This is a genomic window from Paenibacillus sp. FSL R7-0204, from assembly GCF_038002225.1.
In the GTDB taxonomy this organism is placed as follows: domain Bacteria; phylum Bacillota; class Bacilli; order Paenibacillales; family Paenibacillaceae; genus Paenibacillus_AQ.
Map to the genome: position 1 here is coordinate 5,590,563 of NZ_JBBOCA010000001.1, position 461,373 is coordinate 6,051,935.

Here is a 461,373-nt window from a genome sequence, read left to right on the forward strand (position 1 = left end):
ACCGTGCTATCCCGCAGCATGGCTGAATTCTCCTGAATCAGATCCATCAGCTTCAGCACCCCCTCGCTCTGCGAGACCAGCTTCTTCATCCGCTCCGCTCCCTGGTCGCTGACCTCCATAACCTTCCCTGCGGAAGCAGCCATGACTGCATTGTTCTCTGCTACTTCGCTGGTCTTGCCGCCCATCAGCTCCACCTTGGCATTGCTGCTCTCCGCTTCGGCCGCCAGACTGGCCGCTCCCCCGGCGATTTCGCCAGTGGCGGTTGCGACCTCACTGGCCTGGCCGCTAATCGCGCCGGAAGCGGCAACGAGCTGCTCCGAGGTCGCCAGCACCTCCGCAGCCGAACTGCTGCTCTGCCCGGCCATCCGGGAGATCTGCTCCATCATCCGGTTGAAGCTGTGACCCACCCGCCCGATCTCATCCCGGCCCTTGAAGCTGGTCCGCACCTGCAGATTGCCCCGCTCGCCCTCTTCCATCAGCCGGGCCAGCTTGCCAAGCGGACGACCGATCAGCCGCACCAGAACATAGCCGATGATGAGAGCAATCAAGGCTGCAGCCAAAACTACCAGCAAGGTTATGTAGAGCAGCCTGTCGGCAGATTTGGTAAAATCACTCACCGGCGCATAGCCCAGCAGCGTCCAGTCCGCTGTGCTCAGCGGCTGGTAGACTACCAGCTGCGGACTCCCCTGCTCGTCCCCCGCCGTGAAGGACCGCTTTCCGCTTACCCCCTTCTGTGCTCCGGCCGGCTCTTGTTCCTCACTCTCCCGGGTATGTATGTAAGAAGCCTGCCCGAGCAGTGCATCGTCAGCACTGTATGCAACCCGGCCCGAAGAATCGAGGATGCGGATCTCCCCACCCAGCCCGATATGCAGGTTGGACAGCACATCCGTCAGCGCCTGGCCCTTCACCTCGATCAGCATATAATACTCTGCCGCCGGATTCTGAATATTCCGCAGCAGACGGCCCATTGTCATAGCGGACTGGCTGTATGCATCGAAGAAGCCTTTAGCCCGGACGGTGAACCAGACGGGATTGCCTTTAGCGTTATCGATCTCCTTCATCCGTGCAAGGATGCCCTCATCACTGCGTACACCGCTAATCCCCGTTGATTTGTAGGATTCGGCGTCCACCATGCTTCTTGCGACCAGCCGGACACCAAGCAGCCGCTCATCCGATCCTCTGACGGAGTCCAGCTTGCGGCGTATCCGGTCCTCTGCGGCTGCCCGCGCAACCGTACCGGCGGTTGGAAGATTAACCGTCTCCATATCAGCCTTTAGCGCCGGATCTACAGCGAATTGCCTGGAGAGCGCTTCATATTCAGCGAACAGGAAATCCAGCTTGTCCACCGCCTGGACAATGGACTGTGAGGAGGCAGCCGCCACCTCATCGGTAATGATCCCTTTTGCCGCATAATAGGAGGTTAAGCCCAGAACTGAGGACAACAGGACAATAGTACAGAACAGAATTACGAATAACTTGACGCCAACCGAGCTGAAATTAATGAATCGCCGCCATTGCATTACATTCTCCCCTTATCATCCAGATCACGATTTCTCCACAAAAGAAAGGTGCAGCCCCTCAGAACTGCTTCAAGGCCGCACCCGTTATTCGTACATGCATTGTCTAATTACTATTTCCTATCCCTTGCTGGCCCCCGCCGTCAGCCCGTCAACCAGCAGACGCTGCAGGAAGCCGAAGAGAATCATAATCGGTACAGAGATCAGCACGGCACCCGCCGCGAACAGCGTGAAGTTGGAATTCTGCATCGTATTGACCATATCCCACATCCCCACAGCAACCGTCCAGTTCTCCTTGGTCCGCAGAATCAGCTTGGCGAAGATGAAATCGACCCACGGGCCGACAAACAGGGTCAGCGCTATATAAGTGATCATCGGGCGGGATAACGGCAGAATAATCCGGGTAAAAATCCCGAAGTTGCTCGCCCCGTCGATCCGTGCGGCTTCATCCAGCGAACGCGGAATCGTGTCCAGGAAGCCTTTGGCGATCAGCGTTCCTCCGAGCGGCGCTCCGGCTGCATAGACGATAATCAGCGCCAGATGGGTATCCAGCAGATTGAACTCCTTCAGCAGCAGATAGATAGCGATCATGCTCATGAAGCCCGGGAACATCCCGAGGATCAGCAGAGTGGACATGGTGGTCTTGCGGCTTTTGAAACGGAACCGGGATAAAGCATAGCTGGTCAACAGCGTCAGCACCACCCCGATCAGCATCGAGAACACTGCAATCTTGAGCGTATTCGCATACCAGGTTCCAAACATGTAGACCGGTGAGGTGAACAGCTCCTTATAGTGGCTGAGCGTGAACGTCTCGGGAATCAGCGTCTTGCTGTACAGGGATTTACCCGGCCGGAACGAGGCAAGCAGGATCCAAAGTGCCGGATAGATTGCAGCAACCGCCAGTGCAACAAGAACGATATAGCTTAAGCAGAGACGAATAAAATTCGCTGCCTTGCGTCCGATGATCATTGAATCATGTCCTCCTCTTGGAACGATTTGGTCCGGCGGTAATTGTACAGGGAGAACCCGGCAACAATGATGAACAGGATAATGCCGATCGCAGACGCCATATTATTCTTGTTCTGATCCAGCGTCAGCTTATACAGCCAGGTAACGAGCAGATCCGTCGAGCCGGCGTACTGGTAGTTCCCGTTCACCGGGTTCCCTCCCGTCAGCAGGAAGATCGCATTGAAGTTGTTGATGTTCCCGGCGAACTGCATAATCAGCGTAGGTGCGGTAGAGAACAGAATCATCGGCAGGGTGACGATCCGGAATTTCTGATAATTGGTCGCACCGTCCACCTCAGCCGCCTCATACATATCACGGGGAATCGTAGTCAGCACCCCCATAATCAGCAGCATCGATACCGGAATTCCTACCCACATATTGACGACAATAACCGTAACTTTGGCCCAGAATGGATCAGTCAGCCAAGGCAATCCATCCAGACCGAAAAAGCCGAGATACTGGTTGATCGGGCCGAACTGTCCGTTGAAGAGGTTGCGCATCAGCAGGAGCGAGATCATCTGCGGAATAGCGTAAGGAATGATCAGGAGCATTCTCCACATGCCTTTGAAGCGTATGCCTTTTTGGTTGATCAGCAGGGCAACCAGCATCCCGCCGAAATAAGTAGTTACAGTCGAAAGAACCGCCCAGATTATCGTCCAGGTAAGTACACCGTAAAAGGTATGGCTCCATGATTTCAGCACCAGCAGATTGCGGAAGGTCTCGAATCCAACCCAGTCTACAAGTTTGGCCGGAGGAATATGGTTCGGTGCAGCATAGTTAGTAAAGGCCAGCATGATCATAAAGATGATCGGCATAATGGTGAAGAACAGAATTCCAAGCCCCGGGAGCAGCAGGAAGCTCTGGGCGAATTTATAATCCAGAATATAACGTAAAGATTGAGTAAATGTATGCGATGGACGGCCGTTTTCGCGTTCTGCTCCGATTTTATAGGCATCCCTAATATTCATGTACCAGACGATCAGGAATAACACAAAGAACAGCAGGGTAATCAGACTTTCAATCAGAATAACGATGGAATGGTCTCCGGGCACCATTTTGGCAATCCCTTTAACCTTCTCCAGCCGGCTTGGCGATTCCCCGAGTGTGGTGATCCCCCAGAAGGCTCTTGCCAGATTGCTAATGAAATAGATAATTGCCACAGCTTCTACCGCTATGAACATTAGGCCTTTGATGAATTGGCGGTTATATATTTGCCCGAATCCCATGAAAATGGCCGACAGTATTCCAGCTCTCGTTTTGTGTCGCTGCATTTCCCTTCCGTTCTCCTCTCCGTGCGGAATTCAAGGAAACTGCCCGCAGCAGACTATGCGGCGGGCAACTCTAATTCCACGGTAAGCTGATGGTTGTGTAGTTACTGGGCGGATGCCCCGTTGTTCAAGTCCTTAATTTGCTCTACGGCTTTGTCCATGGCTGCCTTCGGATCGGCATTGTTATCCCAGATGGCCGGAAGTGCTGCATTCACCGGGCTCCATACGTTCCCCATTTCAGGAATCGAAGGCATCGGCTGGGAGTTCTTCGCTTGTTCGGCAAAAGCGGATACGAACGGATCACCCGTAATCTGCGGGTCCTTCAATGCTTCATTGTTCGTTGGTACGGAACCGATCAGCTTGTTAAGCGTCAGCTGCGAATCTTTGCCGGAAGCAAAGTGTGCATAGAGTTTAGCCGCATTCGGATATTGCGTGTAGGCGTTGACGGTAAAGATTTTGATCCCGGAGAAGGTAATGGCAGTTTTGCCGTCAATGGTAGGAACCGGAGCGATTCCCAGCTTGTCGCCCAGCGCTTCTTTATATCCGGCAAGCTCCCAAGGTCCTGTAATATCCATAGCTACATCCCCGCTGTTGAACAGACTCCGCTTGATATCGGGGTTAATATCACCGCTCTTGATCGGCAAGACTTCCTTCAGCTTCGCAAATTCAGTCAGACCTTTGATCGCACCTTCATTGTTGAGGCCGATGTCGTCCTTGTCGGTACCGTCTTTGCCGAACAGGTAGCCGCCGGTAGTGGCGATGAACGGATAGTTGAAGTACATATTGCCGACTTCCCACATAATGCCGTACCGGTTTTTAGCTTTATCGGTGAACGTTTTGCTGAAGGCAATAACATCATCAAAGGATTTCGGAGCTTCTTTGACCAGAGACTTGTTATAGAACAGCGCATAGGTCTCTGCCGCTCTCGGATAGCCGTACAGCTCGCCGTCATAGGAAGAACCTACGATGGAAGCCTCCGTGTTCTCCGCCTTGGTTTGCTCTGCAAAAATATCGTTTGGAAGCAGCAGGCTCGCGCTGGCCGCCTTGCCGAGATTATCATGAGGTATGACGATAACGTCCGCAGCCAGACCGGAAGGACCATCCTGGGTAAGCTTGCCGACTTGATCCGGCGGGGCTACCTCTTCGATTTTGACCGGAACATTATACTTGGCAGTGAACTGCTTGGAGATTTCTTCGGCGAACTGTCTTTCTTCCTTACTCTCCCAGATCACAAGGGAAGCGCCCTCTTCAGGGACGATCTCACCAGCTGCCGGAGCGTTGTCGCTGCCAGCCCCCGCATTATCCGTAGCTGTGGCACTTTCCGCAGGAGCATTAGTCGCCGCTGCATTTCCCCCGGTATTGTTGTTTGAGCCGCACGCCGAAATTGAGATTGCCATGGAGCACGCTGCGGTGATAACCATTAGTTTTTTGAGATCCATTCCTTTTAACCCCTCCTGTGTGTGTATATCACTTGATTTGATGATGATGCTTCTTTTGACTTGACGATGTAGCTCCCTAATTTGCGCAAACGATTTCAGAAGATTCAAAAAAAATTCTGCTTGCTCCCTGTGCCTCTTCCGAATACGTTATACCCGGTTTAGAAAGCGCTTCATTCCTGAATACATAATACATCAGCAGGCTTGTAGTTGTAAAAACGTTTGCACATAGTAAATTCACTAATATTATGCCATTTACAATGGATAATGTTACCTTTACTCCTTTTATCGCATAATTTCTTTAAATAACTTTGATATACTTCGATTCCAAAATTCAAATCTGCATTTTTTGTCGTATTTAGACGAATTTTGTTGAATAAATGCTAAATATTATCAATTTACAGACTTTGGAAATCGGTTTCCCCCTTCTTAAACTTTGTACAACTGTTTGCACAAACCTCTTGAACCTCATTTTGTTCCGTGTTATAATCCAAACCATCATGAAACACCTCATTCTTCACCAATCTAAAGGCACTGTCCCTTATCGGGTACAACCTCGGCGTAATCTAACCGGCGGTTGTGCCTCTTTGCCATGTGCAGAAACGGGTGCGTAATCTATATAAATTGAACGACTGGTGTTTATGTTTTGGGATTAGCCGTGACTCCAGAGAAGTTTTGGACTTCCAGCCGCTGTTGTATTTAGATTTCCTGATTAGAAACCGCTCTACGCGGTAGAAATCCAAATACAGCCTATGCTTACGGTGCGAGCTTTCCTGCGGAAAGCTTTCAGGCGGGCGCTACCGCTCCTCCAGTTCCAAAATTCCCCTCCGCCACTTTTCCCTTAACTTAACCAGCTAAGTTCAATCTATATAGCCAAACTAAATCTAGGAGGAATTAATATGTTATTAGAAGCCGTGTATCATCGTCCCCGTCTGAACTGGTCGTATGCCTATGATCACAACACCATCCACCTGCGGCTGCGGGCCAAGAAGGGGGATCTGACCGAGGTCTTCGCCTGGGCGGGTGATAAATATGCCTGGGACACCACTAAGGAATTGATTCCGATGACCCTGTTCACTTCCGATGCGATGTTCGATTACTGGGAATGCGAATCGGTTCCGCTCTACCGCAGGCTGAAATACGGCTTCCTGCTGCAGCAGGGCAAAGAGCGCATCTGGATGACAGAGAGTGATTTCCAGAAGGAGCGTCCCGCGAACCCCAACCGGCTGTTTGAATTCCCCTACATAAGCCGCGGTGATGTCTTCACGCCTCCGGCCTGGGTCAAGGATGCGGTGTTTTATCAGATTTTCCCGGAACGGTTCGCTAACGGCAATCCCGGCATAAGCCCTGCTAATGTGGAGCCTTGGGGCGGAACCCCCCGGCCGGATAATTTCTTCGGCGGAGATCTGCAGGGTGTCATAGATCATCTCGACCATCTGACAGAGCTGGGCATTACGGGCATTTATTTCACACCGGTCTTCACTGCCACCACCAATCACAAATATGACACGGAGGACTACATGCAGGTCGATCCGCATTTCGGTGATGTGGCCACACTGAAAAGATTGGTCGATGCTTGTCATGAGCGCGGCATCCGCGTGCTGCTGGACGCGGTCTTCAACCATGCGGGCCGTACCTTCGCTCCGTTCGTGGATGTGCTGGAGAAGGGTGAGGATTCGGAGTATAAGAACTGGTTCCATATCCGGGAATATCCGCTCCAGGTCGTGAACAATATTCCGACCTACGATGCCTTCGCCTTCGAGCCGCTGATGCCGAAGCTGAACACAGAGCATCCTGAGGTGAAGGAATATTTGCTGAAGGTCGCAGAGTATTGGATTAAGGAGGTCGGCATCGACGGCTGGCGTCTGGATGTGGCCAACGAGGTGGATCACGAATTCTGGCGTGATTTCCGCAAAGTGGTGAAGCGTGCCAACCCCGAGGCTTACATTCTGGGCGAGATCTGGCATGAATCAGCCCCTTGGCTGGAAGGCGACAAATTCGATGCCGTCATGAACTACCCGTTCACGGATGCGGTGCTTGACTTCTTCGTCTACGGAACGCTGGATGCGGAAGGCTTCGCCCATTCGATCGGCAGACAGCTGTCCCGGTATCCGCTCCAGGCCAGCGAGGTTGCCTTCAATCTGCTGGGCAGCCATGATACTGCGCGGCTGCTGACTGTGGCAGAGGGCGATAAGAACGTCATGAAGCTGGCTGCGCTGTTCCAGTTCACCTTCATGGGTACGCCCTGCATTTACTACGGGGACGAGATCGGAATGGATGGCGGGGGCGACCCGGATTGCCGTAAATGTATGGAGTGGGACCCGGAGCGGCAGGACCGCGATTTGTTCAACTTTTACCGTAAGCTGATTCAGATCCGCGGCAGCCACCCGGCGCTGCGTACCGGACGCTTCACCTTCCTTGAAGCCGGAGCCGGAGGCAGTAAGCTGGCATACGAGCGCAGTCTGGGCGATGATCTGATCATCGTGCTGATCAATACGGAGGAGACGGTACAGACCTTCCGGCTGGACGTTCAGGAACGCAATTGGGAGAATCTCTGGACCGGCGAAGCGCTCCGCGCCGAACGAGGCAAGCTGTCACTGCGGCTGCCGGCATACGGCTTCGCTGTACTTCAGGCCCAGATGTCCTAAGGTATTGTCAGGTATAAATTTATGGATTGGATCTGCTGTACACGTTTGAACGGGAGCAACTGTACTTTGTACAATGGAATGCTGTAAAAAGCGGCTAACCTACAGACTCTATTGCATTCTGTACACTTGAATTTCAAGAAACGGCCGTTTTTCCGCCCAAATGCAGCATTCAACTGTACGAACTACAATAGCATCCGATTTAACGGCCAATTCGGAGGTTTCTAGTGTACGAAATGCAATTGGTTAGTCAACGTATGCTCCAGACACGTCTCAGATACGATAACGATGGGTTTGGCGGAAGGTAAAGTTAACACGCTGTTGGTTTCTTGCTGCTGTTTTAATTCTTTTTACTCTTTCGGGCAGATGGAGTTGGACAGACTACAGTTAGAAGAGGACTGCTTGCGCAATATTGAATGCATTCACTTCGCATACCGGCAATTACCGGCAACACAAACAGGGTATTCCGCAGCGGCCTTCAGGCTGGCGGAATACCCTGTTTCGTTATGAAGCCGGATTACTTGTACAGGCTTACTGGCTGAGCAGGTTATAGATCACCTGCGCGCTCTCTGCACGGGTCAGCTGTCCCTGCGGGATGAACTGCCGCTGCTCTCTGCCCTCTACTAGCTTCAAGGCTGTAGCAGCATTGACATAAGCTTTCGCCCATTCACGAATGCCGGAAGCATCTGTATATACAGTCGGCTGTACCGCCGCTGCGAGTTTCTCCCTCTGCTTGAATTCAAGGGCATGGACAAGCCCCTCCGAGTGAATGCCCCAGTTCATTCCCTCTCAGCACACTGGCTACCCAAAGCGGCAGCAGCACGGCAGTCATGCCCGACTCTAGACGAAGTTCTGCCTGGCCGTCCTTGGCTGAGCTGAGTTGCACCTCACTGACCTTCAGGCGCTGTACCGGCGTTGACGAGATCTCTCCGGATTCTGCCGATAAAAAATGACGAATTTACCTGGTCCAGGCCCGCCAGATTGATGGCGACCTTCCCGTTAGTCGATGGATAAGTTCGCCACTGGTTATGGAATTAAGTTTATCTGGATAATTAATGGGATGTAGTGGATACAACGTTGACGCAGTTCGAAGTGGAACTTGAGCAACCTTTTCTCGAAATCATATTGGGTAAACGGAGTGAGGTGCAACCTTTATACCGCTATTTATGCGATAGCAAAGGAATATCCTTATCGCATCGAAGCTGTGCGCCCTGGGCTTCGGCAACGGTTAACGGAATGGATTTGTACCATAGGAGAAAATAAGGGATGGAGACAAGATCAGGGATGAAAGGACGAACAGTATATTTAACTGAGTTTGAACGTGAATTATTGTCAGGTTATTTTGATATTGGTAATGAGCCTTGAAGGGAAAGAAAATGAAGCAGCCTTATATCAGACGTCCTATCATATTCTAACCAATGTGTCCAGCAGCCAAGCGACCCTTTGACGTTGGAATCGAAGCCAAGTATACCTGGACGCTTAAGCTGGCCATGCTCTTTGTGGAGCGGGAATTCGGTGAAACCTACACGGAAAATGGTATTTCCGTCTTGTTGCACCGGCTCGGATTTAGCCAAACCAAGACAACCTACACTATGGATCTAGCCGATCCTGCGGGCAAGAAACGTTCAGGTCAGAAATCTTTCCTGCACTAAAAAAGTCAATTAACCATGAAATCGACATTTGCTGTTTGAAGACGAGTGTATGGTTCGGGCCTATCAATCACTGCAATACACCTGGTTTCCTTTAGGCCAGCAGCGAAAGGTGCCGACGTATGGCCAGCATGAAGGCGTAATATTGTTTGGTGTCCTGAACTATGAGACGGAGCACGTCCTTTACCGAGATGGCGAGCGATATGACACCCCGGTACTCCTCCAGTTTCTTGATGCTGTCCTGAAGTCTTATCCGAATGGAAAAATTGTAATGATTCTGGACAATAGCCGGATTCATCATGCTGAACAGGTGCAAGCCTATCTGCAAAAGCATACACGGCTGTATTTTGTTTCCCTGCCAAAGTGCTCACCAGAGCTCAGCTTGGTGGAAGGGCTATGGAAATGGATTAAAAGTGACGTTGTCCACAACGTATTTTACAAGAAGTTCTACCACATTCGCATCAACGTTGCTGCTTTCATGAAAAGCGTCAATGATAATCCGTTGGAGGTCGTTAATCGGCTTTGTATAAGAATGTAATTCAAAAGTTCAGTCTATATAGCGTGGATAAGGTGTTGCGAATGGGAGAGAAGTGCTCTTAGAATCATCAGCATTTAAGACAATCGAGGTGATCACATGATTGCTTGTCTATTCACAATGGACTACTAAATTCCCCTACTAAACAATGAAGAGGAATTTATGGAATACAAAAGGTGAATTCCATGAATTCTATTGCAAAAGGAGACATTTATGAAAAAGACAGTGAAGTATATTTTAGTATTTTGTCTACTATTGTTTGCATTCCCTAGCAGTATTTTTGCCGAAGAGGTTACAGGATCTGATTTAACCGCCCCTAATAATGTTACTAGAGATCTTGTTGCTGAAGAGAAGCTTCCAACATTTGCACTAGTTTTTAACGGGGATGATCAGATAGGCTCAAAACAAATTGGAATAAATCAAAAAGTTGACATGGAAGCGTTGAAAAAAGAGTTCTTATCTACCCCAGATCCTTTAAATAAGGCTGACATTGAAATGTCAAGTAAAAACAAACTTTTTTTTGATAGAGATGAACCTGGATTGACTCCTATTTCCAGCCCACAAGCACTAACACCTGATGGTATCTCGGTTGTACTTGTAAGATCAGGACTTGTCGTAAACAATACTCAAAATCATTAACATATTACTACTCAACTTATTCAAGTATGTATGGAATTTGGACTGATCCTAACGGTGGATTATCTACTGCTGGAGATACAATGACAGAATCTGAGATACTCTTAAACAGCTTAGGTCAGCAATATCCAACCTGGAGAAATGTTGATGTTCTTGGGTTTTTAAATTCCACTATGCCAAGCACAGCACAATGGGCAACGGTTCCTTCTTCAGTTACCGCAGCCCTTCGCAATACCTTTGATAGCACAGTGAGAGCTAAATACAAAACCTATTATGATCAAAATTATGGATACGTAAATTGGGTTCCTACAATTGAAATTCACCATATTCGTCCGTTACAATTTGGAGGAGGAAATGATTTTTCTAACTTAATACCACTTCATGCGGATATTCATGCTAAATTTTCCTTCTGGTTTCAGTACTATTAATTTATTGAGGGGAGGGCAAAATGTCAAAATTAATTATCGCATCTTTAGAAGCTTTAAAAAAGGTGATTTGTAATAACAAAAATATTCACATTCAAAGAAATTTAGGATTCCAGCTTTCATGTACCTTCTCATTCTCCAAGCCCGTTTCATTGGAAGAAATCGAGGATTTCGAGGCAGAGACAGACTTAAAGTTGCCTGATGATTATAAGTTCTTTTTGTCTCTTCACAATGGAATGGAATTGTATAAGGATGTTGAAGAATCAGCTCCTCATTGGCATATTTATGGGGTGGATGAAATTATTGATGCCTTAGAAAAGTTTCCTACCCCTGAGAATGTGTATGTCATTGCAAAATTCAGTGAGACATTAATTTGTGTGAACAGCGATTATGTAAAGCAAGGCAGAAAAGACTATATTTTTGACCAATCAATTTACACCTCTACTCGTGATAATGGTGATCCACTTAATTTGAATTTTGAACTTTGGTTAGATCGATTGCTGGTATCACAGGGGGATCAATTTTGGTTGTGGAATGGCATCACACCTGAAAATCTTAATGAATATTTTCCTTAAATACTCCCCCACTCAGTTGACGCTTGAAGTGGTAGATTTTTGCAAACAGGAGAGAAACATCTTCTTGTATAGCAAGCGATCCCTCGTTTTTTGCAGTTTTATTGTTTTTAAGGGTAGCGGTTAAACCGCTACCCTATTTATGTTGTAGGAATCATTCTCGTCACGGTTATGGTGCGTCCCGCACGATGCAAAACTCCAAACTCGAACCGCAAAATTCTTTGCTTTAGAGTTCGTTGTGCTGAGATCGACAATCGCCGCCTTGCCAACCGTATCGCCGCCAGCGCCTGCTTCCCCTGCCGTATTCACTGTGAACACGGCCATCGACTTGGCATAAGGATCAAGCACCTGCCGGGTGACCGAATCATTGGTGACCTCATACTGGTAGTAGAAGCCTCTCACATCATCAGCACCGGGAGCTCCATCAAGATCAGCGGCTCTCAGCCGGGCCGACCAGACACCTTTCTCACCAAGGGTCAGCTCCACACGGCCAACCGTGCGGTCAGCATCCGCTGCATCGTATACCATGGCAGTCACAGAGCTTGCCTTGGGCGCCCACAGCTTCAGCGTTGCCGAATGATTGTCCTGATGATACGTGGCTCCCAGATCATCCCCGGTGTAACTGTACATCTCATCGAGCATTCTCCAGCCGGTGGAAGCGGATACCGTTGTCCCGGCGTAAGTTACACGGAGTGAAATCTTGCCCAGGTCAAAAGCACCAGTAGCCACCTCCAGGGTGCCTCCGCCCGTAATCGTCACCGCTGTGACCGGAATGGCCGTCCCTTCCGCATCCTTCACGGTAATAGCGGTCTTCAGCGCAGCAGGGTCCAGCCCGTCCGTCATAGTGAAGCCCAGCACCAGCTTGCCGGCAGACAGCACCTCAGCAGACAACAGGCCAATCGGCGTCTCGCCGAAAGGAGAAGTGTAGACGTTCGGATCATTCTCCTTCACCCATAGCTGATTGTAGCGGTCCAGCAGTGTAAAGCTTTTATTCTCATTGCCTGCCGGACTATCCTTGTCACCGCTTACAGGCTTCATGACGATGAAGCTAATCGTCTTCGCGTTCTCCTTGAGCGGGATGTCAACGTAAGCACCGTAGGCATCCTTATGCTCCGGTGCGAACGGAGTTGCGCCCTTAGGCCATCCTTCGGAAGGCGAGGCTACATCGTCCCACAGCCACAGGCCGTACTGGCTCTGATTGTTATCCGCACGCGAATAATGAATCCGCACCGTATTCTCCGGGAGAGACACCGGCTCGTAAGGCGTCGCCAGATTGGAGCCTTCTTTGATCCAGACTTCGTTGGTCTCTGGAGTGCCGATCAGGAAGGTCTTGTCGCCGTTCTCCATCTCCTTGACTCCGCTGACGCGGTTAACCACGAGGAAGGAGACCGACTTCGCCCCTTCTTTGACTGGCAGATCGACATATACGCCGTAGGCATCCGTCTGTCCCGCCGGGAAGGGGACCGCACCCTTCGGCCAGTCTGCGGACGGGGAAGCCACATCTCCCCAGGTCCACAAGCCCAGATCAGCATAATTGCCGTCCACACGGTGGTAATGAACCCGCAGGTGCCCCGCCGGAACCGGCTGTAACTCACCTTCTCCGGCAGGAGCGGTATACAGAGCGGAAACACTATGGTCCGCTACGCTGTACTGGAACGTTACCGGAAGCTTCGCAGGCAGCTTAAGCTCCTGTGCAGGTTCAGGGTAAGCCGTCCCTTCCCTCCTTACGGACAAACAATGTAAGTACGGCCGCCTAAGGCCAACAAAATAACTTCGAACCTCCTTCTCCTTAAGGTAAAAGCACTTCAAACCAATCTGATTCAGCACAAAATATGCGCAAACGTTTGCAAGAAGAGGTATAGTGAACTGATTGCTGGAATCAACCGGAGAACGGCTCTTAAATCTTCCGTAAAACCAGCCTTTGTAAGCGATTGCTGCAATTCGTTAACATACTAATCTCCCGGCAAACTAATTGTCAACTACTTATTTTTTGAAAACTGATTCGCAATCACAAATTTTATTTGCACATTTTTCGCACAAATTTCTTCCTCGAATTGCACAGATTTGCGCAAATTCCGATACTATTTCCAGACTCGGAATGGCTAAAGCATCTGCGCTGCATGCTGCTCAGAACGTACAAGCTGCCGGGATTGCGCCATACACGAGGTTTCACTATTTACAATCCTCCCCACTTCGATTAATATTACTGTGTAAAGCAAACGGTTCCATTAGGAGGTTTCTATGACAGTTACCATTAAGGACGTTGCCAAGAAAGCGGGAGTCTCTCCCTCCACGGTGTCCCGGGTGTTGTCAGGCCATCCCAGAATCAGCTTAGAAACTTCCCGTAAGGTCAAAGTGATTATGGAAGAAATGGGCTACACCCCGAACATGATGGCCAAAAGTCTGGTATCCAAGACCACTAACAGTATCTGCATCATTCTTCCAAAACCGGCTGAAGAGCTGTTCTCCAATTTGTTTTTTATGGAATTAATCCGTGGGATCCTCACTCAGTCCAGCCGGTCCGGCTATGATGTGCTGATCAGTTCCGGGGCGAACGAGAAGGAGGAGCTTGAAGCTGTCTCCCGTCTGCTCAAAGGACGCCGTGTGGACGGCGTTATTCTGCTGTATTCCCGTAAAGACGATTCGGTGATCGATTTTCTGCAGTCGGGCGGTTATCCCTTTGTCCTGGTTGGACGGAGCGACCGCTACGAGGATATTCTGTCAGTGGACAATGATAATATCATGGCCGCCTATGATGCGACGAATCATCTCATCTCCATGGGACATGAACGCATCGGCTTCGTCAGCGGCCCGCCGAACCTTATCGTTTCACGCGACCGGCTGGAGGGTTACCGCAAGGCCATGCAGGGTAAGAATCTTACAATGAAGGATGAATGGATTGTTGAAGGCGAATTCCTGCAGGACAGCGGCTATAGGGCGATGTCCTTCTTCATGAATCTTCCGAACCGTCCGACAGCACTTGTCGCGGTGGATGATATGGTCTCATTCGGGGTACTCCGCGGATTGAACGAGCTGAAGTACAAGGTCCCTGAGGATCTGGCGATTGTCAGCTTCAACAATATCCCGCTCTCCGAGCTCTCCAGTCCTCCGATCAGCAGTATTGATATCGGGATTTATCATCTTGGCTATACGGCCTCACAGGTGCTGATCCAGAACATTCAGAAGCCGGATAATCAAGACGGTTATACGAACCGTTTTGTCATTCCCCACCGTCTAATCGTACGGGAGTCCTCTATGCATGCTCCGGGAAATTAAGACATGTACAAGAAAATGAATGAAGCAGACTTACGCTTCATTTATTTTTTGGAGCTTTGTACAAACGTTTGCGCTAATTAAGTTCGGAATGCTGCTGGCAGGGGTACCTCCCACTGCCCCTACTGTTGCTGGCGGCTCTGCTTGTGCTAAACCGCAGATACGATTACGGGGATTTCCTCTGCCGCTGCTGGCGATGAGGTTGATGGTGACGTGGTACTGAAGCAAGTGATGGCGCTGGGGCTGATACACACTTATGGGATTTTCCCTGTTCGGCCCTCAGTGCAGTGGAATGTTGTACTTTGAGCAGGATTTCCGCCAGCAGGGCTTGTTCCACACAGGAATGTTGCACGTTTTGCAGGATTCCCGCCCATTTGGTGCGCAACTCACAAGAGTTGTTGTAATTTGTGCAAGAATTTCGCCAGCGGAGCATGATTCGCAAAGAAATGTTGCACTTTGTACACGATTCTCGTCCATAGGGTGGCCACTCACCCCGACTATTGTACTTTGAGCAGGATTTCCGCCAGCAGCGGGACTTTTTCCGCACAGGAATGTTGCACGTTTTGCAGGATTCCTGCCCATTTGGCGGGTTGCCCATCTCAATTTGTTCACTAATCATTTTAGGAGGTTCAACATGTCAGATATCAAAGCCTGCCTGTTCGATCTGGACGGCGTTCTCGTGGACACTGCCCGGTACCATTATATTGCTTGGAGGGAGCTGGCCGAAGAGCTTGGATTTGTCTTCACAGAGCAGGATAACGAGCGGCTCAAGGGCGTCAGCCGGACCGCTTCGCTGAATATCCTGCTGGAGATCGGCGGCATCACGCTTGGCGAAGATGACAAAGCCAGACTGGCGGAACAGAAGAATAACCGCTATGTCGGGTATATCGCCAAGATGGACAGCTCGGAGATTCTCCCCGGCGCCCTGGACTTCCTGAAGGAATGCCGGACAGCCGGCATCAAGGTAGCCCTCGGCTCAGCCAGTAAGAACGCGATGACCATCTTGAACAATACCGGCCTGACCCCATACTTCGATGCCATCATCGATGGCACGCATACCAGCGCGGCCAAGCCGGACCCGGAGGTCTTCCTGCTGGGGGCGAAGGCTCTGGACACCGCTCCCGCACACTGCGTCGTCTTCGAGGATGCCGCAGCCGGCATCCTGGCCGCTTCCCGCGCCGGTATGCGCAGCGTAGGCATCGGCTCCCCCGAGACACTCAGCGGAGCAACACTAGTAGTCCCTTCCCTTCAGCAGCTCACTGTTGTCACGCTGAAGGAATCTTTTGCCTCTGTGTGACGAATAGTAACAGAGCCTGAGCCTAGCCGTGAGCCCTTCCGCTCAAACGGCATCTCTAGTCCGCCGGACAGCCTAACTGTACTTTGTACAACTATATTGCCAATTTATCCCCCGGTTATCGGCTTAGTTGTACTTTGTACAATTAAGCTATCACTTTTAAGCTGATATGACCTTTTAGGGCACAATTAGTTGTACAGACTACAGTTATAGTTCTCAATCACATCTAATCGCCAATTGTAAATGTACAGAATACAACTAACTCTGAGCATCTGTGTTCTGCCACACGCCGACAGTAAGCATTAATGCGAGCGAATGCTCTTATTTCTACCCTACCCTCAGTAAAGAACTGTGTGCGTTATCCAACAGGTACGTGATCAGCGGAGAAAGCGAAAGGAATGTGAAGAAGCGCTAGCGTTCGCCTTTGTCCCCGGATGCTTACCTTATAGCTTGAATACAGGCATCCGGGGACAACAGTGATCGTAACATCCTTTCGCATTCGGAGCGGCCTGCACGTACCGGCTAGACTGAGGCATACGGTTCATTTTATATTCATATCCCCCTTTAAGGAGCCAAAATCATGAAACAATACTTAACAATCAACGAATGGTCCATTATCGAAGAGTCCTTTGATCCGCAGACCCAGGAAATATCCGAAAGCGTATTTAGCATCGGGAACGGATACATGGGCGGCAGAGCCAACTTCGAGGAGCAGTACAGCGGACCCAGCCTGCAAGGCAGCTACATGGCCGGCGTCTATTACCCTGACAAGACACGGGTCGGCTGGTGGAAGAACGGGTACCCGGAGTATTTTGCCAAAGTGCTGAACAGCACCAACTGGATCGGAATTAACATTGAGCTGGACGGAACCCCGCTGGATCTGGCTGCCTGTACAGTCACAGAGTTCCGCCGGGTACTCAATATGAAGGAAGGCACGCTCTCCCGCAGCTTCACCGCAACCACCCAGGATGGCAAAGAAGTCAAGGTGGAGAGCATCCGGATTGTCAGCATGGTCCGCCATGAGATCGGGGCGATCCGTTATTCGCTCACTCCGCTCAATTTTGCAGGGAATATTACCGTAACCCCCTATCTCGACGGCGATATCAAGAACAAGGATGCCAACTATGACGAGAAATTCTGGAACGAAGTGGAGAAGAAGGCCGGACCAGAAGGCGGACATTTGACCTTGAAGACCAAAAAGCTCGATTTCCATGTCACCTCCGCCTACGTCTTCGATATTCTGCTGAACGGGGAGCCGGTTGCGGCCGAAGCAGAGGTTCTGGAGCAGGACAAATATGTGAGCAATACATTGAATGTTCCGGTACAATCCGGCGATCAGCTGGTTATTTATAAGTTTGCTGCGAATGTTACCTCCCGCAATTACGGGCTGGGACAGCTCGTGGATGCCGCATCGGCTGCACTTCAGAGTGCGCGGGAGGCGGGGTTTGTGGCGCTTTTAGCGGAACAGGCTGCGGCTTGGGGTGACAAGTGGAAGGAAAGCGACATTATTATTGAAGGCGATGTGTCGGCGCAGCAGGCGATCCGGTTCAATATTTTCCAGCTGAATCAGACCTATACGGGCGAGGATGACCGGCTCAACATCGGACCGAAGGGCTTCACCGGGGAAAAATACGGCGGCAGCACCTACTGGGATACGGAAGCTTATTGTGTGCCGTTCTATCTCAGTACCGCCGACTCCGCAATTGCCCGCAATCTGCTGATCTACCGCTACAAGCATCTGGAGAAGGCCAAGGAGAATGCCCGCAAGCTCGGCTACCGCAAAGGCGCGCTCTACCCGATGGTCACGATGAACGGTGAGGAGTGCCACAATGAGTGGGAAATTACGTTCGAGGAGATTCACCGCAACGGTGCGATTGCTTATGCCATCTATAACTATGTGAATTATACCGGCGATAAGGCTTATCTGGGCCAATACGGCCTGGAGGTGCTGGTGGAGATTGCGCGCTTCTGGGAGGAGCGTGTGAACTATGTGGCGCATAAGGATAAATACGTGATGCTGGGCGTCACCGGCCCGAATGAATACGAGAATAACGTCAATAACAACTGGTACACGAACCGGATGGCAGCCTGGACGATGGAATACACGCTTGAGGCTCTGGCCTATGTGCAGGAGAATGAGGGTTCTCGCTACGCTGAGCTGGCTGATAAGCTGGAGCTGCTGGAGAGCGAAACGGCCAAGTGGAGTGAGATTATCGCCAAAATGTACTATCCGGCTGACGAAGAACGCGGAATTTTCCTCCAGCAGGACGGCTTCCTCGACAAGGAGATCATCCAGGTCAAGGATGTGCTGCCGGAGAACCTGCCGCTGAACCAGAAATGGTCATGGGACCGGATTCTGCGCTCCTGCTTCATCAAGCAGGCAGATGTGCTTCAGGGACTCTACTTCCTAGGCGACCGATATGATCTGGAGACTAAGAAGCGCAACTTCGACTTTTACGAACCGATCACCGTGCATGAGTCCTCCCTCTCCCCTTGTATCCATGCCATTCTGGCCTGTGAGCTGGGCTACAAGGAGAAGGCGTATGAGATGTACCTGCGGACCTCACGCTTGGATCTCGACAATTACAATAACGATACGGAGGACGGCTGCCATACAACCAGCATGGCGGGTACGTGGATGTCGGTTGTTCACGGCTTCGGCGGACTTCGCGTGCTGAATGACCGGCTGGTTCTGAACCCGTCTAACCCGGGACACTGGACCTCTTATTCCTTCAAAATCATGTTCCGCGGCTCGCGGCTAAAAGTGACCGTGACCGATGCACAGGTTACTGTCAGCAACGAAACCGAGGTTCCAGCCTCCCTCACCATTCACGGCAAGGAGTATACGGTGAACGGACTGGGTACCGTCAGTGCCGGGGGCGCTTCTGTTACGGTGTAATCTTATCAGCCCCGAAGATATTTAGCTTCTTCGGGGCTTTTTCAATAAGAGATCTACTAGATCTCCCAAATCATCAATAACAGCATCCGCTTCCGACGCTGTGACAAACTGTTCATTCCGTTTCCAGACAGTCTTCATTCCTGCTTCGCGGCCGGATCTGGCTTGCGGGTTCCCTCCCATTCGGAGATAAGCACCTCATCGAATAAATGCCCGATGTTCAGCGCCTTGAAATTATCGTATTGAAATTGGCCGTAACCGTTCGAGATTAACGCAAAACCTAATATACCATGGTAAAGGAGCTACATTAATGAAAAGAACCTTTTGGAAAGAAGCCGTAGTCTACCAGATCTACCCGCGCAGCTTCCAGGACAGCAACGGAGACGGTATCGGCGACCTGCAGGGCATCCTCTCCCGGCTGGATTATCTGCAGCAGCTGGGCGTTACTGTCGTCTGGCTGTCACCGGTCTACAAATCACCAAACGATGACAACGGTTACGATATTAGTGATTACGAGGATATTATGGATGAGTTCGGCACATTGCGGGACTGGGAGGAGCTGCTCGCCGGACTGCATGAACGCGGCATCAAGCTGATGATGGACCTCGTCATTAACCATTCCTCGGACGAGCATGCCTGGTTCGTAGAATCCCGTTCCTCCAAGGATAATCCCTACCGCGATTATTACATCTGGCGTCCGGGCGGACCAGATGGCGCGCTGCCGAACAACTGGAGCTCCATCTTCAGCGGCCCGGCCTGGGAGCAGGATGAGACTACCGGCGAATATTATCTCCACCTGTTCTCGCGCAAGCAGCCGGATCTGAACTGGGAGAACCCTCGGCTGCGGGAGGCGCTCTACAAGATGATGGCCTTCTGGCTCGACAAGGGTGTGGACGGGCTGCGGATGGATGTCATTAACCTAATTTCCAAGGTGGAAGGCCTGCCTTCCGTCCAGCATGAGGACCTGGCCCCGGGCGAACTTGCCGGCGGCGGCGAATACTATATGAATGGACCCAGGGTTCATGAGTATCTGCAGGAGATGAACCGTGAAGTTCTCTCCAAATACGACGTAATGACCGTCGGGGAGACGCCGGGAGCCACCGTAGAGGATGCCATTCTCTATACAGACGAAGACCGCCATGAGCTGCAAATGGTGTTCCAGTTCGAGCATATGGACGTAGATTCCGGCCCGGGCGGCAAATGGAATGTGGTGCCGTGGACGCTGAAGGGGCTGCGGGATATTTTGCATAAATGGCAGGTGGGTCTGGCAGACAAGGGCTGGAACAGTCTATATCTCAACAACCATGATCAGCCGCGGATGGTCTCACGGTTCGGAGATGACGGCAAGTACCGCGTACAATCGGCCAAAATGCTGGCTACCCTGCTGCACACGCTCAAAGGCACGCCTTACATCTATCAGGGCGAGGAAATTGGCATGACCAATGTGAAGTTCCCCGCGCTGGAGGATTATAAGGATATCGAAATTCTCAATATGTACCGGGAAAAGGTGACCGAAGGCGGCGCAGACCACGACACCATTCTCCAGGCGATACATTCCAAAGGCCGCGACAATGCCCGCACCCCGATGCAGTGGAATGCCTCAAGCAACGCCGGCTTCACCACCGGAACCCCGTGGCTGAAGCTCAATCCGCGCTACACCGAGATTAATGTGGAGCAGGCGCTGGCTGATCCGGACTCGGTATTTTACTATTATCAGGAATTAATTCGTCTGCGTAAGCAGCATCCCATTATGGTCTATGGCGAGTATGAGCTGCTGCTGCCGGAGCATGAATATATCTATGCCTATACCCGCACCTTGGACGATGAAAAGTGGCTCATCCTGCTCAATTTCGGTGATACCCCGCAGACTGTAGAGCTTACAGATGAACTGAACGCCGTCACCGGAACGATCATCAGCAATTATCCGGAGGAGCCCGCAGCCATGGACCGCAGCACCCTCCGCCCTTACGAGGCCAGAGTCTGCCGGATCGGGTAGCGTAACGAACGCTGACAAATCCCTTCGAATATGACATCATAGGTGGATAGAACGCATGACCTGTCATTAATGAGCAGAGAATAACAGGAACATCTGTGCGGTGGCATGTTAGGATGAACTCAGAAGGAGATGGGGAGCTTTGGAATGGCTGATTCGAATGAAGCATGCACTGGACTATATGGAGCTGAAAATGACTGAAACTCTGCGTATCGAGGATGTGGCTGAGGTAGCTTATGTCTCACCGTTCCACTTCCAGCGCATGTTCAGTATGCTGACTGGCTTCACGGTAGCCGACTATATCCGCAAACGCAGATTGACGCTGGCCGCCCAGGAGCTGGCGGTATCCAATATCCGTGTACTGGATGTGGCGCTGAAATACGGATATGACTCGCCGGAGTCCTTCGCCAAGGCGTTCCGCAAAGCCCATGGGATTACCCCTTCAGCAGCGCGTAAGTCTGGCGTCCAGCTCAAAGCTTTCCCCCGCATCTCGTTCCACCTATCATTGAAGGGAGATCAGGATATGGACTACAAAATCGTGGATAAACCAGCTTTTACCGTTATCGGCAAATCAATGGAGGTAACTACCCGTGACGGGGAGAATTTCCGCAGAATCCCGCAGTTCTGGGACGAATGCAATGAGGACGGCACTTCCGACAAGCTGATTGAGCTTAGTGCCTCCCGCGAATGGCTTGGCATCTGCACGGATATGGATATGAAAAAGGAACAGCTTACCTATTGGATCGGTGTCGAAGGTACTCCGCAAACAGATGCTCAAGGTTATGAGACCACTGTCATTCCGGCTGCCAGCTGGGCCGTATTCCGGTCCGAGGGTGCTTTGCCGCATGCGATTCAAGGGGTTTGGCAGCGGATCTATCAGGAATGGTTCCCGGGAACCGGCTATGAGCATACCGGCGGACCTGAGATTGAGCTATACCCGCCCGGCGATACGTCAGCTGAGGATTATGTGTGTGAAGTCTGGATTCCGGTGATGAAGAAATAAGAATCAAGGGTTACATGTAATGCGGGAACGGCTTCGCCTGTCTGTATGGACGGTGAAGCTGTTTTTTTTGTTTTGAGATTCTTCCCAAGCTTGGTATAATAAACAGATTATAGTTTTCTTAATCTAGTGTATTCTCATCCAAGAACGGTGAAGGAGATATTCATGTCTATCGTAAAAATCTTTTCAGACAGCACTTCCGATTTGCCGCAAGGCTGGAAGGACACATATGATATCGGTATTGTGCCGTTATATGTTGTTTTTGGAGATGGTACCTTCAAGGACGGGGTCGAAATCACCCCTGAAGAGGTCTACCGCCGCGTTGCTGCAGGCGGTGCCCTGCCTAAGACTGCTGCGCCATCCCCTGCTGATTTCATCGCCGCGTTCCAGCCGGCGATCAACAGCGGCCATGATATTGTCTATATCAGTCTGTCCTCTTCTTTATCTTCTACATATCAGAATGCACTCCTGGCAGCGGGTGAATTCCCCGAAGGCCGGGTGCATGTCGTAGATTCTGAGACCTTATGCGGCGGAATCGCGTTGCTGGTCATGAAGGCTGCACGTGCCGCAGCCAAAGGCGAGAGCGCTGCCAACATCGCAGCAATGATTACCGAAGCCCGTAACCGGGTGGAATCGGAATTCGTGGTCGATACGCTGGACTACTTATACATGGGCGGACGCTGCTCAGGGATGCAGAACTTCATCGGCAGCCTGCTGAAGATCCGTCCGGTTCTCCGGCTGGTGGACGGAGCCATTGTCCCTGTTGCCCGCATCCGCGGCAAGAAGGAGAAAGCGGTGGAGCAAATGCTTCAGCATGCGCTCGTGAATGCCGCCGATATGGACAAGGAGCTGCTCATAATTGCCCATACGCTGGCAGAAGAGGATGCCAAGATGCTGGAGACCGCGCTGCGCGCGCAGACCGGTGTCGAGGAAATCGCCGTCATTCATGCCGGCTGTGTCATCGGGAGTCATTGCGGTCCCGCTACCGTAGGTCTGATGTATATGCGCTAGAGCGGGTGGGGCCAGTAGCAGACATCAGGTCCGGCAGCGGCTGCCCCGATTGCATAGCTTGCTTCACCAAGACAGCACCACCATGCGGGTGAATGCTGTAAGAACTTAAGCTGCCTGGCCTGCTTACCATCGCGCCAGCACAATGTGATCGGTTTTTCGATTACATTCTGCCAACAAGAAACAGCAGGCCCTCCGAGGGGACCTGCTGTTTCTTGTTTAGGACATAGTATTATGTTGTCGGAGGATATAACGGGCTTAGCAGTCCCTCAACAGCATCGGCAACCAGCGTGTAGAATTCGGGGAATCCCGGGTGCTCGGCACTCTTGATTTCTTCGAAGGTACGGATAGATAACCCTTGCGAAGCGACAGAGGTCAGGATATCCCCCAGCGTCCAGCTCCGCACCACCACTTGCCCTAAGCCGGAACGCTCCTCTTCAGGAAGCAGCTTGGCGAACGCAACTTCACTTTCTCTAAGCGCATCGTCAAAATAATTGCCGGTGGGATGCTGAAGCGTCTTAGTGGTCAGCCATGCCCTGGCGAACGGGTGGAAGTCGGTGAATAAAAGCCTTCCGCCTGCCTTAAGCCGTCTGCGGACCAAGGCAAATACCGCATTCAAATCAGTGAAATAATGCAAAATCCCAAACTCCATCAGCACCACATCGAACGTTCCCAAGGCTTCTTCTTCAGGGATATTCATGACGTCTGCACAGAGGTAGTTCAGCTTCACCCCCGCTGCCTCCGCTACTTCACAGGCGTATAAGCGGTTCTCTTCCGAAATATCCACGACGGTGACCTCTGCCCCCAGCATAGCAAAGCAAATGGCTTTCCTGCCGTGAGAGCCAAGCAGATTAAGCACCTTCAAGCCTGACGGATTGCCCGTGTACTTGAGCCAATACCGCAGCGTATGTGCGGGGTCCTGCTGCAGCTGTACTGCAAGCTCCTCAGGTGAACCATGGTACTGAGTCCAAGCCTGATAGGCTTTTGTCTCCCAAGCCGCTTTATTCGTACGTGACATCTGCTCCTGCATGTTACTCCCCCTTGTAAGAAAAATTTGGAAATGGCACTTTCTGATTTTACTATAATCCGCTTATAATGCAACAAGCAGAACAGCTAAAGTAAATAAATCCTTACATATGAACCAAGAAGTCTGAGAGAAGATGGACGTTTCCAGCAAGCAAATGGAAAAACGCAGCTTATTTCGCCCGATTCAGCGGATCATGGAGCAACAAGTGGAAAAACAGCAACTTAAATTGATGATTTTACCTTTTAGGCTGAATTGGGCTAAATTAAGTGCTGATTTTCCAACTTCTATTGTTCGGTGAAAATAAAGTATTAGACTGGAGTCGTTGATTTAACGCGGTTTTTGAATTGAAGAATCGTCAGCTTTTGAAAAATAAGTTTTAGACTAATCCATTAAAAGAAGCAGCGACGGAACAAGACTTGAAAAATAAAGTCTTAGACTGCCGCTGTTGTCGTTCAACTAACGTTCTCCGTTAGTTCAATAGGCTAACTATTTCCCTCTTGCAGCATTTTTAATATAACTCTTTGCTTCAAATAGGGTTAATTGTGTAGATTTTATAGATACCTTTAATTCTTCTTTAGTTGTTTCATTATATAATAATTTTTCGCCAAGTGAATTAAGCTCCCCATTTAGTTTGTTTCCTAAGGAAGGGAGTCCACTCTGAACCTCAATTACGGAATAATAATTGTCTTCAGTCTGTACAGCAAAAACACCTAAACGCCTATATTCTACAGAAACTCGTCCCTTCATTAATCATGCTCCTTTCACACTACAACAATACCATATATTGGAGTTTTATAGCTTGTTATCTTAATAAGATCTAGAATAGTCTACACTCTATGTCTCAGAATGCAACCTTTTTTCCCCAGTTTTATACTTGCTATTAGGACAATCAAACTTGAATTATAAGAATATTTTTGAAGGTAGTTTTCATGTTACTTAATGTCAATTCAATTTGAGGACTTGTTTAAATCTATAAGAATTAAAAAACTAGTTTATAAAAATAAAATATTCACTATTTTATTATAAATGGATTTCCATACGTTGAGAATTACTACCAAAGTATTATATTTGAATACATTTAATTACATTCTAAAGGCCTACATAAAATTAGTACATTATCCTCAATCTGTATAATCGGAATTATAGGTATAATATGGATGAGAAACAAAAAAATTAAATATTAAAAAAGTAAAATACTAAAAACTGGAGGTTCTAGAATGAAGAAAACTATTGCTGCAATCAGTACTTCAATTTTGTTATTGGCTGCAAGTTCAAATGCTTTTGCTAGTGGAAGTATTCCTACTGATGTAGACCGCAGTCAATTTCCACAAAAAGTTGAATTCGGTATTGATACTTCATTGGAAAACACACCTCAAAGTAAATCATTTTCAACCATGGCAACAGGAGAAAGTATATTAATTAGAGCTTTTTCGGATTATATACCTGGTTCAACAATTCCTGTTTGGGAATACAGCGCAACAGGTATTACAGATCCAAAAAGTATCCTGTATGTCGCTTCAGTTACTACTTCCTTATTTCATGATAACGACCTTATCGGCCAAAGCAATCAGGCTATAGGATTAGCGGGCTTCGATGCTGAAGTCGAGTACTTAGCGGAGTCTGCAATAGAAGGATATTGGGAGGCTTTCTCAAATCACACTATAACTAATGGTTCTGACTTTTTTACAGCTTGGACCGTTGATAGTGAGAACTATTAAATAGCTTAACATCCCCCTTCGAAATGATGGGGGATGTTGAATTTAGACAATAGAGGTGGTTAATAGTTGAAATATCTTATTTTATTTGTTATGAGCATTACTCTTTGTTCTTGCAGTTTCTCTGATAACGCTTTAACCTCTTCTAAAAAAAGGGGAACACTAGCTGTTAGTGAAAAGCAAATTGAACCATACCAAATATCAAATAAAATAGAAAATTCTCAAGTACCAAATGTATACTATAGAATGGTTTTTGATGATCAGAACATCACTACAATTCCTACAGAAAATTACCAATATTACAAATTAAAATCTGATAAATTGGATCAGTTAAACCTGTCCTTTCTCTTTGATAATACTAAAATTGATACGGATATAACATTAATTGCCCTCCAAGGCAGAAAGAATACTGAGATTAAACTACAGGGAGATAATACATGGTATAGTGCCTTGAAAGTACCTTCAAAAAAGAATGAATCGAGTAAACTAAATTTTTCAATTAAATGGAATAGTGAACTGAGTGAAGAGTTAATCATCTTCCCTATTATTGAAGAAGCCAAAAATATATATACTGGTGCAAGTCTTGGGGTTTTGCGCTGGTATATTGAAGATGAAATAACAAATAATGTAGACTACCTTAAAGACATGAGTAATCATAAATTAGGCCTACAACATGAAGAATATAAAAATGTTTATCCAATACTCTCATGGCTAAATGATAAAGGCGATAAAATCGATGTAAATTTAATTGATTCGATTCCATATACTAAGGAGGATTACAGTACTTTATCAATTAGTAAGTTATCGCTAGATAGTGTAGTTGATTTGATATATGTGAATAATCTGGGGGAATCCGAGTTAGTTTTGAGTGGATATAAAGTTAATAAGAGTGAAATAACAAATATTGAATTGGAGAATATACAGAATGAAAAGTTTGATAAAGATATAAAATCTCGTGGTTTTTATATTGTGTTAAATCATAAAGATGAAGAATTAGTAAAAGACCTTTATGCAGTTCAACAAGGTTTGAAAATAGTCTCCACTAGTTTTCAACAAGTGATTGAAATAATACCGACCAATGCTGATTGAATTTCGTAATATTTATTATTAAATAGCAAGTGTTACTTTTCTCGCTATCCTGCCCTTTAGTTGAACAGCGGCGGATTTCTAAATGGGATCCGCCACTGTTCAAAAAACTAAAAGAATCGTCGATAAAGTTCTCTCCGACGTTCGCCGCGGAGCTGTGCGTAGATTTGAGTGGTCGATGCTTTCTCGTGACCGAGCATACCTTGGATGAAATCTAATGGAGCACCGTTATCAAGGAGCCGGCATGCATAAGTATGTCGAAAGCGATGCGGGTATACGTTCGCTTCAATTTCTCCACGATCTGCAAGCCGTTTTAAGGCCCATCTGATCGTAGGTATGGCCATTCGTTTTGTTGGATTCGTATCGGTAACAAATAAGGCTTTGCAGGAGTCCTCACGGCTGGCCAGGTACTTCTTTAACCATACTTTGCACTCTGTCGTAAAGTAAACTTCTCTTTGCTTTGATCCCTTGCCATTAACGATTGCTGAGCAGTTCTCCCAGTTAAGATCCTCGATGTTGATCTTTTCCACCTCCCCAACCCGGCAACCAGTGCTGTAGAGAAACTCAAGCAGCGCTCTTTCCCTGAGTGACTGACAAGAGATCTTTAAGTGTATGACGTCTTCCTCAATTAAAAACTTAGGAATGCGCTTATCTAATTTTGGTTCTCTCAGTCTTAGAGAAGGATTTGAAGTCAGATACGTCTCTTCATAAGCGTAACGGAAAAGAGAACGAACAAACCTAATTCGATGACCCAGGCTGCTTGGCTTCAAACGATCAGCCTGTTTTGCCAAGTAATCCTTCAGCGTGGTTAACGTTACTTCAGTAATATCGAGATTGCCAAACTCTTGCATCAACATTTTGTGCTGAAGGGCGTATGCTTTTAATGTTCTCGTACTGAATCCTTGAATGCGCTTGTCAGCTTCATACAACCTCCACAATTCACTTAAGTTCATAACAAAACCTCCCCTTTAGAAGCTATTAAATCTAGTTTGCTTCTAAGGAGAGGTTTTAATAATCTGTAAGCCATGTTGAACTAGCGTTCTCCGTTAGCTTAATATGAAGTTTCTTTTTTACGTAGAGACTCTGCCTCTTGTATACTTTCTTTTAGCCAGATAGGAGCCATTGGATTACTCAGTATTTCATCAGTTGTCATCCAATACACTGCATCAACCTCATCTGGACTCTTAACATAAGGTTCACCCTTATCAAACTCGCAAAGGAAAACAATATCAATAACTTCACTACCATTGTCTAATATAAAAGAGGTGTTTCTTACAAATTTAATCTTATCTTTTACCTTTACTCCCACCTCTTCAAAGAGTTCTCTTTTTATAGTCCTTTCTAGTATATCCTGGGTGTTACCCTCATTTTCAACTGTACCTCCAACAAGCGAAAGAAGTCCCCCAGCGTGTTCCTCTTTCATACTGCGTCCAATTATTAGCCACTTATCCTCTTGAAAAACAGCTCCTTCTACATTTACATAGAACATTTGTAGTATCCCCTTTATTTTCAGATTTATAGTCAACTTCGCTTAGAAAGATGATATATCCTTTTTTCACTATCCTGCCCGTTAGCTTAATGCCCTCGACAGTCTAGTACTTTATTTTCTCAGTCTACAACTTTATTTTCTCGGTCTAACACTTTATTTTTCAGTCTAAAACATTATTTTTTTCTGACATCTATCCCAGTAAGAGCCTATCGAAGATAAGCAAGTGGAGAAAATACAATTGTTTGCGCTGCCCATGGTAGCGTTAAAGTGGAGATAACGAATAGAAATAACCCGCCCCCACTGTATCCTGGAGAACGGGTTGTCTGGCTCGATAGTTGAGAACACAGGGGATTGACTCGATAGACGAGAACACAAGTGAGCGTCAGCCCCGGCTCCGGTTAACCCTTAGGAGTGTAACTCCGGCTCAGGCCCCGGCTCTTCCTTCATAAAAGGCAGCATGAACCGGAAGATCGAACCCCGGTCCTCCTCGCTCTCCACGAAGATCGTTCCGCCCATCAGCTCCACGAGCTGCTTGCAGATGGCAAGTCCCAGTCCGGTCCCGCCGTATTTGCGGTTAATGGACGGATGCAGCTGGGAGAAGGACTGGAAGAGCAGATTCAGCTTGCTGTCGGCAATGCCTACTCCGGTATCGCGGACCGAGAACTCCAGCAGATATTCCGGTGAGGCGGGCAGCGGGATGTTCTTGACTGACAAGGTAACACTGCCACGATCGGTGAATTTCAGCGCGTTGCCGACCAGATTGACGATAATCTGGCGCAGCCGGCTCGGATCGGTCGTGACGATGTCCGGCACACTGGTATCTGCCCACCAGCGCAGGGAGAGCTTCTTCTCCTCTGCCTTCGGAGTGAACAGGTCAATGATGCCCTCCAGCATCTCCCGCAGATCAAAGCGTTCGGATTGCAGCGGCATCTTGCCTGCCTCCATTTTGCTGAAATCGAGGATGTCATTGAGGATCTGCAGCAGACTGTAGCTGCTGCTGCGCAGAATCTCGGCGTAGCTGCGCTGTTCCTCCCCAAGCTCGGTCTCCAGCAGCAGGTCGGCCATGCCGATCATTCCGTTCATCGGCGTGCGGATCTCATGACTCATCATCGCCAGGAAATCCGACTTGGCCTGTGCAGCCCGCTCTGCTGATTCCTTGGCGCGGAGAACCTCCCGCTCGTTCGTAATATCGCTGAAGGAAATAACCACACCGCAGATCATCCCCCGGTCCAGCAGCGGAGCAATCCGGTAATTCACGAAGAAGCTGGTTCCATCCTTACGCCAGAAGACTTCATCCGCCTTGCTGCGGGTAACTCCGTCTTGCAGGGTAAGCGTGATGGGACACTCCAGCAGAGAATGGAGGGGCGCACCTCCATGCATGTAATGGATCATCTCCATCATCGGCAGCCCGGTCAGCTCTGACGGCTCGTAGCCCAGCATCTGTGCCCCTTCACGGTTAATGAAGATGGTCCGGCCCAGGTTGTCCAGGCCGAAGATTCCGGCAGAGACAGAGTTCAGAATGAGACTGAGCCGTTTGTCCTCAGCCATCTCGAACACGAATTCTGCCTGCGGCAGCTCGTCATCATCCTTCGTGGCAGCCATTTCATCCGCATACGCAGAATACCCGTCTCCTGCCTGCACAGTCCGCTCAGCGCCTGCCGCAAGGCTGCTGCTCATGCTAACCCAGCTACGCAGCAGACTGGAAAGGGGCCGGTTCGCGGGATCATGGAGGATGGCGAATACACCGGCAATGCCTTTGTCTGTGTGAAGCGGCACATAGCGTACTGTAACAACTGCACGCCCATCATTTCCGGCACCAGTAGTTTCAGCACTAGAACTTATCTCTCTTCCAGCACTAGCACTTACCACACTTCCCATACCCTCGGCATTCCCCGCGCCGCCGCCCGTCCCTTCATTTCCTTCCGCGGCTTCCACGGCCAGCTCGAAGCTCGATGTGATACCGGCCAGAGCAGATGCGAAATGGGCCTCGCCGGGCGGATGCATCCGGCATTCGTTCAGTCTGCCTGCCTCCTCGGCACTTATCATTCGGTTGCTGTCTGTGTAGCGGCCCTGCCTGTCCAGTACAATGATGAAGTCCGGATGATGATCGAACAACGCTCTAAAAGCACTTTCGCCTGACAGCGCGTTGTCCAGAATAGAAGCCCAGTCTTTAAGCATAGCCCACCTCCTCCGCTCTTGCTTCAACCCTGCTATCGTTAGCGTCCGAAGACTGCAGAAACGCTCTGATTATGTAGAATTCTCTGAATTAGTTCCTATTATAGCAAAAAAAACGTTAGCGGTCGCCAGAAAAACATGGCACCGGGGCAGACTGTACAACGACAGAAACAGTGCAAGTCCTGTAGAAGGACAGCACTGTTCACTGCATTTCTATGAGAGGACAGGCTTGAATTCCGGCGATGTCAGCTTACATCCTGATGCTCGATATTGCGGATCGAGAAGTAGGCAACCGCCACCCCGGCCAGGGCCAGGCTAACCGAGATCCCGAGCAGGTCACCCATGCGGAAGCTTCCGTTCCCGAAGCCGGAGGAGATCAGCATCACGATCAGGACGGCGGAGACAATCGTAGCCGGCACCGATTTGCGGCGCATCCCGAAGTATAACGGAATCAGTCCGATACCGGCCGCGTAGAGCGCATCCATTCCCGCTTGCATAGAGTAGGTCATGACCAGATCCATCGTCAGCGTTCCCTCAATGAGGTCAGGCAGGAAATATCCAATACCTGCAAGAATACCGCTGATCACTATATTAGACAGCCAAATAGTAAAGAAGGTGAACAGAAAGACAATAATCAGTTTGGCCGCCATGAGCATTTTACGCGGTACCGGATACATGAACAGCACTGTGATTGTATTATTCTTATATTCGTCGATGACCAGCTTGCTGATCAGTACAGAGGCGAAGATGATATAGATTGCTTTTACAAAAACAGATACCCCTTGAAACAAATCGCCATACGTCCCGAAGTCTCCTTCATCCATACCCGTAAAAGCAATGAGAATCATGAAGCCCAGAATGGCCAAATTTGCAATCAGCACACCCTTAAGAAAAGTGAATTTACTCTTGCGCAGCTCCAGCCGGATTAACTTAAACATGGTTGACGCCCCCCATCAGTTCCACAAAATGATCCTCCAGCGAATGATGCTTCTTGCTCATACTCTCCAGCTCCACCTCTGCTGCGGACAGGGCCCGGCTCAGCTCTAGCTGCGGGATGTCTTCATAGACACGAATGGTCCGCGGGTCAAGCACCTTGTAATTGCGGAGACCCAGCTTCCCCTCCAGGACGAAGACGGCCTTCGTGCACTCGCTGGTCACCAGCTCGATATACTGGGTTTGCTGGCTCCGGATCGAATCCATTGCCACCTGCTCCACCAGCACTCCTTCACGGATTACGCCGATCGTGTCGGCAATCTGTTCGATTTCACCCAGAATGTGGCTGGAGATCAGCAGGGTCATGCCATAATCACGGCTCAGCATACGGAACACCTCGCGCAGTTCCTTGATTCCAAGCGGGTCCAGCCCATTAATCGGTTCATCGAGGATCAGCAGTTCCGGCTTGGTCATGACCGCTCTGGCAATTCCTAATCGCTGCTTCATCCCGAGGGAGAAATTCTTAACCGGTTTGCTGTCCACCGCTCTCATCTTCACCAATTCGAGCGCTTCCTCTATCGCGTTGGCATCATAAAAGCCCATATACTCCCCATGCAGCGCCAAGTTCTCACGGGCACTCAGCTTGTCGTAGAACACCGGGTATTCAATAATGCTGCCCATGCGCTTCAGCATGTCGTAAGAGCGGTGGGTCATCTTCTCCCCGGCAAATTCAATCTCGCCAGCCGTCGGCTTCACCAGATTCGTGATCATTTTCATTACCGTTGTTTTGCCGGCGCCGTTCGGTCCCAGGAATCCGTAAATTTCACCCTGCTTAATCTCCATATTCACATTGCGCACAATTTCCTTATCCTCATAGACCTTGGTCAGATCCCATGTCCGGAGTATCGTTGTCATTTTCCGTTATCCCCTTTAGCCTCGTCTTGTTCTTCCTGGTATTTATTCTACAGGGCGGAATTTGCTTTTTTCTTACTGAAATCTTACTTAATTCTTAAGAAGCTTCAGAAGGACTGTCTGGGAAAAGAGAGCGTAAATGCCGTACGCACATTTGGCTGGCTGCTCAGGGAAATGGTGCCGTTCATCTGCTCGGTCAGCCGCTTCGTAATCGTCAGCCCCAGGCCGCTGCCCTGATAATCGCGGTTGCGCGAATCCTCCAGGGTGTACAGCCGCTCGAACACCTTATCCTCGTGGCCTTCGGCGATGCCCTTGCCCCGGTCCCACACTTCTATGCAGACCCGTCCGGCGTCCGGGTACAGCTTCAGCCCCAGCACTCCCCCTGCATTACCGTAGGTAATCGCATTGGAGAGCAGGTTCGTCAGAATCCGGTCCAGCGCCTCATCGTTGCCCATGATATGAAGCGGCTCTTCCGGGATCTCGATCTGCACATCCGTGCCGCTCTCACTAAGCAGATCATAGAAGGCCAGAATATTCCGGCGGCAGACCTCGCCCAGCTCCACCCGCGAGAGCGGGATGTCCCGGTCCCCCGACTCCAGCTTCGCCAGATCGAAGAACCGGTTCATCAGCTCGATGACCTCTCCGGCCTTGGTATGAATCGTCCGCAGCATCCGTTCCTGCTCTTCCTTGGATACCGCCCTATCGTGCAGCAGCGTCTCAATATAGCCCAGTACTACCGTCAGAGGCGTCTTCAGATCATGCGACACATTCGCCAGCATTCCGCGCATGGATTGCTCCAGCTTGCTCCGCTGAGCCGCTCCCTGATGGTTAACATCCAGCAGACGGTTCAGATCGGTCAGCAGCTGCTGCACCTGCGGACTGCTGCTCATCAGCAGCAGCCGCTCATGCGATCCGCCTTCTATGATGCTCTCCAGCTTATAGTGAATGTAGTCCAACTGGCGGGCATGCTGCCGTGATTTCAGTAACTGCAGCGTAGTGACCACAAGCAGCAGTACAAGCAGAACCAGCAACAGAATGATCACAGCAGCACATCCCCCAACTTGTAGCCGATCCCCCACAGCGTCTTGATATACTCTGGACGGGAGGGATCATCCTCGATTTTCTCGCGCAATCTGCGCATATGTACATTAATTACATTCTCATCGCCATAATAATCCTCTTCCCAGACTTGGCTGTAGATCTGCGCCTTGGTGAATACCCGGCCCGGACTGCTCACGAACAGCTTCAGAATGTGGAACTCCTTGGCGGTCAGCTTCAGCTCTTGCCCGTTCTTCCGCACCGAGAAATTATCCAGATCCACGCTCAGTCCGCGCAGCTCGATTCCCTTCGGCTTCTCCGGCTGTGTCTCTCCGCCATCCTGCACCCCGCTTCCGGCAGCAGCCTGGCTTCCAGATGCAGCATACCCCGCCCGGCGGATCGCGGCCTTCACCCGGGCTGCCAGCTCAATCATCGAGAACGGCTTGGTAATATAATCATCCGCGCCGAAGCCCAGCCCCAGCGCCTTATCCACATCGCTGTCCTTTGCCGACATAATCAGCACCGGCACAAGGCTGCCGCTGCGGATAATCTGCAGCACATCCGTGCCGCTGCGCTTCGGCAGCATCAGATCCAGCAGCACCAGATCGTAAGCATGGCCGCCCATGAACTTGCTCACCGCCACGTCCCCGTCATATGCGATCTCCACCTCATAGCCCTCTTTGGTCAGATAAGAATGGACCATTTCGCTGATCGCTTCATCATCCTCGATCAGCAGCACCCTCTGTTGCATAATGAACCTCCTGTATTTCTATTTGATATCGCTTGCGGATTATATAATCTGCAACAAAGCAGCGGCTCTCCAAGTACGGGAGAAGCGCTGCTTTGTATTTCTGATAGTCTGCTGTATTCGGTTATTATTCCTTAGCCAAAGTAATATCCAGGGGATCAACAAGCAGGCCCTCTTTAACTTTAAATTTACGATTTATATCGATTCTCTTCTGATGCTCAGCATCCCAATAGAAATACACATCGTATTCCCCATCCGGCAGATAAAAATCAAAATTGCCATTAGTAACTGTTGCTGCATAGGAAAGCGGAGAATCCGTACCGGCCTCAGTAATCATTAGCACTCCATTAGCATGTGGAGTTCCATCCTCATTATATATCTTGCCTGATATTGCTAAAGGTACCTTGATATTAATGGGTCCGGCGGCAGGTTCACCATTAACAATCTTTATCTGTGTACGCAAGGGTATACTGTTTGAATTCTCAGTGTTAAACATCAGTATGTTATAATCTCCATCCGGTAAATAAAGATCAAACTTACCTGCAACCACAGGGACCGTATAAATCCCGAAATTCTGAGCATTCATTTCTCTAATTTCCAGCCATCCGTCGCCAATCGGGGAGCCATCCACGAAGCTAATGTTTCCTTCAATTTTTGGAGGCAATTTTATATCCAGATCGCTCTTCCCGTTAATGACCTCAAATAAATAATTAATTCTTAATTGATTGTTAGTTTCGCCATAGATTAACATTTCTACGTTATAATGACCGTCCGGCAAATTAAAGTTGAACCTGCCTGCTTGGATTTCGGCACTATACCAGCCAAGCGGCCCACTGTCCAGGCGCTGTACAAAAATTTCTCCATTCTCAAATGCAGTCCCGTCCGAATACTGAATCGTACCTGCCTGCTGCTCAGGAATGAGAATATGCACCTCTCTATCTGCCTTGCCATTCATAACGTAAAACATATAGTAGAGTGAAATATTCTCTTGTGTAGTTGTGGAGCGCATGGAGTAAATTCTGTACGTCCCATCCGGCAAATTCATCAAGAATTGCCCGTTCATCACTCCAGCGATGTAAATCGTATGATCGTTATCCCGTTCTACGTATATAGTGCCTGTATCTACAACCTTCCCGTCTGCATGCTCAATGACCCCTTTTATAAGACTAAGATTAATATTAGGCGGTGTTGGAGCTGCCGTTGCCGTTGACCAAGGTGTGGGCGTCGGTGTTACTTCCGGCCACGAGGATGGGGACGGTGACGGTGACGTCAACGCTGTTGGTGTCGCTAACGGCGATGGTGACGGTGAAGTTACCGCCGTTGGCTGCGCTGTTGGTGTTGCCGTTGGTGCCGCTGTTGGTTCCTCCGTCGGTACTGGCGTTGGTACTGGTGTTGGTTCCTCCGTCGGTACTGGTGTTGGTACTGGTGTCGGTTCCTCCGTTGGTACTGGGGTTGGTACTGGTGTCGGTTCCTCCGTTGGTACTGGCGTTGGTGTTGCTGTTGGCGCCGGTGTTTCAGCCGTACTGCCGCCTCCACCAGTCCCTCCCCCTCCGCCGCCAACTAACATGGCCGCTGTAGGAATCGCAGAAGACGCAGCTACCATTTTATCAGAACCAGCTATATTCACTTTCACATCTGCCGGAACATCAGTGCCGATCGTAAGTTTACCTGGAGCATTCTCTATTGTAATGCCCGAAGCGTTGACTACCGCATTAGCGATATTGCCTTTGCCTGATATTTGTATACCGGCGTTCATTGTCATGGATTTGATATTGCTGCTATTAGCCAATTTATTACTGCCCGCTGTTTTATCAACATTGACTGTCTCGATAGTGCCCCCGCTGATTTCAATGTTAAGGCGTGATGCAAGAATATTTACAGCCTTGAAGCTGCCGGTCAACAGAATGCGGGCATCGGCTGGTATTTCAGGTGATAACGTAAGTGTACTAATCTCAGCACCAGTGAGGGATTCAACGGCAGCAGCGGACTGAATCTGAAGGTTATGGATTTGGGTCTTTCCTTCAGCAACTACTCTTACACCGCCCTCTTCCTTGTCAACACGCACAGAACCCAGTGTGGAATCCGCAAGATGAATACTGTTAGGCCCTCCGCCTTCAATTGCGGTATTGCCCCTTACTGTTACATTCTGGAGCCGCACATCACCTTCAGCTATGCCTTCACCCAGCAGCAGATCTCCAGTGATATTCATATTACGGAGTGTGATACCTGGCACGTTGATCACTACATCACTGTCAACTTCTGAAATTCCTGACAGCGGACCATAGGTACCTGGCGTTTCATAAATGATTACATACTCACCGGCTGCATTTAGTAAGGATAAAGCCCTATCCAAAATGACTACTGTCTCTGCCCGGGTTGCATATGCGAGGGGCCGAAAGTTCCCATCACCGGAACTCGTCATGATACCTTGCTCGCTTACAGCCCCGATAGCACCTTTGCTCCAATCTGCACTCTTAGCCATATCAACGAACTCAGGAGCCGCAGCCGACGCTGTCAGCTTGAGCAACTTGCTGATGATAACAGCCAGTTCCTGACGGTTGATTTTCTGATCAGGCTTAAAGGTCCCATCCTCGTAGCCTTGAATGTAACCTGCTGCATTAGCCTGCAAAATACTTGAATAATACCATTTACTGCTGGAGATATCGCTAAAATTAGCTTTTTTCGTTTCAGTGAATCCAAAAGCCCTATTAATCAAAACCGTTAATTCCGCCCGAGTCACCAGGTTATTCGGCTTAAATTCACCATCAGGGTAGCCGGAGATCAGACCTTGATTCATCCATTTACTGATTTGATTCTTCGCCCAGTTTCCACCAAGATCGGATACATTGTCCGCAAAAGCTGAGACAGCCGGCAGGATGGAAAGACATACAGCAAGTGCCCCTGCGATAACTTTTTTTCTTACACTTCTTTTGATAAACAAACTGATTCCCCCGACTATGTAGTTATAAAAGCATACAAATTATAAATTTCCTTGCTTTATTTAATCCTTAAGCCCTATTAATCCGTTAAAATTATAGCATGATTCCCGTAAATGATTGGTATATTTTCGGATTTTATTTTCTAATTAGTACCTCATAAGATTTAAAATAGTGGATCAGAACCAATTCCCCTTCAAATGACCTCTTTTCGAAGCGGGGTTGTTCTTCAGGGGCGTTTGGCCCGGCTTAACGGACTGAGGCGCTCTTATTCGGGAAAAAAGTCATCATTGGGGCGCTTAACGGACCCCACAGGCCTTATCCCCTTCACTTCGGCTCCAAAAAATCTCGGAGAGAGACGATAAGGTCGCCTGAGTCCGTTACGCTGCAAAAGGTGGCATTGGGGTGGGGATAAGGTCTCTCCAGTCCGTTAGATTTTTTTGGGTTGGAGTTCCACAAGCTTATCCAGTCTATGGATTCTATGAACCTGACAGGCTGTCGTCCAGTTACTCCTATTATAATGAATGATATGATCTCTTATTCAATCTGACAGACAAGGTGGTATGATCATGGCAGCCAAAACCAACAAGCAGCTCATTCTTGAATTCGAATCCTTCATCCCCTATATTCAATCGCTGGACAGCATGGAAGATGCAGCCTGGGAGGCTCCGCTGGAGGCCGGAAAATGGTCCCTGCAGGATGTCCTTTGCCACATCATGCTGTGGGACAAATACTTTTATGAGGAGGCTCTGGTCAAAATCCAAGAAGGCCTGCCGCTGACAGCCGCGCATCTGGACTTCAATGCATTCAATGCCAATGCAGTTCTATATGCCAAGACAGTGACCCGGCAGGAAGCCCTCCGGCAATTCGTCCAGCACCGGACCCAGATTACCGTGCTTGCCGCCTCATTAAGCGATGCAGCGCTTGAACAGAATCATCCCGATGGGGACGGCAAGAAATTCAGCATCCGCAGGTATCTGAGAGATTTCATTTCCCACGACAAGCATCATAAGAAGCAGATAGAGAAATATGCAGCATCAGTTGCGGTCCCTAAATCATAAAACTGCGGCCCTGTCTGTCCTCTGAAATCTGGATAGATGGAGCCGTAGTTTTTATCATTCTTTTGAATATAAACGATGCTTAATCTTGATTCCTGATCACAATATCGAACCTCTCATGATACGGATGCATGAATAATTCATACTGAATTCTGCGCTGTTCATGGGACTTCATTAAGTATCCGATATCCGTGCCCCGCTCAGCCACATCCCGGATTCCCCTGCGCCTCAGCTCGGTCTCCCCATCCGTGTGCAGGTATACTTTGAGGTCATACAGCCCCGGATCGGTAAAAGCAACACTCATGCCTTCGACAATATTAATCTTGTTGCGCGAAGATAACAGCGTACTCTTGGTGTAGTGAGTATCCATCGTATACAAGTCGAGGCCATCCCTCAGCATACGTATGTCTCTCTCCAGAGCGTCTGTGTGATGGGCGGCAGGGTGACAGGCAGTCATTTTGTCACGGTGATGTTCATTGTTATATTCATAGTCAATCATCGCGTACTTCCTGAGACTAGAACCGATAATATAAGGGTCCGTATTCAATAGATTCACATTATCCTGCCCGAGCAGGCTGATCAGATGACCGGCAAATGTGGTTTTGCCCGATGCTCCGTGACCTGAAATCCCAATGATGACCCTCGCAGTCTGACCGCTGATCCACTTAACGATTCTCTGTAATTCCCGATCCATTAGCCTGTGTCCTCCGCATATCTTTGATAGATGTAACAACACTTTATATTATCATAAAATGCGGCCCGGGAACCGGTTGCCCGTCCGGCAAAATCCCAGCTACGATGACCCTTATTCCGTTGGCTGTCTATTGCCCGGCAACATACCTCTCCACTTCAAGAGAAGCCAGCAGCAGCGGTGCTACCCCCATAGGTACATCTGATACAACCGCTTCGGAAATGTAGTAATCGTAGGAGCCGTTGCGGTCCTTGCTGAGCCCTGCTCCGTGACAGATCTGGTGCAGATGAACGCCTTGTTCATCTTCGGTCACCAGATGCTTAAGGATTCCCTCGTAGCCGCTTAGCATCGCTGCCTTGAAGGAAGGCTCCAGATAGCGCAGCCGCAGGGCTTTGGCCATCGCATAGACGAACATGCAGGAGCCTGTCGCTTCAAGGTAGTTGCCCTTACGTCCCGCCTGATCCAGCACCTGATACCAGAGGCCGCTCTCCTTATCCTGCACCTCAACCAGCGCACCGCACATCCGCTGAAAAATTCCCATCACCGTTCCCCGCTGCGGATGGGTCAGCGGGAAATGCTCCAGGCAGTCCACGGCGGCCATCGCGTACCAGCCCATCGCCCGGCTCCAGAAATGAGCGGACAATCCAGTGGACGAGTCCGCCCACTCCTGCTCCCCGGATTCATCCCAGCCGTGATAGAACAGGCCGGTACGCGGATCACGGGTTCTGCGCTCAATAAGCAGCAGCTGACGGGCGGCTTCATCGATCAGCTCCGGACGCCCGAAGACCGCCCCGTATTCGGCCAGGAACGGCGAAGCCATATATAATCCGTCCAGCCACATCTGGAACGGATATATTTTCTTATGCCAGAAGCCGCCTTCAGAGGTCCGGGGCTGTCCGATGAGCTGCGCTGCCAGCAGATGGGCGGCTTCCGCGTAGCGCTGCTCACCCGTCTGACGGTACAGCCAGAACAGATTCTTGCCCTGATTGATCTGATCCAGGTTATATTCCTCCAGCGAATAAGAGCGGATGCTTCCGTCCTCCCCGATGAAGCTGTCCATATGCCGCTGCATGAACGAGAGGTACTCAGGCTCGTTATGCTGTATCCCGGCCCGGGCCACTGACATCAGCAGCATGCCAGGGACATACGCCCAGCGCTCCATTACATATTCGTGCTCTCCTTGTTCATTGCATTGACCGATGAATGTATCCGCAATTCTGCGGGATAAGCCTGTGCTTACTGCTTCTGGTATAGACATCTCTATTCCTCCTGTCGTTTGTGTTCGCTTGTTACCCTAATTCTGCGGACCGGCAAGCTGCTTAAGCAGCCAGGCATACGCCGGTTCCCCATGAATCTCATGGCCCCCAGTGAAAAAATCCGCCGCAAGCTGCCCGCCATGGCCCTCTGCGGCATAGATTTGCTCCAGCCGGTCCAGAGCCTGCCTCGCGGCGGCGGGACCAAACAAATGGTCCTCATCCCCCGCCTCCAGGAATAGCCCCCGCGGAGCCATCAGGCCCAGCAGATCCGGCATCTCCGCTTCCAGCAGAATGCCCGGAATGTAATTGTCCAGACAATGATTCCGCGTGAGAATGCTGTCTTGGAACGTATTGGCGTAGCCGCTGACCACCGCACTGCTGATCCGTTCATCCAGTGCAGCCGTGAAGCCCGCCACCAGCCCGCCGCCGGAGATGCCCATAATGCCGATCCGTTCCCCGTCAACCTCTTCCCGCTCCTGCAGATAATCCAGCGCCCGCATCGTCTCATAAATACGGCAGCCTGCCATCGTCTGCCCTGCCATCAGCAGTGCCGAGGACAGGCGGAAGCAGGAATTACGTCCAGGCTCGCCGCTGGCGAGGTCCTCAGCCAGACGCCTGTCTCCGAATCCGAGTACCTCGGGAGCCGCAACGACGAAGCCCTGCTTCACCAGAGAGACGGCAAAATCCTTATGCAGTCCCGGGTCCCCCGTCCGCTCCGACCCGTCCGGATTCAAGCCGGTAATCTCGCGGCTGCCGTAGCCATGCCCGTGAATAGCCAGCACAGCCGGACAGGGAGAGCCTGCCGGCTCCTCCGGGATCAGGAGATACAGGGCCATTCTAAGTCCTTCATAGGTGGTAATCTCGATACGTTCGCGAATATATCCGCTGCAGACCGTCCGCTCCAGCTGTACCGGTTCAAGCGCCGCCCTCCTAGCGGGAAATCCGCCCAGCCGCTCTATAAACCTGGCGCTAAGGGATGCCCGCCATTGTTCAAATGAAAGGTCTGCTCTGAAGGCAGAGCTGCGCGGTGCAGAAGCCGTCAGTTGATTGATATATTGTTCAAGTGATTCCATCAGGGTAATCCTCCAATCCTGAATTTCTGGGTTCGCGTATACCATAGTCCAAGCGATTAATAACCCTCGGGATGCCAACCGTCCAGCACAGACAGAATCCGGTACTGTGCGGCTTCCTCCGCAGTTAACTGGCGTGACCACGCTACCCGGCCCTCCGGGCAAGCACCGGGGCCGCTGCTGCCATACTCTTCATAGCGGCTGGTCTGCTCCCGGTCCGGCTGCCCCCAGTTATGCCAGCCTTCGCCGGTCACCGAACCGTCCATCACCGTGCGGATGAAGGCGACATGCGCGTAAGGGCGCCAAGGGCGTCCGAGATAGCACTCACTTACCCCTTCGCCGCCGGTAATCCGGCAGTCCAGGAACACATAACCGAAGGCGGCTCCCTCCGGCGTTGAAGCCGCTGTGATATACCCTCTGGAACGCTTGTTATGGAGATGGCAGCGGTCAAACAACGCGGTGGCCGGACCGAAAATATAATCCACATCCCCCTCAATGTAGCAATCATCATAATATTGCCGCCCCGGCCCGGTATACAGGGTATCCTGGTCACCTAACAGACGTACACGCCGGAACACAGCCTGCCCGGCATCGACGAACGCCGCGACCGCTTGTCCTGTTCCCGGGCCGGAAGTGTTGCGGATGGTCAGATTCTCGGCAGTGAAGTCTTCTGCAAACACGTTAAGTGTACCAGTGCGGAAGGTGCGCAGCGGCTCACCGTCTGCGCCGAGCGTATGGGCATTATCATTCCACGAGATAATGGTGGAATGCTGATCCTCTCCCAGCAGGAGGATGGGCGGGGCTTCGCGGGCAATCGTAACCTTTTCCTCATAGATCCCGGGCTTAATCCGTATGGTTACTGCTTGCATTTCCCCCTGAGGAATGGAATCCAGCGCCTCCTGCAGACTGCTGTATCCTTCTCCGGCATTCTTCGAGACTATAATTAACATGGACGGCTCCTTTCACAGCAACCTGAATGTATTCTATAATAACTCTAACAGCTTCCAGGAGAAGAGGAGATGTATGAACAGCGTATCTGGCCCTAATCCCAAATATCATCTTGAAGACGGACGCTTCAGCATCCAGCATATGAAGCGCAAAGGCATCACTGCGATGCCGCGCCCCCACAGCCATGAATGGACTGAGCTGTATTACCTGACGGACGGGGAGCGGGTATATTTTGTGGACGACCGGGTGGTTACGGTTCACAAAGGCGAGCTGATTCTGATTCCCGGCCGCGAGCTCCATTCCACGGCAAGCTCCGAGAAAGCCGAATTCGAGCGGATTCTGATCAATTATGACCCGCTGCTGCTGCCCCCGGTGCTGAGAGACGAGCAGCAGTGGTTCCAGAGCAGCCGCTACCGCTTGTTCCGGCTGACCCTGCGCGAGCAGAATGAAGCGGAGTCCCTGCTGAACCGCATGCTGGAGGAATCCCGTATCCGGCGGCCCTTCTACGAAACCTGTGTTACTGCTCTATTGACCGAGCTGATGATCCTGCTCCAGCGTTCGGAGAGTACGGCCCAGGCTGGCGGCACCCGCCATCCGCTGCACCATCTGGTAACCGATGTCGCCACCTATATCCGCGCCCATTACCGGGAAGCGCTTACGCTGGAAGAGACCGCCAAGGACTTTTTCATCAGTCCCTCTTATTTGAGCCGGGTATTTCATCGCCTGACCGGCTTTCATTTCCGGGAATATATCGTCCATATCAGGGTCCGAGAGGCCCAGCGCCTGCTGGCCGGCACCCCCGCCAGAATTCAGGAGATTGCAGGGGCAGTCGGCTTCGAGCATCTGTCCCATTTCAATAAGACCTTCAAGAAATCAACCGGCCTGACCCCGCTCCAGTACCGCAAGGAAGCGGGGGCACAGCCTTCACCGGAGTCCAAAGGGTAATATCCGGCGCTGCGTCCCGTATCTATTGTTAACTTAAACCTCTGTGATGGCCAGCTCCCCTGAACGAACAAGCTCAACATCACTGCACTTATGCATCTGTACCTGCGGCTCCTCCTGCGTCTGCAGCCTGATCCGGTCCAGCTTCAGCCCTGCTGCATGGCGCAGGATGATGCCCCGCCTGCTTATGGCGCTGAAGTTCTCCACCGTAAGCGCAGCAAGCGGCATTTCCGGCAACCCGTTCACGAGCAGCGCAGTTGCCGCCCCGTGGCAGGCCATATTCCGCAGCGTGATGTTACGGAACTGCGGAGTCTCCTCCGTGACCGGAACCTCCTGCTCGTCATAGCCCTCAGACCCCTCCACCCCGGCATAGAACAGATGGAAGGATACCGCTTCATGGACGATGCCTGACATCTGTATATTTTCTACCCGGATATCCTCCACGACGCCGCCTCTTCCCCGGGTACTCTTAAAGCGCAGCCCGATGTCCGTACCCATGAACACGCAATCGTTCACCCGGACTGCATGCACACCGCCCGACATTTCACTGCCGATGACTACCCCGCCATGACCGTGATAGACCGTACAATGGCGTATCGTAATGTACCGGCAGGCTCTACCTGCCCGGCGGCCTTCCTCATCCTTGCCCGATTTCAGACAAATGGCATCGTCGCCTACATCGAACCTGCAATGCTCCACCAGCGCATGTGTACAAGACTCCAGATCCAGGCCGTCCCCGTTCTGGGAGAACCACGGATTACGGACCTGAATATGTCTAATCGTAACCTGCTCACAGCCCATGGGGTGCAGACACCAGGCAGGAGAATTCTGAAAGGTCGGCCCCTCCAGCAGCACTCTCCGGCAATTCCGCAGGCTCAGCAGCGCAGGACGCAGATACGCACGGGCAGGGAGATAGGCCTCCATTCCTGTCTCGCCCTTCTCCTTCAGCTGCAGAACATAAGCTTCTCCCGCAAGCGCTTCCTTGCAAGGCCACCATATCTCGCCCTGTTCATCCACGGCCCCCCCGGAGGCAAGCAGGCTATTCCACTCCAGTTCCGTCCGCTTGAAGCGCTTCACTGGACGCCAGGCCTCACCGCTGCCATCGAAGATGCCTTCACCGGTTATGGCTACATCGCTCAAATCCTCCCCGTCCAGCGGAGCCTGGCAACGCCAGCCGGCTGTCCCTTCGTAATGGGAGAACAGCAGCGGGTACAGATTGTAGTCGGGTTCAAAGCATACCAGCGCCCCCCGCTCGGCACACAGATTGATCCGGCTATGCAGCGTCAGCGGCCCGGTGCGCCAGATTCCCGGCGGGATAATCACCGTTCCTCCTCCTGCAGCAGCGCAGGCATCCAGGGTATCCTGTATAGCAGACGTACATAACAGCACTTCAGCTTCTGCCCCATAGTCCGTAATACGGAAGGTCCGCTGCGGAATCTGCGGCAGCTCCGGGATTGGATAAACTTCGGAATCATATTTATTATTCATCGTATTCCTCCATCTCTGTCTAATCAAGATCTATTCAAGCTCTTCATAGCTGAACCAGCCGTAATCCGCAACATTGCTGCTTTGCGCTCCACCCGCACTGGCATACATTCCGATATAAGCCCCTGTGAAGCCTCCGGCCCAATCCGTGCTCAGCACCCTGCCCTCAGCCCGTTCATGCAGTGCGGTCCAGGCGTCAGAATCTGCGGCTCTATAATAAAAGCTGTAATCCTGCCCCCTGGCTTCCACCTTAAGCTGTACGGTATCCAGCGGATACGGCGCAGAGGCCAGCAATTGCTCAGCTCCCCTGCTGCGCACGGTCAGCTTCAGCAGCTGCCTGCCATCCTCCAGCGCCCGTTCATAGCGGAAGTGGTTGTCCGCATTCTGGAGCAGCGCCAGTCCGGCGCTCTCGCCTGCGGCCTCCGGCTGGAAGCGCATCTCCGCTGCGGCTCTGAAGCTGAGATGCTGCTGCCGTCTTCCGATATAAGCCGGATTGCCGGTCTCTGCAAGCACCTCCGGCTTCAGCCGCAGCCGCAGATGTCCCGGATGCTCGCTGAGGCTCCAGAATTCACCGCGCGGCGTGCGCAGGAAGTTCCAGACGGGGCTAAGCTCCCCGTCAGCAAAATCATCACGCACCGGCAGCAGCGGCCACTGCGTCACCGGCAAATCCGGTGCTGGCCCCGCAAGCTCAAGTACGCCCTTGCCGGGATTGACTACCGGCCATTCGTCCTCCCACTTGACCGGAGTCAGGAAGGTCTCCCGGCCCAGGTTGCGGTAATATCCCCCGCAGGTCCGGGAGGCCAGGCAGAGCATCCACCACTCCCCATGCTGCGTCTCGACAAGTTCCGCGTGGCCCGTATTCACGATGGGGTACTCTCTGCCGAGATGGCGGTGGGTCAGGATCGGGTTGGCCCGGTGCCCCTCATAAGGCCCTGTCACGTTCCGGCTTCTGGCAACCGTTACCGCATGGGTATGGCCGGTGCCGCCCTCGGCAATCAGCAGATAATACCATCCTCTGGTGGAATACAGATGCGGCCCTTCCTGGGCATGTGCAGTCTTCAACGCACCTTGCCAGAGAGTATGCTTCGGGCCGGTAAGCCTGCCCTGCGCCAGATCAATCTCCTGCAGCCAGATGTCCATATGCTTAGGATAATCCTGGCCCCCGGGAGGCACCCGGTTACCGTTGTAGTAGACCTTGCCGTCCTTATCGAAGAACAGGGAGGGATCAATGCCGGGCGCATCCTCCAGCCAGACCGGATCTGACCAGTCTCCCGCCGGATCGGCGGATGTGACATAAAAATTATGCGGGTCCTTGTGATTATCTACGAACGTTGTGATCATATAAAAGAGACCTTGATGATACCGGAGGGTCGGCGCCCAAATCCCCCTCGACGGGAGAATACCGTCCAGATTGAGCTGGGACGGACGGTCCAGCACATGGCCCAGCTGGCGCCAGTGGACAAGATCCCTGCTGTGGAAAATCGGAACCCCGGGGTAGAATTCAAAGCTTGAAGTAACCAGATAATAGTCCTCACCTACGCGGATGGCCGAAGGATCAGGGTAGAAGCCCGGCAGCACCGGATTACGGAATGTTCTCAAATTCGGAAGTCCTCCTTCACACGGGCGATAGGTACGAATATTCAATCAACGATATGTAAGCATAACCAATTATAGTTCGTATAAGTTTAATTTTCTTGCGCTTTCTATGTTCTTTTTCTTGTTTTTTATACTTTTTTGTCCTGCAAACAGAAACAGCGACAGCAGGGGATTGATAACATCCCTTACTATCGCTGCACTATGGAAGTGTAGAATTCACTCTCGTAGTAGCCCGCTGAAATGAGTGAATCAGATTATTTTAATCAAGTGTCTTAGCATACTCTCTCAGCTGTTCAGGCTCACTTGTGTGATAGACCATTTGTTCATGATCAAAAATCACAATTACGGGCCGTTTCGCTTCCAGGCCCAGTACCTCCAGCCACTTCAGCTTCTTCTCCTCTGTATGCACAGTTACATGAGGGATATGCTCCACGAGTGCAGACTCGGAATTCAGTACCTTATTTACTTCGTCATCCCATTCCCGTGAACTGGAGAACATATGCATATGGAGTACATTCTCTTCCTTGGACACTAGCTGATCAATAACATCCGATTTCGAAGATCCGCAGCCTGCAACAAACAACAAGAATACTGAGACCAGCAAGAATAATCCAAACCTGTGCTTAAGCATGTAATTCCCCCCTCCCTATTCCATCTACATACCCATATACTACTATAACGATACAGCCTTACTTCCTTACATAGAGCGAATAGGTCTCTGGAGCGGCAAAAATTTAATTTCTGCGCTAATCGTTATTAATTATAAGCGGTGCAGCTTACGGTACCGGGATGGCGTTAAGCCCAGCTTCGCCGTGAACACCCGGCTTAGGTAGAAGCCGTTCTCGTAACCGCACTGCTGGGCGATCCCTTCAATGGGCAGTCTGGAATCCTCCAAGAGCTGGCAGGCCCGTCTGAGCCGGAGTCCGGTTACGAAGTCTGAAGGGGCCGTCCCATAGGCGGCACGGAAACGCCGCGTTAATTGTACTGGAGTAATATCAAGGGTAGCGGCCAGCTCCTGCAGGGTCATAGGTGTACAAGCGTGCTCCAGCAGCCATTGCTTAGCCTGTTGCATCAGCGGGCCCGGACTTGTCTCTCCAGAGCGCACCTCCTCGGATGCACTGCTGCGCTCGATTTCAAGCAGCCTCCATAGATCCTCCAGCATATGCTTCATCCGGCTATACCCCGGCTCCTCCTGAATCCCTCTTCCGATACTCTGCATATAGCGGTATGTAGATTTTAGACGTTCCACATCCCTGACAGTCCATCTGCCTCCAAGCGTTGCGGCGTCCTCCGGTCCCCCCTCTTCCTCCCATTCGAATTGTATGAAATGAAAGGTCAACGGACTAACCGTTCTGCGGTAAAAGGTTGTCTCCGGCGGACATGCAATGATGTCCCCGAATCCGCCCTCTCCTTCGTGGTCTCCGAAGCGGTAAGCGAACTTTCCCTGCTCCACCGCAAATAAGGTCCACACAGGGTAGGTGTCGTGCTCCAGCAGGAACTGTTTTTTTTGCTCCCAATAGATGTAGGCTGCCGGACGAACCGACCAATTCATGCGCATGTCTGACTCTCCTTAGATGCATTATTCAATGAAATAAAGTATATGTCCCAAGAAATTATATGCATGTCATTTGGTTAACGATTATCCTATCATGAAACTACGGATATATTAACACACACCAAAGGAGAGGTTCAACAATGCGCAGGGAAACGGTCAACACGGATGTAACTGTGGTAGGCGGCGGACTGGCAGGGGTATGCGCGGCGATTGCGGCAGCCCGGCTGGGCCAGCGTGTGGCGCTGATTAATAACCGTCCGGTGCTCGGCGGTAACTCCAGCAGTGAGGTGCGGGTATGGGTATGCGGCGCAACCTCGCACGGTATCCACCGGTATGCCCGTGAGACGGGAATCATGGGTGAGCTGTTTGTGGAGAACCAGTACCGCAACAAAGACGGCAATCCGTATCTCTGGGATATGGTTGTGCTTGAAGCGGTTAAGGCCGAACCGAACATTCAGCTGTTTCTGAACACGGATGTTCATGAGGTCGATGCTTACGAGGATGGCAGCGGCCAGCGGAGCATCCGGTCCGTGACCGGGTGGATGATGGGGTCGGAGCGGAGAATTACTTTTGAAAGCGCGGTCTTTCTGGACTGTACGGGAGATGGCCTGGCAGGCTTCCTGGCAGGGGCAGAGTACCGGCTGGGCCGTGAAGCACGCGAAGAATATAATGAGGAATGGGCACCGTTAATCGCAGATGATATTACGCTCGGCAGCACACTGCTCTTCTATACCAAGGACGCAGGCCATCCGGTCAAATATATTGCTCCAGCCATGGCAAAGGATATTACACAAACCGCTATTGCCGAGCGCCGCATCATCCGCAGCGGAGACAATGGCTGCGCCTACTGGTGGATCGAATTCGGCGGCGAACAGGACACTGTTCACGACAATGAGGCCATCCGCGACGAGCTGTGGTCTGTGATCTACGGGATCTGGGACTATATTAAGAACTCCGGCAAATTCGACGCTGACAACATGACACTGGAATGGGTCGGTTCCACTCCGGGCAAGCGGGAGTACCGCCGGTTCATTGGCGATTATGTCCTGAATCAGAACGATATCCTGGCCCAGCGCGAATTCCCGGACCGTGTGGCGTTCGGCGGCTGGTCCATTGATCTGCATCCGCCGCAGGGAGTGTACGCTACAGAGTCAGGCTCGAAGCATATGTATTCGGACGGCAGCTATCACATCCCGTTCCGTTCACTGTATTCCGTGAACGTCAATAATCTGCTGATGGCCGGCCGCGACATCAGCGCCTCGCATGTCGCGTTCGGCACGACCCGCGTCATGGCTACCTGCGCGGTCATCGGCGAGGCCGCCGGTATCGGCGCGGCACTCTGCGCCGCCAAGGGAATATCGCCGCGCGAACTGCATGCGGCCCACCTGAACGAGCTGCAGCAGACGATGCTGCGCCAGGATGCTTCTGTCCTCGGGCTGCGCAACGAGGATGAAGCCGATCTGGCACTTGCGGCTACGGTCAGCGCTTCCAGCGAGCGGAGCCGGTTCGTTGTGGAGCAATCTGCGTTCAGCGTCCCGCTCACCACTAACATAGGCATCACCATTCCGGCCGATCCTGAGCTTAATGGGATCGGACTGCTAGTCGATGCGGCTGAAGCCGCAGAGCTGACAGTAGAGCTATGGGAGACCGGTCGGCCCGAGAATTATATTCCCCATACGTTAATCCAGTCTGTATCCGCTCCCGCTCAGGCCGGAGCCGCCCAGTGGGTGAAGCTCCCGGTTCAGTGGAAGCCGGAGTCACCGCGCAACGCGTTCCTGATCTTGAAGGCCAATCCTGCACTGTCGCTGCATATGGCAGATGAGCCAGCTTCGGGTATGCTCGCCTACGGGCATAGTGAGACCCCCGCAGCCTCGCGGGATTTCGGCGAGAATCCGCCTGCACAGCCCGTAGTGCAGTGGGACAAAAAGAAATTTGATCACCAAGCCCCATGCCTTCGCCTGTCCGGGACAACGAGCGCCTTCGCTGCGGATAAAGTCATCGACGGATACCTTCGTCCTTATGGAGGCCCGCATCTGTGGTCCTCTGACAAGATGAACTCCGGCCAGCCGGAATGGCTGGAGCTGGCCTGGAACGAGCCGGTAACTCTGTGCGAGGTTCACGTTACCTTCAACGACGATGTGAACGAGGACCTGATCAACCTGCATCATCATATTACGCCTTACGAAATCCTGCCAACGCTCGTTAAGGAGTATCGTATTGAAGCTTACAAGGAAGGCAAATGGACCGCAGTTGCCGGGGAACATGACAACCACAAGCGCAAACGGGTACACACGCTGCACGAAGCTGTGAGAACAGGCCGCCTGCGTGTGGTGGTGCTCGAGACCAACGGCAGTGAGTATGCGGAGATTATTGAGGTGCGGGTGTATGGTTAAGGGAGCGGACTAAATTTAACACATTGAAATTTGAAGCGGAAGGCTATAGCATTTAAAATGTGGACTTCAGTAGTACAGCTAAAACAAGTATGGATGGCAGAAATGGTCAGTTAAGAATATCCCGATCAATGCCGGAACAGCGGTAGGAACCCCATACGGTATATGTTACTTTTATGAAGTCAGATTCCTCCACAGTTGCAAATTTAACTTGGTTCCAGTTCAAATGGAATGAAAGCTGTTTGATGTATGTTGAGCGGGGCCTGACTGCGGTCAGGCCCTTTTGACGCGGAAGGAGCTATTGATCCGTCCACTGCTCAAAGAGGTTGTACAATTCATCAAGGCGTTCCTCGTCTTCGGCCGCGAACATTAGCAGATGGCCACCGTTGTTGTTCATAATCATAATCAATTCACCCGGCCGGCCAAAAAAACGAACCCCCGTGTATAAATCTGAATCCGCTTGGCGGGATGGAAAATTCTGCTCAATCCGCTCCGTAACAGCCTCATCGATCTCCCAATATTCTTCGCTGCTATCCTCCATCGCCAGCACTGCCTGCATATGGGCCATGGCCAGCAAAAATTCCTTGACAGTCGAACGCAGGCGCTCCCATTCTTCTCCGCTGCGCACATAAACGGGAGGATTATCAAGCTTCATATCCGCTGCACGGATTCCCCAGACGCAGGCTTCCTGATTTTCGGTATAAAAGATGCAATAGTCTTCTTCCATATAACGCGGAAAATTGTGAGGCTGAACCAGAACATCCTGAGTCGCGTTCAATGCAGAGTGGGCCCCAAGCTCCCTATAATACGCCCGCAACACCTGCGGAATATGCCCGTAGCGTTCCAGCCACGGGGTTAACGATTCATGATCGAATCCGCACGGTTCCGTAATGTGGAACAGGTCTCGAATCGCTGTAAAGTCAGTCACTACTTCTCTCTCCCCGTTCGTCAATTTCCAAGTGTTAATTAACGTAATCTTAACATAATTTATTGTGAAAAAAAGCCTAATCCTCTGGCGTAAATGCTCAAGGATCAGGCTTTCTGCTGTTTAATTTAACGCTTCATACAAAGCGATAAGAGCCAAGGACTGTCCGTAGGCCATAGGTCGGAGGGCAATGTTCTTGTAATGCTCCTTATCCATCCCCATGCCGGTTCCGGCCGACACATTCAGCACGGTGCCGTCTGCGCTAATATTTTGACACACCGCCTGAATGGCCTTGTCTGCCGCAGCCTGATAGGAGGCATCCAGAATACCAGCCTTAATACCTTTGATAATCCCTGCGGCGATTGCGGCCGATCCCGATACCTCTTCATAGCTGGACGGGTCCTGCAGGACGGTATGCCACAGACCGGAAGCTGCCTGGAGCGAGACCAGGGCATTGACCTGAGCAGTATACGTATCAATCAGAAACCGCCGGAACCCCGGACTAATCGAATCCTGGCAGGCTTCCAGATAATCGACAATACCATACGTGAACCAGGAATTGCCGCGGCACCAGAAGATACTGCCGAAATTATCATTGCGTTCGAAGCTCCAGCCATGGAAGAACAGGCCGGTATGTTTGTCGAACAAATACTTGATATGGAGCAGAATCTGGTGTTCAGCCTCATGCGCCCACTCCGGGCGGTTGAACTTGCGCCCCGCCTGGTTCAGAAACAGCACCGCCATAAAGAGTGTATCAATCCATAACTGTCCGTTGTGCAGGTGAATGCCGTCCCGGTTGCCAATCGCAGTGACCGTATGCTGGAAACCTCCTTCTTTGGTCTTGGGCAGCTCATGAATGAGCCAATCCGCATGCTCCCGGCATAGCTCCTCCAGTTCGCCGGAGGGCTCAAGCTGATCCAGGAGCAGCACCAAAGGCAGATAAGGAGCTGTTGTATTAATGTTTTTGGAAGGCAGGCCCGTCTCCAGGTTACGGGAAACCCAATTCCGGAAAAATTCCATATAGCGTATATCGCCGTAATAGTTCTGCAGCTTGTAAAGACCGTAAAGACCTACGCCCTGAGGCCAATCCCATTCTTCAATTCCGAAATCCCGTTGCACAATCCCTACTCTGGTATCGGCCTGAACCACTGTTTTATCCTTTTCATAGTCGCTGCCGCCCAGGTTCATAAGCCTGTCTACTACCAGCCCGATTTTTTGCAGCAAGTTTTCATTTGTCATCGATTCATCAGCTCCTTATCATTACATAGGCCCGGTTAAATGGTCCGCAGATGCCACTCACTGTTAATTTCTTTAATTAACGACAGATCACATTTGGGTGTCCGGTCATAGGCCAACAGGCCGTTAATTTCCTGCTCCACATCCGTTAACTGCGTATAACAATACCCATAAATAATCTTGGACGCGTATACCGCCTTCATGATTCTTCCGTATTCCAGAACAAGATCCTCTGCAGATTGTGCACTGGTATATCCCCAGCCATCTTCAGCGCCAGCCTTATAGCTTATACCACCGAATTCAGTTAACAAGATCGGCTCGCCCCGATGCTCATAACCGTCTGCATACACACTCCGGGCTGATGGCTTGGAAGCAAGCATCGTATCCTTCGTAGAAAGAATCCTTTTAAATTCCTCATACTTATCGGGCTCATCCGCTCTGCCATGCTGATAATTGTGTACCGCACAAATGTCAGTCAGCGTCATTTCCCATCCGTCATTCGATATGACTAACCGGGTATTATCCAATGAATGAATCAGACTATACATCGCTACGCTGTGATACTGCTGCTGCTTATCCGATTTCACCAGCGGAATTCCCCAGCTTTCGTTAAGCGGGACCCAGGCCACAATAGAGGGATGATTGAAGTCACGGTCAATAATCTCAATCCATTCTTTAGTTAACCGGGCTACAGCATCATTATTGTAAGAGGCACTCGCCGCACATTCTCCCCACACAAGGAACCCTATCCGGTCTGCCCAGTATAAAAACCGCGGGTCCTCGACCTTTTGATGCTTACGGCAACCGTTGAACCCTAATTCTTTGGCTAATTCAATATCCTTCCTCAGGTGTTCATCCGTTGGCGCCGTAAGTAATCCTTCCTGCCAATACCCTTGGTCCAGTACAAGCTTTTGATAATAAGGTTTGTTATTCAGATAGACCATACCATTCTCTGTATGAACCTTCCGCATGCCGAAATACGACTCTATAGAGTCCACCTCAACCCCGCGATCGTACAGCTTCATTTCCACATCAAACAAATTAGGAGCTTCCGGACTCCATGTCCAGCCGGCACGGTGAAAGTTTGTGCGAAATATTTTCAACCCAAATAGATCTATCATTCTGCGTGTTATAGGCTGTAACAATCGTATCCGGTCCTGAATAACAGGTACTCCGCCAAAAGAAATACGAAGTTCCAAATCTAATTCTTCAGATCCATACCCCTCAGACTTAACCTCTATTCCAACACTCCCTTGATCCAAATCGGGCGTAAACTTCACCTGCTGAATATGAACAGGGTTTACCGCCTCCAGCCACACGGTCTGCCAAATCCCTGTAGTACGGGTATACCAGATGCTTTCCGGCTGCTCTATCCAGAACTGTTTGCCCCGCGGTATCGTCTCATCCGTTGAAGGGTCCTCAACATGAACAGTTACCTGTTCCTCCTGTCCGGTTAAGGCATGTGTAATATCAAAAGAAAATGAAGTGTGTCCACCCTCATGCATCCCGATATATTGACCATTCACATACACCCAAGCTCTATAATCTACCGCTCCAAAATGTAAAACAACACGTTTCGCATACCAGCTTGGATCGAGTGTGAAATTGCGCTTATACCAGACATAGTCATGAAAAGCGGTATCGTGTATTCCGCTGGCAGGGGTTTGAAAAGCAAAGGGAACTTGAATGGTCTGACTGAAATTTTGGCCTGGATCAAACCATCGCTGTTCAGCTCCCACATTCCTGTCATCAAATTCAAATTGCCAGATTCCATTCAAATTAAGCCATGCGTCTCTGACGAACTGCGGACGCGGGTATTCCATCCTATGTGTCATTTAGCTTCAGCTCCCATCTTAGTAGTCCACAACAATAAAAGTTAACTTCTTTGTGGTTTAGATAGTAAATCTCCCCCGCAAGCAAGCAAATACTATCATGATGAAAGCGTTCTTTCAAGGCTCTATCAGCGTTATTCCTGATTTTCAACTTTGTGGTATACTAAATAAAATCAGCGCTTAACCAGATCGTTTATTGTAAACCAAAAAGTTAACAATTGGAGGTCCATATGTTCTTAGAACTCGATGATCATGGCATTGCTGTTTTGAAGGCATTGGCATCTGACACAAGAGCTTCGATTCTTAGACTATTGTTACATACGCCGCTTACGGTCAGTGAGCTCGCCACAAAACTTAACTTAAGTAAAGCTATCGTCTCACGCCATATCCGGTTACTGGAGGACGCCAAGATCATCAAGCTCCAGGACAATCTGGAGGCTACCGACAGCCGAAAGAAGAATTTCATTGTTGCTGTCGATCATATTGCCCTCAACTTCCCGCAAAAGCTCCATCTTCCTTTTAAAGTCATTACGAATGAAATCAAGCTGGGATACTATTCTAATTTTTCAGTCACCCCCACCTGCGGATTAGCCAGCCAGGCAAAAATCATCGGAAAGTTAGACGATCAACGGACCTTCGTTTCCAATGACCGGATCGAGGCTTCCTTACTTTGGTTTGCGGAGGGCTTCGTTGAATATATGATTCCGAATGATTTCAACCACAATTTCACTGCAGAATTACTAGAGTTATCCTTGGAGCTTTCTTCAGAGTTTCCTGGGTCCAACAATAATTGGCCGAGTGATATTGCTTTTTATATCAACGATGTTTTTTTAGGCACCTGGACGGCTCCGGGGAATTTCTCAGATGTGCGCGGGAAATTAACACCAAACTGGTGGGATAACGAACTAAGCCAGTATGGCCTTTTGAAGCATTTAAGAGTAACAAAGAAGGATACTGGAATAGACGGTCAAAAAATATCATCGGTCACCCTCGCTGAGCTAAAGATCGAAGACTCCCCCTTCATTAAGCTGAGGATTGGGATTGACGGGAATTCTAAAAACAAAGGCGGACTTACCATCTTCGGGGAGCACTTTGGAAATTATCCGCAGAATATTCTGCTTAAACTGTTCTATACGGAAGCGGAATAAACCCAACGGGAGGTGCCAGCCATGCAATGGGAAGAGGTTCGTAGGATTTATCCTGATCAATACGTCAAGTTGCAAATCCTTGCATCACATACCCAAGGAAACATTAAGTATGTTGATGAAGTCGCACTGATTCGTGCTATTCAGGACCCGCAAGAAGCGACCAAGGAATTGCTGCGATCTAAGGACGGCGTGATTGTGTCTCACACTGGAAACGAGGAGTTGAAGGTGGAGATTCGTACCCTTCGCGGATTGCGGGGAGTCGTGCAGCATGAAAATTGATTACGTCGATGGCCTGCTGCAAAACGTCCTTAAGCTTGAACTACAAGGAGAGAGCTCTAACTTTCTATCGATTTAATCATTTGGTTTATTTATGCCATGTTCTTCATGTAATACTCCTGCCCTAAAGACTTTAGTTTTATCGTCGATACGGCTATATCTTATATAATTTTTGTTGTCAGGGGACAAGCCTGAACTTTTGAATATCCCGACAAATCTGTAACGTTTTATTCCTAAACTATCTCTATAATTTGCAAAAACTGCTCTTTCCTTATTTAACCTGAAGTCATCTTTAATGAGAGCCATTCTTTCGTCTTCAGTTTGATTTTCTTGTGACTCATCAATATAAGTCCAATCATCAGATAAAAAATTTAACCATCCTCTTGCAGCGGACTTAGCATCTTCATCAACAATAACAGATAGCTTTGGACACCAAACCCAAAGTGTATCGGACACTCGGAAACCACTTCTTTGAAACCCTATATAACCCTTATCAAAAACACTGTTGGCTATATCTGTTATTTGTTTAAACGACACATTATCAAAAATAGAAAGGTATTCTTGCTGTCTGACTTGACTTTGTTCTTCTTCATATGTCAACCACTTTAATTGGGTCCTAGAAGCTTTGTCTTTAATGATTGTAATGACTTCAATAATTCGTTTATTAATCGCTTCTATTGACTGCGATGCATTAATTCTTAAGCAGATAAAATCATTATTTTCATTTTCATTAACTGCGGCAATTATGTCATCCATACGTAATTTGTCTGCTTCTTGATTATTTTTGTGATAAGATTCATCCACTTCTATCGCTACCTGGATTTGTGGAAAGTAGAGATCCATTAGAGCATGTCTGCCATCTTTACGCTTTACATATTGTTGACTTACAGGTTTCAACTCCATATTATCAAGTTTATGCCAAATCGCATTGATAATATAGTTTTCATAATCCTTTCTCTTAGTTCGTGACAAAGTTTTAACTAAATAATCCCGTTTATCCATTTCCTTGTACCTCCAGTATCATGCCTATATGTATAAAGGTCTTCCAGTGTTTATTTTAAATTTAGTTTCCGCTGTGTATGAAGGGTATTATTACCGATCTATCTAGTCCAAAGGTTGATGTAGGAAGTTGTCCTTATTATGCTAAGAATTTTGTTCAAAGCCTATGAGCAGTGATCCCTTCTTTAAAATATTTTATCCTGAGGAATATCTTCTTTAATAATTAACATCAACGATTCTTTAGTAATAGGATCCGACAACCTAGACAGTCTCTTCGATTGATTCAGCGTTATGTCATCAAACAAATTTCGCACAAGACGACCATTTGAAAAGTGATCTTTTTTTTCATTCAATTTAATTTGCAACACATTGCGGACTTTTTTAATAGCATCTTCTTGGGCTATATAATCATTTTGATTGCACGTGTAATTGAATATTTGCACAAGCTCATCGAGGGAGTAATCACTAAATGAAATAAATGTATTGAATCTTGACTTTAATCCTGGATTGGATTCAAAGAAATTATCCATTAAATTTGTATATCCAGCTACGATCACAACAAGGTCATCACGATAATCTTCGAGAGCTTTTGTTAACTCAGTAAGGCTTTCTCTCCCATAACTATCGCTATGATCATTCTCTGTTATGCTATACGCCTCATCAATAAATAGGACTCCACCTTTTGCACGATTAATTAATCTCTTCACCTTAATTGCTGTTTGTCCTTGATACTCAGCAATTAAATCAGTCCTGCTCGCTTCAATGAATTGACCTTTACTCAGTAATCCGATAGCTTTGTACATTCTCCCAACAATACGAGCCACTGTAGTTTTAGCTGTACCAGGATTTCCAAGAAACGCCATATGTAAAGTTTTGTTAGACTTCTTTAGTCCGTTTTCCTCCCGTAAATGTTGTACTTGATTAAAATCAATCAAATCACGAACTTGCTGCTTCACATTTCCAAGACCAACCATTTCATCTAATTGGTTAAGTAACACTTCTAGTGAGACATTGGACGAATCTTTTAATTCTTGGAAAATCCCATCAACATTTGATGCTCCAAGATATTTATATAACATCTCAACAATTTTTTCTTGCTTTTGTTCCATGTTGGGTAAGGATTGTTTCTTAGTTAAGATACCTAAGTTTTTGATTAACTCTAAAACAGCTCTATCATTTTGTTCATCAGTTATTTCTCGAACTAATCGTTCAAAATCAGATGTTTGTCCCAAGAAAACATCCAACTGTTTAGTTTCTTTAATTAGCTGGTATTTGTAATTTTCTGAAATCATCATAAAACCCCACTTATTATAAAAACTACTAGAACACACATGATAGTAATACTACTAAATGAGATAACTTGAGTAATCTTCAATGCTTTGGACAAGTTTCTGACCACCAGATTAAGCTCTACAACATCATTTTTTGCCCCTGAGAGTTCAGATTTAAGATATGTAGATATACTATTCGTACTTTCTGCTCGTTGCTCGATTCCAACATTGAGTTTCTTAATATCATTTTCAACCTCCATCTTGTTTGTTGTGAATTCGTTAATAGTTGAATCCAGTTTGGCATCAAACTCAGAATAGTTTTGAGCGACTTTTTCAGATAAGATTTGGATATTATCCTGAATCAATCGTTTCATATCATTGAGCTTCTCTTCATGGATATCAATTTCTTTATTTAGAGTTTCGATGCATGCAGATATACTTTCTGTTTGTTGCTCCATTCCTACATTGAGTTTCTGAATAGCATCCTTAAAATCCTTCTTGTTTGTTGTGACTTCGTTAGTCATTACATCCAGTTTGGCATCAAACTCAGAATTGTTTTGAGCAACTTTTTCAGATAATATCTGGATATTATCCTGAATCAATCGTTTCATTTCATTGAGTTTCTCTTCATGAATATCAATTTCTTGATTTAGAGTTTTGATGTTAGTCTTATTTTCTGTAATTATTACTTCGATTTTAGATATATTTTCATTTTGATTTGAAACTGCTTGAAATTGTTCAACTTGAAATTCTTTTAAGTAATTGAAATCATCTTGAAAAACTGAAAGTGAAGATAACAATGATTTCACTTCATCGGTAAGATCGGCTAATGTCAGATCTTGAGCCTCAACCTTGGTTTCAAATGCTTTAAGTTTACTTTGCATTGTTGAAAGATTACCGAAAATTATATCAACATCAGTTAAGTGTTCAATCTTCTCTATTTTTTCTTTGAATTTTTTCAAAACTTGGATTACTTGCTTCTGCTGATTAATTATTTGTGTGATCTCATTTTGATTTGTTTGAACGCCTTCAATTCCTTTTAATGCTTTCGCGTTAGCTTCTTCAGCTGCTTTCAGTGAGATCAAAATTCCATGAATATATTCTTTATCTAATGCGGAAAACGTATCGTAGATAGTATTAAATTCTTTAATTGTTCTAACAAGAACTTGATTCTGTTTAATCATTTTATCCTGAATATTTTGAGTCAGCCTATTCAGGTCATCCCCCGTTACTTTATAATCAAACAACCCAAAAGGTCCCCTTGAACCTGGAACACTAGGTAAAATCTCTTCTTTAGGTATTTTTTCACTAAATTCTTTTAATTTATTTTTCTTTTTATTGAAATCATTGGAGCTGTTATTCATAATGGCTATCTGGTTTTTATTTTGATTATGCTTTGTTTCGGTTTTAATTGACATTTCTGATCACCTCAAAGTAAATCTTCTAAATCATTTTGCATTTGAACTAAACTTTTCTGATTATCACTAATGATTTCTTTATTTTTTGAATCATTGGCCTTATCTCCAGCAAATATCTTAATAAGCGATTGTTGCATTATGTCCTTCGCTAATGCGTGATTCTCTGAAATTTCGCTCATAACATTTTCTTTACATGCTGCTACATGGCTTTCAGCTGCAAATAGTTGTACCTGCTGAAGATTCATAAGCTTATTTTTCTTATTAATAATTTGCTGATCAATCTCTTCTTTTGCCTTTCTGGAGATAAATTTATCGATAAGATTTAATACTATTGCGCCTACTAATCCAGATACTAAGCTTGATAAAAACAATCCAATCATATTCGCAAGAGTGCCAATCAGCGGAATCTCAATTTGCATTCCAGGAACTGTAGTAAATAAGAATTTTTCAAAAACCTCTCCAAAGAAAATCGCACTACCACCAACTAATCCAACTGTTATTATTTTTCCAACTTGTGCTACCTTTACGGACAAAGGTTTTTCCTTATTTTTCTTATCTCGAAGAAAATTAAAGGCTTCAACAACAGACGATATCCCTTGCTTAATAAAACTTGATAATTTCTTGAATAGACTTACTATAGGTCCGAAAATTTCAGATACTATTGTGCCGATTAAAGTTGATGCTCCCGTCTGAAGAACACTGTATATTTTGGAGAAGAATGATCTTATGGATTCTTTCATATTAGATAAGAATCCATTAAGCGACTTAGATTTTTCCTTAAAAAAACGGACTAAACCATTCATGATTTCTTTCAACAGTGTAAAAAGCGCTGAGATAGCCATTGTCTTCAAGGCATCTTTTCCAGCTTTTTTCCCCACTTCTTTAGCGGCATCCAATCGAATATCTTTATTAATTGCTTTTCTTGCTCCGTTATCAGCTTTCATCATAAGATCGTCATCAGCAGCAAGTTTATTTTTCATGCGTTTGTTATTTTCTTCTTTTTGCCAATGTTTATCAGCATCGGACATATTTGATTCATCAATCTTTTTATTTGCCTTTTCGTTTTGTTCAACCAGAGATTTTTCCCTAGTCTCACGGGTTTCTGTATACTCTTTGTTACTCTTGGCACCTTTACTTTTATTTAAAGATTCGTTTGTCGGCTTTAGGTTTTCCTCTTTGTTGGCAAGGCTAGCTACATCTAAATTTGCTTGCTTCCTTCTTTGATTATCGAATAGCTCTTTTCTTGATACGACATGATCTAAATTAGCCTTTTCTCCAAGTTTCAAGTCTTTTCCTGTGTATTCATCCTTCAAATTTCCAGCTTGTTGATGCTCCTTCATTGCCTTATTGGCATCTTTGTATCGTTTATCTTGCATAACGGAATTGGCAATATCCTTATACTCTTCAGGATGCTCTCTATCATATTTTTGAATTAATGTTTCATTAGTCATGTCGAGACCAATTTGATTCCCGAACTGTTTCCAGACCTCATCTAAGACTATTTTCCCTAATGAATCAGGATCTGATATGTTATCTCTATCCCTTTCCAGTAGCTCTAAATCAGAAAAGCTATCTTCCAACTGTTTTGATAAGAAACCTCCCACTTCTTCAAAATCAAAGTCAGTTTCATTATTATCGAGTTCAATATTTAGAACTTCATTCTTGTTAGACACGGATTCAAACAGTCCTTCCAAATAAATTTTTATAATTATACTGCTTCATACCTGGAGTTAACTCAAATTCACCTATGTATTTCGTTATCGTTTCTCCCCAAACATACGAAGCTTGCTTGATTAGAGAAGTATTCGGGTTAATATAAACGTTCCGCTCAGCCATTTTGGCCAGATCGGATAGAATGTTCCAATGGTTCGACAAAAAAGTTTAAATTGCTATTACTCATACCATTCACCTCTGGATGATTTATTCTTAAAATGTAAAATGATGCATAGGTAAATATTCCTAAGTCCATAATAACATGTCTCAATACAAGGAGAGTATAAAAAAATGAGGACTCAAGTTGAGTCCCCATAATTGATCTCATCAATACGTCTAAGCCAGGCATCGAAATAACTTCTGCTGAGGTTCTCCACCCAATGATTACATAATAGATAAGCATAGCCATGGATCGAATACGGATCAGCGTAGAATCTTGGACGTCCGTTTATATTCCGCTGTTCGGTCAAGGAACAGGTTGGGTCGACCTTCTTCAATATGGGGTACGTGATGTTGAAGGTTCTTTTGGCATAGTCTAACCGCTGCAACCGCTCAATTTCTTGCACAGTTAATACATCATTTGCAATCAAGCGTTCAAAACTGGATTTAACAAAAGCACCAATCTTTATTTCCTCAGATCCTTTAAAATCGGCTGGCATTTTCTTAATCTTAAACTTGCTTATCGACTGCCCTATACTCTGCTTATCCTCCGCGAATAGATTATACATTTGTATACTTCGCATAAACAGCTCCGAAGTATCAGACACAGAATTGGATAAGGCTGTAACCACATTGAAGATTTTCTCCTTGAAGTCTTCATTGCACAGAAGCTCAAAACGAAAATCTAAACCTTTTGCATGGAACAGCTCCTGGAGTTCGGCTATGTAGAGTTGCAGCGGTTCACGAATTGCACCATATATTCTTGGAGCAGCAAAAATAATATTTCCAGCATTCAAATTGAAATACCCATGAATCGCCATAGCAGTGCGAATCATTTTCTTCAGTACTCTGGAAATTGTTTCTTCCTTTGAGCCGTAATTCAAGCCATACTCATGAAAAGCTACATCTATTCCGTATATACTCTCAACACCATTTAGTCCTCCAACTTCCATACCCAAAGCATCAATCTCCGCCTGTTGGAGTAGTTGGGAGAATGAACTGTTTTGCTTAAACAAATCAAGGCTGTATTTCTGTTTAAAATATTGATCTGAATCTTTCATCATACTTTCGACGACAGCTTCGTTATGAATTTCCCACGACTTCACTGATGGCTTCCAGTTCAACTGAACAAGCTGACAATTCTTTGCATGTCTCAGCCATGAGAGTATCAAGGATTCTCCGATTTCTATTTTCAACAGAGCTACACCTCATCACCTATTTTTCTGAATGCAGTCTTCTCTCCAAGCGTGACTGAATCCACTTCCCAACCAGCGTGCAGCCATGACTTAGCTTGTGCATTCGTCAACGCATTAGCCCACCACGGACGATATTTACTCGCAGATGCAGGCAGTGCGAAACCTAGTACCGCTTCGATTTGGTCTATAGTCATAATCACTTGCTTGCCTTCAGTACTCAGTAAATATCGATAGAGTGAAACATATTTCCCAACGGTATTCTCCGAAAGATTCTTCGGCTGATCTCTATTCTTTTTTAATGTGCGCTGTACAATTACTTCAGACGGTGACTCCAGCGAATCTCCAGATATCGCCTCCTGTCCTTCCAATGCTCGGGTCAACCTTTGCAGCATATAGCCAATCCCCGTACAATCACCTAGAGGAAAAAACAATTCCTGTCGTTGATTAAATACAGCCTTAGCTCGATCCGTATAATGCTTACCGCCCAGCACTGTAATCTCCTTATAATTGAATAATCCCTTGCTTTCAGCCTGCTCTTTCAATTGAGCGATATGAATAGTCTCACTGGAAGGCTTAATGAAAGACACGTTATAGTCCTCTGGAATGACATCCTCAGGAAATAGAAAACCATATTTTGCAGACAGAATTACCCAATGATCGAAAAAGGTTTTAGCATACCTTTGACAGGCCACCGCAAAAACACCAGTATAAACGTTCTGCGCTTCTACAGGTCCAATTGAATGCTGTTTATCCCAAATCTTCGCGGCACCGCAGGGAATAATACAAAGCGATTTATCTCGATTCACTGGCTAGCACCTCGATTCTGTCAAAATCTTGGTTATTCAATGGTTCTTTATACAACTCGTTCACTTGCCAAAGTCCACTTCTTCTTATTTTTTCATGGGGTGATGACATCCCAAGCCATTGATCAGAAGGAGCGCACTCATCACATAATGATAGCGTAGATATGAGCCTGGATTTCAAAGATAAGCACTCTGGTTTATCTTCTATAGCCAACACACAGAATGAGAAATGCTTCTGAATATAATCACTGACTCTGCTCTCGATATTTGAATGATATGCTGGATCTACCAGATGACCATTATTAAGTTTAGCTTCCCGAGTTGTAAAATCGAGTTCCCATACACTTGCATATGGATCTTTGTCTCGGTTCAGCAGGCACCTACCTATGCTCTTGCGAAATATACTTCTATCCTTATTCTCCTGAATAAAATGCTGCTTCAAACGCGACCTAAGTTGATTAGTGCCTGTGTGGGTACCAACTCGAACGATCCGATCTGCATCATGTCGGTGCTCTCCAGTTTCAAAGAGCAAATATACTCCATTTTTGAGGATCATTTTGTCCTCGAAGGGAAAATGATGCCGAGTCATTTTTTTGACGATCTCATGTAAATCATAACAGTGTTGGCTCATACAAATAGGCCCCCTTTAGATCTAGAAAATTAGACATTCAAGTGTTAATAAATGTAATCTTAACACAATAAGATTGCTATTGGTTTATGATATAATGAGCGAAAGGAAGGTGAGCACAATGTCCATTTCCAAGGAACAATTGGAACAAAGTTTTCAGGGGAAATCTTACGTAGACCTTAAAGATTTGGTCCAACTGATCGAAGAAAACTTTGGATTCAACGTTACGTTGCAAAGAAAAGATGAACAGCCTACATTTACAGATGAACAAAAGAAGCGAATGACTACAGTAATTTTTAAAGATGAAGATGTTCTTTCCCAACTTCGTAAGTCCAAAAATGACCGTGACAATGGAATTTCCACATACAGTGACAGTGAAAATGAGTTTGCACAATTACTGAAAGAGGAACAGAATGAGATCTGACCATTACAAGGTTCTTTGGACCACTTATGCTCGGGTAGCCCTTGCCAGAATGAAGGAATTCAAAGTAGATTCCATGAATGTCTTCAGACGTTCTAAAGCTATATTAGCCGATGAGCCGAAATACAAAGCTGATGGAGTTTCTGACTTCCCGGGGTTTGAGTTTAATGGCTACTACTGGGTGCTAATTGGCAATGTGATCATTATTTACAGGATTGACGAGGATCTTCGTGAAGTGTATGTCGATGCTTGTTACTTTGCTAATACTGGACTGTCTCATTATGTATTTTGGGGTATTGATCCAGATGAAGAATAGCCTACCCCTTAGCGTATTCGCTGTGGTTAGGCTATTTTTTTGTACAATAACTCTTCTATTCCCTCATGCAGCGCGCATGCCCATCATACTCCCACCCCTCCCCCCATATACATAGGAAGAACGGTTCACAAGCTGGAAGGAGAGATGGATGCATGCCCGGTGATGATGAGATTAAAGCGCTGGAGCGGTCGATTGCCGAGATCACGGAGATTGCTTCCGGGTTTGGGCTCGATTTTTATCCGATGCGTTATGAGATATGTCCTGCGGATATCATTTATACTTTTGGTGCCTACGGGATGCCCACCCGGTTCGGACACTGGAGCTTCGGCAAGACGTTTCACAAGATGAAGTCACAATACGATTTCGGCCTGAGCAAAATTTATGAGCTAGTCATTAACTCTAACCCGTGCTACGCCTTCCTGCTGGACGGCAACTCCCTGGTGCAGAATAAGCTGATTGTTGCGCATGTGCTGGCGCACTGCGATTTTTTCAAGAATAATATGCGCTTCTCCATGTCCAACCGGGATATGGTCGAGAGCATGGCGGCCACGGCCGACCGCATCAATGATTATTCCGTCACTTATGGTACTGACACCGTAGAGAGCTTCATCGATTCCGTACTGGCGATCCAGGAGCATATCGATCCCAGCCTGATCCAGCCCCGAAAGCTGGGCAAGACTCATCTGCTCGAAGCCAAAATGAAAGAGCGCAAGGACGCCCCTCCAGGCAATTCATCACCGCCTAGTGCCTACAGTCAGCTGTGGGATTTGGAGAAAAAGGAAACTGAGGACCCTGCGCCGGAGACCGCCGGTAAGCGCACCTTCCCCCCGGAGCCGGAAAAGGATATCGTCTGGTTCATCCAGCAATACTCTACCGCTCTGGAGGACTGGCAGCGCGACATCATGACGATGCTGCATGACGAGATGCTCTATTTCTGGCCGCAGATGGAGACCAAGATCATGAACGAAGGCTGGGCCTCCTACTGGCATCAGCGGATTATGCGCGAGCTGGACCTGACTGCCGAAGAGACTGTCGAATACGCCAAGCTGAATTCATCGGTGGTGCAGCCCTCCCGCCAGAGCCTGAATCCTTACTACCTGGGGCTGAAGATTTTCGAGGATATCGAACGCCGCTGGGACCGGGACAAAATGTTCGAGGTGCGCGAGCTGGATTCCGACCTCTCCTTCATCCGCAGCTATCTGTCGAAAGAACTGGTGAATGACCTCGACCTCTATGTTTTCGAGAAAAAAGGCCCGGAATGGAAAATCACCGATAAAGCCTGGGAGAATGTACGCGACCAGCTGGTGCTGGCCCGGGTCAACGGTGGCTCCCCGTACCTCGTCGTCCATGATGCCGATTATGAGCGGAACGGCGAACTCTTGATTGCCCACCGCTATGAGAGCATCGAGCTGGATCTGAAATATCTGGAGCGCACGCTCCCGCATATCTACGCCCTCTGGGGCCGGACCGTGCATCTGCAGACTGTTGTCGAAGACAAAAAAGCCCTTTTTACCTATGACGGTAAGAAGGTGCAGCGGAAGTTTATGTAGGTAATATGTATATGCTCGTCTAATAGGCCGCAGGCGGATTGCGAAATGCAATTCAACTGCGGCTTATTTGAAAATATAAGACGGCGAATCCGTTTCTACTTGTAGTATTAGACTTCCAAGTCAAACAGCTTGCCAAGCGGTATCTGAAAATCTCTAAACACATTCGACCGCACGCTATCCTGCTCTGAATATAAGTCCCTCACCTGATATACGCCATCCTGCAGCGCATACACATGAACCGTGCGGTTGCCGGGATCGACAATCCAGTATTCCTGGACGCCATACTTCTGGTACAGATTGAACTTCTCATTGAAGTCCTTGAGGGCTGTTGACGGGGATAACACTTCGATAATCAGATTAGGTGCGCCGTGGCAGCCGTTCTTGGAAATCTGATTCTTCGAACAGACTACAGACAGGGTGGAGTGTAACTGAATTAAAACATGAATGGCTGCGAATACTCAGTGCCCCCGTATCTTTTGATAGCTCCTATTCGTTTATATGTTGAAAGAGTACTAATTCATATAATAGGAGAGAAGAAATGATGAAAATTTCGAATGGAGTAGAAATGCTGGAATTGCAGGTTGAAGTATTCAGCAGTCGTCAAGAATTGAATCCTACCCTGATTTGGGACGATGAAGCTGCTATTTTAATTGATGCCGGCACACCCGGGCAATTCGAGCAAATACGTGCAGCCATGAACGAGTGTGGAGTCTCTATGGATAAGTTGAAAGCAATCATTTTAACTCATCAAGATATTGACCACATCGGCAGTCTTCCTGAAATCCTGCAGGAATCTGATGGAGATATTAAAGTATACGCTCATGAGCTGGATAAACCATATATTGAAGGCCAATTGCCCCTTATGAAAGTGAATCTCGATAGTATGGCTTGGCAATTAGAATCCCTTCCGGAAGACGAACGTTTGAAAGTAGTAGCCTACTTGTTAGAGAACTCTCCTAAGGCCAAAGTTGACAGAACCTTAGCTGACAGACAAGAGCTTCCGTATTGCGGGGGAATTCAAGTGATCTTTACACCTGGGCATACGCCTGGACATATTAGTCTTTATTTGAAACAAAGCAAAACCCTTGTTGTTGGTGATGCAATGTTCAGTGTGGAAGGCATCTTGAGGGGACCCCACCCGCATTCCACACCGGATATGAACACAGCTTTCCGTTCCCTAGAAAAATATTTAGACTTCGACATTACATCGATTATTTGTTATCACGGAGGATTATGTAAGGGTAACGTTAATGACCAGCTCGAAGAGCTTGTCAGAGATTATTGGAACTTATGAAGAGCTTTTAGCTAAGCATACGATGTATAAACCTTCTTTGCTTAACATGAATGGCTGCGAATTCTCAGCGCACACTTGTCCCCTCTCCTAACGGCTTCTATCACTTAAATATAAATTATCCCAAATTTGTTTTAATAGCATCAGAATTGGTTATATATCTCCTGTGATTTATAATGGGTAATTCTGGATGGCCCATGATTACCCTCATACAGAAACCAGACGGGAGAGGACGTAAGTGAAAGTGAAACAAATGGCAATACTGCTGCTCATCATGTGTGTGATTTTGACAGGCTGCATGGGGGGCAGCAAAGAAGGAAGTCCAGCGCCTTCATCCAGCCCGGCCGCCACGGCAACTGCTGAGACGAAGAACACTTCGGGAAATCCTCCGCCTGAGGCTTCACAGACCGTGTACGATCTGAAGCAGAAGTATGATTCAGATGAAGCAGATCACAGTCCGGGCATCATGCCGATGTATAATGTGGAGCAGGATATGGAGTTCATCTTCAGATTCAATACCGATCTTGGCTCAGAAGCCATCGGCAAGACATTATCCGTACATACCGATATTAAGGCACTCCCGGAGAGCAAGGTAGGGACCCTTGAGGACTCACAGCTTGTTGACGGCAAAAGCGTATACTCCATCAAGCCGCTCGGCTTCGGTGTTCTTCCCTCCGATTCCTTGCGTGCTACCGGAGCCAGCTCCTGGGGGAACGCGCCTGTCTACTACATCCGGCTCAACTATGACCTGGATGCCAAGTCGCCAACTGTGCTGAAGCAGCCGGTGATCATTCCGTTCACGGTGAAATCGGATCTGCCCACACCGACTCTGGATGCCGACATCAGTCCTGACGGCAGACTGACGCTGGTGTGGAATGAGGTGCCGGGTGCAGAGAGCTATAACATTTACAGTGCTTCCCACATTACAATGGAGAACACGAATGAGCCGCTCAGCGGTGCGGAGCAGGGTTATGCGGATCAGCGTCCGCTGTTGATTGCGACAGTGCAGGGTACTTCGTACAACGACTTCATGAAGGACGGACGCGGTGCGCTCGGTATAGTAGATGAGACGATTACCAGCATACAGAATAACAATGTCCAAGGGGAATATTACGTCACTGCTGTTCAGGGAGACAAAGAATCCCGGTTCAGCCGTTCGGCAGATACCGTGGCTTTATCCAAACGGCTGCCGCGCACCGTGGCTTCTGAGGATAACATCAACCTGAAATTGTACAAGAATGCCAAAGAGCTGCCAAAAACCGTTCCGGTCCAGTTCATTGATGGCTCCAAAGCTTCAGTTACTGTTCTCTACGACACAGGTTCGGTCAAGCTTAAGTCTTCCGGTCCAACCGATGTCCCGTACACACTTCAAGGTACTGCGCTCAAAGGATATGTTCAGGTTGCGCAATTGACGAAAGCCGATATTTCCAGTCTTGCAGCCGCCCAGAGCAACAAGGCCAATCCGGGATATGTGGAGCCGCAGAATGACACGGATTATGTGCCCGCACCGGATGTACCGACCATCATCGACAACAGCGATAGCGGGAACGCCAGTGAACCTGGGGATAATGTCATCGACCAGCAAAAAGAAAATACCAAGAGCAAGGTAGAGGAAGGCAACAAACAGGCGGTTCCGGGCACCACGATACGGGCAGATCTGATTCATGCAGACTCTGCGCTTGAGGAATATCTCGCGTTGACCCTGATGAACGGCGACACCGAAATCTCGCTGCAAGCCTTCCCGGAGGCGCAGAATGCCCGTACCCTGGTGGATGTAATTGAGAAGGTAGTCTACCAGAACCCGCTCATTCTCGGCTTCCGCGGCTATGGCTACGATTATGAGAAGCTGACGCTGAATGTGAAGTACGATGATTCTGCCGAGATCATCCGCTCCAAGCAGAAGGAGATCCTTGCCGAGGCAGATAAAGTAATCGCTGGTGTGATCAAGGAAGGCATGAGCGCGGATGAGAAGCAGATGGCGATCTACGATTATCTGAATGATAACACCGCCTATGACGATGCTGCACTGGAGAATGCCATGGAGCAGGAGTTCAAGACAGTAGATGCGAAGTATAACGATTCTTTCAATACCTATGGCATTTTGGTTAAAAAAGTCGGCGTATGCATGAGCTATGCCCATACCTTCCAGCTGCTCTCTGATCTCGTCCAGGTCCCTTCGATGGTCGTCACAGGAACCATGAGCGGCGTGAATCACGCCTGGAACAAGGTGAAGCTCGGCGACGAATGGGTCAACGTTGACCCGACCAACAACGCTACCAATACCGGGCTTCCTTATTTGCTCTATAACTCCAATGATGCTACAGCCACCGATGTAGAGTATGTGATGGATAAGGCCTACTGGCTGGACCACGAGCTGCCTCTGTTCAAGGCCACCAGCAATGCTTACGATTATTACGTGACCCAAGGGCTGGAGGTAAATTCCCTGGAAGCCTACAAGACCAAGCTGGCAGAACAGCTGAAGAAAGGCGAGACTCTGGTAGTCCTGCGCGTTCTGGGCAATACTGACAGCTCCGAGCTGATGCAGAAAACTGCCGAGGTCATCAAGCAACACGATGCCGCCAAGCTGGATCGTGCAGGCATGGTGGAGCTGGGAAGCTACGTGGCGGTTCAATTGGATGCCGCAGCCCAGCAATAACGCTAATGTAGTCGAAAAACCGATCACATTGAGCAGCCGTAAAGGTGCATGCGCCGGATATACGGACAAAAGGCAAGCCCCGCTGCTGGGGCTTGCCTTTCTTGGTGAATCCTCTCTATTCCTCTTCATACGGATAGTAAATATCGCTCAGGTTACCTGCCTGATAATAGGGGTACTCCAGTTTTTGTTGCACCTGTCGCGCAGTGTCTGTATTTACTAAGCACTCGATCAGGTACAGACCGAGATCGATTGAGGACGTTACTCCGCCTCCGGTGAAGGTGTCGCCGTCCCGGACGGCCCGGGCCTTAATGACTTCCCCGCAGTAAGGGGCAAGCAAAGCATAGGCCGATGAGTTCGTTGTCGCTTTTTTCCCCTCCAGGAATCCTGCCGCCCCTAAGAGCAGTGCACCCGTGCACACCGACACTTTATAGCGTGCGCCTTCTGCCGTCCGTATCCAGCTTATGAAGTCCTCATCGTAGCGGAGCGTCCGGGTCACATAGCCGCCCGGGAGGAACACCAGATCGAATGTCCCCAGATCAGGCAGTATCTCATTAGCCTTGATAGTCAACCCCCGGTCATCCGTCACCTCCGCCTTGTTAGCGCAGAAGGTCCAGGATACGTTCTCCTTCGCCTTCAGGATTGCCACCCAGCTCACCGCTTCATAGAACCCCACAAAATCCATGCTGGTCATGCCGTCAAACAGAACAAATGCCATTCTCATGTACCGTCACCCATCCTCTCTGAACAGAAGATTAAGTACTCATTGCCAGAAATACTGCATCTTCTTATACCCCACATCCCATACTTTCAATTCGCCCTTAATCGTGATCTTCAGCTCTTGCCCTGGCTCAACCGGCATCTCGTATACCACAGGGTACTGTTCAGGATTAGTACGCTGAAAATCTCCAGTATAATTCAAGAATTCCTGGCCATCCCGGGTAATACTGATCTCACCGGAATAATCCGTTGGTTCGGGGTTTCCGAAAGTGAAGCAGAAAGTCGTCTGTCCCTCAGACTTGTACGTGAACGTTCTGGAATCTCCGCCTTCAGCGCCATATAGGTTATTGCGGAGCGGTATCTTCTGTCCGTTGATTTGAATGCTGTCCGGTTTGTCTGCGGATGAATTGCCCGAGGTGTCCGTCCATTCCGTGACCGCTGTGAACGGCCCCTCTACTTTAGTTATTATTTTGTTTACCGCTGCGCCTAGTCCCCATAAAGCTATAAAAAGGACCAACCCCGCTATAGCCGTTGCCGCCAGATTGCGCCCGAGGCTCCGGTAACGGAAGCCAAGCTTGTACGCCCCGAAACCGAGGGCTGCACCAACCGAATTCTGAAGAGCATCATTGATATCGAAGCTGCCCAGGAAGGTAAGGGCCTGGAGCGTTTCAAGCACAAGAATCGCGATGAAGAACAAGGTGATGAACCGGACGAAGCTGACCCGGTACAGCCATGGAATCAATATACCGAAAGGAACAAACGCAAGTGTGTTCCCGAAACCCACCAAATCCATCAGGGTGGGAGGAAAAAGATCAGACGGAGTCGGCATCAAAATGAAGTTTTCAGGCATGAAAATAAAGGTGTAAACGGTATGATCCGAAGCCTCTCCTCTGCCGAAAGCAAAGAACATAAAATAAAGCACAAGCAGCGTGTACAATACGGTTACTGTTAGTAGAATCTTGCGTTGTTTGACCATGGTTAGCTCCTTCATACTATTTTTCCACATATTACTATAACCTATTTAACGGTTTCATGAAACCCGCGCTCACGCACCGGAACATAAATCTCCATCACGGAATCCACGCGGGCGTGACAGCGTTCGTCGTAGAACTCAAAGTTCAGCTTATCTTCGTCGTGCATATAGCCGCTGCCCGGGAACCAGTCCTCGAAGATATATCTCCAGGTACTCTTGACCACCTCAGCAAAAGTCTCCGGTCTCGCCTCATCGGTAGCGTCCACCGGGGGTGTCGTAAATACCGCATACTGCGCAGCAGGCACAACTGCCGTAAGCATATCAGGAGTAACCTTACTGAAGTCTTCCACTATAACCCCCAACAGATAGACGGCGTTGCCGCCAGCGTCTGACGGTATACATAAGCCGACCTCCCCGTGCTTCGGCGGATTCAGCTTCGCGTACATTTGATCCTCCAGATTATCGCCCTCATAGTTATACCAGAAAGAAGCGACATCCTGCGTAGCATTCCCCGCCTCCACATTCGTCCCGATTCCATACCCCGCTACGTTAAAAGCAGGCTTCGTCACCAATACAGGCTCCGCGATGTATTCCTTGATGTCATACTCCAGCCGGTCCCGGAGATATCCGCTCATCCGCGCCGCATACTGAGAGGGACTGTAGCCGTAGGTCTTGCGGAAGGCTTTGGCGAAGCCCCCGGGGGTCTCGAAGCCATATTCCAGCGCAATCTCCGTAATTCTCCGCCCGTTGAACAATTCAACGGCAGCACGCGACAATCTCCGGGTGCGCACATATTCCATGACCGGCATGTCCTGCGACTGGCTGAACATCCGGCAAAAATGATACAGCGAATACCCCGCATACGCCGCAATCTGTTCCGCTGTCAGCGGGTCCATGAGATGCTCCTCAATATAATCAATACTCCGCCCGATCTCTCTGCTGTAATTCAGTGAATCCACCGGCCTTTCAATATACATAGGTGCACATATTATAACAGACGGCGGCCTGCGGGACTGATCCAGTCTTGCTATATGATCAGCTTTTCAGACAATCTTGTCAAATATAGCGGCTGCGAACAGGCGGGCTTTCTCGACATCCACCTCATTAGGATGCCCTTTTTTATCCAGATTGAAGCCCATCGGGCTGAACTCCCCGGGACAATGGAACTCACCGATCACGTTGCTGCCCTTCGCTGCCAGCTTGGTCTCAACCAGCACCTGATTCTTGAATTCTCCAGAGCCGGATGTGCAGAAAATAAAGACATTTTTGTCCCGGAGCGGCATTCTCTTGATGAATTTGAACATCCTGCGGTGAATTTTGGAGGCGTAAATGCCTGAACCGAGGCCAATCAGGTCATATACGGACAACATCTCAGGCTTAACGTCCTCCACTTTGGCCAAATCTGCCCCCAACACTTCAGCCATAGCGGCTGCAATCTTCTGTGTGTTCATGCTGCGGCCAGATCGGTAAATAATGATAGTCTTCATAATGGCGCCTCAATTCGTTATATTTAAAATATGAATGAACTTAATTAAATTCATTCATTTCAAGCCAAAATAAAATGCCCAGGATATCCACTGAACATTTAATAGTGTATTCTGCCGCCAGCAAAGCGATGCCGGAGACCTTTGTCAATGCTGTGTATCCGTCAAGCCTTTCATTATAAATTCGACCAAATAGTCCAAGATCTGCGGGAAATAGCTAACCCCGATCTCTTCCTTGTGAATGTCGATATACGGCACGGAGTTGAACAAGGCGAGAATCATCCCGTCCTCCAGATCTGTTCTGATTTTCCCCTTGGTCTTCCAGTGACGGATTAATTCCAGCGTGCCGCTGTTCATCATCTCATGAATGCCCTCTATCCCGCCGTGTTCATAGAATTCCTTCTCCAGCTTGCTGAAGAGCGCTTTGTTGTACCATTCCTTCAGAATTGGATTCATATGGATGCCGCTGTAATTAAGCGCCATGATTTCTTTGAGCACCTTAGTCGGCTCATCATCCAGATTGACCGACGACTCCAGAATGCTCCGCTTCAGCGCCTCATTCTCCCGCAGGTAGATCTCTATGAACAGCTTCTCTTTGGAGGCGTAATAATTATAGAACGTGCCTACTGCGTACCCGCACATCTTCGTAATGTCGGACACATTGGTGTCCTTGAAGCCCCGGGTGCTGAACAGCTCTTTGCCGCATCTGAAAATCTCTGCCTTCTTATCTTCCATCTGTCAGCCCTCCACGCCTGAGTGAATATTATTTAATTCATTCATAATGTAGCACAGCCAGTCAGCCATTACAATGCACTTTTATATTGGTCTGATACGAATCACTTCCAATTTCTATGAATAGGCTATTGTAATGAATTCAAGAATGGAGGGTTCCCTAATGAACTACAGAAACGAGAATCCGGAACATCAGGCTCACCCGTCAGGCTATCGGCATTTGCCGCAGCCCTATCCTTATTCGCATTACCACTACCTAGTACGTTCGGAGACCGCTAAGGAGACCGCTCCGAGAATTGCTCAGAAGTCTGCAACTGCCGGGAATACGCAGACTGTCCGGGCCTCCGAACCCCCGGCCGCTCCAAATAAGCTTGAGCATGACCATCCGGAGGGTACAATGGACGGCTGGCAGCAGATTCAGAATGCCAGCAAGCCGCAGAAGGTCGTGGAAAGCGAACATCCGGTTACCGCGCTCAAACCAGTGAACAGCCATCCCGGACCAAGTCAGACTGAAGGAAATAGAATTCATATCGATACGGGAGGCGAAATCGGGGGCAAACACGGCATTGGCTTACACGCCGGCGGGAATCTGGCCTACAGCGGCGCTGATCTTAAGGCCGGCGGCCATATCGGCAGCCCCTCCTATGGGATCGAAGCCCAAGGCGATTCTCATTTGGGGGGCGGGCAAGGCCTAGGAGCAAATGTCGAAGCCCAGGCCTTCGGCAAATACGGGGTGGCCGCACAAGGAAAGGCCCAGCTCGGCGGCGGGCAAGGCGCAGAGGTCCAGATGGGCGCGCAGGCCGGTGGCGACCACGGGCTGAATGCAGATGCGGGTGCTCATCTGGGTCTTAGTCAAGGCGCCGGTCTTGACTCCCATGTGCAGCTAGGCGGCAACAAGGGCATCGGGGCTGAGGCCAAAGCCCAGTTCGGCGGCGGCGAAGGCGCAGGCATCGGCCTGGGCGGACAGCTCGGCAAATATAACGGCCAATTCAGCTTCAAGATTGGCGGCAAGCATCAGGAGCCTAAGGACTCTCAGGAGGATTAGGAGGATTAGCCGTCTTCAGGAAGATAAAGAATCTCCTGACACTGCCGGTTATCCAGTCCGCACGGCTTCGCCAATCAGGCGCTTCGCTAGACTAAAGGGAATATCCCTCAGCCATCACCATGGCCTGGGATATTCCCTTTTGGCTGAGCGTACAAGTCTTAATTAGCTCCGGGACTGACAAGAGGACTGCCTGATGGCAGTCCCCGGTCCCCAGTATCCGTGAAGCCGCCTCCGTCAGCGGTTCAGCAGGCTTCCGACATATTTCAGCAGCTCATTGGCACAGATCGGGCAGTAGCCATGCTCATCAATCAGGCGGCGGCTGACCTCGTTGATCCGTTTGAGCTGGCTTTCATCCGGTGTCTTGGAGGAAGTGGTGATTTTGACGATATCCTTGAGGTCCGTGAACAGCTTCTTCTCGATGGCTTCCCGCAGCCGGTCGTGATTGTTGTACTCGAACTTCTTGCCCTTGCGGGAGTAGGACGAAATACGGATCAGGATCTCCTCGCGGAAGGCCTTCTTCGCATTCTCCGAGATGCCGATCTGCTCTTCAATGGAGCGCATCAGCCGCTCATCCGGCTCCATCTCCTCATCGGTAAGCGGGTCGCGGATTTTGGACCAGTTGCAGAAGGCTTCGATATTGTCGAGATAATTCTCGAACAGCGTCTTGGCCGATTCTTCAAAAGAGTATACGAACGCCTTCTGCACTTCGCTTTTGGCAAGAATATCGTATTCCTTGCGGGCAATGGAAATAAAGTTCAGATAACGCTCGCGCTCCTCCTTCGTAATCGAAGGATGCTGATCCAGTCCGTCCTTGATCGCCCGCAGCACATCCAGCGCGTTCATGCACTGCAGATCACCTTTGATCAGGGCGCTGGAGATGCGGTTAATGACATAACGCGGGTCGATGCCGGACATGCCTTCATCTAAGTATTCAGTCTGCATCTCCTTCAGATCCGCTTCCTTGTAGCCCTCGACCTCTTCGCCGTCGTACATCCGCAGCTTCTTGATCAGATCCATCCCCTGCTTCTTGCTCTCCTTGAGCCGGGTCAGGATCGAGAAGATCGCCGCCGCACGCAGCGCATGAGGGGCAATATGCACATGCTTCATATCGCTCTGGCCGATCAGCTTGGCGTAGATTTTTTCCTCTTCAGAGACGCGCAGATTATAGGGAACCGGCATGACGATCATGCGGGACTGGAGCGCTTCGTTCTTTTTATTGGAGATGAAGGATTTATATTCGGTCTCATTCGTGTGGGCAATAATCATCTCATCCGCCGAAATTAACGCAAACCGCCCGGCCTTGAAATTGCCTTCCTGAGTCAGCGACAGCAGATTCCACAGGAACTTCTCGTCACATTTCAGCATTTCCTGGAATTCCATGATCCCGCGGTTGGCCTTGTTCAGCTCCCCATCGAAGCGGTAGGCCCGCGGATCGGATTCCGAGCCGAATTCGGTAATGGTGGAGAAGTCGATACTGCCGGTCAGATCCGCGATATCCTGCGACTTCGGATCGGAAGGGCTGAATGTCCCAATCCCTACCCGCTCCTCTTCCGACAACAGCACCCGGGTAACCGCCACACGTTCAATATCCCCGTGGTAGTCATTCTTCAGCCGCATCTGGCAGGACGGGCAGAGATTGCCTTCAATCCGTACATCCAGCTCGCGTTCGATCTCAGGCCGCAGCTCCAGCGGAATCAGATGCAGCGGGTCCTCATGCATCGGGCAGCCCTCAATAGCATACACCGCACCCGCATTCGTGCGCGAATATTGCTCCAGGCCGCGCTTCAGCAGCGTGACCAAGGTGGACTTTCCTCCACTGACCGGTCCCATCAGCAGCAGAATCCGTTTGCGCACATCCAGCCTCCGGGCTGCGGAATGGAAGTATTCCTCCACCAGCTTTTCCACCGCACGATCCAGTCCAAAGATCTCCTGTTCAAAAAACTTATACCGTTTACGTCCGTTAATGTCCTCGACGCCGTGTGACTTGATCATGTCGTATACGCGGGAATGAGCCGTTTTGGCGGGAGAAGGGTCTACTTTAAGCAGTTCTATATAGTCCTTGAAAGTGCCGCTCCACGCCAAACGGTCGTTCTCAGCCCGATGCGTTGCTATACGCTCAAAAATATCCATGGCTCGCTGCCTCCTCTTGCGCTCCTACTTGCTCCACCAAGCTTAGAAAGTGTATTACATACCTATGCGGCGAGCCCGGAATAGTTGACCTCTTTTTTGCTGTGCTATAATAGAGAATCATAAATTCTCTATTATAATTACGCTGCAATTCAGAGCAGGAGTGAATACGAATGGCAATCAAGCAGGAGACGGAGCTGTATGCTCCTTTGAAGAGTTTTTTTGAACGGCAAGGCTATGACATCAAGGGTGAGGTGCGGACCTGTGATCTGGTGGGCATCCGGGAGGACGAGGCGCAGCCACTCATTGTGGAGATGAAAAAATCGTTCAATCTCGCCCTGCTGCTGCAGGGGATTGAACGGCTGCGGCTCAGCCCTAACGTCTACCTTGCGGTAGAACGCGTCAGGGAGAAGAAGGGCGCGGTCAACCAGCGCTGGGGCGAGCTCACCGGGCTGTGCCGCCGGCTCGGCCTCGGGCTGATCACCGTCGTCTTCTACAAGACGAAGGCCCCGCTCGTCGAGGTGCTCGCGGAGCCGGGCGACGCGCCGCCGCAGGCCCGCAGCGCAGTGCGCCGCCGCGAGCGCTTGCTCTACGAGTTCCGCGAGCGCAGCGGGGACTACAACACCGGCGGCAGCACGCGCGTCAAGCTCGTGACTGCCTACCGCGAGAAGGCGCTGCGCGTGGCCCTCGCGCTGCAGGCCCTGGAGGCCGAAGCCGCTCAGGCGGCCGGCCTCGGCGGGGGGCGCGCGGCGCTGAGCGGCGCGCCGGACACGGCCGAAGCCGCCGGGGAGACGGCGGCCGCGGGTACGGCAGCAGCGGCGGGGGACGCTGCTGCGGGTGCGGGCCCGGCGGCTGCGCGCGGCCGGGCAGAGGGCGCGCGCGGCGTCACGCCCGCCGCGCTGCGGAAGCGCAGCGGCGTGCCCGGCGCCGCTGCGATCCTGCAGAAGAACTACTATGCGTGGTTCTTCCGGGTGCAGCGCGGCCGCTACACGCTCACGGCCGCCGGACAAACCGCGCTGATCGAGTATGCCCGGATCGCGGAGGTCAGCGCGGGCAAGCTGTAGGCCCGCGCCCGGGCGGTAGCGAACCTCACCGGGTTCGACCGGCCTTTTGCATGCGGCCCGCCGATCCGTTCGCAGCTCCACTAGCCGGACTCGGGCCGCCGTGTCTGCCCATCTGTCCGATCACTGCTCCATCTGCTGGACCCGGGCGCCTACCCATCCGCTCACTACTCCACCAGCCGGACCCAGTAAGCCGCGCCCGCCTTACATAGGCATTCACGCAATCATGAGGCGTTCACGCTCGACTGCCCAACCAATAGCTGGAAAATCAACACTTAAATAGTTGAGTTTTTCCCGGCGCAAAAGATTAGTTCGATAAACGACACTTATTTTCCACTATTTTGGCTTAAGTAGCATATTTCAGCCGATTAAATGTACTTTTTCCAACTAAAGTCCCAACTCTCAGGAATCCAGTCAAATTAGATGCTCTTTTTCCACCTATCTCCACAGAACAAGGTTACTGACAACCGCCAACACATTGTATTCAGTTTTTCACACACATCCGGCCTACTTCCCTTCGCCCAGCACATTATGTTCGCTTTTTAGCATACATTCGGTCCACTCAGCCTCGCCCAACAGATTCTATTCAGTTTTCTACACACTCGGCCAAAAAAGGAGTTGCCCCCACGCAGACCTGCTGCGAGCGGCAACTCCTCTGTACCTTCTCAATCCACTTACCTGATATATACCCGAGAACATCCTACTGGTCTTTACCAAAGCTCTTCGCTTATTCACTCCAAGCTCCAGCTCTTCACTCCTTCACTCCAAGCCCCTCATCCTAAGCAAGCACCGTATACAGCAGCTCCTTCTCCTTAACCGAGGTTGCGCCAGCAGACTGGATGGACTGATACTGCTGGATGTTCGTAATAATAACCGGCGTAATGGTGCTGTATCCAGCCTTCTCGATCTCCACCAGATCGAATTCCATCAGCAGATCGCCGACGGATACCCGGTTTCCGGCGGTTACCTTGGGCGAGAAATGCAGGCCCTTCAGCTTCACTGTATCGATACCGATATGGATCAGCATCTCTGCTCCGCTGTCGCTGACCAGACCAATCGCATGTCCGCTCTTCGAAAGCGAGAACACCGTTCCCTGAACGGGCGAGACTACGCGGCCTTCGGACGGCTGTATCGCATATCCCTTACCCATAATCTCTTCCGAGAAGGCCGGGTCGCTTACTTCGCTGAGCGGCTTCACCACTCCGGCAATCGGGCTGAATACTTCTTGATTCACCATAGTAGACTCAGCAGCAGCACCGATTATAGTAGTATTAGCTTCAGATGCGAGAGACTCGGCAGAAGTCACCGCAGGCGCAGCAGCAGCTTCCGGCTCATCCTCGAAGCCGATAATATAAGTGACAACCGCAGCAACTGCTGCCCCGATGGCGAAGCCGATGACCGAATAGACAAAGGTCGCACCGAGAACCATCGGAATGCCGGAGAGCCCGGCGAGTCCGCCGATAACATACGCTTTTACCTTGAACAAGCTGAGGAACGCACCACCGGCGGCACCGCCAATCAGGGCAGCGATGAACGGTTTCTTAAGCCGCATATTCACACCGTACATGGCCGGTTCTGTAATCCCCATGAAGGCCGTAATGCTTGTGGACAGGGAGAGGGACTTCAGCTTGCTGTTCTTCGTTCTCAGAGAGACACCAAGCGCACTGCCCGCCTGGGCGAAGTTCGCTACCATCATAATTGGAATCATATAGTCATACCCAAGCTGCGCAATGGATGCGATCATAATTGGAATCAGGGCATAGTGCATCCCGGTAATAATCAGCAGGGACATGGTGCCGCCCAGCAGCAGACCTGCGAACAGTCCCGTATTCTCGAACAGCCAGCTGATGCCTCCAGTCAGGCCATCCCCGATAATAACACCCAGCGGGCCTACGGCAATCAGGGTAAGCGGCACAATGACCAGCAGCGTAACCGTTGGAACGATAATCAGCTTCAGCGAAGCATGGGTTATTTTATCAACGGCTTTTTCCACATAGGAGGCCAGCCATACTGCAATCACAATCGGAATGACGGACGAAGAGTAGGTTGCAGCTACCACCGGCAGTGAAGCGAAGGTAACTGGCTTACCAGACCCCAGCAGTGTAGTGACGGTCGGATGCAGAATGGCCGCCCCGACCGCAGCAGCGATGTACATATTGCTTCCCAGTTTACGGGCAGCGCTGATAGCCAGAACAATCGGCAGGAAGTAGAAGGCACCGTCCCCAATCGCCGAGAGTATGATATACGTAGAGTTCTCCGTCCCCATCCAGCCCACCGCTACCAGCAGGGCAACAATCCCCTTGATCATCCCCGCACCGGTAATGGCCGGCAGGATCGGTGTGAAAATTCCCGAGATGAAGTCGAACAGCTTGCTCAGCGGATTCTGCTTCTTTTTCTCAACCTTGTCACCAGAAGCCTTCTTCTCAAGAGAAACGGACATATTGCCAATCAGGTCATTGTAGACCACCGGCACATCATTACCGATAATGACCTGGAATTGCCCGCCGTTAATCATCACGCCCATAACCCCGTCCGTCTTCTGCAGGGCCGCTTTGTCCGCACGGTTGTTGTCATTCAGGTTGAAGCGCAGACGGGTCATACAGTGGGTAACCTGATCGATATTTTCTTCTCCGCCGACAAGCTTCAATATTTCTTTGGACAGCTCTTTTGTATTCATAAGATGTTGCTCCTTAGCTATAGTATGTTCTATGCACAATAAAAAACCTAAACGCGGTCAGCGGGGAAAGGCAGTCTTCTGCCTTCAGCACTGTCCGGGTTTAGGTTTTGCCTCTGTTCCGAGTAGCAATCCTGCACCACATTATTCTGTTATATCCCCACTACGGATAATCCGTTCAATATGAATGGTCAGATACAATATTTCTTCCTTGGACAAGACCCGTTTGTATATCTTGCGGGAATAGTCCGCTATCTTCACCGCAACCGCATGGGCAGCCGGGTACTGCTTCATGACCAGATCATGCAGCGCATGATCCTGGTCCCGCTCTTCCATCGGAGTGCCCTGGACCAGCCGCTGCGCGAAGAACTTCAGATGGGTCAGGAAGCGGTAATACCCCAGTGATTCTTCATCCAGCTCGATGAGGAAGCTCCGCCGGACAATATTCAAGATGTCCTTCACGATATTCGTGATGCTAACCGTCTCCCGCATCTCACCGTTCATCTGCGCATTCACCAGATGCATCGCGATGAAAGCGCACTCGTCCTCCGGCAGGAGAACACCCAGCCGTTCCTCGATAATTTGCAGCGCCTTGAGTCCAATAGAGAACTCCTTGCGGTACATCCGTTTGATTTCCCACAGCAGCGCATTCTTGATTTGAAGCCCCTGACGGTGACGGTCGATGGCGAAATGGATATGGTCCGTCAGTGAGATATAGATGCTGTCATGCAGCTTCTCCCCGAGCACCGTCTCGGCATAACGGATCACTTCATCGGTGCATTCCACATATTCCAGCGGGATCTCTGAGAGAAGCGACATCAGCTTCTGTGAACCTTCTTTATTCTCCAGGGCGAATACTTTCTCAACCTGGGCATCCTCAACGTCATCCCCGGGCTGCTTCTTGAAGGCGATTCCACGGCCCATTACGACCCGTTCCCTCCCGCTGGCATCGATTACGGTGACCACATTGTTGTTGAGCACCTTAGCAATTTTCATTCCATCACCTTACACCGTCAGAGTAATAAATCCCCCCGCAGGTGCGGGGATACAACATTATTGTGTGAAAAAAAGCAAAACCAAAACGGCATCAAAAGAGTGCCCGTTTCTGGTTTTGCCTGAATGAACAGTAACAATCCAGTTATTCTACCTGTAGCAGCATCTTAGCATATCATTGTAAATATGACAACACTTATATGAAAACGGTTTATTAAGGCCTGTGCTTCTTAAGCTTACCCCATTTCATCTACAACATTTCACCGTTAGACGAAATTACCTGCTTGTACCACTCAAACGAATCCTTCTTGCTGCGGTTCAGCGTGCCGCTTCCCGTGTCATCCAGATCTACATAGATGAAGCCGTAGCGCTTGGACATCTCCGAAGTCGACATGCTCACCAGGTCAATCGGGCCCCAGGCCGTATAGCCCAGCAGCTCCACGCCATCCTTCACCGCTTCCTTCATCTCCTTGATGTGTTCCCGCAAATAATCAATCCGGTAGTGGTCATGGATCGATCCGTCTTCCTCCACCTTGTCATAGGCGCCTAGTCCGTTCTCCACAATGAACAACGGCTTCTGGTAACGGTCGTACAGGTTGTTCAGGGTAATGCGCAGACCTACAGGATCAATCTGCCAGCCCCAGTCGGAGGCTTTCAGATACGGGTTCCTGATGCCGCCCAGCAGATTCCCTTCTGTGGCCTCACCCTCCGGGCCTGCGGACACAGTGAGCGTCATATAATAGCTGAACGAGATGAAATCTACTGTATTCGCAGCAAGCAGCTCATCATCCCCAGGCTCACGGATAATCTCAATCTGATTCTCGGCAAAATAACGGTTCATATAACGCGGGTACTTGCCGCGCGCATGCACATCCGTGAAGAACAGATTCAGCTGGTCTTCCTGCTGTCTCTTACGCACATCTGCCGGATTGCAGGTATGCGCGTAGCTCTCCATACGGGCCAGCATACAGCCGATCTGCGAGCCCGGAATAATCTCATGTCCCAGTCTGGTCACCAGGGCGCTTGCTACAAACTGATGGTGCAGACCTTGAAAGACCGCTTGCAGCTTGTTCTCCACACGGTCTGTAAGAATACCGCCGCCGGTATATGGACTGAACAGCATTACATTGATCTCGTTAAAGGTCAGCCAGTACTTCACTTTTTCCCGGTAACGGGTAAATACAGTCTCCGCATACTTTACATAGAATCCGATGACTTCACGGCTGGCCCAGCCGTTGTACTTCTGTGTAAGCCCGAGCGGTGTCTCATAGTGCGAGAGAGTAACCAGCGGCTCAATGCCGTATTTCAGCAGTTCATCGAATACATCGTCGTAGAATTGCAGACCCTGCTCGTTAGGCTCGGCGTCATCGCCGTTCGGGAAGATCCGTGCCCAGTTAATCGACAGCCGGAACACCTTGAAGCCCATTTCGGCGAATAGAGCAATGTCCTCCTTGTAGCGGTGATAGAAGTCAACGCCTTCGCGTTTCGGAAACCAGTCATCCGTCTCTCCGGCAAGAATCCGGGCGATCCGATCCGAGGAGATCTCCATGGAATGATCCACCTTGCGCTTATCCTTAGGCACGAAAGCGATCATATCTGCCGTAGACAGCCCTTTGCCACCCTGATCAAAAGCGCCCTCCAGCTGATTGGCAGCGGTTGCGCCGCCCCATAAGAAATGCTCAGGAAATCCGTTAAGTACTGTAGTCATAGTCCTTACCCCTTTTCATTATGATGTTTCTGCATGGCCCATATAACAGAAAAACCTAAACCTATGGCAAGATCATCGAGCCCGGCGAACGGGTTCAAATCAGTCACCATCAGTTTAGGTTTTGCCTGGCACGGCCAGTAACAATCCGGTAAACGATGTGTTTATGGAAGATTTAATTGACTCCAGCCTAACATAGCATCCGGTAAAATTCAAATGAAAATCCGCTCATTTTCCGTGAAGCTCGTATTTAAGCCCGTACCATCTCGCCTAGCTGCGGGCCGTGAACTCGGTCACCGCTTCACTCATCAGGTTCATCCCGAGCAGCAGCTCATCGCGGCCGGGATGGCTGAAGTTGAGCCGGATGCGGTCGGAGCCTCCGCTTACACTGCAGAGCGGACCTGGAAGGAAGGCTACTCCCTTTGACAGCGAAGCACGCAGCAGAGCCATCGCATCCAGTCCTTCGGGCAGCGATACCCAGAGGAACATGCCGCCGGCCGGCATGTCGTAGACACTGTTCTTCCAGGCCGGACGCTTCAGCAGCTCCGCCATCAGCTTCAGGCGGGTATTGTATTCGCGGTTCAGCAGCGCGATATGCTCCCGCAGATCAAAGGCCGACACACTGAGCAGATGATGCAGCAGCCGCTGGTTCAACGAACTGGACTGCCAGTCTGCCATCTGCTTGGCGGCAGCCATCATGCCGATCAGCTCGCGGCTTCCCGCCGCCCAGCCCGTCCGCAGCGCCGGCGCGACCGTCTTGCTGAAGGAGCCGATGTACAGCACATGCCCGCCTTCGCTGACATTCTCCAGCGCGTATAGAGTAGGATATTTCTTGGAGGGATGGCTCTCACTCCGCTGAAAGTGCAGATCGCCATAGGAATCATCCTCTACGATCAGCACATTATGTGAGATGCACAGCTCCAGAATCTCTTGCCGCCGGGCAAGGCTCCAGAGCACTCCGCTGGGATTGGTGAAGCTTGGCGCAGCGAACAGCATCTTGGGCCTATAGCTGCGGATCGTTCGGCGCAAATGATCCGGCAGCAGGCCATCCCCATCCCCCTGAACCGGAATAATGACGGCTCCCTGCATCCGCAGCGCCTGCAGAATACCGGGAGACGTCGGATTCTCAACCAGCACATGATCCCCGGGATCGATATACACCCTGGACAGCAGATCGATGGCCTGCTGACTACCCGTTGTCAGCAGCACTCCGCCTTCGGCTACCGCTACTCCTTTGCTGCGGAGCCAATCTCCGGTCAGCCATTCACGGAGCGGGCCATACCCTTCAGGCTCCCCGTACTGCAGCGCACTTGCATCTGTGGAGATAACGGTAGATGCCGCCTCAGACAGCAGTGACAGCGGAAATAATTCTTCTGCCGGGAGCTCCTCTGCCAGCGAGATCAGCGTACCCCGGCGTGTCTCCTTACGGATACTCAGCAGCGGTGAAGATAACAATGTATGTGCGCGCGAAGAAAACTCATACTTCATACGCTTCCCCCCTTTATCTGGTTTAAGAATATTCCAGTCGTGACGCCATTATGTCGTACTACAGGGATTATGCGTAGATTTGCTTGTTCTGCCTTGAGAAAAGCGCGAACTTCTCAATCGCCTGCGCTCTTGTCGATACTTCCAGCTTCACATAAATCTTGCGCAGGTAGTTATCGATTGAACGGCGGCTGACTTCAATTTCAAGTGCGATTTTGTCGTATGTAATTCCTTGCACAATGCGTTCCATGATGAACATCTCAGTCTGTGTCAGCTGCAAGACACCTTCCAGCCCTCTGGAGGAGGCTACCGGACGGAAGCCCTTTTCGATCCATTCCAGCGGAATCGAGAGGAAGCCTTCGCGGATTCCGCGGATCATCTGCAGAAGCTGACCCGGGGTGGCCCCCTTCGACAATACCCCGCTCGCTCCCAGTTCAACCAGGGGCAGGAATATTTCCTTATCGTTCTCCTCCGTCATGATAATAATGTGGGAGCACGGTGAGCTTTTTTTCATGTCCGGCAGCACCTGCTCTACGGTTCCATCATGCATCTGATAATCACTCAGTACCAGATCAGGCCGGGATTCCTCCATGCCCGCAAGACATTCTTCCCAGGTAGCGTACATTCCATCTACCGTCAGTCCCTCCTCATCTTCCAGAATTAATTTTGTTCCCAGCATACTTGTGGGATGACATCCCACGATGACCACCTGCCAGACCTTCGTCATTAATGCCCAGACCTCCTGCTATCTATATAATTTTCCAGAATGGAAAGCGCTGTAAGCGTTTCCTGTCAACACGCAAGCAAGGATCTATGCTGTCCTAAGTCTATTCTTCCTACTTTTACCTTGAATACGTCCATCAGATATTCCAATCTATAGAAATTGTATCGCAGTAGTTTAACAGGATGCAATTACTTTTTGTCGTTTCTGCGCGGCTCTTTCACTTTTGCGAAAAACCTGAAAGTCTGATAGAATGAGGACTTGAAAAATAACCCCACAAAGTGAGGCTTTGGCTTCGATGTTTACTCAGATACTTTGCGAGGACCCCGAAACATGTAAATTCTTTATCTTGAAAAATATGGCTTGAGGTGATGAAATGCAACCGCTAGCGGAATCGACCCGGGTACACTCTCGCCGGAGTGCGGAGAGAAGCGGCTCGTCCGTAAAATGGTTTCTACTGTTCTGGATTCTGATGATCGCAACCGGCGTATATGCCGTGTACAGCTACACCAATCATCTGAAAGATCAGGTGCTGAGCGAGCTTGGATCTCAAAGCCAGCAGCAGCTTACCGTTTTGAAGACCGACTACGAGTCCAAGATTGCCGTCCTGTCAGAACAAGTGAAGGAGCTTCAGAGCACCGTGCAGACGTTCAACGAGCTGCTGACCTTCACCAAGGATAATGCCAGCAACAAGACGGACAACAGCAATAAGCTGTACACGCAATTAAGCGAGGTCAAGAAACAGCTTGATACGCTCAAGAAAGAGATGGATCTGCTGAAATGATGACTCCTGTCAAAAGAGTGAACCGGTTCTTCATGCTCCTGACCGCTCCATTGTTCGGACTGCTGCTCTGTCTGTGGCTGTACCAGCCCCCACTTGAGCTTAAGCTGAATACCGCCCCCTTCGCAGCTGACCCCGGACCCGTGACTGAAACCGCCCAATTGAAGCAGGACCTCGCTGTGGCCAAGAGCTATGCCGCTTACACCATAGACTCTATCGGCACCAGCGCACAGCTCTACAAGCAGACCACGAATGCTATGAACGCGTTGGTCAGCACAGCAGCAGCCCAGACCTCCCGTCCCGAGCGGATCTACAACAGCCGGATTAGTTCCCGGCTCGGCATTCCCGCCGATGTGATCAGCAGCGGCCGGATTACCATCGAATTATACCGGCTGAACCCCGGCAACTATACAGCATACGCAATGAAGATTAAGCTGAAGGATTCCTCAGCCATGAAGATGAGCCTGGCCGGTGACGGCACGGGCGCTTCGGAGACCACCATGCAGGCCGTGAACCGCTACGGCGCTTCGGCCGGTATTAATGCCGGCGGGTTCGCTGATCAGAACGGCAAGCGTTATCCGCTCTCGACCACTATCGTCGGCGGACAATATCTGTACGGCTTCGAGCCCAGCTACAAGGATCTCAGCTTCGTCGGTCTTAACAAGTCCGGCCAGCTGATCGGCGGCAAGTTCACCAGCCGTGACCAGCTCGATCAGCTGGAGCCGGTATTCGGGGCAACCTTCGTCCCCGTGCTGCTGAAGAATCAGAACAAGACAGCCATTCCGCTGAAGTGGCAGCTGGCCCCGAAGCGCGCACCGCGCACCGTCATCGGCAACTATAAGGACAATCAGCTGCTGATTCTGGTCGCTGACGGATATAACGAGAACGGCAACTCGGGAGCTACACTGGCTGAGCTGCAGGATAAGCTGTACAATCTCGGCGTCATCGATGCTTATAACCTGGATGGCGGCGGCTCATCGTCCATGATTTTTCGCGGCAAGGTCATCAACAAGCCTTCAGACGGCAATCTGCGCCGTGTACCGACCAACTTCCTGTTCTTCAAGTAATTCCGAGTATAACCGTCAATGCTAAATATCACATTTTCATTTATTTTTACAGATTAAAAGGGTATACTCAGGGTAACGAAGATCGTCAATAATGGAGGTGCCTGCATGTCGTTCTCCCTGACTTTTTGGATTGTGACCCTGGTATTCGTACTATTTCTGGCCGGTATTCTTACTTCTTCCTACAACGACGACAAGACTAAGGGGCTGTGACCCGATCTCCGCGAACCATCCGCGGGACGTATACCACAAAAAGGAGCACCGCACTGATGTGTGCGGCGCTCTTTTTGTGTTCTTCATTATTCACTGAAGCCGAGTCCAACCAGCATCCATGTTATAAGACGCCGCTTACGCGTTTTAACCCTATGTAGATAATTGATGCGCTCTACGCTTACGCGTGTTTTGGCAGTTGGGTCATCTCGGTAAGGCAGCTTGAACAAATGTAACGGTCTTTATATTCACTTACGCCTTCCATTGATCCGCAGAAGACACACTTCGGACGGTAACGCTCCAGAATAATGTGGTCGCCCTGAACGAGAATTTCTACAGGATCACCTTCATTCATTTGATACCTTTTACGCAGAGACTTAGGCAGAACAATTCTACCCAGCTGATCTACTTTACGTACAACGCCAGCAGGTTTCATATCTAACTTACACTCTCCTGTTCAACTTATGATTAGTAGTGCCATTCTGACTTCCAAGTTCACGTACCTATTACTTTCTTCGGCACTAATCAACTATTTCGTTACTAAAATGTCGAATCCTGCTGAAAAAAATAAAAAATGATGTCAACTTTTAGAAAAGTTGTGGGAAATCCAGTTGCCGAAGCGCTTCATAGACCACAATCGCTGCTGAATTAGACAAATTAAGCGATCTGACCGCCTCACTCATCGGCATCCGCATCGCCGTTTCCTGACCAGCCTCCAGGATCTCTGCCGGCAAGCCCTTGGTTTCTTTCCCGAACACAAAGAAGTCACCATCCCGGAAGGCGAAGTCGCTATAGCGCTTCTTGGCCTTGGTGGTCGCGTAGAAGAACCGCCCTTCCTGATACTTCTCCAATACTTCACTGAAGGAATTATGATATTCAATATTCACTGCATGCCAATAATCGAGTCCGGCACGCTTCAGCGTAGCATCGTCTGTGCGGAAGCCCAGCGGGTGTACGAGGTGGAGATGAGTACCTGTCGCCGCACAGGTACGGGCGATATTGCCGGTATTCGCCGGAATTTCCGGCTCCACCAGCACAATGTGTAATGCCATAAGCGGATGCTTCCTCTCTGTAGGGTCTTAAGGACTGCGGCGGAGTAAGTACCCGCAGCGCCTCCTTGGCCCTGTGATGTATTCTTGCTGCTGTTTGCAGGTACAGGCCGGGATCAATGATCCTGGCTATGGGCAAGAAGAAACCTTCCGCTGCAAAGCGGAAGGTCAGGAACGTTCTTTCATTACCCTTGAGTTTGCCGGAAATGCTTCATGAAATCAGCCAGCGCCTTAACGCTCTCATGTGGGACGGCATTGTAGATTGAAGCCCGTAAGCCGCCTACGCTGCGGTGTCCCTTGAGGCCGACAAAGCCTTCCGCTTCGGAAGCTTTGATGAACTGCTTCTCCAGCTCCTCCGATTGCATCCGGAACGTTACATTCATGATGGAACGGCTGCCTTCTTCCGCAACTCCGCGGTAGAAGCCGTCGCTGCCGTCGATATAATCATACAGGAGACCTGCTTTGTCACGGTTCTTGGCTTCAGTGCCGGCAAGCCCGCCCTGTTCCTCAATCCATTTTAACACTTCGTTAACCATATATACAGAGAAGGATGGCGGCGTATTGTAGAGTGAGTTGTTCTTGTAATGAGTATCATACCGCAGAATCGTCGGAATATTCGCCGGAGAACTTGCGATCAGCTCTTCCTTGGCAATCACTACGGTGACGCCCGACGGTCCGAGATTCTTCTGCGCACCGGCATAGATCAGGCCGAATTGGTTCACATCGAAGTCGCGGCTCAGAATATCACTGGACATATCGGCAACCAGCGGAATGTTACCGGCATCAGGATACTGTGCATACTGCGTACCTTCAATCGTCTCATTCGAGGTGACATGCAGGTAAGCCGCATTGTCCGCAGCCTTGATGCTGCTAAGCTCGGGAATAGCAAGGAATTTCTTATCTGCCGAGGATGCGGCTACATGCCCGCCGCCTGTCAGCTTGGCTTCCTTCAGGGCTTTGTCCGCCCAGCTTCCTGTCATGACATAGCTGCCGACCTGGCCTTCACCGATAAGGTTCATCGGAACCATGGCGAACTGTGTGCTTGCTCCGCCCTGGATGAACAATACCTTGTAGCCCTGCGGATTGCCGAGGAGCGAAAGCAGGCGTTCCTGAGCTTCATTATGCACGGATTCGTATATCGCCCCACGGTGCGACATCTCCATAATGGACATTCCGCTCTCCCGGAATTCAACGAACTCCGCCTGTGCACGTTCCAATACTGCCAGCGGCAATGCTGCCGGACCGGCATTAAAATTGTATGCTCTCTTGCTCAAAATAACTCCCACCCTTTCTCTCCTATGAATATGGATATCGCTATGATAGCAGATAACGATAAACACCAGCAAGTATAATTATTCACATAAGAGGTAAGCTAGACCGCATTCAGGAGGCCGAAAACAGATAGCTGCGGCTCCACCCCTTGCTGTGACGCGGTAAAATAGTGATGTCAGCAAAAACTTCGGGTGAAATCACATGCTTGTCTCCCCACAGTGCAATCCGCTCAGCAGCAAAATCTCCGCTCTCTCTGATGCTCGCTCCAGTAGGTTTATGGATCAGCTCCCAGTAGTAATCCGCCTCCGCCTGCTCCCAACCTTCGAGTCTGCAATAGAATTGGCGGTCCGTTTCCCCGGCCCATGTCAGGCTATTCCCGTCTATGCTGAGCAGATTCTCCGTATACGCTGATTCCGGGTCCACGATCTGCGGCATTCCCGGCAGCCTAAGCTCATAATCTGTCCCTACGAGTGCTTGATCAATGCCGACAAAATTATGAATATACTCTTCAATCCGCAGCGCTTCCGTCCCTGTATTCTCTACCCTGTAAGAAATGTCCAGCCGGTTTCCTTCCAGCTTCAGCGTCTTGACCAGCCGCATGCTGTAGCCCCGGCATTCCAGCGGCTGCACAGTGTATGTAACCGAGTCTCCGCTCCACTCTTCAGTGACCGGGAATGGTTTTAGCGGATACTCCCCTACGAATGAATAAGGCTCATCGCTCTGCTTCTGCAGCAGCCCAATACCGAATTTGGGGAACCATTCCCCAGGAGCAGCATCTTCATAACCAATTGCCCGGGAAATGCCAAACTCATTGCAGAGGCCCACCCCTCCCGTACCCTGTCCGGGCACCAGACTTTCCGGAACGCAAAAGGTATGCCCGCCCTGCTCCAGCTTCACGCCTGTAATAAATCCTGTCCAGTCAAAACGGGTGCCTCCATAGGCTCCCACATCAGCAATCTCTACCGTCAGTACTCCATTGGATAGTATACGTGTCATTGATCTCTTTCCTTTCTGCCCTGGTTGGACGCAGCACATCCTATCATAGCATTTCCAGGTCCATTTTATATAAGACGCTCTTAAATTTTGAACTTGAAGCTTCATCGTCACTGCGGTGAACATTTGACTTCCAGCCGCTGTTGTCCCTAGATTTCATAATTTTGAACCGCTGCTAGCGGTAGAAATCCAGTGACTGCTGCGGCTTCCGAAGCGAGCTTTCCTGCGGAAAGCTTTCAGGCGGACGCTACCGCTCCTACAGTTCCAAATTTCCCCTCCGTTTCTTTTGCTTTTTGTTTATTTCTTTAGTGCTTCTCATAAAAACGCCTGCTCTGCGAGGACCGGCAGAGCAGGCGATAGAGCTCAGCAGCTCCGGCTTAGGCCAGTTCTACCTCCAGCAGATGAATTTCTCCTTCAGGCAGGTCTGTCAGCTGACTGCGCGGGATCACAGCACCCTCTGAGACGCGCTGAAGCGTTACCTCAGCCCCGTTCAAGCGAACTGCGAGTATTTGGTACTCTCCGTACTCCGTGCTTCCAGAAGCCGTATAGACGACTTTCAGCTCACGTCCGGCAAAGATAGTTTTGATAGAGGCGCTTTTATCGCCGTCAAACTGTTCATTCACCAGCTTCGGCTGCAGCAGCAGATCGCCGAGCTTGCCTTTGACGCCAAACACTTCAGTCACCATCGTCAGGAGCAGCCAGCTTGCTGAGCCAGTCAGATACGTGTACATTCCTCTACCCTGCTCATTGATATATTCCGGGATTCCGGGATACATCCGGCTGACCTCGAAGTTTGCACTCAGGTTATACAGTGAATCCAGCACCTTGCGGCCCTCTTTGACGTATCCGCGTTTATACAGCGCATTGCCGTACATAACGGTCATGTGGCTGAACATCGCTCCGTTCTCCTTGTGTCCGAAGGCGAAGCCGAACGCCCGGCCCAGATTCTGCTGAATGCCGCCGAAGTTGCTGTTCAGACGGTAGCCGATTTTCTCATCGTACAGATTGCGCTCTACCGCAGAGATAATCGCAGGAATCTGCTCTGGAGCCGCCGCGTGGCCGAGGAGAGGGAAGACCTGTCCGGTAAGCGTCATCCGTGTGCTATCAGCCCATTCCCCTTCTACACGTTCACCGTCATTATTATAATAACCGTTGAACCAGCCGTCGCCATGTCTGCTCTCTACCCATTCATTGCGGCGCAGGTGATCGAAGATCCATTCCGCCTTACGGGTGAGATCTGCTGCAACCTCTTCAAGCTTCAGAACAGCTCTTCCCCCGCTTACCTTATTCGGTGCTGCAGCATAGAAGCGGCTGAGCAGCTCATGCTTGGCTGTAACCGATTCATAATCGACAGCTTGGCCGAGCGAGTCAAGCAGCAGCACCATCTCTTCTGCCAGCTCCAGTGTATCTCCGCCAGTCCGTTCCTTCAGGGTAATCAGCAGCTTGGACAGATCCAGCAGGTTGCTGGCATAGAAGGCTGTGAAAGTGACACTTTCGCCCCGCTGCGCTGCCATATCGAGGCCATCGTTCCAGTCCGCTCCTTCCAGCAGGATGTTGTTATGCTCACCCACATTGAAGAAAGGAACCAGATTCTGCAGCAGGATATGCTCCAGAATAGTACCTGTATAGACTTCGCCCGCATTCGTCCGCAGACTGCTTCCTGCACCCGGCTCCCAGGAGGTATCGCGGTCCTTACAGCGGTTCATGAAGGTATCACGGAAGTAGGTCTGTTCCTGCAGCAGGAAGTCCAGATCCCCGCTCTGATCCAGGTATAGCATGGTGGTCAGGAACGGCCACGCTCCATGGTCCATCCAGACCCGGGGAATATTGTTGCGGTCGGCAATGAATTCGCCCGGCTGCTGCCCGATGATCGTCGCATTGCTGCCGTCAATTCGCACTCCGGCATAGTTGTTCAGCAGCAGGCTGCGTACATCCGCAGGCTCCATAATCAATAGAGCCAGGCAATCCTGCCAGAGATCGCGCCAGCCGCGTCCCCCTCTGCCATAATCGTGGTAAGGAAGGAACGAGTTGCCGTATAGTCTGCGCAGCACCGGCTGGAGCGTGACCCATTTCATCCATTCGTCAGCGGCATGATCTCCGGTATGGAATTCTACCGTATTGACTTTATCCGCCCAGAAGCGCTTATTCTCTTCAAGCAACGCGTCAAAAGCCGCAGCCGAGCCATATTTGGCCATCAGCGCCTGCACATCGATTCTATCATTGTCAATCGCCATGACTACGACATAAGAATGACTCTGACCCGGCTCCAGAGTGATCGCAGCGAACCGCAATCCACCCAGCGCCTCATAACCTTCCCAAGGCACTCCGCCATCTTCCCCAATCGGCGGCGCCAGATTGTTCACAACCGCTTCCGGCCAGTCCAGACTACCGCCCTCACCAATGAATTCTTCCTGCACCGGGAATAATCCGGTTGGCAGCGCTCCGCCCTCATCAGCCCCGAATACCCCGTACGAAGTATGATTCACCCGGTGTCCGCGTTCGTCGAAGGACAGGGCAGGCTGCACCTCTACACCATAAGCCGAAGTATTGACCCGGTTCAGCAGCGAGGTGACATGCCGGTGATCGCGCAGATCATCCGCAGAACGCGCATACAGTGGAATAGCCGCAGTAGGTGTCAGCGTAAGCGCCTCTGTACCGCTGTTTGTAAGTACCACCTTCATCAGCTCAACCTTGTCATTGCCGCAGGGTACGAAGCTTGTGATCTCCGCTCTCAGCCCCAGCTCCTTACTCTCCCGCGTCACCCGATGCCACAGAAGTCCTGCCTCCAGCAAGGATTCATCTGCCGCTTCGCTATAGAATTCCGCATTCTGCCGTGCAGAATTGCCCGCAGCCGACCAGGCGCCCTTGCCTTCAATGTATATCCAGAAATTGCGCGAGGCGCGGGAATTATGCAGATCCTCCACCGAGACGGGCGGTGTCAGAAAGGTATTATGGCCCGAAGTGGCCTGACCATGCAGCTTAGGGCTGACCGAGGACATCATGCCTCCTTCATTAACTAGCGGAAAATATAAAAAGCTGCTCCGGTCCGGCTGCTCCAGCCGAAAGTCCCCGTTATTCCCGGTGAAGCTCCAGCCTGTTCTTGTCACCTTTGATTGATCCTTCAATACATTCATCCTCCCTGTTCCCTAACAGTAAATATCTTCTTGTTTGCGATGACCACATTAATTGCATAACCACATAGTTGAGTAACACATTAATTGCATAACCACATAGTCGAGTAACACATAATTGCATAACCACATTGTTGCATTAACACTTAATCGCAAAGCCCGGTACCGCTTTCCGAAATCGGTTTCGGTTTCATTATCACACCGTTAATTCCCTTTGTAAAGCCTTATTTGTGACTTATGAGCAGAGATTAATGTGCACAATTAATACTCCAAAACTCAGATCACTACATATAATTGTAATTTTATTGCATTAATACTATTTTAGTAACGAAACTTAACGAAACCGCAATATTAAGCTATTTACGACAAATGAGAACAGGGCTCCACATCTGCGAATTAGCACACATCTTCCCCGAATTAAGGTGCACTAGTGCTCCCTATTTGGCTCATTTGCCCACTTTTGCCGGATTCAGGTGCACTTGTGCCCCTCATTTGGCTCATTTGCCCACTTTTGCCGGATTCAGGTGCACTTGTGCTCTTCATTATTACTCTCCCTCAGCTTTAATCATCAGCAGCACCAACAGAGGGAATTATCCCTTTCATTTTAGCTTCCAGCCAACTTTTCGCTGAATCTGAGGGATTTATCCCTTTCATTTCACTCATTTGCCAACTTCCAGCTAATTCTGAGGGATTTATCCCCTTCATCTCACCTTCCAGCCAACTCCCCGCTAAATCAGAGGGATTTATCCCTTTCACCTTCCACCATTCACCTCACCCTCCATTGCGCTCAGCCGCCACCGAAGTTTGTTTACACGATAAATACAAAAGGCCCCCGGAATCAAAAGATTCCAGGGGCCTCTCTATGCAGCTATAGCTATTTTCACATTAGCTTATACTATCTCTTATACGTCGAAGTACAAGGAGTACTCATGCGGATGAACGCGGATAGCAACGGCTTGAGCTTCGGAACGCTTCAGTGCGATATAGTTATCGATGAAGTCCTTAGTGAATACGCCGCCCTCAGTCAGGAATTCGAAGTCAGCCTCCAGTGCATCCAGAGCTTCGTCCAGGGAACCCGGAACGCTGCGGATCTTCTCTTTGTCTGCATCAGACAATTCGTAGATGTTCTTGTCCAGCGGACCGTAGCCCATTTCTTCAGGGTTGATCTTCTTCTTGATTCCGTCCAGACCAGCCATCAGCATAGCGGAGAAGGCCAGGTAAGGGTTAGCAGTGGAGTCCGGTGTACGGAATTCGATGCGACAGCCCTTAGGTGTCACAGCAGCAACCGGGATACGGACAGCAGCGGAACGGTTACCCTTGGAGTAGACCAGGTTGACCGGCGCTTCATAGCCAGGAACCAGACGTTTGAACGAGTTGGTGCTTGGGTTCGTCAGCGCGATCAATGCAGGAGCATGATACAGGATACCGCCGATGTAGTGCAGCGCCATTTCACTCAGGTTGGCATATGCACCTTTTTCGTAGAACAATGGAGCATCGCCATTGAAAATCGATTGGTGAACGTGCATTCCGCTACCGTTATCGCCGAACAGCGGTTTTGGCATGAAGGTTGCTACCTTGCCGTATTGACGTGCAGTATTTTGCACAATGTATTTGTAAGTGAGGAGATTATCAGCTGTTTTCTTCAGGGTGTCGAAACGGAAGTTGATTTCCGCTTGGCCTGCTGTTGCTACTTCATGGTGATGACGCTCGATTTCGAGGCCGGCTTCACCAAGCAAACGGCACATTTCACTGCGGATATCCTGCTGGGAATCCACTGGAGCTACAGGCACGTATCCGCCCTTCACGCCAACCTTGAATGCCATGTTGCCGCCTTCTTCCTTGCGGCCAGTGTTCCATGCTGCTTCCTCGGAATCTACGTAGAAGGAAGAAGTATTCATTCCGCTCTCGTAACGTACATCGTCGAAGATGAAGAATTCGGATTCAGGTGCGAAGAATGCTGCTGTACCTACACCGCTGGATTGCAGGAATTCTTCAGCCTTCACTGCGATACCGCGCGGGTCGCGCTCATAACGTTCGCCATCAGGTGTGAAAATGTCGCACATAATGTTCAGTGTCGGGTGAGCAGTGAACGGGTCAATGTAAGTAGTGCTTGGATCAGGCATCATTACCATATCCGACTCTTCAATCCCCCGGAAGCCTGTAATGGAAGAACCATCGAATGCTACTCCATTTACAAATGTTTCTTCTTCAACTGCGGATGCTGGCAAAGAGATGTGGTGAGCACGTCCACCCAAATCTACAAACCGGAAATCCACCCACTCGATATTGTTTTCCTTGATCGTCTGCAATACTTTTTCAACCGACATGCTTAATTCCTCCCCAGATTCCGAACATTAGGCCGCTCATCGTATCAAATGTTCTTGTTTTTATTTTTTTGCTGTCGTCATTATAAATCGCATACCTAACATCGTCAATGCTTATGTCAGGTATTTCTTGCGACAATGTAAGATATTCTGACGCTTTGGTGAAAATACCAAATTCATCCGGATTCCATGTCACCTTTGTCCCGTAGGCAGTAAAAACAGCCCTCATCCCCCAGCCTGAAGCGGGAGAAGAGAGCTGTTCAATAGTCAATTACAGGTTGAACATTATACTACAGATGAAGCCTCCAGAGACGGAGAGAACTTGCGGCCCACCAGCGGTGCCAGCTTCTCCAGATCCCGCAGCAGGCTGTCAAATTGCTCAGGGAACAGGGACTGCACGCCGTCACCGGTCATGGAGTTATCGGGGTCAGTATGCATCTCGATGATCAGACCGTTGGCGCCTGCAGCAACCGAGGCCTTGGCCATAGGGGCTACCAGTTCACGGCGTCCGGTGCCGTGGCTCGGGTCAGAGATTACTGGCAGGTGGCTGAGGTTCTGCAGCACAGGAATGGCCGACAGATCCAGGGTGTTGCGCGTGTAGGTCTCGAAGGTACGGATGCCGCGCTCGCACAGCATGACATCCCGGTTGCCTCCGGCGAGAATGTATTCCGCCGCATTCAGCAGCTCATCATAGGTCGCACTGAACCCGCGCTTCAGCAGCACAGGACGGCCGCAGGTCCCCAGCTTGCGCAGCAGGTCAAAGTTCTGCATGTTGCGTGTACCTACCTGAAGAATATCCGCATGCTCGGCACAGATATCCACATATTCCGGCGTCATAACCTCAGTAATGGTCAACAGGCCGTGACGTTTGCCGGCTTCAGCCATCATTGTTAGCCCTTCCACGCCAACCCCCTGGAAGCTGTAAGGTCCGGTACGCGGCTTGAAGGCACCTCCGCGCAGCACCTGGCCGCCGGAAGCCTTGACCAGCCGGGCAATCTCATCGATCTGCTCTGGAGATTCCACGGCACACGGACCGCCCATAATAACCATGTTCTCCCCGCCGATCTTCACTCCGCGGATATCGATAACTGTATCCTCCGGATGGAAGTCGCGGCTTGCCAGCTTATAGGATTTGGTAATCTTAACTACATTCTCTACGCCCTTCATCTGGCGCAGATGCTCGGCAAGCTTCGGAGTGACACCCCCGACCAGTCCGATTACGGTATGGTCAGCCCCTACAGAGAGGTGGACCTGCAAGCCTTCCTTCTCAATCACGGCAATAATCTCATTCACCTGTTCCTGAGGTGTTTGGTTGGATGTAATAACGATCATATTATAGCTCCCCTTTTGGACCCGTATTAGTGTTGTTGGATAGACCGGAACACTGCCGATTCTCTAATTCACTATCTCGCTACGACGCGTGTACGCTTTTAAGCACTAAAGTGATTTTATCGCATATTCCCCTTTCAGTCAACCATTATTCCCCCGTTCTGTGTGAATTCTATGTGGCAAAACAAGTGGAAACGGCATTGCTGTCCTTTTATAAGGACGGTACCGTTTCAGCGAGAAATAGAAGGATAATTTATCGTGTGCAACATAAAATTCTTATATTTCGAAAAAAAGCAGCACAGCCCGCTCAGGCCGTACTGCCGGTTAATCGCTATGAGTTCATCGTGATTCAGAGCTGTCAGCTGGTGCTTGCTGTCTTATTCTTCACCGGAGGCAGAAGCTTCGCCATATTGACCGTGCGCTTGATCTCCCAGGTCTCCGGCTTCGCTTCGTCATACTGCTCCAGATAATTAATAACTTCCTTGGTGATCGGTGTCGGCGTAGAAGCGCCGGAAGTCACACCTACCTTGGTGATTCCCTTCAGCCACTCCGTGTTCAGCTCGGAGACGTCAGCGATCCGGTAGGCCGTAACTCCAGCGATCTCCTCTGATACTTGTGCCAAGCGGTTAGAGTTATTGCTGCGCGGATCACCGACCACAATAACCAGCTCGCACTGGCCCGCCTGTTCAGCGACAGCTTCCTGCCGTACCTGCGTAGCCATGCAGATTTCATTATGGACCTCAGCGCCGGGGAAAGTCTCCAGCAGCTTGCGCATAATATGCTTAATATCCCACTGGCTCATTGTGGTCTGATTGGTAATGACAATCCGTGAGGAAGGAATAGAGAGGCCGGCAATGTCCTCTTCCTTCTCGATCAGATGGACATGCTCCGGCGCAATTCCCACCGCACCTTCGGGCTCCGGATGGCCTTTCTTGCCGATATAGATAATTTCACAGCCCTCGTCTACCTTTTCCTTGATGAGGTCATGCGTCTTGGTCACATCCGGACAGGTGGCATCTACCGTAGTAAGCCCTTTGGCGCGTGCCATCTTACGGACCTCGGGAGATACCCCGTGCGCTGTGAAGATGACTGTTCCCTTATCTACTTTATCTAGAATATCCAGACGGTTATGCCCGTCCAGCGTAATGATCCCGTCATCCTCGAAGGAGTTCGTGACATGGCTGTTGTGTACAATCATGCCCAGTATATAAATCGGCCGGGGCAAATCAAGATTCTGCGCAGCCTGCCGTGCCATCACCATAGCATCGACGACGCCATAGCAATAACCCCGGGGAGAGATTTTGATGACTTCCATGAATTCACCGCTTTCTGCTGTCAATGACTGCTGTAATAGGAGCCACTCAATTATACCCTATTCCAGCGGCGGGGCAAAGAGAAGCGGCAGCCAGATCACAAAGGTAGTCCCTTCCCCCTGACGGGTAACCACCTCAACAGAGCCTCCATGCTCCTCAATAATCCATTTGGCAATGGACAATCCGAGCCCGATACCTTCCGTAATTCCTCTGGATTCATCTGCGCGGTAGAAGCGGTCGAAGATATGCGGCACCTCATCTTTGTCCATCCCGATTCCCGTATCGGCAATGCGGATTCCCACCTGATTCTGATACAGCAATGCATCCAGCGCAACTTCACCGGCCGGGGTATATTTGAACGCATTGTCAATGAAAATAAACATCATCTGCTGCAGATAATCCTTATTGCCCAGGATATACTTACCGTTCAGATGGCCCATATCACCGACAGACCACTCCGCCTCACGCGTCAGGAAGGACGCCCGGCGGGCCACTTCAGTCATCATCGGCTCCAGTGCTACCGGCTCGATCTCAAAGGTCCGGCCGGTATCCGCCCGGGCCAGGGAGAGCATATCCGCTACCAGACGGCTCATTCGTGCCGCTTCATCAGCGATATCCTTCACCGATTCAATCGAGAGCTGGCGGATATCCGCCTCGGACATCCGGCTGTCATCCGGCTTCATCTCCCAGACCTTTTGCAGCAGATCAATATTCCCGCGGATAGTTGTAAGCGGTGTCCGCAGCTCATGCGAAGCATCCGAGACGAAGCGGCGCTGCGTGGCATAGGCCTCCTCCAGCCCCGTATAAAAGCCCTCCATCCGCCCGAGCATACTGTTCACCGTCTCAATCAGCCGCCCGATCTCATCCTGCGGACCGTCATATACGATCCGCGAGCTAAGGTCAGTTCCCGTCTGTATCCCGTTCGCAGCTTCAATGACCTTGCCAATCGGACTCATCGCCTTACGTGCCAGGAAGAGGCCGAAGGTGAAGGCTGCGAGCAGGGTAGCAAAGGAGCCGGCCAGCAAAATATTCTTCAGCCGGTTCAGCAGGGTGACCTGCTCCCCCGTATACACGGCAACCTGAAGGACAGCAGGGAAACTGCTGTTATTGAGATTAATGTCGAAGCCCTTCTGATAGATCAGAAAAGGATTGCCGCCATAGCTGGCTTGCAGGAACCCCTCCTCTCCGGGGAGATCCTCCTTGGCGGGAACCTTGAACTTCAAGCTGATCTCGGTCATGTTCGGACTGGGGATCAGCCTGTCCAGATCATAGATGTACATCTGGGCGAACAGGCTTTGGCCCGCCGGCCCGCCTAGCACCGGCTGCAGATTGCCGTCAGAAGTCAGCCCCTGCTTCAGTTCAACCTGATGGGACTGGGTCAGGAGCCGGCTTTTCAAATCGCCATACGTATTAATATAGACAAAGCCGTAGATTACGGCTGACAAGACTAGCAGCATAACGGCAAGAATCCCTGAATACCAGGCAGTGAGCCGCAAACGTATGGACATATTAGTCACCTCTTAGGATGTAACCGGCTCCCCGGATCGTCTGAATCAGTCGCTTGCCGCCATGCTCCTCCGTCTTCTGGCGCAGCATGGCAATATATACCTCCAGGACATTGGATTCCCCGCTGTAATCATAGCCCCAGATCTTATCCATAATGAGATCGCGGGAGAGCACCCGCTTCGGATTCTGCATGAACAGATGCAGCAGTTCGAATTCCTTCGCCGTCAGCTCTAGGCGCCGCCCGGCGCGGGTCACTTCCCGGGAATCCACATCCAGCGTAATATCCTCATAGGTGACCGCCTGATCCGGGCTTCCGCCCTGCTCGCTTTTGCGCCGGAGCAGCGCCCGGACTCTGGCCAGCAGCTCCTCCAGCGCAAACGGCTTCACCAGATAGTCATCTGCGCCGAGGTCCAGCCCCTTCACCCGGTGCTCGATTTCATCCTTCGCGGTCAGCATCAGCACAGGAACACTGCTTCCACCCTCCCGCAGACGGCGGCATACCTCGAACCCGTCCACCTGTGGCATCATAACGTCCAGAATGACCACATCGGGATCACTATTCAGAACGGCGCGCAGCCCGTCTGCCCCGTTGGACGCGGTCTTGACATCATAGCCCTCAAATGCCAGCCCGCGGCGGAGCATGGAGGTTATTTTCTCATCATCATCAATTATCAGTATATTCGGTCGCATCCGGCAGCCCCCATTGTCTCATTCATATATCTCTATTGTATCAGATGCACCCGTCTCTCCGCATCCGTACACGAACAGCACAGAGCGGAAGGGTTGCCCCTTCCGCTCTGCCGCTCACCGTCTAGTGTGCTTATTGCTTCTGAGTCTGTGCAGTCTCGAAATCATTCTTATTGCCGATCGTTACCGGCAGATCCAGCTTTTTGCCGTCACGGACCACATTCAGAGTCGCCTTATCGCCTACCTTAAGCGTCTGGATATAAGTGATCAGATCCTGGCTGGTAGCGTAGCTCTTTCCGTCAATTCCAGTAATGATATCGTAAGGACGCAGATCCGCTGTATACGCAGGAGATTTGAAGACAATTTCAGCCACTACAGAGCCTTCTTTAATCGTTGTCCCCATTTGCTTGGCAACTTCATCGGTAATCGTCATTAGCGTAGCCCCAATGAAAGGTACCGGTTCCTTAGGAATTTCCTGATTGGCTTCAAGCTTATCTACCACGCCTTTAATGGTATTTACCGGAATCGCAAAGCCGATACCCTGAGCATCTCTGCTTACTGCAACGTTCATACCGATGACCTGGCCGTTCATGTTGAGCAGCGGTCCGCCGGAGTTCCCCGGGTTGATCGAGGCGTCGGTTTGCAGAAGATTTTTGTAGGTTTTTGTACCACTGCCGTCTTCTTCGTTGATATCAATACTGCGGCCTCTGGCGCTTAGCACCCCGGTTGTCACCGTATGGTCGAAGCCCTGCGGGTTCCCGATCGCCACGACCTCTGAGCCGACTTTAATGCTGTCGGAATCGCCAAGGGCTACGGACGGGAAGTTCGATCCTTCAATCTTCAGTACAGCAAGGTCCAGATCCTTGCTTGAGCCCAGCAGCTTCGCTTCATAAGTCTTAGTGTTGCCATCCACCGTAACCTGAATCACATCGGCATTATCAACAACGTGCTGATTAGTCAAAATGTATCCGGCAGAATCATAGATGAAGCCTGTGCCAATACCGTAAGGTGTAAGCTGCGGAGAAGAATTATTCGAGCCCGGCTGGGATTCCGAATTATTCGAACCGGAACCCCCTCCGCCGAATTGATCACCGAAGAAGAACTGTGAGAACGGATCGCTCATATTCGGGCTGCTGCTTCTGTTCCGCGAGTTGCTCGCTTTCACCAGTGTCTCAATTTTGACGACTGCCGGCCCTACCCCTTCAACTACGCCGGATACGTCTCCTGAGCCGGTGACCAGCGCCGCTGCGGAATTGGAAGGTGTAATATTAGCACTGCCGCTTGCCGTCTTCCCTGCCGGATTCGTTGCAACCGTGGTTGCCTCCTGGCCTCCGGTGAACCAGTTCCCCCGGTCTGCCATGAACATGGAGCCTGATAAAACTACCATTCCGGCGAGAAAAGATACCAGTACCGCCTTCACCGGTTTCTTCGGCTTACGATTATATTGCCAGCCGTTGCCCCCCTCAGGAGGATTGCCGCCCCGTCCGCCGTTCCCGTCATTGCCGGTAGTGCGGAGCGAGGTGTTATACGGTAAGGACTTCACCGGCTGTGGAGGTGTAACCTCAACCCGCTCAGGTTCGCGGCGGTTATAATGCTGCGGGTCATTGCCGTTCATCTCATCATTGTTCATCGATTTGAAAGGTCCGTAAGAATAGTAGTAGGAGCCGCCTTCTGCGGATGAATTAGTGCTGTTATCAGTATCATTATGATTATTGTCCCATTCACGATCCGGTCCCGGTTCATGATCACGATTGTAGTTGTTCTCACGATTGAAGTTGTTTTTGTTATCGTCCATGTTACTTTCCTCCCGCGCCTTGCCGTGTCAGGCAAAGTGTTATTTGTTTTGATGTCCTTATTTTGTACTGTAAACCTTAAGGTCACATTAAAAACAATTTAAGCGGAGATAAAAGATACCCTGACGATTATAAATAGTTTGATTAATCAAACAGATCTTCTACAGTACGGATAGGCTTCACTTCCATAGGTTCTTTAAAAGCCGCCATATGAAAGTAGGCTGCCAGCCAGATGATTGCGCATATAAGAATATAAGCCACCCGGTTTATTCCCTCCCCAAAGTGGATTGGCCCAGCAGCCGGTTCACCCGCTCTGCACTGCAGAACATGAAGATCAGGAGCGTAAGTACAGCAAAGGGGAATACGGCAATGCTGGTGCGCACGGATAAAAGTCCGAATAACGGCGGAATTAACGTTGTCCCCGTATAGGCTACCGCCATCTGATACCCGATTAAACGGGCTGAATTCTCCTTGCCGAACCGGCCCGGCGTCTCATGCAGGAGACCCGGATAAATCGGTGCGAGGCCAAGACCAATCAATATCAGTCCTGCAAGTGAGAGGGCCGGCTGGAGCGGGATTACAAGAATAGCTCCGCCTATAATGGTCACCAATTGACCGTAACGGATAAGCAGGCGGTTATGGACTTTCAAAGTGATGAAGCCGGTAATCAGCCTGCCAACTGTAATGCCCGCGTAGTATACGGAGATCCATGCCGCCGCTGTATCTGGTGCAATCCCTCTTGCGCCTACCAGATAGCTGGCGCCCCAAAGTCCAACCATTGCTTCTATTCCGCAGTACAACAAAAACGTCAACAGCGTAGGCTTAACCCCCCGCAAGCGGATAGTGTTCTCCTTCGGCTTAAGGTTCGCTGCCGCTTCATCTGGAAAATTGCCGCTAAGCGATGCGGGAAGCTGAGGCTCACGCGTGGCAGCAACCTTTTTCCATAGCGGAAGCGTCACTAACAGAATCATCGCGAATCCGAACTGAATGCCGGCAACTACCGCATATCCTCCTCTCCAGGACTGGGCGTGTACGAGATTGACTGCCATAATCATGGGTCCCAGGGTCGCGCCTACGCCCCAAAAGCAGTGCAGCCAGCTCATATGATGAGCCTTGTAATGTTCAGCCACATAATGATTCAGCGCCGCGTCCACTGCTCCTGCCCCAAGACCTAGCGGAACCGCCATTACAATGAACCACAACACGGATGGCGACACGGAGAATCCGAACAATGAGGCGGCGGTTAAGAGGCAACTGACAAAGGTAATTCGTCCTGTCCCCAGGCGTTTCACGATTGTATTGCTGAACAGACTGGACACGATGGTCCCTGCGGCAATAATCATCGAGATGATTCCCGCTGATCCCAGCGATGAACCCATCTCCGGCCAGATCACGGGCCACGCAGAGCCAAGTAAAGAATCAGGAAGTCCCAGACTAATAAAAGCCAGATAAATAATAATCAAAAAATACGTAGACAAAGATTCTCCTCCTATAATAACTTAATAAATATTCTTTATAAAGTATATATACTAAGTATGTTCTCTCTCTTATTTTTTGTCAAGGAGCGGTTTTACTCATCCAGAAAACAACAAAAAACCCCTGTATTTAACAAGGGTTCTTAGTACGTTCGATTTAGCCGGGCTCAGGCTCTAACTCCTTCAGGGTCAGCCTCCGCAGACCGTGCTCGAAATCTTCCTGGAAGGTGTGCTGTAAGACGACCTCCGGATAAACAGGCATGGGATGCTGAAGCTGATAGGCTGTCCAGGCCACTGTCCAGACTTCCTCCTCCACTCTGTCCTGATAGATGACAATTCTATCCGGGGCCAGCACAGCATTCACCGTTTGTAAGATCCTGCAGGTTACCGCTATGAATGTGTCCCGGGTCATCTCCACGCTCCACTCAGGCATATCGGGAAGGAACTTTACCTCTCCTGACATCCCCTGATTTCCTTTTAGGATGCTGCCGTGCAGGTATATCCCCATACCCGGCGGGTAACCGTTCGGAAAGTAGAGACCCAGTAAATATTGCTCTTCGCCTTCGATATGCTTCATGCAATATCCGCTGATCGCTGCATTCACATCATTCTCCACCAGAATAGGCAGCCCAAACCGGGTCTCGATTTCTTCTATTAACCGTGAGCCCGTCAGTTCCCTGAGACTGCTGACCTTAATTTCACCATTTACCGCTTGTCCCGGAATACCTAAGCCAATCACCTTGACCGAAGGATACTGGCTTAGTGCATGTTCAATGATTGTATAGATAAAATCTCTTTCGAAAACCGGGATGATATGCTCATCCTTCATCAGAATATCGTCCCTCAAATTGATAACTGCGGAGGAGACCAGGACCTTCCCCGCTTTTTCTGTCACGTACATCACCAACGCAAGGCTGAAATCGTAATTATAGCGATAGGTCTGTGCGGGTCTGCCCCCGTTGGAAGGCACCACCAAGTCTTCAAACAACTCCCCTAACTCGGACAGTTCCTTCACTAATGAGTTCACAGTTACTACGCTCAGCTTGGTCAGTGCAGCTAGCTGGGGTTTTGTAGCCGTCTCCATACGTTTCATCACCTGGCGCACATTATTCAGGTTAATTTCCTTCATCAGATTAGCGTTTGCTATTCGGATAGCCTCCTTATCGGTTCAATAGATCATTATAGATTCATCATTCAAAAAACCCTGCAGCTGGCTACCCCTGCGCCCAGCCCTTGCGGTGGGCGTAGATTGCCAGCTGTGTGCGGTCGTCCAGCTCGCATTTCATCAGCAGGTTGCTGACATGGGTCTTCACGGTCTTGATGCTGATATGCAGTTCCTCGCCGATATCCTTATTCGTCTTGCCCTCGGCGATCAGCAGCAGCACTTCCTTCTCCCGCTCGGTCAAGCCGGAGGTGTCGCCCTGGACCGTGCGCTGGCGGATGCCGCGGGTCAGTGCCTGGGACACATCGCCGGTCATCACCGGCATGCCGCGATAGGCGCCTTGGAGAGCGTAGATCAGCTCTTCTGCCGAGACGGTCTTAAGCACGTAGCTGACAGCCCCGGCTTCAATCGCATCAACCACCAGATCATCCTCCAGGAAGCTGGTTAGGATGACAATCTTAAGCCCGGGGAATTCAGCCAGGACCGCGCGGGTGGTCTCAGCTCCGTTCATTACCGGCATCATCAGGTCCATCAGCACCAGATCCGGCAGCGCCTCCTGCCCCAGTTCACGGAGCATCGCCAACGCTTCATGACCGTTGGCTGCTTCTCCGATCACTTCAAACATCGGGTCCAGCATCAGATAGGTTTTGAGGCCCATCCTCACCATATCGTGATCATCTACAAGCAGTACTTTTACGAGACTCATTCTGCACTCCCCCTAACATTATATAAGCATGATACAGCCCCAGCTTCATCCCCGCTGAGCATATCAAGCCTCTTCAGAATCGGCCTCAGTTCCTTGGACAAACTTTGGTATATGTACGCGGATCGTCGTTCCCGCTCCCCTGCGGCTGATAATCTCGACCTGGCCGCCGAGCTTCTCGGCACGCTCACGCATAGTCGTGAGCCCGTAGGAGCCTTGCTTGTGCTGAACATGCTCGAAGCCCTGACCGTCATCGCTGATGCTCAGCACCACCTGGCGCGGCACCTCCCGCAGGGACAGACTGACCACCCGTGCACCGGCATGCTTCACGATATTCGCCATTGATTCCTGAATAATCAGGAACAGCTGATGCTCAATGGCTTCGGACAGCTCACCCTGAAGCTCGAGCTCCTTCACCCCTTTGAGCCCGTTCTGGCGGCAGTAATCCGGGAACCACTTCTCCAGTGCCTCGAACAGATTGCGCCCCTCCAGCTCCACCGGACGCAGCTGTGCGATCAGCGCCCTCATCTGCTTCTGCGCCATCTGGGACATGCTGATCAGTTGATCCATCACCGTCTGCCCATGCTCGGCGCTGCGTTCAAGCACTTTAGGCAGCGAGGAGGCGGACATGTGAATAGCGAACAGCTGCTGGCTCACCGTATCATGCAGATCCCGGGCCATACGCCTGCGCTCTTCCAGTACCGCGCTCTCCGCTGCCTTTTCCTTCTCAATGACTTCCTGTTCCCCGAGCTGCTGGAGCCGCTTCATCTTCTTCTCGACCGTATCCATCATAATGTTGAACTCATGGTAGACGCGTGCAAAAGATTGGTCCTCGCTCTCCGGCATCCGCACCGACATATTCCCTTTGGCCACCTGCAGCATATTCAGATCCAGATGATCGATCCGCCGCTGAATCCGCTGACCGGCGATGTACCCAATGATAACTGTGAATAGTACAATGCCCAGACACAGGTAGATCCACATCCGGGTATCCACCACCTGAATATAGCCCAGGCATGTCCCGGCATACATCAGCCCCGCTGTCACCCCGCCGCTAAGCAGGAAATACACCAGCAGCATCCACTTGGTATTACTGAAGATCCCCATTTTAACCCACCGTTTTAACTTTAACGTCACCGATGAAGCAGCTAACGTTGATACGGACCTTTTTGCCCGATTCCTTGTAATAAGGCGTCTTGCACTGCACATTACTCATGAATCCGCTGCGCGACTGCTCAAGCACCTGCATATCACCGATGAACGAGCTGCCATTCACAGACACACCGAGATCCATATCGTCTGGAATGTATACCTTAATGTCGCCTACAAAAGCAGAGATATTAATCTTTGTCTCGCCGTAAGGAATCTGCGCATTGGTCAGGTCCAGCACCGTATCCCCAATGAACTGCGAAATATTGGTCCGCTTCAGTTGAAAATGCTCCTTGCCCATATGCACATCGCCGATAAAAGCCGAGCGGTTCGTCGCATCCTTATCATTCCCGGAATCCTGGAACTCCTCATGCCATTCGCCATGACGGCGGGCATGCCGTTCCTGACGTTCTTGGCGTCTGCGCTCCTGGCGCTCCTGCTTCTCCTGCCAGCGGGTATCTGCCGAGGCATGCAGCGGGTTACCGTCTGCGTCTTCCTCATTCTTATGCAGATAATCATTCCAGTTCCGGTCCACGCTGCCAGCCGGCTTTCCGAATTTCTGCTCGAACTGCTGATCGAGCGTAGATTCGAGCGGAGCGGGAGGCGCTGTATCCAGCGGACTCTTACCGGGTCCAGGCGGGTAGTAGCCGGGCGGCGAAGGCGGTGCCGGAGGTATTGGCGGAGTGCTCGGCCGCGGTCTGAAGATGACGGATAATCCGCCGCCGATCAGCATGACCGGAATCAGCATTTTGAAGAAGTCGCTTGCAGAATAGTAGAACCAGTCTAAATTCCGTCCCAGGAAAAACACACCGATCGCCAGATATATAAATCCGCCGAGTGTTGCAGAGAATCTTGAACGCTCCTCATCCGGGGCCAAAAACCGTTGTACGCCCATCACGATCAGAATAACCGGCCAATAGGTGGAAATCAGTGAACCCAGACTAAAATCCGTATAGCCCATCTGCCGGAGCAGGAACATTCCCCCCAGACCGATGAGGAGCAGGCCGCCAAGTACCTGGCTGGTGAACCTTCGTTTCATAATGTCATCCTCCTTGTCGTAAATACAACTCTTCCTCTTGAACACTTATAACCTTAGTCTACAGGAAGAATGCGGCAGAGAACAGCGGCGTAAGAAGGAACCGTATCTCAGTCTCCAGACCGAGACAGCTGGAATATTAAGTGATATTATAGCTGCATAAAAGAACCCCACAAACATATAAATTCATTAAAAAAGCTGCCCTCCAGCCCGTAATCCGGACATGGCAGGACAGCTTGTTGCTTCAGGAGCTTACCGGGAACCCAGCATTACTGCTGCGGTTTCTGAGCCGGTTTGGTCATAGAATTGCTGCTTTGCTTAGTCGCACCGTCATTTTCAACAGCGAACTCTGCATTGTATTTTTCATTTGGTGTTTTGAAATTTTCCTGTACCTTTGGTTTCTTGGAATTAGCCACGAGAATCACCTCCCTATTGTATCGGAAGAAGCAAATATTTGCCCCAGTCGATATTATGGGAAGCAGCCCGCTGTATTATGCATGCTCACGTGAAAATAAATTCAAACTCCCGGATTGCCCAGCGAAAGCATCCGCTAAATAGCTTCTTCCAGCAAATATTGCGGAACCGCATTATAAGTCTGAATAGCATGACCAAGACTCTTCAGCATACTTTCTGTGCATTTGCCGTCACCGCGCTTGATCACTTGAACCACGACCGACTTCTTGCCCCATTCCTTGTAGACCTGCTTGGTGGTGCTGAAGTAGAGATCGATCTTGCGTCCTTTGATTGCCGATCCGGTATCGGCCACAATTCCATATCCGTAACCCGGTATATATAAAATACTTCCCAGCGGCAGCACCTTCGGGTCCGCTGCAATCGTGGATACCGCATTTTTGTCCCGCCGTACCTTAACTCCTGAATACGTAATCCCGTACTCCGGGTGCTTCGCGGTCTTGCCTGTGGATTCGTATCCGGCTGTATAGCCGGTCGCCATTACTTTCAGCGAGGTGATAATCTGCTCTGGAGCCGGAGCGGCTACCGGTACCGAGCCGGGTGCTTTGACAGCATTCTTAGGCCTAGCTGCCTGTACCTCTGGCTTAGCAGCCTTGTCCTTGTCTGCGGCATCCGGCTGTACGGCTCTTGAAGAGCCTCCCAGACGGGATGCTGAGCCTGCCTGCTGACGATCAACGGGTGACTGCTTCTGTATGCTGCTTCCATGCTGTACTGCAGTGTCTTCCATCCCTCTCGCCTGAGCCGACTTACGCACGTAATCCGGGAAGATCCCGGCAGCGGTCAGCATAAGGACAATCGTGACGAAAAGACACCAAAACCTCTGGTATAAGCCCATTTTGTTCATTAGTTAAACCCTCCCCATAGTACGAGGGTTTCCCGATTCACAAAACTTTATACATGACACCACACCGTGGCGGTCTCATGAGGCTTATAACAGAGGTTCAGTAAGCAGACTGAATTAGATTACACGTCCGGCAATTTCCTGTGCAAGCGAATCAATGGCTTCCTGCAGCGCCCGGGCACCAATATCCCCTTCACCGCGTTTGCGGATCGACACGCTGCCGGCGTTCATCTCGTTCTCACCGACTACAAACATGTAAGGCAGCTTCTCAAGCTGAGCTTCACGGATCTTATAGCCCATCTTCTCATTGCGTAAGTCCACTTCCGCACGGATTCCGCTGCGCAGCAGCTTCGCTTCCACTTCCTTCGCATACTCGTCGAAGGCTGACGATACTGGAATAATCTTCACCTGCTGCGGGGACAGCCAGAGCGGCAGTGAACCGGCAAAGTTCTCCAGCAGGAAGGCTACGAACCGTTCCATGGTTCCCAGAATCCCGCGGTGCAGGACAACCGGACGGTGCTTCTGGCCGTCATCGCCGACATATTCCAGCTCAAAGCGCTCCGGCAGCAGGAAGTCAATCTGTACGGTCGAGAGTGTCTCTTCTTTGCCGAGTACAGTCTTAATCTGCACATCAAGCTTCGGACCATAGAAGGCCGCTTCGCCTTCGGCTTCGTAGAACGGCAGACCGGCTTCTTCAACTACCTCACGCAGCATGCGCTGTGCTGTCTCCCACATCTCGTCGTTGGCATAATATTTCTCAGTATCCTTAGGATCACGATAGGACAGGCGGAACCGGTAATCTTCAATACCGAAGTCACTGTATACCTGCTTAATCAATTCCAGCACGCGGATGAACTCGCTCTTGATTTGGTCCAGACGGCAGAAGATATGCGAGTCATTCAGCGTCATGGAACGCACACGATGCAGACCTGTCAAGGCTCCCGACATTTCATAACGGTGCTGAATCCCAAGCTCGGCAATACGGATCGGCAGATCGCGGTAGCTGTGCATCGAGCTCTTGTAGATCATCATGTGGTGCGGGCAGTTCATCGGGCGCAGCACGAACTCTTCGTTATCGATAGTCATCTTAGGGAACATATCTTCCTGATAGTGCTCCCAGTGCCCGGAAGTCTTGTACAGCTCTACGTTCCCCAGCACCGGAGTGTAGACATGCTGGTATCCTAGGCTCGCTTCCAGATCCACAATATAACGCTCCAGAATGCTGCGCAGCTTCGCGCCCTTAGGCAGCCAGATCGGCAGACCTTGTCCAACTAACTGGTTGAAAGTAAAAATTTCCAGCTCCTTGCCCAGCTTCCGGTGGTCGCGCTTCTTCGCTTCCTCCAGCAGGCGCAGATGCTCATCCAGCTGAGCCTTCTTGATCCAGGCTGTGCCGTATACACGCTGCAGCATCTTATTCTTGCTGTCTCCGCGCCAGTAGGCCCCGGCCACATTCATCAGCTTGAATACCTTGATCTTGGCCGTAGACGGCAAATGCGGGCCACGGCAAAGGTCGAAGAATTCGCCCTGCTCATAAATTGTGATTACACTGTCTTCCGGCAGGGCTTCAATCAGCTCCAGCTTGTAAGGATCACCCAGCTCGCCGAAGCGCTCCAGTGCTTCTCCCCGGCTGACCTCATGGCGGACAATCGGCAGATTCTCCGAGACAATGCGGTCCATTTCCTTCTCGATCTTCAGCAGATCCTCGGGATTGAGCGGATGCTCCAGATCCATGTCATAATAGAAGCCGTCTTCGATCACAGGACCGACTCCAAGCTTCACTTCCTTGGTTCCGAACAGGCGTCTTACCGCCTGCGCCATGAGGTGAGCTGTACTGTGGCGCATCACTTCAAGACCTTCCGGCGAATCAAGCGTTACGATCTCTACCAGATCGCCTTCCTGCAGCGGTGTTGACAGGTCTACGACAATCCCGTTGAGCTTGCCTGCTGCGGCGTTCTTGCGCAGTCCGCTGCTGATAGAGGCGGCTACATCATCAATGCTGCTGCCGTCTGCGTATTCCCGGACCGATCCGTCCGGAAGCTTAATATTTACTGACATGATTACTTCCTCCTAAGGTTTGTTGGGCTATACTTCCTCGAACTCTTCATACACACTCACTTCGCAAGCCTAAGCCTGCAAGCGGCTATCACTCATAGCTTCTGCACACAAAAAACACCCGTCCCGCAAAGGGACGAGTGATTGCACCCGTGATTCCACCCAAATTCGATCTATCCTGGCAGCCGCCGCTTATACTTCAGCTTCACTGCAGAATATAATCCTTCGTTAGCATGGGGATAACGGCCATGAACCGGCGGTTCTTACTATCCGTTAAGGTTCCGGAGTACGGAAGCAATCAGGAGTTCATAACCGCAGCTACAAAGGGGTAAACCAACAGCCGGTACCGGAGGAAGTTGCAGCCTGAGGCTTCCTCTCTCTGAAACGGTCCAAAGCAAGTGGTTCGTATCTTTGTCAACGCTGATAACATGAATTAAGGCAATTATAAATCTCAGCTTATCTTCCGTCAAGCGCAAAACGGCTGTCTGGCCTAAGTCCAGAGAAGGCCCGTGCTATTTCAGCACGGGCCCTCCTCTGATTGATTATCATTTCATGATTACATGATGATGAAACTTTAACTTATGAAGCTTTGTTCTCCAGCATACGGAAGATAATGACCGCAGCCTGGGCACGGTTGGCCATGCTCTTCGGTGCGAACTGCTTGGCATCCACACCGTTGACGATACCCATCTGAGTCAGCTGTGCCACTGCCTGCTGGGCGTAAGGGGCAATCTTGGCCTTATCCGTGAATTTGTTCAACGTTGCAGCATCAACCGGCTGCAGCTGACCCTTAAGGGCATTCGCGATCATAATCGCCATTTCCTCACGGGTAATCTCACGGCCCGGCTCGAATTTACCGTTGCCAGAGCCTTTTACAAGACCTGCATTCACAGCCGCAGCAATCGTATCCGTGTACCAGACTCCATGCTTCACATCGCTGAATTTCGCAGGTGAAGCCGTATTGCCAAGTTCAAGCGAACGAACGAGCATTGTAACGAATTCAGCGCGGGTCACACTTTGGATGGGCGCAAAGTTCGTGCCGTCCATCCCTTTGATAATGCCTTTGGCTGCCAGTGCATTAATGGCATCTGCGGCCCAGGCTACCTTGCCCAGATCCTTGAAGGCTACAGCAGGTACAGCCGGGCTTGGCATTGGAGCTGCCGTTGCGGCCGGTGTAGCCGAAGGAGCCGGACTTGGAGTGGCCGAAGGCGAAGCCGTTGGCTTCGGTGTTGCAGTTGTAACCGGTCCAGGGTTACCAGGGTTCGGATTAGAGCTAGGACTTGGGCTCGGAGTAACCGTTCCAGGGTCTTTCTCAACATTGGTGATCCGGCCTTCAATGGAAGCCGTGATCGCGCCGCCTTTGAATGTGTCCCTAATATATTCATAGAATACATCCAGGTCAATCGGTCCGGCCAGCGAGGCGCTTGCCTCAGTCAATACCTTGTAATTATCGCCGCCCGAAGCCATGAAGTTATTGACTACAGCCGTGTAGCTCTTCGACATTTCAATAGGTGTTCCGTCTGTCTTCGTCAGGTTAGCCACACGTTCTGCAACTGGCAGATACATGTTAGCTGTATATTTCAGACCTGAGATTTGCAGGGTCTTCGTGTCTGCCGTGCCGTCAGCTTTAACTGCCCATTGCTGCTGCAGCAGAGTCTTGATCTGCTGTCCGGTCAGCGTCAGCTTCACCAGCGTGTTGCCGAACGGCTGGATCTTCGCCAGATCTCCGAACGCTACATTGCCTTTCGGAAGATCCGCACGGATGCCGCCCGGGTTCATGAAGGCGAAGTCAGCAGGATCTTTCTCGCCCTCTTTGAAAATAGCATGACGCATAGCATCCGCAATCAGGTTACCCAATGCTGATTCTTTAGTGTAGGCATCTGTACGGGTAATTGTACCGTCAGTAGTTCCTACAGGCTTGGTCAGTTCAGGGTGCAGATTCAGATAGTAGTCCACCAACGCCTTAGTTTCGGCATCCGGTGCGATTTTACTCTGAACCGTGTTCGTTACAGTAGCTGTTTTACTCTTCACTGTACCTGTAACTCCGTCAATCACCAGCTTGATGTCTTCAAAAGCCGTTCCGTAAGAGTAAGCCTGAACGATCAGCTTACCGTTCACCGTATCATTGGCATAGCCATGATTATCTCCGGCTACGATAACATCAACCGGGGAATTGGCAGGAAGCGCATTAGCCAGATCTACAGCTTCGCCGGTAGATACATTCTTTTTGGTAACTGGATCAGTCTTGGTTGTTGCCGGATCATGGGCAAGCACCACGATCGTCTTGACGCCTTGGGCATTCAGCTCGGCTGCATATTTCTCAATCGCCGCGACTTCTTCCCCGGCACTCAGGAATTTCACACCGGCTGTACCGGCTGGCGATACTTTGCTTGGCGTTGCTTTGGTCACCACTCCGATGAAGCCGATCTTCACGCCGCCAACTTCTTTTACAACATAAGGGGTGATAATAGGTTTACCAGTAGTGCTGTCTACTGCGTTGGCGTTGATATAATCGAAATCTGCACCATTATGGACGACTTTCTCGTTCTTAGGGTCCTTGCCGCCATAGATTTGAGCCTTCATAGCCTCAACACCTTGGTCAAACTCATGGTTCCCCAGGGTGCCGACGTCGAATTTCATGAGATTCATCCATTCCATCGTAGGCTTGTCGCGTTCCATCGAAGATACCGGAGCGGATGCGCCCACAGAGTCGCCGTTGTGGAACAGCAGTGAATTCTCATATTTGGCACGGGCTTCCTTCAAATAAGCAGCAAGTGTTGCCGCTGTGCCTACTGCTTCCCCGTTCACCACCGAGGTAGTGTCCAGTTGGCCGTGGAAGTCATTAATGCCCAGCAGATGGACTTCAACATCTCCCGTTGGGGTTGGTGCGGATTTTTTCAGGTCAAGGTTGTAGATCTCAAAACCTCTTACATCTTTAGTATCCGTGGTTGTAATATTTGCAGGAGCGACCGCTGCTGCTCTAGGTGAAGACGGGAATGTTACAGTAACATTGCCTTCAATAGGTGCAATCGACCAGTTGTTGTCTGCGGTAGGATCGACTTTTCCCGCTTCCTTGATGTAATCCATCAGTACCTGGCGGTTCTCCATCTGGGAATCAATAATCATGTTAGCGCCTTTGACGCCCGGGAAGTTCCCGCCGCCGCTGGCACGGTAATTGTTGGTAACGACCACGAAGTCCTGATCCAGATCCAGTGGCTTGTCGCCATAAGTAATAGAGGTTACCCGGCTGGAGGACTGATCGTTGATGCTGCCATCCGGCTTGTACTTCGCATTGCGGGTCACGTCGATTGTATACTTGATCCCGTCAATAACATCGAAATTGAATACAGCAAATGCTGAATTTAAAAGCGGTTGAGGCGTGGAGATGGATGGCTTGATGCGGTTGAACGCCCCTGCGCTCATCTCTACCCATTCTTTGACGGTCGAACCTTTAACTACAATAGCCTTCAGCGTGTTGTCATACAGATACAGATCGCTTGCACTGGCAATCGTAAGGTCGCCTTTCTTGATGTCTGTGTATTCATCAGGGCCGTTGCGTCCAGCCTTGAACGGTGCACCGACGCTCAGGATCGGCAGGTTTCTATAACCGGCCAGATTCTCGTTCGTATGAATCAAGTTAGATACATACTGCTGCTGGGCATAGGTTACGATCTGGACTGTCGGATCATCCTGCACCATAGCAAAATAGCTGTTCATCGGCGCAGATGTTACACCAAGCGGTTGATTCACGTATTTAATAGTTGCTTCATGTGCCGCTCCAGCAAGATCATCAATAGCGGTGTCAACGGCAGCGCCAGCAATAGAGCGCGTAGAAGCCTTGGAGGCTGCTTTGTTTACTGTCCACTTGCCGCTGCTGTTCTGGGCGATTTTCAGATCAATAAGACCCAGGTAACCCCCGCCATAGCCAGCTTGAACTGCCGGAGTTCCATTAATGTGTCCGTTGGCATTATCTACCTTGGCTAAATCATTATCATAAGGTTTATTGGTGGACGGATCTTTGAAGGAAGCATCCAGCTTGCTGTCATCCCCGTTCGTCGGGAATACCTTGTGGGTATGCGAGAAGGTAATGGCATCAATGCCCTCAACCTTGCTCAGCAGGTTAATGACATTCTCTGCATTTTCACCAGAGGCAGCCGCATCGAACCCCGAATGCGTCATGGCGACGATAACATCGACACCTTTACCCTTCATTTCTGGAACAAACTTCTTCGCCGTTTCCACAATATCCTTAGCAGTTACCCTGCCCTCCAGGTTTACCTTATCCCACTCCATAATCTGCGGTGTAACCAGACCCAGAAGGCCAACTTTAATGGTAACTGTGTTGCCGTTGCTATCCTTTACCTCTTTATCAATGATTTTATAAGGTTGAAACGTATTATTATTATCGGATACATTATAAATATTTGCATTCACATAAGGGAACTTCGCTCCCGTAGACTCCTTATAAGTTGCGCTGCTTACATTGCCTTTAACTGTCCGGTCCAGATAATCCAAACCATAATTGAATTCATGATTGCCGAAGGTTGCTGTATCATAGCCCATGAGGTTCATAGCTGCGATGATCGGATGAATCTGGTCTTCACTTTCCCTGAAATCAGACACTTGGGCCATATACGTTCCCAGCGGTGTTCCTTGAATTAAATCGCCGTTATCCAGCAAAAGGTTGTATTTCCCCTCTGCTTCACTGCGCGCAGTCTTTACTAAGGTTGAAGTACGGTCCAGACCTACAGTCGCGGAGGCGGCACCCTTGAAATAGTCCCATCCATATACGTTCGTATGAACATCAGTGGTGCTCATCAAACGTAAATTAATGGTTCCCGGATTAATCACCGGAGAAGCCTCAGCCTTTCCTGCCGCCAGCACAGGAACATTAAATACTCCGCCCAGCATCTGTGCTGTCAGAACTGTGGTAGCCAATAAAGAAGCTATCGGCTTGTTCCATCTTCTCTCTCCCATAAATCTAATTTCCTCCCTGTGATTGCTAGATTGTTCTACTACTGCCCGAAAAATTGTATCATAGCCCCTACCTATGAATCTATCAAATTACATTAACTCTTATAAATTGTTGTGTAAAATATCACATTAATTCAGCTATTTTTGTAAAATATAACGATTAAATTTTACAATTAAGTGAAGAATCAAGTGAACAAAGCTTAAAAAAACAATTCAATTGAACTCCGCCTGTTGAACAAGTTAAATAGGAAATAAAAACAGATTACTTACTCTTTTATAAATAGATTTTTACAATATCATAGGATTTATAGGGGGAGTTGAAATGACTATACAAAAACCTGTACGTGGTATATTTCTCGACCTTGGCTGGACGATTTTCCGCCCTGCAACAGGTGATTGGAGGATAACATTAAAAGCGTTGGAATACATAAATCCGCAAATACTAGGGTCAATACCACAAGAACAATTCAATACGGCAATTTCAAAAGCAAATGAGCACCTCAAAAATGAAGTTTACAAAACTGAAGATGAGGAGCTTGAAAGGTATACCAAATACTATAAAACAATGGCTGAAGGGTTACCTGAAATTCACATTACCAACGAACAAGCTGAAATCATTGCGTATGATAGAGTGTATAACGATGCTAATTATGTTTTTTTGGATCATACAAAGCAAACCATTGAAGTCCTGAGCGCAAAGTATAAGATTGGAGTTATTTCAGATACCGACCCGTCGGTCAAAAGAGTTCTTAAAAATGCCGGTATGTATAATTATTTTGATAATATGACACTTAGTTTTGAACTTGGAGAAAACAAACCTAATCCCGGCATGTTCAGCCATGCACTTGATGCGATGCATCTGCCGGCAACAGAAACAATATTTGTCGATGATTATGAACAGAACTTAGTTGGTGCATCAGCTCTGGGTATACAATCAGTATTAGTCCTGTCAAGACCGAATTCTCAAGCAAGCACAAGGTATCTAAACATCAAAAAGCTAGCCGATTTATTATTGTACTTATAAAAGACAAATAACGCTTATCCATAACTAATCCTCGCCTTACGGATTAATATTGAATAAGCGTTATTGTTGATATTGTAAAAATAACGGGGTAAACACCACAAGATGTGTAGCTGATACCCTTTATTTTACCCTTGAAGTATTTACCCTATGTTTGGTGTACCCGTTCTTAGTTCTGCATCACAAAATCATTGTCGATCTTCGCATTCGCATCATCGAACACCCGCAGGATGTCGTAGCGCGTGTTGCGCTGCGCTGGATCTTGCCTGCTTAATCTGTCCAATTGCATAAGTTCCCTCGTGGGTTTGGATGACGGCACGGATTTGTTTTATATCTTCATTGTTTCATATACCACAACCGTGGCTTCCCCTACCGCTTGACTTGACGTTAATGTGATGTGCCCCAACCTCTTGAGAAACTATCAACATTTAGGCTTCAACGAAATTCCAAGCACCGAACCGCTCCCTAAATAATTTTATTTGCTTATTCCAGTAAGTTGCATCTGTTACTTGCAGTGGTATTATCTCAACAGGTAAATTCAATTCAGATGCATACTCTATGTAACCCCAACGGAACCCAAGAATATATCCAACGGTATCATTATTTGATCTATGAGGCATAGTTGTTAAAAATGTGTCGGCTACCCATTTTAATCGAGAGTTGTCTCCAATGTTATTATTGGGTGGATCATATATTTCGGGTAGGTTTCCATATGAATAAAAAGGGACTCCACAATTTCTCATATTCTGTGATACATCTACATCAAATTCTACTACTTCAGTATTATTCATTTTAGTTTGAAAGTCTGTAATTAGCTGTATCCATCCAAAACATGACCTAATCCCTGAACCCTCATAATGAATCTTAGCATGCATAGAGGGGAAACCAACACAACGAGCGACATCAAAATTCCGTATTGTATCAAGACCTGTCTTAACAGGGTCACTAATTGGCTCATAATTTACCTCAACAATTCCACTTCGATCTAAATGAATAAATGGGATCTGGGTTTGAACAGTTAAATTAGTCAAATATTCGCTACCCCTTTCTTTTGCCCATTATTATCAAAGAAAGATTGCCCGCTTTCTTCCCCGAGTATCTCTTCCAGACGTCAAAAAACGCTTATCCAGAACTAATCCCTCCATTCGGATTATTATTGAACAAGCGTTATAGTTGAACATGTAAAATTAACGGGGTAAATACTACAAGATGTGTAGTACATACCCGCTACTTTATCCTTGATGTATTTACCCCATTATGCCAAAAGCACCCTATAGCTAGCCTCTAGTTCTGCATCACAAAATCATTGTCAATCTTCGCATTCGCATCCTCGAACGTCCGCAGAATGTCATAGCGCGTGTTGCGCTGCGCCGGGATCTTGCCCGCTTCGCGGATGAGCTGGGTGATGGACTCAATGTTGACCTTGTAGGTCGCGCCCGCCGAGGAGACTACGTTCTCCTCGATCATCGTGCTGCCGAAGTCATTGCAGCCGTATTGCAGGGAGAGCTTGCCTACTTCAGGCCCCATCGTTACCCAGGAGGACTGGAAGTTCTTGATATTGTCCAGCACCAGGCGGCTGATGGCTACGGTCTTCAGATACTCCTCCGGGGTCTGGCGGTCCAGCTTCAGGTTCGTATTATCCGGCTGGAAGGTCCAGGAGATGAACGCCAGGAAGCCTTCGGAATCATATTTGTTCGCAATACATTCGTCCTGGGCTTCACGGACACGAAGCAGATGCAGCGCCCGTTCTTCCATAGTCTCACCCAGACCAATGACCATCGTGGCCGTTGTATTCATGCCGATCCGGTGTGCGGTCTGCATGACGTCCATCCACTCGCGCCAGGAGCCCTTGAGCCGGCTGATCTTGCGGCGGGTGCGGTCATCGAGAATCTCTGCGCCACCGCCGGGCAGGGAATCGAGGCCTGCAGCATGAATCTCACGCATGACCTGTTCCAGCGGCAGGCCGGAGACCTCCACCATTTTCATAATCTCCGCCGGTGAGAAGGAGTGCATGGTAATCTCCGGGAACCGCTGCTTGATGCCGCGCAGAATATCTGTATAGTAGCTGAACGGCAGATTCGGATTCGTGCCGCCCTGCATCAGAATTTCGGTTCCGTTCACGCTCATGGTCTCAGCAATCTTCTGATAGATTGTCTCATCGGGAAGCACATAGCCTTCCTCCGAACCGGGTCTGCGGTAGAAGGCGCAGAAGCGGCAATAGACATCACATACATTGGTGTAGTTAATGTTGCGGCCGATGACGAATGTCGTCACCGGCTCCGGGTGCCAGCGCTTCATAATAATATCTGCGGCAGCGCCCATTTTCTCAATTTCATTGCTCTCGAACAATGTGACCGTATCTTCTAACTGAAGACGTTCACCCTTCAGTGCCTTATCCAGTATAAGATCGACTGCACTCACTGTTGACGGCCTCCTCTTCATCTATGAAGTCTATGAGATAAATACAATTTGAAATAAAAATAGTCCGTTCTCCCATCGTATCACAATCGGCTGTTCTTGAAAAATGTTTCGCTGAGCAGAACCGATAATTGACCTTGTCCCAGGCAAAAGTAAACAGCAGCGCCCAAAGGCACTGCTGCTTGTATGTTCTGCGGTTGCTGCACAGCCTGGCGGGTCCGGCGGTGCCTTATTCCAGCTCGCTCCGGGCGGCCTCCAGGGCCTGTCCCAGATCAGCAATCAGATCATCTACATGCTCTATGCCGACAGAGAAACGCAGCAGCCTGTCATCCACGCCTACGGCATCGCGAATTTCAGCCGGAATATCGGCATGAGTCTGTATCGCCGGATAGGTCATCAGCGATTCAACGCCGCCCAGACTCTCGGCGAAGGCGATCAGCTTGATATGGCGGAGCAGCGGCTCCACATAGCTGGCCTCTTTTACCTTGAAGGAGAAGATTCCGGTGTTGCCGGAGGACTGGCGGTTCTGAATGGCATAGCCCGGATGGTCCGGCAGGCCCGGGTGGAAGACCTCGGCAATCGCCGGATGCTCCTGCAGATAACGGGCAATAGCCAGGGCGTTGCTCTCATGCCGCTCCATGCGCAGGGCGAGGGTCTTCATGCCCTTCATCAGCTGGTAGCTGTCGTTCGGCGCGAGAACCGCTCCCAGGGAGTTATGCAGGACAGCCATTTCAGCCGACAGTTCTGCGCCCTTGGTCACGATCAGCCCCGCCAGCACATCGTTATGCCCGCCCAGATACTTAGTCGCACTGTGAACCACGATATCTGCTCCAAGCTCCAGCGGGCGCTGGAAGAACGGGGTCAGCAGCGTATTATCTACAATCGTGAGCAGCCCGTGACGGCGGGCCCAGGTACATACGGCTTCGACATCCGTTATCATCATCAGCGGGTTGGTTGGCGTCTCAATGAATACGGCTTTTGTGCCCGGCTGGCGGGCCGCTTCCAGTCCATCCAGATCGTTCGTATCTACATAGGAGGCACTGATGCCATATTTGGAGAGAATCCGTTCCAGCAGCCGGTAAGTACCGCCGTACAGGTCGAGCGATACAATGAGATGGTCCCCTTGTCCAAACAAGGTGAACACTGTAGTCAGTGCCGCCATACCGGAGGCACAGGCGAAGCCGGCATCCCCGGATTCCAGGGCCGCTGCCGCTTCCTCTAGAACAGAGCGGGTAGGATTTTTGGTGCGAATGTAGTCAAAGCCTGTACTCTGCCCCAGTCGCGGATGACGGAAGGCCGTCGCATGATAAATCGGGTAATTAATGGCCCCGGTGGCGGGGTCCTCCATCGAACCAATCTGTGCCAGTCTGCTCTCAATTCTCAGTTTCTCATCCATCTCCATTGCCTCCTGATTAATTACTTCTATTAAGAATAAGTCAACCTCTTAGATAAATGCCCCGATATCGTAAGGAGTCTCCTGGTATACATAGTAATTGAGCCAATTAGCGAATAATAAGTTGGCATGGGCGCGCCAGACTGCCGGCGGAGTACCCGTCGGATCATCCTTGGGATAATAGTGCTTCGGCAGGGCAACCTCCATCCCCTTGGCGATATCCCGGTCGTACTCCCATTTCAGCGAGAAGGGATCATATTCCGAATGTCCGGTGACAAAAATCTGCTTCCCGTCATGCGTAGCCACCAGGTACACCCCGGCTTCCTCGGATTCTGCCAGAATCTGCAGCTCCGGGTTCTGCTCAATATCTTCACGGGAGACGTCAGTATGGCGGGAATGCGGAACATGGAACACTTCATCGAAGCCGCGCAGCAGCTTAACATTATTATGGCTAATCGTATGTGGAAACACTCCAAAGCATTTATCCGGCAGACTCACCTTGCGCACGCCAAAGTGATGATACAGCCCTGCCTGCGCCGCCCAACAGATGTGCATGGTCGAGGTTACATTCTGCTTGCTCCACTCAAAAATTACTTTCAGCTCTTCCCAGTAGTTGACATCCTCGAATTCCAGTTGTTCTACGGGAGCGCCGGTTACAATCAAGCCGTCGAACCGGCGGTGGCTGATCTCATCAAAGGTTTTGTAAAAGCTCTTCAAATGCTCTGCCGAAGTATTCTTCGACGTATGGGAGCTGGGGTGCAGCAGAACAACATCCACCTGAAGCGGGGAATTCCCGATAAGGCGCAGCAGCTGGGTCTCAGTAGTTTCTTTGGTAGGCATCAGATTCAGGATGGCGATCCGCAGAGGACGGATATCCTGATGGAAGGCCTGGCTTTCATCCATTACAAAAATATTCTCACCGGATAACACTTCTTTGGCCGGCAGGCTGTCGGGAATTTTGATAGGCATTGCTGTTCACTCCTTAACTGAAATGGGGTTCCACTTGGTGGTTAGTACTGAAGCAGGGTAGCGAAAAAAGACCTTTCCCGGGCGAGAAAGGTCATATCATGCAGTCATATGCGCCTCTCTCATCTGCCAGAGAACTTCCGCCGGACGAATAACGCCCTGCAAAGCTTCCGCAAGAATTAGCACCGTGCGTTCACACGCCGGTTGCCGGGTTTCATCGGGCTAGTCCCTCCACCTGCTCTTGATAAGATTTAGCTGTATTCAGTTGAATAACCTTAAGCATCTGAAAGATGCTTTTTCTTAAATTTCACTTTAAATCATGAACCTCCTTTTCGTCAAGTCCATACAATGCTGAAGGGGCCTTATGACAGAAAACAATTTCTCTTGTAAGAGCCATATCCCGGCGTTATACTAGACAAGTGTTTCAACCAAGTGGAAACGGCTTTGCCGTCCCTTTAAAGGACGGTACCGTTTCAGCGAGAAATATAAGGATAAGGTATCGTGTGAAACCTATACATTCTTATATTTCAAAATAAACGGCGAAAAGAAGAGGTGAGAGAACAATGGAAGGCGACCCGGGCTCGCGAATAAGCGTGCAGAATGAACAACCACACAGGATTAACATCAGCTTGCCGGCGGCGGGAGCCCTTTTTCTTCATGCTCTCGGACCGTCTTTTGGCCTTCATCCATGATAGTACCACCGGCCAAGCTGATTTTTTCCGTGTGCTGAAATTAGCATACCCCTGGAGAAGACCAGGGACATAAGGAGTGAATCAGATGAAAATCCGGCTGGTGAATGCAGGGGTTTTTACGCCTATTGACAATATTGAAGAAACTTTAACCGCCCCTGCCGAGGGGTTCTACTGGATTGATGCCGATGTGGAGGACCTTGTAGAGCTTCAGCCTATATACGGCCTGCATGATCTGGCTGTGGAAGACTGTCTAAGCGAAGAGGATCAGCGTCCGAAGCTGGAGATTTATGAGAGTCATTATTTCATCGTGGTGAACAGCATCCGGTTCGATGATGAAGAAATTTTCCTCCGTGCGCTCAACGTGTTCCTTGGCAGACATTATATTATTACCGTTACGAAGCAGAAGATCCATGAGCTGCGCGTCCTGAAGCCCGTACTGTGGGAACAGGAGGTCAGTACGCCTGACCGCTTCCTGTATCTGCTGATCGACCTCGTTGTCGACAACTTCTTCTCGGTCGGTGACCGGATTGAAGCGCGGATCGAGAAGCTGGAGGAAGACATCCTCATGCATACCAAGAAATCGCATCTGAGCGAGATCATCGGTCTGCGCAGTGAGATTCTCTGGCTGAAGAAGATGCTCGGCCCGCAGAAGGAAGTTATCAACACGCTCAACAAAAAGGATCTCCGCCTGATCGACGATCAGCTGCAGAAGTATTTCAGCGATATCTATGAGAATGCGGTCAAGATCTCTGAAACCTTCGAAACGTACCGCGATCTCATGGGCAACTTACGCGAAGCTTATCAGTCCAGTATTGCGAACCGCGCCAATGAAATCATGCGTGTATTTACGGCAATTACCACCATATTCATGCCGCTGACCGTGATTACCGGGATCTACGGCATGAACTTTGACAATATCCCGGAGATCCACACCGAGTACGGCTACTATGGCGTCATTGCCGTCATGGTGACGCTAGGCTGCGGAATGCTCATTATCTTCCGTAAGAAGGAGTGGCTATGAAGCAGGGCGGACGAATACGAAGGACGAAGGCACCGTATACCCGGCTATTCCGGGACCCGGGGAGCCTTCGTCTTGTTGCTGTGTCACCAGTATGTAATGCGTCTGCGCCGATCAGGAGCTCCGGTTACCAGGACCGCAGATTGGGAGTGATGCAGGCCGTCAGTCCCCCACTTACAAAGGGGCAGCCATTCCAAGCGCCGCCGGATGCTCCCGCCGGAAGCGGATGCGGATCAGCCGCAGGCGTTCATAATACAGATCAAGTCCGTCAGCAGGTACGAAGTTGTCACCGTAGGCTTTGTAGAGAACAGGCTTCAGGAAGTTGTCGCCGATCAGTTCATAGGCTGTCCAAATATTGTTCTGCTCTTCGGAGCTCACTCCGCCCAGCTCCAGGGCAATGAGCTTCTCGGCCGAATAGCCGTCCTTCTCCAGCTCTTCCAATACTTCAAGCACTTCACGGCGGGAAACTCCGCTAAGTGCCCTGAGCTGCTCCATCCCTTGCCCCTCCTCGATCCCCTGTAATAGAACGCGCCGCAGTCTCAGCCGCTCCAGCTGCTTCTTGTACTTAAGCTCCTTCTGCTTATAGTGCCAGGATACGAAGCTCTCTTCGTCTATGGCATGATTCACCCAGCTTAGCGGAAAATCATGCTCACGCTCAGCCGCCGCGGTGATGCTAAGCCAGTCTGCACCATACTGTGAGACTTTGCCTTCTCCCACACCCGGAAGCTGCAGCAGCTCTTCCTCCGTACGGGGAAGAAATGCGCTGATCATGCGCAGCAGACGGTTGCTGGCCAGGATATAAGGTGCCTTCCGCTCACTGGAGGCCTTCCCCCTGCGCCAGGAGCACAGCTCCTCGAAGATGGCTTCATTCCCGTATTGCTCACTGAAATACTGCAGCTTAAGCTGCTCCTGGCTGCGGATGCTGAGGTTATCCTCGTCATGAAATACCCCGTCAATCAGCGGGCGGTAGCCATCCCCCATCTTCACGGCAAGCTCGTGCCGGTATACACACAGCATCTCATTCCATGATCCGCCTTCATACCACAGGCTGTCGCCCGTCTCCTGTTCCCCGGAGAAATCACGCCAGCCCAGACGCCACTGCCCCTCTTCCTCTCCAATCCATAGCTGAGCAAAAATCTCTTCGTCCACTCCTGATCTTTTGCACAAACGGTTCATGAATACGATTTGCATATGAATCCCTACTTTCGTCGTCTTACAGTACGCATGACATATTTGAACGCAAAAAAGCACCTCTCCCACGACATTCGTGAAAGAGGTGCTTCCTCTTAAATGCTATACTGTTAGAAACTAGAATACCATATATTACGTAACAGTCAATGCCTTTTTGACAGGATAGCCTACTTGCGGTCCAAAGCCAGCTTGGCCAGACCCAGTGCGCCCGACAGACCGGCGTTATCTCCAAGCTGCGGAGGCACAATATAGCTGCCAATCTGTTCATTAAGCGCCGGATGCTGAACATATCCGCCGAGCAGCTCCTGCAGCTTGGTATGGATCAGCGGGAAGAGCTGGCTCTGCTTCATCACACCGCCGCCCATTACGATCTTCTGCGGCGAGAGGATGAGCACATAGTTCATAAGCGCATGGGCCAGATAGTGGGCCTCCATCGCCCAAGCCGGATGATCCGCAGGCAGCTCGCCCGCCGGCTTCCCCCAGCGCTTGCCAATGGCCGGACCTGCTGCCAGACCCTCCAGGCAATCGCCGTGATACGGGCAAAAACCTTCGTAGTGGTCCTCAGGATGACGACGGACCAGAATATGACCCATCTCCGGGTGGGACAGCCCGTGAACCAGCTTCCCGCCCACCACAGCACCGGCACCGATCCCAGTGCCCACCGTGATATAGAGGCAGCTATCCAGACCTTGCGCTGCTCCCCAGGTGTATTCACCCAGCGCCGCGCCGTTTACATCCGTATCAAAGCCGATTGGAACGTGGAATTGCTCCTCCACGGCTCCCACCAGATTATACCCGCCCCAATGCGGCTTCGGTGTGGTTGTAATATATCCATAGGTGGGGCTTCCAATCACGGGATCAATCGGTCCGAATGAACCGATGCCGATAGCCTCCACAGCTTTTCCGCTGAAATAATCCATTACCTGGCTCATAGTCTCCTGAGGAGTGGCAGTCGGAAAGCTCGCCCGGTCGATAATCGTCCCGTCCTCATTCCCGATACCGCATACAAACTTCGTTCCTCCTGCTTCAATCGCTCCCAACAATTTCACTGCAGCGTTCCCCCTTCTCCTGATGCATCCATATGCTGTTGCTTCTATTAACCTTCGATAGTTTCCTGCGCTGGAACTTGCCGTTTGATCAGCCCGGGCGCGGTAATAAAGCGTTCTCTTGTCCTATTATACGTGGCTCTTAAACGTATGACAAGCGGTTGACATATAGTATAAAGAAGTGGTTTGCTGATGTGGCTTAGGCTGGATTGAACGGTACGGGGGTAGTTGGATTTTCTACACTTGCTAATGAACGAATAGCCGATGCTAGAACAACAGTTGGAAAAACAACACTTAATGTTGCCCATTTTAGCCCAAGTAGCTAAAAGTAACATGAATAGATGTTGTTTTTCCACTTATCGCCACACATTTCGTTAGAATTAATAATTTAAGATACGTTATTCTAGGCCTGTTGATTACCCAAAAAAAGGTAGCAAAAAGGCCGCCATTTCGATAAAGTGTTTGTACCCCTACAAACCTTCCGAAACGAGGTGGCCTCATGAAAAAGTCTACTTCAATTTCAAACATTCTGCAATTGGTGATTCCCGAGGAAAAACTACGTCCGATTCTGGAAGAATTAAACTATATTGATGTTGCGCGTAAATTTACCGTGTATGATTTGTTTTTGTTTCTAGCTGAAGCAGCGTTTCAGCAGTGGGATGGATACCGAGACGGTGCGCAGCGAATGTCCCTTCAGGGACAACGTGCGGTGAATTATTCGACGCTTTCCAAAAAGGCTAAAGAGGTTCCTTTCTCCTTATTTAAGCGTCTATTGAAACTCATGATAGGGCTCTGTAATCGGAAGGCCAAGCGGTCACTCGGTATTCCGAAAGAACTGTTAATCGTGGATTCAACCACCATTTCGGTCGGTCAAGGCCGCTTGCCTTGGGCACAAATTAAAGGCAGAAAAGCAGGCGTTAAGCTGCATGTCGGATTACTTGGGGACTCGAATGAATTGCACAAAGTGACGGAGACCCCGGCTGTACAGCATGATTTAAACAGTTGCGCCTTCCTGCTCGACAGCCAATATATTTTGGTGGCAGACCGCGCTTACGGGAAGCACAAGCTGTTTGACAGCTATCAAGAGAAGAAAGAGCGGCAATATTTTGTCATTCGGCTTAAGGATAACACCACGCTCGTGAATCCGGTCCCGCGCCTGCGAAATCGCCCATTTGAGGGAAGTATCGAGCAGGATTTGACGTGCCAATTAGGAAAGGTTAAGGCGCTCAGCAAGAATCAGTTTCGGGTGGTGATTCTTAAAGATCCTAAAGGGAATCCCGTCATTCTTGCGACAAATCTGCACTGGCACTCCCCCGAAGCCATAGCAGACATCTATAAGAAACGTTGGCAGATTGAAGTATTTTTTCGTTGGATTAAGCAGCATTTAAACATTCCCAAGTTATTTGGAACCACAGAAAATGCAGTATATGGGCAGCTATACGTGGCTTTATTGGTGTATGTGTTGCTAAAGTTTCTGTTTGAACAGGGAAATAGTACTGTGCATGTTAGCGCTAGATTAACGTTCGCCGAGTTTGATCGATTATTTACGCTGCAAAAGCTACCTGTGGAGTGGAAGATTTATTTAGCTCATGCCGTCGATTTTATTAACAGAAAATAGCTAATCAACAGGCTTAACGTTATTCCACTTGTTGGTTGCGGGAGCCGGGAACATGCTGCTGCACAGCCTGTTTGCGGTCACGATAGGCCCGGCAGGCTGCTACAAGCCGGGCTGCTGCCGGGAGATGGGAGGCCAGATGGATATGCGCATAAGCAGCCATAATGCTGCCGCTGATGTAGCCTTCCGGCTGGCTGCCCCCTCTGCCCTTACTCTCGTAGGCATAGGTCCGGGCTGCCCCCTCAGGATAGCTCATGACGGAGTAATGAAATTCATGGCCGCGCAGACGCTCGCCCTGCTTCAGCAGCAGACAGTCGTGAAGTGCCGTAACTTCACGATACCCGAGTGCCGCCCGGCGTTCCTGCATCACGGTGTGTGCCGGAATGATTCCGGCCATCTCATGCACCGTGCCGGTGCGGTCGGTCAGACTGCGGGCCAGCACCATATAGCCGCCGCACTCCGCATACAGTGGCATTCCAGCGTCTGCGGCGGATCTCAGGCCGCTTAGGAAGAGTTGGTTCGCGGCAATCACCGCCGCGAATTCTTCCGGGAAGCCGCCGCCGAGATAGATGCCGTCAGCTTCCGGCGGAATGCCTTCACCGCTGAGCGGGCTGAAGTACACCAGCTTAGCACCTTCACGTGCAAGCAGCTTCAGATTATCGGCGTAATAGAAATTGAACGCCGCATCCCGGGCTACGGCAATGAGCGGGCTAGGCCCCGCCGGGCCTGCCTGTGTCTTATGTATCTGAGCAGCGGGGTTACAAAGTTCAGCCGCATATGTAAGAGAGCGAACTTGCTGGTCCGGCGTCTGCTTGCAGGCAAGCAAGGCTTCTTGCTCCGGCGCCACAGGCTGCCCCTGCACTGCAGGAGCGGCTGCAGCAAGCTCCAGCAGCCGCTCCAGATCCGTGCCCTCCTCCAGCATGTCGGCGGCACGGTCGAACAAGGGCGCAAGCTCCCCGCGCTCCACAGCGGGCAGCAGGCCCAGATGCCGCTCCGGGATGGCCAGACCGCTGTCGCGGGGAAGCCAGCCGATCACGGGAATCCCGCAGGCTGCTTCAATGGCAGCCTTAACTAACTGGTAGTGCCCCCCGCTGCCGCAGCGGTTCACCAGAACGGCGGCAATCCGCACCTGCGGCTCCAGCAGCTGGAAGCCCAGCACAATCGCCGCAGCACTGCGGCCCATGCTGCGGACATCGACCACCAGCAGCACAGGGCTGGCGGTCAGGATGGCGATCTCCGCCGTTGATCCGGTCAGTGCCGTATCCTCTTTGCCGTCATACAAACCCATGACGCCCTCAATGACAGATAGGTCGGCCTCAGCCGAAGCCTGCAGGAAATACTCCTGCAGATAAGCGCTTGAAGTCATCCATGAGTCCAGATTGCGTGAGGGACGGCCTGTAACCGCACTGTGATAAGCGGGATCGATGTAGTCAGGGCCGCATTTGAAGCCCTGAACCTTCAGGCCCCGCCGGGCAAAAGCGCGCATCAGTCCCAGCGTGACCGTTGTTTTGCCCGAGCCGCTGCCTGTGCCTGCGATGACCAGGCGGGGACGCGCCTGCGGCTCCCGAGGGGCTGATCCGGGCTCTTTTTCATACCCAGCAACATTCTTCGGCTCATTCACCGTTTCTCCCCTCCTTCTCTCCAGGATAGACAACCCGGGCTACGGCGATGGTCACATTGCCGCTCTTGTGCTTAGGCAGCAGGAGCGAATGCGCACCTGAAGACAGCAGCGCAGCAGGTTCACAGACACCGTAAGCCCCCGTTGCCCTGAATACCACCTCGGACGGATGGTCCAGCTTAATTGTATTTAGCTGCTCCGGGGTGTACAGAACCAGCTCCCAGCTGTATTTGGCGCACAAGGCCAGCAGTCCGGCTTCATCCCCCTTGATCCCGGCCGTCGCCACATTCCGCACACTATGGAGCGACAGATGGAGCTCATTCAGAGTATGCAGGATCACGGCTTCCAGCTCTTCCGCAGACGTCCCGCGGTTACAGCCGAGTCCAAGCACCAGACTGCGCGGGCGATACACTACAATGGACTCGGCCAGAGCAGTATCTGCCGGCGCGTCCTTCTCCGGTTCCTCCGCCACCCGGTCGCTTACCACAATCGCTGCGCTGAAGCTGCGTCTGCTATGCCGAAGCTCAGCCCTGCTTGCGAACATAGAGACATGCTCCGGCACTTCAGCACCCGGCGGCAGCCAGTCACGTTCTCCGCTCTCCTGCACAAAAGCCACCGGCTCCCCGTTAACGAGCGCAGCACTAACCCCCTTCATGGGGGTAAAGCTGTCAGCGTGCCAGCCGTACTCCCGGCCCAGCAGATCGACAGCGAAGGTGCCCTGCACATCCGAAGCTGTGGTGATCACCGGATGGCTGCCCAGCAGCCCCGCAATCTCCAGTGTCAGCCTGTTCGCTCCGCCGAGATGGCCGGAGAGCATGCTGATGACATGCTCCCCGCGTTCATCGATGACGATGACGGCAGGATCGCTTCTTTTATCCCGCAGCAGCGGAGCCGTCAGCCGGACAGCCGCCCCCAGCGAGAAGAACAGAATGACCGCCTCATAGCTCCAGAAGAGCTTAGGAAGCAACCCTCTGACCGGTCCGTCAAAAACAGTGATCTCTCCGCTTCGCGCCTCCAGCCCGCCGCTATACTTGGCATAGACAAAGACCTCAGTCCCGCCAAGCTGCGCACCAAGCTTCACAGCCAGCTCTATCCCGCAGCGCGTAATGGCAACAGCCGCGTACCGCTTACTCACCGGAGCCAATTCCTTCCCGGCAGCCATGGGTAAAAGTCTTGTCGTACAGCTTGGAGCGGTGCTGATCGCGGTCCGTCAGCCCGGGGTCCAGCGCCCAGCCGGCCAGGATCATGGCATGCATAGTGATGCCGGCATCACGCAGGTCCGCCTCCAGCTTCTCAACCGTGGTCCGCAGAATCTGCTGATCCGGCCAAGTGGCCCGCTTCACGACCGCCACCGGGGTCTCCGGGCTCCAGCCTGCGGCCAGGAATTCACTGCTCACATGGCCGGCCAGTGATGCACTTAGAAACAGCGCCACCGTGCAGTGATGCTCCGCCAGCTTGCGCAGCTGCTCACGCTCCGGTACGGGCGTGCGCCCTTCCGCACGGGTCAGAATGACCGTCTGCGTCAGCTCCGGCACGGTCAGCTCTGCGCCAACCGCCGCCGCAGAGGCAAAAACCGAGCTGACGCCCGGCACAATCTCGTAACTGACACCGCAGAGCTTCAGCAGCGACATCTGCTCCAGAATTGCTCCGTACATGGCGGGGTCGCCGGTGTGGACGCGGGCTACGCTTTTACCGGACTGCACGGCAAGTGTCATCAGCTCCACCTGCTGCTCCAGATCCATGCCTGAGCTCTGAAGCACCTGAGCACCGGGCTTAGCACTGCGGATCAGCTCCTCGCTGACCAGCGAATCCGCATACAGCACCAGATCTGCCGAGCGCAGAATCCGGCTGCCTTTCACCGTAATTAGCTCGGGATCACCGGGTCCGGCACCGACAATATATACTTTTGGCTCCAACAGCTTATTCGTCATTTGCTCACCACCATCAGACTCAGGTACTCCACTTCCTTGCCCCGCAGGTCCCGTGCATCGCGCCAGACAGTCTCATAGGGGGAGGTGACCTTGGTCACCACCGAGGCGCGGCCGGACAAGCCCAGCTCATCCAGCACATCCAGCACCAGATCCAGCACCTTGGCCACCTTAAGGAACACCACCGTATCATGATGCAGCAGCGCTTCCCGAAGCGCTTCCCTGTCGTCCGTTGCCGGGATGATCCCCACCCGCTGATTGCCGTCTGCCAGAGGCTGCTCCAGCGCCGCCGCCGCGCCCAGCACGGAGGAAATTCCCGGAACCGAGACGACCGGTACGCCGGGATGCAGCTCCTGCATCAGCCGGGACAGATGTATGAAAGTGCTGAAGAGATTAGGATCACCTTCCGTCACAAAAGCCACATCCCGCCCCTGTCTCAGCTCTGCCCAGCACAGCTCTACTGTGCGGGTCCAGCCGCCAGCCAGCAGCTCCGGGTCCTTCGTCATCGGAAAGACCAGTCCGAGCATGATTTTGTCCTGCGGGTCAACATGCAGCTCGATGATTTCATAGGCGTAGGATTTACCGCCCTTCTTGGTAGCCGGATAAGCAATCACCGGACATTCCCGCAGTAGACGGCAAGCCTTAAGCGTGATCAGCTCCGGGTCGCCGGGGCCGACGCCTACGCCGTATAACGTCCCGATCGCCCGGGGAGTCAATCTTTCCTCCAGTTCCAGCTCTTCTGCATCCAGCGGGTCAAATAACGCACTGGCCGCCTGCATCGCTGCTTCTGTCCACAGCGTCCCGGCCGCTTCAGCTGACGATATTTCCTGTCCGTCCGCAGCCTGCCCACGCGGCTCAGTTACATCGGTCTTCATTGCGGGTTCCTCCTTCGTTATTGTCTGATGATTTCTGATGATTAATGAAGCTTCCGGCCGCTGATGACATAGACGGGATTCATTCCGTCGAACCGGGTCATGCCGAGAATCGGCTTACCGCGCGATGCCTGAAGCATCGTGACCTCGCAGGCCAGTCCGGCCGCCTTGAGCGCCTCCATGCTGCCATGTAGCGTCTCCACCGTAATCGCCCCGACCACAATCCGGCCCTCCGGGCGCAGTCTGGCGGCGCTGTGCGCAATAATGTTCGCTAATTCCCCGCCGCTGCCGCCGATGAAGACGGCATCCGGGTCAGGCAGAGCGGCTAGGCCCTGCGGTGCCTTCTCCTGAATGATCTCGAAATCCGCCCGGAACTTCAGGCGGTTCGCTGCCATGTTCGGCAGATTCTCGGCACTTTTCTCCAGAGCGAAGACCTTCCCGAATCTGGCGATCCGCGCACATTCCGCAGCCACCGCACCCGAGCCGGAGCCGATATCCCACACGACTGCATCCTCGGACAGGTTCAGCTCCGACAGCACCAGAGCGCGGACCTCGCGCTTCGTAATCAGGCCTTTCTCCGGCTTGCGCTGCCGGAACTCCTCGTCCGGATAAGCGAATCCGCGCCGCACAGGCGCAGAGACTTCCGGCTTATGGCGCAGGATCACGACGTTAAGCGGCGCGAACTCCCTGGTCACCATCTCCTCCAGCGTCCAGAACCGGCAGACTTCCTCCGCCCCGCCAAGCCGCTCACAGATAAACGCCTCATATTCCGTCATCCCGAACTCCTGCAGATAAGCGGCAATGACCGCAGGGGTATTGTTCTCGTCTGTCAGCAGAGCGATTTTGTGCTTGCCGTCGATCCGCTGGGCCAGTCCTTGAATGGGACGCCCGTGCAGACTGATCAGCTCCGCATCCTGCCAGCTGTCCCCCAGCCGCGCAAACGCAAGCTGCACGCTGCTATAATGGGGGATCACCTCCACATGCTCCGGCCCGAACCTGCGGACGAGATACCCGGCAATCCCAAAAAAGAACGGGTCCCCCGAGGCCAGAACCACCGTCCGCCGCTCACGCCACACCTCCTCCAGCTTGTCTGTAAAAGGCTTCAAGCCGCCTTGCAGCACGATTTTCTCCCCTCTATACCTGCCGAAAAAATTCAATTGCCGCTCGCCGCCCAGCAGCACCTCGCTCTTGTTCACAATACTTAAGCTATCCGGTGTCAGACCGCCGGCGCCATCCTCACCGATCCCGATTACATAAATCAGGTTATCCATGAATCTCCGCCCTTCCCAGCACCCGGCCCTTCATTGTAATAAGCACCATTTCTACAATCATGCCTCCGTTCATATGCGCCAGACTCTGTTCACAGGCATGCCTGCACAGCTGCTCGAAAAAAATGTGATTCCCCGCCTCAGTCATCATATCCACGACCTGTGAGGCTGTATTGGCGGCAGCAATCTCCAGCACCTGCTCCGGGGACGCTCCCGCACTGCCTGCTACGGAGGCCAGGAATCCGAAATCGACGGGCGCGTTCTTGGAGTGAATCAGCATGGCCCCTTGCGCCACCTTGGAGAATTTGCCGGCCATTCCGACGAAGGTAACCTTCCGAATCCCGTAAGCCTTCGCATGCTCCAGCGAGAAGCCTACATATTCCCCCATCTGGATAAAAGCTTCCTCTGGAAGCTCCGCAAACATCGCGATGGCGTATTTCTCGCTGCTGCCGCCTGTGGTCAGCACAACCTGCCGGTTCCCCGCCGCAGCCGCCACCGAGATGGCCTGAACCACACTCGCCTTATAAGCTTCGGTGGAGAACGGCGTCACCACGCCCCGCGTGCCCAGAATCGAAATTCCTCCCAGAATACCCAGCCGGGGATTCAGCGTCTTCAGGGCAATGTCCTCGCCTTCCGGCACGCTGATGACTACCCTTATCCCCCGCGCTGCACCGTGCTCCTCCAGTACGGCGGTTACCGCTTCCTGAATCATCCTCCGGGGCACCGGATTAATCGCCGCCTCTCCCACGCCAATCGGCAGGCCCGGCTTCGTCACCCGGCCGACACCGCGGCCCCCGTCAATCTCCACGCCCGGCTGATCCCGCCAGCTCACCGCGGCCTCGATCCACGCCAGATGTGTCGCATCCGGGTCGTCTCCGGCATCCTTGACTGTGGCACAGCTTGCCGTGTGTGATCCTGTACGCTGCCAGCCGGTCAGCTCAAAGGTATGACGAAACCCGGCCGGCAGATCGATCTCTACCGCAGGCAGGCTCTCCCCTGTAATGAGCAGAGTTGCCGCACCTGCGGCTGCCGCTGCGGCACAGGCCCCTGTCGTGTAGCCCCTGCGCAGCGGGGGAGCGGGCGTTGCCTCTGCGGATTCGGGAGCGGGCAATCCGGGGTTGGGCGCTTGCTCTACTTGCCCCGCCTGCCCCGCCCCTGCTCTGCTTTCTTGGCTCCAGTTCTGCCTGACGGCTTGACCGGGTATTTCGTTGGTCATGGCAATCCCTCTTTGCTGATGGTCTAAGAATGAATCCTCACAAACTGAACAATCTGCACATCGCTGAAGCCTACCCATTGAGCGTTCGCCCTGGGCAGGTAACCTGTCTTACTCTCTATATAACCTGATTATACTGCTGTTTCTAAGCAAATCAGGAGATTTGCATACAAATATTACTATTTTCTCTGGCTCCATTGCACTTTGTACATTAGTTAAACCCCATATCCGCCAAAAAAGTGAGTCTGCTGCATTTTGTACATTAGAATTTGATGGAGGAGGTGTTTCCGAGCCTTTATCCAGAAATCAAGTGTACGAACTACAATAGAACCGGATTTTAACTATAAAATTACGAATTCTGTTGCACAGAATACAATTAGTGAGCCCACACGCTACCGCAATCCGCAGATTAGGCACATTAAACCGTTCATCGGTGAGAACGCTCCAGCCGTCTTACCCGTGATCTGCTAACCCAGCTCGCCCGCCGCCCGGCGGACGGCCAGCAGACTTAGTGCGTTCACTGCGGCGACCACGATCGTACTGCCGCCTTTGCGGCCGATATTGGTGATGTAGGGAATATCCAGCTTGCGCAGCTCATCTTTGGATTCCGCCGCCGAGACGAAGCCTACGGGCATGCCGATGACGAGGCCTGGCTGGGCGGCGCCTGCTTTTACCAGACGGATTAGCTCCAGCAGGGCAGTCGGCGCGTTGCCGATGACATAGATTCCCCCCGGTGCCTCGGCGCAAGCCTTACGCGTTGCGATGATCGCCCTTGTGGCTCCCAGCGCCTTCGCCTCGTCCACCACATCAGGATCTGAAATATGCACCCGGACCTCACCGCCGTACCGCTGAATCCGTTCCTTGGCAATGCCCGCCTCCACCATCCGCACATCCGCTATAATCGGCTTGCCCTGCAGAATGGCGTGAATCCCCGCCTCAATCGCCCCGGGATGGAACACCAGGCTGCGTCCCAGCTCAAAATCAGCCGAAGCATGAATAATCCGCTGTACAATCGGATACTCCAGTGCACTAAACGAATGTTCACCCAGCTCCTCTGTAATCATCTGAAAGCTTAGACCCTCTATCTCCTGCGGCTGTACGGTCACCGGCTTGAACTCTGTCCCGAAATCCACATTCATCCCTCTTCCCTTGTCATTAGCAGCGCATGCTTCACAGCAGCCGTAATCTCGTCAAAAGAATCAAACACCGTTCCGCCATCCCCAAACGACAGCCCCGGCCGCATAATCAAAATCACATATAATCCCATATCCAGCGCGGCATGCAGCTTCTCATCCACCGAGCCCTCGGCCCCGCTCTCCTTGGTAATCATCACCCGGGTGCCATACTGCCGGTATAAGGCCTCATTCATCTCTCTGCTAAAAGGGCCCTGAAGCGCAATAATATTTCGCTGCTCTATCCCAAGAGCCAGACACTTCTCCAGATTCTCCAGACAAGGCAGCAGCCTTACGGTCAGCCGGATGTCCGGATCTCCCAGCAGCTCTTCCGCAAAAATCTCCAGCGTTTTGCCGCCGGTAGTCAGCATCACAGAGCCCTTCAGCTCCTTGGCCTTGCGCGCAGCCTCTTCATACGAATGCACAAGTAACAACCGGGGATGGCTGCTATAGATAAGACTCTGCCGCTCGTAGCGGAAGTAAGGCAATCCCAGCGCAGCAGCAGCTTCCATCGCATTGGCATGGGCCTCCAGCGCAAAAGGATGGCTGCCGTCCACCACGGCACGATACCCGCCAGCTTGCAGCAAAGAGATCATCGCCGCGCGGTCCAGTCTGCCGGTGCGGGTGCGGATGCCTACGGCCGTAAGGCGTTCTGCCCCGCTGGGCGTCACTACGCTGGCCTGCAGCGGCAGGCCTTGGCGCATCAGGCTCTGTGCCAGCTCCCGGGCGTCGCTGGTGCCGCATAACATGAAGATCATCGCGGCTGGCGAAGCGCCCGGTCGTCTGCCGAAGCCGCCGCCTCCGTTACATCATACTGCCCATGGCAGTGATGCTCATGCGCGTGATGCGTGTGAACATGTTCATCATGCCCGTGATGCTCACACTCGTGATGGCCATGCTTCCCATCGCAGTGGTGCCCGTTTCCATGCCCAACATCTTCATGCTCATGGTGCCCGTGTCCATGCCCCTCATGACCGTGATGTCCATGCCCGTGATGCGCATGCCCATGCTCCCCGTGCCCCTCCTCACCATGATGGTGGTGGTGGTGGTGCAGAGAGGCTGCATCGCGGTATTTGCAGTTATCGCAGTTGCTGAAGGCACGGCCTTCCAGCGTCTCCTCGATCCGCTCTGTCAGCATATCCACCAGCAGCGGATGTGCGCCCAGTGTGCCGCCAATCTCCACTTCAAGCCCGGGATGCTCAGCTGCAAATTGCGCGACTCTCTCAGCGAACTGCTGCATTAGCACTCCGGTGAACAGCAGGTACGGGAGAACGATAATTTTGCGCGCACCCAGCGCCAGGCAGCGCTCAAGCCCATCCGGCAGCGACGGCTTGGCAATGGCAATGAAGCAGCTTTCCACGCTGCGGTAGCCTGTTTTCTCCCAGAGCAGCCGGCTTATTTTATAGAGATCGCTGTTGGCATCCGGGTCACTGCCCCCGCGTCCCATCAGCAGCACAACCGTGTCCTTATCCTCTGCGGTAGATGCACCGTTCCCTCGCAGCTCCAGGTCCATTCCGCCAGCTGCCTTCTCCTGCGCCACTGGAAGTCGTTCTGCTTCCTGAATCCGCTCCAGCAGAATATCGACAGCACGGTCCTGCACCCCCAGCGGACGTCCGTAGATGAACTTCACCCCGGGATATCTCTGTTTGGCCTCATCAATGGCCATTGGAATATCGAGCTTGGAATGCCCCGCCGCGAACAAAATAATCGGCACTACGTATATCTCCGCCGCACCGCCCTCAATACATCTGGCAATGCCGCCAGCGATGGAAGGCGAGGCCAGCTCGATGAAGCAGGTCTCGACCTTCAGCTCCGGCTTACGGGCCGCGAGCAGGCGGGTGAATTCCAGCAGCTCCTCATTTCCCGCTTGAACCCGGCTCCCGTGTCCCACCAGTAATACCGTTCTCATCGTCTGCACTCCTTCTATGTTGTTATTGTTGTCGGATGTATGGGCTGCACTCCCGATTGCGCTGTCCGTCCGTTCCCGGAACGCATGATAACGCTCCTGCTCCCGGCCATGGGCCCTGTAATCCTCAACTGCCGCAGCTACAGCGGCTACCGCTTGCTCCTCGTCCATCCCTTCACGCACCAAAATCCCTGCATGGGCGCCCCGCCCGGACTTCTTGCCGCCGAGATACAGCTCATAGCTGCCGCGGGACACTACCAGGCCGATGTCATCCAGCACAGCGGAGCTGCAAGCCATACCGCAGCCGGCTACACTGATGTGCAGCTCTCTGGGCACAGCCACTCCATGCAGCAGGGTGTGGAGCCGGACAGCAGCACTTAAGGCTCCGCTTCTGCGCAGCTCACAGAATCCGCAGGTCTTCACCTTCACGTAATCTCCAGGCGTACTTACATTCAGTCCGGCCTCCAGCAGCCTTGCTCCTGCCTCTGCTCCTTCACTCCGGCTGCCGCGCAGCAGGAAATAGCCGTCCTTTGTATAGACCAATTGCCCATCACTGCCTGCAAGCTCAGCCAGCAGCTTCATCTGATCGCCGCTGAAGCTGCGGCTGCCGGTTGAGGGAGCAATCTCCAGCTCGAAGGAAGAATCGGTCGATGCCGTCAGCCGGTCAGACAAGCTACGCAGCCGCTCCACATGCGAAGCAGCAGCCCGGCTCTGCGCAGCCGCGTCTTCTGCCAGCCCTGATTCCGCTTCCATTCCCGCAACAGCAGCTTCTCCCGCAGCATCCACAGCTTTTGCCGCTCCGGCTCCAGCTGCCCCCTCTGTCTGCCCAGATTCCGCCGCAGCCAGCGACCACGGCTCTGCGGCTGTGCGCAGCCGTTCGTGCGGCTTCAGCGTCTGCGTCTGTGCCCCGAGACTGTACTTGCGCTCATATCCGCGCGGCGTAATCATAAGATCCTCATAGACAACGGTAGCAGAGTTGCCGACCACCACTGTCGAGAGCATGCCGATCTCATGCTCCAGCATATCCTGCAGCGTCGTTACGACGGTCTGCTGGCGGTCACGGTAGGCGCTTTTGACAATGCCTACCGGTGTAGCCGGATCACGGTAACGCAGCAGAATGGTGCGCGCTTCTTCAATCTGGCGCGTCCGTCTGCCGCTGCGCGGATTATAGAACGCAATGACGAAATCCGCCGCCCCCGCTGCTTCCACACGCGCAGCGATGCTCTCCCAGGGCGTAAGATGATCGCTCAGGCTGATCGTGCAGGAATCGTGCATTATCGGGGCCCCCAACAGTGAGGAGCAGGACTGGATCGCCGAGATTCCCGGGATCACCTCCACCTGTACCCCCTCTGAGCGGTTCCAGCCGCGTTCGATCAGCACCTCGTAGACCAGCCCGGCCATTCCGTAGACACCGGCATCGCCGCTGGAGATTACCGCAATCGTCTGCCCTTCTTCTGCTCTGCGGACGGCCTCCTGGGCCCTGCTGACCTCCTCGGTCATTCCCGTGCCGACAATCTCCTGATGCCGCAGCAGCGGCCTGATCAGATCTACATAAGTGGTATAGCCGATGACCGCCTCGCTCTCATCCAGCGCAGCCAGTGCGCGGCCGGTAATATGCTCCAGCGCTCCGGGGCCGAAGCCGATAATCAGCAGCTTTCCTTGTTTCTTCATTCTTCTTCCCCCGTTCATGAATAGCTGTGGTCAAGCGCAAGCAGCTTATGCAGCTTCACCTTGAATTCTCCGGCGGTGCGGGGAGCGCTCTGCCCTGCGGTCAGGCTGGCAGGCAGGCTGAACCATAAGTCAGCCAGTAGCGGCAATCTCAGACCAATAGACAATAGCTCCTCCCTTCCCGCAAATATCTCCTCCGGCGTCCCCGCCGCCCGGCATCTTCCATGCTCCAGCACAATAATCCAGTCCGCCCAGCGGTAGGCCAGATCCATATCATGCGTAGCCATAACTACGGTTGTCCCTTTATCATGTATGGCTTCAAGCCCCTTCAGCATCTGCGTTTCCGATAACGGGTCCAGATACGAGGTCGGCTCATCCAGCAGAATCAGCTCTGGCTCCATAGCCAGCACACCGGCGAGTGCCGTGCGTTTTTTCTGTCCCAGACTAAGCTGGTGAATCGGTTTATCGCCCAGATCGGTTAAATTCAGCAGCTCCATGACCTCACGGCAGCGAGCAGCAATAGCCGGTTCAGCCATGCCGCTGCCGCGCAGCCCGAACGACACATCCTCCAGCGGTGTGCTGAGGATCAGCTGCTGCTCAGGGTCCTGGAAGACCAGGCCCACTTTCCGCCGCAGAGCGGCCAGCTCTTTTTTCGAGTAGGATAACGCCTTCCCTCCTTGCACAACCGTACCCTGCTGCGGGCGCAAAATGCCGACAGCATGCAGGAACAGCGTGGATTTGCCCGAACCGTTATGACCGAGCACCGCCGTCTTGCTGCCTGTGGGGATGGAGAACGTCAATTCATGCAGTGCAGGCTCCTTCGTATCTGGGTAATGGAACACCACTCCGTCAAAAGCCAGACTATATTCCTGATCCATGGCCGGCTCCTTTCATGTGTTTGTGATAAAGTACGCCTCAGCCAGCAGCAACACCGCAATACCGGCATAAGCCTGGATTCTATAGTGCCGTGGCACAGGACACGCAGTATAAGGCGGGAGAATAATCTCGTCTGTGAATCCGCGGGCCAGCAGCCCTTGAGATAATCCGTAATACCGGTGCATCGTGTTGCCGAACAGCGCTCCTGCCATGGCCGCAGTCTCCCTCAGTCTGGCCTTATAGCCCCGGCGGCCTCCGCGCAACCGGCGGGCCAGCAGCAGACCATGCGCTGCATCACTCAGCAAGAACAGGAAGCGGTACATAATCAGCATCAGCTCCAGGACAATCTGCGGCATCCGCAGCCTGCGCAGCACCTGCAAAAGCTCACTGAACGGAGTCGTAAACATCAGGAAGAAGAAACAGCTCATGCAGGCAGAGATTCTGGCCAGCAGCTCCCCTGCCCGCTGAAGTCCCGCCGCTGTGACATATACCGGCAGGTTCAGTCCCGGAAGCGGGAATATCCCTGCCTCTCCCGCAGCCGGATGCCCGAATTCCACGAGCAGCGCCGGTACGCTAAGCGCATAGAACAGCAGCGCTGTGCCGAACAGCATGCCATAAGCACGGAAGGGAATACGGGCCTGTAAAACACACCAGGACATCATCCATAGGGTGATTGCAGCCTGTAGGACCGGATGTACGGTGTAAGAGAGCAGGAACATCAGGGCTGCGAACGAGCTTTTCCACATCGGGGATAACTGGCGCAGAGCATTATTGTAGGAGAGAACATCAATCCGCCGGATCACTTGCTGCTATGCTGCTTCGCCCCGCCCTGCTTGCCCTTGAGCAGCCCCAGGGTATAACCGATCACACCGGCACCAATCGCTGCCTGCAATGCGAACAACATACTCTCCGTCTCCCCCGGGAGCTCAGTCAGCGGCTTGAACCAAGGCTTATAGTCAGGGTTCATCTCGGTAATCACACCTTCAGCCGCATCATCGGCCCCGCCGAATTCCCCATTAACCAGCAGCAGCGGCAGAATGACCAGCAGAATAACAACCAGCAGCATCAAACCATTTTTCCATTTATTGCTCATTAGGCTCTTCCTCCGTTCACCTTGCGTTTCAGAAGCGACAATTCATTCGGGCTATACGATTTCAGCCAGTTCCACAGCAGTACCGTCAACAACCCTTCACTGATGGCCAGCGGGATTTGCGTCACGGCAAAGATGCCCCCGAATTTGAGAAAAGAAGCCAGCACGCCGCCATCCGCCGCCGGAAAAGCCACCGCTAATTGGAAGGATGTCACTACGTACGTACTCAGATCAGCCACCGCAGCCGCACAGAACAAGGCCAGCCTCTCGCGATCCGGCATTTTCATCATCAGCTTATACACTGCATATCCGGCAAAAGGACCCGCCACCGCCATCGAGAACGCATTGGCCCCGAGCGTAGTGATCCCCCCGTGCGCCAGCAGCAGCGCCTGAAACAGCAGGACAATCGAGCCGATTACGCTCATGGGCAACGGCCCCAGCATTACCGCACCAAGTCCGGTACCGGTGGGGTGGGAACTGCTGCCGGTCACGGAAGGCATTTTGAGTGCAGACAAGACGAAGGTAAACGCCCCGGCCAGGCCCAGCAGCAGCTTCAGCTCCGGATTCTCGCGGGTCATGGCTCTCAGCTTGAAGATTCCCAGGACAAAGAACGGGATAAACGCCGCCCACCAGAACACCGCCCAGCCAACCGGCAGGAATCCTTCCATAATGTGCATCGCCCGGGCCGTCCCCGGTTCGTTCAGCATAAAGTACACCGTAAATCCGGCAACCAGTGCCGCAAAGCTCCACCCTCTGTGTTTTTTCATTTGTCACCCTCCATGTTTGTTAATTTCCCATTACAGATCATAAAGCCCAAAAAACCCACCCTAAAGGGTGGGAGTGTATGTACGCAGGCAAGTTCGATAGAGCGCGCTGCCGCTGCCAAGCGAAACAAGGTGCTTCTCATCGTCCCATTACTATGGGCCGTGTCCTTGTAGCCAGCAGTTGTAAACCGGGTGTCCTCGCTAAACTCAAGATTCCTCCGGTCCATCCGGGCAGAACGCCTCTTCTCATTAACCCATCCGTACACCGCTCCTATCCGCGTAGGGTCGTGGTGTGCGTCGACAAGGTAGGTCTCCTGGCTTGGAATACAGGCGCCGCAGGCTTCGTCTTCCCCGGGGCTTCCCGAGTGACCTCATGAAGTGCAGCTCTTCCATACAGTGGCGGGACCGCTCGGGAGTTGCACCCGATTCCCTGTTATCCCTTGCCGCATCCGGCAAGAGCACCTTGTTTCATCGCTAATTCATCTCACATCATAACGGACTCGGCCTATCGTGTCTGTGATATAAATTGGAAAAGCTGTCCTGAGGCGAATCATCCCTTGTAGAAATTTTATTTGAGTAATATAATTATTAACTATATAACCTGAACGTGGAGGCATCCGATGAAACTTGATCTAACCGAACAATCCCTGCCCGTGTACGAGGCCCTGTCCAGTACCGTGCGCCTGCATATGCTGCGGCTGCTGTCCGATAAGCCCATGAACGTGAAGGAGCTGGCTGCAGCCCTCAAGCTCAGCAGTGCAATTATGACCATGCATGTGCGCAAGCTCGAAGCCGCCGGGCTGATCCGCAGCCATATGGCTCCCGGCAAAAGCGGGCTGCAAAAGATTTGTACACTGGCCACCGACGGGGCAGAGATTGTTTTTCCAAGGCAGGCCCGGACTCCGCGCAGAGGGTACCGCAAGGACATCCCGGTGGGGCATTATTCCGACTTCCAGATTGAGCCTACCTGCGGACTGTCTACGACAGAGAGGGTCATCGGGCACTTTGACGATCCCCGTTATTTCTGGGACCAGGAGCGCGTGAATGCCGGGATTCTCTGGTTCGGCAAGGGGTTCGTCGAGTATAAAATCCCGAATTTCCTGCTGTCGAGCCAGCAGCCGGAGGAGCTTGCCATCACGATGGAGATTGCCTCCGAAGCCCCGTCGATTAACAACAACTGGCCGTCGGATATTACCTTCACACTGAACGGACAATCGCTTGGCTTCTGGACCAGCCCTGGGGACTACGGAGATAATCCGGGAAAATACACCCCGGCCTGGTGGCCCGCACTCACCAACCAATACGGCCTGCTCAAGCAGCTGCGGATTACGCAGACAGGTACCTACATGGATGGGCAAAAGCTGTCGGAGGTCACCCTGGATCAGGTAGGCATCCGCAACAAACAATGGACCTTCCGGCTCTCTGTCGAGGAGGATGCCGAGCACATCGGCGGCCTCACCCTGTTCGGTAAAGGCTTCGGCAATTACAACGAGGATCTGGTGTTTGAGCTGTTTTATACGGATGGTGTGGCAGATTTGCCGGGTTCTATATGAAAGCCAGATTAGGGTGTGTAGAAGGTAGGTAGGTAGGTAGGTAGGTAGGTAGGTAGGTAGGTAGGTAGGTAGGTAGGTAGGTAGGTAGGTAGGTAGGTAGGTAGGTAGGTAGGTAGGTAGGTAGGTAGGTAGGTAGGTAGTGGAGATAGATTAGTTAGACTAATTAGGTTAGTTTTCGATTCAGCTACTTTTGGAGCTAATGCTCCTCATTTCTGCTTAACGCCCACTTTCGGCCGATTCAGGTGCATTAGTGCTCTTCATCTCCACTCAAAGCCCACTTTTGGCCGATTCAGGTGCATTAGTGCTCTTCATCTCCGCTCAAAGCCCACTTTTGGCCAATTCAGGTGCATTAATGCTCTTCATTTCCGCTCATCGCCCACTTTCGGCCAATTCAGGTGCACTAGTGCTCCTCATTACCGCTCAGCTGCCAACTTTCCGCCGCACCAGAGGGATCCCTCTCTTTTCCTCATCCAGCCCCCTTCCCGCCGCATTAGAGGGATTTATCCCTCTCTTTTCCTCATCCAGCCCACTTCCCGCCGCATTAGAGGGATAAATCCCTCTCTTTTCCTCATCCAGCCCCCTTTCCGCCGCATTAGAGGGATTTATCCCTCTCTTTTCCTCATCCAGCCCCCTTTCCGCCGCATCAGAGGGATTTATCCCTCTAATTTCCTCATCCACCCCACTTTCCGCCGCATTAGAGGGATTTATCCCTCTCTTTTCCTCATCCAGCCCACTTCCCGCTGCATTAGAGGTATTTATCCCTCTCATCTCCTCATCCAGCCCCCTCTCCTCCACAACGCAAAAAAAGCCCCTCCAACCGCCGCATTGTGCAGGTTGGAGGGGCTATCGGTAATCGGTCCGTCTCTTATGGCAAGAGCGGCTTCTAGCCTATCTTTTCGCTGGCCCCTTGCCGTTAGGCGTGGGCCGTCATTCCGCCACCGGCTGCCACTTTCCGCCGCCCGGCAGCGGACAGCTGCGGGCCTTCAGCCGGGCCACGACAGGAATGATGCACCCGCAGGCGGTACAGGTCACGCCATCCTGCAGCTTCGGGCAGGTCCCGCAGATCGCCAGCCGCTCAGCATAGACCTCATCGGAAGCCGAATTGCCGGGATTGAACATGGAGGACGCCAGAATGCGGGCAATCTGCGCTTCCGTGACCTTGTACTCCTCCCGGCATCCCTTGCAGGTTGAAGTGGTCGTCATCCTGCGTTCCTTACGCCTTCGGAGTAATTTCCAGAACGGTTACCGACATTGGCGGCAGTTCTACAGTCAGCGTATCCCCTTCAAGCTTGAAGGCGCTGAATGCCTGCGGTGTTACAGCTTCCGGCTGCTCAAAGCTATTATGGGCATCGATGGAAGCTCCGGCCAGCGTCGTTCCGCTTACGGATGCTTGTCCAGCCAATCCGCGCAGTTCCAGCGGCAGGGTTGCCGATGCCGCGTGATTCAGGTTACACAAGCTGACATGGATTACACCTTCTGCGGTTACAGAAGCGGAAGCCGATACTTCAGGAATGTCCACTCCCTCGTAGCTGTATACCGGGCTGTCCACAGTCAATTCCAGCAATTCTGCATCCTGATGTACTTTGTACATGTTGAATACATGGTAAGTAGGAGTCAGGAGCATTTTCTCGCCTTCGGTCAGAATAACTGCCTGCAGCACGTTCACGGTCTGGGCAATGTTTGCCATCCGTACACGGTCACTGTGCTTGTGGAAAATATTCAGCGTCAAGCCGGCCACCAGCGCATCGCGGATCGTGTTCTGCTGGTAGAGGAAGCCCGGGTTCGTACCCGGCTCAACATCATACCAGGTGCCCCATTCGTCAACGATCAGGCCCACTCTTTTCTCAGGATCGTATTTGTCCATGATAGCAATATGGCGGGTAACCAGCTCATCCATGAACAGTGCCTTCTTCAACGTTGTAAAGTATTCGTCTGTTCCGAAGCCTGTAGCCGCGCCCTTATGATTCCAGTCCGAAGTAGGCAGGGTGTAGTAGTGCAGGGTAATCGAATCCATGAAGCGGGTAGCTTCACGCATCAGTACTTCCGTCCAGTTATAATCATCCGCATTCGCCCCGCAGGCGATCCGGTGGATCTTGTTGTCTCCATAGTTACGTACATACGTCTGATATTGGCGGTACAGGTCAGCATAAAATTCAGGACGCATGTTACCGCCGCAGCCCCAGTTCTCGTTGCCCACGCCGAAATACTTGACGCTCCAGGCATCTTCCTGGCCGTTCTTCTGACGCAGCTCAGCCATTGGCGAGACTCCGTTGAAGGTCAGATATTCCACCCACTCGGACATCTCCTGAACAGTTCCGCTACCTACGTTACCGTTGATGTACGGCTCGCAGCCCAGCATATCGCAGAGGAGCATGAATTCATGCGTACCGAAATGGTTGTTCTCTACCGCACCGCCCCAGTGTGTGTTGATCATCCGCTTACGCTCTTCGCTCGGGCCGATACCGTCCTTCCAGTGGTATTCATCGGCGAAGCAGCCGCCCGGCCAGCGCAGTACCGGAATCTTCATTTCCTTAAGCGCTTCCACTACGTCGTTACGGATACCCTTGGTGTTCGGAATAGGGGAATCTTCGCCTACCCAGATGCCTTCATAGATACAGCGTCCAAGATGCTCAGCGAAATGTCCGTAGATGTTGCGGTCAATCTTACCTTTGCGGATGTCGGTGTTCAGTACAATGCGTTCTGCCATGGGAAGTTAACGCTCCTCATTAGATTAATATATTTGTTAATCATTTAACACTTATATTAACATTATAATCAAGCTTCCTCCGGTTCGTCAATCTTTATCTTAAGCAGCACCTCTCGCATTCCCGCATTTCACTTCCCCGTCAAAAATGATATTATGGACACACAAATACAGCATAATTGGAGAGTATGATGATTAGACCTATCAGTAAAGATATATCGCTTCTTAGCCAGAAATCCGCTCCGGCCACGGAAAAGGATCTGCCCGTGTTAATGGATCTTGTGGAGACGCTGAACGCCAACTCCGACCGGTGCGTCGGCATGGCTGCGGACATGATTGGCGTCAACAAACGCATCATTGCCATCCGCGTGGAGCAGCAATTAACCCTTTCGATGATCAATCCGGTGATCGTTAAGCGCGCCCGTCCTTATGAGACTGAGGAAGGCTGCCTGTCGCTCGAAGGCGTACGCCCAGCGAAACGATATGACTACATTGAGGTAGAATACCTCGATTATAATTTTAAGAAGCACCGGGATAGCTTTACCGGATTTACGGCGCAGGTTATCCAGCATGAGGTGGATCACTGTGAGGGTATTGTCATTTGAGCCGGGACCTGAGAGCGCTAACCTTCAGCAAGACGGCCGCCGAGCAAATTCTGAGGAATGAGACCGATACCCGCACGCTTTTGTCAGAATATCCGGAGTACAAAGAAGAAGTGCTGCTTGAGATCAATGCCCTATCGAGCCAAAAACGCGCCAACCTGATTCATAACTTGCTCGCCAGCTATACAAGCAGCGCCAAAATAGCGAAGAGCAAAATTGTCAAAAGCGGCTTTAATCAAACCACCATTAACGCTTTTCTTCCTAATATTATTAAAGCCCGCTTCGCCGTTTATCTGATCGAACAGCTGCAACTAGCGGTGTCCGCCGAATCAGCCTCCGGGCCTGTCCGGTTCAATCTCTGGGACGGTTATATTCTGCAGAAGCTCCTTTTCAAGGAAAAGCTTGTACGGAAGCCCGTATCGCTCCCCCTGTTCCGGGTATGCTGGAAGCTGATTATCCGCCCCAAAATGCTGATGCCGCTTGTCAACAAACAAGGGATCTATTGCTTCTATTCCCGTTCGTTAATCAAGCGCTTGTCCGCTCTGATCGGAGATAAGGCATGCCTGGAGATCGGTGCGGGTGACGGTACCTTGACGAGATTCCTTAACGATAACGGCACGGCCTGCCGGGCAACCGATGATTATAGCTGGGCGCATTATATCACCTACCCCGATTTTGTGGAAAAAGCCGATGCCAAAGCCGCCTTGAGCAAATACGCTCCAAAGGTTGTACTTTGTTCCTGGCCGGTGCCCGGCAACCCGTATGAGAAGCATGTTTTTAATACAGATTCTGTAGAGTTGTATATAGTAATCGGCACAAGAGACCCGGATATCACCGGTGACTTCGACGCGTATGATAAGGCTAAGCATTTCAGCATGGAGCTGAATGAGGAATTATCCCGCCTGCTTGTGCCGCCCTCCGGGGACCATGCGGTCTATCTCTTCACACGCAAACAAGACAGTACACGCTCACGATAGGTGAGCATCTGCTGTCTTGATTTGTTTGCTGTCTATTCCGGCTTCAGCCCAGATCCCCCAGCTCAATCTGCACGATCCCCCGGTCATCCCGCACCTCGGCGATTCCGCCGATCAGATGCATCAGGCTGCCGAACTCCAGCTCCTGGAACTTGCGTGCCGCCGTATCCCGCTGCAGCTCCCAGAGACATTCGGCCAGCTCGCAGACTACGGGCACATCACAGCGGATCTCCGCCAGCTCGCGGGAGAGATGCAGCATGTCGAGATCCGCTTCAATCTTGGCGCGTACGCCCTTGGGCAGCAGATGCAGGTTCTCAATGACCCCTTCCACAGTGCCGTATTCCGTCAGCAGCTTGGTGGCGGTCTTCTCGCCTATGCCCTTCACGCCGGGATAATTATCGCTGGTGTCGCCCATGAAGCCCTTCAGGTCGATCACCTGTGCAGGGGTGAGGCCCCGTTCTGCCAAAAGCTCAGCCGGATCATACACTTTATAGTTGGAGCGGCCTTTTTTCATAATCACGACCTTGACGCTGTCATTCACCAGCTGGAGCATGTCGTGATCCCCCGTCAGAATATAGACCTCCGACTCCCCGCTGTAGCACGAAGCCAGTGTACCGATGCAGTCATCCGCCTCGTACCCGACCAAGCCGATATTCGGCACGCCCAGCTCTGCCACAACCTCCTTCACGAGATCGAACTGCGGGATCAGCTCCAGCGGGGCGTCGATACGGTTCGATTTGTAGCCTTCGTACTTCTCCGAACGGAACGTGCCCTTGCCCATATCCCAGCAGCAGACTACATGTGAAGGCTCAAACGTACTCACCGCGTCGAAAAAATACTGCAAAAATCCATACACCGCATTCGTCGGCAGCCCGGCGCGGGTCTTGCGGATATATCCACCATAAGAGGTAGCATAAAAAGCGCGGAACAGCAGAGCCATTCCATCGACGATCATGACCCGGCCCTTCATTTCTGTTGCTGTGCTCATGTGTAACCTCTCCTTGTATCCTTAATTTAGGCGTTGCTCCAAGCTTCAGCGTACTGGTCTTCCTTGTAGCCTACGGTAACCTTCTTGCCGTCAGTGACTACCGGACGCTTAATCAGCATCCCATGTGCGGACAGCAGCGCAAGCTGCTCGTCTTCGCTTAAGTCTGCAAGGGTATCCTTCAGGCCAAGCTCCCGGTAGACCTCACCACTCGTATTAAAAAACTTCTTCAGCGGCAGGCCGCTGTGCTTCACCAGCACACGCAGCTCCTCCACGGTTGGCGGCTGCTCTGCGATATGCTGCAGCTCCAGCTCATGCCCCGCTTCCTTTAGCCATTTCACTGCGCTGCGGCAGGTGCTGCATTTAGGATATTGGTACACCTTCAAGTTACTCATCGGCTTCTCCTTCTATTATAAAGTGCAGCAGTGCTGCTTGCTTGTCCTACTGGTCGTCACTGCTGTTTATATTGTTGACTGGGCTTGTGGGAGGAAATAGTTGGATTTCCGGCATTTAAATCGGGAAAAATTGTTACTCTGCAGAGTATGGGGCAATATTAGTTGTACTTTTTCCACTTGCTTGCTGCGGAGCCGTCATATAGCTGAAAATAAGTGCACCCTGGCACTTATTTATTCGCCTGCTGTTGTGCTCCAGCGGCGTCAGGAAGGTTACTGTATGAGCGGGCGGAGCATATAAAATGCTGCATACTGCTTAGCACATTCCTCCAGCTGTAGCAGCCAAGCTGCATACTGCTGCAGATGGCAGCTGTGCCCTGGACATGTCCGGCGCTGACTTACCGCGCCGACTGCCGGAGTTTCTCCTGCAGCAGCGCCATATCCGGCGGCAGCGGAGCCTCAAACACCAGCTCGGCATGCGTCACCGGATGCCGGAAGGCCAGCCGCACCGCATGCAGCGCCTGGCGCGGAATGGCCGCGTCCAGCTCCGCGATCTGCGCGAGCCGGGCGGCATCGCCCGGCGACAGCGCGTCACCGCCGGCCGAAGCCGCCAGCTCTTGCACCTGCTGCTCCTCGCCGCCTGTGGACACCGCCGACTCTCCTGCACGCCGCTCCTCGCCCGCCTCCGCCCGGCCGCCGGCCGCCTGCCCATACAGCGGGTGACGGTACATCCCGTCACCGATCAGCGGGCAGCCCACCGATCCCATATGCACCCGGATCTGGTGGGTGCGCCCGCTCTCCAGCTTCAGCTCGACGCGTGAAGCGGCGCTGCCATAGACCTCCTTGACCTCATAGCGGGTCAAGGAGGGATAGCCGTCCGGCGTCACAATCCGCCGGTGCGGCTCCAGCGGGTCGCGGTCGATCGGGCCGTCGATATCGCCGCTGGGCAGAGCAGGCACGCCGTGCACGAACGCGGTATACCGCTTGTCCACCGTTCCGGCAATCATCTGCTCAGAGATGTGCTGATGGCTGTAGGGATTCTTGGCAATCACCAGCACCCCGGAGGTCTCCTGATCCAGCCGGTGTACGGGGCGGAAGCGGACCCGCTCGCCCTTCTCTGCCCAGTAATGGACTACTCCGTTCGCCAGGGTCTCGGTATAATGGCCGTGGGTCGGATGGACAATCATTCCTGCGGCCTTGCTTACCACAAGCAGATGCCCGTCCTCATACAGAATCTCGAAGGGAATCGGCTGCGGCAAAATATCCTCAGATGTCTCCTCCTCCATCCGGATCTGCACTAGATCGCCAGTGCTAACCTTAACGCTGATATAGACACGCTCTCCGTTCAGTGTAATGCCGAGGTCCGTCATTTTGAGCCGGGAGAGCAGCTTGCGGGAGACATCCATCCGCTTCTGCAGAATGGTTTTGAGCAGCCAGCCGTCTTCAAGCGGCGGCACTGTATAGGAGATGGGCGGATAATAGCTGGTCATTTGTTCCGGAACACCTTTTTGCTGCGCAGATATTCTACTTCAGCAATCTCCAGCCGGGTGTTGGCGGCGCGGGCCAGGGCGAAGAAATAGTCGGACAGCCGGTTCAGATAAATTACCGCCTCAGGGTTAATCTCCGCACTGCGGCCCAGCGTCACTGCCCGGCGCTCAGCCCGGCGGCAGACCGTCCGGCAGACATGCAGCACCGAGGACAGCTGGCTTCCGCCGGGCAGGATAAAGCGCTCCAGCACCGGATTCTCGGCCTGAAGCACATCGATCCAGCCTTCCAGGCGCGTGGCCATCTCGCTTTTTACCTTATAGCGGTTCTCACTCAGCTTCACGAATGCCAGATCCGATCCGCAGTCAAACAGCTCATGCTGAATCTCCAGCAGCTGCTCGCGGACATCCAGAAACCGTTCGTCCTCCATCAGGCTCCGTGCCTGGCCAACGAAGCAGTTCAGCTCGTCAATGGTGCCGTAAGCCTCGACGCGGACATCGTCCTTGCCTACCCGGCCGCCAATCACCGAGGTCTCGCCCTTATCCCCCGTACGCGTATAGATCGCCATGATACTTCCCTCCTAAGTTGCAAAATCACATAGTAACAGTGTAATCGTTCTTAGGTAGGGTGGCAAACAAAGATCAGTATTTTCAATATGTAAATAACTCCCTTAAGAGGAAGCCTCAATTGTCCTTCTGTTCAACCTGCGTCATGGCTTACGAAAAGTAATGCAATACATCAGGCCCTTGCACACTTCCTTGTACGCTACCTCCAGCATTTCCGGCGGGATCAGCCCGAGCATCTCCGGCATGTCCGCTCCCTCTGCAAAATACCCCTTAACCACCGGCACCTTCCCGTACGTTCCCTTCACCAGCTTCTGCGTCTCATCGGCAATCATCAGCCTTGTCCCCGGCTTCGCCACCCGGATCATCTCCAGTACCGCAGCACGCGGATCACTGAAATAATTAATCCCGCCGACATGGTAGACACAGTCAAAGCTGTTATCCTGAAAAGGCAGCCTCTCTGCGGTCCCCTGGAACAAATGCGCCTCCAGCTTCCACCGGTGCAGATTACGCACCGCCTGCTTCAGCATTCCGCTGGAAATATCCAGCCCGTACAGCTCGGTCTTCACGTTCCCGGTCTTCACGTTAAGGTACGGGAAATTATCGCCGCTGCCCACCGAAGTCTCCAGCACACGCTGACCGCCGCGCAGCTCAAGCGAAGACAGGAACTGCTCTCTATAGCTGCGTTCTCCGCCGAACTTCAGCGCGAAATACAGCTTGTTGGACAGCCGGTAGAAGCGGGCAATCCGGTTGTATAGCTCCAGGTACTTCCGGTTACTGCCTGCGGCATCCGCTTCCTCCATAAAAGCCAAATACCCGTGCTTCCACGGATATTGCCGTCCATTCGCCGGATTGACCGCCCCCGTACGCTCCAGCTTAAGCTCTTCATATGTATTCGGGTCCCTCAGCAGCTGATCATGCAGCATGAATATCTCCTCTTTCCTGACACCGTACAGTTCCAGCCCGTACTCAGTGATGTTCGTGAATATTCATTATATGCCTACAATTGGAAGAGGACATCAGCCCCGGGTCTGCCGCCGTCTCCGCCTTTGGTCTTACCCAGCAGAGTTAGACACACGACATTTTTTTATTTTTTTCGACAAAAAGTAACAAAAAAATCAGCTCTCCAGCCGATGATATTCAATATAAGTATAAATAGCTTCACTATAAAATGGGGGGGATTCACATGTCTAATGTTGTTCACAAGGCAATTTCCAGGCTCCGGTTCAAAAGCATACGTATGAGAACATTTGCATTCATCCTGCCCATCTTTCTGATCACGCTGGTGCTGGTCGCTCTGTTGTCGTACATGTATTCCAAGCGTATTATCCATCACGAGGTTAAGCAAAAAATGAATGTGCAGATATCGGATATTTCTAACGAAATTAATGCGAACTTAAGTGTACACAGCAAGGTTCCCGAGGTTCTGGCACGGACGCTGGAGAGCCACGCTGCTGCATTCACACTGGATCAATACCGTACCATGCTGTCTAGTGCGCTGAAGGCCAATCCGGATACATATGGTGTGGGCATTTATTTTGAACCCGGACGGTATGACAGCAAGCTGAAGTACTTCTCCACCTATGCCCACCGAGACGGCGACAAAATTGTGACTACCGAGCAGTACAATGACCCCGATTATAATTATCACGGGCAGAACTGGTACACCATCGGCAGAGACCATGCAGCGTTTACAGATCCATTCTACGACACAATTACAGGGACAACGATGGCTACGTTTGCTGTTCCTTTCCGGGATACCGCGAATACCCTGCTGGGCGTCATGGCCGGCGATATCGATCTCAAGACACTGCAGAGCAGGATCGAACAGACCAAGGTGGGGAATACAGGCTGGGCCTTCCTGCTGGACAAGCAGGGGAATTACATTGCCGGACCGGATGCCGGGAAGAATATGCAGCTGAAAATAACAGATGAAAAAAGTGCAAGTCTGTCCGCAGCGGGAGCGGAAATGCTTCAGCAGAATCAGGGGATGGTAACCTATGCCGATTCTGGCGGAACCATCCAGATGTATTATGAAAAGCTGCCGGATACCGGCTGGACCGTGGGTCTCGCCATGCCGGAGCAGGAGCTGTATGCGCCGCTTAAAGGGCTGCTAAGGTCTATTCTGCTGGTTAGCTTTGTGGGTCTTATCCTGACGGTAGCAGCCGTATATCTATACAGCCGCTATATTACCCGTAAGCTCACTCGTGTCAATGAGATGTCCCAGCAGATGGCTGCCGGAGACTTCACCGGGAAGCTGGAGGTAGATAGCGAGGATGAATTCGGCAATATGGCCGGGCATTTGAACCAGATGATTACCAATCTGAGCAGACTCCTGGGGACCATTGCCGATCACTCCCTGCAAGTCGCCTCGACCTCGGAGGAATTAATGTCTAGCGCCAACCAGACCAATCACACCACAGAGGCTATTGTGGAGAATATTCAGGATCTGTCAGCCGGAGCGGATCAGCAGCTTCAGTCCACCCGCGAGTCTGCAAGAGCGATGGAGGAGATGGCCGCCGGTGTGCAGCGGATCGCGGAGGCCTCGATGGACACCGCCGTAGCGGCCGGACGGGCGGCAGAACAGGCGCAGAATGGGTATTCCGTCATTACGGAGGCGGTGGACCGGATGGAAGAGATGGAGCAGACCGCCGCAGATGCTTCAAGCATGATTACCTCTCTTACCTCACAGTCCCAGCAGATCGGTAACATCATTGGTTTGATCAAAGGTATCAGCGATCAGACCGGCATGCTGGCCTTAAACGCGGCGATTGAGGCTGCCAGAGCAGGCGAATACGGGCGGGGCTTCTCCGTGGTGGCCGGTGAGGTCAAGAAGCTGTCCGAGCAGACGGCCGAAGCCGCAGGATCTATCAGCACCCTGATTCTCGAAATCCAGCAGGGCAACCGGGCGGCATCAGACGCGGTGCTGGCCAATGCCGGTGCCGTTCAGGAGGGCTCGCGGATGGTAGGCGAGGCCGGGCGTTTGTTCACGGATATTCTCGGCGGCATCGGCGAGATTAATACCCAGGTTCATGAGATGTCTGCTTCCTCCGAGCAGCTGCTGGCCGGAACCGAGGAGCTGACCTCCTCGGTGGCGGAGATGGCAGAAGTGGCGCAGCAGGCTGCAGAGCGTTCCCAGAGTGCTGCTGCGGCCTCCGAGGAGCAGCTCGCCTCCATGGAGGAGGTAGCCGCAGCCTCTACCGAGCTGGCGAAAATGGCCGATGGGCTACAGCAGGCAGTGGCCACGTTCAAGGTAAACTAACATGCATGTATAACCCCCTGATAAGTCCCTTTGGACTGGAGCAGGGGGTATTTTATATAATCATTCTCCCCCACTCCCCTTCAAAAAAGCCACCAGCTCGCGGTTGACCCGCTCCGGCTGCTCATGATTCACGCCGTGACCGGCGTCCGGGATGACCGTGTAGCGGAACCCGCCAGCATCCAGTGTTCCAGTGAGCTCCCGCTTCTGCTTCAGCTTATAATCTCCCAGCAGGAAGTATAGCTGATCCCGGAACGTAACCGCTTTCTTCTGTTCGTAGGGCTGAAGCTTATGGGCGAACATCGCCTGCTGGTTATGACTCTGCATTAACAGCACCAGATGCTCCCCGACTTCAGGATGCTTGTCGAACAGGCCTGAGGCCGGGGAGCTGAGCTTGCGGGCTGCCCTGAGCAGATTGCTGCGTGTAGGGATAAGAATCTCCGGGAACATCATCATCAGCGTATGTATCATGCTTTTAATTGGAGAAGTGATTATTCCTCCCTCCATGCAGGCAGCCCTCAGCACTCTTCCTGGCCCGTTCACCGTGTAATTGAAGGCCATATACGCTCCGTTCGATACTCCTGCCACATAGAACTGTTCAAGCTTCAGCCCGTCAGCAACCTTGTTGATCCAATCAACCTGGTCAAAGGTCCGTTTATGGAACAGCCCACCTGGAACACTCTTCCCCGGTCCTCCAAGCGTATCTACCGCAATGCAGCGGAAATTCCGAGACAACTCCTTCATATTCAGCAACCACATCACGGCCGAATTATCGCCTACCCCATGGAACAGAAGCAAGGGCGGTGACTCCGGCTCTCCCGCTGTTATGCAATGGGTTGTCCCATAAGGGGTCTCCACATCAAACTCTTGAAATTCCGTTCCCCACGCGTCAAGAAGCTGGTTATAGGACCTAAGAACCTGTTCTTTGCCAGCCTCGCTTTTAAATACCTTGATCATTTCAGACTCCACCTTCCGGCACTTTATTATTCAAAAAAAAGCAGACATCTCCCCAAAGGAAGACATCCGCTCCGTATAATCCTGCTGTATTAATTGCTCCTGCGGTGACGGCCTCTCATATACTCATTAATCTTGAGATCCAGCAAGCTGCTGATTGCTATTACATTATCCGAGGTAAAGGACTTCTCCTGCATAAAGAGCTGTTCCATTCTGCTGCGGAGCATCTGAATTTCATCTTCCAGCGAGAGCCTGCGTGCATTCGCATCTTCTTTGGCGCGAGGTAGCCCGCTTCCGGAACCACACTTCCCGCCATAGGAGGATAAGTAATAATCTGCGCTCAGCACAATCACCCTTCCTGATAAAAAGTATTGCGCGTCATCCAGATATGAACTGTGTAGTTCTATGCAACCAGATATGAAGCGCCTTTATTCCGGAATAAGAGGTCCATGTAAGTGTATTACAGGTGTTTCTTGTCCTTAGAGTAAAATAATACCATATCAGAAGGTGATCGGCTATAGTTCGATTTACTTCTTTGTCGAGCCTTGTCAGGCCCCTTCCCGGGACAGCTGTGAGACAAATGCCCCAATTCGCTCAACCGCTTCATTCAACTGGGATACCGAGGTGGCATAAGAGCAGCGCAGATAGCCTTCCCCCCCCAGACCGAAGACACTTCCCGGAACAGCAGCGACCTTATATTCAAGCAGCAGACGCTGGGCGAACTGGTCGGAGGTCAGGCCGGTGGCCTGGATACTCGGAAATGCATAGAAGGCACCCTGCGGCTCATGACACTCAAGTCCCGCCTCCCGCAGCCCTTTGACAATCAGCCGGCGGCGCTGGTTATACGAGTCTGTCATGCGGTCCTTCTCTTCCATTCCGTTGGTAAGTGCCTCCAGTGCAGCCACCTGGCCCATCGAAGGCGCGCACATGACCGTATACTGGTGAATCTTGAGCATGGCAGAGATCAGGTCCGGGTGGCCGCAGGCATAGCCCATCCGCCAGCCGGTCATGGCGAAGGCCTTGGAGAACCCGCTGACCAGGATCGTCCGGTCAAGCATTCCCGGCAGCGAAGCGAAGCTGACATGATTGCTTCCATACGTAAGCTCGGCATATATCTCATCCGAGATAACAATAAGGTCATGCTTCTCGACCACCTTGGCAATCGGCTCCCAATCCTCACGGCTCATGATGGCCCCCGTCGGATTGCTTGGATAGCAGAGAATCAGAATCTTCGAGCGCGGGGTGATCTTGGCCTCCAGATCTTCGGCAGTCAGCTTGAAGTTATTCTTGCCGAAGGTCTCAATGCCGACCGGAATACCGCCGCCGATAGCCGTAATCGGAGAATAAGAGATGTAACAAGGCTCGGGAATCAGAATCTCGTCTCCCGGAGAGATCAGGGCACGCAGGGCCAAATCAATAGCCTCGCTGCCGCCGACTGTGGCGATAATCTGATTCGCCGGATCATACTTCACAGCGAAGCGGGTCTCCAGGTACTGGGCAATACCTTCGCGCAGCTCGGGCATCCCGGCATTGGAGGTGTAGCCGGTGAAGCCGCGTTCAAGTGAGTAGACGCAGGCCTCTCTGACATGCCACGGAGTCTTGAAGTCCGGCTCGCCGACACCAAGCGAGATAATATCCTTGCTGCCTGCCGCCAGATCAAAAAACTTGCGGATGCCCGAAGGCTGAATCTGCTGGACCAGCGGGGCCAAATAAGAGTTCATTGACTTGCCTTTATCTCCTGTGTGCTGAGCGTTATTAATGATCATGACATTACATCCTTCACGGAGATATCATCAGACGGTTGTCTTCCTCATGCTCTTCAAAGATGATACCGTCCTGTTTGTATTTTTTGAGCGTAAAATTAGTCTTAGTAGAGAGTACGGCATCAATCGGTGACAGCTTCTCAGACACAAAATTAGCGACCTCACGCAGATTGCGGCCCTCCACTTCCACCAGCAGATCGTAAGCGCCGGACATCAGATAGACGGATTTAACTTGCGGATACAGATAGATCCGTTCGGCAATCCCCTCGAAGCCGCGGCCCCGTTCCGGAGTGATTTGCACCTCGATCAGCGCGGTAACACGTTCATCATCGACTTTATCCCAATTGACTACCGTCGCGTATTTCACAATGACATGATCCTGCTCCATTTCGGCGATCACGGTCTTTACATCTTCTTCCTCCGCACCAAGCAGGGTCGCCATTAATGCCGTTGAGCTTCGCGCGTCCTCCTTGAGCAGTTCCAACACTTTCCTCTTCAATTCATTCATTCTCAGGGCCTCCTGCAAAAAAGAGTTTAGTATTAATATGACATGAAAAGTACCGTTCTGCAAACAAAATAACCCCGCCGAGGCGGGGCTATAGTGCTTGATTCCCTTTGTATTTTATCCTGCATGGCCGGGTAAGCGCTCTAATGCTTCACAGGGCCATCGCGAAGGTTACATATAATAGGAACCGTTATGATGCTGCTGGACGTTCGGCTGATGCTGCGAAACATTCGAGTTCTGGTTATAGGCTCCTGCCCCGCCTGTTTTCTCACGCACGAACTGCTGCAGCTTCTGCTGGGTCTGCTGGGCACTCTGAATCTGCTTGTCCACATCCTGGCGCAGCGCTTTGCCCGGAGGAGTATACATGTTCATTTGCGACATATGCATGTACAGTTCACCCTGAATTCTGAGGGTATCCATAGTCAAATCATTGAATACCCGTCTGACGGCGGGACAATTCGATTCTGTAGCTGCTGTAGTGTACTCGCGGACTGTCCGCTTCAAATCGGCCAAAATCGTGTAGAGTAAATCTTCATCCGCCATAAACGGCGTTCCATTCTGTGCGTACACAGTAAAACCTCCTTCAAAGTTTGTGGGTTCTGCCTGTTATTGCGGCTGTGATGGTGCGTACTGCTGATGCTGATGGAGCAGCTGGACCAGCATATCCATGTGATGGGTATGACTCTGCATCTGCTGGATGCAGATCCCCTGCACGGCAGAGTTCTGAGTGGTTCCGGCTGTAGCCGCGAGCTGCTTAATCAGCAAATCCTCATTGGAAATGGAATCGGTAATGTATTCCAATTCTTTTCCGCTAAGTGCCTGCATTTGGTTAGATTGCATGTTCGGTAGTCCCTCCTTCTGGTTGTTCAAGCGTTCCTTAGTATGCTTCCGGGGGAGGCTGTTTATGTGCCGGAAGGTCCATTCAGCAAGCTTACACTTAATGAATAATCCTTAGGGTCTTGACGAATGAGACTCTGCAATAGCGCAAATAATACTACTCTGAATGACACAAAGGAGCGAACAGATCTATGAAACTCGTCAGCGGGCAACTGCCCTGGGAACACACATTGCCTGAGCCTCCGGTATATCCGGTACTTGCGGAAGATATTACCTGTGACTGCCTGATTGTAGGCGGCGGGATGGGCGGAGCGATGATGTCCTACCGCATGTCTCTCAGTGGAGCAGATACTGTTCTTATCGATAAAAGAACGATCGGCACCGGAAGCTCCCACGCCAATACGGGACTGCTGCAAATCGCCAATGACAAATCACTGACTGCCTGTATGAATACCTTCGGGGAAGAAAACGGCGTGCTGTTCTACAGACTCTGCCAGCAGGCCATGCGTGCGATTCTGGAGCTGCCCGGCAAGCTGGATATCGATCCGCAGATTATTGAACGCAGCAGTCTGCTGTATGCCAGTACGCCGGAAGATGTTGCTATGCTGAAGCTGGAGAATGAGAATCTGGTGAAGCACGGCTTCGATTCGGAATTCTGGGAGGCGGAGAAGATCCACGCCCATTACGCCTTCTCCAAGCCAGGTGCGCTGTATTCCAAAGGAGATGCGGAGACGAATCCGCTGCGGACGGTACACAGCCTGATTCATAAGGCACACTCTGGCGGGGTACGGGTATATGAGCATACCGAAGCCCTTCATTATGAATACAATGCAGACGGCGTGATCTGTCATACCGGGCAGGGCCGGATTTTCGCCAAGAAGGTTGTCTTCGCCATGGGATATGAGACCCAGGAGATGAAGAAGGACCGGGGAGCGGAGCTAATCAACACCTATGCTATTATGACCGAGCCTCTGCCCGGCCTTCCAAAATGGCATGAGCAAAGTCTGCTCTGGGAAACAGCCCGGCCTTATCTGTATTTCAGGACCACTCCAGAAGGCCGGATTATCGCTGGGGGCAAGGATGAGCAGCTCACCAGCGTAGAGCGGCGTGAGGTACGGGTCTTCTCCCAGTGTGAGCGTCTGGTCGAGGAGCTTACGGCCCTTTTCCCGGAACTGCAAGGCATCAAGGCTGAATATTCCTGGGGAGCGGTCTTCGGCTCTACCCGTGACGGACTGCCTTATATGGGAGCGCATCCGGAGTTCCCGCACTGCTACTTCATTGAAGGCTATGGGGGGAACGGCACGGTCTACAGCATGATTGCCGCCGAGCTGCTTGCAGATACGCTGGCCGGCAAGAGCCGCCCGGAGCTGGAGCTGTTCTCGCTGACCCGGTCGGCCAAGCCGTCGCCTTCCCCGGCGATACAGTCTTAGAGCTGCAACACAGAAAGGGATGCCCGCATAGCCTGATGGCTGCGGAGCATCCCTTTTACTTGAGAACAATATAGAATAATAGCTTATTGCGCTTTTACAAATTCAGCCGCCTTAATCCCTGCCTGACGTCCGAAGATAATAATCTCGGCTACCGAGTTACCGCCGATGCGGTTCTCGCCGTGCAGCCCGCCGACCACTTCTCCTGCCGCGAACAGGCCGGTAATCGCCTTGCCCTCTTTGTTCAAGACCTCAGTGTTGGTGTTGATCACCACTCCGCCCATCGTATAGTGAATCCCAGGGCCGATCTGAATCGCATAATACGGAGCACCGGACAGATCATTATCCATACCGGTAGTTCTGCCGAACTCGGCATCCGACTTACTCTTCACCGCACTGTTCCATGTTTCCACGGTGGTCTTAAGTGCAGCGGCCGGAACCTTCATCTGATCCGCCAGTGCCTCGATGGTATCTGCGGTCTTGACTACACCCATCTTGATGTATTGGTCTACCGCCTTGACACGGGATTTCACTCCGGCGTCGAACACGAGATAAGCGGATTTCTCAGGAAGTGTATTAATTGAAGCCGTCACCTTGTCACGGGTATCCATCTCATTGCCGAAGCGCTTGCCCTCAGCAGATACAAGAATAGCCCCTTCTCCCCGGACCGCTTCACCGATCAGGTAGGATTTCTCCTGCTGTACAGTTGGGTGAACCTGAATCTGATCCAGGTCTACGGTAGTTCCGCCGACCTTCTCAATCATGGCAATGCCGTCGCCGGTGCTGCCAATCTGGTTGGTCGTTACCAGCCCTTGCAGATCCGGGCGAACCTTGGCAATCAGTTCCTTGTTGGCACCAAAGCCCCCGGTGGTTACGATAACTGCTGCTGCGCTGATCGTTTTGTCATCGGCCTGGTTGAACAGCACCTTCACGCCGTTCACCTTACCGTCCTGCACCGTAAGCTCCTTCACATCCGCATTGACGAACAGCGGAATTCCCTGCTCCTGAACATTGCGGACAAGTCCTGCTACAAGATATTGTCCCACTGCCGAGCCGTCCTCCGGACGATGGGTACGCTTCTCCTTCATACCGCCGGTAATTGTAATATTGTTCAGGCGGATTCCGATGGAATCGAGCCAGTCAATGGCCCCTGCGGATTGATCCACGAAGAAGTGCAGCAGCTCCTTATTGTTCGTATCATGTCCGCCCTTAAGGGTCTCTTCATAGAACAGTTCGTTGCTGTCTTCGATGCCCTGCTCCTTCTGGAACTTGGTCTGCGAGGCATTCATCCCAGAGGAGGATTTGGTTGTATTGCCGCCGGCTACCGGCATTTTCTCTAAGATAACCGGGTTCATGCCGGCCGCTTTGGCTTCCAGCGCAGCAGACATTCCCGCACCGCCTGCGCCGACGATGACGATATCATATTTATCTTTTAACTGATCGTACGGAGTATAGCTCGCTTCGGATGCTCCCGACACGGCCTCTGCCTTCTCTGTAGGTGCAGTGGTTGCTGCCGGCTCAGTGGCCGTGCTGCCTGCTTCCTTGCTCTCATTCTTGCTGCTGCCCGCATTGTTGTTTCCGCAGCCTGCAATTACCAGCATCACGGAGAGAATGAGGATAAGCGCCGCTGTTAATCTCTTATTCATGTGAGTTGTGCCCCCTTGTGCATATTTTCACAATTATCATAGCGCCAAAGAAGCGGGTTGTGGAACCTTCCGTAAGTTATTAAAGAGTTTTGTAACTAAAGTAAGCGGGCATGTGGACCTTAAATGTTCACATACCCTCCTCCTCCTTCACCTCATAAGGCACATCCACGATAAAATGCGCTCCCGGCCCGCAGCCGACGGCAAGCTCAAGATGGCCCCTGAGTTTGTCTACACTTTTCTTCACCAGATATAGGCCGATTCCCCGCTGTTCACCCTTGGAGGAGTAACCCTGAACGAAGATCTTCTCCCCCAGGCCCGCCGGAATTCCCGGACCGTTGTCGCTTACCTCGCATAGCAGCCGCTCCTCTTCATATTGAAAAGCAAGCTCCACCCGCTTCACGGGTTGCTCGCGGAGCTCCCCCAGCGCCTCCAGAGCATTATCCAGCAGATTGCCGGCAATCGTAATCAGCTCATGAATTACCTGCGGATCGGCAGGCTCCGGCAGATAGCTGTCTCCGGTCAACAGCAGCTCGATTCCCGCTTCGCGCGCCCTGCTCAGCTTCCCCAGCAGAAATCCGGCCATCACCGGGTCCTTGATCTGTCTCGTGATCGACCCGATCTCCTTCTGGTAATTGCTTACCGTTCCCAGAATATATTGCTGCAGCTCATCATACAGACCCATATGCGTCATGCCCATAATGACATGCAGCTTGTTCATGAACTCATGGGCACCGGAGCGCAGCGCTTCTGCATAGACCGAGACTCCCGACAGCTTCTCCGCCAGCACAGCCAGCTCGGTTTCATCCCGGAAGGTAGCAATCGCGCCAACGATGTTCCCGTTCACCCGGACTGGCAGGCTGTTCACCAAAAGAGAGCTGTCTCCCAGCTCTAGCTCCCGGTCCTGTATCCCCTCTCCCTCAGCCAATACCCGCTCCAGACCCAGCTCCGGCCAAAACTCGGCAATCTGCCGGTTCATCGCACTCCCGCCAATCCCCGCTGCCCTCAGAAGCCGCTGCGCCTCCATATTAAGGATGGTAATCCGCGCCTCCTGATCTACGGCAATAATTCCCTCGCGCGTGGATTCCAGCATCGCACTGCGTTCCTGGAGCAGCTTGGAGATGTCCTCCGGCTCCATCCCGAACACCATCCGCTTGATCCGGGCTGCGAGGATGAATGCTCCTCCCGCTCCAAGCAAGGCTCCCGAGACCAGAATCGCAATAATCGTCCACTCATTCAGCAGGACCAGCCGCTCGACCCGCTCCAGGGACAGACCGGCAATGACCACTCCCACCTGATGCCCCCGGTTGTTATAGACCGGCACGAAGCCGCGCAGGGATCTGCCGAGCGGCCCGGCCCCTTCGGAGATGCTCTCCCCTCCGCGCAGCGATATCTCCTGGCCGCCTCCCGCAAAGGGCAGACCGACCAGCGAGGCATCCGGATGGGAATAGCGGATTCCCTTCATATCTGTCACTACCACGAACATAATATCATTACGGCGGGCGATTCTTGAGGTGTAGTCCTGAATCTCCTTGCTGTTGCCTTCACTGAGTCCCTCCGAGACCAGCGGAATAAGGGCGATGGTACGGGCAATCGTAATCGCCTTATCCTCCAGTGCCTGCCGGGTCTGCGGAATAATCTGATTGCGGAAAATAAAATATAAAATCAGCAATACCAGCAGGACAACGGCAGACACCATGACGGCAATCATTGTGCGCAGACTGTAGCTTTTTTTCCTGGCCACTGGTGCGAAGACCTCCCTTCATGTCCCATATTCCTATACCATTCGAACTATATTAGTTGAACCTGAATTTGTAAAGCTACTCCCGGGGATCGCTTCTGGGGAATAGAAGAATGAAGCAAGCCCAGCCGTTCTGCCGGAGACAGGAGGACTGGGCTTGCTGGAATGAAATTTTCACAACTCTTGTATAAGTAATTCGATGATAGCTTACTGCTTCTTGGCCTGTTCCAGTGCCTGGGTCACCGCTTCAATAATCCCGCCGCTGGAGCCGGAAGCCCCGGAGAGGGCATCTACGCCTTCTGTGGTTTGCTTTTCAATAATTTCAGGAATCGTATTCTCCACAGCCGCATCGATCATCGCCTGCGTCTCCTTGTGCTCCTCTACGGTAATGGCGTCGATCTTCTCATCCTTGATTTCTACCGCCACTTTAATATCACTCTTAACCCCTTTGCCTGTTCCATCATATGTCCCGTCCACATACTTGCCGGAAGATGAAGAGCATCCCGCCGTAAGTACTGTTGCAGCCGCAAGGGCAGAGAACAGCAAGGTTTTTGTCCACTTGTGCATGAGTAATTCCTCCTTCTGAAAGTTCCTATTTCTTAAGTGCCTTCACAGCTTCATCTGCTGCAATCCGCCCAAAGGTAGTGATGTCTGCCAGTGCATTCCCGCCCAGACGGTTAGCGCCGTGTACCCCGCCGGTTACTTCGCCCGCAGCATACAGCCCGGCAATGACCTGACCCTTGGTATCCAGCACCTGAGCCTGAGTGTTAATCGCTACTCCGCCCATAGTATGGTGGATTCCTGGTGTTACCTGAATTGCATAATACTTACCCTTTTCAAAAGACAGCTTAAGATCCGGCCGTTCAAACTCTGTATCCTTACCGGAAGCAACGAAGCCATTATACGTATTCAGTGTATCTGCCAGTGCTTTGCCGTCTACACCAATCTGTGCCGCCAATTCTTCAGGTGTTGCCGCTTCTTTGACTAGATCCATTCCAAAGTAAACCTCAGTTGCCTTCAGGTTCGCACGCAGCTCATCATTGAAGATCAGGTAAGCTACTTTACCGGATTGGGCCAGAATATTCTGGGACACGACATCGCGGGTCAGCAGTTCATTCGTGAATCGCTTGCCTTCGCTATTGACCAGAATCGCACCGTCTCCGCGTACCCCTTCCGTGATCAGCACGCCTTGATTCGGAATGGTGGTCGGATGAATCTGAATCTCCTTCATGTCTACCAGCTTGGCACCGATCTTCTCTGCCATCGTTGTACCATCGCCGGTTGCGCCCGGATGGTTAGTGGTGGAGAACCCTTCCAGCTTCGGCTGGTACCCCTTGATCATGTCCATATTGGCTCCAAAACCGCCGGCCGCCAGAATAACGGAATTCGCACTGATCGTGTACTGCTTGCCATCCTTATCCGTCACCTTCACTCCGGTAACCACGCCGTCCTTATTCTTGACGATCTCATCGGCAGTCGTCCGCAGACGCACATCAATTTTGTACTCCTCCAGCTTCTTCTTCAGCGCGACTACGATGAAATTCCCTGCCGCTTCTCCGCCTGCCGGACGGTGAATCCGGTTCACGCTTGCCCCGCCTGCGCGTCCCACCTCAGACAGCTCGGCTCCATTTTCCTTCAACCACTCCACCGAAGCCGCCGCGCCGTTCGTAAGCGTTCTGACCAGATCCGGGTTATTGAGATTCTTGCCGCCCTTCATGGTATCCTCGAAATGCAGCTCCGGACTGTCTGTAATGCCAGCCGCTGCCTGATAAGGTGTTCCTGCCGCATTCAATCCGCCTTCTGCACGGACGGTGTTGCCTCCAAGCATAGGCATTTTTTCGATCAATATCACTTTGGCTCCCTGATTATGCGCTTCAATGGCAGCAGTCATTCCCGCACCGCCGCCGCCGATAATAACAATGTCCGTAGACTCCCCTTTGGTGCTGTTACATGCAGGCAATACCACCAGACTTGCCAGCAGCAGCCCCTTGCCCAGCAGACTTCCCCATCTCTTTCTGTTCATTCTGTTCTCCTCCAATTGTAATTGTGCATATTTTCACAATCATCATAACCTGAAGGAGCCCTGACAAGAATATTTAGTAATTAAAGAAATGATAAAGTAAATAAAGGTAGTGAATTTGCTTGAATGTGTTTATAGATTTATAATTGGAGCTTATACAACCGTATCACTAGGAGGAGCAGAAACTATGGAAAAAAGCGAAAAATATTGGCTGGCCGGTGCTGTTCTGGCAGCAGCCGGTGTCTCCCTGATGAGCTACACCGCGAGCCGCTATACTTCATTCAAAAGAGTAGTTACCCGAACCGTCCAACTGGAAGATATCGCCGCTCTGGAAATTACCCGCCTGTCTTCTGTTCCCGGTGAACAGAAGGACGTTGTGCTTACCGAGCCGGAAGCGATTAAGCGAATCTACGATGATTTCTCCGGCGTCCGCCTGATGAAATCCGCCCGCAATGTGAGCACAGACAACAAGTACAGCTATTACATTACCATCGTCCAGGCCGACCGGAAGCAGCGGTTCGACATTATTTTGAAGGGCAAGCATCACATGATTATCTATGACAATGACATGAACAACCCGCACCTGGTAGCCTATAAAATCATTAACGAGTTCAGTCCGCTGGCTCTGCAGGGGGCCTTCGAGTGATGCTGCGTATGCTTATGTATGGCATAGCTTAATAGCTTAATTAACCTTCACAGCTACTGTGATGGCTATATGGAGTCATGGAACGCCTGGGGCAGCCTCGGGACACCTTGACTCCGTTTTATTGATGCGGCTAGCTCCTTCCGCTCATTCGTATATTTTTCCGGCATACAGTATGCCTGCGATGAAGCTCCAGTCGATATTCTGCGGCGCGGGCCGCTTCAGATTCTCATAATATCCATCCATATCCTCTACCCAGGACTGAACTCCTTCCAGATACAGCTCCACACTGCCATTCTCCCATTCGCCCGGATTCGCGCTGTAATCCTTAGCCAGCAGGCCAAGGAATGCTGTGAAGTCCTCCCTGCTTCTAACCTTCTTCAGTGCTTCATGCAATTCCATGCTCCAGCTCCTCCCGCCCTTAGCTGCTTATAGATATTTACGGATAAGCTCATACCCTTCAGGTCTCACCTTATACATATACACCGGCCTGCCTACCGCCCCGTAGCTAAGCTCCATTTCCAGAATACCTGCCTCCGTCAGAAAAGCCAGATATTTGCGGACCGAGATCCGCGAGATGGGCGCATTGCTGCTAATATCCTCGGTGGAGAACACCGGGCTCTCCAGCCGGTTAATCGTGCTCCAGATGCTCTCCAGCGTGCCTTCGGCAAGTCCCTTGGGCAGCGGCAGGGCAGCGTTCTTATCCTCTTCCGTCCCGAGCGAATGCCGCAGCAGCTTATCCAGCTGCTCCTGGCTGAGATGCTCCTTGTGCATCAGCTTATAATCTTCACGATACGCCGACAAGGCCGCCTGAAACCGGGCAAACTCAAACGGCTTGATCAAATAATCCACGGCCCCGTTCTGCAGTGCTTTGCGGATGCTGGCATTGTCACTGGCGGCGGAGATTACAATGATATCCACCTTGCTCCCCTGCTCCCGCAGCGCAGAGAGCAGCTGCAGCCCGCTGACCCGCGGCATATAAATATCCAGCAGCACCAGATCTACCTGCTGCTCCTCCAGCATAGTTCTCGCTTCCTCCCCTGTCGCCGCCCAGCCCGCATACTCAAAGCCCGGAACCTGCTCCAGATAATGCCGGTTAAACTTCGCCACCATTGGGTCATCTTCAACGATTAGTACTTTAATGTTCATGGGTTCTCCTTGTCTTTTGTGCAATTACAGTATATTGATTGAACTAATGATTTTAGGTTAGGGTTTGGCCGTGACTCCAGAGAAGTTTTGGACTTCCGGCCGCTGTTGTCCCCAGATTTCTTGATTTTATACGCTCTTAGCGGTAGAAATCCGGTGACAAAGGCGGTCGCTACCGCTCCTCCAGTTCCAAAATTCCCCTCCGCCACTTCCCCTTAACTTAAATATCCAAGTTCAATTGATACGGATTGAAGGTAAATCATTTTCACATAAGTATCCCTAATGTTCTTTTAATAGAATTCTCCACATTTTCTACCCCATATGTTTTTACTACAGTATTTCCGTCAAACACATAAATTCTTTCACATACACTACATCTCCAAACATCGTTTCGAGGAGACGGTATTGTAACGGGATCAATCAAGTCCCCTATATTAATAATATCGTCCCATTCTCTATCTGTAAAAACTATCAATTCTACGTCATTAGGTGCGTCTGAATTTGAAAGCACAGCACCACATTTACATTGGAATCTTGCCATCAAGCTCCTCCTACTCTTTTTATCTGTCGGTTAATATTGTAATCTTAAACTTTCGAAAATAGAAGGCGGAACGAAGTGACAAGGCTTATCCCAAACGTTATCAGTGAAAAAAGAGAACAAAAAAAACACCAATTCGAGAAATCATTCGAACGGTGCGTTAGAAAAATGACCCTAGTCCAGTGTCAGATTTAAAAGGGTGGATAAGCTTGTCAAACTCAGGGGTTCGTGTAATGAAACCCTATCATCCCAAAAAAGCTAACGGACCGAAGAGACCTTATCCCCACGAGAACGACACCTTTTGCAGCGTAACGGACTCAGTGGACCTTATCGTCTTTCTGCGAGACGTTTTGGAGCTGAATTGCAGGGAATAAGGTCCTTGCTGCAATTAGAATAAAAGGTGGACGCCACGTTAAGAGACACTGGATAATAACCTTAATGAAGGAAGGTGTCTAATGTGGGGGAACGACGTCAACGATACAATGAAGAATTCAAGAAGCAGACGGTGAAATATGTGCAAGAGCAGACCAAGAGCATTGGGGATATCTGTGAGGAGCTGAATATTCCCAAGAGTACGATTCATCAATGGATCTCTCAGTACCGCCAATTCGACCAGGAAGCCATTCACCACCCGGAGAAAATGCGTCAGATCGAACAGACGCTTAAGGATGCCGAAGCGGAGAATCGCCGCAAAGAACGTGAAATCGAGGATCTGAAAGAAGAGCTGGCCATTCTAAAAAAGGCGCTGCACATCTTCAGCAAAGAAAAGAACTAAGGTTCCAGTTCATCGAAGATCACCGCTCGGATTTTCGATTGGAGAAGATGTGCAAGGTCCTAAAGGTATCCCGGAGCGGGTACTACAAATGGCGTGCGGCAGAGCCGCCGGTACGCCTCGAGCGAAAAGAGAAGCTGATTCAGCGTATTCGGTGGCATCATCAGGATTCAGGGGGCACCTACGGCAGCCCGAGGATTCATCGGGAACTCCAAAAGGAAGGCTGGAAGGTCTCCGAGCGTACCGTCGGCCTCTTCATGCGCGAGCAAGGGATACGCTCGTGTATGGCCCGTAAATACCGGGTTACGACCACGGACTCGAATCACGATCTGCCGATCGCGCCCAATGAACTCCAGCAAGACTTTTCGGCCACAAGACCAAATGAAAAATGGGTGGCCGATATTACGTACATTCCATGTCGTCAAGGCAAGCTCTATCTGGCGAGTATTCTGGATCTGTATACGAAACAAATTGTCGGATGGAAGCTCAGTGACCGGATGACCACGGATTTGGTTCTGGACGCCCTCCAGCAGGCCTACAAGGCGAAAAAGCCTAGGAAGGGCCTTATACACCACTCCGACAGGGGATCTCAGTATGCCTCCAAGAACTACCGGAAACAACTCCAAACCTATCGTATGAAAGCGAGTATGAGCCGCAGGGGCAACTGCTACGATAATGCTTGTATAGAAGCGTTCCACAGCATTCTGAAGCGCGAGTTGATCTACAGTCATCCGAAGTTTAAAACCAAGGAAGAGGCCTACCAAAAGCTGTACTGGTATTTAGAGTTATTTTACAACCGTAAGCGTTCCAACAGTACTCTGGGATACATGTCGCCAGTGCGTTTTGAGCAACTTTACTACCAGACAGTCGTTTAATTGGGCGCCCACTTTATTGACAGAAGAGCATGCGGTCCGCTAATCGCCCTAGTGACGACTTTCTTCCCGGATAAGAGCCCCTGTGTCCGTTACGCTAAGCAAAACGCCCCCAAATAACAACCGTCTATTGAAATTATGTAATTTGAAGGGTGATTTATTCTACTCCACTATTTTAAATCTGATGAGGTACTAGGATTCATGTGCATTTAATATAATTATTCAAAATCCCAATGATTCGCCCACAAGGATAACCTTTATTCTTCCCGCTGTTTTACACATTCTTGTTTCGACGATGTAAGAACAGATACAATCCTCTGATTTACAATCTGCACAAGCACCATTGATTAGGCAGGGCGTTTTTTGCGGTGAATGTAAAAATGGGCTGGACGAACTCGAAAGACGGTTTGCGTTAATGGGAGCGGCATAGGTTCTGGCTCTGATCACTGCATCTTCAGCGGTCTTGCACACCTTATTCATCCCCACGACAGCAACCACACTTCTCGGTCCAAAAGTAACCGCTGCCGCCCGATTGCCCACACTGTCGATATTGACCAGTATCCCATCTTCACTAACCGCGTTGAAGCTGGTTAAATAGGTGTCGCACAAAAGAGATTGGCGCATGAGGTCATAACGTTCCTCCATTGTCTGCGCTGTATCACGATCAATGACTGCATAGTTGCTTTGGCGTACCCGGTCAAGAAGCCCGATTTCCTCAAGCGTGACTGAACCGCCCCAAGATACCGAAGACTGTTCCGGAATTAAGGATAGCGCCTTTTCCGCAGCTTCTATGGCGTTGTCACAGTAATAGGCCTCAAATTTTCTGCTTTGCAGATTTTTCATAACCTTGGAGGCTAACAGCCGGTTTCTCGCTTTGATTGAATCTTCTTTCGTTTGCATTGCTCTTCCTCCGTTCTGACGTTAGACAAGGTGGCTAAACTTCGTGTGTATGTATGATTAATATAGTATAGTGGAAATAAAAAGGATGTTGCACATGCAACGCGAAGCCGCTCAGAATAACTTAGAGTCCATATGTCAATCACGTTTATTTTCAGGGATTTCCCCTGATGATATTCCCCAAATGCTAAAATGTCTGTCAGCTACACGGAAAGAATATGTAAAAGATGAGATGGTTGTCCGTGAGGGCGATTACGTTGATGATGTCGGCATCATATTGCAGGGCCTCGCTCAAAGCACGAAATTGAGCCCCGCGGGAAAACAAATTATTGTATCCCTCCATTATCCGGGTGGATATACCGCTGTTCTAACAGCAGCCAGCCGTGGAAGAAGATGCCCGATGTCAGTAAAGGCCATAGAACCGCTTGAGGTGCTGTTTATTCCTATCCAAAACATATTGAGTCCTTGCACGAAGTTATGTATGGCACACGAACACTTACTTGGCAATCTTTTCGATAGTATCGCAGAACGTGCGTTAGAACTGCATGACCGGAACGATTGTCTGATTATGCCGACTATTCGGGATAAGGTTTTAACTTACTTAACAAGAGTTAGGCGTGAAGCTGGAACCGCAGCTTTTACGATACCCTTTGATCGAGAAGCCATGGCCGAGTATCTTGACGTAGACCGCAGCGCCCTTTCCAGAGAGTTGGCATGGATGAAGCGGGATGGCTTGATTGAGTTCTGTAGAAATGAATTTAGGCTGTTGGGAAAAGCAGTAAAAAAGGATTTTCGCTAACGCAAGCAGGGCTGGTGTCTTCGCTTATGTGGGGGTTGGTGCTCGAAATCGACGGACAAGAATGTGGATATTCGTTAACTCTGGTTTTTCGCATAATTGGGCTTTTTTTGATACATCGCTGAAAGCTCTCCCGAATCATACGCATATCGAATGAAAGATTTCGTTATATTGTTTTGTACTTACATCAAATGCTAATAAAAGTTCGATCTCGATACGATGTTTGGAGAGATATTGAATGTGAAAGAGTTTATATATTTGACGAGAATACTGTAGTAAAAGCAAAGCATAAGGTTAGAAAATTTATAAACAGATTTGTATTGAAATCTTGCCATTGAATTTTTTCCTATTCTAATATTGGTGAGGATTTCTACATTTTACTGCAAACAGTCTAATTATTCACAACTGGTTTATGCATTTGATCTTCCTACGCCCCCTATAAAAACTCAGTAATAAAGAAGGTGAGTCTCATTTTATTTACATAGAATAAAAGAAACCTTGAATGGTTACAACCATTCAAGGTCAAAAGCTAATCAAGATCAGTAACGACCTAATTTAAAAATTAATGCCTTAATTCAAAGAAGCTAAGCAATGCTATTATACATCAGAATTTGAAATTATATAATTTTATAATTCTTCTAGTGAGACAGCTTCTATTGAACTGCAGTAAAATTCAATAAAATTGTAACCATCATTTTCGCCATACCCACTATCATCATGAACATGATATCTTTGACTTGATTCCCATCCTAACTCTTTTTTATCATGTACTATTAAACTTCTAGTCAAATAAAGATTTGTTATTTTTCTTATACTAAGTTCTGAAACATTAAAATATTTGATCTTCAATTTAAATCTCTGACCTGTTTTAATAACTTGAACATGAAAGGAAAGAATCAATAAAGCTATACAATTTTCTTCATAATCATAGTCCACAACATAATCAATTCCGATTACTTCCTTAAATATCCAACCACCAAGGTCATTTAAATTATTTGTTATAATGTCGAAATTTTTAATATTATTCACCATATATTCCTCCCTCATTGACCAATAAACTTAATCTTGTTTGTTTCTATATCTATTACACCTTCTCTCAGCCTACCTGTAGAAAAGTCCATAAAATATTTAATTTCGGTTTTAATACTTTTTTCCAGCATCCTGATAAATAAATTCATGCCACTGCTTCCGTCCATCTCAAGAATCACGTGCTGACGGTCATATGCATAATTCATTTCCTTTGCTATATTCCCTGCTTTAGCACTTCTTACCGTTTTCTTTACCCGTTAGCCGTTCACTGGCTAAGCTCGTTGCCATTTTTATCGAAAAGATAATTAAGGTTAGCAAGCGATTGTTCAAATCATACGTGTAGGCTTCTTTAAGGCTATCATCATACTGTACCATTGTCTGGTTTCCATATTAGTCCATAAATTTTCCAAGTTTCGTCCCTATATTTCCACAGATACACCGTGGTTTGGATAGAGAAACAGATCAATTACGGCAGTACCTAACCATAATCGACCTGTTTGATGTAACAATATAACGTTATTTAGGAATTAAATTCAAAATTTTTGTACGTGCAATAGAAATGAAGAATTTATTTTTAATAATGAATGGGTTATATATATTATTTACTCAACTTTCGCACCTGGAATATTGTCATAAACCGTTGAGGGCGTAAGAAGGATTCAATATATTGGTCTCTATTGACAAAAAACACCTTCTTGTTTGGTATCATGGAAGTGTCGAATCAACCATGCCAACAAGAAAGGTGCGTAACACTATGGTACAACAACATTCCCTGTCTGAACAGTCTCGCTTTTCCAAACTTTTTGCTTCGCTCCACATCGGGAAAGCCTTACGGCACGCAGGCATTTCCAAATCCTTTGGTCTTTCGAGTCTAGCGGTTTTTCAAATCGTTTTCTCTTTGGTCTTCGAAGGAAAGAACTGGTTTCGACTTCTGGAAAGTGACCGTAGAGCAGATCTTCCCGGCAAAGATGTCATCTATCGATTTTTGAATCAAGCTTCTTTTGCGTGGCGGCGCTTTTTGCAAACCTTAAGTCTTCGCACCGTGCAGGGTTTCGAATCGCTTATTTCATCTACGCGTGTACGAGTGTTCATCATCGACGATTCCGTTTTGAGCCGAAACCGGAGCAAAAAAGCAGAGTTACTGGCACGAGTCTTTGACCATTCCACGGGCAAATTTACCAAAGGTTACACCATGCTAACCCTGGGCTGGTCGGACGGTTTTAGCTTCGCTCCGCTTGACTTTGCCATGCTGTCTTCAGCTAAACTGGCCAATCGGTTGTGCGAAATGGCTTCGAATCTCTCGAAACGCAGCAACGGGTACAAACGTCGAATGGAGGCCTTTTCTCGGAAGCCGGATGCCGTTGTTGCCTTGCTGGAACGGGCTTTACGTGCAGGATTCACCGCCGATTACGTACTCATGGATAGCTGGTTTACGCAAGCTCCACTGCTTCGTCAGCTCACAGGCAAAGGCCTCGCTGTGATTGGTATGGTCAAGGAAATGAAACAGCGCTATCTGGTTCAAGGCAAGCGAATGACGCTAAGTGAAGTTTTTCAAAGCCTTCCGAAGTCCAATTCAAAAGACATCAAAGGCTCCGTCATCGTACACACGACCTGTGATCTGCCCGTGAAGCTTGTTTTTGTCCGTAACCGGAATAAAAAACGGGAATGGCTGGCGATTTTAAGTACAGACGTAACGCTGGATGCTGCTGAAATTGTACGAATCTACGGTATGCGCTGGAGTATAGAGACTTTTTTCAAAGTCACCAAAAGCTATTTGAAACTGGGTACCGAATTTCAAGGCCGTTCCTTCGACCAATTGATCAGTCACACAACGATTGTGTTCAGCCGTTATTTGGCAATGGAATACGAACGGCGTCAATCGAGTGATGACCGGACACTGGGAGGACTCTTTTTCCTCTTTGCAGATGAAGTTCGCGATCTGGACTTCCAGACCGCGCTTCAGCAACTCATGAGTTTATTTCTCGAAATGTCAGAGGCCAAAACCAAGAAGAACAAAACAGCTGTTTTTTGTCAACTACAAGATTGGATCTCTAGTTTACCCAGCTATATCAAGGGTTTGTTTGGAGATTTGTGCTGCGAAAGTTGAGTTATTTATTAAATATTTGATGCTTTCCGCATTACGAGTCCTCAAACAAACTATCTTTCCTCTTGGCACCGAAGTGAATCACAGCTTACTAATCTCCTACCTATTAAATCGTCAGCGTTATATTCGCCTGGCTCTAATTGTATAGTCATGGATTCTGTAGGACTAATGTATTCATTCTTATTGACCAACGCTACTCCCTTCACTAAATAGGATTTAGAATTATCGGTTTCATCATGTAGAAATTCTCCTTCAAGGTTTCCATTTGGTTTTCCTTCAATGGCAACTATGTTGGCAACCTTGATAAAGAACGCTGTTTTGACCTCAATTGAAAACATTTTCTCACCTCGTCATTTCCCCAGTTCATTTAACTCTTGTGTCATTTTTCTCAATCTATCAATTGTCGCCCTTGTTTCAACATTTGGAATCCCATAAGATTTCCTGTACTTTATGAGCTTTTCAGCGGCTTCAATCTCTACGGTAACGGTAAGTACTGTTTTTGGTGTTTGGTCTGGTATTTTGCCTGCTCTGTATTGTGCAGTATGAATGAACTCTTCAAATACAGCAGAAGTCGTTGGATTCTGCTTTAATTGTATTGTCTTCTCATTCCAAGTGACAGCCTCTGCACCACGATAATCTAAATATCTTATTGCTTCTTCGGACTGGTCAATAACCCCTCCTTGTTTTTCAAATGCTTTTTTCATCCTATCAAATTTTACAGGGTCTATAGAACCAGATGAATACCCAGAACTTCTTGTAAGAGCTTCACTTACCCCTCAGCCTGCATCTTCAGGCCAGCTGAATTAGCCGCCTTAACCTCATCATCCGTTAGAGTGGTTGGAATACCTTGTTTTCTCAGTTTACTATACAGCCCACTCGGGCTGTTCGACAACATCTCCTGAACAGTCTGATTCCCTACTGCTGCACTAGTTTGCTGCGCTGCTTTTTGGATCGCTTTACTTCCGGCTATTTCTGCTGCATCCTTTCCCACAGCTGATGTGACAGCTTTTCCTGTTATTTTGGCTGCTATTTTTTCTGTTACTTGGATAGCACCTTTAACGCTAGATTTAACAAATGCGGCTTCACCAAACGTAGCAACGTTGAGGAGCAAGTTAGCAGAACCTGCGCTTCTTTGCAAGAACGACTTATCTTTCCCAAAGGCCAGTTTGGCATCGTCACCAATCATTAAGTTGTAGGTATTTACAACTAAGTTCTTCGTTCCATTTTTTATTGAATTAAATACAGATCCGCTGGCAGTATTCTTTGCAGAAGACTTCACAGGTACAGGATCTTTCTTGACAGATGTTTTAGCTGCCTGGACAACTTGTTCCTCTTTCTTTGCTTTTTTTAGATCTACTGCCAAAACTGTATTTTTCTGCTGCAGCTTTGATATTGCAGCGGCGGCTGCACTTCCTGCTGCTGATAATCCTGAAACCACTAGTTGATGCAGTCCATTTTGGTATCACGGTGAATCAAAGGAATTCATCTTTTTACAGCTATTACATGGATTAAATCTGCTATCAATTTAATAATTATTTCGTTCTTCAACCACACTTCACTATGAAAAAACCTTGAAAGGCACGAAGCCGATCAAGGTATGAAGAGGAACATTATTCGTTATCTTCAACTACCGGAACAAAAGGAGATAAAAATAAATCTTCTTTTAGTTGAATATTACCACGGGCTAAAACGAGTACTCTAAAGTTATTATCGTACCCTTCAATATCTTCATCGTCCCTTGTATATAGTACTCCGTAAGAACCTGATGAATGGTCTGCGATGAATTGATATAGCTTAATTATTTCCTCTGCCTCGGTAGTTTTACGATTCAAGAAGCCGCCCACAGAAAGATAATAATTACCATTAGAAGGGTAAACCTCCAGAAGCCCAGCACTCCAATTTAACTCTGAAATAAATTTTTGTATATTATTTACAATCATTTCCAAATTGCCTGCATCAGCTTCTGTAGTTGTCTCATGGATTGTTGCCCAACCGTGAAATTCATACATTATCCTCACCTACTTCAAAGGTTTTGTATCAATTAAAACTTTTATTCCATATCTACTGCTGTACTCATTCAGTTTATCAATTACCGATTGAGCAGGTTGCCCTTCAAAATGGTAATAAACCCTTCTACCAGTTTCCTGAGCAGCCTCGAATGTCGCTTTCATTTGGTCCCGAACACTTTTATTTACGGTATGGAGTGCAGGTTTAGATTGACCAACATATTGGTCATTAATAGCATCAAACTCTCTACTAGCGGGATCGTTGGAGAACTTAACGCGGGATTGACCACCAATTCTTTCAGCTAATGCATCTGCCGCTGCATCAGGTTTATTTACAACCACCAAATCCCCTGAGTAGCGACCTGCTTTACCAGCTCCCTCAGCCTGCATCTTCAGGCCAGCTGAATTAGCCGCCTTGACCTCATCATCCGTCAGAGTGGTCGGAATACCTTGTTTTCTCAGTTTACTATAAAGCCCACTCGGGCTGTTCGACAACATCTCCTGAACAGTCTGATTCCCTACTGCTGCACTAGTTTGCTGCGCTGCTTTTTGGATCGCCTTACTTCCGGCTATTTCTGCTGCATCCTTTACCACAGCTGATGTGACAGCTTTTCCTGTTATTTTGGCTGCTATTTTTTCTGTTACTTGGATAGCACCTTTAACGCTAGATTTAACAAATGCGGCTTCACCAAACGTAGCAACGTTGAGGAGCAAGTTAGCAGAACCTGCGCTTCTTTGCAAGAACGACTTATCTTTCCCAAAGGCCAGTTTGGCATCGTCACCAATCATTAAGTTGTAGGTATTTACAACTAAGTTCTTCGTTCCATTTTTTATTGAATTAAATACAGATCCGCTGGCAGTATTCTTTGCAGAAGACTTCACAGGTACAGGATCTTTCTTGACAGATGTTTTAGCTGCCTGGACAACTTGTTCCTCTTTCTTTGCTTTTTTTAGATCTACTGCCAAAACTGTATTTTTCTGCTGCAACTTTGATATTGCAGCCGCCGCTGCACTTCCAGATGCTGATGGACGTGAGCTACTAGTTGAGCCACTGTTTGATGTTGCCGGCGGCTTTGTTACCGTGGCTGGTGGAGTTGCTTTATTATTATTTGCTGGCGCCGACGAAGCAGACTTCTTCGAATTCTGTGCAGGCTTCGTTGGTGCTGGTGGCTCTTGTTTTGGAGGCGGTGTGGACGCCTTCTGCTTAGCCAGAAACAGATGCTCTTGGCGGTCCGCAGCAGCGTCGTTTCGGTTGATCTGGCTTTGAATGGAGCTTGCCGTTGCTTTGTGACCAGTCGGATCGATATACTGAATCGGATCATTATTGGCATAAGTGTAGAGATTGAGACTGAGCGGGTTATTGTCTTCCCCCCAGTAGCTGTCTTCTGACAGGAAACGCCCGATGTACGGATCGTAATAACGTGCCCGAAGGTAGTACAGCCCTGTCTCCCCATCATAATACTCTCCTGCATAACGGATGGATTCCGAATAGGACTCGATGCTTAAAACCGGATTACCAAAGACATCATAGTCATATTGGTTCTGCACTTCTCCTGCAGATGTTACAGTCTGCACAACATCTCCGTGTCCATTGAACAAATAATAAGTATATGCCTTAGCTTGATTCATTCTGGCAATATAGTTAATACCCCGGATGTAACGGGCGCTGAGCTTGCTGCCTCCGTCCATCTCCAGAATCACATGCTGACGGTCATATACATAATTCGTTTCCTTTGCTATATTCCCTGCTTTAGCACTGCTTACCGTTTTCTTTACTCGTAAGCCGTCTCCATTATAAACATAATCTACAGTTGTCCGGTCTCCCGCCTTCACCTTGACAGCTTTCGTTAATCGGTTGAACCCGTCATAGACTTGAGTTACTTTTTCGATAAGACTATTAATTTCTTTAGTCTGTGCCTCGTAAGTATCTCCCCCGGTAGACTGGTGCATTGCTGTTGTATGAGGCTGGGTATAGGCTGTCCGTTGGCTAAGCTCATTCCCGTTCTTATCAAAAAGATAATCTACAGTTTTGAGCAGCAACTCCTTCCCTGTTGTATCGCTCATCCGCTCTTCAAGCTTCATCAACTGATTACTTGAAGAATACTGGTATTCACTCTTCTTCAATTTATACTGAAGTGCTTGCTTGGTATCCGGGAAGATATAACTGCTAGGCTGCAGCGAGGTATAGGTCTCCAGCATAGACTGCCGATTTCCTGCCCTGTCATAGGCATAGACAGTCGTCTTTCCCGGTGCTTCTACCTGCTTAATACGGCCAGCATCGTCGTAGCTGTATGCCGTTGATCCAAAACTATCTGTCTTGGTAATCTGCCGGCCAGCATCATCATAGGTATAACGGTAACTGGAGATCTCAGAACCATTGTTCCGTTTGTTTGTTAAGGTTAGCAGACGATTGTTCAGATCGTACGTATAGACCTCCTTGAGACCATCTTCATACTGCACCATCGTACGGTTGCCATTCTTATCATAGGAATAGGCAGTTTCTTTACCATCATAGTCAACACGGGCCATCCGGCTGGACTTGTCATACTGGTAAGTTGTGGTGTAGCCCAAGATGTCTGTCACCGATTCTACATTTCCAATTACATCGTAAGTGTATTTGATCTGAACCTTACTGTCTTTACTAATCTGGAGCAGTTGATTCTGGGAATTATAAGTGTAGCTATACGTTCCACTCACATCATTCATGCCAGTCCGATTTCCAGCTTCGTCATAGCTAAAGTTAATTTTGTCCCCAGTCTCTACTACTCTCATCTCAGTTAACAGATTCTGATTACTATATAAATATAGTGTACTATTTCCCTGACGGTCGATCATACGCTGCTTGTTCAGTGCCAGATCATAGGTGTAACTGATGGTTGCATTGCCAGCATCCGTGACGGATTGCAGTACCCCAAAAGATCCATAGCGGTACTGGGTAACTTTACCTCTTCCGTCTTTCATGGACTGCTTGTTGCCCATACGGTCATAGCTATAGCTGACCTCCACACCCAGCGCATCAGTAACCTGAGTTAAACGTCCAGCATTATCATATTCATAGCGAATAGAGTTACCAAGCGCATCCGTTTTTTGAATAAGGTTACCGTAGATATTGTACTGATAAACAGTAGTGAATTTACTTGTACCATTTTTACTAGCTAATACCGGATCAATAGCAGCAGTCACACGATTGCCTAAATCATAATGATAAGTAATTCCATACCGGGAGCCATCCGTCTCTCCTGCCGCATAGCCTTTAGCATCAATGCTCTTGACCATATTGCCCTTCGCATCATAAATCTTCTTGCCGACCACTGTACCATATGGGTCAATGGTAAGAGATACTCTATTTAATTTGTCATAGGTGTATGACATACTGTAGCCCTTGGCATTGGTATCCGCGATTTTATTCCCTGCCAGATCATATGCTGTTGTAAATTTGTTGCCTTCCGGGTCAGTAACTACAGTAATCCGGTTAACTGGATCATACGCATACTTGGTTACGTATCCCCTCTCATCCTTATCCGAAATTTTATTTCCGGCCGCGTCATAGCTGTATTGTCTTACACTCTCTGTCGAACCTAGAGCACGAATGACCTTCTCCACACGGTTCATAGCATCATAGGTATAATTTATGGTGTATGCCTTTCGGTTAGCCGAATCAGAGGACAAGAATCCGTTTGCTCTAGGATCTGTTTCCTGAATTTTATTGCCAAGCACGTCATAGCTGTAAGTTGTAATCTGCATGATTTTATTCGGATAGGAAGAATCAAGTAGATCAGCTAGATTAGGCAAAGTTGAATAACCTTCAACGGTTGTCTTATCCAGCCATCCAATCCGTTTCACCATGCGGTTCTGGGAATCATACTCATACTGCTCCACATCCTTGAGATCGGAATCTCTTAACTTTTCTGATTTGATGAGATTACCATTCTTGTCATACTCCATGGATGAGCTGGCACCGCTGTTGTCAATGATGCCTTTAAGCAGATTGTTATCGAAATAGATATAAGTAGTTTCTCGGTTAGCAGAATCTTCTTTTGATCCCAATACAATCTTCTTAGTCATATTTCCTGCCGCATCATAATGGAAGCTCTCTACAGCGTAAATCACGTTTCTGCTCTCATCGAGTGCGAGCGGTGATTTTTTGTCGATGAGCCTGTTTCCGGCATCATAGTTGAACAGGGTTATGCTGTCTGCTTGATCTTTTACCGACACCAAATTCCCGTTAAGATCATACTTGTTTTCAACTGTATACCCGTAGGGGTCTTTTACAACCTTTTCTTTGCCAAATGAAGTGTAGCTGGTAGTAGTTACTGCTCCAAGCGGATTGGTCTCGGAAGTCTTTCTGCCCTGCTTATCAAAGGTATACTTGAAAATCCCACCATCTGCATAAATAATTTTAGCAGGTGTTCCGTCAGGATTGACTTCATATGAAGTCGTGTTGCCCCGTTCATCCGTTCGAGCCAGCAAATGATCAAGCACATCATATTCATACCGTTTACTGTCGCCCAGAACATTGGTTTCTTTAATCAGCCGGCCAAGCCCATCATATAAATAGGTTATACCTTTGGAAGAGCCAATATTGCCTGAGTACCTGAGACCATCCACTTTTTTGGACATCTGTCCCTTAGCATCATATTCGAGGTATTCCACGACCGTCCCTTCAGGAGATACTGTGGATAGTCTGCGGTTCATCTTGTCATAAGTATACGACATCCCCTTCATACTCAAGACCTGATTGGTACTATCCAGCTCTTTCTTGTATTGATTAGGTGAGATTTCCCGAATCAGATTACCACTTAAGTCATAGATGTATCGTGTTACAGCCAATCCGCCGTCTGCAGCGGGCAGACTTTTACGCAGCACACGATCAAGTGCATCATACTCATAGCGGGTTTGCATTCCAATGGAATTGGTCTCGGTTAGTACATTGCCCGCAGCATCATATTGATACAGCGTTGAACCTTTCATAGCATCGGTCTTCTTCAATAGCTGCTTATTATAATTATATTCAAATGAAGTTGTGTTCCCCTTAGCATCGCTCTGGCTTAACAATTGATCATTCTTAGAATAGGTATAGGTTGTTGCTGCCTCCAGACGGTCCACATATTCATTGTCAAAAATAGCTCCCGGTAAAAAACCTGCACTGATATCTGCAGTCTTAACCAGTAAAGCACTTTTGGTAAGGCGTGATCTGGAGTCATAGCTGTTCCGTGTAATATCATAGTTATTATCGCTACTCTTTTGATAAGTCGTAATCACATTCCCGGCACGGTCGTAATCCTGTTTACTCTCTCTGCCAAACGGTCCTGTAACCTGAATAACTCTTCCGCCCTTATCATAGATCTGCTGAGTAAGATCCCCCATGCTGGTCTGAGTTACGGCTCCATTTTTATTAGAGACAATGAGTTGAAAGGTTTCTGTCGAGAGCAATTTAGCAGCTTCATCATACTTCATTAGGGTAAACCGGTAATACGTATTGGTTTGATCCGCACGAATATATTCTTTTTTGGATATTTGATTACCCGCTAAATCGTAACCGTAGTAAATAGACTTCCCATTCTGGTCTGTGCTTTCCAGCAATTCGCCTTGCGATGAATAACGGAAGGACTCAGAGGTACCGTCTGGATATTCTATTAGGTAAGGAGAGCCAAAAATAGTATTGTAGCTTTTGGTCTGTTGGCCTGACTTATCCGTGTTAATAGTGACCCATTTACCTGTAAGATCATAGTCAACCGTTGTACGTGAGCCGTCAGCATAGGTTGTTTGCTTCAAACGGCCTCCAAGATCATAGAGATATGAAGTAGTATGACCAAGCTCATCCGTCTCGCTCAATACGTTACCAGAACCATCATAGATAAGCTGTTTGCCGATTTTCCCGATGCCCTGCTGTTTGTTATCATAAGCAGCCTGGGCTGAAATAATTTCAACAGGCTTATCAACAACATTGTATTGATATAACAGACCTATAGACTGCTCTGGATGAGTAGCATTATACCCTTCTCCATCGACATCTTTGATAAGGTTGCCCCTACCATCATATTCCTTGTAAGCAATGACCTCACGATTGGTTCCGTCAAAGGCAATAGTCTTTATTAACCGGTTCTCTGCATCATATATATTCTCAATGCCAGGAGCCTGTTCCATAGCAAGAGCAGAATATCTTGAATCCACAGTTTTTAGCAAATTGCCCATCGTATCATACTGATAACGGCTTGAATTCCCCAAAGGATCGGTTGTCCCAGTTGCGAAGCCTAATCCGTCGTAAGTATAAGAGGTTGTCCGCTCTGTTCCATCAATTACTGACGTCTCAGCAATCAGATTGCCGGACTTGTCGTATTGATAACGGCTGATTCTAGGCCCCTTGTCATTAAAAGGCTTGGAGCTAGATACCTTAAGATTTCTATAATTGTACGTATTCTCCTCAGTATCATAACCCGTACCATTGAATCGCCTCGTCTTCAGAAGGTTTCCTTCGAGATCAAATTCGTTTAAGGTCTGATAGGCCCCTCTTTCTACAAGTGATCCGTCCTCCCCTTTTTCTTTGGATGATCCTGTCTCTGACGTTATGTTTCCGGCAAAATCATATTGATAATTCTGTACAATCTGTTTAGCGCCAGTTGAATCTGCGTATTCTACAGTCTTAGTTTTATTCCCGTTTGCATCATACTCGTTAGATGTGTGAGAACGGTTAGCAGCGTCCAGGCTGACATATTGATCTGTCACTTGGTTAAGCGAATCATATGAAAAGGAGGTTATTGAAGAGTCCTTGTTAGCTCCTGCTGAATATAGCCCTTGCGTAAGTTTAATTCTGTTATTCACCGCATCATATTGGCTATTTGTATAGAAATAATCCGAAGTTCCCGCCTGATAGATTTTTTGAATGGTGTTTCTACCCAATCCATCGTAGATCCACTCTGTGATTTTCCCGCCGGGAGCTTTCTCGGAGACCGGTTGCTCCATCGCGTTATAGCCATATTCTGTCGTGTTACCCAGTGCATCAGTGGCGCTAATCTTTCTTCCCAAGGCATCATAAGTATAAAGTGTAGTATGTTTGCCTTCGTCAGTGTCTGTTATGAGGTTGCCGACATAGTCATAAGTGAAGGTTGAGGCGTAATACGTCTGACGATCCGGCGTAACCTCTTGCTTGATCAATTGGCTCTCAAGGTCATAGTAGTACCTTTTACCATAGCCTTCTTCATTCGTAATCGTCATAAGCATAGGAAACTGGGGAGAAGAATTGATCTGATAATCAATTTTCACAGCTGCCCTAAGCGCCTTATCATTGTCATAGAAGGATTTCTCCACAATCTGCTGATTGCTGTCGTAGGTATAGCGAGTACTGTGTCCATTACTATTCATTTCTTTAGTCAGATTGCCAAAAGCATCATATTGCAGGGAGGATAACCTCTCCCATGTACCTTGGCTATTGATGCTATGGTTCAGCAAATTCCCCTCAATATCATACTCATTCAGATACTTGTAATTTCCCGCATCCGTGTACTGTATCTTGAAGTTGGCATACGGGCTCTCCTGATATTCGTACTGCAGTGCCTTATTATCCGGCCGGATGTTCTTCAGTACGCGGCCTACTGCATCATATTGATACGATGTCTTGTTTCCATTCGCATCGATCTCGCTGACTATATTGCCGGTCTGCATATCATAGGCGTAGGTTTTGGCATAAGTCTTACCATCCGCCTGCTGATATTGTTTGGTCAGGTAAGCCCCTTTGGTATTAGTGCCATTGGCGTCGATGCCATATTCATAGTGAGTGGTGAAATCCTGTGAACGGTCATGGGCCGTTTTACGGATTAGATTGCCATAGGAATCATAGGCGTAATCTGTGATTAACCAGGGATTCGCCGGATCATTTGTGGCTTTGCTCTCTTTGATTACGTTACCTTTACTATCCAGCTCATAATTGGTCTGAGCCGTTGTATTGGGGTTGAGCTTCCAGGTCTTCTGGGTCAGAATATGATATTTATTAATATCATAGGTAAATAGTTCGGTGTGTTCATTGTTCACCGGATAACCTTTGCTGTCACGATCGGCAATCGGTCCGGTATGACTGGTCATATTGCCGTACTCATCATAACGGTAGTTCTCAATGCTATGAACCGGCTCACCTGTAGCCTGCCCGCCAGCCACTTGATAGATAAGAGTCTCCTGTTTCTTGACCAGCTTCAGCTCATCATGCTCACTGGTAACGGTCTCCTTGTGATTCTTTCCCAGCTTCTCAGTGAGAATCATTTCCTGATTACCGTTGTATGTATATTTGACAGTGCTGCCGTTAACATCTGTAATGGTTGTGTAGTAACGGTATGTATCTTTAAGATAGGCCTTATCATCCTGCTTATAGTCTACCGTGCCGTACCCGTCAGCTTCATTGGTATAGGTGTAGGTCTGCTTGTTATAGGTATCGGTTACGAATTTATCCAGAAAGTTTGGTTTGGCAGGATCGAGCCCTTTCTTGATCAGATCCTTACTCTCAAAAATCTTTCTGTATTGCATACTGCCTTCATTCAGCCGTTTGGTGTAAGTGTTATATACATAGCTCTTCGCCTTATTGCTCTTCACTTCATCTACCAGTACAAGATTCTCGTAACGGGAATACGCAGAATATTTATCTTTATTGAAGTAGGTGAAGCCCAGATCAGGCTGCTCATACCAGAACATGAATTTCGGTTTCGCATCCGTGTCATATACCCTTTGCAGCCGGGTTCGTATGACATGCTTGGAATCATTAACGAGCGCCGCTGACTTGTCATACACAATACTTTTATCGCCCGGAAGATGAACAATCACTTGGAACTTACCCTTTAGATCTCCGGAATCCGTATTATTGGGGCTTTGCGATGCGTTATAATAGTTGTTCGCATTTACAGGAGAATCAATGCTAATCGGGCCTACTGTGTAATTGAAATCCTCCTTGTATTCAATCGTGGTATCGCGGCCCACTGAATCCGTAATTTTGGAGATCAGTTTTTTGTTGATGGAATGACCATCCATATAATAACTCAAGGACTCATACTGAAAATTAATAGTGTTGCCATACCGGTCCACGATTCCCAAGATCCGGCCGTCTTCGGCGAAATAGGTATTCTTCCCATCCTTTCCTGTCATTACATACTTGGAGGTTCCGTCTGCTTGTCCATTCTGATAAGCGGCAGTCTCACGGACTACCACATCTTTCACAGTCTGGCCCTCCGGCAAAAATACATAGGCTCCGTCCAGATTCGCAGGCTTAAGACGGTATACATCTCCGCTGTCTGTATGCAAAAACTTATGGCTGGAGCCGTCCGAATTCACCTTCACTTCAATATTCGGGAAGGAGAAGCGCATACCCATGCCGAGGTTATATCTATCCTCATAGAAGGAGGAGGTTTTGGCATAAGAGAAGGCTCTGTCTACCCAGGCTCCGTCTACATAATTCACTTCCATCTCTTGCACATTCGCTGTTTCATTCTTATAAATTCGTTTGAATTCAAGATCTAGTCCGTTCTTGCCAGGCAGGACATAATCTGTCTGAGTAATGGTAAGTGAACCACTCTGAGGACTAATTTCGTCAATCGTTTCATTGGTTCTTAAATATGCCGGTGAGAGCATAGTATTGTACTTTTGTTTGGGACCTACCAGATTGTTCAATTGATCCTGTAAGGTCTCGGCACTTGCTGCCGGTAAGAAAAACATCATCAAGATAAAAGAAGCCAATGATATTCGGATACATGCTTTCTTCACAAAGCTACCCCCGTCTGCCTGTTAGTTATTGCCCGTACTTTTCCGTATAGGTCTGGGCCATGATCATTTCATCTGAAAAGCCTTGCGCAACTCTAGTAACAACAACTTTGGCAGACTCTCCAAGCTTCTGTGCCAGTACAAAAGCATGTGTAACCTGCTGCTCGGAAAGCTTACCATCCCCAGTATATTTACGAACTTCTTCCTCTGTTATCTGAACCCTCGGAAATGGATTTCCGCTGTACAATACCTTCTCCCGTTCAAAAACACTGCTCCATTTACCACTTTTCAGCTTCTCATTCAATAAATCTCCAAACAGCTTGCCGGTTACGAAAGATATCCTGTCCGCGATCATAATATCGTCAGAGGTTGCTCCTTGCACCTGCATTAGTAGCTCAAGTTCTTCTGATTCGAAGGATCTGGGGATAAACTCTTTATGTGTCTCACGATATTGTGTGAAAAGTGTCTCCCAGGACTTGCCTACGCTTCTGGCCTCAAGCATTGCGGTCCAATCATTCACATTACCGAAATTGTGGTATAAGAAGTCATACGCAGTTAATACCGCAGCACGGCTATAACCGCCAGCAACCAGCTCTTCAATCTGCTTACGGTATGTCTCTTGAACACTGAATTCTTTCAGGAACTGATCATATGAACTCTGGACCACTTCAGACTGTACAGGTCCAGCGTTCATTCCATGACTGTCTTCAGTCTCCGCTTTAGGAGTAACGGCCACTTTGGCATAGGCTAATACCCCTGCCTGGAACACCAATACCAGAATGATTATAAAAGCGGAAATCCGAAGTACCTTGCGTTTGTTCATTCCTCTTAGCTCCTCTATTTGTAATTAGGATTCATTGCCTGAATTTCTTGTCTGACCGCTTCACCCGGATTTTCCGGCCTCACATCCTGCACCGTAGGCGGGTTAATATCCGGAATCAGCGATTCCTTATCTTCGGTTACAAAATTATTGGGGTCAGGTTTCCTCTCTGCAACTTCAAGATCGGGTGCTGCCTTCCCCCGCTGTAATTGCTCCAGCATCCTCTTCTCAAGAGAGTCCAGCGTTACAATCTCACTCTCTTTTAGAGTAATGGTTTGTTGTTCTTTATTTTCCTGATACTGTTTGGGATCAGTAATGTAGTCCTTGAGATTCAGCCCAATCTGAAGAGACAGTATATATTCATTCATTACAGCCTCCATGGAACCGAACTCCTGTTGCAAGGTAAGCAGGAGCGTAACCGCCTCTCCCTCATTAAATTGCTCGTTAATTGTTACGTACGCAGACTCTACATCCTCCTCAGCCGAGCCGGAGAGTTCTGAGGATGCTTCCGGCTTTTCCACAATTGATGCTGCACTGCTGACAACTTCTTTTAACTGCTGCATAGTTCTCTCCGTGAGCATTTTAGCTTCCATGATCTCGTCATCCTGGAAGCCTTTCTGACGAAGCTCCTTAAGTAATTCCTCACCCAGACCAGCCTCATGAAGCAGATTTGAACGCCCCTGCTTGTCTTCCGTATTGTTCGCCGGAAGCTGCTGCTTCAGAGTCTCCGTAATTTCATTCCATGAAGAACCTGATTTTTTCATTTCCATAATCTTTACTGCCGCAACTCCGCTCAGGTTAGAGAGCTCTGCAGCCGTCTGTTCATCTTGTTGCTGGGAAGACTCTTGTACTGCTGAATCCCGGTTAAGTCTTGGAAAGGTCACAATCGCTGCTTCAGACAGCAACGCCACTATGATTGCTATGGATATATATCTGTATTTTCGCTTGCGGATCATTATCATTCTCCTTCAATATCATTCAATCTACCGTAACTTTCACGTTGCTATCACCCGTTATTTTCGACTTGAAGGTGAGCGTAGCAATCTCTCCAGACCAAGAGGTTCCGGGTACAACATTCTGATCGACAGAATAAGTGATTTTCCCAGGGGTATATGAAGCAGTTAAATTAGAACCGGCAATCCTTCCGCTAGAAAGATCTCTGGCTGGAGTGAAATCATATAAGTCGATTAATTCAAGCTCATCCGGATTATAGGTCACCACAAATTCCAGTTCACTGAAATCCTGTACATTTTGAGCCAGCAGCGTCAGACTTGCTTCCTTATCCTTCTTGACTTTAAGCACGTATTCCGGACTGGTAGTACTCTTCTGTAGAGAAGGGCTCCAGGCAGTCACTCCTGATGTATTTTTTGCTCTTACCCGGTACGTATGAGCGGTTCCAGAAGTAAGTTCGCTATGTTGATAGGTTATATTGTTACCGACATCAATCGTCTTTCCATCTACTTCAAGCTGGTAGCCATTCGCCCCGTCCATCTTCTCCCAGCGCAATTCAATCGAGTTGTTTTGGGCAAATCCATCTATTTTGGAAGGGGAGTCAGGCAGGTTGGGAAGTGTAGAGAGGGCTAATACTGCCACCCAGTCTCCACGTTCATTTCCTTGCTTCACTCTAATTTTATAGAGATGGTATTCTTCTGCTTTCAGTCCGGTATGATTGTAAATCGTGTCCGCAGCGTTATCCAATAATTTGCCGTCTACTTCTATTTCATATCTTGCATTCGCGGCAACCGTATCCCAGGACAGGGTAATAGACTTATTCGTCACTACCGCTACCACATTAGTTAAAGATTCCGTATTCATTCCAACAGGCATGGTAGTCATGGCTATCGGTTTGGACCATTCACTTGTTCCGCTAATATTAGCGGCTCTGATTCTATAGGTATGTTTGGAATCTGCAGTGAGCTGGTCATGCACGAACAGATTCTCCTTCACAGTGGTTATAGTTCCGCCATCCACTTCAATGTCGTAAGTATCCGTATGAGGAACATTGTGCCAGGATGCTGTAATCTGCCCTTCATCCGCAGTGGTCATTATGTTCGTAGGTACATCCGGTATTTCCGGATGGGTGGTTACATCCAGAGGAGAACTCCACTTACTTTTGCCTCCTATGTTGACAGCGCGAATTCTGTAGGTATGACCGCTCAGAGCATCTAATCCTTCATGCGTATAGCTAGTCATCTGCTTGTTGTCGATAATTAGCCCGTCCACTTCAATCTCGTAGCCGCTGGCCCGCTCCATCTCCTCCCACTTCACAGTTACCGTATGAATATCCTGCACTGCAGATATCTTCGTAGGGGTCTCTGGCGGATTAGGCCAAGTCTGTTGTATAGCGGGGGTGCTCCATTCACTCACCCCTCCTGTGTTACCGGCTCTTACACGATACGTATGATCCGTTGAAGCTTCCAGATCTTTGTGCGTGAAGGAGTTAAGGGTGCCGTTATCCGTCACAACTCCATCGGCTTCCACTTCATACCGCGTAGCATGAGGAACCAAATCCCAGGTTAATGAAACGAACTTCTGCGATGGGACTGTCAATAGATTGAGTGGTGAAGCCGGTGGTTCAGGCAGGGTCATTTGAGTAAAAGCCTGGCTCCAGCTACTCGTACCTCCCGGATTGATAATTCTAACTCTATAGGTGTGCTGAGTATTAGGTAATAATCCATTGTGCGTATAGGAAGTAGAAGTTCCATTATTGATAATGGCTCCACCTGCCTCTACCTCATAACCTAAGGCACCCGCTGATGGAGGCCATGCAAGCTTAATCCATTGCTGTGAAGCTTCTGCAGTTATTCCGCCGGGTGCAGCGGCTAATGTAGTTCCGCTTGCCGGCCCTCCGAACCCTGTCTCTACCCCTTCGTTATTTCTTGCTTTTACCTGGAAGGAGTAAGAAGTATTTGCTGTTAAACCATTAATCACTACTGTCTTATTAGACGGGGTAAACCATACAGGCGAAGAACTGAGAGTGCCGGAAGGAGTAGCATATGCAGTACCCATTTGAATCAAATATTGGGTTGAAGCAGCATTCTGATCATGAAGCTGCATGATTAAGGATGTTTCACCATTTTGCTGAACAGATATTGCCGGTACTTGTGCTTTCGTATAAACATTCTGCTCATGGACCGCACTATTCCCCACTTTATCTCTGGCTTCAATCCTGGTATAAAATGCAGTATTTGGCATTAATCCTGTTGCAGTAAAGCTTGGCTGTGTAGTCCAGCCGCTCGACTGGCTTCCGACTGTGTAATGATATGGAACGTTATCCAATCCTGATATGGAATCTGCGGCTGTTCCCGATATCTGAACCTGTGAGTCGGAAGAAATAATATTGATATTTCCAATTACCGGAGGAGATTTATCTACAAAGATGGTTACCGAATTCTGGGTGGTGACTTTTCCGTCATTGGCTGTAAAGCGGATGGTATGGCTGCCTTCAGATAAAGCTGCTATGTTCAATGGACTAAAAGATACGTTTTGGGTTGTAGCTGTATTGGTTATCGTCTTACTTTCCCTTGCAGCTGCCTCTGAATCTATATAATATTTCAGCTCCAGCGCATCACCGTTCGAATCTGATACCCCTATTACAGGAATGAACAGGGAGCTTGGGCCAATTTGCTGACCGTTGGGTGTGGGTATGGTAATTGTAGGGGCTGCATTGGAGGTTAAATTTTGTGCTGGGAGATATTCAGATAGTGAGTTTCTCCATCCATTAGGGGGGTCATTCACTTCGTGTTGATTATCTCCTGCACTTACCAAAACACTCACCTCTGATGGAATTTCACCAGTCAGCTGCTCCTCCCAAGGATAGCTAGGATAGGCAACTAAATCACCTTCATTAGTTATGAATTTGTTATTTGACTCACCCGTAGTCAAGTTTTCTACGCGTTTATGCGTATAGGACCCTACTCTTGAACTGCTGCTCGAGTTACTCATATAAACAGCTATGTCCAGATATCTAGTACGTTGCATGTCACGAAACCAATAGGTTCTGGAACCTGAGGTCATAATGGCCGCCTTATCCAAAGCAATATCGTAACTCATTTTTCTTGAAGATAAATCAAAGCGTATGTTTTTGACCGTAATTCCCGGCATGTCCAATGTAATTTCGGCAATATCACCCATGGCAGGAACCCATTCAGCCGTTTTTATGAAACCATCGAAGTGAAGATCTGCAAAGCTGATAATATTAGACTCCCCTGCTGCTTTAACCTGTGATCCGCCTGGAAATAGAATTAATGTAACCATTACACAAACACATAAAATAGATATCCATCTGTTCAGCATATCCTTCATAGTTCCTCTCCTACCGCTATTAAATCTACTCTATGGTATAGGTTACTTTAGTAAATTGATTAGTCAGGGCAGTGAAGATAATAGTGTTCATCGCCGCCTTATTGCTCATTTGTACGCTGAAGACTATTTTCCCCGGTTCAAACTGGATTACATGGATTGGAGTTCCTGCAATACTGCCAGTCCCAAGTTCCATTTCCGGAGTCTCTGCACGCAGATCCATGACCTCAAGATCCTTGGCATTATAGGTGACTGTAACTCTGCGCTCGGATTTGTCACTTTTATAAGGGATGATCATTACAAAATTAAGCTGAGAGTCCTTTTCCGGCTTGATCGTTACTGCAGGAGTCGTTGTTTTCTTCAAAAGCTCGGACCAGTCGCTGGTGGCTCCTGCATTCTTAGCCCGGACACGATAAGCGTGCATTGTGTTGGGTTCAAGGCCACTGTGTGTGTATTCCAGCTGATTGGAATTCGAAATCACTTGTCCATCTACTTCCAAATCATAGCCGGATGCACCATTCACTGAATCCCAGACAAGCTGGACCGAATTCACAGTAACTTCGCCTCTAAGGTTCTTAGGTACCTCCGGTGCTGTAACCCCGGTGACAATCGTAGTCCATTCACTCCAATCACTGACGAGCTGAGTATTCTTGGCACGTATCCTGTAATTGTGCTTGGTGTTAGGCAACAAACCGGTATGCGTGAAAGCAATCTTGCTGCCATTGTCAATCATTGTGCCGTCCGCTTCAATTTCGTAGCCGGTAGCACCCTTAACGGAATCCCAGGATAATCGGATTTGATTGCTCTTGGTCTCCGTCTTTACATTTCCCGGAATCCCGAGCACGGTTGAAATCGTCAGCGGTTCGCTCCATTCTCCAAGGAAGCTTCCCTGCTTCGCTCTGACCCGATAATTATGCCAGGAATAGGGTTCCAATCCAGAATGCTTATAGGATAACGATTCTTCATTATTCAGAACCTCGCCATCTACCAGGAGATCATAGCCAGTTGCGCTCTCTACCTTGTCCCAAGTAAGTTCAATACTTGTATTCTTGGCTAATGCCTTGAGATTAGAGGGTTTGCCGAAGGTAGTGGTTGCAGATACGTATCCGCTCCACTCGGCTGCACCAGCCACATTTACAGCTCTTACCCTATATTTGTGCGTGGAGAAGGGCACTAGCTTCTTATGGATATAGATGTTATCCGTAACATTTCGAATCGTTGCCCCATCCAATTCAATATCGTAACTTAGCGCACCTGCAACTATATCCCAAGTTATTGTAATTTCGTTGCTCTTCGCTGAAGTCTGAATATTAGCAGGAACGCCCGCATGAGTGGAGTAAACAATGGTTTTCGTCCAGCTTCCGACTCTCTCTTCATTCTTCGCCCGCACTCTGTAGGTATGCTCTGAATTCAATGCTAGCTGTGAATGAGTGAATTCAAGCTTCAATTCATTATCCAGCACATCACCATCTACCTCGATGTCATACCCTGTGGCCCCGGCAACTGGGTCCCAAGCTACATGCACAGAGCTTCCTTCCACTTGTGCTGTAAGATTCTGCGGAACCCCAGGCAGAGTATGCACTGTGATGGTATCGCTCCATTCACTGATTCCATCATCGTTCTTAGCTCGTACACGATAGCTATGCTTGCTGTTAGATTGGAGACTTCCATGTATAAACGAATTATCGGTAATGTTATTACTAACAACTCCATCTATTTCCAAATCATAGGAAATGGCTCCTGATACAGCATCCCAGTGCAGATGAATGGACTGATCATCAGCAATCCCCTGCAGCTTGGAAGGGACTCCCACCAGAGTAGTCTTCGTAACGACTTCGCTCCACACTCCCGCTCCGCTGCTGTTCACGGCTCGGATACGGAATACTTTTGGCATGTTCGGATTCAGATCAGTCTCCTGATAAGTTAGCACGGCTCCTATATTCTTCGTGCTGTTATTAACCTCTATTTCATAACTAGTGGCTCCAATCACCGGCTCCCATTCCAGAGTAATGGTATGGCTTGTTGCATTCATTTGAATATTCAGCGGTGCAGCCGGCAAGGTCCAATAAGATGAAGGGATTGACCACTCCCCTTTGATGTCACCGCTGATTGCCCGGATACGGTAGAAATGCTCAGTTCCCGGACTAAGCCCCCCCTTGAGAAAATCAGGTTCACTGCCGAGGACGGTAACCTCCTTATCAAATTCCACCTCATATCCGTCTGCATTAAACAAAGAAGGCCAACTGAGGGTAATCGTTGTATCTGTTGCACTCGCATTTACTGCAGGTTTAGAAAAAGGTCTTAAAGATACAGAGGGCACCACTTCACGAATCTGCTGCCCGCTCTCCCAGAATAAGCTGGCCTGAGGATTCCCCATATCATTAGCGTATTCCATCTTCAGGTCATATTTTTTACCGGCTTCAAGCTGGATGGTGCCTTGCTCCACATGCTGCTTCGTTGTCCAGGCATCTACCAGGAGCTGATCATTCACCCAGAGTCTGACTCCACCTGACGTTCTGGCGGAAAAGGTATATTGATCTGTATAGTTAGGTTGAATTTTCCCTGTCCATCTTACTGAAAAATGCTGGTCTGCTATTCCCGGCACACCCAGAACAGGTTGGCCAGCCAAAGAAATAGATTCATCCACCTTCACGGCCTTCTTGCCCGTAAAATCATTGCCGCTGTAATACTCAGCCTTAAGGCCTGACAGAACATACTTCAATAATGTACGTCCTGCTTGCTCATTCCCCGTGTGAATTACAGGTCTTTGATTCGAGATGACATTACCGCCAACTGCAAATAATCCGCCTGTATTGATGTTCAGATGATTATTCACACTGACATTGTCCCGGACGAACAAATCACCCTTGGTTACATTCAGCTCTGCTTTTGAATTATTGGACACCACTTCTCCAATAGACATTTCTTCGTCTACATTCATAGTTACCATAGTATTGATATTCATATTGCCTTGTACTACTATCCGTTTTGCGGATAGATCGAGAGAGCCATTGTTATAAACCAAAGAACCTGCAAACAATTCATTATCTACATGAACCTTGGAATTATTATTCAAATGCACAGTCCCCTGTACCCATAGGTTACCAAGATTCTCATCTGGTGCAGGGTTGATAACATTAACATCCAACGCTGTATTTGCATTTAATCCTCCACGGAGGATTAACGACCCGTACACCGTTACATTCAGATTCCGGTTCGTATTCATACCGTCGACGATTAAAATGACAGGCTGTTCTGCGCTTCCGAACGTCACGCTTGATTCTAAATTCAATTGTCCGACTGCAATAATGGCAGGCTTCTTGCCGCTGGAGCGGATAGAGCTTTGTATAGCTTCTATATCCGAATTTCCTATTGCCACCGCATGTTGGTTAATCTGCTGTATTTGTTGTTCAATAGATTCTATTTGTCCGCGGATATGGCGGGAGATTTCTACCTGCAGGCCGTTCACCCTGATAAAAGGCGGAGCGTTGTGTATGTTGGTCATGCTTCCCGATAGAAGAACTTTGTCACCAGCAACCTTATTGGGTTCAAAGGGCAGGCGTATTTGAGGCGGGATCAAGGCGGGAGTGTATGTATTAACCAATGAAAGTTCTATGCTATTGAGAGCAGTCTCAATGCCAGTAGCATTGATTTGACTTATAGTCAGTCTTCCATCTTCGACAGCAACCTTCTTCTTAACCGTTCTATGCTGCCCTGCTTCAAGAGTGAGTCCCTCCATCACTTTGATATTCTCAACTGAAAGCGAGTTGTTGCTGCTATATACAGAGTCACCTACGGTTACTGAGACTTCATAAGTACCATTGTCTAGTGCAATTTCCCATTTTCCATCCGGATGGATTCGTGTCAGGCTGCTTATGCCGGAGTCATCGTATGTATCTCTTGAGACTGTTGCATCGGTATGATCCATATTCCAGCCGTAGGAGTATTGGTTTTTGACGCTAAAAACGGCTCCAGAATCTGCAAGCTCTCCGTCCTGTACAGGAGCATCTTCGGGCTGAAACCGGATCCTGAGAATACTGTCCTGTGCGGAAATCTTCATCCCTGAGAATTCTACAAAAGGTGCAAGAAGTTGAGCCAGAATGATAAAACACAGTACCTTACATATAAAGCTTTTCCTATTTTTCATAAAAGACCTCCGCTCAATTACAATTCCTTTAAAAAAGGACGCAAAAAAACCACCGGAAAGAGCGGCCCGGCTGCCATTCACAGAGGGGTGTCCCCCTCCCTGTGATAAGGCCCGTGGCTTTGCGTCCCTGACTTTCGTACAGGTTTGCCTTTTTAGTTCTAATGGTTAATTCAAGAAAAATCATGTGTAATTCACTTCAATTACAATCTGTACTTACCTTGGCAATAATACCCTATATTTGAATCATATAATATTGTTATTTTTGTGAACATTTGAACTAAGCAATCCCCTCACCACCACCCAGCTCCCCAGCGGTGCGGCACCCAGCAGCAGCATGAGCAAAGTAAGCGTCTGCGGAGACTGGTCCAGTGACAGCACGGCGATGAAGATCAGCAGGCCGAGGAGGCGGCCGCTCATCAGGCTAAGCTCCCTGAGCACTACCAGCTCCACGCGTTTGCCGGCGCTCTCCTCGGACACTCCCATAAGGTCGAAGCTGGTGGATAGCATCGGCAGCATGTAGAGCGGCAGGCAGAGAGAGGTCCCTATCCCCATGATGAGGAGGGTCGTAAAGTTCACCTTCCACAGCAGCGGAAGAAGGAAGGCGATGAGCAGCAGACTGCCTGCCAGCATACCGCCGAGGCGGGCACGGGGCTTGAACCATCTGCCGGCCGCATAATAGCTGATCAGGGAGACGGCCGAGGTCAGCAGGGCGAACTGTCCCAGTTTGCTCTCCTCCTGTGCTGCAATGTAGACGAGCAGACCGATCAGGAAGGAGAATACGCCTTCCCGGATGCCCTGGAACACGAGCGCAGCCGCAACTGGCCGCCAAGGACTGCCGGAGCGGGTAAGCTCGCGCCAGGGCTCCAGCCAGAGATAGGCTTCTCCGCGCGGCCGTTTGCGCAGGCCGAAGCTGAGCACAGCAGCCGCCCCATAGATACATAGCGACAGTATGAATACCATGCGGTAGCCTTGTCCGCCTTGCCAGCGGGAGATCATCCAGCCGGACACCCAGGGTCCGGCAATTCCCGTCAGGGAACCCAGCAAGCCCATCCACCCGTTATAGAAATCGCGGTTCCTTACGTCCGTAATCTCGAAGAAAACAATATTGAACGCCAGCCAGTACAGCCCGATGGATAGCCCGAGGACCCCGCCCAGCGGCCAAATGTAATGAATCGCGTCGCCCTGCAGCCACAGCACCAGCAAATAAAAAAAGCCCGATACGGCAATTCCCAGCCGTAGGGCATTCATTTTGTTATGTTCTTTCACCCACTTGCCGCCCAGCCAAAAGCTGAGACCCACGGCAAGCTGCTGGGCCACGGTAAACCAGCCGATCATGGCGAAGTTCTGCCGGCTTTTCCACAGATACACGTTAAGGAACGTCCCTGCAAGCACTGTAGCCAGCAGGTATAGCCCGCCTACAGCCAGCAGCAGCACCGCCTGTCCCCGTTCTGAACCTCTCATGCCAACCCTCCCTGCTCGTCCTAATAAGACACTTCATCTATCAATAACATGTCCAGATGGCAGGGAAAGCATGAATCCGATCTTTATTCGGCTGCGGTGCTGAGATTGCGGACAAGCTGGATGCGGTCTTCCTGCGCCAGACTATGCTGGACATGGAAGCAGGAAGGACAGACGTACAGATTCAGCGCGAAGGGAGGCTTCAACACCGCTGCGCCGCCTAGCGCTTCCGGCGTTGCCGGAGTGAACCCGTCCACCTGCTGTGTACCGGAGTGAAGCATCAGCTCATGGCATTGCGGACATTCCGGCGCTTCCAGCTGGGCAGCCAGCAAGCCTGAGACCTTGTCCTCATAACGCTTCAGATCATAGTCATCGCCGAACTGGCTCAGCGTACCCCATACAGGCACTACGCTATCCTTATCGTCGTCATCCCACAGATTATCGTCGCTAATCTCTTCCTCTCCGGAAGCTTCCTGCATATCCGGCTCTTCATCCTCTATATCCTCTGCACCTATCGTCACTGTGCGGTAGCCGCTAAGCTCGTTATTGCAATGAGGACAGGTATCCTCGGGGCCAAACTCCTCATCCCATACAATCTCGGTATGGCACCATGGGCAAACTGTTGTCTCCATCTGTATAATCTCCTTCGCTTTCTCACATTCGGTTCAATTCACCGTTAAATATATAATGCCGGCCGCTATAAAAGCCAGGGCTGAAAAAAACAGAATCCGAATCAGCAGCTTCATCTCCCTGCCCCCCAATTCAGAATATGGCTGCGCCGATAACATAGGACAAGGATATGGAGAGCAGCATGGCTGTCAGTCCTACGGCCCGGTTATCCGCAGCAATCTCTTCATCAATTGAAAAGACCGGAGTAAAAAACTCGAACAGGAAGTAAGCCAGCAGCAGCAGCAAAAAGCCTACAAGTGACCATTTCATCGTCTCATAGATGGATGCCCCCGCTTCAATGCTGAAGCGCAGAATATTGCAGATTCCGAAGATTTTGCCTCCGGTTGCCATGGCTACGGCCACATTCCCCTTACGGATTTCTTCCCAGCAGTTGTATTTCGTCACCATTTCGAAGAAGGACAGGAATACGACCAGCCCCAATATGGCGACAGTGAAGTAGCCTAGCAGCGCCCCCAGCGGATGTTCCAGCAAAAGATCAATATTATCCTGCACACTTTCCCCTCTTCCCTGCCGGACTATGGGCGCTACTCCAGTTCAGCTACCGTCACACCCGCGCCGCCTTCATTGTAGTTCCCGAGCCGATAGCTTTTGACATGCTTGTGCTTGCGGAGGTATTCCTGTATTCCTGTCCGCAGCACCCCCGTCCCCTTGCCGTGGATAATGGAGATCTGCCCGAGATTGCCGAGAAAAGCTTCGTCGATAAAGCGGTCGGTCTCCATAATGGCTTCCTCCAGGTTCGCACCGCGCAAATCAAGCTCACTACGGATATTCTCATCGCGTGTACGCTTGACCGTTGTGGCCCTGCGCAGAGCCGGCGGAGGAGCATCCGGTGCGGAAGCCAGGAATTCGAGATCACTCAGATTGACCTTCATCTTCATGATGCCGAACTGTACAACAGCTTCCTTGGTTCCGCTCAGCTCAACCACAAGGCCCTTCTGATTCACATTCGCTACCTTAACTTCATCCCCTGGCTGAATCTTGCGCGGCGCCTTGACCGTGCTGCGCGGCACAGCCTTCTTGCGTGGTGCAGGCTCTGCTTCATCCAGCCGGCGGCGCGCTTCGATCAGCTTATGCTCCTTGACGGATGCACCTTCCTCCAGTGCCAGGCGGCGGAGGTCACTGATAATCTCCTCGGCTTCCTTGCGTGCCTTGGCCAGAAGTTCGCTGGCATCCTTCTCTGCCTTCTCAAGGCGTTTGTCGCGTGAGCCCTCCAGCTTCTCCAGCTCCTGCTGCTGCCGCTTACGGAACTCCTCCGCTTCACGGCGAATCTCTTCCGCCCGTATGCGTTCGTTCTCTGCGGTAAGGCGGTTCTCCTCAAGCGATGCAATCATATGCTCAACACGCATATCTTCTTCCTTCACTTCACCGCGCGCATGCTCAAGAATTGCACCCGGCATCCCGAGGCGTTCTGCAATGGCGAATGCATTGCTTCGTCCAGGTACACCAACCAGCAGCCGGTATGTAGGACTCAGGCTCTGCACATCGAATTCCATGCTGGCATTAATAACGCCTGCCCGTTCATAAGCGTATGCCTTGAGTTCACTGTAATGTGTAGTGGCAACCATCCGGGATTCCGTCCGGTGAATATTCTCCAGAATCGCTATCGCCAGTGCGGAGCCTTCGGCCGGATCTGTTCCTGCACCGACCTCATCGAGCAGAATCAGACTCTTTGGTGTCATCCGCTTCAGAATGGATATAATATTCGTCATATGGCTGGAGAAGGTACTGAGGCTCTGCTCAATGCTCTGCTCATCGCCGATGTCGGCGTAGATCGCATCGAAGACACACAGCTGGCTGCCTTCCTCGGCCGGAATGAAGAGGCCCGACATCGCCATCAGGCTGAGCAGGCCGATCGTCTTCAGGGTCACGGTCTTCCCGCCCGTATTCGGTCCGGTCACGATGATGGAGCGGTAATCATTGCCCAGCTCCACATCCAGCGGCACAACCTGCTCAGCCGGAATGAGCGGATGGCGGCCCTTGCGCAGGCGCAGGTATCCGCGGTCATTCATCCGCGGCTGGGTAGCCTTCAGGTCGCGTGCCAGACGCGCCTTGGCGAAGATAAAGTCCAGCTCGCCGAGAATGTCGATATCATAAGCCATCTCCTCGGCAATATCGCCGACCAGCGCCGTCAGCCGGTGCAGGATGATCTCGATCTCACGCTCTTCGCGCAGCCGCGTCTCCCGCAGCTTGTTGTTCATCGCCACAATGGATTCCGGCTCGATGAATAGCGTTGCCCCTGAGCCCGACTGGTCATGCACAATACCGCCAAAGTGGGCGCGGTACTCCGCCTTGACCGGAATGACGAACCGGTCACCACGGATCGTCACAAGCTGATCCTGGAGCATCTTCGAGACCGAAGACGAGCGGATCATCGAATCCAGCTTCTCACGGATACGTGTCTCTCCCCCGCGCAGCTCGCGGCGGAGGGAGGCAAGCTCCGTGCTCGCCGAATCCATTACATCGGCATTCTCGTCAATACACATGCGGATGGCATCCTCCACATGCTTTTGCTCCGACAGCAGATCACTCTGTGCGAAGAGGGTAGGAATGCTCTCATCATCATGCATGGCATGGATGAACCGCTTCACCCTGCGGGCCCCGCCAATCGTGTTGCCTACCGCAAGCAGCTCTGCTGTACCCAGCATTCCGCCAATTGATGCACGCTTCAGCGCAGGACGGATATCGGTTACGCCGCCGAATGAAGGAATTCCCTTCAACCGGTCAACATTTACCGCCTCATCCGTAGCCTGCAGGAGCTTCTTCACCCCTTCGAAATCACCGGAAGGCTTCAGGAGCTCGGCGGTCAGCCGTCCCATCGGCGTCTGCGTATACTGCATCAATTTATTTAAAATCTTGCGATATTCAAGCGTATGCAAAATTTTGTCGTCCAATTACTGTCACAGCTCCCTTCATAGATGGAACCATTATACCTAATTTAGCCCATTTTCGCTATTTGGGTATGATTTCTGGGCATAGAAATCCGGCTTCGGGCCACAATAACAACGCACATATCCTTAAGCGAACGCCAAAGGAGGTTAGTTCATTGAGATTTTTAGCTCATGTAGTACGGTTTGTGGTCGCAGCAATCGTGCTGATGGTGGTCGGCTGGATTGTTCCGCAGTTCACGGTCGGGGGCTTCTGGAGCGCATTCATGCTTGCTCTGGTGATCGCGCTGCTCGGCTGGGTCGTTGAAGGCATTTTCGGCAAAAAAACAACGCCCTTCGGCCGCGGTATCGTCGGCTTCCTGGTCAGCGCCCTGGTTATCTGGATTGCCCAGTTTGTCGTCAGCGGAGTCAGCGTCTCGGTGCTTGGTGCCTTGCTTGCCGCACTGGTCATCGGGATCATCGACCTTTTCCTGCCCGTATCCACTCCGTTCGAAGCAGGCAAATAAATTACGCCAGGCCCGTGCAGACAATGAAACCCCCAGCTCCCGGTTTATATCGGAACTTGGGGGTTTTCTGTAAATTTATGTTCTTCACCGGAAGTGACCGCAGAAGTCACCACAGCATTCTTCCCGCCCCGCTTGGCCGTATACAGCGAATCGTCCGTCTTGCGGAACAGCAACTCCTTGCCGTCTCCAAGCTGGTAGTGACACAGACCGATACTGACAGTAATGGGCTTGTTCCCGGCATACGGATGGCACATGGAAGCAATGCTGATACGCATTTGCTCGACGGCAGCATAGGCTTCCTGCAAGCTTTTATCCGTAAAAATCACTGCGAATTCTTCCCCGCCATACCTTGCCGCGAAGTCATTTAACCCGATCAGGCTGCTCATCTTGGCGGCCACCTCTTTGAGCACAAGATCGCCAACCCAGTGTCCGTATCTGTCATTGACCTGCTTGAAATTATCGATGTCAATCAACGCAAGCTGCAGCCTCAGTCCGTTGCTCTCACACTGCTCCAGCAGCGAATCCAGATATTCATGGAACGTCTTGTGGTTATACAGGCCGGTTAACGCATCTATCTTCAGCAGCTTGTCCGAGATCGCCCGCTCCACCATCAGTTCCTGCTCCGACTTGGTGAGCTGCTCCAGATATTCGCGCGTCTCCCGGCCACGGAGGATCACCGCCTGCGCCGTCAGGGCAAAAACAACATACACACATTCCACCAGCACGAACTCCAGCAGCGGCTTGCCAAGCAGCGGCCGTTCAAGCCCAAAGTAGACCCCTCCGTAGAAAGCGATACTGAATGCTCCAAGCGAGTACAGCAGCCGCTGGTCGAAATAGATGAGGGATAGCATAATGGGCATCATGAGTGCCATCTGGGCACCGTCTACATAAGGCTCCAGCACAAAATACATCAGATAAGAAACCATGAAGCTGCAGACCACAACCGCCTGCTTATGATAACGGAGCGAGCGGCGCAGCCAGACCTCGGCAGAAGCCATAGTCAGGATAATCATCATATTGCAGACTATGAATAGATGCCCGTTGCCGGGACTGAATATCGTCTGCATCTCATCAGAACGGGAGTATAGCATATACAGGAACTGGGCGAGCAACAAACAGAGTACAAGGATCCAGTAGCCGTACAGTATTCTCCGGTGCCATCTCTCAGCACTTTGCAACGCGTAATCTATAATGATCTGACTCCCCTGCTTCTAGCCGAATAATATGAAGCTTTAATTATATTAGGCTTAATTATAATTAATTTTAAACACTTTTGCATCATATTTTTGCGCAAAATTCGACAAAGTTCGCAGCGGCAGAGACGGCGGCGGTTGGAGTTTTTTTCATAGATTGATCAAGACAACTTGATCAATTTAGGCTATGCTAAGGTTAACTGCCCAAGTAGATGAGGAGGATGAATATGATCAGGAAATCGGCTATTCTGTGTTCTATTATATTTGCGCTTCTGCTAACGGCCTGCGGAGGGAACAGCAGCAATTCTGATAGCGCTAACAATGCAGCTGCCGGGAGCAATCTGACGGCGGAGGAAGAACTAGTCATTACGGCGACCAATTATAGCTTTGACCAGCCGGAATACCATTTGAAGAAGGGCGTCCCTGTCAAAATCATCTTCGAAAATGAGAGCGGCAATCACGGCATACTGATCCCGGAGATGAAGCTGAGGCTGGACGCCAAGAATTCCTCTGAGGTGGTCCTTCCCGAGAAGGCGGGAACCTACGAGATGACCTGTGCCATCATGTGCGGCTCCGGCCACAGTGGAATGACCGCCAAGATTATTGTGGAGTAGCGGGATAATTAACCGATTGGAATAACCCCGCTGCCGGCGGGCTCTGAAGGATTTATCCCTTTCATTTGATCCGTCCACCCGCATTCGGCGGATTCAGAGGGATTTATCCCTTTCATTTGATCCGTCCACCCGCATTCGGCGGATTCAGAGGGATTTATCCCTTTCATTTGATCCGTCCGACCACTTTCGGCGAATTCAGAGGGATTTATCCCTTTCATTTCCTTCATTCGCTTCATTCGCTCAGTTGGTCAACTTTCCAGTGACTCAGGGGCAATTGTGCAGCACTAGTGCACCTCATTGGCTCGTTTGACCCTCATCTGAGGAATTCAGGTGCACTAGTGCACCTCATTGGGTTCGCTTGGCCTGCACGCGGCTCTTTCACCTACGCACTGGCATATTATATTAGTTTTTTTGCATACATCCGGCCCACTCACCTCCGCACTGGCACATTGTGTTCAGTTTTTCGTATACATCTGGCCCACTCACCCTCGCACGTGCACATTATATTCGGTTTTCCGCATACATCCGGCTCACTCACCTAGCACGTGTACATTGTGTTCGGTTTTCCGTCAGTCACATACTATAGTTTTCTACTACAACAAATAAACCGGCCAGGACATCGTCCCTGCCGGCTTATTCATGTTAATTGCTCTTACTTCACACCCTTGCTGCGGCCTGAAATGTCCAGCCAGACGGCGATGACCAGGATCGAGCCTTTGACCACATACTGCCAGAACGACTCCAGTCCCATCAGCGACATGCCGTTATCCAGCGAGGTCATGACCAGCGCTCCGATGAGAGCGCCGATGACCGTTCCGGCTCCGCCCATCAGCGAGGTGCCGCCGATAACACAAGCGGCAATGGCATCCATCTCGGCCATATTGCCTGCGGTGATGGTCGCCGAGGCCAGGCGGGAGGTCAGCACGATGGCGGCGATGGAGCCGAGCAGGCCGCTGAGGATGAAGACCAGCATCGTCTTGCGTTTGATATTGATGCCAGAGAGCCGTGCAGCCTCAATATTGCCGCCGATGGCGTAGATGTGGCGGCCGAAGGTCGTCTTGGTGGACAGGAAGTAGAAGATGGCCGCCAGTACAATGACAAAGATGATCGGGAACGGAATTCCTTTGTAATTATTCATCAAGGCCACGAAGACTACCACTAGCAGGGACAGTCCTGTTACCTTCGCGATGTCCATGCCAAGCGGGGCGACGGTGAACCCGTATTTCTTGCGGGAGCGCCGCTTCGTGAACGCGCTATACAGCAGCAGGGCCACTGCGAGCATGCCGAGAATGATTCCGAAGCCTGAGGCAAAATAAGCATTGCCGAGCAGCGCCAGCACCGGATCCGATACCGGGATGGTCATCGATTCCGTCACGCCCATCAGCACCCCGCGGAACACCATCATCCCGCCGAGGGTGACGATGAAGGCGGGAATCATTTTATAAGCGACCAGCCAGCCCTGAACCAGACCCAGTACCGCACCTGCGGCCACGGTACCGAGAATGACCACAATAGCGGGCAGCTCCAGCCAGTTGCTGAGAATCGCCGCCATCCCGCCGGTCAAACCGACGATGGAGCCGACGGACAGGTCAATATGGCCCGCCACGATAACCAGCACCATGCCAATGGCCAGTATAGAGGTCACCGACATCTGCGTGAACAGATTGGACAGGTTCCGCGAGGTCAGGAAAGTCGGATTCAGCGCGCCGAACAGGACCCAGATCAGAATTAATGCGCCAATCATCGTATAAGCACGCATATCCATTTTGCCGAACAGGGTACGCAAGCGCGATCCTCCGGCGGCCGGAACCGTTTCAGGTTCCTTAAGCTCTTTTTGCAGCTGCATCTCTATCTGCCTCCTGTGGCGGCCAGCATAATATTCTCCTGCGTTGCCTCGCGCCAGTCATATTCCCGTACCAGTTGTCCTTCGCACATCACCAGAATCCGGTCGCTCATCCCCAGCACCTCTGGAAGCTCGGAGGAGATCATAATAATAGCAACTCCCTGTTCTACCAGCTTGTTCATCAGGTTATAGATTTCGTACTTCGCCCCTACATCGATGCCCCGGGTGGGTTCGTCCATAATCAGAATCTTGGGGTCACTCATCAGCCATTTGCCGATAACCACCTTCTGCTGGTTGCCCCCGGAGAGTGTGCCGACGAGTGTCTCCAGCGAAGCTGTTTTCGTCTTCAGATCCTTCACATACTGCTCAGACCACTTGATCTCCTCATTCTCATTGAGCACTCCAAGCCTTGAGACCTTGCCGAGTGTGGCCAGAGTGGTATTGCGCTTGACATCCATCCCCATGACCAGCCCCTGGCGCTTGCGGTCTTCCGTGACCAGAGCAATCCCGGCCTTAATCGCCTCGGCAATGGAACGGATCTTGACCGCCTTGCCTTCGATCAGCACCGTGCCTTCGCTTCTTCCGCCATACGCGCCGAACAGGCTGCTGACCAGTTCTGTCCGTCCGGCCCCCATCAGTCCGGCAATGCCCAGAATCTCACCTTGACGGAGCGTGAACCCAATATCCCGGAGCACCTTCTGCTGACGCTTCTCCGGGTGCCAGACATTATAGTCTGCGACCTCAAGCACCTTGTCCCCGGGTGAATGCGGGACGCGCGGATAGCGCTCCGTCAGCTCACGGCCGACCATCAGCGATACCACCTGATCGTCGTTCGTCTCCTGGCGGTCCAGGGTTGCCACCGTCCGCCCGTCGCGCAGCACGGTAATTGAATCGGCCAGCGCGAACACCTCTGGCATTTTGTGCGAAATATAGACACAGGTAACCCCTTCGCGCCGCAGCTGGTTCAGAATGCCCATCAGGATGGACACTTCGCTCTCGGTCAGCGCCGCTGTTGGTTCATCCAATATGAGAATCCGGGTATGCTTGGAGAGCGCCTTGGCAATCTCCACAAGCTGCTGCTGGCCGATACCCAGATTACCAATCTTCGTATCAGGCGACAGGTTCAGTCCGACCTTCTTCAACCACTGCGAAGCCTGATGGTACAGCTCATTCCACTGGATCGCCCCGCGCTTCACCGGCTCTGCCCCCAGGAAAATATTCTCGCCGACCGTCATCTCCTTCACGAGTGCCAGCTCCTGATGGATAATCGCAATACCGGCCTGCTCGGCATCGGTAATTTGGTGGAATGCCTTCTTCTCCCCGCCGATGCGGATTTCGCCTTCATATGTCCCTGCAGGATACAGTCCGCTCAGCACCTTCATCAGCGTGGATTTGCCTGCACCGTTCTCCCCGCATAAGGCGTGAATCTCCCCTTGCTTCACCTTGAAGTTCACATGGTCCAGCGCCTTCACGCCGGGGAAGCTCTTGCTGATCTCTACCATTTCAAGTACATCCATGCCTGCCGTTCCTCCTTCCCGCCCTCAAGCAGCAAGCAGATGCGGGTTCGCCACTGGCGCCGCATCTGCTTGCCGTACAGGCTGCCCTTATTGTTTCGGCCACTGGTCCTTGGGAACGTTCTTGTACACATCCTCCAGCTTGTGGAAGCCGTCCTTGATCAGCACATCCAGGTTATCTTTATTGACGGCAATCGGATCAAGCAGTACGGATGGAACATCAATTTTACCGTTGTTAACAGTCTTATCTGTTGAAATAGTCTCTCCCTTGGCAGCCGCCACCGCCATTTCCGCCGCCTTCGTGGCAATCGCGTTGATCGGCTTGTAGACCGTCATCAGCTGTGTGCCTTCGGCTATACGCTGTACCGCGGCAAGGTCCGCATCCTGGCCGGATACCGGAATTTTGCCCGCCATGCCCTGCGCCGTCAGCGCCTGGATTGAGCCGCCAGCTGTCCCGTCGTTCGCAGCTACCACGCCCTGTACATCGTTATTGTTCGCGGTCAGCGCATTCTCCATATTCTTCAGCGCTTCCTCGGGCTTCCAGTCCTTGGAGAATTGGTCGTAGACGATTTTGATATCTCCCTTGTCTGCAAGCGGCTTCAGAATATTCATCGCGCCTTCCTTGAACATGTGTGCATTGTTATCGGTATCCGCACCCCCGATGTAGACGATATTGCCCTTAGGAGCCTTGTCGATAACCGCCTGAGCCTGGAATTCACCGACACGTACATTATCGAAGGAGATGTAATAATCCACCTCGGAATTGTTGATCAGCCGGTCATAAGCAATGACCTTGATGCCTTCCTTATGCGCCTTATCCACGATGGGAGCCGTAGCCTCCGCATTATGGGCAATGACCACGAGCACATCCACACCCTGGGAGATCAATTGCTCCGCCTGGCTTAGCTGGGTAGCATCATCCCCGTTCGCGGCCAGCACCTTCACTTCACCGCCAAGCTCCTGCACCTTTGCTGTGAAAATATCCCGGTCCTTCTGCCAGCGCTCCTCCTTCAAGGTATCCATGGACATGCCGATGACAATTTTGTCCCCGTCCTTGGCTGCTCCCGCAGATTCCTTCTTCTCGTTGTCACCGCTTGAGACCACACCGCAGCCCGCCATCGATGCCGCCAGCACCATCGCCGCCAGCCCGAGGGAAACTATTCTTCCGTATTTTCTCACGATTGCTACGCCCCTTTTCGTCAGCCCTATATTTGATTGCGCTTACAAAAAAAGTGTAGCATGGAAAAACCGCCCCGGGAGCAGCGATTCCCTGCACTTATATGCCTTCCACCCGCATTCTTGGTCTTGCCTGATGTAATGTAATTCTCCTCCCCGGCTTTCATAGGATAATCCGGGGCAACAGCACAAAAAAGTCCTTGCTACTCAGCAAGGACCCGATTTCTCCTGCTGCTGGCGGAATTCGCTTGGCGTCATCCCCGCAGCCTTCTTGAAGACCCGGCTGAAATAATTCGGGTCCTTATAGCCTACTTCATAGCAGATTTCCTTCAGGTTCAGCTGATCCTCAGCGATCAGGCGTTTCGCTTCATTCATCCGCAGCCGTGTGACATAGTCGATGAAGGTCTCTCCTTCATGCTGCCGGAACAATTTGCTGAAATAATGCGGGCTCAGGTTCACATATTCAGCCGTCTGCTCCATGGAGATATCCTCTTTATACTTCTGGCTGATGTAGAGCAGCGCCCGCTGATGCACATGCGACCGGTGATGCTCCTGCTCCTCCTCCAGGCCATCGATCAGCCGCTCCAGCCAGGACTCCGCGCTTAACCGCAGAGAGCGCGGATCTTCCGCTGCGTTCAGCGAAGCCAGCAGCTCCGCACCGGCTGTGGAGTGAACGCCTCTGGCCAGGAACAGCAGCAGGCCGGTTACCTCCCCCCGCACGGCGGACAGCGGCTGCTCCCCTCCCTGCTCGAAGGTGTCATACAGCAGGCTGAAGCGCTGGGCGGCCTCCTGCTTGCTGCGCTGGAGCAGGGCGGTAAGCAGCTTCTTCTCTTCATCCAGCGAGACCGCCGTCTGCCCCGAGCTCTGGATCATATCATCGTAATGATGCACACCGAATGAATGCTGGTGGTCTGCACATACCCGGACAGCTTCGCGGTAAGAGCGGCTAAGCCCGTCCCAGCCCTCGCGGATCGAGCCGATCCCGATGCCAAGGGGCAGGCCGAAGCGCTCCCGGGCATAGGTGCGGAGCCGCTCCCCCCAGTCCAGCGAGCTGACACGCTGGGAATACCCTGTCCGCCCCGGCGGCAGGGGAATGAACAGCGCCAGCTGATGCCCGGCCAGCGGTCCGGCGAGGCAGCCCAGTCCTGTTTTGGCAAACTGCTTGAGCGCCTCATAGATCTCCCGCTTGGACTGCCGGAATGTCTCCCAGCCGCTCTCCCCGTGCCGGGGGAAGGACAGGACCATCGCATAGCCCTTGCTGAAGTGCAGCTCCAGCAGCCCGGCCAGCTGCTCCGGCTCCAGATCCTGCACATGCTCCAGCATCAGCATCAGAGTCAGCTCATTCTCGGCCAGCGGCAGCAGATGGGCCAGCTTCTCCTGCAGCTCCAGCTGTTCATTCCTGCTCCGCCGCTCCTCCTCAATGACCGCCATCAGCTTCCGCAGCACCTCCGCAACCTCTTCCCGCCGGGCTGGCTTCAGCAGATAGTCGCGCACACCGAGCAGCAGCCCCTCCTTGGCATACGCGAAGTAGTCATGGGCCGTAATCATCACAATCTGCGCCGCCGGAAGCTTCTCCCGGATCTGCCGCACCGCCTCCAGCCCCTGGATACCGGGCATCTTAATATCCATGAAAATCATATCCGGCCGGTGCTCCTCCGCCAGCTGAATCGCCTTCCGCCCGTTCCCGGCATGCAGGAATTCGAACTTGTCCGGGATCAGATGCCGGATCATCAGCTCCAGCCCCTCACGCTCCAGTGCTTCATCATCTGCGATCAGCAGCTTGTACATCGTTATCTTTTCCCCCTTCATTTCAGGTGAGTGCCTCTAGGCCGAGGTCCGGAAGGGCAGCCGGAACAGCACCGCCGTCCCCTGCCCTTCACTGCTGTTGATCTCGATGAGCTGCTGGCCGTCGAAGAATAAATGCAGTCTTTTAAAAACATTATGTGTCCCAAGCCCGGTAGACTGGCCCTTCCCGCTGGAATGCGGCGCCTCCTGCTGAGTCGAGCCCATCAGCCGGGCTACCGTCTCGCGGTTCATGCCCGCCCCGTTATCACTGATCACAATCTCCACCTGCCCGCTGCGGTAACGGATCGATAGCGTAAGTATAGCCCCCTCCTCCATCTGCTCAAGACCATGAACGAAGGCATTCTCGAAGATCGGCTGCAGCGTCAGACACGGCACCATCCCGTCCATCGCCTCCTCATCAATCTCCATCTCAAAAGCAATCCGGTCCCGGAAGCGGGCCCGCTGGATGTTGATATACTCATTCACATGCTCGACCTCCTCGCGCAGCGGAACGGCCTGGTCCAGCTTTTGCAGATTATAGCGGAGCATACGCGAGACCGACACGGTCAGATCACTGGTTCTCGCCGCCCCTTCCAGATACGCAAGCTTGGCGATGGAATTCAGTGTGTTGAACAGGAAATGCGGATTGATCTGGCTCTGCAGCATCCTCAGCTCCAGCTCCTTGACCAGCCGGTCCTTCTCCGCACTCTGAATGTTCTCCTTCATCAGCTCCTGGATATTATCAATCATCCCGTTAAAAGCGCGGCACAGTATGCTGATCTCATCGTTATTGACGCTCTCCGGCGCCTTGGTATCCATCCGTCCCTTCGAGATCTGCTTGGCCGTTGCCACCAGGCGGCGGATCGGTCCGGTAATGCTGCTGGACAGCCAGACCGCCATACAGATACTAAGCAGCGCCGCAGTAATCACCAGCAGACTGCCCATCCGGTTCAGCTTCGCTGTCGTGGACATAATCTCGGCATAGATCGGCTTATATTGGTCCAGCTCCAGATCAACCAGCTCCTGAGCCTCCTCGCGGATGAACCGCTGCGTCTGCTCCGCTCCGATATAGGCACCTGCCAGCGAATTCGCATCCTGTCCGTCAATCTCCGTAATCATCTGACCCGCCTGCTCCACAAAAGTATCAATAAGGTGGCTGTAGTTCATCAGCGGAAGGCCGCTGCCCCCGATGGTATTCATTCCGTCCAGCCTGCTGCGCAGCTCCAGCACCGCGCCCAGATGCTTTTCCACCTCCGGGAAGCTGTCCGTATCCACCTGCATAATGAAGCGGTTCAAGGAGCGCATATTCTCGCCGACCTCATAGGATACCTCCTTATACAGCATGATCCGGTTCATCATCAGATGGTAGCTCTCCTGCACATTCTTCCCGCTCTGGAACAGTACGAAGGAGACCGAGCTCATCAGCAGCACCAGCAGCGGAATGCAGATCAGCAGCTTCAATCGGATGCTCATAGGCTCTCCCCCTCCTGCACATTGGTCTTATCCAGTACCTTCACTCCTGTGTAGTACCGGGGCTGCAGATGGGCACCATTAAAATACTCATGGAGCAGCCGGACCGCCATATTCCCCATCAGGTAGGGCTGCTGTGCAACAGTCGCTGTGATTGCTCCCCGGCTGATGGCATCCAGCGTCTCCGCCTGGTTATCGAAGCCGATAATGGTCAGCGGACCGCGCTTCAGGCTTCTCGATGCTTGGAGTACACCGAGCGCGTCCGTTGAACTGGTGCCCACCATTACATCAATCTCCGGATGATACCTAAGCATATCCGCCGCCTGCTGGATGGCCTCCATATGCGAGATGTTGGAGCTGCGGACATCGACAATCTCCATGCCGCCATAGTCCTTCACGATATTCTTCAGCCCGTCCAGGCGCTGAAGCTGGTTCTTGGCCAGCTCGCTGCCGATGATCACACCTATTTTGCCCTTCCCGCCAGTCGTCTTCACTACCATGCGTCCCAATGCCTCACCGGCAGCTACATTGTCGGTCCCCACATAGGCCAGTCTCCGGCTGGCCGGAGCATCCGTGTCAATCGTGATCACCGGAATCCCCCGGTTCACCGCCTTATCAATCACCGGCGTGAACTTCTCGTCGTTGAGCCCCTGCACGATGATCGCATCCGCTTGGGCGGCAATCGCTTTTTCCAGCAGACTGATCTGCTCCTCCATGTTGTTGCGCACCGGTCCCGTGAATTCGATCTCTATCCCGTATTTCGCTGCGGCCTCCGCCGCCCCCTTCTCGACCATCTCCCAGTACGGGTGGTACCGCTCCTGCTCGATCAGCACAATATGATATCCGGGCTTGTCCTGACTGGGCTGGCCGCTTAATTCCTTAACGATATTGCCCATCCGGGCAGAATGATGCGCGAAGCCTATAAACAAATATGACAACAGTATAAAAAGCACAACAACCCCAGCGCCGCTGACCCATTTCTTATCCATCCCGTTCACCTCAACCAACATCCTACCCCGGGTTGTAACCGGTTGCAATACTTATTATGTCAAAAGCACTCCATGCAGGGGGACAGTTAGGCTAATGTATTCTTCGTAGATGCGTTCGAACTTATTTAGCTCACATCCGGTGGATTCAAGGGCACTTGTGCTTCTCATTTGCTCATTTGACTAACTTCTGGTGGATTCAGGGGCACTTGTGCTCCTCATCATGAGCTGTTATCGCCAAGTGTTGCACATTTTGCAGGATTCATATCGGATTGTAGCTTGAGAACGCCAAATGTTGCACATTTTGCAGGAATGTTACCAGTGGAGCGGATCATTAGCTGAGATATGTTGCATTCTAGGCAGGATTTCCCGCAATTTGCTGCCTCAGAGGTACGAATGTTGTATTTAGTGCAGGATTTGTCCAAGATGGCAGCCTGGATGTCTTCTTCACTCCCCCCGTCCCTGCACAGCAGAAAAAGCCGTTCTAAGCATTCCTGCTTATAACAGCTCTTCCTGTGATGCATCCGCCATTCAACTGTCCTGTTCGATCAGTTGAATCCATTCATTATATTCGCTCTGTAGCTTGGCATATTCCGCCTGCAGGCTGCGATGTTCCTGGGACAGCTTCTCCAGCTCTCCCTGCTGCAGCTCGAACTGGGCCTGAACCAGCCTCAGCTGGCCTTGGACCATCTCATAGCTCTCGCCGATCTCATCCAGCCGCTGCGCCGCCTCGGTGCGCGAGCGGCTGACTGATTCCGCCTGAGCCTCGGCTTCCCCGGCCTCCTGCTGCCAGATCTCAATCTCCTCACGCAGCTGTGCTTCCTGCTCGTTCCACTGCTGCTCACGCTGCTGAAGCTCCTCAACTTTCTGCTTCCAGGTAGCTTCGTACTCACGGGTCTCACGGAGTGCTTCCTGCTGCTCCACCGCTGTAGCTGCAGCTTCACGGCCTGCCTCATACAGCTCTTCCAGACGCCGCGCAGCTTCCTCGCCTTCGGCTTCCAGCAGCTCGCAGCGTTCCTTCAGCTGCTCTCCATCCTGCAGAATCTCGTCGTACTGGGCGATCAGCTCCTCGTAACGGCCGCGCAGCGCAGACAGTTCCTTGCGGGCTGTCTCTGCCGCCTCCTGCTGAACAGCAAGCGCCTGCTCCGCTTCGGCACGCAGACGCGCCTCCTGATCAAGCTGCTGGACCATGCCGTCTGCCTGTCCGCGAAGGGTCTCCACTTCGCGTTGCAATACTGCCGACTTCTCCCCTTCTTCCAGAAGGTTCATCTCCAGCTCGCTGATATCCTCCATATGTTTGTTCGCACGTTCCTGCCAGGACGCCGCTTCCTCTGCCGTACGGTCGAATTCGACCTGTGTCCGGCTGAGCTGATCTGCGGTCTCCCGCAGCGATGTGCGCAGTGCTGCCGCTTCTTCCTGCGTCAGCTCATAACGCTGGCGCAGCCCTCCCAGCTCATCGTTCAGCAGATTGCCCAGCTCCTTAGCCGTGTGCAGCTCCTCCTGCGCTTCGCTTAGCTTGCCCTCTAGATCCCGCAGTTCGCTGCGGATCTCCACCGCCTCGCTCTGCGATGCCGCAACCTGCTTACGCAGCTCATCCAGCTCTTCGTTTAGCAGGGTGCCGAGCTCGCTCGCCGTGTGCAGCTCTTCCAGCGCAGCGTTTAGCTTGCCCTCTGCGTCCCGCAGTTCGCTGCGGAGCGTTTCCGCCTCGCTCTGCGCAGCTACAACCTGCTGGCGCAGCCCTTCCACCTCTTCGTTCAGCAGGGTGCCCAGCTCGTTCGCCGTGTGCAGCTCTTCCAGCGCAACGCTTAGCTTGTCCTCTGCGTCCCGCAGCTTGCTGCGGAGCGCTTCCGCCTCGCTCTGCGAAGCCGCAGCCTGCTTGCGCACTTCCTCCAGCGCCGCACTCTGCTGCTCTCCTTGCTCAGCGGCAAGCCGCAGCTCCTCTCCGAGCTGCTCCTCCCGCTTCAGCACAGCTTCGTACTGCGCCAGCAGCGTCAGCCGCGCATCGCGCTCGCCCTTCAGCCCGGCCTCTGCCGCCCGCAGCCGGGACTGGAGCTGCCCGGTTCCGCCGCGCAGCTCGCCAAGCTGCTTCTCCAGCTCCTGAAGCTGCTGCTTGTGCCGGTGCTCCTGCGTCCCTTGGGACTGCCGCAGCTCCTTGTTCTTGGCCAGCTCCTTCTCAAGCGCTTCCCGTTCCCCGGTAAGCTCACTCGTGAGCGCAGCCTTGGTATCAGCCAACTCCTTGCTAAGCGTGGAACGGATCTCCACGATCTCGCTGCCCATCGTCTCCCGCGTCTCATGCAGCTCCTGCTCCAAGGCAGACAACGTCTCTGTCTTCTCGCGGGTCAGCGTCTCGCGCAGCTGCTCCAGTTCCTGTTGATGGGCAGACTTCATCTCTTCCAGCTGCTGCAGCCGCATGGCTTCTGCGGCTTCCAGCTCCTGACGCGCTCCCTCGCGGCTTGCAGCCTGCTCTGCTTCATGACCCTCACGCAGCGCCTTAAGCTCATCCTCGCGCGCCTTCAGCTCCTGCACCAGCTGCTCGCGGGCAGCTGCTGCAGCCTGCTTCTCTTCCTCCAGCAGCTGGGCATGCAGCTGCCTCTCCTGCTCCTGCTGCTCCAGATGCCTGGAGCGTTCTTCTTCGGCGGCGGCAATCAGCCGTGCCGCCTCTTCCTTCGCAGCCGCTTCCTGCTTCTCATATTCTTCCTGCTGTTCACGCTGCGCTTCCTGAAGGCGTGACACCTCCACACGAAGCTCGGTACGTTCACCGGTCAGCATATTCAGCTCATTCTTGAAATCCTGAACCTGGATTGCCTGCTCTGCCATATGTACAGCTGTAAGCACCGCAATCCGCGGCGTATCCAGTCTGGAATGTGATTTCGATATTGCACGCATATGCTCATCGACATGACGGGCGACCTGTTTCATATATTCTGTACTGCTTCCTACTAGCTTGTAGGAAGTTCCGTATATCTCCACGGCGACACGGGTCCGGTCCATAGCCACAGTTGTGCCCTCCTTTGTATGTGTGCGGATTCTAAGTTGGTTTCTTTGCTCTTGCTCCTATTGTAGCGTGATTTCCTGACCTTTGGCAAAAGCACGCGTCCATTGCATTTATTTGCATGTTCCTCCGCACTTCACATGGGTACAGAAAAGCCGCAGCGAATCTCTGTTTCTAAATGGATTCGCTGCGGCTTTGCACAATTCCTGCTATTTTCTTAATTCTGCACCAAAAGTTTGTTCAAGCGCAGAGACCACTTTGTCATGCACTTCCACAACTTCTTCGTCAGTCAGCGTATGCTCCGTATGGCGGTACAAGAGCGACAGCGCAACACTCTTCTTGCCTGCCTCCATCTTGCCTCCTGTGTAGATATCGAATACCTGCACATTCTGCAGCAGAGTGCCGCCATGCTCACGGATCGCCGCGATCAGTTCGCCTGCCGGAACCGCGTCATCCACTACCACCGCAATGTCCCGTTCCATGCCCGGGAAGCGGTGAAGCTCGCTATACTGCAATTGGGCACGCGCCGCATCATAGAGCGGCTGGAGCAAGACTTCGGATACGTAGGTATCCTCCAGATCCATCCGGCGCTGCAGCTCGGGATGAAGCTGCCCCATCGAGCCGATCTTCACGCGTCCCTCTGCCTGAAGCAGATAGATGGAAGCGGAGCGTCCCGGATGATAGCCTTCAGGCGCGTCCCCTTCGTAGACTACGCGATCCGTAAGGCCCAGATGCGCAAATACAGTCTCCAGCGCCCCCTTGAGGTCGAAGAAATCCACCAGCTCAGCAGCCACGTTCCACTGCTTGGCTGCACGCGTACCGCTCAGCAGCAGCCCCAGCACCGGCAGCTCGCTCGGCTGGCGGGTAAGTACTTCTTCCTCCGTGAAGAACACATTGCCGATTTCGAACAACGCCAGATCGCCTTGGCGGCGGTTCGTGTTGTAGAGGGCAATCTCCAGCAGCTGCGGTAGCAGGCTGGTGCGCAGCACGCTGCGCTCCTCGCTCATCGGCATCGCCAGCTTCACTGACTGCTTGCCTTCCGCCAGCGTAGGGAAGAGCTTGCTCTGCTCCGGCTGGATGAAGGAATAGCCCATAACTTCCTGATATCCGCCAAGTGACAGCAGGCGGCGCAGCTCGCGGCGCAGAGATTGCTGTCTGGTAAGCGCGCCCGGTGTTGTTGTGCCTTCGATCAGGGTGGTCGGAATGTTGTCGTAGCCGTACAAGCGGGCGATCTCTTCAATCAGATCCACATCCTGGGTAATGTCTCCGCGCCGTGTCGGCACCTCGACCTCAACGATTCCCTGGGCGGCATCCCCACACTTGAAGTGCAGACGTCCGAACAGGGTTTTCACTTCCAGCAGCGACAGATCCGTGCCGAGATAGCGGTTCAGCTTTTCCAGCGATAATTGCAGCACTTTCTCCTGACCAGCGGTACTTCCGGCCTGGACAATCCCTTCATGCACCGTTCCACCGGCATACCGGGCAATCAATGCAGCTGCACGGTTAAGCGCAGGGATGACCGCATTCGGGTCGACTTCCTTCTCGAACCGCTGGGACGCTTCTGAGCGCAGACCGAGCTGACGCGAGGTCTTGCGTACCGTTCCGCCATCGAATTTGGCTGATTCCAGAACGATATTAACAGTGTCTGCGGTAACTTCTGTAGACAGTCCGCCCATCACTCCGGCTAGGCCAATTGCGCCTGAGCCGTCGGCAATGACCAGCATCTGCGGCGCAAGCTTGCGCTCTTGGCCGTCAAGGGTAACCAGTCCTTCTCCTTCACGGGCAAACCGTACACCGATGGTTCCGCCCTGGACCTGCCCGCCGTCAAAGGCATGCAGCGGCTGTCCGTATTCCAGCATCACATAGTTGGTAATGTCCACGATATTGTTAATCGGACGTACCCCGGCCGCCATCAGGCGGTTCTGAATCCACAGCGGGGACGGCGCGGTCTTCACCCCGGCAATATAACGCACGGCATAATGACTGCAGAATGCCTCGTCCTCAATCGTAACCGTAATGGAGTCCGCAGCCTTGCCTCCCGTTTCCACGAGCTCTGCCGCCGGATCAGCCAGTTTCAGCTCACGGCCCAGTACCGCGCTTACCTCATAAGCGGCACCGATCATGCTCAGGCAGTCGGAACGGTTCGGCGTCAGGTCGAAATCAAGGATTTCGTCATTCAGTCCGAGCACCTTAAGAATATCCTGGCCTACCTCGGTCTGCTCCGGGAGCACGAGAATGCCCTCCTGCAGCTCTTTGGGCAGCAGCTTGTCGTTCAGGCCCAGCTCTTTGGCCGAGCAGATCATCCCCTGCGACAGCACGCCGCGCAGCTTGGCTTTTTTGATCTCCAGGCCCGGCAGCTTGGCGCCCACCAGCGCGACCGGAACCTTCTGGCCCGCTGCGACATTCTTCGCTCCGCAGACGATCTGCAGATCCTCGCCCTGCCCGGCATCGACGATACAGATATTCAGCTTATCAGCGTCCGGGTGCTTCTCCTTGGATTTCACGTAGCCGGTCACAATCCCGGAAATCCCTTTGTTGCGGCGTTCTACTCCGTCAATCTCGATGCCGGCGGTGGTGATTTTGTCCGCCAGCTCATCAGCGGTCACCCCTTCCAGCGATATATAATCGGCCAGCCAGGCGGTTGATACTTTCATAATCGCACACTTCCTTTTTGTTTCAGATGTATTAATCTCCATGCCGGCCTGCGCCGGGGTGCGGAAGCGGATATAAACAAGCCCACGTCAACTTCGCGCAAAAAAATTCTGCATTGCAGTGTTCCTACAGAGAATATTTGGACTTCCGGCCGCTGTTAGGATTGAATTTCCTGTTTACACTGCTGGCCGCAGTAGAAATCCAATCCTACAGGCGGACGCTACCGCTCCTCCAGTTCCAAAATTCCCCTCCGGTCCTTCAATCGCAGTCATTTAATTAGCACTGCCGTCATCCCTCCGGCTTATCGCTATCCGGCCCGCGCCCCGCGCACGGCCGCCAAATCCCTAAATACCCTTGAACTGCTTCACAAAGCCCATATCATTCGTGTAGAAGTAGCGGATATCATCGATGCCGTATTTCAGCATCGCGATCCGTTCAGCGCCCATGCCGAACGCGAAGCCGCTGTAGACCTCAGGGTCGTAGCCGCCCATCCGCAGCACATTCGGGTGCACCATACCAGCGCCGAGGATCTCCAGCCAGCCGCTCTGCTTGCAGAGCCGGCAGCCTTCGCCGCCGCATTTGAAGCAGCTTACATCCACCTCAACGCTAGGCTCGGTGAACGGGAAGAAGCTTGGGCGCAGGCGGATACCCGCGCTAGGTCCGAACATCTCCTTCATGAACTGCTGCAGGGTCCCCTTCAGGTCGCTCATGCGGATATTGCGTCCGATCACCAGACCTTCAATCTGATGGAACTGGAAGGAGTGAGTCGCATCGTCGTCGTCACGGCGGAACACCTTGCCCGGACAGATGACCTTGACCGGAGTCTCCCCGTTCATCGCCTGCATGGTACGGATCTGAACCGGCGAGGTCTGTGTGCGCATCAGAATGTCTTCCGTAATATAGAAGGAATCCTGCATATCGCGGGCCGGATGGTTCTTCGGAAGGTTAAGCGCCTCGAAGTTGTAATAATCTGTCTCCACTTCCGGTCCTTCCGCAACCTTGTAGCCCATGCCGATGAAAATATCCTCGATCTCCTGAATCACCCGGCTGAGCGGATGAATCCCGCCTTGCGGCATGCCGCGGCCCGGCAGAGTTACATCGACCTTCTCCGCACTGAGGCGGCTCTCTGTCTCCTGCTGCTGGAACAGCTCCTGCTTGGCGCCGATCACCTCTTCAATGGCGCTGCGCACCAGATTGGCCACCTGGCCGATCACCGGACGTTCCTCCGCGCTTAGTCCACCCATACCGCGCAGAACCTCTGTCAGCTCGCCTTTTTTGCCAAGGTATTTGACACGCAGGTCATTCAGAATCTGCGGATCGGATACCGCCTGCAGCTTCGTCAGTGCCTCGGCCTTCAGTGCTTCCAATTTGTCTTTCATGGCTTGTACTGCCCCCTCAAATCTCGTATTGTTCAACAAAAAAAGGCCTTTCCTCCCGGTAAAGGGACGAAAAGACCGTGGTACCACCCTTGTTAGACGGCCGTACGCTTCCCTTAAGAGCAATATTCCCTCTTTCGGTGCGGCAAAGACCTGTCTCACTTTATACAGAAATAACGGTCTGCGGCCGGTCCCCCCTACTAGCGCTCTTCAAGGAGGCCTTGAAGCACATTCAGGGAACTGCTCCGGAGTGAACTTCGGCAGCTCTGCTCTCTTAGAAACGCTCTCAATCTGCGGCGCTTCCTCCCTGTAAGCCAGGCACTGCGTACTCTTCTCCATCATTGCATGTATGCGGATTATAAACTCTACACTTCGATCCTCCGCTTGGGAAGATATGCCCATCTATTATATGCAAAAACAGCCAGTTTGACAAGCCGCGCAAATTCCGCTTATTTTTTATCTACTTTTAAGCTTCCTTTAAGCTTTAGCACGGTTTGAAGGCTTTTTTTTCAGCGGGCATTCAGTCAATGTTGATATTTTGCCTTATGAGATCATTCAAGGAGGAAATTACATGCTTACACGAAAAAAAGCATTTGTTCTGCTGCTGCTCAGCACATTTGCCGCAAGTCAAACCACAGGAAGCCCGGGAACCACGGCCTATGCTGCTTCATCCGGTTCAACGGCTGCCACAGCAGCAATCACGGTCACGGAAGTCTCCACACTTAACGGTCTAAGTGCGCTCAAGCTCAGCACCGCACTTCAGGTGAAACTGAGCCATGTAGGGATTCAGAGCCAAACCGGCGGTAATATTCTCACCTACACGCTCACCTATACCAACACTGCCGGCAGCAGCGTCAATCTGGCAGACTATTTCTCCAAAATTGTAACTGCGGGCGGCAGCATCATCAAGGGAAAACCGGTCAGTGCAGACAATGCTGTCAAGAAAATCCCCGCCAAGCAGAGCACCAGCCTTACATACTATGCGAATATTGGTACTGCCGCTTCCGTCAAAGGACTCAAAATCAACATCTACGGCTGGAATTTCAGTGCCGCTAATTATGAACAGCGTATAGGCACGTTCACGATTCCTTCCTATTATTCTCTGTCCTCGCTTACAGGCGAGACCCGGAAAGTTGAACTCGGCGGCATTACAGCCGGCACCAAAGCCGAATCCGTGCAAATCTACAAATATAACGGCAAAGTCTATGCCAAGGTCGGGCTTAGCCTAACCAATCTGGGTACCAAAGTGCTTACAGATCCGGGCTATACTTTGTACCTGAATTCCTCGGGCGGCTCTGTCTTCACACTTACGCTGGATGAAGGCAGCTCCGAATTCAAGCTTCAGCCTCAGGAGAAGAAGACGCTCTATTATATGACCGAGATTCCCTCCTACATGAACGTCACCCGGATGACGCTGCAGATCGCCAAGCTGGATGAAGGACTCAAGCTGTACTTGCCTGTCTCTTCCTATGCCCTTCCGGCTGCGGTAACCGCAGATTTCACTGTAGCGGCGGGTTATACCAAAAAGGTCTCCATCGACAGCAATAGGGTGGACATGCAGCTGCTGAAGGCAAGTGTGCATGCGGATAACGGGAACGGTGTGTGGAGCTATCAGCTCCGGGTGAAGAATACCGGCAGTACAGCGGTTACTTTGCCTGCTTATGAGCTTAACATCAAGTCGGCGGAAGGCTATAGCTTCCCGGTGACAGCCGCAGCCTTCAACGGCCTGACCCTGAAGCCGCTGGAAGAAAAGCTGATTGAGCTGAGCGCCAGTGTTCCGCTGGAGCTGGCTCAGAATTCGCTGGAGCTGCAAATGATTGCTCCTGCAGCCAGCGCGGATAAGGTAACGCTGCCTGTGGCCTATTTCCGCATCCCTTATGCGCCGGAGAGCCAAATTCATCTCGCTGCCGAGACCAGCGTAACCAATACCTATGGCACCTTCGCTGTCTCTCTGGACTCCCTGCTGCGTCTGCCTTGGGGCAGCGAGGATCTGGTGCAGGCTGTACTAACGATACGCAATGCAACGTCCAGGACCATTACTTTGCCTGCTTTTACCGGAATACTGCTGGTGGATCAGAAGGATCTCAGCTCCTCTTCTCAGACTTATACGGACAACAGCTCTTCGGTCCTTGCCCCTGGTGCCAGCACTCAGATAACGGTTCAAGGCCATATTCCATACACCCTGGATTTCAGACAAGTCAAGCTCATCCTCCAGGAGACCAAGGGTACAGAAGTGTCGCAGTTCCTCTCTCTCAGCACAAGCGACAGTGCCGTTAAGAGTGTTGCTCCGCTGGCTGCAGGGGAAGCCTTCAAGATCTTGGCCACCGGCAAAAAAGCCACCGTGAAGGAACGTTCCACCCTCCTGTATACAGGAACCGGCTCGAACCTGGTGTACAGCGAAGTGGAAATGAACAGCGACGAAGTCCGGCAGGCAGATCTGGCCCGTCTGTACGGGCAGTTCAGGACTGCTGACGGGCAGTATTTTGAAGCAACCGTAAGCCAGTCTGAGCTGCCAACCAGCCCTGAGGGCAAAACTCTGGTTACCTTCTGGGCGAAAGTTCCGGCTGCTCTGGACACCGCAGGTCTTCAGCTGTATATCAGCCAGGCAATTGCGGATGGCAAGCTGACTGCCGCAGGAACGGCTGCGACGGGATACGTGAATACGGCAGCGCTGACACTGACACCGGCAGAGGTTACGCCTTTGACCAATCTGGCTTCTGTCTCCCTCTTCCCTTATACATTGGCTGTTACCAGCTCAACAGGGGAACTCACCAAGGGCGCAAGCAGCATTGCAGTGACGTTCAATTACAATCTCAATCAGGATACTACCTATCAGACAGGCGCTTACCAGCATAAGCTCATCCTTCAGGTTATAGATCCTTATGGACAGTCTCATGAGAAAGCACTGATGCTCGGCACCGACTTGACCCTGGGAACAAACAACTCTTATTCTACGACCCTTACCAGCGCCCTGTTCAAAAATCTGAGCTCCGGCACCTACGCCCTTAAATTCTACGATGAATTCCAGGGAGTACGGACAGAGCTCGCCAGCCAGGCCTATTCCCTTGAGGTTACCGCCAAAGCAACCACCTCTTCCCCCGAAGGAGCTGCACAATGAATAAGAAAAAGATCATCATTATCGCTTCAGCGATAGTCCTCGTTGCTATTGCAGGGATTGCGGGCTATAAGCTCTGGCCGGATCAGAACCGGCAGATCAATGCCGCTCCGCTGAATACGGCAGTTGCCAGTAAGGGGGATATCCTGGTGGGTGTCTCTGGTTCAGGTGCAGTATCGGCGATCAACAGCGAGAGCATCCGTACCAAAGAAGCCGGGAAGGTCGATACGGTCATGGTTAAGAAAGGCGATGTCGTTAAAAAGGGCGCGGTGCTGATCACATTTGTCGCGGGCGATCTGGACGATAAGCTGAAGGAAGCCACGAAGTCACTGGAGAATCTCAAGACAGAGCTTGCGAATAAACAGGAGAGCTACAAGACGCTGGCTATGAATAACGCGACAGAAGAAGAGCTGGAGTCGGCAAAAAAAACCATTGATAAGGCCAATAGCGATATCGTAGACCAGCAGGAATCCATCGCTGCCATCCATGAAGATATGGCTCCGCCTGATCCGCTGACCGCTCCGATCGATGGAACGATCACTGCCGTGAATATTACGGCCGGCGAACAGGCCCAGAATGGTACAGAGCTGTTCACCATGACCGACTACGTGAACCTAAGCGTAACCGTGCAGGTAGACGAGCTGGATATTCCCAAAATCAAGCTGAATCAAGCCTCGGCTATTACACTGGATGCCCTTGAGGACAAGTCTTTTACCGGTAAAGTTATAGATATCGCCAAAGAAGGGACCTCCTCTAATGGTGTCTCCTTGTTCAACGTCACTGTTGGATTAAATGACTCGGAGGGTGTGCTTATCGGCATGTCTGCTGAGGTGGCAATTACGATCGAAGAGAAAAAGGATATTCTGACCGTTCCCATCGAAGCTGTAACGAAGATAAACGGGAAATCCTTCGTCAATGTGCCGGGGACCGGGGATGAAGAATCCGGCAGGGCGGACAGAAATGCAGCGGGATCTAATTCCCCTGCCGGCGCTGCAGCGGGCAGTGAACACTCCGGTAGTGAAGCAGGGACCAGAGGCACAGGCGCCCGCAGCGGCAGAGAATTCCAGGGCGGTGAGCTTCCGTCTGGAGAGCTCCCTGCTGGCGCGGAGTTTCCCGGCAGAGCAGCCGGAAGCAAAGGGGCAGCAGGTTTCGCCTCAGGCATGAAACGAATGGCCGTAGAGACCGGTATCCACAATGAGAGCAGCATCGAAATCGTCAGCGGCTTAAGTGAAGGGGATGAAGTGATCCTCCCCACCGTGATTTCCTCAGGCAATACCACCTCCCCGCTGCAAGGCGGTATGGGCGGTATGGGCGGCTTCGGCGGCGGCGGAATGACCGGCGGGAGCGGGGGCTTTCCCGGCGGAGGCGGCGGCTTCGGCGGCGGGGGTAGCGGCGGTGGCTTCAGCGGTGGCGGTGACGGACGATGATCTCACCAGAACCGCTGATCCGGGTTGAGAAGATGCAGCACAGCTACACGATGGCCGGAGAATCGATGACAGTTCTGAGGAGCCTGAGCTTCAACATTCATCACGGTGAATTCGTGGCGATCATCGGCCCGTCAGGGTCAGGCAAGTCCACCCTGATGAACATGCTGGGCTGCCTCGATGTCGCTAATGAAGGCGATTATTTCCTCGACGGCCAGGAGATCCGCAGGCTATCTGACAACAGGCTGGCCCAGATCCGCAATGAAAAGATTGGCTTCATATTTCAGAACTTCAATCTGCTGCCGAAATTATCTGCGGTAGAGAATGTAGAGCTGCCCTTGATCTATCGGGGAATGTCCCATAGGGAGCGCAGAGAAATTGCCCGCAGTGCCCTGGTTCGGGTAGGCCTGGAGAGCAGAATGAATCACCGTCCCTCCGAGCTGTCCGGAGGCCAGCAGCAGCGTGTGGCCATTGCCCGCGCTCTTGCCGGAACCCCTCCTATTCTTCTTGCCGATGAGCCAACCGGAGCGCTGGACTCCAAGACAGGCAAGGAAGTTCTGCAGATGATTAAGGAGCTTAACGAACAGGGGCATACCATTATTCTGATCACGCATGACCTGGAGATTGCCGAGCAGGCCAAACGGGTGATCCGGATTCAAGACGGGGATCTTGTAGAGGATCGGAAGGTGGTGCACTCATGATGCTCTACCAGAGTATGAAAATGGCCTTCAAAAGTATCCTGAGCAGCAAAATAAGAGCCTTTCTTACCATGCTGGGTATCATTATCGGGGTCTCCTCCGTCATTGCCCTTGTCGCTGTCGGTCAGGGCACCACCTCGCAGATCACAGAATCCCTAAGCTCCCTGGGAACCAACCAGCTGACCGTCAACATTATGGGCCGCGGAGCCACCACTTCGCTAACCTACGAGGAGGCCTTGGCCCTGGGTGAGATTGAAGGGGTGGATAATGTATCCCCGGTAATCTCCGGGAACGTTACCGCCAAGCACGGAACCGAGAATGTTTCCGTATCCGTAGAAGGCATTACACCTGCCTACGAAGAGGTCCAGGATTTCCATGTGCAGTCCGGAAGATTCCTGCTTGAGATGGATACAGAATACCGGCAGAAGGTTGCGTTAATCGGATCAGATACAGCAGAGGATCTATTCGGTACAGATAATCCTGTAGGCCAAAAGGTACAGATCAACGGAAGCAGCTTCAAGATCGTCGGGCTGCTGGAGAGTAAAGGCTCCACCAGCGTCGGTTCGAGCGACGAGAAGCTGCTGATCCCCATCTCTACAGCCGAACGGTTCCTGCAGAGCAAGGGAGTCCGCTCCATTACGCTCACCACCACTTCCAATGACAATGTGGATGAGGTCAAAGCCAAGCTGGAGGCCAGTCTTACTGCCAAGTTCAGTGCAGCAGAGAATGCCTACTCTGTCTTTGATTCCCGGGAGATGCTGGAAACGGTAAATGAGACCAGCTCCACTCTGTCCATGGCCCTTGGCGGTATCGCCGGTATTTCGTTATTTGTAGGCGGAATAGGGATTATGAACATTATGATTGTCTCAGTCAATGAGCGAACCAGAGAGATAGGCATCCGCAAGGCCATCGGGGCCAAAAAAAAGAACATTATGATGCAGTTCATGATCGAGTCCGTGGTCTTAAGCGGCACCGGGGGCCTGATCGGAGTCGCACTGGGACTTGGCGCCAGCTGGGCTGTCGGTCATTATACCGCCTTGAATGTGGCGCCCTCCTGGAATATGGTCCTGATCTCCTTTTCCTTCTCCTTGATCATCGGTGTCCTCTTCGGAATGATTCCTGCAAGCAAGGCTGCAAGAATGCGCCCTATTCATGCGCTGCGCAACGAGTAGCGTCCTCCTAGACGCTGCAGTTTGTAATGTGCTGTTCCATCCGCCAGTCTCAGATCCCTGGGCTGGCGGATTTTTCTGTTATATTTTTAATGCACAATTGATACCACAGGGGTATCGTTTGCAGTAAAAGTGGGTAATAGGACTCAAAGGTCAGAATATCTTTACATAGTAGTTAAGTATACATACTAGTTCTTTGTATCGGCTGTAACGGATATGTCTCCACTGTTTCCACTCCGGCTCCAAGGTCTGCTTCACGGCCTGTGCATCCGCAGCGGAGGCTGACGGGGCTTATTATTTTTTCAGTAATTGCTCTGCTTAAGGGATGTCCTATATACTGGTGAAAAGAAACCGCGATCTAACCGGAAGTTATTCTTTCTATTGCCTCTTTCTTCCCCTGCTCTCTAGGACTCGCTAACGTATACTCTCTTACATGCCTGCATGAAGCCATATTCCGCATAAGGATAAGTTTCGCATGCACCAAAGCTACACCCATGAGATTTGCAAAAGTTCTGTGCGGGGAGAGGATGACAGTGGCAGTTTTTTCGGAAAACACAAGTACACGCAGACTGATTATATTATTCACGTCCATCACCGTTCTTCTGGTTGGGATCAGTGTGGCCTCCCTGCTGATTCTGAATCATACGATGAACAAATTATCCGATTCCTTATACAGTGACGTCTACCAGAATTCCGAGCTCATTCTGAATGCCGACCGCGATCTGTATCAGGCAGCCCTTGCGCTTCAGACCACAGTCGGCGGGATGCTGACCAGCGCGCAGCGCAGTACGCTGTCGCAGGAATTCGAGGACAATAATGCCCAGGCGCTGCAACGGGTCAATACCGCCCGCTACAATCTGGATGCGGTGAAGAGCCCGTTCAATGGAATGAAGCAGAGCGAGCGGCTGCTGGACGAGCTGAGGAATGAGCTGGGTCACTTCGGAACCACGCTCACCGCGTGGAGGGATAACGGCCGGGAGCTGATCTCGCAGCGGGTCCAGAGCGATTGGAACCCTGCCTCCTATTCTGCCCTCACTATACATACGCAGCTGAATGAGGTACGGGAAAGCCTGAATCAGGCAGAGGATAAGATTGATACCTATGCCAGCCAAGTCATGACGGAGTTCAATAATCTCAAAAGCTCTCTGTTTGCCGTCTACTCCGTATTCCTGTTCCTGCTTGTTCTGGTCATCATCTATCTCAGCCGCAGACTCATCTCCCTGCAGAACGAAATGCAGGACGAGAAATCACTCTATCAGCTGATCGGTGAGACGATGTCTGACTTCATTGTGCTGACAGATCCGAACGGTCTGATCCTGTATGCCTCGCCTTCCCATGCAACTGCACTTGGCTATGTGCCAAGCAAAGGAGCGCCGCTCTCCAACTATATCCGTGAAGCCGAGATCTCTTGGGCCAAGCTCAAGAGCGTGGTGCAGTCTTCTCCGAGAATATCCGAGCTGCGCATGCGTTCGGCCGAAGGGCATTGGGTATGGCTGGAGACCAAGGTTACCCCGATTGCGGGCAGCCGTAATTTCCCGGCACAGTTCATGCTGGTCTCGCGTGAGATTACCCAGCGCAAGCAATATGAGGAGCGGCTGCACAAGCTGGCCTTCTATGATCATCTGACGGCGATTCCCAACCGTGCCCATTTCAAAATGTACATGGAGAACCTGATCAACCAGCCCGAGGACCGCCGGCAGGAGATCGCCGTGGCGCTGCTGGACTGCGACCGGTTCAAGCAGCTGAATGATACGCTCGGCCATCTGGCCGGGGATGAATTCCTGCAGCTGCTCTCCCGGGAGCTGCAGCAGACCGTGAAGGGCTCCGGTCAGGCCTTCCGGATCGGCGGGGATGAATTCGCCGTGGTGCTGCACCGGTTCACCAGCCCGCAAATGCTGGACGAGCTGCTGGACCGTCTGCTCCAGCTGTTCAACAAATCCTGGTCCATCAACCAGGGCTCCAGCTTCCACACCTCTGCCAGCATTGGCGTGGCTCTGTACCCGCAGCACGGCAGCAGCATCAATGAGCTGCTCCGTGCCGCCGACCTTGCGATGTACCGATCCAAGAACCATGGCGGCAATGAGGCTAACCTGTACAGCGAGCATGTGGATAAGAAGTACAGTGATCAGCGGAACTAGCGCCAGCGGAAGCTGACTCCGGCATTGTTTATTACCCTATAGTAAAGGCTATTTAAATACAGCCCAAGTGGAAATGGTACTGTCTTTTTTAAAGGACGGTACCATATCAAACAGCCCGCATATGATCGATCCAAATACGGGCTGTTTGATATTGTATTTATTGTATATTCAAGGATTCTTCATTAGTAATATTAAGAAATTCTCCTCCATGATTAACAAATACACTCTCATCCTCATTAATGAGGATATAATTACCATCATTAAGTTTTTTTAAGAATAACGCTTCCATCAGACCCTCCCATTTGAGAGATTGTAATAATTTTTCGATTTTCATTCGGATCGCCTTTGATTACTTTGGTGACTTCTAAGCTAACATCAGTGTAATAAGTATAGTACGTTCCTTCCTTGCCGATATTACTTCCCAAATCTTCTTTTACAACCCCTTGAACCACTAAATCAGCAGCTTCAGCAAGTTCTTTATCATCCTCATAGTAAACTGACCAGAGCAAAGGCAGGATAATGACTGTTGACAACACTAATATCAGTAGAGGACGGATTTAGCACCTTAACAAATTGGCCTGAACTATTAAATGAATATGGCCACATTATTGACGAGCTTTCTACCACTGAAGCCTCATTTAAACCAAGTGAATGACCTAATTCATGGGCAGCTACAGCCGCCTTTTGTGCCGCAGAATAAGAACGTTGTGTAAATGCCCAAGTATTTAAATATACTTCCGCTTTAATAATCGTTCCACTCGGGTCTAAAATAGTGGAATAAGTGACTCCGTCCCATTGCACACCTTCAACAAAGGCATCTGTAGCAAAATAATTAGAAACAGACCCTAAAATTGATGAAAGCTTGAAATTTGTATTGTTATACCACCTTCCGTCAGTAGTAACAGCGGCAGATGCACTTGTACTGGTAACAACTAGTGAAAATACAGCAATCGTGAATACTTTAAAGAACTTAATTCTTTTCATTTTATCCTCTCTAGTACTTATTATTTTTTTAATTAAAAATTCGGCTAAAAAAGAGATTATCAGAACAATATCTTTATTATGGATATGCCACCTCCATTATTTAACTTTTTTTAAATACATTACAATAATATCGCTGTTAATTACTAGTTTCAAAGCTAGTCATTAAGATTATGAGTGCATAGTGTAGGAAAAAGAGCTGATTAGCTTCCCTCCCCCAGGAGATCGAACTAATCAGCTCTTCTTATATTCTAGCTGGTCTGCTGCAAAGGATCAGCCAGCTCTGTACTATGTTCTGGACTACGCTCCCGAACCGTCACCATGATAACCTGTTCCCCGCTGCCCGAGCAGTCGATGAAGCGGTCAGCGGTGCCGTCCTTCTCCTCCCAGTCGTTCAGCCGGAGGATGTAGCCTATCGTGGAGGTCCCCGGCAGCACTTCAATCCGTGCTACGGCATGACCTTCCTCCATGTGCTGGAAGTCCCGTTGCCCATCCTGAATGCCTGTACCCCACACCCAGAGATTCCAGCCCCGGTAATCGCCGTCCGGGCGGTCATAATGAACTTCCACAATCTTCGATCTCGGCTCAGGCTCCCCGTATTTATCATAGAGTACCATCATCGACAGTCCGAATACCTCAACACTGCCGTTCTCCGTCTGCCGGAAGGCCTCCGGTCCGGCATGGGTATGATCGACTACGATGTTCCAGCAGCCGGAGGTCTCCGGGAGGCACTGGGTGACCGGCTCCATATTGGCATTATAGATCACCACGATATTATTCCATGTATCTCCGCCGGCGTGATCCTTCAGTCTGTAGGCAACGATTCCGCTGTCACAGCGCAGGAACTCCAGACTGCGTTCAATCTCCTGGCGTCCGTGCAAGCGGAAGGCCGGATGTGTCCGGCGCAGCTCAATCAGACCTTTGTAATATTGAAATACTGCAATGAATTTGCTTTTGTTCTCCCAGCGGATCGCATTGATACAGTCCGGGCTGCGGTAGCTGTTATGATCTCCGTATTTGCTGCGCAGCAGCTCATCCCCGGCATGAAGGAACGGAATTCCCTGCGAGGTCAGAATGATTCCATTAGCCAGCAACGAACGGCGTACTGTCTCATTATCCAGCACATTCTCGGAATCTACTCCCACATACGGATTCGCCTGCTCTAGTGCGGCCTTGAGATCCCCGCCGCCCCGCAGCTTGCCGCCCTCAAGTTCCGGCAGTCCGGCTTCCCCGCGAAGTCCCCGGGTAGTCAGAATTTTGTCCCACAGGTTGAGATTATCATGTGCGGTTACATAGTTCACAGTCTCTGTAGGCGCATCGGTGAATTCATGAATCGCCCCGCTCACTCCGGACGCGATCGCGCCTTCCTTGCCGTAATCCCCGGTCACGAAGCCTTTGCCCCAGCCGTCGCTGTCTCCCTTGATGGCTGCGCGGAAGTTGTCGTTGAAGACGGCGTAGCCTTTGCCGCGCTGCACGCCCTTCAGCGTCTTGGAGGCAAGCGGCGAGTCGCCGCCAGTCCACGGTTCACCATAGATCAGCAGCCCCGGATTAATCTCCAGCCGCAGCTCCTCGGTAATCTCTCGCATGGTCACGCTGTCCATCAGCCCCATCAGATCGAAGCGGAACCCGTCAATATGGTACTCCTTAGCCCAGTAGGACAGGGAATCCTTGATATACTTTCGGACCATCGGCCGTTCTGTAGCCAGCTCATTGCCGACGCCCGAGCCGTTAGAGAGCCGCCCGCTCTGATCATGACGGTAGTAATAGTCTGGCACCAGCGGCTGGAAGGGTCCCTTCTGGAAGCCATAGGTATGATTGTAGACCACATCCATAATCACCGAGATGCCGCGGCTGTGCAGCGCCTGGACCATCTCCTTGAATTCCCGGATACGGCTAAGCGGGTTAGCCGGGTCTGTGCTATAGGAGCCTTCCGGCACATTATAGTGCTGGGGATCGTAGCCCCAGTTATAATCTGTGAAGATGGAGGATGCATGTTCTTCCCCTGCCTTGCCCAGCTCATCCACCGTCTGGTAGTCGAACACCGGCAGCAGATGAACATGCGTGATGCCCAGCTCAGCCAGATGATCAATGCCCAGCAGATGACCCGCCTCATCCCGCAGACCGGTCTCGGTGAAGGCCTTGAATTTCCCCTTATACGTCAGACCGGAGCCAGGGTCTGACGAGAAATCGCGCACATGCAGCTCATAGATTACAGCATCTGCCGGATGTGGTAGCACCGGAGAGGCATCGCTCTCCCAGCCGTCCGGGTCTGTCTCGGACAAATCCACAATGGCTGTGCGTGTTCCATTGGCCGATACAGCCGTAGCGTAAGGATCGGCCGCTTCATTTATCGACCCGTCCGCAAATACGGCGCGGTACATGTAATATTTTCCCTTGAGGTTACCGGGAACCTGGATCGTCCATACTCCGCCCTCAGTGCGCTCCATACTAAGAATTTTGCCGCTGTCCTTGTAATCTGCGGTCTGCGGGGTCAGCCCGTTTCCGCCTGTTGCATATAATACGAGCGACACTGTGAAGGCTGTTGGGGCCCAGACTTTGAATACACAGTATTCCGCTGTGTAGGTCAAGCCGAGGTCATTGCCTTGATAGGTATCGATTTCTTGTTCTGCTTGTATATAATTGCTGCTCATTGCTATTCACCATCCCTACGCTCATCCGTAATACTCCCGGAGAACTATCATTCTATTACTATCAAGCTATGTCCACATTCTCCTTAACTAATACTGTGTACTTGCACAGCTCTGCAAGCGGATGACGCCGGAATTGCTACATAGGGTTCATTATATAATATGTAACACTATGTTCACAGGTCTGGGTTAAGGGTTGAATTATGTCACTGGATATATATCCTATATCGGCAGGGATCGCCGGGGATTGAAGCTAATGAAGTTCCAAAACATCATGACCGCTTCCGCAGCACCCTGCCATATAACGCTATCACAGGTAGCAGCAGGAAGCCCGCCGACAGCAGCGAAGCTCTGATAGAGATTCTGCTGCCGATATATCCTACAACCGGACCGCCTGCACTCTGACCCAGGGCATCGGCCTGGCTGATCATCGACAAGAGGGTCGCCCGGTTCCGGGATGGCAGTTTCGTGTTCAGCCAGGTGGTATAGATCGGGTCGCTGACCGAAGTGACCACCCCCAGGAGCAGCACCGCCCCGATAGCCCAGTAGAAACTAGGCGCAAGTGCCACCATTATAATGCAGCCGGCACGGATGGATGTCAGGAGGAACAAAGCGGCCGCTACTTGACGTTCCTTTTGCAAATCAATGATCTTCCCGGCCATATAGACAGCCAGCACACCCAACAGAGTAGTCGCCGCACTGATCAGCCCGAAGCCAGCCGCCATCGAGACTCCAATCTCCGGGAACCCGACTTCATTCATAAGAAAGACTTGCCACAGACGGTCATATCCTTCAGACGCAGCACCGCTAAATAAAGTTACAACCGTCAGCAGCAGGAGCAGCGGATGATGCCTCAGGATAGAGACGCCGCTGATCCAGGTCTTGCCCAGCTCACGGATAGCGGAGGATTGCGGCTCACGCTTCCGGCGTATGAACCCCGTCTCTTTCATGTAACGTATCAATATGAACCCCAGGACGAAATAGATGACTCCACCCGCCAGAAAAGGGAGATTTGTCGCAACATGGGATAATCCTACGCTGACCGCGATGCCCAGCAGGGAAGCGCTTAAGCCGAATATTTTGGAGCGCATGAAGAGTCTTCCCGTCTGCTCTTCTCCAAGCTCGTCCACGATCCATGCGGTATCCGCCCCGCTCAGGAAGGTCCAGCCGATCCCGTACAGTATCTGAGAGATCAGCAGCCAGCCGAAGGCAGGCAACAGGGAAGCCGGGTGCATGATCCAGACAATGCTCCCTTCAAGGACAAAAGCACTCCCCACAACGAACACGGCAATGATGACGGACAGCTTGCGGCTATAGGTATCGGCGACCACTCCGGTAATACCCTCGAACACAAGCACCGTTATCTCCAGCACCGTTCCAATCAGCACAAGCTGAAGCGGATTCAGCTTAAGTTCAACTACATAATAAATACTGTAGGTTGTAAATATCGTACTGGCCGCAAGCGACAACATAAACACATGGAACAAATAAATCTGTGGAGCACTGAATCTCTGCAATATGGTTCCACCCTCCGGAAGTAATGGACTCATTATATAAAATAACGCCCGGGCGGGCGGTTCCAGATTTGCTGAAATTCATATAACCGCAAAAAAAAGCCCCCTGTAAAGGAGGCCGTAAAGTAGTTGGAGTTATAACCAATGCTCCTCTTACAGGGAGCAGCTAACTGCGGAATGCAGTCAACCAGAGTAGAACGAATTAATTCACGCGGGATTGCACCAGTGCGGCTACTTCCTCGGCCGTGCCGAGTTGCAGGGCCTGGGCAGCCATTTCCTTCATGTCGGCCGCAGACAGCTTCGAAATCTGGCTGCGTGCTGGCAGAATGGAGGTGGCGCTCATGCTGAATTCATCGAGGCCAAGACCGAGCAGCAGTGGAATAGCCGTGGCATCCCCCGCCATTTCTCCGCACATACCGGTCCATTTGCCTTCGGCGTGTGCAGCATCGATGACGATTTTGACCAGTCGCAGAATTGCCGGGTTGTATGGCTGATACAGGTAGGCTACCTGTTCATTCATACGGTCCGCAGCCATTGTATATTGGATAAGGTCGTTGGTTCCGATACTGAAGAAATCCACTTCCTTGGCGAACTGATCCGCCAGTACAGCCGTCGAAGGAATCTCTACCATGATCCCCAGCTGGATGCTGTCGGACACTTCTTTGCCTTCTTCACGCAGCTTGGCCTTCTCTTCCAGCAGCAGATCACGGGCTGCACGGAATTCACCAAGGGTAGCGATCATTGGGAACATGATACGCAGGTCACCGTGGGCACTTGCTCTGAGCAAGGCACGCAGCTGGGTGCGGAAGATATCCTGACGGTCCAGACAGAGACGGATCGCACGGTAGCCGAGGAACGGGTTCATTTCCTTCGGCAGCTCCAGATAAGGCAGCTCCTTGTCTCCGCCGATATCCAGCGTACGCACTACAACCGGCTTGCCCTGCATATTCTCAAGCACAGTCTTGTAGGCATTATACTGGATCTCTTCGGAAGGCAGCTTGTCGCGGCCCATATAGAGGAACTCGGTGCGGTACAGACCTACACCTTCGCCGCCGTTCTCAATAACGCCAGTCACATCATTCGGAGTCCCGATGTTGGCTGCCAGCTCTACATGCTTGCCGTCGGCAGATACCGTCGGCTCGTCGCGGAGCTTTTTCCATTCAGCAATCTGAATATCGTAAGCTTCCTGCTTCGCTCTATACTCGGCAACCTCAGCTTCCGAAGGGTTGATCAGCACATCGCCGCTCAGACCATCCACGATGACCAGATCGCCTGCTTTGACCAGCGACATCACGTTCTTCGTTCCCACAACCGCCGGAATCTCCAGGGAACGGGCCATAATTGCCGAATGGGAAGTCCGTCCGCCGATATTGGTGGTGAAGCCTTTGACGAAATTGCGGTTAAGCTGTGCTGTATCCGATGGGGTCAGATCCAGGGCAATAACGATAACCTCTTCACTGATCTCAGCCGGGCTCACATAGTGAATGCCAAGCAGATGGTTCAGCACACGTTTGGTTACGTCACGCATATCTGCTGCACGTTCCTGCAGATATGCGCTCTTCATGTTCTGGAACATTTCCACAAATTGAGTAGCTACTTCATTCAGTGCGTAGTCCGCATTTACCGATTCCTCACGGATTTTGTCCATTACAGGGGTAATGAGCTCAGGATCATCAAGGATCAGCAGATGGGATTCGAAAATCTCCGCCTTCTTCTCGCCAAGCTCAGCCAAGGTACGCTCTTTGATGGTCTGAAGTTCGCCTCTGGATTTGTCCAGGGCATCTTTCAGCTTCGCAAGCTCAGCGTCCACATCCGTGACCGCTGTTTTGGTAATGGTATAGTCCGGGTGTTCCAGGATAAAGGCACGGGCTACTGCAATACCTGCGGAAGCCGCGATTCCTGAAATCTTATTCATGAACTTCTCCCAGCCCTTCTTTAACCATAACCTCCTGCAGCGCGTTCAGTGCTTCTGCTTCTTCACTGCCTTCAGTAATAAGGGTCAGGGTATCTCCTGCTTCAAGACCCAGGGACAGAACGCCCAGGATGGATTTAAGGGTAACTTTTTTGCCTTTAGCTTCTGCAAAAGCTTCAGTGCCTTTAAATTTTGTAGCTGTATTTACCAGCGCTGTTGCCGGGCGTGCGTGAATTCCGTCTTCGTCAATAATTCTGAAAGTTGTTTGCATAATATAATCCAACTCGCTTTCTGTTAATTTGGGATGGTGAATTATAGTGAAGGCTTGCGCTCCCCCTTCATTATAATGGAAGCGCTTCGCCATTGCACATTTTACTGAATAGTGATGATATCCTTGTCGCCGATGACTACTCTGCCCGGCTTCTTCAAGGTAACGGAGGAGCCTTCCGGCAGGTTGGAGAAGATGACCGGAGAGATAACAGAAGGTGCATTCGCCTTCACATACTCCAGATCCACTTCCATAATCGGCTGTCCGGCAGCTACCAGATCGCCTTCCTCCACCAGAACTGTGAAGCCCTGGCCCTTAAGCTTAACAGTGTTGACCCCGATATGCACAAGGACTTCCTTGCCGCCGTCTGACATGATGCCAATGGCATGCTTACTAGGGAACACGTTGAATACCTTGCCGTATACCGGCGAAGCAATCTTGCCGTCTTCGGACAGGAAAGCGAAGCCGTCACCGGTCATTTTCTGCGAGAAGACCGCATCGGGAACCTCTGTAATATCCATCAGCTCGCCGTTTACCGGGGATACGATATCCTCAGGTATAATAGCCTCGCCCTGCTCGCCGGCCTGCTGTTCAGGCTCCGGCTTCGGAGCAGCAGGGGCTGCAGCCGGTGTTCTGCCGTTCATGACATCCTGAATCTGTGACTTGATCGTGTCCGAACGAGTCCCGAAGATCGCTTGTACGTTGTTACCCACTTCAAGAACACCAGAAGCACCAAGCTTCTTCAGACGATTCTTGTCTACGCCCGCTTTGTCTTTCACTTCGACCCGCAGACGCGTGATACAGGCATCCAGATGGGTGATGTTCTCTTTGCCGCCCAGGGCGGACAGAATGTTGCGCGGAAGATCGTCGCCAGTCTTGGAGACACTCTCCAGGCTTACCTCATCCTCATCCTCGGAGGCATCCTCACGGCCAGGAGTCTTCAGGTTGAACTTACGGATAACGAAGCGGAACCCGAAGTAATAAATCACGGCCAGTACCAGACCTACCGGGATAACCAGCCACCAGGCGGTACGGTTCGGAATGATGCCGAACAGCACATAGTCGATGAACCCGCCGGAGAAGGTCATGCCGATTTTGACATTAAGAAGATGCATGGTCATGAAGGACAAGCCTGCGAACACAGCATGGACTGCGAACAGCAGCGGAGCCACGAACAGGAAGGAGAATTCCAGCGGCTCGGTGATCCCCGTCAGGAACGAGGTCAGCGCTGCGGAGATCATCAAGCTTCCGACAATTCGTCTGTTCTCAGGCTTCGACTCATGGTAAATCGCAAGAGCCGCTGCCGGAAGACCGAACATCATGAACGGATATTTACCGGTTGTAAATGTACCCGCTGTGAACTCGACACCGTCACGAAGCTGCTGCATGAAGATGCGCTGGTCACCGCGGACCAGATCGCCCGCCTTGTCAATATAGCTTCCGAATTCATACCAGAACGGTGAATAGAAGATATGGTGCAGACCGAACGGGATCAGGGAACGCTCGATGACCCCGAAGATAAAGGCTGACAGCGTCAGGTTGGTATTAATCATACTCTGTGACACATAGTTCAGACCGTGCTGGATCGGAGGCCACACAATCGTGAGCGCAAGACCGAGCATCAGGGAGGTCACTGCCGTCATAATCGGTACGAACCGTTTACCCGCGAAGAAGCCTAAGTACGAAGGCAATTCTATACGGAAGAACCTTTTGTACATAGACGCAGCCAGTATCCCGACCAGGATACCACCGAACACCCCAGTCTGCAAGGTTGGTATCCCCAGCACACTGGAATACGAGAAATCCTTCCAGGTCAGCACGTAAGCATTGACGCCCACTACCGTACCCATGGTTACGTTCATCACCAGGAAGCCGATAATCGCTGCAAGCCCGGCTACACCTTCTCCTCCGGCCAGCCCGATGGCTACGCCGACTGCAAAGAGCAGGGAGAGGTTATCAAATACGATTTGCCCGGAGTTCATAAGTACTGTGGCTATCGCCTGAACAGTATGATTCTCCAGTGCAGGCACATATTGCAGGAAGTCCGGGTTAACCAGCATATTCCCGATTCCAAGCAGCAGGCCTGCCGCAGGCAGAATGGCAACTGGCAGCATAAGCGCCTTACCGACTCTCTGCAGAACGCCAAATAATTTTTTAAACATTCGGGTCACTTCCTAATCCTTAATTTCTGTCAACAGAAGCCAAAAAAGGCATGAGCAATACAGTATGCAGATTGCCCGGCTAACGCTAACGTTAGAGTACCCCGAGAGGGGGCTGGACAACCATAATACTGTAAATCACTCATGCCTGATCGTATCAGTTACACGTTTGTATTCTGCTTCTGTTTCATAACAGGGATCATTGTAGCACCATTGATTTGAAGTTGCAACCCCAAAATCATCTACAGATTATCCGGCAGCTCCAGCTCCGGCTCATCTTCCTTCTTCTGGGCAATGCGCTGCAGATGAATCGTCAGATAGCTGACCTCGGCCGGATATACCGGAATGCGCACCCGCTGCTCGATCACCTTCGTGAGCTTCCAGGCAAGCATGTACATCTCGGGGTACTCCCGCTTCATTAGTCCATCCAGGGACGAGGTCTCGCGCACAGTCTCTCCCCGGCGCAGACGTTCCAGAACGAACCGCAAATGGGTCACCAGCCTTGAATAATCCAGTGAATCCCGCGGAATACGGTATTCCAGATTATCCTCCACCAGCCCCACCATATCCCCGATCAGCTGGGAATGCTGCTTCACCTCGGAGATATGGCGGTTGCTAAGCGCACTGACAATATGCAGGGCCACGAAGCCGATCTCATCCGGCGGCAGCGTCACCTTCATCGCCTCATTGATCCGTTCCACTGCATATTCCGCCAGACTGTATTCCTCCGGATAAATCTCCCGGGTCTCGTACAGAAACGGATTATGAATAGCCATATGCTGCTCGCTTCTGCGGATCGCGAAGGAAATATGGTCGGTAAGAGCAATATGGATATGCTCATTCAGCGTCTGGCGGCTGCTCTGCATAATATGCAGCACAATCTCCTGGACCACCTCAATCAGCTTCTCGTCCACCTGCGGCACCAGCTGCTTGTATTGCTCCTGCTCCTCCTGGCTGCGCAGGATGAACATCTTCTCTACGGAGGACAGATTGATCCGGTCCCGCGGTTTACGGTTGAAGCCGATCCCCTTGCCGATCACCACAACCTCGGCATATTGGGGATGCTCGGCAATGATCACGTTATTATTAAGCACCTTGCCCACGGTAATGCTGCTCACTTGCGACACCTCTTTTACTTCCGAATCCTGATCTATTCCAGCAGCACGATGCATGGTTCAACGTGTGATTCGTTACCTTAAGCTTCTATCATAACATCAAGAATCTCAAATTAGAAGTGTGTTGCAGGCAACCCGCAGGCTCCCTTCATTTCACCCGAAAAGTCCGGCCCGAGAACCTGTATACCATAATCAGGGCAGCCAGCATATACACCACAGCAGAGAGCACTACGATCATCGCAAACATTCCAAGCTCACTCTCGAACTGCATCGTGACGAATCCTACCCCCAGCACCACACTGTTCACAATCGTAAAGAACGGATTCTTCACATTGAGCTCTGTGCTATAGGGCTGAAAGATATAGTACATGAACAGATGATGCACCGAGAAGAACAGCGACAGCGCCACAATTGTCACGCAAAAGAGTACGGCATCCCCCGCGCCCCAGCTCTCCGCTGACAGCAGCAGCAGCAAGTTCACTGCCAGGCAGATCGCGGCAGCCGGGATCAGATTAAGCACGCTGATACGCAGCAGCCGGATGCGGAAGTTGCTTAAAATCGCCGATTGTTCACGGTAGAATCCGTAGCGCAGCAGGCTGAGATCACAGTTATAGAACATCGCCTTGCAGAGGCGTTCGCCAATGGACGTATAGTTCATAATGATCAGGAAGGTCGGCAACGCCGTAATCAGATAGTGAGTCATCTTGGTAAAAGCGGTCTGGGACAACAGCATCGTCAGCAAAGCAGCAACAAAGAGCGAGCCAATGATAACCAGCCTGCGCACTATCGGACTGGTGATCAGCCGCCGGTGGCGTGAGAAAAAGATTGCATTCAGGTAGGCATAACCGCTTTTTCCCTCGAACTGGCCTTGATTCAGTTGTTCCGCCGAGTAGTGCTGATCTTGGGTGGCCACATCCTTCACTCTTGCTTCTTTCATCATCCGGCCCATGTCGAGCAGCGGATCATCGATTTTGGTGACGGCATCGACGGCATTCGTATAGTCCTTATAACGGGCGATATAGACCGCACTTAAGGTTCCCAGCACCAATATGCTTAGAACCACAGGCAGATTGAACAGCATTCCGCTCTCTACTACCGCAAATCCGGGGAGCAGCGGAAGATAAGCCAGCAGATAGCCAGCGCCGATGGCGGTCCAGATCCAGCTTGTTCTTTTGACGATAACAATGCCGTAGCGGTCAAACACCCACAGATGCAGCGCCTCGCAAGCCGTACGCCAGAACGTCAGCAGCAGCGTAAGAACCGCCCCATGCCACAGCGGAGCACCGAGAAGACTCCCGAAGACCAGCATCGCCGGAATAAAAGTAACCAGAAAGCTGATCCCGCGCAAAGTCAGTGTGGTCCGCATATACCGCTCAGCCGGCAGCCTCATCAGCTTCACGAATATGTATTTATCACGCTTCGGCTCCAAAATAACCGCGCTGGAAACCCCGGACGTAAGGAAGCTTATACACAGCAGCATCTGCAAATAAAGCTGGTATTGTACAGGAAGGGTTAAGGATATATCTTGTCCTATCAGCTTCACCGGAAGAAAGATCATAATACCCAGATAAGCGAACTTCGTCACAAAGGCCATAAGGACCTTCAAGATATGCACGATAACCGATAAGGTCTGCTTCAGCGTAGTCTCCGAGTAGACCGAGCCCGGGATCAGCTTGCTCAACACCGGGAGCTTACGGGCATAGAACATCAGCCGGTTGGCGCCGGACATCCCCCGCACTTCCAGAATCGCCTTCAGCGTCCTAATCATGATCCTCATCCTTCAGCAAGGCAATAATCTGCTCTTCAAATTCCGGACTGTGCAGGGTCTCCGCCGGAATCTCGCGCAGCGTGCCGTTATTCAGAATCACCAGCTCATCGCAGAGATCGGCCGCCAGCTGCAGAATATGAGTGGAGAAAATAATGATATGATCCTGCTTCATCTCCCGCAGCAGCTTCTTGATCTCCAGCGCCACTACCACATCGAACGAGGTTAACGGCTCATCGAGCAGGATCAGCGGGGGGCGGGAAATGATAAAGCACAACATCTGAATTTTGTTCTTCATCCCGTGGGAATAGCCCTTGATCAGACGGTGCCTGTCCGCCTCCTCGAAACGGATGATATCGAAATATTCCTCGATGGTCCTGTCCGCTTGGATCTTCCCTTTATTGATATCCATGTAGAACTTCACAAACTCATAACCGGTCAGGAAGTCAGGCAGAATCGGCAAGGAGAATACGTAGCCGATCTCCTCCTCAAGCAGCGGAAGACTCACCTCATCTCTCCGCAGAAAAGCGCCGCCGCTATCCATTTGGATCTCCCCGCTCAGACAGTTGAACAACGAGGTTTTCCCCGCGCCGTTGCGGCCGAGCAATCCGTATATTTTGCCTTGCTCAAAGGTAAAGTCAATCCCCTTCAGCACCTCCCTGCCGTCAAAGCTCTTGCGTATATTATCCAGTATAAGCTCCATGCCCTGCCTCCGTTTCAGCGAGAAATAGAAGGATAATGTATAGCGTGAAACCTATACATTCGTATATTTTTAAAACAGGTATGGCTGGCGGTTACTGCTGCCTGCCATACCTTGGTGACTTGCTCTTATCCTTCAGGATGTTCCGAAGGTTGTACCGGAGCGACCGGTGCCGGTGCCGGTCTTGAGACCACAGAGGTCAGGGGTGCTGCTGTGTGTCTGACCGTATCCTTTTGTCCCGATTTGCCCGAAGTCAATCCTTTGATCAGGGACTCGACGTCAATGCCGGACACGCTCTTCAGCATCTCAGGGGCTGTCGCCATCAGTTGGGTGACATAATTGCTGACCCGGGCGGCACCTTCGCCGTTACCGGTGTCTACAACGGTAAGCTTATCGATGGATGCCAGCGGCTCGGCAATCCGTCCAGCCAGATCCGGCAGCATTTTGACAATAATATCGAGCACAGCAGCTTCGCCGAATTTCTCGAAGGCTTCTGCCAGCTTCTCCTTAGCTTCCGCTTCCGCAAGACCGCGCAGACGGATAACTTCAGACTCTGCTTTACCTTTGGCCAGCTCTGCATCCGCAATCGCCTGACCCTCCAGACGCTTCTGCTCGGAGGTTGCCTTAGCCTGAGTCTCAATGCTGTACTGCACAGCATCGGCTTCACGCATGCGCTTAGCCTTGTCGGCTTCCGCCGCCTGCTCTACCGCATAACGGTCTGCTTCCGCTTTCTTCTTCACTTCGGCGTCATACTGCTTCTCGCGTACCTGAATTTCCTTGGCCTGAATATCGATTTCGCGTTCCTTGCGGACCAGCTCAACCTTCATCTGCTCTTCCACCACGGTCTGCTTGGCACGCGCCTCCTGAATGTGGTACGCCTGGTCGGCTTCCGCCTTGGCGGTATCCTGATCGCGTTTGAACGCGGCGACCTTGAGCTGATTCTCCTTCGATGCTTCGGCAATGTTGGTATCACGCAGCAGCTCTGCCTTCTGCCCCTGCTCCTCGGCGTTGGCCTTCTGAATCCGTGCGTCACGGACAGCTTCCGCTTCGGCAATCTCCGCATCCCGCTTCACTGCGGCAATCCGCGGTTTACCAAGCGCTTCCAGGTATCCGTGCTTATCACGTACATCTTTGATGGTGAATGAGACAATCTGGAGTCCCATCTTCTTGAGGTCACGGGCGGCAACACCCTGAACCTCCTGGGCGAAACGGTCACGGTTACGGTAGACCTCTTCCACGGTCATCGTACCGAGGATCGCCCGCAGATGTCCTTCCAGCACTTCCTGCGCTTCACTCTTCAGGGATTCAATGGGCTTGCCCATGAACTGTTCTGCTGCCGTTGCCACATCTTCTGTGGAGCTGCCTACCTTGATAATGGCGACCCCGTCAGCAATGACCGGCACGCCTTGCTCCGTATAGACCTCCGGGGTCGTCACATCGAGCTTATGGGAGAGCAGGGACATGAACTCCGCCTTCTGGAAGACGGGTAGAATGAATGCACCACCGCCGCGGACGATTTTGATTTTGCGGCCGGAGCCGTCATCTGATATATGATTGTTGCCCAGGAAGGAACCGGTGACAATCATGCCTTCATCCGGCCCAACCGTCTTGTAACGCGCCCAGAAGGCGAGTCCGAGGACAAGCAGTACAGCGATTACTATCGCAGGTATAAATAGGGATTCTGGAATATTTTCTAGCATCATAAGTCCACTCCTTTTCTCTCTTCGAATTCAGATACAAGTGCTACACCCTCACGTACCTCAACCACTACAACCTTGATTCCGGCCGGCAGTGCATGCTGCTCGAAGCTGGCCGCCGTATGCAGGCTGTTGCCTGCCCCGAACTTCACCATAATCTCCCCATAGCCTGAACCGGGGACCGGGACTGTAACCTCGCCGATCTTACCCGGCAGTTCACTCATGGAGAAGCCGTTCGACATTTCGCTGTTCCTCATTGGCTTCACTACCACCAAATGCATCAATACGCCCATGAATGCCGCAACCAGCAGGGACAAGGCAAGAATCACGCCATCTTCCAGTCCGCTGTAGCGGCCCAGCAGCATGCCTGCTCCACCGAATACAGTGATCCCTCCTGCCAATAGGGTAGGATTCAGGAAATCAAAGGATACGATGTCAAAAATCCCGTCCAGAGCGCTCCCAATCAGGTCTCCTACCACTACACTGACTACAGCAAAAAGAATGCCCAGCGCCAAACAGCCCAAATACAGCGTTTGCATGTTAGTCTCCTCCCGTCATTACTTCCGGACTGTCATACTAGTATAAACGCAACTGTCATGCCCTTGGTTTCACAAAGTTGGGTATTGCTCTCATTAATGTATGCCGGGAGCGGGGAAATTAACAAACAAAAGAAGCCGCCCCCTAGATGGGGAGCGGCTTTTCTATCGATGCCTAACTTACAAAGCCAGCTTATAAATTTCAACAACGTCCTGACGCTCCAGCTTGCGGAAGTTGCCGAACGGGCCGAAGCGGACCGCCTTGTCGGCCATGCTGCCGATTTCGCTGTCGTCGATATCGTAATATTCGAGCGTCTTCGGAGCGCCAATGGAATCCCAGAAGCGGCGGAGCGCTTCAATGCCTTCGAGGCCGGTCTGTTCATCGGTCTTGCCTGACGGGTCAATACCGAACACGTTCACAGCCAGCTGGCGGAAACGGGCAGGATTCGTGCTGAGGTTATATCTCATCCACTGCGGGAAGAGAATCGCCAGGCCGCCGCCGTGGGGAATATCATACACAGCGGATACGGCATGCTCAATATTGTGCGTAGCCCAGTCACCGGCAAAGCCCATGCTGACCATTCCGTTCAGCGCCATAGTCCCGCAGTACATAATGGTCTCGCGCAGCTCGTAGTTGGTCAGATCCTCAATCAGCTTAGGAGCCGTCTCAATCACGGTGCGAAGCAGACTCTCCAAGAAGCCGTCCTGTAAAGGCGTATTGCTGTCAGTATGGAAATAATGCTCCAGCGTATGGGACATGATGTCCACCATACCGTACACCGTCTGGTCACGCGGCAAGGAGAAGGTGTTCTCCGGGTCAAGGATCGAGAAGGCCGGATAGGCATGGATGCTGCCCCAGCCCATTTTCTCCTTGGTCACTTCGTTGGTGATGACCGAGCCGTTGTTCATTTCAGAGCCGGTGGCTGCCATTGTCAGCACGGTTCCCAGCGGAAGCGCCCCTTGAGGTGCGGCCTTACGTTCTACGAAGTCCCACATATCCCCTTCATATTTCGCTCCGACAGCCACTGCCTTGGCACAATCCAGCACGCTGCCGCCGCCGACGGCAAGAATCAGGTCAATGTGATTCTCACGGCACAACGCTACACCTTTATGTACCGTCGAGAGACGCGGATTCGGCTCCACTCCGGCAAGCTCGGTAACTACGGCACCAGCCTCAGCCAGCTCAGCAATGACGTTATCGTACAGGCCGCTGCGCTTAATGCTTCCGCCGCCGTACATCAGCAGCACATTCTTACCGTATTTCGGCACCTCGGTACGGAGTGCCTGCAATGTTCCCTGTCCGAAAATAAGCTTGGTCGGGTTATAAAATTCAAACTTGCGCATATGGGTAAACCTCCATGAGTATGTGAATGTGAAGCACTTGTCTATTATAGTCCTACTGCTTGGCGCATTCAAATCGAGCCGGACGGAGACAGATCCTTTACTCCTCTGCTCCTCTGCTCGTAAGTTGGACTGAGATTCCGTTATATTGGAAAATCCGATCAAATGACAGGATAAACGGACTGAGATTCCGTTAAGCGCCCTGATATCCGTCATTTTACGCTCAAATGAACAAGATAAGCGCTTCTCAGTCCGCTTCATCCTCAATTATTAGTTTCTGAGGGATATAACGTCTTCTCAGTCCGTTTCACCCACAGGTTTCAGTAATTAACCCGCAATAGAGGCGCATATCGTCATTTCCCTGTGACAAGTGGAAACGGCATTGCCGTCCTTTTAAAGGACGGTACCGTTTCAGCGAGAAAGATAAGGATAATTATAGCGCGAAGCATATACATTCTTATCTTTTAAAAAATGCCCCCGCCGAATCCGGCAGGGACAGTACATTTTGCAAACATTAAATTAAGTAAGGTCTCAGTTAAAGCCGCTGCTGTTCAGGAACCGGCGGAAGGCCGCCTGTCCTTCCGGCGTGCGTTTGTAGACTCCGGCATGCTCCAGAATGTGAGTGAACTTCGTCCCCACCTCATTCTGGATGGTCTTCACCGCTTCTTCGCGCTTCAGGGAGGTGCCGAAGCGGCTTACCAGCTCGGTAACCCAGGAAGTGTGCAGCGCCAGCGGATGCTCCTGGCCCTGGCTCTGGACATCTCCGAGAAGCGCAGTATCGCCCGCGAGTATGCCAGCGATGGCGTCAAGCTCTTCCTTGAGCCGTCCCGGCAGAATCGCCAGGCCCATTACCTCAATGAGGCCGATGTTCTCCTTCTTGATATGGTGCATCTCCCGGTGCGGGTGGAAAATCCCTTCGGGATATTCTTCGCTGGTCCGGTTGTTGCGCAGCACCAGATCCATCTCGTAGCCGCCGTCCTCTGCCCGGCGCACGATAGGGGTAACGGTATTATGCGGAACACTCTCACCGTCCTCTTCGCTGAACGCCAGCACTTCGGCGGCCGGATCGCTGTAGGTCTTCCAGGATTCATAGATATGGTTGCCTGCTTCCAGCAGCACCGCCGGATCTTCGGCATGCATCCGCAGCACGGACATTGGCCACTTCACTGTGCTTAAGCTGACACCGGGATACGAGGCATGCGTGAAGGTATCCTCTTTGGGTGCCTTCTGGATCGGGAACGTATGCCGTCCGCCCTGGAAGTGGTCATGCGTCAGAATGGAGCCGCCGACAATCGGCAGATCGGCATTCGAGCCGATGAAATAATGCGGGAAGGCTTCCACGAAGCTAAGCAGACGCTTCAGCGTATCCTTCGTCAGCTTCATCGGCACATGATCATGGTGGAACACGATGCAATGCTCGTTATAGTAGACATAAGGCGAGTACTGGAAGAACCACTTCTCGCTGTTCATCGAGAGCGGGATCACGCGCAGGTTCTGACGCGGCGGGTGATTGACCCGGCCGGCATAGCCGACATTCTCGCGGCAGAGCTGGCACTTCGGATAGACCGGAGGCGGAAGCAGCCGGGCCATGGCGATTTCCTTCGGACTTTTCTCCGGCTTGGAGAGGTTGATCGTCATCTCAATATCCCCGTACGGCGACTCTTGAAGCCAATACACATTCTTCGCCACACGGTCCATACGGATATAGTTGGAATCAATGCTCAGCTTATAAAAACGGTCCGTTGCCGCCTGAATGCCCTGCTCCGCCCGGATCGCGGCGAACTCCGCATTCACCTCAGACGGACGGGCCATCAGAAGGCCCATAATCTTCGCATCCAGCAGGTCGCGGTACGTATCCGTATTCTCCGGGATCAGCCCGAGACTGAACCCGTAATCAATCAGCTGGTCCAGCGGGGCCTGCGGGCTGTCCAGCGGCGCTTCAGTGAACTCACCAGGATACGGCTCGCTGAAGCCGAACTGGTCCAGGAGTTCATTGCGGCTGTAATCCACATCTGCTGGCTGGATAAGTCCTGTATGTCCGGCCAACAGAACCAGCTGTTCAATCGCATACAACGCCTTCTCAGCGGCAGCAGCCGTACTATTATCGTTCTGCATTTCATTTTCTCCTTCTATGGTGCCTTATGCGGCGCTTTGCATTCTGTCTATTTCACCTTCAGGCAATAATCAGACCTGCTGCTTACTCCCCGTAACCTTGCGGATTAGCGGAGTGCCAGCTCCAGGCGCTCTGAATAATGCCTTCCAGATCGGCATGCTGCGGGTCCCAGCCCAGAACCTTCCGGGCTTTGTCAGAGGAAGCGACGAGCACTGCCGGATCTCCGGCGCGGCGGTCCTGAACCACAACCGGAATGTCCAGGCCGGTAACCTTCTTCGCGGTCTCAATGACCTGCTTCACAGAGAAGCCCAGGCCGTTGCCAAGGTTGAAGATATTGCTCGCACTGCCGCTGCGCAGATAAGTTACTGCACGGACATGCGCATCCGCCAGATCGCTGACATGGATGTAGTCGCGTACGCAGGTTCCGTCCTCTGTCGGATAGTCTTCCCCGAACACAGCGATATTCTCGCGCTGCTTCAGCGCAGCCTGGAGCACCAGCGGAATCAGGTGGCTCTCCGGACGGTGGTCTTCGCCGATCTTGCCGCTGGCGTGTGCGCCTGCAGCATTGAAGTAGCGCAGCGCTACGTATTTGATGCCGAGCACTTTGTCGAACCAGGCCATCATGCGTTCCATGGTCAGCTTGGTCTCGCCGTAGACATTCGCAGGCTCGGTGCGGTCGGTCTCTTCGATAGGCACCTTTTCCGGTTCGCCGTAGGTGGCGGCAGTGGAGGAGAAGACGATTTTATCCACACCGGCATGCTGCATGGCTTCGAGAAGACACTGCGTTCCATAGACATTGTTATCGTAGTATTTAACCGGGTCCTTCATACTCTCGCCCACCAGGGAGCTGGCTGCGAAGTGAATTACCGCTTCGATCTCATTCTCGGAGAACAGCTTCGCCAGCAGCGCCTTGTCGCGCAGGTCGCCCTCGTACAGCTTGCCGCCCAGCAGCGCCTCCCGGTGCCCTGTCAGCAGATTATCAATCACCACAACCTCTTCCCCGCGGTCCAGCAGCTCTGCTACTGTGTGTGAACCGATGTATCCTGCGCCGCCCGTTACCAGAATCGCCATCTTATTTCACTCCTTTCAATTCTTCCACGCCATTACCGATGCCGCATACATAGAATTCGCCGGTCAGGCCGGTTCTGTTCTTGTAGGCTTCTCCAACTTCCGTTATGAACCGCTGCACATCATCCTCATGTACCAGCGATACCGTACATCCCCCGAATCCTGCGCCGGTCATCCGTGAACCCAGTGTGCCCGGAATGCGCTGCGCTTCTTCCACCATCACATCCAGCTCCTCGCAGCTGACTTCATACAGGTCGCGGAGGGAGACATGGGAGTCATTCATGTACAGGCCGAACTGCTTCAGGTCATTGTTCTTCAGCACTTCAACCGAGTCGAGCACACGCTGGTTCTCTTCCACCACATGGCGGGCGCGGCGTCTAACGGTTTCGTCCGTAATTCTGTCCTGCAGAAGCTCGAACTGCTCCGGCTTCACCTCAGCCAGATAGGACAAGGACGGAACCTCCTGCTTGAGGATAGCGAGTGCCTCTTCACATTGGCTGCGGCGCTCATTATACTTCGAGTCCACCAGTCCGCGCTTCTTGTTCGTGTTGCCGATAACCAGCTTATAGCTGCCTGTCACGAAAGGTACGAGGGTGTATTCCAGCGTATCGCACATCAGCAGGATGGCCTGATCGCGCTTGCCGTTGGCCACAGCGAACTGATCCATGATCCCGGAGTTCACACCGACATACTGGTTCTCCGCGCGCTGGGACAAGAGAGCGATCTCCACCGTATCTGTGTCACCGCCAAGCAGCGTCAGGAAGGCGAAGCCGGTCACTACCTCGATCGAAGCGGAAGAGGACAGGCCGGAGCCGTTAGGAATCTCACCATGGAACAAAAGATCGTAGCCCCCGGATACCGGGTGACCCTTCTTAGCCAGCTCCACCATAACGCCGACCGGATAGTCCACCCATTCGCCGGTCTTGGCTGCGCCAATGTCACTGAAGTCGATGGAAGCTTCATAAGGGAAATTCGTGGATGCGAATTGAACCTTGCCGTCTGTACGCGGCCGCACGATCAGGGTGGTTCCGAAGTCCAGGGCTGCCGGAAAAACATAACCTCCGTTGTAATCCAGATGCTCTCCGATCAGATTCACGCGGCCCGGTGCATAGAATACCCGCGCGGCTTCCCCGCTCTCCCCGTACTTCTTGATAAATGTACTGTTAAGTTCCTGTATACTCATTATTGACACTCCATCCTTTCGCTGCTTGTGCTGGGACTGTGGATTATAGCTTGCGTCCTTCATGCTTACATTATAATAAAATCAGACTTGCCCTGATAATGCAATCATGTGTGCAATATATGGACAAATGTGACTTTCGTCTCTGAAGAGACTATACTCGGTAAGAAGAAAAGTGAACGGGCGCTCCCTATACACTTAGCTATGGAAGCGTTCTGCTCAGGAAAGGCGGCTTGCAGTGCAACATACCTATTCAGTAGGATCAAATCCTGTGTATTACGATAAGCATCTGCTGCATGTACTCTTTGCGGGAGAGAGCCAGACCCTTCCGCTGCATCAGGCGGGTCCCAAGATCTACGATTACTATCTGCTCCATTATATTGAATCAGGCTCCGGGGTCTTCCGGACAGAGGAGCATACGTACGAGCTGGGGGCCGGGGACTGCTTCCTGATCCACCCGGGCCAGCTGGTCAGCTACATCTCTGATCAGCAGGAGCCCTGGCGATACCGCTGGGCTGCCTTCACCGGCAGCGATGCAGGACAGCTTGCGCAGCAGGCGGGCTTCGCGCCGCTCGCCCCGGTGCTGTCTACCGCAGGCGGCAGTGTAATTCCCGGAGCGCTTGCCGGGATGATGTCCGCCTTCTATGCCAATAAGGAGAGCGCCGCCCTGACCTCTCTGGGGTATCTGTACCTCATCGCAGGGGAAGCGGCGGAGCTGCTGGTCTCCTCCTCGCGGCTGCCGGGTGCGGAATCACAGATCAAGCGGACGGTGAAGCAAATGATTCACTACATGGCTTCTCAGTATGCCCATCCGGTCTCGATTGAACAGATGTGCGACAGTCTGGGGTATAACCGCGCTTATCTCTCCCGCATTTTCAAGCAGGAGACGGGGCTTTCTCCAGTCACTTACCTGCTCAAGCTGCGGGTAGAGAAGTCGCGCCAGCTGCTGCGTGAACGCCCTGAGCTGTCCGTGGAGCAGGTAGCAGCATCGGTCGGACTGACCGATGCCCTGTATTTCTCCCGGCAGTTCAAGCGCTTCTACCGCCAGCCCCCCACCGCTTACCGCCAAGCTACAGTGAACCCTGGGGAGAAATAGCCCTATCACCTAGAGCAATAGCCCGTCTCCTGAACAGGAAGCGGGCTGCTTGCGTTGTTATTTATGGAAGCCGGACCTTAAGGCAACTCTTAGGCTAAGTGCCTTAGGCTTCACTCCTCTGTCTTAAGGATCGTCTCGATCCGGTCCAGCTCTTCCTGCGTGAAGTCACTATGAGACAGAGCGGCGATATTCTCCTCGATCTGGCTGACCCGGCTGGCGCCGATCAGCGCCGAGGTGACCCGGCCGCCCCGCAGCGTCCAGAGCAGGGCAAACTGGGCCAGACTCTGGCCGCGCGCTACCGCCATCTGGTTCAGCGCGTGGATTCTGCGCAGCACCTCCGGCGTAATCCGGCTCTCATTCAGCGCAGCCGAAGGTCCGGCTGCCCGGGAATCTCCAGGGATGCCGTTCAGATATTTATTCGTCAGCAGACCCTGCGCCAGCGGAGTGAAGGCAATACTGCCCACCCCATGCTCCTCCAGCACCTCCTGAAGCCCGCCTTCAATCCAGCGGTCCAGCATGGAATACCTCGGCTGGTGAATCAGCAGCGGAGTGCCCAGCTCCTTCAGAATCGCAATAGCCTGCCGGGTCTGCTCCGCCGAGTAGTTAGATAAGCCAATGTACAGCGCCTTGCCTGAGCGAACAGCATGATCCAGCGCTCCCATCGTTTCTTCCATAGGTGTCTCCGGGTCCGGGCGGTGGGAGTAGAAGATATCCACATAATCCAGTCCCAGCCGCTTCAAGCTCTGGTCCAGACTGGACAGGATATATTTACGTGAACCCCAGTCGCCGTAAGGGCCGGGCCACATCGTATATCCCGCCTTGGTCGAGATCACCAGCTCGTCACGGTACGGCGCGAGATCCCGGGCCAGCACCTTGCCGAACAGCTCTTCCGCCGATCCGGCCGGAGGCCCGTAGTTATTCGCCAGGTCGAAGTGGGTAATCCCGAGATCAAAAGCGCGGATAATCATCTCACGGCCATTCTCATAAGCATCAATGCCGCCGAAATTATGCCACAGGCCCAGTGAGATGGCTGGAAGCTTGAGACCTGACCTGCCGGTGCGGTTGTAACGCATTCCTTCATACCGTTCATCACTAGCCACATATACCATGTTATATCCCTGCCTCTCGTATCTCTTTTGTGAATACCCTTCTTTAAACACACGGCCTCATAAGTAATCTTGTTCTACAAGTGGAAACGGCATTTCCGTCCTTTTAAAGGACGGTACCGTTTCAGCGAGAAAGATAAGGATAATTATCGCGCGAAGCATATACATTCTTATCTTTTAAAAAAAGACTGGGCGTTAGTCCAGCAGTCCCTGCACTCTACCCAGCACCTCTCCGATCCGCTCTGTTATAATCAGATCTGCCTGATCGTCATACGGGGTAGGCTCGCCATTAAGCAGTACTGTATGCTGTCCCCTGAAGTAAGTGACCAGGCTTGCAGCCGGCTGAACGGTAAGCGAGGTACCGCCGATGATCAGCAGATCGGCTGCTGCAATGGCATCCACAGCTTCAACCAGCACTTCATGATCGAGCGCTTCCTCATAGAGCACCACATCCGGCTTGATGATGCCCCCGCAGTCCTCACAACGCGGTACAGAGCCATCCTGCTCCAGCCATTCCTCCAGGCCGTAATAGCGCTGGCAGCCCATGCAGTGATTGCGGTGGATAGAGCCGTGCAGCTCCAGAACCCGGCGGCTGCCGGCAATCTGATGAAGACCGTCGATATTTTGCGTAATGACCGCCTTCAGCCTGCCGCTCTCCTCCAGCTCCGCAAGCAGCCGGTGGGCCCCGTTCGGCTTCGCTCCGGGATGAATCATCTTGCTGCGGTAGAAATCAAAAAAAATGTCCGGCGAGGACATAAAAAAGCTGCGGCTAAGCATCACCTCAGGCGGATAGGGAGAGTTGTGCTGTGTCTGGTACAGACCGGCTGCCGAACGGAAGTCCGGGATGCCGCTCTCCGTCGATGTTCCGGCACCGCCGAAAAAGACGATATTATTGCTTTTTTGAATCCAGGAAGCCAGTAGCTGTAATTGTTCCATGATCTACACCTGTCCTCTCTGTACCTATTCGTAATGCATTCAGATCGTTAAGCGGAGCGCCGGATAGCCGGATACCACAATATCCGCATCCAGCAGATGGTCTGCCCTTCCGTCCGGTGAGATTCCGACTGCAAGCCGCAGTCCAGCCCCCCGGCCCAGCTGCATATCCGCATTGCTGTCACCGATAATAACCGCCTCTTCGGGCAGCAACTCCAGCTCCCGGCAGGCCTTCTCGGCCATCTCCGGTGCAGGCTTGCCGCTCTTTACCCGGTCGCGGGTAACCACCGCCCCGAAGTATTCTGAGATGCCAAGCCATTCCAGATGCTCGCGGGTGGTGGAGAGATTGTCAGAGGTTACAACGCCAAGCTTCAGGGAAGCGGCGGCACACTGCTCCAGGAATGGTATTAATCCCGGCATAGGTACAGCGGTACGGCGGCGGCGAAGCTCATTCATGGCCTCCTTGGAGATGGCATTCACACGCGTCACCGCTTCATTCCAGGGGACACCCGTTGTATAGAGCTGCCAGGCCAGAATCCCGGTGGATTCCTCAGCCGTTGCCATGGAGAGCGGACCGGCGGGATCATATCCGGTGATTCGTCCGGAAGAATCATGCGTCGTCCCCAGCACCCGGGCCAGATCAGCTCCCGTTACGGTTCTGCTGCCAATCAGGGTCAACTGGCTGCCCAGCCCTTCAAGCACCAGTTCGGCCCAGCTGCCCCAGGTGGCCAGAAGATCAAGCAGCGTGCCGTCCTTATCGAACAGGATGCCGCTTACGGGAACGGAGAGTTCATTGATGTGAAGTACAGGCATTCCAGCGCTCCTTCCGCATACGATATATTACTTCAGGTATTCGTTGTTCATTTGCTCTGGCGCAGATTCCCCAGCCAATCCAGCATCGCCCGGACAGTCCGTGTCTGCTGTTCTTCTTCGGTAATCGTAGCGGTCCCGTCACCCTTTTGCACCCCGTAGCTGCCGAATTGGGCATGGTTACCGCCGTCAACCGATACATATACGGTATTGCCCGGCAAATAGGAGCGCCCTTTGTTATAGCTCTTCTGGTCTACGACTTCATCCTGCGTGCCAAGCACAGACAAGACGGACAACGTGGTGTCCTTCAGACTGCCTTTCTCATCGGGATAAGAGGCCAGAAAAAAAACGCCTTCCAGTTGGCTGGCATGATCCGCAGCGAAGCGTGCAGCCATTACGCCGCCGAGCGAATGTCCGCCCAGGACGAAGGACTGCTTCGGATGCACGCGGATAATCTCTTCGGCGGCATCCCCTTTGATTACAGCCAGATTAAGCGGCATTCTGGCAATGTAGAACGGGTGACCGGCAGCGGCAACTTTACGGGCCAGCGGCGCATATGCTTCCGCCTTGACCAGTGCTCCCGGATAGAAGATTACTGCGGTGCCGAGCACCACTGAAGGGTCGAACGAGATCCAGTTGTCATTCTGCTCGACAGTCACGCCCCCGGCAGAGATCAGTGCGGTTTCAGCCCGTGCCTCCGGCTTATACGGGGTCAGATACCTCCATATAAACACCCCCGCCACCAGTAGAACCAACACCACTCCAATAAGCACACGGCGTCTGATTATATTCTTTTTCATTAGTGTTCACTCCCGATTCCTGCATACTGAAAATTATAAGGGAATCAGTGAATTCAAACAACCTTCAAGACTTCGCCACATCTGGCCCCAGACATTTCCAATAATAGCGCATACTATTGTGATGTATTTCACAATTTACTGTCCGGAAATCATGTATTTTAAAATTAAAGTATTAACCCCCGCAAACCTAATTTCATTGGAGGTTACGTCATGACCCGCGAAAGCCCGCTTAACACGCGCGGAGAGACCTTTTTTCTTAATCTGCGCTTCATGCTTATTGTAACTGTCTTTGTGGCCAATGCGATCGAACCCCTGATTCAAGAAATGAGCGGACTTCACACGCTTTACCAGTGGATCTTCAGTTTTCATATGCCGCTGTTTGTGCTGGTGACCGGATACTTTGCCCGTTCAAGCTTACATGGATCGCCTGGACGCAAGGTGCTCCTGCAGATTGCCCTGCAATATGTTATTTTTCAGAGCCTCTACTCCCTACTTGACGCCTCCCTGTTTCATGTCAATAATATACAGCATTCGTTCTTCGCTCCTTATCTGCTGCTCTGGTTCCTGGCCAGCCATATCTGCTGGCGCCTGCTGATGCTGGGCATGAGCCGCTGGACCCGCAGCGCCCAACTGGCCTTCGCTGTTACCGCAGGGGTGGTCGTAGGTTATCTGCAACTGGACGGGATCTGGTTCAGCATCAGCCGCACCTTTGTCTATCTGCCCTTTTTTGTGATCGGGTACCATTTCTCCTTCGGAACTTTCATGAAGCTGTATCAGCGGTATCTCAAGAGCATTGCCGCCGCCGCTTCGCTCCTGCTGCTCCTTGCTTTCGGCCTGTTTGGCGGTAATCTCCCCATAGGCTGGCTATACGGCAGTATGACTTATATCCAGCTTGGCGCCCATGAATGGTACGCGGGTCTATTCCGGCTGGCGGTTTATGGTCTGCAATTCATCGCTTCCCTGACATTTTTGGGCCTGGTGCCTTACGGGTTAAGCCGCATGACCGGCCTCGGACGCCGGACCCTCTATGTTTTTCTGCTGCATGGCTTTGTGGTCCGCACGGCGGTGATTTCCGGCCTGTATGCCTATATCGGCAACCCTGCAGGAGCAGCATTGCTGCTCGCCGGTGCAATAGGATGCACGGTGCTGCTTGCCCAGCCTGCGGTCAGACGTCTGCTGAACCCGCTCGTGGAGCCGTCCGTAGACTGGATGATTTCCCTGCAGCGTGCCGCCATCCGGCGCTCTCTATAGAATGAAGCTGCCATGCTATATCAATTTGCTGAAGTCTATCCTAATACGGAATAGGCTTCTTTCTGTATATTAGCCCAGACTTTACATGCGTGACTCCCCGACAAACTTCACACTGCCCGGTAGAAAAAACAGGCTTTTTGTGATAGACTCTCTATTAACGTTCGTAACCAATCACCGCAGGGTACGTATATTTCGGGATTGCAATGCGTTAATGCGGCACTATATTCGCTTCACCATTACTGTTAGGGGGAAAAGTCATCATGGCAAACAAGAAAATGCGATCAGATATGATCAAAAAAGGCTTCGACCGCGCTCCTCACCGCAGCCTTCTGCGGGCAGCAGGCGTTAAAGAAGAGGATTTCGGCAAACCGTTCATCGCGGTCTGCAATTCCTATATCGATATTGTTCCGGGTCATGTGCATCTGCAGGAATTCGGCAAGATCGTAAAAGAAGCCATCCGTGAAGCCGGCGGGGTTCCGTTTGAATTCAATACGATCGGCGTAGATGACGGTATTGCCATGGGTCATATCGGTATGCGTTATTCGCTGCCAAGCCGCGAGATCATTGCCGACTCTCTGGAAACGGTAGTATCCGCGCACTGGTTCGACGGTATGGTGTGCATTCCCAACTGTGATAAAATCACCCCGGGCATGATGATGGGCGCGCTGCGCGTCAACATCCCGACGATCTTCGTCAGCGGCGGGCCGATGAAGGCCGGCGTAGACAGCAAAGGCAAGAAGCTCTCCCTTACTTCCGTATTTGAAGGCGTAGGCGCGCATCAGGTCGGCAAGATCAACGATGCTGAACTGCTTGAACTCGAACAATACGGCTGTCCTACCTGCGGATCATGCTCCGGTATGTTCACCGCGAACTCCATGAACTGTCTGGCCGAAGCTATGGGTCTTGCGCTTCCGGGCAACGGTACCATCCTGGCCGTAGCCGAAGAACGCAGAGACTTCGTCCGCAAATCAGCAACCCAGCTCATGGAGCTGATCAAGCTGGACCTGAAGCCGCGTGATATCGTAACCCAGGAATCGCTGGACAATGCCTTCGCGCTGGATATGGCGATGGGCGGCTCCACCAACACCGTGCTGCATACGCTGGCACTGGCTCAAGAAGCCGAAATCGATTATCCGCTGGAACGCATCAACGAAGTAGCTAACCGGGTTCCTTACTTGGCCAAGCTGGCTCCGGCTTCCGATATCTTCATCGAAGATGTGGACCGGGCGGGCGGCGTAAGCGCCGTGCTGAACGAATTACTGAAGAAGCCGGGCGCTATCTTCGGAGATTGTATGACGGTTACCGGCAAGACACTGGCCGAGAATGTAACCGGCCATGAGATCCAGGATACATCTGTTATTCATACCATCGATAATCCCTATTCCCAAGTTGGCGGATTGGCCGTACTCTACGGCAACCTGGCTCCGGAAGGCTCCATCATCAAGGTGGGTGCCGTGGATGCTTCCGTTGGCGGCTATCACAAAGGACCGGCTATCTGCTTCGACTCCCAGGAGGAAGCACTTGAAGGTATCGCGAACGGCAAAGTCAAAGAAGGCCATGTAGTCGTTATCCGTTATGAAGGTCCGAAGGGCGGACCGGGCATGCCGGAAATGCTGGCTCCGACTTCGCAAATCGTCGGTATGGGCCTGGGCGCCAAGGTCGGCTTGATCACGGACGGACGCTTCTCCGGTGCCTCCCGCGGGATCAGCATCGGTCACATCTCGCCGGAAGCGGCTGAAGGCGGCCCGATCGCTTTTGTAGAGGATGGCGATATCATCGAGCTAGACCTCAATAACCGCAAGATCGAGCTGCTGGTTGACGAGGAAGTGCTGGCGGTCCGCCGCCAGGGCTGGAAAGAATTCGAGCCGAAGGTGAAGACTGGTTATCTGGCCCGCTACTCCAAGCTGGTTACCAATGCAAGCAAAGGCGGCGTGCTGAAGATTTAATCGTTAGAGCCGCTGCTTCAGCCCGCGCCTAAGCGGGAGAGATAAGTAATGAGGATAACAGCAGGTCCAGCCGCGAATGCGGCCGGGGCTGCTGTTTTTTGTTGCAGGAATTACAACCTTGGGCTCAAGTGGACCAGTGATTTGGAGGAATTGTTGTATGAACTACAGCAATGGTGAGTGGGGTACCCTTTTAAGAAGGAGAATGTTGCATAAGGTGCAGGAACTAAAAAACCGCCAGCCCAAAATAGGCCAGCGGAGATGGTAATCAATATAAGTGCATTAAACTGCGTATGCTTCGTCTTCAATGAACTACCGTTGCTGCGGGAAGCTCAGCTTCAAGCGTCAGTTCCTCTTCGTGTACCCGCTCCACATGCTTGTGCGGAAGCTGACGGTTCATCTGGTCCAGAAGCTGCGATACCGGCATCAGGATCATCTTGGGCACCAGTTGGTCACTGCGTTCCTTAAGTCTTGCGCCGCCTGACGGATGAATCACACTCATGAGAATACTAAGGTAGAACTTGGTGCTGCTGGCGAACAGTCCGCTGGGCAGATCCAGTACGATGAAGCCGAACTTCTCCGGCCCGCGGTTGATCATGCTGACTCCGTAGAGCGCTTTGGCTTCAGCTAGCTCCACATCACCGCAAATCCGCTCGGCCAGCACCGGCAGATCCTTCTCCATCCGGCGGATCAGGCGGATCGCCAGCTGGGCAGTGGAACGGGAATGAACTCCCAGCTCGAATAGCTGCCTGTTATCGAAATGCAGCTCGATCACCTTGTCGCCCTTGCTTAAGGTCTCGCCATTATCCATGTGGACCGTTCTGCCCTGGTACTTGCGCAGCCGGTAATGCAGGAACGGATCTTCCTGCGAAATTGTCTTGATCTGGAACAGCAGCTGAAAGAGCTTCTCCCAGCCCAGCCATAAACCGACAAGCAGCCGCTTGCCGAAGGACAAATGCGTGATCGGGGAGCGCTGCACCGCCTTGATCATCTCGTCAATCCGGACGCTGTGCAGTCCGCGCCGCTCGGCCTCGGCTAACATCCGCTCCAGCGCAATCAGCATATGCTCCGGTGCATTCGGATCAGCGCCGATCGTCGTACCGCAGTCATGCAGCAGCAGCACCTCCCCCGGGCCGAGCTTCGCAATGAGCTTCTCGGTCAGCTTCTCCGCTCCAAGCTTCTCCTTCCAGTCGCCGAACATCGCCGACCACAGCACAATCTGCACCTGACGGCGTTTGGAGAAGTCGAACAGGTTCACGATTCCCCAAGGAGGACGGTAATAAGTGCTGCGCTCGCCGGTAATGGAGAAGATGATCTCGTCCGTCCGGTCAATCTGCTTCCTCACCGTGGCGGGACGCATCAGCCAGTTCGTCTTGTGCACATAGTTATGAATTCCGATCAAATGCCCTTCGTCATGCATTCGCTTGATGATCTCGGGGTGCTGCTCCGCGTGCGAGCCAACGACAAAAAAGGTCGCCTTCGCATCGTAGCGTTTAAGCAGATCGAGCAGCAACGGTGTATAATGCGGGTCTGGCCCGTCATCAAAGGTCAGGCCGTAATCCGTACGCCCAATTCCTTTACGGAAGACACGATAACCAAATAAACGGCTGATCATACCGGGAATAAAAGCATAAAAGGTTGAGATATAAAATAGCCAGAGCAGCAAAGTCTGCATGTACAATCACCGCTTTTCCAGAGTTGACTTTGGCTCGCCTTACGTCTGTTAGAAGATAGATGTCATACGGCCAAGTAGAGTAAGTAGAAGCGACAGCTTTAAAAAAACATCACCTCCTAGTTTAACACAGCTGTCAAAGAAATAGACGTTTTTTATTAAAATCGTGTACAATGAGTTGAAGTGCCGGATACAAATTTTTCTTCACAAAGGGGTCGTTTAAATCTATGCTGCCGCTGTACAAAAAATATTGGCGCACCTTTTTCGACATTGGACTGCTTATTCTAACTGTATATTTAGTGATGCTCAGCTTCAGCAAATTGTACCAGCTGGCTGCGCCGGTGTTCCTGTCCTTTTTTGTATTTCTGCTGATTGAGCCGCTGGCCCGCTTCCTGAACCGCAAGGGAATGGCCAAGCCCTTCGCCTCCGCGATCTCCGTGGTCCTCTTCCTGGTCATTCTGCTGGGCGTACTGTTCGGTGCCGGACTGCTGATTACGACCCAGGCGATTCACCTCCAGAATAATCTGCCCAAATATACATACGTGGTCCAGCAGCATTTCGCAGAGACTACGACCTATCTTCAGCACAAAATCGATTCGCTTCCATCCGATGTGACGGATAAGCTGAACGGCTATTTCACAGATGCCACCAATATTCTCTCGAAGTGGATGGTCGCTTTCTTCAAGTATATGGTCGGAGTGCTTGGCTCTTTCTCTTCCTTTATGGCTAACTTCGGGATTGCGATCATTCTCGCCTTTTTCCTCAGTATGGAGATTAAGGACTGGCGCCGAATTGCCCACGAGAAGCTGCCGAAGACGTTCAAGACCGCCTACGCCTTCCTGCAGGGGAATGTGTTCAAGGCTATCGGTTCTTATATCAAAGCACAGATGATCCTGATCAGCATCACCTTCGTCATTATTCTGGCTGGTCTGCTGATCCTCCAGACGGGCAATGTACTCACCATAGCGCTGATCTGCGCCGTAGTCGATCTGCTGCCGCTACTGGGCGTACCTGCGGTGCTGATCCCTTGGATCATCTATCTGTTCATTGTCGGCAATACGTCGCTGGCTATCGGGCTCATCGTTCTGCTGGCGGTGGTAATGGTGGTTAGACAGCTGCTGGAGCCCAAAATCACAGGGAATTCGATCGGTGTCTCCTCTGCCTTCCTGATGCTCTCCTTCGTAATTCTGTCCTCCTCCCTGTTCGGGATAGCAGGACTCATTCTATCGCCGATTCTGCTGATTCTGCTCAAGGAGCTGCTCCAGCAGGGATATCTCCAGCAGTGGATCTATCTGCCGCAGGAGGAGTTCGTCGTCTCGCCCTTCGCGGCCTCGGGGACCTCTACGGCAGGCGGTCCCGTCAGCGGCGGAGATGGTCCGGCCGGGAATGCCGCCCCTAATGCAGAGCCTGTCGGTCCAAGATCTCAAGCCCCGGTTGATCCGCCTTCCAGACCCGACAACAGCTCGAATACCTGACCAAACAGGCGGGTGGCGGCCTGCGGACTGTCTGGAGCTACATTCTCGATCGCCACAGACACCGCATATTTCGGCTGGTCCACCGGACCATAGCCGATGAACCATTGATTATTGCGCGGCGTTCCATGTACCAGTGTCTGAGCCGTGCCTGATTTGCCGGCGAGCGGCCAAGCGGAAGGCTTCAGCATGCGGCCTGTGCCCTCTGTGACTACGCTGCGCATCATGCCCAGCAGCACACGGGCAGTGGCCGGAGAGATCCGGCCCTCCGGTGCTGGCGCCAGATGTCCCGGAAGCTCCTTAAGCGTCTGTCCATTGGCAAAAGCAACCCGCTCCAGAATCCGCGGCGCTCTCACCTCACCGCCATGCAGCAGCGTGACGACCAGATTCGCCGCCTGCAGCGGAGTGATCCGCACATCGCGCTGGCCGATCGCCGTCTGGACTCTCGCCCCGCCGTCATCCGGCAGGAGCGTGGTGAAGATGGTTCCCGGCTGTTCCCCGGCCAGCGGCCGGAGCAACGGCAGACCGAGTGTATTCTCCGCCTCCCACCCGATGCTCCGGCCCAGTCCAAGGGCAAGCGCGGTAGCTTGGAGCTTCACACCGCTCAACCGCTCGGCCAGCGTAGCAAATACAGTATTACAGGACACGGCGAACCCTTGCTTGAGCGTAAGGGCGCCGTGTTCTTTGCCGTGCGGACAAGACAATCCGTATTTTCCATACGCTCCTGCACAGAAGAAGGGCTCCTCCGGTGCGGTCAGCCCGGCTTCAAGTGCGGCAGCAGCCGTAACAATTTTGAAGATAGAGCCTGGAGCTGCCGCTTGTAGTGCACGGTTATTCCATTCTCCTCCTTGCGGAGAGACCTGCTGCGGATTGTAGAACGGTAAGGAGACCATCGCTGCGATATCCCCGCTCCGGCTGTCCATTACCACAATCGCCCCTTCCTTCACCCCTGCTTCCGCCGCCAACTGCTCAATGCTCTCCTGAAGCTTCAGATCAATTGTGGTATATAGAGACAGCGGGTAATAGGGGTTGCCCGGCGCTTTGATTGTGATCGGGCTGCCAGGAACCCGTTTGCCGCGTGCATCAACCTGGGCGGCGGCTTCCGTATGCCCCACACCCTGCAAGAGCGGCTCCAGCGTCTTCTCCAGCCCGTCTGTGCCGGTTCTTGGAATTCTCAGCCCTGTGGGGGATTGGGCGATAGCTTCCCCCGAAGCTTCAGACAGATAACCGAGCCACTGGCGGCCGGATGCAGACCCGTTATATCTGCGGGCAAAAGGCAGCACCTTGACGCCTTCGATCGCAAGCGCCTCAACTTCTCTGGCCTGCGGCAGAGTCAGGGCCAGCGGACCAGTGCCTTGGCCGGAAGGCCAGAGCAGCGGCTCCTTCAGCCCTAGCCGTCTTGCTTGCAGCTGACTGTAGCTGACGCCAAGAATCTCCGCCAGCCGGTGAAGCTGCTGGTCATCGTTATATTCACCGGCACCATGAGGCCGGTGAAGCTCCTCCTCCGGCGGGAACAGTGCAGCGGTCCAGACCGTCTCTCCGGCCAGCGCCTCCCCGTTCTTCGCATACAGCCGCCCTCTTCCGCTATCCAGCACGGTCTCCCGCTCACTTTGCAGCTCGGCCATCTGAGCTACCGTATACCGGGTGCCGCTTACTACACTATCCTTGAGCAGTAGTTGTACCCAGGCCAGCCTGATCATCAGACCCGCCAGCAGCATACACAGGATCAGGCATCCCCAAAATATACGTTTATGAATCAGCTTGTGCAATTGCTATTCCTCCATCAAGTGGGCTGCAGAACCATGGCTAATATTATACCCACCTGATACAGCAAAATAACCGCCTTCCCTCTAGGGAAAGGCGGCGCTGATGAACAGATCACACGTTGAACTTGGATAATCGCTCCCGCAGTCTGGAGGAAGCATTCTCCAGCTTACCGGAGAGGGTAACCAGATATTCGCTTACATTCTCCTGTTCTCCGGTCAGGGAAGCTACCTCTTCGGAGGCGGCCGAGGATTCTTCGGAAAATGAGCTGACATTGCCTATAGTCTCTGACAAGACTTGCTGCGAGTGGTTCAGGCCGTCAATCGAAGAGGAGACCGAATCCAGCCTGGTGATCAGCTGATGCATCTGCCCCTGCACACTAATGAAGATCTCGCTGGTGTTCTGAACATAATCCATCTGCTCCCCGAACAGCGGCGCAACCTCGGACAAGGCGTCTACCGTCTCATGCATATCCCGCATGATCCGGTCTGTAATCTCGCCCACAACGGCAATGGAACGCTTGGACTGCTCCGCCAGCTGGCGGATTTCATCGGCGACAACCGTAAAGCCCTTGCCCGCTTCGCCTGCCCGCGCCGCTTCAATAGTAGCGTTCAGCGACAGGATATTGGTCTGCTGGGTGATGCTCTGCATGACCTCCAGCACCTGAATGACCGATGAGGCGGTATCCTTAAGTTCATTCACCTTAAGAACCAGCTTGCCTGTCCTGTCGCCAGTCTCTTGTGTTCTGCCCAGCAGCTCCTGCAGCTTGACCACCCCTTCTGCACTGGCTTGCTCCACGCTATGCGCAGTTCCGCCAATCTCATGGGCCACTGCAATGACGGCTTCCATTTTCTCCGAAATCTGAGCCGTCATCTCATTGCCCCGGTCCGCCTCCAGTGAGAGACTGCCGGCACCGCCGGCAATCTCTTCCGTGGCTGCGGCAATATCCTTCGCTGCCACCGCTGTGTCCCGGGAGGCATTGCCAAGGGCTTCCGCTGCTTCCGTAACTTCACACGCGGTCTCATTGGTGTGGACGACCAGCTCTGTAATCTGCTCCATCATCAGGTTGAAGGAGCCGGACAGCTGGCCTATCTCATCACGGGTGACGACATCAGTGCGTACGCGCAGATCCCCGTCTGCCCCCTTGACCATCAGATCCCGCAGCCGTGACAGCGGACGCGAGACCATCCGTACCATCCAGAGTCCAATCAGCACGGCAACGGCGGCTGCGGCGGCCACCGCTATGTAGGTCGTGTTAAGAATCCGTCCCGCATCCTTGGTCAGGTTGCCCGAAGGCACCACACCGAGCAGTCTCCAGCCGGAGGTATGCAGCGTGCCGTAGACTGCGAGAATGGATTTGCCCTTCTCATCCTTGGTCGGGAGAGAGCCGGAGGTATCACTTAAGCCCTTGAACAGAGTGCCGCCCAGACGCAGATAGGTATCAGTCTCCTCTTGCTGGGAAGAGGCGATCAGCTCATCTGTGGACGTCAGCAGCTGAATGTAGGACCCCGGGCCAAGATCAACCATTTTCAACTGGCTGTCAAGCTCGGTAGTCTTAATATCGCAGACTGCCAGATAACCGGAGTGACCCGCTTCCGCCGCCACAGACTTAGCGAAACGCACGACTCCTGCCGCTTCTCCCTGCTTCAACGCTTCGGTAATCCACTGGCTCTGAGGCTTCTCCTGTAATTGCTTGTACCATGCTGTATCACGGATAGCCGCCAGGAAATCATTATCCACTTCACCGGCCCCGGCTGCGGGCAACACTTCATTCAGCGGAACCAGATACACTGCCTGCACCCCGGGTACCGCCGACAGCCATTGATTGAGCTCCCCGTTAATCGTTTTGGACAGCTCAGTGCGCTTTGCTGAATCTGCAGCAGCAAGACCTTCCAAGACATTAGCCTGTTGAATATCATCATTGTAGAACAGCTGACTCAGATTATCTTCATAACGCAGCAGGATCACATCCAGCTTCTCTGCCGTCTGCTCCACGGTCTGCTGATTAGCGGACAATGCATTGTTCTCAATCGTATGTCTGGCCACAGAGTAGGAAATATACCCCAGAGACAGCACAATTCCCATCGTCGCGATGAAAAACACCAGAAAGAGCCGCATCCCCAGCGACTTGGAGGGATGCAGCCGAGTAAGAATAGATGAACTGCGAACTGTTGACTTGCTCAAAAAATCACCGCCAGATTCTATGTATTCTTGAACGGAAGGAGCCCGTTACAAGGTCATGAACATCTGAAGCGTCCGATCAGAAAGATAGGGAAGATATTCATGACCATATTCATGATATACCAACAGATCTTTTACGGCTGTGATTTTGTTGTATGCGGCGAATTGTGTCGATGGCGGACAGATCGTATCAGCAAGACCCGTTACCCATAATACCCTGCCCTGTATACGTCCGGCTAAATTCTGGATGTCAATATAACCGAGCCGGTTAAAAATCTCTTCCTCCCGCAGATGATGCGGGTCGAAGAATCGGAAGTAGTAATTGATCATGGCCGCGGACAGTCGTTCCCCGGACGGTCAGATTATCCTCGGACAAGCCGCCCTGCCCCCGGCAATCCATGGCCAGCACGCTGATTCCGTGAGCAGCGTAAGCCACCTTCTCCATCCAGTCCCCGCTGTCGCAGGAATAGCCGTGGAACATTACAACTCCCGCACCTTGGCCTGCTCCTGCCTTCTTCGGTCTTACATATTTACAGTGCACTCTGGCACCGCCTACTCCGGTAAAATACAAATGAAAACACTCAGCCAGCTCACTGGTAAATTCAGCGGGTACAAGTTCATAAGCCAGTGTCTGTTCATCCAGCTCTTGAAGCGCACGCTCCCAATAAGCATCGAAGTCACCGGGCTTCGGGCTGCTGCCCTGATAATCCAGCAATTGCGGTATAGATCTTTGGTTCATCTGAGTGTCTCCTCTCCGGTTGTCACCCTAGATTCTGCCGGGACCGGCATCATCACCAACCTCTTCATGAGTCTCAATGACGTAAGTAACGATTTCATCAACGGTGGTGTAGGCAACACCAACATAGGTGTCCGCAGCCCCGTAATAGATGGCAATCCGGCCGGTATCCGCGTCACTCAGCGCAGCACAAGGGAAGAGTACATTGTTGACAAAGCCTCTTTCTTCATACCATTCTTCCGGTGTCAGCACGAAGTTCCGGGAGCGGTATTTCACTCTCGAAGGCTCATCCGCATCGAGAATAACAGCTCCCATGCTGTAGACAAGGCCGTTACAGGTTCCTGTAACCCCATGGTAGAACATCAGCCAGCCTTCCGAGGTCTCAATGGGCGCAGGTCCGCCGCCGATCTTGGTACTCTGCCACCAGCCTTGCCCACCCTTGGTCATGACATGGCGGTGCTTGCCCCAGTACACGAAGTCAGGGCTCTCGCTGAGGAAGACATCACCGAACGGGGTATGTCCGCTGTCGCTTGGACGGGAGAGCATAACGAAATTGCCGCCTATTTTCTTCGGGAACAGCACGCCGTTGCGGTTGAACGGCAGGAACGGATTCTCCAGACTGACGAAGTTCTTGAAATCCTGTGTCTTGGCAACGCCGATTGCCGCACCGTAGAAATCCGTGCACCAGATGATGTAATAGGTATCCTCCACCTTCACCAGACGGGGATCATACGCGTAACGCGGCATGTACGGCTGGCCTGCTTCGTCTATGAATTGGATCGGAAGCTCATCAATGACCCAATCCAGCCCGTCCGCGCTGCGGCCTATCCGCAGATGGGGACGGGTCGTGTGATCTTCCACGCGGAAGACTCCCAGGAAGCTGCCCTCGTAAGCGATCACCGCGCTGTTGAAGATACGGGCGACCCCTTTGGCCGGATTGCGCTTAATTACCGGGTTATCGCTATGTCTCCAGACCGGATTGTCATTCCCGGCAGGTCTGTCCTGCCAAGGCATATTCGGCAGACTCTGGCTGCCAGTCAGTTTAACTTCTCTCATAATAGAATCCCTCCAATAATAGTTGCAGCAGCCGCTGCGATGGTGTGTTGCTCCCCGGCTTGCCGCTTTATTTGACCGACCCTTGGGCGAAGCCGTTATAGATGTATTTCTGCAGCGCTACGAACGCGATCAGCGTCGGAATGATGGCGATCATAATCGCGGCACAGATGACCTCCCACTGCGAGCCGTAGGGTCCTTTAAATTTGAACAGCGCGGTAGATACGACCTGCAGGCTGCTTTTTGGCATATACAGGAACGGGGTGTAGAAGTCATTGTAGATATTAACGACCTTCACGATAATCACCGTCACAATGGCCGGACTCAGCAGCGGAAAAATAATCCTCCAGTAGATCGTCCAGTAGGAGGCCCCATCCAGCATTGCCGATTCGTCAAGCGATTCAGAGATCGAGTCCAGGAACTGCATGAAGATATAGACAGCGATAATATCGGTCCCCAGATACATCAGAATCGGCGCCCAGCGGGTATTGAACAAGTCCAGGGCATTGATGATCTGAAAAGTTGCTACTTGCGTCGTTACTCCGGGAATCAGCGTAGCCAGCAGAAAAGCCCCCATCAGCGCCTTGCTGCCTCTGAATTTGAACCGGGCCAGAATGTAAGCCATCATCGAGCCGGTAAGCGTAGCGCCCGCAATGGAAATAATGACGATAATGATCGTGTTCATGAAGCCGAGCAGCATATTCCCGTCTACGAAGGCCTTAGAATAGTTGGCGAAATTCAGCCAGTTCTCCGGCAGGGTCAGCGGACCGGTTGAGGCATACTCAGCATTGGTTTTCAGGGAAGCGAAAAAGACCACCACAATTGGTATCAATGCCATCAGTGCGCCCAGCACCAGGGAGACATATTTGAACACAGCGGCCAGGTTGTATTTGAAGGTATGCATCGCTCTATTTCTCCTCCTTGATCAGAATGCGCTGCAGGATAGTGACCAGCACCACAATACCAAGCAAGACCACAGCCATTGCCGAAGCCAGCCCCAGCTTGCTGTATTTGAAGGCTACATCGACGGTCTGGATGACAAAAGTACCGCTGCCGTTGGAGCCGCCGGTCATCACGTACGGAATCTCAAACACACCGATCGCCCCGCTGACCGCGAGGATCAGATTGAGCTGCAGGATGCGTTTGATGCTTGGAATGATGATATGCCGGAACTGATGCCAGCGGTTAGCCCCGTCTATCTCAGAGGCTTCATAGATATCGCTGCCGATCGAGGAGATTGCGCCAAGGAAGATAATAAAGTTCATCCCCATGTAACGCCATACCGAGGCAAAAGCGAGAGAGATGTTAATCAGCTGCGGATTCAGCAACCATTTTTGTTGCAGCGCCCCGAGTCCCAGCAGATCAAGAATGGTATTAAGGGTGCCTTCCGGCTTGAAGAAGAACAGGAAGATGAACCCGATCGCCACACCGTTCAGCAAGGTCGGAAAGAACAGAATCCCCTTAAACCAGTTCTTCATCCGGACATTAAAGCTCAAAATCGTGGCAAAATAAAGCGCCAGCACCATCTGGACAAATGTGGCAAAAAAGTAGTACAGACTGACCTTGAACACGGCGAAGTACTCCGGCTTGGTAAAGATCGTCTTGTAGTTGTCAAAGCCGATGTACTCCATATTTTTGCTTAGCCCGTTCCAGCTGGTGAAGCTGTACTGAAACATTTTGAACACAGGTAAATAGGAGAACGTCAGCAGCAGCACTACGGGTACTAGCGAAAATAAAAAGATGATCAGAATCCGTTGATTTTTATAGCTCATGTTAGACAATTTGGGCACTCTCCACACCTCCTGAAAACTTACTGCTCTTCCTTGCGCTTCTATCCCTGCAAAAGTGAAGGGGACCATGCCGTTACCGGCATCTCCCCTTTCTTTTGATCTTTAATCTACTTGGCAGTCACAATTTTGGCTCTGGCTGCTTTCCATTTATCATTCAGTTCTTTCATAATGTCATCATAGGACTCTTTCCGGTTGCCAATCGCTGCTTCGATGATTACCTTCTTGAAGTCAGGCTGCCACAGGCCGATTTCAGCCTCTTTATCAATGGCATCCACCCAGCCTTCCTCACCGGCTTTGGCTGGAGCAAGCGTATCGAAGGTGATGTCTGTACCTGCAAATTGCTTGAGGATTTCAGGCAGCTCGGCTCCCTTTACCGGGCTCATGCCTCCGCCTTCTGTAGTCGGATAACCGGATTCATTAATGAACCAGTCCACCCATGCTCTGGCGGCTTCTTTATTTTTGCTGTGAATGCTAACCCCCAGATTATAGTCGTCAGACAGCGGAACCAGGATCTTGTCGGCATTGGTCGGGAATGGCATGAAGCCTACATCATCCGGGCTGGCCGCCAGCCCTTTAATCTGCCCGATGGCCCAGGAGCCAAGCATCATCGTACCGATTTTGCCGTTCGCCAGATCCGCCTTGGAGGATTCCCAGTCGGTTGTAGTCGGGTCTTCTTCAATCAGACCTTCTTTGGCTGCATCGTACATCACTTTGTAGAGCTCATAGTGCGGCTGGCCTGGAACGAAGTTATCATCGGAGGCTACCTGGCCGATGTTGACATATTCACGGTCTCCGGCAACGGTAGCCAGATCTGCCTCCCACTGGGTCAGCGTCCAGCCTGCAGCATAGTTCGTGTAGAGAGGAACGGCATCCGTCTTCTCCTTGATGCTCTTCAGTGTGGCGGAGAACTGATCGAAGGTTCTTGGAACCTCGGTCACTCCGGCATCCTTGAAGACCTGCTTGTTATAGATCACGCCGGAGAAGTTAACCGTAATTGGAATGCCGTATGAAATCCCGCCTACCGTCCGCTCTTCGAGGCCTGTATATTGCTGCTCCAGATCAGACTTTTTACCCAATGGCTCGAAGAAATCCGGCAGGTCTTTGATCGCTACGCTGGTAGGCAGGAGCAGTACATCTCCGTAATCACTGGTGCTCATGCGGATTTTGATCTGATCCTCATAGTTCGATAAGGCTTCAAAATTCACTTTGACATTTGGATATTTCTCATTGAATTTGGCGGCGTAGTCTTTGAACACGGTATCCACAATATCCGTCCGCTGTGTAATAACCGTAATATCACCCTTGATATCCTTGGCGGCATCTCCCTCTGGAGCGGCTGTTGCCTCCGCTGCGGTGCCTGTGTTCCCGCCTGCATCGATTGCTGCCGCATTAGTGGCATTATTGTTGTCAGATGCACAACCGGAGAACAGCCCGGCCATCAGTGTCAGCGCTGTCAACCCGGTAACTGCTTTGGTTTTTTTCATCATATTTCTGACCCCTCTCTTCATTTGGAACGGAATAGTATAATAACAAAAAAATAACAACATAACTCATCATCCTACTAAACTGAACTCAAATCGTCCTGAATTCATCTTAAATTCTTGTTGTTATCGCTTTCATTGCAATTATAGACCTTAATATCCCTTTAAACGATGGTTTAAATTGCTTTTTCTGGTCTTCCATTTGTTATTTTTGTTATATAAAATATAGCTTACAAGAAAAATACACCCTGCGGGTGACAGATGCTGTACTCCGGCTCATGTCCCCTTGCGGCTGCGTTGTATTCGGTTTTCCGAATACAATAGCCCATATGCCTGTGACGTTGCCCAATGTATTCGGTTTTACGCATACATCAGTCTGTGTCCTGTAAAATCCGGTCCACTCTTCCTCCTGGTTCTCCTTGAGCAGACGCTTGTTCAGCAATAAAGTCACCTTCACCACAAGGAAAAACACTACCCTATCACTCCTTGAAGAAGTGAACAGGTAGTGCCAGTGTGTAGTATCGTTAAAATAACTCATATCTTGATCTGTACCGGCTTTTATATTCCTTGGGAGTCATGCCGCACATCTTCTTGAACAGCTTATTGAAGTACACCGGATCGCTGTAGCCGACTTTGTCAGCAATCTCATAATTCTTCAGGTCCGGATGATGGAGAAGCATCTTCTTGGCCTCCGCAATGCGGATGCCGATCAAGTAGTCGGTAATGGTCTGCCCTGTCTTATGCTTGAACAGCCTGCTGATATAACTTGCATTCATTCCCACGGCCTCAGCCAGCCGCTCAAGCTCGAAATTAAGACCGTAATCCTGCTCAAGAATGCTCTTCATCTGCTCTACTACATAATGCTCCCCGCCTTCGGAAGGCTGATGCGGCACTTCATCGGAGGGAGCAGCCGCAAGCGTCTGCCGGGTCGCTTCTACACTTTTAAGCAAATCATATAATTGTGCCTTATCAATGGGCTTCAGCAGATAATCAAGTACACCGAAGCGCATGGCCTTACGGGCGTAGTCGAATTCACTGAAGCCGCTCAGCACTGCTATAGGCAGCTGCTTGAGATGTCCTCTCGCCTCTTCAATCAGCTGGAATCCATCCATTCTCGGCATCTTGATATCTGTAATAAGAAGATCAATCTCCTCCAGGCTCAGCTCCTGCAGATGGTTCCAGGCCTCAAGCCCATTGCCGTACGAGCCGATTACCCTGACCTCCACATCCATTCTGGAAGCGATCTTCTCCAGCCCGCGGCGGATCACTTCCTCATCATCCGCAATCATGATCCGGATTACCACCCTATCGCCCCCGTCGTTTCATCTCTGATGATAGCGCTATCAATACAATTATAGACTCTGCATAACCATTAGAAAATGTGCCCCTATCCACTTTTATAGTCTTCAATTGACTTCATCCAATTCCCGCTTGAATTCCCGGCTGAAAAGGGTTATAACATGGTTATATATCGTTATCATTATATACTAATATAATAATAACAATTATAAAATAATAACTCCAACACCCGCAAGCACTATTAAGGAGTGAACAGTACAAATATGAACAATGCAACCGAAGTATGGCGCACCCGGCTGGAAGCAGAGCTGAAAGACAATATTCTGGGCTTCTGGATGAAGCATACCCTGGATGATACTCATGGCGGCTTCATCGGTGAAATGGACAATCAGCTGCAGGTGATGCCCGGTGCGGACAAAAGCCTTGTACTGAATGCACGGATTCTCTGGACATTTGCAAGTGCTTACAGCGTGTACGGAACCGCAGATTATCTGGCTATGGCTGACCGTGCCTATGATTACCTCATTCAGAATTTCACAGATTCCGAATTCGGCGGCTTCTTCTGGATGGTAAATGAACACGGATCTGCTTCCCAGCCCAAGAAACAAATCTATGGACTCGCTTTTGTCATCTATGCCTTGGCTGAGTACCATCATGCCACCGGCCGGGACGGCGTCCTGCGCCAAGCAACCCAATTGTTCCATTGGATTGAGAAGTACGGTTATGACCCTCTTCACAAGGGGTATATTGAAGCCTTATCGCGGGAGTGGGAGATGACCGATTCCCTAAGTCTCAGCGCGAAGGATATGAATGAGAAAAAATCCATGAATACACATCTGCATGTACTCGAAGGATACACCGGCTTGTACCGGGTATGGAAGTCAGAGACACTCAGAAGCAAGCTCGCTGAGCTGATCGAAACCATGCTGGAGCATATCCTGGATTCGGACGGCAGGCACTTCCATTTGTTCATGGATGAAAAGTGGCAGGTGAAGTCAGAGCATATCTCCTTCGGCCATGACATAGAGGGAAGCTGGCTGCTCTATGAAGCTGCGGAAGTACTTGGAGACGAAGCCCTGCTTGAACGCGTGCGCAAGGCATCCCTGTCGATGGCCGAAGCTGCACTGACTGAGGGGGTGGCGCCGGACGGCGGAATCTGGAATGAGGCAGATCTAAGCGGCTTCATTGACAAAGCCCGCGAATCCAGAGACTGGTGGCCGCAGGCTGAAGCTATGGTCGGATTCTACAATGCGTATCAGTTAACCGGAGATTTGCGTTTCCTGGTAGCCGCTGAGAACTCATGGAGCTTCACAGAGAAATATATTATTGATCATAAGCTGGGCGAATGGCACTGGGGGGTGGATGAATCCCTGCAGCCGCTGGCCCATGCACCGAAGGTCAGCGCCTGGAAATGCCCCTATCACAACAGCCGGGCCTGCTTCGAGATGATTAGACGGCTTGGCGAAACCTCAGAGATAAAGGAGACTATTCAATGAGTACCATTTTTGAACAACGCAAGCAGGCCTTAACTGAACGTTATGAAGCCCTGATTGGCCGCACCAATGAGAAGCTGCCTTACGGCAACGGTATTTATGACCGCTATAAGTACCCCCTGCTCACTGCGGAGCACGCCCCCCTGATCTGGCGTTACGACTTCAATGAGGAGAGCAACCCGTATTTCGCAGAGAGAATCGGAGTGAACGGCGTATTCAATCCAGGAGCGATTGAACTGAACGGCAAATTCTACATCGTTGCCCGGGTGGAAGGCAATGACCGCAAATCCTTCTTCGCCGTTGCCGAGAGCAGCAGCGGTGTGGACGGCTTCCGCTTCTGGGATCACCCCGTAGTGCTTCCTGAGACCGCAGACCCGGATATCAACGTCTATGATATGCGCCTGGTAGAGCATGAGGATGGCTGGATCTACGGCCTGTTCTGCACCGAACGCAAGGACCCGGACGCTGCCCCTGGCGATTTGTCCAGCGCCGTTGCGCAGTGCGGCATTGCCCGTACCAAGGATCTCAAGACCTGGGAGCGTCTCGCCGATCTTAAGACCGGCTCCGCCCAGCAGCGCAACGTGGTCCTGCATCCAGAGTTCGTTGACGGCAAGTACGCCTTCTACACGCGCCCGCAGGACGGGTTCATCGACGCCGGTTCCGGCGGCGGCATCGGCTGGGGCTTATCAGAGCAGATTGAGAATGCTGTTATCACCCGTGAGACAATTATAGACCAGCGCTACTACCATACCATCAAAGAAGTGAAGAACGGTCAAGGGCCGGCCCCGATCAAAACACCGCTCGGCTGGCTGCACATCGCTCATGGCGTCCGCAATACGGCTGCCGGCCTGCGCTATGTGCTGTATGCCTTCTTGTCTGACCTTGCGGAGCCTAACCGTGTGACTCATGCCCCAGGGGGACATTTCCTTGCTCCAGACGGCGAGGAACGCGTCGGCGATGTATCCAATGTTGTCTTCTGCAATGGTATAATCGCCTGTGACAACGGAGAGGTATTCATCTACTACGCCTCCTCCGATACCCGTATCCATGTAGCTACCACCACCGTAGACCAACTGCTCGATTATGTCATGCATACTCCTGAAGATCCGCTTCGTTCCTATGCTTGCGTACAGCAGCGCATCGCTTTGATCGACCGGAATTTGCAGGTGAAATAACACACACAAGCGGTACAACTCTTTATTGCGTAGTGGAATCAACCTGAGGGGTGTCCGAACCGGCCATTTCTTGGCTTTTGGGTCAGCTTCAACCCCGCGGCTTCCCCACAGAGTCCCGGTGGACGATATCAGCGGAGATCAGAATTTTCTCCAGCGGTGCAGCGGAATTCTGGATACGGTTCAGCAGCTTCTCGACAGCAGCACGGCCCATAGCTTCCTTAGGCACATGAACGGTTGTAAGCGGCGTAACCCCCCGCAGGGAATCCTCGATATTGTCAAAGCCAGTGACCGAAATATCAGCGGGAATACCAAGCCCGGCTTCCCGCAGTACTTCACTGACATCGAGGGCTGTGAAGTCGTTCGCACACACAATTGCCGTAGGCAGGGTATCCGATTCTTTCCGGGTGGCTACCCAGCGTCTGAATTCGTCGCGGAGCATTTGGTCATCCATTCCCTCCAGCAGCAGTTCGTCACCTATGGCCGGGACCATCAGATGATTCTCCTCCAGGGCGCGGCGGAACCCGATCCAGCGGTCACGGAAGCTGCGGGAGTAACGGATATTGCCGATAAAGTGAAATAGAGTATGTCCGGTGCCTATCAGATGATTGACGAGCCGGGTCATGGAATCGATGTTATTCGCAAATATAGTATCACATGGAATTAAAGCATCCTCATGATCGATCATGATCAGGGGAAGCCCGATCCGGTGCACTTCGAGCAGCAGTGAGGTGGAAATCTGCCCTACTCCGATCAGACCGAGCAGGCCGTCAGGATTGAGGACATTAACGAAATTATCAGCCCGGTGCTCTGAAATGATCACCATGCCCAGCCCCTCCTGATCCAGCGCCAGCGCAATGCCATCGACGATTTTGCCCCAATATAGTGAATCTTGGGTCTGAGAACGGATATTGGGCATCAGCACCAGCACGGATTGCTTATTGCGGTCTTGCTCTCCCGTCAAGGAACGGCGCTTCGGACTTTGTACATAGGCGTTTTTTTGGGTGAAATATCCCAGCTGAGAAGCAGCTTGAATCACCCGCTCCCGGGTGGTCTCATTGACCCCCTCCTTGCCGGAGAGCGATTTGGATACGACGAACTTGGAGACCCCAAGATGATCGGCTATTTTTTGCATCGTTACTTTTTTGGCCACAACAATACCTCCAGAATTTGATCTTGCTTAGTGTACAGAGTCCGGTGGTTACGGAGCAGACTGCTGACTCATACGCACTTCCTTCCATTTCGCATTCAACTGGTCAAAGGACTTCTGCAGATCCGGTGCGGCGAGCACATCCTGAATATAATCGCCCGACCAGAAGCTCAGCTTCGTCCGGTTCGCCAGATCAATGAACGCATCCGTCTGCACCGTAGCCTCAATCAGCTTCGGGTGGTAAGAGAGGAACTCACTATATTGCTGTAAAGCGGGTTCATCCGAACCCTTCACCGGAAGAAACCCCCAATCTTTGGCATACGAAGTTTCTGTGATGAAATACTGAAGCCATGCCATCGCAAGCTCTTTATGACGGCTGAATCTGCTAACCCCCATGAACCAGTCGGGATTGAGTGCCGCATAATGAGCCTTACCGTTGTCATATGGAAAAGGGAAGAAGCCTATATCCTCCGGCGAAGCGCCGGCATCCATAATCTGCCGGATGGTCCAGTTCCCCTGCAGATACATGCCGGCCTCTCCTTTGGCAAGCCTGGATTTGGAGATCTCCCAGCTGTTGGAGAATAACTGCTCCTCAACATAACCCTTGGCCATCATCGTTCTGGCAATCCCCAGAGCCCGCCCCCATTCGTTACCGATCTGCCAGGGGCTGTCCTCATGAACCATATCATTCAAATAATCGGGGTTCCCCGTCATATAATTAACCAGATTATTGCCCCACTCCCGCAGCGGCCAGACAGCCCCGTAATTCATATACAGCGGGATGATGCCCGCCTGCTTCAGCTTGGCACAGGCCGCGTAGAATTCATCAAGCGTCTGCGGCACCTGTTCAATTCCCGCCCGCTCAAAAGCCTTCTTGTTGTATACTATCCCGCTCGTGGTGTTGCCTGTAGACAGCCCGTATCGCTTGCCGTCAAAGGTTGCAAAGGTCGTGAACCGCTCCTGCGCCGCCAATTCCCCACTCAGCGGCTCGAAGAAAAGCTCCAGCTCCTTCGCAGGCAGATTGACCGGAAGCAACAGGACATCCCCAGTATCCTTGGTGGACAAGCGGACCAGGATATCCGTCGCATAGCTGGACAGCCCCTCAAATTCCACATGAGCTTCAGGATACCGCTTCCTGAATTCCTCCGCATAGCCCTTAAATGTTCCATTCTCAATCAGGTCAATCCGGTTCGTCAGCATCACGATCGTACCGGACAGCTCAGAAGGCGCTTCCTCTCCGGCAGAGGCTGCCGGGGCCGGGGCCAGCCCCCTGCCGCTCCGGCTGTCACAGCCGGTTGACAGCAGCAAGAGCAGCAGCACAGCATACACCGGAAAGCGTACAATCATCCGTTTCAAGCCCATTCCTCCTCAAGGGGTCTCCCCTTCAATTACGGGAGTAATTCCCGGCAGCGGCAATGACAAGATTACATCCGTACCCTCGCCAGGCTTACTGAACACCTCAATCCCATAGGCCGGCCCGTAATGAAGCTGAAGGCGCTGGTGTACATTTGCCATGCCAATCCCTCCATTAATGCTCTTCTTCGGAGGGGCTTCATGCCGAAGTCTCTCCCTCAGCTTATCCAGCGTAACCTGATTCATTCCGCAGCCGTCATCACGGATATGGAACAGAAGCCTCTGCCCTATATACTCACACTTGATGCTCAGATGCATCCGGGTCTTGGTATCATCCAGCCCGTGATATGCAGCATTCTCAATAATCGGCTGAAAAACCAGCTTAATCATGGAATAGTTGTCAAGCGCCTCGGGAACATCAATCGTCAGCTCAAATCTGCCGGGATACCGGCTGCCCAGCAGCTCCACATAGTTGCGCACATACAGCAGCTCCTGCTTCATCGTCGCCCAGCTGGTCAAGTCACTGGTGCTGTAGCGGAGCAGCTTCCCCAGGATGGAGATCATGTCAGCGGCCTCCACATCATCATTAATCTCTGCGGTCATCCGGATAGTCTCAAGCGTATTGTAGATAAAATGCGGATTAATCTGGCTCTGAAGCGCCTGTAGCTCCGCCTCCTTCTTCTGTTCCTCAATCTGGTAAATATCCTGAATCAGTTGACGAATGCGGGCCAGCATACGGTTGAATTGATGCCCCAGGAGACCAATCTCGTCACGGCGTTTAATGCGGAAGGTCACATCGAGATCGCCGCCCTGCACTTTTTTCATCAGCTGGATCATTTGGGTCAGCGGCTTGGTCAGGGCAAACGACAGAAGGAGCGAGATGATCAGGGCCAGCACAATGATGATTAGAGTAGCGCCTATAGTCGCATTACGGGTCAGCTTCACTCCACGGGTCAATTCGTCCACCGGTATGGATATAATCACCTTCCAGTTCGTCTTGGTTGAGCTTGAATAGATATTAAGCCGGTCCTTGCCGGATACGGTATCATAAAAGCTCCCCGAGCTCCCTTCCGCAGCACGGAATAAGGAGGAGCGGGAAATATCCGCAGTCAGCAGCTTCTGCTCACTGTCGTAGATGACTTTGCCCGACTGATCCACAAGGATCGATTTCCCCCGGGTCACCTTGTCCAGCTCCGCCACCTGATTCTCCAGATTACTGAAGTTAGCCTCCACTGCAATCAGGCCGGCTGGCTTCCATAGCCCGTCCAGAATGGGACGCACCACCGTAAAGGCATAACGGGTACTCTGCAAATTGCTTGTATACGCCTGCGTTCCAAGCAGGGTCGCTTCTCCGCCGGAGCCTTTTACCTGCTCGCTCCAGAACCTGTAGCTCTGCTGCAGATCCAGCCGGATGCCCCCGTCCTTGGCAGAATAATAACCATTCCCGTAGGCATCAAAAATATAGACCGAGTTGGTTCCCCGCTTAATATTGTTAATAAATGAAATATTCTCTTCGATGCCCCGCTGAATGGACAGCAGGAGATCCAAATCGCCGGGAGCCACCTGAGCTGGGTCCTGCTTGCCTTCCATCATCTGCTTTTGCTCATAATAGCGGTTCGAGCGGATCAGGTTCTGCTTAATTTCATTGACGTAGGCAGGCATTGAAGAGATCCGTTTCATATCTTCTATATAATCATCGATGGAATCCATCATTTGATCAATCAGCTTCTCGGAATAGGCGATTGTATTCGCCTGGATGGATTCCGAATAGCTCTTGAAGCTGATCACACTGATGAATGACAGCGGGAGCGTAATAATGACCAGAAATACCAGGAACAGCTTGCGTTCCATGGACATATCCACGATATAAGACCACCAGTTGGAATTGCGTGCTGCTCTCATTCGGCCTTCTCCCTGATTCAAATTACATAACTAATCCAGCAAACAACAATAACAAAACCCTAACAAAAATATTATACGCATTTGCTTAAGGATGTTCAAGGAAGGAGGTACTGTCAGAAGAAAATAAGTTTCTATTTCTATTATATTTTCAAGTTCAATCTATTGAGACAGACCATCTAATGGATAAAATCACCCTGCGACTGAAGGAATCTGTTGCCTTCTCTCACCGGTCGCTTGTAAGGAGTAGTATTGTTGCACTTTTTACAGGATTCCTTAAAAAATGGTACTGGCTAAGCCAGCTGTGAAGCATGGGGCCCATCTCTCGGTGCAGCAATCCTAAACATCAACTAAAAAAGGGCGTCACGCAGCCAAATATCGGCTTGCGTGACGCCCTTGCTTCAGAGCCGGAACGATTCTGATGTTTATTTGATCGTAAACAGCGACAATTTGCTCTCCAGTTGTGTAGAAGCCCCTTGCAGCTTGTTCGACAAGGCTACGAGATGGTCACTGACATTCTGCTGCTCACTGCTGAGGGAGGCAACCTCTTCCGAGGTTGCCGAGGATTGCTGCGCTACCGCACTCACATTCCCCATAGCATCGGATAGCACGCCCTGTGAATGGTTCAGACTGTCGATGGCCCCTGTTACAGACTCCAGACTCGTAATGAAGTCCTCCATTTGACCCTTAACGGACACGAAGATCTCACTGGTACTCTTCACGGATACCATCTGCTCCTTGAACAGCGGAGCCACTTCAGACAGGACAGCAACCGTCTCATCCATCTCAGCTACGATCTTATCTGTAATTCCGGCGACCAGAGCAATGGATTGTTTGGATTGATCGGCAAGCTGCCGGACCTCCCCTGCGACTACCATGAAGCCACGTCCGGCTTCGCCTGCTCTCGCTGCTTCAATCGTTGCATTCAGAGACAAAATGTTCGTCTGCTGGGTAATATTCTTCATCACATCCAGCACCTTGATTACGGAATATACCGTTTCCTTGAGGTTATTGACTCTATCCACCAGGGCAGAGGTCATTTCACCTGTACGTCCGGTCTGATCCAGCAGCGCCTCCAGCTGTACAGCACCCTGTCCGCTGGCTTCCCCAACTCCACGCGCTGCCTGATCCATCTCAGAGTTAGCTGCAATGACACTCTGCATCTGCGTAGCAATCAGGTCTGTCAGCTCATTGCCGCGCTCGGCTTCCTGGGCCAGACTTCCGGCACCGCCGGCAATCTCTTCCGTGGCCGCAGCGATCTCCTTGGCGGAGATCGCCGTCTTGCGCGAGGCATCCCCCAGCTCACCCGCAGTCTCAAGGACTTCGCGGGCTGTATCTGTAGTCTGGGCTACCAGCTCAGTAATCTTACCCATCATCATATTAAAGGAAGCCGACAGCTGGCCGATCTCATCCTTCGAGACATACTGGGTACGGACACTCAGGTTACCTTCGGCTCCCTCCAGCATCAGGTCCTTCAAGCGTGCCAGCGGCTTGGCGATCATCTGAACCATCCAGAAGCCGACCACCATGGCAAGCAGGGCTGCTGCTCCGGCAGCAAGGAAGGTGGTAACCAGAATCGGCGTGGCAGCTTCAACCAGTTGTCCGGTAGGAACTACACCGGCAAGCTTCCAGTCTGCCTTCTGCATCGGGTTGTACACAGCAAGGATATTCTTGCCGTTCTCATCCTTCGCTTCCGTGCTGTCATTGTTCACCTTGCTGTCCTTGATGAAATTCAGTACGGTGGCTTTGCCGTCCTCTTCAGGCTGCGAGGATGCCACTACGATTCCATCCGGAGCAACCAGTTGAATCCGCGAGCCATCCCCAAGCTGCACACTCTTGAAGGCTTCTTCCAGGAGGGTGCTCTTAAGCTCCAGCATGACTACATAAGAGGCATTGGAGCCCAGATTCTTAAGCGTTCTGACCATGGCCAGGTTCTTGCCGCCGCTGCCTTCAACGGCTGTAGGGAACCAGTAGTTCTGGGCGGATTTGGCTTCTGACGTATAATAAGGCTCATAAGAGCTTGAATTCTTGACCACGGTCTTGTACCATTCCTTTGCTCTCACATCATCACCTGCAAGACCGGTGCTTCCGCTGGAGACGATCCCCATCTCAGGGTCCTCCGGAATGAGTGATATGGCGACGATATTAGCATCTGTTGTAGTCTGGCTGGACAGCTTCTTGCTGATTGCATCCGTAGCCACGAACTTGTCATAGCTGCTCTTCGCTGAGGACAGCTCTGTCAGATTCGCCTGCATCTGTGTATCAAAATATAACTGAAGCGCGAGACTCTCATACTGCTTCAAGGTAATATCCAGCTTCTCCGAGGTCTGAATAATCGTCTGCCGGTTGGCTTCAGACACATTCTCTTTAATTGTATTCTTCGCTTTGTTGTAAGACAGAAGTCCTAAGAACAGGACCACCACCACGATAGAAGATAAGAAGATAAGGAACAGCTTCACCCCCACGGATTTGGTCGGGTTCACCCTTTTCACCTGGCGTAGCGAGCCGTTCAATACTGTCTTGTAATTTCTCTTCTCTGCCGTAGTACTTGTTGTCTGTGAAGCTTCTGTCTTCTGGGCCTTAGCCTTTTGTGTGCTCTTTGGCTTTTTACTGTTTTTCGCCACTTTTACCCTACTCTCCTTCGTTTTATCTGTCTTGTTGTCCGGATTGGGAGCTCCCATAACCATCACCTGCCTATCGCCTAGAATGGAAGATATATGTAAGCGTTACCTGCCCTATATATCGGCACAAAGTCTCATTTTTCTTAGCATTATTTGCAAATTGCTTCAATACTCATATATTTTTGTCGAATTGCATAGGCAATTTGATACAAAACAACCCCGCAAAGTGGAGCTTTAGCTTCGATGTTTACTCAGATACTTTACGGGGGCCCCAAAATATCTCCTTTTTTAGCATGCAAAAAAAAGAAATGCCCTTGTGTAAACGGGCATTCCTTAGTTTGTAAAGCTATTATTTTCGCTTGCGCATCATATCGAAATAAGCAACAGGCTGATCTACCTTCATCCGCACACGCTGAAGCGGGTGACGGGCCACATCCAGCGGATTGCCGGCCTCGTCCCACAGCTCTCCAACGGTCTGCTTGAAGAAGGTGTCATCCGGGCCGAAGAACTCCACTTCCTGTCCCGGCTTGAAGTTATTGCGCTGCTGAACGAGCGCCATTCCGCTCTCTGCATCATACTCCAGCACCAGTCCCGCGAAATCATACGGAGCCGCCTTCTCTTCCGGTTCATAGATGTGGTCCTCATGGTCCGGTGTGTCGTAGAAGAAGCCCGTATTCAGCGGACGGTTAGCCGCCTTCTGCAGCTCCTCCAGCCATTCAGGCTTCAGCACATACCCTTCCGGGTCAGCCATGTAAGCATCAATGGCTTTACGGTAGGCATTCACTACGGTTGCCACATAGTGAATCGATTTCATCCGGCCCTCGATCTTGAAGCTGTCAATTCCGGCTTCGATCAGGTCGGGAATACTCTCCAGCATACACAGGTCTTTCGATCCCATTGTGAACGGGTTATCCTCGGGCTGATGCAGCGGCAGCTGGGTGATTCCGGGCTGTAAGGCCTGAGGTGCCTCAGCTTGCTCCTCTTCGGATACCCAGTTCCCTTCGGGACGGGCATCTTCGAACAGATCATACTTCCAGCGGCAGGATTGGCAGCAGCCTCCGCGGTTGGAGTCACGGTCGGTGAAGTGGTTGGATAACACACAACGTCCGGAGTACGAGGAGCACATCGCACCATGGATGAAGCTCTCGATCTCAATATCCACATGCTGCTTGATCTCGGCGATCTCCTCCAGGCTAGTCTCCCGGCCCAATACTACGCGCGGCAGACCTTCCTCCTTCCAATAAGACACTGCCTGCCAGTTGAGCGTGGACTGCTGAGTGCTTAGGTGCACCTCAAGACCCGGCACCAGGCGCAGGGCAGTATCGACAATCACCGGATCGGCTACGATAATCGCTGCAATTCCGGCCTCATATAAATTACGCAGGTATTCTTCAATCCCCGCGACATCTTCATTGTGAGCATAGATATTGGTGGCTACGAATACTTTGGCACCATATTTCTTGGCAAATTCAACACCCTCGCGCATTTCCTCGAAGGTAAAGTTATCCGCACCTGAGCGCAGGCCGTACTTTTGTCCTCCGATATAGACTGCATCCGCGCCATAATGCACGGCGAATTTTAATTTCTCTAAGTTTCCTGCCGGAGCCAGGAGCTCCGGTCTGTCCAGACGGTAACGCTTGCCCTTGAACTGGGGCTTGGTCATGGTTCCCATTCCTGTTCTCCTTTCTGTGTCTCATCTTCTGCAAGATTTTAAAGCTGACATCGGGTGGTACACGCCGCTGCGGTGAATTTGGACTTTCGGCCGCTGTTGTCTCCAGATGTTTAGAATTATTCCGCTTAGCGGATAACATCCGGAGACAAAGGCGGACGCTTCGCTCCTGCAGTTCCAAATTCCCCTCCGCTGCTGAACCCAATGATGATGGGATCAACCTTACAAGAGCTGAGACAAAACCTTTTATTTATATATTAATATACCTGCTCTTTGTAGAAGAAGCCGAACGACAGTTCACGCTCAGGGTCCTGCAAAGCCCGGACCTCCTCCAGCCAAGATTCCTCGAATGCATATTCAGCGGGATCAGCGGCGTAGACGTCCATAGCATGACGGTAAGCTTTAACGACAGCCACATTATAAGCCACCGGCTTCAGCAGTCCCTCGATCTTCAGGCTTTGTACGCCAGCTTTTAACAAGAAATGAAGATCCTCCAGAATGCAAATATCATCCGAGCTCATAATATGCGTGCCGTTCTCGTCTTCATAGATCGGGAACTTCTCATTCGGTCGCTCCGCTTCAATCAGGAACAGCCCGCGCTCCTTACCCAGGCTTCCGCCATCGCTTGGACGGCCCTGGTGGGACATATAGCTTGCAACCAGCTTGCGCTTGGAATGATAGATATTCGTCATGCCATGCACCTGGACCTGGGCTTCCACCTCAAGGTTAGGAACCATTTCGGTCATCTCATCCATATTGAGCTCACGGGCCAGAACGACCCGCGTGGCTCCCTTGCGGCCCCAGTAATTCGCTGTAGCATAGTTGGTCGAGGTCATTTCCGCATTCCAGTGCAGCTTCATTCCCGGCGCTTCGGCTTTGACGGCCGCCAGTACGGCGGGATCACCGAACTCTACCCCATCCACACCCAGCCCGCCGATCGCCTTCACATAAGCCGGAAGCTCCTCCAGCATCGTATTGGGAATCAATCCATTAATGCTAACATATACCTTACCGCCCCGGGCATGTGCCAGCTGAACTACTGCGGCGGTATCTTCAAGTGTAAAATGTCCGGCAAGACGCATACCAAAGCGGTCATCGCCGACCAGCAGCGCACTCGCTCCTGCATCCAGCAGCGCTGCCGCTTCTTCCAGAGAAGCCGCTGTCGCCAGCAGCTCCGGTGTGTTATTCATTGTGTTACCTCCTGTGCATTGCTCATCCTTACTATTGTAGCGGGTTCTTACGGATTTTGTTTGCTTTTTTGAATATTGGCTAAATGTTCCTTGTAGGTTCTGGCAAATAAATGTCCCTGTGAGCCGTCCTTCTTAGTCACATAGAAGAAATAATCGGAGATTTCCGGCGTCATAGCTGCTTCAATCGACGCCAGCCCGGGGCTGCTGATCGGTCCAGGCGGCAAGCCTGCCTGCTTATACGTATTATAAGGACTGTCTACCTTCAGATCCTTCTCATACAACCGCTCCTTCTGCTTGTCCAGCAAGTACTGCACGGTAGCGTCGATCTCCAGCTTCTGCCCCTTATCCAGCCGGTTATAGATAATACCGGCCACCAGCGGACGCTCCTTGTCTACTACCACCTCACGCTCCACCAGTGAAGCTACGGTCAGCAGCTCATGCAGGGAGAGCCCGCGGTTCGCCAGCTTCGCCTTCCACTCAGGAATCGTATCCAGCTTCTTCACCAGCTGCTCCAGCATCGCCCCGATGACTTCCTGCGGGGTGCTGTCCTTAGACAGTTCATAGGTTTCCGGGAAAAGATACCCCTCCAGCCGGTGGCGCAGCAGCGGATTGTCCGGAATCTCCAGCTTGCTTACGGCTTCCATGCCCTTACCGGAATCAATCAGCGCAAGGAAGACCTCCGGCTTCTGATTCCATGCAGCGGCCAGCTTCTGTGCCACCTGGACCGCAGTATACCCTTCAGGAATTGTAAAAGTAACGGTAGCTTCCTTCACCACATCTCCGGCATTCAACCGGCTGATCAGCGTATCGTAGGAGTCGCCGGGGCTTACCTGATACGTGCCGGCCTTGAAGCTGGAGCCTTCCTGGACCCATTTCAGATAGCCTTTGAAGAACAGGCTGTGCTTGATAATGCCCTCTTGCTCAAGCAGGTCGGCGATTTGCGAGCTTCCCATACCCTTCTCTATCGTAACCGTTACGGCCGGCCCTGCGGGCTTGACCGGCTGCATTCCATTCCAGATGTACCATGCTCCTCCTCCTGCAGCAGCTGCCAGGACCAGAATTAAGATAAGCACAGTGCGGATCACGGCTTTCAAATGTTACGCCTCACTTTCCGACTATAAAGTATAAAATTGTATTGTCCAAAATTCAACCTATTTTTATAGCATAAGCTTTTTTCAGGCAAACGGAAAGATTATTTCGCTGCTCATAAGCAAAAAGAGCGCGGAAAAATTCCGCCCTCTTCCGTATCTGCCATACATGAAGATGCTACAGACGCTTACTCGCTATCCGCAGGGAAGGTGAGCTCATCGTACAGCTCGGAAATATCCTCCCACTCTTCATCGTCCATAATGCTCTCCAGTTCCGGGAGTCCGTCCGGAGAAACTACGATGCGCAGAATTTCCTGCTCCGCAGCTCTTCCCGATCCGGCCAGAACGGCATAAGCACGGTCACCCACAGCAAATTCTGCAATAATATCGTAAACGGAAGACTTGCCCTGCTCATCCTCCAGTTCTACTGTTTCTCCATATACTTCCTTGAGCTTAGAAGTCCATACCGCTTGATCAGCGGAAAACTCAGTCATTCTCTGCTCCCCCATCCAGCTCGTCAACCAAAGTATTGAAGGTCTCCTCTACGATGGCCCACTCCTCGTCGTTCTCAATCATGAAGAGCTGCAGATCGTCGCCGTCTTCCTCGTAACGGAACGCGTAGACCTCATCTGTCTCCTCATCCTCGGAATCGAGCGGAACCACCATCATATACTTGGCATCCGATCCGTCCACTTCAAACTTCATGATGACCTCGAATTCCTCTTCATTACCTTCCTCATCGGGAATATAGATAATTTCCGGTTCCTCTTCTTGGCCGATCTGTTCGTTTGTCATATCCGCGCACCCCTCACCTTTTACTGTTAGCATCCAAAAAATTTTGCAAAATCAGCGCTGCGGCCATTTTGTCCACCAGCCCCTTGCGTTTCTTCCGGCTGACGTCCCCGTCTATCAGCACCCGCTCAGCAGATACCGTCGTCAGACGCTCATCCCAAAGGTGTACGGGTAAATCGAGTTGCTCCCGCAGCTTATCTGCGAATTCGATGCAAATTTCACCACGGGGTCCTACGGAGCCGTTCATGTTCTTCGGCAGCCCGACAACTATCTCGCCGATTTCGTGCTCCTTGACCAGTTCACGGATGCGGTCGAATTCATTGCCGTTGCCGCGCCGCTCAATGGTCTCCAGAGACTGTGCTGTCCATCCGAAAATATCGCTTGTGGCGACACCGATTCTGCGGTCGCCGTAATCCAGTCCCAGCTTCTTCATCATTTGGGCTGGTCCACCCGATGATTGGCCAGATAGAAACGAACCAGTTCTTCGATCAGCTCATCACGCTCTTTCCTCCGGACCAAACTTCTCGCATTGTTGTGGCGCGGAATGTAAGCCGGATCTCCTGAAAGAAGATACCCTACGATCTGATTGATCGGATGATATTCTTTCTCCACCAGCGCGTCGTACACGGCGAGCAGTATTTCCTGGGGAGAGGCTTCCTTTTCGTCGCCCTTCACATTGAATTTGACCGTTTTGTCCATGGAGTCCATGTGGTGACACCTTCCTTCTGCAAAATCACCCCTATTCGGGCGGCTTCGCAAAGTTGCTGCTGTACAGCTCACTTGCTGCCCTCATCATAACATATTCATGCCCCAACGAGGAAATCCTGCCATGGTTAAAGCGCTTTTTTTGGCATTTTGTCTACAAAAATAGATGTTTTTTTGGGTTTTAAGCTATTGCAAGCCATGGGTCAATAATGAATAACCCCAAAAAATATACATTGTGTGAATAAAGCAGCGGCACCGAGGAATTGCCCTCAGCACCGCTGCTTCCCAACCCTTGATAGAAATCCACAGTTTCTTACAGACAGGAATTACTGCATACTGCTTAAGCCAGTGCGGCTACCAGTTCCTCGGCCTTCTTCAGGGCTTCGCCCAGCTTGGAAGCGTCCTTGCCTCCGGCCTGCGCCATATCCGGACGTCCGCCGCCGCCGCCGCCGCAGACTGCTGCGATCTCCTTCACCAGCTTGCCGGCATGGAAGCCCTTCTTCACCAGCTCCTGAGGCACGGCTACCACGAAGTTCACCTTGTCATCCATTGCAGCACCGAGCACCAGGATGGCTTCTGGGAGCTTGGATTTCAGTTCGTCCGCTGTCGAGCGCAAAGCATCGATATTGCCGGCTTGCACAGAGACCGCAAGAAGCTGCGTTCCTCCGCCTACTGTGATTACACTGCTGGTCAGCTCTGCTGCGAAGGTTGCGCTCAGCTTGGACTGGAGCGATTCATTCTCACGGCCCAGCTCGCGTACCTGGGCATGCAGGGCTTCAATCCGCTTCGGCACATCGGTCAGCGAAGATTTGAGCAGGGCTGCCGATTGCTTCAGCAGGTCCAGCTGACTCTCCGTGAACTGATAGGCGTAACGGCCAGTCACAGCTTCAATCCGGCGCACCCCGGAACCGATGCCGCTCTCGCTGAGCAGCTTGAAGATTCCGATCTGCGCTGTATTAGACACATGGCATCCGCCGCACAACTCCAGGCTGTAATCGCCGACTTGAACGACACGGACAACATTGCCGTATTTCTCTCCGAAGAGGGCCATCGCTCCCATCGCTTTGGCTTCATCTATCGGCTTATTCTCAATGACTACAGGAAGGCTGCGCCAGATCTGGGCGTTTACCCGCTGCTCGATATCGCTGAGCTCCTCAGGAGTGATGGCTCCAAAATGCGAAAAGTCAAACCGCAGGCGTGAGCCTTCTACTAAAGAGCCTGCCTGATTCACATGACTGCCTAGCACTTCCTTCAGCGCCTTGTGCAGCAAGTGAGTGGCCGTATGGTTCTTCACGATATCCTCGCGCTCCGCCCGGTTCACTTCGGCACGGACGGTATCGCCGACCTTCAAATCGCCTGCTTCCACCGTAACCAGATGAACATGCTGGCCGTGCGGTGCTTTGAAGAGGCCGTTCACCTTAGCGGTCACCGATCCGCCGGTCAGAACGCCGGTATCGCTGACTTGGCCGCCGCTCTCCGCATAGAACGGTGTTGACTCTAGGATCACCTGGCACTCGGCGCCTTCGCTTACTGTATCCTGAAGCGCACCGTCTACCACAATCGCCAGGACCTTGGACTCTGTTACCGTGTCATTATATCCAACAAATTCACTTTTAACCGTCAGCTCGGCGAGCGCACCGCCCTGAATCTTCATGCTGGAGCTGTCCTGACGGGCAGCTCTCGCCCGGTCACGCTGCTCCTGCATCGCGGCATCGAAGCCGGCACGGTCTACGGCAAGCCCCTGCTCGGACGCGAAGTCCTCGGTCAGGTCAAACGGGAAGCCATACGTGTCATAGAGCTTGAATGCATCGGCACCGGCAATGGTGCTCAGGCCGTCTGCTTTGGCTTTGGCGCTGATCTCCCCGAGGATCGCCAGACCATCGGACAGCGTCTCGTGGAAGCGTTCCTCTTCCAGTCGGATGATTTTGGCGATATATTCACGGTTCTCGACCACGGAAGGATAATATACTCCCATAATCTCTCCAACCGTCTCAGTCAGCTCATGCAGGAACGGACGATCCAGTCCCAGCGTCTTGCCGTAGCGTACAGCACGGCGGAGCAGACGGCGGATAATATAGCCGCGTCCTTCATTGGAAGGAAGCACGCCGTCACCCACCGCAAATGTAACGGTACGTACATGGTCGGCAATGACTTTTAGCGCAATATCCTGTTCAACATTATCCTTGTAGGTTACCCCGGCAAGCCCGGCAGTCTTCTGGATAATCGGCTGGAACAGATCGGTATCGAAGTTGGAATCCACATCCTGGAGAATGGAAGCAAAGCGCTCCAGGCCTGCGCCGGTATCAATATTCTTATTGGGAAGCGGCGTATAGCTGCCATCCTTATTATGGTTGAACTGCGAGAATACGAGGTTCCAGACCTCCAGCCAGCGCTCATTCTCACCGCCCGGATACATCTCCGGATCACTCATATCACTGCCGTACGCTTCACCGCGGTCATAGAAAATCTCCGAGCACGGGCCGCACGGGCCTTCGCCGATATCCCAGAAGTTCTCGTCGCCCAGCTTGATGATGCGTTCTGCGGGCAGGCCGACCTTCTCATTCCACAGCTTGAACGCTTCTTCGTCCTCAGCATACACGGTCACGGAAATCCGGTCGCCGTCGAAGCCGATCCACTCCTTACCGGTCAGGAATTCCCAAGCCCAGGTGATGGCCTCTTCCTTAAAGTAATCGCCGATGGAGAAGTTGCCCAGCATCTCAAAGAATGTATGGTGGCGGCGCGTCTTGCCCACGTTCTCAATATCATTGGTGCGGATACATTTCTGCGAGTTGGTCAGGCGGGGATTCTCCGGAATCTCCCGTCCGTCGAAGTAGGCCTTCAGTGGCGCCATACCTGCGTTAATCCACAGCAGCGAGGGGTCATTGTGGGGGACGAGCGAGGCGCTCGGCTCAATACGGTGGTTCTTGCTCTCAAAAAACTGCAGCCATTTGGAACGGATTTCACTTGCTTTCATCATGTACAGCTCCCGTCTCTTCATTAAAATGCGGCACGCTGGCCGGAAAACACAATCTTGCCGTAACCGTTACACGAAAAATCAAAAACAAAAAACGCCCCTGAATATATATTCAGGGACGATGATTATCGCGGTACCACCCTGGTTATCGCCTTGATCCGTGAACCACGGACAACTGCAGACGATCGCCTTGTGCGGCTGTTAACGGGTGCCCCCGGCGGGATTGTCCCCGCACTCCGAAATTAGCTTTCGGCCGGTCTATCTCCCAGGTTCTCACACCCGATGCGGACCATCCGCAAAGGAACCTGTTCTCTGATGAAGCATTCTCCGGCGTACTTGTTTTCATCAACGCTTTGTCCGATTTGCTTTTTAACATTTCAAGTATAGCCAGCGGGTGGATATCTGTCAATCAAGTACCGGGAAATTGATGGACAAGGCGGATAGCCTGTGCGAAAAAGTATATTTACAGCGCTTACAGACAGGCGTATAATTTACATTATTCACAGCGTCGAGACGTAGCTCAGCTTGGTAGAGCGCTTGCTTCGGGAGTAAGAGGCCGCAGGTTCGAATCCTGTCGTCTCGACCATATTTAATTAAGATTCGCGGCATTGGGGCCGCGATTTTTTGGCGTTGGGAGATATTGCGTTGAGGGGCTAACGTAATTTATAAATGCTTGAAGCTTCTTGCGCACCTTCGCCAATCACCCGCTCTGATCAGACGATTACCTCCGCCCTGCCCATAGCCGTCTTCTCAGCTCCATCTCCTCATAGATACGCTCCAGCGGCAATTGCATGGACTGGCCTGTAATGTTCACAGGTGTGCCGGCGAGACGGAGGTTGATGGCCATCAGCCACCGCTTTAGTCCGCGTTGCCGGGACAAGTAGGCTTTGGGATCAGCGAGGAAGATGCAGATGTTCAGTTGTCCATAGTAACGGATAAGGCGGATGTCTGAAATGTCCTCCCACATCAATCGTCCTCCGGGAATCGCCGAAGACTGGTCATCAATGCCCTGGGCATCCACCACTAGCAGCGGGGAGCGGCGCAGCAGCATGATAAGATAGACGATGGCCGCCAGGCCAAACAGCACAGTGCAGGTAATTCCCAGCGTCTGCAGAAGAATAGAAACATCCGTCTTAACCTCCCCCGATATCTTAAGCAGCCAGATTCCCAATATTACAAAGAGCAATGATCCCGCTAACAGGAAAAAGATCTTGAACCAGAACGGCTTCACCACGAGCGGCTGGTAACCTCCATCGTTATACGGCTGATCGTCCATTTCGTTGTCCTCCTTCAGGGCCTGCCATTGAACCGCAGCAGAAGAGGCTTCCCCTCTTGTTTTGGATTATAACTATAAATCCTACCCGATCACTCTACCCTTCGCAACAATGGATCTCAGGGAAATGAGATATAATTACACTTGCGCGCCAGCCGCGCTATTTTCGTATTTTTGGCAGGAATGCCGCCGGGATTAATGCCAGCATCGAGAAGGCAATCGTCCACATAAACGAATGATCGAAGGCATTGGCCACTGCGGCCGGGTCAGGAGTCAGGACGGAATTCAGCTTATTTTGTAAAATAATTGCGATAACTGATACGCCGAAGGCGCCGCCAATCTGCTGCATAATACGGGTGGTGCTGCTGGCGTGCGGGATTTGCTTCGAGGACAGACCGATATAGGCAGAAGCCATAACCGGCAGAAAAACAGCCCCTAATCCAGCCCCCCTCACGATAAGAACCGCACTCAGAAAATAATAACTCGTATCCCCGCCAAGCTGTGTCAGCGGCCAAGTGCCAAGGATGGTAAGGACCGTTCCGGCAAGAACCACGGGTCTCGATCCGATCTGATCTGTCAGTTTGCCGGCCAGCGATCTGGTCAGCAGCATCCCGATGCCTTGGGGGACGAGCAGCAGGCCGGAGATCAGCACAGATTCACCGCGAACTTGCTGGAGATAGAGCGGCAGCAGCAGCATCGCCCCATAGGTCGTCAATCCGGATAGAAACAGCAGCGATGAGGACACGGTTAAAGAGCGTACCCGGAACAGCGTGACATCAATCAGCGCTTCATCTCCCTTGCGGAAGGCATGGATCACGAATACTGCCAAAAGCGCCACACCTGCTATAACGGGAGCAAGAACCGCAGTATGGCCAAACCCGTGGCGGGAGCTGACTTCTCCAAGACCGTACAGGGTAAGCACGATAGCCGGAGACAGTATCAGCAGTCCAGGCACATCCAGCCGCAGCGTCCGGGAATAGTGCTCTTCTTTGGGGAGCCCCTTCCACGCAACAATTATGGCAGCTAGGCAGAGCGGAATATTGACCCAGAAGATCCATCGCCAGCTCAGATGATTGACGATTAATCCTCCCAGCACCGGTCCCAGAATAGGCCCAAGCAGTGCTGGCATAGCTATGGTCGCCATTCTTTTGCCCATATTCTGGCCTCCATAGGCACGTACGGCCAAGGTCTGCATAATCGGCATCAGCAACCCCCCGCCGATCCCCTGAAGGGTACGAAAAATAATCAGGCTCTCCACGTTCCACGCCATGCTGCACAGCACAGAGCCGAGCAAAAACAGACTCAGCGAAAATAGCCACATCTTCCTTCCCCCAAACCGTTCCACAGCCCAGCCTGTTATCGGAATAACCATCGCAAACGACAGCAGATATCCGGTCATCACCCACTGAACAATGGATACCGAGGTGTTAAGTTCCCGAACCAGTGTATCAATCGCCACATTGGTTATCGTCGTATCGAATATCGGGGCCAGAATACCAAGCATAAGAATCCACATCAAATTCCTGGCTGCTGCCTGCTGTTCAGCTGGTTCAAGTGCTGGTTTAGCTTGCTTTTGCAAGTTGATCATCTCCCTTTGGTCGCTAAATAAGAAACTTTAAGTTTCTTATTCGAGCCTATGATATACTATCCTCATAAGAAACACAACGAAATTCTCCAAAGGTGGTTGAGACCGGTATGTCCACTTCTCAAGAACAGGATAAATTGAAGAACAGACGCAGAGGCAAGGAGCTCGAAGCCGCTATACTCCAGGCCGTACGGGAAGAGTTGACTGAGCGGGGGTATTCCAATCTTACGATGGACAGTGTGGCCGAGCGGGCGGGAACTAGCAAAGCCGTACTCTACCGCCGGTGGGCGAACCGCGCTGAGCTTGTCCTTGGCGCCATCCGGGAACGTGTGCCCCTGCCGCTGGAGGAAGTGCCTGATTACGGGAATCTGAGGGACGATGTATGCGGGGTGCTTCGGGCCATGAATCAGAATAATATACAAGCAATGTTGAATGCTTTCTACGGGCTTGTAGCAGAAATGGGCGATATGCCGCTTGCCTCCTATATTTTCCCCCATGGGCGTCAAAACAGGACCATGTCGATTTTGCTGGAGCGGGCTGTGGAGCGGGGAGAAGTATCTGCCGAAGCCGTGACTCCCCGAATGCTCACTTTGCCGTCCGATCTGGCCCGCCATGAGCTGATGCTGTATAACGCACCTATGTCGGAGGAGACGATTGCCAATATTGTGGACGAGGTGTACCTGCCGCTGGTGTTGAAACGGTAATTCTTCATTCCCGGCTCTCAGCTGGACAAGCCACACACAGCTTAGAATAAATAGAAAGCCCAGAGTCTGCAAGGAGGTTCCACCTTGATGCTCTGGGCTTGATTATGTTCCTGCTATCCTCCCAAGTGCTCCGGCCAGACATTTTAGCTCTGCCCAGCCCACAGCCGTCTTCTCAGCTCCAGCTCTTCATATACCCGCTCCAGCGGCAGCCGCATGGCCTGACTCGCAATATTCACGGGAGTGCGGCGAGACGGAGGTTTCGGTTTTTCGATTACATTGGACCTACGTACCACACTCTGTCCCAATGTGATCGGTTTTTCGATTACATTGGGATCACGCTCCGCCCTCGATCCCTATGTGATCGGTTTTTCGATTACATTTGGCCTACGCGCCGCCCTCGGTCCCATTGTGATCGGTTTTTCGATTACATTTGGCCTACGCGCCGCCCTCGGTCCCATTGTGATCGGTTTTTCGATTACATTCGGCTCACGCTCCGCCCTCGATCCCAATGTGATCGGTTTTTCGATTACATTCGGCTCACGCTCCGCCCTCGATCCCAATGTGATCGGTTTTTCGATTACATTCGGCGCTGGGCGTAATGCGAAACAGCGGTGCCCCCGTAGTGGGTGCACCGCTGTCCAGTTACTTTCTTCAAAAATTTCAGCCTCTCACTCAGGCTACAGCTTCCAGATCCGGTACAGAATCACCGCTGCTTCCGCGCGGGAGAGGGTGTCCCCCGGAGCAAGCTTATTGTTCTTACCGTTCACTACGCCGTACTTCAGCAGGGCGGTCACGCTGTCCTTGGCATAGGCGGAGATTTGACCGGCATCGGTGTAAGATGCTATCGATCCGCTGCCTTCCGCCGTGATTCCGGCCGCCTTCAGGGCACGCGCCGCAATTACCATCATCTCCTGGCGGGTGATGACGCCCGCTGGCTTGAAGGTATTGCCCGCATAGCCTGTGACGATACCAAGCTGCTTCGCGGCCGCAAGCTCCTTGCTGTATGCTGCGTTATTCTGTACATCGCTGAAGCCTGCAACTGCTTCAGCAGCAGCTTTAAGCTCCAGCACCTTCACCAACGAGGCGGTGAAGTCTGCTCTGTTCATAGGTGCCGCAGGCATGAAGCTATTGCCTCCCGGAAGGATATCGCGCGCCGCCATGGCAAAAGCTGCCTGCCTCGCCCATGACAGGCTGCCGAGATCTGTATAGGACGGCGGAGCGAAGGCTGCGGCAAATGTACCTAACTCCGGAGTACGGAACAACAGCGCTTCCTTCGCTGCATCGTAACGGCTGTTCACCACAGCAGACCACGTGCCGTTGCCGGTGAGCGAACGGACCAGAATGGACTCCAGGCTGCCAAGCTCTGCTGCTGACGCTGTGTAAGGAATAGAGACGGTCATCGCGCTGCTGCCAGACAAGGCTACCTTCTGCCCGCCTGCAAGCAGGCTCAGTTCCACCACTGGACGGCTGCCGGTCTGCTGGAGAGCAGCGGCATTCAGGCCTTCGGCTGTGGACTGCTTGACCCGGATGCTAACATATTCAGTCGTTGCTGTAATTCCTGCGAGCTGCTCACTTGGAATAGACAGCGTAGCAAGGCCGTTCTGGAGGACAAGCAGGTACTTCTCCTGCGTCTTCAGGCCTTGAAGCGGCAACTGGGCTTCATAGGAGGCCACGCCGGTCAGGTTCGCCAGATCGATGATGATCTGCTTCCGTCCGTCTGCTGCCGGGGCCGCCTGCTTCAGGGCCTGCTGCCACAGCTCAGCCGTAACTACGGCCTTCGCCTCTGTGCCTTCGGTCTTCACGACAGGTCTGAGCGTCACTACGCCATCCTTGCTGTCCATCTGCGCAGGCTTAGGCGCAGGAGTGCTGGTGCTATAGCTGGTTCCGCCAGAGACTGGTGCAGGTGTGGCTGTTGGTGTTGCTTCCGGTGCCGGTGTTGGCGTCGGCTTCGTCGGCGGCTCAGCGCCGTCTTTGGCCTTAAGCGTCAGCACGCCGAAGACGGAGGTGTCCTGATAGCCGTTGCCAGTGGTATCATTCCAGGCGGCCACACTTTGCCGGACGCCGCTCTTGGCATCGTTGATCTGAGTGTCGAAGCCGACCTTGGTGCCGCCGGCTGGCATGATTGTTTTGAACGGAATCTTCATTTCAAGCGTATAGTTCGTTCCGGTTACCTTGGTTGCCGACTCGAAGCCTGCACCAATGGCTGCCGGACTGAAGGAGGCTTCATTGTCGTAATTGACCCGGTATTGTCCGTCATCGCTCTCATAGAAGGTCGTGCGGCCGAAATTCTCATCCAGGAAAATCTCGACAGAGTCCTGCTCCCATGGATTCACATTGCTCTTGTCCAATTGAGCGTCATTCACTTGGACCAGCACATACAGATTCTGGTCATCCCACAGGGTACGCGTGGTTCCGCTTGCGCCCTGCCAGGCCATCTGATAACGGTTCACAGCCATCTCAGGCGCAGAGGCCCAAATTCCATCCGCTGTTCCGTCAATAACCGGCGTGCCGTACACCGCCTCTGACACGTTGGCTTCCGCCGTATTCGGCTCATGCTCAGCCATGAATTTGGCCGGATCAATGACCGCGTAGTAGGCTGGTTTGGCCTGCAAATCCCTGTCGAACAGCAGCGGGCTTGACTCCGCTCTCCAGCTTGTGCGGTCGTCCATACCCCAGAAGGTTACCCGCGCGATATGGTCAGCATGGGCCTTGTAAATATCCATTAATTTGGCATACAGATAGCCTTGGGCAATCTGTTCCTTCTCCGTCTGCTTATTCCCGCTGCCGGCCTGAATATCCAGCTCGGTAATGCTGACTTCTACGCCAAGGGAAATGAACTTCTCCAACGACAGCTTGACATTATCAGGATTCGTATTGATATTGTAGTGCGCCTGCATCCCCACACCATCAATCAGCAGCTTGCCGGGATGGGTTAGTGCGTACTTCTCATTCAGTTCCTTGACCATACTGTAGATGGCCTGGGCCTTGTTCTGGTTATCGTCATTGTAATCATTGTAATACAGCTTGATATCCCACTCCGGATGCTGGTCCAGTACTTCTCTGGCCGCCAGGAACGCCTGCTCCAGATAGTCCGGACCGATGGCATCATACCACGGAGCCTTGCGCAGCGCCGCTTGCCAGTCGGAGGGATTGGACGGGTTATCATTCATCGCCTCGTTGACCACATCCCAGGAGATCACCCGGTCTCCGAAATGCTCCATGACTCCCTTGATGTGCGCCCTCAGGTTAGCGAGTGCTTCGTCACGCCCCAGGGGAACGCTTTTACCCGCTGCATCCGTGGTCAGGTTCATCCAGTCAGGCGACTGCTGATACCAAACCAGCACATGCCCGTGCATCTTCATGCCTTCGGCAAGCACCTTGTTCACCATCGCATCCGCCGCTGTAAAAGTGAAATTACCCTTAGTCGGCTGCAGCGCATCCGGCTTCATCGCATTGCCTGCGGTAGCAACGTTGTGATGCATTTTCAGCAGGTCCAGCCGCACACCTTCCAGATCCTCGGCGGATAGCGCGTTGCCGATCAGGAAGTCATTTTGATAGGTTGTTTTTAGCGGAATCAGATCTCTCTGAATATCCACCGGAGCGGTACCGGTATGTTTGAAATTAATATCATCGATATAAAAGGAAGCGGTTGCATTGTTGGAGCTTTCAATGTAAAGGGTCAGATGTTCGCCGCCTACGCTGTTATAGCGGTAGCTGCCCTCATATTTCACCCAGCCGTCAGCCGTACTGATTGTCTTGGGAGACAGCGCCACATAACTCGCTCCTGAATCATTGCCCACCTGCGTGGACAGCTGGAGCTGTGCGCTCGCCGGTTCGATCAGCTTCACCCAGGCAGACAGGGTATATTCGCTGCCCTTGTCCACATACTTCTCCACACGCAGGGAAGGCCCGTGCCAGGTATTGCTTCTGCCCTCGACCTTCAGGGAATATGAACCGCCCTCGGTATGATTCGCTTCATTCGTTACGGTAAGCGTCTCGGTTCCGGCTCTGCCGGTAAAGCCGCCTAATTCCTGATCTTCAAAAGTAACCTTACTGAACGGCAAGGCCGGTTCACGCACAGGCTCTTCCCCGCCGCCCGGAGCGGACTCTGTCGTTATCAGAAGATCACCAAGGTAGAAGGGTACTGTGGCTCCCTTGTCATTGGAATTGATGCGCAAGGAGTGGTCCCGCTTGTCAAGGTCCGTGGCACTGGTGTCCACCGTGAATGTCTTCGTCAGTGTGACCGATTGCCCTGCCACATAAGGTGTTGCTGCATAATTCCCGTAGCTGTTCACTGTCTGCAGCGCCGCTTCTGCTCCCTCCGGGAGTGTCACCTTCGCGTCAACGTAGACAACAGCCGTTACGGTGTAAGTTTGTCCATGCTTAAGGCCGAGATCGGTGAACTTGAAATCCACCCCGTCCCAGTTATCCTTCCGGTTGCTTACGTATAAGGCTGCACCATCGGCATTCCCTGCAAAAGGAACCTCATTCACCGCACTCAGGCTGGCTCCCCCGGAATGGCTCGTCTTGCCTGTGCCATTCGCAAAGGTCTCGTGATATACCGTGGTCTTAGCCTCGGCTGCCTCCGCCACCGGAAGATACCCGCCTGCCGGAAGAAGCAGAAGGGCTGCCAGCAGCACCAGAGAGACTTGCTTGATTATTCTCTTCATGCATTGCACTCCTCTGTAAGAATTTGGGTTTCAATGAGTTAAGCGCTTACAGCTAATGTGGAAGCCTCCCCCTTCACCACCCAAATCGTAGCATACGGACCCAAGTGCGTCTTACCTGAAATTAAAGGTTGTACCGTGCTTTTTATAGTCTTTTTCGCCGGAGGGTAAGATTGAGCTAAAATAAAGAAGACCCCTGTATCAGGGATCTCCTCGTTATCATCCTATGCTAGATCAGCTTGTGCGCATACCACTTCTTGCCCCGGAAGCGCCACAGGAATACTGCTCCGCGGACCGCCCACTCGCAGTTCATCGCCAGCCATACCCCCAGCACCCCGTAGCCCAGTACAATCCCGAGAATATAGCCGAACACCACCCGGAACAGCCACATGGTCAGCATTGAAGCAATTGAGGTGAAGCGGGAATCTCCCGCTGCCCGCAGCGCGGACGGCAGAATGAAGCTGAAGGCCCAGAGCGGAATCTGGGCAATTGCATTGACCAGCAGCACCACGAACAGATCATCGATAATCTCCACAGGCGGGGAGAAAATAGACACCAGCGGGTGGAACAGCGGCATCAGGATCAAGGCCACCAAAGCGTAAGAGGCGGAACCGATCCACAGGAAGGACTTGATGAACTTCCGGGCATCCTTCACATCCCCCCGTCCGATACACTGGCCGACCACGGTCACAATCGTCAGCGACAGCGCACTGGCCGGAATCTGAAAGACCATCGCCAGTGAGCCGGCAATGGCATTAGTAGCAATGGCATACGTGCCCAGACTGACAATGAAGATCTGCGTCAGCAGCTTGCCGCCGTTGAAGAACATCTGCTCTGCGGCGAACGGTACGCCGATGAACATGATTTTGCGCAGCATCGTAAGCGGAACATGGAACAGGTCGCGGAAACGCACACGCAGCACCGAATCGAACTTAAACAGATAGATCAAGGCACAGGCCATCCCCACATAACGCGCAATATTGACCGCAAGTGTCATGCCCAGCACACCCATATCCAGCAGGTTAATAAAGACGACGTTAAGGATAACGTACAGCACGTTCATAATCAGCGACAGCATCAGCGAAGCCCGTGTCCGGCCCACGCCCCGCAGCGCACCGCATACCGCCTGAACCACGGCAATCCCCAGATACGACATGCTGCTGCCGATCATATAGACCCGGGCATTGTCCAGCACATCGGCGGAGGCCGTCCCGAACAGCAGATTCAGAATGGGCGTATGGAAGGACATCAGCAGCAGACCGATTCCCACCGCAAGCAGCGAGACCGAGGTTACCGAGCCGGCTGTAGCCTGGGAGACCATGCGGTCATTCCCGCTTCCTTTATACTGCGCAACCACCACCGTCCCCCCGGTCGCAATCGCCACAAATACATTGATCAGAAAAATATTCAGGGAATCCACCATATTCACCGCACTGACCGCCGCCATCCCCGACGAGCTGATCATTGCGGTGTTGACCAGGTTCAGCCCGATAATGAAGGCCTGGTCAATGAGAATAGGCAGAAACAAGGCGATAATTTGCCGGTAATCCATGCTGTCTCCGGACAGATATTTTTCCAGCCATTTCTTGGCCGGTTGAGGAGCTTGAAGCTGCATACATTGATCACATTCTTTTCTGTAGAATAATTGCAGGCGTACAATACATTCCTTCCAGTTTACTACAGATTCCGCTCCAAGTCTGTGTTATATATGGATTTCGTTCAGATTACCGGATAACATTCCCTGCCCCCTAAGTAAATTCCTGGGTCCGGCCGAAATATAAAATGAGAGTATTTACTTACGGAAGGAGGAGCCTATTATGAATAACGAGATCGTCAAAAGTCTGATCCAGCAGGTGACGGAAGATGTGTTATCCGAGAACCAAGCTGCCTTGGAGCAGAGTGGAAACAGCCAGGCCAGCATTCAACTAGCTGTGCAATTGTCCGCTGTTACCACCCTTAAGATCCTTGAAAAGCTGGAGCTGATCGATAAAGATTAACCGCACAGCCTGCCTGTGCTACATACCCGTAGGGCACTCCACGCAAAAAACCGCAGGAAGCAAATTTCGCCTGCGGGTTTTTTGCATGCCTATGGGGATTCAGGTGCACTAGTGCTCCACGTTTACGCTCCAGACCTGTTTTTGGCAAATCCAGGTGCAGTAATGCACTTCATTTACGCTGCGTGCCCACTTTCGGCTAATTCAGGTGCACTGATGCACCTCATTCGCTCGCTCAGCCAACTATTTACGAATTCAGGTGCACTTGTGCTCTTCATTTACGTTCTCCTCCCGTTTTCGGCAAATTCAGGTGCAATTCTGCTCTTCATTCTGACGGCTCAGAGGGATTTATCCCCCTCATTTTCGCTCACCGCCCATTTTCAGCTGAATCAATGGGATTTTTCCCTTTCATAGCCTCTAATTGACTCTGATTGACAAATTACTCTTTTCGGCAGCAATTCCACAATACAACTCTTATATACGCTGCGCCTCCAGCTCCCGCCTAAGCTCAAGCGCTTCAATACCCGCCAACAGTACTATTCCGATTCCGTGGGTATCGTTGAGCTGCCAGGTGAGCTGTTCTTTGTAATATAGTTTGTTGAAGGAATAACCCGAGCCCCGGCAGACGCCATAGACATTCCCCTGATGGTCGATGCAGTATTCGGCCAGCGCCATCCAGCCGCGTAACGCTGCATCGGCATATGGATACGGCTCTGTCAGCCAACCTCTACGAACGCCGTGCGCAAAAGCATATACGAACATCGAGGAACAGGATGCCTCCGCATAAGATTCGGGATCGGTCAGAACCTGATGCCATAATCCTGCGGCGTCCTGCAGCCGTAAATATCCTTCGCACAGCAGCCGGTAATACTCCAGCAGTTCTTCCCGCTGCGGATGCTGCTCCGGCAGTACCTCCAGCAGCTCAGTCAGCGAGAACAGCACCCAGCCGTTGCCTCTCCCCCAGGCTACACCGTTCGGCTTGCTGAATTTGTAGTCATACACATGATGCATAATGCCAAGCTCCGGCTGGAACAGCCGATTACGGTAATGGAGAAACTGCGACACCGCATCATCCAGATAAGCGGGATCGCCCGTCAGCAGATAATACCGGCTCAGGAACGGAGTGCTCATATACAGATCATCGCACCACATTGTTCCCTGCATGAAGTCAGTAGTGCCCCGTGTACGGTAGAGCGCCCCCTCCTCATCGCGGGACTGCGTATCTTGAATATACCGGGCGATATACGCAGCTGTATCAGGCGCTCCATGCAGCGGCTGTTCTACATGAGCGGCGAGCATCGTAGCACCGAAGGAACCGCAGTCATCCAGTGAGTCCATGAGCGCCAGCTGCTGGTTGATACCCGGAGCACCATAGCGGCTGCGGTCCCAGAGCGAATAAGTATGAAGCCGGGTACATTGCTCAATATGTCCTCTGGCATAAGCAGAATAATGAGGATCGCCCAGCGCCTGACCGGTACGCAGCAGACCATATAGGGTTACCCCGAGCGGATAATTCCACCGGCCGTACAGCGTACTCTCCAGATAGGGCCTGACTGCGCCGCCAGGACGGTCTACCCGCCAAAAGCATTCCTCCGCCCCTTCGCCGAAGGGAGCATCCATAGCTGCCGCTTCCATAGGCTGAGGTACCGCCGATTCCAGAAAAGGGCCCAGGTACAGCCATGGCCCGGTCTGCCCTTCCACCGGATAGGGACTCACCAGCTTCACTGTGCTGCAGTCTCCACTGGCACCGGCTCCCTTGTTCCTGCTTCCCTGCAGATAGGAGTGTGGTAAAGCTTCCGCAATCCCCCGGCTATACTCCGTCTCCACCTGCACCTCTGCTGTGTTCCCAGCCGCAGCAGCTTCCAGCTCGAAGCCCCAGCCGTCGCCGCCGCACACGGCCTCGACCAGCAGGTCATGGCTGCCGAAGCTCAGCGGCAGCATGCACTCAAGGCCGGCACTCGCTTCGGGCTGGATGGCGGCAAGCCTGCCATCCACGTAGACCTTGAGTGCCGCTACATCCCGGCTGCGGAGGGCCAGCCGGACGTTCATTCCGCCCGGCGCACTCACCGCCGGCCTGCTCCAGGCCAGCGCCTTCGCGCCAGGCTTCGCACCGAGCACGCGCGCGAGATTCCCGCGCTGCGCCTCGTCATCCGGCCAGCCGGCCACCGGATACCAGGCACAGCGGGCCGCCAGCGCAGCTTCGGCGGCCTCCGCGGCTTCGCCGCAGCGGACGCGCTGCGAAGGCTCCGCGCGGTGCGCCGCAGCCTCTCCCTCTGGAGCGCCACCACCCTCCGGCTGCAGCGTCCATCTGCTCTGCTGCGGCGCGCTGTAGATCCAGCCCTCACAGCCGCTGCGCTCCGCAGTCGGGGCCAGAAAATGCAGCGGCGCGCCCTTCACGCTCCCGGTGCCAAAAATCCCGCCGCAGCCGGTACCGGCTGCGGTACACTCCAGCAGGAAGTTATTCCAGCCTGAAGTCAGCCCGGTACGAAAGAACGCCTTACGGTCCGGGAACACATCATCGTTCAGATTGGAAGCGAAAACGGCCACGCCGCCAACATAGACTGTCACCGGACCGAAACAGCTGAGAGCGAGCGGAATATCGCTGTCTGTATCGCTCCACAGCTTCCCCCAGACATAGACAAATTCCCCGTCCCGCAGCTCAGGCAGCCGTTCTTTCAGGTTCATCTCATACCGGCAATCCGGCAGGCGCGGGAAGCTGTTCTCCAGATGAACGCGGTAGACCGGAGGCTGCGGCGGATTTGCACCAATATAGCGGTTCGCTATGATGGCAAGCATCGCTTCCGTATCCTCTCCGGCTGTACGGACGATGGAATGACGGGGATGAAAGTAGGCCCCCATCACAACATCACCTCACCGCCGGGGTACAGGGTGGAGCTGTACAGCCGTTTGGGCTGGGGTAGCGGCTGCCCGGGGTGTACTGCTTGCAGCGGCAGTGCTTCACCGGCATAGACGGCGGCCAGTTCATCCGTATAAATAATAACCTGCTCAGTTCCGCTGCCAATAAGATCCCCATGCACGGCGTAACCCTGCTCGGCGAACTCGGCAACGATATTCATATAGCCGTCATAGAGTGCGGGAAGCACAGCTTCGCCCCGGCGGTACGCCAGAATATAGTCCGGTGCCTCCGGCCAGAACCGGCTGACGGCTTCAACGATGGTAAGCCATCCGTCAGTGGTACGTTCTTCCTTCCACAGCTCCCGGCCGGACTGGTCCAGCAGAAACATGGCATCCTTGCCCCGCAGACCCTTGCCGTCATCCTCGCGGACCAGACGGTCAAGGCCCGCAATCTGCAGACCGGGCAGGTCCGGGCGGAACCGCCCGAGCGCCAGATGCTGCGACTCGACAGAGCCTTCGTACCGCCATAGCTCGCGCCCGTTACGGTCATACATCACCGTCACACTGCCGCCGATCACCAGCTCCCGTACCCCGTCTCCGTTCACATCGCCGACCCACAGGCAATCCGCGTGATCGTCCAGATCCTTGCAGCTCCATAACAGCTTGCCCTCAGCGCTGAGCAGATCATATCCGGCCATCACCTCATCGCGCCCGTCACCGTCCAGATCGTACACCCAGGGATAATGCCCCACATTGCCCTGATGGGTCCAGAGCAGCCGGAACTCCCGGTCCAGCGCCCATAGCTGATGGTAGCGGTCTTTGAGAATGATGTCGGAAGGATAATCGCCGCCTGACAGGTTGGCAATAATGATGCAGTCGTGAGCCTCCTTCGCCGGCAGCGGATGAACCGCTTTGACCTTGCCCGTCGCCCCCTCCAAAATATGAAGCTGGTTATTCATCACACACAGTACCTCTAGAGCCCCGTCACCATCGATATCGGCAATCTGCGCCGGGTAATCGGAGCCTTGGCTGCCTGCGTCCGGGTCCGGCTTGCCCGTCTGCCAAAGCAGGCGGCCATCCAGATTGTACGCCGTCAGGCACTGCACCTGATGCGGAATATAACGCACATCCTGGCGGTTATCCGGCTGCACCAGCAGCAGTTCAGCCCGGCCGTCCCCGTCCAGATCGCCGAGCAGCATTTTACATCTTGGACCGGCGGCGGAGATATCCAGCCCAGCCAGCCGGTGAAGCTTTTGACTATGATCCGTATGATTCACAATACATCCTCCTTCACTCTATCCCCGTTCTATATCAGCCCAGATCCACAGTCTGTCCCCCGGGCACCTCGACTACTGTACCGCCAACCTCCAGCCAGACAGCAGACGCTCCCGGATTATAGACAAAGTCCCTTGCCGCCGAGAACAGCAGCCCCCGGCAAGCCTTCATGTAATGCACCAGCTCCAGGTTCGTCGCATACCAGATGTCGCCGCATCCGCCCGCCATGGCGCAGAAGCGCTCCATCAGCTCCCAGTTGTGGTCATTGTCGAACTCGTAGCTATGTCCCCACACATACATCAAGTACAGATACTGCCGCTTATGCAGCCCCACAAAATCCTCCCCGTGAGCCAGCAGCCCCTGGTTATGATGACAGGTCGCCTGCCACTCCAGCCAGTCCTCCGGCAGGGCGAAGCCCCCGGTGGTCTGTACCGTCCGGGCATATTCAATGCCCAGATGCGGCAGCAGCGCCTTGATCTCCTGCGTATAGGAGCCGTTCGGGTAAGACATACCGCGCACAGGCTGGCGGACCAGCCCCTCCAGTACCCTGCGGTCCTCAATAATCTCCTCCACGACTGACTCCTGCGGGCAGCGCGCCAGCGTCGGATGACTCCGCGTATGCACACTGACCTCATGTCCATGGTAGAGAGCCGCAACCTCATCAGCCCTGATACGGCCCCCTTCGCCAAGCAGCCCCGAATTCAAATGAAAGCTGCCCTTGATTCCATGCTGGTTGAAAAGGCTGACCAGACGTTCATCCGCGTGCCGTCCGTCATCATAGCTCATGGTCAGCGCCTTATGACGGCCATGCGGATAACAATAATACACTCCCGGCATCGCAGTTAAACCTCCTTCGTAAATTAAACTTGTATATTTTCTGTTATGGGATAACCGTGACTCCAGAGAATATTTGGAGTGGACGCATATGTTCATTCGACCAGCCACCTATCCAAGCTTCAAGGAGCATAGACAACCAGGTCGCTATATTCTGCTATCAGCGGGGCCATTTGCCGGAAGCCGATGCGGCCGCCGCCGAGCAGCGGACCGAAGGACGAGCCGTCATCCACCCAGTGCAGCACCGGTAAACCATTGATGGCAAAAGTCACAGCAGATCCCCGCTTCACCACCAGCATCCGGTAGGCCTCGGTCATATCGGCGGTATCCGGCAGCGGGTCAGCGCCTTGGGCGACAAGATGGAAGCCGTAGCTTTTGCGCAGATTACAGGTATGAAAAGCCCGCTCCTCCTCCCACATCCGGCGAAAATACGAGATATGATAGGCATCCATCTCCCCATGGTGGTACTGGTCATATTCGCCCGTGCGGACCGGAAGGGATGGGTCGAACAGATCCTTGCCCCCGGCACCGGCAGCCGCGAAGAACAGAATTGCAAGCCCCGGCTCGCGCAGCGGACGGAACCTCCAGGATATGGCGAGCTCCGCCGGGAAAATCTCAGGGCACCAGAAAACTACGTTCGCCTTCTGCCCTTCCTCAGCCCCCCGGGTGCTCTCCAGCCGCAGCCGTCCCTGCGGAAAAGTGGCCGCGCCATCGCCCTCCATCCGGAAGCCCTCCACCTTCGCGGGCCCTTCCAGGGTATTGCGGTAAATCTTGCGCCAGCCTTCCGGAATCATTGGTAAGTCCTGCTGCACCGTCATCGGACATCCGCTCCCTTCCCGCGACCTGCACCGTCACTAGCTCCTGCCTGTGCACTACCCCCAGCTACGGGATCAGTTCCTGCACCCGCTTTATCACCAGTTCCTGCGCCAGCTTCTGCACCCGCTTTTGTATCAGCTTCTGCAGCTTCTGCAGCTTCTGCAGCGGCTCCAGCTTCCGCATAGCCTTCTTCACCAGTACTAGCTTCAGTTTCCGCACCAGCTCTTGCACCAGCTCCGGCTCCAGCGGCTCCGGCTTCTCCCCCGGAACCTTCTTCTCGCGCAGGCAGAGCTTCAGCAACCAGTTCCAGCGCAATGATCGTGTTCAGTGACCACTGTGAGGCTTCGTTCGTATTCATCCAGTCCACTTCATCCAGCACTTCCATAGAAATCACCTGCTTCTGCTCCGCTTGCAGATTGACGGTGCCGAACGGATTCTCAAGCAGGATGCTCCAGCAGCGTTCCGCCGTCGCCCGGTCATCCTTGACCCATGCGCCATAGGCGGCAATAGCCACACTGAGTACCGGATGCTCGAAGCGCTGCTTGCCTGTAATCGCACCTCCAGATCTAAGCAGCTGTTCTTCCTTGGGCAAGTTATAGAAGACGCCGAACTCAGCAAGCATATCCTCCCACTCCGGGTCCTCCAGCATCATCGCCAGCTCGAACCACACCTGCGGCCCGCCCATACAGATCGCCAGATGCCGTCCCCAGTTGTCATCGCCCATGGGACTTAGAATTCCTGTTGCGGGATCGTACCCATAGGTTGGACCAGAGATCAGCCGCAGGTTTGCTGCTTTGATGCAGTCGATGCCTGTTAGGATTTTGTCTCGGTAGAACGTATCCTCATAACGTTCCCAGCGGGTCATCCAGCCCGAGCTGAACGCGGCCCAGTCCGGCCCCACCCGCACATGTGTCTTGAATTCGTCCTTTGGAAAATAAGCCCGCATCGGGTCCAGCGTCACCGTGGAATAATCCGCATCCTTCACGCCGTCCATGATGTCGCCTATCCGCTCATCGCCGGTCAGGTAATAGTAGTAGCGGTGCAGTCCGGCCATGGCAATCCGCGCTTCCTTGCAGCCGCAGCCCCAGTGCACGACATTATGCCGGGAGCCAAGACCCGCATATTCCCCGAAATGATACACATCCACCTCGCTGGTATGCCGGGTCATCGCTTCCGCCATCCGGTAAATATCCGCGCGCCCAGTCCGCAGGAAGCTCACCCACAGCCACATATTCGGCACCAGCTCGGCGTTTTGCCACGCACAGCCGCCCAGATCATAATTCCAGACATGGCGGACCGGATCATAGCTGTGCATGAAGTCGCCATAATCCCACAGGCCGTACCACTTCCGCTGCTCAATTTCCTTCTGGTAAAAGCTGATAATCCCGTCCAGCCGGTCCTCCAGGTACGCCTTGGCCGGCGTGCTCCGGTCCGGCAGGCTCCAGAGTCCAAACGCCCGGCTGCGGTGGTAATACCCGGGCTCACAGACCAGCAGCGGCGGTTCATCCGCCTGCTGCTGCATCTGCCGAAGCTGCCTGGAATGAGGCGTCCGCGCGGTACACCACAAGGTCAGCTCGTTCGTATTGGCGATCCCGTAAGGGGTTGCACGCAGCTCCTCCGCGCCTTCATAGGAAGACTCGACATGCGTCTTCGTATCATAGTGGCGCAGGTCCATCGCCTGCGCCTCCGGCGTCCAGAACCAGACCGTTAACGCCGCTTCCGCGCCTGAGGTGCCGCTGATCTCCAGCCCGGACGGAGGCTTCTGCCAGAAATCCTTCACTCCGGCAGCCAGACCTCCGCCGTCACAGCCGATATAGCCTAGTCCTCCGGCCCTCCGGCCTTCCGCACCCTTAATCCAGGTGCACTCCGGTCCCGTCCGCTTATGGACGGCATAATGCTCAGAGGAGTCCTGCACCAGCCGGAAGTCATCCCATACTGCCGAGTCCTGGAGCAGGCTGGTGAAATAGGCATCCTCCACGGGATCGAAGTACTGGCTCTGCCCCTCAAGCTGCCCGGCGAACATATCAGCATATTTGCCCCGCGTTCTGCGGGTCTGGAGCGTCTTGGGAGATTCGCTGAAGATTCCCCCGCTGCCCGCCAGCCGGACATGGCGGTTATACAGCGGACCGCTGAGCGGCACCTTGAACAGCAGGCCCAGCCCCTTGATGAAATCCTGCTGCGGATTGCCGTCATAATGGAAGGTATGCACCAGCCGGATGGACACAAGCCCGGCATAGAAATAGAGCCTTAAAGTATAAGGAAGCCATTCCCGGGCCCCCCTTGTACTTCTATGCCGCCCGTCCAGCCGGATCACAGCACGTACCGGTCCCTGCTCTTCCAGGCTAGCCTTCAGCGTCACACCGGTGAACCGCTCCTGCCGCAGCGTCAGCTCCCCGCTGAGGATGTCCCGCTGCTCGCGGAGACAGACCAGCTCGCTTCCGCTGCACACAAGCTTACTCACACCCGCACCTGATCCTAATCCCGTCTCCGCAGCTCCAGAATATCCATGATCACCATCCGGTCCCCCGGATTCCGCCGTTCCCCGGCGGATAATCCGCGAGATCACGCCCGGGCCATGCTTGACCACGGTGCAACGAATGCTGCCGGTATCGACAATATAAGCTTCTTCCGTCTCTTCCACGGATACCTGGAAGGCTGCGTGCACAGCCCTCTGCCCGGCAGAGCGTTCCAGTGTATAACCTGCCGTACTCCCTTCAGGGCATACGGCAGAATGCAAAGACCATTTGATGCTGCCGTCCGGCCAATACGCAGCCGGGCGGCTCTGCAGCGGCAGGCGGGAGCCGTCATCCGCCCCGCCAAGATATAGCGCGGCCAGTTCTCCGCGCTTCAGATCTCCCTTGGACCAGGGGACCCCCCAGGTCACCCCCGCAGCCGGAGCAGGCGGCTTCAGCCACCGTAGCTGGACTGGCAGGGCTGAGGATAAAGAGGTCATCTTCTGTCATCTCCTTGATGGGACATCACCCGGACGAATGAACCGTTCCGGGGGCAGGAGGCCTGCGGGCGCCGGATCACGGGAAGTGAGCCACTTTCATTCTCAGCCGTTCTTCCCTTGCCCTCCCCGCACCCCCTTCCCGTTCTCCTTCTCCCCCTCCTGCCGGCTCAGTTCACGGTAACGTGTCGGAGTGATGTCCTCCTGTTTTTTGAAAATCCGGTTGAAATAGCTCTGCTGATAGCCAACCTGCAAGGCGACATCGTTCATCTTCAGATCTGTGTCACGCAGCAGTTCCTTCGCCTTGGTGAGCCGAAGCTCGGTCAGATAATCGATGAAGTTCTGCCCGGTGACCCGTTTGAACGACTTGCTGAGCAGAAAAGGGCTGGTGCCTGTAACATCTGCACAGCTGTCCAGCGAGATATTGTCCATATAATGCTGCTGAATGTACAGCATCGCCTGATCAATCGTCCGTCTTATTCCGGCATCCGAGCGTTCGCACAGCTCCTTCAGGAAGGGAGCAATCACCTGCGTACGGAACCAGGAGAGAATAAGCCCCGGCTCATGGATCTGCGAGAGACTGGCATACAGATTCCTGCCGCGCAGTAACTGGCTCTGGGCCATCCCGGCCTCCAGCACCGCATGAAGGATCGCGCCGAGCAGATGCAGCATCCCCTGCTGTACGTCGATCACCTTCGCGCCGCCTGCGGAGAGCGTCTCCAGGAATTCCTCCAGCAGCCGGTCCGCCTCCTCTGCTTCTCCGGTCCGCAGCGCCTGAATCAGCCCGCGCTCCAGCGCGAAGGAATACTGCGGCATAGGTGTGCCCTGCCCCTCGCGCTCCAGCTGCTCCAGGCTGATGATCTGGTTCCCGCCCCCGTACCTGCTGTGGCTGGCCGCCTGCTTCGCCGCCTCGAAGGACCGCGGAATCGCGGAGATGCTCCCGATCCTTGCACTGTACGCCACCGTGGCCTGAAGCTTAAGCATCCGGCTCAGGGTAGCCGCCAGCTCTTCACCGAAGGCCCCCACGCGGGCCGGGTCTGGGCCGCTTCCCGGTTCCATCAGCAGCATACCGGAGGTAAGGTCATGCAGATTGACCGTCTCTGCCCGGCCGAAATGCTCCTTAGCAAGCTCCCCGATGATGTTTACAGCCGCGAATGACACCAGACTCTCGTCACCGCTGCGGAACTTAGCCTCCAGGCTGGAGATGCCGGTCAGCTGGATATACAGCACCACGAACGTACAGCTCTCCACTTCCCACTTGTACTGCTTCATCCGGCTCTGCAAGTCCTGTTCGGAATAGGCATACAAATACCCCTGGAACAGCTGGTGGAGGAAGCTCTGCTGCACATGCGGAAGCTGCTCCGAGAGCGTGTATTCGAGGGCGTGCTGCTGTCCGTGCAGGTTCTGCCAGTGCCGCTCGATCAGCGTCAGCTCATCCACCCGGTCCCCGGAGGCCGCATGCTCAGGGAGCAGTGTCTGAAGCAGGCGGCGGACCGGCGAATAGATTCTGCGGGAAGCAATCCAGGACAGTACCGCCGCCAGCAACAAGGCGCACAAGCTGACCAGAATAATCATCCGGGACAGCCAGACCACCGGAGAGGTGACGCTGGAGATCGGCGAAGCCGACACATACCGCCATTCACTGGCAATCCGCGAGAAATCACCATAGGTCACCGCATAAGTAACCCCGTTCCAGTCATACAGAAATGACCCGCTATCCTGGCTGCCTCTGGCTGTAATAGTTGCCCGCAGCGCCGTAACCAGCGGCGTGGGCGCATCCATCCCGCCCCCCGAGATGAAGAGTCCGCCGGATTTCTGCTCCATGAACACCTCCCCCGTGTTATACGGGGTCATGGTCCGCAGCATCGCCGATACCTTCTCTGTATCCATCCGCAGCAGCAGCACCCCGAAGGGCTGCAGACTGCCGCCGGGGATGTGGTGCACCAGCGTCAGCTCCTTCTGCTCAGGGTACTCCGGATCAAAAGCCCATTCCGTCCAGTAGGTGCTCCGCTCCTGCTTCAGCAGCTTCCCGTACAATGCTTCCTCCGCCGCAGCCAGCGTCCCATACTCTGTGCCGAAGCGCACCTGCTGTTTACCGGCCAGATACAGCTCAACCTGCCGCACCATGGAATTCGAGCCTTGCATGACTACCAGTGTCTTCGTAATATCCCAGGCCCGCTCATGATTCCGGGTGAAATCCATGTTGCTGAGTCCATAGTCGAACTTCGGGTCGAACGCCCAGTGGGCCAGCATCAGCTCCAGATTGGACAATTGCTCATTAATGTTGTCCGCCCGCTGCTCAATCTGCCGGTTATGCATCCTCAGCAGTTCCTTCTCCAGATTCCCCCCGGCCATAAAATAGACCAGCAGCCCGATGATCAGCCCGGGAATGGACGAGACGATCAACACAATAATGAGATTATTGCGGTAATAACGGCCCTTGCGTCCCTCCCGGCCTCCGGTATACCTGTTCCGTGCTCCTGCCGCTTCATTCTCCATTCGTTTCACCAGCCGAATCCTTAGTTTAGAGTTGCAGCCATGCAGCCGCAGCGGGGACAGACCGGACGGAGACTGGAGCAGGACCGGACTTTACTTGCCCGCCAGGGCGTACAATTCATTCATTTCCTTCACAAGCTCATCTCCGCCAGTCTTCCGCCATACTTCAAAAGCAGACTTCAAACCGGCCTCATCGATCTGGCCGACAATGAATTTGATACGCGCATCGTTGATTACGTTATCGAGCTGCGAGCCTTTTTGCGTATAGACTGCCGAGATCAGCGCTTCCGCCGGATTGGTCACAATCGTCGCTTCATTTGTCTTCTGCACCTCGGTCTGCTTCAGCCGCAGCGGGGTCTGCTTCACCTGCTTCGCCTTGTCCTCAGGGATGAACGGCAGCATCTGATTCAGGCCTTCCACTTCCGATTCCAGCAGAACCGTATCGCTGGAGCGTTCGATATATCCGTCCACCAGCTTGTAATGCACGCCTTCAAGACCATAGTTCAGCATCGTCTGCAGATCCTCATCATTCAGCCGGTCCAGGAAGGCAAGCACCTGCTTCAGCTCCTCCTCGGTTTTGACCGAAGACTTCGGAATCGCCAGCATGCCGGAGAAACCGGAGGTTGGGAGGGTATGCAGTGCGCCGTCCACTCCGCTCACACCGCCGATAACATCCATATAATGGCGTTCCGGCTCGTCTTTGCCTTCCTTTTGTAGAGCCGCATGAATCTTGTCGTCCAGCCGGGCCGCGTTATCGACCACATCGACAATGACGCCGGCTTTGTTATTGACGACCGGATCATTCCATTTGGAGCTGTCCATCACCGCGAAGTCGGCGTTAATCAGCTGCTCATCGTACAGCTTTTTCATGAATTTAAGCGCTTCCAAATACCCGGGGGATTCATGCTCAGGCGTAAGCTTCCCCTCCTGCACGCCCCACTTGTTCGGGGAACCGAACCACAGCTTCATCGTATCGAAGCCGCTGGCCCACTGGCCGGTCCACTTGACCAGCACCATGCCGTACGTATCCGCCTGGCCGTTGCCATCCGGGTCCTGCTCCTTGAACGCTTTTAGCATCGAATAGAAATCATCCACGGTCTTCGGGTTCTCAAGCCCCAGCTTCTCCATCCAGTCCTTGCGGAACACCACGCCGTTACGTCCCAGCGCCCGCCCTCTGTAGATCCCGTAATTCTTACCGTCGATGGCCGAGTTATTCAGAATGACCTCCTTCGCCCCGCTGAGATTCGGATAATCCTTGAGATACGGACCCACCTCCCAGAAAGCGCCGGATCTGGCCGCATTGACGAAGCTGGACGCTTTCACGTCACCTACATACATAATATCAGGCAGCTTGCCGGAAGCCAGCGTAATATTGAATTTATCGGCATAGGATGCATTCGGCACCCATTCGAAATGGATTTTGGTGTTCGTCAGCTCCTCCAGCTTGGCGGCGACCGGACTGCCGTCCTTCGGATAATTGGTTTTAAAAATCGGCAGCATCAGCGTCAGCTCAAGCGGCTTCTCCCCCTTGGCTGTACCGTCCGCCTTCCCGTTGTCCCCGGCAGGCTCCTTTTGTCCCGCTCCCGCATTCTCTCCATTCCCGCCGCAGCCGGACAATACACTTAGCAGCATAATCATAGCCAGCAGCATGAACAACCCTTTTTTCGCAGACCGTGAACCTTCACTCCGCTTCATCTTCTTCATCACTTGGCCTCCCTTTATATGTTGACTAACCGCTTACCCTTTGACTGAACCCAGCATCACCCCTTTGGCAAAATGCTTCTGCAGAAACGGATAGACGCACATAATCGGCAGGGTGCCGACTACGATGACGGCCATTTTGATCGACTGCTCCGGCGGCTGCACGAAATTCGGGTCCATGGAGCTAAGATCCCCCGCTGCCGACTGGGACAGCATGACGATCTGGCGCAGCATCACCTGCAGCGGCCACTTGGACGGGTCATTGATGTAGAGCAGCGCCGAGAAGAAGTTATTCCAGTGTCCGACCGCATAAAAGAGCGTGAACGTCGCCAGCACCGGCTTCGACAGCGGCAGCACAATCCTCCACAGCAGCCCCAGCTCCGTGCAGCCGTCGATGCGGGCCGCCTCCTCCATCTCGGCGGGAAGCTCCTGGAAGAAGTTTTTGACGATAATCAGATTGAAGGCGCTGATCGCCCCCGGAAGAATCAGAGCATTCAGCGTATCGAGCAGATGCAGCTCACGGATCACCAGATAGGTGGGAATCATCCCGCCCCCGAACAGCATGGTGAAGATGACCAGATTGAGGATCAGATTGCGGCCCATCAGGTACCGCTTCGCCATCGGATACGCCATGGTAACCGTGAAGAACAAATTGACTGCCGTCCCGATCACTGTCACATACAGCGACACCCCGATGCTTCGGACAATGGTATCCGTGGAGAAAATAAACCGGTAGGCGTCCAGCGAGATAGTCGTCGGAACCAGAAAGACAGCGCGCTTCGTTATTTCCGCCTCGGTGGCGAAGGAACCGGCGACTACAAACAGGAACGGCAGGATGGCTGCGATCCCGATGATGCCCAGCACCAGGTAATTAAAAACGTCAAAGGTAATCTCTCCGGCGCTGCGGTAACGTTTAGCCACAGTCATGGCCTCCTTTTCAATATAATCCGGATTCGCCCGACTTCTTGGCGAGCCAGTTGGTGCCGAGCACCAGCACGACCCCGATCACTGATTTGAACAAACCGACGGCGGTGCTGTAGCTGAATGCCCCCTGGGTAATCCCCAGCGCATACACATAGGTATCGAAGACCTCGGCCACCTCGCGGTTCAGCGCGTTCATCATCAGATAAATCTGCTCGAAGCCGTTATCCAGAATCGTACCCATCCGCAGAATCAGCAGAATAACAATCGTGCTGCGGATCGCGGGCAGCGTAATATGCCAGGTCTGGCGCCAGCGGCTGGCCCCGTCCACTACGGCTGCTTCATATTGCTCCACATCGACACCGGCCAGGGCAGCGAGGAAAATAATCGTCCCCCAGCCGCATTCCTTCCAGATGGTCTGCATAATAATCATCGGGCGGAACCAGTCGGGATTGGCGAGGAAATCAATTTTGCGCCCGGTAACCGTGTAGAGGAATTCATTGACCGCACCGCCCTGTGTTGTAAGGAACACGTAGGAGATACTGGCGACGATGACCATAGAGATGAAGTGGGGGACATAGATCAGCGTCTGAACCGTCCTTTTGTAGAAGGAGAGACGGACTTCATTCAGCAGCAGCGCCAGGATGATCGGTGCCGGGAAAAAGAACACCAAATTATACAGCGACAGCACCAGCGTATTGCGCAGCAGCATGAAGAAATCAGGATTCTGAAAAAACGTGCGGAAATGCTCCAAGCCGACCCAACTGCTACTCCAGAAGCCCAGAAAAGGCTGATAATCCTTAAAGGCGAGCAGCACTCCCCACATCGGCACATATTTGAACAGCAGGAAATACAGGAGTCCGGGGCTGAGCAGAATGTAGAGCCATTTGTCCCGCTTCAGACGTCTGAAGCGCTGCTCCCGCCTGCGGCGGCGGAAGCTTGTACCTACGCTTACCTCTGCTGCCTCCATTGCCGCTCCTTGCTTCATTTACATTCACCTCCGTATGGATAGACAGCCTGGCTACTACACTTCACTACATTGCCGTGGCTGCGCTTTCTATTATGGTTGGCGGGTGTTTTTCCGGCAATCGGACTTTTTGGACAACGCTTTGTAAGCCTTCTGCGCCGCTGCCGCAATAAAGTCCAAAACCGGCAAAACTTTACTATTGCATGTGGGGGGCAGACACTATATAGATTGAAATGATAATTTCATTTTTGGGAGAGTCGTGACTCCAGAGAAGTTTTGGGCTTCCGGCCGCTGCCCTTCTGCAGATTTCTTGATTTATACCATTTTTAACGGTTGAAATCCGCAGACAGCCTATGCTTCCGATGTGAGCTTTCCTGCGGAAAGCTTTCAGGCGGACGCTACCGCTCCTCCAGCTCCAAAATTCCCTTCCGCCACTTTCCCTGTCTGTATATTTTTAAATCCAATTGATATAGACAAAAAAAGTAAAAATACATCGCCCGTGTGGGGCTGTTTCAAGGAGGTCAAAAGAATGAAACAAAAGCTATATTACGGTGCCGCATGGTACCCTGAGTTATGGGGGGAAGCTGAGCGGCAGCAGGATCTTCGGCTCATGCAGGAAACGGGCATTAATCTGGTAAGGATGGGGGAGTTCATCTGGTCGCTGCTGGAACCGGAGGAGGACTCTATCGATGTCCGGCCGTTCGCAGACCATATCCGGCAGCTCCATGACCATGGGATAGATACGGTCATGTGTACGCCGACTGCGACCCCGCCGGTCTGGCTGACTCACGGGTACCCGGAGCGCCTGCACATCCGGGCAGACGGAGCAGTGATGAGCCACGGGTCCAGACAGCATGTCTGCACGAATAACCCTTATTTCCGGCAGCGGGCGGCGCTGATCACGGAAGAGCTAGCCCGGGTGCTGGGGCCGCTCCCCGGCCTAGTCGCCTGGCAGCTCGACAACGAGCTGAAGGCACATGTGGCGGAATGCATGTGCGGGTCCTGCCGCTCCCTGTGGCAGGAGTGGCTGGAGCACCGTTACGGCAGCATAGGCGGGCTGAATGATGCCTGGGGGACCGGCGTGTGGAGCCAGACCTACCAGCGGTTTGATCAGGTGCCGCAGCCGGTAGCTACACCTTTTCTGCATAATTCCTCGCTCGTCACCCAGTACCGGTTGTTTCAGATGGAGAAGATTGCGGAGTTCGCAGGGGAACAGGCGGCGATCATCCGCCGCTATTCCGGGTCTCCTATCACGCACAACAGCAATGTCCCTTTTCATATGGACAATGAGAAGCTGTTCCGGGAGCTTGATTTCGCTTCGTTCGACACCTACGCCTCTCAGGCCAACAGGCACGCTTATCTGCTGAACTGTGATCTGTGGCGCGGGTTCAAGCCCGGGCGGGATTTCTGGCTGATGGAGACCGGCCCGGCCTATGCCGCGTCGCTTACAAGCTACGGCGAGCCGCACCCGGACGGCTATCTCACCGCTGAAGCCGTGGCTGCCTACGCGCTAGGGGCAGGCGCCTTCTGCTACTGGCTGTGGCGGCAGCAGCGCACCGGCAGCGAGCAGACGCACAGCTCGATTATCAGCGCCTGGGGCCAGCCTGCACTCGGCTATGACAATGTGCGTGCAGCTTCCGCCGCCAGGCTGCGGATTGAGCCGCACATGCTGAATACCCGGCCGCTCAAGGCCGAGGTAGCGATTACTTATTCGGACCGGGCCAAGGCGTTCCTGGCCACGGAGCCGCACCGGAACCTCAACTACCGCTCTCTGCTCGGGGACTTCTACAGACGGATTCTCGATCTGGGGATTCACCGTGACCTGCTGCCGGAAAGCGGCGATTTAAGCGGTTATAAGCTGCTGTTCACGCCTTACATCCATTATCTGTCGCCGGAATACATGGCGCGGGCGCTCGCCTTCACCGCGGCTGGCGGCATCTGGATCGTCGGCCCGCTTAGCGGAGGGCGCACGGCGGAGCATACTCTGCATACAGATGCTGCACTGGGTGAGCTGGAGCGCCTGGCCGGCGTCTGCGCTAAGTTCGTCTACCCGATGGAGGGGACGGGCAGCATCGGGGAGGCCTTCGGCCACTCCGCGCCGCTGTCACTGTGGAGTGCAGTGTTCGAGCCGCTGCCGGGCGGAGCCTCCGTAATCGGTGTCATTACGGAGGGCCGGACGCCAGGCCTGGCCTACCTGACCGAGCAGCCCTATGGCCGGGGAGCCATCGTGATGCTCGGCTCGCTGCCCTCGGGCGATGCGGGCGACAAGCAGCTGTGCACGCTGATTGAGCATTACGCCGCCCGCGCCGGGGTCACCCGGCGCAGCGATGTCACGCCAGGCACCATTCTCTGCCCAAGAAGCGGCGCTGACGGAGAACTGTGGACGCTCGTCAACATGGACGGGCTTGGCGGCAGCGTCACCCTGCCGCACAGCGGGCAGGATGTGTTGACCGGCACTCCCGTACCTGCCGGGCCGCTATCGCTTAGCGCTTATGAATACAGGCTGATCGCCCTGTAATAATGGAACATCCTCCTGCCGATGGCGGAGAGCGCCGCCTCCAAGCAACAAATGGAAAAATGCAGCTTGTTATGCTAGTCTCCAAGAAATTTCCGGAGGCAAGTGGATAAACAACAACTAATTATGTCTGTTTAAGCTGGTTTAGGGGAAATGGGTTCATTTAAGTGCTGTTTATCCAATTGCTGTTTTGGCAGAGGGCCATTCTCGCTCAGCAGATGGAGTTTATCCAACTCTTTCCCTCTCGTATCATACGCGAGTTGTCTGGTCATAAAGCACGTGAAGATTACACTGGCCGGGCCCTCCCCCATAGCGGTGTTTCACCAGCAAGAGGAGGAGCGCTTACCTGGGCCCACGCCCAGCAACAACACAAAAACACCCGGCAGTATCTCCCGCTGCCGGGTGTTTTCCTTTTACCATATCTGATTATCCGTTAATCTTCTCTGCTTCTTCCGCCTGCTGGAGCAGCCCGATCTGATGCAGATGATTCAGCAGCTGCTGGTAATGGTCGGCCTTCTTCTGAACGGTAAGAACCAGCTTACGGAACTGGTCTGTGTCCTCGCCCGATTTCTCCAGAATACGCAGCAGGTCGCTGTTGATCTGCTCCACATCCTCCATGCTGCTCTCCTGGGACTCCTGGATTTTCTCCAGATGCTCGAAGACCTGCTCCTCTGCTTCTACAATCTCATTCATGTATAACGTGGACTCACCGATCTTCGCCGTGGTCTCGTTCATCGCGAGCGTTCCATCCCCGGACTTGCTGTGAATCTGCTCCATGACGCGGGTCATTCCTGAGAGTGAACCCATGATCTCCTTCACATGGCTGCGGGTGCTGTCAGCAAGCTTGCGGATCTCCGTGGAGACAACGGCGAAGCCGCGTCCATGCTCACCGGCCCGCGCTGCCTCAATCGCCGCATTCAGCGAGAGCAGATTCGTCTGTTCGGCAATATCCGTGATAATCTTGGCGAGCTGCTCAATGCTGTGGAAATGCTCCCGCAGATCCTCATTCAAAGCAACGAACTCAGTAAATACCTCCGAGGCCTTCTGCATTTCCGCAGAGATCTGGATATTGGCTTCCTTGGCAAATTCGATTTTGTTGGATGAGTAGGACAAGCTGCCATACATTTCATTAATCAGATCTTCAGTCTGTCCGTTGTTGGTCTTCAAATGCTCCAGGAGCTGCTGAGTCCCGGCGATTTGGCCGATCATCTCCCCGCCGCCTGCCCGCAAGACCTCGAAGTCCTCCACCAGTTGGGCCTCTTCCTTCAGGATAGCTCCAGTCTCAAGGCGGATCTGCTCCGCTAAGGTATAAGCATGTTCCCCATAAGACACCGTGCCTGAAGCATGTGCAGAGGGTTTTTCGCTATCTTTACCGCTGTAAGGTACATGTGCGTTAGCGCCTGCTTCCTCTACTGCGGCTTTTCCCTCTGCTTTAACCGTTTCTGTTGATACGACCGTATCCTTAGCCGCGATCACATGCTCTGCCATGGCTCTCTCCGCTAACCCGCTTGTATTACTGTGACTTTGAACGCCTTCAGCAGAGGGGGTTCTCCCCCAAGCTATGCGCAGTTTGCTTAACCACTCCATCCGATTTAACTCTCCCTTATTCAACCAGCAGCAGAATCATAGTCTGATTGGCATGCTTAGTATAATATTGCTCTCCATAGCTGATGAAGCCTGTAGTGTTGCCGCAGAACCCAAGCATTTTCTCGTCAAAAGCTCCCCACAGACCGTCCCGTGTAAACAGCTGGTCCCGCAGCGTACAGTTAATATTGAGGACAAACGAAGGCTTGAACGGACTGCCGTCCAGCGTCTCCTCCAGCACTGCCAGCGGATCGGCTGAACTCAGCAGCTCCACATAAGTACTAGACATAATCTGGCTGTAAAATGTGACAGAGCCATCCGGATGAACCGCCTTCGGGGAGGCTATGATCAGATCATCCTCGTATCTTTTGCCCAGCGGGCTGCTCAGAAAATGCTCTGCCAGCTCCTTCTCCGGCACGCCCAGGACACGCGCGTATTCCCCGGCTGCAGGCCGCCCGTTGAAGGAATACACCCGTCTGCCGAACACATCGGCTTCTGTCACCAGCAGCGTCTTCCAGGCCGGCACATATATATTCTCTTTGACCAGGGCGGTGCGGGCAGGCATATTGAAATAAATCCCCAGGTTCCGCACCCGGCGGTTTCCTATATAGAGGTAAGTCTCGCCGCGCTCATCGTCAGCCGCACTGCCGCCAATCACCTTGAATTGCGGGTTCATAAAATACAACGAGGAGAGCAGCATCTCTTCCATCCCGCCTGTGCCGTCACAGAGCAGCATCAGAAATGCGTTCGGATTGCCCCGGACCTTGCGGTAAGCAATCTCCAGCGTACTTGCGCTAAGCACGGGAGGGTGCAGAATGCCCACAATATCTGCTATCTCGGCTTCATATTCAAAACCAGTAATTACGCCGCTGCGGTAGCCCTGCGGAGTATATTCCCCCTTGGTTGAGCACAATACTGCCCGCGAAGGCGCATGACGGGATAATTCCCGGACAGCCGCAGCCGCAGCGAACAGCACCAGCCCCCGGTTCACATCCAGCTCCTCCAGATGGTGCCTGGCCTCGTCCAAGGTGTTAAAAGATACAGCAATCATTATGTATACCAAACCTTCCTTTGCGGAATTTCCTCCCGCATACTGTTACTGAAAAATTAAGCTATAATTTTCAATACTATCTATGGTAAAACCAGAACCAGGTTCATTGTCTGTGAACAATGTCGCAGCCTATGCCGGGTTCCCATGTAACAAGGTTGAGCCGTTCCTGCAAACCCTGTATCATGAATATATCACAGATCACAGAAAAGAGGCCTCGGCATATGACCTATTCCCAACGCTCCACCCATCCTGCCGCCGCATCCGACTACACGTATCTGGAATATCAGATCGGCATAGCTGGCGATGAATTGGCAGTCGCGGTGAAAGCGCAGGACGAGCCCCGGGCAGAAGCTATCCGGCTTAAGATTGCTGAACTCGAAGACAAGCTTGCGCTGCTTGAGGATTAAGTACAACTACTCTATCCCAACGATGGAAGGAAGGCTGATACAATGGCGATACGCGGATATTACTTTGCAATAGAAGATGAACAGGTGCAGCAAATTGCCGCAGGCAGCACCCCGCTGGCGAGCTTGAAAATAGACAAATACCCGGGACTGGATATCGACCGCGCCTGGGAAGCGATTCACTACCTGCTCTGCGGAGATATATCGGACGGACCTGCACCGCTCGGATATGTAGTTCCACTACACTCAGACCAGGGTATTGAGTTCGGGACATACGGGGCATTCTGCCTGCGTGCCGGACAAGTGGCCGAAGCGCTTGACGCTATTTCTGGACTAGATGAAGCTCAGCTGCGCCAGCAATATGATTTCCGGACCATGGCCGAGGAGGAGGTCTACCCGCTGGACCCAGATACGGTGTCTGTCGATGATGCGGATGCGTTCTTTGCCTACCTGCTCCAGTTCTTCACCGAGATCCAGCGGTTCTACAGCCAGACTGTGGCTGCTGGTAAAGGCATTATTTTCTATTTGTTTTGAAGCCTGGCTCGCCCGCCTGATGGCGGGCTGGACGGGTGAGGTGCACTAATGCACCTCATTTGCTCGTTTCGGCCGCTTCGGCTGAATTCAGGTGCATTAATGCACCTCATTTGCTCGTTTCGGCCGCTTGCGCCGAATTCAGGTGCACTATTGCACCTCATTGGATCGTTTCGGCTGCTTGCGCCGAATTCAGGTGCACTAATGCACCTCATTCGATCGTTTCGGCTGCTTGCGCCGAATTCAGGTGCACTATTGCACCTCATTTGCTCGTTTCGGCTGCTTGCGCCGAATTCGGGTGCACTATTGCACCTCATCAGCCTACCTCTTCCCATCCGCCTGCCTCGCTCGCTGAGGGATTTATACACTTGATTTCCTCGCTCAGCCTACTTCCAGCTATAATCAGAGGGATTTATACACTTGATTTCCTCATTCTGCCTACTTCCAGCAAGATTAGAGGGATTTATCCCACTAATCTCATCATATCCAGCCACGCTTCCGGCCTACGGTGATCAGGGAGGAAGGCGGGAGGCCGTCTTACCTTCCGCGACCACCAAAAAAGGCTATCCCCGTCACTGCTGACAGCGGGATAGCCCAATCACTTTGTTACTTAACACCATTCTCACCCTTGCTCATCTAGCCAAATCACACTCATCTGTCTCTCATTCTAGCACAACTAGCTCAATCTAACTCATCTCTGTCTCACTCTAGCTCATCTAGGCTCACCCTAACCACATCAACCTCGTTCCAGTTCACCCTCAGCCTCGTCCAGCCTAACTACGCTCCAGATCTGGCTCAACATCCGGCGAACTGCAACAACCCTTCCGGTAACCGCCCGGAAGCTTCCACTTAGACCAGCTTCACCAGGCTGTAGTTCTTCTTGCCTTTGCGGACGATGATGAACTTGCCGCCGATGGCGTCTTCGGCCGTAATCTCCGTCTCCAGCTCATTCACGCGCTCCCCGTTAATCGAGATTGCCCCCTTAGTAATATCCTCACGCGCCTGGCGTTTGGATGGCTCCACTCCCAGGTCCACTAGCCAGTCTACAATGTTTTTGGTCTCCTTGCCCGCTGTGAAGGTCGGCATTTCCTTGAAGCCTTCCTCGATTTCGTCCGCAGTCAGGGAGCGGATATCGCCGCTGAACAGTGCCGCGCTGATACGTTTGGCCTGCTCCAGCAGCTCCTCGCTGTGCACGAAGCGGGTCATTTCCTCGGCCAGCGCTTTTTGCGCTTCGCGTTTATGCGGCTCGGTGGCTACCTTCTCCTCAAGCGCCTCAATCTCTTCCTTGCTCAGGAAGGTGAAGTACTTCAGGTATTTAACCACATCACGGTCATCGGTGTTCGCCCAGAACTGGTAGAACTCGTAAGGGGTAGTCTGCTTCGGATCGAGCCAGATGGCGCCGCCGGCGGTTTTACCGAACTTGGTGCCGTCAGCCTTCAGCATAAGCGGGATGGTCAGGCCGAAGGCTTTGGCTTCGTTGCCTTCTTTTTTACGGATCAGATCGAGGCCGCTCGTAATATTCCCCCATTGGTCCGAGCCGCCGATCTGGAGCTGCACATCCTCGTTCTGGTACAGATGCAGGTAGTCAATGGACTGCAGAATCTGGTAAGCGAACTCCGTGAACGAGATTCCGCTGTCCAGACGGCTGGCGACTACATCCTTGGCGAGCATCGTGTTGATGCTGAAGTTTTTGCCGAAATCACGCAGGAAATCAATGACGTTCATATCCTTGGTCCAGTCGTAGTTGTTCACCATCCGCACCTGATTGTCGCCATCAGTAATGAACAGCTTCTTCATCTGGGCACTCAGCGCCTCCACATTCTCCTGCACTTGCTCCATCGTCTGCAAAGAGCGCTCACTCTGGCGTCCGCTCGGATCGCCGATCGTTCCCGTAGCTCCCCCGATCAGAATCACCGGACGGTGACCGGCCAGCTGGAAGCGCCGCAGCATCATGAATGGAATCAGGTGGCCGATATGCATACTGTTGCCCGTCGGGTCCACGCCGCAATACAGCGATACCGCCTTACTCTCCGTCAATTCACGCAGTCCGTCCGCATCTGTCTGCTGGTTAATGGCATCGCGCCACAATAGCTCGTCGATAATGTTCAACATGTACAGCCCCTTTTGTGTAAATGATTGTTCTATATCCCTTGGTATCCGTCAAAAAAACAGCAGCCATACCGCAGCAGCCTCTGAAGTTTATGCCCGCCACGCACCCAGCCAGCAAATCCGCACAGACAACAAAAAATCGCCCCTTGTCTATTCAGACACAGGGACGATTATCATTAACCGTGTTACCACCCAAATTGCACAGACCTGGTGCTGCACGCAGGTCCATACCACTCTCAGGCGAGTTATCGTTCGCTTAGCTCCGCTTGGCATTACCCAAGATACTCCCGAGGCGTAATTCGCAGTCCGCTTGTGTGTACCGGGTTCCATCGACCCCCGGCTCTCTGGGAACAGGGACAAGGCTGCTACTGGCTCGTTCAACGTATACCAACTATAAGATTACAGAAAGTATAGCCGCTCCGCAAAAGGTTGTCAATGCAGAGCACCACCGCAAGTAAACCGCCTGCTCCGGCAGCGAGAAAAATGTTACATGCACCTGAATCCGTGATACATTAGGTAGAGGAAACAACCGTTCTTCAAAGCACATTACATTATCTTAAGATAAAGGAGAGTCAGCAGCTTATGAAGAGTATCGCAGTGTTCTGCGGTTCCAGTGAAGGGGCTTCGCCCGTATACAAGGAATCCGCTATTCTACTCGGCAAGGAGCTTGCCGCACGTAACATTACGCTGATCTATGGCGGAGCTACTGTAGGCTTGATGGGCGCTATTGCAGATAGCGTGATGCAGGCGGGAGGCCGCGTGATCGGGGTGCTGCCGCATTTTCTGAAGCAAAGGGAAATCGAGCACACCCGTCTCACAGAGCTGATCATGGTGGACTCTATGCATGAACGGAAGCTTAAGATGTCTGAGCTGGCGGACGGATTCATTGCTATGCCGGGCGGCCCGGGCACGATGGAGGAGTATTTCGAGATCTTCACCTGGGCGCAGCTCGGCCTGCATCAGAAGCCCTGCGGACTGCTTAATGTGAATCATTATTATGATCCGCTGATTGCCCTGTTCAGCAACATGGCCCGGGAACAATTCATGCAGGAGAAGCATCATTCCATCATGCTGAACGCTGCCACGCCGGAGGGCATTCTGCAGCAGTTCGCAGAGTATACGCCGCCTCCAGTGAAACAATATCTTACAGATGAGCGCACTTGAAAAGTCTCTGCCCTCCTTATCACGCAATATACTATGCGCGAGACTGCAGCTATAGCCTGACCGCTATGTAGCCTGCCTGTTCCTGCCAGAAAGAGGTTATACCTATGTCGTTGTCTGCTTATTCCGGTTATGATGCGCTGGGGCTTGCCGCCCTAGTGAAGGCACGGGAAGTCTCTGCGCGTGAGCTTGTGGAAGCCGCCTATGCCCGGATGGATGAGGTAAATCCGCTGCTGAATGCGGTGATACGTACCCGCCGGGAGGCCGCGCTGAAGGAGGCTGCGGAGATGCCCCTTGATTCCGGGGATACCCCCCGTCCGTTCGCCGGCGTCCCCTTCCTGCTGAAGGATATCTCCCAGGCGATTGGCGGCGAACCGCTGACCTCGGGCGCTCTGCTGATGAAGGACAATGTCGCGAAGCGGGACTCTAACTATGTGGCCCGTATCCGGCGCGGCGGCTTCATTCCGCTGGGCCATACGAATACGCCGGAATTCGGGCTCAAAAATATCACCGAACCCCTCCTCCACGGCCCGGCCCGCAATCCCTGGAACCCCGCCTGTTCACCCGGCGGCTCCAGCGGCGGTGCGGCGGCAGCGGTTGCCGCCGGGATCGTCCCGGCCGCCGGAGCCAGTGACGGCGGCGGCTCCATCCGCATACCGGCCTCGTTCACCGGCCTGTTCGGGCTGAAGCCGACGCGCGGGCGCACGCCGGTCGGCCCGGGGATCGGCCGCCAGTGGCAGGGCGCATCGATTGATTTTGCGCTTACCCGCTCTGTGCGGGACAGCGCCGCGATGCTGGATCTGCTGCAGGTGGTGCAGCCGGAAGCGGCTTTTCAGACGCCGCTGTATCCGGGCGTCTATCTGGACGATCTGCTGAAGCCTGCGCAGCGGAAGCTGCGGATCGCCTTCACCACCGCTTCGCCAGTGGGAACACCGGTATCTGCTGAGGCAGTAGAGGCCGTGCGGAAGACGGTCAAGTGGCTGGAGTCCGAGGGCTATGAGGTAGAAGAGAAGCTGAGCCCGGTCAACGGGGTCCGGCTGATGGACAACTACTATACGATGAACGCAGGAGAAGTATCTGCCATGTTCCTCTCGCTGGAGAGCGCCATGGGTCGTGCAATTAAAGCAGAGGAAGTGGATATTGTCACCTGGGTGCTGGCCGAAGCCGGGAAGCAGGTCTCGGCGGCAGAATTCGTACACAGTCTGCACGAATGGGATGTAGCCGCTGCGCAGATGGCCGCGCTGATGGACCGCTTCGATCTGTATATTACCCCGGCCAATGCAGACTCCGCGCCGAAGGTTGGAGAACTGACCCAGACTGCGGCGGAGACAGAGGAGCTGATGCAGGTCAGCGGGCTGCCGAAGGACGCGCAGCGGCGGATGATCTACGAGATGTTCGAGCCGAGCCTGACCTACACGCCCTTCACCCAGCTCGCCAATCTGACCGGCCAGCCCGCCATGAGCGTGCCGGTGCATCTTACAGCCGAAGGAATGCCGATCGGCGTCCAGGTTATGGCCTCCAAGGGACGCGAAGACCTGCTGCTCCAGCTCGCCGCTTGTCTGGAGCAATCCCCGCTATGGGTGGGGATGAGCGGGAATGCAGGCTTTGCTTGAGGCCTGTTCCGCTTCCCTGAATACTATGCAAAGGGCCGTCCGCAGCGTTACTTCACGCTGCGGACGGCCCTTATGCTGTGATCTCTGCGCGCCTCATCAGCCTTCCTCCAGAAAAGTTGCATTGAACTTCTGCAGCAGCTCCCCGAACAGCTGTCCCTCCTCCTCCGACCAGCCCTTTAGCAGTTGTTCGATCATCTCCTGCCGGACCTGCCGGTTCTCCTCCAGACTCGCTTGGCCCGTCTCCGTAATCTGCAGCGAATAAGCCCGCCCGTCCACAGGGTCCGCTACCCGGGTGATGTACCCCTTACTCTCCAGTGAGGCAGCCTGCCGGCTGACCGTAGAAATATCCAACTGAAACTCATCGGAGATTGCCTTTATCCCGGCAGTTCCTTCACGAGATGCAATGTGATGCAGCAGCAGGTAGGCCGCACGATCCAGATTGCCGATTTTTTTGAACGTGGTAATTGAAGTGAGCCGGCGGAACAGAACCGCCATTTCCAGCTCTATTGTCTCAATTGAATGTTTGTCCATGCCGGTTGCCCCTCTTCTCTTTTATCCATTGACTTTACTCTTTCCACTTGTATAATACAAGTATATACTTTCATGATACAACTTATTTCTGCAAAAGCTAATTTTCAGGGGGAACCGGTATGAAAGCCCATGAGTTCATGGTCCGTCAGGTGTACAAGGTTAAGCAGGAGGACACCGTACGGACTTTTATTGAGAAATGTATTGCCCACCGGATCAGCGGTATGCCTGTCGTGAATGACCGGAATGAGATTGTCGCCTACCTCAGCGACGGGGATATCATGCGCTACATCGGCAGACATGAGGATCTGATTGTGGATTCTTTTTTCCAGATTAATGTGTTCGTCGGGGATAATGATCTGTTCGAGGAACGGGCGCAGAAGCTGCTGGGTCTGAACGTAATGGCTATCGCCAAGAAGAAGGTCATCACTGTGCATGCCGAAGAAGATATTGAAGCCATCGCCACCATCCTCGGCAAAAAGCAAATCAAAAAGGTTCCCGTTGAACGGAACCATGTGCTGGTCGGCATCATCAGCCGCGGCGATGTGATCCGCCATTCCTTCAAGGCGCTGCTCTAGGATGAACAATCCCCTCCACTAACGCCTGCTTATCCTCATATGCTGCCTGACCGTCCTGCGTCTTTCCCCGGCAGCGGCTACAAGTTCGAAATGGCACTTACGCTCTGCTTGTGATAGTTGCGGCACCCTGCTTTTTATGTCATTGTTGAAGCAGATGTAGTCCATTCGTCAGGTATAGTCTTTTCATAAGGAGAGAACCATCTTTGCTGCCTATTCATGAAGTCATCGCCAATCCCAAAGCCAGAGAGATCTATTTCACGGTCAGAAAACATGGTACCGTCTCCAAGCAGACCCTGCTGGACGAAAGCGGACTGACCATAAGCACATTAACACGCATCCTGGATGAACTGTTGTCCCAGGAGCTTCTGGTTGAGGTCGGCTTCGGCGAATCCACCGGAGGACGCCGCCCTACCCTCTATGAGACGAATCCATCTTACGCTTATCTGCTCGGACTGGAGATCTCCCGGACCCATGCCAAGCTTGTGCTGACGGACTTTCATCTGCGCTTGCTGGGCGAGCATACCTGGAGCATGGATGCAGGGCTTACCCCCGAGCTTCTAATGGAGTCGCTCCACAGACAAGGCTTACAGATGCTTGACGCAGCCTCTGTCCAGCTTAGCCGGGTCGCCGGTCTGGGCATCGGCGCGGTTGGTCCGCTGGACCGCACAGCCGGAGTTATCCTGAATCCGGCCCGTTTTCCTGCTGAGGGCTGGTCACAAGTACATATCAAGGAACAGCTGGAGCAGCGCCTGGGGGTGCCTGTCTATCTGGATAATGGAGCCAATACGGCACTGCTCGGCGAATACTGGGCCGGCAGCAACCGGATGCAGCAGCACCTTCTCTATCTCCATGCCGGAATCGGCCTGCGCTCCGCTATTATGAACGATGGGCGGCTGCTCTACGGCATAACCGATACCGAGGGAGCGGTCGGGCAGATGATCATTGACCGCGCGGGAGTGCCGCCGCAGATTCCCGGCGGCAACGCCGGGGCCTGGGAGAGCTATGTGTCGGTCCGGACGCTGGAGGGGCAGGCCCGCGAGGCCTGGCGGCTGGACAGCAGCACAAGCCTCCGTGCTCTGGCAGAGCATGAGGAGGCTTTAGAATTCGTCCATCTGCTGGAAGCGCTCAAGGAGCGCGATCCGGTGATGGTCCGGTTATTCGATGAGATGGCGGTAGCCTGCGGCATCGGGCTGGCGAATCTGATCAATATTCTCCACCCGGAGGAGGTTATCCTCGGCGGCCCGCTGTTCCTCGCCGCAGATTTCTATGAGACGGCCACACGGATCGCTCTGGAGCGGACCTACTACCGCGGACAATACAACGTCCGCTTCACCCGGAGCAGCCTGGGCGAGCGTGCAGTTGCAGCAGGAGCATGTGCGCTGGTGCTGCACCAGTTGACAAGCTGACGGTGCCCGGAGCGCCCGCTTCCGGCCGAATCAGGTGTATTTATACACCTCGTCCCGCTTGCGGTGCTGGTTGGGCTCCGGCATTGTTGCACCTTTTGCAGGATTTTCGGCGAACCGGTGCTAATTTGAGCTGTGTTGTTGCAGTATGTGCAGGATTTCCGCACTGGTGACTCCTATTGAGGTAGCGAGCTTCCAATCTTATTTATTCCCCTGGCTCCAGACAGAGCCGGAGCAGATCATCCACATGGGCCGTTGCCAGACACTCCACCGTATCGGCTGCACCGTAATAGATTTTGACTTCGCCCGAGTCCTCCAGGATCATCCCGCCGGGAAAAATCACATCGTTGCGGAAGCCGCCTGCCGTTTCATACACCGCTTCGGGCACCAGCAGCGGTGCTGCCGCCCGGCCAATAATCCGGCTGGGATCTTCGAGGTCCAGCAACATAATACCGGCGGTGTAGCGTTTCTTCCAGGTGTCCTCCCAGCCGTTCTTGCCCCGGGCAGGGTCGAGATCCACCGCATGGAAGGTGGTCAGCCAGCCCTTGTCCGTCTTCACCGGAGGGGCACCGGGACCTACCTTGTCATTGGCATAAGCCACTTGCTCAACGGCCAGCAGCAGCTTATGGTTCCCCCAGTACTTCAGATCAGGGGAATCGCTCATCCACATATCGAAGCGGTCGCGGCCGCCCCGGCTGTACACCGGAAGCGGGCGCTCCAGCCTTACATACTTGCCTCCGATCATCTCCGGGAAGAGCACCATATTGCGGTTATCCGGCAGCGACAGGCTTAGCACTTCAAACGAACGGAAATCGTCAGTGACAGCGATCCCGCCGCGCAGCCCGTGACGCGTATCGACTGCGAAGCACATATAACAGCGGTCTCCGACGACACTCAGGCGCGGGTCATACACCCGGACCACCTCTTCATCATGCCAGGACCAGCAGGGCTCCGGCTGTACCTCCCAGCTTACGCCGTCATCGCTGAAGGCCAGGCCCAGATTGGTCGTATGATGAGGAGCCACGATTCCCTTGCTCTCATCGCCATAATCATTGCGGAACACCATGACATATCTGCCCTTGAATTTTGTCACCCCGGCGTTGAATACCATGGCCGGTCCATAGGGTACATCAGAAGGCTTCAGAATCGGGTTAAGCGGATGCCGGACCATTACCGGACTTGAAGTCAGCGTGCCTGTTGTCAGATCGTTCATTGTGCAGATTCCCCTCTGTAAGTTAATAGATGAAAGCGCAACCAGTGACTTTGCATCCCTATTATGCATCATATTGCATGGTTAATCTATAGAATGTTCACATGAAATCTTCCATTTTCAGCTAGTAGCGCATCAGAGCTGATATTGTGAATATGACCATTACCAGACCTTATCGAGCCAGCGTCTCATTCGCACAGCAGTCATTCGGATGCTGTAGGCGCTGGAACGATAGTAACTGCATTTTGTACAATGGAATACTGTAAAAAAGGCTTCGAAATAGAATCTATTGTATTCTGTACAATTGAATGTTGAACAAAGGCCATTTTTCACCCAAAACACAACATTCTACTGTATGAAATACAATAGAATCTCATTTTACGGTCTGTAATCCATTTTCCATTGCAGGAAATACAATCAGATACTTAAATGTAAGAGTAAAAGTCGGCAACGGGTGCAGGTTCAGCCTAATACTAGCTCGATGTTCATACTCAGACTTTAACACCTCTGAGGTTCATTCTTACAGTTCTAAATCCGATGCTCTACTAGTGCAGCATTTCGCCCCGGAGCGCAGCCGCCAGCCTGCCACTGAAGCGGCTGCCCAGCAGCTCATAGCCTTCGGGGCCGGGGTGCAGGCCGTCGGTCAGCAGCTCTCCGTCCGCCGGACCGAACCACTCCAGACCATCCAGGTAATGCAGATGGCGGTCTCCCCGCGCCCGCAGCAGTTCCACCGTATCAGCGATCTCCCGGCGCATTAGCGGCAGGGTGAAGCCGAGCGGGTTCTCCTCTGTCTCACGCTCCGTTCCGTAGATCGGCGAGATGATCACCAGCGGTGTCTCTGCATGCTTCTCCCGGATGGTCTCCAGCAGACCGATCAGCAGCGGCTTGAACATCCGCGGGCTGGAAGACGCTGCGCCATAGATGTTCACGCCGACGCATAAGGTAATCAGGTCAGCCGGCAGATCCCGAATTAGCCGGCCTATCATCGGCTCCATCAGGCAGTTGCCGGAAAAGCCGAGATTGGTCAAGTGATAGCCGATCTCCCCGGCGGCGATCACCGGCCAGGTGCGCGACGGGCTCCGCGCCGCCACACACTGGGTAATCGAGCTTCCATACGTCACCCAGCGGGGACGCGTGTCCGCCAGCGGTTCGGCAGCAGCGTCAGCATCAATGGCAAGACCGCTGAGCGTCATACCGGTGTTCTGCGGCAGATAGATTTCCAGTTCCTTCACACCAGGGGCAAGCCCGGTGAAGCGGGCCTCCGCTGCCCCCGCAGCAAGCCGGAGCGTCTGTACCAGCCGGCCGTCAGCCACACAATCCAGCGAAGTGTCCTCCGCAAGCGGCTCAAACCATAGGAGGAGGGTCTCCGAGCCGGATGCCAGCCGCAGCCGGATGCCGGAGCAGATCTCCGCCTTGCCGCCGATTCCCTCCGGCGGATACAGATCATAGTCCCGGAAGGGAATCCGCCAAGGCTTGATTCCCTCCTGCCGGTGCTCCAGTGAGACCGCCCCGTGAAACCACGCCTCTTGCAAAAGAAGGTGCTTCACGCTCTTTACGTCCTTCATTCCGCCTGTCCCGCTTCCCTATCCCGCTCCGCCGCCCCGGAAGCGAAATTCTCCCCGAGCCACACATCCTGCTCCAGCAGGCGCTGCTGAAGCTCAGGAACCGAAATGCTGCGGGAGTCCGTGCCGTCCCGCAGCGCAAGCGTTGCTGCCATGCCGCAGGCCTGGCCCATCGAGAAGCAGTTCGGCATTACCCGAAGCGAGCCTTGCACCGCCCGGTCCGAGGACACCGAACGTCCCGCAACCCAGAGATTGCGGATGCCCACCGGAAGCATCACCCGGTAAGGCACCCCGTGGGAGACGCCCGGCGGCAGATGATTAAAGGTCATATCACTTTTGCTGGTCGCCAGATGAATATCAATGTAATACGCATTGCGGGCGATATCGTCCGGAAAAGAACGCGCTGCCACAAAGTCGTCCACAGTCAGCGTATAATCTCCCTGGATGCGCCGCGTCTCCCGGATACCAAGCTGCTCTCCGCTTGCTACCAGATGCGCCTGCTCGAAGCCGGGCACATACTTCCGGAAGAATTCAAGCTGCCGCAGCACCGTCCGGCGGCCTTCAATGGCTCCGCGCGTCAGGTCCTCGGCCTTCGTTCCGTCTACCCCGAACACATGGCCGAAGTTCACGCCGACCAGCTGATCGCTCACCCAGGCCAGGCCGGAGATCGATTTGCGGCCTTCCGGCAGCGCCCCTTCCAGAATGGCCTGCTCCACGGTCCGGTGCAATTGACTTGTATCTCCCGTCTCCGCCAGGAAGCGGCTGAAGCTGGGACGGTCTACATTCGCCAGCAGATAACACATGCTGCCCGGCTGAAGCTCCCCGTCATCGCCGCCCTTCTGGAACGGCACGCCCGACAGGGCCGCAATGTCGCCGTCGCCGGTGCAGTCGATGATATAACGGCAGCGGATAAATGACCTGCCGGATTTGTTGACAATCATTACGCCCTCTATGGTCTGCCCGTCTGAAGACCGCACCACATCGTAGACAAAGGTGTGGAACAGCGGCGTCACACCACTCTCCAGCACAGCGCTGTCATAGACACGCTTCAACACCTCAGGATCAATCGGCACCCAGTCGAGCTGCTCGCGGTATTCCTCCTGATACTCCGGGTCACAAGCCTGCTTCATCCGCTCCATCAGCTTCAGGCCGAGGCCACGGATAATCGGCTTGACCTTGTCCGTATAGGGACAGAAGGCAGGCACCAGCGCCACGGTGCCCATTCCACCCAGATACCCGCGCTGCTCCACGATCATCGTGCTTGCCCCGCCTTCAGCCGCCGAGATCGCGGCGGCAATCCCTGCCGCCCCGCCGCCGATAACCAGCACATCAACCTCGCTGGAGACAGGCACCTCAGCCTGCGGTACTGTAATATGTCCGTAATTCATCGTTATCCTCCTAAAAGTTTTGATAGCGTAGCTTCACCTGAATCCACCTCGCAAAACTCGCTTCGGAAGCATAGGCTTATCTTAAAGTTTATTACCCCTTCACCGAACCCGCCGTCACCTGAATGAAGGTTTTATTCGCAAGAATATACGCCAGCAGCATCGGCAGGATGGACAGGCAGGCCCCGGCCATCATCAGATGAATCTGCATCGCTGCTGAAGAGCCGTAGCGGAGATTCGCCAGCCCGACTGTCAGCGTCTGCAGCTTCGGATTGGTCATCGTGAAGACCAGCGGCAGAATGTATTCATTCCAGGCATGGCGGAAGGCGAACAATCCGGCCACCCCAAGCCCAGGGGTCAAGAGCGGCAGAATAATACGGAAAAAGGTGCGGATGAAGCCCGAGCCGTCCACCATCGCCGCCTCATCCAGCTCCCGGGGAATCGCCTTGAAGAAGCCCTGCAGCATGAAGAAGGTACTGGAATGGGCACTGACCAGAATCAGAATAACCCCCCACAGCGTGGTATTCAGATTCAGCGCAACCATGAGATCGAACTGCGGGCGCAGGACAATGGCCCCGACTGAAATGAACATCATGGACGCCTGCACTGTGACATAAATCCTTTTCCCCGGAAAATCACGCCGGTCCACCACATAAGCAGCCATCGAGGCCACCAGCAGCGTTCCCACCGTCACCATCACACTCATAAAAGCACTGTTCCAGGTATAGCGGGCGAAATTGGCCTGCTTCCAGGCTTCGGCATAGTTATTAAATTGCAGCTTGGCAGGAAGCAGGGTTCCCCCCGTCATCATCTCGGCCCCGGTCTTCAGCGAGCCGGTCAGCGTCATCAGCAGCGGAAACAGGGTCAGAACCGCCGTTACCAGCAGAAAGATCCACATCACGGTCCGGGTCAATATTCTCCCGGCAGAGCCGGGCGTCCGGTCAGCCGTCTGCGGCCGCCCTGCGGGCTGTTTGGATATCACAGATTCGTTCATTTGGATAAGCCTCCTAATACACCTTGTTCATTTTGCGGCTGAAGAAGAAGTACAGGCCGGTTACCGCTCCGACAATCACAGCGGTGGCGAAGCCCACGGCGCTGCCGTAACCGAGCTGCTGCGTTACCGGTGAACCGGTGGATACAGGGAACAGCAGCTTGTAGAGGTAGAGATACATCACTTCCGTTTTGCCGATCGGTCCGCCTTCGGTGATGACCATGATGCTCTCATAGCCCTTCAGGGAAGCGATAATCGCCAGCATAATGACCATCTGGGCTACCGGAGCCAGCATCGGAAGTGTAATATTCCAGAAGCGTCTTCCGGCGTTCGCTCCGTCGATGGACGCGCTCTCGTACAGGTCCTGCGGAATGCTCTGCAGCCCGGCGAGGAATAGCAGCATATAGTTCCCGACTGCACCCCACACCGCCACAATAATTACCGTCAGCATCGCATGCTTCGGACCAAGCCAGTCTACCGGCTGGGAGACGAGATGCAGCTTCATCAGAACCGTGTTAACCATTCCGTTATAGGAATTGAAGATGTTATAAAAAACAACGGAGATGACCGCGGTACTAATGACCGTCGGCATGAAATATATACCCCGGAGCAGATTAGACCCGCGCAATCTGCCGTTAAGAATAACAGCCAGCAGCAGCGACAGCGGCAGGGTCAGCAGCAGCTTTCCTCCGGCAAAGATGAAGGTGTTGCGGACCGATTCCCAGAACAGGTTATCCCGCAGCAGCCGGCTGAAATTGTCCAGCCCGGTAAACAGCGCCTCGCCGTAACCTGCATAATCATAGAACATATAGCGCAGCATCCAGATGAGAGGATAGATGCCGAGAGTGAGCGTCAGAATGATGCTCGGTGCCAGGAACAGGGAATTCTCCCCAAGCCTTTTCCATTTGTAGATCATAATTAGTCTCCTTCAGGGAAAGCAAAGGGGCTGATCCGGGAATCCCGTACAAGCCCCTGTGTAACCCGTTATTCTCCCTGCGGCTTCATTGGATCAAAGGCCGGGTCCGGTGTAACGGTAACCTCGCCCTTCTCCACTGCTTTGGACAATGCGTCATTGTATCTTGTATTCAGATCAGCAGCAATGGCCTTGGAGTCCCCACCCGAAAGCATATATTTGAAGAAAGCATCCGCATAGGTAGAGCCTTCCGGCGTGACGTTCGGCACAGCAGGCCAGAGCGAGTCATGCTCGCCGACCAGGAAGCCTTCCATACCGCCAATTTCCGGCTTCTGGGCCTGCTCCACAATACCCGGCACTACAGCAATCCCGAAGCCCTTCTCATGATACGTCTTCAGAATATCGTCGCCGTACATGTACTGCATGAATTTCCAGGCGGCCTCCTGATGCGCCGATTTCGCGCTGATCCCGAGCCAGGTACCGGCGGATACGATCTCCGAGGTTCCCTTAATCTGCCCGTCCAGCGTAGGGGCCAGCGCACCTGCCCAGTTGATCTCTGTCGGGAACTGGTCCTGGTATACGCCCGGCTCCGTCGAGAAGCTGAGGTACATGCCGATTTTGCCTGCGGCAAATTGGGCGCGCAGCGGGTCGATATCCAGTGTCTCCGCCCCCGGCAGAATACTTCTGTCTTCGTACATCTGCTTGAAATACTCGATAACCTGAGAGTAAGGCGCGAAGTCGAACTGGCCTGTCTTCAGGTCAAAGCCAAGACCCTGATAGCCGCTCAAGGAGAGAATCTCGCGGATCGAACGGTCAAAGGCCGCCTTCGGGCTTTTGAAGTTCAGCGCGAAGCCGTAGACGCCCTCCGATTTGCCGGCTTCGGTTATTTTCTTGGCATCATCGACCATTTCCTGCAGCGATACCGGAGGATTCGCGATGCCGGCTTTGTCAAAGAGATCCTTATTGTAGATCAGACGCAGGGTGAGGCCGGTATTGGCCAACGAATACACCTTGCCGTCAAAACGGTTGACATTATCGATCAGCAGGCTGCCGAATTTCGTTTTGATCTCGTCGGTCAGGTAATCGTCAATCGGAGCCAGATAGCCTTTTTTGACAAATTCGGGGGTATTGCCGCTCTTCAGACGCAGGATATCCGGTGCCTGGTTGCTGGTGAAGGCAATGTCAACGCTCTGCGCGTAATTCTCAGACATGACTGTCAGTTCCACCTGGATATTCTCGCCGTTCGTCTCATTGAACTTGTTGATCAGTTCCTTGATATATTCCTGGTCATGACGGTCATCCGTCCAGTACTTAAGCTGTACCGGCTCGCCTGTTTCTGCTGCGGCCGAAGCTGTCGGACTCGCTGTTGCCGCTCCGGGTGTTCCCTCTGCCGCACCACCGCTCTTGTTATTGTTCCCGTTCCCGCCGCAGCCGGCGATTCCGGCGGCCAGCATGAGGCTCAGGCTGAGGCCCAACCATTTTTTCTGCATACGTTCTACCCCTTTGATTGACATTTGTATTGTGAGCTCGTTCTCTATTATAGGCCACCCCTCCCGCAAAAGGAGTGCGGCAGACTCACTCTTGAGGGACAGAATTCTATTCTTTGCGGCAGGCGGCAGCGGTCGGGCTCTCCCGTTACAGCAGAATGCCATTCTCATCAAATGTCCGGATATACTCCAATAATTCCGAAAAATAAACCCAGGCGATGCCAACCTTCTGATCCGCAGCGCCATAAGACATAATTAGATCCTCCCCCACGACAATACCACCCGTGGTAAACAGACAAGGCGTAGGGTAATCCTCCGGCATCTCCCAATCCCGCTCGGCATACATCAAACGGTCAGAGCAACGGTGGATAATGACCGGAAAATCATTCTCCTGCTCCCTGAGGATCATGAAGGACTGCGTATAGCCAAATTGTACATTCTTCTTCGCGTGGTAAGCCACCAGCCACTCCCGGTTCCCCAGAGCGACCGGCGGCCAGCTTGCCCCCACACGGTTCTCCTCCCAATCAAACAGCGGACTGGCCAGCAGCCGGTGGACTGCCGCAGGTGAAGCGAAATCCGCAATCGATTCTGCAGCTGCCAGATAGATAGAAGGCTTGCCCGCCCGCTCCCCTCCGGCAAAAGGAAGGACATTCATCGGCCGGTGCAGCATCACATATTGCCACTTCCCCTCAATCCTCATCTTCTCAGGAAACAGGAACACATCGCGGTTATCGCTGACATGCCCCTCGGTAAGCGGGCCTACGTACCCGAAAGCGTCTTCATATTTCCTCTCCTTCAGCTTGGCCAAATCCAGCTTGAACAGAACGCTGACCGTATCATTCGCCCGGGCCGATTGAATGAACGGGTCTGTGCTCTCTCCCGCGAAGATCCAATCCGGCACATATTCAAAGCGCGTCTGGACCGGAGGCTGCTGGCTGCTAAGCCAGTAGGGGCCAGGGGGAAAGGCCCGGCAGGCCACCGTGACATACAGCTCGTTCCCGATATAGAAGATACGGGGGTCCTCCACACAGCCGTTGGCATAATTCCGCACCTTTTTTCCGTAAATGTCCGTGATGTACAATTCATCCTCTTCATACCCGAGGGCCGGAGCCAGAGCTGGTCTTGAAAAATCTGCCTCCCAGGTCTCTCCCCGATCCCTGCTCCGCGCATAGCCCAAAAAAATCGGATAGGGATCATGACAGCCCTCCCTTCTTGCCTGCGGCCACGGGCCGGTTGCCCGAAACAGCATATGAAGGTCATCCGAGTCAGGGTCCTGAATGATCGCCGGATTCAACACCATTTTGTCCGCCCAGTCACAGCCTGGTACAGGTTCAAGCGCCGGTTTGCTCAAATAACGAAATTGTGGTTTCATAGTTCCTCCTGTTTTACCCCCTGAAGCAGGGGCATATTCCGTTTTTCAGCAAACAACTTATCATAGGCCATCCGCGAATTCAAAAGACTTTTCCCCTGAAACCGGCCTTCCGGGCAAAACAGTAAGATCCGTCAAATGAATCAGGAAGATCCATCATTCACGCGGGTCCGGGCAGCGGCTTATAATCATTTTTGCAGGCAAAATCGTTACCAAGGAGGAAGATGAGCCGGATGAAACAGTATGATCTTGTCATCTACGGGGGAACGGCTGCAGGCATTACAGCGGCTGTCCAGGCAGCTATCATGGGCAAAAGTGCGGTAGTCATCGAGCAGAGCCGGAGGATTGGCGGCATGACCACCGGAGGACTGGGGGATACGGATGTGGGAATGAAAGAGGCAGTCGGCGGCCTGTCTCTGGAATTCTACCAGCGGATTGCGCAGAAATATGCGCAGGACGGGGCGTGCTGGCTGTTCGAGCCCAAGGTTGCGCTTGAGGTGCTGCAGGACTGGGTGGCGGAGTATCATCTTGAAGTCGTCTGCGGGGAAAGGCTGGAGCTTAAGAATGGGGTAACCCGGCAAGGCGCAAGAATCACCTCCATTACCATGGAATCCGGGAAGGTCTATCACGGTAAAATGTTCATTGACGCCTCTTACGAGGGAGACCTGATGGGCCATTCCGGCGTGTCCTATGTGGTCGGCCGGGAGCCGAACGCACAGTACGGGGAGACGTTAAACGGCGTTCAGCCCGGCCCTGAACTGAATGAACTCCCGCCGGGAATCGACCCCTATGTCATTAAAGGAGTGCCTTCGAGCGGACTACTCCCGCGTGTCTATGCGGACCGCGGCGGTGATGCCGGCGAGGGGGACTGTAAGCTGCAAGCCTATAACTTCCGCATGTGTCTGACGGACAATCCGGACAACCGGATGATGATCAGCAAGCCTGAGGGTTATAACGAAGCCGATTATGAGATTCTATTCCGGGCCATTGAGCAGGGGCAGCGCTCACGCTTCTTCAAGCTGAACCGGGTCACAGCGGACAAGACCGATTCCAATAACAACAGCGGTATTTCAACAGATTACAACGGGATGAACCACTGCTATCCAGAGGCGGATTATGCGGCGCGGGAACAGATATGGGAGGCCCACCGCATCTACCAGCAGGGATATGTCTGGACGATCAAGAACCATCCGCGGGTGCCGGAGGAGATCCGGGAAGCCTATAAGCCGTGGGGCCTGCCGCTCGATGAATTCACGGACAGCGGCCACTGGCCTTCCCAGCTCTACATCAGGGAATCCCGCAGAATGAGCGGAGATTATGTGGTGACGGAGCATGATGTAAGGCGGGAGCACCCGGTGCCGGATTCCGCCGGGATGGGCTCATTCGCCATGGACTCGCACCATACCCAATACTATGTGAACGAAGACGGGCATGTCAGCACAGAGGGCGGCTTCTACATCCGGCTGGACGAGCCTTATCCGATCAGCTACCGGGCGATGGTGCCGAAACGCAGCGAATGCACCAACCTGATCGTACCGGTATGCTTGTCGGCCACTCATGCGGCCTACGGCTCCATCCGGATGGAGCCGGTTTTCATGATTCTGGGACAATCAGCCGCCGCCGCTGCTGTACTGGCGCTTGAGGCGGACGGCGTGGTTCAGGATGTGGAGTATGAGCAGCTGCAAGCCTTACTCCTTGCGTCCAATCAGGTGCTGTACACCACCGGACTCACCCGGGATTGAACCGGAAGCCGAAGCTGCGCCGGTACTCTCCCGGGGGAGCGCCATACCGTTCCCGGAACATCCGGCAGAAATGGGCGTAGCTCTGGAAGCCCGTATTGTCGGCAACCTGCTCCAGGGAAAGTGAGCTGTAGAGCACCTGCTGCTCGGCAGACTTCAGCCTGACATTAATGCAGTAGGCGAATGGCGATTGGCCAAAAGCGGCTTTGAACAGACTGGAAGCACGGGAGATGCTTAACCCTACGGAGGCGGAGATCTGCTCCAGGCTGAGCGGTTCATGGGCATGATTGTCAATGAACTGCTTCAGCTTGTAGGCGGTTTCCGCCCCTTTGGTGCGCCGCCGTGCCTGGATCACCTGCTCCAGCGTCAAGCAGAACGTTCTAAGCAAATAATCCAGCAGCTCCTCCTGATGCTGCATCACCTTCCTCTTCTCGCCGGCAATATGCTTCCATAGGGTAATGAGCGTATCATCGAAGCCGATATTCGTCCGGGCCGGCAGCCTGCGGTCCTGCCACCACGTGTCCAGCCACTCGCCGCTGGCGATCAGGAAATAATCCGAGGCCGGCTGAACTCCGCCAGAACCTGGATAGCTCCGGGGCTGTACGATCAGCTCGTACGGCTGATCCGGAGCATAGATCAGCAGATCGCCGGGGATGATCGTCTCGTACACTCCTCCTACCAGCGCACGGCAGGTCCCTTCCATCTGAAGTCTGAAGAGATAGAAGGATAAGCCGTCCTGATACTGAACGGTGTGAGGCTGTGTGTGTGTGAAATAGTTGGCATAATGGACGCTGCACCGGTGCGGATCGGACGCTGTCACGGGTAGGACTCCTCCTGGCGGTCCGGGTGGTACCCCGCCCTGAACTCCGACGGTGTCTGCCCCGTGATCTTCTTGAACATCTCGCTGAAATATCTGCGCTCCTCATACCCTACAGCGGAGGCCACCTCCTGCACCTGCGCCCCCTCCACCAGCAGCAGCTTGGCCCGGTGAATGCGCTCTGCGGTGATATACTGGGTAACGGTCACTCCGTTCACCTTCTTGAACAGGCTGGAGAAATAGCTGGGGCTGAGATGAACATGCGCCGCACATTCCCCGACCGTGATGTCCTCGGACAAACGGCCTTTGATATACTCTACCGCTTCATAGATCACCTTCTGCCCTTCCGACAAGCTGCTTCTGCGCACCAGAGCGGCCCCTTCCGTACACAGCTCCAGCAGCAGCCGCTGAAGAGTGGCAAGCGGCAGTCCCGCCGTTCCCTGCACCGCCCGGAACCGCTGGATCAGCGGCTGAATCTCCCCGTACGGAACCAGCTCATAGAAGGTGCGGATCGCTGATGCGGCCAGCTCCTCATACAGAACGAGCAGATAATCGGGATTGTGCCCGGAGCTCAGATTCTGCAGCGATTCTGAGATCGCTGCGAGGATCGCGCCAGTCCGGCTGACATTGCCGGAGCGCAGCGCCAGCAGCAGCTCGTCCTTGTATTCCAGCGCCAGCGGCTCCTGGCTTCCGTTCTGGTGAATATCATCATACATAATGGCGGCATTACCTCCGGTGAACAGATGGTGAGCCAGCGCCCGGTGCGCCTGGCGGTAGGAATCCGGCAGCTCGCTGGTCTCTTCCACCCGGCCTCCGACTCCGGCCGATACCGTGAACTTGGTATACCGTTCAATGTTCTTGCAGCAGCGTTCGGCAATCTCCACTGCACTGGCCGGGCCACAGTCATTCATCACCGCAAGATAGCGGTTATGTTTGGCGCGGAACACCACACAGCGCGTATGCCCGGCAATGGTCTCCTGGGTGATATTCAGCAGGGAGAAGCGGATCAGCTCCACCTCGCGGATAGACAGCTCTGCTGCCCGCTCCTGAAAGTGATCAATCTCCAGCAGCATCACCACGAACCCCTTGGGGTTCAGATCAATGCCTAAGAATTCCCAGCGTGCTTTCGCCTGCTCCCACGACGTTCTGTGGCTGACCAGCAGGGCGAAATATTCCTGCCGCAGCACCGGCAGACTCTCCCGCAGCTTGTTCTCCATCTCCCGTAGGGTATCCTGTCTGGAACGCGCCTCCATAATCTCCGACTTCGCCCGCAGCACCGCCTTCATGATCTCCTCTTCCGTGAACGGCTTGACCACGAAGTCGAACGCGCCGAGCTGTACCGCCTGCTGCGCATATTCAAAGTCGGCATACCCGCTGACCAGAATGATTTTACAGTCCCGGTGGTGTTCCAGTACGGCACGCAGCATGGCCAGCCCGTCCATCCTCGGCATACGGATATCCGTAATGACCAGATCCGGGCGCAGCTTCGCGATCAGGTCCAGCCCATCCTCACCGTTAGCCGCCGTTCCTGCCACCCGGATGCCGTGTTCCGCCCAATTCATGCAGGTCAGGCCTTCCACGACGCTTTTAATATCATCAATGATACACAGGGTTACACTATGATCGTCCATCCTGATGCTCCTCCCGTTTGGGTAAAGATATGATAACCGCCGCCCCCCGGCCAAGGCTGCTGTCCACCCGTAATGCTGCGCTGTCCCCATAGTAGAGCTGCAGCCTGCGGATCAGATTGGATACGGCGTACCCCTTCTCCGATTCCCGCCGGAACAACGCACGGACCGCCTCCTCGTCCATGCCAGCCCCATTGTCACTGACCTTAAGACACCAGCGTGCTCCCTCATCGAAGACTTCGATATCGATCTGCCCCCCGCTCTCCCGGTTGCGGAAGCCATGCAGAATGCTGTTCTCCACCAGCGGCTGCAGCAGAATGCGCGGAATCGGGAGAGTAACCAGCGCTTCATCCTCGACATAGATCTCATAACGGAACAGCCCTTCATAGCAGCTGCATTGCAGCTCCAGATACATGCGGACATGCTCCAGCTCCTTGGCCAGCGTCGTGATCTCCTGCCCCTTGTTCAGCCCGAGCTGGAACAGCCGGGACAGCGACATGACCATGCTCTGCGACTGCTTTACCTGCTTCAGATTCAGCTTCCAGTAGATCGTATTCAGCGTATTGTACAGGAAATGAGGGTCCATCTGCGCCGACAAGGCCTTGATCTCTGCCGAGCGCTTATTGGTCTGCGCCTGTGTGACCTCTCCGATCAGCACTACGATCTGCTCCAGCATCTGGTTGAACCGCATCCCGACCTGGGCCAGCTCGTCTCCGCCCCCGCTCTCGAATCTGGCAGTCAGATCATTGCTCTCGACCCGCTTCATCACCTTCATCAGCCCTTGCAGCGGACGCAGCAGATAACGGGTAAAGGCTCCTGATACCATCATTGTAACCGTGAAGGCGACAAGGGCGACCACCACGAGCAGCCATTTGACATAGATCATATCCTTTAGCACGCCGGCCTTGGACTGAATCGTGATCATCGTCCAATCAGCGATGCCCAGATGCGCATAGTTCAGCAGATACGATTCCCCGCCCAGCTTAAAAGTATTGCTGAGATCGCGGCTGCTGCTGATCATGCCGGTCAGATCACGGCCCTCCACCGCCTGCAGGGCGAGCGGGTCTTTCATAGAATAGACGGGACTGCCTGCCGCGTTCAGCAGGAAGCTGCGCGCCCCTCCACCGGTATCCCCGCTCACCAGCTTGCGGAAGCCGTCTTCACGGATATTGACGATAATATAGACCCCGCGGACCGCTGTATCAAAGATAGGTTCCAGAATCAGTGAAATCACCCGTTCCTTCCCGGAGAAGAGCATGTCCTCATGGCCTTCCACCCATGTATTCTTCTTCTCCTGTTCGATCCGCTCATATAGTAAGGTATCCTTGAACTCCGTCAGACGGTTCCGGTTCATCGAGGAAGGGTAGAACTCCCCGATCGGCGTGGACACATAGATCGAATGGATCAGCGGCTCCGCAATCCGCGCTTGTGAGAAAACGTTATCAAGATCATTCAGGTGAGTATAATACCGGCCCATGTCCCCGGTGACGACATCCCTCATCATATCGTGAAAGGGCTGGCTGATCATGAAGGTCATCATAATCAGCATCAGCTTGTTCAGCTTCTCGTCGATGATCTGCGCTGATTTGACAACGTTATCCTGGGTAAGCTTCAGCGCATTCTTCTCCAGAGTCGCCGCCGAGATGGAATACGACAATCCCCCGGTCATCAGTACGGAGAGGAGAATCACGGCTAAGAATGCAGTTTTTAATTTGCTGCGGAATGATTGCTTCCGGAAATAGTTCAAGTCCTTCACGCCTTCCTGTGTGCAGATGCCCTGCTCTTCGATTATGTCACCTGAACGTTCAGTCCGACAATACGCAGCGGATGAAATAGTGAATTCACCGTATGCGGAGCATGGATCTACCGTATGTACAGGACAACGCACACGTCTCCCCTTCCCTATCCAATAATCCGTTAGCATTCGCTTGGCCGGGCGGATATGATACGATAGACGGGATCGTTCTTCATCATAATTGTCTATGGAAGGAATGAATATAATATGAAATATAGAAGACTGGGCAACACCGGACTTAAGGTTAGCGAGATTGGCCTGGGGAGCTGGCTTACATACGGCACGGCTGCCGAGCAGAAGGCGGCGGATGAGTGTATTGCCGCTGCTTTTGAATGCGGTATCAATTTCTTCGATACGGCCAATGCCTACAACCGGGGCGAAGGCGAAAAAGCCATGGGTGCTGCACTCCGCGCGTACAATCGGTCCGATTACGTCCTGAGTACCAAGGTGTATTTTCCGATGGGGGACGGGGTGAATGACCGCGGGTTATCGCGCAAGCATATTATGGAGCAATGCGAAGCCAGCCTGCGCCGGCTGGGCACGGATTATATCGATGTGTACTTCTGCCACCGCTTCGACCGGGAGACACCTGTAGAGGAGACGCTCCGCGCTCTTGACGACCTTACCGCCCAAGGGAAAATCCTCTACTCCGCCGTCAGCGAATGGAGCGCCGCCCAGATCTCGCAGGCGGCTGGCATCAGCCGCAGACTAAACCTGCGGCCGCTCGCCGCCAATCAGCCGATCTATAACATGTTCGAGCGGTATATCGAGGATGAGGTGCTTGAAGTATCGGCCCATGAAGGCCTGGGACAAGTCGTCTTCTCCCCGCTGGCCCAGGGCATTCTGACCGGCAAATACAAGCCGGGCCAGCAGCCCCCGGCCGGTACGCGCGGCGCGGATGCTTCCGTGAACGGCGTCATCCGCAGCTACCTGCGGGATGATGTGCTGGAGGTTGTCGGCAGGCTGGATACGCTTGCCGCAGAGCTGGACCTCAAGCTCTCCCAGCTCGCACTCGCCTGGGTGCTGCGCCAGCCCGGCGTAAGCTCGGCGCTGATCGGCGCCAGCAGACCGGAGCAGGTGCTTGAGAATGCGCAGGCGGTGGAAGCCGTGCTTCAGCCGGATACGCTGAAGGCGATCGATGCGATCCTCAGCGAGGTCGCCGGCTTCGCACCGGCGCGATAGGGCCGGGGCGTGGTGAGGGCGAGATGGAGTGGAAATGGCTTGGCGGCTGGCGCAATGTGATCGGTTTTTCGATTACATTGGGTCCGCATAACACCATCTGGTATTATCCCCTTTAAGTAGACACTCGAAAAAACCTCATGTGTTAACATGAGGAAATGAGTGAACTTGGAGGGGATTTTGGTATGGCCAAAAAGGGACAAGTGTTTCAATCGTACACGGAGGCATTCAAGAAAGAGGCTATTCAAGCCTATTTTACAGGAGGTGAGAGCTATAAGGTCGTCTCCGACAGGTTGGGGATTGTGAACTGTACCCAGCTTAAAGTATGGGTAAAGAAATATCGGAATGGGGAGCCACTCGATACACAAAAAGGGGCAACAAGCCCTTTAAAAGGACGTCCACGTTCTACATTTGCCAGTATAGAAGAAGAACGAGATTACTTAAAGGCACAGGTGGACTACTTAAAAAAGCGGTATCCAAATCTGTAAAGGGAGGGAAGCTTGGACTGCACGACAAATACGCCGTAATTGAAGAACTACGTGACCAACATGGCATCACCCGCCTATTAGCCATTGCAGAGGTATCGCGGGCAAATTACTACAAGTGGCGAGGTGCAGAGGTTCGACGAATGGATGCCCATGAGCAAGAGCACGCCATTAAAGAGCATATGGTGGCTATTCACCTGGTTCATCCCTATTTCGGGTACCCTCGAATGCAGGCAGCCCTGCGGGAGGCAGGCTACCTCGTCAACCACAAGAAGGTATGGCGGCTCATGAAAGAGCTATCGATCCAGTCTGTCATTCGCAAGAAAAGGAGTCGTGCGGGCTCTACTCCTTCCGTGGTCTACCCGAACCGATTAAAGCGTAAGTTTCATGCGACAGCACCTCAGCAGAAGCTAGTAACGGACATCACATATATCTCAGACGGCACCCGTTTTTATTATCTGTCTGCGATTCAGGACCTCTTTAACAATGAGATTGTAGCTTGGCAGATCTCGGAGCGAAACGACGTAAACCTCGTCTTAGATACCGTTGAACAGTGGACACGGAAAAGAGACGTGTCTGAGGCCGTGCTCCATTCGGACCAAGGCTTTCAGTACACGTCTCAGGCGTACAACACACGATTAGAGGCATTCAGCGTCAAGGGCAGCCACTCTCGCAAAGCAACCTGCCTGGATAACGCCTGCATCGAATCCTTCTTTTCGCATCTGAAGACAGAAAAGTTGTACCTTCACCAGTGTAAGTCAGAAGCAGAGATTCATCAAGCCGTTGAGGAGTATATCTACTTTTACAATTACCAACGTTTTCAGGCGAAACTGAAACAGCGCGCGCCGATTGAGTATCGACACGCGCTGGCTGCTTAGCTTTTTTCATCTGTCTACTTGACAGGGGTATGACCAATCCGGCGCAATGTAGTCGGTTTTTCGATTACATTACACCCGCACACCACCGCCCAGCCGAATGTAGTCGGTTTTTCGATTACATTACACCCGCACACCACCGCCCAGCCGAATGTAGTCGGTTTTTCGATTACATTTGGCTCGCGCACCCTCACCCGGCGCATTGTGTTCGGTTTTCCGCATACATTCACTCCATCCAAAGAAGCCCCCTCCATCCCGGAAGGGGCTTCTTTGCATACGAACTATGGCATACTACAGCCTGTCCTGTGTCTTAACTGTCTGCTTTGCATGAGCAACCTGCACCCTATTAATAAGCTGCTTATACCGATCCTGGTCTTCCGCTGAAGCGTACGGCCGGAATTGCTCGAATAATCTTACGCAGCGGATCACACAGGCTATGCTGCCAAGTGCGGCGGAAGCCTCCAGGCTACCGAAGATATAACGTATCCCCTGCTCTATCTTCTCTGCCTTGAGAGAATACACCGCCAGCTCGAACAGCAGCACAGGGTATTGATCCTGTACATCCCTGCCAGAAGCCCGTTCGGCTTGCCCGAAGGCCATCCCCTCCGGCGTAAGCAGCGGCTGGAAACGGCTGATAAGCTCATCTACCTCCCAGCCATACCGGTTAGCCGCTTGAACTGCCTTAAGCAGCCCGTCCAGCAGTCCCAGCCCGGGGGTGCCGATAGATTCAACAACCTCAGGAAGAACCTCAGGTTCACCGCACATCATACGGTATAGACATGCATAGACTGTACCAAGCCTGCTGAACTGGTCTCTGATCTGCTCAACCTCTGCCGATTCTTCGACAATCCAGCTCATTTCAGAGTAGAGACCGACATATTCCAGTGCCCGCTCATATTCACCGGTTTCCTCGCATACCTTGGATTGCAGCCAGTAAGCATACAGTATATAGAAGCAAAGAGGTTTGGGCGCTTGCCTCAACTCCTTCTTCTTTCTGGTTTTGTAAAATCGGATTTCATACTGGATAGATGTCTTATGACGCAGCTCCTCTGCCAATAGTCTGGCCTTCTCCCAGTGCTGTAGAGCAATATAGATATCCGCCAGCTGCCGAAGCGCTTCCAACTGGTCTATTTCCTCCAGGCGCTCTACGAAATATTCAAACCGGGTCGCCGCGCGGAAGTCCGCCTCCGGGCTCTGGCCGATCCGGATCGTGAACAGCCGGTACTGGCACAGAGCCAGCCGCTCAGAATGCTGATATTTCTCACTGTCGGCTACCCCTTCATACAGCAGAGCCGCTGCCTGAAGCTTGCCTTGCCCGTAGAATTCCTCCGCCGTATCGAACAGCAGCGGGGCATATGTAATATTGTCCATAATAATTTGAACCACCTGCCGGATACAATCCAGCTTGTCCAGCTCCGCACAGCGGTGCAGGAAGGGTCCCAGCCTCCGCCAGTCGGGTGCAGAATGTACCACACATTCATCTATATATAACTCATAAAATGCTCCTTCAGGAAGCCCCATTCCGGCGGTAATCCGGTCCAGCTGCTGCATGGCAATAGGACGGTTACCATTAATAATGCTGCTGAGCGTACCCGAATTGACACCGGAGATTCCTGCGAACTGATTGATTGTCTGGCCTTCTTTTCTAAGAAAAGCAGCCAGTTCTGTTTGAATTGTAGTGTGCTGTTGCAAACCAATACCGCCCCTCAAGAACCAGATATTCAAGTAAAAATCCAGATATTCCTATATCATAAATCCCTTAATTAGGCAGGTCAATCTGGTTTGAACGGTTCAAAAGAGGTTGACAAAGACGGAATATTTGTTATATATACCCAGTTAAAAAATCTTTTGCAACATTTCTGCTGAACCAACGTTTATTAGGGTATAAACAAGTTTGAGAATATTCCGGCAGGGTAAATAAAGAGTGTAGACTCATGCCGTGTAAGATTACGCCAAGGGGGAAATTCATAATGTTAAAAAACAAAAACGTCTACCTGCTTCCTGTTCTGGTCCTGTTGTTCCTTTCCCTCGTGACTACGGCAAGCACAACCATAAAAACCGCTGATGCCAAGAGCGAGGGGGTGGCCCAGCATCTGACGGTGTATATACATTCCTTAGAGAATCATAACGGTCAGACGACCCTTACCGGGGATGAGATCGAATGGTACGAAGGTGCAGCAGCCGATGCGGTCTTCGCCCAGCGGGAGCCGGAATCCGCAGCCGAAATCGGCGGTGCCCCGGACGGTTACTATATCGTGAATGACAGCGACACGCTGACTACTTATACGGTAGCCCCGGATGCCAAGGTCACCATGCAGATTTATGACCGCACCGGCAAGCTCGAAGATCTGGATACGAACTGGAACGAGCCACTCACTTTGGAGAAGTTCATTCATGAATTCGCCAAAACGGATGTATTCGATCTAAGCGGTTCGCCTTATCACATCACGATCAAGGATGGCCAGATTGTATCGATCGTGCAGCAGTACACTCCATAAGAAGCTGCTAGCTTAATCCCTTCCCTACTACAAACCTCAAGCCACAGCCTGTTGCCCAGCAGCGGTTGTGGCTTTTTTGCGTCTCATCTCTCTCCCCCAATCTAACCTTTTCACACATATTCAATCCAATGACTATTTACCCCCAAGCCCTTTATCTATAAGCTTAAATATAGGATATCATCCAGCAGTAACCCTACAGAATCCATAGGAGTGAGGATACAAAATGACAATTACACCCCATCAGCCTCTGGCGGCCCCGATTCAGGGTAAGCCCTTGTACGAGGAATACCGCATGGACCAGGTCCGTGTGTCCGATCCGTATATCGCAAACGCCTTTGCCAAGGAGATCGATTATCTGACCAGCTATGATCCAGACCGCTTGCTGGCGGGCTTCCGCGAGAACCGGGGACTGCCGAAGCGTGCCGACAAATATCCCGGCTGGGAGAACACGGAGATCCGCGGACACACGCTGGGCCACTATCTGTCAGCGCTGTCCCAGGCCTATGCCTGTACGCGGGATGACGGGCTGGCGCTCAGGCTGAACTATCTTCTGGGAGAGCTGTCCATGTGCCAGCATGAGAGCGGTTACCTGTCCGCGTTCGAGGAACACCTTTTCGATCATGTGGAGAACAAGCAGCCGGCCTGGGTCCCCTGGTATACGATGCACAAAATCATCGCCGGACTCATCGCGTCCTACTCTGCCACCGGCAGCAAGACGGCCTATGCCCTGGCGGATAAGCTCGGTGACTGGGTATACCGCCGCACAGCCTCCTGGTCTGAAGAGGTCCATCAGCGTGTATTATCGGTGGAATACGGCGGGATGAATGACTGCCTGTACGACCTGTACAGAATTACCGGAAAAGCAGGCCATTTAAGCGCCGCGCATAGCTTCGACGAGCTGACGCTGTTCACTCCAGTCCATGAGGGCAAGGATATTCTCAAGGGCAAGCACGCCAATACTACGATTCCGAAATTCCTCGGTGCGCTGAACCGTTACCGGACGCTCGGGGAGAGCGAAGTCTTTTATCTGGAAGCGGCGGTGCAGTTCTGGGAGATGGTTGTCCATCATCACAGCTACATCACCGGAGGGAACAGCGAATGGGAGCACTTCGGTGATCCGGACATGCTGGACCGGGAACGCTCCAACTTCACAGCGGAAACCTGCAACACCTACAATATGCTCAAGCTGACCCGCGAGCTGTTCAAAATCACGGGAGATACCCGTTACGCTGACTTCTACGAGAACACCTACCTGAATGCTATCGTGTCGTCACAGCACCCGCATACCGGGATGACGATGTATTTCCAGCCCATGGCGACCGGTTATTTCAAGGTGTACAGCTCGCCGTTCGAGCATTTCTGGTGCTGTACCGGAACAGGCATGGAGAGCTTCACCAAGCTGAATGACAGCCTGTATTTCCATGATGCGGCCAGCATTGTGGTCAACCAGTACTTCAGCTCTACTCTGGACTCTGCCGCGCACGGCCTGATGCTGATCCAGTCGGCCAACTTGCCTTATAGCGATACTGTAGAGTTCAAAATCTCAGTGATGCGGCCTCAGTCTCAGTCCACCACGCTGAAGCTTCGTCTGCCGGATTGGCTGGCCGGAGAACCCGGGCTTCTATTAAACGGGCTGCCTGTTAACTCAGAGATCAGCGGAGGTTACCTTTTGACGGACAGAGTATGGCAAGACGGCGACACGCTGCAGCTCAAGCTGCCGATGAAGCTGGCGCACTTCAGCCTGCCGGATGCCCGCCAGGTGGCCGCGTTCAAGTATGGACCAGTGGTGCTGAGCGCCGCTCTGGGCCAGAGTGATCTGTCTGTATCCGCTACAGGCGTTGCTGTAAGTGTCCCTACCCGCAACATGCTGGTGAAGGACTTCATCACGACGGTGAACGAGAGCCCGCAGGAGTGGCTGGCGCAGCTTCCGGACCGCGCAGTCCGGCTGGAGCAGGATGAACTGGCCTTTGCGCTGCGGGGAACGGATGAGGATCAGCGGCTGGTCTTCACTCCGCATTATAAGCAGCATAGTGAGCGTTACGGCATCTACTGGCGGCTGGTCGAGGCCGATTCGGCTGAGCTGCAGAAGCATATTTTACAGGGGAAAATCCGGCAGCGTGTACAGGATGCTACACTGGACAGCCTCCCAGTCGGCAATGACCAGTATGAGCTGGAGCATGGCATTGAGGGAGAGAACACCTCTGTAGCCACCTGGGACGGATATAACATCCGCAAAGCGGAGAACGGCGGCTGGTTCAGCTACCGGATGAAGGTGGCGCCGCGTACGGACAACTATCTCTCGGTCACTTATTTCTCAGGAAATAATGGTAAGAAAATAGCGATTTATGTAGACGGGGAGCTGATTGCGGGCGAGGTGCTGCATACGGATGAAGCCCGCAGCTTTTACGAGCGGAGTTATCTGATTCCTGCTGAAGCGGTTGGCGGCAAGACTGAGGTGGAAGTCAAGTTCGTGGTTCCAGAGAAGGAAAACGGCATCTTCGACCTGCTGCGCATGATGACCGGTTATGATCACAATGCCGGACTGCGCCAGCTCGCCTTCAGTGAAGGAACGCTGTCCACCTCTTTCAGCGGCGGCATAACCACGTATAGCCTGAGCGTTCCGCAAGCGGTAAGCCAGGTACAACTAAGCGTTACACCACACCATCACAATGCCCTGGTCTATGCAGACGGAATTCTAATCGAGGATTCACTCCCGCGTGAAATCAAGCTGCTGCACAGCCGCAGTGAGGTAAATCTCACGGTTAAGGCGGAGGATCATGTTACGGTGCAAGAATATAAGCTTCAGATTGTGAAAGAATAATACTTGGTATATTGCAATACACTGTTCCACACAAGGGTTATCTCGGATGCAGCTTCCGCTGTATTCAAGATAGCCCTTATTTGATATGGTAATAGGATAAGACTATTTCCGCACCGGGGGGATGATGACATGACTGCGTTCACACTGCTGGTAGATAAGCCTGTACATCTGGAGATGACCGGCAAATTCGTGGCCCCCTCAGCAGAGTGGATTCACTTAAGCCGGATTTTGCAGGATTATGAGCTGATTGTGATGACCGAAGGCGTGCTATACCTGGCGGGTGACAACCAGCAGTTCGTCGTCTCCAAAGGCGAGTTCCTGCTCCTGCCTCCGCTTACCAGACAATACGGGTACAAGTCTTCGGACTGTAGCTTTTATTGGCTGCATTTTCATGCTGCGAACGGTAGTCAGACTGCTGGCCCCGCTCCGGTAACCAACGATAAAGAAGAATATGTTATTCACCTGCCCCAATACGGAACCCTGCGGAATGTGGAGAAAATCATCGTGATGATGAAGCAGCTCCAGGATTCGGTGCGGAGCTACAATCAGACGGTGCTGAGTAACTATATGTCTACCGTTATTCTGTGCGAGCTGTACAGCCAGACCCTTCCAACCGATGCCGATCCGTTCAAAAGAACCAAGCAGGAACAGCTCTACAACGATATTGTAGACTACATCAAATGGAGCCGCAGCGAGCATATTAAGGTATCTCAGATCGCCGCCTATTTCGGCTATAACGAGAAGTATCTCTCCCATCTGTTCACCGTCATCTCCGGGATCTCCCTGAAGCAATATATTCTGCAGCAGAAGATGGAGCTGGCGAAATTCCTGCTGACCGACACCAACCAGAACGTCAGCGAGGTCTCATTGCAGCTAGGCTATAAGGATTGCCATAACTTCATGAAATCGTTCAAAAAGATTGTCGGCCTCACTCCCACCGAGTTCCGCAACGCTTATGCCAAGCGCCTGCTGTTCTACGAATGAGCGTGAGAGCATCCGCCAGCTCCTGCCTCTTCTCGCTCTCTCCACAGCCCCTCCAGAGACTAACGATTTCTCTGGAATAGGCTGTGGATATTTTTTTGAGAGCATAATGAACTTTCCGGGCTGCTACGCACTCTTATCTGTGAAAGGGGTGAGCACATGAATATAAGCCGTCTTGTCAGAGCCGCACAGCGCGGTAACAAAGAAGCATTATTAGAACTAATCCTAGCCGAACAGGACGCTTATTATCGTCTTGCCTATAGCTACATGAGGAATGAGCATGACGCGATGGATGTAATGGAGGACATGATCGTCACGCTCTATGAGAAGCTTGCGCAACTGAAGAAGAGCGAGGCCTTCTACAGCTGGAGCAAAACCATTCTGGTCAACCGCTGCAAAACGGTCCTCCGCAACCAGAACCGGTTCGTTCCCCTGGAGGAAGACGAGGCACCGGAGCCTTCGCTTGAGGCATGGACTGCAGATAACCCGTACCGCTATACCGAGTCCGAAATGGATCTGTCCGTCCTGCTCGCGCATCTGAATCCCCGGCAGCGGGAAGCGATTGAGCTGCGTTATGTCCACGATCTGCCGTATCAGACCATTGCCGATATCACCGAAGCGCCGGTCGGCACGATCAAGTCCAGAATCTCGCAAGGGATACAGAAACTGAAAGCTATGATTGGAGGTGACCGTTATGAGAACGATCGAGGAGAGATTACAGGAGCATCAGCAGACCATGACGCCGTCAGAACTTGAAGGCAGATTGCGTAAGGCGCTGGAGCAGGCTCCGGTTAGACGGAAATCACGGGCTGGACGGGCACGGACCTGGGTCGCCACAGCCGCCGCAGCCATGTTACTGACAGTGGGGGTCTATCAGTATCCGGTGTTGGCTTATTACGGCGGGAAGCTGTTCAGTCAGACTGACCTGAATACCATGGCCTTTTCTGAATTGGCGGACCATGGATACGGTCAAAGCGTCAATAAAAGCACAACATTAGGTGACGGAACGGTGATTACCATTAACGGGGTAATTGCAGACGACAACGCCCTGACGATGTATTACAGCATTGATCCGGCTTCAGGCAGTATATATACCGGCGACTTCCCTGACGGCAACTATTCACTCCGTTACGGAGTAGATAAACTGGAAGGGTTCATGACGGATTCAGATCCCCTGGGGGGGAGCGGCGGCGGCAGCAAGGACAGTAGCCGCTTCGAGGGAGTATACAAATTCGAGCCGGCCAGCCCCTTCTCCAGAACATTGACCGTTACCTTCAGCGAGCTGCTGGAGAACGGGAAAGTGGCACACTATCCTATCTCCTTCAAATATGACCCGAACCTTGCCATGAAAAGCCTGCTCGTCGCAGATATTGACCAGGCTGTACCGGTGGATCAGGGAACCGTCTACTATGACACGATTACGGCTTCTCCTACGTCAACCATCGTAAAGGGACATTATAAGATGGATAATGGCGAAAATCCAAGATTCTCTGCTGTAACCAAACTATATGTGAATGGGACTGAGGTTGATTTCCGGTCGATGCGGGGTACGAATTCCAGTAAAAAGGGAGCCCCGGAATTTATCATAGAATACGATGTGCTGCCGACTGACAAGCCGCAGAGTGTTGAACTTGTACTGGATAATTTCAGCGGATATCAGAACGTTGAAGAGCCGATCTCTCTGGCCTCGCCTTCGGACCGGTCGGTTCTGGTCGGCGAGGAGAAGCTCTGGATTCGCAGTGTCACCAGGACTGCTAACGGCTATGATATCGTGATCGCCGGGAAGCAGTTCACTATGCTGGATAAGGATACTTTGGCTGTTCAAGCCGGAGGAGCCGCCGTTCCCGTCAGTTCGATATCCGATTCCCGCCCGTGGGATCTCAAGAACGGCAATATCCTGTGGGAACGCACATATTCCTTCCAGACCACAAAAAAGCCGGAATTCATGATGATGGATGGCTTCCACTATATTAAGTTCTATAGACAGACTGTTCCGGTTCCTCTAGGGGACAAATAAAACTGTTCATGCAGGAGTGTAGTCAGCCGCTGCTGGCAGCGGCTGATTAGAGCCCAATAAAGCCTTTAGCCCCACGCTGCAAGTGGGACTAAAGGCTTCAAGTTTTTATAGGCTTTATATCTGCTGATCAGATGATTACTGCAAATAAGCTTTGGCGATCTCAAGCAATTCCTCCTTGGTAACCCCCTTTGTAGCCTCAATATAATAAACGATGTGGAAATCACTGCTGGGAAGATTGTGAATGAAACGAATCCCGTGGCTGCCGCTTGTATATAAGGAATACAGCATTTCAACACCATCGACCGTTATAGTCTCTGCTGACGGCTCCTCAGCATGGTGTATCTACGGATGAGCCCTGCCCTGATGTGACATCCCGGCTAATAAAGTTGAATCCGCGCAAGGTCAACTTCTCCAGGCTGAACCTATGTAAAAATAAAGGTAGCCAAGGACATCATCATAATGTCCTTGGCTACCTCTATTATAGTGTATTTCTAGGGAGTCAACCGCTTAAGCAGCGCCGCAATAGCCGCGTTCCTGATGCATTGAATGATTCGGCATCAGAATGCTGCTTGTTATGTATAGCTGCTGGATCTCCGCTTATTATCAGAACTTGTTCAGGCTATCCTTCACCGGCATCCCGAAATCCGGCGTGCCGTCCGCATTCCAGCGCAGTCGCTGGGCACGGGTGTGGCGGTTCGGGTCGTAGAGCGGGTCTCCGGTGATCTCCTTATAACTTCGGGCATGGTAGATCAGCACACTCTCGCCGTTCTCGTCCACTGAGAAGCTGTTATGACCCGGACCGTATTGCCCGTTCTCCTCACTGGTCTGGAAGACTGGCTCAGGATGCTTGATCCAGGATGCTGCGTCCAGCAGATCGCTGTCCACATCAGCGGTAAGCAGCCCCAAACAATAATTGTGATCGGTGGCGCTGGCCGAGAAGCTTATGAAGATCCGGCCGCCCCGCTTCAGCACCGCAGGGCCTTCATTCACTTTGAAGCCGATGACCTCCCAAGGATACTCCGGTGTTGAGATCATCGTCTGCGGACCCTTGAGCGTCCAGCCGTTCTCCATGGCTGAGATATACAGGTTGGAGTTCCCATCGATCTCAGGGTCCTTTTGCGCCCATACATAGTAATACACGCCCTTATGCTCGAACGTTGTAGCGTCCAGGGCGAAGGATTCCCAGGCGGTCCTCACCTGCCCCTTCTCGGTCCACTCCCCTTCCAGCGGGTTCGCTGAAGTATTCTCCAGGGCGTACATCCGGTGGTCAAACAGCCCTTCCTTCGTCTCCGTGGTCCGGGCCGCCGCAAAATAAATATACCATTTGCCATCAATAAAATGGATTTCGGGTGCCCAGATATTGGCGCTGAGCGGGCCGCTCTCATATTTGCGCCAGGCGACTACCGGCTGTGCTTCCCGAAGTCCCTCAATCGTTAACGCTCTGCGTACTTCAATCCGGTCGTACTCCGGCACGGAAGCGGTGAAATAGTAATAGCCGTCGTTATGCTTGTATACCCAGGGATCTGCACGCTGTTCGACAAGCGGGTTAGTGTACTCTTTATTTGTATTCATTATGGTTTCTCCTTTGGTCTTGAACTGGTGGCTGGCGGTGCTCAGCCGGTAATTCGGTATTCCGGAGGAAGGGTCAGCCCTTCACTCCGGAGATGGCAACAGATTCAATAATTTGCTTTTGGAAAACAAGGAAGATAATCAGCATCGGCAGCAGGGCAATAATCGAAGCCGCCATAATCAGCGGATAGTCCGTCTGGATCGCATAGGTCGCATTGAAGTTGGCGATAACCAGCTGGAGAGTCTGCTTCTCCGGTGAATTCAGATAGATAATCGGAGACAGGTAGTCGTTCCAGATGCCCATGAACCACAGGATCAGCTGCGCTGCCACCGCCGGCTTGATCAGCGGGAAGGTAATCGAGCTGTACAGGCGGAAGTACGAGCTTCCGTCGATTTTGGCCGCTTCGATAATGGCATTCGGCACACTGCTCAGATACTGCCGCAGGAAGAAGATCATGACGATATTGCCGAACAAACCCGGCACGATCAGCGGCAGCAGCGTATCAATCCAGCCCAGCTTCGAGAACATGAAGAACTGCGGAATCATGACTGCCGGATACGGAATCATCAGGGATGACAGCATCAGCAGGAATATTTTATTTTTACCAGGAAACCGCAATTTAGCAAAGGAAAACGCCGCAAGACTGGAGGTGAACGTACCCACGATCGTTACCGTGACGGCGATAATCAAGCTGTTCTTGATCCCGCTCAGCAGCGGACCCGCTTCCCAGATCTCACTATATTTATCGAAATGGAACGGCCGCGGAATCCACACCGGAGGCAGGGCGAACACATCCTGCTTATCCTTGAATGAGGTGGACAGCATCCAGAGCAACGGGCCGATCATGAACACCGCGCCGATTAAAAGTAGAACAAAGATAATGCTATGCGTAACTCTTCTTCTGCTCGTCATATTTATGGTCTCCTCCCTCTTCAGTTAATCGACATCGAACGATTGCTTCTCGTTCATTCGGAATTGGATAAGAGTCACAACAAATATGAACACGCCGAGGAATACTGCCATAGCAGAGGCATAGCCCATCTGGAAGTTGCCGAAGGCTTTTTGCCAAATGTAGAACACCACGGAGGCTGAAGCATATTCAGGCCCGCCTGTAGGGGTCATAATGTTCATCTCGGTAAAAATTTGCGATCCTCCAATAATGTTGGTCACGATGATGAAAAAGGTTACCGGGCGCACCATCGGCCAGGTGATATGCCAGAAGGACTTGAAGCCGCTGGCTCCGTCCAGCTCCGCCGCTTCATAATAAGATCTGGAGACACTCTGCAGCGCCGCCAGATAGAGCAGCATCGTATACCCGAGGCCTTTCCATACCGCCATAATGATCAGCGCCGGCTTGACCGTATATTTATTCGCCATCCAGTTCGGCCCGCTGATTCCGAAGAGATCAAGGAACTGGTTGACGAGACCATAATCACCGTTATAGGCCCAGTTCCACATGATCGATACTGCGGCCAGAGAAGAAATGACCGGAACATAATAGATGACCCGGAATGCTGTAGTCCCGGGCACCCCCCGGTTAAGCCCAAGCGCCAGCAGCAGCGCCAGCGTAATGCCGATCGGAATGCCAAGCATCATAAACAAAGTATTGAATAAGGCCTTATGGAACAGCTCATCCGACCACAGATCCTTGAAGTTGCCGAGGCCGATGAAGTTCATCTGGCCGAGCCCATCCCAATCCGTGAATGAGCCATAGATCGAATAGATCATCGGATACAGCGTAAAAATCAGCAGTCCCAGCAGCGGAGGCAGGATAAACAGAAATCCGTAGATTTTCTCCTTGCGGTACAGACCCAGCTTAGTGTTCATTAGAATCACCTCAAATTCGGATGGTCCAGCAACAAAGTGATGCCGGCCCGCTGTTACAGGAGACCGAACATCACTTTGTATGCTGGATAAGAACGATGCGTACCGTTTATTTCTTGGATTTCGCCTCTTGCTCAACCGCTTTATCCAGCAGCTTCTGCATCTTCGGCTGTTCCGTCTTCACATACTCCTCAGGGGTAACCTTGCCGTCAAGCACTGGCTGGATGTCCGTGTAGAACAGGTTATACCATTCAGCATTGTACGTGTAGTGGCCAGGCAGCACCCGTCCGTATTCATTCACGACCTGAAGGAATTCTTCCTTGTTCGCGGGTTTGGTCGTAGTATCAGCAGCCCATTCCTTAGCCATATCCATCAGGTTCGGAATTTGCACCTTAGCCTTCACCAGCGCTTCCATTCCCTCCTTGGAGGCCGTCAGATAGTTGATCAGATCCACGGCTTCATCGGGATGCTTGGTTTTGGCGGAAGCACCGATGCCGAGTGAGCCGGTCCATGTGGCGGATTTGCCTGTGGAGCCGGCAGGATATGGAATCAGGTCATAATCGAAGGGAAGCTTCTCGTAAGTGCTCATATCCCACGGACCTACAGGGAAGAAGGCCATTTCACCTTTCATCCAGCGCTGGTAGGTATCCAGAGTCTGTGCTTGTTCTGTGGACGGCGTAATGCCGTATTTAAGCTGCATGTCAGTGAAAAATTGCAGGGCTTCGATAAACTTCGGATCATCAATCGTAACCTTGGTCTTGGTCGCATCCAGCCAGTCCGCCCCGTTGCTCCAGACGAAGGAAGGCAAGGCCCACTGTACGTTGAAGCCTGCACCGAATTGATCCAGCTTGCCGTCCCCGTCCTTGTCAATCGTCAGCTGCTGAGCGACTTTGATGAATTCATCCCAGGTGTACGGTTTATCTTTGTCCGGCAGCGGGATACCCGCAGCTTCGAACATGGTCTTGTTATAGCCGAGTGCGAACGGGCCTACGTCCTTAGGCATCCCGTACAGATTGCCTTGCCCGGCCATGGTGCCGTCGTAACGGTACAGATCCACGCCATATTTCCAGATGTTATTCAAATCAATATTAGGGTTCTTCTCCACATAGCTGGTCAGGTCCAGCAGCACGCCGCTGTTCACATAAGCCTTCAGGTCACCGGATTCAAAATAGAATACGTCCGGAACGCTGTTCCCCGTAATAGAGGCTTTCAGCTTAGTCGCATATTGATCTGCCGCAGTCACAACGATCTTAACCTTGACGTTTGGATGATCGGCTTCATATTTTTTCACAACACCCTCATAAGCCTTCTGCTCATCCGTTCCCCCGCGGAACATAAACGTAAGATTCTTGGTTTCCTTGGAATCCTTGCTCCCGGCATTCGCCGTAGCTTCGCTTCCGCTATTGCCCCCGGACGATGCATTATTCTTCCCGCCGCAGCCTGTAAGTACAACCGATACCATCAGAACCAACGACAGCAGTGTGAACCAGCCCTTTTTCTTTAACACTGTAACCCCTCCTAGGATTTGCTGAGCAATTCGATTGATACAATCTATATAGAAGAACTAGGGAACCTCACCGGCTCTGTTAGTTCAAGCTACCGCATGATGTACTATAATTCATACTTTAATTAAATAATTGAAATACAATTGAATGTATTCGCTTACAGGTATAAAATAGCATATATAAAGTGGAGTGTAAATATAAAAGTATAAATCTTTTTAAATATATTCAAACTAAACGTTATTTATTGTCTTTTTACTGAAAAAAATCATTTAATATTGACTTACTCGCGCATTAATTATTCATATTTATATAAAATAAACAGGCTTCAACTTCTACTTTTAGCTTAAATTTAATCGTTTTCTACAAATAAAGGCAAAATACTTTCCTTTTAGGGCTAATTAGTTTATAATTTTATAAAATAGTTTCGATTCTCATGACCTCAGTGGAAGAAGGTACTCTAAATATGATTTATATTAAAGATCTGATGAGCGGGATTGATATCTTCAAGGCGCTCAGCTCGGAAATCCGCATCCAGATTCTTGAGCTGCTGGCGACCAATCAGGCCCTGAATCTCAACGAAATTGCCAAGAAGCTAAATCTCAGCAACGGGGCCATTACGATGCATATCAAGAAGCTGGAGGAAAGCGGCTTAATTGAGATCAATACGGCTGTAGGCAAGCACGGAATCCAGAAGGTCTGCTACCTGAATAAAGATAAGCTGATGGTGGATCTGCGCAGCAAGGATGTGGATAATCTGTATGAGGTCGAGATTCAGGTGGGCCATTACAGTAATTATCAGGCCGTTCCGACCTGCGGTCTGGCCACCAAGGACAGCATCATCGGGGATTTCGACGAGCCGCGTTACTTCGCCGATCCCCAACGGATCGATTCCGAGATCATCTGGATGGCCGAAGGCTTCCTGGAGTACCGCATCCCTAACTATCTCAAAGCCAACCAGACCTTCCGGGAAATCCAGTTCTCCATGGAGATTGGCTCCGAGGCTCCCGGGTTCAGCGACAATTACCCATCGGATCTGTACTTCTATGTGAACGGCATCGAGATCGGCTTCTGGACCAGCCCCGGGGACTTTGGCGACACGCGCGGCACCTTCAACCCGGACTGGTGGCCTCCCCATCTCAACCAGTATGGCATGCTGAAGCTGATCCGCATCAATCAGGAGGGTAGCTTCATTGACGGCTGCCGTATCTCGGACATCACCCTGGACGACATTAAGCTGGATTACAAGAGCGAGCTGACTTTCCGCATTGCCGTCACCGACAAGCCGGTCAACAAGCGCGGCTTGACCATTTACGGCAAGCACTTCGGCAATTACAGCCAGGATCTGCTGGCGCGTGTGCTCTATAATGTGCATGAGGTCGAAGATCCGGCCGGCCGGGTAACCACAGCGGGAGTGACAGATTGACCGTTTATAACAGACAGCCGCTTCCCTGCCGCCGCTGGCATAAACTCGAAGTATAATTGTCCCCTCCGTAACCCACACTAACGAATGTCTTTCAAACTACCGTGAGGGAGTGTTTCGAATGCGTGAAGGGATGATACCCGCCGTACTGGGGACCGTAGTTACTGCTTCGAGTGCAGCTTTTCTGGGGAGCAGATATAAGATCGCGGCAACCGGCATTCTTGGATTTGGTCTGGCGCATATTGTACTCGGCACCATCGATTTGTTCGAACACCGGTAAGCCTGCTTGGAAGATGGCCGGGCCGTATCTGAAGATACGGCCCGGTTTGCTATTGTCATGCAAGCAGGAACGGCTATGCACCTCGCACCGGCCCAATGTAGCTCTGCAGCGCCGATTGTGTTAGGTTTTTCACATAGATTTGCTCCATATCAAGATCAAAGAAGGCCCTTACCCAATTCAGGTAAGGACCTCCATACTACCTCAACCATATATGAAGCTCTAAAGAATTTAACGAGAAGCAAAAAGGAACGGAGGGGAAATTTGGAACTGTAGGAGCGGTAGCGTCCGCCTCAAAGCTTTCCGCAGGAAAGCTCGCTTCGGAAGCATCAGCTGTCTGCGGATTTCTACCGCGAACAGCGGTATTAAATCATGAAATCTGCAGACAACAGCGGCCGTAAGTCCAAATGTTCTCCGCAGTGACGATTTACGCTTAAAGTTCAACTCTTTAGCAGCTTCATTTCACAGCCACATAGAACAGCCGCTGCGCGGAATCATCCGCCGCCACCCACTCGAAGTCTGAATACAATGACACCTCGCTGAATCCGGCGGCAAGCAGCTCCTGCTTCATCCACTCCGGGTCATAAGCACGCTGGGTATGGGTCTCTTCGAAGCGGCGGTACGTGTCTGAGCGGCCCTCCTCGCGGGCGAAGATAGACAGGTGATGCTCAATCTCCCGGCGCGGCACATCCAGCTCACAGGTCCAGATGTAGGAGATGTCCGGCTCATCCAACACGAAAGGCTGCTCTTCCTCATAGCGGATCAGCGTGTTCGGATGATGTACATCGAATAAGAAGGTCCCGCCTGGCTTCAGTCCGTCATACGTACTGGAGAACACTGACCGGATGTCCTGCTCCTCCAGCACATAATTCAGGCAATCGCAGAAGGAGATTACGGCGTCCACCGGCTCCGGCAGCTCCCATTCCTTCATGTTCTGCTGAACCCACTGGACACTGCCCTCCCGCAAAAAGCGCCGTCCCTGCGGCTGCTGCTCCAGCTTCCGCTGGGCAACGGAGAGCATGTCGGAAGAGAGATCAATCCCCGTCATGTGGTAACCAGCAGCAGCCAACGGAATCGTCAGGCTACCGGTACCGCAGCCTAGTTCGGCTACAGTGCGCGGCTTGCCGTATTTACCCCATGCCGTCTCGGCAAAGGCCAGCCAATCCCGATACGGCATATCCGCCATAAGCGCATCGTATACATAAGCAAATTTGCCATAGGAAGACACTGCGTACACCGCTTTCTCTATACTATTGGTTGTCAGAATCGCTGTCCGGTCCGGCCTGCTCCTCTTCGCGGGCAGCCAGATAGGTCCAGTTCTCCTTCTGGACAACCAGCCCTTCCTTCATCAGCTTGCCAAGCGCACGCTTGAACGCTGATTTGCTGATGCCGAAGCGCTGCTTGATAATATCGGGAGGCGTAGCATCCGAATACGGCATTCCGCCGCCCGGACGGGAAGCCAGGAAATCAAGCAGAGCCGCCGAATCCACATCACGGCCCACTTCCTTGCGGTGGCCCATGCTGAGGTTGACGCGCCCATCCTCACGGATATGCGCCACGCGCGCCTCAATCACTTCGCCCAGACGCAGCAAACGGCTGCGCTCAGAGGAGTGGACCATACCGATGATGCCGAAGCCAAGCACACCGGCGTCTACAAGCACGAACGTGCCCATCTGCAGCGGCTTGTACACCCGTGCGGTGACACTCTGCCCCTGCCAGGACTCCGGTGCAGGCAAGGCCAGCGGTGCGAGCTCCTGCTCTCCGGCCAGCTTGGCACGGAGACGTCCCTGCTTATCATGCTCCATAATTGCGAAGACCTTGTCGCCAATCTGCGGACGCAGCTCCACCAGCTCGGGAAGCTCGCTGAGCGGCAGCAGCAGCTGCCGGCCAAGCCCCATCTCCAGGAAGCAGCCCAGCCGCGGATGGATATCCGCCACCTCCAGCAGCGCCATCTCGCCAAGCGTCAGATACGGCTTCTTCATCGTAGCCGCAGGACGGTCCTCGGTATCGAAGAAGAGGAAGACCTCAACCTTGTCGCCGATCTTCGGCTTGCTGCCCACAAGCTCGGTGTAATGAAGCATGATATCCTGGTCGCCTGCGCTCAGGAAGTACCCGTAAGGGGATACCTCCCGCATCACTTCAAGCGTAACCGTAGTTCCTGCAATCAGACTCATACCGTCTCCACGACCTTGGCATCCGACCACAGACGCTCAATATTGTAATATTCACGTTCATCGCGGTGGAAGACATGGACGATCACATCGCCAAGGTCCATCAGTACCCAGCGTGCTGCATCCATCCCCTCAATGCCTTTGATCATTCCGCCAGCTTCATGAACAACCTTGCGCACCTCAGTGGCAATTGCCTGAACCTGGGTATCGGAATTACCGTGGCAGATGATGAAATAATCGCTGATCGGCGACACACTGCGCAGATCGAGGGCCACCACATTCATTGCTTTTTTATCCTGAACGGCGTGTAACGCCAGCTCAAACAGCTTGTTTGATTGTACACTCATAGTTTATCCTCCAATGTTCTAACTAAATCGTTGCGCGCCAGCACCGTAAGCGGAAATACGACCCGGCGCTTCTCCAGCAGTACACGTATAGTGGAATCCAGTCCGGCAATCAGCCCTTCCTCCAGGCTGACCTTCGATAGCCTGCGTATCTCCTCCACACCGGGGAAGTCCCGTCCAGGCTCAATATAATCAGCCAGACAGACGATCCGCTCCAGCAGGCCCATGTTCTCGCGTCCCGAGGTATGGTAACGGATCGCGTCCAGCACCTCAGTATCCTGAATACCATAATCATGTTCGGCGGTATAAGCACCAACCTCAGCATGCCATAGCTGCTTGTCATATTTCAAAAGCTCGGCGGATAATCCATTCTGTTCAATGATCTCCCGCATCCGTTCTACCGGCCAATACTTGGCCACATCATGCAGGATGGCGGCGGTCTCGGCCCGCTGCGGATCAGCGCCATAACGCTGAGCCAGCTTCACAGCGGACTCCATCACACCGAGTGTATGCTTCCAGCGTTTGTCCGGCATCTGGCCGGATACCGCCTCAATCAGCGCTTCACGGCTGAACTCCATACAATCCACTCCTTTGAACATATTCATACACAGCATCCGGAACCATATAGCGGATCGACTTTCCTTCGGCGGCCCGGGCTCTGAGCATGGTGGAAGAGAGATCGACCAGCGGCATATCCGCCAGCAGCACTCTACCCGCAATGAACTCCGGCAGCAGTCCCAGATCCAGCGGGGTGCCCGGACGTCCGACACCGATGAAGGTCAACCGCTTCACCAGCTCTTCGATCCCCTGCCACTTGGGCAGATACTGAACCATATCCGCACCCACGATGAAAAAGAACTCATGCTGCGGATATTCCTCCTGCAGACTAATCACCGTCTCCAGCGTATAGGATACTCCGCCCCGCACGATTTCCCAGTCAAGAATGCCAAAGGAAGGGTGATTCTTCACCGCTCCCTCTACCATAGCCAGCCGTTCTTCACCGGTTGCCCCAGCCTCATGCTTATGAGGCGGAATATGCGAAGGCATGAACCAGACCTCCTTCAGACTGTAGCTCTCGCGCGCCGTCTCAGCGGCCATCATATGCCCGATATGCAGAGGATCGAAGGTCCCTCCCATTATGCCTACTCTCAAGAGGTCAACCTCCTATCTTGGAAGCTCGATCGTTTTGTTGTCGCGTGATTCCTTGTACAGAACGATAGTCTTGCCGATAACCTGAACAAGCTCCGAACCGGACTGTTCGGCAAGCGCGGCACCAATTTCCTTGGGATCATCAGCGTTGTTATTCAATACACTGATCTTCATCAGCTCGCGTTTCTCAATAGCTTCTTCAATGTGACGGATCAGATGATCGTTTACGCCGCCTTTGCCAACCTGAAATACAGCATCCAGATGATGAGCCAAAGAGCGCAGATAACGTTTTTGTTTGCCTGTTAACATAAATGTGAAAACTCCTTAATTAACATATATTATTACCCTTTTCCGTGAAAATCATTTGCCTGGCACCTGGCCGAGGCAATCCGCAATAGTCTGCCGCATAATCGCTGCGGGAGCGACAAGCCCCGTCCAATACTCCAGGGCGTAAGCTCCCTGATAAACGAACATGCCCAGCCCGCCGTGAATAGTGCAGCCGCGCTTCAGGCTCTCTGTAAGCAACCGGGTATGAAGCGGATTATAGATCAGATCGCTGACGATCATCCCTTCATGTAGCCCGGCCGGATCGATCGGCATGTCCTCCATATGCGGATACATGCCTACCGATGTTGTATTGATTACGATATCCATGCTGCCTAGCACGCCAGGAACGGTATCCATCCCTGCTCCGGCTAAGCTCCCCCGGCTGCTGAAGCTATCTGCCAGGTGATGCGCCCGTTCCTCATTACGGTTCGCAATCAGGACCATTGCCGGCTGCTCCTTCAGCAGCGCCGAGACAATCCCTCTGGCCGCACCGCCGGCTCCAATCACCAGAATACGGGTGCCGGTGAGATCCGGCGCAGCCTCTGTCTTAAGCGAGCGAACATATCCGATCCCATCCGTATTGAAGCCAGTCAGTATCCCATTATCGTTAACGATGGTATTGACTGCGCCGACATCGACCGCACTTGAATCCAGCTGGTCCAGATGCTCCATCACAGCAACCTTATGTGGAATCGTTACATTCACGCCGCGGAAGCCAAGCGTCCGTATCGCCTGCACCGCATCACCCAGCTTGTCCGGCGTGATATGCAGCGGCACATAAGCCCCGGAGAGACCGAGCGACTGGAGCGCCGCCCCGTGCATCAGCGGGGATTTGGACTGGGCAATCGGGTCACCCATCACGCCCAGCAAGAGCTCCCCGTGACTCTGCGTGTTCCTGCCTGTCTCAGTCATGTCGCCTTCCTCCTGTACAATTAGATCAGCGACGGACGGGTAAGCACCTTGACGCCGCGCGGCACATGGACAGCTACTACCGCTCCGGCTGTACCGTTCACCTTGATCCAGCCCAGGCCGGAGATGAACAGGTCCGTCTCACTATTCCTGGCGATACGGAATTCATGCCGCTGCCACTGCGGCAGCTTGTCCATGTCGGCAGTTCCCGGCGGAGACAGCAGCTCGCCCCGGTGGTCTTGGTACAGGGAATCTGCACGCTCCAGCTTCGTGCGGTGAATCTTGAGGGTGCCGCTGATGAAGCAGGTGAAGGACTGGCGTTCCCCCTGAATGAAGTCGAAGCGTCCCAATCCGCCGAAGAAGAGCGACTGGCCTTCATTCAGCTGGTAGACTGCAGGCTTGAGCGGATTCTCGGGCATCACTGCACCCAGATCCTTGCGCTCGACCAGCTCACTGTAGCGCCAAGGGTATACGATCCCAGGCGTATCAATGATGGAGTGGCCGTCATCCAGCGGGATTTTGACCATATCAAGGGTGGTTCCCGGATAACGGGAGGTCGTCAGCTCCTCTTCCAGGTCACTGTAATCGGAGATCAGCCGGTTAATCAAGGTAGACTTGCCAACATTAGTTGCCCCGACCACGTATACATCACGCTGGCCGCGCAGCTCGGTAACGGCCTCCAGCAGACGGTCGAAGCCCTGATTGCGCTTCGCGCTGACCAGGACAATCTCCGCCGTGCGCAGTCCCTCTTCCTTGCAGCGCTGCTGCATCCAGTTGCGCAGCCGGTTCCAGTTGGTAACCTTCGGCAGCAGATCGATCTTGTTCACCGCCAGGATGACCTGATTATTGCCAACGAACCGCTGCAGCCCCGAAATCAGACTGCCCTCGAAATCGAACAGATCCACGATGTGGATGACCAGTGCATTCTTCTCCCCTACTCCGCTTAACAGCTTCAGGAATTCATCCTGATTCACCGATACGGAAGAGGCTTCATTGTAATTCTTGATCCGGAAGCAGCGCTGGCAAATTACCGGCTCCCGCTCGAAGGCGACCTCCGGGATATAGCCGGGAAGCTCCTTGTCCACGCTCTGGAGCTTAATGCCGCAGCCGCTGCATTTCTCTGGCCGCATCTTTTCATCGTTTATTGCATTCATTAAGATTTATCCTCCTCTTGCCACAATCCTTGCTTCCGCAGACGGGTCAAGGCAATCTGCTCCACTCTGCGGTTAATTCTTGTTCCTATTCCTTCATCCTTGACTGAGATTGGCAGCACGAGTACCGTGAACAGACCCAGCCGGTTGCCGCCGTATACATCGGTAAGCATCTGGTCGCCGACCACAATCGTCTGCTCCGGTCCCAGCTCCATCAGCTTCATGGCCCGCAGGAACGGGGAATTGCTGGGCTTCTTGGCCTGATGTACAAATTCAATATTCAGCGGGGTAGCAAAACGCGACACCCGGTCCATATTGTTGTTGGATACAATCACAAGCTTGAAGCCCAGTTCCTTCACCTTAGCGAACCAGAGCAGCAGCTCAGGAGTAGCCAGCGGCGCCTTGGCACCGACCAGCGTATTATCCAGATCCGTAATAATTCCCCGGTATCCTTGGCGGTACAGCTCCTCCAGAGCGATATCAAACACCGTGTTTACCCGGAGCTTAGGGACTAATCTTTCGAACAATACCTTCACCTCATTTTCATACAGGAAACTTGTAACCCGGCGCTATAGGACTGCAAAAACCCCAGGGTCCGGCAGCATTTCATCACCATGAGGCATTACTTGCCGGACTTCATGCTTTTTCGCAGCCGCAAAGCTTCAGTATACACGCTGTGCCAGTCTTTGTCTTCAATAACCTCAGGGCTGTAATTCGCCCGCTCGAACATCTTCAGCAGTGCAGCAAGACTGCCCGCAGCTTGCGGGCGTTCCACGCTCCACCGTGCTACGGATTCGCGCAGGGTCTCATGCTCTTTCTTCAGCATACCCTTCCTGCGCATATACCTTACCCAGCGCTCCGTTTCTGCGATAACTTTTTGCGCCGGAGTCGGCTGACCACCTAGACGCATACGTGTAATCAGGAAGCGCAGGTGGAGCCGGCGCTGCCAGATCAGGAATAGGGTCCAGAGCAGGAGTACAGCGGCTGCTCCAGCCACAGCCCAGGTGCCGGGATGGAATCCGGCAGACTTGTCCGTCTGGCCCGATGCCGCCGGCTCAAGCTCTTCCGGCTCCTCTTCCTGCACTTCAGGCTGGTCCGGAATATCCTGTTCACTCTGCGTGAGCACCGGAACATCGAAGCCGGGCGTTGCCTCTACAGGTACCCACCCGTAATCGCCGAAATAGATCTCGGCCCAGGAGTGGGCGTCCGCATTAGTAATCGTGTAGTTGTTATTTACATAACCGGCAGCGCCCTGCTGAAGCATTACGCTATCCGGAATCTCGGCCTGCTCTCCTGGAGCATATCCCTTCACCCAGCGGGCAGGTATATCCAGTGATCTTGCCATAGTAACAAGCGCCGTGGAATAGTAATCGCAGTATCCTTCCTTGATCTCAAACAGGAAGCTCTCGACCATGTCCTTGCTTCTGGCCCGTGAGGTATCCGGCTGATTCGTGTAAGGGAAAGAAGCTTGCAGATATTGCTGCAGCAGAATCGTCTTCTCGTAAGGCGTCTGCGCTCTCGCCGTAATCTCCTTGGCAAGTGTGCTCACCCGCTCAGGATAGTTATCGGGGAGCTGAAGATACTGCGGGTCGATATTCTTGTTGCTGTAGAGCTGCTCGAAGGTCTGCAGGCTCAGTTCCTTAAGGGGAACCACCGGCACCTCCGAGGTTATCACATAGGTCTGAGGGTAAGCTCTTGTTTTGCCTCCGGGATTCCACAGCAGTTCACTGTCTTCACTCCGCCAGGCCAAGCCGCTGCTCTGTTCCTGCCCGTCCACCGAGTCTACCCCCGAGATCGAATAGCCGCCGAACAGAACCGGATAACTGTTCCCTCCAAGCAGCTTAACGGTCTGCTTGAGCGTACGGGTCTCTGTCTTGGAGGCGACAGCGCGCTCCAGCGGCTCGCCCACCTGCACCTCGTTATGCTTTCCCCGGCCGGAGGTATCATCATCTGTCCAGCCTTTGCCTGAATACACGCTGCGGATCTCGCCGCGCATATAGGTGCGCAGATCGGAGGTCACTTGCATGACCGGCGAATAATCAAAGTTGAAGCCGCCGCCCAGATTGTCATCATTCAGGCTGTAGCCCGACGTCGTCCCGTTCGCCGCTGACCCGCCGCTTCCAGCGTCCCCGCCCCCGGAGGAGGGTCTGGACGAGACCGAGTTCCCATTCCACTTTTGCCAGGCGGTATAAGGATCGGTCAAGGTTGGACGCACGCCCGGCATGTTCACCCCGGCAAGAATGACCAGTGAGAAAATAATCGCTATATTCAAGGCCACCTTCATCGGGTACCTCAGCAGATAGGTCCAGCCGCGCGGATAATGCAGCTGGAAATTCCTCAGATGCCGCGTGACCAGCCAGCCCATACCGGCAAAGACCGTCCAGGCTACCTCCTGCCACATTACCGCTATCGTGAACGAATCCAGCGCGGCGAAGGCCGTGATATTCGCCGCGATGAACATCAGAATCCGCGCCTTGCCGTTCACCCACCAGGCGGACACAAGCAGCAGAGCCCAAGCCCCCAGTGCAAACCAGATATACGGGTTCATCGATGCCGCTATCCCCGGCAGCCGGTCAAGAAATGCCGGCAGCAGAGGATCAGGAATGTAAATACCGTAACTGATAATCACATTGTATATAATAAATACCACTGCCGCGCCTTCCAGCAGCATGCGGTACACTCTTTTGAACGGAAAAATAATTTCAATAGCTGTAACGGCCAGCAGGGTTAGTGCTACAGAAACGGTGGTCTCCTGTAGCCAGAAGGGCACCGTATAGGACACCCACTGCATAGCGATAATGCTTAGCCATAGCATTGTCAGCCCGTGATGCCATGAGGAACGTATCGCCTGGAACCAGTGCTTCATCGGACAGAATCACCTCCAAGTACCGCAGGAAGCTCCTGAAGTGTGCTGATGCTATGTCCGGTAACGCCATGCGAATGCAGAATATTCTGCCACTCACCGGCCCGGTATTTCCCGGAAGGATGAAGAACATGAATGTGGGAAGGCGTCATCCCCCGGTTCTCCGCCCAGCGCAGCGTATCCAGCACCACTCTGCCGCTCTGCGGACTGATCAGTACGAAATACGACCCCTTGGGAAACAGCCGCTGGACACTCTCCAGCCTGTTAATCAGCGGCCCCTTGCCTTCCGCGTTGATATCAATCAAATACTGAATCATCTTTTGCCGCTCGGCATTGCCCTCCGCCGGACTGAACACCTTATTATGCTTATCCAGACAGCACAGGCCGATGCCGATCCGCTCCCGGATGCCGAAGCCCAGAAGAGAAGCCGTGACCGAGACTGCCAGCTCGAATTGTGCAGAGTTGTAATAGCCGCTGGAGGTGCCGTCCAGCACCAGAATGGTTCTGGGAACGGATTCATGCTCGAATTCTTTGGACTTCCACTCGCCGGTCTTCGCTGTTGCATTCCAATGAATGCGCGTCAGCCGGTCGCCGTAGACATAATCACGCACACCGTTGATCTGCGTGGTCTCGCGACGTGACTGAAGCAGCGATACCTGCGGCCCCGACAGGCGCGCCTTGCGCTCGTACAGCTGCCAGCGCGGCACTACGACGGCCCGGGGCATCACCCGGAACTGGCCTTCTGCCTTGAAGGTTCCCTTGTGCTCCATCAGACCGAAGATGTCCTCGCTGAGAATATCCGTATTCTCAAAAGAATAACGGCCCCGCTCAAGCAGCGGCGTCTGGAACAGCAGCTCCCCCCGTCCGCCCATATTCGGAATCAGGCTCTCCTCGAACACCCAGGACTCTCCGTTATGGCGCTTCAGAATTTCCCTTACGATCACGTAGGGCAAAGGCAGAAATCCCGGAATGGTTACTTCCAGCTTCACCTTTAGAAAGCCCCCGGCATAGAGCAGATCCGGCTTATCCTGTTCGGAATAGAAGCTGCGTGTGCCTCTGGCCCGCCGGACCCCTTCAAGACCGCCAATGAACAGATACAGAATGAGAACAGAGACCATGATGAACAGCATGAACGAGGTTTTGCCGCCCTGAAACAGCACGTAGAAGAGTGTGATGACCCAAATCGCCAGAACGCCCGTGAACTTCCTCAGCTGAACCGCAGCGGCAGCCCGCGTAAGTAAGGCCCTCATCTTATTGCCTCATGGTTACAGGCACGTTAATGCTCTGAAGCAGCTTCTGGAGCAGGGAGTCCATGCTGACATTGTCCAGGCGTGATTCCGGCCGCAGCAGGATACGGTGTCCCAGCGTATACGGGGTCAGGGTCTTCACATCATCAGGCAGCACATAGTCGCGTTCCTGGAGAAAAGCGTAGGCCTTGCAGGCCATCATGAACGATAATGATGCCCGGGGGCTGGCGCCCAGCAGCACCAGCGGATGTACCCGCGTCTGGCGGACCACATCCAGCAGGTAGTTCAGCACCGGCTCGCTGATGAACACATCACGGATCTCCTCCTGAATGGCGGCGATCGTCTCCATACTGGTTACGGGAGCCAGCCTGTCCACCGGCTGGCCCTGCTGATGGGTACGCAGCAGGTTCTTCTCGGTATCGGCATCCGGGTAGCCCAGGCTGATCCGCAGCATGAAGCGGTCCAGCTGAGCTTCGGGAAGGGTATAGGTTCCCTCGAAATCTATCGGATTCTGGGTCGCGCAGAGCATGAACGGATGCGGAAGGGGATAGGTCTCTCCATCGACCGTAACATTGCGTTCCTCCATTACCTCAAGCAGTGCGGACTGGGTCTTGGTGGTCGCCCGGTTGATCTCATCAGCCAGCAGAATATTAGTCATCACCGGGCCCGGACGGAAGTGGAACATCTCATCGCGCGGATGATAGACGGATACGCCGGTAATATCACTCGGAAGAATATCCGGGTTACACTGGATACGCCGGTATTCACCGGACATCGACCGGGAGAGTGCGCGGATAAGCTGGGTTTTGCCAGTCCCCGGAACATCCTCAATGAGGACATGTCCGCCTGCTAACAGTGCAGTCAGCAGCAGTTCTATTTCAAAGCTTTTACCGAGAATACAGGATTCCAGATTAGTGCGGACAGCGTTCATAATTTGCGTGGATTCTTGACGTACGGGCATGTATATTAAACCCTCCTATATCAGAATAAGCAGTAATATATACATTTTACATGATAGGAGTACCGAAAGTACATGTTAGGCTGGTGATATTACTGTAAATGCCAAAACAAACAGCACAAATCCCGGATAAGGGAATTGTGCTGCAGTGCCTGTCGTACTTGACATTAAACCTTGAATTTGCCGATCTGCTCCTGAAGCTCTTCAGCGATAGTGGACAATGAAGTGGCCGAAGCCGAGATGCCTTCCATTGAAGCCAGCTGCTCCTCGGTAGCAGCCGATACATGCTGTGTTCCCGCCGCTCCATTCTCGGCTGCGACAGATATCTGCTTGATGAAGTTGACCACTTCATCCGTTCCTGCTGACAGTTGCTCTGATCCGGCCGATACTTCCTCAATCTCTCCGGTAACCTGATTGACAGTATTCAGAATATGCTCGAAGGAATTACCGGCGCTGCGGACGGCTTCCAGCCCAGCAGCGACATCCTGTCCGTTCAACATTACCGCTTCAATCGCTGTGACGGTATCGGATTGGATGGCTTCTACCAGTTCGGTAATCTGCTGGGCTGAGCCGGCGGACTGCTCTGCAAGCTTGCGGACTTCTCCTGCAACCACAGCAAAGCCCCGTCCCTGTTCTCCGGCACGCGCAGCTTCAATGGCAGCATTGAGCGCCAGAAGGTTGGTCTGTCCCGCGATGCCGGTAATGACACTAACGATTTTGCCGATTTCATTGGAACGTTCTCCGAGCGCCGACATCATGCCGCCGAGCTCTGTAACCGACTGATTCACAGCGTTCATCTGTGTCACTGCTTCCTGAATCCGCTGATTCCCTTCGGCAGACTTCTGGGCTGCTCCTTGTGCAGATGCGAAGACAGACTGGGCGCGTACAGCAATCTGTTCTACACCAACGGACATCTCTTCAATAGCCTGCGTAGATTTCCCAACCATATCCACCTGAAGTGCAGCCCCGCTGGCTACTTCCTGCATTGTCTCTGTAATCTGCATAGACGCCTGGCTGCTCTGCTCTGCACTTGCTGTCAGCTCTTCGGAGGAAGTAACTACAAGCTCTGTCGTCGCGTTTACAGCCTGAATGAGGCTCCGGAGATTCTGTACCATTGCATTGAATGCAAGCGAGAGTGTATGCATCTCGTCCCTGCTCTTCACGGTTACCGGTTCACCGGTCAGGTCCCCGCCAGCGATACGTTCCGCAGCACGGCTGATTCTCAGCACCGGACGCGAGATGGCGCTCGACAGCAGGATCGAGATCACAATCGCAACCAGGATCGCGGCAGCGCTGAAGACAATGATCATCCGCTGTCCTGAAACGTAATTCGCCACCGCTTCATCGTTCATCAAGGCGGCTCCGCTGTTATTAAGTTCAATCAGCTTCATAATGGTGTTATTTGCGTTATACCACAGCCCATAGGATTCTTTGTGCAGCATATTGGCCTTGCCATAGTCCTTGGCCTCTCCGGCACTAATAATCTCCGGCAGCTTGGCCAGATAGGACGCATATTGTTCAGTAAAGCCCTTGTAGATTTCCCTCTCCTCATCGGAGCTGATCAGGGCTTCATAGACCTTAAGTCCGTCGTCTACCTTCTTAAGCACAGCATTATAATCGGCTTGAACCTTGTCTCTTTGCGCAGTATTCTGCTCCAGCACCAGATTCAGCGCAAGGCGTTCAACATCCGAGACATCTCCATTCAGCGTACCAAGAATCGTGACACTGGGCATCCAGTGTGAGTCGATGTCTTTCGCTGTATCTCCAAGCTTGTTTAGGCTGAGCAGAGAAGCAGTGCTACTGATAAACAGCAGTGCTATGACAACAAAAAAAGCAAGCAGCATTTTCATACGGATATTTATTTTCATCTCTACGCTTCCCCCGTTAACTTATGTATTCTCTTGATTGCACAAGCATACATCTATATCGACAAAAGCTGACATTTCGTTAATATTTTGATTATATATTTTTTATTTATTCAAATTCCTGTTAAGACCCAAAAACAAGCATAAACGGATGCCGCCCTTATAAGGACGACATCCGTTTATAAAAGACCGCCAGAAGTTGAAGCGGTCCCGAATATACTTATCTATGCTGCACTAACCCTTCGGCCGGACCACCAGCGCCGCCAGGAAAGAGAAGACAATCGCCGAGGAAATCCCGGCGCTGGTCACATCGAAGATCCCGGTGACGACACCGACCCAGCCATCGCGCTCCAGCTCAGTCAGCGCGCCGTGGACCAGGGAATTCCCGAAGCTGGTAATGGGTACGCTGGCCCCGGCTCCGGCGAATTTCACGAGCGGATCGTAGATGCCAAAAGCATCGGCAGCCGCCCCAAGCACCACCAGCGTACTCATGGTATGGGCCGGAGTCAGCTTCAGCACATCGAACATCAGCTGGCCGATCACGCATATCGCTCCTCCGACCAGAAAAGCCCATAAATAAATCATGCTCCCTCACCTCCGATCTCCAGGGCTACCGCATGGGCTACACACGGAATACTCTCCCCTTGCTGATAAGACAGCGGCGAGAGCAGCGCTCCAGTCGCCACGATCAATACCCGTTTCAACTCACCCTTCTTCATCCGGCCGATAATATGACCGTAGGTTACTGTGGCCGAGCAGCCCGCGCCGCTTCCCCCGGCAATGACATACTTCTGCTTGTCCAGGTCGTACATCATGAGGCCGCAGTCATTGAAGACCGTCTGCTCCATTGGGATGCCTTCCTTGGCCAGCAGATCCTTGGCAATCGGCAAGCCGACGGAAGCCAGATCGCCCGTAACAATCAGATCATAGTGACCAGGCGACAGCCCCGTATCGCGGAAATGTGCCGTAATCGTGTCAGCGGCAGCCGGGGCCATGGCCGTTCCCATATTGAACGGATCCTTCAGCCCCAGATCCATGATGCGACCAAGCGTTGCGTACACCACATGCGGCCCTTGAACCGTCCCGTCGTTTACGCCTACCACCGCGCATCCAGAGCCTGTAACGGTATACTGGGCGGTGGGCGGCTTCTGCGAGCCATACTCTGTCGGGTAGCGGAACTGCTTCTCAACTGTACAGTTATGGCTGGATGTACCGGCCAGCACGTACTTGCCGCCGCCGGAATCCACAATCATGGAAGCGATGGCGAGGCTCTCCATCGAGGTGGAGCAGGCACCGAACACTCCCAAGTAAGGCACGCCGAGCTTACGCGCGGCGAAGGAGCTGCTGATAATCTGATTCATCAGATCCCCGCCGACGAAGAACTCCAGCTTCTCCTGCTCCAGATTCGCATTCATCAGGGCGAGCTTGGCGGCTTTTTCGAACAGGGCGCGTTCTGCCTTCTCCCATGTCTTCTCGCCCATCTCCAGCGAATCATAAACGAAGTCGAAGCTTGCGGCCAGCGGCCCTTCTCCCTCTTCAGGCCCCACTACAGCGGATGTCCCAAGGATCACCGGACGGTTCGTAAATTCCCAGGTCTGACTGCCGAGCTGCTTCATCGTTTAATGCGCACCTCCCCAGCCCATAACGGCATACACTACACCCACGATAAAAGCGGCAACGACACCGAACACAATAACCGACCCGGCCAGCTTGAACATGTTCCCGCCCACGCCCAGTACCAGCCCTTCAGCCCTGTGCTCCAGTGCGGCAGAGCACATGCTGTTGGCGAATCCTGTGACGGGCACCGCTGTGCCTGCACCGCACCACTGGGCGAGCTTGTCATATACCCCGAAGCTGGTCAGTATGACGGAGAGCAGAATCAGAATGGCCACGGTCGGACTTGCCGCCTCTCTTGAGGTCATATCGAATATCGCCATGAATGCTTCCTGGATGCCTTGTCCCAGCACACAGATGAGTCCCCCGGAGAGGAAGGCGCGTATACAATTTTTGAATACAGGACGAGAAGGCACGTAAGGCTTGGCCAATTCCTGATAAGCCTTCGGAGTCAGACCGTCAAGGTTCAGCTTGACGCCTGACTTTTTTGTTTTTGCCGGCAATGCAGACACCCCCTGAACTGTTGGATACGAAAGGGAACGGGCAGCGGGTAAGCTGTAGTCCCGTTCCTTCGTGCTATGCGGAATTAAGTTTTCCTTATTGTTCACTTCAGGCGGCCCCGTTATGTCCATCCTGCTCAGGAAAAATAAAACAGCACAACAATCAGCAGCAGAAACAGCACCAGGATCAGCACTGCCTCATTCTCCCGCCCGTACCGGCGGCGGTACCGCCTGGGCAAGCCCTGCCTGCGGACCGGTACTTTCCGGAAACCGCTCCGGCTGCCTGCCTGGGCTACGCTCCCCGAGAGCCACATTCTCCTCGCTTCCTTTCTCCGGCCCCTGCCTGCAGAGCCCTTACCGTATAGTATTCGCACAATGAGCCTCTGTGTTCATTTGCCCTTCCAGCATGGACAAGAGGCGCAACAATGTTCATACTAGATGACATAAAGGAGCGATATATGTATGAATACAGACACACTTGAATTATTTAAGACATTGACTGAATTCCCCTCAGCCTCCGGCTTCGAGCGCGAACTGCGCGCTTATGTCAAAGAGGCAATGACGCCTTATACGGATGAATTCGTGCAGGACCGCCTGGGCAGCCTGTTCGGCGTAATGCGCGGTGAAGCTAACGGTCCCAAGATTATGGTGGCCGGCCATTTCGATGAAGTAGGCTTCATGGTTACCGGTATTACAGACAACGGGATGATCCGCTTCACACCGCTGGGCGGATGGCTGGCTTCAGCGGTAGCCTCACAGCGGCTGCAGATCATTACGCCGAAGGGAACGCTGAACGGCGTTGTCGGCAGTACGCCCATTCACTTGCTGAGCGCAGATGAACGCGGCAAAGCCGGGGAGATCAGCAAGATGTATATCGATATCGGTGCGGACAGCCGGGAAGAGGCGCAGAGCTTCGGTGTAGCTCCTGGACAGCAGGTCGTACCGGTATGCCCATTCACGCCGCTGGCCAATCCCAAGAAGATTATGGCCAAGGCCTGGGACAACCGCTACGGTGTCGGACTGGCTATTGAATTAATGAAGGAACTGCACGGACAAGCCTTGCCGAATACGCTCTATTGCGGGGCTACCGTTCAGGAAGAGGTCGGGCTGCGCGGTGCCCGGACGGCCGCCAATCTGCTGGCACCGGATATTTTCTTCGGGCTGGACGCCAGCGCCGCTGCCGATATGACCGGCGACCGCCAGGCCTTCGGCCATCTGGGCCAGGGCGCGCTGCTGCGCATTTTTGACCCGACGATGATTACCCACCGGGGACTGATTGAATACGTGCAGGATACGGCTGATACCCATAAGATCAAATACCAGTATTTCGTCTCCCAGGGAGGAACGGATGCGGGTCAGGTGCATCTCAGCGGAATCGGCATTCCTTCAGCGGTGATCGGAATCTGCTCCCGTTACATCCACACGGCAACCTCGATCATCCACAGTGATGATTATGCGGCAGCCAAAGAGTTGCTGATCAAGCTGGTCCAAGGACTGGACCGCACGACACTGCAGACGATTCTGGAGAACAGCTAAACAGATTACAAGTTTACAGACAACGCAAACAGCCGCAGGGATAAGCTTATAGGCTTTCCCTGCGGCTGTATTTTTATGTTGTTAGCTCATATGTTCTTAGCTCAAAATCGCGTATTGCTCCATCGCCGACTGATGAATAGGGTGATCCGCAGCAAGACCCGTATACTTCGTCAGCGCTGCTTCTGCTCCAAGCTCCGCGATTGCGGCTTGCAGCTCCACCGCTTCCGGGTCATCCCCCGCCTTGAACAGCAGCGCACCGGCCATGGAACGTGTCAACGCGGTGTAACTCAGCCCTCTGTCATACGCCTGCGTTGCAGGGGATACCAGACGGTCACTGGGCGACAGCTTGCGCAGCGGCGAACGGCCTACACGGGACACCTCATCGGTCAGCGCCGGATTGCGGAAGCGCTCCAGGATTTTATCGATATACTTACTGTGCTCTACTTCATCGAAGCCATGCTTCTGGACCAGCACTGCGCCGGTCTCCTCAAGAACCTCACGAACCTTCGCCGTTAACGCCTCATCCGCCATAGCCTGCTGTATGGTCTCGTAGCCCTGCAGATAGCCCAGGTACGCCGCAGAGCAGTGCCCCGTGTTCACAGTGAAGAGCTTGCGTTCAATATACGGCTCCAGATTCTCTACATAATGCACACCTTCAACCGGCGTATAGCCCGGGATCATCTGCGAGGCGTCCACCACCCATTCATAGAACGGCTCAACGACCACCTTCAGAATATCCTCATGCTGCTGGAGCGGAACGATCCGGTCCACTGCCGCGTTAGGAAAAGCAACCGAAGATTCAGCCTTCTCACGTGCAGCTTCATCGAGCTTCGCGTACACCAGCTCCTTGAGCTGTGCACTGCCGCCAATCGCATTCTCGCAGGCAATAACATGCAGCGGTGCGGAGGAGACAGCTACTCTCCGGCGGATGCCGTCAGCCACCGTTCCCGCAATGTGCTTCAGAATTGACACGCCTACCGCGGTTGTAACCAAATCGGCTTCAGCAATGGCGGCCGCCACTTCATCCGCATGCGTGACACTGCTAAGAGCCGTTACATTCTTCACGATGACCGTTTCCTGACCGTCGCTGGCCAGCGTGACCGGATACTCGCCGCGTTCCTTAAGCTGGGTAACAAAGGCCTCATTCACATCCACAAAAGTAACTTCATAGCCCGCCTGCGACAGCAGCAGCCCGATGAAGCCCCTGCCGATATTGCCCGCGCCGAAATGGACCGCCTTCATTACTCCAGTCCCCCTTCGAAGATTGCAATAACATCAGCAGCCGTAGGGGCGTTCATTACGCGGTCAATAGCATCATCCTCGGTGAAAATCATCGCCACGTTCGTCAGAACCTCCATATGCCCGTCACCTGCGGCTGCAATGCCGATGACTACAAACGCCGGCTCATCGCCGCCGAAATCCACCCCGTCCGGAAAGCGGATGATAGACAACCCAGTTGACTTAATAAAAGGACGCGCTTCCTTGGTACCATGCGGAATAGCCAATCCGCCGCCCATATAAGTGGACACCACTTCCTCGCGCTCCAGCATCTTGGGAACATATTCCTCCGTTACATGCCCTGCATCGACCAGCAGCTTGCCCGCCATCTTGATGGCTTCGTATTTATCGTTTGCCGCACCGTGCATAATCACTTTATTTTCTGACAGTATACTCATATGGTTTCTCCCGCTTTCAACTTTTATTTTGGAAAAAATGAAGCAGCTCCGAGGACAAATACCCCCGGATCTCAGACTCTGAACGCTCTTCCAGCAATTGAACCAGCTCGGAATTCAGCAGCAGTGCGCTGATCTCGCTGAGCACCTCCAGGCTCTCCTTGGAGAGTCTGCGCGGAGCCAGCATGAGCAGAATGACTCTGACCTCTGTATCCCCCTCCAGAATTACGGGCTGATCAAGCCGGTACAGGGTCAACGATGACAGGTGAATATGGCTGCTTCTGGTATGGAACAACGCCAATGCGGTATCGGGGATCACCTGGCTGGTCATCCGCTCCCGTTCGAGCAGACGCTCCAGCACAATACCGGCATCCCCAACCACGCCGTTTCCATTCAGTGTCTCCAGCATCTCCACTATCGTCGCTGACAAATCCATCCCCTTATTATCAATCGGATGGAAGCGGAACCGCTCCAGCAAGCTGACGATCTCATCCAGAATACCCTTGTAGCTCCTGAGCCGTTCAAGCGAGGCTTCCTCCCGCGCCGCATGTTCCGGTTCACCGGACATCCCCTTCTCCCGTTCCCGCAGCGTAGTATTCTGGATGTAATTCAGCAGCTTCTCAATCTCCTCCGCTGTGAGCAGGGGGCTGATCTTGATGTAACGCTCCTTATCAATCGGCAGATCAATGGTAGATATAATCAGATCGTAACTTTCATCCGGCAGGCGTGCCGCTTCATACCAGGAGATGTTGCCGAGAATCTCAATCTGCGGCATTTCCTTGGTCAGCCGGGTGGCTAGCAGCCGGGAGGAGCTGAGGCCGCTGGCACAGACCAGAATGGCTCTTACGTTGCGCCTTAGCTGGTTCAGCCGCTCTGCGGAAGCTCCGAAATGCATGACCAGAAATCCGATCTCTTCATCCGGAATCTCCAGTTTCAGCTGCATATCCTCCACGGCTGCGCGGATGATGTTGAACAGATATTCGTAATCCCTGCGGATCGGGCCGAGCAGCGGATTGCGGATGCGTGTGCCTTCCCGGATCCGCTTCAGCGCCGGATCAATATGCTCCAGCAGACCCTCGCGCAGGGAACGGTCACTCTGGAAGGGCAGCCCTGTCCGCTTGACGACACTCTCCGTCAGCTTGTAGACAATCTCCATTAATTCAATGTCGCCATAGGCATAGCCCGACGAGGAGAAGGAATCCTGAACCCGGTCGAACAGCCCGGCAATATATAGAATCTCTACCCGGGGAATCTTCAGCTCAAGCACCTCTGCGAGCTGCCCCACAAATCGCTCAGCTCCGGCAATGTTCCGGTGATCGGACACCCTGGAATAGCCCGCTTCCGCCCCGCTGTCGATACTCCGGCTAAGCTCAATCCGCCGGGTAGTGACAGCAAGGGCCAGGAGCATTTCCATATAGACAATTTCGGGCAGCTCCGCCGTCCATTTCCATTCCATATCCCACAGCGTGTTCTCTACTTCCATGAGGTTGGACTGACCGACTGTAGTCAACAGCATACGAAAAGCCGGATTGCTCTCAGCCAGAGAACCATGGCCGACCAGATCGGACAAATCCAGATGCTCTGCGGCTAACCGGCCAATCGCCCGGCGCTTGTCGATCTCGCTGCCGGTGATTTCTACGCCGTAGCCTCGTCTACGAACCAGCTCCAGGCCGAACTTACGGACCCATTGCTCCAGTTCATCCAGATCGTAGCTAATAGAAGCAACTGTAACCTTGAGGGAATGCGCAAGTGTGAACAGCTTCACCGGCTCCTCTGCCTCCAGCAGCACGCAGAGCTCGAATACCTTGCGGTCTTCGCCGGAATAATCCGCCGGCTTCTCTTCCCGCAGGAATAGGCGCAGCTCCGCAAGACCGGCCTCCGGGCCGCTCAACTGGATGCCTTTGCCTGATTTTTTGATCAGATCAAGACCAAAGTCCTCAAGCGCGGACTCTATATCCTCCATCTCCCGGTGTACGGTTCTTACGCTTACCCCGGTAGCCTCGGCAATTTTTACAGCGGTAATCTCTCCGCTGGCTTCAAGCAGAAGCCACAGGATCTGGCGCTGTCTGGCGGTAATTTTCGTCATTTCCGCTAACCCTCCGCCTTGCATCAAGTACAAACGGATATACCGTCCTATAAGGGACGGCATCCGTTTCAGCGAGAACTATATACTTAGATTTTACACTTGTGCCTCTTACTTCAAACGTTCTACGAGCTCATCATATTTCGGACTCTTCAGGAAGTTATCGATCGAGATATGCTCTGCCTGCGGATTGCTGGCAATCGCCCGGTCGGTAAGCGTCTTCTGGGTAACTACGATATCCGCGTCAGCAGGAATTTCACTGACAGCAGAGTTCGTCACCGTAATGTTGACCCCTGCGTTCTGCAGTTTCTTTCTCAGCACCGAGGCCCCCATGGCACTGGAACCCATCCCTGCATCACAAGCGAAGACGATTTTGTTCACATTGGCTTTGCTGCGGACATTGGAAGCTGTGGCTACTGTTGCGGCAGTCTGAGCTGCTGTACCGGCAGATTTCATGTCCTTCATTTTAGCCGCTGCGTCTTCCAGATCCATCTCTTCATCATCATTCTTCTTCACGGACTTCAGCAAGAGAGCCGCAAGCAGGAAGGATACGATCGTAGCAACAATTACCCCTGCCAGCATTGGAAGGTATCCGCCCTTAGGTGTCATTGCGAAGTAGGCAAAGATACTGCCGGGAGAAGGAGAAGCTGTAAGTCCTGCGCCCAGCATCTGGAACGTAAATGTACCGGAAACACCGCCGCCGATAACTGCCAGAATCAGACGCGGGTTCATCAGGATGTAAGGGAAATAGATCTCATGAATTCCGCCCAGGAAATGAATGATAATCGCGCCTGGTGCAGAAGATTTCGCAGAGCCTTTACCCACCAGCCAGTAAGCAAGCAAGATACCAAGTCCGGGACCAGGGTTGGACTCCAGCATGTAAAGAACAGACTTACCTATTCTTAAAGATTCTTCTGTAGCAATTGGAGTTAAGATGCCGTGGTTGATTGCATTGTTCAAGAACAATACCTTGGCCGGCTCAATGATGATGTTAATGAGCGGCAGCAGGTTATGGTTCACCAGGAACTCCACGCCATTCGATAGAATGTTAGTCAATCCTTGAACCAGCGGTCCAACGCCTTTTAAGGCTCCAAGTGTCAAAGCGCCGCCAATGATACCCAGTGAGAAATTGTTAACCAGCATTTCGAAGCCGGCTCTGATTTTGCCGTCAATTGCTCTGTCAAACTGCTTCAGAATCCAAGCAGCCAGCGGACCGACAATCATCGCACCCAGGAACATTGGAATGGTTGTACCTACGATAACCCCCATGGTTACCAGCGCGCCGATGACAGCACCGCGTTTGCCGTGAACCATCTGTCCGCCGGTGTAACCGATCAGCAGCGGAAGCAGGTAAGTAATGATTGGGCCTACCAGTGCTGCCAGGCTTTCATTCGGATACCAGCCGGTCGGAATGAATAATGCTGTAATTAATCCCCAGGCGATAAAAGCGCCGATATTCGGCATAACCATACCGCTGAGCATACGTCCGAATTGTTGAACCCTCACCCTTCCACCGCCGGATGAAGCTTGTTTCGTTGCCGTTGTGGCCATTTAAGATGCCCCCTTATTGTAATGAACGGGAACCTTCCGCACCGCATTCTGAAAGGTGTTTTCCCTTTGAACACATCGTAAATCAAAGCGCTTTCTTTGTCACCAAATTGAAAACACGGTTTCGGCATGAACGTTGTTGACAACATTTAAGAGCTACTGCCAAGGGGCTTAAGTCCGGTATCCGCCTTGCTTCCAACGTCCTACAAGCTTCTCCATAGGTTGCACAAATTCACGTATAATATCATTTAAGGCTTAGGTAGTGTAAAGAACAGAATCAACCTGCGGATGGATAATGTAAGAACTTAGGGCTGTAGCTCATACGGCTATGTTTCCCAGACAGCAAAAAAGCCGCCCCCTAAGCGGAGACAGCCATGCCATACAGCAGCGGTTAAGCTATGATCAAATCATGTCCAGTGGAACCTTCCACGCCGGCTGGGGAAAAGCATCGTCGAGCTGCCACAGCTCGTCGTCTGTAAGCACAAGCCCCGTGGCAGCGGCATTCTCATTCACATGTTCTCGGGTGGCGGCTTTGGGGATAGCCAGGATATCCTCGTCCCGGATACTCCAGGCCAGCAGAACCTGCAGCGGAGTGACCTCATGATTCCGGGCAATCTGCTGCACAGCTTCATTCTCAGTCAGCCCTTTTCTCAGCGTCCCTGCCTGGGCCAGCGGAGAATAGGCCATGACAGGAATCTTATGTCCTCTCAGCCAGGGCAGCAGCTCATGCTCGATCCCTCTTGAGCCCAGATGGTAGAGCACTTGATTGACTGCGCAGTGATTGCCGCCGGGAATATTCAGCAGCTCCTGCATATCTGCCGTATCCAGATTGGATACGCCCCAGCGGGCGATTTTGCCGGACGCCACCAGCGCCTCCATCCCCTCCACTGTCTCTTCGAGAGGAATATTGCCGCGCCAGTGCAGCAGGTACAGGTCCAGATGGTCTGTGCCGAGCCGCTTCAGACTGGCTTCGCAGCTGTTAATCAGCTTAGTCCCGCCCGCATTATGCGGATAGACCTTGGAGACCAGGAATACGCGGTCGCGGATGCCCCGCAGCGCTTCACCAACTAACTCCTCAGAGCGGCCGTCCCCGTACATCTCAGCCGTATCAATCAGATTCATCCCCAGCTCTACACCCTGGCGAAGCGCAGCAATCTCTTCTGCCCGCTTCCCCGGCTGGTCGCCAATCCGCCACGTTCCCTGCCCCAGTCTGGGCAGCACGGCTCCGTCCTTCAGACGGATACTTTCAGATACAGGTCTGCTCATATGTGATAAGTCTCCTTATAAGAATAATGTTCTTACTTACTATACTTACCATATCCAGGGCAACGAAACATCCGTTAAGTGTCCAACTCATTAACGTTTCAGCGGAATTCTCAGCCGATCAGCTTCAGGCCTGCTACGGCTCCCAGAATCACTACAATACAGGCAATCCGCTTCACATCCCTCGCTTCACCGTAGAACAACATGCCCATAATCGCTGCCCCGGACGCTCCAATCCCTGTCCAGATCGCATAAGCAATCCCCATCGGCAGACTCTCCATCGCCAGAGACAGCAGCAGGAAGCTTGCCCCGAAGCCTAGAATCAGCAGGCAGACAGACTGCCAGTTGCGGTCCTTGTGCAGCTTGCCAATCATGGCGACCCCGAACATTTCACATATACCAGCGGCAATCAGCATAACCCATGCCATATCAGTTCAGCCCCTTTGTCTGTTCAGATTCAGCCTGAGCCGGGGTAACCAGCTTCAGTCCGACGACCCCGGCCAGCAGCAGGCCGATCAACAGCAGCTTCAACGGCCGCAGCGGTTCACCGAACAGAACTCCACCCGCCAGAACGGTACCCGCGGTTCCAAGTCCGACAAATACAGCATAGACCGTCCCGACCGGCAGCCTGCCGCTGGCCCAGATGAGGGCGTAGAAGCTGATCAGTATGGCCGCTACCGTAACCGCCCATTCCCATGGAGCGGAGGCATGCTTCAGTCCGATGACCCATATCACTTCAAAGCAGGCAGCGCCTGCAATCATGATCCAGCTCTTAGTGCTTTTCTTCATTTCCCTTGCCTCCTGTGTCATAAAATAAGCCCGGAAGGTTATCGTCATTACCTGACGATACCTCCCGGGCTTTTGTCCCTCCGTGTATACACGGATTGGCTTCATCCGTGTGTTCTCCCTCGGACCAGGCCAGCGGTGTGTACCTGCTGCGGAACCCTAGAGAACTATTAACTGCTTATGAACTTACAACGTATGTTAGCAAATCACGCTACGGAATGCAACCCCTGCATCTCTTACTCTTGTCCGGCCAGCCTGTTCAGCTCCTGCAGATCCGCTTCCAGATCCGCCTCGGTATACTTGCCCTGACCGAAGCCAATCATGGCGCGCAGCGGCATGTATTTCATCATGGCCAGCAGCATCTCCGGATTGTCGCCAAGCACATCCTCCAGCCCGAACACGCTGCTGAAGCTCTTCGCCTTCTCCTCCGTCAGCGGATTGGCAAGCAGGTCACCGACTGTGGTGTTGCGGTGGAACCGGGTGGTCAGTTTCACGGTGGATTCTACCTCAAGCTCCGTGCTCAGGCGGATATCGCGCGAGGAAGATCCTACAGCGATCTTGAACCTCCCGCTCTCCACATGCCAGTCGCCTAACTGCACATTATAATAAGCGAAGGAACGCTTATCCAAAGTGAAGGTTACGCTGCGTTCTTCCCCAGGCTGCAGCTCAATCTTGCCGAAGCCCTTCAGCTCCTGCAGCGGACGGATCACACGGCTCTCCACATCACTGACATAGAGCTGTACGACTTCCTTGCCCGCTCTGCTGCCGGTGTTCTTGACAGTGACCGATACCTGAACGGTAGCTGTGTCCTGAATGCGGGTCTGATCCAGCAGCAGGCGGCTGTACTCGAACTGCGTGTAGCTGAGGCCGTAGCCGAAGGGGAACAGCGGCTCGATTTCTTTTTTGTCATAATAACGGTAGCCTACAAACAAGCCTTCCTTGTACTCCACCGTATCGCCTTCACCGGGAAAGTTCAGGAATGACGGATTGTCGCTCAGCTTCATAGGGAAGGTCTCCGCCAGCTTACCGCTCGGGCTCACTTCGCCGAACAACAGATCCGCAACCGCACCGCCAAAAGCCTGACCGCCCAGGTAGCCTTCAAGCACCGCCTTCGCCCTATGCAGCCAAGGCATCTCGACCGGCGCGCCGTTGCTCAGCACTACAATAATCTCGCTCTGAACCTCGGCCACCGCTTCAATCAGCGCCTTATGGCTCGCAGGCAGAAGCAGATGGCTACGGTCATAGCCCTCCGATTCGTAGCGGTCAGGCAGACCAAGGAACAGCACAGCTGCATCCGCCTTAGCTGCTGTATCACAGGCTTCGCGCAGCAGATCAGCATTGATGTCATCGCTCTCCAGCTCATAGCCCTGTGCGTACAGGAAGCTGGCCGCATCCCCGGCAACAGCCTGCAATTCGACGAAGGCATCATCCATCCGGGATGGATTCACATGCGAGCTGCCCCCGCCCTGATACCGCGGCTGCTTGGCGAATTCACCGATCACGGCGATCCGGCCGCTCTTCACGAGGGGCAGAATCCCGCCTTCATTCTTCAGCAGTACCATACTCTCCCGGGCCACTTCGCGTGCAAGCTGATGATGCTTATCTGCATCGAAGACCGCTTGCGGGTTGCGGTTTTCGACACTTTTGAAGATAAAGGCCAGCATCCGCTCTACAGCAAGGTCCAGCGTCTCCATAGCCAATTCACCGCTCTTCACAGCCGCTACAATCTTGGCGTCTCCGATTCCAGCGCTTGACGGCATTTCCAGCTCAAGCCCTGCTGCCAGTGCCTTCACCCGCTCATTGACCGCTCCCCAGTCCGACACAACGAAGCCTTCGAAGCCCCATTCATCACGCAGCACCTTGGTCAGCAGCTCATAGCTCTCGGAAGCATACTCTCCGTTCACCTGATTATACGAGCACATGACACTCCACGGCTGGCTCTGCTTCACGGTGCCTTCGAAGCTGGCTAGATAAATCTCGCGGAGCGTCCGCTCATCAATAACCGCATCCACTGACATGCGGCGGTGCTCCTGGTTATTGGCAGCATAATGCTTCAGCGACGTCCCCACGCCCTGGCTCTGCACACCCTTCACATGGCTTGCAGCCATCACCGAAGCCAGGAACGGGTCCTCCGAGAAATATTCAAAGTTTCGCCCATTCAGCGGAGAGCGCTTGATATTATTGCCTGGTCCGAGCAGAACGGCGACATTCTCCACCTGGCATTCCGTTCCCAGCGCCTCGCCCACCCGGAAGATCAGATCACGGTCCCACGAGGAGGCAAGTCCGACCGCTGAAGGAAAACAGGTTGCAGGCACACTGTTATTCAATCCCAGATGATCTGCGTCACCCTGCTGCTTGCGGAGCCCGTGGGGACCGTCTGTTACCATCACTGATGGAATGCCCAGCCGTTCAATGCTTTTGGTGTTCCAGAAATCCAGCCCGGAGCAGAGTCCGGCCTTCTCTTCCAGTGTCATTTGCGAAATGAGCTTTTGAAGCTCTGTTACGTCCTTTGCCATTATATAGCCTCCTATGAATACGGTTTCTTGACTCCATTCTATATGACTGTTCAGGCCAATTATGGTACTTTCATTCGATTTTTGGTATTCTAAGTAGACAAAAGAGGGGGCGGCCTATGGCGAAGGGAATCGGGAATGACGAAGGTATACAGTACATCTGCAAGCTAATCTACGAAGCTTACCGGGTCCCGGTCTTGTGGGTTGATGAAGCGGCTGCGCCCCGTCTAGCCCTGGGACCGGCTGCACTAAACCGCCCTTCCGTTCAGGGAACAGGCGGCCTGCCGGTTGAGGTGATGGAGCTAGTGCGTGCGGACCCCAGCGCGGAAGCCGCCGCACCCGCGTTACCGCGTCTATACGCGACTGGCTTCCTGGAGAATTTCATTATTCTCCAGCTTCCCGGTGCAGGCGGGGCCATCGTTATCGGCCCGGCGCTGAACGCGCCTGTTACCGGTGATAATGCAGCCAGCCTGCTGCGCGACCACAACATCCCGCCCGGGCAGCAGGCAAGCTGGCTGGAGTATTACGGCAACCTCCCTATAATTAGCCGGAAGCGCTGGTATCATGCGGCGCTGCTGCTCTACACGCTTGTCACCGGGCAGGCATTATCCGTAACGGAGCTGCTGCTGGCGGCGGGTCCGCTGGCGGAACCGCTGCATCCGGCGGACGACAGCCCGGATCTGGACTTGTCCTACCGCCGCGAGCATACATGGCTGCACCATGACCCGATGCAGGAGCGCGAAATGTTCCGCTATATTACCAATGGGGACAAGGCGGGGCTGCTGCGGACCCATGCTTCTTTTGCCGAAGAGAGCTACGGAAGGTTGTCCCGCAAAAGCCAGCTGCGCAGCAAAAAAAATCTGGCTGTCTCCTCCATCACGCTGGCCACCCGCGCAGCGATTGAAGGCGGGCTGTTCTGGGAGATTGCCTATACGCTAAGCGACTTCCATATCCAGTATATTGAGGAGCTCCGCGATATTCCGGCGGTGGACAGCGCCATGCTGGCCGCGCTCTGCGACTTCGCCGATCAGGTAGAGGGCAGCCGCAGCGCAAGACATTCCCGCATCTCCGACCGGTGCCGGAATTATATATACAATCATCTGTATGAGGAGCTTCCGCTCGGCAGGCTGGCTGAATACGCCGGTATGAGCGCCAGTTACCTGTCCCAGCTGTTCAAAAAAGAAACCGGTACCGCCATCAGCGACTACATCCAGCAGCAGAGGGTCGAAGAAGCCAAGCGGCTGATTCAGCTGCCCGGGATCACGCTATCAGATATCGCCACCCGTCTGCATTTTAACGACCAGAGCTATTTTACCAAGGTATTCAAAAAGTATACCGGCCTCACCCCGAGACAATTCAAGCAGCATTCCAGGTAGGTTCCAGAAGTATGGTATGATTCTGCTATGAGGGCAATCCTACATTTGGTTAAAGGAGAGGTTCTGCATGATGGGAAGCTTATTATTCGCAGGAGCAGTTATCTTCGTTGCGGTGATATTTATTAATCGCAGTAATCGTAATGCGCGGTACAAAAATTACGGCAATAGAACCCGCTCTCACGCGGGAGATCATTATTTCATCACAGGTACCGGGGCCGATGCGGGCAGCTACAACGAAAACAGCCCACATAAAATCCATCCTGGCACGGACGGGTACAGCGGCGCCAGCCATCATCATGGTCATCACCACGGGAATCATACCCATGATCATCATCACGGCAGCCACGGGGGCTGGGACAGCGGCGGTCACAGCAGCCATGGAGGCGGTGATTCCGGCGGTGGCGGTGATTCTGGTGGTGGCGATTCTGGTGGCGGTGGCGGAGACTGACGGATAGAATCATGAAGCCTCTCAGACTGCCGGGAAGCGGCAGCTTGGGAGGCTTCTGTGGTGAAATGGATTACGGGGAACGCTTGCTGCGTCTGAATGGGCTACTCTTTAAAGCTTCCGCCATGGAACACACATTCATACACTTTCGTCTCTCCAGTCCAAATCTCCTCCACCCCGCTGAACCAGGAGAAATCTCCGGTTACGGAGCATTTATAGCTGTGCTGACCCTCCGAATAATGCTCCGGTCCACGAAAGGGCTTCTCTTCCGGGACCCGGAGCAGAGCAGCCTTCAGAAAATCAGGGTTGAAGCCCGCTGCGGTTACTCTCCCTATGTAATTCATCGCCCAGAACGGCTTGTCATCCTCCCACAAAGCTTCTTGTCCGGCAAACTTCTCTGCGCCCAGGTAGGTATCTATGTACTTCAGGTTCCCGCGCATGAACTCCAAATCATGAGAGGCTGGCCGTGAGGATTGTCCCTGCGGACCTTTTCCTGCATAAGTAGCTTTCTTGGCTTCAATCAGAAACTGAATTTGCTCCAACATAATAATCATCCTCCAGAAATTTATCTCCGTTATAATAGAACATATGTTCTTATTTAACAGTGACTAATCTCATAAGAGCAAAATCTTCGTGAACAGGGAACGTAACGTAAGTAGTAAAGAGCGGCGCTCAACATCTAAAACCAGTTAGTCTTAGTACCTCTCCCGAAATCAGGTGCACCTATGCCCCTCATTTGTCATCCCGCCGGTGCATCCCGGGTTAGGCTGTTACTGGGACGGGCTGATGAACTCCTGCTGTTCGGCACGGACTCTCCGGGCCGGGGAGAGTACAGACTGAAGGCTAAGGGCCAGCAGAAACGCCATGAAGAACAGCATAGTGGAGATGCCGAAAATCAATCTGGCGCCAGTGTACACATACAACCATCCGAAGAATAGATAAGACAGCATATTGGTCGCCAGCGGACCGCCTTCAAACACGGAACCGACGCGTCCGAGCAGGTTCTCAGGAACATAGGTCATTAACAGAGTCGACAGCGTAATGCTCAGCAGGGATATGCCAATCCCGATAATGACACGGCTGAGCAGCATGGACCAAGAGCCGAAGGAGAGTGTGAGCAGCAACAGCCCCAGAGTCATGACCGCTGCTCCCCAAATGTTGATTCGCACATAATTTTTGAATTTCGCCCCAAGCAGGTTCAGACCGAGCGCCCCCGCGAACATACCGATGCCCCCGGCGGTGCTTGCCCAGGCTAAGTAATTCTGGTCTAAATGCAGCTCTTTCACTACGAAATATATATTTAACAGATTAATCGCCCCTGTGCACGCTCCCATTACCGCCAACATGATAAATAAGCGTTTGGTGAGCGCAGAAGCGAAGATATACCGGAAGCCTTCCAGGACATCCACCCAAAAGGAGGTTGCCGGCCCGGAATCGGAGGGTGCTGCCAGGGGGGCCGGGCTCACCTTAAGACCCAGAATGAACAGGCTGCCTGCGATGAAACAAAAGCCGTCCACAATTAAAGAAGTTGACGCCCCCCACCATTGGTAGACAAAGGCTCCGATTGCAGGCCCGGCAAGACTGATCAGCGTATCTACCGTCTTTACAGAGGAACTGGCGGTACCGTAATCCTCGTTGTCCACGGCTGTGACCGTTAATTTACTGATGGCAGGCTGAAAAAATTGCTGAACCGTACACGCAAAGGCCAGCATGACCAGCAAAAGCGGAACCTGCTCCATCCAGATCAATCCGGCCAGTACAAAAGACATCGCAGCCCGGATCACCAGTGTCGCCTGCAGCACCTTCTTTGGTTTCCTGCGGTCAACCCATGTTCCGGCAAGAGGAGCCATGATAAAGACCGGGAGCATCTGGGCAAACAAAAGAGCTGTCCGGTAAAAGACAGCTTGATCCGCTTCCGCAAATACCCAGAACAGGATGGCCCAGTTCCTGATCTCATCTCCTACAGAGGATAAGGTCTGCGTGCACCATAACCGGCGGAACACTCCGTTCTTCAGCATACTCCACAAAGAAAGGCCCCCTCTCTCTCGGTATTGTCACCCTAGGAAGTCAGCAATTCATGCGTATGGAAATGGTCGTACACCCGGCTGATCCAATCCTGCCGGTCCTGTTCGCTGGCAGCAACAGGATTCTCTAACGCCAGGCTGTGTACAACCGTCCGGAAGTCGCTCCCATCCTCCATCTGTTGAATAATAGCAATGCTTAAAGGGTCCATGCTCATCACCCGGACGTAGCGCCTGCGGCCTTCAACGCTCTCCAGCACCAGCAGAATCCATTCTCCATCCCCCTCCGCAAGCTCAAGCTCTGCAGGAAGGGGACTGTGCAGCTTCAGCGCAGGGATGGAATAGTGCGGCTGCATCACTTTGACAGGCTTCATAGCAGTTGTGTCCTGCCGTGCTGTATCCTGCTGCATCAGTTCCATCACCGCACGCTCATAAGACAGGAAGTCTTTAAGGACCCGCCCGGTTTCCGGCGCAAGACCCTGCACCAGCTCATCAAGAATGAGGGCCAGCTCCGCTTCCGGCGGCGTTGCCTCATGCATATCCAGCCTGGCAGAGACATAATCGATTGTACGGGTGTATGGAACAGCCGCCAGATGATGGAGATAATACAAGGTGCGGAAGAACGAACGGGCCAGCGGGTAGTAGAGCTTTCTGATCCTGTGCAGAGTGTGTGTATCCACAGACCGCAAGGAGTAATAGTTGCTGAAAATTTGCGGGTAGCTGGCAATCCAGTTCTTTTCAATGCCGGATAGCTGGAAATCACTGTTCATATCGTTCGTGCTCCAGAACTGCTCGTCCAGCACCAGGCTGCCCTTCGCTGCGTCAAACAATTGGGTTCCGGGAAAAAGGGACAGTTGATGCAGCTGCACATCCGCTATTCCTATGGAGAGCAGCCGGACAATCATATCCAGCGTCTGATTAAGGTCTTCGGTTGTCTCTTCGGGAAATCCGGTAATAAATGAAGCCGTACATGACAGACCCAGCCGATGAAGCTCGCGGAGCAGCTCATAAGCCTGGTTCAGATCGAGCTTTTTGCCAATGACCTGCTGGATGGGCTGGCTGCCGCTCTCAATCCCGAAGAAGACGCCATTACATCCAGCCTGCATCATCACCTCAAACAGTTCTATATCGACGTGGTCCGTCCGGGAGGAGCAGCTCCAGGTGAAGGGCTCGCTGCAATCCAGCAGCTCCCGGCAGAATTGTCTGACAAACTTCTGATTAACCGTGAAATTATCATGCGTTAAGCTGAAATGGGTGATTCCCCAACGATCCCTGACGTATCTCATCTCGGCGATGATCCGTGCAGGACTTTTAGTTCTGTATTTTCGTGAAAAGAAGGTCGAGGTGCTGCAAAAGCTGCAATTAAAGGGACAGCCGCGTCCCGCCTCAACCGGAAAGAAACGGCTCTCCGGAGTGGTAAAATAAGCTTCAATATCCTCGATTAGATGAAAGGCAGGGAAGGGCGTATCATCGAGATTCCTCAGAATCGGCCGCGGCGGATTGGTGCGGATTGTCCCCTCTTCACGGAAGCAGATTCCTTCTACCTCTGAGAGCGGATGGCCCGACTCCAGGACCGCAATCAGCTCCGGCAGCGTCAGCTCGCCTTCTCCGGCAACGATATAGTCTATCGCTGGGAAATGGGTTAAGGTTTCAGCCGCTACGAAGCTCGCATGGGGTCCGCCAAGAATAATGATTCTGTCCGGGTCCAGCCGTTTGCATTCCTCCGCAATTCTCAGTGCGATCGAATAATTGCCGCACATCGCCGTGAATCCGAGAACTCTGGAGGGCTTGCCGATGATTAATCGGGCAATACCGGCAAGGGCTGCTGTATCGAAATGGCTGGTGCCTGAATAGAGTAATGCCAGATCGGTGAGACATACCCCGTACCCCGCTTCAAGAAGTGCAGCGCCTAGCACAAGCAGGTTGAGCGGAGGATCAACGGTATCCACAGCTGCATTATAGGGCGGACATATCAATTGAATCATTTCCCAGTCACCTCACGTAAGAGAAGATTTAACTTAAGGCGGTGAACGAAGCATTCAGGAGCTCCAGATGGCTGTCAAGGTCACGCTTCACATTTCCGCAGTAGGCGCCTAAGATCGAACCGGTGGTTCGGTCGGCTTGAACCGGACAATTCCCGGAGCATAGAAAAGCGATATTGCATCCTTTACACTCCGGCTGATTCAAGACATGACGTTCCTTCCAGAGCGCCAGCTTCTGGTCATCCAGCTTAAGCTGAGGGTAATACGTTCCAAGACTCCATTTTGGATTACCTATAATACTGGTGCAAGGGTAGACCTGGTGGTCCGGTGAGAAGGTGAATGTTTTTCCTCCGGCCGCCTCACAAAAATAATAGTTAGGGAAATAGTTATCTTTAGCGAGGCCTGTTCCCAGCACGTGCTCGAACGGCAGGGAGAGTCTGGTTAGATCACTGTTTAATACGACATTCAGCCTTTTTAGTTTATCGTTTGGCACATGCACTTTGATGAATTCCGTGAGCTGATAGCTGGGCAGCAGGCCCGGGGCGGAATTCCCTGCATAATTCTCAACGGGAGACAGTGAAACCGAGAAGTTAGGGTAAGCATTCCATTGCCGTTCCTGGAAGAAATCCAGGAGTTCATTCAGATGCTCTATATTCTCACCATCCAGATTGACACGAATAGCGATATCGAAATCATGCTCCAGGAAGGAGTCAATCTGAGCGGTTATTGTCATAAAGGTTCCCTGATTCGCCCGGGTGATCCGCCGCCGGTCATGAACCGCCTGGGGGCCGTCTATGGTTAACTGGATTCTGAGCATATCCTTGTAAGGCTCTAGCAATTCCTGATAGTGTGACAGGAACACCCCATTTGATATGACGGTCCCTGTAATTCCCCTAGCTTTGGCCTGCTCAAGAATAAGTCTGACGATAGAATGGTTCAGGGGCAGGAGCGGTTCCCCGCCAAAAATAACAAAATGATGCCGGGTAGACTGTTGCTGCTGCATGATTTGATCCATGGCCAGGAAGGCAGCCTGCACCTGATCTTCAGTCATCTGTTCATGGCTGGAGCGGATCTCTTGGGGCTCAAAGCAGTAGACACATTTCAAATTACAGGTCATGGAAGGACAGAACACAAAGGAGATGTCACCCGAGCCATGCTGATCCAGGTATTCTTTGTACCGGCGTATCAGGGCTTGCTCCTCTTCACGCTCCCTGTACAGATAACCTCTGACGGCCAGAAACTGTTCTTCATCAGCGGTGAGAGTATATTCAACAGGCTGTTGTTTCTGGAGAAACTGGCTGATATGCTCTTCCACAATATCCATTGCGCCTGACAGGGAATTGAAGATAAGATGACGGCCGTTTCTTAAGCGATACGTAAGAATATATTCTGAAATATACAATGTCTATCCCCCCTGGTATGAACAGCGGGAAGGCATAAGGATGCGCTTCCCGCTATTTCCCAAATATAAGGATGCTGTTAGATGGCTTTTTTGGCAGGATTGTTGATTTGAATGGATGCTTTCTGGCAACATGCCATTGGAACCGTAATTTCTTCAAGGTCTTTGGCTGAGAGATTCGTCCAGAGATCTTTGTTCTTCGTCAGTGATTTCATGTACATTACCTCCTCTCCTCTAAGAATATTTATGGCAAGGTAAATACCTTGACATCAGGGTAATGGAGTTCACTGGCAATAGCTTTCGAGCAGACGGTCCCGGTGAAGATCGAGATAGGTCTTCAGATATTGCCTTGTATCGCTGCAGTTTGATTCGAAATCCCTTAATTCCCCGTCTCTGCTTCCTTTCAGTACGCAGCCGCCCCCACAGAGAGGCGCAAGATTACAGTGTCTGCATTTGTCATTCACCACGATATCCCGGTGCCATCTCTGCCACTTCTCTTCATCCAAATGCAGCCCTTGAAGGTAGCTTCCAATCGAATAATCCGGGAATCCGACGGTTTCAACACAAGGATACAGCCGCCCGTCTGCACCAAATACGAGATTATGACGCTTTGAAGCACTGCAGCCGGACAGATCAAAGTAATAGTGGTCATCGTCTGTGTCAAACATAGCTTTGCGGAGTATCCGCAGCTTCTTCTCCATGAAATACCCCAGGCTGACCTTATACCTGCGCCGGGTGGCTTCCCAATCCGGGAAGAGTACATGAAGCTGCTTCAGAAGATCAGATTCAGGCTGGAAGCCGGCAACCTTCCCCGTATTGAAATTATCATTGATCGGGGCAATCTGGCAGGAGAAATCAGGTGAGCTTGTCCACTGAAGCCGCTCGAACCCGGCGAACATCTCCGGCAAATGCCGGACATTCTCCCGGCCTGTGTTGATTCGGACGGTTACGGGTATATGGTGCTCCAGGAGAAAAGTAATGTTTGAGCAGATGAGATCATAGCTGCCGCTGTTGTTCCTGTATTTACGCAGCTGGTCGTGGATCTCCTTCGGGCCGTCCAGTGTGATTTGCATATGGCGGAAATACGCCGAGTGCTTCTGCAGAAAAGGGAAATACGCACCGAGTTCGGTACCGTTCGTAATGGAGAGAATAGGCCAACTCCGCTCAATAGCCTGCTGTAAAATATACTCCACCTGAGATTGATTACGGGCCAGGAAGGGCTCGCCCCCGAAAAGCTCGAACTGGACGGCCGCCTCAGGCTGCTGATAGACCATCTGATCCATCGCCTGAAATATCTCATTAATCTGTGCAAGGTCAAGCGTCGGCGAGTCCTGGTGAATGTCCGATTGGAAGCAATAAGGGCAGGCGAGGTTGCATTTGTAGGTGGGGCAGATTGTGAATTGTAAGGCCGGATGTGAGCGGTAGTAGGTTTCAAGTGATTCGCGGACATATTGTTCTTCCTTCATATCCGTGAGATACCCTCTGCTCTTAAGCAGGGTACGCGTTTCCGGATCCAGATCGTTGAATGCAGATGTATCAGAGCTTCTATTAAAAAGAACATGGGCTACCTTAGGCTCAACCAAGTCTACAGCGCCGGTTAATGTATTCATGATCAGCAGAACATCATCGCTTAATCTGTGTTTGTAGTTATACTTAGACAATCTCATACGCCCTCATCCTCCTCAGGACTGATAGAGTTGCATTTACTAACTTGTAAATAATGTAAAACTTTTCCTGATGGACAACTATGAGAAAAGTCATAAAATAGGAAATAATCTATTAAATGATAAAAAAACAGATAAATAGAAATTCCCAATTACTCTTGCAATAAGTAGATAGAAGCGGTTAACCACTCCAGTCCGCACCTGCCGCCCACTTCTCCCGAAATCAGGTGCACTTATGCTCCTCATTGTGCCAACCGTATCCTCACGCCAAAGACACCAGCCTCCGAAGATGCTGGTGTCTTTGCGCATGTCCAAGTGAATATTTCAGCGCCCACTCAATCCTATCTCAAACCCAGCCAACTCTACTGTGCAGGAGAGAGAGTAAGCGTGAAGGTCTTGTCAAACGGGGTTACCAAGTTGACCTGTAAGGTTTTGTAGCTCTTCGGCGGGCCGGGTTCCGGGGATGTTCTGCCGAGATGCGCCATTTCGCCGCCCGTCAGGTCGATCCAGTCTCCGCCATAGGTGTACCGGAGCTGCCCTCCGCTCCATAGGAAGTTGTCCTCGTCCAGCGTTTGCAGCTCTCCTGAGGTGAAGTTGCCTTCCCAGCCGAATTTGAAGGACAACTGAGCCAGGACCTGGGCAGGCTCCGCGCAGTGCAGCCGGATTGTCCAGCCCGTCTCCGTACGGTGTACCTCAGTCTCCACAGACAACGTCTGTTCATGGGTCAGCGGACGGCTCTGATGCGGCAAAAGATACCACGGACTGACAGCCGTACCCGCTTCCGGCGGGAGAAGCGCACCCTCCACCGGACCGTAGTAGCCCTTCTTCTGCACGCCCTTCAGCAGGTAGCCCTCCGGCAGCCGGGTCATCTCCTGCATCGGCACGAATCCGGGGTAGAAGCTGGTATTCAGCTGCACGGCCAGCAGCCTTACAGCACCGTGACGCATCGCGAAGAACGAAGGCGTCTCCGTGATCAGCGTCACGCTGGTCGCCCCGTCTCTGAGCCGGGCCACAGGCGCCCCGAAGTCGGTATGCAGCCGGCTGTGGTAGATCTTCCCCTGATGACCCGCCGACTCCATTCTTTGCAGATAGCGCTCCCGCAGGAAATCACCGTTCAGGATTTGCTCATACTGTACAGGCAGCTCTGCTGTAGCCTCCGGCGGCTGCTGCAGCTCCGGCTCCAGCAGCATACGTACCAGGGCGTTCACCGAGCAGACGCCCGGATTGGACAAGGAGCGTCCAGCCCATTCTGCCATACCCGCCAGCACGGCGTCCTTGTCCGAACGGGCAAGGATCGCATACGGCAGATAATAAGGAGACAGATCATGGAGCACCCCCAGATCCTGCCGCCCGGAATAATCGGTCACGACTTCGCCGGACGGGTGAACAAGGTAGACCATCATGTGCAGGTTCCGGCGCACCGGTTCCAGCAGCTCCGGCTTATCCAGCAGGCGGGCGGCATGAATCAGCATAATATCACTTACGGCGCTGTAGATGCCGTTGCTCCGCTCGGTCCATTCCCCGTCCGGCGTGATGTCCATTCCTTCTGCCAGCCATTCATCCGCCCGCTGCCGGGCCTCTTCTCTGCCGAACAGCTCATAGAGAAACCCTAGCGCCGCGCACATCACCCAGCGGTGATTCGGAGTATGGACCCCGCCCGTAAGCATTACGGGGAGTGACTGCTCCAGGAACAGGAGCATGTTGTCCAGCACCGGCTGAAGCGGCGGCCACTCCTGCTTCGCCAGCAGCTGATATAACTGCGCGTAGCCGACCACAACGAAGGCCGTATCCGGCGGCGAATGATAATTCGTCCAGCCCGGGGAGATGGAGCCGTCCTGATGCTGGAAGCGCAGCACGAACTCCGTCGCCAGCTTCAGCCGTTCCAGCAGCTCCTCATCCCGGTAATACTTCGAATCCTGGTTCACCAGCGCCGCACCCCAGTAACACATATCCGTCGGGGTACCAGTGGTGTGATTCACCCAGGCAATCCCCGTATGGGGATCAAGGGTTCCCCCATAATACAGGTTGCTCTGATCCAGCACCTGCCGGGGGATTCCCTGTTCTACTGCTCTGTCATTACTCTCTACCAATTGCTTATACATTAGGGTTCCTCCTTGCGGGAAGCTCTCTGGCTAATTTCTCTGATTTCTCTGATTCCCATCCGCCTGCTGCCTATCCCCTGCGCGCCAGCTTAGCTGTAAGCAGACGGTGGCTCTCATGAATCTCTTCCGGGCGGCAGGCCGCCTTCAGTTCATACACCTTGACCTGCGCCCGTTCAATCACCGGCAGATAGGCATCGTAGAAATCCGGATCTCCGCTGTTCACATAAGGGCACCAGTGGTCGGCAAGGCCGATCGTCTCATGAATATGGACACCGACGATATCATCCATCAGCCCTTCCATCTCCCCTATACTGTCGTACAGGCCCAGCCGGTCCATCAGAATAGCGTGGCCCGTGTCGTACCAGATACCGACAGGCGCTCCTTTTAACGCATGGATTATCGTCTTGGCTTCGGCGAGCGTCGGAATCTGCTGCGGCTTGGAGCGGGTCTCAATGCCGAAGCGGATATTCAGCCCCTTGGACACCGCGCGGTTACACACCTCATCCAGACTCTCAATAATGGTCTGCACATAGCCTGCACTGTACGCTTCACGCCGCTCCATCAGCTCCGCCCACTTGCTGCGGTAAGCTGCCGAATCCCTGCCCTGCCCCTCGTAAATCTGCTCCAGCTCCCCGGAGATATCATACGGGAACGGTACTTCCCCGGGATGCACCACCACGGCTTCGCCGCCGTAACGCTGGGCGTACTCAGCTGAGCGGACCAGCAGGTCTATCGCCCGCTTCCGTTTCTCCTTGTCCTCGAAGCCCAGCAGGACCGAATCCGTGCCGTAGTCAGGGTCCGGGACATGGGGAAAAGTATTATGAACGCTCGATATGCCAATCTCTCCGCGTTCAATCATCGGCTCGATGGTAACCAGCATTGCCTCCGTCACATTATAATTCAGCTCCACCCTGCGGAACCCCAGCTCCCGGATCTCATTAAGCAATCCATTACCTGTAGTATGACGTCTCATGTTCCAGCAGGTTGAGAATGAAAACTCTCCCTTATCCATCTTCTCTGTCTCTCCTCTCGCTGTGCCGCAGTGTCGTTAGTTAGCCCTTCACAGCTCCTAGCATAACACCACTGACGAAATATTTCTGCAGCCAAGGATAGACGACCAGAATCGGTACCGTGGCGAAGACGACCGTAGCGGCCTTGAGGCTCTCCGGCGGCAGCTTGGTGCGGGCCGCTCCCTCCAGGTTCGTCAGCTCAGTGATCATATTGTTCTGAACCATCTGGAAGAGCTTCAGCTGAAGCGGATACAGATCGGGATTATTGATATACATCAGGGAATCCTGGAATCCGTTCCAGCGTCCTACCGCATAGAAGAGTGCGAGTGTAGCCATAACCGGCATGGATAACGGCAGGACAATTTTGAGCAGGGTGCGGAAATGCGAACTGCCGTCAATCTCGGCCGATTCTTCCAGACTCGGCGGAATGCTGCGGAAGAAGGAGATCAGGATAATCAGGTTGAACGGGCTGACCAGACCGGGCAGAATCAGCGACCACACGGAATCGATCATATGCAGATCACGGATCAGCAGATATTCAGGAATAATACCGCCGCTGAAGAACATGGTGATGATGATCAGGTACATGAACATCGTACGGCCCTTCAGCTTGCTTTTGGTCAGCGGGTAAGCAGCTGCAACGGTGAAAAGCATACATAATACCGTAGTCGCAATTGTCAAAATAATGGTGAAGATCAGCGAGCGGATCATCGCATTGTCGGTGAAGACCTGCACATACGCCTTCCAGTTCAGCTCAATCGGGAAAATCGTAACTTCCCCGGAAGTAATAGCCCGCGTGGAGCTGAGGGACACCGCAATAACGTGTATAAACGGAGCCAGGCAGAACAGCACGAACAGCGCAATAAAGGTAACGTTAACGATATCGAATATCCGGTTAGAGGTACGTTCACTCATCGTACTCCGCCTCCTTTCTGTATAATCATAGAATGCCGTCGCCGGTCACTTTTTTCGATATATAATTGGAACCAAGGATGAACACCAATCCAACCACCGCCTGGAACAATCCAACTACAGTTGCCAGCGTATATTGGCCCGATTCCAGACCAATCCGGTAGACGAAGGTACTAAGCACATCGGAGTATTCGCGCACTGCCGTATTCCCGATGATGTAAGGACGATCGAAGCCGATGCTGACCATTTTCCCCAGGTTGAGAATGAGCAGGGTAATAATGGTTGGTTTGATACTGGGCAACGTAATGTAGAAGATCTTCTTCATCCGGGTAGCCCCATCCACTTCAGCAGCCTCGAACAGCTCGCGGTTGACACCGGTAAGCGCCGCCAGATACAGGATGGTCCCCCAGCCGGCACTTTGCCAGACACCCGTGAACAGGTAGGTAATCAGCCATGGATTTTTTTCGGTCAAAAAAGGAATAGGATTCAGCCCCATGCTCTCCAGTACACCGTTCACCATACCGGATTGGTTGCCGAATAATTGATAGACGATCCCCCCGATAATCACCCAGGAAATGAAATGGGGAATATAGAGGAGGGTCTGTGATATTTTTTTGAACCATACTGATTTCACTTCATACAGCATAATAGCCAGAATAATCGGGGCCGGGAAAGACACTATCAAATCGAGAAAATTCAGCATAAATGTATTGCGCAGACTGCTGTAGAACTCCTTCATGCCAAACACTTCGCGGAACGCATCGAAGCCGATCCACTCACTGCCGTTGATGCCTTGGAACAGGTTGAAATCCTTAAAGGCAATCTGCACCCCGTACATCGGGCCGTAGCGGAAAATCAGGAAATACATAATGGGCAGTGAAAGCAGCGCGTATAGTTGCCAGTACCTTCTGATGTAAGACGCTTTGCTCAAGTTCCTCTCCTCCTATGGAGAAAAAACCGGGCAGAGCAGCATGCCAGCTCCCCCCGGTTTTCACTTTTTTTAGTTTATTTGGCTGAAATCTCTGTAAGCGCCTGCTCCAGCTCCGCTTTCAGCTTGTCTCCGCCCAGAGACATGTAGTCCTTCATTTCCTGTTCGAAAATAGTATCGAATTGATCCGGCTTCGCCATCGCAGTCTTCACGATGATCACGTTAAGCTTGTCGCTGAGCGTAGTGCCGTATTTCGATTCCGATTCAATCGGCTTGCCGAAGACGATAGGACCCACAGTATCTGTGTTGGCAATATCAATAGACTGCTTCAGCGCCTCCTGGTTGTTGGCAGGGAAGCCCAGAATCCAGGCTTTCTCATTGGTAGCCTGATCGCCGAGGTTCTTACCGTTGGAGATAATTGCGGTGTCCCCGGAAGTGAACAGACGGTCTTGGAATTCCTGGGAAACATCAGCCTTAACGACCGGGATGCCGTCCACCATATCATAGTTCTCGCCTTCAACACCGTTGTAAATGTCAATCAGGTTGTTGCCAGTCGCCATCCAATCGAGATATTTCACCGCTTCCACCGCACGCTTGCTGCTCTTAGGGATCATGATGTACATGCCGTTCGAGGCATAGCGGGATTTGATATATTTATTGTCCACCTTGGCATTGGTGAGGATATCCGCCGGCAGCACCTTGCTGCCCGGCACATTCTTGTAGAGATTATCAAGAGTGCCATCGGCATAAAACATACTATCTACATCCTCCGACCAGAAGCCGATGTTGCCGTTCTGAATATCCTTGGATACCTGGGCTTTGTCTTCATCCAGACTGAAGTCCTTGCTGACCAGCCCTTCATTGTAGAGCTTGTTGAGGAACTGTGCCGCATCCTTGAAGCCCTCATGCAGCGGCAGCTCGTAGCGCTGGCTGTAAGTAAGGTCGCCGCTGATCGGCTTGATGAAGGAGTAGATTAGGGTCTCCAGCTGAGCCGAGCCGAGGGACATGCCCATCGGAATGGTTTTGCTGCCAAGACCGCCCGGGTCCTTCTCTTTAAACGCTTTCAAAGTAGTGTATAGCTCATCGGTGTTCTTCGGTACCGGCAGCCCCAGCTTATCCAGCCAGTCCTGGCGGATGTATGAAGCGTAGCGGCCCGTAATCGCCCGTTTACCAGGGATAGCGAACTGCTTGCCGTCGAGCTGGCCGAAGGCCATCGTCTCGTCACCAATGAATTTCTTCAGCGTCTGGCCGTGCTCCTCTAATAAGGAACCAACGTCGGTCAACCCGCCCTGCTGGGCGTAACGGTAGAAGACACTGGAATCATAAGTGAAGACAATATCCGGCACATCCGTATTACTGGCCATCAACACGTTCAACTTGGTCACTTCTTCAGAACGCTGCACCGGGACAAATTCTACATTGATATTATTAGGATCACCGAAATTTTTCTGAATCATCTGGGACACGAAGTTGTTGGTAATGGTGTATTGCTTCGGCGTTTTACCGCGGTCGAAGATCTCCACCTTCAAGGTTACGCGTTCCGCGCTCTTCCCGGGTGCGTCTGTACCTCCGGCTGCCGAATTCGATTTACCGTCTGAGGAACAGCCTGCAAGCAGAGTAGCTCCCATTACTGCGGTCAAGCCGATGCCGATTGCCTTCTTCAGAACTCTTTGGTTTACGTTCACTGTCATTGTTCCATCTCCCTCGCCTTAGCAGGCTATAATGGTGACTTCATGATACCCCCGAGCTTCACTGTGCCCGTACTATTAGCAATGTCCCGTTCAAGCCTGTATTACCCTCAGCGTTCAAGGCTGCTTGTTGTTCCGGGATGACCACAGTATTCCATAACTTTCGCAGGTCTGACAATAAACCTGTTTCGGATGCGATAAAGCGCCTGAATTCGGACATCCGGTTTATCAGACCAACCATTTTCGTACAATAAACCGCTTTCATATGGACAAAAAGACAGGCCGCATCGCTATTCGCCCCCTTGTTCAGAGGTTGGCGTAAGAGAAATGCGGCCTGGACCTTACATGGATGCGGCAGAGGATTCCCCTGCTTACCGGCAAACGGAATTCCTTCATTGCCCCAGCTTACGCTAGTCCTGCGGCTCCAGTCTGGAGGCTGCTTCGCGGCGTCTGGAGGAGCGGTAATCGCCCGGTGTGATACCGGCAATCCGCTTGAAGACTCTCCCGAATGAAATGGCATTCGCATACCCTACTTGAAGCGCGATATCCTGCAGGGAACAATCCGTATCTACCAGCAGCTGCTCGGCTTCCTTCATCCGCAGCTCGGTGAGGAAATCCACGAACTTCATTTTGAATTCAGTCTTGAACAGATAGCTGGCGTATTTGCCGGAGACCTGGAACCGGTCACTCAGATGCTTCAGCGAGAGATCGGGATTAGTGAAGTTCTCTTCGATATAATCCTTCATCTCATTGACCATGGCCCGGTAGCTCTTTGTTTCGCTGGCAGAGACATAAGTGCGGAATAAATCGGTGACATATTCGAATAGAATGGTCTTCACTTCATGCAGCGCCTCTGCCTCTTCCAGCTGCTTCAGCCGGACTTCTGCATTCTCCGCCGACAGCTCGTCCTGCAGCTGCTCAGACATCACCGCCACTTCGCGGCTCAGCATCTGCAGCATAGCCTGAATCAGAGAACGGATATCCTCGTCCTTCAGGAAGTCCTGTTCGAACGACTCGAAGATCCGTTCCAGCTGCTCCCGCCACTGCCCGCTCGACATGCGGAAATACTTCACGAATTCAGCGATCATCTGCAGATATTTATACGTCTCTAGCAGCGGCTGACGCACTTCACCGCTGCCTGCCAGGACGATATCCTCATGAATCAGCAGCTTGTGCTGCATCACATATTCGGCTGCCGCATACGACTCCCGGATCATCCCCGGCCCGGCGGCAGCGGAGCCGATGCCGAAGCTGAGCGAGATCCGCAGATTCTGCTCGACCCAGGAGCGGCAATCCTCCGCGAAGACCCGGAGCTTGGCCTCCATCTCCTGATCGCTGCCGGTCGCCAGGAACAGAATCGCTGCGCGTTCGGTGCCCACCCATTCTGCCCATCCCTGCAGCTCCGCATTCCGCGCCAATTCCTGAAATACATTCATCAGGGCAAACTTCAGCGTATTCTGATCCCCCCGGGTATACCGGTCCTCGAATACCTGCTCGTAGCGGTTAATCTCCCCAAGCACAACGATGAAGCGCGAGGAGGCATTTGCACCGGTAAGCGGTGACAGCTCCTCCAGCCGCCGGGTCACCTGCTCCAGCCGCTCGCTGTGCAGCAGATCGGTGAACAGCTTGCTGCGCTGCAGCAGCAGGTTCTCCCTGGTTTTGGTATCATAATCGGTCATGTGGTTGATCAGATCCTCCAGCACGCCGTCAATCAGCATCATCTCGTCCGGCCTGTCGGTAGACTGATCCATCATGCGGATCTGATGGCCCTCAATCCGGTTCATAATCACCTGGATCGGCTTATAATTGCGCCGGGTTACATAGATCAGATACAATACCGCACAGACCACGGTCCCCACCGCAATCGCTACCCAGAGATAAGAGATCACAGAGACCCAGCTGAACAGATTCCCCGCCTTAATTCCGCTCTCGAACGTCCAGCCGTTTCTCTCGAGCTTAAGTGTGTTCAGCAGCTTGCCGTCAGTTGCACCTTCCGTATCGGAATGGGCCTGGTACACGGTGTTACCATTAACGTCCAGAATCGTCATGAACGAGAGCTGCTGGTTAACCATGCTGTCGATGAGCTGCTCCAGGGCACTCATTTTGATATTAATGACCAGTATCCCCCCGGAGCCGAAGGGGAGCGGCATTGCTTTATTGGTAGTCAGCACACGAATTTCTGTACGCTGGGACAGATCCGAATGGTAATCCCTGACCGGTTGCCAGCCTTCCGGTACTGCAGGCTTGGAAGTCATGGCCCTGATCCAGTCCTCATCGGCGAATCCCTTCAGCTCCTTTAGCCCCGTATCGGTTAGAACGCTTCCACGCACACGGTCATACAAATACACCGACTGGATATACGAGGATTCCTTAATCAGATTGCGTAGACTCAGGGCAACAGCATAGATAGTCGCTCTGTCCGTCACCCCCTGATTATTGAAGTAGAGCTTGTAGGCATCGCTCCGCTCTACCGCATCCAGCACCGACAGCTCAGCTTCCTTGATCGTCCGGTCTACACTATCCCTGAGATAGCTGGCGGAGATGCGGTCTGCCTTCTTCGTTTCCGTCCGGGAGATATCATTAATAAACACAAAGGAGGCAAAGATCAGAATCGTCACCGTCAGCAAAAATATAGGGAAATAAGACAGCAGCAACCGGCGATACCAGGAACGGAACATTCGACAATCTCCTCCACAACCATCAGGATACACGGCCGTATCCGGCCGCTTCATATACACTTTGTCCAAGGCTGCTCTGCGGCGGCTCTCCGACATCAGATCTATTTCAACTGCGGCAACTTGCCAAACTGACCGCCGTTCGAATTCCTGCCATTATAGCACATGCGCTTCCCCTCCAGCTAACCAGATAAAGTCATTCTGCCCGCAGCCCCTTCCTCCCCGCGCACCTGTGCCAATGCCCGCTTGGGAATAGCGGGCTGAGGGTGGGTAAATGTGGACATTAGCTGCTGGCTGTGGACTAACTTCTGTCTGGGACCGGCTAATTAGATGAACTGTGATGGGCCGAACTCACCACTTCCAAATTAAGCAGCATTGCTGCACTTTGAGCAGGAATTATCTAAATTAGTTACTGGCTGTGGCGTATTGTTGCAGCATTTGCAGGAATCCTAGTGTATAAAGTAAATTAGGGCTGGCATTGTTGCTTTTCGTGCAGGATTTCCGCACAGGCCGCTCCTGTTGAGCAACATTGTTGCAATTTATGCAGGACTAGGTGCACTAATGCTCCTTGTTTCCTTAATTAGCTACCAGCCCGTACAATAACAAAATCACCCCGAAGGGTGAAATGTTCAAACCATATACTATCCCATACATCATCTATCCCGAGGCGGCTCGCCCTAAACCCGCAGGCTACAAACCGCTATGCTCCCGGATATACCGCCGCGCCTTGATCGCATATTCCAGCGGATCGGCCAGCGCCGGGTCCTGCTCCGCTTCAACAACGAACCATCCCGTGTAGGGCGAGGCGGCCAGCTCGGCAAAAATCTCCCCGAACGCGATGCAGCCATCGCCCGGTACGGTGAAGGCTCCCGCTTTTACCGCCTGAAGGAAACTTAGGTTCTCTGCCTTCACCCGCTCGACTATCTCCGGCCGGATGTCCTTCAGATGCACATGCTTAATCCGCGGTAGATGCTCACGCAGCACCTCTAGAGGTTTCTCACCGGAGAAGGCCAGATGTCCCGTATCGTATAGCAGCGATACTTCATTAGGATCTGTAAGCTCCATCAGCCGGGCAATCTCCGCTGCAGTCTGCACCCCGGTGCCCATGTGATGGTGATAGACCAGCGTCATGCCCTTCTCAGCCGCCAGCCGTCCCAGCCCGCTAAGACCCTCTGCGAGCGTGGTCCATTCGCTATCGGTAAATACCGGCTTGTCAGCGAACAGCGACGTATCCATCTGCCCTTGAATGCTCCCGCCCTGCTCGGATACGACAATGACCTTGGCGCCCATCTCATGCAGGAAATCCCGGTGCGCACGGAAGGCTTCCGCTGTCTCCTCATACGGACGCACCGTCAGGAAGGCGCTGAACCAGGCACTGGCGATACTCAGACCGCGCAGTTCCAGTGCCCTGTGCAAAAGCTCCGGGGAACGCGGATACTTGTTGCCCACCTCGCTGCCCTCATATCCGGCAAGCGCCATCTCGCTGATGCATTGCTCGAACGTATTGCCGCCCCCCAGCTCAGGCATATCATCATTCGTCCAGGCAATCGGAGCGATCGCCAGCCGGACGGCATTGTCTCTGAACATACTCATGTTCTACCCCTTCCACAATCCCAAGTATGGCAGAATCCTTGATCCACTGTGCGCCGTCTGCCTTGGTTCGCGCACATGCAGCGCCCGCTTAGTAGCTCCGGGCTTTCTTGAGTCCGCTGTGCTTCCGGTCATAAGCCTCCTGTACCGCTTCCTTGCCGGACACTTCCGCAACCCCGACATTCCACCAGGCACCATAGCCGTGGGTCATCGTCTTCGGCAGCACTTTGATGTCGATCAGCGTGGAGCGTTCCGACTGGCGGGCCGCCGCCAGGGCCGTGTGAAGCTCCCCAACTGTTGACGCACGGAAGGTCTGTACCCCATAACCGGCCGCACTCGCCGCATAGTCGATCCGCATCAGCTCACCGCTGAGCTGGCCGTCCGTACCCCGGTGGCGGAACTCTGTGGCCATGCTGTCCATTCCCTGCTCCATCTGCAGATTATTAATGCAGCCGAAGCCTGCATTATCCAGCAGAAGGACGTTGATCTTCCGGTTCTCCTGCAGGCTGGTTACCAGCTCAGAATGCAGCATCTGGTAGCTGCCGTCCCCGACCAGCGCATAGACTTCACGCCCCGGCTCAGCCAGCTTGATGCCCAGCGCTCCAGCAATCTCATAGCCCATACACGAGAAGCCGTATTCCATATGATAGGTATCCGGCACCTCCGAGTTCCACATCCGCTGCATATCTCCCGGCAGACTGCCCGCCGCTCCAATGACAATCGCATCCTGCGGAATAGCTTCATTAATAATCCCCAGCACCTGCGTCTGGGTCAGCGAAGTGCCTAGCACCTCTGCATATTCCGGGAGCTTCTCATCGAGATGTCCGGCTACTTCGGGGGTGAACTCTTCGGCCGCCCGGTCTGCTCCGCTCTCCTCTGGTGCGCCGCCCGCTGGCCCGGTAATCCCGGCACTCCCCGGATACTCCACGCCAGCTAAGCGTTCTCTCTCCGCAGCCCACGACTTCTTCGCCTGGGCGATCTCACCCGTATATGCAGAGCGGTATCCCCGCTCTTCCAGCGCTGCGGCTAAGGCGTTCAAGCCTTCGGCAGCATCGCAGACCACCGCCAGCGCATCCAGCTTAGCCGCATGATATGGCGAAGCGTTCAGCGTCAGGAACTCCACCTCGGGATGACTGAACAGACTCTTCGAGGCGGTGGTGAAATCCGTAAACCGGGTACCGACGCCGATCACCAGATCAGCCTCCGGGGCCAGCGCATTCGCGCAGCCGTTGCCGGTAACGCCGATGCCGCCGAGGTTGTACTCGAAGCTGCTGGCTACGGCGCTTTTGCCGGCCTGGGTCTCTCCGAACGGAATGGCGAATTTCTCGGCAAAAGCGCGCAGCGCCGCTCCGGCATCCCCATACCGGACACCTCCGCCACAGACCAACAGCGGCCGCTGCTTGCTGGCGATCAGTTCAGCCGCAGCCGCAATCTCCTGCGGGTGAGGCAGCCGGGCGATGACCCGGTGAATCCGCTTGCGGAAGAAATCAGCCGGGTACTCCCAGGCCTCGCCCTGCACATCCTGCGGCAGCGCAATGGTAACCGCCCCGGTATCTCCCGGATCAGTCAACACCCGCATCGCGTTCAGCATGGCCGACATCAGCTGCTCCGGCCGGGTCACCCGGTCCCAGTATTTGCTGACTGCCTTGAAGGCGTCATTGACCGTGATCGACAAGTTATACGTATGCTCCATCTGCTGGAGCACCGGGTCCGGCTGGCGGGTAGCGAAGGTATCTCCCGGCAGCAGCAGCACAGGAATCTGATTCGCCGTTGCTGTTGCAGCAGCCGTCAGCATATTAGCAGCTCCCGGCCCTACTGAAGCGGTGCAGGCCATAATCTTCCGTCTGCGGCTCTGCTTGGCGAATGCGGTTGCCGCGTGAACCATCCCTTGCTCATTGCGTCCCTGGTAGACGGTCAGTTCACCCGGCGCTTCCTGCAAGGCTTGCCCCAATCCAAGTACATTGCCATGCCCGAACACGGTGAATACCCCGTGCACGAAGCGTTCCGGCCCGCCGCCGTAATCCACATACTGCTGATTCAGAAATTTAACCAGCGCCTGCGCTGTAGTTAATCGGATACGTTCCACTTCATGTCCTCCCTTCGCCTTGTCTACTGCCAGCGGGCAGTGACGACTTTTTTGCGCGTATAGAATTCTACCCCGTCGCTTCCGTTCGCATGAAGATCGCCGTAGAACGAATCCTTCCAGCCTGAGAACGGGAAGAAGGCCATCGGTGCAGGCACTCCAACATTGACTCCCAGCATGCCGGACTCGATATGTTCGCGGAAGTAACGGACTTTACCGCCATCATTCGTGAATATACAAGCACCATTCGCAAACCGCGAGCGATTCGCAATCTCCACCGCCTGAGCCACATCCTTCACCCGGATCACCGACAGCACCGGCGCAAAAATCTCCTCCTGCCAGATCTTCATCTCCTCCGTCACCCCGTCGAACAACGTAGGTCCGATGAAATAACCTTCTCCCTGCACCGCCGCATCCTCACGGCCATCCCTGAGCAGCTTCGCGCCTTCGGCGATGCCCTGTTCAATGTAGCTAACAGTACGCTCTTTATGGCCTTGACGGATCACCGGCCCCAGGAACGTATCCTCTTCCAGCCCATTCCCGATGGTCATGCTGTTGCACTCCCGCAACAGAATCGAGATCAGCTCATCAGCGACTTCCTCCTGCACCGTTACCACCGAGCAGGCCATGCAGCGTTCCCCGGCAGAGCCGAAGGCCGCATTCACAATCTGGGAGGCCGAAGCCTCCAGGTTCGCGTCCGCCAATACGATGGAGTGGTTCTTCGCTCCGGCCAGCGCCTGAACGCGCTTGAGATGGTCCGTTCCTTTTTTGTATACATATTCCGCCACCGGCTGCGATCCGACAAAAGAAATCGCCTTCACATCCGGGTGCTCCAGCAGCCCGTTCACCACCTCATGCGCGCCGTTCACCACATTCAGCACACCGTTAGGCAGTCCGGCTTCCTCCAGCAGCTCCGCAAGGCGGGCCGCCAGCAGCGGTGTACGCTCCGAAGGCTTCAGCACAAAGGTGTTGCCGCAGGCAATCGCCAGCGGGAACATCCAGCAAGGCACCATCATCGGGAAATTGAACGGGGTAATCCCGCCAACCACTCCAATCGGATAGCGGTACATGCCTGACTCAATGCCAGTCGCAATATCCGGCAGCTGCCGGCCCATCATCAGTGTCGGAGCACCTGCTGCGAATTCTACGCATTCAATGCCGCGTTGGACCTCGCCGTAGGCTTCTTTGAAGCTTTTGCCGTTCTCCAGGGTGATGATCTTCGCCAATGGCTCCCAATTCTCTACTAGCAACTGCTGATATTTGAACAGAATCCGTGCTCTGCGCGGCACCGGTGTTGCGGACCAGCCTGCAAAAGCTGCCTTAGCCGCCGCCACCGCCCGGTCTACATCAGCTCTGCCGGATAAAGGCGTTCTGCCCAGCAGCTCACCTGTGGCCGGATTCACTACCGGCTCCGTCTGCTCCGTATCCGCTGTTACCCATTGCCCATTGATATAATTTTTGAGTACTTGTGCCGCTTGCTCTGTCATTCTGTCCACTCCTTCTCTTCTATATAAAGTCTGCTGACTACTCTTACTTATTGCGCCCTTGCTGTAACCTCCTCGTTGGTTCGCAGGAATTCCTCCAGCTCCGCCAGGGTTGGCATAGCATCGGAGCAGCTGTGGCGGGAGATGACAATGGATGCCGAAGCACTGCCGCGCCGCATCGCCTCACTGACAGTGTGCCCGCTCATCAGAGCGTGGATGAAGGCTGACGCATAGGAATCGCCTGCGCCGAACGTCTTGAGGACCTTAGCCGGGAAAATCCCGCTCCGGTGGCTCTGCCCATCCGCTGTATAGCCGATCGAGCCGCTGCCTCCGTGCTTAATGACCACCAGCTCTGCTTGATGCGAGAACCAGCGGGCTGCGGTGGCCTGATCATCAGCGCCAGCCAGATTATACAAATTCTCCATCATGTCGAATTCTTCGCGCGTGCCGATGATGCAGTGGCTTTTCTCGGCAGCGAGGTTATAGTAGACCGCTGTTTCAGCGGCTGATGTCCAGGTATAAGGGCGGTAATCGAGATCGAAGAACACGGTCACGTTATGCTTGCGGGCGAATTCCAGCGCCAGGAACACCGCTTCGCGGGAAGGACTCTGCGCCAGCGCCGTGCCGGAGATGAGCAGCGCCTTGGAGCTGGCGATGTACTCTTCTGAGATCTCCTCCGTGTTCAGCAGCAGATCGGCCACATGGTCGCGGTACATTAGAATGCTGCATTCCTGCGGGCTCTTAATTTCTGTAAAAGCCAGCCCCGTCACCGCACCCGTCCGGTCCACGCAGACCTGACTGTCGTCAATGCCATCCTTGCGCAGATAGCTGCGGATGAACCGGCCCATCTGGTCGTCGGCCAGCTTGCCGATGAAGCCGGTACGCATGCCGAGCCGAGCTGCACCGATAATAATATTGGCCGGAGAGCCGCCGACATATTTGGTGAAGGTCATCGTCTCTTCCATCGGCCGCCCGGTCTCATTGGCGTTCAAATCAATACACAACCGGCCAACAGCAACTACATCCAGCCGCCGGTCAGGGTCGAACTGTAAACCGTTCATAGTGATGCCTCCTTGATCAAGCTAGGGAAAAAATAGTTCGTTCGGTAACACGAATAGCTGTAAAACGTTGTGAATGGGACAATGAAGATGTGAATCGAGCAATGAAGTTGTATTTCATACAGTGAAGCTGTAATTCGTAAAGTGAAGCTGTAAATCGCATTAACGTAAGGTTAGTTCGATATGCTGCTGTAAGAGTAGTTTGGCGTGTGGATTGAGTATTTCAGCGTTCGATTGTTTCCTGTAGAACAGAATGATTCATTTCATCTCGGGGGGAGGGTAAGCGCTTAACCTAATTTTCTACTTTAGTATAGTTTAGAAGCGAGCTTTTGGCAATCCTCAATTTGAAAGCGATCTCAACAATCAGGTAGAAGGAATTGAAGGGGAACCTCGTCCCCGGAAAAACAGGTGGAAAAACGCAGCTTAATTTCTCGTTTTTTGATACTTAGGAGCAAGCAAGTGGAAAAAAAGCAACTACTGTGATTGATTTTGCAGCCAAGGTGGATGTCGGGATTATTTAAGTGCCATTTTTCCAACTACTGCTCCTCCGGCGGGCAATCGTTCGTCAGTAGTTGTAGTAAATCCACTTAGCACATTCTGCCGCTAAACGGGGAGACTGAGCTAGCCAAATGTGTTCGGTTTTTCACATACATCTGCCCACTCACCAGCTTACTGGCACATTGTGTGTTCGGTTTTTCGCATCCCTCCGCTCACTCCGCCCACAAATCTCGCTCTTCCCTACAGCACAAAAAAAGACCCGCTCTCAGCCGCAGCCGGAACAGGTCTTGAATTGATAGTGTGTGGTTAGTGCGGAACCGGCCCCGTCGAATTGCGGATGACCAGCTCGGGCATCAGCATGATTTTGCGCTTGGGGCTGGTGGGGTTACTGATCGATTCATTCAGCAGAAGCATCGCCTGTTCGGTCATCTCGCGCAGAGGCTGGGCGATACTGGTCAGCGAGGGATGGCAGATTTCGGCCAGCATCGTATTGTCGAAGCCTACTACGGACAGGTCGCGGGGAATCGACAGGCCGGCACTGCGCGCCTCCTTTAGCACCCCGATCGCCAGTAGATCATTGCAGCCAAAGATGGCGGTCGGACGTATGCCCTGTGCCTGATTCAGCATCTCCGCCGCTGCCGTACGCCCGTTCTCCAGCGTTGCCGAGGTGTGGATCATATTCGCCGGATTGTCAAAAGAAATCCCCGCCGCCTTCAGCGCATCCAAGAATCCTTCCACCCGCAGCCTGCTCCCCGGCAGATTGTCAGAGATCACTCCCAGCCTGCGGTGACCGAGGGACAGCAAATATTCTGTAGCCTGATAGCCGCCCTTGTAATCATCGACGGTGACACTGTTGCCCTCCAGCATACGGATATCGGCTGAGAACAGTACGAGCGGCACATGATCAGCCACCATTCCGCGAATCAGCTCAGGATTCCCCGTATGAGAGGCAATAATCAGGCCATCCACCCGTTTGCGCAGCAGCAGCGAGATGTACCGGGCCGCCTTCTCATCGCTGCGGTCCGTACTGCACACGATTAAATCGCTGCCCTGCTCCTGGGCGTAATCCTCGATGCCGCGGGCCGTTTCCGCAAAAAAAGGATTGGCAATATCGGGGATCATCAGCCCGATGGTACCCGTCCGGCGGCTGGTCAGGGCAGAAGCTACCAGACTGGGCTGGTAGTTCAGCTCCTCCATGACCCGCCCTACCTTTTCCCGCGTCTTGTCGCTGATCCGGCCGCTCTTATTCAATACCTTGGACACCGTAGCGATAGAGACGCCTGCTTCCCGTGCCACATCATAGATCGTAGGTTTCATTGTTATTAAGCCCGCCTTTGCGTTCATGCCTTCTTATCCTTCGATTATAAGGAAGTCCTCCTATGCTGTCTATCTATCGGGTACGAGTGTCTTCTGCAAACCAGCTATTAATATAACCTCTCAAAGTGGGGCTTTAGCTTCGATGATAACTCAGGTACTTTGCGGGAACCCCAAAACATGTAAAATCTTGTCTATTCAAAAAGGCCCCCGCTGCGCGGAAGCCCCATAATCATCCATTCACTTGTCTGCCAAGCTGGATAACCTTCTACCCTAATCGACTCTATTCACTCTGCTGCTGCCGCTGCCGCAGACCCGCTCTGTCCCGGCTTGAACAGCCACTCATGATCGGGATCATTGTGGAACACCCATGTGCGCACCGGTCCGGCCATGACGTTAAGATAATAAGAATCATATCCCGGCGGCGCAGAGACAGGGTGATAACCCTCCGGCACCAGCACGATGCTCCTATCCGGTACAGCAATAGTCTCGTCGAGGCTGCGGTCATCATTATAGACCCGCTGCACCACGAAGCCGTGGGCGGGATTGACCCGGTGATAGTACGTCTCCTCCAGGTAGGATTCCGCCGGCAGGTTATCCTGGTCATGCTTGTGCGGCGGATAGCTGGACCAATTGCCGCCGCCTGTGCGCACCTCGACCACCAGCAGGCTCTCGGCTACGCTGTGTTCCGGCAGGATATTAACGACTTTGCGAGTCATGCTGCCATAGCCACGGTCCTCGATCGCCGCATCTGACGGGGTAATCAGCCGTGCAGGATATTTGCCGCTTCCCGGAGCAAGGCAGACCGCAAGCTCCAGCTCTGACAGTGCGCTAACCTCATAATGCGCTCCCGCCGGAACATATACAGCGTAAGGAGCCCTATCTTCAAAGACCGACATGCGTCCGCCGATATCGGCGAACCGCTCGCCATCCACCTCTATATCTGCTTTGCCCGCCAGCAGTACCAGACAGACTTCATTCTCTTCGCTATCACGCTCCAGGGTAGCTCCGGCCTGCAATTGGTACACCTCGAACCCGACATACTTCCATCCGGCACTCTCGGGGCTGACCGCAGCAATACAGCCATCCTTATCAGGCGCTCCGGCCTTAATCAGTAGATCAGACATCCTCGTTCATCCTCCTCTGTCTTCAGAATCTGTATCCGCTTACAAGGCCTGCAGTTCAGAAAATCCCGCTTCCGCAGCAGTTACAGACAGCTTGACGGGAAGTCCGCTCAGATACGATTCTCTGGCTGCTTCAGCAATGAGCTGTGCGGCTTCGCCGTCACGGCCGCTGCAGATCACCGGCTCCTGCAGCCTTACTGAACGGGCAAACGCAACAATCTCCTCCATAAATGCCTGGTTATAGCGCTCCAGGAAGAAATGCTCCGGCTGATCGCGGGTAACCGAAGTCGCGGTGGATACTTCCACTGTGGTCGGGCGGCAGTTGTCTGCCGTCGCCGAACCCAGCGTTCCGAAGACCTCGACCCGTTGATCATAGCCATATACGGCCTGCCGGCTGTTGTCGATCACGCAGATCGCCCCGTTCACGAACGTCAATGTAATGACGGCGGTGTCCACATCCCCGCAACGGCCGAACATCGGATCAATCAGGTTCGCCCCCCGGGTGTAGACCTCAGCCACTTCACTGCCTACCAGATAACGGGCCATATCGAAATCATGAATCGTCATATCCATGAACATCCCACCGGAAGAACGTACATAAGCTTCACCGGGAGGCTGAGGGTCACGTGAGGTAATCTTCACAATATGAGGATTCCCCAGCTCTCCGGACTGAACCAGCCGCTTCAGCTTGCGGAAGCTGGGGTCCATCCGGCGGTTGAAGCCGACTTGCAGCAGCACGCCAGCGTCCTCTGCCGCCTGCAAAGCCCGCTGGGTCTCTTCCGAGGAGAGGCTAATCGGCTTCTCACAGAAGATATGTTTGCCCGCGTGCGCAGCCCGCTCAATCCAGGACGCATGCGAATCGGTTGGCGTGCAGATGAACACCGCTTCAATCTCAGGATCATTCAGTATATCTTCACCCGCAGCAAAAACAGAGCCAAGCCCCCTGCTCTCTGCCCAGGCCAGCAATTCCTCACTCATCATAGCTTCAGCTATGGACTTCAGCTTGAACGACGGCATCGCACGCAGATTGTCTGCGTGGAGGCGGCCGATTCTTCCCGCGCCGATAATGCCAACTACAATCGGTTTAACCATGTTCGCTTATCCTCCTCAGAGGGTAAGCGCTTAACCTTCCCGAGAACAGTATACTTCATGCCCGGGAAAGCTTCAAGCAAATCTTTTCTCAAAAAGATCAGATAAACGTAGGCCGAAATAAAATAGGAAATGGATACCGTGAGATTTCTCTTTAACAATTAAATGAATCCTATATTATGCAAGTTAGAACAGGAAAAGAGGTGTCTCATGAGCAAAATTAATTTTACCGAAAGCCTTCTTCGAGTAATTATTTCTCTGATCGGACTTCCATTCACATGGATTCAAGCGGCTCTTTCCAGATACCTTCTGTATAAATATAAAGCTCCAGGAGAAAAGATTTCCGTTGGCTCACATCATCTCCATGCGATGGTTACCGGCAGCAACACAAGTAATCTTCCGACGATTCTATTAGAAGCAGGAATGGGCGGTTGTGCTCTGGATTGGTCGCTGGTTCAGCCCGCATTAGCCAAACATACCAAGGTCCTCTCCTATGACCGGGCCGGGTTCGGTTGGAGCACTAAGCCTATCAGTGAGCCGACTTGCGAAGGTTATGTTCGTGATTTGCGGGAATTATTAACGCAGCTTGAATTAGAACCCCCATACATCCTTGTAGGGCACTCCTATGGCGGAATGATCATGCGGCTGTTTGCTTCTAAGTATCCTGAAGAGGTCTCCGGGATTATTCTTGTGGACTCCACACATGAGCAAAGATTCATAGAGTCCACTTTTAATCAAATCAGATATGAAGAACGGCTGCGGCACCTGAGACGACTAAGAATGGGTTATCTTTTATCCCCTATTGGGTTGCCCCGTCTATTAAAACAACCTATTGGTGCCAAACGGCTGCCTCCACCAGTTCAACATACAGTGAATACACTCGGATATCGAAATAATGCGTATAAAGCGGCATATCTGGAATCTCTCTGCACTATAGAAAGTGCCCTCCAATTAGTAGAGTCAGAGCCTTTAATTCCGGAATTACCAATCATCGTATTATCTGCCGGAAGGCAGAATGAGGATTGGCAACAAGCACAGAAGAAGCTCCTCCAGTTAACCGCAAAAACCCGGCAGATCGTGATAGAAAACAGCTGGCATTCCATTCAACTGTATAATCCGCAGGCTGTCGTAGATTCGGTACTGAGTTTATTAAGAGATAATCACCGCAACCAAACAGACAAGCTGACGTCTATGTAACAGGGAGATATACCCATTAAGGAAGGTGAGCTATCATGATCGGGAGATTCACAAGAGTTCTGGAAGGAAGTCCCAGACTCGTTATTAGTATTTTTCATCCAGCCATCGGGGGAGAACCGGTGAAGGGTATCGACCTGTACGCACCTTGCCAGGCTGAGGCAGCTAAGCTTTTGACAGAGATGGGCGTTGATCTGGACAACCTGAATATTGCCAGTGTAACAACAGGCGGGGCATTAGCTCCAAAACAGGAAGGGTATCCCGTCGTCCTCTTCTCCCCTGGATTCGGTGTAGAACGCGATATGTATCTTGGATTAATTTCCAAGCTAGTCTCCAAAAACTACGTGGTAGTTACAATTAGCGCTCCGCATGAGTCCGTGTTCACCGTATTTCCAGATGGCAGCTATCTCAAGCAGGCACCAGAAATGGCGGAGCTGGCAAGCAGTGACTACACCAGCTGGTCCCGTCTGCTCCACAACCGGGTTCAATATATAAACGCAGTTATGAACGTTCTTGAGACGCTTAACTGCTCCGATGATGCTGAGCTCGCCGGGCTGTTCGACCTGGATAAGATTGCTGTCCTGGGACATTCGCTCGGAGGTGCCGCCTCCCTGGAGGCCGCCAAGCAGGATCACCGGATCAAGGCGGCTGTCCTGCTCGATCCCAGTTTTCACCTCATTCGCCGCGAAGACGTACAGTCTTCTGTTCCAGTTCTGCTGTTGCGGCAAGAAGCTTCGGCGTACCGGGAGATGGCAGCATCTATGAATGAGACCATTGCATCCGATTATATCGATGGGCAGCGCTATGCCTTCAACTCTCTGAACAATGCCTATTTTTATCGGGTAAAAGGGGCTCAGCACATGTCGTTTTCGGATATTCCGCTTCATTACGGTGATCAACACGCAATTCCCGTTCATGCCGTTACCGCAGAAGCTGCAACCGCATTCATGGAGGCGGTCTTTTGTAAGGGTGAGGTGGGCCGAATTTTCGCTTTACAGCCTGGAGAAACCGTCGTTCCCATCAACGCAGAGGGTGAACCTGTAGGAATTTAGTATGAATTGATAAACGTAGTTGCAGGGACAGTATTGCTTAATTTTATATGTTCTTTACAGCTAAATACGGGTACTCAATGATACACTTAAGCTATCATAACTCTTGCTTGAAGGAGTGTTCCAAATGCAATTACAAATAGTGAAAGCGCCCGGCACAAACGATACATCTTATGTTACAAACAAAATGATTGAATTCAATCTCAAGCATTTCCCTGACGAATTGAAGGGCAGATATCAAGCCGTCAACCTTCTTTTGAAGGATAGCGATGGAAATGTATACGGCGGACTGACTGGTGAAATATGCTGGAACTGGTTAGAGGTACAGTATCTATACGTTGACGAGGACTACAGGAAATTCGGATATGGAAAAAAACTGCTGCTCGAAGCCGAAAAAATGGCCAAAGAAAAAAAATGTGATTTCATCAAATTAGATACCCTAAGCTTTCAGGCATTGGATTTTTACTTAAAGCAAGGGTTTGAAGTGTTCGGAACGATACATAATGCCGGCAGCCATACTCATTATTATTTGAAAAAAGAACTCTCTCAAAACAGTTAATTCGTTAGCCAGCGCTTAGACCACCGCCCCCCAGGCAAGCATACGTCTATTCAATTGGGAAAAGCAGATTGGAAATTAAAGGTGTTTCCGGAAGCATCTAAGAGAAGGATAGATTACTTATGAAAGCTAATAGGAATATAGCACTTATTCTTAGTTTCATTGCCTTAACTGGAGGCATGTTCATCTCGTCGCTGATTGGTGTTGTCTTTGGAATCATTAGTATAGCTTTGAGTTTGCAACAAATGAAGGCTGATAGAAAGAAATCCTTAATCGCTATAACAATCAGCACAATTGCAATGTTAATTCCAATAATCCTGGCGGTCACTCTAGCCACTATACTCGATGAGTAGGATAACGCGGGAGTATTTTCATAAGGGTGCTGTGTCTCGAAATGTAGCATTACAGCCTAGCGTAACCGTTGTTCCAATCAATTCAGAGGGTGATCCTGTAGTAACTGTAGGAGGGTTTTTCATGAAAGTTAGACTAAGCGATTATAATCCGGACTGGGTTAACCGTTACCAAGAGGAAGCTTCGTTTTTAACTACAATATTTGCGGATGAAATCGTACGTTTTGAGCATTTTGGCAGCACCTCAGTGCCCGGTTTAAAAGCTAAACCCGTCATTGATATGATGTGTATTGTAAAAGACATAGGCCAAATCGACTCGTACAACGATAAGATGACACTGCTCGGATATGATGCAGGTGGAGAATGGGGAATTCCCGGAAGAAGGCTATTCCGCAAAGGCGGAGAGGCAAGGACGCATCATATTCATTGTTATCAGGCAGACAACCCTCAGATTGAACGGCATCTCGTGTTCAGAGATTATTTAAGAGCCCATCCGTCGGAAACGGCAAGATACAGTCAGTTCAAACAAGAATTAGCGGATCGCTTCGAGGATACCAGCCAGTACGGCCCGGCCAAAAAAGCATTTGTGAGCTCAATGGAACAACAGGCGCTTTCCTGGTACGCAAGCCTGCGTTCTGATGCGAGGTGAGCCGATGAATTTCAGATGTGAATGCGGACACCGAATCCACGACAATACGGATTATCTGCCCTATAAAGGATACTTCATTGCGGACCAGGATCAGGATGATCTTATGGATGAGATTGATGCTGCTATTGAAAAGTCGGGTCCGTCTCCGCGGGATAAAGAAGAAGCTGCGATGAGGATTAGATCCCTAATCACAAGACTGTTCAAATCAGCTTACCAATGCTCCAATTGCGGCAACCTCTTCATGGATCTTGGTCCTGCCGGGCTGGAAATGTTCAGGGGAGTTGATCCTGTGAATAAGAACCTGTTACAGTCGGCTTTAGGAGAGCAGTGGCGGGGGCATGTATATGGAGAATGGAAGGACATCCTGCCTGAATGGCAAACTTCTCATGGCATCCTGTACAATGAGACCAATGTCGCCTGTCCAAGCGGAGAATCGGCGGGGAATGGACATTATAGCGATTGGGAAGCCTTGGAACGGGACTATTATCAGTTGTTTGATGAACTCAAGAACAGGAATGCTATACGTTACAGCCAATTGGAAAAGAACGGGACCCTAATTCATTCATGGAGCTTACCTAAATAGCTTTTCTGTATAGGCTGAATGAGTGGAAATAAGCTAAAAAACTCTAAGGAGGAACTCCAATGAAGACAATCCTGCGCATGATGGACCACCTGTACTGGGCGGACGGACGGATTTTGGATGCACTTGAAGCGAGTCACACGAAGGACGCGGAGCTTCTGAAGCTGGTACGGCATGTGGCGGTGGCGGAGCAGGTCTGGCTGTCGCGCTTGCAGGGAAAGGACAGCACACAATACGCATTATGGGAAGAAGCGGAAGACTTGACGGCAATCCGGCGAATGTTCGAAGCTAACGCTAAGGAATACCGCAGCTATACCGGCAAGCTGGAAGAATCTGCGCTGGATCAGATGATCAGCTACAACAGCCAGAATGGACGTTCGTTCCAAACCTCCATCCGGGACATCCTGCTGCAGGTGCTGTTACATGGGCAATATCACCGGGGACAGATCAACCGGGCCCTTCGGATGGAAGGAGCAGAGTCTGCCCCTGTTGATTACATCACCTTCGTGCGACTCTAACAGGACTTCACGAATGTAATGCCACGGGTAGCTTTCATATCGTGGACTGGTTACATCTGACTTGTTAATGAACAAGGAGCGAATACAAGAAATGGAGATCAGAGCATTACATACGGGTGAACCGCCCCCAACCGGATTGCTTTTATTGGCAGACCCTGCACCGAAGCTGGTTAAGGACTATATTGCAAGAGGACAATGCTTCGTTGCTGAGGCGGATCAACAAGTGGTCGGAGTCTATGTGTTACTGCCTACAAGACCGGAGACTGCCGAGCTGGTCAATATTGCAGTGAATGAGGAGTTCCAGGGGCAGGGAATCGGGAAGCAACTGGTGAATCACGCGATTCAGGAGGCTAAGCGGCTCGGCTTCAAAACGCTGGAGATCGGCACAGGCAACTCTAGTATCGGCCAGCTTGCGTTGTATCAGAAATGCGGCTTCCGGATCACCGGGATAGACAGGGACTTTTTCATCAGACATTATAGTGAAGAAATCTATGAGAACGGGATGCAGGTGGTGGATATGATCCGCCTGTCTCAAGATCTGTAAGTCATTCTCAGATACAGAACAGCTTCACCAATGTTAATACAGTGCAGAAATTACCGCGGGAGGTTAGCGCATCTTATGGAAACACAGATATTGCAATTCCTTAATACCACCTATCCGGTTCAACTCTCCAGTGCGGAGGCGGTCACCAACGAAATGTACCGTTGTCACTCGGATAAGGGGACTTTCTTCGCCCGAATCACGAATTATAAGACCTATGAAGAACAATTAGCTGAAGTGAACTGGACTACTTATCTGTTCAATCGGGGCGTACGGGTGCCTGAGGTTGTAACTACAATACAGGATTCGCTTGTCAGCACTCTGCTGCTGAATGAAGAAGAGAAGTCCGTAGTCTTGTTCCAGGCGGCAGCCGGAATTCATCTGCCCCGGGCCAAATGGGACAAAACCATATTCAGAACCCTTGGACAGCAGATAGGCAGAATGCATCAGGTGGGCAAAGAATATCAGCAGTCTGAAGCTGCCCGGCCGATTCCACATTGGTATGATAACGATGAATATGATTTTCTCAAATACATTCCTGCAGAAGAGCGGGCCATACGGGACATTGCGAAGGATGTGCTCAAGCAGGTCCGAAGACTGCCCAAAGATGAGGCGAACTACGGCATCATCCATGGCGACCTGTGGCTGAACAATACGCTTGTGGACAGTGACTCTGCGCTGACGATGATTGACTGGCAGGATTGCGAGCGGCATTATTACGTCTATGATCTGGCGGTGCCCATCTATTCTGCACTGGAGTACTCATTCGCGGGGGGACAGAACCTCATAGACTATAAGCGTGCGATAACTAAGGCAATCACGGACGGATATAAGGAAGAGCATCCCCTCTCCGCCGAGATGTCCAGACAGCTGCCGCTGTTCCTGAGACTGAAGGAGCTGTTCGAATACAACCTGATGCATATGTACTGGAACTTCGAGGAGCTTAGCGAGGAGCAGGTGCGGATTCTGAATCTGTACAGAAGCAAGATTGAGTATATGCATACGTGAGGTGAGTGAAGTGTATGACTATATCAGCATCCATTCTGTGGATTACGCCAAAAGTGTAAAAACGGAGGTGCTTGAGCAGTTTGCCGTGCGGACCCTGGGTTTTGAGCAGACCGGACCGCTGCAATTCACCAAAGCGCTCCTTGGCGCGCATGTTGGGCTGAAGGGGATCTCTGCGAATGCGGATGGCAGTTACGCTTACTATACGCTGGAAGGGATTGAAGCGGTGAACCTGGTCGAGGTCATTCTGCCGGCGATGTTTGACGAGCAGCTCGAACATGCCATAACCGCTCTGGCGATGGCCATTGCTGGCGAATTCGGCTGGTGCATTGATGAGGACCACGGCTTGGATACTTGATGTGATCGGTTTTTCGATTACATTTGGTCCATGCGCCTTGTGTCCGTCCAATGTGATCGGTTTTTCGATTACATTTGGTCCATGCGCCTTGTGTCCGTCCAATGTGATCGGTTTTTCGATTACATTCGGTCCATACGCCTTGCCTCAGTCCAATGTGATCGGTTTTTCGATTACATTTGGTCCATGCGCCTTGTGTACGTCCAATGTGATCGGTTTTTCGACTACATTCGGTCCCCGTCACCTGCGCGTTCCCCAAACAATACACAAGCGGCAACCTCAGACGAATCATCGTCTATGGCTGCCGCTTATTCCATTCCCAGACGCCGCCTCAGCAGTAATGCAGCGCTTCACCCAGCGCGACCAGCGCCATCGCCTGGCCGTAGGCCATAGGGGCAATGATGATCCCTTTGTAGTCCTCCTTGGCCGCGCCGATAGGAGTACCGCCGGACACCCCAAGCACTGTGCCTTCACCGTCGATTCTGTCCAGGATGGCGCGGATTGCCCGCAGAGCCGGTTCGCTGTAAGACTCCGGGAGCAGCCCCCGGCGCACACTGTTCAGAATACCGGCGGCAATCGCAGCCGAACCGGAGGTTTCGGTATAGCTGCCAGAGTCATCCAGCAGGGTATGCCATAGTCCGTCCCCGCTCTGACATGCGAGCAAGGCTTCGGCCTGGGCCTGTAGCGTCTGCTGGAGATAGCTGAAGACTCCGTCTGCCAGATAGGGCCGCATTAGCTCCAGATATTCCGGCAGACCGAGGGCGAACCAGCCGTTGCCGCGGCACCAGAAGGCTTCACTGAAGTTATGGCGCTCTTCAAAATGCCAGCCGTGGAAGAAGAAGCCGGTTTTTTTGTCATACAGATATTTAATATGCAGCAGCAGCTGATGCAGCGAGGTCTCGCGCCACTGCGGATTGTCGTACTTCACACCCATTTTGGCAGTGAACAGAATCGCCATGAACAGCGTATCAATCCAGATCTCGTTCTCATGGAGCGAGACCTCATGCTTCTGAGTCCCCGTAGTCACATGCTGATAGCCTTGCTCCAGCGTCCGGGGCAGGCCGTGCATTAGCCAATCCATCCATTCCAGACTCAGCTCTCCCGCCTCTTCCAGCTCCATGAGCGACAGCAGTGGGGCAGTCGTATTAATATTCCGGCTCGGTAATCCCTTAGTAAGCTGCCGGGCCATCCACGGCTTGGTGTATTCTGCATAACGGCCGTCCCCGAAATGCCGGTCAAGCTTTTGCAGGCCATACAGCCCCACTCCCTGCGGCCAATCCCACTCCTCCATCCCGAAGTCCCTGGCAAAATACCCCCGGCGCTCCGCATCCTCCCCCAGGTTCTGCAATTCCGCTTCATTATCCGGCCGGCCCAGCTTCAGCAGCTTAATCGTGACCAGGTCCAGCTTCTGCATAACCTCTTCCTTGCTCACACAGCTAACCGGCACCGCTTGCTTCTCTCCTGCTCCCATCCTAGCCTCTCTCCTCTCAGCTCTGCGCCCCGCGCAGCTTGATTCTGAACGTTCTGATCTCATACGGCTTCACCTGGAAGCTCAGCTGCTCTTCTTCCTTCCAGTCTTCCAGCGGCTCCTCCATCAGGTTGCATTCCTGCCAGGAGGCTATAGAATAAGCGCTGTCTACAGTAATCTGCGTCCGGGAACCCGCGTACTCATGCAGCCGCAGCACCACATCCTTGCCGTCTTCCGAGCGTTTGACCGCATCCACCGTCACATGTGCGCCATCGATATAGAGCAGCGGGTCTCCTTCAAGCTCACCAGCCACACTGCGTAGCGGATTATTCAGCTCCCACGCCTCCTGGGCCACCCTGCCCTCTACAAAATCACCCGTATGCGGATAGAGCGCATACGTAAAAGCATGATGCCCCTGATCCTGCTGCGGATCGGGATGAACCGCCGACTTCAGCAGCGTCAGCCGGAGCACGCTGTCCTTGATGTCATAACCGTACTTACAGTCATTGAGCAGCGCTATGCCATAGCCCTTCTCGCTGACATCCGCCCACTGATGGCCTACGCTCTCGAAGCGGGCGTAATCCCAGCTCGTATTCCAGTGCGTAGGGCGCTTCACATTGCCGAACTGAATGTCATAGGTAGCCTCCAGCGCATGAATATCCACCGGGAAGGCCACCTTCAGCAGCTGGTTATGCCCGTGCCAGTCCATCTCTGTGCGGAAGTCAATCCGCGCGGTATCCCGGTAGAAGATGATGTCCTGAGTTACCGCTGTGCGGTGATAGGTCCAGGTCATGCGCAGCACCGCCCGCAGCGGGCCGTTCTCGGTCAGCTCACATCCGGTGAGCTGAGTGATTTCGTTCATCTTTTCCTGGTAGAAAATATCGATATCCCACGCTTCAAAATCCAGCGGCTTATCCTCGAACACCTGCAGGACATTCCCGCGCTGCCCTGGCGCCAGCAGCTCACGGCCGCTCTTCCGGTCGATCATCGAAGTGAAATGCCCCTGCTCATTCCACACCACTTCCACAAGCGGTGTGCTCAGCGTGTTGCCGGATATGGCTGCAAGCGGCGGAATCTGCGCCTCCCGGGAGGCCTCGGCTGCTTGACTGCGTACTACCTTCAGCACCGCCGTACCCAATGCAGGCACAGATGGAACATAGACCAACACCTCCCCGTCTGCCGTCCGCTGCTGCCACAGCCGGTTCCCGTCAGCGTTATGAACCTCTACGGAATCTGCGGCATCTATAGGAAGCAACGCATAACGCGGACGGTTCCAGTTCGAGCTGTTCATCAGAGTGAATGCTTGCAGGTCCGGCTTACTGCCGCTATTAGCATCAGCTACACCGTTAATCAGAGCTAGTGAGCGCGCTTCGCCTTCCGCATATTCAGCATCACTGTCCTCGTAGACCTCAGCGATCGACGAACCGGGGATGATATCATGGAACTGGTTGCGCAGCAGGATCTCCCAGATCCCTGTCAGTTCAGCCGCAGGATAAGCGGTTTCAAGATTCCCCTGTCTAACACCCATCAGCGTATGCAGCCACTCGGCATCCCGCAGCAGCAGCTCCAGGCGGCGGTTATATTTCTTGTTGCGGGCTTGTGAGGTGTACGTGCCCCGGTGGCATTCGAAATACAGCTCACCGTTCCAGGTGTGTACGAACGCCTCCGCCTTCCCGATCCGTTCATGCAGTCCGGTGAAATACTCTCCGGCACTGCCCATCTCAATCTTCGGAATGCCGGGAAGCTTGTCGAAGCGCCGGCGAAGCTCCAGCATCTCCCGCGTCGGCCCGCCGCCACCGTCACCCCAGCCATACGCAAACATCAGGTGATCGTTGATCTCCTTATCCTGATAGGAATTCCAGATCCCGCGCAGCAGCCCCGCCGTCATCCGTCCGTTATAGGTGTATTCAGCTCCATCCTTCTCGGAGGTCGTGATGAAATGCGTCAGCACCTCTGAGCCGTCCATCCCCCGCCACCAGAAGGTGTCATGCGGCATCCGGTTGAACTGGTTCCAGCTGATTTTGGTCGTCATGAACGTGTCGATACCCGATTTGCGCAGAATCTGCGGCAACGCCCAACTGTATCCGAAGACATCCGGCAGCCACAGGTACTTGCTCTCTACGCCGAATTGTTCACGGAGATAGCGTTTGCCCAGCATAATCTGGCGGACCAGCGACTCACCCGACGGGATATTACAATCCGACTCCAGCCACATCGCCCCTTCTGCTTCCCAGCGGCCTTCCTTCACCTTCTCCGAGATCCGCCCGAACAGCTCCGGATAATCCTGCTCCAGATAAGCGTACAACTGAGGCTGTGTCTGCAGGAACTGGTACTCCGGGAACTCCTCCATCAGCCGCAGTACGGTAGAGAAGGAACGGGCTGTCTTTTCACGGGTATGCTTCAAGCGCCACAGCCAGGCAACATCAATATGGGTATGGCCCACTGCTGTAAGCGTTACATCAAAAGTCTGCGGCATCGCCTCTATCGCCTGATTCAGACTGGCACCTGCCTGATACAGCGAAGCCGTATGCTCTGGCGAACCCGGCTCCGACCAGTCAATCAGACGAAAGGCCTCATTCAGTGCTCTTAACAGCCACTGCTTCTCCGGCTGATCTCTGCCCAGATAACGGAAGGTATCGAGCGCCGCCTTCGACATGTAGAACAGATCATCAATGCCCTCGTCCAAATAGCCGATGAATGCTTCATTGAGCCGGTGCTCCTGAATTCTGGGCACTCCGCCGCCCTCAAGTCCCGACCACAGCCGGAAGGCCAGCTCTACCGTCTGTCCGCCCCATTCATCACCGAAGATTACCTCTCTATGGTTGTTATCTACGCCCTGATAAGGTGAGCCGTTCACGAACAGCAGCGATTCGAAGCCGGAGTTATTGAAGTCCCCTGTTTTGCCAAAATCAAACCGGCCGGCAATTTTGAAGCCTGCCTGACCAGGCGGCAGTACAATCTCCGTGCGCAGCCAGATGTAACGGTCCCGCCCGCGCCAATGCTCCTGAAGCCTGATGATGCCATCAAAGGACACTGACTTCGGGTATACACCGTTAGCCCCTTCCTCATCCTCAGCGAACGCGAACTCTGTAAGCTCCTGGACCTTAAGATATCTATACTTTTCCACTTCAGCCTGGCGTTTGATCAGTTTTTCTTCTGTGAATAACATCCCTATCACTCCCTGTATCCGCTTTCATATGGTCACTATAGCAAATCTTCCACTCCAAAAACTACCCTACTCTTGCTGTTTTCTGCCCTATTCATTGCATATTTTGCTTTTTTGGGCCTATAATATACAGGTGGAAACGGCTTAGACTTCTTTAGTAAAACGGCAACGGTGAGGAGAGAGGCTATGCTTGACAGCGACCTGTTATACGAACAAGGATATAGTATACGTATCAATACTCCGGCTGATCCGCTCTTTTACTATTTTGACTACGATCAGCGCTCTCACGACATCAATATGGAGTTTCAGCACGATCATGACTTTTATGAGATTCATATTCTGCTGGATTCCAGCGCTACTCATATTATTGAAGGTAATGTACATGCCCTGCAGCAATATGATATTGTTCTGCTTGCCCCGTACCGGCTGCATATGACCCAGTATCCCGCAGGCCCGCCGCATAAACGGCTGATTATCAACTTCAATCTGCCCGGGAATATACCCGGATTTGAGACCGCTTACAATGCAATGCTGCAGCCGTTCTCCGAGGAGGTTCCGATCTACCGGTTCACCGGCGGACCGCGCAGTGCCGTGTTTGAGCCGCTTAATGCTATTTTCAACTGTTCCCGCAGCGCTTCACCGCTGAATCCTGTGCTGATTCACAGTCTGTTCCAGCAGTTCCTGTGCAATCTCTCCCAGCAGAGTGACAAGAATGCTTACGTGTTGGAGGAGATCGGCAATGCCATGATGCAAAAAATCTATTCAATCACCGCCCACATTCACAGCCATTACGGCAGCGAGCTGTCCCTGGATTCAATCTCTAAGGAATTCTATATCAGCCCTTATTATTTATCGCACCAGTTCAGAACCGTCACCGGCTTCACCTTGACCGAATATATCCAGATGACCCGTGTCCGCAAAGCCCAGCAGCTCCTGCTCCATACCCGGCACAAGATCTCCGACATCGCCGGACAATGCGGCTTCAACAGCTTCTCCCAGTTCAACCGCATCTTCAATAAGCAGAGCGGCATGTCCCCCTCCGCGTTCCGCAAGGCGCAGGGGTCGTCTGGCGGGGCTTCGACTTTGAGTTCGTATTGATGGATTGAAATGTTAGGAAAATTCAAAAAAGTGTGCCGAACAAAAAAAGGGTTCATTATGTTATCATCTCACCATAATGAACCCTTTTCCCAAAGAGGTCCGCAATGATATTATCTTTTTAGTCGTAAACTAGTAATTAACAGCTCAATACTCTCTGAAATCACTTCAAAAGAATTTCTTTCGAAGTCTTCGAGTTTCACTGAACCATCTTCATTGTCAATCACTACGTTAAGTCCGTTGCCTTCTATCCCTAAAGGAATATTCTCAAGTTTGTTGTCGTGATTATTCTTGTATCCTTTAAGTCTGTTCGTATAAGAATCAATATCTGCTTTTTGTAGTACTGATTCTAGTTTTATATAATGTTCTTTAATAAATCCATCTAAATCGGCAAAATAATATGAATTAAAATATTCTTTGACAGACGGATGAATGCTAATACCTAAATCCTCTTCTAGCGACTTGAAATCGTAAGAGTTCTTTTCGACTGGCTGCCATGAGATATACTCATCCTCGTCCACCTTTCCAATATAAATAAGAGATTCACTCTCTTCATCGAATGGTGTTTTAAATAAAAAGTCCAATCCTTCCTCAGCAACTTTTTTCCTTAATGAAAAATATTGATCCATAGCTTCTTTTATATGCAAATTATCACCCTCTACTTATTTAAGAATTTTTCTAGCAATTCTGCAAATTGGCTATCATTCCCCCAAATTCCTGCCTCTTTTTCGATATTGTGAATACCACCAGACCCTGGATGTAACTTTAATGGGACTGCAACAGCTTGGCCACCGCCTCCAATATGATGGTGAATAAGAGTATCATTATTCAGTTCCTTAATATTAAACTGTGGAAAGTGTTCTCTGAACTGCTTATCATTAATTGGTGAAAACCCTAATTCAATTTTTTGTTTATTGGATTTACTCATACAATCAGGATACCTTTCAATTATCACTTTCCAGTAATATTCTTTATCTCGTAACCATCCTTCTGAATTTGTATCTTTCTTTCCCTTACCTTTATATGGCATCTCCACTATTAATTTTGGGTCAGCTGTATATTTAGCCTCGAGTTTATTTAGATCGGCATTCCGATATGTTCTAATTGGATGGTCAATTTCACCCGTCCCCTCAACTCCACCCTCTTTTTTCTCCAGATACTGTTCAACCTCACTGATCACAGGCGCGACAGTTTCAAGATCTGAAATTGCTAACTTGTCTCGTGGTGTTGCTTCTATCTTGGTATTATGTTCTTTTAATTGCTTGATTCGCTCATGAATTTTAGAATCTTTATTTCCAACTTTAACCTTATCTAAATTCCCTATCCGTGTCTTAAATCCCTCTATAATTTTGGGTACGGTTCGTTTATTCTCACTAGCCATCATCACCACATGCCCGCTGCCGCGTTTCTCGACCCAGAGCTGGTGGCTTTCCTTACCGATTTTGAAGTTGATCAGCAAGCCGGCAATGGCGTTCTTGAGCTTCCCGGCACCCGCAACCGCGAGATTCACACCCGATTTCAAAAGCTTCTTGCCGAAGGCTAACAGGCGGGTATGCACGCCTCCCTTGACAGTGCCGAGGAAGTCGCCGGTGGTTTCTTTTTTGGCAGCGCCCGCTTTTCCACTGGCCTTGGGCTCTTCTTTTTTGCCTGCTGCTCCGTTTAACCCGGACAGATTAGCCAGCAGCTTCGTGCCGTTGCCGAAGACCTGATTGGTCTGCGACTGGGCTACATCCACCAGTCCCGTTGCTCCTTCTGTGGCTTCGTCGATCAATCCGCCTACCTTATCCACAGGTCCCTGAAGCGGCTGAAGCAGGCCTTGGACCGGGCTGGACGCTGCAATTTTGTTAATCAGCTTGTCTGCGAACGGAATATGCTGGCGGATCAGGTCAACCAGTGATTGGCCCGCCACGGCTTCAATCCCTTTGAATACGGCCTTAATCAGTGCTGACGGCGGATTGGTGATGATAAAATTCAGTACCATATCGACGCCTTTGTTAGCCAAGACGGACATAAGCTGGGCCGGTTTTCCGAGCAGCTGCACCTTTGCTTTAATGCCGCCGGCGGCTTCGGTTACCTTCTCACGAATTCCCTTGAATAAGCCTCCAGCCGCTTCCTTCAGCTTGCCTGCCCCCTCACTCAGCGCCTCGGCAGGGTTCTTCAAAACCTCCAGACCCTGAACCATACCGGCATACACCATGCTGAACGGGTTGAACCACGACTTGCCCGAGATGTTGATCACCGGCAGAGCCTTGTTAATCGCGCCTGCTACCTTGCCGACTGTCTTTTGAAGAATTTCGAACACGCCCTGAAGAAGCTGCAGCACCTTCATCAGTCCTTTTTCCTGGCTTCCGCTTTTCGGAGCCTTGCCCCCATCCTTGTCCTTCTCTTTATCATCTCCCTGGCCCGTCTGTAGTGGCTTCAGCTCACCGAACAGCCCCTTGACCAGAAAGCCGCCCAAGCCTGCCGGGTTCAGAAACTGCTTCAGATTCTGCACCTTGAAATTCCGCAGGGTGCCCACCACAGTCATGACCGTGTTCGCCTGGCGCAGCAGCTTAGGGAGGGTAGAGGTCAGCCAAGTAGCAATCTGTACCAGTACACTTCCCCCGCCCGTAGCAAAAGCAGCCGCAACCTCCGCAGCAATCTGCGCAACCTCCAGAGCCTTGCCGAAATTTATTTTAAATTCACCGCTCAAGAACTTCCCAATTCCCGAAAATATGCCGTTAAACAGCGACTGGACACCGGCGAACAGCTTATCCACCGTCTTCCCCATGAAATCCAGCGCGGCACTGACCCCCTTCTTCAGGAGAGCAGCAGCCGTATTCACAGCTTGAACCGCCTTGTTCACCGCACGGTCGATCCAGCCGTTAATCTTCTTGGCAATGCCCGGGAAGCGGGCAAATAGGGTATTGGCAATTCCCTTCAGCACGTTCCCGAAGCCTTTGATCGCACGGACAATCAGCTTTCGTCCAGCTTCAATCAGCCCAACAACCGCTTGCTTGGCTTTATCGAAAATAGCTTTGACTGCCTTCCGCAGCTGGGTGAAGAGGAAGTTCATTCCTTTCTGGATGGCCTCGCCAAGCTGTTTGCCTTTTTGCTTGAGCCACTCCCAGGGATTTTTGGCCTTTTTCCTTTGTTCTCCTTCAGCTTCTCCTTCCTTTTGCTTCTCCTCTGCCTGGGTCTTCGTATTCTTGTACTCCTGCCGGGATTCAGCTTCGGCATCGGACAGCTTGCGCTTGACCTCGCCTTCCTTTTCATCCTTGATGCCCTTGATTTCCCGGTTCTTCTCTGCCGCAGCTGAACCCGCTTCGCGGTCGAATTCCCCGCTGGTAGCCTTGATCTCTTCTTGCCACTGTGTCCGGTATCCTGAGACCTCCGCTTTAGCCGCTGCCTGCTCAGTCTGCTGCTTCCCCGAAGCTTCAGTCTTCAGCCGTTCTATCTCTGCCTTGGTATCGCCCTCTGCAGCTGTGACTCCCGCATCAAACGGCGCCTTTCCTTTGTGGTACTTCGCTTGACTATTCTCCATATAGACCTGAAGTTGAGCCGCCAGCTGCGGGTTGAGGTAGCCAGCTACATCGGGTGGAATTGAACCCGTGAGTTTCAGTTGAAAAGCTGGCGGCGCCACCGCACGGATCGTATGCGCCGAACGGATAATGCTCTTATCCGGCTTAGGCTGAATCCGGTTTTCTCCAAAATCCTGCCGGGTCTGCTCCAGCTCGGACGCCTGTACAGTCTGCACATGCTGCTTGGCCTCTGCCTGAAAGCTCTCTACCTGGGAAGGATCGGCTTCACCAGTGAGGCCCATCTCCGGCGGATTCGCCGCATACCTGCTTGCTTCCTCCATCATTTGCTCCGGATCTGTCTCCTCGTTGGCTTGAGGAAAGCTGTTCATTCCAGCTGACGTATCCCCGCCTTGCTTCCCGCTCTGAAGAGCAGGCAGCGTGGCGGCGGGCAGCGGAGCTGCCGTTGTACGCTTTGAAGCTTCAGCAGCTTGGCCTGGCGCGATGCCGGTTGGAGTCGGAATAGCTGGAAGTGCCTTCTCAGCCTGCTGTCTTTGCTGCCCCAGCGCTTCACCGGAGACCCCTACCGCCTGGTTGTACGCCTGAGTGATTTCAGCCGGCACAACGCTGCTTAGCTGCCCGATTATGCCGCCCGGGTTGCTGCCTTTAATATGAACCACCGGGGCTTTGGCTGTTGCCTTTCTGGCTTGCAGAGGCGAAGCAGAGGTCCGTGAACCTGCTGCTGGAGACTTCTGCCCTGGCGCAGCTGAATTGTCTGCAGACTTTTGCCCCGGCGCAGCTGGCTTGTCTGCCGGCCTACGACCTGCTGCATCTATTCTCGAAGAGGTCTTCCCTTCCGTCTTAGCTTCCGGTTTGCGTTCCGGCTTCGCACTGGAGCTCACTTTCACCGGAGGCCCCAGTCCACCTTCTGACCGGGCATGTATAGCCGCCTCCGCTTTTACAGACTTCTCTGCCTGTACTTTGACTGCGGCAGGCTTGACCTCCGACTTCCCTCCCCTCATGGATTCAGGCTGTGAGGTTTTCCTGGAGACATGGATGCCACGGGGCACTTCCGGGTTTTCTATGATTGGCGGGGACTTGATTTCAGCAGTCTTTTTGGAGTTTACTGCATGTATGTTGTTTTTTACAGCTTTCGCGCGGGTCTGATCAGCCTGCTCAGGCTTGGTTCGCTTGCCTTGGTCCAGCAGCATAAGCGCGCTCCGCAGGCCAATTACACCGCTGAGCAGATTGAACTCTCTGGAGCTTACAGTCTCCGGGGCTGTTCGAAGGCGATGGGCCAGCTGGTTGAGCTCAAGCGGGGTTCGCAGCGGCGGATTCAATGCCGCCTTGTCTGCGATCGGGACTTGCACTGGTCTTCTGTGGGTCACGTTCTGCGGCTCTGCCAGTTTATGCACTGCAATCTTGCTTGGCATAGAAGGTCACTCCCTGATTATTCCGTATACAAGTAATGGTATTTTCAGGGACTGATTCACAGCCAGTTCAACAAAAAAGCTTCCGGACCGCCCAAAGGGCCATCCAGAAGCTATTTTTACATCTATACAAAGGTCCCGCAACGCAAGGCAAGATACCTACACCGTAAACTGAACACGGCTGAGCAGAACCTCCCCCTGCAAGACAAAATACACATCTGTGGTTCCGGTGTCTATATCCGCTATAGCAGACTGGCAGCGCCACTGCTGAATGCCGCCGGACGGAACAGCAAGTGTAGCCGCCAGCGGGCCGGACGGGCTGCCGGTCCGGACTTCAACCACGCCTCCCAAGGCGGAGGATACCAGGATCTCGACACCTGCTGCGCCCTCTGCAAACCGGACATTATGGAACGCGATCCACGCCCCATCCTTCACCGGATGCACCGCAGCGCCGCCAGCCTTACATTCATCGAGGAAGACGCTATCGTAATCATCGTAATTTTCAGCCTTAACCTGCGCATACAGCTCACGCGGCGGAACGGTCTCGCCATGCACCCTGATGGTGGCTGACAGCCGGATATCTCCTGAGGAACGGCCTACCATTACCCGGTATTCCCCATCCTCCACACAGTACTGTTCGCGGCTGACGTCCCAGAAGGAGAGTTCAGCGGCGGGTAAGGTGAATGTGACCGTCTGCTTGTGTCCGGCAGCCAGCCGGATTTTGTCAAACCTCTTCAATTGCTTAAGCGGACGCCTGATCCGGGTAGACAAGCACTGGACATAGAGTTGGACTACCTCGTCACCGTCTACACTCCCGCTGTTCTCAAGCTCTACGTTCAGACTGATAATACCATCCTGTTGTACTTCCTCCGCTGCCAGTGATAGCTTGTTATAATTCACCTGCGCATAGCTCAGACCGTGACCGAACGGATAGAGCGGCTCACCGTCGAAGTACATGTAGGTTCTCTTGCCCCGGATAATATCGTAGTCCATGAATTCAGGCAGCTGGCTGATGCTGCGGTACCAGGTCATATTCAGCTTGCCTGACGGGCTGTAATCGCCGAACAGGACATCGGCTACCGCATGGCCCAGCTCCTGTCCGCTGTGCGAGGTGTACAGCACGGCCGGAATATGCTCGTCGATCCAGGTGGAGGAAATCGGATAGCTGCCGACGATCACTACGACGGTGTTCGGGTTGGCGGCATAGACAGCCTTGACCAGATTCTCCTGCTCTGCGGGCAGTACGATATCCGGCCGGTCAATCTCCTCCTTACCGTTCAAGAGCGGATGGTTACCGACGAATACAACGGCAACCTCAGCGGCCCGGGCCGCTTCAACGGCTGCTTCTACGCCGTTCACTACCAGTTGCTTATGGAAGATCCGTGCTTCGGAAGAGGGCTCCCCTTCCGAAGCGCGGAGGGTTCCGTCTTCGGCACTGATTGCAACCGGCTGATCATTCCAGGTACGCAAGCTGACAGCGTCTTCGCCTTCCTGAATCAGGTTCAGCGATTCCTTCACATACCAGCCATAGATTTCATCCGCAGAAGCAGTCAGTGTACCGGCATCTGTCAGAGTAACATATTGCCCCCGGCTGGCAGATTCAAGGGTATGAGCGGTCCAGCCCCATGCCGTATGGCGGAACATCTCCCCGTGCTCCGGCAGATCATGCAGCACTGCGAGCCGTCCGTCCTCCCCCGTAAACCCCACGGCTTGTCCGCTGGCAGCGGAGGTCAGAATGATCCGGTCATCCCCGCTCTCGAAGGTGACCTGCTTGCCTGCCAGCTTCTTGATGATTCCCTGCAAAGGGGTCACCGCATACGGCAGCGTACCGGAATACCAGTCTCTGAACGCTTCGTCTCCCAACGGGCCGATTACAGCCACCCTGGACAACGTGGCAGCATTCAGCGGAAGGGCTGCGTTGTCATTCTTCAGCAGCACGATGGATTCCTTCGCAGCTTCGAGCGACAGCTCTCCATGCGCTTTGCTGAGAATGGCGGAGTCGTCTATCTTCGTATACGGATTGCCTTCCTCCGGGTCGAACTCACCGAGCCGGAAGCGGACGCGGAAGGTGTTCGCCAGTGCGCGGTCCAGATCTGCCTCGGTCAGCAGCCCTTCGCGGATCGCATCGTGAATAACCTTAATGGTCTCCTCCGTATCTTCGGTCACACTGTCAATGCCATTCTTAATGGATTCCGCCATAGACTGGGCGAAGGACTCATAATACTTATGGTCCTTCACAATGCCGAACAGGTCTCCGGCATCGCTCACAATGAAGCCGTCCATCTCCCATTCGCCCTTCACAATCTCCATCACCGCCGGATGGAGGATAACCGGCACACCGTTCACAGAGTTGTAGGCGGTCATCATGGATTGTGCACCGCCTTCCTTGAAGGCAGGCTTGAAGGCTTCCAGGTAATATTCGCGCATATTGCGCGGGTCAATGCTGGACGAAGCCACGCCCCGGTCAATCTCATTATTGTTCCCGAGGAAATGCTTCAGGGTCGCTACCGCTTTCAGATACACCGGGTGATCGCCTTGAATTCCCTGGACAAGCGCTGTACTCAGCCGGCCTGTCAGCTCAGGGTCTTCCCCGTAGGCCTCCTCTGTCCTTCCCCAGCGCGGGTCCCGTTCCATATCCACTGTCGGTGCCCACAGAGTCAAGCCGTTAATAGTGGGATTCTTGCGGTAAAAGGCTCTGGCCTCATCCCCGATTGCCGAACCGATTCTCTGCAGCAGCGCCGGGTTCCAGGTACAGGCGAGCCCGCTGGGCTGCGGGTACGAGGTGGCCTTGCCCAGCCAGGAAATTCCGTGCGCACCCTCCGTCCCATGCTTATACCCGCCTACACCCAGCCGTTCAATGGCAGCCTGATATTGCGGCATCAGACTGACCTTCTCCGCAAGCGTCAGCCGGGAGAGCAGATCCTGAACACGTTCATCTAATGGCAATTCCGTTTGTCTAAAAGGATATGCAGCAGCGTCCATATGTAATCTCTCCTTCATTCTTCATGATAACGGTTTCATCTCCAGCCAAACCAGCGTCCGCTTTCCTCCGCACAGCCCGGCTGTCCTATCCTCCTCCATCTTAAAAGATCCTTCCTGACAATAATACCTGAACAATTGGCCCAAAAATCAGTTCATTATTAGGGATTCCGTACTGTAAAGACGTTAATCAGATACATCACATACTATTGACGTTATACTATAGATAAATCGAAGTTAAGACTAAACAATGCTGAAAGGAAGTTCACACACTCTATGCTCAAAAGAACCTATGCTCTGCTCCTCATTCCAAGCTATCCTATATTCCTGCTCTGCATGCTGTTCCAGGGAATGGCTATCTCTATCAGCGCTCCGTTCCTGGCGGTCTACTTCACAGAAGAACTCGGCGTAACCGCCGGAACCTTCGGAATATTTACAGCGGTGACGCTGCTTAGCGGAGTAGCCTTAAGCATGTTCATTGCCAAACGCTCCGACGTCGGGCTGAACCGCCGCAGGCTGATGGTGATCTGTATGATGTTCAACGCGGTTGCTTTTGCCGGATACATATTCATTCATGACTTCTACCCGCTGCTGGCCTATATGACAATATTCACCGCAGCCGGCGCCCCGGCGATGCCACAATTATTCGCCAGTGCCAGAGAAGCTGTGAGCGCCAGCAGCTCTCCTGATCATGCCTTGGCTAACTCGGCCCTGCGCTCGATGTTCTCCCTTGGTTTCATCAGCGGTCCGCTGGTAGGAGCCGCCCTCCTGAGCCGCTTCGGATTTCAGGGGATCTTCTCGTCGACCACTCTGATCTTCCTGCTCAATGCTCTTCTGGTGTTCAGCTTCGTACGGCCTTCAGCCGCTAAGCAGCTTCAACAGCGTGTCCGGCAGCCCGCCGGGGTGCAAAGGAATGCCAGGGTACTGGTTCCTTTTCTCATCCTGACCCTGCTCTATACCGGACACTGGGCCAATAATCTGAATATCTCCTTGTTCATTGTCAATACGCTGGGAGGCACTACACAAAATGTAGCTTCGGTGGCCAGTATCTGTGCGTTAATGGAGATTCCGTTCATGCTGGTGCTGGGGCTGCTGTCAGCCAAATACACAAGCAAGGTGCTGCTGGGCTGGGGAATGGCAATGGGAGGAATCTATTATGCGCTGGTGATCGGAGTAGGTGAGCTATGGCAGCTCATCGCCGGACAGGTGCTGCTGGCTTTTTTTGTCGCTGTAATCTCTGCGGTTGGCATCAGCTACATTCAGGATCTGCTGCCGGACCTTCCCGGCTATGCCTCCACGCTGTACACCAATGCTACAACCATCGGCAGACTGGCCGGAAGCCTGGCGGGAGGAGCTGCAGCCCAGTGGTTAGGATACCGCCATTCCTACCTGCTCTGCGTAATTCTGGTAATCTGCTCACTGGGACTGCTGCTCTGGCCCCGCCGCTCTCCGGACGAGAAAATTACCACTCCGCTCGCCTCTTAACTGGTGAAGTGCTGGACATGGTAGTACAGCATCAGATTTAGTAGGGTGGATAAGCTTGCGAAACTCCATCCCAAAATCTAACGAACCGGAGAGACCTTATCCCCGCGAAAATGCCACTTTTTGCAGCTTAACGGACTCAGGCCACCTTATTGCCTCTCTACGAGACGTTTCGGAGCCGAAGTGCTAAGGATAAGGCCTTTGGAGTCCGTTACTCGCCCCAATGGCGAATTTCTTCCCGAATAAGAGCACCTCAGTCCGTTAAGCCGGGCCAAGCGCCCCTGAAGAACAACAACCCCCGCTTGGAAAAGATATAATTTGAAGGGGAATTGCGTCTGCCCCACTATTTAAAACTGATAAGGTACTAGTACAGCATCAGATTTAAACTTGTGATTATGACCTTTATCGGGCCATAACGAGCCAGCGCTCAATCCTGCAGCAGTCATTGAGATGCTGTAGGATTGAGCGCTGGAAAGACAGCAACTGCATTTTGTACAATGGAATGCTGGGAAAAAAGTTTCGAAACAGAGTCTATTGTATTCCGTACATTTGAATGTTGAAAAAAGGTCATTTTTCACCCAAAACACAACATTCCAGTGTAGAAAATACAATAGAATCCCATTTTACGGTCAGCTATGCGTTTTCTATTGCAGTAAATACAATCAGCAACTTGAATTTAAGAGTTAAAGTCGGCAACGAGTGCAGTACTAGCTAGATCTCCATATCCCTACCCGTGTAATCTACGAATCTAAAGTGGCCGGACGGCTCGGCTCTCTGCCCGATCAGGTCCAGAATGCCTTCGGCACTGGTGCGCGGGTGAAGCGGTGCCTTAGCACCGCCCATATCGGTAGGCATCCAGCCGGGATGGACGCTGAGCACATGGATGCCGCGGTCCTTCAGCGTGACATGGAGCTTCTGCGTGAACATATTGAGCGCGGTCTTGGAGATCGTATACGGATAGCTGCCCGGGTAAGCATTGGTGATACTACCTGCCTCTGATGAGATATTGATGATCGAAGCATCCGGGCCGGTCAGCAGCGGCAGGAGGTGCTTGACCACCCGCATTGGCCCGTACAGATTGATATCCATGGCACGCTGCATCTCTTCCATATCAAGCTCTTCAAGCGGGGTGTCCGTGGCATTCAGCACTGCGGCATTATTGATGATGACGCCGAGTGTCCGGGCCTGCTCTGTCAGGCTGGCGGCAAGTGCTGCTATTCCGGCCTCGTCCGTCACATCAAGCGTCACTAGAGTCAGCTTATCCCCGTGTACTGCCGCCAGATCAGCTAAGGCTGCCTGCCCGCGCGTCAGATCCCGTACCCCGGCAATAACAGCATGTCCACGTTCCAGTGCAGCCGCCGCCAGCTCAAGGCCCAGTCCGCGTCCCGCCCCCGTAATCAGAATATTCATTGTATAATTCCTCCCGTCTGAATTCTATTTATATTACTAATCCTTATTATTACTGTTATCGTTGTCATTCTCCAGCAATTCCAGCACTACTTTCAATTCCTTGAACGTATCCAAGTAAGCATACCGTCCGCCGGTATACTCGCCCTTTTGCTGGAGCGGGAATCCCTTGCCTTCGAGCAGCATGATCTTGTCCTTCATGCCTTCGGCCACGAACGCAATATGGTGAACCCTTTCCCCGTGCTCATTCAGGTAATCCCGCCAGGTGCTTGGTTCATGATCCGGTTCAATCAGTTCTAACTGCAAGGAGCCCATGTCAAAATAACCTCACAAAGTGATGTTTTGCCTAGATGATTACTCAGGTACTTTGCGGGGGCCCCATAATATATATGCCAGCTTCGCCCGCGCCCCAGTCCCTCCGCCGCTATACTCCGTCCGGGCAATGTCTGCCGTGTCCGTGATGCTGATCTGAGGCTTGTCCAGTCCGAAAAAGTCTGCATACGCCTGACTCACCTTCTCGATATCGTGAACCAGAATCCCAATTAACCATACCCAACCTGTGAAAGGGCTGTCAAGTTCTCCGTCAGGACGTCTGCCCCAAAATAAAGAGAATGTCTTCACGACACTCTCCCGCCGCTATGCCTCATTCACTTAGCCCCTCAATGTGCAATAAAAGCCTCGACTTTGTAGCCTGACCCGCTGCTGGTTAATGTAGCGTTATAGTATCCCATGTTCCCGCCGGGCTTGCATTTGTAGTCCCCGGAGCAGCCGGTGACGAAGAATTTCGTCTTGGTGTAGCCCGGATAGATGTTATTCAGCTTCCGGTAGAATTTATGACCATGATGTGTGAAGATCGCCAGCACCTTCTCTCTGGCCTTTGCCGGGATGGCTGTGAAGAACTTGGAGGTCTCGGCCGCACTGAGCACATGGCTGGAATCCACCGTAATGCCCTGTACCCGGAGCGGCCAATGGAAATCAATAATATAGAAATACCTGTCATCCAGATTACGCAGCAGATTGAGGCTGGCCGGCGTGAATTGGCCCAGTGCGCAATCCAGCCATACATATCTCACCTTGCCCTGCGTTCCCGGGAAATTCATCTGTCCGGACACCGCCCCCAAGTATTGAGTGAACAACGACCGTGTGCTGGCCTCCCAATTTCCAATAGATGCCTTGTAAGGGATGCTTCCCAGCGTACTGGTAACGGTGTCCTTGAATTCCTTATAGTACGTCCTGGCGTTATTCCCGTGATCCGCCCCCGCCTGGGTGTTATCTCCCCCGAAGATGATAAACCGTTTGTTCCCGCTGCTCACTGCCTTAGGCAAAAGACTCTTAAAGATGCTCAAGCTGTTACCATATCCCACATGACTGTCACCAAACACCGCAAATTCAACTGTCTGCACCTTGATTCTGCGCTTCACTCCGGGTACAGCCTGCCGCTTGGCGCGAAGCACCCGCTTCCGTGCCGGTCTTGCCTGTCTCTTCATCTCGCACCACCCCACCTCATCAAAAATAGCTTCAGAATACATAGTAGTCTCTACTATTTATATGCGGGAGCAATTGGCTGCTCTTGGACCTGTGGAGCCATCCTGATCTGCCTCCGGCAATCACTTCGCCCGTAGCGAAGTAATCTGCTTGGCCAGATATTGCGGCGTATACGGCATATCCTCCCGCAGCCAGGCGATGATGGTACCGATGAGCGCCGCCGAGCCGTACCATACAGCGATATCCTTCTGTATCGTTACTTCCGAAGCGTCATGCGCGGTAACCCTGCTCTCCACCCGTGCAGAAATAATGTCTGCCATCAGTTTAAACAGCCGGTCGGTAAATATCGTGCTCTTCCGCGACGTAAGTACGATTTTGTAGAATTTGGCGTTCTCTGCAATATGCACAAGCAGGTGCTCCAGCATCGGCCACTTCTCTTGCTGTGCGGCTTCCATAAAGTCCGTATCCTCTCTCACCACTTCCAGAACCTCCTCAGCCATATCATCCGCCATTTTCTCCAGCATATCCGGGATATCCCGGTAATGCAGATAGAAGGTCACACGGTTAATTTGGGCCCGCTGCGCAAGGCGGTTGACGGTTATTTTCTCTATGCTCATCTCTTCCATCAGCTCAATCAGAGCCTCTTTAAGGAACTGGCGTGTACGAAGGACACGCGGATCTGTCCGCTCGGCGGGAGTAGTCATTTGTGTTCTCTCCAATCTGCTGCTGCCCAAGAGCAGGCTACAATTTCACTCTAAAGTGTCGTTTTTCAACTACATACACTACACATATCCTCTAAGTGTAAACTAATTTACATTTTCCCGAAAATCGTTGCTTGATTACATGAAATTTTCATTTATAATCTACTTTATACATTGTAAACTATACGACACATTGTAAATTTAGTCCATGATTTGGCGGCTTGAAAGGATGGCGAATAGTGAGTAACAAGACAGCAATCAAAGAAGTCCCGTCCATTCCCAAGGGACCTATTCTTTTCGTAATGATTCTGGGTGCCTTTCTGGCTACACTGAATCAAACCATCATGAGCGTTGCTACACCCGAGTTGATGCATGACTTCAATATTACGGCGGCCACGGCCCAGTGGCTGACTACCGGCTATATGCTGGTTAACGGTGTGCTGATTCCAATTACGGCCTATCTGATGCAGCGCTTCACTACCCGGGAGCTGTTCCAGGCCTCGATGTTTATTTTCTTTGCGGGTACCCTTGTATCGGCGCTCGCTGGAAGCTTCCCGGTGCTGCTTACCGGACGGATGATTCAGGCTGCCGGTGCCGGCATTATTATGCCGCTGCTCACCCAGGTTATTTTGACCCTCTTCCCGCGTGAAAAAAGAGGAGCCGCCATGGGGATGGTCGGGCTCGCCATTATCTTCGCCCCGGCTATCGGCCCTACGCTGGCCGGATATATTATGGAACGTTATTCATGGGAGATGATGTTCTACGGCATGCTTCCGCTCACGGTTATAGTCATCGTATGCGGTTTTATTTATCTGAGAAATGTGGCCGAACGTTCTTTTCCCAAAATCGACATTACCAGCGTGATCCTGTCCACTATCGGATTCGGCACCCTGCTCTACGGCTTCAGCCGGGCAGCCAGCGCTGGCTGGTCCAGTGCAGAGGTGTTATTGTCGCTGGCCGCAGGCGCTATATCGCTTGGATTATTCATATGGAAGCAGCTCACTTCAGAGAGTCCGCTGCTTGATCTGCGGGCCTTCCAGTATAATATGTTCTCCTTGACCACCGTTATCAGTGTGGCAGTTACGATTGTGATGTACGCGGATATGATGCTGCTGCCGCTCTATCTGCAGAATGCCCGCGGCTTCACCGCTATGGAATCCGGCCTGCTGCTGCTGCCCGGCGCAGTGATTATGGGCGCGCTGATGCCGGTCACCGGTAAGCTGTTCGACCGCTTCGGAGCGAAATGGCTCGCCATTATCGGCCTGACGATCACTATTCTGACTACACTCAGCTTCGTGAATCTTACAGACTCGACAAGCTACGGTTATTTGATGCTGATGTCCACCGGCCGCCGGATCGGAATGGCCTTGCTGCTGATGCCTATTCAGACCCTCGGGCTGAATCAGCTGCCCTCCAGGCTGAATTCACATGGTACAGCGATCTCCAATACCGTAAGGCAAGTCGCCGGCGCAGTTGGTACTTCTCTGCTGGTCACCGTGATGACCAGCCGTACCGCCACTCACTTCCAGGAACTCGCAGCCAGCGGCGGAACTGCCGGCGAGACGCATCAGCATATGCTGATGGAGGCTTCCATCCAGGGCATCAACGATTCCTATCTGGTTATTGTGGGCATCGGAATTATCGGGCTCTTACTCTCCTTCTTCATTAAGAAGGTTGGTCAGGCCAAGGAACCGGCCCTGAAGCAGCATACTGTTGTCGCCGGGAAGGTCTAAGGAGAGCGCCTGATGCTTTGCTATTTCAGAGGCTTCATACAGAAGAAGACCCGTGGAGCGTACTCCATGGGTCTTCTTCCGCATCTCGCATATACGTAGCGCTTATAGTACAATGATATCCTGACTGCTTATTATATTAAGAAAAGTAAGAGGTGCCCAAAATGGCTATCAGCTTCACGAAATCAATGCTTAACCGCCTGAACCAGGAAATCACAGAGATGGAAGCCGGTATGACAGAGCTGCAGAAGAAGACCCGCAAGACCAAGCTTAAGATCAACCAGCTGGAAAAAGACTGCAAGCTAAGCTCATCCCCAAGCTCCCTCAGCAGTAAAATGAGCCGCATCACCAAGCTGCAGGCTGAACTCAAAAAAATCTCCCAGCAGCAGTTAGAGCTGTCCAAGGAGATTAACAAAAAGAAAACGCTACGCGCCCAGCTGCCTTCTGCGGAGTAATCCCAGACTGCGGCTCCGGCTATTTCCAAAGCAAGCAGCGGCCGTTATCTTGAGGGGCTTAGCCGGGCGCGCATCCAGATTAACAGGTAAATGACGCATAAGAACATCCAAAAATCATTGGCGAATATACTCTGCCCCAGCGCTAGGGACAGCAGAGCATGATACACGCACGTGAATACCAGCAGTGATACTAACGCTACCGTCATCGTTCTGCCGGATACCTGCTTCGGAATCCTGATTTTGGAAATAAAATAAGCAGCGGCTACCGCTACAGTGATCGATAATACGATTCTCAGATTCTGATTCTCCAGCACATCGTGCAAGGTAATGATTAACGCCAGCATAAAAAAACCCGCAATGACCTGCAACTTGCCTCTGGTCTTCATTTGATCCCTCCTGAACATATTAATTCTATTTCCTTCTATTTTATCCCACAATCTCCCTGTTTGTCTGTGATCTATGGCAATTTATCATGCGGAAATTAAATGCAGAAAGAACCAAAGGAACGGATTCCCTTGGTTCTTCGTCATTTCATCATTTCGTTTTTTCAGTCCGGCTAATCCGGACTGCGGCTGTTTATTCACTGCGCAGGGCAGTCACCGGGTCCTTCTTCGCTGCCATCTTGGCCGGGATAGCTCCACCAAGCATAGTCAGCAGAACGCTAATGACACCAAGAATGAGCGCGTGGAGCGGATTCAGCTGGGCGACATTTTTCAGCTCCGTCAGGTTGTAGAGGACTGCATTGACCGGGATGGTCAGCAGATAAGTGATGCCGATGCCCAGAATCCCCGAGCATGCCCCGATAATGAAGGTCTCGGCATTGAACACCCGCGTGATATCCTTCTTACGGGCACCCAGTGCACGCAATACGCCGATCTCCTTCGTACGTTCCATCACGGAAATATACGTAATGATCGCAATCATGATCAGGGAGACCACCAGAGAAATCGCCGCAAAAGCAATCAGCACCATCGTAATCCCGTCCATAATTCCGCCGGAAATATTCGTCACAATCGCCGCAAGGTCAGTGTACTGCACCTGATCCTCCGCCGCTTTGCCTTCATTCCATTTGTCCAGATAAGCATTTACGGATTCCTTCGCACTGAAATCAATCGGATACAGCGAGACTGCTGTCGGGATATCCGTCGCTCCCAGCGCTGCAAGGGCATTCTCCTTCGTGAGCGCGGCCATGCCGGCAGCGGCGTTCTGACCCGCATTCATGATTGGTGACCCGCCCATCGGGCCGGTTGAACCCGAGCCTGCGAGACCATCCGACAGCCCCTGTCCCGTTAACACATTGATATCTGCCTTCTCTTGGGCCAGGACAATCTCGGATTTCTGCGCATCAGCAATGAAGGAAGCCGCCAACTCATCAGAGTAGATCAGACCAGGCGACAGCGTTGAGATCCTCGACCCTTCCTGTGCCCGCAGCACACCTACAATGTTAAGGGTAACCGCCTTGGGACTGTTATAGAGATCCTTCAGATCCCCTCCGGTTGCATTGACCACAAACTGTTCGCCATTCTTTTTATAATAGTCATTGTTATTGATCAATTTCAGTTGTGTTCCGACCAGATCACTCAGATTGATGCTTTTGGCTTCATAATCCAGTCCGAGCGCATCCACTGCCGCATTGGTCAGACGGTTGTATTGATCGACGATGAGCACCAGATCCGTCTTCTCTGTAGGGAACTTTCCCTCCAGCAGATCATAGTACTGCTCCAGGTAACTTCCCGAGTCACCGCCCTGTTTGCTGGGATAAGGGGCTACAGTAATCTTGCTTTTATCCAGCGCTGCCGCCTTGTCCCCGTCCTTCACCAGCCAATTCATATTCACACTGCGGGTATAGGAGACGCCGTCCAGCAGCTTGGGATCGATCCCCTCCAGATACTTCATATACTCCTTGGTCAGCACATTCACATGCATGGCTGAGTTCACAGTCGGGTCATACGGGAAAAGCTTTTTCTCTGCCGGGTATGAGGTAAGCTCTGTGTTCTCCTTGCCGGGAGGGCCCGCATTCTGCAGATTGACCGCCGTCTGGTTGATGGAGATCGGGAAGTTGGATAAGGCCCCGGTCTCATAGGAGCTGATCTGTTTGTCGAAGCCATTGGACAGGGACAGGATCAGCGCGATACCGATAATCCCGATACTGGAGGCAAAAGCGGTCAATCCCGTGCGCCATTTCTTGGTGGCAATGTTTTTGCCGGATAATTTCAGCGCTGTGAAAAAGCTCATGCTTGTCTGCTTCAGCTTGTACGCACTTGAGATCTTCTGCGTAGCCAGCGGATTGCTGTCCGAGATCGCATGACCGTCTGAGAAGCGGATAACCCGGTCTGCATAATTCTCCGCCAGCTCCGGGTTATGGGTAACCATAATGACCAGCTTATCCTCGGCAATGGTCTTGATCAGCTCCATGATCTGCTCACTCGTCTCCGAATCCAAGGCCCCGGTAGGCTCATCGGCCAGGATAATATCGGGATTGTTCGCGAGCGCCCGGGCGATGGCTACACGCTGCATCTGTCCGCCGGAGAGCTGGTTCGGCTTTTTGTGCACATGATCCTTAAGGCCCACCTTCTCCAGCACCTCCAGCGCCTTACGGTGCTTCTCGGCAGAGGATACCCCGCTGAGCGTCATCCCCATCTCCACGTTGTCCGTGATGCTTAAGTGCGAGATCAGATTATAGCTCTGAAAAATAAAGCCGACACTGTTATTGCGGTACGCATCCCACTCGCTGTCCTTGAAGCGCTCCGTCGATTGACCGTTAATGATCAGCTCTCCGCTGTCATACTGATCCAGTCCGCCAACGATGTTGAGCAGCGTGGTCTTGCCTGATCCGCTCTGTCCCAGAATCGCAACGAACTCACTTTCTCTGAAATTGAGATTTACTTTATCCAGTGCAACTTGAGTGAATTCGCCGGTCTTATAGCTCTTGGTGATGTTTTTTAATTGCAGCATTGTGCAGTCTCCCTTTCCATTCCTGTACTCTTATTCTCTGTATGTGCTTCGTATTTCCTGTCCTGCTGTTCCCCAGTATAATCGTCCAATATAAACTAAACCTAAACTCCCGGTTGAGATTAAGTTGATCTTCATGAGGTATACTGGAAGAATCCGCAAAACATCTATACAAGCTATACGTTCTATTACATGGAACCGTTCCAGGAGGAGAATCTATGTTTACTATTCTTGTAGTCGAGGACGATGCCAAGCTGCGCCAGCTCTTCTGCACTGTACTGACCAGACACGGCTACCGCGCGGTTCCGGCTATGAATGGCGGGGATGCGCTGGAGATGCTGGATAAGGAATATATCGATCTGATGATCTGCGATATTATGATGCCGGTAATGGACGGCTTTGAGCTGACACGGATGATCCGGGACAACAACAGCCAGCTTCCGGTCCTGATGGTGACGGCGCGGGAGACTTTTGCCGATAAACAGCAGGGCTTCCTCGTTGGCATCGATGATTATATGGTCAAGCCGGTCAATGTGAATGAGATGATCCTGCGTGTCGGGGCGCTGCTGCGCCGGGCCAAAATCATCAGTGAACGCAAAATCGAATGGGCAGAAACGGTGCTGGACTATGATGCACTAACCGTGATTCAGGGGCCTGAGAGCATCGTGCTGCCGCAGAAGGAATTCTATCTCCTCTATAAAATGGTCTCTTATCCGAACAAAATTTTCACCAAGCAACAGCTTATGGATGAAATCTGGGGGATGGATTCCGAGTCGGATGAGCATACGGTGGTGGTCCACATTAACCGGCTGCGGGAGCGTTTCCGGGACAACCCGGATTTTGAAATCGTCACGGTCAGAGGGCTTGGCTATAAGGCGGTGAAACGGGGATGATCCGGGGGAGAAACCGAGGGCTATGGTGGTATTTCGTCTCGATGGTGTTCATAATCATTCTGTTCTTTGTGTGTATTCTGTCTGTGCTGGCGTACCTGTATTTCCGGGTAGGGAATAATACAATTGGGCACCGCAATATGTTCCCGCCCGTGCTCATGATGATGCTGTTCAGCGTGGTCATCGGGACTACGATCAGTATTATGGTCGGCAAAAAAATTCTGGCCCCGATCACAGACTTCAGCCGCGCGGCCAAAGAGATTGCCAGGGGCAACTTCGACATCTATCTGAATGAGTCGCACCGTGTGGATGAGATCAGTGAAGTCGCGCATCACTTCAATCTTATGGTTCAGGAGCTGCGCAGCATCGAGACCCTGCGCAATGACTTCGTCGTGAATGTGTCTCACGAATTCAAGACGCCTATTGCGGCGATAGAAGGGTACGCCATGCTGCTGCAGGAGGAGAATCTGAGCAAGGCGGAGCATGACGAATACACCGGAATGATTATCGAGAGCTCACGGCAGCTGTCCAATCTGTCCGGTAACATCCTCAAGATATCCAAGCTGGAGAACCAGGAGATGCTCTCAGAGCTGGCCGAATATCCGCTGGATGAGCAGCTCCGGCAGGCACTGCTGCTGCTGGAATCCCTCTGGTCCGCCAAGCAGCTGAACCTGGATATTGAGCTGGATGAGCAGCGGTATTATGGCAACGAGGAGCTGATGATGCAGGTGTGGCTCAATGTGCTCGGCAATGCGATCAAGTTCACGCCGGTGGGCGGAACGATCTCGGTCGCGCTCCACTCGGACGGGACCTGGATCTCGGTGGTCATCGCGGACACCGGCACCGGCATGACCCCGAAGGTGCGTAAGCACATCTTCGAGAAGTTCTACCAGGGCGACCCCGCCCGCTCCGCCGGAGGCAACGGCCTCGGCCTGCCGCTGGCCGCGCGCATCATCAGCCTGAGCAAAGGCACCATCGAGGTGCGCAGCGAGCCGGGCCAGGGCTCGGCGTTCACGATCAAGCTGCCGGTGGGCGGGGCTTGACCGGAAGGCTGACGGGAGGCGGGGCTTGAGGGGTTGGGCGTGCGCCCTTTTGTGACCGCTTGCGGGGGATCAGAGGGATTTATCCCTCTCATTTCCTCCCCGCGCCCACTTTTGGCGGGATCAGACGTTACTATCTACCATATCTCATTATCCATAATAGATGGAACAAGCTCATACCGGCAGATTCTATTACTTCCTTGTAACAAGACAGGCGTAAGCTTGCCTTTGTCACACAAACTATTCAAGTTTTTCTTCACCGTTCGCGGATCAATACCAAGCCCCTTCACCACATCCACCGGCCGAATCATGCCATTCATCCGGCTCGCCATGTGCAGTATGTCGTGCTCAATCCTCGTAAATTGGCTTCTCCCCTCAGAACGGGTTTTTAACAAACATGGGGTTAGCAAAGCTTTCAGCAGGGAGATGGTCTGCTCCGGTGCGGACTCCAGATCATCGTAAGGGATGGCGATGACGCGGTATCCGGCAATCTGCAGATACGTTTCCCGGTTCAGCTCCTGGCGGTAGCGGGTGCGGTCCGTGTTCTGAACATGCGGCCCATATCCCTTGATCTCAATAGCGAACTTAACCGGTCCCGGCTTCCACACAAAATCCACAAAATACGGCCTGCCCCGCCAGTCTGCTACCTCGTACTCCGGATGAAGATCATCCATATTCCCGAAAATCGGCCACCACACCCGCTCCACAAACATCTGCTCGCCGTGCCGGTGCCCCCGCTCCAGGCGGTCCAGACGTTCCCCTGCCCTGCATTTCTTATGATACTCCAGCCATCTATCATGCTCTTCAGCAAATCCCATTCCTCTCTTCCTCCTCTGCAAAATCAGGCATATTCACGCACAAAAAATCCCGCACCCGATCAATCAGGGTGCGGGATGTGCTTCATCCGTTTTACAAATTATAGTATCGCCACACTGCAAGCGTCAATAACGTCCTTCACCAGCGGATCAACTTTGCTTCCATGTGTACCTCCCCGCCACAACCCTACTTCCCCTCCGCCCAGCACATCCGCTCTGTTCTTATGGCTTCGCCGGACTCGATGGCCTTCTCAATCATCCTGCCGAGGTATACGTCCTGCGAGGCTTCCTCCAGTCCGTAGAAGCCGGGGCCGCCAGCGGCATAGAGGGCCATCTTATCCAGACAGGACGCAATGGCGAGCTCATCATCGTACAACCGGGCAGGGATGAACGGATTGGTATAGAGCCATTGCTCTCCGCAAATAATCCCCTGGAGGTAATAGCCTTCGGCATTCTCCTGTTCTCCACGGTTGATGCGCTTCAGCTCCATTTGCAGAGGCACCAGATTCTCCTGTTGGATCAGCACCCGGTTATCGAAGATCTCCCCGCGTTCTCCGCGCACGTTAAGATGATTCGAGCGCGTCCATGAACGGTGCTGGTCCTTGGTGAAATCGTAAATGCCCAGCCGGTCTCCGAAATCCAGCCAGGCCAGTTCCCTGTGCAGCGGAATCAGCTTGTCTTCAGCCGGAGGGCCGCTGCGGGTTGGGCCATAAGCCCAGCTGGAGTCGAACCGCATCCCCCGGATGACCGCCTCCTCGAACCCGATGCCAAGCATCCTGCGCATCAGTGCTGCCCCATGATACAGATGAGATACGGAAACTGTCGTCTCGGTGATTCTGCCCAACCTGCCAGAGCGGATCAGCGATAGCCGCGCCTCTTGAACCGGATGATACGGGTACTGCTCTGCGACTTGTATCCAGGCCCCGTGCACGGTCAACTCCTTATGCAGCTGCTCCAGCTCTTCCAGACTGGAGGCAGGCGGTGTCTCTGTCAACGCTGGAAGGCCAATCTCTGCCAGCCGGTACAAATAGTTCATTGCCGCCCCGCCGCCGACAGAGACCACTGCGAAATCCGGGTCCTCACTGCGCAGCAGCTCGTCAAGGGAACGGTATGTTTGAACGCCCCACTCTGTTTCTATCAACTGTCCCTGGGCCCGGTCTCTGACTACCAGGCCGCCAACCCGGAACAGATCCGGCAAGACCCTGGCAATTCGTAGATAATACTGTGCGCGGAATCCGGCTCCGCCGATAATACTGAAGTTAACGGGCATAACACTGTCCTCCCCGATGGCACATTGATGTTGATGCAGCTTTAGCCGCAAGTCCCTGCTCCGTCATCGCGGCTTCTACCATCATACTTGTCTCTGGCGGATTATATGTGTCATCATTTGATCAGCTCGGTAGGATTCATGCCGGTGATCTTCTTGAATAGCGTGCTGAAATAAGGAATGTTCTTATAGCCTACCCGCTCCGCCACTTCATAGACCAGCATATTGCGCTCCATTAATAGTTCCCTGGCCTTCTCGATCCGCACCCGGGTCAGGTAGTTGTTGAAGGTCTCCCCGGTGATGTTTTTGAAGATGATCGACAAATGATTCCGGGAGATGAACACCTTATCCGACAGATCAGCCAGCGTAAGCTCCTCGGCGTAATGCTCATGAATGTAGTTGGTCATGAAATCCACGACCTGCCGGTGCTTACTGCTGCCCTTCCATTGACGGCTGGCACAGATCGCTGTGATTTTGGCAGATAACCAGCCTGCCAGCTGGTCAGGTACAGCCAGGTTGCCGATCTCCTGGGCAATCTGATCATTGGTGAACAGATCATCGAGTACGAAGCCCGACTCATACAGCGAGTAGGTGATAATGCCCCATAGCTCGCTGCCGAGCATCTGCACGTAGCTGGCAGACACTCCTTGCTGCGCTTGCAGCTCGGTAATATATCCGTATACAAGCTGCTGTGCCTCTGCCTCTTGTGAAGCCTTCATCGCAGCGGCCAGCTTGTAGGAGAATTTCACCGGGAAAAGGACCCCCCGGTCCTGCCCGCTGCTGTGGCTCTCCCTGTAGCAGTATACCTCATATGCCGGGCTAATCCGCAAAGCCCCGTGATCCATGGCACGGAAGGCCTCCTCTGTCGATTCGGGGATCTTCGTCCAGGTGTCCTTCAGTCCTCCAATACCTATGCGGACTACCAGTCTGAGATACGCTTGGATGCTATCAACCAGCCGTGTCGCCAGCTCTTCCAGCTGCTGTGTACATTCTTCCTCTGGATGAATGATCAGCAAGGCCCGGTAGCTGTTCAGCTCAGTGTATTCGATATTAGCGTAATGCTTGCGCGTGACCTCACAGGCAATGTTACTGACCGCGAAGCGCAGCAGATTCCAGTCCGAGACCGAGAAGGAGCTGGCCCGGTCATCGCGGATCAGCTCGATCCCGATGCTTGCATGCCTGCCGTCAAGCCAGTAATGATACGAAGGCGGAAGATGGGAATTGTTCCGGTAGGAAGGCTCCAGGGTGCCAACCGCTGCGGACCGGACCCATTCCTTCTCGACAAAAGGCTCATACAGCATCATTTTCAGCTCCAGCTCACCTTGTCTGATCACCTTCTCCTGCTCTCCAAGCAGCTCTTCAATCACCTTGTGAAGGATTGTTCTAAGCGTAGGCAGACTTATGGGCTTGGAAACGTAGTCACTGACCTGAAGCCGGAGGGCTTGTCTGGCATGCTCGAAGTCTGAATATCCGCTTAGAATAATAATTTTGCCCTTGAAGCCCTCGTTCCTTAATTGCTCCATCATCTCCAGACCGCTCATCACCGGCATATAGATATCGGTGATTACAATGTCCGGGCTGGTTGCACGGATCATTGCCAGACCGTCTTCCCCGTTCAGCGCCTCACCGGCCCATTCTGCGCCCAGCTCCTCCCATGGAATCGCCCGCTTCATCCCCTGAAGTACCTGCCGCTCATCGTCAATAATAGCGATCTTCCACATCATGTCTGCCTCCTTAAGCTTCTCTGGCCCGCAGCAGCCTTATCAGCCTTCCTTCGCAGCGAGAGAAGCAGTCAGTATCTGTGCCGGAGCCTCTGTGAGCAGCGGCAGAACAATCTCTACCCGGGTCCCTCCCTCTTCACGTTCCTGCAGTGTAACCCCGTAGCCATTTCCGAAATATCCGGCAATCCGCTCCCGCACATTCCGTATGCCATAGCCGCCGGTATGCCGCCTGTGCGGGCGCGCCTCCGGCTGCTTCAGGCCTGCCCCGTTATCATCAATTCTAATCTGCAGGGTCTCCTCTACTTTAGTAAAGGATATCCAGACATATCCGCTGCGCTGCTTATTGAAGCCGTGTACAATTGAATTCTCCACGAACGGCTGCAGAGTCAGCTTGGGAAGATAGGCCTCCAGAAGCCCCGGTTCCACATCGATGGTGTACTCCAGGCCGTCGCCCCAGCGGAGCTGCTGGATTTCGAGATAACACTGGATGTGCTGCAATTCCTCCGATACCATGATGAAGCTTGCCCCGTTGGATAAGCCGATCCTGAACATCTGGCCCATCAGCTCCAGAATCCGGCTCAGCTCATCCTGTCCGGCCTCAATGGCCATCCAGTTGAGCTGGTCCAGCATATTGTAGAGAAAATGGGGATTGATATTGGCCTGTAAGGCCTCAATCTCCGCTTTGCGCTGCTGCTCGTACCGCCGCTCCAGCGACAGGTACAGCTCCTCGATCCGCTCAGTCTGCTTGCGGTAGCCGGAGAATAAATAACCGAATTCATTCTCATAGTCGCTGGGCAGCTCCTCCTTGTGCCCGCCGACTGAATACAGTTTCATAGCGCTTACAAGCTGCTTAATCGGTTTGGAGAATTGCCTGCTCAGATAATGCGTCAGGAGCAGGACCAGCAGAATCGCTCCAATCCCGATCAGCCCGATCCATTCCGCCAGTTCCAGACTGCTTGCCGTAATCTGCTTCCAGGAGGTGAACTCAATCAGCGTCCAGATGGAATTATCCATTCTGGAGTAGACCAGCAGCGTATTGCCGGAATCTTTATCGCCGGGAATGTGAACATAGCCGGATTTGTTGCTCTTGAGGTCAATCCATTGAGACCACTCACTCTGCTTCAGCGTATCTCCGATACTCAGAATCTGCTTGCCGGCGCTGTCCGCCATGATCCGGTTTGACCCGGAGGTGTTGCCGGTCAGCAGCGCACGGATCTCCTTGGCCTTGATATGAACGACCAGCACACCGAGATAGTCGTTCTCGTTCATGATTTTCCGGGCGAAGCTTAGTACTGGAATGTCTCCCTGCACACTGGGAATGGAATATTCCCCCGACCAGGCGAAATCGCTTTTCACCAGATTCTTGGACCAGGACTGCTTATCCAGATCGAGAATATTACGGAATTGAATATAGCTCTGCCCGCTGCTCGGCATCGGCTGATCCATGTAGAGGTCAATCCCCTGGATTAACGGAATGGCGTAGGTCAGATTGCCGAGCGCACTCTCAACGCTTATACGCTTGCGGTACCGCTCGAAATCATCCTGCCTGTTCGATAGAAAGGTCGTCAGCTCGTTGTCCCGGGAGGTGGACAGTGAGATCTGCTCAATCATATCCAGCCGGGTGGTAATCTCATTATTCAATTCATCCAGCAGCCGCTGCTGATAGTGAGAGGTGGTCTGCACAAGGGCTTTGGAGGAATTGCTGTAGCTGGTCCAAGCCGTTACCGCTATCACTAGAATAATTATAATGGCAAAGCTGTGAAAAAACAGACGGTCGATCCTGTACTTTTTAAAAGGATTGGTCAAGTGATCCCCTTCCTTCGCCTCCGCTTCATACGAAATAAACGGTAAAGCGTCGAATAAGGCTCAGGCGCTTTACCGTTATCGGACGGATGTTTTTTTACATCTTATCCCTTTATGCCTGTTGTCGCAATCCCGTCTACGAAATACTTTTGCAGGAAGGTGAATACAAGCGTTGCCGGAACAATAGAGACAAGCGACATGGCCAGAAGCTGGCCCCACTCGGCTGCAGACTGGGAGTCATTAATCATGCGCAGTGCGAGACCCACCGTGTATTTGTCTACCGTGTTGATGTACAGGAGATGTCCCAGGAAGTCATCCCAGTTCCACAGGAAGCAGAAGATCGTCACTGTAACTACCGCCGGGAAGGCCAGCGGCATGACCACTCTCCAGAAAATCCCGAACCAGGAGCAGCCGTCGATTTTGGCCGATTCATCCAGCTCCTTGGGCACGCCGCGGATGAACTGGATCAGCAGGAAGACGAAGAAGCTCCCGCCGGCCCCGCCCGCCAGCAGATGGGGAACGACAAACGGCAAATACGTATTCACCCAGCCCAGCTGATGGAACAAGGCGTATTGGGGAATAATCAGCACCTGGCCCGGCATCATCAGCGTCAGCATCAGAATCGAGAACCAGAATTTCTTCAGCGGAAAATCCAGTCTGGCAAATCCGAAAGCAACCAGCGTGCAGGATAACAGGGTTGCGATCAGCACCATAATCTCAAGGCCGAAGGTGTTAAGATAGAAATCAGTGAACGTATGTCCGGGAACCGAGTTCCAGCCTTTGGTGAAGTTCTCCCATTGCGGAACGGACGGGAAGATTCCCGGTGAACTCAGCTCGGTGCTGTCCTTCAGCGAGGCTCCGATCCACCAGACAATCGGATAGACCATGAGGAAGCTGAAGAGAATCATGAACACATGCCGGAGTGCAGGCTTCCAATTCAAAGTTGTCATTTGCGTTTTTTCCCTCCAGTGTCAGTCTCATAGAATACCCAATATTTCGAGGTGTAGGAGATCAGCAGCGTTGCAGCGACGATGGCGACCAGCATAATCCAGGCCAGTGCAGAAGCGTAGCCCAGCTCGTACCGGCTGAAGGCCCGTTCATACAGATACATAGCGTACACGTATGTAGCGTTCATCGGACCGCCATTCGTAATCACGAAGGCCGAGGTGAACATCTGGAAGGCATTGATTACGGCCATGATCAGGTTGAAGTAGAGAATCGGCGACAGCATAGGCAGTGTAATACGGAAGAATTGAATGAACTTGTTCGCCCCGTCTACCGAGGAAGCTTCATACAAGTCATTGGGAATCTGCTTCAGTCCTGCCAGGAAGATAACCATGGTGGAGCCGAATTGCCAGACCGTCAGCAGAATCAGTGTGCTAAGCGCAGTGTCCGGGTTGGTGATCCAGCTTTTCCCTTCGATGCCGAAGACAGCGATCAGCTTGTTGAAAATCCCGTCAACCCCGAAAATGTTACGCCAGAGCAGCGATACCCCGATACTGCCTCCGATTAGAGAAGGGAAGTAGATCGCTGTGCGGTAAGCACTGATCCCTCTGACTGCCTTGCTGAGCACCATGGCTACCAGCAGGGCTGCAATCAGCTTAAGGGGCACGGAAGCCAGTACATACATGACCGTGACTTTGGCGGATTGAATGAATTTGGGGTCAGCGGTGAAAATCCGTTCGTAATTACGGGACCCGATCCATTTCATTGGCTGCATCAGAGTGTAGTCGGTAAACGAATAGTACAGGGATAAGAACAACGGATACGCCGTCAGTACCAGAAATCCGATCAGCCAGGGCGAAATAAACAAATAGCCTGCAAGCGGAGCGTTCCACCGGCTTTTGAAATAGGAGCTTTTTTTCGGCGCCGGCGAGGCTTGGGCTAAAGTGGTTGTGGAGCGGTTCATCTGTGGTCACCTCTTGTGGTCAATTTGTATAGCTTAAGTATAGTATTGGGCCACACTCCGGCTAAAGGAGGGCAATGCTCGAATTCTTTCAAAATATAACGATTAATTCGTACATTCTTATCTTTTAAAAAGATAAAGCCCGGAACATTGCTGTCCCGGGCTTTCAGTTCATGCCTTATTTCTCGTAAGATAGCGAGGCTTCCTTCAGCTGCTTGAACGCCTCTTCCGGTGTGGATTTACCGAAGCTGAGCTGGTCACGGACCAGTACCCAGTCTTTATCCACGAAGTTCGTCCAGCCGCCGGCTCCGGCCGACCAGGTCTGGCCATCCGGCTCCGTAGCACGGAGCAAGCCTAAGCCTACCTTATCCAGATCGCTCATGTTGGCTTCCAGCAGAGCAGCGTTATCCTTGTTGGCCGGGAGGCCACGGAAGGTCTTGGTGATTTGGGCAGCCTCAGCATCATTCACGAACCAGTTGATGAATTTCTTGGCTTCTTCAGCATGCTTGGAGTTCTTGGAGACCGCCATGTACATCGACGGCTTCAGCCAGCCTCCGGCCTCTTCGGCACGCGGCATGGTTACAAGTGCGTAGGCTCCTGGCTTAATACTGTCCCAGGTTCCCAGATTGTTGGAGAAGCTGTAACGGAACAGCACCTTGCCTGCTGCGAGCAGATCCATTTGCGGATCATTTTCCTTATCGGAGGCATTCACATCCGCCGGAGGAACAAGCCCTTCCTTGCGGAGCTCTTCAAACTTGCGGGTCCATTCCAGATAGGTGGCTTCATCCACGTTGAAGTGACCGTCATCCGTGATGACCTGCCCTTTGCCTCTGGCATACTGATACGCCGAGTACATGAAATAGTTACCTGCATAGTCGAGGGTGAAATACTGTCCCTTCGGCAGCTTGGACTTGGATTCCTTCGCTAAGGCGAAGAACTCATCCCAGGTCCAGCCGTTGGCCGGATTGGCAATGCCAAGCTTATCCATAGCCGCTTTATCATATACCATACCGAAGGCTACCGAGCCCAGTGGAACAGCATACTGTTTACCGTCCAATTGGCCGCCTGCCAGCAGCTTCGTATCGAATTTGCTTACATCCACCTCAGGAGCCAGGTCGGCCAATTGCTGGCGGGCCATCCAGTCCGGCATCCAGCCCGGGTCAAGCTGAACCACATCGGGTGCATTGTTGGCCGCAGCCTGTGTGGATAATTTGTCCAGATAACCGTCCATACCGGAATACTCCGGCTCGAAGGTTACGTTCGGATTATTCTTCGTGTACAATTCCAGGGCCGCCAAAGTGGCTTCGTGACGCGGCTGGGAGCCCCACCACATAATCCGCAGCTTGACCGGCTCATTGGTGCTTGGTGCATCAGTTGCAGCAGCCGTCGCAGCAGCATTGGTGCTGGCAGGTGCTTCTGTAGCCCCTCCTGCATTGTTTACTTTATTCCCTCCGCCGCCGCAGGCAGCCAGTGTACCTAATATCGCTGTCATCGCCAGGACCGAAAGAGAACGCTTCCATTTCAACATCTTTAACCCTCCTGTATACATCTGTTTTCTCTTGCTACATTGCTATAGTAACAAGACGGGTTGGAAGTTCATAGGAGAGCAATGCACGAATTCTTATAAAATCTTACGAATATGCCATCCTGCAGATCGGCAAAAAGGCTGCTCCGCTATCCTAAGATAGCGAAACAGCCCTGAGTGTCAGCTCTGCGTTACTTATTTCATCATACTGGCGGCAATGCCGATAAGCTCATCCTTCGTTAGCTCCGTATTCTCCTGACCGGCGATCACATGGTAGATGACCTTTGCATCGGGGTCAGACCAAACCAGCTTGTACTTATACCCCAAGTCGAGCTCCTTGTTGTCGGAGTCATCCGAAAAAACAGCCTGCTTGCCGTTAATCTCAATATTCTCCATCTTTGTCTTTTCACTCCATGAGAGCGGATCTGCCGGGTATTGATTGTCATCCACTCGCGAGGCACTGATTCTTACCTGAACCTCCCCCTTCTTGTATACCAGTGAGGAATACGGGTAGGCAATGTTCTCCGCCTTCTCCACTCTCCAGGTCAATTTGAAGTGGTCGCCCAGATCTTTACTGCTTCCGCCTTCAAGCTCCTGTACATCCGGAACTTTTAAGAAAGAAGGGTTGATGATTGCCTCGTCCAGGGCATACCCTTCCGGCAGATACGCCGGCTGCTCCAGGATCGGAGCGTTGTGCGCTTCTACACTGGTCTTATAGGCGGTATAATCCTTAAACAGCATTGGTGGACGGTACATGTTCATACTTCCCTCTTCTTCCCGGTCTTCACGTCCAATGACATAGGTGGCATACTGTCCGGGAAGCAGCAGCTCCTTCATGAGTGCTGCCCCCTTTGAATATTTCTCGTTGTAGAATATGTTCTCCTTCCGGTTGGCTTCATCGTCTGCACCCGGCTCTGCGCTCAGAATATAAGGCTTCAAGGGTTCTTTCGCCTTCTCAATCAGCGTTCCGCCGGAAGCCGTCGCCGGAAGCGGCTGATACGGAAGCACCTTATACTGGGCTCCGGCCCCTTGCCGGACTTCACCCGAACTCTGGGCTTCAGCCCCTTGCTGGAGTTTACCGGAGAACTGGGTATAGCCGCCGCCCAGCAAGACCAGTGCCAGGACCGCCGCCGCCCAGCCCTTCACCGGAATCCGCTTCTGTCTCCGCCCGGTTCTGGTTTCCATTCTGCGCATTACTTTAGGTGCCTCTCCGCTTGGCGGAAGGGTCTGAAGCAGGTTCTCGTCTTCTTCAGCAGTCAATGCCCCCTCAAGCCCGAGCGCCTTCATCACTGGTTCATGAACATCTACGGAGTTCCAATGTGCTGAACGGTCTCCATCCTTCAGAAACTGCTCCTCTAGAGTTAATTCACGCTTGCCCATAATTGTTTCTCCTTTCTCTCAATCGCTTTTTTAAGTTTTTCCCTGGTCCGTTCATATCTTTTGCGTACGGTAGCCGTACTCACACCCAGAATTTCACTGATTTCCGCAAATGATTTATCTTCATAAATCCGCAGGATCAATAAATTCCGCTCCTCCACATCCAGCTTCCCCAGAGCAGCCGAGACCGGCTCGCTGAACAGGCGGTTCTGGGCCATTTGCTCAGCGCTTTTCTCCGTAACCTCCTGCCCGAGCAGCTTCCGCAACTGCTGCCGGTATTTCTGCCGGCGCAGCTGATTCAGGCAATGATGATAAGCAATCTTGTAGAGCCATGAGGTGAAATCTGCCTGAGGCTTGTACTGCCCGATATTCTGGTAGGCCTTGATCAGGATATCCTGTACTGCGTCTTCTGCCTCTTCCTTGTTATTCAACAAGCGGTAACAATAGAGGTAAATCCGTTGCTGGTACAGCCTGATCACATCCGAGTACAAGCCTCCTTCCCCGCCCTGAATCCTTCTAATCTTCTCTTCGATAGGGTCCACGATAATCTCCTTTCTGCAAATCATATAGATATAACACATGAGCCGTATGTAATGTGACAATTATCTTTTTTACTGCTCCACAACAAAAAAGAGACCCCCAGATGAATTCTGTTGATCTCTCCGTTGCAGAACCTATGAACCTATAGCTTCCTAAAACCGTCTGTCTGCTCTATTCCAGCTCGACCGTCTGATTCAGATTCAGCCCGTCCGTATCCTGGCCGGTCATCCGCTTGAACATGTATACTGCCTTCTCGGCCAGATTGCCGCTCTTCCAGTATTCAGCGGCTTCGGCATGGACTTTAATCAGAATCACATTCGGGTCATCATAGCTTGTCTTCAGGAACGCCTCGTATCCTGCGCTCCAGAGCTCTTTCTTCTTATTCACATTAGTTACAATCTCGGCCGTTCCACGGATGGAGACATAGGACTTATCTGCATAGACCACGTTCACCCGCGGGTCATACAGAATCTCTCCGAACTTGCTCGTATCCTTCTTGGTCAGGAACCACAAGTCTCCGTCGAATTCAACCTCCTGTGTCTGCATGGGCCCGGAGACCAGCCCTTCCTCCGAAATCGTGGTAAGCATAGCCATATCAATCCCCTTGATCAGCTTGCGGACCGTCTCAACGGCTTCCTCGTGACTATGGTGTGTAGTTGACATCTTTACCGCCTCTTTTCTTCCAGGATAGGGAATAGGTTGTCCAAATGCATAGCATTTATTAACCAGAAGCGGCGAAGCATTACCGGATGCCGGTAAAATCCGGGAAATCAGCAGCGTACATGTTTGCGTTTGAAGCCGGTCCGTCCCTTGTCCACAGCCTTCATTATATTATCGTAGGCGCTGATGAGCTTACTCTTCGGCTTGTCCTTGTCCACCTCGACCGGACCCACCCGCTCCGCCGTCTCACATGCCAGATCATGCAGCGGTGAATAGGACACGGCTACGGTATACATAAAATTGTTCATAGAGTACCGGGTACGCTCCGGGGAGTCATGAATGGTCTTACCCACAAGCTCCAGCATCCCGGCCAGCTTGTCGCGCTGGAACTCCTGATCCGGGCGGCTTCCCAGCAGCCAGCAGTAACAGCTCCAGCCTGCCGACATTCGGAGGTCCTCTCCGCTCCTTATCCACTCATCGGCCACCTGCTGGGCAATATCCGCTTCAGCCAAGGTTACAGCCACCACGAAATCGGACAGCATATAGAAATAAGCCCCATCCATCCAGCGGTTATAGTCCGCCTCTGTCATCCCGTTCGGGTCGGCAATGATCCCCGCAAAATACATCGCATCATAATTACCTGTGGCATACAGCTCCTCAGCCAGCGCCTGATTGATTCCGGTTTGCTTGAAGATCGGTTTCATGGCACCGGTAGCCACACCAAATAGCGGTTCCCGTGCGCCGTTTGCGGTATATATCTTCTTGGTCCGTTCCTTGCCAAGCGCTTCAAGCTCCTGCATGACCTGTTCTGCATTCATTGAACGTTCCTCCTTTTAGCTACCTCTCGTCCTCCGCCGGAATATCCGGCAGCAGCGGACGGCCCGCGGGGTAGGCGTTCTGATTCAGCTGGTCTCCAATCCACGCTTTGCCGTCCTCGCCGGTTTCTCTTTTCCAGATGGGGACGATTTGCTTGATCCGCTCAATCACGTATTCATTCGCTTCATAGGCAGCCTTACGGTGGGGCGAGGAGACTGCGATGACCACGGCAATATCGGTAATCTCAAGCCTGCCTATCCGGTGGGTGACTGCAACCTTCGTATCCGGCCAGCGCTCCAGCACTTCCTGCCCGATGCGCTTCAGCTGCGTTACAGCCATGGACGGGTATGCTTCATATTCAAGATACAAGGTTTTCTTCCCCTGCGTGAACTCACGCACCGTCCCAATGAATAAGGTAATCGCCCCCGCCTCTCTGCGCAGAACTTTATCGGATACCTCAGCGGGTATAATCGCGGACTCTGTAATTTCAAATAACGAATGGCCCATTCGCTCACTTCCTTTCGAGTGAACCATATAAATTTCCTATTTCAAAAAAACCGCCCCAAGTTGGAGCAGTCTTTTGAAAAATATGAGTTTCACCGGTTTATCCATGGAATGTTAATTCTTCTGCAGGTTCTGAACTTCCTGTTCTGAAGGCTCGGTAAGTTTAACGACAAAATCCACTTCATGTCCCAATGCCAAGAGTTTTCTGGCAGTTTCTCTTTTTTCTCGAATTGCACCCTGAGCAATCCCCTCAGCCTTAGCACCATTCATTCGTGACGCCACCCTTCAGGAGTAACAGCCAGTTGATCAGACCACCAGTCAATGGAACGGCCTGCTCCTCGAGCTTCGTTAATTCCATCACATGTATCTCAAGATCATTGTTAAGAGGTATCCCGGTGTGATCTTCCCGAAGGCGAAAGACATTATGATGGCGGTCATTCGGCAGGCATGAGTAGTTCAATATATTAATCGTTACACACTTCTTCAATTGGCTGTAATCATCACCTTTTTGAATCTGGTGGTAATACATCTCGCTCCAGTAGAAAAGTGTCCGCTTCTCCATATTGTATGGATTGAACAGCTGCATTTCGATGTTGATCCTTGTTATTCTCACTGCCGAAAATTTTCTTGAAGATAAAGTCATTCCGTGCGTCGAGTAATTCCACGATTATCACTCCAATCATGTACATTGATTATATCATGGCAGAACTACTCGTTGTAGACAAAGCCAGTCTTTTAGGCCCTATATAATGCTATTCTGTCCCCAAAGCTCTATAAAACATACAGTCAAGACAATACGCTCTCTCGTGTTACTTCGGAACGGCTGTCCGCCCTGGAGGGACGCAGCATGACAAGCTGCCGGTCTGCCGCGCTACTCCGCTACTATGGCTACTCCGCTTCAAGAATGTACCGGTTCCACCGCTGCTGCCAGGCCACATCCTGCCAGAACGGATGATGCGGCGCACAGTTAGAGCACAGCGTCATGCCCCAGAAGCCTAGTGCCATCCCCTTACGCAGCGCATACTCGGCAATGAATTTCCCGACCGGGCCCTCCTCGAAACCTGCAAGCAGCGGGGTATAGCCGACATAGCCTTCGCCGATCACCACCGGCAGGCCCGAATGTACCGCCCATTCCTGCGCTTCTTCCAGGCGCATGTCCGCTTTTTGCAGCATTGCCAGCTTGTGGGCTCCATAGCGGTCATACAGGTAGAGATCCCATAGATCAGGGTTGGCCCAATCATGCAGATAGATCAGCTTCATCCCGACCGGATTGCCCTCCATCCGCCACTCCTGCCCTGCGGGCAGGGTCCATTCCCCGAAGGGCGGGGCATCTTCCCTCAGCATAGACCGGACAAAGGTGTTCGGAAAAGGCACCCCCTCATCATTCAACCCCGCCGCATCCATAAGCTCATTCAGCACGCCTTTGATATAGAGATGATAGTGAGCCACCTGCAAATTACGGGCTACATATGCCTTCGGATAAGCTTCGTTCAGTGTATAGCTGGCTGTGATCAGAACATCGGAATGCTGTTCCCGGAGATACCCTACCGCTTCCTCAATATAAGGCTGCATGGCCTCCACCAGCCTGGGCGTATCGGCTGCACCGATTCCCTGGGCAGTACCCACAGCGGTAAGCTGTCCGAATTCAACTTCATTATGCAGCTCAGCATAGACAATCTGACTGGCAAAGCCCTCCGTCTTGATATATCCGATGAGCTGGTCCATCGACCGGGCCAGGGTCATGAACCGCTCTGCGGGAGCAATTGCAGCCAACTCATCACGCAGCGCGGGATAAGCCAGGAAGCTGGGGCTCTGCTGATATTCCCAGGAAGACAGCATAATATAGAGTCCGTGCGCC

The 461,373-nt window shown here is 52.4% G+C and carries 367 protein-coding genes, 1 tRNA gene, 4 pseudogenes, 4 riboswitches and 1 other annotated feature (2 of these 377 running past the window's edge); of the genes and pseudogenes, 94 read left to right on the forward strand and 278 right to left on the reverse strand.

What is annotated here, in order from left to right:
• From MKX42_RS24510 to MKX42_RS24525, 4 genes are all read right to left on the reverse strand, one after another.
• Positions 1 to 1,520, reverse strand: the 5' portion of a protein-coding gene (locus MKX42_RS24510) for a methyl-accepting chemotaxis protein (protein WP_340755296.1). It extends 562 nt beyond the left edge of the window; only the first 1,520 of its 2,082 coding nucleotides appear in the window; the start codon lies at positions 1,518 to 1,520; its stop codon lies off the left edge, out of view.
• Positions 1,521 to 1,637: 117 nt separating this feature from the next.
• On the reverse strand, positions 1,638 to 2,486 hold the full coding sequence (locus MKX42_RS24515) for a sugar ABC transporter permease (protein WP_076155095.1): 849 nt from the start codon (positions 2,484 to 2,486) through the stop codon (positions 1,638 to 1,640).
• Positions 2,483 to 3,796: a carbohydrate ABC transporter permease gene (locus tag MKX42_RS24520; RefSeq protein ID WP_340755297.1), complete on the reverse strand. Its 1,314-nt coding sequence runs from the start codon at positions 3,794 to 3,796 to the stop codon at positions 2,483 to 2,485. Before MKX42_RS24520 ends, MKX42_RS24515 begins: the two co-directional genes overlap by 4 nt.
• A 101-nt stretch (positions 3,797 to 3,897) precedes the next feature.
• Positions 3,898 to 5,232, reverse strand: coding sequence for a sugar ABC transporter substrate-binding protein (locus MKX42_RS24525; protein WP_340755299.1), 1,335 nt, complete (start codon positions 5,230 to 5,232; stop codon positions 3,898 to 3,900).
• A gap of 896 nt (positions 5,233 to 6,128) precedes the next feature.
• On the opposite strand from MKX42_RS24525, the gene MKX42_RS24530 reads away from it, so the two are divergent.
• Positions 6,129 to 7,877 (forward strand): alpha-glycosidase, encoded by a 1,749-nt coding sequence (locus MKX42_RS24530; protein ID WP_340755301.1) that lies wholly within the window; start codon positions 6,129 to 6,131, stop codon positions 7,875 to 7,877.
• A gap of 528 nt (positions 7,878 to 8,405) precedes the next feature.
• Here MKX42_RS24530 and MKX42_RS24535 read toward each other — a convergent pair.
• The gene (locus tag MKX42_RS24535; protein ID WP_340755303.1) at positions 8,406 to 8,657 is read right to left on the reverse strand and encodes an S-layer homology domain-containing protein; all 252 of its coding nucleotides are present in this window, start codon (positions 8,655 to 8,657) and stop codon (positions 8,406 to 8,408) included.
• Between the two features lie 635 nt (positions 8,658 to 9,292).
• Here MKX42_RS24535 and MKX42_RS33475 point away from each other — a divergent pair.
• The 5 genes from MKX42_RS33475 to MKX42_RS24555 all read left to right on the forward strand — a co-directional run bounded on the left by MKX42_RS33475 (position 9,293) and on the right by MKX42_RS24555 (position 11,694).
• Complete coding sequence (locus MKX42_RS33475) at positions 9,293 to 9,526, forward strand: helix-turn-helix domain-containing protein (RefSeq protein WP_445669342.1); 234 nt, start codon at positions 9,293 to 9,295, stop codon at positions 9,524 to 9,526.
• Between the two features lie 28 nt (positions 9,527 to 9,554).
• Positions 9,555 to 10,061, forward strand: a complete 507-nt coding sequence (locus MKX42_RS24540; protein WP_340755305.1) for an IS630 family transposase — start codon at positions 9,555 to 9,557, stop codon at positions 10,059 to 10,061.
• A 210-nt stretch (positions 10,062 to 10,271) separates the two neighbouring features.
• Positions 10,272 to 10,697, forward strand: coding sequence for a hypothetical protein (locus MKX42_RS24545; RefSeq protein ID WP_340755306.1), 426 nt, complete (start codon positions 10,272 to 10,274; stop codon positions 10,695 to 10,697).
• 80 nt (positions 10,698 to 10,777) lie between these two features.
• Positions 10,778 to 11,122, forward strand: a complete 345-nt coding sequence (locus MKX42_RS24550) for an HNH endonuclease signature motif containing protein (RefSeq protein ID WP_340755309.1) — start codon at positions 10,778 to 10,780, stop codon at positions 11,120 to 11,122.
• A 20-nt stretch (positions 11,123 to 11,142) separates the two neighbouring features.
• A complete protein-coding gene (locus MKX42_RS24555) occupies positions 11,143 to 11,694 on the forward strand; it encodes an SMI1/KNR4 family protein (protein ID WP_340755311.1) in 552 nt (183 codons plus the stop codon).
• Between the two features lie 120 nt (positions 11,695 to 11,814).
• Here MKX42_RS24555 and MKX42_RS24560 read toward each other — a convergent pair whose 3' ends face one another.
• Positions 11,815 to 13,425: a pullulanase-associated domain-containing protein gene (locus tag MKX42_RS24560; protein ID WP_340755313.1), complete on the reverse strand. Its 1,611-nt coding sequence runs from the start codon at positions 13,423 to 13,425 to the stop codon at positions 11,815 to 11,817.
• A gap of 507 nt (positions 13,426 to 13,932) precedes the next feature.
• On the opposite strand from MKX42_RS24560, the gene MKX42_RS24565 reads away from it, so the two are divergent.
• From MKX42_RS24565 to MKX42_RS24590, 6 genes are all read left to right on the forward strand, one after another.
• Positions 13,933 to 14,967 (forward strand): LacI family DNA-binding transcriptional regulator, encoded by a 1,035-nt coding sequence (locus MKX42_RS24565; RefSeq protein WP_340755315.1) that lies wholly within the window; start codon positions 13,933 to 13,935, stop codon positions 14,965 to 14,967.
• Between the two features lie 631 nt (positions 14,968 to 15,598).
• Positions 15,599 to 16,261, forward strand: a complete 663-nt coding sequence (gene pgmB, locus MKX42_RS24570; protein WP_340755317.1) for a beta-phosphoglucomutase — start codon at positions 15,599 to 15,601, stop codon at positions 16,259 to 16,261.
• Positions 16,262 to 16,838: 577 nt separating this feature from the next.
• Complete coding sequence (locus tag MKX42_RS24575; RefSeq protein WP_340755319.1) at positions 16,839 to 19,157, forward strand: glycoside hydrolase family 65 protein; 2,319 nt, start codon at positions 16,839 to 16,841, stop codon at positions 19,155 to 19,157.
• 307 nt (positions 19,158 to 19,464) lie between these two features.
• Positions 19,465 to 21,150, forward strand: a complete 1,686-nt coding sequence (locus tag MKX42_RS24580) for a glycoside hydrolase family 13 protein (RefSeq protein ID WP_340755321.1) — start codon at positions 19,465 to 19,467, stop codon at positions 21,148 to 21,150.
• 139 nt (positions 21,151 to 21,289) lie between these two features.
• On the forward strand, positions 21,290 to 22,150 hold the full coding sequence (locus tag MKX42_RS24585; RefSeq protein ID WP_340755323.1) for an AraC family transcriptional regulator: 861 nt from the start codon (positions 21,290 to 21,292) through the stop codon (positions 22,148 to 22,150).
• Between the two features lie 162 nt (positions 22,151 to 22,312).
• Positions 22,313 to 23,158 (forward strand): DegV family protein, encoded by an 846-nt coding sequence (locus MKX42_RS24590; protein WP_340755325.1) that lies wholly within the window; start codon positions 22,313 to 22,315, stop codon positions 23,156 to 23,158.
• 229 nt (positions 23,159 to 23,387) lie between these two features.
• On the opposite strand, the gene MKX42_RS24595 is transcribed toward MKX42_RS24590, so the two are convergent.
• Positions 23,388 to 24,185: a class I SAM-dependent methyltransferase gene (locus MKX42_RS24595; protein WP_340755327.1), complete on the reverse strand. Its 798-nt coding sequence runs from the start codon at positions 24,183 to 24,185 to the stop codon at positions 23,388 to 23,390.
• Positions 24,186 to 24,315: 130 nt separating this feature from the next.
• On the opposite strand from MKX42_RS24595, the gene MKX42_RS24600 reads away from it, so the two are divergent.
• Positions 24,316 to 24,480, forward strand: a complete 165-nt coding sequence (locus tag MKX42_RS24600) for a hypothetical protein (RefSeq protein WP_340755328.1) — start codon at positions 24,316 to 24,318, stop codon at positions 24,478 to 24,480.
• Between the two features lie 188 nt (positions 24,481 to 24,668).
• On the opposite strand, the gene MKX42_RS24605 is transcribed toward MKX42_RS24600, so the two are convergent.
• Positions 24,669 to 24,929: a hypothetical protein gene (locus MKX42_RS24605; RefSeq protein WP_340755329.1), complete on the reverse strand. Its 261-nt coding sequence runs from the start codon at positions 24,927 to 24,929 to the stop codon at positions 24,669 to 24,671.
• A 470-nt stretch (positions 24,930 to 25,399) separates the two neighbouring features.
• On the opposite strand from MKX42_RS24605, the gene MKX42_RS24610 reads away from it, so the two are divergent.
• Both MKX42_RS24610 and MKX42_RS24615 read left to right on the forward strand, forming a co-directional pair.
• Entirely contained in the window at positions 25,400 to 25,900 is a 501-nt protein-coding gene (locus MKX42_RS24610; protein ID WP_340755331.1) for a hypothetical protein, read from the forward strand.
• A gap of 66 nt (positions 25,901 to 25,966) precedes the next feature.
• On the forward strand, positions 25,967 to 26,986 hold the full coding sequence (locus MKX42_RS24615; RefSeq protein ID WP_340755333.1) for a hypothetical protein: 1,020 nt from the start codon (positions 25,967 to 25,969) through the stop codon (positions 26,984 to 26,986).
• Positions 26,987 to 27,093: 107 nt separating this feature from the next.
• Here the strand turns inward: MKX42_RS24615 and MKX42_RS24620 are convergent, their stop codons facing one another.
• The 8 genes from MKX42_RS24620 to MKX42_RS24655 all read right to left on the reverse strand — a co-directional run bounded on the left by MKX42_RS24620 (position 27,094) and on the right by MKX42_RS24655 (position 37,219).
• Positions 27,094 to 27,936, reverse strand: a complete 843-nt coding sequence (locus MKX42_RS24620; protein WP_340755335.1) for a tyrosine-type recombinase/integrase — start codon at positions 27,934 to 27,936, stop codon at positions 27,094 to 27,096.
• A gap of 98 nt (positions 27,937 to 28,034) precedes the next feature.
• Positions 28,035 to 28,472, reverse strand: coding sequence for an NUDIX hydrolase (locus MKX42_RS24625; RefSeq protein WP_340755337.1), 438 nt, complete (start codon positions 28,470 to 28,472; stop codon positions 28,035 to 28,037).
• A 405-nt stretch (positions 28,473 to 28,877) separates the two neighbouring features.
• The gene (locus MKX42_RS24630) at positions 28,878 to 30,650 is read right to left on the reverse strand and encodes a PAS domain-containing sensor histidine kinase (RefSeq protein WP_340755338.1); all 1,773 of its coding nucleotides are present in this window, start codon (positions 30,648 to 30,650) and stop codon (positions 28,878 to 28,880) included.
• Between the two features lie 242 nt (positions 30,651 to 30,892).
• Complete coding sequence (locus tag MKX42_RS24635; RefSeq protein ID WP_340755339.1) at positions 30,893 to 31,585, reverse strand: ABC transporter permease; 693 nt, start codon at positions 31,583 to 31,585, stop codon at positions 30,893 to 30,895.
• Complete coding sequence (locus MKX42_RS24640) at positions 31,578 to 32,495, reverse strand: ABC transporter ATP-binding protein (protein ID WP_340755340.1); 918 nt, start codon at positions 32,493 to 32,495, stop codon at positions 31,578 to 31,580. The genes MKX42_RS24635 and MKX42_RS24640 overlap by 8 nt, the downstream gene beginning before the upstream one ends.
• A gap of 104 nt (positions 32,496 to 32,599) precedes the next feature.
• On the reverse strand, positions 32,600 to 33,535 hold the full coding sequence (locus tag MKX42_RS24645) for a sensor histidine kinase (RefSeq protein ID WP_340755341.1): 936 nt from the start codon (positions 33,533 to 33,535) through the stop codon (positions 32,600 to 32,602).
• Positions 33,532 to 34,281 (reverse strand): response regulator transcription factor, encoded by a 750-nt coding sequence (locus MKX42_RS24650; protein ID WP_340755343.1) that lies wholly within the window; start codon positions 34,279 to 34,281, stop codon positions 33,532 to 33,534. Before MKX42_RS24650 ends, MKX42_RS24645 begins: the two co-directional genes overlap by 4 nt.
• Before the next feature lie 124 nt (positions 34,282 to 34,405).
• A complete protein-coding gene (locus tag MKX42_RS24655) occupies positions 34,406 to 37,219 on the reverse strand; it encodes an S-layer homology domain-containing protein (RefSeq protein WP_340755345.1) in 2,814 nt (937 codons plus the stop codon).
• A gap of 564 nt (positions 37,220 to 37,783) precedes the next feature.
• Here MKX42_RS24655 and MKX42_RS24660 point away from each other — a divergent pair.
• A complete protein-coding gene (locus MKX42_RS24660) occupies positions 37,784 to 38,275 on the forward strand; it encodes a DinB family protein (protein ID WP_340755347.1) in 492 nt (163 codons plus the stop codon).
• A 79-nt stretch (positions 38,276 to 38,354) separates the two neighbouring features.
• Here the strand turns inward: MKX42_RS24660 and MKX42_RS24665 are convergent, their stop codons facing one another.
• From MKX42_RS24665 to MKX42_RS24680, 4 genes are all read right to left on the reverse strand, one after another.
• Positions 38,355 to 38,966 carry a uridine kinase family protein gene (locus MKX42_RS24665; protein ID WP_340755349.1) on the reverse strand — a complete coding sequence of 204 codons (612 nt, stop codon included), beginning with the start codon at positions 38,964 to 38,966 and terminating at the stop codon, positions 38,355 to 38,357.
• Positions 38,967 to 39,093: 127 nt separating this feature from the next.
• Complete coding sequence (locus MKX42_RS24670; RefSeq protein WP_340755351.1) at positions 39,094 to 40,221, reverse strand: glycoside hydrolase family 88/105 protein; 1,128 nt, start codon at positions 40,219 to 40,221, stop codon at positions 39,094 to 39,096.
• A gap of 36 nt (positions 40,222 to 40,257) precedes the next feature.
• Positions 40,258 to 41,292, reverse strand: coding sequence for a dienelactone hydrolase family protein (locus MKX42_RS24675; RefSeq protein WP_340755353.1), 1,035 nt, complete (start codon positions 41,290 to 41,292; stop codon positions 40,258 to 40,260).
• A 56-nt stretch (positions 41,293 to 41,348) separates the two neighbouring features.
• Positions 41,349 to 42,239, reverse strand: coding sequence for a pectinesterase family protein (locus tag MKX42_RS24680; RefSeq protein WP_340755355.1), 891 nt, complete (start codon positions 42,237 to 42,239; stop codon positions 41,349 to 41,351).
• 73 nt (positions 42,240 to 42,312) lie between these two features.
• On the opposite strand from MKX42_RS24680, the gene MKX42_RS24685 reads away from it, so the two are divergent.
• Complete coding sequence (locus tag MKX42_RS24685) at positions 42,313 to 43,182, forward strand: helix-turn-helix domain-containing protein (RefSeq protein ID WP_340755357.1); 870 nt, start codon at positions 42,313 to 42,315, stop codon at positions 43,180 to 43,182.
• A 33-nt stretch (positions 43,183 to 43,215) separates the two neighbouring features.
• Here the strand turns inward: MKX42_RS24685 and MKX42_RS24690 are convergent, their stop codons facing one another.
• The 4 genes from MKX42_RS24690 to MKX42_RS24705 all read right to left on the reverse strand — a co-directional run bounded on the left by MKX42_RS24690 (position 43,216) and on the right by MKX42_RS24705 (position 47,818).
• Positions 43,216 to 44,667, reverse strand: coding sequence for a glycoside hydrolase family 28 protein (locus tag MKX42_RS24690; protein ID WP_340755359.1), 1,452 nt, complete (start codon positions 44,665 to 44,667; stop codon positions 43,216 to 43,218).
• A 30-nt stretch (positions 44,668 to 44,697) separates the two neighbouring features.
• The gene (locus MKX42_RS24695) at positions 44,698 to 46,263 is read right to left on the reverse strand and encodes a glycoside hydrolase family 43 protein (RefSeq protein ID WP_340755361.1); all 1,566 of its coding nucleotides are present in this window, start codon (positions 46,261 to 46,263) and stop codon (positions 44,698 to 44,700) included.
• 256 nt (positions 46,264 to 46,519) lie between these two features.
• Positions 46,520 to 46,891: a hypothetical protein gene (locus MKX42_RS24700; RefSeq protein WP_340755363.1), complete on the reverse strand. Its 372-nt coding sequence runs from the start codon at positions 46,889 to 46,891 to the stop codon at positions 46,520 to 46,522.
• 129 nt (positions 46,892 to 47,020) lie between these two features.
• Positions 47,021 to 47,818 carry an AraC family transcriptional regulator gene (locus MKX42_RS24705; RefSeq protein ID WP_340755365.1) on the reverse strand — a complete coding sequence of 266 codons (798 nt, stop codon included), beginning with the start codon at positions 47,816 to 47,818 and terminating at the stop codon, positions 47,021 to 47,023.
• Positions 47,819 to 47,955: 137 nt separating this feature from the next.
• On the opposite strand from MKX42_RS24705, the gene MKX42_RS24710 reads away from it, so the two are divergent.
• Positions 47,956 to 50,208: an FAD-dependent oxidoreductase gene (locus tag MKX42_RS24710; RefSeq protein ID WP_340755367.1), complete on the forward strand. Its 2,253-nt coding sequence runs from the start codon at positions 47,956 to 47,958 to the stop codon at positions 50,206 to 50,208.
• Positions 50,209 to 50,503: 295 nt separating this feature from the next.
• Here MKX42_RS24710 and MKX42_RS24715 read toward each other — a convergent pair whose 3' ends face one another.
• From MKX42_RS24715 to MKX42_RS24725, 3 genes are all read right to left on the reverse strand, one after another.
• Positions 50,504 to 51,133 carry a hypothetical protein gene (locus tag MKX42_RS24715; protein WP_340755368.1) on the reverse strand — a complete coding sequence of 210 codons (630 nt, stop codon included), beginning with the start codon at positions 51,131 to 51,133 and terminating at the stop codon, positions 50,504 to 50,506.
• A 120-nt stretch (positions 51,134 to 51,253) separates the two neighbouring features.
• Entirely contained in the window at positions 51,254 to 52,369 is a 1,116-nt protein-coding gene (locus MKX42_RS24720; protein ID WP_340755370.1) for a glycoside hydrolase family 88/105 protein, read from the reverse strand.
• 35 nt (positions 52,370 to 52,404) lie between these two features.
• Positions 52,405 to 54,201: a glycoside hydrolase family 2 protein gene (locus tag MKX42_RS24725; protein ID WP_340755371.1), complete on the reverse strand. Its 1,797-nt coding sequence runs from the start codon at positions 54,199 to 54,201 to the stop codon at positions 52,405 to 52,407.
• Positions 54,202 to 54,428: 227 nt separating this feature from the next.
• Here MKX42_RS24725 and MKX42_RS24730 point away from each other — a divergent pair, with 227 nt between their 5' ends.
• Together MKX42_RS24730 and MKX42_RS24735 are read left to right on the forward strand one after the other, a co-directional pair.
• A complete protein-coding gene (locus tag MKX42_RS24730) occupies positions 54,429 to 55,346 on the forward strand; it encodes an ArsR/SmtB family transcription factor (RefSeq protein WP_340755373.1) in 918 nt (305 codons plus the stop codon).
• Positions 55,347 to 55,367: 21 nt separating this feature from the next.
• The gene (locus MKX42_RS24735) at positions 55,368 to 55,625 is read left to right on the forward strand and encodes a hypothetical protein (RefSeq protein WP_340755375.1); all 258 of its coding nucleotides are present in this window, start codon (positions 55,368 to 55,370) and stop codon (positions 55,623 to 55,625) included.
• A 72-nt stretch (positions 55,626 to 55,697) separates the two neighbouring features.
• Here the strand turns inward: MKX42_RS24735 and MKX42_RS24740 are convergent, their stop codons facing one another.
• The 7 genes from MKX42_RS24740 to MKX42_RS24770 all read right to left on the reverse strand — a co-directional run bounded on the left by MKX42_RS24740 (position 55,698) and on the right by MKX42_RS24770 (position 63,812).
• Positions 55,698 to 56,624, reverse strand: a complete 927-nt coding sequence (locus tag MKX42_RS24740; RefSeq protein ID WP_340755377.1) for an AbaSI family restriction endonuclease — start codon at positions 56,622 to 56,624, stop codon at positions 55,698 to 55,700.
• A gap of 182 nt (positions 56,625 to 56,806) precedes the next feature.
• Positions 56,807 to 57,916 (reverse strand): AAA family ATPase, encoded by a 1,110-nt coding sequence (locus MKX42_RS24745; protein ID WP_340755378.1) that lies wholly within the window; start codon positions 57,914 to 57,916, stop codon positions 56,807 to 56,809.
• Positions 57,913 to 59,310 (reverse strand): coiled-coil domain-containing protein, encoded by a 1,398-nt coding sequence (locus tag MKX42_RS24750; protein ID WP_340755380.1) that lies wholly within the window; start codon positions 59,308 to 59,310, stop codon positions 57,913 to 57,915. Before MKX42_RS24750 ends, MKX42_RS24745 begins: the two co-directional genes overlap by 4 nt.
• Before the next feature lie 11 nt (positions 59,311 to 59,321).
• Positions 59,322 to 60,983: a hypothetical protein gene (locus MKX42_RS24755; RefSeq protein ID WP_340755382.1), complete on the reverse strand. Its 1,662-nt coding sequence runs from the start codon at positions 60,981 to 60,983 to the stop codon at positions 59,322 to 59,324.
• Between the two features lie 339 nt (positions 60,984 to 61,322).
• Positions 61,323 to 62,378 carry a hypothetical protein gene (locus MKX42_RS24760; protein WP_340755384.1) on the reverse strand — a complete coding sequence of 352 codons (1,056 nt, stop codon included), beginning with the start codon at positions 62,376 to 62,378 and terminating at the stop codon, positions 61,323 to 61,325.
• Between the two features lie 5 nt (positions 62,379 to 62,383).
• Complete coding sequence (locus tag MKX42_RS24765) at positions 62,384 to 63,184, reverse strand: DUF7662 domain-containing protein (protein WP_340755386.1); 801 nt, start codon at positions 63,182 to 63,184, stop codon at positions 62,384 to 62,386.
• Positions 63,171 to 63,812, reverse strand: coding sequence for a hypothetical protein (locus tag MKX42_RS24770; RefSeq protein ID WP_340755387.1), 642 nt, complete (start codon positions 63,810 to 63,812; stop codon positions 63,171 to 63,173). The genes MKX42_RS24765 and MKX42_RS24770 overlap by 14 nt, the downstream gene beginning before the upstream one ends.
• Positions 63,813 to 63,930: 118 nt before the next feature.
• Between MKX42_RS24770 and MKX42_RS24775 the strand changes: the two genes are divergently transcribed.
• The 3 genes from MKX42_RS24775 to MKX42_RS24785 all read left to right on the forward strand — a co-directional run bounded on the left by MKX42_RS24775 (position 63,931) and on the right by MKX42_RS24785 (position 66,096).
• The gene (locus MKX42_RS24775) at positions 63,931 to 64,233 is read left to right on the forward strand and encodes a hypothetical protein (protein WP_340755389.1); all 303 of its coding nucleotides are present in this window, start codon (positions 63,931 to 63,933) and stop codon (positions 64,231 to 64,233) included.
• A complete protein-coding gene (locus tag MKX42_RS24780) occupies positions 64,223 to 64,546 on the forward strand; it encodes a hypothetical protein (protein WP_340755391.1) in 324 nt (107 codons plus the stop codon). Before MKX42_RS24775 ends, MKX42_RS24780 begins: the two co-directional genes overlap by 11 nt.
• 152 nt (positions 64,547 to 64,698) lie before the next feature.
• Positions 64,699 to 66,096 carry a SpoVR family protein gene (locus MKX42_RS24785; RefSeq protein ID WP_340755392.1) on the forward strand — a complete coding sequence of 466 codons (1,398 nt, stop codon included), beginning with the start codon at positions 64,699 to 64,701 and terminating at the stop codon, positions 66,094 to 66,096.
• A gap of 107 nt (positions 66,097 to 66,203) precedes the next feature.
• Here MKX42_RS24785 and MKX42_RS24790 read toward each other — a convergent pair whose 3' ends face one another.
• Positions 66,204 to 66,542 carry a Uma2 family endonuclease gene (locus MKX42_RS24790; RefSeq protein ID WP_340757796.1) on the reverse strand — a complete coding sequence of 113 codons (339 nt, stop codon included), beginning with the start codon at positions 66,540 to 66,542 and terminating at the stop codon, positions 66,204 to 66,206.
• 95 nt (positions 66,543 to 66,637) lie between these two features.
• Here MKX42_RS24790 and MKX42_RS24795 point away from each other — a divergent pair, with 95 nt between their 5' ends.
• Together MKX42_RS24795 and MKX42_RS24800 are read left to right on the forward strand one after the other, a co-directional pair.
• The gene (locus MKX42_RS24795; protein WP_340757797.1) at positions 66,638 to 67,390 is read left to right on the forward strand and encodes an MBL fold metallo-hydrolase; all 753 of its coding nucleotides are present in this window, start codon (positions 66,638 to 66,640) and stop codon (positions 67,388 to 67,390) included.
• A gap of 235 nt (positions 67,391 to 67,625) precedes the next feature.
• A complete protein-coding gene (locus MKX42_RS24800; RefSeq protein ID WP_340755394.1) occupies positions 67,626 to 70,043 on the forward strand; it encodes a transglutaminase domain-containing protein in 2,418 nt (805 codons plus the stop codon).
• Between the two features lie 115 nt (positions 70,044 to 70,158).
• Here the strand turns inward: MKX42_RS24800 and MKX42_RS24805 are convergent, their stop codons facing one another.
• The 5 genes from MKX42_RS24805 to MKX42_RS24825 all read right to left on the reverse strand — a co-directional run bounded on the left by MKX42_RS24805 (position 70,159) and on the right by MKX42_RS24825 (position 73,952).
• Positions 70,159 to 70,764 (reverse strand): DJ-1/PfpI family protein, encoded by a 606-nt coding sequence (locus MKX42_RS24805; protein WP_340755396.1) that lies wholly within the window; start codon positions 70,762 to 70,764, stop codon positions 70,159 to 70,161.
• 39 nt (positions 70,765 to 70,803) lie between these two features.
• Positions 70,804 to 71,736 (reverse strand): VanZ family protein, encoded by a 933-nt coding sequence (locus MKX42_RS24810; protein ID WP_340755398.1) that lies wholly within the window; start codon positions 71,734 to 71,736, stop codon positions 70,804 to 70,806.
• Between the two features lie 41 nt (positions 71,737 to 71,777).
• On the reverse strand, positions 71,778 to 72,710 hold the full coding sequence (locus MKX42_RS24815) for an AraC family transcriptional regulator (RefSeq protein ID WP_340755400.1): 933 nt from the start codon (positions 72,708 to 72,710) through the stop codon (positions 71,778 to 71,780).
• A 66-nt stretch (positions 72,711 to 72,776) separates the two neighbouring features.
• Entirely contained in the window at positions 72,777 to 73,220 is a 444-nt protein-coding gene (locus tag MKX42_RS24820) for a flavodoxin domain-containing protein (RefSeq protein WP_340755402.1), read from the reverse strand.
• Positions 73,221 to 73,364: 144 nt separating this feature from the next.
• A complete protein-coding gene (locus MKX42_RS24825) occupies positions 73,365 to 73,952 on the reverse strand; it encodes a TetR/AcrR family transcriptional regulator (RefSeq protein WP_340755404.1) in 588 nt (195 codons plus the stop codon).
• 160 nt (positions 73,953 to 74,112) lie between these two features.
• On the opposite strand from MKX42_RS24825, the gene MKX42_RS24830 reads away from it, so the two are divergent.
• Positions 74,113 to 74,994: a hypothetical protein gene (locus tag MKX42_RS24830; RefSeq protein ID WP_340755406.1), complete on the forward strand. Its 882-nt coding sequence runs from the start codon at positions 74,113 to 74,115 to the stop codon at positions 74,992 to 74,994.
• Between the two features lie 234 nt (positions 74,995 to 75,228).
• On the opposite strand, the gene MKX42_RS24835 is transcribed toward MKX42_RS24830, so the two are convergent.
• Positions 75,229 to 77,124, reverse strand: coding sequence for a PrkA family serine protein kinase (locus MKX42_RS24835; protein ID WP_340755408.1), 1,896 nt, complete (start codon positions 77,122 to 77,124; stop codon positions 75,229 to 75,231).
• A 170-nt stretch (positions 77,125 to 77,294) separates the two neighbouring features.
• On the opposite strand from MKX42_RS24835, the gene MKX42_RS24840 reads away from it, so the two are divergent.
• Positions 77,295 to 78,185 (forward strand): DUF2161 family putative PD-(D/E)XK-type phosphodiesterase, encoded by an 891-nt coding sequence (locus MKX42_RS24840; protein ID WP_340755410.1) that lies wholly within the window; start codon positions 77,295 to 77,297, stop codon positions 78,183 to 78,185.
• 775 nt (positions 78,186 to 78,960) lie between these two features.
• Here the strand turns inward: MKX42_RS24840 and MKX42_RS24845 are convergent.
• From MKX42_RS24845 to MKX42_RS24865, 5 genes are all read right to left on the reverse strand, one after another.
• Entirely contained in the window at positions 78,961 to 80,859 is a 1,899-nt protein-coding gene (locus tag MKX42_RS24845) for a beta-glucoside-specific PTS transporter subunit IIABC (protein WP_340755412.1), read from the reverse strand.
• Between the two features lie 141 nt (positions 80,860 to 81,000).
• Complete coding sequence (gene licT / locus MKX42_RS24850) at positions 81,001 to 81,852, reverse strand: BglG family transcription antiterminator LicT (RefSeq protein WP_340755414.1); 852 nt, start codon at positions 81,850 to 81,852, stop codon at positions 81,001 to 81,003.
• A gap of 247 nt (positions 81,853 to 82,099) precedes the next feature.
• Positions 82,100 to 83,557, reverse strand: a complete 1,458-nt coding sequence (locus MKX42_RS24855; RefSeq protein WP_340755417.1) for a glycoside hydrolase family 1 protein — start codon at positions 83,555 to 83,557, stop codon at positions 82,100 to 82,102.
• Positions 83,558 to 83,824: 267 nt separating this feature from the next.
• A complete protein-coding gene (locus MKX42_RS24860) occupies positions 83,825 to 85,042 on the reverse strand; it encodes an aminotransferase-like domain-containing protein (RefSeq protein WP_340755418.1) in 1,218 nt (405 codons plus the stop codon).
• A 67-nt stretch (positions 85,043 to 85,109) separates the two neighbouring features.
• Positions 85,110 to 85,766: a response regulator transcription factor gene (locus tag MKX42_RS24865; protein ID WP_340755419.1), complete on the reverse strand. Its 657-nt coding sequence runs from the start codon at positions 85,764 to 85,766 to the stop codon at positions 85,110 to 85,112.
• 370 nt (positions 85,767 to 86,136) lie between these two features.
• On the opposite strand from MKX42_RS24865, the gene MKX42_RS24870 reads away from it, so the two are divergent.
• Together MKX42_RS24870 and MKX42_RS24875 are read left to right on the forward strand one after the other, a co-directional pair.
• The gene (locus MKX42_RS24870) at positions 86,137 to 86,544 is read left to right on the forward strand and encodes a hypothetical protein (RefSeq protein WP_340755420.1); all 408 of its coding nucleotides are present in this window, start codon (positions 86,137 to 86,139) and stop codon (positions 86,542 to 86,544) included.
• Entirely contained in the window at positions 86,541 to 87,608 is a 1,068-nt protein-coding gene (locus tag MKX42_RS24875; protein ID WP_340755421.1) for a phosphodiester glycosidase family protein, read from the forward strand. The genes MKX42_RS24870 and MKX42_RS24875 overlap by 4 nt, the downstream gene beginning before the upstream one ends.
• A 388-nt stretch (positions 87,609 to 87,996) precedes the next feature.
• Here MKX42_RS24875 and MKX42_RS24880 read toward each other — a convergent pair whose 3' ends face one another.
• From MKX42_RS24880 to MKX42_RS24985, 22 genes are all read right to left on the reverse strand, one after another.
• A complete protein-coding gene (locus MKX42_RS24880) occupies positions 87,997 to 88,251 on the reverse strand; it encodes an AbrB/MazE/SpoVT family DNA-binding domain-containing protein (RefSeq protein ID WP_036697751.1) in 255 nt (84 codons plus the stop codon).
• Positions 88,252 to 88,402: 151 nt separating this feature from the next.
• Positions 88,403 to 88,867, reverse strand: a complete 465-nt coding sequence (gene trmL, locus MKX42_RS24885; protein WP_036697752.1) for a tRNA (uridine(34)/cytosine(34)/5-carboxymethylaminomethyluridine(34)-2'-O)-methyltransferase TrmL — start codon at positions 88,865 to 88,867, stop codon at positions 88,403 to 88,405.
• A gap of 182 nt (positions 88,868 to 89,049) precedes the next feature.
• Complete coding sequence (gene serC, locus MKX42_RS24890) at positions 89,050 to 90,141, reverse strand: 3-phosphoserine/phosphohydroxythreonine transaminase (protein ID WP_340757799.1); 1,092 nt, start codon at positions 90,139 to 90,141, stop codon at positions 89,050 to 89,052.
• Positions 90,142 to 90,247: 106 nt separating this feature from the next.
• The gene (locus MKX42_RS24895) at positions 90,248 to 91,132 is read right to left on the reverse strand and encodes a hypothetical protein (protein ID WP_340755423.1); all 885 of its coding nucleotides are present in this window, start codon (positions 91,130 to 91,132) and stop codon (positions 90,248 to 90,250) included.
• A gap of 374 nt (positions 91,133 to 91,506) precedes the next feature.
• On the reverse strand, positions 91,507 to 94,254 hold the full coding sequence (locus tag MKX42_RS24900) for a GH36-type glycosyl hydrolase domain-containing protein (protein WP_340755424.1): 2,748 nt from the start codon (positions 94,252 to 94,254) through the stop codon (positions 91,507 to 91,509).
• Positions 94,255 to 94,821: 567 nt separating this feature from the next.
• The gene (locus tag MKX42_RS24905) at positions 94,822 to 95,016 is read right to left on the reverse strand and encodes a hypothetical protein (protein ID WP_340755425.1); all 195 of its coding nucleotides are present in this window, start codon (positions 95,014 to 95,016) and stop codon (positions 94,822 to 94,824) included.
• A gap of 146 nt (positions 95,017 to 95,162) precedes the next feature.
• Positions 95,163 to 96,587 (reverse strand): type I glutamate--ammonia ligase, encoded by a 1,425-nt coding sequence (gene glnA / locus MKX42_RS24910; RefSeq protein ID WP_036697759.1) that lies wholly within the window; start codon positions 96,585 to 96,587, stop codon positions 95,163 to 95,165.
• Positions 96,577 to 96,855, reverse strand: coding sequence for a hypothetical protein (locus MKX42_RS24915; RefSeq protein ID WP_340755426.1), 279 nt, complete (start codon positions 96,853 to 96,855; stop codon positions 96,577 to 96,579). Before MKX42_RS24915 ends, glnA begins: the two co-directional genes overlap by 11 nt.
• Before the next feature lie 14 nt (positions 96,856 to 96,869).
• On the reverse strand, positions 96,870 to 97,916 hold the full coding sequence (gene aroF, locus MKX42_RS24920; RefSeq protein WP_340755428.1) for a 3-deoxy-7-phosphoheptulonate synthase: 1,047 nt from the start codon (positions 97,914 to 97,916) through the stop codon (positions 96,870 to 96,872).
• 355 nt (positions 97,917 to 98,271) lie between these two features.
• Positions 98,272 to 99,228, reverse strand: a complete 957-nt coding sequence (locus MKX42_RS24925; RefSeq protein WP_076079775.1) for a 4-hydroxy-3-methylbut-2-enyl diphosphate reductase — start codon at positions 99,226 to 99,228, stop codon at positions 98,272 to 98,274.
• 57 nt (positions 99,229 to 99,285) lie between these two features.
• Positions 99,286 to 100,734, reverse strand: a complete 1,449-nt coding sequence (locus MKX42_RS24930) for a sensor histidine kinase (RefSeq protein ID WP_340755429.1) — start codon at positions 100,732 to 100,734, stop codon at positions 99,286 to 99,288.
• A gap of 1 nt (position 100,735) precedes the next feature.
• Positions 100,736 to 101,422, reverse strand: coding sequence for a response regulator transcription factor (locus tag MKX42_RS24935; protein WP_036722376.1), 687 nt, complete (start codon positions 101,420 to 101,422; stop codon positions 100,736 to 100,738).
• Between the two features lie 130 nt (positions 101,423 to 101,552).
• Positions 101,553 to 103,214 (reverse strand): S1C family serine protease, encoded by a 1,662-nt coding sequence (locus MKX42_RS24940; RefSeq protein ID WP_340755432.1) that lies wholly within the window; start codon positions 103,212 to 103,214, stop codon positions 101,553 to 101,555.
• Positions 103,215 to 103,478: 264 nt separating this feature from the next.
• On the reverse strand, positions 103,479 to 104,690 hold the full coding sequence (locus tag MKX42_RS24945) for an MFS transporter (protein ID WP_340755433.1): 1,212 nt from the start codon (positions 104,688 to 104,690) through the stop codon (positions 103,479 to 103,481).
• 154 nt (positions 104,691 to 104,844) lie between these two features.
• Positions 104,845 to 105,840: an ROK family protein gene (locus MKX42_RS24950; RefSeq protein WP_340757800.1), complete on the reverse strand. Its 996-nt coding sequence runs from the start codon at positions 105,838 to 105,840 to the stop codon at positions 104,845 to 104,847.
• A gap of 61 nt (positions 105,841 to 105,901) precedes the next feature.
• The gene (locus tag MKX42_RS24955; RefSeq protein WP_340755434.1) at positions 105,902 to 106,555 is read right to left on the reverse strand and encodes a response regulator transcription factor; all 654 of its coding nucleotides are present in this window, start codon (positions 106,553 to 106,555) and stop codon (positions 105,902 to 105,904) included.
• Between the two features lie 63 nt (positions 106,556 to 106,618).
• Positions 106,619 to 107,659, reverse strand: coding sequence for a sensor histidine kinase (locus MKX42_RS24960; RefSeq protein ID WP_340755435.1), 1,041 nt, complete (start codon positions 107,657 to 107,659; stop codon positions 106,619 to 106,621).
• Between the two features lies 1 nt (position 107,660).
• Positions 107,661 to 108,740, reverse strand: a complete 1,080-nt coding sequence (gene liaF / locus MKX42_RS24965) for a cell wall-active antibiotics response protein LiaF (protein WP_340755436.1) — start codon at positions 108,738 to 108,740, stop codon at positions 107,661 to 107,663.
• A 266-nt stretch (positions 108,741 to 109,006) separates the two neighbouring features.
• Positions 109,007 to 109,153 (reverse strand): hypothetical protein, encoded by a 147-nt coding sequence (locus MKX42_RS24970; RefSeq protein WP_156949683.1) that lies wholly within the window; start codon positions 109,151 to 109,153, stop codon positions 109,007 to 109,009.
• A 134-nt stretch (positions 109,154 to 109,287) separates the two neighbouring features.
• Positions 109,288 to 109,902, reverse strand: coding sequence for a 3D domain-containing protein (locus MKX42_RS24975; RefSeq protein ID WP_340757803.1), 615 nt, complete (start codon positions 109,900 to 109,902; stop codon positions 109,288 to 109,290).
• A gap of 264 nt (positions 109,903 to 110,166) precedes the next feature.
• On the reverse strand, positions 110,167 to 112,104 hold the full coding sequence (thrS, locus tag MKX42_RS24980; RefSeq protein ID WP_340755437.1) for a threonine--tRNA ligase: 1,938 nt from the start codon (positions 112,102 to 112,104) through the stop codon (positions 110,167 to 110,169).
• Positions 112,105 to 112,680: 576 nt separating this feature from the next.
• Positions 112,681 to 117,078 (reverse strand): bifunctional 2',3'-cyclic-nucleotide 2'-phosphodiesterase/3'-nucleotidase, encoded by a 4,398-nt coding sequence (locus MKX42_RS24985; RefSeq protein WP_340755439.1) that lies wholly within the window; start codon positions 117,076 to 117,078, stop codon positions 112,681 to 112,683.
• 319 nt (positions 117,079 to 117,397) lie between these two features.
• Here MKX42_RS24985 and MKX42_RS24990 point away from each other — a divergent pair, with 319 nt between their 5' ends.
• On the forward strand, positions 117,398 to 118,099 hold the full coding sequence (locus MKX42_RS24990) for an HAD family hydrolase (RefSeq protein WP_340755440.1): 702 nt from the start codon (positions 117,398 to 117,400) through the stop codon (positions 118,097 to 118,099).
• A gap of 425 nt (positions 118,100 to 118,524) precedes the next feature.
• On the opposite strand, the gene MKX42_RS24995 is transcribed toward MKX42_RS24990, so the two are convergent.
• The 4 genes from MKX42_RS24995 to metA all read right to left on the reverse strand — a co-directional run bounded on the left by MKX42_RS24995 (position 118,525) and on the right by metA (position 122,876).
• A complete protein-coding gene (locus MKX42_RS24995) occupies positions 118,525 to 119,127 on the reverse strand; it encodes a hypothetical protein (RefSeq protein ID WP_340755442.1) in 603 nt (200 codons plus the stop codon).
• A 253-nt stretch (positions 119,128 to 119,380) separates the two neighbouring features.
• The gene (mqnC, locus tag MKX42_RS25000; RefSeq protein ID WP_340755444.1) at positions 119,381 to 120,517 is read right to left on the reverse strand and encodes a cyclic dehypoxanthinyl futalosine synthase; all 1,137 of its coding nucleotides are present in this window, start codon (positions 120,515 to 120,517) and stop codon (positions 119,381 to 119,383) included.
• A gap of 226 nt (positions 120,518 to 120,743) precedes the next feature.
• The gene (locus MKX42_RS25005; protein ID WP_036722449.1) at positions 120,744 to 121,910 is read right to left on the reverse strand and encodes an aminotransferase class I/II-fold pyridoxal phosphate-dependent enzyme; all 1,167 of its coding nucleotides are present in this window, start codon (positions 121,908 to 121,910) and stop codon (positions 120,744 to 120,746) included.
• Between the two features lie 48 nt (positions 121,911 to 121,958).
• Positions 121,959 to 122,876 (reverse strand): homoserine O-acetyltransferase MetA, encoded by a 918-nt coding sequence (gene metA / locus MKX42_RS25010; protein WP_340755446.1) that lies wholly within the window; start codon positions 122,874 to 122,876, stop codon positions 121,959 to 121,961.
• Positions 122,877 to 122,992: 116 nt separating this feature from the next.
• Positions 122,993 to 123,124, reverse strand: a riboswitch (SAM riboswitch).
• 526 nt (positions 123,125 to 123,650) lie between these two features.
• Here metA and corA point away from each other — a divergent pair.
• Positions 123,651 to 124,586, forward strand: coding sequence for a magnesium/cobalt transporter CorA (corA, locus tag MKX42_RS25015; RefSeq protein ID WP_036696789.1), 936 nt, complete (start codon positions 123,651 to 123,653; stop codon positions 124,584 to 124,586).
• A gap of 171 nt (positions 124,587 to 124,757) precedes the next feature.
• On the opposite strand, the gene MKX42_RS25020 is transcribed toward corA, so the two are convergent.
• Together MKX42_RS25020 and MKX42_RS25025 are read right to left on the reverse strand one after the other, a co-directional pair.
• On the reverse strand, positions 124,758 to 125,774 hold the full coding sequence (locus tag MKX42_RS25020; protein ID WP_340755448.1) for an HRDC domain-containing protein: 1,017 nt from the start codon (positions 125,772 to 125,774) through the stop codon (positions 124,758 to 124,760).
• A 167-nt stretch (positions 125,775 to 125,941) separates the two neighbouring features.
• Complete coding sequence (locus MKX42_RS25025; RefSeq protein WP_340755449.1) at positions 125,942 to 126,823, reverse strand: ROK family protein; 882 nt, start codon at positions 126,821 to 126,823, stop codon at positions 125,942 to 125,944.
• 496 nt (positions 126,824 to 127,319) lie between these two features.
• Between MKX42_RS25025 and MKX42_RS25030 the strand changes: the two genes are divergently transcribed.
• Positions 127,320 to 128,438 carry an IS4 family transposase gene (locus MKX42_RS25030; RefSeq protein ID WP_340752990.1) on the forward strand — a complete coding sequence of 373 codons (1,119 nt, stop codon included), beginning with the start codon at positions 127,320 to 127,322 and terminating at the stop codon, positions 128,436 to 128,438.
• A 19-nt stretch (positions 128,439 to 128,457) separates the two neighbouring features.
• Here MKX42_RS25030 and MKX42_RS25035 read toward each other — a convergent pair whose 3' ends face one another.
• The 14 genes and pseudogenes from MKX42_RS25035 to MKX42_RS25095 all read right to left on the reverse strand — a co-directional run bounded on the left by MKX42_RS25035 (position 128,458) and on the right by MKX42_RS25095 (position 142,813).
• Complete coding sequence (locus MKX42_RS25035) at positions 128,458 to 129,978, reverse strand: cobyrinate a,c-diamide synthase (RefSeq protein ID WP_340757805.1); 1,521 nt, start codon at positions 129,976 to 129,978, stop codon at positions 128,458 to 128,460.
• 70 nt (positions 129,979 to 130,048) lie between these two features.
• The gene (locus MKX42_RS25040; protein WP_340755451.1) at positions 130,049 to 131,188 is read right to left on the reverse strand and encodes a cobalt-precorrin 5A hydrolase; all 1,140 of its coding nucleotides are present in this window, start codon (positions 131,186 to 131,188) and stop codon (positions 130,049 to 130,051) included.
• Entirely contained in the window at positions 131,181 to 131,984 is an 804-nt protein-coding gene (gene cobM / locus MKX42_RS25045) for a precorrin-4 C(11)-methyltransferase (RefSeq protein ID WP_340755453.1), read from the reverse strand. Before cobM ends, MKX42_RS25040 begins: the two co-directional genes overlap by 8 nt.
• Positions 131,981 to 132,856 carry a precorrin-2 C(20)-methyltransferase gene (gene cobI, locus MKX42_RS25050; RefSeq protein ID WP_340755455.1) on the reverse strand — a complete coding sequence of 292 codons (876 nt, stop codon included), beginning with the start codon at positions 132,854 to 132,856 and terminating at the stop codon, positions 131,981 to 131,983. Before cobI ends, cobM begins: the two co-directional genes overlap by 4 nt.
• Before the next feature lie 41 nt (positions 132,857 to 132,897).
• Positions 132,898 to 134,124: a precorrin-6y C5,15-methyltransferase (decarboxylating) subunit CbiE gene (gene cbiE, locus MKX42_RS25055; protein WP_340755457.1), complete on the reverse strand. Its 1,227-nt coding sequence runs from the start codon at positions 134,122 to 134,124 to the stop codon at positions 132,898 to 132,900.
• A complete protein-coding gene (locus MKX42_RS25060) occupies positions 134,117 to 135,232 on the reverse strand; it encodes a cobalt-precorrin-5B (C(1))-methyltransferase (RefSeq protein WP_445669390.1) in 1,116 nt (371 codons plus the stop codon). The genes cbiE and MKX42_RS25060 overlap by 8 nt, the downstream gene beginning before the upstream one ends.
• A gap of 569 nt (positions 135,233 to 135,801) precedes the next feature.
• Positions 135,802 to 136,467: a precorrin-8X methylmutase gene (locus MKX42_RS25065; protein ID WP_340755461.1), complete on the reverse strand. Its 666-nt coding sequence runs from the start codon at positions 136,465 to 136,467 to the stop codon at positions 135,802 to 135,804.
• Positions 136,468 to 136,469: 2 nt separating this feature from the next.
• A complete protein-coding gene (gene cobK, locus MKX42_RS25070) occupies positions 136,470 to 137,264 on the reverse strand; it encodes a precorrin-6A reductase (RefSeq protein WP_340755463.1) in 795 nt (264 codons plus the stop codon).
• Entirely contained in the window at positions 137,261 to 138,415 is a 1,155-nt protein-coding gene (locus MKX42_RS33480) for a sirohydrochlorin chelatase (protein ID WP_445669391.1), read from the reverse strand. Before MKX42_RS33480 ends, cobK begins: the two co-directional genes overlap by 4 nt.
• A 51-nt stretch (positions 138,416 to 138,466) precedes the next feature.
• Positions 138,467 to 140,083: pseudogene (gene cobJ / locus MKX42_RS33485) on the reverse strand (precorrin-3B C(17)-methyltransferase); the annotation flags it as partial.
• A gap of 14 nt (positions 140,084 to 140,097) precedes the next feature.
• Positions 140,098 to 140,958, reverse strand: a complete 861-nt coding sequence (locus tag MKX42_RS25080) for an energy-coupling factor ABC transporter ATP-binding protein (RefSeq protein ID WP_340755467.1) — start codon at positions 140,956 to 140,958, stop codon at positions 140,098 to 140,100.
• A 12-nt stretch (positions 140,959 to 140,970) separates the two neighbouring features.
• Positions 140,971 to 141,759: a cobalt ECF transporter T component CbiQ gene (gene cbiQ, locus MKX42_RS25085; RefSeq protein WP_340755469.1), complete on the reverse strand. Its 789-nt coding sequence runs from the start codon at positions 141,757 to 141,759 to the stop codon at positions 140,971 to 140,973.
• Positions 141,756 to 142,049, reverse strand: a complete 294-nt coding sequence (locus MKX42_RS25090; protein WP_340755471.1) for an energy-coupling factor ABC transporter substrate-binding protein — start codon at positions 142,047 to 142,049, stop codon at positions 141,756 to 141,758. The genes cbiQ and MKX42_RS25090 overlap by 4 nt, the downstream gene beginning before the upstream one ends.
• The gene (locus tag MKX42_RS25095) at positions 142,049 to 142,813 is read right to left on the reverse strand and encodes an energy-coupling factor ABC transporter permease (RefSeq protein WP_340755473.1); all 765 of its coding nucleotides are present in this window, start codon (positions 142,811 to 142,813) and stop codon (positions 142,049 to 142,051) included. The genes MKX42_RS25090 and MKX42_RS25095 overlap by 1 nt, the downstream gene beginning before the upstream one ends.
• A gap of 284 nt (positions 142,814 to 143,097) precedes the next feature.
• Positions 143,098 to 143,291, reverse strand: a riboswitch (cobalamin riboswitch).
• Between the two features lie 139 nt (positions 143,292 to 143,430).
• Here MKX42_RS25095 and MKX42_RS25100 point away from each other — a divergent pair.
• Positions 143,431 to 144,363, forward strand: coding sequence for an ArsR/SmtB family transcription factor (locus MKX42_RS25100; RefSeq protein WP_340755474.1), 933 nt, complete (start codon positions 143,431 to 143,433; stop codon positions 144,361 to 144,363).
• Between the two features lie 420 nt (positions 144,364 to 144,783).
• On the opposite strand, the gene MKX42_RS25105 is transcribed toward MKX42_RS25100, so the two are convergent.
• From MKX42_RS25105 to MKX42_RS25115, 3 genes are all read right to left on the reverse strand, one after another.
• Positions 144,784 to 145,158: a hypothetical protein gene (locus MKX42_RS25105; protein WP_340755475.1), complete on the reverse strand. Its 375-nt coding sequence runs from the start codon at positions 145,156 to 145,158 to the stop codon at positions 144,784 to 144,786.
• Between the two features lie 132 nt (positions 145,159 to 145,290).
• Complete coding sequence (locus tag MKX42_RS25110) at positions 145,291 to 145,566, reverse strand: DUF6171 family protein (protein WP_340022260.1); 276 nt, start codon at positions 145,564 to 145,566, stop codon at positions 145,291 to 145,293.
• Between the two features lie 10 nt (positions 145,567 to 145,576).
• Entirely contained in the window at positions 145,577 to 147,070 is a 1,494-nt protein-coding gene (locus MKX42_RS25115; protein WP_340755477.1) for an alpha-N-arabinofuranosidase, read from the reverse strand.
• Positions 147,071 to 147,255: 185 nt separating this feature from the next.
• Here MKX42_RS25115 and MKX42_RS25120 point away from each other — a divergent pair, with 185 nt between their 5' ends.
• Both MKX42_RS25120 and MKX42_RS25125 read left to right on the forward strand, forming a co-directional pair.
• Complete coding sequence (locus MKX42_RS25120) at positions 147,256 to 147,672, forward strand: peptide deformylase (RefSeq protein WP_340755478.1); 417 nt, start codon at positions 147,256 to 147,258, stop codon at positions 147,670 to 147,672.
• The gene (locus MKX42_RS25125; protein WP_340755480.1) at positions 147,669 to 148,646 is read left to right on the forward strand and encodes a hypothetical protein; all 978 of its coding nucleotides are present in this window, start codon (positions 147,669 to 147,671) and stop codon (positions 148,644 to 148,646) included. Before MKX42_RS25120 ends, MKX42_RS25125 begins: the two co-directional genes overlap by 4 nt.
• A gap of 43 nt (positions 148,647 to 148,689) precedes the next feature.
• Here MKX42_RS25125 and MKX42_RS25130 read toward each other — a convergent pair whose 3' ends face one another.
• From MKX42_RS25130 to MKX42_RS25150, 5 genes are all read right to left on the reverse strand, one after another.
• Positions 148,690 to 149,631 carry a 5'-3' exonuclease gene (locus tag MKX42_RS25130; protein WP_051477787.1) on the reverse strand — a complete coding sequence of 314 codons (942 nt, stop codon included), beginning with the start codon at positions 149,629 to 149,631 and terminating at the stop codon, positions 148,690 to 148,692.
• Between the two features lie 26 nt (positions 149,632 to 149,657).
• Positions 149,658 to 150,023, reverse strand: a complete 366-nt coding sequence (locus MKX42_RS25135) for an arsenate reductase family protein (protein ID WP_340755482.1) — start codon at positions 150,021 to 150,023, stop codon at positions 149,658 to 149,660.
• Between the two features lie 395 nt (positions 150,024 to 150,418).
• Positions 150,419 to 151,510, reverse strand: a complete 1,092-nt coding sequence (locus MKX42_RS25140; protein ID WP_340755484.1) for an RluA family pseudouridine synthase — start codon at positions 151,508 to 151,510, stop codon at positions 150,419 to 150,421.
• Positions 151,507 to 152,073: a cob(I)yrinic acid a,c-diamide adenosyltransferase gene (locus MKX42_RS25145; RefSeq protein WP_209991455.1), complete on the reverse strand. Its 567-nt coding sequence runs from the start codon at positions 152,071 to 152,073 to the stop codon at positions 151,507 to 151,509. Before MKX42_RS25145 ends, MKX42_RS25140 begins: the two co-directional genes overlap by 4 nt.
• A gap of 141 nt (positions 152,074 to 152,214) precedes the next feature.
• On the reverse strand, positions 152,215 to 152,994 hold the full coding sequence (locus MKX42_RS25150; protein WP_340755485.1) for a class I SAM-dependent methyltransferase: 780 nt from the start codon (positions 152,992 to 152,994) through the stop codon (positions 152,215 to 152,217).
• 314 nt (positions 152,995 to 153,308) lie between these two features.
• Between MKX42_RS25150 and MKX42_RS25155 the strand changes: the two genes are divergently transcribed.
• On the forward strand, positions 153,309 to 155,330 hold the full coding sequence (locus MKX42_RS25155; protein ID WP_340755487.1) for a methyl-accepting chemotaxis protein: 2,022 nt from the start codon (positions 153,309 to 153,311) through the stop codon (positions 155,328 to 155,330).
• Positions 155,331 to 155,390: 60 nt separating this feature from the next.
• On the opposite strand, the gene MKX42_RS25160 is transcribed toward MKX42_RS25155, so the two are convergent.
• The 6 genes from MKX42_RS25160 to MKX42_RS25185 all read right to left on the reverse strand — a co-directional run bounded on the left by MKX42_RS25160 (position 155,391) and on the right by MKX42_RS25185 (position 159,389).
• Positions 155,391 to 156,284, reverse strand: a complete 894-nt coding sequence (locus tag MKX42_RS25160; protein WP_340755489.1) for an alpha/beta fold hydrolase — start codon at positions 156,282 to 156,284, stop codon at positions 155,391 to 155,393.
• Positions 156,285 to 156,373: 89 nt separating this feature from the next.
• Positions 156,374 to 156,628 (reverse strand): aspartyl-phosphate phosphatase Spo0E family protein, encoded by a 255-nt coding sequence (locus tag MKX42_RS25165; RefSeq protein WP_340755491.1) that lies wholly within the window; start codon positions 156,626 to 156,628, stop codon positions 156,374 to 156,376.
• A gap of 201 nt (positions 156,629 to 156,829) precedes the next feature.
• Positions 156,830 to 158,047: an aminotransferase class I/II-fold pyridoxal phosphate-dependent enzyme gene (locus MKX42_RS25170; RefSeq protein ID WP_340755493.1), complete on the reverse strand. Its 1,218-nt coding sequence runs from the start codon at positions 158,045 to 158,047 to the stop codon at positions 156,830 to 156,832.
• A gap of 13 nt (positions 158,048 to 158,060) precedes the next feature.
• Positions 158,061 to 158,552, reverse strand: coding sequence for an Lrp/AsnC family transcriptional regulator (locus MKX42_RS25175; RefSeq protein ID WP_036696743.1), 492 nt, complete (start codon positions 158,550 to 158,552; stop codon positions 158,061 to 158,063).
• 168 nt (positions 158,553 to 158,720) lie between these two features.
• Positions 158,721 to 159,119 (reverse strand): spore coat protein, encoded by a 399-nt coding sequence (locus MKX42_RS25180; protein ID WP_340755497.1) that lies wholly within the window; start codon positions 159,117 to 159,119, stop codon positions 158,721 to 158,723.
• Between the two features lie 36 nt (positions 159,120 to 159,155).
• On the reverse strand, positions 159,156 to 159,389 hold the full coding sequence (locus tag MKX42_RS25185; RefSeq protein ID WP_340755498.1) for a hypothetical protein: 234 nt from the start codon (positions 159,387 to 159,389) through the stop codon (positions 159,156 to 159,158).
• A 188-nt stretch (positions 159,390 to 159,577) separates the two neighbouring features.
• Here MKX42_RS25185 and MKX42_RS25190 point away from each other — a divergent pair, with 188 nt between their 5' ends.
• Positions 159,578 to 160,816, forward strand: coding sequence for an NAD(P)/FAD-dependent oxidoreductase (locus MKX42_RS25190; RefSeq protein ID WP_340755499.1), 1,239 nt, complete (start codon positions 159,578 to 159,580; stop codon positions 160,814 to 160,816).
• An 83-nt stretch (positions 160,817 to 160,899) separates the two neighbouring features.
• On the opposite strand, the gene MKX42_RS25195 is transcribed toward MKX42_RS25190, so the two are convergent.
• The 4 genes from MKX42_RS25195 to MKX42_RS25210 all read right to left on the reverse strand — a co-directional run bounded on the left by MKX42_RS25195 (position 160,900) and on the right by MKX42_RS25210 (position 166,220).
• Entirely contained in the window at positions 160,900 to 162,459 is a 1,560-nt protein-coding gene (locus tag MKX42_RS25195; RefSeq protein WP_340755500.1) for a flavocytochrome c, read from the reverse strand.
• Positions 162,460 to 162,586: 127 nt separating this feature from the next.
• Positions 162,587 to 164,200, reverse strand: coding sequence for a DcuS/MalK family sensor histidine kinase (gene dcuS, locus MKX42_RS25200; RefSeq protein ID WP_340755502.1), 1,614 nt, complete (start codon positions 164,198 to 164,200; stop codon positions 162,587 to 162,589).
• 204 nt (positions 164,201 to 164,404) lie between these two features.
• On the reverse strand, positions 164,405 to 164,764 hold the full coding sequence (locus MKX42_RS25205; protein WP_036696731.1) for an FMN-binding protein: 360 nt from the start codon (positions 164,762 to 164,764) through the stop codon (positions 164,405 to 164,407).
• A gap of 25 nt (positions 164,765 to 164,789) precedes the next feature.
• A complete protein-coding gene (locus tag MKX42_RS25210) occupies positions 164,790 to 166,220 on the reverse strand; it encodes a flavocytochrome c (RefSeq protein WP_340755503.1) in 1,431 nt (476 codons plus the stop codon).
• A 184-nt stretch (positions 166,221 to 166,404) separates the two neighbouring features.
• Between MKX42_RS25210 and MKX42_RS25215 the strand changes: the two genes are divergently transcribed.
• A complete protein-coding gene (locus MKX42_RS25215; protein ID WP_340755504.1) occupies positions 166,405 to 166,863 on the forward strand; it encodes a hypothetical protein in 459 nt (152 codons plus the stop codon).
• Between the two features lie 144 nt (positions 166,864 to 167,007).
• On the opposite strand, the gene MKX42_RS25220 is transcribed toward MKX42_RS25215, so the two are convergent.
• From MKX42_RS25220 to MKX42_RS25230, 3 genes are all read right to left on the reverse strand, one after another.
• The gene (locus MKX42_RS25220) at positions 167,008 to 167,262 is read right to left on the reverse strand and encodes a DUF7660 family protein (RefSeq protein WP_209991468.1); all 255 of its coding nucleotides are present in this window, start codon (positions 167,260 to 167,262) and stop codon (positions 167,008 to 167,010) included.
• A gap of 27 nt (positions 167,263 to 167,289) precedes the next feature.
• Positions 167,290 to 168,009, reverse strand: coding sequence for a response regulator (locus MKX42_RS25225; RefSeq protein WP_340755506.1), 720 nt, complete (start codon positions 168,007 to 168,009; stop codon positions 167,290 to 167,292).
• Positions 168,010 to 168,271: 262 nt separating this feature from the next.
• Positions 168,272 to 168,547, reverse strand: coding sequence for a hypothetical protein (locus MKX42_RS25230; protein ID WP_340755508.1), 276 nt, complete (start codon positions 168,545 to 168,547; stop codon positions 168,272 to 168,274).
• A gap of 454 nt (positions 168,548 to 169,001) precedes the next feature.
• Here MKX42_RS25230 and MKX42_RS25235 point away from each other — a divergent pair, with 454 nt between their 5' ends.
• Positions 169,002 to 169,319, forward strand: coding sequence for a transposase (locus tag MKX42_RS25235; RefSeq protein ID WP_340755510.1), 318 nt, complete (start codon positions 169,002 to 169,004; stop codon positions 169,317 to 169,319).
• A gap of 11 nt (positions 169,320 to 169,330) precedes the next feature.
• On the forward strand, positions 169,331 to 170,191 hold the full coding sequence (locus tag MKX42_RS25240; protein ID WP_340757806.1) for an IS3 family transposase: 861 nt from the start codon (positions 169,331 to 169,333) through the stop codon (positions 170,189 to 170,191).
• 219 nt (positions 170,192 to 170,410) lie between these two features.
• Here the strand turns inward: MKX42_RS25240 and MKX42_RS25245 are convergent, their stop codons facing one another.
• On the reverse strand, positions 170,411 to 171,088 hold the full coding sequence (locus MKX42_RS25245) for a lactate utilization protein (RefSeq protein WP_340755512.1): 678 nt from the start codon (positions 171,086 to 171,088) through the stop codon (positions 170,411 to 170,413).
• Positions 171,089 to 171,182: 94 nt separating this feature from the next.
• Here MKX42_RS25245 and MKX42_RS25250 point away from each other — a divergent pair, with 94 nt between their 5' ends.
• Positions 171,183 to 171,884, forward strand: coding sequence for a Crp/Fnr family transcriptional regulator (locus tag MKX42_RS25250; protein WP_340755514.1), 702 nt, complete (start codon positions 171,183 to 171,185; stop codon positions 171,882 to 171,884).
• 624 nt (positions 171,885 to 172,508) lie between these two features.
• Here the strand turns inward: MKX42_RS25250 and MKX42_RS25255 are convergent.
• A complete protein-coding gene (locus MKX42_RS25255) occupies positions 172,509 to 172,910 on the reverse strand; it encodes a hypothetical protein (protein ID WP_340755516.1) in 402 nt (133 codons plus the stop codon).
• Positions 172,911 to 173,664: 754 nt separating this feature from the next.
• Here MKX42_RS25255 and MKX42_RS25260 point away from each other — a divergent pair.
• Complete coding sequence (locus MKX42_RS25260; RefSeq protein WP_340755062.1) at positions 173,665 to 175,017, forward strand: IS4 family transposase; 1,353 nt, start codon at positions 173,665 to 173,667, stop codon at positions 175,015 to 175,017.
• Between the two features lie 50 nt (positions 175,018 to 175,067).
• On the opposite strand, the gene MKX42_RS25265 is transcribed toward MKX42_RS25260, so the two are convergent.
• The 13 genes from MKX42_RS25265 to MKX42_RS25325 form a co-directional block, all read right to left on the reverse strand.
• Positions 175,068 to 175,352, reverse strand: a complete 285-nt coding sequence (locus MKX42_RS25265) for a hypothetical protein (RefSeq protein ID WP_340755518.1) — start codon at positions 175,350 to 175,352, stop codon at positions 175,068 to 175,070.
• 12 nt (positions 175,353 to 175,364) lie between these two features.
• On the reverse strand, positions 175,365 to 175,718 hold the full coding sequence (locus tag MKX42_RS25270; RefSeq protein WP_340755521.1) for a hypothetical protein: 354 nt from the start codon (positions 175,716 to 175,718) through the stop codon (positions 175,365 to 175,367).
• A gap of 65 nt (positions 175,719 to 175,783) precedes the next feature.
• Positions 175,784 to 176,452 carry a hypothetical protein gene (locus tag MKX42_RS25275; RefSeq protein WP_340755524.1) on the reverse strand — a complete coding sequence of 223 codons (669 nt, stop codon included), beginning with the start codon at positions 176,450 to 176,452 and terminating at the stop codon, positions 175,784 to 175,786.
• Between the two features lie 172 nt (positions 176,453 to 176,624).
• Positions 176,625 to 177,023 carry an Imm7 family immunity protein gene (locus MKX42_RS25280; RefSeq protein ID WP_340755525.1) on the reverse strand — a complete coding sequence of 133 codons (399 nt, stop codon included), beginning with the start codon at positions 177,021 to 177,023 and terminating at the stop codon, positions 176,625 to 176,627.
• A 9-nt stretch (positions 177,024 to 177,032) separates the two neighbouring features.
• Complete coding sequence (locus MKX42_RS25285) at positions 177,033 to 186,761, reverse strand: RHS repeat-associated core domain-containing protein (protein ID WP_340755526.1); 9,729 nt, start codon at positions 186,759 to 186,761, stop codon at positions 177,033 to 177,035.
• Positions 186,762 to 186,786: 25 nt separating this feature from the next.
• Positions 186,787 to 187,581, reverse strand: coding sequence for a hypothetical protein (locus MKX42_RS25290; RefSeq protein WP_340755528.1), 795 nt, complete (start codon positions 187,579 to 187,581; stop codon positions 186,787 to 186,789).
• Positions 187,582 to 187,595: 14 nt separating this feature from the next.
• Positions 187,596 to 188,534, reverse strand: a complete 939-nt coding sequence (locus tag MKX42_RS25295) for a hypothetical protein (protein WP_340755530.1) — start codon at positions 188,532 to 188,534, stop codon at positions 187,596 to 187,598.
• A gap of 22 nt (positions 188,535 to 188,556) precedes the next feature.
• A complete protein-coding gene (locus MKX42_RS25300) occupies positions 188,557 to 191,883 on the reverse strand; it encodes a fibronectin type III domain-containing protein (RefSeq protein ID WP_340755532.1) in 3,327 nt (1,108 codons plus the stop codon).
• 25 nt (positions 191,884 to 191,908) lie between these two features.
• Entirely contained in the window at positions 191,909 to 195,385 is a 3,477-nt protein-coding gene (locus MKX42_RS25305) for a fibronectin type III domain-containing protein (RefSeq protein WP_340755534.1), read from the reverse strand.
• 699 nt (positions 195,386 to 196,084) lie between these two features.
• A riboswitch (cyclic di-GMP riboswitch) is annotated at positions 196,085 to 196,186 on the reverse strand.
• 84 nt (positions 196,187 to 196,270) lie between these two features.
• Complete coding sequence (locus MKX42_RS25310) at positions 196,271 to 197,488, reverse strand: MFS transporter (RefSeq protein WP_340755536.1); 1,218 nt, start codon at positions 197,486 to 197,488, stop codon at positions 196,271 to 196,273.
• An 83-nt stretch (positions 197,489 to 197,571) separates the two neighbouring features.
• Positions 197,572 to 198,117: a hypothetical protein gene (locus tag MKX42_RS25315; protein ID WP_340755537.1), complete on the reverse strand. Its 546-nt coding sequence runs from the start codon at positions 198,115 to 198,117 to the stop codon at positions 197,572 to 197,574.
• A gap of 130 nt (positions 198,118 to 198,247) precedes the next feature.
• Positions 198,248 to 198,667, reverse strand: coding sequence for a DUF350 domain-containing protein (locus tag MKX42_RS25320; protein ID WP_340755540.1), 420 nt, complete (start codon positions 198,665 to 198,667; stop codon positions 198,248 to 198,250).
• A 32-nt stretch (positions 198,668 to 198,699) separates the two neighbouring features.
• On the reverse strand, positions 198,700 to 201,066 hold the full coding sequence (locus tag MKX42_RS25325) for an endonuclease MutS2 (RefSeq protein WP_340755542.1): 2,367 nt from the start codon (positions 201,064 to 201,066) through the stop codon (positions 198,700 to 198,702).
• Positions 201,067 to 201,218: 152 nt separating this feature from the next.
• Between MKX42_RS25325 and MKX42_RS25330 the strand changes: the two genes are divergently transcribed.
• Positions 201,219 to 201,566: a phage holin family protein gene (locus tag MKX42_RS25330; protein WP_036696706.1), complete on the forward strand. Its 348-nt coding sequence runs from the start codon at positions 201,219 to 201,221 to the stop codon at positions 201,564 to 201,566.
• Positions 201,567 to 201,610: 44 nt separating this feature from the next.
• Here MKX42_RS25330 and MKX42_RS25335 read toward each other — a convergent pair whose 3' ends face one another.
• Positions 201,611 to 202,681, reverse strand: coding sequence for a GGDEF domain-containing protein (locus MKX42_RS25335; protein WP_340755544.1), 1,071 nt, complete (start codon positions 202,679 to 202,681; stop codon positions 201,611 to 201,613).
• Positions 202,682 to 202,986: 305 nt separating this feature from the next.
• Here MKX42_RS25335 and MKX42_RS25340 point away from each other — a divergent pair, with 305 nt between their 5' ends.
• Positions 202,987 to 203,373 (forward strand): cupredoxin domain-containing protein, encoded by a 387-nt coding sequence (locus MKX42_RS25340; protein ID WP_340755546.1) that lies wholly within the window; start codon positions 202,987 to 202,989, stop codon positions 203,371 to 203,373.
• 652 nt (positions 203,374 to 204,025) lie between these two features.
• On the opposite strand, the gene MKX42_RS25345 is transcribed toward MKX42_RS25340, so the two are convergent.
• From MKX42_RS25345 to pheS, 9 genes are all read right to left on the reverse strand, one after another.
• Positions 204,026 to 205,219: a sugar ABC transporter permease gene (locus MKX42_RS25345; protein WP_340755548.1), complete on the reverse strand. Its 1,194-nt coding sequence runs from the start codon at positions 205,217 to 205,219 to the stop codon at positions 204,026 to 204,028.
• A 2-nt stretch (positions 205,220 to 205,221) separates the two neighbouring features.
• On the reverse strand, positions 205,222 to 206,733 hold the full coding sequence (locus MKX42_RS25350; protein ID WP_340755550.1) for a xylose ABC transporter ATP-binding protein: 1,512 nt from the start codon (positions 206,731 to 206,733) through the stop codon (positions 205,222 to 205,224).
• Positions 206,734 to 206,820: 87 nt separating this feature from the next.
• Positions 206,821 to 207,849: a D-xylose ABC transporter substrate-binding protein gene (gene xylF / locus MKX42_RS25355; protein WP_340757808.1), complete on the reverse strand. Its 1,029-nt coding sequence runs from the start codon at positions 207,847 to 207,849 to the stop codon at positions 206,821 to 206,823.
• A 264-nt stretch (positions 207,850 to 208,113) separates the two neighbouring features.
• Positions 208,114 to 209,694 (reverse strand): helix-turn-helix domain-containing protein, encoded by a 1,581-nt coding sequence (locus MKX42_RS25360; RefSeq protein WP_340755552.1) that lies wholly within the window; start codon positions 209,692 to 209,694, stop codon positions 208,114 to 208,116.
• Between the two features lie 36 nt (positions 209,695 to 209,730).
• Positions 209,731 to 211,164, reverse strand: coding sequence for a sensor histidine kinase (locus MKX42_RS25365; protein WP_340755554.1), 1,434 nt, complete (start codon positions 211,162 to 211,164; stop codon positions 209,731 to 209,733).
• Positions 211,161 to 212,150: a sugar-binding protein gene (locus tag MKX42_RS25370; protein ID WP_340755556.1), complete on the reverse strand. Its 990-nt coding sequence runs from the start codon at positions 212,148 to 212,150 to the stop codon at positions 211,161 to 211,163. The genes MKX42_RS25365 and MKX42_RS25370 overlap by 4 nt, the downstream gene beginning before the upstream one ends.
• Before the next feature lie 528 nt (positions 212,151 to 212,678).
• Positions 212,679 to 215,144 carry a hypothetical protein gene (locus MKX42_RS25375; RefSeq protein WP_340755558.1) on the reverse strand — a complete coding sequence of 822 codons (2,466 nt, stop codon included), beginning with the start codon at positions 215,142 to 215,144 and terminating at the stop codon, positions 212,679 to 212,681.
• A 204-nt stretch (positions 215,145 to 215,348) separates the two neighbouring features.
• The gene (gene pheT / locus MKX42_RS25380) at positions 215,349 to 217,793 is read right to left on the reverse strand and encodes a phenylalanine--tRNA ligase subunit beta (protein WP_340755560.1); all 2,445 of its coding nucleotides are present in this window, start codon (positions 217,791 to 217,793) and stop codon (positions 215,349 to 215,351) included.
• 342 nt (positions 217,794 to 218,135) lie between these two features.
• A complete protein-coding gene (pheS, locus tag MKX42_RS25385; protein ID WP_340755562.1) occupies positions 218,136 to 219,170 on the reverse strand; it encodes a phenylalanine--tRNA ligase subunit alpha in 1,035 nt (344 codons plus the stop codon).
• Positions 219,171 to 219,229: 59 nt separating this feature from the next.
• Positions 219,230 to 219,518, reverse strand: a binding site (T-box leader).
• Positions 219,519 to 219,738: 220 nt separating this feature from the next.
• Between pheS and MKX42_RS25390 the strand changes: the two genes are divergently transcribed.
• From MKX42_RS25390 to MKX42_RS25410, 5 genes are all read left to right on the forward strand, one after another.
• The gene (locus MKX42_RS25390) at positions 219,739 to 222,285 is read left to right on the forward strand and encodes a hypothetical protein (protein WP_340755564.1); all 2,547 of its coding nucleotides are present in this window, start codon (positions 219,739 to 219,741) and stop codon (positions 222,283 to 222,285) included.
• On the forward strand, positions 222,282 to 223,709 hold the full coding sequence (locus MKX42_RS25395; RefSeq protein ID WP_340755566.1) for an efflux RND transporter periplasmic adaptor subunit: 1,428 nt from the start codon (positions 222,282 to 222,284) through the stop codon (positions 223,707 to 223,709). The genes MKX42_RS25390 and MKX42_RS25395 overlap by 4 nt, the downstream gene beginning before the upstream one ends.
• Positions 223,706 to 224,407: an ABC transporter ATP-binding protein gene (locus tag MKX42_RS25400; RefSeq protein WP_340755568.1), complete on the forward strand. Its 702-nt coding sequence runs from the start codon at positions 223,706 to 223,708 to the stop codon at positions 224,405 to 224,407. The genes MKX42_RS25395 and MKX42_RS25400 overlap by 4 nt, the downstream gene beginning before the upstream one ends.
• Positions 224,404 to 225,576, forward strand: a complete 1,173-nt coding sequence (locus MKX42_RS25405; RefSeq protein WP_340755570.1) for an ABC transporter permease — start codon at positions 224,404 to 224,406, stop codon at positions 225,574 to 225,576. Before MKX42_RS25400 ends, MKX42_RS25405 begins: the two co-directional genes overlap by 4 nt.
• 530 nt (positions 225,577 to 226,106) lie before the next feature.
• On the forward strand, positions 226,107 to 227,711 hold the full coding sequence (locus MKX42_RS25410) for a sensor domain-containing diguanylate cyclase (protein WP_340755572.1): 1,605 nt from the start codon (positions 226,107 to 226,109) through the stop codon (positions 227,709 to 227,711).
• Between the two features lie 260 nt (positions 227,712 to 227,971).
• Here the strand turns inward: MKX42_RS25410 and MKX42_RS25415 are convergent, their stop codons facing one another.
• The 16 genes from MKX42_RS25415 to MKX42_RS25490 form a co-directional block, all read right to left on the reverse strand.
• Positions 227,972 to 228,220 carry a hypothetical protein gene (locus MKX42_RS25415; protein WP_340755574.1) on the reverse strand — a complete coding sequence of 83 codons (249 nt, stop codon included), beginning with the start codon at positions 228,218 to 228,220 and terminating at the stop codon, positions 227,972 to 227,974.
• The gene (locus MKX42_RS25420) at positions 228,198 to 228,695 is read right to left on the reverse strand and encodes a matrixin family metalloprotease (RefSeq protein ID WP_340755576.1); all 498 of its coding nucleotides are present in this window, start codon (positions 228,693 to 228,695) and stop codon (positions 228,198 to 228,200) included. Before MKX42_RS25420 ends, MKX42_RS25415 begins: the two co-directional genes overlap by 23 nt.
• A 248-nt stretch (positions 228,696 to 228,943) precedes the next feature.
• On the reverse strand, positions 228,944 to 231,343 hold the full coding sequence (gene pulA, locus MKX42_RS25425) for a type I pullulanase (protein WP_340755578.1): 2,400 nt from the start codon (positions 231,341 to 231,343) through the stop codon (positions 228,944 to 228,946).
• Between the two features lie 269 nt (positions 231,344 to 231,612).
• Positions 231,613 to 232,857, reverse strand: coding sequence for an MFS transporter (locus tag MKX42_RS25430; protein ID WP_340755579.1), 1,245 nt, complete (start codon positions 232,855 to 232,857; stop codon positions 231,613 to 231,615).
• A gap of 199 nt (positions 232,858 to 233,056) precedes the next feature.
• Positions 233,057 to 234,769, reverse strand: coding sequence for a phosphoenolpyruvate--protein phosphotransferase (ptsP, locus tag MKX42_RS25435; protein WP_340755580.1), 1,713 nt, complete (start codon positions 234,767 to 234,769; stop codon positions 233,057 to 233,059).
• Positions 234,762 to 235,037: an HPr family phosphocarrier protein gene (locus tag MKX42_RS25440; RefSeq protein ID WP_036696683.1), complete on the reverse strand. Its 276-nt coding sequence runs from the start codon at positions 235,035 to 235,037 to the stop codon at positions 234,762 to 234,764. The genes ptsP and MKX42_RS25440 overlap by 8 nt, the downstream gene beginning before the upstream one ends.
• Before the next feature lie 101 nt (positions 235,038 to 235,138).
• On the reverse strand, positions 235,139 to 237,196 hold the full coding sequence (gene ptsG / locus MKX42_RS25445) for a glucose-specific PTS transporter subunit IIBC (RefSeq protein ID WP_340755581.1): 2,058 nt from the start codon (positions 237,194 to 237,196) through the stop codon (positions 235,139 to 235,141).
• 239 nt (positions 237,197 to 237,435) lie between these two features.
• Positions 237,436 to 238,311: a glucose PTS transporter transcription antiterminator GlcT gene (gene glcT / locus MKX42_RS25450; protein WP_340755583.1), complete on the reverse strand. Its 876-nt coding sequence runs from the start codon at positions 238,309 to 238,311 to the stop codon at positions 237,436 to 237,438.
• Positions 238,312 to 238,456: 145 nt separating this feature from the next.
• Positions 238,457 to 240,076 (reverse strand): hypothetical protein, encoded by a 1,620-nt coding sequence (locus MKX42_RS25455; protein ID WP_340755586.1) that lies wholly within the window; start codon positions 240,074 to 240,076, stop codon positions 238,457 to 238,459.
• The gene (locus MKX42_RS25460; RefSeq protein WP_076082681.1) at positions 240,069 to 240,776 is read right to left on the reverse strand and encodes an ABC transporter ATP-binding protein; all 708 of its coding nucleotides are present in this window, start codon (positions 240,774 to 240,776) and stop codon (positions 240,069 to 240,071) included. Before MKX42_RS25460 ends, MKX42_RS25455 begins: the two co-directional genes overlap by 8 nt.
• Before the next feature lie 125 nt (positions 240,777 to 240,901).
• On the reverse strand, positions 240,902 to 242,473 hold the full coding sequence (locus MKX42_RS25465; RefSeq protein ID WP_340757809.1) for a flotillin family protein: 1,572 nt from the start codon (positions 242,471 to 242,473) through the stop codon (positions 240,902 to 240,904).
• Positions 242,473 to 243,009 carry a protease gene (locus MKX42_RS25470; protein ID WP_340755588.1) on the reverse strand — a complete coding sequence of 179 codons (537 nt, stop codon included), beginning with the start codon at positions 243,007 to 243,009 and terminating at the stop codon, positions 242,473 to 242,475. Before MKX42_RS25470 ends, MKX42_RS25465 begins: the two co-directional genes overlap by 1 nt.
• A 177-nt stretch (positions 243,010 to 243,186) precedes the next feature.
• Complete coding sequence (locus MKX42_RS25475; protein ID WP_340755590.1) at positions 243,187 to 244,350, reverse strand: iron-containing alcohol dehydrogenase; 1,164 nt, start codon at positions 244,348 to 244,350, stop codon at positions 243,187 to 243,189.
• A 528-nt stretch (positions 244,351 to 244,878) separates the two neighbouring features.
• Entirely contained in the window at positions 244,879 to 246,462 is a 1,584-nt protein-coding gene (locus MKX42_RS25480; RefSeq protein ID WP_340755592.1) for a UDP-glucose--hexose-1-phosphate uridylyltransferase, read from the reverse strand.
• A gap of 82 nt (positions 246,463 to 246,544) precedes the next feature.
• Positions 246,545 to 247,531, reverse strand: a complete 987-nt coding sequence (gene galE / locus MKX42_RS25485; protein ID WP_036696662.1) for a UDP-glucose 4-epimerase GalE — start codon at positions 247,529 to 247,531, stop codon at positions 246,545 to 246,547.
• 1 nt (position 247,532) lies between these two features.
• On the reverse strand, positions 247,533 to 248,711 hold the full coding sequence (locus MKX42_RS25490) for a galactokinase (protein WP_340755594.1): 1,179 nt from the start codon (positions 248,709 to 248,711) through the stop codon (positions 247,533 to 247,535).
• Positions 248,712 to 248,979: 268 nt separating this feature from the next.
• Between MKX42_RS25490 and MKX42_RS25495 the strand changes: the two genes are divergently transcribed.
• Complete coding sequence (locus tag MKX42_RS25495) at positions 248,980 to 249,804, forward strand: AraC family ligand binding domain-containing protein (protein ID WP_445669343.1); 825 nt, start codon at positions 248,980 to 248,982, stop codon at positions 249,802 to 249,804.
• Between the two features lie 110 nt (positions 249,805 to 249,914).
• On the opposite strand, the gene mgrA is transcribed toward MKX42_RS25495, so the two are convergent.
• The 4 genes from mgrA to MKX42_RS25515 form a co-directional block, all read right to left on the reverse strand.
• Positions 249,915 to 250,913, reverse strand: coding sequence for an L-glyceraldehyde 3-phosphate reductase (gene mgrA, locus MKX42_RS25500; RefSeq protein WP_340755598.1), 999 nt, complete (start codon positions 250,911 to 250,913; stop codon positions 249,915 to 249,917).
• Between the two features lie 192 nt (positions 250,914 to 251,105).
• Positions 251,106 to 251,846 carry an NAD-dependent protein deacylase gene (locus MKX42_RS25505; RefSeq protein ID WP_340755600.1) on the reverse strand — a complete coding sequence of 247 codons (741 nt, stop codon included), beginning with the start codon at positions 251,844 to 251,846 and terminating at the stop codon, positions 251,106 to 251,108.
• A 39-nt stretch (positions 251,847 to 251,885) separates the two neighbouring features.
• Complete coding sequence (locus MKX42_RS25510) at positions 251,886 to 252,656, reverse strand: HAD family hydrolase (protein WP_340755601.1); 771 nt, start codon at positions 252,654 to 252,656, stop codon at positions 251,886 to 251,888.
• Positions 252,657 to 252,703: 47 nt separating this feature from the next.
• On the reverse strand, positions 252,704 to 253,453 hold the full coding sequence (locus tag MKX42_RS25515) for an alpha/beta hydrolase (RefSeq protein WP_340755603.1): 750 nt from the start codon (positions 253,451 to 253,453) through the stop codon (positions 252,704 to 252,706).
• A 210-nt stretch (positions 253,454 to 253,663) separates the two neighbouring features.
• Here MKX42_RS25515 and MKX42_RS25520 point away from each other — a divergent pair, with 210 nt between their 5' ends.
• Both MKX42_RS25520 and ilvD read left to right on the forward strand, forming a co-directional pair.
• Complete coding sequence (locus MKX42_RS25520; RefSeq protein WP_340755604.1) at positions 253,664 to 254,704, forward strand: acyltransferase family protein; 1,041 nt, start codon at positions 253,664 to 253,666, stop codon at positions 254,702 to 254,704.
• Positions 254,705 to 254,964: 260 nt separating this feature from the next.
• Positions 254,965 to 256,650 carry a dihydroxy-acid dehydratase gene (gene ilvD / locus MKX42_RS25525; RefSeq protein ID WP_036722581.1) on the forward strand — a complete coding sequence of 562 codons (1,686 nt, stop codon included), beginning with the start codon at positions 254,965 to 254,967 and terminating at the stop codon, positions 256,648 to 256,650.
• Positions 256,651 to 256,951: 301 nt separating this feature from the next.
• On the opposite strand, the gene MKX42_RS25530 is transcribed toward ilvD, so the two are convergent.
• The gene (locus MKX42_RS25530; protein WP_340755606.1) at positions 256,952 to 258,322 is read right to left on the reverse strand and encodes a polysaccharide deacetylase family protein; all 1,371 of its coding nucleotides are present in this window, start codon (positions 258,320 to 258,322) and stop codon (positions 256,952 to 256,954) included.
• Positions 258,323 to 258,546: 224 nt separating this feature from the next.
• On the opposite strand from MKX42_RS25530, the gene MKX42_RS25535 reads away from it, so the two are divergent.
• Positions 258,547 to 259,794: an AI-2E family transporter gene (locus MKX42_RS25535; protein ID WP_340755608.1), complete on the forward strand. Its 1,248-nt coding sequence runs from the start codon at positions 258,547 to 258,549 to the stop codon at positions 259,792 to 259,794.
• Here the strand turns inward: MKX42_RS25535 and MKX42_RS25540 are convergent.
• The 8 genes and pseudogenes from MKX42_RS25540 to MKX42_RS25575 all read right to left on the reverse strand — a co-directional run bounded on the left by MKX42_RS25540 (position 259,743) and on the right by MKX42_RS25575 (position 270,100).
• Positions 259,743 to 261,560 carry a peptidoglycan D,D-transpeptidase FtsI family protein gene (locus MKX42_RS25540; protein ID WP_340755610.1) on the reverse strand — a complete coding sequence of 606 codons (1,818 nt, stop codon included), beginning with the start codon at positions 261,558 to 261,560 and terminating at the stop codon, positions 259,743 to 259,745. The two genes, MKX42_RS25535 and MKX42_RS25540, sit on opposite strands and share 52 nt — an antisense overlap.
• Before the next feature lie 109 nt (positions 261,561 to 261,669).
• Positions 261,670 to 263,739: a methyl-accepting chemotaxis protein gene (locus MKX42_RS25545; RefSeq protein WP_340755612.1), complete on the reverse strand. Its 2,070-nt coding sequence runs from the start codon at positions 263,737 to 263,739 to the stop codon at positions 261,670 to 261,672.
• A gap of 45 nt (positions 263,740 to 263,784) precedes the next feature.
• Positions 263,785 to 264,475: pseudogene (locus MKX42_RS25550) on the reverse strand (acetylxylan esterase).
• Between the two features lie 27 nt (positions 264,476 to 264,502).
• Positions 264,503 to 265,528 carry a glycoside hydrolase family 130 protein gene (locus MKX42_RS25555; protein WP_340755614.1) on the reverse strand — a complete coding sequence of 342 codons (1,026 nt, stop codon included), beginning with the start codon at positions 265,526 to 265,528 and terminating at the stop codon, positions 264,503 to 264,505.
• A 67-nt stretch (positions 265,529 to 265,595) separates the two neighbouring features.
• The gene (locus MKX42_RS25560; protein WP_340755616.1) at positions 265,596 to 266,429 is read right to left on the reverse strand and encodes a carbohydrate ABC transporter permease; all 834 of its coding nucleotides are present in this window, start codon (positions 266,427 to 266,429) and stop codon (positions 265,596 to 265,598) included.
• 4 nt (positions 266,430 to 266,433) lie between these two features.
• Positions 266,434 to 267,315 carry a carbohydrate ABC transporter permease gene (locus MKX42_RS25565; RefSeq protein WP_340755617.1) on the reverse strand — a complete coding sequence of 294 codons (882 nt, stop codon included), beginning with the start codon at positions 267,313 to 267,315 and terminating at the stop codon, positions 266,434 to 266,436.
• Positions 267,316 to 267,422: 107 nt separating this feature from the next.
• Complete coding sequence (locus MKX42_RS25570; RefSeq protein ID WP_340757811.1) at positions 267,423 to 268,799, reverse strand: ABC transporter substrate-binding protein; 1,377 nt, start codon at positions 268,797 to 268,799, stop codon at positions 267,423 to 267,425.
• A gap of 521 nt (positions 268,800 to 269,320) precedes the next feature.
• Positions 269,321 to 270,100 carry a response regulator gene (locus MKX42_RS25575; RefSeq protein WP_340755618.1) on the reverse strand — a complete coding sequence of 260 codons (780 nt, stop codon included), beginning with the start codon at positions 270,098 to 270,100 and terminating at the stop codon, positions 269,321 to 269,323.
• Positions 270,101 to 270,358: 258 nt separating this feature from the next.
• On the opposite strand from MKX42_RS25575, the gene MKX42_RS25580 reads away from it, so the two are divergent.
• Positions 270,359 to 271,591 (forward strand): AGE family epimerase/isomerase, encoded by a 1,233-nt coding sequence (locus tag MKX42_RS25580; protein WP_340755620.1) that lies wholly within the window; start codon positions 270,359 to 270,361, stop codon positions 271,589 to 271,591.
• A complete protein-coding gene (locus MKX42_RS25585) occupies positions 271,588 to 272,763 on the forward strand; it encodes a glycoside hydrolase family 130 protein (protein WP_340755622.1) in 1,176 nt (391 codons plus the stop codon). Before MKX42_RS25580 ends, MKX42_RS25585 begins: the two co-directional genes overlap by 4 nt.
• Before the next feature lie 88 nt (positions 272,764 to 272,851).
• Here the strand turns inward: MKX42_RS25585 and MKX42_RS25590 are convergent, their stop codons facing one another.
• The 12 genes from MKX42_RS25590 to alaS all read right to left on the reverse strand — a co-directional run bounded on the left by MKX42_RS25590 (position 272,852) and on the right by alaS (position 288,201).
• Positions 272,852 to 273,913 (reverse strand): LacI family DNA-binding transcriptional regulator, encoded by a 1,062-nt coding sequence (locus MKX42_RS25590; RefSeq protein WP_340755623.1) that lies wholly within the window; start codon positions 273,911 to 273,913, stop codon positions 272,852 to 272,854.
• Positions 273,914 to 273,961: 48 nt separating this feature from the next.
• On the reverse strand, positions 273,962 to 275,272 hold the full coding sequence (locus MKX42_RS25595) for an ABC transporter substrate-binding protein (RefSeq protein ID WP_340755625.1): 1,311 nt from the start codon (positions 275,270 to 275,272) through the stop codon (positions 273,962 to 273,964).
• Between the two features lie 6 nt (positions 275,273 to 275,278).
• Complete coding sequence (locus MKX42_RS25600; protein ID WP_340755627.1) at positions 275,279 to 277,165, reverse strand: cache domain-containing sensor histidine kinase; 1,887 nt, start codon at positions 277,163 to 277,165, stop codon at positions 275,279 to 275,281.
• A 422-nt stretch (positions 277,166 to 277,587) separates the two neighbouring features.
• On the reverse strand, positions 277,588 to 279,786 hold the full coding sequence (locus MKX42_RS25605) for a methyl-accepting chemotaxis protein (RefSeq protein WP_340755630.1): 2,199 nt from the start codon (positions 279,784 to 279,786) through the stop codon (positions 277,588 to 277,590).
• Positions 279,787 to 280,132: 346 nt separating this feature from the next.
• The gene (locus MKX42_RS25610) at positions 280,133 to 281,455 is read right to left on the reverse strand and encodes a peptidase U32 family protein (protein ID WP_036722597.1); all 1,323 of its coding nucleotides are present in this window, start codon (positions 281,453 to 281,455) and stop codon (positions 280,133 to 280,135) included.
• Between the two features lie 254 nt (positions 281,456 to 281,709).
• Entirely contained in the window at positions 281,710 to 282,642 is a 933-nt protein-coding gene (locus MKX42_RS25615; RefSeq protein ID WP_340755632.1) for a peptidase U32 family protein, read from the reverse strand.
• Between the two features lie 47 nt (positions 282,643 to 282,689).
• On the reverse strand, positions 282,690 to 283,736 hold the full coding sequence (gene mltG, locus MKX42_RS25620) for an endolytic transglycosylase MltG (RefSeq protein WP_340755633.1): 1,047 nt from the start codon (positions 283,734 to 283,736) through the stop codon (positions 282,690 to 282,692).
• A gap of 182 nt (positions 283,737 to 283,918) precedes the next feature.
• Complete coding sequence (locus MKX42_RS25625; protein WP_036722601.1) at positions 283,919 to 284,224, reverse strand: DUF1292 domain-containing protein; 306 nt, start codon at positions 284,222 to 284,224, stop codon at positions 283,919 to 283,921.
• Positions 284,217 to 284,525 (reverse strand): DUF1292 domain-containing protein, encoded by a 309-nt coding sequence (locus MKX42_RS25630; protein ID WP_036696606.1) that lies wholly within the window; start codon positions 284,523 to 284,525, stop codon positions 284,217 to 284,219. Before MKX42_RS25630 ends, MKX42_RS25625 begins: the two co-directional genes overlap by 8 nt.
• 13 nt (positions 284,526 to 284,538) lie before the next feature.
• The gene (gene ruvX, locus MKX42_RS25635; protein WP_340757813.1) at positions 284,539 to 284,955 is read right to left on the reverse strand and encodes a Holliday junction resolvase RuvX; all 417 of its coding nucleotides are present in this window, start codon (positions 284,953 to 284,955) and stop codon (positions 284,539 to 284,541) included.
• The gene (locus MKX42_RS25640) at positions 284,955 to 285,230 is read right to left on the reverse strand and encodes an IreB family regulatory phosphoprotein (protein ID WP_036696603.1); all 276 of its coding nucleotides are present in this window, start codon (positions 285,228 to 285,230) and stop codon (positions 284,955 to 284,957) included. The genes ruvX and MKX42_RS25640 overlap by 1 nt, the downstream gene beginning before the upstream one ends.
• Positions 285,231 to 285,567: 337 nt before the next feature.
• Positions 285,568 to 288,201, reverse strand: coding sequence for an alanine--tRNA ligase (gene alaS, locus MKX42_RS25645; protein ID WP_340757814.1), 2,634 nt, complete (start codon positions 288,199 to 288,201; stop codon positions 285,568 to 285,570).
• Positions 288,202 to 288,710: 509 nt separating this feature from the next.
• Here alaS and MKX42_RS25650 point away from each other — a divergent pair.
• Positions 288,711 to 288,787 (forward strand) — tRNA-Pro (locus tag MKX42_RS25650).
• Between the two features lie 135 nt (positions 288,788 to 288,922).
• Here the strand turns inward: MKX42_RS25650 and MKX42_RS25655 are convergent.
• Together MKX42_RS25655 and MKX42_RS25660 are read right to left on the reverse strand one after the other, a co-directional pair.
• Positions 288,923 to 289,477 carry an STM3941 family protein gene (locus tag MKX42_RS25655; protein ID WP_340755635.1) on the reverse strand — a complete coding sequence of 185 codons (555 nt, stop codon included), beginning with the start codon at positions 289,475 to 289,477 and terminating at the stop codon, positions 288,923 to 288,925.
• A gap of 157 nt (positions 289,478 to 289,634) precedes the next feature.
• Complete coding sequence (locus tag MKX42_RS25660) at positions 289,635 to 291,062, reverse strand: MDR family MFS transporter (RefSeq protein ID WP_445669344.1); 1,428 nt, start codon at positions 291,060 to 291,062, stop codon at positions 289,635 to 289,637.
• Between the two features lie 107 nt (positions 291,063 to 291,169).
• Here MKX42_RS25660 and MKX42_RS25665 point away from each other — a divergent pair, with 107 nt between their 5' ends.
• On the forward strand, positions 291,170 to 291,763 hold the full coding sequence (locus tag MKX42_RS25665; RefSeq protein WP_340755639.1) for a TetR/AcrR family transcriptional regulator: 594 nt from the start codon (positions 291,170 to 291,172) through the stop codon (positions 291,761 to 291,763).
• Between the two features lie 677 nt (positions 291,764 to 292,440).
• Here MKX42_RS25665 and MKX42_RS25670 read toward each other — a convergent pair.
• Complete coding sequence (locus MKX42_RS25670; RefSeq protein ID WP_340755640.1) at positions 292,441 to 296,433, reverse strand: endo-1,4-beta-xylanase; 3,993 nt, start codon at positions 296,431 to 296,433, stop codon at positions 292,441 to 292,443.
• A gap of 226 nt (positions 296,434 to 296,659) precedes the next feature.
• Positions 296,660 to 298,045: an MATE family efflux transporter gene (locus tag MKX42_RS25675; protein ID WP_340755642.1), complete on the reverse strand. Its 1,386-nt coding sequence runs from the start codon at positions 298,043 to 298,045 to the stop codon at positions 296,660 to 296,662.
• 202 nt (positions 298,046 to 298,247) lie between these two features.
• Here MKX42_RS25675 and MKX42_RS25680 point away from each other — a divergent pair, with 202 nt between their 5' ends.
• Positions 298,248 to 298,427 carry a hypothetical protein gene (locus MKX42_RS25680; RefSeq protein WP_209994152.1) on the forward strand — a complete coding sequence of 60 codons (180 nt, stop codon included), beginning with the start codon at positions 298,248 to 298,250 and terminating at the stop codon, positions 298,425 to 298,427.
• A gap of 471 nt (positions 298,428 to 298,898) precedes the next feature.
• Here MKX42_RS25680 and MKX42_RS25685 read toward each other — a convergent pair whose 3' ends face one another.
• The 9 genes from MKX42_RS25685 to MKX42_RS25725 form a co-directional block, all read right to left on the reverse strand.
• Positions 298,899 to 301,283 (reverse strand): glycoside hydrolase family 88/105 protein, encoded by a 2,385-nt coding sequence (locus MKX42_RS25685; protein WP_340755644.1) that lies wholly within the window; start codon positions 301,281 to 301,283, stop codon positions 298,899 to 298,901.
• Entirely contained in the window at positions 301,283 to 302,479 is a 1,197-nt protein-coding gene (locus tag MKX42_RS25690) for a hypothetical protein (RefSeq protein WP_340757815.1), read from the reverse strand. The genes MKX42_RS25685 and MKX42_RS25690 overlap by 1 nt, the downstream gene beginning before the upstream one ends.
• Before the next feature lie 112 nt (positions 302,480 to 302,591).
• Positions 302,592 to 303,392, reverse strand: a complete 801-nt coding sequence (locus tag MKX42_RS25695) for a polysaccharide deacetylase family protein (RefSeq protein ID WP_340755645.1) — start codon at positions 303,390 to 303,392, stop codon at positions 302,592 to 302,594.
• Positions 303,393 to 303,511: 119 nt separating this feature from the next.
• Entirely contained in the window at positions 303,512 to 304,207 is a 696-nt protein-coding gene (locus tag MKX42_RS25700; RefSeq protein WP_340755647.1) for a DUF1961 family protein, read from the reverse strand.
• Positions 304,204 to 307,158 (reverse strand): exo-rhamnogalacturonan lyase family protein, encoded by a 2,955-nt coding sequence (locus MKX42_RS25705; RefSeq protein WP_340755650.1) that lies wholly within the window; start codon positions 307,156 to 307,158, stop codon positions 304,204 to 304,206. Before MKX42_RS25705 ends, MKX42_RS25700 begins: the two co-directional genes overlap by 4 nt.
• Positions 307,159 to 307,260: 102 nt before the next feature.
• The gene (locus MKX42_RS25710; protein WP_340757817.1) at positions 307,261 to 309,654 is read right to left on the reverse strand and encodes an AraC family transcriptional regulator; all 2,394 of its coding nucleotides are present in this window, start codon (positions 309,652 to 309,654) and stop codon (positions 307,261 to 307,263) included.
• A gap of 90 nt (positions 309,655 to 309,744) precedes the next feature.
• Positions 309,745 to 311,346: an extracellular solute-binding protein gene (locus MKX42_RS25715; RefSeq protein WP_340757818.1), complete on the reverse strand. Its 1,602-nt coding sequence runs from the start codon at positions 311,344 to 311,346 to the stop codon at positions 309,745 to 309,747.
• Between the two features lie 42 nt (positions 311,347 to 311,388).
• The gene (locus tag MKX42_RS25720; RefSeq protein ID WP_036696562.1) at positions 311,389 to 312,273 is read right to left on the reverse strand and encodes a carbohydrate ABC transporter permease; all 885 of its coding nucleotides are present in this window, start codon (positions 312,271 to 312,273) and stop codon (positions 311,389 to 311,391) included.
• 16 nt (positions 312,274 to 312,289) lie between these two features.
• A complete protein-coding gene (locus tag MKX42_RS25725) occupies positions 312,290 to 313,243 on the reverse strand; it encodes an ABC transporter permease (protein ID WP_340757819.1) in 954 nt (317 codons plus the stop codon).
• 526 nt (positions 313,244 to 313,769) lie between these two features.
• Here MKX42_RS25725 and MKX42_RS25730 point away from each other — a divergent pair.
• A complete protein-coding gene (locus MKX42_RS25730; protein ID WP_340755651.1) occupies positions 313,770 to 315,758 on the forward strand; it encodes a beta-galactosidase in 1,989 nt (662 codons plus the stop codon).
• 423 nt (positions 315,759 to 316,181) lie between these two features.
• Here MKX42_RS25730 and MKX42_RS25735 read toward each other — a convergent pair whose 3' ends face one another.
• Together MKX42_RS25735 and MKX42_RS25740 are read right to left on the reverse strand one after the other, a co-directional pair.
• On the reverse strand, positions 316,182 to 317,342 hold the full coding sequence (locus MKX42_RS25735) for a methyl-accepting chemotaxis protein (RefSeq protein WP_340755653.1): 1,161 nt from the start codon (positions 317,340 to 317,342) through the stop codon (positions 316,182 to 316,184).
• Between the two features lie 16 nt (positions 317,343 to 317,358).
• On the reverse strand, positions 317,359 to 318,390 hold the full coding sequence (locus MKX42_RS25740; protein WP_340755655.1) for an FIST signal transduction protein: 1,032 nt from the start codon (positions 318,388 to 318,390) through the stop codon (positions 317,359 to 317,361).
• Between the two features lie 221 nt (positions 318,391 to 318,611).
• Here MKX42_RS25740 and MKX42_RS25745 point away from each other — a divergent pair, with 221 nt between their 5' ends.
• Positions 318,612 to 318,797, forward strand: a complete 186-nt coding sequence (locus MKX42_RS25745; RefSeq protein ID WP_340755656.1) for a hypothetical protein — start codon at positions 318,612 to 318,614, stop codon at positions 318,795 to 318,797.
• A gap of 42 nt (positions 318,798 to 318,839) precedes the next feature.
• Positions 318,840 to 319,328, forward strand: coding sequence for a YfbM family protein (locus MKX42_RS25750; protein ID WP_340755658.1), 489 nt, complete (start codon positions 318,840 to 318,842; stop codon positions 319,326 to 319,328).
• An 846-nt stretch (positions 319,329 to 320,174) separates the two neighbouring features.
• On the opposite strand, the gene tyrS is transcribed toward MKX42_RS25750, so the two are convergent.
• Entirely contained in the window at positions 320,175 to 321,434 is a 1,260-nt protein-coding gene (gene tyrS / locus MKX42_RS25755) for a tyrosine--tRNA ligase (RefSeq protein ID WP_340757821.1), read from the reverse strand.
• A gap of 582 nt (positions 321,435 to 322,016) precedes the next feature.
• Here tyrS and MKX42_RS25760 point away from each other — a divergent pair.
• Positions 322,017 to 322,598, forward strand: coding sequence for an LOG family protein (locus MKX42_RS25760; RefSeq protein WP_340755660.1), 582 nt, complete (start codon positions 322,017 to 322,019; stop codon positions 322,596 to 322,598).
• A 104-nt stretch (positions 322,599 to 322,702) separates the two neighbouring features.
• Entirely contained in the window at positions 322,703 to 324,208 is a 1,506-nt protein-coding gene (locus MKX42_RS25765; RefSeq protein WP_340755662.1) for an amidase, read from the forward strand.
• 96 nt (positions 324,209 to 324,304) lie between these two features.
• On the opposite strand, the gene MKX42_RS25770 is transcribed toward MKX42_RS25765, so the two are convergent.
• Positions 324,305 to 324,739 carry a MarR family winged helix-turn-helix transcriptional regulator gene (locus MKX42_RS25770; protein ID WP_340755664.1) on the reverse strand — a complete coding sequence of 145 codons (435 nt, stop codon included), beginning with the start codon at positions 324,737 to 324,739 and terminating at the stop codon, positions 324,305 to 324,307.
• A 119-nt stretch (positions 324,740 to 324,858) separates the two neighbouring features.
• Between MKX42_RS25770 and MKX42_RS25775 the strand changes: the two genes are divergently transcribed.
• Both MKX42_RS25775 and MKX42_RS25780 read left to right on the forward strand, forming a co-directional pair.
• The gene (locus tag MKX42_RS25775) at positions 324,859 to 325,314 is read left to right on the forward strand and encodes a CBS domain-containing protein (protein ID WP_036696539.1); all 456 of its coding nucleotides are present in this window, start codon (positions 324,859 to 324,861) and stop codon (positions 325,312 to 325,314) included.
• Between the two features lie 203 nt (positions 325,315 to 325,517).
• A complete protein-coding gene (locus MKX42_RS25780) occupies positions 325,518 to 326,720 on the forward strand; it encodes an ROK family protein (protein ID WP_340755666.1) in 1,203 nt (400 codons plus the stop codon).
• 202 nt (positions 326,721 to 326,922) lie between these two features.
• Here the strand turns inward: MKX42_RS25780 and MKX42_RS25785 are convergent, their stop codons facing one another.
• The 7 genes from MKX42_RS25785 to MKX42_RS25815 form a co-directional block, all read right to left on the reverse strand.
• On the reverse strand, positions 326,923 to 327,930 hold the full coding sequence (locus MKX42_RS25785; RefSeq protein ID WP_340755667.1) for a glycoside hydrolase family 130 protein: 1,008 nt from the start codon (positions 327,928 to 327,930) through the stop codon (positions 326,923 to 326,925).
• A 542-nt stretch (positions 327,931 to 328,472) separates the two neighbouring features.
• Entirely contained in the window at positions 328,473 to 329,492 is a 1,020-nt protein-coding gene (locus tag MKX42_RS25790) for an SGNH/GDSL hydrolase family protein (protein ID WP_340755669.1), read from the reverse strand.
• A complete protein-coding gene (locus MKX42_RS25795; protein WP_340755671.1) occupies positions 329,489 to 330,877 on the reverse strand; it encodes an FAD-dependent oxidoreductase in 1,389 nt (462 codons plus the stop codon). The genes MKX42_RS25790 and MKX42_RS25795 overlap by 4 nt, the downstream gene beginning before the upstream one ends.
• A gap of 91 nt (positions 330,878 to 330,968) precedes the next feature.
• Positions 330,969 to 331,868, reverse strand: a complete 900-nt coding sequence (locus MKX42_RS25800) for a carbohydrate ABC transporter permease (protein WP_340755673.1) — start codon at positions 331,866 to 331,868, stop codon at positions 330,969 to 330,971.
• A 13-nt stretch (positions 331,869 to 331,881) separates the two neighbouring features.
• Positions 331,882 to 332,781, reverse strand: a complete 900-nt coding sequence (locus MKX42_RS25805) for a carbohydrate ABC transporter permease (RefSeq protein ID WP_340755675.1) — start codon at positions 332,779 to 332,781, stop codon at positions 331,882 to 331,884.
• A 68-nt stretch (positions 332,782 to 332,849) separates the two neighbouring features.
• Positions 332,850 to 334,268: an ABC transporter substrate-binding protein gene (locus MKX42_RS25810; RefSeq protein WP_340755677.1), complete on the reverse strand. Its 1,419-nt coding sequence runs from the start codon at positions 334,266 to 334,268 to the stop codon at positions 332,850 to 332,852.
• 145 nt (positions 334,269 to 334,413) lie between these two features.
• Positions 334,414 to 335,637: a glycoside hydrolase family 130 protein gene (locus tag MKX42_RS25815; RefSeq protein WP_340755679.1), complete on the reverse strand. Its 1,224-nt coding sequence runs from the start codon at positions 335,635 to 335,637 to the stop codon at positions 334,414 to 334,416.
• 230 nt (positions 335,638 to 335,867) lie between these two features.
• Here MKX42_RS25815 and MKX42_RS25820 point away from each other — a divergent pair, with 230 nt between their 5' ends.
• Complete coding sequence (locus MKX42_RS25820; RefSeq protein WP_340755681.1) at positions 335,868 to 337,376, forward strand: FAD-dependent oxidoreductase; 1,509 nt, start codon at positions 335,868 to 335,870, stop codon at positions 337,374 to 337,376.
• Here MKX42_RS25820 and MKX42_RS25825 read toward each other — a convergent pair.
• Genes MKX42_RS25825 through MKX42_RS25835 form a run of 3 tightly spaced genes read right to left on the reverse strand, consistent with a single transcriptional unit; the run spans position 337,363 to position 341,565 of the window.
• On the reverse strand, positions 337,363 to 338,193 hold the full coding sequence (locus MKX42_RS25825; protein WP_340755682.1) for an AraC family transcriptional regulator: 831 nt from the start codon (positions 338,191 to 338,193) through the stop codon (positions 337,363 to 337,365). The two genes, MKX42_RS25820 and MKX42_RS25825, sit on opposite strands and share 14 nt — an antisense overlap.
• Positions 338,190 to 339,821, reverse strand: a complete 1,632-nt coding sequence (locus MKX42_RS25830; RefSeq protein WP_340755684.1) for a response regulator — start codon at positions 339,819 to 339,821, stop codon at positions 338,190 to 338,192. Before MKX42_RS25830 ends, MKX42_RS25825 begins: the two co-directional genes overlap by 4 nt.
• Complete coding sequence (locus MKX42_RS25835; protein WP_340755686.1) at positions 339,808 to 341,565, reverse strand: cache domain-containing sensor histidine kinase; 1,758 nt, start codon at positions 341,563 to 341,565, stop codon at positions 339,808 to 339,810. The genes MKX42_RS25830 and MKX42_RS25835 overlap by 14 nt, the downstream gene beginning before the upstream one ends.
• Positions 341,566 to 341,820: 255 nt before the next feature.
• Between MKX42_RS25835 and MKX42_RS25840 the strand changes: the two genes are divergently transcribed.
• The 3 genes from MKX42_RS25840 (at position 341,821) to MKX42_RS25845 (ending at position 344,155) form a co-directional block, all read left to right on the forward strand.
• Entirely contained in the window at positions 341,821 to 342,795 is a 975-nt protein-coding gene (locus MKX42_RS25840) for an aldo/keto reductase family protein (RefSeq protein ID WP_340755688.1), read from the forward strand.
• Positions 342,796 to 342,977: 182 nt separating this feature from the next.
• Positions 342,978 to 343,280: a transposase gene (locus MKX42_RS33490; protein WP_445669297.1), complete on the forward strand. Its 303-nt coding sequence runs from the start codon at positions 342,978 to 342,980 to the stop codon at positions 343,278 to 343,280.
• On the forward strand, positions 343,202 to 344,155 hold the full coding sequence (locus tag MKX42_RS25845) for an IS3 family transposase (RefSeq protein WP_445669363.1): 954 nt from the start codon (positions 343,202 to 343,204) through the stop codon (positions 344,153 to 344,155). Before MKX42_RS33490 ends, MKX42_RS25845 begins: the two co-directional genes overlap by 79 nt.
• A 14-nt stretch (positions 344,156 to 344,169) precedes the next feature.
• On the opposite strand, the gene MKX42_RS25850 is transcribed toward MKX42_RS25845, so the two are convergent.
• Positions 344,170 to 344,391, reverse strand: coding sequence for a hypothetical protein (locus MKX42_RS25850; protein WP_340755690.1), 222 nt, complete (start codon positions 344,389 to 344,391; stop codon positions 344,170 to 344,172).
• A gap of 52 nt (positions 344,392 to 344,443) precedes the next feature.
• Positions 344,444 to 345,844: a transcriptional regulator gene (locus tag MKX42_RS25855; protein ID WP_340755692.1), complete on the reverse strand. Its 1,401-nt coding sequence runs from the start codon at positions 345,842 to 345,844 to the stop codon at positions 344,444 to 344,446.
• A gap of 278 nt (positions 345,845 to 346,122) precedes the next feature.
• Here MKX42_RS25855 and MKX42_RS25860 point away from each other — a divergent pair, with 278 nt between their 5' ends.
• The 5 genes from MKX42_RS25860 (at position 346,123) to MKX42_RS25880 (ending at position 352,469) form a co-directional block, all read left to right on the forward strand.
• Positions 346,123 to 346,650 (forward strand): hypothetical protein, encoded by a 528-nt coding sequence (locus tag MKX42_RS25860; RefSeq protein ID WP_340755693.1) that lies wholly within the window; start codon positions 346,123 to 346,125, stop codon positions 346,648 to 346,650.
• Between the two features lie 223 nt (positions 346,651 to 346,873).
• A complete protein-coding gene (locus MKX42_RS25865) occupies positions 346,874 to 349,471 on the forward strand; it encodes a beta-L-arabinofuranosidase domain-containing protein (RefSeq protein WP_340755695.1) in 2,598 nt (865 codons plus the stop codon).
• Positions 349,472 to 349,600: 129 nt separating this feature from the next.
• Positions 349,601 to 350,455, forward strand: a complete 855-nt coding sequence (locus tag MKX42_RS25870; protein WP_340755697.1) for an AraC family transcriptional regulator — start codon at positions 349,601 to 349,603, stop codon at positions 350,453 to 350,455.
• A gap of 156 nt (positions 350,456 to 350,611) precedes the next feature.
• Positions 350,612 to 351,208, forward strand: a complete 597-nt coding sequence (locus MKX42_RS25875) for a sigma-70 family RNA polymerase sigma factor (RefSeq protein WP_340755698.1) — start codon at positions 350,612 to 350,614, stop codon at positions 351,206 to 351,208.
• Positions 351,147 to 352,469 carry a DUF4179 domain-containing protein gene (locus tag MKX42_RS25880; RefSeq protein WP_340755699.1) on the forward strand — a complete coding sequence of 441 codons (1,323 nt, stop codon included), beginning with the start codon at positions 351,147 to 351,149 and terminating at the stop codon, positions 352,467 to 352,469. The genes MKX42_RS25875 and MKX42_RS25880 overlap by 62 nt, the downstream gene beginning before the upstream one ends.
• 603 nt (positions 352,470 to 353,072) lie before the next feature.
• Here the strand turns inward: MKX42_RS25880 and MKX42_RS25885 are convergent.
• The 4 genes from MKX42_RS25885 to MKX42_RS25900 form a co-directional block, all read right to left on the reverse strand.
• A complete protein-coding gene (locus tag MKX42_RS25885) occupies positions 353,073 to 354,041 on the reverse strand; it encodes a glycoside hydrolase family 43 protein (RefSeq protein WP_340755701.1) in 969 nt (322 codons plus the stop codon).
• 73 nt (positions 354,042 to 354,114) lie between these two features.
• Entirely contained in the window at positions 354,115 to 354,951 is an 837-nt protein-coding gene (locus tag MKX42_RS25890) for a carbohydrate ABC transporter permease (RefSeq protein ID WP_076155496.1), read from the reverse strand.
• Between the two features lie 24 nt (positions 354,952 to 354,975).
• Positions 354,976 to 355,866, reverse strand: a complete 891-nt coding sequence (locus tag MKX42_RS25895; protein ID WP_036725691.1) for a carbohydrate ABC transporter permease — start codon at positions 355,864 to 355,866, stop codon at positions 354,976 to 354,978.
• A gap of 106 nt (positions 355,867 to 355,972) precedes the next feature.
• Positions 355,973 to 357,370: an ABC transporter substrate-binding protein gene (locus MKX42_RS25900; RefSeq protein WP_036725692.1), complete on the reverse strand. Its 1,398-nt coding sequence runs from the start codon at positions 357,368 to 357,370 to the stop codon at positions 355,973 to 355,975.
• Between the two features lie 461 nt (positions 357,371 to 357,831).
• On the opposite strand from MKX42_RS25900, the gene MKX42_RS25905 reads away from it, so the two are divergent.
• Together MKX42_RS25905 and MKX42_RS25910 are read left to right on the forward strand one after the other, a co-directional pair.
• A complete protein-coding gene (locus MKX42_RS25905) occupies positions 357,832 to 358,791 on the forward strand; it encodes an ArsR/SmtB family transcription factor (protein WP_340755703.1) in 960 nt (319 codons plus the stop codon).
• 118 nt (positions 358,792 to 358,909) lie between these two features.
• Entirely contained in the window at positions 358,910 to 359,068 is a 159-nt protein-coding gene (locus MKX42_RS25910; RefSeq protein WP_036725695.1) for a hypothetical protein, read from the forward strand.
• A 454-nt stretch (positions 359,069 to 359,522) separates the two neighbouring features.
• Here the strand turns inward: MKX42_RS25910 and MKX42_RS25915 are convergent, their stop codons facing one another.
• The 17 genes from MKX42_RS25915 to MKX42_RS25995 all read right to left on the reverse strand — a co-directional run bounded on the left by MKX42_RS25915 (position 359,523) and on the right by MKX42_RS25995 (position 374,477).
• Entirely contained in the window at positions 359,523 to 360,293 is a 771-nt protein-coding gene (locus MKX42_RS25915) for a class I SAM-dependent DNA methyltransferase (protein WP_340757823.1), read from the reverse strand.
• Between the two features lie 22 nt (positions 360,294 to 360,315).
• Entirely contained in the window at positions 360,316 to 361,239 is a 924-nt protein-coding gene (locus MKX42_RS25920; protein ID WP_340755705.1) for a CvfB family protein, read from the reverse strand.
• The gene (rsfS, locus tag MKX42_RS25925) at positions 361,236 to 361,583 is read right to left on the reverse strand and encodes a ribosome silencing factor (protein WP_036725699.1); all 348 of its coding nucleotides are present in this window, start codon (positions 361,581 to 361,583) and stop codon (positions 361,236 to 361,238) included. The genes MKX42_RS25920 and rsfS overlap by 4 nt, the downstream gene beginning before the upstream one ends.
• Positions 361,580 to 362,158 carry a bis(5'-nucleosyl)-tetraphosphatase (symmetrical) YqeK gene (gene yqeK, locus MKX42_RS25930; RefSeq protein ID WP_340755706.1) on the reverse strand — a complete coding sequence of 193 codons (579 nt, stop codon included), beginning with the start codon at positions 362,156 to 362,158 and terminating at the stop codon, positions 361,580 to 361,582. The genes rsfS and yqeK overlap by 4 nt, the downstream gene beginning before the upstream one ends.
• Positions 362,142 to 362,732, reverse strand: a complete 591-nt coding sequence (locus MKX42_RS25935; RefSeq protein ID WP_340755708.1) for a nicotinate-nucleotide adenylyltransferase — start codon at positions 362,730 to 362,732, stop codon at positions 362,142 to 362,144. The genes yqeK and MKX42_RS25935 overlap by 17 nt, the downstream gene beginning before the upstream one ends.
• Positions 362,733 to 362,744: 12 nt before the next feature.
• Positions 362,745 to 363,038, reverse strand: coding sequence for a ribosome assembly RNA-binding protein YhbY (gene yhbY, locus MKX42_RS25940; RefSeq protein ID WP_036697934.1), 294 nt, complete (start codon positions 363,036 to 363,038; stop codon positions 362,745 to 362,747).
• A 51-nt stretch (positions 363,039 to 363,089) separates the two neighbouring features.
• Positions 363,090 to 363,968, reverse strand: coding sequence for a shikimate dehydrogenase (gene aroE, locus MKX42_RS25945; RefSeq protein ID WP_340755709.1), 879 nt, complete (start codon positions 363,966 to 363,968; stop codon positions 363,090 to 363,092).
• A gap of 20 nt (positions 363,969 to 363,988) precedes the next feature.
• On the reverse strand, positions 363,989 to 365,119 hold the full coding sequence (gene yqeH, locus MKX42_RS25950; protein WP_340755711.1) for a ribosome biogenesis GTPase YqeH: 1,131 nt from the start codon (positions 365,117 to 365,119) through the stop codon (positions 363,989 to 363,991).
• Positions 365,119 to 365,643 (reverse strand): YqeG family HAD IIIA-type phosphatase, encoded by a 525-nt coding sequence (locus MKX42_RS25955; RefSeq protein ID WP_036697929.1) that lies wholly within the window; start codon positions 365,641 to 365,643, stop codon positions 365,119 to 365,121. The genes yqeH and MKX42_RS25955 overlap by 1 nt, the downstream gene beginning before the upstream one ends.
• Positions 365,644 to 365,738: 95 nt before the next feature.
• The gene (locus MKX42_RS25960) at positions 365,739 to 367,982 is read right to left on the reverse strand and encodes a DUF4129 domain-containing transglutaminase family protein (protein ID WP_340755713.1); all 2,244 of its coding nucleotides are present in this window, start codon (positions 367,980 to 367,982) and stop codon (positions 365,739 to 365,741) included.
• A complete protein-coding gene (locus tag MKX42_RS25965; protein ID WP_340755714.1) occupies positions 367,979 to 369,229 on the reverse strand; it encodes a DUF58 domain-containing protein in 1,251 nt (416 codons plus the stop codon). Before MKX42_RS25965 ends, MKX42_RS25960 begins: the two co-directional genes overlap by 4 nt.
• A 1-nt stretch (position 369,230) precedes the next feature.
• The gene (locus tag MKX42_RS25970) at positions 369,231 to 370,187 is read right to left on the reverse strand and encodes an AAA family ATPase (RefSeq protein WP_340755715.1); all 957 of its coding nucleotides are present in this window, start codon (positions 370,185 to 370,187) and stop codon (positions 369,231 to 369,233) included.
• 164 nt (positions 370,188 to 370,351) lie between these two features.
• Entirely contained in the window at positions 370,352 to 372,052 is a 1,701-nt protein-coding gene (locus MKX42_RS25975; protein ID WP_340755717.1) for a methyl-accepting chemotaxis protein, read from the reverse strand.
• A gap of 231 nt (positions 372,053 to 372,283) precedes the next feature.
• Positions 372,284 to 372,634: a stage V sporulation protein AE gene (gene spoVAE / locus MKX42_RS25980; RefSeq protein WP_036697920.1), complete on the reverse strand. Its 351-nt coding sequence runs from the start codon at positions 372,632 to 372,634 to the stop codon at positions 372,284 to 372,286.
• On the reverse strand, positions 372,631 to 373,665 hold the full coding sequence (gene spoVAD, locus MKX42_RS25985; protein ID WP_340755718.1) for a stage V sporulation protein AD: 1,035 nt from the start codon (positions 373,663 to 373,665) through the stop codon (positions 372,631 to 372,633). Before spoVAD ends, spoVAE begins: the two co-directional genes overlap by 4 nt.
• 3 nt (positions 373,666 to 373,668) lie before the next feature.
• A complete protein-coding gene (gene spoVAC, locus MKX42_RS25990) occupies positions 373,669 to 374,166 on the reverse strand; it encodes a stage V sporulation protein AC (protein ID WP_076079722.1) in 498 nt (165 codons plus the stop codon).
• A gap of 134 nt (positions 374,167 to 374,300) precedes the next feature.
• Entirely contained in the window at positions 374,301 to 374,477 is a 177-nt protein-coding gene (locus tag MKX42_RS25995; protein ID WP_209878112.1) for a hypothetical protein, read from the reverse strand.
• 148 nt (positions 374,478 to 374,625) lie between these two features.
• Here MKX42_RS25995 and MKX42_RS26000 point away from each other — a divergent pair, with 148 nt between their 5' ends.
• A complete protein-coding gene (locus MKX42_RS26000; RefSeq protein ID WP_036697912.1) occupies positions 374,626 to 375,699 on the forward strand; it encodes a M42 family metallopeptidase in 1,074 nt (357 codons plus the stop codon).
• 96 nt (positions 375,700 to 375,795) lie between these two features.
• On the opposite strand, the gene MKX42_RS26005 is transcribed toward MKX42_RS26000, so the two are convergent.
• From MKX42_RS26005 to MKX42_RS26040, 8 genes are all read right to left on the reverse strand, one after another.
• Complete coding sequence (locus tag MKX42_RS26005; protein ID WP_340755720.1) at positions 375,796 to 376,941, reverse strand: mannitol-1-phosphate 5-dehydrogenase; 1,146 nt, start codon at positions 376,939 to 376,941, stop codon at positions 375,796 to 375,798.
• Positions 376,941 to 377,375: a PTS sugar transporter subunit IIA gene (locus MKX42_RS26010; RefSeq protein WP_076079725.1), complete on the reverse strand. Its 435-nt coding sequence runs from the start codon at positions 377,373 to 377,375 to the stop codon at positions 376,941 to 376,943. The genes MKX42_RS26005 and MKX42_RS26010 overlap by 1 nt, the downstream gene beginning before the upstream one ends.
• A 16-nt stretch (positions 377,376 to 377,391) precedes the next feature.
• Positions 377,392 to 379,458, reverse strand: a complete 2,067-nt coding sequence (locus MKX42_RS26015) for a BglG family transcription antiterminator (RefSeq protein WP_340755722.1) — start codon at positions 379,456 to 379,458, stop codon at positions 377,392 to 377,394.
• 108 nt (positions 379,459 to 379,566) lie between these two features.
• Positions 379,567 to 381,006, reverse strand: a complete 1,440-nt coding sequence (locus tag MKX42_RS26020) for a PTS mannitol transporter subunit IICB (protein ID WP_340755723.1) — start codon at positions 381,004 to 381,006, stop codon at positions 379,567 to 379,569.
• Between the two features lie 399 nt (positions 381,007 to 381,405).
• A complete protein-coding gene (locus tag MKX42_RS26025; protein WP_340755725.1) occupies positions 381,406 to 382,269 on the reverse strand; it encodes an aldo/keto reductase in 864 nt (287 codons plus the stop codon).
• Positions 382,270 to 382,379: 110 nt separating this feature from the next.
• The gene (locus MKX42_RS26030) at positions 382,380 to 382,694 is read right to left on the reverse strand and encodes a DMT family transporter (protein ID WP_209879950.1); all 315 of its coding nucleotides are present in this window, start codon (positions 382,692 to 382,694) and stop codon (positions 382,380 to 382,382) included.
• A 1-nt stretch (position 382,695) separates the two neighbouring features.
• Entirely contained in the window at positions 382,696 to 383,055 is a 360-nt protein-coding gene (locus MKX42_RS26035) for a DMT family transporter (protein ID WP_209879947.1), read from the reverse strand.
• Positions 383,056 to 383,114: 59 nt separating this feature from the next.
• A riboswitch (guanidine-I (ykkC/yxkD leader) is annotated at positions 383,115 to 383,226 on the reverse strand.
• Between the two features lie 62 nt (positions 383,227 to 383,288).
• Positions 383,289 to 385,568 (reverse strand): glycoside hydrolase family 3 C-terminal domain-containing protein, encoded by a 2,280-nt coding sequence (locus MKX42_RS26040; protein ID WP_340755727.1) that lies wholly within the window; start codon positions 385,566 to 385,568, stop codon positions 383,289 to 383,291.
• A 116-nt stretch (positions 385,569 to 385,684) separates the two neighbouring features.
• Here MKX42_RS26040 and MKX42_RS26045 point away from each other — a divergent pair, with 116 nt between their 5' ends.
• Entirely contained in the window at positions 385,685 to 386,941 is a 1,257-nt protein-coding gene (locus MKX42_RS26045; protein ID WP_340755728.1) for a helix-turn-helix domain-containing protein, read from the forward strand.
• Between the two features lie 140 nt (positions 386,942 to 387,081).
• Positions 387,082 to 387,396 (forward strand): hypothetical protein, encoded by a 315-nt coding sequence (locus tag MKX42_RS26050; RefSeq protein ID WP_340755731.1) that lies wholly within the window; start codon positions 387,082 to 387,084, stop codon positions 387,394 to 387,396.
• A gap of 94 nt (positions 387,397 to 387,490) precedes the next feature.
• Here MKX42_RS26050 and MKX42_RS26055 read toward each other — a convergent pair whose 3' ends face one another.
• From MKX42_RS26055 to iolG, 19 genes are all read right to left on the reverse strand, one after another.
• Positions 387,491 to 387,931 (reverse strand): DUF5680 domain-containing protein, encoded by a 441-nt coding sequence (locus MKX42_RS26055; protein ID WP_340755732.1) that lies wholly within the window; start codon positions 387,929 to 387,931, stop codon positions 387,491 to 387,493.
• Between the two features lie 225 nt (positions 387,932 to 388,156).
• On the reverse strand, positions 388,157 to 389,404 hold the full coding sequence (locus MKX42_RS26060) for an MFS transporter (RefSeq protein WP_340757825.1): 1,248 nt from the start codon (positions 389,402 to 389,404) through the stop codon (positions 388,157 to 388,159).
• 41 nt (positions 389,405 to 389,445) lie between these two features.
• Positions 389,446 to 391,392, reverse strand: coding sequence for a B12-binding domain-containing radical SAM protein (locus tag MKX42_RS26065; RefSeq protein ID WP_340755734.1), 1,947 nt, complete (start codon positions 391,390 to 391,392; stop codon positions 389,446 to 389,448).
• A gap of 28 nt (positions 391,393 to 391,420) precedes the next feature.
• Positions 391,421 to 392,791, reverse strand: coding sequence for a radical SAM/SPASM domain-containing protein (locus MKX42_RS26070; protein ID WP_340755736.1), 1,371 nt, complete (start codon positions 392,789 to 392,791; stop codon positions 391,421 to 391,423).
• 77 nt (positions 392,792 to 392,868) lie between these two features.
• Positions 392,869 to 393,003 (reverse strand): hypothetical protein, encoded by a 135-nt coding sequence (locus tag MKX42_RS26075; RefSeq protein WP_339223142.1) that lies wholly within the window; start codon positions 393,001 to 393,003, stop codon positions 392,869 to 392,871.
• Positions 393,004 to 393,072: 69 nt separating this feature from the next.
• A complete protein-coding gene (locus MKX42_RS26080; protein ID WP_340755737.1) occupies positions 393,073 to 394,455 on the reverse strand; it encodes a radical SAM/SPASM domain-containing protein in 1,383 nt (460 codons plus the stop codon).
• Positions 394,456 to 394,814: 359 nt separating this feature from the next.
• The gene (locus tag MKX42_RS26085) at positions 394,815 to 396,554 is read right to left on the reverse strand and encodes a hypothetical protein (protein WP_340755739.1); all 1,740 of its coding nucleotides are present in this window, start codon (positions 396,552 to 396,554) and stop codon (positions 394,815 to 394,817) included.
• A 70-nt stretch (positions 396,555 to 396,624) separates the two neighbouring features.
• Entirely contained in the window at positions 396,625 to 397,566 is a 942-nt protein-coding gene (locus MKX42_RS26090) for a sugar phosphate isomerase/epimerase family protein (protein WP_340755741.1), read from the reverse strand.
• A gap of 40 nt (positions 397,567 to 397,606) precedes the next feature.
• Complete coding sequence (locus tag MKX42_RS26095; protein ID WP_340755744.1) at positions 397,607 to 398,479, reverse strand: carbohydrate ABC transporter permease; 873 nt, start codon at positions 398,477 to 398,479, stop codon at positions 397,607 to 397,609.
• Positions 398,480 to 398,504: 25 nt separating this feature from the next.
• Positions 398,505 to 399,344, reverse strand: a complete 840-nt coding sequence (locus MKX42_RS26100) for an ABC transporter permease (RefSeq protein WP_235191891.1) — start codon at positions 399,342 to 399,344, stop codon at positions 398,505 to 398,507.
• 137 nt (positions 399,345 to 399,481) lie between these two features.
• Positions 399,482 to 401,095, reverse strand: coding sequence for an extracellular solute-binding protein (locus MKX42_RS26105; RefSeq protein WP_340755746.1), 1,614 nt, complete (start codon positions 401,093 to 401,095; stop codon positions 399,482 to 399,484).
• 407 nt (positions 401,096 to 401,502) lie between these two features.
• The gene (locus MKX42_RS26110; RefSeq protein WP_340755748.1) at positions 401,503 to 403,770 is read right to left on the reverse strand and encodes a helix-turn-helix domain-containing protein; all 2,268 of its coding nucleotides are present in this window, start codon (positions 403,768 to 403,770) and stop codon (positions 401,503 to 401,505) included.
• Positions 403,771 to 404,457: 687 nt separating this feature from the next.
• Positions 404,458 to 405,354, reverse strand: coding sequence for a myo-inosose-2 dehydratase (iolE, locus tag MKX42_RS26115; protein WP_340757827.1), 897 nt, complete (start codon positions 405,352 to 405,354; stop codon positions 404,458 to 404,460).
• A gap of 94 nt (positions 405,355 to 405,448) precedes the next feature.
• Positions 405,449 to 407,443, reverse strand: coding sequence for a 3D-(3,5/4)-trihydroxycyclohexane-1,2-dione acylhydrolase (decyclizing) (gene iolD / locus MKX42_RS26120; RefSeq protein ID WP_340755750.1), 1,995 nt, complete (start codon positions 407,441 to 407,443; stop codon positions 405,449 to 405,451).
• A 23-nt stretch (positions 407,444 to 407,466) separates the two neighbouring features.
• Positions 407,467 to 408,927, reverse strand: a complete 1,461-nt coding sequence (locus MKX42_RS26125) for a CoA-acylating methylmalonate-semialdehyde dehydrogenase (RefSeq protein WP_340755751.1) — start codon at positions 408,925 to 408,927, stop codon at positions 407,467 to 407,469.
• A 47-nt stretch (positions 408,928 to 408,974) separates the two neighbouring features.
• Positions 408,975 to 409,985, reverse strand: coding sequence for a 5-dehydro-2-deoxygluconokinase (iolC, locus tag MKX42_RS26130; protein ID WP_340755752.1), 1,011 nt, complete (start codon positions 409,983 to 409,985; stop codon positions 408,975 to 408,977).
• Between the two features lie 801 nt (positions 409,986 to 410,786).
• Positions 410,787 to 411,797, reverse strand: a complete 1,011-nt coding sequence (locus MKX42_RS26135; RefSeq protein WP_340755753.1) for a LacI family DNA-binding transcriptional regulator — start codon at positions 411,795 to 411,797, stop codon at positions 410,787 to 410,789.
• Between the two features lie 284 nt (positions 411,798 to 412,081).
• Entirely contained in the window at positions 412,082 to 412,921 is an 840-nt protein-coding gene (iolB, locus tag MKX42_RS26140) for a 5-deoxy-glucuronate isomerase (protein WP_340755755.1), read from the reverse strand.
• Between the two features lie 39 nt (positions 412,922 to 412,960).
• Positions 412,961 to 414,010: an inositol 2-dehydrogenase gene (iolG, locus tag MKX42_RS26145; protein ID WP_340755757.1), complete on the reverse strand. Its 1,050-nt coding sequence runs from the start codon at positions 414,008 to 414,010 to the stop codon at positions 412,961 to 412,963.
• A 207-nt stretch (positions 414,011 to 414,217) separates the two neighbouring features.
• Between iolG and MKX42_RS26150 the strand changes: the two genes are divergently transcribed.
• From MKX42_RS26150 to MKX42_RS26190, 9 genes are all read left to right on the forward strand, one after another.
• Positions 414,218 to 415,204 carry an alpha/beta hydrolase gene (locus MKX42_RS26150; protein WP_340755758.1) on the forward strand — a complete coding sequence of 329 codons (987 nt, stop codon included), beginning with the start codon at positions 414,218 to 414,220 and terminating at the stop codon, positions 415,202 to 415,204.
• A 35-nt stretch (positions 415,205 to 415,239) separates the two neighbouring features.
• Positions 415,240 to 416,253: an alpha/beta hydrolase family protein gene (locus MKX42_RS26155; protein WP_340755759.1), complete on the forward strand. Its 1,014-nt coding sequence runs from the start codon at positions 415,240 to 415,242 to the stop codon at positions 416,251 to 416,253.
• Positions 416,254 to 416,377: 124 nt separating this feature from the next.
• On the forward strand, positions 416,378 to 416,809 hold the full coding sequence (locus MKX42_RS26160; protein ID WP_340755761.1) for a GNAT family N-acetyltransferase: 432 nt from the start codon (positions 416,378 to 416,380) through the stop codon (positions 416,807 to 416,809).
• Positions 416,810 to 417,280: 471 nt separating this feature from the next.
• A complete protein-coding gene (locus tag MKX42_RS26165; RefSeq protein WP_340755763.1) occupies positions 417,281 to 417,805 on the forward strand; it encodes a GrpB family protein in 525 nt (174 codons plus the stop codon).
• A gap of 103 nt (positions 417,806 to 417,908) precedes the next feature.
• On the forward strand, positions 417,909 to 418,388 hold the full coding sequence (locus MKX42_RS26170) for a hypothetical protein (protein ID WP_340755765.1): 480 nt from the start codon (positions 417,909 to 417,911) through the stop codon (positions 418,386 to 418,388).
• Between the two features lie 59 nt (positions 418,389 to 418,447).
• Positions 418,448 to 418,903 (forward strand): DinB family protein, encoded by a 456-nt coding sequence (locus MKX42_RS26175; RefSeq protein ID WP_340755766.1) that lies wholly within the window; start codon positions 418,448 to 418,450, stop codon positions 418,901 to 418,903.
• 91 nt (positions 418,904 to 418,994) lie between these two features.
• Entirely contained in the window at positions 418,995 to 419,447 is a 453-nt protein-coding gene (locus MKX42_RS26180; RefSeq protein WP_340755767.1) for a GNAT family N-acetyltransferase, read from the forward strand.
• Between the two features lie 75 nt (positions 419,448 to 419,522).
• Positions 419,523 to 420,452 (forward strand): phosphotransferase enzyme family protein, encoded by a 930-nt coding sequence (locus tag MKX42_RS26185; protein WP_340755770.1) that lies wholly within the window; start codon positions 419,523 to 419,525, stop codon positions 420,450 to 420,452.
• A complete protein-coding gene (locus tag MKX42_RS26190; RefSeq protein ID WP_340755771.1) occupies positions 420,433 to 420,807 on the forward strand; it encodes a hypothetical protein in 375 nt (124 codons plus the stop codon). Before MKX42_RS26185 ends, MKX42_RS26190 begins: the two co-directional genes overlap by 20 nt.
• A gap of 328 nt (positions 420,808 to 421,135) precedes the next feature.
• Here the strand turns inward: MKX42_RS26190 and MKX42_RS26195 are convergent, their stop codons facing one another.
• On the reverse strand, positions 421,136 to 422,275 hold the full coding sequence (locus MKX42_RS26195) for a glycoside hydrolase family 88/105 protein (protein WP_340755773.1): 1,140 nt from the start codon (positions 422,273 to 422,275) through the stop codon (positions 421,136 to 421,138).
• A gap of 16 nt (positions 422,276 to 422,291) precedes the next feature.
• Positions 422,292 to 425,441 (reverse strand): alpha-mannosidase, encoded by a 3,150-nt coding sequence (locus MKX42_RS26200; protein ID WP_340755775.1) that lies wholly within the window; start codon positions 425,439 to 425,441, stop codon positions 422,292 to 422,294.
• Positions 425,442 to 425,624: 183 nt separating this feature from the next.
• Between MKX42_RS26200 and MKX42_RS26205 the strand changes: the two genes are divergently transcribed.
• Positions 425,625 to 426,536 (forward strand): helix-turn-helix transcriptional regulator, encoded by a 912-nt coding sequence (locus tag MKX42_RS26205; RefSeq protein WP_340755777.1) that lies wholly within the window; start codon positions 425,625 to 425,627, stop codon positions 426,534 to 426,536.
• Positions 426,537 to 426,646: 110 nt separating this feature from the next.
• Here the strand turns inward: MKX42_RS26205 and MKX42_RS26210 are convergent, their stop codons facing one another.
• From MKX42_RS26210 to MKX42_RS26220, 3 genes are all read right to left on the reverse strand, one after another.
• Complete coding sequence (locus MKX42_RS26210) at positions 426,647 to 427,162, reverse strand: SecY-interacting protein Syd (RefSeq protein ID WP_340757829.1); 516 nt, start codon at positions 427,160 to 427,162, stop codon at positions 426,647 to 426,649.
• A gap of 29 nt (positions 427,163 to 427,191) precedes the next feature.
• Entirely contained in the window at positions 427,192 to 431,463 is a 4,272-nt protein-coding gene (locus MKX42_RS26215) for a hypothetical protein (protein ID WP_340755779.1), read from the reverse strand.
• A 156-nt stretch (positions 431,464 to 431,619) separates the two neighbouring features.
• Positions 431,620 to 434,442, reverse strand: coding sequence for a glycoside hydrolase family 3 protein (locus MKX42_RS26220; protein ID WP_340755781.1), 2,823 nt, complete (start codon positions 434,440 to 434,442; stop codon positions 431,620 to 431,622).
• 273 nt (positions 434,443 to 434,715) lie between these two features.
• Between MKX42_RS26220 and MKX42_RS26225 the strand changes: the two genes are divergently transcribed.
• Complete coding sequence (locus MKX42_RS26225; protein WP_340755782.1) at positions 434,716 to 435,924, forward strand: sugar efflux transporter; 1,209 nt, start codon at positions 434,716 to 434,718, stop codon at positions 435,922 to 435,924.
• Between the two features lie 708 nt (positions 435,925 to 436,632).
• Here the strand turns inward: MKX42_RS26225 and MKX42_RS26230 are convergent.
• The 4 genes and pseudogenes from MKX42_RS26230 to MKX42_RS26245 all read right to left on the reverse strand — a co-directional run bounded on the left by MKX42_RS26230 (position 436,633) and on the right by MKX42_RS26245 (position 439,517).
• Positions 436,633 to 437,331, reverse strand: a complete 699-nt coding sequence (locus MKX42_RS26230; protein ID WP_340755783.1) for an SDR family oxidoreductase — start codon at positions 437,329 to 437,331, stop codon at positions 436,633 to 436,635.
• 36 nt (positions 437,332 to 437,367) lie between these two features.
• Positions 437,368 to 437,871: pseudogene (locus MKX42_RS26235) on the reverse strand (VOC family protein).
• A 116-nt stretch (positions 437,872 to 437,987) separates the two neighbouring features.
• Complete coding sequence (locus tag MKX42_RS26240) at positions 437,988 to 438,815, reverse strand: metallophosphoesterase family protein (protein ID WP_340755784.1); 828 nt, start codon at positions 438,813 to 438,815, stop codon at positions 437,988 to 437,990.
• Between the two features lie 120 nt (positions 438,816 to 438,935).
• Positions 438,936 to 439,517 carry a TetR/AcrR family transcriptional regulator gene (locus MKX42_RS26245; RefSeq protein ID WP_340755786.1) on the reverse strand — a complete coding sequence of 194 codons (582 nt, stop codon included), beginning with the start codon at positions 439,515 to 439,517 and terminating at the stop codon, positions 438,936 to 438,938.
• 299 nt (positions 439,518 to 439,816) lie between these two features.
• Here MKX42_RS26245 and MKX42_RS26250 point away from each other — a divergent pair, with 299 nt between their 5' ends.
• Positions 439,817 to 441,247 (forward strand): DHA2 family efflux MFS transporter permease subunit, encoded by a 1,431-nt coding sequence (locus MKX42_RS26250; protein WP_445669392.1) that lies wholly within the window; start codon positions 439,817 to 439,819, stop codon positions 441,245 to 441,247.
• 161 nt (positions 441,248 to 441,408) lie between these two features.
• A complete protein-coding gene (locus MKX42_RS26255; protein ID WP_340755789.1) occupies positions 441,409 to 441,699 on the forward strand; it encodes a hypothetical protein in 291 nt (96 codons plus the stop codon).
• 44 nt (positions 441,700 to 441,743) lie between these two features.
• Here the strand turns inward: MKX42_RS26255 and MKX42_RS26260 are convergent, their stop codons facing one another.
• Together MKX42_RS26260 and MKX42_RS26265 are read right to left on the reverse strand one after the other, a co-directional pair.
• The gene (locus MKX42_RS26260) at positions 441,744 to 442,085 is read right to left on the reverse strand and encodes a hypothetical protein (protein WP_340755790.1); all 342 of its coding nucleotides are present in this window, start codon (positions 442,083 to 442,085) and stop codon (positions 441,744 to 441,746) included.
• Between the two features lie 190 nt (positions 442,086 to 442,275).
• Complete coding sequence (locus MKX42_RS26265; protein WP_340755791.1) at positions 442,276 to 444,654, reverse strand: ABC transporter ATP-binding protein/permease; 2,379 nt, start codon at positions 444,652 to 444,654, stop codon at positions 442,276 to 442,278.
• Positions 444,655 to 444,869: 215 nt separating this feature from the next.
• Between MKX42_RS26265 and MKX42_RS26270 the strand changes: the two genes are divergently transcribed.
• Both MKX42_RS26270 and MKX42_RS26275 read left to right on the forward strand, forming a co-directional pair.
• The gene (locus MKX42_RS26270) at positions 444,870 to 445,544 is read left to right on the forward strand and encodes a response regulator transcription factor (protein ID WP_340755792.1); all 675 of its coding nucleotides are present in this window, start codon (positions 444,870 to 444,872) and stop codon (positions 445,542 to 445,544) included.
• Complete coding sequence (locus tag MKX42_RS26275) at positions 445,541 to 446,584, forward strand: HAMP domain-containing sensor histidine kinase (RefSeq protein WP_340755793.1); 1,044 nt, start codon at positions 445,541 to 445,543, stop codon at positions 446,582 to 446,584. The genes MKX42_RS26270 and MKX42_RS26275 overlap by 4 nt, the downstream gene beginning before the upstream one ends.
• Positions 446,585 to 446,718: 134 nt before the next feature.
• On the opposite strand, the gene MKX42_RS26280 is transcribed toward MKX42_RS26275, so the two are convergent.
• From MKX42_RS26280 to MKX42_RS26350, 15 genes and pseudogenes are all read right to left on the reverse strand, one after another.
• A complete protein-coding gene (locus MKX42_RS26280; protein ID WP_340755794.1) occupies positions 446,719 to 447,399 on the reverse strand; it encodes an RAP domain-containing protein in 681 nt (226 codons plus the stop codon).
• Between the two features lie 184 nt (positions 447,400 to 447,583).
• On the reverse strand, positions 447,584 to 448,666 hold the full coding sequence (locus tag MKX42_RS26285) for a Gfo/Idh/MocA family protein (RefSeq protein ID WP_340755797.1): 1,083 nt from the start codon (positions 448,664 to 448,666) through the stop codon (positions 447,584 to 447,586).
• Between the two features lie 113 nt (positions 448,667 to 448,779).
• Positions 448,780 to 450,384 (reverse strand): response regulator transcription factor, encoded by a 1,605-nt coding sequence (locus MKX42_RS26290; RefSeq protein WP_340757831.1) that lies wholly within the window; start codon positions 450,382 to 450,384, stop codon positions 448,780 to 448,782.
• A gap of 42 nt (positions 450,385 to 450,426) precedes the next feature.
• Positions 450,427 to 452,190: a sensor histidine kinase gene (locus tag MKX42_RS26295; protein WP_340755798.1), complete on the reverse strand. Its 1,764-nt coding sequence runs from the start codon at positions 452,188 to 452,190 to the stop codon at positions 450,427 to 450,429.
• A 101-nt stretch (positions 452,191 to 452,291) separates the two neighbouring features.
• A complete protein-coding gene (locus tag MKX42_RS26300; protein WP_340755800.1) occupies positions 452,292 to 453,137 on the reverse strand; it encodes a carbohydrate ABC transporter permease in 846 nt (281 codons plus the stop codon).
• Entirely contained in the window at positions 453,134 to 454,096 is a 963-nt protein-coding gene (locus tag MKX42_RS26305; RefSeq protein WP_340755801.1) for a carbohydrate ABC transporter permease, read from the reverse strand. The genes MKX42_RS26300 and MKX42_RS26305 overlap by 4 nt, the downstream gene beginning before the upstream one ends.
• Positions 454,097 to 454,271: 175 nt before the next feature.
• Complete coding sequence (locus tag MKX42_RS26310; RefSeq protein ID WP_340755803.1) at positions 454,272 to 455,621, reverse strand: ABC transporter substrate-binding protein; 1,350 nt, start codon at positions 455,619 to 455,621, stop codon at positions 454,272 to 454,274.
• 192 nt (positions 455,622 to 455,813) lie between these two features.
• A complete protein-coding gene (locus tag MKX42_RS26315; RefSeq protein ID WP_340755805.1) occupies positions 455,814 to 456,998 on the reverse strand; it encodes a DUF4367 domain-containing protein in 1,185 nt (394 codons plus the stop codon).
• The gene (locus MKX42_RS26320) at positions 456,980 to 457,537 is read right to left on the reverse strand and encodes an RNA polymerase sigma factor (RefSeq protein WP_340755807.1); all 558 of its coding nucleotides are present in this window, start codon (positions 457,535 to 457,537) and stop codon (positions 456,980 to 456,982) included. The genes MKX42_RS26315 and MKX42_RS26320 overlap by 19 nt, the downstream gene beginning before the upstream one ends.
• Positions 457,538 to 457,706: 169 nt before the next feature.
• Positions 457,707 to 458,198: a pyridoxamine 5'-phosphate oxidase family protein gene (locus MKX42_RS26325; RefSeq protein WP_340755809.1), complete on the reverse strand. Its 492-nt coding sequence runs from the start codon at positions 458,196 to 458,198 to the stop codon at positions 457,707 to 457,709.
• A 107-nt stretch (positions 458,199 to 458,305) separates the two neighbouring features.
• Entirely contained in the window at positions 458,306 to 459,013 is a 708-nt protein-coding gene (locus tag MKX42_RS26330) for a DNA alkylation repair protein (protein WP_340755813.1), read from the reverse strand.
• Positions 459,014 to 459,032: 19 nt separating this feature from the next.
• On the reverse strand, positions 459,033 to 459,518 hold the full coding sequence (locus MKX42_RS26335) for a molybdenum cofactor biosynthesis protein MoaE (protein WP_340755815.1): 486 nt from the start codon (positions 459,516 to 459,518) through the stop codon (positions 459,033 to 459,035).
• Between the two features lie 111 nt (positions 459,519 to 459,629).
• Positions 459,630 to 459,785 (reverse strand): hypothetical protein, encoded by a 156-nt coding sequence (locus MKX42_RS26340; protein ID WP_340755817.1) that lies wholly within the window; start codon positions 459,783 to 459,785, stop codon positions 459,630 to 459,632.
• Positions 459,778 to 460,183, reverse strand: a pseudogene (locus MKX42_RS26345) (Rpn family recombination-promoting nuclease/putative transposase); the annotation flags it as partial. The gene MKX42_RS26340 and the pseudogene MKX42_RS26345, both read right to left, overlap by 8 nt.
• Before the next feature lie 220 nt (positions 460,184 to 460,403).
• A protein-coding gene (locus MKX42_RS26350; protein WP_340755820.1) for a cellulase-like family protein crosses the window boundary here: on the reverse strand, positions 460,404 to 461,373 show its 3' portion. Its footprint extends 317 nt past the window's final position; 970 of the gene's 1,287 nt are visible here — the last part of the coding sequence; its start codon lies off the right edge, out of view; its stop codon occupies positions 460,404 to 460,406.

Coding starts and splice junctions, on each gene's coding strand:
- MKX42_RS26050 (WP_340755731.1), top strand. CDS start 387,082: ATGCGCGGTACAAAAATTACGGCAATAGAACCCGCTCTCACGCGGGAG.
- MKX42_RS25290 (WP_340755528.1), bottom strand. CDS start 187,581: ATGAACAAACGCAAGGTACTTCGGATTTCCGCTTTTATAATCATTCTG.
- MKX42_RS25880 (WP_340755699.1), top strand. CDS start 351,147: ATGAGAACGATCGAGGAGAGATTACAGGAGCATCAGCAGACCATGACG.
- cobK (WP_340755463.1), bottom strand. CDS start 137,264: ATGATCTTCATGTTATGCGGCACCAGCGACGCCCGGGAGCTGGCACAG.
- MKX42_RS26090 (WP_340755741.1), bottom strand. CDS start 397,566: ATGGATAAGGGAGAGTTTTCATTCTCAACCTGCTGGAACATGAGACGT.
- iolC (WP_340755752.1), bottom strand. CDS start 409,985: ATGAACGGTTTACAGTTCGACCCTGACCGGCGGCTGGATGTAGTTGCT.
- MKX42_RS26225 (WP_340755782.1), top strand. CDS start 434,716: ATGCTCAAAAGAACCTATGCTCTGCTCCTCATTCCAAGCTATCCTATA.
- MKX42_RS24610 (WP_340755331.1), top strand. CDS start 25,400: ATGAAGAAAACTATTGCTGCAATCAGTACTTCAATTTTGTTATTGGCT.
- MKX42_RS25580 (WP_340755620.1), top strand. CDS start 270,359: ATGAACAATGCAACCGAAGTATGGCGCACCCGGCTGGAAGCAGAGCTG.
- MKX42_RS24685 (WP_340755357.1), top strand. CDS start 42,313: ATGAACAGCGTATCTGGCCCTAATCCCAAATATCATCTTGAAGACGGA.
- MKX42_RS26150 (WP_340755758.1), top strand. CDS start 414,218: ATGAGCAAAATTAATTTTACCGAAAGCCTTCTTCGAGTAATTATTTCT.
- MKX42_RS24855 (WP_340755417.1), bottom strand. CDS start 83,557: ATGACTACAGTACTTAACGGATTTCCTGAGCATTTCTTATGGGGCGGC.
- MKX42_RS25440 (WP_036696683.1), bottom strand. CDS start 235,037: ATGCAAACAACTTTCAGAATTATTGACGAAGACGGAATTCACGCACGC.
- cbiE (WP_340755457.1), bottom strand. CDS start 134,124: ATGGATAACCTGATTTATGTAATCGGGATCGGTGAGGATGGCGCCGGC.
- MKX42_RS25745 (WP_340755656.1), top strand. CDS start 318,612: ATGACCTATTCCCAACGCTCCACCCATCCTGCCGCCGCATCCGACTAC.
- MKX42_RS26055 (WP_340755732.1), bottom strand. CDS start 387,931: ATGTTGGAGCAAATTCAGTTTCTGATTGAAGCCAAGAAAGCTACTTAT.
- MKX42_RS25680 (WP_209994152.1), top strand. CDS start 298,248: ATGAATAACGAGATCGTCAAAAGTCTGATCCAGCAGGTGACGGAAGAT.
- MKX42_RS25830 (WP_340755684.1), bottom strand. CDS start 339,821: ATGGACGATCATAGTGTAACCCTGTGTATCATTGATGATATTAAAAGC.
- MKX42_RS24820 (WP_340755402.1), bottom strand. CDS start 73,220: ATGAAGACTATCATTATTTACCGATCTGGCCGCAGCATGAACACACAG.
- corA (WP_036696789.1), top strand. CDS start 123,651: ATGAAAATCCGGCTGGTGAATGCAGGGGTTTTTACGCCTATTGACAAT.
- MKX42_RS26060 (WP_340757825.1), bottom strand. CDS start 389,404: ATGCTGAAGAACGGAGTGTTCCGCCGGTTATGGTGCACGCAGACCTTA.
- MKX42_RS25760 (WP_340755660.1), top strand. CDS start 322,017: ATGAAGAGTATCGCAGTGTTCTGCGGTTCCAGTGAAGGGGCTTCGCCC.
- MKX42_RS25730 (WP_340755651.1), top strand. CDS start 313,770: ATGAAACAAAAGCTATATTACGGTGCCGCATGGTACCCTGAGTTATGG.
- yhbY (WP_036697934.1), bottom strand. CDS start 363,038: ATGTTAACAGGCAAACAAAAACGTTATCTGCGCTCTTTGGCTCATCAT.
- MKX42_RS25560 (WP_340755616.1), bottom strand. CDS start 266,429: ATGCATACCTTCAAATACAACCTGGCCGCTGTGTTCAAATATGTCTCC.
- MKX42_RS24835 (WP_340755408.1), bottom strand. CDS start 77,124: ATGGATATTTTTGAGCGTATAGCAACGCATCGGGCTGAGAACGACCGT.
- MKX42_RS25400 (WP_340755568.1), top strand. CDS start 223,706: ATGATCTCACCAGAACCGCTGATCCGGGTTGAGAAGATGCAGCACAGC.
- MKX42_RS25865 (WP_340755695.1), top strand. CDS start 346,874: ATGACAATTACACCCCATCAGCCTCTGGCGGCCCCGATTCAGGGTAAG.
- MKX42_RS25470 (WP_340755588.1), bottom strand. CDS start 243,009: ATGCAAACGCTGTATTTGGGCTGTTTGGCGCTGGGCATTCTTTTTGCT.
- MKX42_RS26065 (WP_340755734.1), bottom strand. CDS start 391,392: ATGATTCAATTGATATGTCCGCCCTATAATGCAGCTGTGGATACCGTT.
- MKX42_RS24625 (WP_340755337.1), bottom strand. CDS start 28,472: ATGTTCTATGTAAATGTAGAAGGAGCTGTTTTTCAAGAGGATAAGTGG.
- MKX42_RS25820 (WP_340755681.1), top strand. CDS start 335,868: ATGAAACAGTATGATCTTGTCATCTACGGGGGAACGGCTGCAGGCATT.
- MKX42_RS25995 (WP_209878112.1), bottom strand. CDS start 374,477: ATGTGGCTCTCGGGGAGCGTAGCCCAGGCAGGCAGCCGGAGCGGTTTC.
- MKX42_RS24595 (WP_340755327.1), bottom strand. CDS start 24,185: ATGCAGGAGCAGATGTCACGTACGAATAAAGCGGCTTGGGAGACAAAA.
- MKX42_RS24630 (WP_340755338.1), bottom strand. CDS start 30,650: ATGCTTAAAGACTGGGCTTCTATTCTGGACAACGCGCTGTCAGGCGAA.
- MKX42_RS24830 (WP_340755406.1), top strand. CDS start 74,113: ATGAACTACAGAAACGAGAATCCGGAACATCAGGCTCACCCGTCAGGC.
- MKX42_RS26160 (WP_340755761.1), top strand. CDS start 416,378: ATGCAATTACAAATAGTGAAAGCGCCCGGCACAAACGATACATCTTAT.
- MKX42_RS24535 (WP_340755303.1), bottom strand. CDS start 8,657: ATGAACTGGGGCATTCACTCGGAGGGGCTTGTCCATGCCCTTGAATTC.
- MKX42_RS26335 (WP_340755815.1), bottom strand. CDS start 459,518: ATGGGCCATTCGTTATTTGAAATTACAGAGTCCGCGATTATACCCGCT.
- MKX42_RS24815 (WP_340755400.1), bottom strand. CDS start 72,710: ATGTATATTGAAAGGCCGGTGGATTCACTGAATTACAGCAGAGAGATC.
- MKX42_RS24600 (WP_340755328.1), top strand. CDS start 24,316: ATGGACGTTTCCAGCAAGCAAATGGAAAAACGCAGCTTATTTCGCCCG.
- MKX42_RS25660 (WP_445669344.1), bottom strand. CDS start 291,062: ATGATCAACTTGCAAAAGCAAGCTAAACCAGCACTTGAACCAGCTGAA.
- aroE (WP_340755709.1), bottom strand. CDS start 363,968: ATGACTGAGACAGGCAGGAACACGCAGAGTCACGGGGAGCTCTTGCTG.
- MKX42_RS24780 (WP_340755391.1), top strand. CDS start 64,223: ATGAGATCTGACCATTACAAGGTTCTTTGGACCACTTATGCTCGGGTA.
- yqeH (WP_340755711.1), bottom strand. CDS start 365,119: ATGAATGCAATAAACGATGAAAAGATGCGGCCAGAGAAATGCAGCGGC.
- MKX42_RS26205 (WP_340755777.1), top strand. CDS start 425,625: ATGCTTGACAGCGACCTGTTATACGAACAAGGATATAGTATACGTATC.
- MKX42_RS25905 (WP_340755703.1), top strand. CDS start 357,832: ATGATTTATATTAAAGATCTGATGAGCGGGATTGATATCTTCAAGGCG.
- MKX42_RS25250 (WP_340755514.1), top strand. CDS start 171,183: ATGCAACGCGAAGCCGCTCAGAATAACTTAGAGTCCATATGTCAATCA.
- MKX42_RS24620 (WP_340755335.1), bottom strand. CDS start 27,936: ATGAACTTAAGTGAATTGTGGAGGTTGTATGAAGCTGACAAGCGCATT.
- MKX42_RS24745 (WP_340755378.1), bottom strand. CDS start 57,916: ATGATGATTTCAGAAAATTACAAATACCAGCTAATTAAAGAAACTAAA.
- MKX42_RS25395 (WP_340755566.1), top strand. CDS start 222,282: ATGAATAAGAAAAAGATCATCATTATCGCTTCAGCGATAGTCCTCGTT.
- MKX42_RS25860 (WP_340755693.1), top strand. CDS start 346,123: ATGTTAAAAAACAAAAACGTCTACCTGCTTCCTGTTCTGGTCCTGTTG.
- MKX42_RS24525 (WP_340755299.1), bottom strand. CDS start 5,232: ATGGATCTCAAAAAACTAATGGTTATCACCGCAGCGTGCTCCATGGCA.
- MKX42_RS24875 (WP_340755421.1), top strand. CDS start 86,541: ATGATGACTCCTGTCAAAAGAGTGAACCGGTTCTTCATGCTCCTGACC.
- MKX42_RS25965 (WP_340755714.1), bottom strand. CDS start 369,229: ATGAGGGCCTTACTTACGCGGGCTGCCGCTGCGGTTCAGCTGAGGAAG.
- MKX42_RS25975 (WP_340755717.1), bottom strand. CDS start 372,052: ATGAAAATAAATATCCGTATGAAAATGCTGCTTGCTTTTTTTGTTGTC.
- MKX42_RS25795 (WP_340755671.1), bottom strand. CDS start 330,877: ATGAATTACGGACATATTACAGTACCGCAGGCTGAGGTGCCTGTCTCC.
- MKX42_RS26285 (WP_340755797.1), bottom strand. CDS start 448,666: ATGCCCGTTAACTTCAGTATTATCGGCGGAGCCGGATTCCGCGCACAG.
- MKX42_RS26255 (WP_340755789.1), top strand. CDS start 441,409: ATGGCTATCAGCTTCACGAAATCAATGCTTAACCGCCTGAACCAGGAA.
- MKX42_RS24530 (WP_340755301.1), top strand. CDS start 6,129: ATGTTATTAGAAGCCGTGTATCATCGTCCCCGTCTGAACTGGTCGTAT.
- MKX42_RS24670 (WP_340755351.1), bottom strand. CDS start 40,221: ATGTCTATACCAGAAGCAGTAAGCACAGGCTTATCCCGCAGAATTGCG.
- MKX42_RS24740 (WP_340755377.1), bottom strand. CDS start 56,624: ATGGATAAACGGGATTATTTAGTTAAAACTTTGTCACGAACTAAGAGA.
- MKX42_RS26030 (WP_209879950.1), bottom strand. CDS start 382,694: ATGGCATGGGTTATGCTGATTGCCGCTGGTATATGTGAAATGTTCGGG.
- MKX42_RS25765 (WP_340755662.1), top strand. CDS start 322,703: ATGTCGTTGTCTGCTTATTCCGGTTATGATGCGCTGGGGCTTGCCGCC.
- MKX42_RS24580 (WP_340755321.1), top strand. CDS start 19,465: ATGAAAAGAACCTTTTGGAAAGAAGCCGTAGTCTACCAGATCTACCCG.
- MKX42_RS25095 (WP_340755473.1), bottom strand. CDS start 142,813: ATGAAAAAACACAGAGGGTGGAGCTTTGCGGCACTGGTTGCCGGATTT.
- MKX42_RS25600 (WP_340755627.1), bottom strand. CDS start 277,165: ATGAGAGCAGCACGCAATTCCAACTGGTGGTCTTATATCGTGGATATG.
- mgrA (WP_340755598.1), bottom strand. CDS start 250,913: ATGGTATATGTGGCTAGTGATGAACGGTATGAAGGAATGCGTTACAAC.
- MKX42_RS25350 (WP_340755550.1), bottom strand. CDS start 206,733: ATGGATGTACTTGAAATGGTAGAGATCAGCAAGAGCTTCCCCGGCGTG.
- MKX42_RS25300 (WP_340755532.1), bottom strand. CDS start 191,883: ATGAAGGATATGCTGAACAGATGGATATCTATTTTATGTGTTTGTGTA.
- MKX42_RS26035 (WP_209879947.1), bottom strand. CDS start 383,055: ATGAAGAAAAGCACTAAGAGCTGGATCATGATTGCAGGCGCTGCCTGC.
- MKX42_RS26175 (WP_340755766.1), top strand. CDS start 418,448: ATGAAGACAATCCTGCGCATGATGGACCACCTGTACTGGGCGGACGGA.
- MKX42_RS25815 (WP_340755679.1), bottom strand. CDS start 335,637: ATGAAACCACAATTTCGTTATTTGAGCAAACCGGCGCTTGAACCTGTA.
- spoVAD (WP_340755718.1), bottom strand. CDS start 373,665: ATGAAGCAGCTCGGCAGTCAGACCTGGGAATTTACGAACCGTCCGGTG.
- MKX42_RS25245 (WP_340755512.1), bottom strand. CDS start 171,088: ATGCAAACGAAAGAAGATTCAATCAAAGCGAGAAACCGGCTGTTAGCC.
- MKX42_RS24725 (WP_340755371.1), bottom strand. CDS start 54,201: ATGACACATAGGATGGAATACCCGCGTCCGCAGTTCGTCAGAGACGCA.
- MKX42_RS26260 (WP_340755790.1), bottom strand. CDS start 442,085: ATGAAGACCAGAGGCAAGTTGCAGGTCATTGCGGGTTTTTTTATGCTG.
- MKX42_RS24675 (WP_340755353.1), bottom strand. CDS start 41,292: ATGGAATCACTTGAACAATATATCAATCAACTGACGGCTTCTGCACCG.
- MKX42_RS26045 (WP_340755728.1), top strand. CDS start 385,685: ATGGCGAAGGGAATCGGGAATGACGAAGGTATACAGTACATCTGCAAG.
- iolB (WP_340755755.1), bottom strand. CDS start 412,921: ATGTCTGATCTACTGATTAAGGCCGGAGCGCCTGATAAGGATGGCTGT.
- MKX42_RS24860 (WP_340755418.1), bottom strand. CDS start 85,042: ATGAAGTATGAGTTTTCTTCGCGCGCACATACATTGTTATCTTCACCG.
- MKX42_RS25220 (WP_209991468.1), bottom strand. CDS start 167,262: ATGGAATTGCATGAAGCACTGAAGAAGGTTAGAAGCAGGGAGGACTTC.
- MKX42_RS25625 (WP_036722601.1), bottom strand. CDS start 284,224: ATGACTGAGTTTTCCGCTGATCAAGCGGTATGGACTTCTAAGCTCAAG.
- spoVAE (WP_036697920.1), bottom strand. CDS start 372,634: ATGATTTATTTATGGGCTTTTCTGGTCGGAGGAGCGATATGCGTGATC.
- MKX42_RS25875 (WP_340755698.1), top strand. CDS start 350,612: ATGAATATAAGCCGTCTTGTCAGAGCCGCACAGCGCGGTAACAAAGAA.
- MKX42_RS24785 (WP_340755392.1), top strand. CDS start 64,699: ATGCCCGGTGATGATGAGATTAAAGCGCTGGAGCGGTCGATTGCCGAG.
- MKX42_RS25750 (WP_340755658.1), top strand. CDS start 318,840: ATGGCGATACGCGGATATTACTTTGCAATAGAAGATGAACAGGTGCAG.
- MKX42_RS26085 (WP_340755739.1), bottom strand. CDS start 396,554: ATGTATAAGCAATTGGTAGAGAGTAATGACAGAGCAGTAGAACAGGGA.
- MKX42_RS26310 (WP_340755803.1), bottom strand. CDS start 455,621: ATGTTGAAATGGAAGCGTTCTCTTTCGGTCCTGGCGATGACAGCGATA.
- MKX42_RS26240 (WP_340755784.1), bottom strand. CDS start 438,815: ATGAAGAGACAGGCAAGACCGGCACGGAAGCGGGTGCTTCGCGCCAAG.
- MKX42_RS25100 (WP_340755474.1), top strand. CDS start 143,431: ATGAAACTTGATCTAACCGAACAATCCCTGCCCGTGTACGAGGCCCTG.
- MKX42_RS25080 (WP_340755467.1), bottom strand. CDS start 140,958: ATGGATCAGGAATATAGTCTGGCTTTTGACGGAGTGGTGTTCCATTAC.
- MKX42_RS26125 (WP_340755751.1), bottom strand. CDS start 408,927: ATGACAGAGCAAGCGGCACAAGTACTCAAAAATTATATCAATGGGCAA.
- MKX42_RS33475 (WP_445669342.1), top strand. CDS start 9,293: ATGTGTCCAGCAGCCAAGCGACCCTTTGACGTTGGAATCGAAGCCAAG.
- MKX42_RS26340 (WP_340755817.1), bottom strand. CDS start 459,785: ATGAATGGTGCTAAGGCTGAGGGGATTGCTCAGGGTGCAATTCGAGAA.
- MKX42_RS25695 (WP_340755645.1), bottom strand. CDS start 303,392: ATGCCGGGAGTGTATTATTGTTATCCGCATGGCCGTCATAAGGCGCTG.
- MKX42_RS25145 (WP_209991455.1), bottom strand. CDS start 152,073: ATGGCGATCTATACGCGTACGGGGGATAAGGGCGAGACCTCGGTGATT.
- MKX42_RS25090 (WP_340755471.1), bottom strand. CDS start 142,049: ATGAGCAATAAATGGAAAAATGGTTTGATGCTGCTGGTTGTTATTCTG.
- MKX42_RS25195 (WP_340755500.1), bottom strand. CDS start 162,459: ATGAATAAGAGATTAACAGCGGCGCTTATCCTCATTCTCTCCGTGATG.
- cobM (WP_340755453.1), bottom strand. CDS start 131,984: ATGACGAATAAGCTGTTGGAGCCAAAAGTATATATTGTCGGTGCCGGA.
- MKX42_RS26245 (WP_340755786.1), bottom strand. CDS start 439,517: ATGACTACTCCCGCCGAGCGGACAGATCCGCGTGTCCTTCGTACACGC.
- MKX42_RS25715 (WP_340757818.1), bottom strand. CDS start 311,346: ATGAAGCGGAGTGAAGGTTCACGGTCTGCGAAAAAAGGGTTGTTCATG.
- MKX42_RS26270 (WP_340755792.1), top strand. CDS start 444,870: ATGTTTACTATTCTTGTAGTCGAGGACGATGCCAAGCTGCGCCAGCTC.
- MKX42_RS24555 (WP_340755311.1), top strand. CDS start 11,143: ATGTCAAAATTAATTATCGCATCTTTAGAAGCTTTAAAAAAGGTGATT.
- MKX42_RS25190 (WP_340755499.1), top strand. CDS start 159,578: ATGAAACTCGTCAGCGGGCAACTGCCCTGGGAACACACATTGCCTGAG.
- ptsG (WP_340755581.1), bottom strand. CDS start 237,196: ATGTTTAAAAAATTATTTGGCGTTCTGCAGAGAGTCGGTAAGGCGCTT.
- MKX42_RS25505 (WP_340755600.1), bottom strand. CDS start 251,846: ATGGAACAATTACAGCTACTGGCTTCCTGGATTCAAAAAAGCAATAAT.
- MKX42_RS25420 (WP_340755576.1), bottom strand. CDS start 228,695: ATGAAAAGAATTAAGTTCTTTAAAGTATTCACGATTGCTGTATTTTCA.
- MKX42_RS25610 (WP_036722597.1), bottom strand. CDS start 281,455: ATGGGAACCATGACCAAGCCCCAGTTCAAGGGCAAGCGTTACCGTCTG.
- MKX42_RS24650 (WP_340755343.1), bottom strand. CDS start 34,281: ATGCAACAGAGGGTGCTGCTGATCGAGGATGATGAAGCGATCAGCGAA.
- rsfS (WP_036725699.1), bottom strand. CDS start 361,583: ATGAGTGTACAATCAAACAAGCTGTTTGAGCTGGCGTTACACGCCGTT.
- MKX42_RS25555 (WP_340755614.1), bottom strand. CDS start 265,528: ATGAGAGAAGTTAAACTGACTGGCAGCCAGAGTCTGCCGAATATGCCT.
- MKX42_RS24700 (WP_340755363.1), bottom strand. CDS start 46,891: ATGCTTAAGCACAGGTTTGGATTATTCTTGCTGGTCTCAGTATTCTTG.
- MKX42_RS25480 (WP_340755592.1), bottom strand. CDS start 246,462: ATGCAGAACGATAATAGTACGGCTGCTGCCGCTGAGAAGGCGTTGTAT.
- MKX42_RS25460 (WP_076082681.1), bottom strand. CDS start 240,776: ATGGAGCTTATACTGGATAATATACGCAAGAGCTTTGACGGCAGGGAG.
- MKX42_RS24550 (WP_340755309.1), top strand. CDS start 10,778: ATGACAGAATCTGAGATACTCTTAAACAGCTTAGGTCAGCAATATCCA.
- MKX42_RS25455 (WP_340755586.1), bottom strand. CDS start 240,076: ATGATTAGGACGCTGAAGGCGATTCTGGAAGTGCGGGGGATGTCCGGC.
- MKX42_RS24575 (WP_340755319.1), top strand. CDS start 16,839: ATGAAACAATACTTAACAATCAACGAATGGTCCATTATCGAAGAGTCC.
- pheS (WP_340755562.1), bottom strand. CDS start 219,170: ATGAAAGACAAATTGGAAGCACTGAAGGCCGAGGCACTGACGAAGCTG.
- MKX42_RS25675 (WP_340755642.1), bottom strand. CDS start 298,045: ATGCAGCTTCAAGCTCCTCAACCGGCCAAGAAATGGCTGGAAAAATAT.
- MKX42_RS24775 (WP_340755389.1), top strand. CDS start 63,931: ATGTCCATTTCCAAGGAACAATTGGAACAAAGTTTTCAGGGGAAATCT.
- glnA (WP_036697759.1), bottom strand. CDS start 96,587: ATGTCGGTTGAAAAAGTATTGCAGACGATCAAGGAAAACAATATCGAG.
- MKX42_RS25510 (WP_340755601.1), bottom strand. CDS start 252,656: ATGCCTGTACTTCACATCAATGAACTCTCCGTTCCCGTAAGCGGCATC.
- MKX42_RS26010 (WP_076079725.1), bottom strand. CDS start 377,375: ATGAGTATACTGTCAGAAAATAAAGTGATTATGCACGGTGCGGCAAAC.
- MKX42_RS24825 (WP_340755404.1), bottom strand. CDS start 73,952: ATGGAAGATAAGAAGGCAGAGATTTTCAGATGCGGCAAAGAGCTGTTC.
- MKX42_RS25280 (WP_340755525.1), bottom strand. CDS start 177,023: ATGTATGAATTTCACGGTTGGGCAACAATCCATGAGACAACTACAGAA.
- MKX42_RS24845 (WP_340755412.1), bottom strand. CDS start 80,859: ATGAATACAAAAGAGCTGTCCAAAGAAATATTGAAGCTTGTCGGCGGA.
- MKX42_RS25810 (WP_340755677.1), bottom strand. CDS start 334,268: ATGCAGAAAAAATGGTTGGGCCTCAGCCTGAGCCTCATGCTGGCCGCC.
- MKX42_RS25630 (WP_036696606.1), bottom strand. CDS start 284,525: ATGACAAACGAACAGATCGGCCAAGAAGAGGAACCGGAAATTATCTAT.
- MKX42_RS25535 (WP_340755608.1), top strand. CDS start 258,547: ATGCTGCCGCTGTACAAAAAATATTGGCGCACCTTTTTCGACATTGGA.
- MKX42_RS24640 (WP_340755340.1), bottom strand. CDS start 32,495: ATGACAACGATACTCCGGACATGGGATCTGACCAAGGTCTATGAGGAT.
- MKX42_RS25310 (WP_340755536.1), bottom strand. CDS start 197,488: ATGAGAGGTTCAGAACGGGGACAGGCGGTGCTGCTGCTGGCTGTAGGC.
- MKX42_RS25230 (WP_340755508.1), bottom strand. CDS start 168,547: ATGGCAAGATTCCAATGTAAATGTGGTGCTGTGCTTTCAAATTCAGAC.
- MKX42_RS25370 (WP_340755556.1), bottom strand. CDS start 212,150: ATGGATAAGAAATGGGTCAGCGGCGCTGGGGTTGTTGTGCTTTTTATA.
- MKX42_RS25365 (WP_340755554.1), bottom strand. CDS start 211,164: ATGAGCATCCGATTGAAGCTGCTGATCTGCATTCCGCTGCTGGTGCTG.
- MKX42_RS25175 (WP_036696743.1), bottom strand. CDS start 158,552: ATGAATGAATTGAAGAGGAAAGTGTTGGAACTGCTCAAGGAGGACGCG.
- MKX42_RS26185 (WP_340755770.1), top strand. CDS start 419,523: ATGGAAACACAGATATTGCAATTCCTTAATACCACCTATCCGGTTCAA.
- MKX42_RS26080 (WP_340755737.1), bottom strand. CDS start 394,455: ATGAGATTGTCTAAGTATAACTACAAACACAGATTAAGCGATGATGTT.
- MKX42_RS25295 (WP_340755530.1), bottom strand. CDS start 188,534: ATGATCCGCAAGCGAAAATACAGATATATATCCATAGCAATCATAGTG.
- MKX42_RS24710 (WP_340755367.1), top strand. CDS start 47,956: ATGCGCAGGGAAACGGTCAACACGGATGTAACTGTGGTAGGCGGCGGA.
- MKX42_RS25665 (WP_340755639.1), top strand. CDS start 291,170: ATGTCCACTTCTCAAGAACAGGATAAATTGAAGAACAGACGCAGAGGC.
- licT (WP_340755414.1), bottom strand. CDS start 81,852: ATGAAAATTGCTAAGGTGCTCAACAACAATGTGGTCACCGTAATCGAT.
- MKX42_RS25215 (WP_340755504.1), top strand. CDS start 166,405: ATGGAAAAAAGCGAAAAATATTGGCTGGCCGGTGCTGTTCTGGCAGCA.
- pulA (WP_340755578.1), bottom strand. CDS start 231,343: ATGAGCAGCAATTATATACAAGCAGAACAAGAAATCGATACCTATCAA.
- MKX42_RS25475 (WP_340755590.1), bottom strand. CDS start 244,350: ATGCGCAAGTTTGAATTTTATAACCCGACCAAGCTTATTTTCGGACAG.
- MKX42_RS25465 (WP_340757809.1), bottom strand. CDS start 242,473: ATGCTAGAAAATATTCCAGAATCCCTATTTATACCTGCGATAGTAATC.
- MKX42_RS26100 (WP_235191891.1), bottom strand. CDS start 399,344: ATGTATTTCCTGATTTTCCGCTACGGCCCGATGTACGGGGTGCAGATT.
- MKX42_RS26200 (WP_340755775.1), bottom strand. CDS start 425,441: ATGTTATTCACAGAAGAAAAACTGATCAAACGCCAGGCTGAAGTGGAA.
- MKX42_RS26170 (WP_340755765.1), top strand. CDS start 417,909: ATGGATGAGATTGATGCTGCTATTGAAAAGTCGGGTCCGTCTCCGCGG.
- MKX42_RS26095 (WP_340755744.1), bottom strand. CDS start 398,479: ATGAGTGAACGTACCTCTAACCGGATATTCGATATCGTTAACGTTACC.
- MKX42_RS26290 (WP_340757831.1), bottom strand. CDS start 450,384: ATGTGGAAGATCGCTATTATTGACGATGAGCGGCAGGTACTTCAGGGG.
- MKX42_RS25800 (WP_340755673.1), bottom strand. CDS start 331,868: ATGAACGAATCTGTGATATCCAAACAGCCCGCAGGGCGGCCGCAGACG.
- MKX42_RS25960 (WP_340755713.1), bottom strand. CDS start 367,982: ATGAAGCACTGGTTCCAGGCGATACGTTCCTCATGGCATCACGGGCTG.
- MKX42_RS25005 (WP_036722449.1), bottom strand. CDS start 121,910: ATGGATGAGAAACTGAGAATTGAGAGCAGACTGGCACAGATTGGTTCG.
- MKX42_RS24720 (WP_340755370.1), bottom strand. CDS start 52,369: ATGACAAATGAAAACTTGCTGCAAAAAATCGGGCTGGTAGTAGACAGG.
- MKX42_RS25895 (WP_036725691.1), bottom strand. CDS start 355,866: ATGAACACTAAGCTGGGTCTGTACCGCAAGGAGAAAATCTACGGATTT.
- MKX42_RS33480 (WP_445669391.1), bottom strand. CDS start 138,415: ATGAGAACGGTATTACTGGTGGGACACGGGAGCCGGGTTCAAGCGGGA.
- MKX42_RS25140 (WP_340755484.1), bottom strand. CDS start 151,510: ATGACCAGCTATTATCCGCCCATCTCCTATACAGTGCCGCCGCTTGAA.
- MKX42_RS24935 (WP_036722376.1), bottom strand. CDS start 101,422: ATGCGACCGAATATACTGATAATTGATGATGATGAGAAAATAACCTCC.
- MKX42_RS26315 (WP_340755805.1), bottom strand. CDS start 456,998: ATGGGCAAGCGTGAATTAACTCTAGAGGAGCAGTTTCTGAAGGATGGA.
- MKX42_RS26000 (WP_036697912.1), top strand. CDS start 374,626: ATGAATACAGACACACTTGAATTATTTAAGACATTGACTGAATTCCCC.
- MKX42_RS25615 (WP_340755632.1), bottom strand. CDS start 282,642: ATGAATAACACACCGGAGCTGCTGGCGACAGCGGCTTCTCTGGAAGAA.
- MKX42_RS24665 (WP_340755349.1), bottom strand. CDS start 38,966: ATGGATCGGGAATTACAGAGAATCGTTAAGTGGATCAGCGGTCAGACT.
- MKX42_RS26180 (WP_340755767.1), top strand. CDS start 418,995: ATGGAGATCAGAGCATTACATACGGGTGAACCGCCCCCAACCGGATTG.
- MKX42_RS24880 (WP_036697751.1), bottom strand. CDS start 88,251: ATGAAACCTGCTGGCGTTGTACGTAAAGTAGATCAGCTGGGTAGAATT.
- MKX42_RS26110 (WP_340755748.1), bottom strand. CDS start 403,770: ATGTTCCGTTCCTGGTATCGCCGGTTGCTGCTGTCTTATTTCCCTATA.
- MKX42_RS26195 (WP_340755773.1), bottom strand. CDS start 422,275: ATGGGAGCAGGAGAGAAGCAAGCGGTGCCGGTTAGCTGTGTGAGCAAG.
- MKX42_RS25655 (WP_340755635.1), bottom strand. CDS start 289,477: ATGGACGATCAGCCGTATAACGATGGAGGTTACCAGCCGCTCGTGGTG.
- MKX42_RS26015 (WP_340755722.1), bottom strand. CDS start 379,458: ATGACGAAAATTACCGCCAGACAGCGCCAGATCCTGTGGCTTCTGCTT.
- MKX42_RS25305 (WP_340755534.1), bottom strand. CDS start 195,385: ATGACCAACATACACAACGCTCCGCCTTTTATCAGGGTGAACGGCCTG.
- MKX42_RS24515 (WP_076155095.1), bottom strand. CDS start 2,486: ATGATCATCGGACGCAAGGCAGCGAATTTTATTCGTCTCTGCTTAAGC.
- MKX42_RS25920 (WP_340755705.1), bottom strand. CDS start 361,239: ATGAGTCTGATTGCAGGAACTACGGTTACGCTTGAAGTGATGCGGGAG.
- ilvD (WP_036722581.1), top strand. CDS start 254,965: ATGGCAAACAAGAAAATGCGATCAGATATGATCAAAAAAGGCTTCGAC.
- MKX42_RS24660 (WP_340755347.1), top strand. CDS start 37,784: ATGGCAGCCAAAACCAACAAGCAGCTCATTCTTGAATTCGAATCCTTC.
- MKX42_RS25225 (WP_340755506.1), bottom strand. CDS start 168,009: ATGAACATTAAAGTACTAATCGTTGAAGATGACCCAATGGTGGCGAAG.
- MKX42_RS25910 (WP_036725695.1), top strand. CDS start 358,910: ATGCGTGAAGGGATGATACCCGCCGTACTGGGGACCGTAGTTACTGCT.
- MKX42_RS24870 (WP_340755420.1), top strand. CDS start 86,137: ATGCAACCGCTAGCGGAATCGACCCGGGTACACTCTCGCCGGAGTGCG.
- MKX42_RS25700 (WP_340755647.1), bottom strand. CDS start 304,207: ATGACGGTGCAGCAGGACTTACCAATGATTCCGGAAGGCTGGCGCAAG.
- MKX42_RS24990 (WP_340755440.1), top strand. CDS start 117,398: ATGACTATACAAAAACCTGTACGTGGTATATTTCTCGACCTTGGCTGG.
- MKX42_RS26330 (WP_340755813.1), bottom strand. CDS start 459,013: ATGAATGCAGAACAGGTCATGCAGGAGCTTGAAGCGCTTGGCAAGGAA.
- MKX42_RS24735 (WP_340755375.1), top strand. CDS start 55,368: ATGCAATGGGAAGAGGTTCGTAGGATTTATCCTGATCAATACGTCAAG.
- MKX42_RS25170 (WP_340755493.1), bottom strand. CDS start 158,047: ATGATCATTAATAACGCTCAGCACACAGGAGATAAAGGCAAGTCAATG.
- MKX42_RS25570 (WP_340757811.1), bottom strand. CDS start 268,799: ATGAAAAAAACCAAAGCAGTTACCGGGTTGACAGCGCTGACACTGATG.
- ruvX (WP_340757813.1), bottom strand. CDS start 284,955: ATGAAGAAGCTGGGACTGGATTACGGCGACCGCAGAATCGGTGTCGCC.
- MKX42_RS26275 (WP_340755793.1), top strand. CDS start 445,541: ATGATCCGGGGGAGAAACCGAGGGCTATGGTGGTATTTCGTCTCGATG.
- MKX42_RS25120 (WP_340755478.1), top strand. CDS start 147,256: ATGATGATTAGACCTATCAGTAAAGATATATCGCTTCTTAGCCAGAAA.
- yqeK (WP_340755706.1), bottom strand. CDS start 362,158: ATGGAGTTCAGCCGTGAAGCGCTGATTGAGGCGGTATCCGGCCAGATG.
- MKX42_RS26135 (WP_340755753.1), bottom strand. CDS start 411,797: ATGAAACCTACGATCTATGATGTGGCACGGGAAGCAGGCGTCTCTATC.
- MKX42_RS26300 (WP_340755800.1), bottom strand. CDS start 453,137: ATGACAACTTTGAATTGGAAGCCTGCACTCCGGCATGTGTTCATGATT.
- pheT (WP_340755560.1), bottom strand. CDS start 217,793: ATGAAAGTATCAACCGCCTGGCTGGCCGATTATATATCGCTGGAAGGG.
- MKX42_RS26075 (WP_339223142.1), bottom strand. CDS start 393,003: ATGAAATCACTGACGAAGAACAAAGATCTCTGGACGAATCTCTCAGCC.
- MKX42_RS25885 (WP_340755701.1), bottom strand. CDS start 354,041: ATGAATACAAATAAAGAGTACACTAACCCGCTTGTCGAACAGCGTGCA.
- MKX42_RS24810 (WP_340755398.1), bottom strand. CDS start 71,736: ATGGTCAAACAACGCAAGATTCTACTAACAGTAACCGTATTGTACACG.
- MKX42_RS25785 (WP_340755667.1), bottom strand. CDS start 327,930: ATGAACGATCTGACAACAGGCACGCTGACTTCAAGTCCGGTAATGGTC.
- MKX42_RS25265 (WP_340755518.1), bottom strand. CDS start 175,352: ATGTTTTCAATTGAGGTCAAAACAGCGTTCTTTATCAAGGTTGCCAAC.
- MKX42_RS25315 (WP_340755537.1), bottom strand. CDS start 198,117: ATGGAGACAACAGTTTGCCCATGGTGCCATACCGAGATTGTATGGGAT.
- liaF (WP_340755436.1), bottom strand. CDS start 108,740: ATGAAACGAAGGTTCACCAGCCAGGTACTTGGCGGCCTGCTCCTCATC.
- MKX42_RS24565 (WP_340755315.1), top strand. CDS start 13,933: ATGACAGTTACCATTAAGGACGTTGCCAAGAAAGCGGGAGTCTCTCCC.
- MKX42_RS25360 (WP_340755552.1), bottom strand. CDS start 209,694: ATGTACAAGCTGCTGATCGCAGATGATGAAGCACTGGAGCGTGAGGGG.
- MKX42_RS24805 (WP_340755396.1), bottom strand. CDS start 70,764: ATGAGAATGGCATTTGTTCTGTTTGACGGCATGACCAGCATGGATTTT.
- MKX42_RS25030 (WP_340752990.1), top strand. CDS start 127,320: ATGAAAAAGTCTACTTCAATTTCAAACATTCTGCAATTGGTGATTCCC.
- MKX42_RS24770 (WP_340755387.1), bottom strand. CDS start 63,812: ATGAGCCAACACTGTTATGATTTACATGAGATCGTCAAAAAAATGACT.
- iolG (WP_340755757.1), bottom strand. CDS start 414,010: ATGGTTAAACCGATTGTAGTTGGCATTATCGGCGCGGGAAGAATCGGC.
- MKX42_RS25870 (WP_340755697.1), top strand. CDS start 349,601: ATGACTGCGTTCACACTGCTGGTAGATAAGCCTGTACATCTGGAGATG.
- pgmB (WP_340755317.1), top strand. CDS start 15,599: ATGTCAGATATCAAAGCCTGCCTGTTCGATCTGGACGGCGTTCTCGTG.
- MKX42_RS24925 (WP_076079775.1), bottom strand. CDS start 99,228: ATGGAAGTCATCAAAATCTCTCCCCGGGGTTATTGCTATGGCGTCGTC.
- MKX42_RS26305 (WP_340755801.1), bottom strand. CDS start 454,096: ATGAACCGCTCCACAACCACTTTAGCCCAAGCCTCGCCGGCGCCGAAA.
- MKX42_RS25670 (WP_340755640.1), bottom strand. CDS start 296,433: ATGAAGAGAATAATCAAGCAAGTCTCTCTGGTGCTGCTGGCAGCCCTT.
- MKX42_RS24930 (WP_340755429.1), bottom strand. CDS start 100,734: ATGTCCATACGTTTGCGGCTCACTGCCTGGTATTCAGGGATTCTTGCC.
- MKX42_RS26250 (WP_445669392.1), top strand. CDS start 439,817: ATGATTCTGGGTGCCTTTCTGGCTACACTGAATCAAACCATCATGAGC.
- MKX42_RS25890 (WP_076155496.1), bottom strand. CDS start 354,951: ATGACGAGCAGAAGAAGAGTTACGCATAGCATTATCTTTGTTCTACTT.
- MKX42_RS26020 (WP_340755723.1), bottom strand. CDS start 381,006: ATGGCCACAACGGCAACGAAACAAGCTTCATCCGGCGGTGGAAGGGTG.
- MKX42_RS26265 (WP_340755791.1), bottom strand. CDS start 444,654: ATGCTGCAATTAAAAAACATCACCAAGAGCTATAAGACCGGCGAATTC.
- MKX42_RS25130 (WP_051477787.1), bottom strand. CDS start 149,631: ATGAGCACAGCAACAGAAATGAAGGGCCGGGTCATGATCGTCGATGGA.
- aroF (WP_340755428.1), bottom strand. CDS start 97,916: ATGATCGTTATTACATCCAACCAAACACCTCAGGAACAGGTGAATGAG.
- MKX42_RS25210 (WP_340755503.1), bottom strand. CDS start 166,220: ATGAACAGAAAGAGATGGGGAAGTCTGCTGGGCAAGGGGCTGCTGCTG.
- MKX42_RS25790 (WP_340755669.1), bottom strand. CDS start 329,492: ATGAAGGACGTAAAGAGCGTGAAGCACCTTCTTTTGCAAGAGGCGTGG.
- MKX42_RS25490 (WP_340755594.1), bottom strand. CDS start 248,711: ATGAGTATACAGGAACTTAACAGTACATTTATCAAGAAGTACGGGGAG.
- MKX42_RS24940 (WP_340755432.1), bottom strand. CDS start 103,214: ATGGACGATAACAAAAACAACTTCAATCGTGAGAACAACTACAATCGT.
- MKX42_RS24545 (WP_340755306.1), top strand. CDS start 10,272: ATGAAAAAGACAGTGAAGTATATTTTAGTATTTTGTCTACTATTGTTT.
- MKX42_RS25690 (WP_340757815.1), bottom strand. CDS start 302,479: ATGCTGCTCGGCGATCTGGACGGGGACGGCCGGGCTGAACTGCTGCTG.
- MKX42_RS24985 (WP_340755439.1), bottom strand. CDS start 117,078: ATGGGAGAGAGAAGATGGAACAAGCCGATAGCTTCTTTATTGGCTACC.
- MKX42_RS25970 (WP_340755715.1), bottom strand. CDS start 370,187: ATGCCCGTACGTCAAGAATCCACGCAAATTATGAACGCTGTCCGCACT.
- MKX42_RS26040 (WP_340755727.1), bottom strand. CDS start 385,568: ATGGCAAAGGACGTAACAGAGCTTCAAAAGCTCATTTCGCAAATGACA.
- MKX42_RS25405 (WP_340755570.1), top strand. CDS start 224,404: ATGATGCTCTACCAGAGTATGAAAATGGCCTTCAAAAGTATCCTGAGC.
- MKX42_RS24680 (WP_340755355.1), bottom strand. CDS start 42,239: ATGTTAATTATAGTCTCGAAGAATGCCGGAGAAGGATACAGCAGTCTG.
- MKX42_RS25155 (WP_340755487.1), top strand. CDS start 153,309: ATGAGAACATTTGCATTCATCCTGCCCATCTTTCTGATCACGCTGGTG.
- MKX42_RS25160 (WP_340755489.1), bottom strand. CDS start 156,284: ATGATCAAGGTATTTAAAAGCGAGGCTGGCAAAGAACAGGTTCTTAGG.
- MKX42_RS25345 (WP_340755548.1), bottom strand. CDS start 205,219: ATGCAGCTGCAAAAAGAGCTTAAGGAACCTGAAACGGTTCCGGCCGCC.
- MKX42_RS26005 (WP_340755720.1), bottom strand. CDS start 376,941: ATGAAGGCGGTCCATTTCGGCGCGGGCAATATCGGCAGGGGCTTCATC.
- MKX42_RS24605 (WP_340755329.1), bottom strand. CDS start 24,929: ATGAAGGGACGAGTTTCTGTAGAATATAGGCGTTTAGGTGTTTTTGCT.
- alaS (WP_340757814.1), bottom strand. CDS start 288,201: ATGAAAGCAAGTGAAATCCGTTCCAAATGGCTGCAGTTTTTTGAGAGC.
- MKX42_RS25770 (WP_340755664.1), bottom strand. CDS start 324,739: ATGGACAAACATTCAATTGAGACAATAGAGCTGGAAATGGCGGTTCTG.
- xylF (WP_340757808.1), bottom strand. CDS start 207,849: ATGGCGGGCTGCGGTGTGGTCTCAAGCGGTGACAACGAGAAGAAGGAA.
- MKX42_RS24690 (WP_340755359.1), bottom strand. CDS start 44,667: ATGAATAATAAATATGATTCCGAAGTTTATCCAATCCCGGAGCTGCCG.
- MKX42_RS24750 (WP_340755380.1), bottom strand. CDS start 59,310: ATGTCAATTAAAACCGAAACAAAGCATAATCAAAATAAAAACCAGATA.
- MKX42_RS24955 (WP_340755434.1), bottom strand. CDS start 106,555: ATGAGTCTCGTAAAAGTACTGCTTGTAGATGATCACGATATGGTGAGG.
- MKX42_RS25640 (WP_036696603.1), bottom strand. CDS start 285,230: ATGGACTCCATGGACAAAACGGTCAAATTCAATGTGAAGGGCGACGAA.
- MKX42_RS24590 (WP_340755325.1), top strand. CDS start 22,313: ATGTCTATCGTAAAAATCTTTTCAGACAGCACTTCCGATTTGCCGCAA.
- MKX42_RS25705 (WP_340755650.1), bottom strand. CDS start 307,158: ATGACCTCTTTATCCTCAGCCCTGCCAGTCCAGCTACGGTGGCTGAAG.
- MKX42_RS26105 (WP_340755746.1), bottom strand. CDS start 401,095: ATGACAGTGAACGTAAACCAAAGAGTTCTGAAGAAGGCAATCGGCATC.
- MKX42_RS25205 (WP_036696731.1), bottom strand. CDS start 164,764: ATGCACAAGTGGACAAAAACCTTGCTGTTCTCTGCCCTTGCGGCTGCA.
- MKX42_RS26220 (WP_340755781.1), bottom strand. CDS start 434,442: ATGGACGCTGCTGCATATCCTTTTAGACAAACGGAATTGCCATTAGAT.
- MKX42_RS26155 (WP_340755759.1), top strand. CDS start 415,240: ATGATCGGGAGATTCACAAGAGTTCTGGAAGGAAGTCCCAGACTCGTT.
- MKX42_RS24730 (WP_340755373.1), top strand. CDS start 54,429: ATGTTCTTAGAACTCGATGATCATGGCATTGCTGTTTTGAAGGCATTG.
- metA (WP_340755446.1), bottom strand. CDS start 122,876: ATGCCTATCAAAATTCCCGACAGCCTGCCGGCCAAAGAAGTGTTATCC.
- MKX42_RS25585 (WP_340755622.1), top strand. CDS start 271,588: ATGAGTACCATTTTTGAACAACGCAAGCAGGCCTTAACTGAACGTTAT.
- MKX42_RS33490 (WP_445669297.1), top strand. CDS start 342,978: ATGGCCAAAAAGGGACAAGTGTTTCAATCGTACACGGAGGCATTCAAG.
- MKX42_RS25135 (WP_340755482.1), bottom strand. CDS start 150,023: ATGAGTAACTTGAAGGTGTACCAATATCCTAAATGCAGCACCTGCCGC.
- galE (WP_036696662.1), bottom strand. CDS start 247,531: ATGGCGATTCTGGTAACGGGCGGCGCAGGATACATCGGTTCACACACA.
- MKX42_RS24705 (WP_340755365.1), bottom strand. CDS start 47,818: ATGCGCATGAATTGGTCGGTTCGTCCGGCAGCCTACATCTATTGGGAG.
- MKX42_RS25805 (WP_340755675.1), bottom strand. CDS start 332,781: ATGATCTACAAATGGAAAAGGCTTGGGGAGAATTCCCTGTTCCTGGCA.
- MKX42_RS25710 (WP_340757817.1), bottom strand. CDS start 309,654: ATGGAGAATGAAGCGGCAGGAGCACGGAACAGGTATACCGGAGGCCGG.
- MKX42_RS26325 (WP_340755809.1), bottom strand. CDS start 458,198: ATGTCAACTACACACCATAGTCACGAGGAAGCCGTTGAGACGGTCCGC.
- MKX42_RS26165 (WP_340755763.1), top strand. CDS start 417,281: ATGAAAGTTAGACTAAGCGATTATAATCCGGACTGGGTTAACCGTTAC.
- MKX42_RS25735 (WP_340755653.1), bottom strand. CDS start 317,342: ATGGAGTGGTTAAGCAAACTGCGCATAGCTTGGGGGAGAACCCCCTCT.
- MKX42_RS24960 (WP_340755435.1), bottom strand. CDS start 107,659: ATGGGGATCTTCAGTAATACCAAGTGGATGCTGCTGGTGTATTTCCTG.
- MKX42_RS26230 (WP_340755783.1), bottom strand. CDS start 437,331: ATGAATATTCTGATTACGGGGGCGGGACGCGGACTGGGCCTTGAGCTG.
- MKX42_RS25725 (WP_340757819.1), bottom strand. CDS start 313,243: ATGGAGGCAGCAGAGGTAAGCGTAGGTACAAGCTTCCGCCGCCGCAGG.
- trmL (WP_036697752.1), bottom strand. CDS start 88,867: ATGGCATTACACATTGTGCTGGTGGAGCCGGAAATTCCGGCGAATACC.
- MKX42_RS25520 (WP_340755604.1), top strand. CDS start 253,664: ATGACCCGCGAAAGCCCGCTTAACACGCGCGGAGAGACCTTTTTTCTT.
- MKX42_RS26210 (WP_340757829.1), bottom strand. CDS start 427,162: ATGGATCAATATTTTTCATTAAGGAAAAAAGTTGCTGAGGAAGGATTG.
- MKX42_RS25685 (WP_340755644.1), bottom strand. CDS start 301,283: ATGGGGGCCTACTTTCATCCCCGTCATTCCATCGTCCGTACAGCCGGA.
- MKX42_RS25775 (WP_036696539.1), top strand. CDS start 324,859: ATGAAAGCCCATGAGTTCATGGTCCGTCAGGTGTACAAGGTTAAGCAG.
- MKX42_RS25840 (WP_340755688.1), top strand. CDS start 341,821: ATGAAATATAGAAGACTGGGCAACACCGGACTTAAGGTTAGCGAGATT.
- MKX42_RS26215 (WP_340755779.1), bottom strand. CDS start 431,463: ATGCCAAGCAAGATTGCAGTGCATAAACTGGCAGAGCCGCAGAACGTG.
- cobI (WP_340755455.1), bottom strand. CDS start 132,856: ATGAAGACCGATGTAACTGAGCCGCGTGGGCAGGCTGCGGACGGACAG.
- MKX42_RS25020 (WP_340755448.1), bottom strand. CDS start 125,774: ATGCAAATCGTATTCATGAACCGTTTGTGCAAAAGATCAGGAGTGGAC.
- MKX42_RS24635 (WP_340755339.1), bottom strand. CDS start 31,585: ATGTTTAAGTTAATCCGGCTGGAGCTGCGCAAGAGTAAATTCACTTTT.
- MKX42_RS25185 (WP_340755498.1), bottom strand. CDS start 159,389: ATGCAATCTAACCAAATGCAGGCACTTAGCGGAAAAGAATTGGAATAC.
- MKX42_RS25515 (WP_340755603.1), bottom strand. CDS start 253,453: ATGAAAAAGAATATAATCAGACGCCGTGTGCTTATTGGAGTGGTGTTG.
- iolE (WP_340757827.1), bottom strand. CDS start 405,354: ATGTTCAGAGACAATGCCGTCCGGCTGGCGATCGCTCCGATTGCCTGG.
- MKX42_RS25270 (WP_340755521.1), bottom strand. CDS start 175,718: ATGAAAAAAGCATTTGAAAAACAAGGAGGGGTTATTGACCAGTCCGAA.
- ptsP (WP_340755580.1), bottom strand. CDS start 234,769: ATGAATAAGATTTCAGGAATCGCGGCTTCCGCAGGTATTGCAGTAGCC.
- MKX42_RS26280 (WP_340755794.1), bottom strand. CDS start 447,399: ATGGGATTTGCTGAAGAGCATGATAGATGGCTGGAGTATCATAAGAAA.
- MKX42_RS25340 (WP_340755546.1), top strand. CDS start 202,987: ATGATCAGGAAATCGGCTATTCTGTGTTCTATTATATTTGCGCTTCTG.
- MKX42_RS25390 (WP_340755564.1), top strand. CDS start 219,739: ATGCTTACACGAAAAAAAGCATTTGTTCTGCTGCTGCTCAGCACATTT.
- MKX42_RS25740 (WP_340755655.1), bottom strand. CDS start 318,390: ATGATTGCTGTATCTTTTAACACCTTGGACGAGGCCAGGCACCATCTG.
- MKX42_RS25530 (WP_340755606.1), bottom strand. CDS start 258,322: ATGCAGACTTTGCTGCTCTGGCTATTTTATATCTCAACCTTTTATGCT.
- MKX42_RS25150 (WP_340755485.1), bottom strand. CDS start 152,994: ATGCTGCATGATCAGCTGCTGAGGGACCCGAATACATATGAAGAGCTT.
- MKX42_RS25260 (WP_340755062.1), top strand. CDS start 173,665: ATGGTACAACAACATTCCCTGTCTGAACAGTCTCGCTTTTCCAAACTT.
- MKX42_RS25115 (WP_340755477.1), bottom strand. CDS start 147,070: ATGGCAGAACGCATTGTACTGAACACCGACATCCGCAAAGGTAAGATT.
- MKX42_RS24895 (WP_340755423.1), bottom strand. CDS start 91,132: ATGACACGTATACTATCCAATGGAGTACTGACGGTAGAGATTGCTGAT.
- MKX42_RS26025 (WP_340755725.1), bottom strand. CDS start 382,269: ATGAGCAGACCTGTATCTGAAAGTATCCGTCTGAAGGACGGAGCCGTG.
- MKX42_RS24865 (WP_340755419.1), bottom strand. CDS start 85,766: ATGACGAAGGTCTGGCAGGTGGTCATCGTGGGATGTCATCCCACAAGT.
- MKX42_RS24520 (WP_340755297.1), bottom strand. CDS start 3,796: ATGCAGCGACACAAAACGAGAGCTGGAATACTGTCGGCCATTTTCATG.
- MKX42_RS25595 (WP_340755625.1), bottom strand. CDS start 275,272: ATGGGCTTGAAACGGATGATTGTACGCTTTCCGGTGTATGCTGTGCTG.
- MKX42_RS24840 (WP_340755410.1), top strand. CDS start 77,295: ATGGCAATCAAGCAGGAGACGGAGCTGTATGCTCCTTTGAAGAGTTTT.
- MKX42_RS24795 (WP_340757797.1), top strand. CDS start 66,638: ATGAAAATTTCGAATGGAGTAGAAATGCTGGAATTGCAGGTTGAAGTA.
- thrS (WP_340755437.1), bottom strand. CDS start 112,104: ATGTCAGTAAATATTAAGCTTCCGGACGGATCGGTCCGGGAATACGCA.
- MKX42_RS25110 (WP_340022260.1), bottom strand. CDS start 145,566: ATGACGACCACTTCAACCTGCAAGGGATGCCGGGAGGAGTACAAGGTC.